This is a genomic window from Sphingobacterium lumbrici (assembly GCF_006476045.1).
Lineage (GTDB): Bacteria > Bacteroidota > Bacteroidia > Sphingobacteriales > Sphingobacteriaceae > Sphingobacterium > Sphingobacterium lumbrici.
Window position 1 is genome coordinate 57672 of the sequence record NZ_SRZY01000023.1, and the last position, 461373, is coordinate 519044.

The following is a 461373-nucleotide window of genomic DNA, read 5'->3' on the forward strand; positions in this document are numbered from 1 at the left end:
CTAAATTATAATTGACATTTCTCTCAGGATTCAAGTCTACGTTTTCTAAGATATTTCTTTCCGGGCTTCCAAAAATCTGCTCGTCCCTCGGAGAGATAAAAGAATTCTCATTAGAAGCGATCAGAAATAATTTCGGCATTACATTATAGGACACCGTAATCCCATAGCCAGGATTGCTATTGGTCACGGTAGTCGTCTTTCCCGAATTATCATAATGATTTTGGTTAATAGTATATTTGGCCAGAAGATTTGTCCTCAGCTTATTACTTAATGTCTGCGCTTCGTAGTTAAATCCAACTATATTAGTTGCTGTTGTCCGGTCGTTCTCTGAATTTAACGGAGCATTAGGATTCAGCAAATCCTCTGTGTCAAGGCGTGTGGAATTCAAACTATGATTTAAAGATATACGATGTCCCTGTGCAACCGTATATGACAAATTAGTACGAGCATTTATGATCTTTCGGTCTATATTCGTAATAATCGCATCGCCTTGTTGTCCAAGACCAGGTCTCTTTACAAAAGGCGTAGGTACCCCATTAAACATACGCATCATAGGACTTCCATCCCAATTATACATCGTTCTTGCCGTATCCTGCAGATAGGTACTCCTGTTGCTATAGACAGCATTCACATGAAGCGACAATCCATCGATCAAAAGATTTGCTTTATTATAATTCAAACTAAGCACATGAGCCTGATATTCATTGAATCTTCCCACGTAAGGCTGTGCCATAGTCACTCCGTGTGGAATGTCTTGGTAGGTATCTGATATGTTATATCCTAAGAAAAACTGATCAGCCCATTTCACATCTGTAAAACCAAACTCAAAGCGTCCTCCAACAGATTTATACGTATTATTGAACCGTTTAAAACGGTGATATCGTGTCAAGTTTAACTCAGTTCCAGTTTTCATAGCAAATTTCCCCCACATCTCATAACTGTTATCTGTGTAGGTATAAAACCCGGAAATTCTTGTTGTAAAACCTGATTTTTGATCTCTATACAAAGCCCCTATATCCGTCTGAAAAGTATTGAATGAACCGTAGGAGACTGCCGCTGTAACACTATTAGCTGAGGCATCTTTTTTCATGATGACATTGATAGCTCCACCTACATAATCGCCAGTCAAATGAGATGGTAACACGCCTTTGTAAACCTCGATGCGTTCTATCATTGCCGGAGGGATATTGTTCAGGTTGAAAGATGAACCAAAGGTCGAGATAGGCGTTCCATCTAGAAATATTCCGACAGCACTACCAGACATACCATTCAAATTGTACTCTATCTGAGAACCAATTCCTCCATTTTGCCTTACTCGCACACCAACCGCACGATCCAACAATTCATTTGTAGTCAGGTTTCTTAGCGACGCTTCCTTGGTTTCAATAACGGCTACCGCAAATCCGCTGGTTTCCATATCTCTTTTTACTGTCATACGTTGAACAGCTACTTCGTCTAGTGAAATATCCCCTTTCGGACTGATATGCACATCCAGATGTTCTTTTGCTTTTTTCACCACAAATGTCAACGTCGTTGCATCAATCTCTACTGATGAAACGCGGATCTCTTGCTTTCCAAAAGGAACATTTTTTAAGGTATAGAAACCTTTATCATCTGACATACCACCTATTTCTGTCCCAACGACACGAATTGTGACATTACTTACAGGTGTTCCATCTTCCAAATGCACTTTACCACTGATCTCGCCCATCTGTGCAAATGCCAGAACCGTAAACAAAATAAAAAAGATAGTCAAATAAAATTGTTTCATTAATGCCGATTAATTATAATAATTCGATACTCTCCTTAGAACAAGTCTAAATAAAATTCAATGACGCAAAATTAGAATTATTCTAAATAGAAGGATAACGCATTCGGAAAAAAAAACTTCATAATCGGAAATATCTCTTGTTTTTGGTAAAAAACAAGAATAGAAGTATGTAATCACGTTGCAAACTATTAATATACATTACTACCTTACATGTTTCAGAATTAGACTAAAGGTTTTTTATTAAGGGGATAATGAAATTGATTAAATCGCTACGCTAAGTTATTCACTCATGTTCACCTCAAAGGAGTTCATGAGCTCACTGCATTCGGTTTGTGAATGCAAAGCATTTTATTTATGTTTGCGTACAGATTGGAATGAGTCTAAATAAGGAAGTGTAATCAATCGAGACAGCAAAATGACACCATTGGAAAATAAACATTCATTTTCAGAATTTACGACGCCTTTGCCAGCGAATAGCTTCTTCCGGGAACTGAGCGCAGTGATGCAATATGGTATCTGGAATGCGGGTACTATCTCAGAGCTTGTTCTCCCGATATCAGGCTACTTAAATATATTATGTATTGAAGAACAGGTACCCTGCTCCTATACATTAGACGACCACCAATATACGATCGCATCCAACTATACTAACGTTCATCATGTCACTACAGGACAACTGCTCGACATTTCCTTGTTAAAGGAAAACACAAAAATCATAGCATTCATTGTTCCTCAGGAATATCTTGACGTGTATCATATCATCGAACTAATTCATCCACCGAATATTCGGGTAATCCGAACCAATAGCAGTATTGACTTGCTAAAACAACGCATCATAGACCTATATATATGTGATGACCTACTAAGCAACATCAAGATCCACAGTCTGCTACTGGAAATCTTGACCCTACAAATGGAAATACTGTTGTCAGAAAATAAATCTGTAGTTAAGGATCAATTGCTGGAGAAGGTAATTCAGGCAAAAAAGATCATTCAGGAAGACCTAACCCAAAATTACAGCATAGGAGACCTAGCAAAAACGATAGGTACAAATGAGCAATACCTAAAAAAATACTTCAAACAACATGTTGGAAAAACGGTAATGAACTTTACCTTGGAAACGAAAATGCTATACGCTAAAAATCTGATCATGACCGGAAAGCACCGTATATCGGATGTAGCTCGATTAACGGGTTATAAACATGCAACCCATTTCACAACAGCATTTAAAAAATACTTTGGCTTTATTCCAAATTCGCTTAAGTAAGCCTTTATAGTAAGTCATAGAGCCTACCAAAAAAGACCTTTTTCTTACTGACAATACCTAAACCATCCAACAACCCTTCCCCATACTCCTGCCTATCAAAATAAGGCAGCCTAAAACTTTGACATCCTTTTGTTCTCTGCTTTCTACGCTCTTTTTCAAAAAAAGCTATCTTAATCATCAAGGCATCTTCTTTTCTTTTTTTATGAACACTATAAATCTTTACATTTTTTTTAAAAAGATTTGTAGTATTCGGTTTTTATTTATTAAGTTTATCAACACAAATGAGACAATTATGACTGTAATAGGAAAGGGACAACAGCTTCGGGCCGATATTATCAAGCAGCTTTACTATAGAAAGGCACTTTCTTTAGCTGCGATAAGCAAGTGCACGAAGAAAAGTTTACCGGTAATTACAGCCATGGTAAACACCCTAATCAAGGAAAAGTATGTTATTGAACAGGGATTAGGTCCTTCGACCGGAGGGCGGAGGGCGCAGACTTTCCTGTTAAATCCAAAGAAAGAGAAGTTTATTATTGCTGTTGCGATGGATCAGTTCATTACTAGAATGGCCATCTACAATTTTGCAAACGAAATTGTCTATCCGGTTAGACATCTAGACCTTAATATCCAAGATGTGCATGCGACAGAAAGGCTCATGCAATTTATCGATCAAAATATAGCGGCATTTGGCCTTCCCAAAAGTCATATTTTGGGCGTTGGAATCGGTATGCCGGGTTTTGTCAACATCCGCGAAGGCATCAATTATTCCTATCTTAAAACGCCAGATGGAACTAACCTGAGGGGGTTTTTATCAACAGGTCTCCAGCTACAAGTGTATATCGATAATGATTCGAGTTTGATAGCGCTGGCCGAACTGAACTTTGGAATGGCCGTGGATAAGAAAGACGTACTGGTAATTAATATTGGATGGGGTACGGGTTTGGGCATGGTGGTCAACGGAAGCCTATATAGAGGAAGTAGTGGTTATGCCGGTGAGTTTAGCCACATTCCCCTATCAAAAACGGCAAACCTTTGTTCCTGTGGTAAAGTGGGCTGCTTGGAAGTAGATACCTCGCTGCTTGTCATGGTATCTAATGCGGAAAAGGCAATAGAAGGGGGATCCGAATCGATAATGCGAAGCCTTTTTAAGGATGAAAGTAAGCATAAGGCCGACCATTTTTTGGATGCAGTGATCATGCACGATCCATTGGCTGTTGCCATTTTGTCAGATGCGGCCTTCCAGATTGGAAAAGGTTTGGCTACTTTAATCCATATTCTTAATCCCGAAAGCATTGTGCTAAGCGGCAGAGGCGCGCGTGCAGGTAAGATGTTGCTGCCTTCGATAGAACAGGCTATTAACGAGTTCTGTATACCTCGTATTGCCGAAAAAACCACGATCATCTTATCAAACCTGCTAGAGGATGCCGAACTAATGGCTTCAGCAGGTTTGGTGGTAGAACATAGCCAGTTTAACTAACTAGTAACAATATTATGCAAACCAACTAACACAATTATATCATCAAATTAAAACTAAAAACAATGAGAAAAATTTATCTAATGTGTCTATGTATACTATTGTTAGGCTGTATGGCCACAACAGTATTTGCACAAAAAACCGTAACAGGAACGGTAAAGGATGCAAATGGCGAAACCCTGTCAGGTGTAAGTATTCGAGTCAAAAATATCCAAAAATCGACAAGTTCCGATGCAGAAGGTAAGTTTACCATTTCTGCAAATGAAAACGACATTTTGGTTTTTAGGTATATTGGGTACCAGCCAAAAGAAGTGGCAGTCGGTACCTCTAACAACTTGAGCATAATTTTAGAGACTGCAATCGGTGACCTCGATGAAGTAGTCGTAACGGCTTTGGGTGTAAAACGAGAAAAGCGAGCGTTAGGTTATGCTACTCAAACAGTATCCGGCAAAGATCTTACCGTTGCTCAAGCACCAACAATTGCACAAGGTTTAATGGGTAAAGTTGCCGGATTACAAATTTCTCAGGCAGGTGGTGGTTCAGAAGGTAGCTCTTCAAGGATTGTCGTTAGGGGAAATACAACTTTTACCGGCGATAATAGGGCATTAATTATCGTAGATGGTGTTGCTATCAATAACGACCCTATAAATGTAAACCGAAGTGCTGGTGGCGGTAGTGTATTGGGGGCACCAGGAGCAGATGTTTCGGGCTACAACGACTGGGGAACAGGCATGAATATGATTAATCCGGAAGATATCGAAAATATTACCGTATTAAAAGGGCCTTCTGCTGCGGCATTATATGGTGCTCGCGGTGCCAATGGAGTTATATTAATTACCCGCAAAAAGGGAGAAAATCGCTCGGGTTTAGGAGTAGATTATACCTTTTCTACGCGTAATACAGACGCTTTTTCAATGCTGGATTTTCAAAATGAATATGGCCAGGGAGGTGTAGGCTCAATGACTTCTGCTGATCAAAGCAAATGGTTTTCACGAAATGGTGCAGGCCAGCGTATGCAGGTAGGTAACAATACAAATTCGGGCACAAACTATACCGACAACTCACATGGTCCAATGCCTTATCCTAATGCCTTCGATTTTTACACTTACTTCAGTTACCCGGGTAGTTATTCATGGGGGGCACGTTTTGATAATCAGCCCATCATGAATTACGATGGTGTACAGAGGCCATATTCTGAAAAACCAAATAACTGGAAAGCATTTTTCCCGAATGGCTCGGTAACTTCTCACAATGTTGCCGTTAATGCCGGGAACGAAAATGCTACTGCACGATTTTCTTATACAAGGAATGACACAAAGCCCAATATGATTAATAGTAATATGCAAAGCAATACGTTTAATTTAGGTTCGGTGTTAAAAATCAGCCAGAAAATGTCTGCAGAAATTACTTCCAGCTATACCAATTTCAACAGGCTGAATGCTCCGCAACAAGGATCGGGCTGGCAGGCGGCACCTGTTTATTCCATGGCCAGAGATTTTGATCCGGATTTGGTTTTCTCACAACAATTCGGACCAAGTGGTGAACGCGTAAATTTTGGCGCATTGCCAAGTGTTCCCAATGCGCCTGCATATCCCTGGGGCACTGGATACCTAAACAATCAGTACTGGAATTTATTAAAAAATAACGCAGATTTCACCCGTAACCAGTTTGTTGGTAGTGTTAAACTCACCGCCGATATAACAGATTGGTTAAATGTAACGGGATTGGGTGGTGTAGATAATTCTAATGACCTATTAGAGGTAAGAAATACGCCTGTAGATGTGTTGGGACAATCAGAAGGCCAATACCGTGAGGCTTTATCAAAATACCTAAGCCGAAACCTCAATGTATTTATGCGTGCTCATAAAGACAACCTATTTGGCAGAGAGATTAATGGTAGTATTACAGCCGGTGGTGAGTCTTATTTCAGAAATGATTATATTGTAAGTAACCAAACTTCCGGCAACTTTGTAAAACCATTTATATATGCGTTAAACAATGGTGCTGCTAATCCTCCGCCAGCAGATGAAGTTAGGTTTGCTAAAAAAATTAATTCCGTTTACTCTTTCTTAAATCTTTCCTACAAAAACCAGTTGTTCCTGGAAGCGACTGCACGTAACGACTGGTCAAGCACACTACCGCTAGTCAATAATACATATTTTTACCCTTCAGTTAACGTGGGCTATGTTTTCACAGACGGAATTAAAAACCTGCAAACAAGTATGCCTTGGTTAAATTTTGGTAAACTGAAAGCCTCTTATGCTGAAACAGGTAGTGATGCTGATCCTTATGCTATCCACAATTTGCTTGAGAATGTGGTGTACAATGGACAGCAGGCCCAAAGTCTTCCCAGTATTTTAAAAACAGACGGTATTAAACCGGCAAGAAGTAAGTCATTTGAACTAGGGCTAAACCTTGGGTTCTTTAACAGCAGATTGAATGTGGATATTACGGCTTATACCATGAAGAGTTTTAACCAGATATTGGACAATCCAATTCCTCTTTCTTCAGGATACAGTGGCATTACCATTAATACTGGCTCACTCGGAAACAAAGGTATTGAATTTATTGTGAGTGGAAGCCCGATCAGGAATAAAGACTTCAGCTGGGATGTGTCTATTAGTGGTGCCAGCTCCAACACTAAAGTGCTTGCTCTTTCAGAAGGCATTGACGAGTTAAATCTTGGCAGTTATTTTGGTGGAGCCGGTGTTTCACAGCGTGTAAAAGTAGGTGAATATTATGGCACATTATATGGCAGGGATTTCACTTACCTCAATGGCCAAAAGGTAGTAAAGCGTGCTGAAGGCACAAACGGACAACCTGTAACCTTTACTACAGGAGGTAATACCTATTATGCAGGTACACAATGGGTGCTTACACCAGATGAAGTACCAATTGGAAATTCACAACCGGCCATGACCGGTGGTATTAGCAATACATTCCGCTATAAAAACTTCTCCTTATACCTCTTGGCTGATGCCAAAATAGGTGGAGACACTTATTTTGGATCTTATGCAGCTGCTATGGGAAGCGGTACCATTAAAGAAACACTGAAAGAACGTAATGGTGGCGGTTTGCCATTAACTTATCCTGATGGTACAACAGCAAATACAGGTATCAATTTTGGAGGTGTCTTTGCAGACGGAACACCTAATAATGATGTCGTACATCACCTTTGGTATTATGCAGGTACTTTTTCTGCATGGAACCATTTAGGCAGGCCGACTTCAGCAAGTGTATTTGAAAACTCCTGGATGAAAATGAGGGAAATTGCACTTACTTACCAGCTCCCTCAGCAATTAGTGAAGAAAACAAAAATTATGCACAACCTGTCTGTATCATTGATAGGGCGTGACCTGTTTTACATCTTTACAACTATACCAAAAGGTTTAAATCCTGAAGGTGTAAATGGTATCGGTAATATTCAAGGTATTGAATATTCTTCTATGCCACGAGTTCGTTCCTTTGGTTTCACCTTAAAAACTTCATTATAAGTTTTTGCATTTTTAGCGATGCGTTAAATTAAAAATAAAATTATTATGCAAATACAACATAAAATCATACAAGGTATGCTTGGGCTTACCCTGATAACAATGGGCGTTTCGTGCACCAAAGGTTTTGAAGATTTAAATAAACCGTATAAGGATGTTTCAGTCTCTACGGCCTCGCCGGCAGGTATTTTCAATAACCTGGCCCGTCGGGCAACTGACGAGGATTATACCTTATACACCGGTTTATTTATGCCTATTACCAATCAAATGGGCACTCAAAACGTAGCGATTAATATTACCAATTATACAAGTTCATATTGGAACAATTATTATCCCGATCTGGCAGATTATAAACAGTTACTTAAGCTGATTGATGCAAGCCCTAGTCCTGAGAGCTACACCAATGTGCAATCAATGGCAACCATACTCATCGGTTATAAAACGTTACAGATGCTCGACAGGTATGGCAGTATACCTTATTCGCAGGCAGGTGTAGCGAGCGAAGGGCCAGAAATGTATCGTCCGGCGTATGACGATCAGGCAACTGTTTACAAATCGGTATTAGCAGATTTAGCGACAGCTGTTAGCTCGATGAAAACAGGTGCTGCAGCAAGTTCACAAGTTGCTTTAGGCACATACGAATCCTTCTTGAACAGTGATTACGATGCCTGGGTAAAATTTGGAAATGCCATAAGATTACGTTATGCCGTTCGCTTGTATGCAAAAGAGCAGCAACTGGCAAGTAGTATTATTACAGATATTATTGGTGGTAATAAGCCGCTGGCAAATGACATATCCTATGGTAATAACCAGATTAATATGCGCAAAAACAATGTCGGAATATATCCTACGCTGTTAGCGGCCGGCAGTATACCAGGCAGCTGGGGTGACAGATTCTTTTACGCATTCCGTGAAACATCGGTAAGCAGTATAAGGCTCAGCGATAATCTGTGGAATCAAATATCTGCGACTAATGCAGATGATGGGTCGGGTATTTATGATCCTCGCAGTTATGTGTGGTTTATGCCAAATAATGCCGGTAAATGGGTACCACAGAAGCAAGACAGGTCTGAACTGGAAGGGGGAACCAATATTTATCCTAATGCGGATGCGCCTTTGGCACCCAATTCATTTCCTGACAACAAGTTTGCCGGCTTTAACTGGTACCTTATTCGTGATTGGGAGCAATTCCCTTACGTGCTCATATCAGAAGCAGATGTGCATTTCCTGAAAGCAGAAATTTATGCAAAAGGTATGGGGGTAGCGGTAGACTGGGTGAAAGCCGAAGCTGAATATAAAGCAGGATTAACCTCTTCCATTAACTATTGGTATAGTTATGCCGCTAGTAATACGGGTGGGATCTGGCCTACAGGAAGCAGACCTACATTAGGGCCTACTACGATTGCCACTTTTTTAGCACATCCTAAAGTAGCATTTATACCTGCTGACCATGCAGGAAATCTTCAAAAGATCATCACACAGGCCTGGCTTGCTGCTATTTTCGAAGCTCCGGAAGCTTGGGCAATTGTTAGAAGAACAGGAATGACTCCAACAACAACAGCAGCAGCTACGCAATACAATAAAATGCCGTACCCTGCTGATGAAGCGACAAATAATCGTGAAAATTGGATGAACGCAAGTGGCGGTGCTGACCCTGGTGCTGAAATGATGAAGAAAGTATATTGGATGCCTTAAAGGGATCTAAAACAATTTGAAATATATTTCATAAACATAATACAGCAGTTATGAAATGTAGTGCTCAATGTGGTTTCTAAATTTGATTTTTCTAAAGGGGTACTAAAATAAAGCCCCCTTTAGAAAATCAGGAAGAAAAGAAAAAGGGCTTGTACATTGTTAAGTGTACAAGCCCTTTTCTGATTATTATAAAACTTAGTCAAATTTCCACCGGACAAAGGCCTCGATGGCTTCGTAATTGGCTAAACCTAACTTATGGTATAAACTCGCAGTATCACTGGTACGATCTTCGGCACGCACCCAGAATTCACGTGGATCATCACCCGGGAAAACCGGAAGATCTTTTTGTGACTGGTGTTTGAAGATGGCTAAACGTTTCCGTTTTACTTCTTGTGGTGAAAGCGGTACGGCCATCTCTATTTCATGAATCGGATACTCATGCCATGCACCACGGTACAGCCACAGCCAACAGTCTTTCGTCCACTCGTCTGTCTTCGATAAGCGGTGTAATGCTTCAAATAAAATATCAAAACATACTTTATGTGTTCCATGTGGGTCTGCAAAATCACCCGCAGCAAAAACCTGATGTGGTTTTACTTTGCGAAGCAATTCAATAGTTTGTTGGATATCATCCTCATAAGAGACCTCCTTTGAAAATTTTCCTCTATCATAGAATGGTAATGCCTGGAAATGTATATTTTCATCTGGCAGACCTACAAAGCGTGCCCCTGCAATGGCTTCTCCCTTGCGAATAAATGCCTTAGTGATACGAATAATTTCGGGATCAACCTGATTTGGTTGCTTTGTCTTGAAAAATCTCCTCGCTTCTTCGTACACTTTACGTGCTGTACTATTATCATCGTCAATTGCTTGCTCAAAATCCATAACGAATTCCAGGTAACGCAACACATCATCATCCCATACTGCTGTATTACCCGAAGTCTGATAAGCCACATGAACGTTATGACCTTGGTCTGCTAAGCGAATAAATGTACCTCCCATTGAAATCACATCATCATCAGGGTGTGGAGAGAACAACAATACATTCTTTCGTGCGGGTTCGGCACGCTCCGGACGGTTGCTATCATCGACATTCGGCTTTCCTCCCGGCCATCCGGTAATGGTACGCTGTAATTCGTTGAAAATACGGATATTGATACTATAAGCTGGCCCCTGCTCAGTTACAAGCTGCGCCATACCATGATTATTGTAATCGTCATCTGTTAACTTCAGAATGGCTTTATTCAGGTACAACGACAACCATACAACGGCTTTTTTAGCTAACGATTCTGTCCAGATGACATCTTCAGCCAACCAAGGTAAATCAAAACGTGTCAGCAAGGAAGCGGCATCTTGATCCAACACAAATTCTACCTTGTCGGATAATTGCAGATAAGTTGCCGGAATATCGGAAGATATATCACCTTCGATAGCTTTTTTTACAATCTCTGCCTTCTTCTCATTCCAAGCCATCAAAATAATTTCCTTCGCTTTGAATATAGTACCCACACCCATGGTAATCGCTTTGGTTGGCACATTTTCTTTACCACCAAAATCACGGGAAGCATCTCTTCGTGTCAAATCATCTAACGTAACAAGACGTGTTCCTGAATTAGGTGCAGACCCTGGTTCGTTAAAACCGATATGACCTGTACGTCCAATACCGAGAATCTGAATATCTAGTCCACCGAAAGAAGATATTTTTTGCTCATATCCTTCGCAGAATGCGGGTACTTCTTCCAATGTCAGTGTTCCGTCTGGAATATTGATATTTTCTGTGGGAATGTCGATATGATCAAATAATTGATTGTTCATAAACTGAACATAACTTTGATCGGCTGTCGGTTGCATCGGATAGTATTCATCTAAGTTGAAAGTCACGACATTTTTAAAGCTCAGACTTTCTTCTTTGTGCATACGAACCAACTCTTTGTAGACTTTGGTCGGAGTTGCCCCTGTAGCTAAACCTAATACAGCGGTTTCACCCTTTTCTTGTTTTTCTTTGATAATGGAAGCAATACGTCTTGCAACATCTAGTGAGGCCGCATCTTGATCTGGATATACCTTTACAGGTACTTTTTCAAAACGAGTCTCCTCTAACAAATTTAATCTTGCCATTGGTAAGGAATAATAATTTAGAACGTGAATAACAAATTTAGAAATAAAAACCTCGATTTGTTAATAAACTAATATTTTTTTTGCTGTTTCATGCGCTTTTTATGTTCGCAAACGTTTGTCTGTCCTATAATTCTTTTAAATACTGGATTGCAGAACCTAACGTTTCTTCTTTTTTAGCAAAACAGATTCGCAAGAGGTGCTGACCAAAAGAGGCTACTATAAACGATCTGTCCCGTAAAACAGGATATCGAATTACACTTCATCACTCAACACATAGATATTTCGGTCTGCTATAAACCGTTCTAAAGCCACTAAATCTTCTTGTGCCTGAATGGATTCCCGTAGGATTATTGATTTCAAAATATGGGAGCCTGTAAGCGAACAGGGAGTACCTTGCCACCGAAAACTTCTACACTGGGTTTATACGAATCGTACGCAGATTCGAAAATGTAGTCGAAGCTCCATTATGCCGGGCATCGGCGCATACTGATTAAACCCTTGGGCATATATGCAGTCACAAGGTTGATTCATTCGGGATCGGCCGGAAGATCAGGAAATCCTTGTGATAAATTAACAGCGCCATGCGCATTGGAAAGGGCTGTCATCTGTGAAAAGATACTCACAGTGGTTTCGGGAAGCTTGGACGAGAAGAAATTTTTCATAGATATGTATATCTTTACATAAATTTTAATGACATGATTAGATTACTATTATCCCTATTGCTAATGATTCCGGTTCTTTTATGTGCCCAGTCAAAAGAGGAGCTCATGGCACAAATAAAAGATAAACCAACCGAAATTGCTACAATCCGCTTAATTCAACGTGTTGGAGGATATGATCCAGACCATAAGGAGTTAAGAACGCTCTTTAAAGGATTAGATAAAAAAGTAAAAAAATCAAACGAAGGTAAAATCTTCGAACGCTATTTGGATGCATTGAAAAACAGCTCGGTTGGAAAAAAAGCGCCGGGTATTACGCAATTGGATTTAAGTGGTGAACCATATTCGCTGCAAGATCTGAAAGGTAAGTATGTATTAGTGGACTTTTGGGCTTCATGGTGCCCTCCTTGCCGCGAAGAAAACCCTAATCTAGTCGCGACATATACCGAATTCAAAGACAAAAATTTTGAGATATTGGGTGTTTCCCTGGATAAGGAATTCGAACCGTGGAAAAAGGCAATCGAAGACGATAAGCTGACCTGGAAACATATTTCAGATTTACAGTATTGGAACAACGGAGCTGCACAGACTTATGGCATTAAAGCAATCCCACAGAATGTACTGGTGAATCCCGAAGGAATTATTATCGCAAAGAACATTCATGGAGAAGCGCTAAAAGATAAGCTACGAGAGGTACTGAAGTAGAGCCGGGTTTAAATTAATCCTCCTTATTTCTTAACCTCCCTCTCCAATAAAATTACAATAGTAGCAAAACATAAAATAGTATCTTTGTACCAAATAGATATTATGAGTACTGTACGCGCAAAGAAACATCTCGGACAACATTTCCTAAACGACAAAAATGCCGCTCAACGTATTGTCGAAGCGTTAACCCCTTTGCTGGGATTCAAGCATGTGCTGGAAGTGGGGCCAGGAATGGGTGTACTATCCGACTTTTTACTCCAACATGAGGAGTACCAAACCTACTTAATCGATGTCGACGATGAGTCGATAGCGTTCCTTGCAGACAAGTATGCGCAATTAGGTAACCGCCTAATTCATGGAGACTTTTTGGCGTTGGATTTCAACCAGTATTTTGGAGATCAAATGGCCGTGATCGGTAATTTCCCATACAACATCTCTTCTCAAATATTATTTAAAATATTGGAGGAGCGAAATCGCGTGGTTCAAATGGTCGGTATGTTTCAAAAGGAAGTTGCTGAACGATGTGTTGCTAAACCAGGCAGTAAGGAATATGGAATACTAAGTGTTTTCCTCCAGGCCTACTATGATGTGGAATACCTTTTCACGGTAAAAGCAGGCGCTTTCAACCCACCGCCCAAAGTATTGTCAGGGGTAATGCGCATGACTCGCAATGCCAGAACAGTACTGGATTGCGATGAAAAACTATTTTGGAGAGTGGTGAAGGCCGGATTTAACCAACGTCGCAAGACGCTACGGAATTCATTATCCGGTGTTATTCCAAAAGATAAAATGAGCGATAATCATTTATACGAATTAAGGGCAGAACGTTTAAGTGTAGAAAATTTTATCCAATTGACAAACGAAATTACTAACGCATAGTGTGATGAGCACCAATATTCTTATCGTTGATGATGTACACCCTGTCTTGTTGGAAAAACTAGACAGAGAAGGAATCCGATATTCCTATGAGCCCACCATAAGTAGAACTGAGGCAGAAACTTGTATTTCGCTTTATACGGGGCTAATTATACGTTCAAAATTTCAGGTCGATCGAGAATTTATAGATTTAGCACCGGCATTGACATTCATCGGCCGTTCAGGGGCAGGAATGGATAACATCGATGATGAATATGCCGCACAAAAAGGAATTGCGTTAATCAGTGCCAATGAAGGAAACCGGGATGCTGTTGGTGAGCACATGATCGGCATGCTGCTGAGTTTAATGAATAATCTGAACCGTGGGAATCGTGAAATCGCCGAAGGAAAATGGTTGCGTGAAGAAAATCGGGGCTACGAACTTAAAGGGCGAACGGTGGCATTAATAGGCTATGGCAACAATGGACAAGCGATGGCAAAAAAACTATCCGGATTTGATGTTAACATAATTGCTTATGACAAATATAAAACTGGTTTCTCGGATGCATATACACGGGAAGTATCAATGGAAGAAATTGTAAAACAAGCCGATGTGGTTAGTTTCCATATCCCCTTAACCAGAGAAACAAGATGTCTGGTTGATGACGAATACCTATTCCACTTTCGAAAACCCATCTTCTTTTTAATGGGTGCCCGCGGGGGCATCGTACATATACCGGCCGTAATAAAAGCCCTTGATAATGGTAAAATTCTAGGTGCCGCATTTGATGTATTACCTGTAGAGAAATTTCCTACACTTGGTCAGCAAGAGTGGTATTCCGACTTGATTTCGCGAGATAATGTTTTATTAAGTCCGCACGTCGCAGGATGGACGTTTGAAAGTTATTACAAATTATCTGAGATACTGGTGGATAAAGTAATTCAATATCTTACCCCCCCCGGCCGGAATGCCTACGCAGGCTATAAATACTGAATTAGACTGCAGATAAGGAATTGAAGAATCAGTGCCATATCCAAAAGATAAACGTGGTGATACTGCTTAATGTGCGGAAATATCATAAACCGCATTGTCAGTACGATGACCAAATTCGTTATGAAGAGGCCTATTTTTATATGACCTTCGTAAGGAGAGCATAGCACAAGAATCGAATGTACCAACACGAGGGTATAGCACAATCGAATAGATTTTTTCTCTCCCAATAGATTGGGAATAGTTTTGAGGTGATAATATGAATCTTGCCGCATATCCCGTATATCGAAGGGCAACGTGCAAAGCAGTAAAAAGATGACTTTGGCAATTCCCAAATAGTTCGCTGCATACCAATCTATGCTCCCCCCTTCTGCCCATAACTGTACTACTGGCAAACCAACACTACTTAAAGACCAGATGATTGCGATATGAAAGAGTTTGAGTCCGGGTAACTGCCGCAATCCGCCCCGCACCCCATTCATCTTAAAAAGAGGCAGTGCGTAGCTTAAACTTAGCAAACCTATCCCTGCTAAAAAGAAAAGCGTATGCAGATGAACTTCCATTAAAGCATAAGCCAACAGTATAAAAGCAAGAATACTATTCGTCCACAGCAACCATTCATTTTTGAAGATCCATCTCGTCCTTAAATAGGGCGATTCATGGGGATATTTAGGTTTGGAGCGCAGCATACTGAAGTTGTATAATAGCAACGTAGCTGTTCCTTCGATCATTAAAATATACGGATTGCAGGGCTTATTCAAAATTATATAGGTCAGTGCACATTGCAGATATGCCGCCAAACCTATTAGCAGGTTGCTAAAAATAAAGAAGTAATATACATTGTTGACTATACGCATTTTGTCGCTTTTATGAGGCAATTTAACATTACCATCCCAGGATGAATATCACGAAAATTAGTAATTGACATCAAAAAAAATTAAATTAGCTCACATAAGAACTTACTTGCTGTTTACAATAAATATATGGCAGGAACAAATAAGTTTTAATATAAAAATAGTATAGACCTATAAATTTTAATAAAAAAGATGAGTTTTCAAATTAATTCTTTTGAAGCATATCAAGAAGCTTACAAAAAAAGTATTGATTATCCGGAACAATTTTGGGGAGAAATTGCGGAGAATTTTTTCTGGAAGAGGAAATGGACGAATGTACTGAATTGGAATTTTACCGAGCCAGACATTAAATGGTTTGAAGGAGGTAAGCTTAATATTACAGAGAACTGTCTAGATCGCCACATCTATAGCCAGGGTGACAAACCCGCGATCATCTGGGAGCCGAATGATCCGAACGAAGCACACCGTATCCTTTCGTACAAACAGTTGTTGCAGAAAGTAGAACAATTTGCCCATGTCTTAAAGAACAACAATATCCGTAAAGGCGACCGCGTATGTATTTACTTACCGATGGTACCCGAATTAGTCATTGCGGTATTAGCCTGTGCCCGTATTGGTGCGATACATTCGGTTGTATTTGGTGGATTTTCGGCACAATCCATTGCAGACCGCATCACTGATGCCAACTGTAAACTCGTGATTACTTCAGATGGCGGTTTCCGCGGCACGAAGGTATTAGAACTGAAATCCATCGTGGATGATGCACTCATGCAATGCAAAACGGTAGAAAAGGTAATTGTACTGACACGTACACGTACACCGGTATCGATGATCAAAGGCAGAGATGTGTGGTGGGAAGACGAAATCAAAAAAGTAGAAACACAGGGAAATCCGTCCTGCCCTGCTGAAGAGATGGATGCGGAAGATACACTTTTTATCCTCTATACATCGGGATCAACAGGTAAACCAAAAGGCGTTGTACATACAACGGGTGGATACATGGTGTACACGGGATATACTTTTTCCAACGTATTCCAATATCAACCCGATGAAGTCTATTTCTGCACCGCAGATATTGGATGGATTACGGGGCATTCATATATTGTCTATGGCCCACTCTCTCAAGGAGCCACTTCGTTAATGTTTGAAGGAATCCCTACTTTTCCCGATGCGGGACGGTTCTGGGATATCGTCGATAAATTCAAGGTAAATATCCTGTACACCGCACCTACCGCAATCCGTTCGTTGATGGCATTTGGAGATGATTTTGTGGATAAATACGATCTAAGCAGTATCACAAAACTGGGATCTGTTGGAGAGCCAATCAATGAAGAAGCTTGGCAGTGGTACCATGATAAAATAGGAAAAGGCAAAGCGCCGATAGCCGATACCTGGTGGCAAACGGAGAACGGTGGTATATTAATAGCACCTATAGCAGGTATCTCACCGACCATCCCAAGCTATGCTATGTTACCGCTTCCGGGAGTGCAACCCTGTTTGATGGACGAGAATGGACAGGAGATCGAGGGAAACGATGTATCCGGAAATCTCTGCATCAAATATCCGTGGCCGGGTATGTTGCGCACCACTTGGGGCGATCATGAACGCTGTAAACAAACGTATTTCTCCACCTATGAAAACAATTATTTTACAGGTGACGGATGCTATAGAAGTCCGGAGGGTTACTACCGCATCACTGGCCGTGTGGATGATGTATTGAATGTTTCAGGCCACCGCATTGGTACTGCTGAAGTCGAAAATGCCATAAACATGCACTCCGATGTAGTCGAATCGGCCATTGTAGGCTACCCACATCCGGTTAAGGGACAGGGAATCTACGCGTATGTCATCGCCAATCACCACATCGACGAAGAGAGCACACGTAAAGATATCTTACAAACGGTAACCCGTCTGATTGGCGCCATCGCCAAGCCAGACATTATCCAATTTGTAAGTGAGTTACCGAAAACAAGATCAGGTAAAATCATGCGGCGTATCTTGCGCAAGATCGCAGAAAATGAGCTTTCAAGTTTAGGTGATACGTCTACGCTACAAGATCCAACCGTGGTCGAAGCAATTATTCAGGGAGCTGAAAAAATAAGGAAATAAGACAAGAGGGAGGGTCAACATTTTGTTGACTCTCTCTTGTTCTCGTGTTGTATGGTTTTAATTATAAGACGCTCGAAATAAAAAAGGGAATGTCTATAAAATTCGACATTCCCTAAAAAACAATTTTGCTACAAAGGTGTTATATTCATCCATTTGCGAGCATCAGTCGCCGTAACTAAGTCATACCGGCTGGCACCTTTTTCGATCACATACAATCACAGCTGTATATAAAAAAGACCGAATAGAATTCTCATCCTCAGACACATTCTCCTTTCGCTGTAAATAGGCAATAAAAGCATCCTGCGCCAAATCTTCAGCCAACTCGGAATCGCCTACTAGCTTCCAAGCAAAGTAACAAAGTCCTTTATAATATCGTTTAAATAAATCAGCCGCAAAATCATTCATAACACTACAATTAATAATCTTGGAGAAGATAATCTAGGAATAGATCGACATTATCCTATAAATGCAAGAGCAATATACAAACTTAACACTAAAATAACATTATAAATGTTGTAAAAAATTATCTCCCTATATATAAAACTTCTTCCCCGACGCAATAAAGACAGAGATATTCGATATTATTTTATGAAAAAAGCGTCTTTTTTCGTATTTTTATGGCTTTCCATAAATCCATAATAAAAAATAGATGCTATTAGCTGTATTATCGGGATTAATCATATCGCTTTTAATTATTCCATTTGGCAAGCTGTTAAAGACCAAATGGAGTATTCTCCTCACCTTATTACCTGCATTACTTTTTTTGTATTTCATAAGCTATATACCCGCTATATCTGCCGGATCCAGCTTTTTGCAGCACACAAATTGGGTGACCTCTTTAGGGGTCGATTTTGACTTCAGATTGGATGGCTTATCTTTACTTTTTGCACTCTTGATTACCGGTATCGGGACAGCAATATTTTTTTATGCCAGGACCTATTTAAAAGGTCATGTCTTTTTCGATCGCTTCTTTGGCTATCTGTGTCTCTTCATGTCCGCAATGCTGGGGGTAGTTTTATCAGACAATATACTTTTGCTGTTTATATTTTGGGAACTGACGAGTATCAGCTCTTTCTTCCTGATCGGATTTAACAATGACAATGCGGAATCTCGAAAAAGTGCCTTGACAGCGCTTAGTATTACTGGATTGGGCGGTTTTTTCTTACTGGCGGGTTTGGTACTATTGGGGAATATTACAGGTACCTATACCATATCCGAACTTATCACTTCTCGCGAATCTATCCTCAACCACAACTTATATCCGTTGATACTTGGATTCCTGTTCTTGGGTGCATTCACAAAATCAGCGCAATTTCCGTTTCATTTTTGGTTACCGGGCGCCATGAAAGCACCTACACCCGTATCTGCGTATCTTCATTCGGCGACGATGGTGAAAGCCGGAATCTATCTATTAGCGAGATTTTCTCCAATATTAGGTGGTACCGACTATTGGAATTACACGTTAATGGCCGTAGGTGGATTTACAATGTTATTTGCTTCTGTCCACTCCCTGTTCCGAATCGATTTAAAAGGTATTTTAGCCTATTCCACTATTTCGGCATTAGGGATTTTGACTTTTCTTATCGGGTTAGGTACGCGGGAAGCTATCATAGCAGCAAGTGTTTTTATATTAGTACACGCACTATATAAGGCTACGCTGTTCTTGGTAACCGGCATCATCGATCATGAAACGGGCACGCGGGATATCACAGTATTGGGAGGTTTACGAAAAGTATTGTTGCCGGTTTCGATAGCAGGTGTTCTAGCCGCTTTGTCAAGTGCTGGTCTCCCACTTACGTATGGGTTTATCGGTAAAGATTTAATATACGAAGCTACCTTACATACCAATTATCAAACACTCGGTTGGATATTGACCGCAGTAGCTATTGCAACCAATATCGGACTGGTAGCCGCTGGATTTATGGCAGGCATAAAACCATTTATGGGATCCTTGCCCAAGCAATTCGAGACCGTACATCTTCCGTATAAATCCATGTGGATACCTCCATTGATATTAGCCATATTAGGATTGGTCTTTGGTTTGTTCCCCGGTCCGGCAGGCGATTTTATAAACCACGCCACGGCAAATGCTATTTATGGGAGCGAAACAGATATGCATCTGAAAATATGGCATGGATTCAATATCGTGTTGATATTAAGTCTTGCGACCTTATTAGCTGGAACCCTCGTATATTTTATCAATAAACCCAGTGCATTGAAATTACATGCCATTGAAAAGCTCAATTCAATAGCACCGCAACGCGTCTTTACACGCTTTGCCAACGATATTATGCGGTTTTCAAGGTGGTACACTGATCTATTTCACAACGGATACCTACGATCATATCACCTGAAAATTATATTATTTGCGGAGGCTCTCCTCGCGTACAAGCTATGGCTTAGCGGCCCCTTTGCATTTAATTTTGATACGGTAACCATGCCGTCCTTTTATGAAATTGGCGTTATCTTAATCTTGATAGGCGCGTTATACCTGGTCGTAACCACCCCATCCCGATTAACATCCGTAGTATCCATGAGTGTGGTTGGGTATTGTACCTGTTTGATATTTGTGTTCTATAGTGCTCCCGATCTTGCGATGACGCAATTTACCATCGACACCTTAAGCACCGTATTATTTGTACTGGTATTATACAAGCTGCCTAGCTTTATCAATATGACCAGTAAAACTGTGCTCTATCGCGACGGCATAATCGCATTAAGTTTTGGGGGGATCATCTCATTAATCGCTTTACGCGTATGGTCTGAACCCATTTCAAAAGATATCGCTAATTTTTACGGCGAAAATGCTTACATCTTAGCGAAAGGTAAAAATGTAGTGAATGTGATACTAGTCGATTTTAGAGGGATTGATACCATGTTTGAAACGGTGGTGTTGAGTATTGCAGCATTAGGCGTATACAGTTTAATACGATTACGATTAAAATCAACAGAAAAAGAATAATATGCGAAGTCCTATATTACAATCAGCTACGAAGTATTTACTTCCTATTCTGTTACTATTTTCCTTTTTTCTACTGCTCCGTGGGCACTATTATCCCGGCGGAGGATTTGTAGGTGGCCTAGTTGCGGCAATTGCTTTCGTATTGCATAGTTTTGCCAACGGCACAGAAGCTACCATGAAAATTTTAAGGAGAAAACCTTTGTCCTTAATTCCGATCGGACTGGGCATTTCGGCAACGAGTTTAGCCGCTCCCATGCTCTTTGGACTTCCCCCAATGACAGGATTGTGGTTCGAGCAGCCGATCCCCGTCATTGGCATGATTGGATCCTCCTTATTTTTTGATCTAGGAGTTTATTTGGTCGTTATCGGCGTCATATTAACTATCCTGTTCACCATTTCATTAAACAATATAACCGAGAAAGACTAATGGAGTTATTATTAATAGTTCTTTTAGGCCTGCTGTATGCAGCGGGTGTATACATGATACTTCGCAGAAGTATGGTGAAGTTGCTTTTGGGAATTATGCTTCTCGGAAGCGGGACCAATATCTTGATTTTTTTACTCGGCGGCATTACTAAAGGAAAGCCCCCGGTGATAGATGAAAATGCAAAATTATTTCAAGATGTTTTTGCGGATCCTATTCCTCAATCCCTAATTTTAACTGCAATTGTAATCAGTTTTGGTCTGACGGCATTTGCTATTGTACTATTAAAACGAGTTTACGCCTTGGTAAATTCAGATGATTTAGATGACTTAAATACGCCCGAAGAGGAAGATATATGATAGACAATCACATTTTAGCACCCGTTTTTATACATCTCTTTTCAGCAATACTCCAACTTGTTGCCTGGCGAAAAACCGTGACCCAACGTTTTATCAGTGTGGGTGGCAGTTTTTTAGGATTAATGCTTGCTATTCGGCTTTTCACGAAAGTATATAATAATGGCATATTAACGATGAATGCAGCCAACTGGGAAGCTCCATTTGGTATTGTATTCGTAGCAGATTTACTCAGCGTCACCTTAGTGTTATTGACCTCCATAGCAGGATTCGCCGTTTCTATTTTTTCATCGACCGGATTAAACAGACAACGCATGCTCTATGGCTATTTCCCTATTTTTCATTTCCTGTTGATGGGCTTAAATGGTGCCTTTCTGACCGGGGATATCTTCAACTTGTATGTCTGGTTTGAGGTTATCATCATTTCATCTTTTGTCCTGATGACATTGGGCGGTCGAAAAGCACAGCTCGAAGGAGCGGTGAAATACATGGCCATGAATATTCTGGCTTCCACATTTTTTCTTACGGGCATTGGAATACTTTATGGGATAACGGGAACCCTGAATATGGCAGATCTGTCTATAAAAATAACACAGGTACAGAACCAATATCTGGTTGGAATTACGGCCTGTTTCTTTTTAATTGGTTTCGGGATCAAATCGGCTGTTTTTCCATTGTATTACTGGTTACCTTCGTCTTACCATACACCCCCGTCTGCCGTCGCTGCCACCTTTGGTGGACTTTTGACCAAAGTAGGTATTTATGCGATTATCCGTGTATTTAGTTTAATATTTGTTTTGGATACATTTACCCAAAACCTACTGATGGGTATGGCTATATTTACAATTATTACCGGCGCTTTGGGCGCTTTGATAAAAACCAATATACGAAGGCTATTTTCATATCTTATCGTTTGTCATATCGGATTTATGATCGGTGGTATCGCGATGTTTACTAAAATAGCATTAATGGGAACGATATTATACCTTATACACGACATCGTGGTAAAAACAAATATGTTCCTCATCGCAGGTGTAATCAGACAGCTGCGCGGATCAATGGATATGAATAAACTAGGTGGAATCTATAAAGAATACCCTAAGATCTCCTTATTGATTGCACTGGTCTTATTTTCACTAGTCGGCATCCCCCCGTTATCGGGTTTTTGGCCGAAAATATATTTGTTTCAAGAAGCCTTTACACAGCAACAATACGTTTTTGTCGCTGCGCTGATCATAGGAAGTTTTGTAACGATGTACGTCATTGCCAAGATGTGGTCTGAAGTGTTCTGGAAAGATGTTCCTAAAGACGTAGAAGTAGAAAACAAATTTGAGCCCTTACCGTTGATCCGTAAAATATTACTGATTCTACCTGTAGGAATACTGGCGATAGTGACGTTATACATAGGGCTCAATGCAGAAACAATCGTACAATTGGTCGACAAAATATCGGACCAACTTATAAATACGCAACCTTATGTGGAAGCAGTTTTAGGAAAACAAAATTAACGATATGATAAAACAGTTTTTAATGAACCTCTTGCTTTCCTTTATTTGGGTAGCGCTGACAGGTTCCATGTATTATACCAATTTTGTCTTTGGCTTTTTACTCGGCTTTTTTGTGCTATGGATCATGAACCGTAATGATATCGATCAACGTTATTTTTATCGCGTTCCAAAGATTCTGAGCTTCATCGTCTATTTCCTATATCAAATGGTAAAAGCGAACTTACAGGTCGCCTACGATGTGATGACCCCGAAATATTTCATGAAACCCGGGGTTGTTAGATACCCGTTGAATGCGGCAACAGAATTCGAGATCAACCTACTCTCAACAATGATATCTCTCACGCCTGGTACACTTATATTAGATATCAGTGAAGATAAAAAAACCATGTATATACATGTAATGTACTTAGAAAACCCGGAAACATTCGTTAGAGAAACAAAAACAGGTTTAGAGAGAAGACTATTAGAAATTTTGCGATGACATTAGAAACTTACTTTGACTACTTTATATTACCGATATTGACCATATCTATTATCTTGGTCTTTATCCGACTCCTGAAAGGACCTCATGTCGTAGATCGTGTGGTCGCGCTGGATTTAATCATTACAATAGGTATCGGTATTATTACCGTATTTACCATTCGATCCAATCAAAAGGTACTCTTGGATGTTGCTATTATATTGGCACTGATAGCCTTTCTAGGTACCATTGCATTTTCCTACTATATTGAAAAACGAAATGATGAGTGATATTATTATAGCTATTATTAGTACAATCGGAGCCTTATCTATTTTCTTCGCTTCATTGGGCATTTTACGTATGCCAGATTTCTATTTGCGATTATCGGTAACCGTAAAAGCCTCTACATTGGGCGTAGGACTACTATTACTTTGTGCTGCGATCATATTTCCGGATATATCTGTTACCACAAAAGCAATTGCTATCATCTTTTTTCTGTTCATTACTTCACCTATTGCCGCACACATGATAGGCCGCGCATCCTATTTTTCAAATACACCTCTCTGGAAAGGCACGATTATAGATGAACTAGAAGGCATGTACAACAAAGAAACCCACGCGTTGGAATCAGATCCTGAGAAAGCCGATCCTCCCAGAGGCCCAGAAGAAGACAACATCGCAGACACCGAAGAAGAAACGAAATAACGTATACAGCGGATCTACTTACGTGGCTTCACCTCCTTCGACTTAGAGAGGAGGAGGGTTAATTTTAAAGAACCTATTATTTAGTCAGTTTCTTTGTCGCTCAAGCCGCGACTGGCTCATCCTTTTTTTCCTAAAAAAGGATGCAAAACCTGCCTGCCGGCAGGCAGGAAATCGTCGCTTGAACCTTTTGGCTGTACGGATAGTGCTTCCCAGTACTATTGCCAAAAGCTTCACAGGCGACATTTGTCGAATATGTAAGGATAGTGCATTGTTATATTATTATTATAATACTTCAGCTGAATTGAAAAAAGACGGCCTTAGCGGATTTGGACGTGCAGGCAGCAGATGATGTGTTGCAGAAACGTACAATTAGCACTTAACCAAGCAGGTCTCAGCCTTTGCTTTGGGACAGAGCGTTGGAGGCCTAAGAGCTGCGCACGTCATCATCGCGTCGCCGGAACGACAAATACGGTATCAGCCTTGACTTTTTTTGCTTCGTTTTTTTGGTCAAACAAAAAAATGAAGGCCCTGTTGTGGCAACGACGGAAAGGTAATGCGAGGGAAAAAAACTGACTAAATAATAGGTTCCTTTTTATTAACCCCAGAAAAATGAATTTAATAACACTTCAATTTTATAGTTTAAGAAACAGCTCCAGACTCCAATAACGAGGCTGTATGGATGTAATCAGGTCTTTATCCCAGTTATAGGGGATATAATGATAACCCGCTTCAAGTCCAATAAACTTTCTGCCCTTTACGTGTCTCATCAGCGCCACGCCTATAAATGTATGGAATGTATTTGCGTTGTTGTATTGAATACCCGAAGAGGCATCGTCATAATCTCCATTGTAAAACGTGGTTTCAGATAATCCGGTGTTAATAAACCCTAGTCCGGCTCCTACTTTTGGAAGGACAATCCAAGGTCCATTATCGAAGACTTTGTATCCCGCAGTACCTCCAAAAAAGAAACTGGCAGAAGAATTGATATCTTGGATAACGCCATCGTCATTGAATTCAAAATAGTTGTCATTTGTGTTTAACCTGAATTTGAGAGCGAGTTCGAAGACGAATGAATTTGCCAGAGGAGACATAATGGAGGCACCAAAAGAAGGAGAGGTTGTAAACGTACTATTTTCACCTACGGTACCAAATGCCCCCGCATATAGGCCGACTCCAATCCTTTCCTTGCCTGACTCCAATTTGTATGAGCTTTCGGTAGCTGGTACGGCTTTGGGCCGACGGTTGAGTTGTTCGTAGAAAGCATCGATGTCGTCTGCAAATAACAAACTAATGGCTTCTTCTTGCTCAGTAAGCACATAACTTGGAGAATTTAATAAAGCGGTGGCTTTAAGTCTTATGAGCGAATCCACGGGGTGATTCAACGGAATAAAATGAAATGCTGCTTTGTCCTTAGTATAAATATCCCTGTAATTGTTGTCGGCCGCATTGTCGTATCTGTGCGTTAGTATTTCGTCGTAATGGTTATCGAGATAGGTGGAGATTTCTTTTTGTGTATCTTCTTTTAGAATGAGCTGTCTAATCAGTTGGAGACGCAATGTAAATTCACTTTTCCCACATACACTTTCCAAGGTGCTTATGATAGATGCGATTTGTGAAAAATCGTTTTTTTTCAACAATGGGGTTAACCGTTGTAAAGAGGTTGTAGTAATTTCTTCGCACGAAGACTGTGCATACGTGTATTTGGAAAAGCTTAACAAGAAAATAAGCGCAACAAGAATCTTAGCGATATGCAACATGATGTATTGATTTTAGTCTAAAGTAATTATAATTTTCAGGAAGTTGAACTTAAAAATTAACTAGATTTGTGGGAATGGGATCTGTATTTCGTTTTAAAAGATTTGATATCGACCAGTCCGGATGTGCGATGAAGATCAACACCGATGGTGTGCTACTAGGTGCAGTTGCAAAGCATAATCATCCAGGACATATTTTAGATATCGGTACGGGTACAGGTGTTATCGCTTTGATGCTGGCACAACGATTTGATAAGGCGAAAATAGATGCCGTAGAAATTGATCCTCAAGCTGCAGAACGTGCGTTGTCTAACTTTAATTGTTCGTCATTTGAGGAAAGGTTACATTTGATTCAGGGTTCCTTCGAGTGTATTGAAGCTCCAGATAAATATGATTTGATTGTCAGTAATCCACCTTTTTATGTCAACTCCCTTCATAATCCGAATGACCGTAAAAAACTAGCACGGCATACGGATTACCTGTTTTTTCATAATCTGGTTCGTTTCAGTGCACAGGCGTTGAAGAACGATGGAATCCTTCAATTGATATTGCCTTGTGAACTGGCTCTTGAAGTCATCAATATTGCAAGCACTGATGGTCTTGTACTTGCGGAGGAAGTTAAGATTAAATCTTATCCCGATACCGAATATATACGTTCTATTATTTCATTAACAAAGGATGTGACCTGTAGGCAGGTGAGAAGTAGTTCATTCGTGATATATGACGACAGAGGCGTATATAGTCAATCGTACAGGGACTTGTTAAGTTCGTTTTTTTTAGCTTTGTGAATAACTGTGTGGATGAAATTTGCATGAGTTGTCACAAAAGAGAGCTGCCATTGAAAAATACTTTAGTCTAGATGAAAAAAATTGGTTTACTTTCAGATACGCATAACTTCTTAGATGAGGCTGTTTTTAAATATTTCGATCAGTGTGATGAAATATGGCATGCTGGCGATTTTGGATCTATTGAAATTGTGGATACGTTAGCGGCCTATAAACCTTTTCGAGGAGTATATGGTAATATTGACGGGAAAGACGTACAACTGGCATGTCCCGAACACTTGCGGTTTGATTGTGAAGAAGTAGATGTTTGGATGACGCATATCGGAGGCTATCCGGGTAGATATGCGCCTCGTATAAAGTCTGAAATTATAACTAATCCACCCAAATTATTTATTTGTGGACATTCGCACATCTTGAAAGTACAGTATGATCCCAAGCTGCAATTATTACATCTTAATCCCGGTGCAGCCGGTAAACAAGGATGGCATCAAGTGCGCACATTAATGCGTTTCGATATCAATTGCGATAAAATAGAAAATCTGGAAGTTGTAGAATTGGCTGGAAGGTAAAAGCTTGTTATAAGCTGTCTCGTACTTCCAATAGGAAAGATTTCAATCGTTCAAGGGAATCGATAACACGTTGGTTCTCTTTTGCTTCATTTTTATTCGTGCGTAGGAATTCTCGGGCTCCCTGCAAGGTATAACCTTTTTCTTTTACTAAATTGAAGATGATTTTAAGATTGGAGATATCGTCCTGTGTAAAAAGACGATTTCCTTTTTTATTCTTTTTAGGCTGAAGAATATCAAATTCACGCTCATAAAAACGTATTTGAGAGGCGTTTACATCAAACATTTCAGTAACTTCCCCCATGGTATAATACAATTTGTTTATTTCGCGCTCTTTGTATGGCATACTTTTTAATATTAGTATATTTTAACAAACTTAAATAAAATGCTTTGCATTCACGAACCGAACGTAGTGAGTTCATTCATGCCATTAAAAACAAATATAAATGAATAATACCGAATAGAAAAAAATACAATTCCTAATTTGCTGTTTATATGTTTACAATGTATGAATGCTACGGGGTTTTCAATTGACCTTCGGTGGGCAAGTTCGGTTCTCCTTTGTCTTTGACGGATAGTCATTTCCATCGGACGTATCTAAATATGTCTTTTGAACGAGAAGCGTATAGAAATGGCTTTAACCTGCGTTATTTGGAAGGATGGGAAATAAGGTCTTTTTTGGAAATATCCGGGGTCTATTACAAATAAAAAATGCTCTTCGTTAACAAAGAGCATTTTTCAGGTATTATCTAACTAATTTTAAAAATGTCGCTACTTTTTGTTTGAGTTGTCTTCTGTCAACGATAAAATCTAGAAAACCATGTTCTTTAACAAATTCGGAGGTTTGGAAACCTTTAGGAAGATCTTTTTTGATTGTTTCTTTAATAACACGGGGTCCAGCAAAACCGATCAAGGCACCGGGCTCTGCAATGTTAATGTCGCCCAACATCGCATACGACGCTGTAACACCTCCTGTTGTAGGATCTGTTAATAAACAGATATACGGAAGTTTTGCTTGGCTTAATAAGGCTAATTTTGCAGATGTTTTCGCCATTTGCATTAAGGAAAAAGCGGCTTCCATCATGCGAGCCCCTCCAGATTTGGAGATTAACATGAAAGGGATTTTATGTTCAATGCAGTAATCTATTGAACGGGCTATTTTCTCACCTACTACAGATCCCATCGATCCACCAATAAATGTAAAATCCATACAGGCAATCACCAAATCCTGACCCTCTATTTTTCCATGTGCACAGCGAATAGCATCTTTTAGCCCTGTTTTTGCCTGGCTTTCCACTAATCTATCTTTGTAAGCTTTGGTATCTTCAAAATTTAAAGGGTCACCAGCTGTTAAATTGGTGAATAACTCGGTGAAGTAGTTGCTGTCAAATAAGATTGAGAAATAGGCTGCAGAACCAATCCGGATATGGTAATCACAATATTGACATACGTAACTATTCTCAATTTGCTCTACGTTCAAAAGAGGCTTTTTACATGCGGGACATTTATTCCACATGCCATCCGGAGCTTCTTTTTTATTTTCTGTTGCAGTACTTATTCCTGCTTTATTTCTTTTAAACCAACTCATATTTTCGTGTTAATTCGAATTACAAATAAACGAAAAATTATCCTAGTTAAGTCAAAAGTAAAAAGTAAAAAGTCAAAAATATGCCCTGTGCTTTAGTTTGCTGATTGATTTTCAGGGAGCAAAGTCAGTTTGTACTTAACCTAAGCCCTGATTATAACGGACGTGGACGGTCTCTATTCGGACTTCAGCGAATTTGAATGGAGATTTTGAAACTCGAATTGTGAAGGGAAAGAATAATAGGTAAAGAGAGGACTAATTCAATAGAAATAAAAAATGGGCAAGCTCCCTTTATCGCACCGCTCAACCAAATACCCTTGCTTTGTTCCCAACCTGGGGGAGTCAATGGGAGCTGGTCGTAAAGGACTTACCCACCACAAAAGTAGAAAAATTTTTAGTTTTCGGAAAGAATTTTGCTACTTATCTGTTAGTGGGTTGATAGTCAGTTTGGAAAAATTACTTTTTGTCCGAATCGTATTGTTCTATTTAGGCAATTAGATTAATTTATATACTTTTCCTGGTAATGATAACAGGTGGTTATTTATTTCCATTTCTAATAGTATGATCGCTAATTTACTTTGTGGCCAGTCTAGGTGCAGTGCAATCGCATCGATGGTAGCCTGTTCGTGTTCTTTTAAAAAATTATATACTTTTTGTTCATCCTTGGATAGGTTCGCCGGTAAGATCGTAAGCTGTTTTACTTGTTGTACGGCTTCTGTTCTTTCCCAATTCATCAGGTAGCAAAGATCGGCTGCGTGTCGGATGAGGTGGGCGCGATTGGTTTTAATGAGGTAATTGCAACCGGCAGAATACTCCTGGTCTATACGCCCCGGAAAGGCACAGACATCCCTATTATAAGTATTCGCGATTTCAGCAGTTATTAAAGCACCTCCTTTTATGGCGGCCTCGATTACAATAGTGACATCAGATAGTCCCGCTATAATTCGATTACGCATCGGGAAATTTTGTTTATCCGGATTGGTGCCCGAAGGAAATTCAGTTAGTAACCCACCGTGTTGGATCATTCGTGAGGCTATTTCGCGGTGTGCTGCAGGGTAGATCCTATCTAGACCATGACCTAATATACCTATGGTGGATAAATCGTTTTTCACTGCAAGACGATGCGCATGAATATCAATCCCGTATGCGAGTCCGCTCACAACTTGTATACCTAGATCTTTTAGATCATGTACTAATTCTTCACAGATCCGTTTACCATAGCTGGTGGCGTTTCGCGTACCGACAATACTCACTACTTTTTGCGGATTTAGATTTCCTTCGCCTTTATAATATAGGAGTATGGGTGCATCTTCACAATGTCTGAGGCGTTGTGGGTAGTTGTCATCTTCTATCCATAAGACCTGAATGCCATGTTTCTCGACGAAATTGAGCTCATCTTCAGCTTCTTTTAAGTAAGATCTTGAGAGGATGGAATCCACCGAAGCGGGACCAATACCGGGAATGGATAAAAGCTGCTTTTTCGAACTTGAAAAAACTGATTCGGCATTGCCGCAGTACGCAAGCAGCAACCGGCTCAACTTTGGGCCGATCCCTTTTATTTTTGTGAGGGCTATTTGTTCTATTTTGTTCATAAGAGGTATGCTACAATATAGGAATATCTGTTGTTTTATTCCAAGTATTTGCAAAAAAAATAGCGATAGAAATACTAACTTTGTCAAAAATGCTTGATATATGGAATTACAGGAACCTTTTGACATCGAAATAGCAGACATCGTATACTCGGTTTTTCCGGATGAAAAGGATGCTTATACTATTTTTAAGGAGGGAAAAGAATACATACAGATTATTAAAGATACCGAAACAAATTGGCTTAAATTAAGCCCTGAGACGGGGCTTCCTCTGTTCGGAATGGATGAGGAAGTAAATGCAATAGGACAAAAGATTACCGAGGAGCTGGGGTAATGTCCGGCGTTATCCATACAGGGTTGCCACGGCTCGCACAGTCCCACGCAGCCCAGCGATGACATGTTAAAGTTAAGTGTGTTGCTAATGTACGGGGTAGAAAGTTTCCGGTTTTTACTTTTTTATTTTGACTTCGCCTACATCGGCACGTAGACCACGTATTTTGTGTCAAAAAACTCATCATTGAAGTAGCTGGATAACGGATGCAGTTCTGCCTTTAGTCTCGATTCTTTTATCTCCTCTTTTAAGTCGCCACCTTTCAGATATAAAATACCATTGGGAATCGCATTTTTATCTTTTTTCTCAAATTTGTTCCGTATCCATGGCGCGAAATCAGCCAGACGGGTTACTGCCCGGGAAACGACAAAATCATATTTATAGTCCAGCTGTTCCGCACGAATGTGATCGGCTTCGACATTCTTTAAGCCGATAGCTTCTGCGACTTCCCGTACTACTTTTATTTTTTTTCCTATCGAATCTACCAAATGAAAATGTACATGAGGAAATAGAATAGCCAATGGGATACCTGGGAACCCTCCACCTGTACCTACATCCAGAATTCGGGTGCCTGGAGTAAGTTCCGTAATAAATTTAGCGATTCCTAGCGAGTGGAGCACGTGTTTTAAATACAGACTTTCAATATCTTTACGCGATACCACATTGATTTGGTCGTTCCAAAATGGGTATACCTCTTCCAATTTAGCAAATTGTTCTTTTTGGGCCGGGGTTAATTTTGGAAAGTATTTATAAATGATGTCGACTGTAGGGTTCATTTTTACAAAGTGAAAAGTTAAAATTATCTTCGATGAGCTTAAGCTCTATTTCCAGGATTTCTGTTTTTTACTCCGGTTAAAAATACCATTGAAGCAGATGTAAAAATAGAAAAATAAGTCTAAAACAGGTAGCCACAGTAAAAGGTCTTTCACTGCCAGTTTGGAATAAATGGGTTTAAATATTATAAATTGGAGAAATAAGCGAAGTAGATATGCTGTGAGTGCGAAATACCACATCGAGGGGTGGCAGGTCAAGCAAACGATCAGCATCAGGTAAAATGCAATAGCTGTGAACAGCTGCGTTCCGAGCATATATTGGTGTTTTTTCTTATAAGCTATAGAAGCACCCGCATGTCGTGCTTTCTGTTTATAATAGCTTTTCCACGTACTCTTGGCTAAAGAATATACATGTGCATCAGGATGTATGGCAATATTTACATTTTTTTTGGTCGCATTGTGGTTGACGAACAGATCATCATCACCCGATTTAATATGCATGTGTGCGTTAAAGCCTTTGCCTTTGAAAAATAAAGACTTGGTATAAGCGAGGTTGCGACCCACCCCCATATAGGTGTTTCTCTTTAGGGCATAAGAAAGATAGCTTATAGCCGTATGTGTGGTTTCAAATCGGATCAGTTTATTTAAAAATCCCTTGGTTTTGAAATATGGGGAATAACCTAATACGATTTCCTTTCCTTCGGTAAAGGCTCCTGCCATTTCACTCAGCCAATGGGGGCTTTGTGGTTGACAATCTGCATCGGTCAATAGTAAATGATCGTATTGCGCAGCTTTTATCCCCATGGTCAATGCAAATTTTTTGCTATGCTTCAGCTTTATGTGCTCTTTAATATCAACAATCTTGAGATGATTGTATTTTCGTCCGAAATCCTGAAGTACCCATTTGGTTTCATCATCAGAATAGTCATTTACAACGATTACCTCAAAATTGGGATAATCTTGTTGTAATATGGCAGGTAGGAAATTCTTCAGATTTTCTTGTTCGTTTCGTGCACAAATAATAACGGAAACAGAAGTATTAGCCGGAGTTCCTGTGAAAGATGTTACTTTATAACGTGCCAAACGAGTATAGGCAAACAATAAATAATAAAGTTGGAACACCAGGAATAACCCTAGCCCCCCAAATAGAATGTAGGGGAGATTTATTAAAATGTCTGTTTTATAATCCATACGAAGGCTCAAAGATAAGGCGTTCTTTCAATATATTCGATGCCTAGCGTTAAGATTTGCTAATTAAATGTTACGGATGTCGTCGGGTCAAAATTTTATAGTATTTTTGCGCTTGATTTAATAGTAGTATGAACTTTACGCTTCAAGCACAAGATAAACTTTCTCAAGCACGCGCGGGGGTGATGGAGACAGCACACGGAAAGATAGAAACCCCCATATTTATGCCCGTAGGTACTGCAGGGACCGTAAAAGCGGTACATCAACACGAGCTGGTCAATGATATCCAGGCACAGATCATCTTAGGTAATACCTATCATTTGTATTTGCGTCCGGGATTGGATGTCTTGCATAAAGCTGGGGGGCTGCATAAATTTAATGGGTGGGACAAACCTATTCTCACCGATTCGGGGGGCTATCAGGTCTATTCCTTAACGGAGGTTCGGAAAATAAAAGAAGAAGGGGTAACTTTCCGTTCACATGTAGATGGTTCAAAACATTTGTTTACGCCAGAAAATGTGATGGATACGCAACGCATCATTGGTGCAGATATCATTATGGCTTTTGATGAATGTACACCCTATCCCTGTGATTATAATTACGCGCGTCGTTCGCTGGATATGACTCATCGTTGGTTAAAACGTTGTTGTGACCGCTTTGATAGCACTGATCCGCTATATGGATACGATCAAACTTTGTTTCCTATTGTGCAAGGTTCGGTTTATAAAGATTTACGCGCAAAATCTGCTGAAGTTATTGCTTCTTTTGAACGGGAAGGAAATGCAATAGGCGGTCTTTCTGTGGGCGAGCCCGCAGAAGAAATGTACGCCATGACAGAAGTCGTTACCAAAATTCTTCCATACGAAAAACCCCGCTATTTAATGGGAGTTGGTACGCCAATTAATATTCTGGAGAATATAGCATTAGGTATTGATATGTTCGATTGCGTTATGCCGACACGTAATGCCCGCAATGGTATGCTTTTCACACGTAATGGTATTATTAATATCAAGAATGAAAAATGGAAAGATGATTTCTCAGCTATAGAGGCAGAAAGCGACCTTATGATGGATCAAGTGTATTCTAAAGCTTATCTTAGGCATTTAATTCGATCTCAGGAAATTTTAGGCGCGCAAATAGCATCTTTACATAACTTGCATTTTTATCTTTGGTTGGTAAAACAGGCCCGGGAAAAGATTATTGAGGGTACTTTTTACGACTGGAAAGAAAAAATGGTTAAGGTGTTGGGACAAAGGCTGTAATGTAGCTGATCCGCAAATGTGCGCATCTGCGAATTCGCAATAATTTTATACTTTTTACTTTGTAAGATGAATATCATTGATCGCTATATCATTAAAAAATATTTAACTACATTCCTATTTACGGTAGGGATCTTTATCGTGGTTATCGTTGTATTCGATGTTTCCGAAAAGTTAGATGATTTTTTGAAGAATAAAGCATCGATGTCTCAGGTTTTCTTTCAATATTATGCAATGGGTAGCGTACCTTTCTTTTTGAATATGCTTACTCCGTTGATTAATTTTATCGCCGTTATCTTCTTTACCTCCAAAATGGCGGATCAAACCGAAATTGTACCCATTTTGAGTGGCGGAATGAGTTTCAATCGCTTTTTGAGACCATTTATGATTTCTGCTTCCATTGTTTTTGCATTTACATTAGCTTCGAATCTCTATATACTCCCTTATACCAATAAGTTTAAGGTAAAGTTCGAGAATGTATATGTACATCCGCATAAGGTCAATTCTTCGAAGCAATCTACTCATATGCAGATCGACTCAAACACCTACGTGTACATTGATAATTTTGATACAAAGCGTGCCGTAGGTTATAACTTTGTAATGGAAAAGTTTGATAATAATGAACTGACTGAGAAACTTATGGCAGATCGTGTTACATGGGATTCTGTATCGAATAAGTGGCGCATAGAAAACTATACGAATCGTATTATAAACGGATTAAATGAAGAAATGCTTAAAGGTGAAAGCCGGGATACTACAATGGATATGACACCTCAAGATTTCGAGGTGTATGAAAATATCTTCACGGCAATGGATATGAAAGAACTCGAGGAGCGCATACATAAAGAGGAAATCCGTGGCACGGGTATGATGACCGATCTCCTGTTGGAAAAGTACAAGCGTTGGATTAATCCTTTTTCTGCTTTTATTTTAACGCTGATGGGTGTTTCACTCTCCTCCAAAAAAGTAAGAGGGGGGATCGGTTTAAGTCTTGGTATAGGTATTGGGTTGAGTTTTACTTATCTTGTATTTAACCAGTTTTCTACTATGTTTGCATTGAAAGGGGGATTACCACCTCTTTTAGCTGTACTCATCCCGAATGTCACATTCTTGATTTTAGGTCTCGTCTTATTGGTTAAGGCACCGAAATAATTTTTAATATGTTGTTATCTGTACGTAATCGTAATTTGTTGATTTTGCATTTTACGGTTCTTATTTGGGGATTTACGGGTGTGTTGGGTGGATTGATTTCGGTCTCGGCTCTGCATTTGGTTTGGTATAGGGTGGTATTAGCCGCTTTAGCTTTGTTGGTGTATTTCCGGATAACTAAAAAATCAATAATCGTTTCGCCGCGGGATATTTTCAAGTTTATGGGTGTGGGTGTCATTGTTGGTCTTCATTGGGTGTTATTCTTTCACTCCATTAAAATCTCTACTGTTTCAGTTACATTGGTTACACTTTCGTCTGTTACACTGTTTACAGCTGTTCTTGAGCCTATCATAAATAGGTCAAAAATTTCTTTCGCAGATGTGCTCATCGGTCTGGTCATTATCTTTGGTATTTATCTGATCTTTAAGTTCGAATTTCAATATCTCTGGGGAATTATTTTCGGATTGTTATGTGCTTTCTGTGCAAGTATATTTTCCATTCTCAATGCGCGAATGGTTAAACGTTCTCGTCCTACTATTATTACCTTTTATGAGATGATCGGGGCCTTTTTTGGCGTCTCTCTAATCATGCTGTTTAAAGGAGAGTTTACAGATGAAATGATACTCTCTGGTTCCGATTGGACATACCTTGTTCTATTGGGAGTGGTATGTACTGCTGTAGCATACGTATTGGGTGTGGCAGTGATGAAAGAATTGAGTGCCTTTACCGTGGCACTTACGACGAATATGGAACCGGTTTACGGAATTATTCTAGCCGTGTTGATTTTCGGAAAAAAGGAAGAAATGAGCACGGGGTTTTATATGGGGGCAATAGTTGTTTTAAGTGCCGTATTTATTTACCCTTATTTCAAAACGAAAATCGAAAATAGGCAGAAGCAGCTCGTTAACCGGAAACTTCATTAAACCGACGATTAGTATTATTTTGTATAGATCGAATGAGTTGGTGGGGGTGATAAAAGGAACCTATTATTTAGTCAGTTTTTTGCCCTCGCATTACCTTTCCGTCGTTGCCACAACAGGGCCTTCATTTTTTTGTTTGACCAAAAAAACGAAGCAAAAAAAGTCAAGGCTGGTACCGGATTTGTTGTTCCGGCGACGCGATGATGACGTGCGCAGCTCTTAGGCCTCCGGCGCACTATCCCATTTCAAAGGCTGAGATCTGCTTGGTTAAGTGCAAACTCGAACTTTTCGGCAACATATCATCTGCTGCCTGCACGTCCAAATCCGCTAAGGCCGTCTTTTTTCAATTCTGCTGAAGTATTATAATAATCATATAACATGCACTATCCTTACATGCTCGACAAATGTCGCCTTGGCGGGTCGCCAACAGCAGGAATGGTGATCCGTTCTGGCGAGCCGGCACAGCGACGATTTCCTGCCGGCAGGCAGGTTTTGCATCCTTTTTTTAGAAAAAAAAGGATGAGCCAGTCGCGGCTTGAGCGACAAAGAAACTGACTAAATAATAGGTTCCTTTAAAACCCTCTTTAAAAACTAATTCTTTAATAACCGCTGAATTTCATCCAATTTCATCAAAGCTTCAACAGGGGTCAGCGTATTGACATCTAAATTATTGAGCATATCTCTTATTTTTTCCAATACCGGGTCATCAATCGCAAACATCTGTAATTGATACGCCTGTTTTTGGATTTTCCGCATGCTATCCTTTATCTTCTCCCCTCCTGTACGCTCCTGCTCTAAACGTTTCAAAATCTCATTTGCACGAGCTATCAACCGCGGTGGCATACCTGCAAGTTTCGCTACATGAATACCAAAACTATGTTCAGATCCTCCCGGCATGAGCTTGCGCAAGAAGATCACCTTGCTATTGATCTCTTTTACGGTTACATTGAAGTTCTTCACCCGAGGCATTGACGTGCTTAACTCGTTCAACTCGTGATAATGAGTAGCAAATAGCGTTTTTGCCCGCGCTGTCGGATGGTTATGCAAAAATTCGGCGATTGCCCAAGCTATGGAAATACCATCGTATGTGCTGGTACCCCGGCCAATTTCATCCAACAAGATCAGACTGCGGTCGGACAGGTTGTTCATGATACTCGCCGTTTCATTCATCTCTACCATGAACGTAGATTCGCCGGACGATAAATTATCTGAAGCTCCCACGCGGGTAAAGATCTTATCCACTAATCCAATATATGCCTCCTTCGCCGGAACGAACGACCCGATCTGCGCCATCAGGACGATCAGACCTGTTTGACGTAACAAAGCCGATTTACCCGCCATATTGGGTCCTGTGATAATGATAATCTGTTGTGTATCGGGATCTAAATAGGTATCATTGGTGATGTAGTCTTCACCAATAGGAAGATTCCGTTCAATGACGGGATGGCGACCTCCTTTGATATCCAACAACCTGTCTTCCGTAATTTCCGGCTTTACATAGTAGTTCTTATCCGCAATAACCGCAAAATTAAGTAAGACATCCAATTTAGCGATCAATTGTGCATTAAGCTGAATAGGCTTTATATATGCGGCTATAGCAACGAGCAATTCGGCATATAACCGGTTCTCGATGACCTGAATCTTTTCTTCGGCACCTAATATCTGATCTTCGTATTCTTTTAGTTCTTCTGTAATATAACGCTCGGCATTGACCAAGGTCTGTTTCCGGATCCACCCTTCCGGCACTTTATCTTTATGTGTATTGGTCACTTCAAGATAATACCCAAATACGTTGTTAAAGGCTATTTTCAACGATGGAATCCCCGTTAATTCAGACTCTCTACGTTGTATTTCCAACAAATAATCCTTCCCACCGAATGCCACGCGTCTCAATTTATCCAGATCGGCATCAATACCGTCTGCCATCACATTGCCCTTATTCAAGGCAACCGGAGGTTCGGGTAACACCTCTTTTTCGATCTTTTCACGAATAATCGAGCAGGCGTTCAACTGTTCGGAAATAATGCGCAACGATTCAGATTCCGATACGTTGGTTAACTCTTTTAGCTTCTCGATAGCAAAAAGTGACCGCTTAAGCTGTATAATTTCACGTGGATTTGCCTTTTGAAGCCCAATCTTACTGATGAGTCTTTCCAGATCACCTACTAATTTGATTTCCCGAATTAATTCATCCCGCAAATCCCTATTTTGATGAAAATACTCAACGACATTCAGGCGTTCCTGAATGGATTTTTTATCTTTCAGAGGCATGACAATCCACCTTTTGAGTAAACGTGCACCCATTGGAGAAGCGGTATCATCCAATACATCTGATAATGTAATGGCATTTTCATTTGCCGAACCAATCAATTCCAGATTTCGAATCGTAAAACGGTCCAACCACATGTAGCGGTCCTCCTCTATACGCGATATATTGGAAATATGTTGTAGATTTCGGTGCTCTGTTTCATTCAGATAGTGTAATGCAACACCCGCGGAAATAATACCTAAAGGCATCCGATCGATCCCAAATCCCTTCATAGAATTGACTTCAAAATGTTTTTGAAGCGCCTCCTCCGCATAGTCGCCCGTATAAGGCCACTCATCCAGTAGATAGGTATAATAGGAATTGCCGAAATGTGCGATAAAATCTTTGTTCTGCTTCTTTGGCATAATCACTTCAGTAGGTTTAAACCCCTGGAGTAATTTATCGATATAACTGATGCTACCCTGTGCGACAAGAAATTCTCCCGTCGATATATCTAAGAATGCGACCCCTACCTGTGTCTTATCTATAAATAAAGATGCTAAATAGTTGTTTGATTTCTGTTGGACAATATTATCATTATACGAAACACCAGGCGTTACCAGCTGTGTGACACCGCGTTTTACAATGGTCTTCGTCTGTTTCGGATCTTCCAGCTGATCACAGATGGCCACACGTTGGCCGGCACGTACCAATTTTGGCAGATAGGTTTCTAACGAGTGATGTGGAAAACCTGCCAGCGCCGTTTCTGACTCACTCCCATTCCCTCTCTTGGTCAATACAATACCTAAAATCCCTGCCGCCTTAATTGCATCCTCACCAAAAGTCTCGTAAAAATCACCAACTCTAAACAACAGTAAAGTACCCGGATATTTGGTCTTAATGCTGTTGTACTGTTGCATTAATGGAGTTTCTTTCTTTTCCTTTGCCAATGGTTTTGTGCTTTTAAATAAGCTGTAAACTTAGATAAATTTGCTTTTATTTGCAATTATAATCGCGTTGAACAAAAGCAAATTTTAAATAAACTTACTTACATTTTTTCTAAATTATTAGGGATAAAATTATTTAGTTTTGCTGACTCAAAGTAAAGTCTAATGGCTATCAAACGCACGAATCAAAGAAAAAGAAATAAAATAAAATCTCCCCCCATAAAAAAGAAGATTTTGAAATGGACATTACGTATCGTAGGCGGATTTTTCGCAGGCACTATTTTTTGGGTGCTTCTTCTTATCGTTATGAATCCTCCGATCACATACCTGCAACTCCAACGTGCATTTGAACGAAAAGCTGCGGGAAAAGATTGGAAAATAGACAAAGAGTGGCTAGATTATAAGGAGATCTCAGACAATTTAAAACGAGCAGCAATAGCAGGAGAAGATGCACATTTCATGACACATAGTGGCTTTGACACGAAAGCCATCAAAGAAGCTATCGAAAAGAACAAGGAAGGTAAAAAATTACGGGGAGGAAGCACCATAAGTCAACAGGTGGCCAAAAACGTATTCCTGTGGCCCGAAAGATCCTGGCTGCGTAAAGGACTAGAAACCTATTTTACCGTGTTGATTGAAATATTTTGGAGTAAAAAACGTATTCTCGAAGTATATCTCAATGTGATTGAAATGGGACAAGGGGTATATGGTGCAGAAGCAGCATCCAGATACTATTTTTACAAATCAGGAAAAAGCCTGAGCAAAAAAGAAGCCGCATTAATTATAGCGATCTTACCGAGTCCGCAAAAATGGGACGCCCGCAATCCATCAAACTACGTAAATCGTAGAGCAAATAACATCGTTAGGTATTTAAACTACTATAGCATCCCTGAATAAAACCTTCATAGCTATCGGCAATACCGATAGCTATGAAGGTTCCTCACCACACTTTCAGAAAAAATACTAAAATATCACGCAGACAGGTTGTCCGACTGCTATTCTCTTCTTGCTATCTGTAAGTGTGCCTGTTTTGCTATCGCGATTAAAAATTACAATTTCATCAGACTGCTGATTCGTCACCAGCAGAAATTTTCCATCTGGAGAGAAGTTAAAGTTTCGGGGTGATTTTCCCGCAACAGAATACACATTTTTTTGTTCTAAAAGTCCATTTTTCAGAATCTTATAGTGAACGATAACATTTGCTTCGCCACGATTCGTGGCATATAAATATTTCCCATCCGGAGATATCTTCACATCTGCTCCTCCCTGTTCGCCGGTAAATCCTTTTGCATAGATCGGCAGCGTTTGATGGATCTCCCATTGTCCGTTACTATTTAGATAAACCGCAACTTCGCCCGTCAGTTCCGCAAGTACATAAATGGTATTGGCATCTGCCGAAATAGCGACATGACGGGGACCGGATCCTCCTTTTAACTTGATTTCTCCGACTTGTTGAAATGCGTAATCTGTGCCTTTCGTTACGATGGTATATTCCACGACACGATCCGATCCTAGATCCGACACATATAGCCTATCCCCTGCTATATTAAAAAATGCGGAGTGGACATGAGATCCTTTTTGTCTCGACACATCTGGCCCTGTACCTTCAAACTGGATGAAGTCTTCTTTCTTATGAATAGAACCATCGGCATTCAACGAATATAAGACCAACGAGCCGCTGCTGTAATTAGATACCACCAGCACAGGTTCTTTAATTCCGATGGCAACATGGCAAGGATGCATGCCTTCTGTTGACAACTGATTTAACATGTCAAATTGTGAATTTGAAAATTTCAAAACAGACACCTTTCCACTTTCATCTTCATTAACCGCATAGATATACTGCGCACTGCGTGCTAAGAAAGAAGGATTATCGGTTTTAAAAAAGGACTGCATCTTGACTTTGCCACTGGAAACATCAAACTGATAGTGATACACCCCTTCACTATTCCCTTTGTGCGTATAGGTTCCGACAAAAAGAGGAACAGACTGTGCACTTCCCGATTTTAGAATAAAGCTCATTGCAACAAGAATTAAAAAGAATTTCATATCTAATTGTTAACTAACCTTCAACTTTCTCTATTGTTTGATAGCCAAATAACTGATAAGATCAACGATTTTATAAATATAACAATAATTAGAAATATATACCTCTCAAAGAAGGATCTATACGTTAAAAATCGTTAAACAACTGCATTATAGCATTCCTAAATTTTATCTTCGTAGCTTACGAATCACTTACTGACACAAGTCAGCTTACACTTAAGCAGAAAATAAATCTGCTTTTACAAATAATTCTGATATTTTTGTATCCATAATGCTGAGGCACAAAAATTAACAGACAAGCAGGCACAAATTTAGTTGATCGGGTGCTCATGTATCAGTCGCAACTAAAATACTGACTGATAGGCATAGAGTAAACAATTAAGAAATAACATACACATGAAGCTATCAGATTTTTCACAATGAAAATCAAACCCATAAGGGTTCATTAATGCAATTAAAAAAACAATAACAAGACTATTAATAATTTATACAGATGAAAAAATACATAGGATTAACGGTTTTATTACTTACAGCAGTATTTTCATCTTTTTCCCAAGAAAGACTTGTTGACCGCATCGTGGCTACCGTAGGTAATAGTACAATCTTACAATCCGATCTAGAGATGCAGTATGCACAAGCTCTAGCAGAAGGGAATAAGCCTGACGAGGCTATGAAATGTGCAATTCTTCAACAGTTGTTAACTCAAAAACTCTTGGCACAACAAGCAGTGATTGACTCTATAGAAGTATCGGAATCACAAGTGGATGACGAATTAAATAGAAGAATTCGTTTCATGACACAACGGGCAGGTGGTAAAGAAAATTTAGAATCGTTTTTAAACCGATCGCTGTTACAACACAAAGAAGAAATGAGACCTGGTGTAGCTGAGCTTTTAAAAGCACAGCGCATGCAACAAACTATCGTTTCTAAAATTGATGTAACTCCACAAGAAGTGAAAAAATATTTTGAGAGCTTAAATGCAGATAGCCTTCCTTATTTTGACACAGAGATTGAATACGCACAACTAATTGTTAACCCTATTCTGACCAAAGAAGAAAAGCAAATATTTAAAGATAAGGCAGAGGGCTATCGTCAGCAAATCTTAAATGGTTCAGACTTTGGTACCATTGCCCGTCTATATTCTGAGGATGGCTCTGCTCCCAATGGTGGTGATTTAGGTTTCGCTACACGTGAATCGTATGTGAAGGAGTTTTCTGCTCAAGCATTTAGACTGAAAGAAGGCGAAATATCTCCTGTATTTGAAACCCAATACGGATTTCACTTTTTGCAGGTACTTAACAGAAGAGGTGAAGAGGTAAATGTAAGACATGTACTCATCAAAACAAAACCTACACCAACTGCACTGCAACGCACTAAAGCTAAAATTGACAGTATATACGATAAAGTCACAACAAAAAAAATGAATTTTAATACAGCTGCATCTTTATATTCTGACGATAATTTCACGAAATATAATGGTGGTGTCGTGACGAGTGAATACGATGGCTCTACATTGATTCCAGTAACCCAGTTAAATGATGTAACCGTGTTTAATGCCATAGACCCATTAAAGGCTGGAGAAACTTCCAAACCCGTATTAGTGACCGATAAAAGAACCGGAGAAACATCTTACGTATTATACTACTTGAAGTCACGCATACCTCCTCACAAGGCAAGTTTAGAGGAAGACTTTGCAAAAATCAAGGAAGCAGCTAAACAAAACAAAACAAACATCAAATTAAGCGAATGGTTTGAAACACGTAAAAACAACACCTTTATAGATGTAAATCCGGATTTCATGACCTGTCAAGAGTTGGAAGATTGGGTAAGTACAGGAAAAGTCGCAAAAAACTAGTCGAAACGATAGTAACAAAAAAAGGGAATGATCTATAAATCATTCCCTTTTTTTTGTTACTATCGTTCAAATAACATTTCAATAATCACACGCCACTGATAATCATCTTTCAGTTGCCAGACACGGATGTAATTGAATTTAGTTGCTTTATCTTTGGAGTGGATGATTGCTGTACCCGAAGTAAAAGCAAACTCGCCACTATATGCCCTTCCTACTTCTGCAGGTTCCGTTACGATCTCATATCGTTGCTTTTTAAAAAAGGAAATCACGTTGTCTTTACCTTCTATTTCCTCCTGCCAAGGATAATAAAAACGAACGTCATCCGCTAAAAACTCTTTATATGCTGTCTCATTATTTGCTTTCAAGATAGTTGAAAACAATTCATCCGTCTGAAAAACGATATCTTCCCGTTGCTTCAACCGCACCTGAGACCGATGCTTTAAATACCAAGAATTGTCCGGTTCGAAATAGATGAGATCACTAGCCTCCTTTTTTCCAAAATTCTCTACCTCGGCCCGAACAGCTACCTTCCAATCACCCTTTTTCCCTCTTTTCCAGACAGTTAAATACTGCCCATGTCGCTTAACGGCTCCTACTTTCTGAAATTGCATTTTTCCCGAAGTCAATCCCCAATCCAAACTTCTGGAGACAATTGCAAAATTAGGTTCCCATGTCATCACATCAGGAATATTGGGTCTGTTGCTCAAATAATTAAACGCATTGACTGTAGAAGGCACATAAAAGATGGATTCTTTATCGATTATTGACATGAATGCAGTGTGTGGATTCTGCATCTTTGCTATTGCGGCCGCATTTTTATCTGCTGAGATAAGTCCCCCTACTTTATCCGGAAGCTGTCCATACAACTTTGTAAAAGAAGTAAGACCGATAAAAAGAACGACACTAAACAAGAAATTAAAATTCATACTTTTCTGAACTATCAAATCTTATTCCAAAGTGTTCCTTCCTTGCTATCTTTTAGTTGAATACCGATAGCGGTCAGCTCTTCACGAATACGATCTGAGGTCGTAAAATCCTTATTTTTCTTTGCTTCATTACGTAACTTAATGATCACATTCATTAGATTGTCAACACTTTCTCCATCTCCCCCTAACGGATCATCCTGCAATCCCATAATATCACAAACGAAATGCTGCATCAATTCTTTTATATCAGCCAACGTCTTTTCATCTACTTGTTGTTTACCGTCATACACTGAATTGATTACCCTTACCATTTCAAAAAGTTCGGCAATAAGGATTGGGCTGTTAAAATCATCATCCATGGCGGCATAGCAATTTGCTTTAATACTTCCTATATTGTGTTGAATTGAAGAATTAGCGGAAGGAGTAATCTTATCCAGAAGACTAATAGCAGCCATTAAGCGTTTATATCCTTTGTCTGCAGCATCCAGTGCTTCATTGGAAAAATCGAGCGTACTTCTATAATGTGCCTGCAACATAAAGAACCGAACCGCCATAGGTGAATAGCCTCTTTGCAACAAAGCGTGATTACCCGTAAACAATTCATGTGGCAAAAAACCATTACCTGCAGACTTGGACATACGTGCGCCATTCACCGTTAACATATTGGTGTGCATCCAATATTTAGCCGGATCGGTATGATTACAGGCTTGAGACTGTGCAATCTCGTTGGTATGATGCGTAGCCGCAAGATCCATACCTCCTCCGTGTATATCAAATTGATCACCCAAATACTTACGGCTCATTGCCGAACATTCGATATGCCACCCTGGAAATCCGATACTCCATGGCGAAGGCCAACGCATGATATGTTCAGGTTTCGCTTTGATCCAGAGTGCAAAATCCAATCGTCCTTTCTTTTCATCCTGACCACCAAGCTCTCTGGTATTGTTCAATAAATCTTCCAGATTTCTGTTGGTCAAAATCGTATAATTATATTCTTTGATGTATTTTTCTACATCAAAATATACTGTACCATTCGTCTCATAAGCATAGCCGTTATCTATGATCTGTTTAATCATCTCAATCTGTTCGGATATATGCCCCGTCGCTGTGGGCTCTATGCTTGGTGGAATGGTATTGAATAAACGCAGTACATCATGAAAGCCCATTGTATACTTCTGAACAATTTCCATTGGTTCCAATTGTTCCAACTTCGCTTTCTTCGCAAATTTATCATCACCTTCATCATTATCTCCTTCTAAGTGCCCCGCATCTGTGATATTACGTACGTAGCGCACTTTATAACCGAGATGCAACAAATAGCGAAATATTAAATCGAATGATACAAATGTTCTACAATTCCCCAAATGCACATCGCTATAAACTGTAGGACCACATACATACATTCCGACCATATTCGGATGAATGGGTTCAAATTTTTCTTTCTTACGCGTAAGGGTATTGTATAAAACTAAATTGTGCTGCATAACATGATACTGCTTTAATCTATTTTTGTCTAAAAAACACTTGAATTGGAACCCCTGAGAAATCAAAGTTTTCCCGTAATTTATTTTCGACAAAACGTTTGTAAGGATCCTTGATATACTGTGGTAGGTTACAGAAAAAGGCAAACATAGGTGACCTTCCCGGAATCTGGGTTATATATTTTACTTTGATATATTTACCTTTTGTAGCCGGAGGAGGATAATTTTCAATAATATCCAACATCACTTCATTCAACTTTGAGGTAGGAATTTTCTTCGTTTTATTTTTGTAGACATCCATAATCGTCTCTACGGCCTTGAAAATACGCTGCTTTTCGGTTACCGATGTAAACAAAATCGGCACATCATTAAAAGGTGCTATTTTCTCGCGGATACGTGCTTCGAATTCCTTCGCTGTTTTGTGGTCTTTCTCCACCATATCCCATTTATTCACGAGGATAACGACACCTTTTTTATTCTTTTCTGCTAAATGGAAAATATTTATATCCTGCGCTTCCAATCCGTCATTTGCATCGATCATCAGCACCACGACATCAGAGTCTTCAATCGCCTTAATCGTCCGCATGACCGAATAAAATTCTATATTTTCGGTCACTTTTGTCTTCCGACGAAGTCCCGCAGTATCAATTAAAAGGAATTCATTTCCAAATTGGTTATAATGTATCCGTATAGCATCCCGTGTAGTACCGGCGATAGGAGTCACGATATTACGATCTTTACCTAGCAATGCGTTTGTTAAAGAGGATTTGCCGACATTGGGTCTACCTGCAATAGTAATTTTAGGTAATGTACTCTCTTCTTCTTCCAGCACTTCGAAATGCGAGACCACCTCATCCAACAATTCTCCTGTACCCGATCCGGTAGCCGAAGAGATGTTAAAGATTTCACCTAATCCGAACGCGTAAAACTCTGCCGAAGCATGGTGTAGTTTTGCATGGTCTACTTTATTGGCAACAACATATACCGGCTTTTTACTACGGCGAAGAATATTTGCAATGTCATCATCCAAGTCTGTGATACCTGTAGTGACATCTACCATAAAAAGGATCACTGAGGCTTCTTCAATTGCAATGTGAACCTGCTCACGAATAGCAGCTTCAAATATATCATCCGATCCGTGAACAAAACCACCGGTATCGATTACTGTAAATCTTTTCCCGATCCACTCGGCCTCTCCGTAATGTCTATCGCGTGTGACACCACTAAAATCGTCAACGATCGCTTTACGACTTTCGGTCAATCTATTATACAGGGTGGATTTACCTACATTCGGACGCCCAACAATTGCAACTATATTTGCCATATTTAATGTATATTAAAACGTTACCTCACGGCAACTCTAAATTATGCTTTTTTTACAAGGTTACAAAGTTACGGATAAATAAGAGATTTACGATTATTTATTCGTAAAGAACAAAAGCTCCGACCTATAAAGATCGAAGCTTCGTTTTAGTAGCGGGGATTGGACTCGAACCAATGGCCTTCGGGTTATGAGCCCGACGAGCTACCAACTGCTCCACCCCGCAATGTATTTTTAATTTCTTCGAGCTAAGCTTTCACTTAGCTCTTTTGTAGCGGGAACCAGACTCGAACTGATGACCTTCGGGTTATGAGCCCGACGAGCTACCAACTGCTCCATCCCGCAATGTATTTTTAATTTCTTCGAGCTAAGCATTGCCTTAGCTCTTTAGTAGCGGGGATTGGACTCGAACCAATGACCTTCGGGTTATGAGCCCGACGAGCTACCAACTGCTCCACCCCGCAATATATTTTATATATTAAATGCGTTCTTTTGGTCAAAACGCAAGATATTGCTCTCCTTAATTGGAGTACAAAGATATTATTTGTTTCTTTGTAATCCAAATAAAGATTGAAAAATGTCACATAAAGCAGGATTCGTAAGTATTATAGGTAAGCCAAATGCTGGCAAATCTACCCTAATGAACTCATTAGTAGGGGAAAAGATGTCTATCATCACACCAAAAGCCCAAACCACCCGTCACCGGATTATTGGGATTGTCAATGATGAAAATCATCAAATTGTATTTTCTGATACACCTGGTGTGATTAAACCCAACTATTCGTTACAAGAATCGATGATGAATTTTGTACAGGGGTCTTTGATCGATGCCGATATTATTCTCTTTGTGACAGATATACACGAAAAATATGATGAGAATGATGTGATCGAAAAACTGCAAAAAACTGCTTCACCTGTTGCCGTTTTAATCAATAAAATAGACAAATCCTCGGAAGAGGAAGTCATGTCCAAAATAGAATTCTGGAAAGATAAATTAAATCCACACGCTATTTTTGCAATTTCGGCTTTATTGGATCACGGGGTTAACGGCATTATGGCGTATATTAAGGAAAATCTTCCCGAGCACGCCCCCTATTACGAAAAGGATGAATTGACAGACAAATCAATGCGTTTCTTCGTTTCAGAAATGATCCGCGAGAAGGTATTCAAACTTTACGACAAAGAAATCCCATATAGCACAGAAGTGATTGTAACCTCCTACAAAGAGGAAGCTAATATTACACGGATAGCAGCCGAAATTATTGTAGAACGTGATTCCCAAAAAAATATCATTATTGGAAAAGCAGGCGCAATGATAAAAAAGGTGGGCACGTATGCGCGTCAGGATATCGAAGAATTCATCGGCAAAAAAGTCTTTCTTGAATTATTTGTGAAAGTGATTCCTGATTGGAGATCCAAGAAAAATTATTTAAAAAGTTTCGGTTACGATGATTAAAAACAAGGCGGTTTAAAGAGATTAAATGTTACATTTTTTGTCATCCTGATGGCAGGAAGGATCTAAAACTGTATTATTATCAAATGTTTAGATTCTTCGGTAAGCCTCAGAATGACAAATTATTCAATTTCGTCTTGCTTTTCGAACTGTCCCTTTAGCTCTCCAAAAAGTATGTCCGAAGCGCCGTTAATTGCTTTTGATTCAGCACCTTTTTTAGCTCTTCGTCCGATTGTTCCTTTATTCGTTTCACGGATTTAAACTGTTTCAGCAGACGCTCTACGGTGGTCTTCCCAATGCCGGGAATATTATCCAATTCCGAGACAAATGTTTTACGGCTTCGCTGATTTCGGTGAAAAGTGATTCCAAATCGATGTGCCTCATCACGAAGATGTTGAATAATACGAAGTGTCTCCGATTTTTTATCCAGATAAAGCGGATACTGATCTCCGGGGTAAAACAGCTCTTCCAGTCTTTTGGCAATACCTATTACGGTCGCTTGTTTTTCGATCCCCAGCAAGCGTAAGCTTTTCAAGGCTGCGCTCAGTTGTCCCTTTCCGCCGTCTATTATGATTAATTGAGGCAGTGGCTGCTCTTCATCTAAAACACGCTTATATCTTCTATATACGGCCTCTTCCATAGTCGCAAAATCATTCGGCCCCTCAACAGTCTTCACATTAAAATGCCGGTAATCCTTTTTGGAAGGTTTTGCGTCTTTGAACACCACAATCGCCGAGACGGGGAAATTACCCTGGATATTGGAGTTATCAAAACACTCGATATGGCGGGGGAGCACATTTAGCCTTAAATCTTTCTGCATCTGAAGAAGGATACGTTCTGTTTTTAATTCGGGATTCAGCCGTTCGTACTGTGTCAACCTTTCCTTTTTAAAATAAGCGACATTCTTCAGAGAAAGCTCCAAAAGCTTAAATTTATCACCCACTTTGGGAACCGTAAATTTTATATATTCAGGGACACTCTCAATCTCCAGATCAAAAGGCACAATGATTTCCCGCGATACACTCTTAAAACGGCTACGTATTTCCGGGATAGCTAAGGTTAGCAGTTCTACATCGCTTTCATCCAGGCGTTTCTTCATTTCCAGGGTCTGCGTCTGGATGACAACACCATTCATTACTTTCAGGAAATTCACAAAAGCATAACTTTCATCCGAGGCTATGCTAAATACATCCACATTGGAGATAGAAGAACTCACTACCGTAGATTTGCTTTGGTAATTACCTAGCTTATCCAATTTAGCTTTGAGGCTGTGTGCAACTTCAAACTTTAATTCGGCAATCGCATCGTTAAGCTGAGTCTTCAAACGATTCGTCACCACCGAGATTTTACCATTCAGGATATCCTTTATATCGCTTAGATTCTGATTATAGTCTTCCTCCTCCTGAAACCCTTCACATGGCCCTTTACAGTTGCCGATCTGATATTCCAGACAGACCTTATACTTGCCCTTTGCAATATTCTGAGGTGCCAAATTAAGATTACATGTGCGCAAAGGAAACAACTCCCTTATGGTATCCAGCACAATGTGCATCATACCGACAGAAGCATACGGTCCAAAATACCGGGAACCATCTTTGATATATTTGCGTGTCCAATAAATTCGGGGAAAATGTTCATTTTTGATCACGATCCAGGGATAGGTCTTGTCATCTTTCAACATGACATTATACCGGGGCTTATGCTTCTTGATCAGATTATTCTCCAGAAGCCAGGCATCGATTTCCGTGTCTACGATCGTAAATGCAATACGTTGAATTTTCCGTACAAGGACACGGGTCTTCGAATTGAGTTGCTTGTCATTGACAAAATAAGAACCCACACGGTTTCGTAGATCTTTGGCTTTACCCACATAGATCAACTCACCGCCTTTATCAAAATATTGGTATACCCCCGGTTTATGGGGTATTCTTTTTAATTCTTCTTTGTAATCGAATTCACTCATTGCCTCTGTTCTCTACACTCTTCCGATAGGTATTTCATCAACGTTGCAGGCAGGCTTCAAGACAACAAAAATGCTAACTTAACGATAGGGAGTATTGCATTAAAATCCTAGTCGATCGTCATCCAACGGAGGATCTTCGGTAATACCATCGAACTTAGAATATTTACTACAGTCCATTTCTCTCGTCATTCCACCCGGAGGTAATGCGAAGTCTTCTTTTGAATATTTTAAGTCTTTATCGCCATACACCCTCTTCATAAATAAACCGAAAACCGGAAGTGCAGCAGCTGCCCCCTGGCCGTATTGCATATTACTGAAACTAATACCCCGGTCCTCTGCACCTGTCCATACACCAGCAACCAGTTCCGGCGTGATACCAATAAACCAGGCATCAGAATTATCATTTGTCGTCCCTGTTTTTCCACCCATCGGATAGGTCAGTCCACCATATTCTTTACGACGAAGACGACTACCGGTACCGCCGTCGACCACACTCTTTAAAATATCGACCATAATATAAGCGGACTCGCCATTCAGGGCTTTCACAACTTTTGGTGCCTTCTCATAAATAGATGTACCGTTCTTATCTTCGACCCTTAGAATCATCGTTGGTTCGATCCAGGTTCCATGGTTTACAAAAGCCGAGTAAGCTCCTACCATATCAAAAACAGATGCTTCATAAGCTCCCAAAGCTATGGAAGGATAACTGGGCACATTCGACGTAATTCCCATCCTTTTTGTCAGGGCTGCGACACTCGAAGCACTCACCTCGTTAATTACGTATGCGGAAGCAAAGTTTTGAGAATACTTCAATGCATTCTTCAATGTAATGGGATCACCACCTTGAACCGTTCCGCGAGGCGTCCAATTACCATAAGTTCTTTGATGATTGGGTACAGTAAAACATGGGGAGTAGCCATTATCAATTGCGACCGCATAGGTGAATGGTTTCGCAGTAGAGCCTACCTGCCGCGTTCCTAACTTCACTTGATCGTATTTGAAATGCTCGAAATTAATCCCTCCTACCCAGGCTTTGATATGTCCTGTCTGAGGTTCCATAGCCATCATCGCATTGCGTAACAACAGTTTATTGTACTTTATCGAATCCATTGGCGTCATTACGGTATCAATATTCCCTTTCCATGTAAACAAGGTCATACGCTCTTTTGTATGGAAAGCTTTTTTGATTTCCTCTTCAGATAACCCGTCACTCTTTAACATGCGGTAACGATCCGAACGTTTCATACCCGTCTCTAGCAATTTTACATTTTCGCCTGCAAATGCATCTCTCCGCTTCCATTGCTTATCAAATTCATTTTGCAGCGTTTGCATCCATTCCTTTTGCGCATCCTCTGCATATTGCTGCATGCTATAGTTGATCGGCGTATATATTCGTAATCCATCTTTATCCAAATCATAGGGACTCCCATCCGGCTTGGTAATAGAAAGCCGTTGAAACTCTCTCTTTATTTCTTCTTTTAATACAGCCCTGAAATACGGAGCCAAGCCTTCACCGTAATTTGAAATCCGCAATTTCAATCCCAACGGCTTTTCTTTAGCTGTAGCCAGTTCTTCACTCGACAAGAAATTTTCATCGTGCATATTGATCAATACCTGATTACGGCGAAGCAACGATCTCTCCGGAAACCTAATTGGCGAATACCGGAATGTGCCCTTCAACATGGCTACCAATACGGCAGCCTGATCGAGTGTAAGTTGATCGGGAGTTGTATCAAAATACGTACGTGCTGCCGATTTAATACCGTAGGTATTATACGCGCCAAAATCGACCGTATTGAAATACATCATAATGATCTCTTCCTTCGTATAATTACGTTCCAGCCGTACAGCAGTAATCCATTCTTGAAACTTTTGCATCACCCGCTTCACCTTATTTTGCTCTCTCCTTTCCGAAAAAAGGTTAAGTGCCAGTTGCTGTGTAATGGTACTCCCTCCTTGCTTATTGCCAAACAACGTGTAAAATATGGCCGTTATCGTTCTAGAATAATCAATTCCCGAATGGCTATAGAAACGTTTATCTTCAGTAGCAATCAACGCATTGACCAAATGAGGAGATAATTCACTGTATTTTACATTAGACCGATTGTGAACATAGTATGTGCCCAACACCTTGTGATCATCCGTCAGTATTTCCGAAGCTAAATTACTTCTAGGATTCTCCAAATCTTCAAAGGAAGGCAGTTGACCAAAAAACCCCATACGCACACTGGCTAAAAACAAGACCGCACAAACAACAATTCCGATGAGGAATTTCCAAAAGTTGCGTGTATAACGGGAAATATCTTCTTGCGTTAATTTATTCTTTTTAGACTCTCTCTTCATTTTAATATGATAGCTGTAAACTACTGTTCACTATAATTTTGATGATAATTCTTAATCTGTACCCCATCCGTTAACGAAGGAAACATATCTTTTGTAATGACAAAAGTATTGTAAATTTCTACAGGTATCTTCATAATTTCATGCATCATTGGTAAAATCTTTGATTCGTACGCTTTTACTTCGTCAAAGGTATTGAACGGCCCGATAAATATAAGTTGATTCTCCCCATTTACAATTTTTAGTTGGTGATTGATAGCCAACTGCGCATAACGAGTTCTATTAAACTGTCCTATTCCGTACCTGCTCGGCGCCATGTTTAATTTTGCATCCATTACATTAACGGTAAAATAATAGGTAGCTGTATCCGGGAAAAGTTTTTTGTCTCTGTAATCATTTGGCCCAAGGTCAATATTTACCTGCCCCACTGGCCTATTGATTTGACCAATCGGCACAGTAGTATTGACCTGTGTGCTTGCGTTAATTTTCCCATCTGTGATCACACCAGACAGCCCCGCTAACGTGCGTTCCTCTTTGACCGCTACTTCAGCTTTTGCAATTACCGCGTCCTTCTTTTCCTCTTTTACCGCCACACTTCCATTACTCACAGCCTGTTCGATTACAGGTTCTACTTTAGCAATTTTAATTTCTTCCTTTGGTTTCGGCTTTTCCTGTACAATTGCCGTACCAGTTCTATAGTCTCCATCGATACCTAAACTTGGCCATGCCGTCATGTGAGGTTCGTCTATAAACGCTATTCTACTTTTATCGATATCCTGCAACGCATTTACGCGGTTGGTAAAATAATTCGGATACTGTGCTATAAAGGTCAAATTATCCTTTGCTAAAGGCACGACTAAACTGTCTGTAGGATACTTTGCAATAATATCGTTCAACGCATCTGTAAAATCTTCTACTCGACCTACTCGACCTACAGCTAAAGCACGTATATATTCCACTTGAGCAACTAAACCCGTATTTTCAAAACGTTCTTTCAAGTCTTTGTCTGCCTCGGTAATAACAGCTGCATGATCACCATTTGCATAGAGGATGAACAGCTTTTCGAATACACGATCCAGAATATTTTTATCCCTTTTTATTTTATCCATGTAAGATGGATCAAGTGCGACCTGCGCATGCAAACTTTTGGGGTATAATGCAATCAGACGAGTTTTGTAATCCAATGACTTAGCTTGGTCTAACCCATCATACATACGGTATAAGGAATAGTATATTTCTGCACCAGCTTCCGTATTTGGGTATCTTCTCAAAAATTCATCATATACTTTGATGGCATCCATGTTGTCTTTGGTGTAATCCCTGTATATGTTCCCGATCACAATCAGGTTATCGTGTACCTTTTTATGGCTTGCTTCGTACGCCGCTGTCTCTATTGGAATTTCACTGCGGTATCTGGACTTTACAGATGACACAAAAAGCGCTTCATCCAATTCGGTGTCTTCATTTTTCACAATGTCAGTGCCCAAGGGGCTATTTTGGGTCAGATTAACCGCGGCAGAATTATCTGCTTCATAACGCCAATTATCTTTCAGTTGTCTATTGCCCCAGCGTCGTCTAAAGGACGACTGGCCCAAAACCAATTCATCCTGATTATTAAAATAAAATGTTTTGTCAGAATTTGTAGCTAATGAATTCGTTGGCGCACTAAACGCCATCAGCGACGTGTTTATATTCTGTGTAGTATTTTTTCGGCTTTTAGATTTCGCTTTTGCCAGTGTGACTTTTTCTATTTCCAGTTTCTTTGCCCGTAACGCGACATCAGCATATTCCTCTAGCACACTTTCTAAATCTGTTTCAGGCAGCGCAGCTAACTGTAGTAAGGTATCTTGCCATGCAATTTCGGTATACAGTCTGGTTATTTCGGACATGTAACCCAACTTTCGACGGATCTTGTTTACGTCGGTATAATCTGTAGGTAAAACCATCGCTACAGAATCGTAATATAATTGGGCTAAATGATATTTACTCCCTTTAAAATAATGGTCACCCAATTTCAAGTAAGTCTCAGTAGTCTGGTAATTATTCCTTTTCGGTTCGCTTAATGATTTATTGTATGACACCAGCGCTTCCTCTATTTTACCATCTGCGTAATAGATGTCTCCAATTTGAAATAAAATCTGATCTTGATATCCATCATTTTTACCTTCACGAAGCATTCTTTTCAATGGCTTTATACGATCTTCTATTGATGAAGATCTATTTCCTTTCAAAAATGCTGTTTGCAGGGATGCTTCGAATGCCATTTCATAGGGCACATTACTTCTTGAAATCCGCTGAAAATATTGAAGAGCATGCTCGGATTGACCATTATCACGGTATAACTGTGCGAGCACAAACATCCATCTCCTCTTATTACTCAGATTACTATTCGATTCTAAGGCGTACTCTAAATACGGAATCGCTTCAAGCTCCTCCCCACTGCGCATCAGGTAATTTGCTTTGGCAGCATTGACGAAGGTGCGCACATCCTTTTCTTCGCTCAAGGTTGCAAACGCAGAATCTACCATTAACTTCGCTTGTTCTTCTTTACCTATTTGAAGCAAGGCTCGGGATTTCCATGCGTATGCCAAAGGCACGAAATCCACCTGTTCACCAGAATTACGGATAAGATGATTAAAAAACTCCAAAGCCGCATAGTAAGATCCTTTGTAATAATTGGCCTTCCCAATAATAAAATATGCATCGTTGATGTATCTGCTGTCCTGCTTCGTGTTTACAACTTTATAAGCCTTTTGAATCAGGGAATCCATCAGAATATGTGAGTCACCTTGAGCAGTAGGTTCGTCGAAAACTGTCTGACGGATTTGATAGTTATGCGTCTTGATATTTGCTATTACATCCCGTTCTTTTTCCAACATCAGATTCGCATGGTACAGAATATTATATTTTGATGTAACGTTCTGCATAAAATTATACTGTGCCGTGGTATCATTTCCGGCATCTACTTTTTGAAAAGCAGTATTGCTTCTTTTAACACTCTTACATCCCACCACAAAAGCAGTGACACTAATCGCAAGGGACAACAGAAAACATGTCTTTTTCAACCAGTAAATCTTTTTCAGATTAAGCATTCTTTAATTTCAAAACTTAAATAACTTCCAACACGTACCTATCCATTAAATGCAAACTTAGATAAACTTGAGATGCCATGCAAGTTCTTAGCAATATATTAACATCTGATTTACGCCCCCTTCCATCACTGAAAGACAAGCTTATAGAAAAAAAAACAGCAACAATTGTAACAGGATGATATGTTAAAAAAAACTAAATTTTATTATCATAGACTTTTTATACATTTACGCTCTGTAATGAAAAACAAAACATCAGCCGGTCTTTTTTTTATTTTTGTCACCGTAGTAATTGATACGATTGGTTTGGGTATAATCATCCCTGTAATGCCCAAGCTTATTCAGGAACTTATCCATAGCGACATTAGCGAAGCATCACAGTACGGAGGCTGGCTTGTTTTTGCGTATGCATTTACCCAGTTTTTTTTTGCTTCGGTTCTCGGTAGCCTAAGCGATCGCTTTGGAAGACGCCCCGTATTATTAATTTCCCTCTTCGGCTTTTGCATTAATTATCTTTTGATGGGCTTTGCTCCGTCTATTTTCTGGCTTTTTATAGGTCGCTTAATTGCGGGCGTAACCGGAGCAAGTCATACAGTTGCTGCAGCCTATATAGCAGACATCAGCACGCCACAAAATAAGGCACAAAATTTCGGGTTACTAGGCGCTGCATTCGGCGTAGGTTTCATTATAGGGCCGGTGTTAGGGGGATTGCTAGGACATTACGGCGCTCGCGTACCTTTTTTTGCAGCTGCCCTATTAAGCTTTCTTAATTTTATTTACGGTTATTTTATCGTTCCCGAATCGCTGAAACCCGAATTAAGAAGAGCGTTCAATTGGAAGTTAGCAAATCCCGTTGGCACCTTTGTCCACATCAATAAATATCCTATCATCCTGCCGTTAATCGTATGTATTTTTCTGATTAATATGGCTGCTCATTCCGTGCAAAGCACGTGGTCATATTATACGATGGAAAAGTTTCATTGGAACGAACGAATGGTCGGTATATCTCTCGGATTTATCGGTATCTTATTGATGATTGTTCAGGCGGGTTTAATTCGGCTCATATTACCTAAAATCGGCCTCCGATGGGCTATCGTTTTAGGAATCTTATTGTATACGATATCTCTTCCACTTTATGGACTCTCCACGGAAACCTGGATGCTTTTTGCTATCAGTATTCCTTATGTGTTAGCCGGAATTGCAGGACCATCTCTTCAAAGTTATGTTTCCAACCTGGTACCACAGAATGAGCAAGGGCAGATCCAAGGAGGGATAACTTGTGTTATCAGTCTAACAGCTATCATTGGTCCGTTGATAATGACAAGCTTATTTTCACATTTTTCCCGTAAAGGAACTCCAATTTATTTCCCTGGAACTCCATTTTTTGTAGCAGGCATATTAGCCTTGATCGCTTTGATTATCGCCATTCGTTATTTTAAACGTACCAAAGAGAATTAATCCTTCTGAATCAAACAGACCGCATACGCCACCACGCCTTCTTCCCTTCCAATAAAACCCATCGTCTCGTTTGTAGTAGCCTTAATAGAAATATCGTCTATATCCAAGCCAGTAGATGCTGCAAGTTTCTTTTTCATTTCAGAGATATATGGCTTTATTTTAGGAGCTTCCAAACATAGCATTGCATCGATGTTTCCTATTCTCCATCCTTTATCACCTATCAATCGAACGCACTCTTCTAATAACACGAGACTGCTGATACCTTTCCATTCAGGATCCGTATTTGGAAAATGATAACCAATATCCTCCAGGTTGGCTGCGCCTAAAATAGCATCGCAAATAGCGTGAACTAACACATCCGCATCGGAGTGGCCAAATGCCCCAGAATGATGATCAAGCTGAACTCCGCCTACGAAAAATGGATGCCCTTCCTTCATTTGATGAACATCAAATCCAAAACCTACTTTTATTTTCATCTCAATGATTTGTTCGTTAAAGGTGATGAAGTCCTGCCTACCGCAGGCAGGTATCAGGTTTATCACCCATATTTGTTTATTATATATTTAAGAGCTTGCCAGCTCGGCTTACCCATCCTACTGCGTGGTTTGAATAAACCATGATGGTTTCATAAAAGCGAAATTAAGACTTATTTGTCACAGTAGAAAAAACTCGTTCACGGCCATCAAAAAGGACATTCTTAAATTTTAACATTTTTTAAGGCTTTTTAAAAGGTAAAATACTAAGATAAAGTCTCTTTATAATAGTTGATATTAAATTATTTATTAATTTTGGCTTTACGCAATGTAATATTGATCATTTTATGCATTATATCAAAATCGCTATAACCTCATTATTACTGATGGCTTCTACGTCATTAGTGGTAACATCTTGTAAAAGCAGTAGAAGCAATGTTTCTGACAAAACCGGTGTGCGATACAATGACCCTTATAATGGCGGCTTACAAATCAATCGCAAAATAAAGGAATCCCCTGGACCTGGATTAATAGGTATAGAAGGAGGTACATTCGTAATGGGGGGCAGTTTAAATGAAGATCTCGGCTATTCTCATGATAATCTGAGAAGACGGGTAACGGTAGCTTCATTTTATATCGATGAAACGGAGGTTTCAAATGCCGACTGGCTCGAATATTTGCATTGGATTGCTCAAAATTACCCTGAAGACGGAAAGTTGTATTATGATGCCCTACCCGATTCATTAGTATGGAGAAACCCTTTATCATACAATGAACCGTACGTTAATTTTTATTTGCGCCACCCATCCTTTCAGGATTACCCTGTAGTCGGCGTGACTTGGGATCAAGCTAACGCTTACTGCTTGTGGAGAACGGATCGCGTAAATGAACACATACTTCGCCAAAGCGGTGCCTTGGTAGATTACAAAACGTTAAGTGAACAACAAAATCGAGAAGGTCAGGGATTTAATACCGACATCTATTTGAATGGGCAGATTCAAGGAGATGGTATAGACGGCAAGAAGATGCCTAGAGACACTAAAATCGGTGCAGCAAAAGATGCTAAACGCATTGTACGCATGGAAGACGGGATTCTTAAACAACCCTATCGACTGCCTACGGAAGCAGAATGGGAATATGCAGCGTTGGGTTTGATCGGCAATACCGTAGAAGGTAATATTGAGAATAGCAAAACGTACCCATGGAACGGCTTGGGTGTACGCTCAGGAAGCCGTAAAAATCAGGGCCGTATGATGGCCAACTTCAAAATTACCAGCGGTAATAACATGGGAGTTGCCGGAAATTTAAATGACGGTGGTGATGTAACGGTTTCTGTTAAAAGCTATGCCCCTAACGATTTCGGATTGTATAATATGGCAGGCAACGTAAATGAATGGGTAAGCGATGTGTATCGCCAACTTTCCTACGAAGATTTCGAAGATTTTAATCCATTCCGTGGCCACGTATTCATGGATAATGAATATGAAAACGCAGAAACCAGAACACTAGCAAAAGATAAGTATGGCCGTCCAATTAAGGTCCCTTCGAAATCAGCGAGAAAACAAACTTGGGAAGAATTGCAGGCCGCTATAGCAGGAGATCCATCAACTGCTACCTACGACTACGATGTAAGAGGTTTCAAAGATGAAGAACTCAAGGAATTGTATGGTAAGACTACCTTGGTTAACGACAAATCTCGCGTTTACAAGGGTGGATCCTGGAACGACAGAGCGTATTGGTTAAATCCTGCAACACGTCGTTTTATGCAACAGGATGAATCCAATGCCATGACCGGATTCCGTTGTGCAATGACAATGGTAGGTAATGTATATGGAGCTTCTTCTGCATCTACAGGTAAAAGAAGGTCTACACCATAAGACATATTAAAATAACAACAAAAAGGGCTTTGACATTATAGTATGTCAAAGCCCTTTTTTCTATATATAGTTAGAGGTTGTATTTTGTTTTTAATAAAGGAACTTATTTTTTAATCAGTTCCTTTAAAACCCCATTTCTAAAGAAATTTGTTTGCCCCAAAAGAAGAAAGAAAATCTAGGATAGGAAACCGACAAACTGCAGTCGGTTAGTTATTAAAACAGCTGTCTACCGATAGATAGACAGCTGTTTTGGTAAAATATTATAGTATTCTTTCGAGATCAGAAGACACCTTAATTAGAAAGGCAAATCATCGTCATCTGCACCCGAAGATGTAATATCCACTGGTGCCGGCATTTCAGCAAATCCTGGAGCCGAAGCAGCAGTACCTGTATTAGCCAATTTTGTTACACGCCAAGCGACTAATGAGTTGAAGTACGTTGTTATTCCATCTTTATTTGTCCACGGACGGCCACGAAGATTGAAAGAAACTTCAATTTCGTCTCCAATAGCTAAATTATCAAAGATGTTTACCCTATCTTGTGTTGATTCAAAGCGAATGTATTCTACAAACTGTGGATTTTCTGCGTAAGCAACGATTAAATCTCTCTTTTTGAAAGATTCTGTAACTTGTTGTATCGCACCTATTTCGTGCACTTTTCCTCTAATTTCCATAATCAAAAATATTAAACGATAAAATTACACATTTTTTGCGTTTTAGATTAGTTAACTTTGTAGAAATATGACAGAAGTTTTCAACACCCCGAGTAAAGTTATCATAACGTGTAACAAAAGGCTTTCGCCTTACTTACAAGAAGAAGTCAAAAGTTTAGGCTTCGAAATCAAGCGTGCATTTAATACAGGCGTAGAATTATTCCTTTCGGTAAATGACTGCATCAAATTGAACCTCAACCTAAGAACGGCAAGTCAGGTTTTATATGAATTAAAGTCTTTCAGGGCTAATGACCCAAAAGAACTTTATGACAATTTAGTAAAAATAGCATGGGAAGACATTATACCTTTTGATAGTTATTTTTCGGTGACTTCAAATGTTCATAATGAGACTATCACGACACCATTATTTGCGAATGTCAAAGTAAAAGATGCTATTGTCGACCGCATAAAAGATAAAAAAGGCGTGCGTCCGGATTCCGGGCCTGACTATCATAAATGTGTGATCCATCTGCACTGGATGGAAGAACGCGCAGAAATATTTCTGGATACCTCAGGTGAAACATTAGCAAAACATGGTTACCGGAAACATCCCGGAAAGGCACCGATGCTTGAAGCACTGGCTACTTCTACTATCATGGCAACACAATGGGACGGCAAATCGCCCTTTATAAATCCGATGTGCGGATCGGGTACCCTGGCTATTGAAGCCGCTTTATTAGCGCAAAAGAGAATGCCGGGCTTGCAGCGCATGAATTACTCGTTCATGCATTTCATCGGATATGATGAAGAAGTGTTTTTTGAAGAACGAAGAAAGATAAAAGACATTGCCGATAAAACTATTTTGCCTCAGATTGTCGCATCAGATATTTCCGATCAAGCGATTGAAATTGCTAAAATGAATGCCCGTACCGCGGGAGTTGAACACTTAATCACATTTGAAGTCTGCGATTTTGCAGATACAACAATCCCGCAAGAAGGGGGTGTTATTATGTTCAATCCTGAATATGGTGAACGCCTAGGTACACATTCCAAATTAGAAATCACCTATAAAAGAATCGGAGATTTCTTAAAGCAGGAATGTAAAGGATATCGGGGATATGTATTTACCGGGAATCCAGAATTAGCGAAAAAGATCGGATTGAAAGCATCCCGAAGATTTGAATTTTTTAACGGAAAATTAGATTGTCGGTTATTGCAATACGAATTGTACGACGGTTCAAAAGATAATTAATCCATGCTGCCTCAGGAATTCATCGACAAAACAGCCTCTTTTGTCCAAGACCGGCTAAAAGATGCTGAATCAGGACATGATTGGTGGCACATTCAACGTGTATGGAATAATACAAAGTTGATACTGCAAACAGAAGAAGCAGATGCGCTGGTGTGCGAACTTACTGCGCTATTGCACGATATCGCAGACAGCAAATTCCACAATGGGGACGAAACCATCGGTCCACGTATAGCGGGTGATTTTTTAACCTCTATAGGCGTCCATCCTTCCATTGTTGAACATGTACAACAGATTATTTTAAACATGTCTTTTAAGGCTTCATTGGGTGAAGTCAACTTTCACAGTAAGGAGTTGGAGGTGGTACAAGATGCCGATCGATTGGACGCTATTGGTGCGATTGGTATCGCGAGAGCGTTCAGTTATGGCGGATACAAAAACAGGGAGATCCACAATCCGAACATTCCATTTGTAGAAAAACAAAGCAAACAAGCTTATAAAAATACGACCGCTCCTACTATAAACCATTTTTACGAAAAACTGTTGTTATTAAAAGATAAGATGAATACGGATACCGCCAAGCAAATCGCATTGACGCGTCACGAATTCATGGAACAGTTTCTAGATCAATTTTACGGTGAGTGGAATGGGGAAAGATAAAAAGTAATAAAAAAATAAGACAAAATCTAAGAATAATTATACGTAACAAACAGAAAGTAATGAATAAAAAAATCGCTCAATTACTCGCCCTAGGTGCAATCTCCTTACCGCTATTTTTGGGTTGTGAAACCATGAGCCAAATTGCAAACACCATCCCAAATACAACTGCAGGAGCTACTTCTCCCTCAACAACAGGTGCGGTTACACAGACCGAAGCAGTCACAGGGATCAAACAGGCATTGGGCAACGGATTGAGTAATAGCATCAATGCGCTATCCATCAAAGATGGTTTTTTGGGTAATGCAGCAGTAAAAATCTTGATGCCTGCAGAAGCACGGCAAATAGAGAAAACTTTACGTTCTGTAGGAATGGGATCACTGGTCGACAACTTTATTACCAGCTTAAATAGAGCTGCTGAATCGGCCGTAAAAGAAGCTGCTCCTGTATTCGTCAATTCGCTGTCTCAAATGACGGTAACCGATGCATTTAGTATCTTACTAGGTACACAGCAGGATGCAGCAACAATCTTTTTCAAGAGAACAACTTCTGCCACACTGACTTCTAAATTTAGCCCGATTGTTGAATCTGCATTAGGTAAAAATAATGTAAGCAGTTATTGGACACAGTTAACATCAGCGTACAATAATCTTCCCCTTACTTCCAATAAAGTAACCACAGACCTAAATGTATATGTTACCCAAAAAGCGATAGACGGATTATTTGTAAAAGTCGCCGAAGAAGAACTAAAAATCAGGCAAAATATAGGCGGAGCCCGCAATACCGGTGTCCTGCAAAAAGTATTCGGATGGGTCGATAGGCAAAACTAGCTGACATAGACATTAAGCTTTTACAATTTGCATAACCTCAATTGCTAAGACGGACATTTTAAAATCATGAAGAAACTCAATTTATTAGCCCTACTCTTATTAACCCTTACACTTAGCTCCTGCAAAATTGGACGTTTTATCGTCTATAACTTTGCGGATATCAACGACCACAAAAAATTCCCATCCCGTACTATCAGTCGTGGAGACAGCGCCTTTCATTTTGCTGTTGCAACGGAAGGACACTACCCCAAAAAGATAGATTATAGAGAGCAAAGTCACGACTTTGATACTTTTCTAGCAGAACATGAATCTGTCGCTTTCATGATTATTCGTAATGACAGCATTAAATACGAAAACTACTTCAGGGGCTATGATCAGTCGTCCGTAGTTCCTTCTTTTTCTATGGCGAAGTCGGTGACTTCGATATTGATCGGTTGTGCTTTAGAAGACGGCCTTATTGGATCTGTCGACGACCCCATCACTAAATATATTCCCGAACTTTCCAAAAATGGATTCAACGAGGTCACCATCGAGCACTTATTGCAGATGACTTCCGGCTTGAAATTTAATGAAGGATATTACAACCCATTTGGCGAGATAGCTACCTTTTACTATGGAATTAATCTACGCAAAGTGATCAAAAAGCTAAAACTAAAAGATACGCCCGGCAACAAATTTGAATACGTAAGTGGCAATTCGCAGTTACTTGGACTGGTATTGGAACGCGCACTTGCTAATAAAACAGTTAGTCAGTATTTAGAAGAAAAAATCTGGCGTCCGTTGGGAATGGAATACGATACAAGTTGGAGTCTGGATCGCAAGAAAAAGGGTCTGGAGAAAACATTTTGCTGTCTCAATGCCGTGGCGCGGGATTATGCAAAAATTGGACGGCTGTACCTCCACGAAGGCAATTGGAATGGCAAACAGATCGTGCCCACAAACTGGGTAAAAGTTTCAACAAAAATAGACACTACTGCCGGTAGCAGCTGGCACTACCAATACCAATGGTGGCTACCCACAAAGAATGGTGATTTCATGGCACAGGGCATCCTTGGGCAATATATTTATGTCAATCCGGATAAGAACCTCGTAATAGTACGTCTAGGACGGAAAGTCGCTGATGTGAATTGGGCAAAGGTATTTACAGCGATTGCTGAAGGATATTAGACATCAACGCTTCCTCATACTACGCATGATCCGGTAATATCGGAAAAGGAGTTGATCATACCATAACGTAAAAAGTAGCAACCCGGCCGGAATAAAAAGTGTAGACAAGGCAATATGCTGATGACAAAATCCCCCCAATATACCGCCTACAAAAAAACAACTGATAATCGCTAACTTGAGTTGGATGCTTTTGTATAGCTGCTTCTGCTTGGTACCATCGCTTCTCAAGACAAGTCTTGACAGCTCGATTCCAAGATCGGTAAACAGTCCTGTAAGATGGGTCGTGCGTACGACTGACTGCGACACCTTCGTCACCAGTGCATTCTGCAACCCCATGGCAAATAACAACATACAGGCAAGCGAAGTGAATGACAACAAGACACCACTAATTTCCATATTCCCTAATATGCCTACCGCAACTAAGAGTACGATTTCTAAAGAGACAGGCGCTACATAGCTCACGTGTGGGTTCAGTTGGGATGTCTTCTCCATGAGCAAGCCGGAAAGAAAAGCTCCAAAAAGAAACCACAGTACATACAGGAGATATACCCACGCGTTGGTATAACTTCTTAAAAACAGTTCTTCGGCAAAGAATGCGAAGTGACCTGTTAGATTTGTCGTCAACGTTTGAAAAGCTAGCACCCCCGTTATATTGACCATACCGGCCACCGCCGATAAAAGAGATGCTAAGCGAAGGTTATGGGAAAACGTACGTCCTTTCCCGATATGTCTGAACATGCTAAAATGTACATGAATTTAAACTAAGACTAAAGGTAGCTAATAATTGAGATAATACTACCATTAGGTGGAAGATATATTGCGAACGACTATGAATTTTCACTAATGGACAGTGATAGTACATTTGAATCCACACTCCCCTGCTGAAGATATCTCATCGCATTATTCTTCGGACACCTATGATAACAATAGTCGTCGACCAAGGTAAATCTTATAAAAAAACAGCACCGATTTGCTTAAAAACATCTTCATGACACGATTATGTATTGCTTTGCTTAAATTTGTATTTTGACAGCATCAAATGATTACAAAAGAACAAGTATTACACGCCCTTAGTCACGTTGAAGAACCCGATCTTAAGAAAGATCTGGTGACTCTTCACATGATCCAAAATATTGAAATATTTCCCAACAAAATCAAGTTTGACGTTGTACTAACTACGCCCGCTTGTCCGATGAAAGGCCATATTGAACATGCATGTCGCAATGCGATAGCCTTATTTGTCGATAAAAGCCTGGAAGTAGAGATCAACATGACTTCCAAGGTGATGGGTGTCGACGCCAATCAACTGTCCGGAATTAAAAATATTATATTAGTTTCCTCCGGAAAAGGCGGGGTAGGCAAATCTACGGTGGCCTCTAATTTAGCACTAGCATTAGCGGAAAAAGGAGCTAAAACGGGCTTATTAGATGCGGATATTTACGGCCCGTCCCTACCGATTATGTTTGGCTTGGAAGGTGCAAAACCACAATCGGCAGTAGCAGCAGATGGAAAAACGAAAATATTACCCATTGAGAAATTTGGGCTAAAACTCTTGTCTATCGGTTTCTTTACAGACCCGAATCAACCCATTCCATGGCGCGGACCAATGGCTACTTCCGCAATTAAACAACTGTTTAATGATTCGGATTGGGGTGAATTGGATTACTTGATCGTAGATATGCCTCCCGGCACTGGTGATATTCATATCACGGTATCGCAGTCCTACCCTATCTCGGGAGCAGTTATCGTTACTACGCCGCAGCATGTGGCTTTAGCAGATGCTATCAAAGGTATGGCCATGTATCAAATGGAAGGGATTAATGTTCCTATCTTAGGCATTGTAGAGAATATGTCTTACTTTACACCTGCCGAATTGCCAGAAAACAAGTATTATATTTTTGGAAAAGACGGTGGTAAACATCTCGCAGAAAAAAACAATGTACCGTTCTTAGGTGAGATCCCACTTGTGAAATCTGTTGCTGATGCCGGAGATAATGGTTTTCCGATATTATTGGATGCAGATGATGCGGTAGCACAATACTTTTTGGACATTGCCGGACGAGTAGCGCAGGAGGTGAGTATATTGGCGAATAGGTAAACTGGTATGAAGAAGTTTCTGTGTGGAATAACCGTACTACTATTTATAAGTGTTTGCTATGGACAGCAGATTAGCCACCGCGAGATGAAAAATGGCGATTTGATTTTTGTCGGAGCAGAAGAGGAAAATCTTTCCGGTGCCATTAATAGGGTTACACAACGCTCTAAGGATATTGCCTTCGACCATGTAGCTCTTTTGGAGATCGATAACGACTCTTTATTTGTATTACACGCTTCCGGAAAAAAAGGAACAGCGCGGGAAAATTTTTGGGATTTTGTACGAAATCAGAAAAAAGACAGCCAACGGCTTGCTGTCTTTCGTGTAACAGAAGAATATGCAACAGCTATTCCTCTAGCTATTCAGCAGGCAAAGAAGCTCCTGGGTAAGCCCTATAATTACACTTATGTTTTAAATGATAGTAGTCTCTACTGCTCCGATTACATCGAACGGATTTTTCGAACGAATAACGTTTTTACTTTGCAGCCGATGACCTTTGTAAATCCGGAAACAGGTGTGACAGATGAATACTGGAAAACGTTTTATGAGAAACAGGGAATGGAAATACCGGAGGGTAAATTGGGCTGTAACCCGAATGGATTAGCGCAATCTCCTAATGTTTCTTTTATCGGAAATATTAATCTGACGACCAGCAAGACACGATCACACAAAATATCCTGCAGGAAAGATGTATTTCCAACTTAAAAAAACAAAATTTGTCGGTCTGGCCAACCGAGACCATCTAATCTACAAGTACAATTTGCATACATTTTATGCTAAAGACTGAAAAAAGGTTAATCATACAATAAACCTATAAAAACCGCTTTTATTTCGTATTGATAACGACAAAGATATTCGGCACTTTTTTGATAGTATCTTCTTCTGGTTTTCTCTGGTTTTTCTTCTGACCAACAGGCGGGTATCTTCGCCCGGTATATTAGTTTTTCCTTACTGTTACCTTAGTATTATCTTAGGCCTATCCACGAAAAGGTAAGGCAGCCCTAAGACAAAGGTAAGGCAGGGGTAACGCACCCGCCCAATACAGGCCGAAGAACGTCCGAAGAAAGGGAGAAGAAAGTCCCTAGGAACGGGGGCTGGCAGCAAGTCGCCAGTAGAGATTTCGGATACTTTAAGGGGTATAGTCTCCTGAACAGATCGATAAAACTTAAAATATAAGAGACCTATTTGGTATATAATAATAGCGGTCGGAAGATTTCTTCCGACCGCTATTGGACTTAAGTCGTATTTACTTTATCCGCTAATTATAACCTGGATTATTTGGTGTTAATAAAGGGTTAGTATCAATGGCTGAAGTCGGTATTGGATATAGTTCGTCATTAACCGACCTTCCCTTTTCTTCTAAAAATACTGTTGCCATAGATTTGGATGGATTACTTGACGAAGGTGTCCTTCTCATATCCATCCATCTTAAATTTTCAAAGGCAAATTCTACTCTTCGCTCTTTAATAATATCTTGTAATGTCACCGAAGCAAGCCCCGCAAGTCCTCGTTTAGTTCGAACATCATTGAATTTACCTATCACATAAGTGTCCGTTGAATTACTTCCATTACTTAAGAAATGAGCTTCGGCAGCTATTAAATACATTTCTGATAACCTTAAGATATAATATGGATGTGCTCCGTTACCTTCAGCATCCTGATATTTTTTACAATACCAACCAGAATTGGTTGTTGGTGCTGGGATCTCTTGGATAGAAGCTGCCTTTCTTGTATCCCCTACTTCATAAGCTCCTACGAGAGATTCATCTACAGGAAGTTCGGCTCTACCACTTCCCGGCATATTAGGGTGTTGTAAAAAATAATCTAATGCGTTATCTCCTTCTGTAGATGTGTTTACAAATTTCAAAATATGTTCCTTTGATTCGAAAGGTGCTGTAAACATCGCTTCATAGTTTGATTCAATTAAAAAGTTTCCTGAATTAATAACCTCCTCTGCATACTTCTTCGCATTAGGATAATCCTTCTTAATCAAATATACCCTAGCTAAAAGAGCTTTAGCAGCTTCTACTGATACAAATTCGCTCTTACTAAATGGAACAGGGTTCTGTATGCTCAGCAGTAAATCTTCAATTATCTTGTCATAAACTTCATCAACAGAATTTCTTGGCACATTTACAATATCGCGATTGTTAACAATTGGAACAGGTCCAAAAAGCGTTACTAATTTATAGTATCCAAATGCTCTTAAAAAGTAGGAGCTTCCCAAAAGTTTAGTCTTAATTGTTTCATCAATATCCTGTGAAGAGTTAACAATTTCGATTAAATCATTAGCTCTTTGTATCCCAACATAAGGCGCATTAAAGTATCTTGAAACCAAGACATTATTTGTAAGGATTGCATTGTCATTGATTTCCCCATGTTGAAAGAATGTTGCACGATACTTCAAATTATCTGCAGAAAGATCTTCCGTAACGTAACTCAAATAGAAATATCCTGAATTAATATTTCCGTTTTGAAATGCGTCATATATCCCTGTCAAAAGTTTTTCCCCTTCAGGCCCTCCTACTAAATCGGGCGATAAAGAACTTTGTGAATCCAAATCCAATGAACTACACGAGCTAGATAAAAGCGCAGTCGCGACTCCTACCATTGCAATTATTATTTTAATTTTCATCTTTATTCTTTTATAAGCCAATATTAACACCTATCACAAATGATTTAAATTGAGGAATAGCACTTTGATCAACACCCAAATTAGCAACAGTCAACTCAGAAGATACTTCTGGGTCAAATCCACTGTACTTTGTGAATGTTAATAAATTATATCCTGTCACATAAACTCTCGCATTGCTAAACTTCGCTTTACTAATGAACGACTTAGGCAAATTATATCCCAAAGTAATATTTTTCAATCTTAAGTACGACCCGTCTTCCAGGAATCTCGATGATCGTTGCGTATTGTAAGTTCCCCGAACACCATTAACGGCTCTTGGGTATTTAGCATCTACGTTGTCAGCAGTCCATCTGCCATCATAATATTCCTTAAACATATTTGTTGGTTCGGGGTTTGCTCCCATACTCGCATATCCACCTTGTCCTTCGGCACCCAGATTATATATATCGTTACCATAACTATATTGAAAGAATACTCCCAAATCAAAGTTTTTATAATTTACGGTGTTATTAATACCACCGTACATTTTTGGCAACGGATTTCCCAGAAACTGTCTATCGTCAGAAGTAATAGTATTTGAACCATTAATATCCTCATAGAGCATATCCCCGGTATTAGGATCAACACCTAAAGATTTAATTAGGAAGAACGAACCCAATGGTTGTCCTACGGCAGTTCTTGTCGCGAAAGCCCCATCAATTGGCTGATCATTGTAAAGGCTGGTCACTTCGTTTTTATATGTTGAAATATTAAGCGATGTAGTCCAAGAAAAATCCCCCTTCTCAACATTTCTTGAATTAATTTGGAAATCAAATCCTGATCCCTTCATATTTCCGATATTTTCTAGTATAGTAGAAAATCCAGTCGTAGAAGGAATAGGTCTATTTAACAAGATGTCCTTTGTATTTTTTACATAATAATCAGCAGATACTTCTATTCTATTATTAAAAAGTCCAACTTCAAGACCTGCATCAAACTGATTTGTGGTTTCCCATTTTAAATTGGGACTACCAATCGCGCTAAGAGCTAAACCTGGGCTGTCGTTGTAATTGAAACCACTTCCGATAAGTCTCATCGCGGCGAAATTACCAATACCCTCCTGATTTCCGGTCGAACCGTAGCTTGCCCTAAGTTTTAAGAAACTGACAGCAGACTTTATGTTGTCCATGAAAGACTCTTCCGAAATAACATATCCCGCTGAAACAGAAGGGAAATATCCATACCTGCCCGCTTTCGGAATTTTCGAAGAACCATCTCTTCTAATAGACGCAGAAAGAAGATATTTACTTTCCCAAGCTAAATTTAATCTCGTTAGCATTGATTCAATACGAAAATCTGTTATACTTGCAGTTCCTCCTGTAATTGCAGCCGCGGAAGTTAAATATGGTGTTAAATCAGAAGGAAAATTACTTCCGTCTACCCGATTATTTTCCCTAGTATTCCATTGATATTCGTACACAGCAATTGCATCAACATTTAATCTTTCTTGAAATACCTTTTTATTGTAAGACAATGTCTGCGTTGTCAAATAATTCTGCGTTTGAACATACCCTGCTGCACCCGATCCATTTGAACCTTGCCCAGATAGCGATACAATAGGGTGATACAATCGTTGATCCAAGTAAGAATAATCAATACCAACAGCTGTTTTAAACTTTAATTCTGGTAAAATTTTAAACTCCAAATATGAAGCGTTAAAAATATTAGAGAGATTGACAAAGTTGTCTGATTCGAACATCTGCACTGGATTATTATAGCTATTAATTGCATAGCTACCATCAGCATTGTAAATCGGCTGATCCGGTCTAGCAACTAAAGATCGAGGAAATGGAGAATAAATACTATTATCCACAGGTGTTTCATCCCTTAATGTTCTAGACAATGCCAAATTGGAACCTAACGTGATAAAGCTATTTACCTGATGTGTAATGTTTGTCCTTAGTGCATACCTTTCAAAACTACCTTTCTTCAAAGCTCCATCTTGGCTTAGATAGTTAAATGATGTATAAAACTGCGTTTTATCATTTCCACCTGAGGTAATAGACAACTGAACATTATTTATTCTTGAATTATCACTGATTACTTCGTCCAACCAGTTAACATTATGTTCAGGGTTTGCTACTTCCTCATTCGAAAAGATAGCAGTCCCGCCCCCATTAATTCTAGCTTCGTTATACAGTGCCCTATATTCTGATGAGCTTAACGATTTAGGCCTGCTTGTAAGAGATTGGAAACCAGTGTATGCAGAAGCTGCAATTACAGAGTTCCCATGTTTACTTCCTCCCTTTGTAGTTATTAAAACAACACCATTAGAACCCCGAGACCCATAGATAGCGGCTGCAGAAGCGTCCTTCAAGATTTCTACTGAAAGAATATCTTCTGGGTTTAAGTTTGCCAATGGTGAAATACCAGACCCCACGGTATTAGGTGTGAAATTGTTATTTGAAGGGAGTATAACCCCATCAACAACATAAAGAGGAGAGTTTCCCGCATTAATAGAAGACCGTCCCCGAATCTGAACAGATATTGGGGCACCTGGCCTACCTCCCCCTGACGAGACTTGAACTCCGGCGGCTCTACCTTGAAGGGCTTGTTCTATACTTGCTACCGGCTGGTCTTTTAAATCTTTGGCGCCAATAGTGGAAACAGCAGCAGTTACATTTCTTTTTAATTGCGTACCGTATCCCACAACCACTACTTCGTCCAAAGAAGTCTCATCGTCAACTAATTGCACATTCAATACAGATTGAGTTCCTACAGGTATACGTTGCGAAACGTAACCAATGTAAGAAAACAATAATGTTGAATTTGCGGGAACAGAAAGTGAGTAGTTTCCTGATCCATCCGTCTGTGTAGCAGTGGATGTGCCAACAACCGCAACGGACACTCCAGATACAGGAGCACCATCAGTAGCTGATGTTACTTTACCACTCACTTGACGATTCTGTGCAAACGACACCCCTACCAGGCATGTTAACACTAGAAAAAAACTGAGTAATTTTTGTTTCATATGTTTGTTGTGTTTAGTTAATATCCGGATATACTTAAATATTCGGACTGTTAAAATTTATTAAAACATACAAATGTAACTATGGAAAGTTGTTTATGCAAGTATTTTTCAAAAAATTATGCTAGCATATTAATCTTTCATTAAAACAGTGTTATTTTTCTAATTCAGACAATTATTTATTAATATTTGCCTATTTCATTAAAAAAATGACAACTATCACTTAAATTTTAGGTTTTACTACTTTGTAACAACTGCTCCCGTAGATTGTTCTTCCTACTTCCTTTTTAATTATATTTGCACTATGCGATTTGACATCATTACCGTATTGCCTTCTTTATTAGAAAGCCCTTTTGCACATTCCATTTTACAACGTGCACAAAAAAAGGGATTAGCAGAAATTCATGTGCATAACTTGCGGGAGTATGCACAAAACAAACAAAAATCTGTAGATGATTATCCCTACGGGGGTGGATCGGGGATGGTGATGCAAATCGATCCTTTTGCATCTTGTATCGAAAAATTACAAAGTGAACGCAAGTACGATGAAATAATTTATATGACCCCTGATGGTGTAACTTTAAATCAGGATATTGCAAACGAGCTTTCTACAAGAGGAAATATAATGATATTATGCGGCCATTACAAAGGTATTGACCAACGTATCCGCGACATTTTTGTAACCAAGGAGATATCTATAGGCGACTACGTATTATCCGGAGGCGAGCTTCCTGCGGCAATAGTTGTCGATGCTATTATTAGACTTATACCCGGTGTGCTATCAGATGAAACCTCTGCATTGTCAGATTCATTTCAAGACGGTTTACTTGATGCCCCCATCTACACGAGACCTGCTGAATGGCGCGGACATAAAGTACCTGCTGTATTGCTAAGTGGTCATGAAGCCAAAATTGCTGAATGGCGTGATGAACAGCAATTATTAAGAACCAAAGAGCGTAGGCCGGATTTATTAAAGGATTAAGGTTTTTTGATTGGTATTGATTGAAATAATAGAAGGTTTAATTTATACAGTGTCTTTGTCGCTCAGACCGCGACTGGTCCATACTTTTGTCTTGCCAAAAGTATGCAAACCTGCCTGCCGGCAGGCAGGAGCGTGTCGCTCGAACCTTTTGGCCGTAAGGATAGTGCCTCCTATTGCCATTGCCAAAAGCTTCACAGGCGACATTTGTCGAATATGAAAGGATAGTGCATTGTTATATGATTATTATAATACTTCAGCTGAATTGAAAAAAGACGGCCTAAGCGGATTTGGACGTGCAGGCAGCAGATGATGTGTTGCAGAAACGTACGATCAGCACTTAACCAAGCAGGTCTCAGCCCTTGCCGTGGGACAGAGTGGGGTGGCGGCCTAAGAGCTGCGCACTGCATCATCGCGTAGCCGGAACAACAAATACGATAAAGCCTTGATTTTTTTGCTTCGTTTTTTTATCAAGAAAAAAATGAAGGCCCTGTCGTGGCAACGACGGAAAGGCAATGCGAGGGTCAAAAAATTGATTAAATAAAACCTTTATTTTAACAAAAGAAACACTCTTCAAGTAATTGCATAAAAAAAGGTCCGCGGTAAGCGGACCTTTCTATATCTAATAAAACTTTAAACTAAGCTTGGGGAGCATCAGCAGACGGTGCTGCAGATGCCTGATCTTGCTTAGGCTTGTCTTCACGTGGAGGACGAGGTAATAATGCCTTACGGGAAAGCTTCATCTTACCCTGCTTGTCAATATCCAATAACTTAACCGTTACCATATCACCTTCTTTTAACACACCATCCATGGTTTCAAGACGTTTCCAGTCGATTTCAGAGATGTGTAATAAACCATCTTTACCCGGCATGATCTCAACGAATGCGCCAAAGTTCATGATCGACTTCACTTTACCTTCATAGATTTCACCTACTTCAGGTCTAGCTACGATGTTTTTAATACGCGTAGTGGCAGCATCGATGGCAGCTTTATTATCTGCAAAGATCTGTACAATACCTTTATTATCCACTTCTTCAATAGAAATTGTGGCGCCAGTTTCACGTTGCATTTCCTGGATAATTTTACCACCGGGTCCGATAACTGCACCGATAAATTCTTTATCGATTGTCAATTGAATAATACGAGGAGCATGTGGTTTATAATCCTCACGAGGAGCAGCAATTGTATTCTTCATTTCGCCTAAGATATGAAGACGTGCTTCTTTCGCCTGGTCTAATGCTTGCGTAAGCACTTCCCATTTCAAACCATTTATTTTTAAATCCATCTGACAGGCTACGATACCATTTTCAGTACCTGTAACTTTAAAGTCCATATCGCCCAAGTGATCTTCATCACCTAAAATATCAGACAAAATAGCATATTTTCCAGTTTTTTCATCCGTGATTAAACCCATTGCAATACCCGATACAGGAGCTTTTAATTTCACACCCGCATCCAATAAGGCCAACGTACCGGCACATACCGTTGCCATTGATGAAGATCCGTTTGACTCTAAGATATCAGAAACGATACGAATCGTATACGGATTTTCTGCATCGGATGGCAATACCTTTTTCAACGACCGCATCGCTAAGTTACCGTGACCAATTTCACGGCGACCAGCACCTCTGTTCGGTCTTACCTCGCCAGTTGAAAATCCTGGAAAGTTATAATGTAAAATAAATTTATTATATCCGTTGATGAACGCACCGTCAATCATTTGTTCATCATCCTTAGCACCCAACGTAACAGAAGTCAAGGATTGTGTCTCTCCACGTGTGAACACAGCTGAACCGTGTGCTGCGGGTAAATAATCAACTTCAGACCAAATCGGACGAACAGTACGTACATCACGTCCATCCAATCGCTTTCCTTCATCCAATACTAAATTGCGAACCGCATCATATTGTACATCGTGAAAATATTTCTTTAATAGGAATTTTGTTTCATCATCCACTTCTTCGCCAAAAGCGGTTTTAAATTCTTCAAAAATTTCAGCGAACTTATCCGAACGATCATGTTTTGCGGAAGCAGAAGCTGCAATTGCATATACTTTATCATACGTAGCAGCATATATCGCCTCACGCAATTCTGGATTTGAAGGCTCATGGTTGAAGTCGCGTTTTACTGTCGATCCCACCAAGTTTGCCAATTCAATCTGAGCAGCAACTTGTTTTTTAATTGCATCATGCGCAAAAGCAATTGCCTCCACCATTTCAGCTTCTGAAATTTCGTTCGCTTCACCTTCTACCATCACGATATCCTGAGCGGAACCCGCTACGATAAATTCCAAGGAAGCATTTGCTAACGCAGAAAGACGAGGATTAATAACTAATTGACCATCGATTTTCGCTACACGTACTTCTGAAATGGGACCGTTGAAAGGAATATCCGACACTGCTAAAGCCGCTGAAGCTGCCAAACCTGCTAACGCATCGGGCATAATATCTTTATCCGCAGAAATAAGTGAAATCATCACCTGTGTATCTGCGTGGTATGTTTCAGGGAATAATGGACGTAAAGCTCTATCTACCAAACGAGAAATTAAGACCTCGTAATCGGACAATCTTGCCTCACGACGCAAAAAACCTCCAGGTATACGGCCGGTAGCCGCATATTTCTCTTGGTAATCGACTGATAATGGCAGAAAATCTACACCTTCTTTCGCTTCTCTTGAGGAAACTACTGTTGCCAAAAGCATCGTATCACCTTGTTTTAAGACTACTGAACCATCCGCTTGTTTCGCTAATTTACCAGTAGACAATTCGATAGGCGCTAAATCTCCGCCTAAGTCAATTGTAACTTTTTTTTCGTTGTAACTCATTGTTTTCTTGTTGTGATGTATCTTGCGTCAATTGTGGAATACATCTAATTATATTTTACTTTTTTAGTTGCACAAAGGTAGTTATAATTTAACAAAAAACCTTCATAACACCACACGATACTACCAACGATCATAAAACTTCATTTCAAAAAAAAAGCCACCTACGAATGTAAGTGGCCTTTGCATTTTTTCTAAAAGCTTATTTGATGATATCACGTAAACCTAAGCCTTTGATAATGGCACGGTATCTTTCGATATCTTTTTTGTACAGGTAAGCTAATAATGAACGACGTTTACCTACTAATTTTTGAAGTGAACGTTGTGTGTTAAAGTCTTTTCTGTTTTTTTTCAAATGCTCTGTTAAGTGAGCAATTCTTTTAGTAAATAAAGCTACTTGTCCTTCTGCAGAACCTGTGTTTACTGCTGCACCTGCAAATTCTTCGAAGATACCAGCTTTGTACTCTTTACTTAAATACATCTCTTGAATAATATTAAAGCGTTAAAAATTTAATTAATTGGATGCAAAGATAGGAGTAATAAGTCAAAAATCAAAAGTAAAAAGCAATAAAAGTCAATCACTTAATTAAGACACTAGCAACCAACTCCTGTCTCCTAATTTGTAATTCACAATTATACTTTAACATAAATCCCCTTCTTGTCCAACCCATAGCATATTGCCCACATCAGCACAAGAAAACAAAGAGAATACACAAAGGATCCTATTTCGGGTGGCCCTGGAATTTCAGCACACACATTTCGGTAAAACCAAGTAAGTGCAGTTATATAGTTCGGTTCACCATTCGCACCTATTCCATCCGCAATACGAAACAAACCGAGAAAACGCGGCAGCAAACCACTTAACACAAATATAAACAACGGATTTCTACCGAATACATCAAAAAACTGCGTTAATTTATTTTTTACGCCCTGTACCTCAATATACCAAATCATCCCTCCAATTGTCATTATACCCAGTCCGGTGGCATATAACACATACGAACTCGTCCATATTTTCTTATTTATCGGAAAACCCAGCGACCATACCCATCCAGATATAAGAAGGATAAATCCTGTTACCAAGAGTCCGGACAGCAATTTAAAATGAGGTTCTTTACTTGTTGAGACTTTCGTCCACAACCAATTTACCTGTCCTTGATTTTTGATATACACACCTGCTAAATAGCCAAAAACAACTTGCACAATCGCAGGCAAAGTACTCGCTAAACCTTCCGGATCAAACGGCACCCCCTCGCCTTTGTACACATGTGCGACCCCTAAGATTTTTTTATCAATATCTGTTCCAAACCAGCCTTCCAGAGAATACGGATCTGCTCCACCCAAAAAAGCGCAAAAAGCCCAATAACCCAACAGAATTGCCGCTGAAATATAAATTAACATGCGGGGCCTAAAATAGTAAACCAAGATAGATGCGAAAAAATAGGCGACAGCAATCCGTTGTAATACACCAAAGATTCGTACACCTTTAGTAGGATCCATACTATTAATCCATTCTTTGAAATACAATTCATTACCTACCCAGGTCACAAATGGCCACCAATTCAGGAATAGCCCAATTGCAAAAATAAGTACTGATCTTTTGATTACTTTCTTCCAGAACGCAGCAGCCCCTGTTTCTTGCAATCTAGGGATCACAAAAGACATCGCATTTCCCACTGCAAATAGAAAAAATGGAAACACCAGATCGGTTGGCGAACAACCATGCCAGGGAACATGGGTTAACGGCTTAAACATGTGCCCCCATGTTCCCGGGTTATTTACCAAGATCATCAAAGCCACAGTGCCACCCCTAAATACGTCCAAAGAATAATAACGTTGTTTCATTATGTAGAATTTGTCACCTACGAAGATACCTCGGTATTTTTATAGGTTAATATTGTAATGACGAATATAATACTTTTTAAAATCGGATGAAAGAATAAGTTTTTTGATGATTTCTTTAAAAAACTTTATAAAAAAAAACAAAAGTATTTTGAAGTTTAATTTATTTTAACATATCTTTAACATAGTTTTTAAATTAATGCCCAATGAACCTTGAGTTATCCATTTTAAAAAGTCTATATTTTACGAATCCGCAATCCATAGCTGATTTAAGCAGCAATATTGGAAAAAGTGTTCCTAATATTAAGAAGACAGTCGATAATCTACTAGATGCGGCGATAAGTGGTTATCAAATTGCTATTGAGGCTATCAACAAAATCGGGTATATGCTAGGAAAGGGTGTAGCCACGTTAATGCACATCATCAATCCGGCAAAAATAATAATAAGCGGTAGAGGCGCAAAAGCGGGGGCTGTATTATCTCATCAGATTCAAAGTGCTGTACTAGAATTCAGCATCCATAGGCTATCCGAAGACACAACAGTCGAAATATCAAAACTAAAAAACGCACAACGTTTGGGTGCTGCCTGCATCGCAGTAGAACACTCCGAATGGAAAGATTTAAAATTAGATGATTCTATTAACTTAACACAACAAACACAATGAGCAAATTTTACCTAAAAAGCTGCTATTTATCGTTGTTCATGCTCCTGAGCATAACGACTTTATTTGCACAACAATCTGTTACGGGAACAGTAACAGATGCGAACGGGATAATTCCCGATGTAACAGTAAGTGTACCCGGAACGTCAAGGGTTACACAAACAGATGCCAACGGCCGATACCGTATCCAAGCGACAAACGGTGAAAAATTACGTTTTTCCATAATTGGCTATGCTCCTCAAGAACGAACTGTTTCAGGAACAACCTTAAATGTTACGCTACAGAAAGAAGAAGAGTCTATTGATGAAGTGGTGATAACGGCTCTTGGTATTAAGCGAGAAAAAAGATCGATAGGTTATGCAACTGCAACAATAACCGCAGATGACCTAACCAAAGCAGGCGCTACTGAAAACCCATTTCTTGCAATGTATGGTAAAGCCGCTGGTGTAGGTGTTAATATCGGTTCAGGTGGCCCTACAGCAGGGGTTAACATCCGGATTCGTGGCGCAGCCGGATTGGAATCAGGCACAAATACCCGCCCTCTGTTTGTGGTAGATGGAGTACCTATGTATGATGAAAGTTCTTCCATGGAGTCGAGAGGCTATGATCCACTAAATTCATTCGATTTGGGGTCAGGCATCAACGATCTTAATGCGGAGGACATTGAATCCATCGAAATCTTAAAAGGTGCAAAAGCCACCGTACTCTATGGTAGTCAAGCGCTTAACGGAGTCGTATTGATCACCACAAAAAGCGGACGCAAAACAAGGGGGCTTGGTATCACTATCAACCAACAATTGAGCGTAGACAAACCATTTACTTTTATCGACTTCCAAAACGAATTTGGATCGGGTGCCTCTACAAATGACCTGCAATACATCAATATCAATGGCAATGATATTCGTAGACTACCTTTAAGCAGGTATAGCTTTGGCCCGCGATTCGATAATAGCCAGATCGCACTTTATGATAGCACGATGAGTACCTATAAGGCATATCCAAACAATTTTATTGATTTCTTTGATAATGCAGTAAACAATCGTACGAATATTGCTGTTGCTGGCGGCGGTGAGATCGGGAGTGCGAGGGCTTCCTATACGACCAATACGTATAATGATATTTTACCGGGCTTTAATCAAAAGCAGCATACTTTTAGCTTTAATGGTAATTTTCAGCCCTCCTCTTTTGCTAATTTCGAATTTGTTAACAATCTATATAGTGTTAACACCAACAACCGTAGGCCAAATATCCAACAATGGGTTGCGACCGGCTTAAACAGAGATTACGACTATAATTGGATGCGTGAATTTTATCATGATGCGGACGGCTTTCGGAAGGACTTAGAGCCCTGGGGATTAGCTGGTGGTTCTCCCGGATTCTGGCCCAATGCCGTATCTAATGTCCTTTGGGAACAGAACGACAATAATGATAATGATAAGAAGTTTCACTTAGTAAGTTCTATCAGAACAACGCTTCAGTTCACTTCGAAATTGTCTTTTATAGGTCAGGCATCTATAGACTATACCAATACTGATTTTGTGACACAAAATAAAATAACCCGCCTGAATCCAGTAAGAACGGGAGGCGGATATAGATGGACGAAAAGAAATGTGTCGGTACAGAACTATCAAGGTTTGATAAAATATGACGATACCTTTGGCGATGATTGGTCACTTTTTGGTTTCATAGGAAGCGCCTATCAAAAGATAACTGACAACAACATGTACACCTCAACAGGTAATATGGGCTTACTATATCCTGATTGGTTCTCATTAAACAATGCCGACATTGCGAATTGGCCGACTGCAGGTGCAAGAGGTATGGTCATGGGTAATGGCCGGGGATCAGATGTATTATACAGCATGCTCGGCTCGGCTACGCTATCTTACAAAAACAAACATTATTTAGAGATACAAGCAAGGAATGACTGGAATTCTACGCTTCAATCGCCCAACAATTCCTACTTCTACCCGGGATTATCCTATACATGGAACTTTTCAGATGATATTGTTATTCCTGAACTACAACACGGTAGACTTCGACTTGCATGGGCCGATGTCGGTGGTGGCCCTTACACTGCAACAGGCGATCGCTATTTTGCCAATAACATCTTTAGCGTAGGTCAGCTCCCTTATTCGTATGGTCCGGTAACAGTAACCCCTCCTTCCTCACTGTTTCTGGAAATGATAAAACCATTCCGTAAGCGAGAGGTCGAAATTGGTTTTAACACCAGATGGTTTGAAAGAAGCCGATTGGAAGTTGATTTTTCCTTCTATAACAACAATACTTACAACCAGATTGTATCCCAACCTCTGTCGGCATCAACCGGATATTCTTCGGCAAAGATCAATACGGGTAATTTAAGAAACTGGGGAACAGAGGTATTTATTAAAGCTGCTCCAATGGCAAGCGAAAAATTCAGATGGGACGTAACACTTACAGCTGCAAATCAATTCTCAAAAGTTATCGACCTCTATCCGGGCATTACACAGAAATATATCACGGGTAATTCCGGATTTCAAGTGTTTGCTGAAGAGGGCAAGCGTATAGGCGAAATAAAAGCCTACGACTACCGCAGGGATGATAGCGGCAATAGAATAGTAGGTGCCAATGGTCTGTACCAGCTTTCTGACGATGTAACTTATATTGGCAAAAATGTAAATCCGGATGTTTTCGGAGGAATCATGAACGACTTCTTCATGAAAGGGTTCAATTTCCACATTGCATTAGACTATAAATTCGGTGGCTCCGTATTCTCTTATACCAATAATTACTTAATGGGTACAGGAGTAATTAAACAGAGTCTATTTGGTCGTGACGAACAAACAGGAGGTATCGCATATTATATAGACAACAATGGTAACAAAATTCGTACGGAACACAGCGCGCAAGCTCCTTCGGCCTCGGCAGATGGAATTATATACCATGACGGTATCATCCTTGACGGGGTAAAAGCGACAGCCAACGGATACGAAAATAACGACATTATCGTTAGCGCGCCAGCTTACTATTCAACTTATATCAATGATATGGGAACTTCATGGCCACCTGACAGGTTGTTCAAAAATGACTATATTAAACTAAGGGAACTAGCTATCTCTTATACCATACCACAAAAAATGTCTGAAAGAATGAAATTGCAAAAGTTAACACTGACTGCTGCTGCGAGAAACCTGGGTTATCTTTACAAGACTATACCTAATATAGATCCGGAAGGAACACTTGGCGCACAATCATATATTGAGAATTCCTTTTATCCTTCAGTTCGGACATTTACGTTTGGTGTCAATGTAAGTTTCTAATCTCAAAAGAAAACAAAAATGAAAAAGTTAATTATATATCTATTAGTAGCATGCACAACATTCGTAAGCTGCCAAAAAAAACTTGAAGACGAGTTTGCTAATCCGGAGATTTACGATAAAACCGGTAATTTGTTTAGTGGACTTTTTACTTCCACTTTATACCAATGGAAATTTTATGTGCAAGACTACGGTGAGTGGTGGTGGGAAATAGCAGGAAGTGGTGCCATGGGAGTTTCCGGTTATTCACAAATTGCACAACGTTACATAACAGATCGATACGCATGGTATAGCTTGTATGATGACTTATCAGGCGTTGATGGTTTTGGAAGTGAGGGCCAGCTTTGGCAAAATAGAATGAGGGCTTTCTATGAACGTGCAAATGCTTGGGCTGTCATAAAAGACAACATCGGAAAAGTCTCAGGTCAGGAGCTTGATGATAATATCATTTATTTTCATCTGGTTACCGTGATAAAAGACTATGCGGCTTTGCTGACTGTAGATTTTTATAATTCCATCCCCTATTCGGAAGCCTTCAGGGGAAGTGAAAAGCTATTTTTCCCTAAATACGATGATCCAAAAGAAATATATGTAAGCGTATTGAATGATCTTGAACATATTGCGCAAGAATTGCCTTCCGTCTACGCACAAATGAGCTCGTCGGCTGTCGCCACTTTTGCCAATCAGGATATTGCATTCCGCGGGGATATTAACAAATGGGTGCAGTATATCAACGCACTAAGGTTAAAATATGCATTACGCATCTCAGGAGTCGAAGAAGCTGTCGCTAAGCAACACATTAGTGCCGTATTAAATTCAAATGCACTACCTACAGCTGACATGACATGGCGGATGCCTTATGATTTAGATGTTCGAGGCGGAGGCGAGTGGGTTAGGGGCTTGAACGAAGCATGGCCCGGCACCTTTATCCCGAATATTATTATGCGACGAATGAATCATGGCGATACAAAATACGAACCTGGTGTCGATGACCCCAGATTACCTGTTATCGCTCTTCCGACTAAACATAGTGACTTCGAAAACAACATAGGTGATTATCAAGGTGTCAGTATGGATGCAGATGCCCAAAAACCAATCTATAATGGCGGAGAGCAATATTATGTCGGGGGGCCAACCGGATCGTTAGCAGATCATTTTAATCAAAATTCAAGATCGATGTATAATTTCGCGACTATCACCCTGAACAAATATTTCCCGGTTTACATGATGACAAAAGCGGAAGTTGATCTAATTCTTGCGGAAATTGCACTCAAAGGGCTTGGCAATACCGGAAAAAGCGCTGAAAACCATATCAAGGACGCTATAAATAATTCGACAGATTTTTGGTACGCCAGAAAAGCGGAGAGCAATTATGTTACAGATAATAAAATCAGTTACCCACTATTGGATCCCGAAAAGCCAAATGCGACGACCATTAATACTTATGCGACCTTCATTGCAAATCGGTATAGCAGCAAATCCAATATCGAAGATAAGATGGAGATCATCATGCAACAAAAGTTCATACATCTTAACATTATGTGTCCCTACGAACTATGGACCGAGCTAAGGAGAACACGTCATCCAAAATTAGAACCCATGACCTTTGCAGGAAAAGTCATGACCCCTCTACCCGAACGGTTGAGGTACCCAACCGCAGAGCAACAGAATAACCCCGATAACTATGCTACTGTGCGGGATCAGGATAATTTTACTTCTCCAATTTTTTGGGTTCCTCAATCTTTGAGAAATATTAACCCTTATTGGTCAGACTATAATTATGAGTAGAACAACTAATCCTGAAAAACGCTATATAGGATAAACAACCCCATTAAGCAGTAGTAATTAATAATTTACTACTGCTTAATCATTTAAGACGAAAGAGCTTATATCTAGCAAAAGACAGGTATATTGGCACCTGCAAGAAAAATATGTTACTCCGATCGCTGATTATTCGTATATTAATACGTGTTGAAAAAATTATATCATTATTTCATGAAAAAAGTCACCTATTCCCTCCTTTTTAGAATATATCTGATTACAATAGGTATACTAAATCTTTTACCCGGATCAGCTTACGCACAAAGCACTCACCTATTCAAAGAAGCACTTTACCTGCCACTCCCTTTCAATTACGGCCGGGAGGCCATCTATACCGATGAGTTTCTTTGGAACTATTACAACGGAGCGATTGCCCAGCCTAAAGCAGGACAAAACATACTTGGCAAGCAAGGCACAGAACAATCTAGCTGGATATCATTAGAAGCCGATACTTCCGGCTTTTTTAGGCCTTCCCCTGGCGCAGGTGGTAACCTTCGTAATCCCAATAACCCGGCAGGACCGGGAAGAATCGAAAGAACTTCCCCGACAGCGACAAACCAACGAACTACCTTTCAACAGCGCGGAATTGGCACAGGCTACCTCTATATTACTTATCAGGCATCCAAAGCCCAAGATGCTGTACTAAATGTAAAAGGAAATAGTGCGGTATTATTTGATGGTGAATTACATGCCGGAGACCCCTATCGAATGGGCTGGATGAATATCCCGGTAAAATTAAAAAAGGGAATCAATGCTTTCTATATCCGCGGCATGCTCGTTAGCGCGCAGCTTCAGTTCCCTGCTAACCCCGTCTACATCCAAACCGAAGATACCACCTTGCCCGATGTCGTATTGGGCAAAGATCAACAACATCTTGTCGCCGGCATAGTCGTCGTCAATACATCAGCGGAAACACTTAAAGACCTTCGGATAAACAGCAGTATCGATGGCATTGCAGCAACAGCGGCCGTACCCGCCATCCCACCATATAGCACCCGAAAGATTGCAGCGCCACTTAACGCCTCGCATGTAAGTAAGGCCGGGGATGTTACCGTCCGCATGACGTTATCCCGAAAAAACAAAACATTGGATGAACAGGAAATCAGCCTGCGCAGTCTAAAGGCAGACAAGCCCTATCGGGTTACCTTTATCAGCGAAATCGACGGAAGCGTACAATACTATGCTATAAATCCCGCCATAGGAGGCGAAAAGGCCAACGATGCCCTGTTCTTCTCCGTACACGGTGCCGGCGTGGAAGCCATCGGACAGGCACAAGCTTATAAAGCCAAAGACTGGGGAACCCTTGTGGCTCCGACCAATAGACGTCCGCGCGGTTTCAATTGGGAAGACTGGGGTCGTCTTGATGCCCTGGAAGTGCTCACATTGGCCAAACAAACGCTACAGCCCGATTCACAACGTATTTATCTTACCGGCCACTCCATGGGCGGACATGGCACCTGGTTCTTAGGTGCAACCTACCCCGACAAATGGGCAGCCATCGCGCCTTGTGCCGGATATCCCACCCTCAAAGGATATGGTTCTGCTGATGGAGTTATACCGGATCAAGGACGCAACGAAATGGAAAATATCCTCTTGCGCTCCAGCAACCAAAGTGATGTCATTGCCTACGCGACGAACTACAAACCTCTTGGTGTATACGTACTGCATGGCGATGCCGATCGTACCGTGCCTGTATACTATGCAAGGCAGATGCGCGAGATATTAGGTCAATTTCATCCGAATTTCAGTTATTACGAATACCCCGGCGGATCGCATTGGTACAGTAATGAAAGCGTGGATTGGAAACCCTTATTCGATTACTTCAAATGGCACAAGCGCAAAGCCGATATGGACGTTCATACGATCGATTTCAAAACAGCCAACCCTAATATTTCCCCATCGTACTATTGGGCGACCATTGTACAGCAACAGCAGGCACTAGCTTATTCACACATTGTGCTTGACCGTGATGTAGAAAGACGCATTATAACGGGTAAAACAGATAATATTGAGCTGTTGAAACTGGATTTAAGCATCTTCTCCAAAAAAGGATCCGTACAGATCTTATTGGACAGCCTTAATGAACTCAGCTATACACCACAACACAACAATCCATTTGTCTATCTTCAAAAAAACACCACCACCTGGCAAGTCGTAGAAAAACCATCAGAAGAAGACAAAGGCCCGCATCGGAATGGAATTTTTAAAGAAGCTTTCAATCACCGGATGGTGTATGTATATGGCACAAACGGCACAGTCGAAGAAAACAAGTGGGCTTTGGCCAAAGCGAGATACGACGCAGAATCCTGGTACTACCGGGGCAATGGCGCTTTTGAAATCGTTGCCGATCAGGAATTTCAAGCGGATAAATACCGCGATCATAACATCATCCTTATCGGTAATGCAAAAACAAACCGTGTCTGGTCTATACTGCTTGCAGGTTGTCCGGTATCAGTTGATGCATCAGGTATCAAACTCGGTGATAAACAATACAGCGGAGAGGATCTCGGCGGATACTTTACCTGGAAGAAACCAGGAAGCGATACACGTACAGTCGGTGTAATTACAGGTACCGGTATCAAAGGTATGCATGCCGCTACTGCCAATCAATACTTTGCCGGAGCCAGTGGTTTCCCCGATTATATGTTCTTCCGTTTTGGCATGTTAAAGAGCGGAGCGGATGATGTAGTAGCTACAGGTTTTTATAGTAATCAGTGGGAGCTCCATTAAATTGAATCTGAAGGAAGGCGCAACAGTCCAACTCTAATTCGATTGGATGAGACACAACCCTTATCCAGTTAGGTCAGGTAAGAAAATTAGAACCTGAACAATGACTGACATTCAATCAATAATTTGTATTTTTAAAGAGTCAACAATAACATTTCATCCAAATATGGCACACACAGGCAAAATAAACATCGTCTTATTATTTACAAGTCTATTTTATCTTTCGGCATATCCACAAGAACACAACGTGTCCGCAGGATATCAAAAACCTTCCGATCCGCAGGTAATTGCCAATCTGGATAACTGGCAAGATTTGAAATTCGGTCTTTTTATGCATTGGGGTACATACAGCCAATGGGGTATTGTAGAAAGCTGGAGTCTCTGTCCTGAAGATGAAGGTTGGACGAAGCGTAAGCCCGAACACGGGGAAAGCTACTACGAATATGTCAAAAATTACGAAAACCTACAGAAAACGTTCAATCCCACAGACTTCGACCCACAAAAATGGTCGAATGCAGCCAAAGCTGCGGGTATGAAATATGTTGTATTTACGACAAAACACCATGATGGCTTTGCAATGTTTGACACCAAAGAATCGGATTATAAGATCACCTCTGGAAATACACCCTTTTCGACAAACCCAAAAGCAGATGTCACAAAGGAAATCTTTAACACCTTTAGAAACGACGGATTTAAAATAGGGGCATACTTCTCCAAACCCGACTGGCATACAGAATATTACTGGTGGCCCTACTTTCCTCCGAAAGATCGGAATGTAAACTACGATCCGCTCAAATATCCGGAGCGTTGGGAGAAATACAAAAGCTTTACCTATAATCAGCTAAATGAATTGACATCTAACTATGGCAAAGTTGATATCCTGTGGCTCGATGGTGGCTGGGTAAGACCTTTTAAAACTATAGATCCCACCGTGGAATGGCAGCGTACCATTAAGGTAGAACAAGATATCGACATGGATCGGATTGGTAAAATGGCACGCCAAAATCAACCGGGCATCATTGTAGTGGATCGTACGGTTCCCGGAAAATGGGAAAACTACGTAACACCAGAGCAAGCCGTGCCGGAACATCCTTTGGACATTCCCTGGGAAAGCTGTATCACCATGGGCAATTCATTTTCTTATGTCCCCAACGATCAGTACAAACCGACCAAGACCATTGTCGAAACTTTGGTGAAGATTATATCCCGCGGCGGCAACTACTTGTTAAATATTGCTCCCGGACCTAACGGAGACTTCGATCAGGCAGCATACGACCGCTTGACAGAACTCGCATCCTGGATGAATGTTAACGAATCCGCTGTCTTTGCTACACGTGCCATTGCCCCTTATCACGAAGGCAACTATTATTATACCCAAAGTAAAGACAATAAAGTAATTAACGTTTTTCACCTCTCGGAAGGTGATACCTATCAGAAACCTTCATCTTTTGAATTTACGGTACCTGCCGGATTTGAAATTAGAGAAGTCAATGTACTTGGCTACGCCGGACGACTAAAATGGAGTAGAAAGCAAAACAAAATTACGGTTCAAAGTCCAAAAACGGATTTAACATATACCAGTGTAATCCAGTTAAAATCGAAATAATACCGGATAGTAAAACACTTTCTGTAGCGAAATAACAGGCTACAGAAAGTGTTTGATGCAACATATATCGATATCCTATTGGTAAATATGGTATTGAATCACCCGAATATCATTGTTGCTTTGCCAGCCCTTTACGCTTACCCGCAAGTAACGTGCTTGTACCGGCGAATAAAAGCGAATAAACACTTCACAATTACTTAGTCCGTGTATAAACCGCTATTTATCTCTTGTATACAAATCATTTACCTCAGAAATATACTCCATTCGTTACTAAAAGCAGATATATCCGTATTCCATCAACATTGAAAACACGGTATTTCCGTGTTATACTCGGACTCACTACGGAGACACCCCGGATTTACTTCGGGCACACTATAATGAACACACGAGTCAGGTAACTTGACTTATAGAAGGTGTATTAGATAAGGATAGGAGAAGTAACCTCAGGCATTGCTAATTTCATAATTGATAAGCGCTGTCGATTTCTAATTTTACAATCGGTGATATATCTGCATTTCCATATCCCTAAAAATAAACAACAACTTGTTTTTCAGTAAATTAAACACTTACCTTCGGGTATAGCACATATAGATAATGGGTATATCAGGGGACAGTTAGGCGACCTGATAAACCGAAAAGTAGGCGATAAAAATATTGTACAAACGAAAGCAACGCAGCCTAACCAAACAAGGTGGAGCAAAGCAGCTTCTTCTGACTTCGGCAAGGCAAGCAAAGCTGGTGCGGTGATACGCCGCTCTTTGAATTCGCTCCATCAGGATATGCACGATCCAAAGATGCACAATCGTCTTGTTGTACACATGCAACGCGTTATGAAATGCAACCGTCAGTTTCTCGGTGAGAAAAGTGCAGCGGCAGGAAATCCAAATCGTCTAGTTGGCTTTCAATTCAATGAAAACAGCCATCTTCATGATTACATGTTCTTTGATATTGTAACACGACTAGCAGAAAACAACACCCTTACTGTCACTGTTCCTTCATTCCATGTTAGAGACCATATCAAAAAAACTAGAAATTGCTCCTACACAAATTTACGTATTATGACCGTAGGTATCAATTTCGAAAAAGAGTGGATAGATAAATTGGGAAAAGAAGAAATTGGCTTTGAATCTTACTACAAGGATGTGTGGATCCCTGAGCAAACTTTTTCATATACACTTGATGATGCCGATATAGATATGGTATTGGTTGGTGTAAATTTGGAATTCTTATCAAACCGGGGGAATAGATTAACTTTAATAAATGATGACAAATTTAATCCGGCATCAATTATAGCAGCAATCAATTGCTCTCGCATGAGCTGACATGCAAAAAAGGTGCATGACTACAAAGTCTTCGCAACACGGGCTAACGCCGCGACTTCTTCGGCTACCGCCGTTTCTGACCCATCTGTTATTGCTGAGGAGTGAACATACTGTACACCGGTTTCTGTTAAAACGTGAGCGATATTGGTAGACCGTAATCCACCACCCGGCATGATCGTAATACGCCCTGCAGCTTGTTTGACTAATTTACCCAAGTTGACTAATCCTAAATCTACATTTGGCTCACACCCCGATGTCAAAATGGTTTTAAACCCACAGGCTATTACATCTTCCAAAGCGGAGTCTGAATTCTGGACGACATCGAATGCCCGATGGAAAGTGCAAGGCAAGGGCTGAGCCAGTTCGACCAACTCCATATTTTGCGCTATATTGACAGCATTGTTTGAATCCAAAACACCAAAAACAAAACCATCTACCGCCAATTCCTTAAATGCGACAATCTCTTGTTTCATCTGCTCGAATTCCGCAACGGAATAGACAAAATCCCCTCCTCGGGGTCGAATCATGACATTTAGATCAATTTGCACCTGAGTCCGTACATTCTTTACCATATCTACGGAAGGAGTTGTTCCTCCGACATGCATTTCTGCACACAGTTCAACACGGTCTGCGCCATTTTCCTGCGCGATCCTCGCCGAATCCGGATGGAAACAAGCAATTTCTAATTTTGCCATTTATTATTTTAAGTAATGATTAGATTTTATTAATTCATTTCCTTTTGCATCATATTTAGCATAATTAAACCCCCCATGTATGCAATAAGAACCGTACTCTCCTCTTTTATTCAATGCTATAAACCCGACTTGAATATTGTCTAAGGGCTTTTTACGGTTTTGGGTAAACTTGACAATACGTTTCACGGCTTCCTCACAAGCTTTTTGTGGAGAATGTCCCTGACGCATCAGTTCGACCACCAGATGACTGCCTACTGTCCGGATTACCTCTTCCCCATGCCCTGTGGCAGTGGCGGCACCAATCTCATTATCCACATAGAGACCCGCCCCAATAATTGGAGAATCTCCCACCCGTCCATGCATTTTATAGGCCATACCACTGGTGGTACATGCGCCAGAAAGATTCCCGGCCGAATCCAATGCAATCATGCCAATGGTATCGTGATTTTCAATATTGACCACTGGCTCATATTTAGATGTTTTCAACCATTCTTTCCATTCCTTTTCTGAGGTTTCAATCAATAGGTTTTCTTCAGTGTAACCTTGGTCCTTGGCAAATTGGAGCGCGCCCTCACCGACCAACATCACATGTGGTGTCTTTTCCATAACGGCCCTGGCTACAGAAATGGGATGCTTTATAGATTGTAATGCCGCAACGGACCCAATATTCGCCATTTCATCCATAATACAAGCGTCCAATGTTACTTTGCCATCGCGATCCGGTCTTCCGCCATAACCTACACTCCGCTCCGTTGGATCGGCTTCGGTATAACGTACCCCCTGCTCTACGGCATCCAACGCACGGCCATTAGCATTGAGGACTTTCCAGGCTTCTTCATTTGCTTTTAAACCAAAATCCCATGTTGATAGCACAACTGGCTTATTGATCTTCTTCTTAGCCGCACCATTCGTTTTTAAAGAAACCAGGCCTACACCTACGGAAGCGAGTCCTAGTTTCTTGATAAAGTTTCTTCTGTTGTTCATCGCTAATTTACACTGATCTCATCCACAAATAACCAGGCTCCAGATCCGGCTCCTGCTTGCCCATCTGGGATGATACCCAAATTTAATACTTCAACTTTGATATACCTTGCGTTTTGCACAGGAAACGTAACAACTAAATCACCATCAGAATCAATAATTTCCGCCTGACTAAGCCCTTTTACAAATTCATACTGTGATCCATCCTTGGAAATGGATACGCGTACTTCCTTCGGAAAATGTATCCAACTACCCTTACGATCCAACGATGATAATTTTACGGTACTGAATTCAGTTTCCTTCCCAAAATCAATAGTCGCATTTACATCTTTGCCATTAAAGCCCAGCCAATTCTTTCCAAAATATTGTTTATCGCCAAATACGCCGTCTATCAGTGTACTTGCACCCCCTGTAGAATATGCCTCACCGGGCTGCTCGACTAACCGAATGTTTTTACCTGTTGATTTGCTGATATCAAACGACTGTGTAATCGTGGCACTTATCGGCTTTCCATTTTCAAAATAAGTAGCTTTAATGGTTTGCGATTGATCAATGTTGATAGGAGATACATAAGGTAACGAAGCTGATGAAGGCTCGGAACCATCGATCGTATACCGGATATGCTTGGGGTCGTTGGCAGTCGAGAGGGTATAAGTCAGCTGGCCATCCACTAATTTAATATTTCCGATCACTTCATAAATTGCTTTAGAATAATTAATGCCTTTGCGATCCAAAACCTTCAAATGCTGAATCACACGACTTTCAAATTTTTTATAGTCGTCAGGTTTAGACGTTCCCCATGCTACCTCGGATAAGGCCATCAGACGTGGAAACAGCATGTGTTGCACTTGTTTAAAATTGGTGATATATTCTGTCCACATATTCGCTTGCGGACCTAAAATATGTTTGGCTTCTTCCGCAGAGAGTTCACTCGGAATTGGATTAAAGCTATACACTTTATCCAAACGTGTATCCCCTCCAAAGGCCAATGGCTCGGTTTGCGGATTGCCTTGGTAATAATCAAAATATAGGTGCGAAGTAGGTGTCATAATCGCATCATGCCCTGTTTTCGCAGCGTGAATTCCCCCTTGAATACCTGTCCAACTCATCACAGTTGCATTGGGTGCTAATCCACCCTCTAAGATTTCATCCCAGCCAATGATAGACTTCCCTTTTTCATTAATGTATTTCTCCATACGGGTAATGAAATACGACTGTAGCTCCAATTCATCGGTTAAGCCCTCCTTTTTTATCAATTCCTGACAATGCGGGCAGCTTTTCCATCTTGTCTTTGGCGCTTCATCTCCTCCAATATGGATGTATTTACTGGGAAAAAGTGTAATGACTTCATCGATCACGTCTTCCAATAAAGCAAATGTTTCATCCTTAGGACAGAAGATATCATCCATTACGCCCCAGGTTGTTCCTACTTCGAAGGGACCTCCTGTACAGGACAATTCGGGATAGGCTGCCAATACCGCTTGCGCATGCCCTGGCATCTCAATTTCAGGAATAACTTCGATATGTAAAGCTTGTGCATAAGCAACGACATCTTTGATTTGCTCCTGGGTATAAAAACCTCCGTACGGTTTTCCATCAAACGTCATCGCTGCGTAAGGTCCTGTTTGGGATTCTTTTCGGAAAGCACCTACCTCCGTCAGCTTCGGGTGACTTTTAATTTCAATACGCCATCCTTGATCATCTGTTAAATGCCAATGAAACTTATTGATCTTATATGCTGCCAGATAATCCAGATACTGTTTTACTTCTTCTGTACTGAAAAAATGGCGGGAAACATCCAGATGCATTCCGCGATAGGCAAACTTAGGAGCATCCTGAATAAGTAACAACGGAATATTCAGGCTTGATCGATTTTCTTCAATCAATTGCAGAAGTGTTTGAATGCCATAGAAAATTCCCCGATTTTGATTCGCCGTAATGGTAATCTGATTCGCGGCAACAATCAATTCATACCCTTCGTTAGAGAAAGCAGTGTGCTGTGCATCTAGATTCAGAATGATACTCTTTTTTGCATCTTTACTCGAAATAGGCAATTCCAGACCAGTGATTTCTTTTATATTTTTTTGCAAAAACTTCGCTTCTTCTGGGGAGCCCTTACCGACGATAGAAAAATTCCTATCCAAATACAAATTGCCCGATTTAATATCAATTTGCTGCGGTTGGGGAATTAGGTTCTGCTGTGCATAGCTATTACCTACCACAGCAAAAAAAGAAAAAAATAAATACTTAATATATTTCATTATATAGTGAGTTATCTCTAATAAACAGAATCATCCTAATTATACGCTTTTCCCAAAAATACTATTAATAATTATTTTGCTAAAACCTTTTTTCAAATCTTATTACTTTAGATAGCTCCCGTTTTTCCCCTTAACCATGATGTTTCACTTTCTGACAAGCGAGGAGATAGTTGATCAAACACCCATTGATTGTAGTTATTCAACCAATCGATATGAACTTGATCCAATAATGATGGTTCAACGAGATCGGTATCGATATAGCAGATCGTTAATGTTTCAAAATCCATAAAATCACCAAATATGGTACTTTCCATTTTTTTGGAGAGCACTAAATTTTCGATACGGATACCATGCTTACCTTCCCGGTATAGACCCGGTTCTATGGAGGTAATCATTCCTTCTTCAATGGCAACATCTACATTCGTAGGATTGAACACCTGCGGACCTTCATGTACATTTAAGAAAAAACCAACACCATGACCTGTACCATGACCGTAGTTACGGAGTGTAGCCCAGATCGGACGACGCGTTATCGCATCAATCTGATAGCCTTTGGAACCTTTTGGATAGATTGCATTACTTCCTTCAATAGTTCCTTTCAATACAATGGTATAGTCATCTTTCTCTTCCTGCGTAACTTCACCAAGCGATACGACACGTGTAATATCCGTTGTACCTGTGAGGTACTGACCACCCGAATCCACCAAAAGCAGGCCTTGTGGTTTTAACTGATAATTACTAAAATCAGTAGCATGATAATGGGGTAAAGCACCATGATCGAGATAACCGGCAATGGTATCAAAACTCACATCTACAAATCCTATTTGTGCCGCTCTAAATTCTCGCAGTTTTTCAGCAATAGAGACTTCCGATAATGTTCCACTAGACACATTCTCCTCCAGCCATTTAAAAAATTTAGTCAATGCCACACCATCACTAATCATAGTCTCCCGAATATGATTTAATTCGACTGCATTTTTTACTGCCTTGAATGTAGTGGATGGATTAATACATTCTATAATATCAACTGCAGAAGGAATGCTGTCATAGATAGAAAAACAAGTACGCTTTGGATCGATAAGAATAGATGCTACGGTTAGCTTCTTTACGAATTCAAACACGTTCTCATACGCTCTTATGGTCACTCCGGCTATTTCTAATTCCCGAACCATATCCCCATCTAATTTTGAAAGTTCGATAAACAAAATAGCTTCGGTAGCCGAAATATATACAAATCCCAATACGACAGGATTGCAAGACACATCTTGTCCCCTAATATTTAAAACCCAAGCCAAATCGTCTAAAGAAGAAATCAAATGTGCTTCAGCCCTACTTTTGGCTAACACATTACGCACACCCTCTATTTTAGAAGCGGTTGTTTGTCCTGTTGTTTTTTCATCCAATAAAAAGGCTTTTGCACGAGGCAGCTCCGGTCGATCTTTCCAAATTAGACTAAGTAAATCGACATGTCCATCCACAAGAATGCCTAATGGCTCCAATATAGCTTTAACAGTCTGTGCTACCAATAACGATGCTAAATTACCGTCAAAAGCAACTTTATCTCCCTTTATAAGATGCTCCCCTATCCATTCTGCATATTCTGCTGCCCCCTGCACTTTTAGTTTTACCAGTTCAAAACCTGTATCAGCCAATTCCTCTTTAGCTTGTACAAAATAGCGTGCATCTGTCCACAATCCTGCGAAATCAGATGTTATGACTAAAGTACCCGCAGACCCCGTAAAACCAGATGTCCAAGCGATACACTTGTATCTTTCCGGCAAGTATTCACTAATATGGGGGTCAGAGGAAGGTATAATATAAGCTGCTATTCCATCTTTTGCCATCAATTGGCGTATCTGTTTTAATCTTTCCAAATGTGTCATTTTTGTTACCATTAAATTATGTACGCAAGTTAGGAAATCTTAAACTAAGATCCCAAATGCAGAGATACGGCAAAGAATGGAAAGGTATACACTTTTGGTATATAACATATAACGGTGGCACGTCAAAAATGCGTCAAAACATGTTTATGGTATTAGATAATTTAAAATAATATTGGCGCAAAATTTCTTCTTTACATAAATAGAATGATACATTTGTACCCTCGTATTGAAAATAAACACTGAAAAATGAGTAATATCAATAGAAAAAAGGACGCATTAAATTACCATTCCATGGGGCGTCCCGGAAAAATAGCTGTCGTACCGACAAAACCATATAACTCACAAAGAGATTTATCCTTGGCATATTCGCCGGGTGTAGCAGAGCCCTGCCTAGCTATTGCCGAAAACAACGAAGATGCCTACAAATATACTGCTAAAGGAAATTTAGTAGCAGTAATCAGTAATGGTACAGCCGTTTTAGGATTAGGCGATATCGGCGCACAGGCCGGAAAGCCGGTAATGGAAGGTAAAGGTTTGCTATTTAAAATATTCGCAGATATTGATGTATTTGACATTGAATTAGATACAAAAAACGTAGATGAATTTGTAAATATCGTAAAAGCGATGGAGCCTACTTTTGGCGGTATAAATTTAGAAGATATCAAAGCTCCTGAATGTTTTGAAATCGAACGTCGATTAAAAGCAGAGATGAAGATCCCTGTAATGCACGACGATCAACATGGTACAGCAATTATTTCAGGGGCGGCTTTAATTAACTCGTGCGAACTGCAGAACAAAAACATCGCGGATGTAAAAATTGTAGTCAACGGAGCAGGTGCAGCAGCTATCTCTTGTACGGCTATGTACGTTTCAGTAGGTGCTAAAAAAGAAAATATCATCATGCTCGATAGCAAAGGTGTTATTCGCGCGGATCGTGACAACTTAGACGCGACTAAAGCTGAGTGGGCTACAACCCTTGGTATCTACACCTTAGAAGATGCCGTCAGAGGAAGCGATGTATTTATCGGCTTGTCCAAAGCAGACGTTTTAACGCCAGAAATGCTCAGCACGATGGCTCCAAATCCTATTGTGCTAGCTATGGCTAATCCAAATCCGGAGATAGCCTACGAGTCGGCAATCGCTACACGTGAAGATATCATTATGGGGACAGGTCGATCAGATTACCCAAACCAGGTAAACAATGTTTTGGGCTTTCCTTATATTTTCAGGGGAGCATTGGATGTACGCGCTACGGCGATCAACGAAGAAATGAAAATTGCTGCTGTACATGCTATTGCCAATTTGGCAAAACAACATGTACCTGAAGAGGTTAATCAGGCTTATAACACAAATAATCTTCGCTTTGGCAGAGATTATGTCATTCCAAAACCTACGGATCCGCGTTTAATCACAGAAGTATCTATAGCCGTTGCGAAGGCTGCTATTGATTCCGGTGTTGCACGTAAGAATATCGAAGATTGGAATGCTTATAAAGAAGAGCTTCGCAAACGTCTTGGGAAAGATGACCGCATCATGCGCAACATGACAGACAAAGCGAAGCGTAATCCAAAACGGGTCGTTTTTGCAGAAGCAGACAATTATAAAACACTTCGTGCAGCACAAATTGTCAAAGAAGAAGGTATTGCCATCCCGATCTTACTCGGCAATAAAGAAAAAATAAATGGTCTGATTAAAGAATATGGTTTTGAAATCGGCACCGTAGAAATTATCGATCCACAAGAAGAAAAAGATACGGAAAGATACGAGAAATTTGCAAACCACCTTTATATGAAACGCCAACGGAGAGGTGTAACCAAAAGCGAGGCATCAAAATTAATAACCAATCGGAATTATTTTGCGGCTAGTATGGTCGAATTTGGAGAAGCAGATACGTTAATTTCAGGATTAACGCGAAATTATGCCTCTACGATCAGACCTGCATTGCAGGTCATTGGAGCAAAAGAAGGAAGCCGTCTGGTAGGGATGTATATGATGCTTACTGAAAAAGGGCCCTTATTCTTAGGTGATACCACAGTAAACACCGACCCTACAGCACAAGAACTGGCGGAAATTGCTGTTTTGTTGGAGACTGCTGTAAAAAGATTCAACATCAAACCTCGTTTGGCTATGCTATCTTACTCTAACTTTGGATCTAACGAAGGTACTACTGCAAAAAAGGTAAGAGAAGCCGTGAAAATATTGCATAAAGACCATCCTGAGATCATCGTGGATGGCGATCTTCAAGCAAACTTCGCGCTTAACAAAGATCTTTTAGAAGCCAATTTTCCGTTTAGTTCCTTGAATGGAGAGGCTGCCAACACGTTGATTTTTCCAAGTTTAGAATCAGGCAATATCGCTTACAAACTTTTACAAGAAGTTGGCAATGCAGAGGCTGTAGGACCTATTTTATTAGGAATGAATAAACCTATACATGTACTTCAAATGGATAGTTCAGTACGCGAAATCGTCAACATGGTTACTATTGCAGTAGTAGAAGCACAATCTTGTAACACATCTAATTAATATTTGATGTACGATTATTTAAACGGCAAACTGGTATTTAAAGCGCCCACTCACGTCATATTGGATGTGAGTGGGATCGGATACCACATACACATCTCACTAACCACTTTCGCGCTTATTAAGGAGCGAGAAAATTGCAAATTATACATATCTTTTCAAGTAAGAGAGGACGCACATACCCTTTATGGGTTTGCTAGCGAAGCAGAGAGGCAGCTATTCAATCATTTGATCTCAGTATCCGGAATTGGTCCTAATACCGGACGTATGATGCTTTCTTCCATCACACCCGAAGAAATCCAATCGGCAATCATCAACGGACAAGTGGCTATTATCCAGAAAATAAAAGGAATAGGCCCTAAAACCGCACAACGCGTAATCTTGGAACTTCAGGATAAGTTGAAAAAAGAAGGTGCAGATACGCTGTTGCCTTCGCCATCAAACAGACTTTCCGTACCCGAAGAAGCATTAACGGCGTTGGTCATGCTGGGCTTCGCAAAACTCCAAGCAGAAAAAGTATTAAATACCATTACCCTAACCGAACCCGACCTAACCGTTGAAGCGCTTATCAAGTCTGCGCTTAAAAAGCTGTAGTCCAGATTCTACTAGACCTAAAAATTAGCATTTTTTAACACATCTTATTTATATTGAGATGCTTATTTTGATTGCGAATGTTAATAAAAACTATGATATTTGCGAGTGTTGATCTAATTTTAAGCATAGCACTCGTTTTAGCCATTTCGTTTGAAAAAATATAGTTTCATAGCACAATGCCTCGTTTTTGTTTGTACTTTCCTATATATAGGTTTTGCACAGACTATTGCATCCGTAGGAGCTGTTGGCAACAACGTATCCGATAGCACGAAACTTAAATACCAGTTTAAAGACAATCCTTTTCTCAAGCTCACAAAATCTTATCGGCCGATTTCCTTGGGTCTGCCTTCTAATATAGAGCGGGAAATCATTTTTGACCCGGAAACCAGACAATACATCATTCGGGAGAAAATTGGATCCAAGTTGTATAGACCACCACTTTATTTATCCATCGATGAATTTAGTAAATACGAGTTCAATAGGTTACAAAAAAATTATTGGGAAGAACTGGCCGACAAAGAATTAGCGGAAGAGCGACGACGACGTCTTTTTCCGGTAATAGAAATCAATAGCCCTACGTTCGAAAGGCTATTTGGCGGAAATACCATCGACATCAGTCCTCGGGGAAGTGCAGATGTGACTTTAATGGGACAATACAACACCAATCAGAATCCGATGTTCAATGAGCGGCAACGCAAACAATGGGGGTTTGATTTCGATCAAAATATTAACTTAAACCTTACTGGACGAATAGGTGAACGTGTACAGGTCAATGCCAATTTCAATTCACGAGCACAATTTGGCTTTGAAAATCAAGTACGATTTGACTATGTCGCCAAAGATGATGATATCTTACGCAGATTAGAAATCGGCAACGTAAGTATGCCCCTTAATTCTACCTTGATCCAAGGTTCAGAATCACTTTTTGGAATAAAAGCACAGCTACAGTTTGGCAAGCTAACGTTCACGGGATTACTTTCACAACAACGCTCCCATCAAAAAGAATTCACGATTACCAACGGAAGACGTGACAGTGAGTTTACCTTAGAGATGAGTAATTACGAGGCAAATCAACATTTCTTTTTGGGTCAATATTTTCGAGAAACGTATAACCGATCACTAGCGCTAGCGCCAATACTAAATACGCCGGTAAATATTACCCAAATAGAGGTATGGACCAGTAACCGCTCAAACTCATTCGAAGAGGCACGAGACATTATGGCCTTAATGGATGTGGGAGAATATACTCCATACAGTAGCCTAATTTCTCGCGGAAGCCAGCCTCTTCCCTCTACAGGTATTCCGGGAGAGCCGGCTCCTTCGATTTCCAACAACTTGTTAACTCTCCTGGGCGAAAGTGGTCGTGCATCAAACAGTAATTTCACCCAAAGTTTTTTTGCTTCTTCCGGAGCAAATGACAATTATGTCAAACTTACATACGCACGAAAATTAGTAGAAGGAAGAGATTTTACCGTTAACAGAAGATTAGGTTATATTTCATTGATATATCCACTTCATCAAGATCAGGTTTTAGCTGTAGCCTACAAGTATCTGGCCAATGGTAAAGAATATCAAGTGGGTGAGTTTAGTACAGATATACCTGTAACGCCTTCCGACCCAAAAATGCTTTACACCAAGCTCCTAAAAAATGAAACGATCAAAACAAATCTTCCCACTTGGGATTTGATGATGAAAAACGTGTATTCTTTAGGCGCAAACAACATTTCGAGTACTAACTTTCACGTTCAAATCTACCGTACGGAAGATGAAACAGGAGCGCAACGGCCTGCATTATATGAAGGAATAAATACTATCGATAAAACCTGGCTGCAACTGACCGGATTAGATCGGCTGAATCAGCAACAGGCTGCAGGTGCTGACGGTCTAATGGACTTTTTAGAGAACATCACCATAGAACCTGTTCGAGGAAAATTAATCTTCCCTATTGTGGAACCCTTCGGTAGAGATTTAGCGAATCAATTTGCGTCAGGAGAAACCCAATTGGTGGAAAAATACACTTTTCCGGAACTGTACACGATGACTCAAATGGATGCGCAGCAAAAGTATCCCAACAAAAATCGCTACCTGTTAAAAGGTAGATATAGCTCTACCGGGGGAAGTGCCGAATATCAATTGGGTGCGATGAACCTTCGGCCTAACTCTGTTCGGGTAATGTCTGGGGGCGCAGTATTGGAAGAAGGGATAGACTACAACATTGATTATCAAATAGGCAACCTTCGAATTTTAAACCAAGCACTTCTCCTTTCGGGTCAACCGATTTCCATTTCTATGGAAGACGAGACATTATATGGTCTGCAACAAAAAACATTAATGGGGGGACGTTTTGATTACGCGCTGAATCCAAATATCCATATCGGTGCCACCGTCATGAACCTGACCGAAAAGCCGCTTACCGAAAAAGTTTCTATCGGTCAAGAACCTATTTCCAACACCATGTTGGGTGCCGATTTCACATACAATGCACCTTCTAGATGGTTAACCCGCTTAGTCGACAAATTGCCTTTTCTAAGCACCAAAGAAGAATCCCATATCAGTTTCTATGGGGAATTTGCACAACTAATACCCGGACATCCCCGTGGCTTGAACACGGCAGACAATAATACTGGTACAACATACATTGATAACTTTGAGAATAGTGTTTCATATATTGATATCAAAGGATATTTAGGATGGCAAATCTCAGGGACTCCCCGCATGTTCCCTGAATCCAATCTGAACAATGATTTAAGCTATGGCTACAATAGATCACATCTTACATTTTATAATATTGACCCGATATTTTATCAATCATCGGATCTTAATCCAAGCTTAACGCCCAATATGTTGTCCGATCATCGGGTCAGAAAAGTGACCGAGCAGGAAGTATTTCCATTTAGGAACAGTAGGACAGGTTCAGATGTGTATTTATCCACATTGGACATGACGTATTACCCGATGTTGCGCGGCCAATACAATTATACAACTGCAGGGGTCAATAGCGATGGTACTTTAAGCAACCCACAAAATCGCTGGGGCGGTATGTTTAGAAAAATTGATCAAACCGATTTCGAAGCTCAGAATATTGAATTCTTAGAAATGTGGATGATGGACCCTACCCTTACCAACCCCAACAAGGCCGGTGGTGACATCTATATCAATCTTGGCAACATCTCTGAGGACATCTTAAAAGATGGACGCAAATCATTGGAAAATGGTCTTTCTCCGACTGGTGATAAAAGTCAGATCGAACAGACGGTTTGGGGTAATGTGATAAAAAACCAACCTGTTATTCAGGCATTTGAAAACAGCAATGAGAGTAGATTACTACAGGATATAGGATTAGACGGGCTAACCAATGACGAAGAACGATCGTTTCACAGCAACTTCCTAAATCAATTGCAAGGTATATTAAATCCAACAGCTTTTACTTCATTACGAGACGACCCTTCTACCGATGATTATACTTATTTCCGGGGAAATCATTTTGACCAGAGTGTCGGAATATTAGAACGCTACAAGCGGTACAACGGCACGCAGGGAAACACGCGTACAAACAACCAATCCCTGGCAGATTTTGGTGTGGAAACCTCAGCGAATACGTTGTTACCCGATGGCGAAGATGTCAATCGGGATAACACCATGAACGAGGTAGATGAGTATTACCAATATAAATTATCCATTCGCCCGCAGGATATGGTTGTTGGTCAGAACTTTATCGTTGACGAGCAAACTACACAGGTAACCTTGGCCAATTCACAAAAGTCTGATGTGAAATGGTATAAAATACGCATACCACTTAATGAATTTGAAAGCAGACACGGTGATATCCAAGATTTTAAATCCGTTCGCTTCGTACGGATGTTCATGACCAACTTTGCTGATACTTCTGTTGTTCGATTTGGCAGGTTGCAATTTGTACGCGGAGATTGGCGAAAATATAACAGTGAAAATGTCGCCGACAAAGTAATCAGTGATTACGCAATGGGTGTGGTGGCATCGGATAACTCTACCTTCAATGTAGCGAATATAAGTATAGAAGAAAACGGCAAGAGAGAACCCATTCCATATAAAGTACCTCCCGGTATTAACCGACAAATAGACTGGTCTAATAATAATCTTGATGTAGAACTGAATGAACAAGCGTTGAGTTTAGATGTTAAAAACCTGAGAGATGGTTATGCCCGGGCAACCTATAAAACAGCATCTCACGATTTCAGACCTTATGGCCGTTTAGAAATGTTTATCCATGCCGAAGGTGAAAATCTAAATAACGGCGATTTCAGGGCATTCGTGCGCCTCGGAACGGACGATAAGTACAATTACTATGAGTACGACATGCCGCTTGTTATCACGCCATACGGTACGACTTCTGCCGATTTGATCTGGCCGATGGAGAACCGGATGAATATCAAAATTAACTTACTGAAAGATGCGAAGTTAGCGCGTGAAAAAGCGACGCTTAATGGTCAACCCTGGCCATTGGATGTCCCTTTTGAATATGCTGACGGTGAAAATAGAATTACTGTTATCGGAACCCCGGATCTCTCCAAAGTACGATTCTATATGATGGGGGTTCGTAATCCGCTGCGCGGATCATCTACCAGCAATAACATGGACGATGGACGAGATCTGCATGGCGAATTTTGGTTTAACGAGCTACGTCTTACCGACTTTGACGATAAGGGCGGATGGGCAGCTACGGCTCGTCTTAACTTGAAATTGGCGGATTTCGCAAATGTATCGATTTCCGGAACGAGATCAACGGTAGGCTTCGGTTCGATCTATCAACGGGTAGGAGAAAGAAACCGGGCTGAGGACACCTATTTTGATATTACGACCAACGCGGAATTGGGAAAATTCTTCCACCCTAGACATGGTATTGTTATTCCTTTCTATTTTAATTATTCAAATCAAAAATCCACTCCCGAATACAATCCATTAAATCCGGATATCGAATTAAACAGTGCTTTAGCTACGATGTCAAACAACAGCAGAGATTCGTTGCTACGCTTAGTACAGGACTATACCATGCGCAAAAGTTTTAGTTTTACAAATATTCGTAAGATCAAAACAAACAATGAGTCGCCGATTAAGCCCTGGAGCATCGAAAATTTCGGCCTGTCCTATGCTTACGCTGAATACAATCACCGCGATTACAATACGGCAACTTCTCTCCAAAAGAACTATAGAGGCGCATTAGATTATAACTACAGCAATCCAACGATAAATTTCTACGAGCCTTTCAAAGGGATCAAGAATAAAAACCTATCGCTCATTAAGGATTTGAACTTCAACTTAGTGCCTTCTTTATTAAACTTTAGGCTGGAAGTCAACAGAATTTACAATGAAAATACATTAAGAGACAATTCTTCTAATAATTTACTACCGACGTACTACAACAAGAACTTCAATATGAACCGTATATACGGTATCAGTTGGGATTTGACTAAATCATTACGTCTGGATTTCAATTCAACAAATTACTCGATCATTGATGAGCCGGCAGGTCGTATCGACGGGATTAAGCAAGATACCATGTGGTCTAATTTCTGGAAAATGGGCCGAACAACAGATTATAATCACATGATGAACTTGACATATACCTTACCAATTAATAAAATCCCATATTTGGAATGGATCAGTGTCATCACAAGATACGGTACGCAGTTTAATTGGCAAAGTGAACCGCTTATTGCATTTCAGAGCGACCAGATCAGTTTAGGAAATAGCATTCAAAATAATAGAACGATTCAGATTAATCCGACATTAAGCTTTTCAACATTATATAATAAGTTCGGCTTCATCCGACAAAATTCGGGAAGAAATGCAAAAGGAAGCAAAGCATTTTTTGTTCAGCTATTGACATCTGTACGAAATGTGGGCGGTGCTTATACCCGAATAGAGGGAACCTATCTACCGGGTTATACGCCGAACACCAATTTATTAGGTTATAATTTCGATGCAAATGCACCGGGTTGGGGATTTTTATTCGGTAGTCAGCGTGATATCTTATCGAGAGCTTCTACGAACGGATGGATCTCTTCGGATACATTACAAACCAATTTATATACGAAGACCTTTGCCGAAAATATTTCTGTTATTGCTAATTTAGAACCTCTTAAAGGACTGCGGATAGATCTTACCGCAACACGGGTAGATAATTATAATTTCTCGTCTACTACAGAATTGGAGTACAATCCACAAAGCGGGATGCTAGAACCAATCACGCCATACCGGACTGGTAATTACAGTATTTCTCAGATTGCCATACATACGTCATTTACAAGCCATAATGAATTATTTAAAAAATTCGAAGAACAACGTCTGATCATTTCAAATAGATTATCCGAACAAAATATAAATTCCGTAAAAGGAGATCCGGAAGTTTTTGCCGATGGGTATGGTAAAGCCCAGCAGGATGTTGTCGTGAACTCATTCCTATCTACTTACCTAGGAAAGGATCCTGACCAGAGCAGCATAGACCGCAAACCGCGGTTCCCGCTTCCAAACTGGCGCATATCCTATAATGGATTGTCAAATATCGTAGCACTTCAAGATCTATTTACGTCGATAAACCTGTCGCATGCGTACCAATCGCAATATGTCATTGCGGGATATAACTCTGTAATACGCTATACCGAAAACGACGGGGCTCCTTCCGAAAGAGATATTAATGATAACTTCCTTCCAAAAAATCTATATGGACAGGTATCTATCATCGACCGGTTCGTTCCGTTGATAGGCGTGGATGTCCGTTTCAAAAACAACATGTCTGCAAATACGGAATACAGAAAATCCAGAGACATGAACTTTAGCTTGCAGAATAGTCAAATGGCAATGATGAGTGAAGAATCGCTTGTATTGGGAATGGGCTACCGAAAGAATAATGTACAGCTTCCATTTGGCTTATTCGCCGATCGGAAATGGAAAAATGATTTCAACTTCAAGCTGGATTTTGCATTGAATGACCGGAAAACAGTGGTTTATCGATCAGACATCAACGAAGCGGAGGTATCAGGCGGAAATAAAAGTATCAGTATAAACCCTACGCTTGAATATACGGTCAATCAGTTTTACAACATTCGGCTATTCTATAACTCAAATTCTGTGAAACCTTACACATCACAGAACTACGCTACCTCTTATACGTACTTCGGGATCAACCTCCGTGTACTCTTTCAATAATTTATATTTAATATGGCTGAAGATCTTAACATCATAACGGGAAGTAAAGTAGATCAATATGATACGTTATTTCCTCAAATAAAAGCGCTTTTGGAAGAAGAGGAAGATCTCATTGCAAATCTGGCAAACATCGCTGCGGCGCTGAAAGAACAATTTGATTTTTTTTGGGTAGGATTCTATCTGGTTAAAAATGACCAATTGGTTCTAGGTCCTTTTCAAGGTCCTGTAGCCTGTACACGGATTCGTTACAATAAAGGTGTGTGCGGAACTGCTTGGGCACAAGAGAAAAGTTTAATCGTACCCAACGTAGAAGAATTTCCGGGACATATCTCCTGCAATTCCCTTTCCAAATCTGAAATAGTAATTCCCCTTTACAAAAACAAGCAGATAATAGGGGTTTTAGATGTGGACAGCAATAAATTGGATGATTTTGATCACATTGATGAAGTGAAATTAACCAAAATACTGTCGCTGATAGACTAGCTGACAGCCCAGATTTTAATCAGCTTATCGTCCCCGGCGGTCGCCAACGCCTGCGTAAGATTATCGAAATAGACTGCATTAATCGATAGCGTATGGGAATTATCTCCCCTATCCTTAGACACATTTTTAAGTAAATTTAATGCTGTATTCCAAACTTTAATAGTCTTATCCCGGCTTACAGTGACTAGCTTGGAGAATGGAGCTAAAGTTGCAATCCCATACACGGTAAACATGTGCGGTATGATTTGATGTATGGTCTCCAAATGGGCGTTCAATTGAAAGAGTTTAGCATCCCTGCCTCCGGAATAGAGATCTTGCTTGAAGTAAGCAAGGCTTGTAACGCCTCCGGCGTGCACCTGCCTTTTTTCAATGCAATGGTAATCCAAGGAATCCACGATATAAATAACGCCATCTTTATCCCCAAATGCGATCCTGCTTTCATCTTCCAAAATAGAGAATGTCCGAACGGTAGTCTTTGAAACCGAAAAACAATAAAGCAGTTCGAAATTTCTTAAATCCCAGACATAGGCTTTCCCCTCTTCACCTGTTGCAATAAGTTCCTGCTTACCGCGCAAGGATTTAATACAAAATACCGCTCCGGCCTCGACTTTCAACTTTGCTATCAATTCCTGCCTGGTAAAATCTACAATATAGATCTCTCCATTACGCATGCCGATTGCAAGATAATTTGTGTCGGGAATATGATATAACGTATAAACGGAAGCTGGCACAGCACACAGAATTCGCTTGAATTTCATCTCCTCCAAGTCCCATTCCACAACTCCTTTATCATTTCCTCCGGAAAAAAAAAGAGATTTTCCCGGAATACCCTCCAATGCAAAAATAGGGTTCTGATGTCCTGCTAACGTTCCTTTTAAAAGTAATTCACTCATAATAAAACTTCTTGAGGAAATAGGCAAATAGCGAATGCGCGATTAGGCAAATTTGCAAATACACGAATAAGTTACTGATGTCTATTTTCTAAATTTTTCGCTATAGTTTCTAGACTTATACCTTTTTCCCGTAATAATACTAAAAGGTGAAAAATTAAATCTGAAGTTTCATTGATAAAATCGTGTTCGGATTCAGTCAAAGCTGCTATCACGGTTTCTACGGCTTCCTCTCCCACTTTTTGAGCAATCTTATTAATTCCCCGTACGCGCAATCTGTTTACGTATGATTCATCGGAAGGAAATGCATAACGCTGCTGCACGATCCGTTCTAATTCGGCTATAAAATTTTGGTTATAATCCGTGTTAAAGCAACTTCGAGTCCCCGTATGACAAGTGGGGCCCTCTGGCTGTGCCTTAATAAGTATAGTATCCTTGTCGCAATCGATGTGATAGCTTTTTACGTGTAAAAAATTACCACTTTCCTCACCCTTCGTCCACAGCCTGTCCTTGCTTCTTGAGAAGAAAGTTACTTTCTTCTCCTCTTGCGTTTTCTGCCAGGCTTCTTCATTCATATAACCCAACATCAACACCTCCAATGTTTGAAAGTCCTGAACGATTACCGGAATTAATCCATTTCCTTTTTCAAAATCTACCATTACTCTTTTTATCTTTGTTCTAATCCTATATCATCGAACAGCAATCCCCTGCTTTCTTAGTGTATCTTTCAATTCCGGAATCCGTATCTCGCCATAGTGAAATACGGATGCTGCCAATGCCGCATCTACATTTGAATATTGAAACACATCCACAAAATCTTGCTGATTGCCGGCACCGCCTGATGCAATTAATGGGATCCGAATCTGATCATTTATTTTCTTTAACAGTGAATTATCAAATCCATTCTTCGTTCCATCGTGATCCATAGAGGTTAATAGGATTTCGCCTGCTCCTCTATTTTCTGCCTCTTTTATCCAGTGCTCGGTTTCTATTTCCGTTTTGTCACGCCCTCCACGCAAATGCACATAATTCTTTCCGTCAATTAATCTGGTATCTACCGCGACAACGACAAACTGTGTCCCGAATGCGTTGGCCAATTGGTTAATCAGATCTGGATTACGGACGGCCGCAGAGTTGATTGATATTTTATCGGCACCAGCATTTAACAGTACTTCGGCGTCGGCTATTTCATTTATTCCACCTCCAATTGTAAATGGAATATTTACCTGACGAGCCACAGCTTTCACAAGATCAATCGTTGTTTTACGCTTTTCGTGCGTAGCTGTAATATCTAAAAAAACGAGCTCATCCGCACCCTGTTCTGAATATTGCCAAGCGAGCTCTACAGGGTCGCCCGCATCACGCAAATCAACAAAATTAACCCCTTTTACAGTACGTCCATCCTTAACATCTAAACACGGTATGATGCGTTTTGCTAACATCTTAGAAATTAATTAGTGATTTCAGATTCCAATCTTTAATTTCTTCGATACTAATCTTATTCTCATATATTGCCTTCCCAACAACACAAGATTCCATTCGTCCCAACGCTTTCAATGCTTCAATGTCCTGCATGGAGCTGATACCACCTGAGCCAATCAATTTGATAATAGGAGAATGATCCAACAGTTTTTGATACAGTTCAACTCCGGCTCCACCTAATTTCCCGTCTTTGCTGATATCAGTACATAGAAAACGGAAGAAACCTAAAGCCAAACATTTGTCAATATATTCAATCAACTTAATTGGTGAGCTCTCTAACCATCCCGAATATTTAATAACTTCATCCAGCACATCGATCGCTATTATGATATGATCTGCATATTTTGTCCGTCCTTCGTTTAACGTACTTAACTCTTCCAAAAAAGATGGATTTGTAATCGCTTGCGTACCTACGATAACACGAAATACTCCTGCATCAACAAGTTCCTTCACTTTATCGATACTACGAACGCCGCCTCCGTACTGTACTTTCATATCGGTGCGTTGTACGATATCAAATAAATATTCTTGATTTGAAAAATCACCTTTCGCTCCGTTGAGATCGATGATATGAACAAGTTCAGTACCATTTGCATGGTACTTTCTGATTTGCTCTTCTAATGAAATTTCGTAAGTAGTGACATCTTCATAAGATCCTTCTCTTAATCGAACTACTTTTTTGTCTAAAACATCAATCGCAGGAATGATATACATAGTTGTTTATATTTTAATAAAATTATATTATCGCAAAATTTAGCAAAAGCTGCTCCCCATATTTGCCGGATTTTTCCGGATGAAACTGTACGCCATAAAAGTTACCTTTTTGAATTACAGCAGAAAAAGGCAAGCCGTATTCACAGACAGCTCCAGTATATTGCCCACTGTATTCAATAAAATAAGAGTGTACGAAGTAAAAGTACGTATTATCGGGAATATCTTGGAATAAAGGACATTCATTTTCAGCACACACCCTATTCCATCCTATATGAGGTACTTTTAGCTGGACTCGTTGGTCAAAATGTAACGTCTTCAACGGGAATATATTCAGTAAATCGGCATTTCCTTCTTCGGAATATGCCGTCAAAAGCTGCATGCCGACGCATATACCCAAAACAGGCTTCTCTAATTGCAAAACATCTTCCACTAGGCCTGTCTCCCGAAGTTTTTGCATCGCAGCACCAGCATGACCTACACCTGGAATGATGATACGATCATATCGGTCAAAATCTGACACTTGATTAATCATACCATACTCCACTCCGATTCGCTGCAATGCTGCAGTAAGTGAAAATATATTACCCGCGCCGTAATTTACTATTCCTATCATTTTGTTAGTATTGAGTAGTGAGATCTGATTTTTCTCTTTTGTCCTTACTCTTTTATCCGTGTTCTACAACACTCCTTTAGTACTCGGCAATTGCATATTATCTGCATCGCGACGCACCGCTTTTTTTATCGATTTGGCAAAAGCTTTGAAAATCGCTTCAATTTTATGATGCTCATTATCTCCCTCAGCTTTGATATTTAAATTTGATTTAGATGCATCAGAAAACGACTTAAAGAAATGGAAGAACATCTCCGTTGGCATGTCTCCAATTTTTTCTCTCTTAAATTCTGCTTCCCACACAATCCAATTACGTCCTCCGAAGTCCAACGCAACTTGTGCCAGACAATCGTCCATAGGCAAGGTATAAGAATATCGTTCAATACCACGCTTATCGCCTAAAACTTTCAAGAAAATCTCTCCAAGTGCAATACCCGTGTCCTCAATCGTGTGATGCTCGTCGATATGAAGATCTCCTTTGGCTTTGATAGTCAGATCTATAGCGCCGTGACGGGCGATTTGATCCAACATGTGATCGAAGAAAGGTAATCCTGTATCGATATCCGATTTTCCTGAACCATCTAAATTTAACTTGATGTAGATATCGGTTTCGTTTGTTTTACGGTGATATTCTCCTGTACGTGTTCCCAACTTCAGGAATTCATATATAGATTTCCACTGTGCCGTTTCCAGTGCGATCACTTCATCCGAAATCTCAAGATTTTCTGCTTTTCCAAGCTCATCGTTGTTGCGCAGCCAAATCACCTTAGCGCCTAAATTTTGAGCTAATTTCACATCATTCACGCGGTCCCCAATCACAAACGATTCAGCCAAGTTGTATTTCGCTACATCGAAGTAGCTTTCTAACATACCTATTCCGGGCTTACGGGTAGGTGCATTTTCATGTGGAAAAGTTCTATCGATATGCTCTTGGGCAAATTCTACTCCTTCTCCCTTAAACGTGTCAATGACAAAATGATGTACAGGCCAAAAGTTAGCTTCCGGATGTGAATCTGTACCCAATCCGTCTTGATTCGACACCAAGATCAATTCAAAATCAAGTTCTTTCGCAATCCTAGGTAAATATTGCAGGGCACCGGGATAGAACTTAAGTTTGGCGAAGGAATCAATTTGTTCATCCTCCGGTTCTACGATTAATGTACCATCTCTATCTATAAATAAGACTCTTTTCACTATTTCTGACATGATTAGTTATAAAATTGCCTTAATGCGGCTATTAAATTCTTGTTTTCTTCGGGGGTCCCCACTGTAATACGAAGACATCCTTCACAAAGCTCGACTTTAGAACGGTCACGAACGATAATACCTTTGCTTACCAAATACGTGTATAATGCTCTCGGTTCTTGCAATTTAACCAATATAAAATTAGCATCCGAAGGGGTAATATGATACACCTGTTCGAATTTTTCTAAATGTGACGCTAACTTATCCCGCTCTGCCACGGCCTCTTTAATCCACTCGTTCACAATATCGACTCCGTTCAATGCTTCCAAAACCAATTCTTGTGTAGCTTGATTTATATTATAAGGAGGTTTTATTTTATTGAATATATCGATTATTTCTTTACTCGCGAATGCCATACCCAAGCGTAAAGCCGCCAATCCCCAAGCTTTAGAAAGGGTTTGAAGGATCACCAAGTTCGGATATTCTGCCAATTCTTGTGTAAATGATTTGTGTCTCGAATAATTGATATACGCTTCATCGATAACTACGATACCCGGGAAATAGGTAAGAATAGTTTCTATATTTTTTCTATTGATGCTATTTCCAGTAGGGTTATTCGGTGAACAGATAAAGATCATTTTTGTATTGGTATCGATGGCCTCTGCAATATTTTCCATATCCAATTCGTAATCTGCCGTCAGGTTTACTTTACGGACAGGTACATCGTTTATATTAGCAGATACCTCATACATGCCGTATGTGGGTGGTACAAGAATAACATTGTCCAATTGTGGACGACAAAACGCACGATATAAAATATCAATAGCTTCGTCGCTACCGTTGCCTAAAAATATATTTTCGACAGGAACACCTTTTATAGCAGACAATTTATGTTTCACCTGATGCTGTAAAGGATCCGGATATCGGTTGTAATGCTGTGCTAACGGAGATCCAAAAGCATTTTCATTCGCATCCAATAATACGGAAGCCTCGCCTTTAAATTCATCGCGCGCTGATGAATAGGGAACCAAATTTTTTATATTGTCCCTTAATAACGTGTTTAAGTTGAAAGACATATTCATTGTCTACTATTTTTCGAGGTGTAAATATGGGGAAAAATCTACAAAATCACTAAACTAAATACCACTTACCTTCTTCAGAAAGATGTGTATTCGAAAATTTTGACTTTGCTTCGGTTAATAATGGGGTCAAATCTCGGTATCTGGCCGAATAGTGACCCATTAACAATTTGCCTGCTCCGATTTGTAATGCTACTTCAGCAGCCTCTAGTGCTGTACTATGAAACGTTTCCTCTGCCCGATCTACCATTTCGTGTAGAAAGGTAGTTTCGTGATAAAGCAAATCCACATGTTGGATAGCGGAAATATAGCCGGCAAATGCACGTGTATCCGAACAGTAGGCATAACTTCTAGATCGAGGCGCAGGCGACGTCAATTCAGAAGCGCTATATCGTGTACCATCTGTGCCTATACAATCGACTCCTTTTTTTAATTGAGAGAGAAAGACCGTAGGTACATTTAACTTTTCTATTTTTTCGCGAATCAGAGAAGCTGATCGCTTTCCTTCATCAAAACGAAAGCCTGTAGTCGGCACACGATGTTTCAACGAAAAAGAAGTAACCGTCAACATTTTAGTTTGTAAAATAACTTCAGATTCTTCCGAATTAGTCGAATGAAAAATGAGATCGTAACGCAATGTCGTATCAGAATGTTTAAACTGTATATCCAGAATTTCCTTGAGCGCTGAGGGCGCATACAAATGCAATTCACTCTTTCTCCCGCTTAAATTCATGGAAGATAATAGCCCTACCAGTCCAAAATAATGATCTCCGTGCAAATGGCTAATAAAAACATGAGATATCTTATTACTCTTTATCCCGTAGCGAAAGAGTTGCATCTGCGTACCTTCACCGCAATCAATCAAAAACAGCTGCTCATTGAAATTCAAAACTTGAGATGACGGATGCCGTTCGTACATCGGTGTAGCCGAACTATTTCCTAAAATCAACACTTCGAATTTCATTATTCTCCCCTTAACTCGCGTTGTATTTCATTGCCGAAGATTAAATCTTCCGCTTTACTAATAGATTTTACAATGGTAAAGTTTCTTTCCAATCCGGCCATCCTTAAAAAATCCTCAATTTGTAAACATACGCCCGTAAGAATAAACATTCCCCCTACAGCATTACATAGACGCTGAGCAAGCAATCCTACACGAATACCATCCCCATCTGATTCCTCCACATTCGACAGATCCAAAACGATATTACGTTGACCACTGGTATTACGTAACATGAACTCGCCTTTTAAAAATGCAGCCACCTCACCGTTTAAGAGCTTAGTTAAAGGTTCAATTACTACATATCTTTCGTGCTTATCTATCGTATATTTCATAATGCATTCATTTAATATATTGTCTATTAAGCCGTTATCAATATGCGACTATTTCACGAACCTACTTGCCTGTTTCTCTCAAAGTACGGCTAATGCACCTTTCACATTATTTTCAACTCGAATCAGTACCTCTTCCGCTTCGGGATAAACAAATTTTTCTCCCGTAATATGCTCATACAACTCAATATAACGTTCTGAAATAGACGCTATGATCTCATCCGTCATCTCCGGAACTTGCTGGCCATCTTTACCTTGGAAGCCATTTTCAATCAACCACTGACGAACAAACTCCTTCGAAAGTTGTTTCTGGGGCTCTCCTGCCGCCTGCCGCTCTTCATATCCTTCAGCGTAAAAATAGCGAGAAGAATCGGGTGTATGAATCTCATCTATCAGATAAATTTCACCATCTTTTTTTCCAAACTCATACTTTGTATCAACCAGGATTAATCCTCGTTCCTTCGCGATCTCCGTTCCGCGTTGAAAAAGTGCTTTAGTATATTTTTCCAATTGTGCATAATCTTCTTCACTAACTATTCCTTTAACTAAGATATCCACTTTGGAAATGTCTTCATCGTGACCTACTGCCGCTTTGGTAGTCGGAGTAATGATGGGCTCGGGAAGTTTGTCATTTTCTTTCAAGCCTTCAGCTAATACTTCACCACACAATTCGCGTCCGCCAGCAGCATAGGTACGCCAAGCATGTCCTGCTAAGTACCCACGAATGACCATTTCAACTTTAAAGGGCTCACACATCTGACCAATAGTGACACTAGGATCAGGTATCGATACGACCCAATTGGGTAAGATATCGGCCGTTGCTTTCAAAAACTTAGCCGCAATCTGATTTAATACTTGACCTTTATAAGGTATAGGCCGAGGTAATACGACATCAAAAGCCGAAATACGGTCTGACGCAACCATCACTAAATATTGATTATCGATCGTATACACGTCTCTAACCTTACCTCTATAAAAAGCAGTCTGCTTATCAAAATTAAAATTTGTTTCTTTTATCGCGTTCATATATCATCGGTACACAACGTACCCCTTTTTTAGTCTAATTATTTAAATCGCCGTAAGCTTCTAAAATCCTCCTCACTAATTTATGACGAACTACGTCTGAACCGGTAAGATGTATAACGTCTATACCTTCTACATTTTCCAGTATCTTTACCGCAGTAGCCAATCCGGACTGTGTTTTTTTCGGCAAATCTATTTGCGTCAGATCGCCTGTCACGATAAACTTAGCGGTAGGCCCCATACGTGTCAAAAACATTTTGAGCTGCATATCTGTCGCATTTTGCGCCTCATCCAGGATCACAAAACAGTTATCCAATGTCCTGCCGCGCATAAATGCAAGAGGCGCCACTTCAATTGTTCTATTTTCTAAATATCCCTTTAACTTTTCTACGGGTATCATGTCATCCAACGCATCGTATAACGGACGTAAATAAGGATCCACTTTTTCTTTGAGGTCTCCGGGCAAAAAACCCAAATTCTCTCCAGCTTCTACTGCCGGACGTGTCAGAATAATACGCTTTACTTCCTTATTACGTAAAGCGCGTACAGCCAAAGCAACTGCAGTATACGTCTTTCCTGTACCTGCCGGACCTATAGCAAAAAGAATATCGTTTTTATTAATACTCTCTACCATCTTACGTTGATTAGCTGTCCGGGCTCTGACAATCAAACCATTAGGCCCGTACACGATAGGTTCCCCTCTGAAGGCGACAGCCCCTTCTTCCGGCTTATCTTTTTTAACAGACGGCGAAGCAACAACTCTTGAACGCAACAATTCCTCCAAATCCTGCGCCGACAAGGAATTAAATTTAGTAGCGTGATCCAATATCCCGTTAAAATATTCTTCAAAAACCTTCTGTTCAACCACTTCACCTAACACTTTCAATTCATCACCTCTTGCAACCAAACGCAACTTTGGAAATGCATTTTTTATAAACTCAAAGTTTTCATTTTGTGCTCCCCATAAGGAAACTAGATTTACACTATCTAGATTGATGATTAATTCGCTCAAACTAATTTAATTTAACTTGTGATACCTTGTGGATAAATATAGATAAGATTTTCGATTTCCGAATGAGTTTTTGTCAATATCTTATATTAAAACATTCAAATTTACAAACTTAAATTGGCCAATTAAGAATTGTGAAAAATATTAATTAATTTGAATGCTTTTAGCATGCAAAATGAGCAGTTTTACTACTTTTGTAGCTTGATAAAGAATTCATAAAGCTATTTTTACCGCGTTCTAAAAGATAACGTGCTATTGGTATGGGAGTAATAACATTAACGACAGACTTGGGATATCGCGACTTTTATCAAGCCGCACTCAAAGGTAGCATTATATCATTGCTGCCTGACGTTCGTTTGTTCGATATCAGCCATGAGATCCCTTCCTTCAATATCCAAAATGCAGCATTTATCTTACAAAATGCCTACCATTACTTCCCTAAAAACACGGTTCACCTAATCGGAATAGATACTGTTTTTCAGGAGGGGGGGAGTTATGTAGCCATGAAACACAATGGACATTATTTTGTAGGAGCAGACAACGGGATATTTAGCATTATATTGGGTGACGACAAAGCAGAAGAGCTGGTTGAAATCGAAGTGATGCAGGATCTTCGATTCCTTCACTTTCCACTGGCTGATATTTTGGCGAAAGCCGCCTGCCATATCGCCAAGGGAGGAGACATCAACGAACTAGGATCAAAAATCGATGAGCCGCTTAAAAAGAAACCCCTCCTTCCGATTATTGAAAACAACAATATCATCAAAGGACACGTTTCTTATATTGATTCTTTTGGAAACGTCATAAGCAATATCAGTAAAGATCTATTCAATCAGATTCAAAAAGGTCGAAATTTCACCTTATTTTTCAAACGCAATGAGACTATTGAAAAAATGAGCTGGCATTATAACGAAGTGTCTGAAGGTGAAAAACTCTGTCTTTTCGGTATTAGCAATTATTTGGAAATCGCCATTAATAAAGGGCATGCGAGTAATCTGCTTGGTTTACACCAAGACGAAACCATTATGGTTAAATTTCTGGACAGATAAATCTAAGGTTTGAGTGAAACAACCGATACACCCATCTGTCGATGAATGCATTTATGCATAAATACAAATGAATAATCAACCAAAGGAAACTCACTCATACCATTGAGGGCAGATTTAGCAAAGTCATGCACAACAGGTCAAATACATAAAAATTATACAGATGAAAAAAGTATTGTACGTTATTATATTAATATGCTTAGGTCATCCACTATTTTCTCAAAACTTAGCAGTTGATTCAGCTTTGTTCGAACAACAGCGCAGGCGGGTAAATACATTATTAGATGAACGTAGTCGCAAATTTGAGGAATACAATATTTCGTTAGATCAGAAAACAGGCGTATTCGGAATCTTCAAAACGAAAGGAGACATGCAAAAATCCATTGACATCCTGAAAACGATCGTCATCAACGACAACAAAATTTTCATAGAAGCACGTAAATTGCTTGACCTCAAAGACGTTGAACGCGAGAAGTTTCAGACGTTAGCTACAGAATTTGACACACAGGTAACGGCATATATGAAGACGATTTCCAAACTTCAGCAAGAAAACGATAAATTCAGAGCAAAAATAAAAAAACTAAAAAATGAAGGACAAAGCGGGAATAATATGTTCTACATCAGCTGCTTCATTATTGCTACACTCGGATTTATTATTTTCAGACAGCGTAAGGCATTAAAATCCCAAAAAGTGACGAAAGTTTGATAACCGCCAAACTTTATATCTTTATCTTTGCCTCTCGAAAATGGATATTAAGAATAGCATAGATGGCCAGACCGAGATTGAATAGTGGGGATTCACATTCCGAGGATTTACCGAAACCCAAGCTAAATAAGGCATTAGTAAAGAAAGCATTTCAAATATTTTCTTACCTCAAACCTTACCGTACAAAATTTATGTTTGGGATGTTTTTTTTGATTCTATCAAGCCTTACCATGCTTACTTTGCCTGCGCTACTAGGTGCGATGATAGATTCCGCACAAGGACAACAAACTTATCCTTGGCTACCCAATAGCATTCTTTTCATCGGATCCCTCTCCTTAGGTATTCTATTTTTTCAATCCATAATGTCTTTTTTTCGAATCAGACTATTTGTAGAGGTTGCCGAAAAAGCATTGTCCAGCATTCGCCGAGACACCTATTATAAATTAATCACACTACCTATCGATTTTTTTGCCAATAGAAGAGTGGGCGAACTGAATAGCAGACTCTCGTCCGACTTATCGCAGATACAAGATACGATGACTACCACTTTGGCGGAGATGATACGGCAGGCGATCAGCCTATCCTTAGGCGTAGTCTTACTGGTAATTGTGTCACCCAAGCTCGCTTTAATGAATCTGTGCATATTACCGATATTAGTAGTTACGGCCATATTTTTTGGAAGATTTATCCGAAGCCTTTCGCGACAAACTCAGGACCAATTAGCAGACTCCAACAGTATTGTTCAGGAAACCCTATTAGGCATTAGCAATGTCAAAGCCTTTGTCAACGAATTCTATGAAGCGAAGCGATATTCCAAGAAATTGGATGCTGTTGTTAGCTTAGCTGTAAAAGGCGCTACGTATCGCGGAATATTTGCGTCTTTTATTATTTTCTGCATATTTGGAGCCGTCATCGCGGTAATTTGGTATGGCGCTTCACTGGTATCTGCAGGAGAAATTACTGTAGGCGACCTGACAACTTATATTTTATATTCGATGTTTGTCGCGGGGTCTATGGGAAGCTTTCCGGAACTATATGCCGGTGTCCAACGTGCATTAGGGGCCAGCGAACGTGTAATTGAGATATTGAATGAGGAAACAGAAGATATTAAAGTATCCGAAGAAGACAAAGAAATAAGCCGACCTATCCGAGGTAAACTCACATTCGATCATGTTGCCTTTGCTTATCCGTCAAGACGCGATGTGCAAATTCTGAAAGATATATCTTTTACGGCCGAAGCTGGGCAGAAAATAGCGATAGTCGGTCCTAGTGGAACGGGTAAATCGACCATAGCTTCACTGATACTGCAATTTTATCAACCTCAATCGGGCGAAATCCGGTATGATGACAGCGTATATTCTAGTTTCTCGTTGACCGATATTCGGAATCAAGTGGCCATTGTTCCCCAAGATGTACTTCTGTTTGGAGGAACTATCCGCGAGAACATAAATTACGGCCGATTAGATGCCGATGCCGAAAGCATTATTATAGCCTCCAAACGTGCGAACGCTCATGACTTCATTATGGGATTTCCCGACGGATACGACACACTAGTAGGAGAAAGAGGCGTAAAATTATCTGGCGGACAGCGCCAACGTATTGCTATTGCAAGAGCACTATTAAAAGATCCGGCTATTTTAATCCTCGATGAAGCAACCTCTTCTTTAGATTCTGAATCAGAAAGACTGGTACAAGAAGCATTAGAAGAACTGATGAAAAACCGAACATCTATTATCATTGCGCATAGACTTTCTACCATAAAAAACGCCGACACTATTTTAGTTGTTGAAAATGGGATCATTTCGGACGCTGGAAACCACATCGATCTACTCTCAAAGGGAAGCGGTTTGTATCACCATCTATTCATGTTACAGTCTACCCAAAAGGTAGTGCGTTAAATTTTTGTTAATCGTATTTCTTCCAAACTTTTTGGAATAACAGTTGTTTTATTTGAAACAAGTAGATTACAGGAAATTATAAAAAAAGCACACGTTATGGAAAAGAATAGAAACGGATTGGTAGCATTTGCATTATTAGGATTAGCCGTAGGTACAGTTGCATATTATTTACTAGGTACCGAAGACGGCAAGAAACATCTAGATCGTGCAAATGAAGGAATCAAAGATCTTACCAGATCAATAAAGGAAATTTCTAAAAAAGAGGCAAAAAAAGCAGCCAAATTTGCTAAAACAGCAAAATCGGATTTAGAAGACCTTAAAGTTCGTGCTAAGGATGTCGGGAAACAAGTAATAGACAAAGCTTCTGAAAAGGCTACAGACTGGGCAAGTAAAGCTTCAGATGCCGCTCATAAATTTTCAACAAAAGCAGAAAATGTTGCAGACAAGGCAAAATCAGACATTCCTAATGTCTAACCGACTCAGGACATCCGTTTAAGAAGGCTTTAGTTGGATCGCATGCAAATGTAAATTACGAATTACAAAGCATTTTATCTAAGTTTGCATGAAATGAGTTTTTTTCAGCAAGTCAAAACTTTAATATCCAAAGATGTCTTATTGGAATGGCGTTCTAAACATGCTATCAACAGCATCTTACTCTATATCGTATCTACAGTTTTTGTCTGCTATCAAGCATTCAAATCTGTAGATACGCTAGTTTGGAATGCCTTATTTTGGATTATATTACTCTTCGCATCCATTAATGCGATCAGCAGATCCTTCGTTCAGGAAAGTCAATACAGGCAACTTTACTATTACAGCATTGCAAGCGCTAAGGCGATTATCTTATCAAAAATAATATACAATATTTTGTTGATGACCTTTCTCTCCGTCATCGCCTATTTGGTATATTCTGTTATTTTCAAAAATCCTGTTGGAGACCCTTCCCTGTATTTTATAGCCATCCTATTAGGCAGCATTAGTTTTGCTACAGTTTTTACGATGGTATCGGGTATAAGTTCTAAAACCGGAAACAATAGCACAATAATGGCTATCCTTTCATTTCCGGTCATCATCCCTCTTTTAATCGTATTGATCAAACTTTCTCAAAATGCACTTCAGGGGCTTGAGCGTAGTATCAGCTACGGAGAGATTGGGGTACTTTTAGCAATTAATGTAATTACTATTACAATATCTTTATTGTTATTTCCCTACCTTTGGAGAGATTAAAAATACGTATTCAATGATGAGAAAAAGTTGGTGGAAAATATTGGCGATGGTAATGGTCTGTTCTTCCGTAGTTGCTGGCTTTATGGGTCCCGTACCGGTTTTGCCGATATTAAATGAAACGATCCGCAATATATATTTTCATGTTCCGATGTGGTTTAGTATGATCACATTGTATTTAATTTCTGTAATATTTAGTGTAAAGTACTTAAATAGTGGAGAAAGAAACCACGATATCATGGCGGTGGAAGCAGTAAATGTGGGTATATTATTTTGCTTCTTAGGGCTTCTTACAGGGATGCAGTGGGCCAATATCACATGGGGAGACCCTTGGCCGAATGACCCCAAACTAAATGGTTCGGCAATTGCAACACTCATGTATCTCGCCTACCTCGTACTTCGTAATGCCTTAGAAGAAGAACAAAAAAGAGCGAAAATATCTGCCGTTTACAACATCTTTGCTTTCCCGATCATGATCGTATTGATATATATTTTGCCCAAATTGACAGACTCCCTACATCCCGGAAGTGGCGGAAACTCCACATTTAGCGATATTGATATGGATAATAGTATACGTCCTGTTTTTTATACGGCCGTTATGGGATGGATGCTCACCGGAATATGGATATGTACACTGCGTTATAGATTAAGATTAATAGAAAATAAAAGGAATAAATTAGATTAATGATATATATGAAAACTTTAATATTGACTTTTCTATCCATTATATGTTCGCTGGGAATAGCGACTTCACAATCTCAAATAGAGCAAATAGAAATGGCAACCGGACTAAGAAGTTCTGGAAAAATATGGGTTGTTGTACTCGTCGTACTCACCTTAATTATTGGCGTTTTTCTGTACCTGTTCTCTATTGATCGCAAAATCAAAAAATTAGAAAACCACAAATAGGTTATCGCAAACAAATACCTATATTTTTCAATCCGAGACCACTATAACATTGTATCAATAAATTTCATGATTATACATCAACATCGAAAATTTACGCCCTTCAACATCGCATTAGTTTCGATTATTGGTACATTTTTATGTTTGGGCGTTTTTCTTCATTTGCCGGAAAACCTTACTCCCATTTTATTTGAACCTGCAATCAACAATTTGTCAGGCATACAAATTGGAGGAAATCTTAATCCTTCCATGAATGTATTAATTACCCTAATTCTGACAATTCTTCAAGCTTTTTTTCTCAACAAGCTAATTAATCACTATAATTTCCTGGGCAAACCCAATTTTTTAACAGCCTTGATGTATATGACCTTAGTCAGCTTGTTTCTCCCATTTTTAGTACTATCCCCTACGCTGATTTGTAATTTCATCACCATTTGGATGTTGACCAAGCTATTTAACATTTACAAGCAAGCTGATGTAAAGGGATTGATGTTTGATCTGGGGATGATTGTAGGAATAGGAAGCCTGATTTATTTTCCGTTCATCGTCCTGTTTTTTTTACTCTGGATCAGTTTAATTATCTTCAGACCGTTTATCTGGCGGGAATGGGTTACACCATTATTAGGTTTAGCTGCTGTATATACTTTGCTAGGAGTAATCTATTATTGGGTTGATCGATTCGATGATTTTTTAGCTATTTTTTCACCTTTCACCAATGAATTTTCCGCGACATTGCACGTCGATATTTATGACTATCTCGTGATGATTCCCATCGTTATTACACTTATTTTTTTCTTATTCATTTTAAAAGATCAATATTTCAAAAGTATAGTCCATATTCGGAAATCATTTCAGCTTTTATTTTTTATGCTGACCTTAATAGGTGCATCTTTTTATCTAAATGACCATATTACGATCAATCATTTTTTGTTATGTGCCCCCCCCCTATCTATTTATTTAGCCTACTATTTTAACTACGCAAAAACGAAATGGGTGTATGAGACATTATACCTTCTCATTATAGGAACTATCATGTACTTTCAATTAGCATAACAAACTAAAAGACAATCGTTTAACCTTTTTTAACAAAATGAACTAACGGATTCATCAAAAAATAGATAGTTTTGTACCGAAAAAGCGCAAAAAATCAGCAAAGATTGACCTAACGAGTTTCTCTAAATGTGTTACTCATTATGAAGCGGAATTTTAAAAAAATATGTATAAAAAAATTAAAGCCGATACGACCAAAAAGGCATTCACAATCATAATTGGTATAGGACTAGCGATGTGTAGTTTACAGGCCTTCGCTCAAAAATCCACTTCGCATTCTCCTTATTCTCGATTTGGTTTGGGCCAGATGCGTGAAGATTTATTACCACAAACTCGATCCATGGCTGGTATTTCTGCAGGTGTACGCTATCAAGCAGGTCTACCAATCCTTAATATTGCAAATCCAGCGAGTTACTCCGCCTTTTCAAGAACAATCCTGGAAGCGGGACTGTATGGCAACATAACCCAACTGGCTAAAGGATCGGCAACAGATAACACCGGCGATTTTGCATTTAGCCATATTGGAATAGGGATTCCACTAGCCAAGGCGGGTGGTATTGCTTTTGGATTGATTCCTTATTCGGATGTAGGCTATAACTCTTCAGAATTTTCGATATATGACACCTTGACCTATAAGAAGTCGATATCTGGTGAAGGTGGAGTCAATAAAGCTTTCGTAGGTTACGGCTTGAGTCCGATTAAAGGACTAAGTGTAGGAGCGAATGTAGGTTTCTTATTTGGAAATCTGTCCGACATAGCTCAGGTAGAATTTCCATACTCATTCGACGCCTATAACACACGGAAACAAGAAACACGCTTGATTAGAGGAGCTACAATAGATTACGGTATTCAATATTTCAAATCATTGGGTAGGAAAATGAACATCACCGTCGGATATTCCGGTTCGTTAAATAACACTATAAACAGTAAAACTACGCGTTTGGAAACCCGCATCGAACCCTCGCTAAATGACGATTTTCAAAATATTGCAAAGGATACGTCTTTGTTTGAAGTAGGCGTAAATAGAAAGATCAACTTACCTCTAAAACACAATATTGGTTTCACCTTATCCAAAGGTTACAATTGGATGATAGGTGCCGATTTCAAATATACGGATTGGAGTAACTTCCAAACACGGGAAGGAGAAATTAAATTAGGCGGAAATTATGGTGTCGCTATAGGCGGACAATTCAAACCCGACCCTACTTCTATTAAATACTGGAATGTCGTAGATTATCGTCTGGGATTCCGATACAATCAAACGCAACTACGATTAAATAACAACGATATCGCAGATATGGCGGTAACAGTTGGTTTAGGTTTACCACTTTCAGAATCGAATTTTGGTCGAACTTTTTCTCGAATCAACGTATCTGCAGAATTTGGACAACAAGGAACCTTGAATAATAACTTGGTACGAGAACGTTATATTAATATTAATCTAGGATTTACAATCAACGATACCTGGTTTATAAGACGCAGTTTAGATTAAGATGATCTTCACCCAACATATCCGATTTTATCCCCTATTACTTTTCTTGCTAATAGGGGTTTTATCGTTTAGTAGTTGTGAAAATGACATGAAAGACATAGACCGTCTGGCTAATATCCAAGAGGAAGAGGCTGTGGATATTTCCAAAAATGTGAAAATAATATATAGCGACTCGGCAAAGGTAAAAGCTCAATTGACTGCTCCCGAAATGCGTATCTATCACGACACAACAGGCAATTACGAATTCAAAAAAGGTATTCAAATTATCTTTTATGATGAGGTCTCCGTAGGGAAAGAGCTCCAACGCGTAACTTCAGACTATGCTCTTCAACGCGCCAAGGAAAGTATTACTGAATTTAAAAAGAATGTCGTTATTACTCGATCCGATGGATCAAAAATAAAAACGGAGGAATTATTTTATGATGAGAAAAAGAAAATCTACTATAATCATGTCAATATTCTATTCGAAGATAAAGATGGTAAGGTAAGTTATCAAGCAGCATCTTTTACGGCCGATGACAAATTAGTTGATATTAAAACGCAATTTCCAACAGGATATTTCGTCCCCTCTAGCCAGTCCCAATTGCCTTTCTTTGGGAATTAGACGAGACTTAACACCGGAAAATTAATATTGTTTTCATAGAATTATAAAATATTACATTTTTTTTCATAAAAGTTGTATCTTGCGCCTTGTTTTAAATTAGGTCAATTAAATAACTAAGAACACTTAAATACAGTATACAGATATGGGATTAATGGGGAATTTGCGTAACCGTGCCGGATTAGTAATATTCGTGATAGGTTTAGCAATTGTTGCATTTTTATTAGGAGACATTATCCAATCGGGGATGCCTTTTTGGATGAATAAGCAAAATCAAATAGGGAGTGTAAATGGGGAATCTATCGATTACCAACTTTTTAACGCACAGGTAGACCAAACATCTGCAATGTACCAGCAACAAATGGGCGGAGTAGAAACTCCACAAATCAGAAATTTTGCTGTACAACAAGTTTGGAATCAGTTCATTTCAAAAGAATTGTTAAACGCAGAAATTAAGAAAATAGGATTAACAATCGGTAAAAAAGAATTTAATGATTTAGTACAAGGTTCAAATCCTTCGCCTCAAATCATACAGACATTCACGAATCCTCAAACGGGTCAGTTCGATCGCAACTACCTAAATCAGGTAATTAACGAAGCGAAAAATGGTAATTTAGAAGTAAGCACACAATGGGAGGTCTTATTAGACAATATCCGTACGCAACGATTGAATGAAAAATATGCTAATTTATTAAGTAATGCCGTATATGTTACTGCTTTAGAAGCACAGGATGAATATACTGCTAAAAACAAATTAGCTAATTTCAAATATGTCTTATTAGATTATTCTTCTGTAAATGAGTCTAATATCAAATTAACAGACGCAGATTACCAAGCTTATTATGACAAGCACAAAAACGCATTCAAAAATCCGGAAGAAACACGTGCTTTAGAATATGTATTATTTGATGCCAGACCTACAGCTAAAGACACCTCAGCAACGTTAACTACTATCCAAAGTTTAAAAGCTGATTTGATAGCTTCCACGAATGATTCCTTGTTTGCTACACAACATTCAGACACCAAATATCCTGTTACTTATATCAAAAAAGGTCAAGCAAGCCCTGCATTAGATTCCGTTCTATTTAATGTAAGTATAGGAACTACAGTTGGACCTTACCTATCAAATGGTGCTTACGAAATAGCGAAAGTGATTGATGCTAAATTCAGTCCGGATTCAGTTCAAGCGAGCCACATCCTATTAAATCCTACAGCAGAAGGAGGCGTAGATAAAGCCTTAGCAAAAGCAGATTCTATTAAAGGACTAATCAGCAAAGGAGATAGTTTTTCAGCCCTAGCTGTAGAATTCAGTCAAGATCAAGGAAGTAAAATCAATGGTGGTTCACTAGGCACCTTCTCTCGCGGTCAAATGGTTCAACAGTTTGAAGAAGCAGCATTTGGTGGCAAACCCGGCGATGTGGTTATCGTGAACTCTCAATTTGGTGTTCATATCATCAAAATCGAGAAGCAAGTAGGTAATTCGAAAATCGTAAAAGCGGCTATTGTAGACAAAGTGATTGTCGCTGGAAAAGAAACAACGGATGCGGTATATGCTAAAGCAAATGAGTTTTTCACTGGTGTAGATAATAAAAACTTTAATGAACTTGCTCAGAAACAAGGATTGAAAGTCGAAAAATCATCTAGAACACAAACAATGGACAATACGCTAAATGGCTCTGTAGTTCCCAGAGAGCTAGTCCGTTGGGCGTTTGAGGCAAAAGCAGGAGACGTTTCCGATAAAATTTTTGAGACCGACAGCCACTTTATCGTAGCAAAAGTAAGCAACATCAACGCAAAAGGTGTTCAACCGTTGAACGCTATAAAAGCGGACATTGAATTGGGTGTTAAAAACTTTGTTAAAGCACGTATGCTGAAAGAAAAAATGGATAACGCACTAAATGGAGCAACCTCTATAGATCAAGTGGCTCAAAAACTGGGTAAAGCCGCCATCAGTGTAGAAAATATCGTATTAGCTAACCCTGTTATTCCGGGTGTAGCTTTGGAAAATACGGTGATTGGTACGGTATTCGGCCTCCAACCAAATAAACCATCTAAAGCTGTTGAAGGATCTCAAGGTGTATATGTAGTTCAAGTAAACAGCTTCGTAAACCCAAAAGAAATGGTAGATACGGAGAAAAAAGAACAACAAAAACAGTTATTGTCTAACAGACAGCAACGTGCATGGGGTTCTATCTTCAAAGCCCTTCAAGACAATGCAGATATAGATGACAATCGTATTAGATTCTATTAAGATATTATATTTATTTTTGTGGCCGGACAGTAATTTGTCCGGCTTTTTTTATATTTATGCGAAATGGATATTCAGGAAAACATAATTAACAAAGTAGCACAAAGCGGTCTGCTTACAGTAGACTTAGCTAATTATGCTCCAAAAGAGGATATCAGTGTTTACGATATCAAAGACAACCTTTTTCATGGTCTCATTCTAAAAGAAAAAGATTTCAGAGATTTCGTAAAAGATCACGATTGGTCAAATTACCAAGACAAAATCATTGCTATTACCTGCTCAACAGATGCTATTGTCCCAACATGGGCGTACATGATCTTAGCAAATAAATTAGCACCATACGCAAAATCAGTTCACTTTGGAACACAAGAAGAAGTACAACAACGGCTTTTCTTGGCGGAAATTACAAAAATAGACTATTCCCAATATCAAGATCAAAGAGTTGTCGTAAAAGGCTGTGGCGATATTTATATCCCTGAAAGCGCATTTGTACTGTTTACGACTCAGCTGAGCGCAGTGGCTAAAAGCATCATGTATGGCGAACCATGCTCTACCGTTCCTGTGTTCAAACGGAAAAGTTAAACTTTTTATTTGTAAAATTGTCCTATTAAGCATGAGAAAACTATATATACTTATTCTATCTATATTATTTACGGTCTCTGTAAGCAAGGGACAAAGTGCCTTACCTTACTTGAAAGAACCCACATTTAAAGAGGGCGAAAAGTTGACTTATAAACTTAGATATGGCTTTATGTCTGCTGCAACAGGAATTCTAACAGTAAATAAATCCAGTTTAAAATTTAGTGGGAATGATACATTCCACTTAAATGCGGTTGGGGAAACGTCGGGGGCATTCTCCATATTTTATACCGTCAAAAATAAATATGATTCTTATATAGATGGAGACACCTATCTTCCGCATTTATACACCGAAGATATCCGAGAAGGCAGTTATACGCGTAAAGAATATGCTACCTTTGACCACAGGAACAAGTTCGTAAAGGGCAGAAAAGGTACCTTCAAAACGCCTGTATTACAAACTTTCGACCTTTTATCTGCCTATTATTTTGCAAGAAACTTAGATTTATCCTCTCTAAAAAAGGGGGAGTCCTTCAAGATTTCCTATTTTCTGAACGACGAAGTTGAACAACTGGGCATTACTTATGAAGGCATAGAGAAAATAAAAACAAGTCTGGGCACGGTCGAATGCATCAAATTTAGCCCGGAAATAAAACCGGGACGTATCTTTAAAAAGAACAGTAAATTATACCTTTGGGTAACGAATGATGGAAATCGGATTCCCGTACGTGCACATGTAGAGATTCTAATCGGCTCTGTGACCATGGAACTCACCGAAGCCAAAGGATTAAAACACGAGCTTGGAAAAAAAGTTAGCTATTCAAAATAAATAAACCATGATTGAAGTCGGTAATGTGTTAGTTCATGAGGATTTAATAAACAACGATTTTGTTTGTAATCTATCAAAATGTAAAGGAATCTGTTGCATAGAGGGTGATTCAGGGGCACCTTTACGTAAAGATGAAACACATATACTAAAGGAGATATACCCCAAAGTAAAGCCCTTCATGACTGCGAAAGGAATTGAAGCCATTGAGGAACAAGGCACACATGTTATCGACGCAGACGGTGACCTAACTACTACATGTGTAGACGGCAATAAAGAGTGTGCTTACGTTACCTGGGAAAATGGTATTACTAAATGTGCTATCGAAAAAGCATACGAATTGGGGGAAATACACTGGAAAAAGCCGATTTCGTGTCATCTCTATCCTATTCGTACCACACACTACCCAGAATTTGATGTACTTCATTACGATAGATGGCATATTTGTAAAGATGCGTGCAGTTTTGGCAAAGAACTTCAAGTTCCAGTTTACAAATTCTTGAAGGATCCCCTTACCCGCGAATATGGGGAAGAATGGTTTGAAGAATTAGATAAAACTGTCAAATCTTTATAAGGTTATTTTTCTTATCTTTAAAGCATCATTTATACTCTATTTGGTATTTACCGTCATTCATGCTAAAGTTAAAAGAGATACAAAAACCCATAGCAACAGAACTGGAAACTTTCGAAGCAAAGTTTAAACAATCTATGCAAAGTTCTGTTCCGTTATTAGATATCATCACTCAATACTTATACAAGCAAAAAGGCAAACAAATGCGCCCTATGTTTGTGTTTTTCTCTGCTGGTCTGTGTGGAACAATTAATGAATCTACTTATCGTGGTGCTTCATTAGTCGAGCTGCTTCACACTGCCTCACTCGTTCATGATGATGTAGTAGATAACGCCAATGAGAGAAGAGGTTTTTTTTCCGTAAACGCCTTATGGAAAAATAAAGTTGCCGTCTTGGTGGGAGATTTTCTTCTCTCCAAAGGCTTGCTCTTATCCGTAGCCAATCAAGAACACGAATTACTCCGAATCGTGTCGGAAGCTGTTGAGCAGATGAGTGAAGGCGAGCTCTTGCAAATTGAAAAAGCACGTAAGTTAGACATCAAAGAGGACATTTACTATGAAATAATCCGAAAAAAGACGGCCTCTCTTATCGCATCATGTTGTGCCTGTGGCGCGTCATCGGCGAATGCAACAACAGATATTGTAGAAAAAATGCGTGAATTTGGTGAGAAAGTTGGCATTGCATTCCAAATCAAAGATGACCTATTCGACTTTGGAGTAGATGACATAGGCAAACCGGTAGGTAATGATATCAAAGAAAAGAAAATGACATTACCCCTTATATATGCGCTAAGTAAAACAACTTCCAGTGAAAAAAGGCGAATCATTAATTTGGTTAAAAACCATAATGACGATAGTAAAAAAATAGAAGAAGTCATTCATTTTGTGCGAAGCAGCGGTGGATTAGAATATGCAACTAAAAAAATGTTAGCTTACCAACAGGAAGCTTTTCAAATTTTAGCACAATTTCCAGATAGCATCCACAACACCGGATTACAACAACTAGTCAAATTCACTACAGAAAGAAAAAAATAAGATATGAGTCACGAGCTAATGTTTTTTGGAGGATTTATTATTTTTATCATCCTCATGCTTGCTATAGATCTGGGGTTGTTTTCCAAAGGCGATAAACCTGTCTCCTTTAAGACCGCAGCAATCATGTCTACTATCTGGGTACTTTTTGCACTGGCGTTCGGACTAGTACTTTATTTTTGGGGGAATGAACTACATAATATCCACGATATAGCTCGACTCAAGGAAATCATAGCACAAAATTACCACAACATAAAAATCGTTGAATCCGATCTCACAGCAAGTATTCAAATTTACAACAAAAACCTAACCATCGAATATCTAACAGGCTATGTCGTTGAGTATGCGCTTTCAGTAGACAATATCTTTGTTATGGTACTGCTATTCTCTTCATTCGGTATTCCAGAAAAATACTATCACAAAGTACTAGTTTGGGGAATCATAGGCGCTATTTTATTACGCTGTATTTTTATTTTTGTAGGTGCCGCATTGATCGCTAAATTTGGTTGGATACTTTATCTATTTGGGGCTTTCTTAGTGTACACCGGCATTAATATGTTCATCAACCGCAATACGGAAGAAGAGGTAGATCCTCAAAATCATCGTGTCGTAAAATTTGCTTCCAAATATTTTAAAGTTACCCCAAAATTAGATGGAGGAAAATTCTTTCATTTAGAAAATGGTATAAAGTACATGACCCCTCTTTTTTTAGTATTATTGGTTATCGAATTTACAGATTTGATTTTTGCAGTGGACTCTATTCCTGCTATATTTTCTATCACTAAAGACCCTTATATTGTATTCTTTTCAAATATTTTTGCGGTCTTAGGATTACGGTCAATGTTCTTCCTACTGGTAAATATCATCCATAAATTCCATTATTTAAAAGTGGGTCTTGCCTTCTTATTGGTATTCATTGGAGCAAAGATGCTATTACATGGTTGGCTAGAACAACTCGGATTCAAAACCGTACACTCCTTAATCATTATCATCGGAATACTAGCGATCAGTATTGTTGCATCACTTGTCTTTCCTAAAAAAGAAAATCTAACGAATTAACATCTAAACACGCGTGAACCACCTGCGCCAATGGCATCAAAATTTGGTTGGTGGTTGGCTTAAGTGGAGGTTTGGAGATTGTCGTTATTAAAAGAAGGTTTATTTAGTCAGTTTTTTGTCCACCGCATTACCTATCCGTCGTTGCCACGACAGGGCCTTCTTTATTCCTTTGATGAATAAAGAAGCAAACAAATCAAGGCTGGTACCGTATTTGTCGTTCCGGCTACGCGATGATGCACAGCGCAGCTCTTAGGCCTCCAGCGCTCTGTCCCATTTCAAAGGCTGAGATCTGCTTGGTTAAGCGCTGATTATACGCTTCTGCAGCACATCATCTGCTGCCTGCACATCCAAATCCGCTAAGGCCGTTTTTTTTAATTCAGCTAGAGTATAAAATAATATTTGAGAATAAAGCACTATCCTTTCATACTCGATAAATGTCGCCTTGGCGGGTCGCCAATAGCAGGAATGGTGAACCGCTGTGGTGAGCCGGCACAGCGACGACTTTTGCTTCTTTTGAGAGAAAAGAAGGAGGCCGCCCGCCGATGAGGGCAAAAAGATAAAATACAGATATTAATGGTTGCTAATACAATTTGGAATTAGTGAGTGACAAACTGTCTAAATTAAACCTTCTTTTACCATCAACAATACCCCTAGAAATCCTGATTAATCCGTTCTGTGCGTTAAACAAAAAAGTTGCGGGGGGGAAGGTAATAAAGAGAAAATAAAAAAAGAAGGTGTCCCCTCTTTCAATTTTCAATGCTATACATATTTCAACTGTCCATACACGGACGTTATTTTAAAACGACACTCGATCTACCCATAATGGCATTGTCAGCATATAATAACACGGTATACGCACCTTTTTTAAATCCCCTAGATCCATCCTTCCATAAGAACTGATATTCTTCTCCCCTATTGGTAAAATGAATCGACTTTTTAGTAGAATATTGAAGCTTATCACCATGAATATAAAAAACATTATTTGGGTTAGCGATTAAGTTACCTTGCGGATCGATGACTCGAATAAAAATATCTTTATTTCCTTCCACAGCTAATGGATTGTCAGCAATAGTAAATCTGATTTGCAATTCGTCAACCCTTTTTGACTTAGTTTCTATTTCAATATTACCTCTTCTAGATATTTCAATACCATTGACCTGTATATTGGAAACTTTAATAGACGAAGCAATATTGACCTTATCATTAAGGTCTTTATTTTTGAGTGTTATTTCCTCAATATGCTGCGCTCTTTCTCTCACTTCAGATGAAAGTAGTTCATTCTCCCTTACCAACATATCATTTTGAAGTTTTAATTCCTTCATGCTGATCTTCAAATCAGCGACATCCTTCTTCAGGCGAATTACCTGTTGTCTTGCAGACATTAGTTCATCTTCTGATATTCCTGAAATTTCTAGTTTCTCCCGAAGTCCTTCAATTACATTCCTTGCCTCACGTTTAGAAGCAATGATCTCCCCAGACAAGGCAAGATCTTGATTACTTAAATTATCTAATTCGGCTTCTATCCGATCTATTTCAATTTGCAGGCTTTCCTTCTCTAATGTTATGGTATATAGCTTTTCACCGGAAGACTTAAATTTCACATAGAAATAGACATTTGTCATCAATAACGCAACGATAGCTATAATAAAAAAATAAATTTTGGAATTATCTTTTTTCTCCTCTGACGCCTCACTCTGTTGACTTACACTTTTAACTTCCATAGCCGTACTCACTTCTCTATTTTTTCAGATTGCCGTAAATATTTCTCACTATACATTGGATATCAAAAATTATTCCAATTTAGCAATTATTCCAATTTAGCTTATTCGAAATAATTTAAGACATCAAACCCACCATCTTTAAGATATTGCTCTTTATGCATCAGGCGCAAATCTGATAATACCATTTCAGAAACCAGTGTTTCAAGTGTATATTTGGGTTTCCATCCCAATTGATTTTGTGCTTTCGAAGGATCACCAATCAGTAAATCCACTTCTGTAGGTCTAAAATAACTCGGATCAACTTTGACTACTGTCTGACCTAGTTTTATATGTTCTGGGTTAATATTTAATGCTTGTAAACGCTCATCATCTCGATCGATTATTACACCTTTTTCGTTTTCACCACGGCCACTAAATTCGACTTCAATACCAAGTTCAGCAAAACTCAGTCGCACAAAGTCTCTAACGGTTGTCGTCACTCCTGTAGCAATAACAAAATCTTCGGGTTTTTCTTGTTGCAAAATAAGCCACATGGCTTCAACGTAATCTTTGGCATGCCCCCAATCCCGCTGAGCAGAAAGATTTCCCAGGTACAATTTATGTTGCAAACCTAAAGCAATCTTTGCGACAGCTCGGGTAATTTTACGTGTAACAAATGTTTCTCCGCGCACCGGACTTTCATGATTAAACAGTATACCATTACATGCAAACATATTATACGCTTCACGGTAGTTTACTGTAATCCAATACCCATACATTTTGGCAACAGCATAAGGACTACGTGGATAAAACGGAGTCGTTTCACTCTGAGGCACCTCCTGTACCAATCCATATAATTCGGAAGTAGACGCTTGGTAAACCCTTGTTTTATCCGTTAGTCCTAATAAGCGTACCGCTTCCAGTACCCTAAGTGTTCCTATACCATCTGCATTAGCTGTGTATTCAGGGGTATCAAAACTGACCTTTACATGGGATTGAGCTGCCAGATTATATATTTCATCTGGCTGTGTTTGCTGAATGATGCGAATCAAATTAGTGGAATCCGTCAAATCTCCATAATGAAGAACAAAATTACGATTATCAAGATGAGGATCTTGATAAAGATGGTCGATTCGGTCTGTATTGAAAAGCGAACTTCTTCTTTTTAAGCCGTGTACAATGTAACCCTTTTTAAGTAAAAATTCGGCTAAATAAGCTCCATCTTGACCGGTCACTCCAGTAATAAGGGCCGTCTTACGCGTATTTGATTCCATATTATGCAATATTGCCCAAACTTAGATAACTTTCCCTTTATATGCAAGTCATCGAAACAACATATAGAAGGAAAGTTACGGCCTGGTATCTATAGCACGGCTAGCGCAGCATCGTAATTCGGCTCCTCCACTGTCTCTTCTACCTGCTCCGTATAGATGACATTTCCATGTTCATCCAACACCACGATAGCTCGGCTCAACAAACCTTCTAAAGGCCCATCAATAAACTTAACGCCATAAGCATCTGAAAAGTTAGAATTTTTATATTCCGAAAGTGAAACAACGTTTTCCAATCCTTCGGCTGTGCAAAAACGTCCCTGTGCAAAAGGTAAATCTTTAGAAACACATAACACGATTGTATTTTCTAAACCAGAAGCCTTTTCATTAAACTTCCGTACAGATGCTGCACATGTCCCTGTATCCATACTAGGAAAGATATTTAAAATCAACTTTTTACCTGCGAAGTCTCCCAATGTCTTTTGGGATAAATCCCCTCCAGTTAATGAAAAATCTGGGGCTTTAGATCCTACTTGTGGCAGTGTACCTTTCGTATTTACAGGACTTCCTTTAAATTTTACTTGACTCATATTACATTATTTTTTTTGAATATAGCTAATTCATATAACTCTATTAAAAAAAGACAAAGATTATTTTTATTAACAAAAAAATACTACGTTAGCATTATATTTCATCCTCATTAGCTAACCAAAATATATATGAATCCGGCACAGTAAAACGTTTATCGTCAAACGATCCATTTGAAACAGAAAAATACGTATGAAAAAATTACTACTAAGTTTATTATTGGCTAGTCCCACTCTATTATTTGCCCAAGGCTCTAAGATCAATACACAAAGTCAGAAAGCAGTGAGTATGGCCGGTGCAGGGTCGGCATTATTTATCGATGAGGCAAGCATTTTCTATAGTCCCGGCGCTTTAGCTAAGATGAGATGCAACGGGATCTCCATTGGCGCTTCCACTATGATGTACCGCTCTACTTTTAGGGAATACAACAGCACAGAAATTCACCACACGAAGTTCAAAATTACTCCACCATTTTCTGTATTTGCCACTTTCGGCCCCAAGAATTCGTGGTGGAAGGCCGGAATTGGTGTCTACACCCCCTTCGGGGGTTCAGTGCACTGGGGCACAGACTGGCCGGGAAAATACGAGCTCAATCACTTACAGATGAGAGCTATTTATATCCAACCTACATTAAGTCTTAAGATCACGGATAATTTTGGTATTGGCGGTGGATTCGTTTACAATGTTAGTCAAATCGATTTATCCCGATCAATACCGATATCCATGGCTGATGGCAGCAGTGGTCAGGTTAATTTATCAGGTACAGGTACAGGTATAGGATATAATCTAGGCGTACATTACGACCTGGAAAACAGTTTCTCCTTATCATTAAGCTACCGTTCAAATGTTGTTACAAAACTAAAAGATGGTGACGCTGAATTTTCTGTTCCTCCCTCACTTGCTGCATCCTTTCCAAATACCACCTTTAATACAGAGTTGCCACTGCCGGCTTCATTTAATTTCGGAATAAGCTTTCCGGCGAGTTCGAAAGTCGATATTGCAGCTGACGCCACTTTTGTTGGATATGATATTTATCAAAGTTTAGACTTCGATTATGCGGACAATACCCCAGTTTTAACCGATACACATCAGGACAAAAAATATGACAATGCTTTTTCAGGTAAGGTGGGTGTAAATTATAGAACATGTGATAACCTCACTTTACGAGCAGGTGTAGGGTATGTTTTCTCTCCAGTAAGAGGGCCTTATGTTTCTCCAGAAACGCCAGACAACAACAGGGCGATGGCTTCGGCAGGCTTCACCTACCTGCTTTCAGACAAATGGGACTTAACTGCGGCATATTTACTTCAGCAAGTACAAGCGCGTACGGTAACGAACAAAGCTTCTGGATTGTCAGGAACGTATAAGACTACTATCCATGCTCCCGGTATATCACTTACTTACAAATGGTAACATAACAACATTATAAAATATCCACATAACACAGGCCGCACAAATAATATAATTTGGACATCCCTCTATGGTCGTTAAAAGACAAACCGTGCGCGAGCTCACCAAAGGTAAACCGAGAACCGTGTAGTGTGCATTCATACATTATGAGCATATATCTATGAATAATTTGCCTTTATATCAAAACGCGATTATATTTTCATAAAACTTTTTCATGAAACTGCAAATTACGAATTGTTTTTTTTCTACTAGGCATTCGTGAATGCAAAGCATTTTATCTAAGTTTGTTCATATAAAGCAGTTCAAATGAAAGTCTACTTAAATCGTAAAAATAATGCGGTTCACTTTGAAGCCTCAAGTGAACTGTCTACTGTAAAAGTAAATATAGACGGCTCAGAGTCTATCGGAGGAGAGGGCAAAGGTGTAAGACCAATGGAGCTCATTTTGATGGCTTTGGGATCCTGTAGTGTTTTTGACCTTACTACCATTCTTCAAAAACAACGTCAAGAAATAGAAGATATTGAGGTAGAAATTGAGGGACAAAGACGTGACGAGATTCCTAACATCTTCACCTCCATCCATATTAACTTTGTGTTAAAAGGCCAGATTGACGAAGTCAAAGCGTATAAAGCGGCAGAACTAGCGGTTAAAAAATATTGTTCGGTACACGATATGCTCGCTGCCGGAGGAGTGGATATCACCTACAGTATCAAGATAAATTAATAACCGCACTACAAACCAAAAGAGACGGCTAATATCAAAAAAACACCCTGCGGTTTATGTTATCCCATAGGTACGCTACATAGATTCAGTACAAAGAAAACCAATCCAATATTTTGGAGACACTCTCCTTAACTTTCATTCCATATAAAGGAAATTCATTTTCAGCACCTTCGTTTGTCATTTTAAAAATCTGTAACTTTGCAAATTGCAAAAACTCAATGTTCAATGACGAAATCAAAAGCAGTAGACCTCGGGGATCAAAGTGAAGTAGAAGTATTCGGAGCACGTGTTCATAATCTTAAAAATATTGATGTATCATTTCCAAGAAATGAATTAGTTGTCATTACCGGCCTAAGTGGCAGTGGTAAATCCTCCCTTGCCTTTGACACGATCTATGCTGAAGGTCAACGTCGCTATATGGAAACATTTTCCGCCTATAGCCGTCAGTTTTTAGGAGGACTTGAGCGACCGGATGTAGATAAGATTTCAGGGTTAAGTCCGGTTATTTCTATTGAACAAAAAACCACGAGTAAAAACCCACGTTCAACGGTAGGGACCATTACAGAAATTTATGATTTTCTGCGCTTATTATACGCGCGTGCCGGAGAAGCATTTTCTTACGCGACGGGCAAGCGTATGGAGCGTATGTCGGAAGAGCAAATCGTACAACGCATTCTGGATGAATTTACAGATCAAGCTATTTATATATTGGCTCCGGTGGTAAAAGGGCGTAAAGGGCATTATCGTGAACTATTTGAACAAATACGCAAACAGGGATATACCAAAGTACGTGTTGATGGCGAGATTCTAGATCTTGTTCCTAAAATGCAGGTAGACCGTTATAAAATCCATGATATTGAAACAGTCGTAGATCGCCTTCAGGTCAATGAAAAGGATCAGAAAAGATTGTACACCTCGGTGATGCAGGCGATGAAAACGGCAAAAGGAATTATAAAAATAGCCAATAAAGAGAATAAGGAACAGTTTTTTAGCCGCTATTTAATGGATGCAGAATCCGGTATCTCGTATGATGAACCCCAACCCAATTCGTTTTCCTTCAACTCACCGTATGGCGCATGTCCTAAATGTGACGGTTTGGGATACATTTTTGAAATCGACAAAAACAGCGTTATTCCAGACCGCAAACTGAGTATTCAAAAAGGGGGAATAATCCCGTTAGGCCCACTTCGGGAATCCTGGAATTTTGCCGTGCTAAAAGCCGTAGCAAACAAATTTGATTTCAATTTAGCTACTCCGATCGAAAAACTTCAGGAGGATCAGATTGATATGCTGTTGTTCGGAACAGATGAACCTATTCCATTATCCGTTTCTTACGGATCGTACGGTGCCCGTGAATATCGGGTTCAGTTTTCAGGCATCTTCAAGATGTTGGAAGAAATGAATGGAAAACAAAATGATGATGCGCCGTCTTTGGAAGATTTCCGGACGAAAGTAACCTGTCCGACTTGTCAGGGAGCTCGGTTGAAAAGAGAATCCCTCCATTTCAAAATAGACGACAAAAACATCAGTGAACTCGCCGCAATGGATATTTCTATGCTGATGGAATGGTTTGATCACTTAGAAGATCGTCTCGATGAGCGTCAACGCACCATTGCTACGGAAATACTCAAAGAAATACGTACGCGTTTGGGGTTCCTATTAAACGTTGGCCTAAGCTACCTTACCTTAGACCGTTCATCGAAAACATTGTCCGGAGGGGAGGCACAACGTATCCGTCTGGCAACTCAGATAGGTTCTCAATTGGTCAACGTGCTCTATATCCTGGATGAGCCCAGTATCGGGCTTCACCAACGTGATAATGAGCGATTAATTGATTCACTCAAAAACCTACGGGATATTGGCAATTCTGTTTTAGTAGTTGAGCATGATAAAGACATGATTTTGAACGCAGACTATGTCATCGATATGGGTCCGGAAGCAGGTGTACACGGAGGTCAAGTCGTCGCCGAAGGTAAACCAAAAGATATTCTAAAGGCCAAATCCCTGACTGCGGCATACCTGAATGGCAAAAAACGGGTAGCAATCCCGGAGAAGCGTCGGGAAGGAAATGGCAAACACCTTACCTTAATTGGTGCGACAGGAAATAACTTAAAGAATGTAACTGTTGATTTCCCTTTAAATAAATTGATTTTGGTAACCGGGGTATCCGGATCGGGAAAATCCAGTTTAATAACGGGCACACTCTATCCTATTCTAAATCATCATTTTTTTCGTGCAAAAGCACATCCCCTGCCTTATAAAGGCATAGAAGGACTTAAAGACATAGACAAAGTAATCGAAATCGATCAAAGTCCAATTGGCCGCACACCCAGATCCAATCCGTCCACCTATACCGGAGTTTTCTCTGATATACGAACCTTATATGTGCAACTGCCCGAAGCAAAGATACGAGGTTACAAACCAGGACGTTTTTCCTTTAACGTCAAAGGTGGACGTTGTGAGACATGTCAAGGTGCAGGTATGAAAATTATCGAAATGAATTTTTTACCCGACGTACAGGTTCCATGCGAAACCTGTCAGGGAAAACGGTACAATCGTGAAACCTTAGAAGTACGTTATCGGGGGAAATCAATTTCTGATGTATTGGATATGAGTATTGATGAAGCTGTGCATTTCTTTGAGAATATACCGTCGATTTACCGTAAAATAAAAACGATGCAAGACGTAGGATTAGGGTACATTACGCTAGGACAATCTTCTACTACCCTATCAGGAGGCGAGGCACAACGTGTCAAGTTAGCGACCGAGCTTTCTAAAAAAGATACAGGGAATACGTTTTACATTTTAGATGAGCCGACAACCGGACTACACTTCGAAGATGTAAACGTACTCTTAGGTGTAATCCATCGACTAGTCGATCGCGGAAATACCGTTTTGATTATTGAACACAACCTAGATGTTGTAAAGGTAGCCGATTGGGTCATTGATATGGGCCCTGAGGGGGGTAAAAATGGCGGAAAATTGCTATTCTCGGGCATTCCCGAAGATCTAATCAAACAGAAAAATAGTGAAACAGCCCGTTTTTTGAAATTAGAGATGAAACCTTCATAATATATCCCACGCCGTAGTACCAACGATGAAAGTAAGAGATGCATACATCCCAGTTGCATCTCTTACTTTGTCAATTAACGATATCATAAAACCTTCTCAAACTTTGCGTAGAGCTTCCAAAAGCATACAGCATCTTCAGCAGTGAAGGAAACCTTCTTCCAATCATTTAAAATGCTGGGCTTCTATCGGAATATGAGTAAACTTGTCGCTTCGGTTGTCCCCATGATGAATAGGAAAGAAATCAAGTCCCAAACCCTGACAGCAGACACAGAAAGCAATTTACTTAAATTAAAAGCATTGGCTGGATTAATTACGGACGAAGAACAAAAACGTTAGGAAGAAATATTCCGAAAAAACAACAAACACGATGGCTTAGATCAGGACGACAAAGTCTTTGCACAACTCCTGGAATTTAATGACAACCTAGAAGGAATCATTAATGCCATAAGAGGAAAGGAGGATAGCATGACGATGAGGCTGTCTCCTCTAAAAGCTTTCTTCCTTATTATCTCCCCAATTTTCATTTTTGGCAACCGTGAACCCAAGGGATTGTGGTACATCCTTTAATAGTTCTCCCCGAAAAACAAGTTGCATATTATTCTTCAATGTACTGTTCACGATAAACGTCCGCAATAATTTGTTTTCATCAAATACCTCTAGTTTATACGAAATAGCCTTTAAATCATTCGAGCTCCCTAGGAATTGATGAAACACGATTTGTTTGTTTGCCGAAAGATCGTCAATACTCAGATCAATATCAGTTTGATCCAACACCGGGTTACTGAGATCTGCTACAAATGGCGAACAGAAAAACGGTTCATGCTCCTGACTCACCCGGATTCGTTTCACTTTTGATAAGCCTACTGGATCGGAGAATTCAAATTTGATCTGACTGTACCATCTCAGAAGTTCTACGTTCAGTTGTACATCCTCGCTGACATCGAGTTCAGTACTGTAGCCAAAAATTTCTGCTTCATAATTCGAAAACCGATTACTGATATAGAAGCTTTTCCACAAAGGGTCTGTAGGAAGTAATAAATCTTGCTTTGAAGCATTCGACACAAAACATACATAGTATTTTCCTAAAGGCAATTGCACTTGTATATCGGTATTGTCTTCGTAATCCACCTCCCCGCTATACACGATTTCGTTTTTGTCCTGATGAAAAATATTGTAGTGCAGTTTTTTAAGTGTATGCCCGGAGATAGATTCTGCTGTGCCAGACAAGTACATATTATCTAGCCTAAGCACACCAGCATTTTCATTAAATGCTCCGGCAGTACCCCTCTCTCCTGCTTTAAGAATAAATTTAAACCAAACTTCTTCTGAATCTAATTGCAGGTCTTTCAAGTCATAAAAAAAAGAAGTTTTTGTATTCGCAACGAAACTCTTAAATTGATTATTATCTTCAAGTACCTCAAAAGAATCGCCTTTATCTAAACTGTATAGTAACTCAAAATCTTTAGGCCCCGTGTTTGAGCTTGCCATATCCAATCCCAAACCCGTAACAGAAGTAGCCGACTTTATCGACATTTTTACTAAAATTTCTTTAGCACCAGTTACGCTCAATGATTTTCCCGCAACAAACTCACGATAATCATACCCACTATTTCCAAAATTATTCGGTATGCTACCACTATTATAAGTAATACTGGGAGAAGCACCTCCGGCTATACGGATGTCCGGATTCAGGTTTTCGCTATTAAATGACCAAAAATATAAGTAACCTTCCGTATCAGTAGATGTACCCGACAGTCTATTAGATGCTAATTTCTTATTCTGACCAATACCGCTCTTCATTAGGGTTCGCGTAGGAGCAAACCCATCAATGGTAAAATTAACGGTATAAAGATCTTCAGTTAGTTCATCTATAGGAGCTTCATCATTACAGGAAACAGCTAAAAAAGCAATGAAAATAAATGAAAGTCTATACAACATAGGTAACCGACTTTTCATAATAATTACAGTTCTATTAAAAAATTAAACACCAGTTGTATTTCATTTAGTTGAACAACTAGTTATTCAATGCTAATATAAAAAATAAGCAATTCATTACCAAATATTTACTCAAATAACTCTATTTTCACGGCGGCCGTTAACGAGCAGCTCCACCTGTTTCCCTTTCTTTCCACTAATATTATAATCCGTTACCACTCCGTTCTTCCATGTGATGTCTACAGTAATATTCCCTCTTGCTTTTAAGCCTTTTACACTCCCGTCTTTCCATGCGGATGGAAGCGCCGGCAATAAATGAATATAACCGTCATGACTTTGGACAAGCATCTCCCCTATGCCAGCCGAACCTCCGAAATTACCATCAATCTGAAAAGGTGGATGCGCACAGAATAAATTTGGGTAGGTACCCGCGCCTGCCTTCCCATTCGTATCGAACGCCGGACGCAACAATTGTCTCAGGATTTCCAGCGCATGATCCCCATCGTGCAATCGTGCCCAGAACAAGATTTTCCATGCACGTGACCATCCTGTCCCCTCATCGCCTCTCACGTCCAGTGTCTTTTTGGCTGCATCTGCCCATTCCGGAGTACTAATAGGTGAAATAAAATTTGCCGGATACAACCCATATAGATGTGATACATGACGATGTCGTGGTTCCACCTCAGGATAGTCTTTTAACCATTCCATTACACGTCCTGAAGAGCTCACCACTACAGCCGGAGGAAGAGATTTCAGGTCATGCTTAATTGTATCGATAAAAGAGTCATTTAATCCCAATATTTGATTTGCTTTTATCAACGCTTCATACAACTCCCGTACAATCTGATTATCAATAGTTGGTCCCATTACGACCGCTGTCACTTTTCCATTAGGAAGCTTGAATGCGTTTTCAGGAGAAACCGAAGGAGAAGTAACCAACCATCCCGTTTCAGGGTCTTTTACTAAAGTAGCCTGATAAAATTCAGCAGCACCTTTCAGAACGGGGTAAATATCCTTTAAATAACTTTCATCTTCCGTAAAAAGATAGTGCTCCCACAGGTGATTGCATAACCATCCAGAAGAAGTACTGGCACCCCACGAGGCCTGTTCACCGGGAGCTGTATATCCCCAGACATTCGTCATCATATAAGAAACCCATCCCGGAGCATTGTAATATGCTTTAGCCGTCTTAGTACCTTCCTTCGATAGACGTTTTATAAGCTTAATGAAAGGTATATGATATTCTGATAAATTGCTTACCTCCACTCCCCAGTGATTCATTTGTGCATTAATATTAAGGTGATAATCTCCGTTCCAAGGTGTATTTATCTGATGCGCCCATAATCCTTGCAAATTCGGAGAAAGTGCATTTTCATGCTCTGGCGCTGTACTTGCAATACTCAGGTATCTTCCAAATTGATAATATAAGGCTGCCATCCCATTATCTTGATTGGCATTCTCGTAAAACGCGGCTATGCGTTCATCTGTCGGAACATTGGATTTGGACTTCTGGTCTGCAAGATGTAATTGCACCCGATTAAAAACTTCACTATACTTCTTTTGATGCCTCTTATACAGTGTACCATATTTTCCGTTGCTATTTGCCTTAATTTTTTGTTGCACGTAAGCTAATGGATCATGCCCATAGTAATCCGTACTCGATGATATAAATATAAGTACTTCATCGGCATTCCTAACGATCAATTGATTATCATGATTTTTACGTTCGCCACCTTTCGAAACTACCCGGATCTGAGAAGCAAATTTCAACCCATATCCATCCTTTCCATTTGGCAATCTACCTTGGATCGTGATACAGTCGTTATCAATCTTATAATCGGACACGTTCTCCTCCCGGTAAAAGCCCAGCGTAAATGAAATAGACTGCTGCTTAGATGCCGTTAGACGAATTACGCCGACATTATCATGAAAAGATGTAAAATATTCCCGCGTAAAGCTTATTCCATTAGCCGTTACCAGCGTTTTTGCCGTCGCAGTTTTTAAGTCAAGTTCCCTGTGATAATTTGTAACGTCACCTTCAATAAAGTGGTGAAAATTAAGAAATCCAAAATTTTGATAGCAGCCATACGGAACTTTCGCACCACGGCCATAACCAGACCCCGCTCCAGAACAGACAAAATTTTGATTCACTAATTTTTCGGCCTCATCGTTTTTCCCTTCAAACAGAAGTTGTTGAATTTGACCGACGCTTTTATAAGCTTCATAATTGTTGGGATCTTCAGCACTTCCTGACCACATTGATATTTCGTTGAGCACGATGTTTTCATCCAATACCTTCCCATTCGGCATCATGCCCAAGAGACCGTTTCCCAAGGGAAGACTCTCTTCCCATCGTTCAGCCGGCTTATTGTACCACAACGTTAATTCCTGCGCGTGCGCGACATTAAAAAGAGCTAAAACAACTATTATAAATCTATTCATATCCTAATAATCCAAATTCTGCAACAGTAAATAATTTCCCAATAGTTTCCTTCGGTATAAAACGTATATATTTAGCCTGGACTGTTTCATTGAATAACACGGTTTGCTCTACCGGATTTGCTGACACATTCGAAAATTCCCCATCTACCAACGTCTTCCAGCTTTTATTGTCATCACTTATAGCAATGTTATATTTTGTTGCAATCCCTTCTTTATTTCCATCTTGCCGTGGCAAATAGGTAAATCCTTTAATGGGCCCACGAAGTGTAAAAATAAAACCGTTTGGATACTCCGCTATGACACCAAACGTATTCGGATCATTATCGTATGCCTTTTTCATGTTTGAGCCACTTTCAACGCTATATTCATTAGCCTTTAGTTTGATCAAGCTATTACTTTGCATTGCAAAAGAGAAATTAGATGCCGCTTCTTTGAATAATCCAAAATCGCTCAACGTAGGGGCCACTGGCGCATATAAACTCACTTTCAATTTTTGAGCCTGAATAGGCTGATCTAATTTAATAAGTCGGGAAGCACCAATACTTGTTGCCGAGGCAACATGTTTCCACTGTCCATCTTTCCACATATCAATACGTACACTGTCCAAACGCTGCCCCAATTTGATATTTTCCCGAAGTCTAATGATATCAAACTCCTGTGCATGTGTTAGCGTGATCTCCAGCGCTGGGTTTACTACCCCATCATCCGACGCGTAATAAGAGTAACGATCGTCATCTAAAATAAAGGCAGCAGAAAATTTCTTCGAGTTGCCTCTGATATTAGAAGCTTCGATTTTAGCACCTTGAGCTAGGTTAGTTGCAAAAGTGGCTGCCACCTTTTTTCCGAATCCATCCAAAGATTTGACATCATTTGGGTGTAAAATACCCTCAGGCATAGGTGCCAGACCCAGATTCATTGCTCCTCCCCTTCCAACAGATTTCAAATAAATCTCAAACAATTGATCCGGGGTTTTCACTTTATCATTCTGGTTGCTATGGTAAAACCAACCTGGTCGCTGCGGCACATCACATTCGGCAGGTATCCAATATTCACCATTCCGATCGCCTGTAGGAGATTTAGAGTAATCTGAATCACCAGGAACCGGGGGACGACCATCTATACCCATCGGCGTAAAAGTAGCCCACGAGGTCTCGCCAGCGAAACCGTGTTCATTACCTACCCACCGTATATCGGGACCAATATCCGAAAAAACAACAGCAAAAGGCTGGTACTGACGAACAATCGGCCATGTCCGTTCCTGCCATTCATAGTATGTCGTACGATTAATGATCCGCTTTTCATTTTTTCCACCATAATAACCATCTCCTCCATTAGCCCCATCGTGCCAAGACGTAAACAATTCGCCATAATTTGTCATCAACTCTGTCAATTGCGCTCGATAGGCATCGGCATATACAGGCGTACTGTATCGTGTATCGTTTCGATCCCACGCAGATAAATACACACCAAATTGTAGGCCATGATCATGCGAAGCCTGCATAAACTCTTTCACCATATCTCCTTTCCCATTTTTCCAAGGAGATTGCCTAATACTATAATCAGTTGTCGCAGTAGGCCATAAACAGAAACCATCATGATGTTTCGCTACACTTATTAACCCCTTAAATCCTGCCGAGGCCGCTGCTTGCGCAATCTGATCTGCATCAAAATTTGATGGATTAAATAAGGATGGATCTGCATCGCCAAACCCCCATTCTTTATCTTGAAAGGTAGTTGGAGTATAATGAATCAGACAATACGTCTCCATTTCATGCCATCTCAATTGACCTTCTGAAGGTAATGCGCCATAAGGCTTTGGTTCTTGCTGCGCCCAACCGAAAAGTGGAATAAAAAGCAAATAGTTAACCAGTCTAGATTTTTTCATAATGATAATTCGAAATTATAAATATAAAATATTAAATCCGAATAACAATATAATCATACGAATTACCAATATTATAAACTCCTTAAAATATATCTTATATAGTTTGGATTCTCTCAATGTTATCGCCACAGAATTATAAAATCTCAAAATTATTCTAAATCTTAGAAAAACAAATCCTTAACTTTGCGTATCATGAATAAAGATCAGTCTAAAATAATACGGGAACAAGCACCTCGTTCGGCTACACGTGAACATTCTGTTCCGCTATATCTTACCTCCAGTTTTATATTTGATAGCGCCGAACAAGGTCGTGCTATTTTTGCCGAAGAAGAAGAGGGCATGGTTTATTCGCGTTATGCGAATCCAAATACAAGTGAATTTATCAATAAAGTGTGTACGTTGGAAAATGCGGAAGCAGGACTAGCTTTTTCATCCGGAATGGCTGCCGTATTTGCATCTTTCGCAGCTTTTATTGAAAATGGAGATCATATTATCTCTTCACGTGCTATTTTCGGTTCTACCCATCAATTATTTACGCAATTGTTTCCTAAATGGGGGGTTACTACGAGCTATGTAGACGCAGTTAACCCCGATGAATGGGAAAAAGCGATTCAACCCAATACAAAAATTATCTTTTTAGAATCTCCCTCAAATCCGGGACTTGAATTAGTTGATCTGGAATGGCTAGGTAGGTTTAAAGAAAAGTATCCGGAGATTATCCTTTCCATTGATAATTGCTTTGCGACTCCTTATCTACAAAAACCTTTGGACTACGGATTTGATTTATCGATACATTCTGCGACCAAATATATGGATGGCCAGGGTCGCGTACTTGGTGGGGTTGTAGTGGGTAAAGAAGAGTTAATTAAAAAAATGATGTTTTTCATCCGTCATACGGGACCTGCAATGTCTCCTTTCAACGCATGGATTATCTCAAAAAGTTTAGACACCTTAGCGCTTCGTATGGATAGACATTGTTCAAATGCATTGGCATTGGCTGAAGCTTTGGAAAATCATCCTGAAATTGAAGATGTGAAATATCCATTTTTACCGTCGCATCCACAATATGCCTTGGCAAAAAAACAAATGAAAGCAGGCGGCGGTATTGTTACGTTTGAAGTAAAAGGCGGTAAAGAACGAGCTTTCCGATTTTTGGATGAATTAAATATGATATTATACACGTCCAACTTGGGAGATTCCAGATCCATAGCAACACATCCGGCAACAACCACCCACGCTAAATTGACCGAAGAAGAGCGCAATCACTTGGGAATAAAACCAGGAAGTGTTCGATTGTCCGTAGGTCTGGAAGATAAAGAAGATATTATAGGCGACATTCTACAGGCATTAGAAAAGACCAAATAAAAAAAAGACCTAAAAAAATGGAGTGCCCCCATAAAGTATCTAACTTTTTGGGGGCATTGCAAAATGGTCTTTTTTTTGAATAATACATTTATAATACTGTTCTTATTTGCCAATTTTTGTAAAGTTAAAGACTAAGTTACCTTGCTGACCATTATCTAGCGGAATCGGCATCTTCATCACCAAAGTTTCTCCATCAGCAAAAGATAGATTCATACGGTAGCCCACTGTTACATTCGCAGCTTTATCACCGGCATACACTTTCTTAAATTGAAATTGCGGTTCCTCATTAGCTGCCCCACTATAGATAGACCATACGATGGTACGTACTGCTCCATTTGCGCACAATTTACCATCCGCATTGAACGTGATACTGCCTCTATAATTGCCACCGGGTAGATTCCAGGTACTTCCAACAAAACAATCCACCGGCGCTTCATCAAAAATATTCTTAATAGTATAAGCCGCAGGAATATTTTCCCTTGTAACAGTGTTTAACACCCAGTTGCCCTTCACACCCGATCTCCATTGAGAAGCAGAAGGTCCTGAAGTAGAAGTCGACGTACCAGAAGAAGAACCTGAAGTTCCTTTTTTCGGAGCACCACACGATGCTAATAATAATACCACTGTAAAAAGTGAGACTACGGACAGAATATGTTTACGCATAAGATAAAAAGTTATTAGAAATCTATTGATGTATATATTTGCAAATATATATTTGTTTTTATATTCAATGCAATTATAACCGCAGCGAATAAAAAAGTAAATATATCAATTGTCATGATATCCAAAAATCATACCATAAGCAAAATTATCAATCCACATATTCTCGTCGGATGTCCCCAACTACTATATATACGGATATACTCACTATTATAAAGAAATCATTACTTTTGCCTACTTAATATATATTCAATTTAAATGGACAGCAAAAAAGCCTGGAGCATTACGAAAAATATTTTTAAAGTCATCGTGACATCCGGCGCACTCTATTGGGTATCCCGAAAGATTGATTTTGTAGAGTTAAAGACTGCATTGGTAGATTGCAACTGGTGGTTTCTAATTCTGGCCTTATTAAGTTATATCATTTCTCAGGCGATAGCCTCCTCCCGGCTCAATAGTTTCTTCAAAACCATACATTTAATCCTTTCTGAACGTTACAATCTACGATTGTATCAGCTGGGACTGCTCTATAATTTTTTTCTACCGGGTGGAATCGGAGGTGACGGGTATAAAGTATATTTCCTCAAGAAGAACCACAATATTTCCGGTAGAAAGGTATTAAGTGCCGTATTTTTCGATCGGTTAAGTGGGCTCTGGGCCTTAGCTATTATTATTTGTGCGCTGGTTGTATTTATGCCTCGCCTTGCTATTCCTCATGCCGCTACTATTACAACGGCTGTCATTGGCACAATATCTTACTATTCCTTTTTACATGTATTCTTCAAGCCTTTTGCTAAGCGTTTTTTTCAAACACATATCAAAGCATTACTTGTACAGAGCTTCCAAACTTTATGCGCTATTTTTATACTATATGCGTTAAATTTTGACGGCAAATTCTCACCCTACCTACTGATATTTTTAGTTTCGTCGCTGGTAGCTATTATTCCTTCGATAGGAGGCGGAATAGGTCTTCGTGAGCTTTTTGCACTTGAAGCAGCAAAATACATACAGATTGAAGAACATACAGCAATACTTTTAAGTTTATTTTTTTATGTAATCTCTTTAGTCACCGCAACATCCGGGATCTATTATATATTTAGACCACAGCGCCTAGGGGCCGATAAACTACCTAGTGCAGCAGAAGTAGAACAAGAAATTGACGACGACAATACAAACGAAGAAATTTAAATGGCAAATATCATCATCACAGGGGCAAGCAGTGGAATAGGTTTCGAAACCGTCTTAGATCTTACCGCAAATAAAGAACACCATGTTATCGCTCTAGCAAGATCTGGCGAGAAACTTCGGAAGCTTCATGAAATTGCTTCATCACTCAACTATGACGGTGGAAAACTATATCCGGCACAATTTGATATTGTGTATGACAACTATGCAGACTCGCTGGTACCGTTCATCAAATCAAAGTTTGAAACAGTTGACATTTTAATCAACAATGCCGGTGCCTTAGTAAACAAGCCTTTTTTAGAGACCTCTCCGGAAGAATTCGCCCTGATGTTACAGACGAATGTATTAGGACATGTAAACATGATACAATATATTGCCCCGTTGATGACCAACGGAGGTCATATCGTAAATATAAGCAGTATGGGCGGCTTTCAAGGTTCAGTAAAATTCCCCGGATTGAGTGCATACTCAGCCAGCAAGGGAGCTTTGGGAATATTAACAGAATGCTTAGCTGAAGAATTTAAAGATCAAAACATTAAAGTAAACTGTCTCGCATTAGGATCCTCTCAAACTGAAATGTTTGAAGCTGCCTTCCCAAACCTAGAAGCAGCTACATTAGCCTTTGAGATGGGAAGATATGTAGCCGAATTTGCACAAAATGGGAGCAAATACTACAACGGAAAAATACTCCCCGTTTCCAATAGTACCCCTTAACACGTTGCTTCTTTCAGATATTAAAGTTTAACATTAACAAAACGACACAGCACGTCGGCTAGTAAAACAATTAATACAATAACTACACCATGATGAAACTTCTTCGCATTTATAACAAATTTTAACCCTACGACAATGAGATAGAAAAAATAGAGGAGCAGGGCTAGGGAAATTAACGAAAAAAATAACAGCAAAAACATATCCGAGGGAGTGATCGTAGATAATTTCATATCACCATCTTCTATAGCCTTTAATATATTATTCGTAAGCTCTTTCGCAAAACTTACGACGGAGAGTAAACCGATCATGTATATCACAATAAAAGAAATCAATACCACATTTAACACGTCTATAAATCTTGTTTTTTTATTAACGAAATAACCGAACGAAAACAACGATAAGCTTAGCACCAATACATTCACAAGGAGGTGGATAAATGTCGAAAAAAGATCATACGTGTTTGTAGGGATAACCTTCAGTATACCGTGATAGTCAAACTGTCCATAATAAGCTAAAAATCCACCGACAGCAAAGAACATTACACCTGCCGTCAACAAGACGTTTTCGGAATATTCCTCAAATGGATTTGCAAATAACCTTCCTATATTATGCTTCATCTTTATTCGGTTTATAGTGATCAAGTAACTCTTGAACATTTTCAGGGTGTTGTGTACCGACCAATATGGCTTTACCATTTTTTAATACGATCCAAATGCCATAAAAACCCTTTGTCGTATATGCCACTCCCGGCCCGCCAAATCTCCATCCCCATCCTCCATATTCCCAAGGAGAATATTTTTTAACATGAACCTTACCAATATCCTCCCATTTCCATGTTTTCTCCTTCCATATAAAAGGAATGAACCGAATATGAATTCCCCGCTCATCTATCTGCGTTCTTAATCGCATGAACAAAAACAACAACGCAATGCCGCTTCCTATCCAAAATCCGGTAGAAAAATCACGCCAGCCTGTATTGCCATTAGCATTCCATCCGGTATATAGCCCAAGTCCAATAACAAGGACAAATACCAAGACTAACCACCAAGTCAAAAAATTCTGACTTTCCTTATACACCCATCTATTCTTCATTTTGCAGCATATTAAGTTTAACTATCAAATCATCTAATTTATTTCGAACAGTAGGATAGCTTTTTCCCATCTGATTCGCCATCTCTTTTAAACTACCGGAATTCCGTAGAAACTGAAGAACAAACTCCTGTTCATCCACATCTAACAGCATTAAAACCGGCAAATTATATTTACCTGAAACTTCGGTTTCGCAACTTGAGCAGACCAATTTCGATACACGCAATTGTTCATCACAACTTGGACACTTAACGGGAAGCTTTATCATAAAATATTTAAATATTAATATTATTAAAACAAATATAAATAAAATTAAAAATATAATCACTATTATTTACTAATGAATTGATTTTGGAGCAAGAGGATAATAAAAATGAAGGTTTTTCTTAAGCAAATTTCCTTTGTCGCTCGAACCTTTTGGCCGTGAGGATAGTGCCTCCCATTGCCAAAAGCTTCACAGGCGACATTTTTCGGGAATGTGGGGATAGTGCATTTGTAGTGCAGTTATATACGTGAAAAAAAACGGCCTTAGCGGATTTGGACGTGTCGGTAGCAGATGATGCCATGCAGAAAGATTCGAGTTTGTACTTTCCAAGCAGGTCTCAGCCTTTGAAATAGGATAGTGCGCCAGAGACCTAAGAGCTGCGCACTGCATCATCGCCTCGCCGGAACAACAAATCCGGTACCAGCTTTGATTATCTTTGATGAACTCGCAAGCTCGGTTTGTTTGCTTCATTATTCATCAAAGGAATAAAGAAGGCCCTGTCGTGGCAACGACGGATAGGTAATGCGAGGGACAAAAACTGATTAAAAAATAAGTTCCTTAAACTAAGACATCTATCCATTCACCGACTAAAAACGGCATGTTGCCTAATTTTTGCGATGTATTAATAAAAAAATAATTAAATTGCAGAATGGGTTGGGCAACTAAAAAGAATAAAACGTGGGAACTAAGGCATCTGATGTGGACATTTACATCTATTATCCTGTTTTTTCCCTTTCCGGTTCATATTCACCCCTTTGTCATGATGTCTCAAGCGTCTAAAAGTAAAGTGCGCTCTTGGTATGTAATGGCTTGGGCTTTATTAATGATTGAATTAGCGCTCTTCGGATCTTTTTTATTTTTTTGGGGGGCCATATCTCAAGGGATGTTGCTAACCTTGGGTGGTTCGGTAGTTTCTTATATTTTAGGTAATGGTCTGTTATTAAATCAGGCGAAACCTTATCTAAAAAGATTGGAACTAGCTGAAGTCAGGCCGCTTACCTGGATCGGAAGTGTGGAAAAGCAGCAACGTCTCGAATTGGCACAGGCGAGTATGGAAACCCCACAATCTTTTGTGACTAAAATGCTGCATTACCGCAAGGAAATTAACAATACAAATATTCATCAGCATATCGATAAAATAATCCGTCTTTTCCATTTATTGGAACAAAGAGATATAATGGAAGCGGAGAAATTTTTGGTACGTCATGGTACGGTGATTAATGTGATCCGCCAATATGATGAACTTGAAAATACGCGTTTACATAATCAGGTGACTATCGATTCGAAACTCAAACTGGAGAGTGTATTGGCTCAAGCTGCTATAGCTATCGAACAAGATGTCACGAATATTATAAAATCAAGTTTGCTGGATGTATCTGCCGAATCGGATGTGTATATTCAAACATTAAAAAACAGAAACCTATTAAAAGAATAAGAAACTTAAAACTATGGCTACAATAGATTTAACGACATACGATGATAATGCCGATAAAAAAAACGAAATCCAAGTTAATTTTACGGACGAAGAAAAGGCACTGATCAAGCAGTATAGAGATAAAATCAACCTGAATTCAACGACCGATATTATACAGTTCGGCGTATCGAGTCAAACGAAGGTGAGCAATTTTTCAAACGAGATACTGAAGCAGGTTCGGACAAAAGATATGGGCGGTGCAGAAGATATCTTATTGAATCTTCGTTCAGATATTAAATCTTTTGATGAGAATCTGAAAAAGAAACCGTTGATTCCATTCTTTGATAACATGAAGAAGAAGATCCAGCGTATGCGTACCGAGTATGCTTCGGTAGAGAAAAATATCCATCAGATTGAATTGAAATTGGAGGGACATTATAAAACCTTATTAAAAGATGTCAATATTTTTGATAAGCTGTTTGTGGAGAATCAGAATTATTTTAAAGAATTGTCATTACACATTGCGGCGGGGGAAGAGAAATTGCGGGACGTACATACCAATGTATTGCCCCAGATGAAACAGGAAGCTGAAGAGACGGGTGATCAACATAAGGTTCAGGCCTACAAGGATATGGAGCAGCATGTGGTACGTTTTGAACGGAAGATACACGATTTGAAGCTGACGCGGATGGTGGTATTACAGACTGCGCCACAGATCCGTATGATCCAAAGTAACAGTAGCTCGTTAATGGAAAAAGTACAATCGAGTATCGTGAATACGCTTCCCCTTTGGAAGAATCAAATGGTATTGACGTTAGGAATTGCACATTCACAGCGAGCATTAGAGGCACAAAAGGCGGTGACAGACGCGACGAACGAACTGCTGCGTAAGAATTCCGAAATGCTGAAGGAGTCTACCGTAAATATTGCGCGTGAAACAGAACGAGGGATCGTCGATATCGAAACCATTAAAAAGGCGAACTCCGATATTATTCAGACGATCGAGCAGGTATTGCAGATCCAACGTGAAGGTCGTGAAAAAAGGAAGGTAGTAGAACAGGAATTGTTACAGGCAGAGACAGAATTAAAACAGAATATTCTCAAATCTTCGGATGATACAAAATTAATAAACTAGAAAAAGCAGCCTAAAGCTGCTTTTTCTAGTTTATTATTACATTTCCCATCTTTTTTTAGGAATGCAGATGAGATCCGCGACTTTGCGCAACACGATTGGCCGCAAATCAAATTTGTTTTCCAGTACAACAGAATCCGCGGAATGGTGAACAATTTTAAATCGTGGTAGGTACTGACCTTGTTTATAGCACCCTGAAACTTTTTGTTTCCAGTTTTCTTTGGTATAAATGCCTTCTACAATCATACTGTCTTCCCGCACAACATAAACAGCTTTCGCGTATTCCGTCCATTTTCCATTTTTGTAACAGCTATCCGGCATTGTCTTCGTTTTAGCATGTACGTGCATAGTAGTGTACACTGAATCACAGGAAAAAGTAAATTCGTGTAGGGTATAATTGAGCATGCGATCCTGATGAGGAATACTATCTTGCACCCATGTACCGTGTAGATAAGAAGTTCCTTCTGTCTGCATTTCAGAATGACGTTGGCAACCAACTATACTAAAAAGCATACCTATTATGGAAAGTAGGTATGTTTTTAAAAAAAAATATTTATTAAGGTATTTGCCCACTAGACTATTTTCAAGGTGCCTACCATCTCTTCAGGTTTTACCCACTCATCAAATTCTTCGGCAGTTACATATCCTAAAGAGATCGCTGTTTCTTTCAGTGTACTGTTGTTTTTGTGCGCGGTTTGAGCGATTTCGGCAGCCTTATAGTATCCGATTTTTGTGTTTAATGCGGTCACTAACATCAATGAATTATCTACCAGTTCTTTGATGCGTGTATAATTAGGCTCAATACCTTGTGCACAGTGTTCGTCAAACGAAACACAGGCATCGCCAATTAAGCGCGCCGATTGTAAAAAGTTTGCCGCCATTAAAGGTTTGAATACATTAAGTTCGTAATGTCCTTGAGTACCGCCGATGGTGATCGCAACATCATTCCCCATTACTTGTGCCGCTACCATTGTAAGTGCTTCACATTGTGTAGGGTTTACTTTACCGGGCATAATAGAAGAGCCTGGTTCATTTTCAGGGATTAAAATTTCGCCGATACCCGAACGAGGTCCCGAAGCCAACATACGAATGTCATTTGCGATTTTATTTAAGGAAACTGCTAATTGTTTCAGGGCTCCGTGGGATTCCACGACTGCATCATGTGCTGCCAATGCTTCGAATTTGTTTTCAGCGGTTACGAACGGATGTCCGGTGAATTCCGCAATATATTTAGCGACGACGACATCATAACTATCAGGTGTATTTAATCCTGTTCCAACTGCCGTACCTCCTAAAGCTAATTCAGATAAATGTGCTAAGGTGTTTTTAACAGCTTTTAAACCATAATTTAATTGTGCAACATAACCGGATAGTTCTTGTCCTAAAGTCAACGGAGTAGCGTCCATCAAGTGTGTACGACCAATCTTTACGACATTCATAAACTCTTCTGATTTGCGTTTCAGGGTATCCCGTAATTTTTCAACCCCAGGAATCGTCACCTCAACTACAGCTTTGTAAGCTGCGATGTGCATGCCTGTAGGATACGTATCATTCGAGGATTGCGATTTGTTTACGTCATCATTTGCTTTCAGTACAGGTTCTCCTTCACCAATTTTACCGCCAGCCAATACCTGAGCACGGTTTGCAACGACTTCATTGACATTCATATTAGACTGTGTACCTGAACCTGTTTGCCAAATTACAAGAGGGAATTGATCGTCTAACTTTCCGGCTAATATTTCATCACAAACAGCAGCAATAGCATTGCGTTTCTCGACAGATAATACCCCCAACTCGTGATTAGCATACGCGGCGGCTTTTTTTAAGTATGCAAAACCTTCTATGATTTCTTTGGGCATAGAAGCCGAAGGGCCAATTTTAAAGTTGTTACGTGAACGTTCAGTTTGTGCTCCCCAGTATTTGTCTGCGGGCACTTGAACTTCGCCCATTGTGTCTTTTTCTATTCTGAATGACATATATGTTAAGTAAAAAGTTAAAAATAAACATGTAGTACAAAGTTACTGAATTCAAAATACAAACGTAAAGATTAGTGAATTATGTGCCTAATCGCCGAGAGAGATGTTCGTTGACATGGTGATACAGTTGTTTGGGATTCAAGGTGCGCCAGGGCATTTGATCAAATACCCCTCCAAAGTTTATATAGTAGTCAATATTATGTGTTCTAAATTCTTCAATCACATGTGCTCGAAAGTTAAGTCCTGCGATCCAGCCATCTTCTACATCTTGAAACCATTCTTCGTAGTATGAATCGTCCGAAGCATGAAAATTGAGTACATTTTCCCCGATGAGTATAAATTTGGTGATACCTTCACTTATCATGAGGTCTATGACTTCCCGTTTGAGGATCATGATATCGTTGTAAATGGTGTCATTCCATTCGCCGATTAATTCAATCACGGTATATCCGCGATCGTAATCCACGTAAATAACTTTTAAATAAAGGGTTTGTGATCCAAAATGATCCCATTGCGGGTGTAATAAGAAGTTGTAAATCTGTTTGTCGTATTCAAATTCATTATGAATCGTTCCGTAAAATGGGGAGCGCTCATCCTCAGATGAAATATAATCATGGCGCCAATTGTAATATGGTTCTAATTCGTGCACGTATCGTTTTTCGATTAAGGTTCTACTACTCCAAACTATGTAATCCTGTAAAATAATTTGGAACTCATTTTGTAGGATAAAGTTAATTATTCTTGCTGAAGAAATTAAAATAACTAATTACTTTTACAGTCTCATTTGTTTACATGCAAAAAGGTACTAGACGTAATATTTTCGTAGCAGCTACGTATGGAGCTACATTATTACTTGGGCTTATCTTGGGGCAAAATTATGCCGATCAACAAGGTAAGAACCCAAGTAGCTCTTTAGTACCTATTGGTTTTTCGGACAATTCGTATAAAATCCAACAGGTTTTAGATCTACTTTCCAATACCTATGTTGATAGTCTAAATCTGGACTCACTTCAGAATGGAGCTATCAATCACATCGTCTCGCATTTGGATCCTTATTCTAGTTATCTTTTAGCAAATGAGTCGCAAGCCCAAAGTGAAGCTTTGGAAGGTACATTTGAGGGGATTGGTCTGGAATATTTTAATCTAAATGATACCTTGTTGGTCGTTGGGCTCATTACAAATGGGCCGTCCGAAAAAGCGGGATTAAAGGTTGGTGATCGTATTATCACCATAGATTCTACGCAAGTTTCGGGCAGGAATATCGCGCAAAAGGTGGTTGATAGGTTGATACGTGGGAAGAAAGGCTCCGGTGTAAAACTCTATGTAGTTCGTGATAGTGTATTAATGCCTTCTCCGTATAAAGTTATAAGAGATCAGGTTAGTGTAAGTTCTATCGATGTGGCCTATCTCATCAAGCCGACTGTGGGCTATATTAAAGTGCGTCGATTTGGGTTGAAGACAGCTGAGGATTTTAGACAATCAATAACGGAGCTAAAAAAGCAGGGTGCTCAAAGTCTTATTCTCGATTTGCGGGATAATGGAGGTGGATACTTTCATATTGCTATTAGATTAGCCAGTGAGTTCTTTAACGAGCAGAAAGTATTAGTGTATACTAGGGGGGCACATGAAAATAAGAGGGAATATTTTTCGGACGGGAATGGGGTTTATACAGATGGTAAATTGGTTGTTCTCATCAATGAATATACTGCTTCAGCATCCGAAATTGTAGCAGGTGCCGTACAAGATTGGGATCGGGGGACTATCGTCGGAAGACGCTCTTACGGTAAGGGTATTGTGCAGGAACAATTTGATTTTTCAGATGGATCCCGGGTTAATTTGAGTATTTCAAGATACTATACACCCTTAGGCAGAAGTATTCAAAAGAAATATACAGCTAATTGGTCAAGTATGATCGATTATTCGAGTATGTATAATGGGCTGTGGATGCTGGACACTACTTTTGCGCACGCACAAATCTATAGAACGATGGCAGGTAGAGAACTATTTAGTGGAGGGGGGATCAGTCCGGATATTGAGATTTCCATTGACTCGAATGCTGTCAGTGTGTTGTATCAGCAGATTTCACAATCAAGTTACTTGGAACAATTTGTTTATGAGCGTTTTACAAAGAAGCTTCCGGCGTATTCTATTGAGAATTTTTTACAGGGGTATCACTTGCCTCAACAAGAATACATTGCTTTTTTGGCGTATTTAAAGGATAGGAATATCGTAATTGATGATCGAAAAGGGAAAGATTTATTGGAGCTTATCCAATCGGATATTGAAGCTATCGTCGGGAGATATTATTTTGGAAGAGAAGCGTATTTCAAAGTTAAGAATAGGTATGACAATTACGTCGAACAGGCCATTCGTATATTGATTGCTACTGACCCGGCTATAGATTAACATCTGCCCAAATGGGGTAATGATCCGAAAACCGCTCCTTCACAATACCGTAATTATCAATTTTGAATTTTTTGCCACATAGAATATAGTCTATTTGAAATATGGGGAGCATTGCGTAGTGTGTAACACCCCACCCGAAGCCTTTTTCCTGAAAGGCATTGTTCATGTTTTTACCTACTATATTTACACTATAGGACATTGGTGTGTCATTAAAATCTCCCATTACTATACTGGGATAGGGTGACGTATCAATATGCGCGCGAAGAGATTTTGCTTGATCACTTCTGTGGGTAAAGGCTTGCTTTAACTTTCTTCCTACACGCTTTGTTGTTTCCTCGTCTTTCACTTTTTGACCCGTCGGTTTCTGGATAAATTCTTTATCCTCATCCTGTAAGGCAAAGGAGCGTAAGTGTACGTTGTAAATCCGCAGGGTATCAATTTCGCGACGTATATCGACAAAGATAATACGGTTGATACCGTACTCATTTTGGAGTATGGTGCCGTGATTTATGATCGGATACTTGGAAAAAATGGCTTGGCCGTATCCTTCATGATCGTTTTTCGAAGCAGGTTCGAAATAATATCCCTCAAAATTACCTTCTTCTTTCAAAGTTTTTGTGAATTGTGTCTTTCCTTTTATTTTACTATAAAATTCCTGGAAACATACGATGTCCGGATTTACGGTATTTACCAGCTCGATAGCTTCAGTTTTGAAGGTCTCTTTATTGTTGTCTGTTGTTTGAAACAAGTGGACATTGAAGCTCATTACACGGAGATTACTGTCTGCTTTGAGAATAATCTTGTCGTTTTTGTTCTTGAAATTGATATGTTTGCTCATCAAATTCCATCCAATCAATATAGGGAGTAAGCTCAATAGCATATACCGTTGTTTCCGTACAAACCAGTAAATGACAAAGCCTAGATTAATGAGTAGAATGGGGAGATAACCCAAGCCAAAGAAGGCTATTGGCCAAAAAGACTGCGGATCGATATATGCTGCGGAATAACTCAATAGCAAGGCTATTACTGCTAATAAATTAGCGGTAAATATTGACTTGCTAAAAAAGCCAAGTTTTTGACGAAAAACTCTTCCTGCCGACATTATTGATCTTGCTTACTTGCTTTGAATAATATTTCTTTTTCGCGAGAAGTCAGACTTTCGTAGCCGCTCATTGAAATTTTGTCCAATATCTGGTCGATAGTCTCCTGGTTCGGTACATCCGAATATTCTTTCTTCTGCGAAAGTGCATTTGTATTTTCGTTCTTATAGACAATCTTTAAGTTACGCCGTGTCAACTTTTTGTGAAAAAACCTACTCCAATCATGGCCTTTTTTTAATTCGTACATAAACGCTAAACCGAATAAAATCATACCAAGATACGCTATCGCAACTGTTCGGTCGGAGATGGCGTACATTCCAAGCTGTAGACCAAGATAAATGATAGCTATGGTGCGGAGCCGTATATTGCCGATAATAAAAACCCGTATTTCGTATGTGGGTAATAGCAGTGCTGTAGCACTGATGAGAGCTGCTAGTCCGAGTGTATTGGTGTTCAGTTGGTTTTGAAGATTGTTTGCTAAAAAAGGCACATTCCCGAACAATAAATAGGAGAGACCACCCAGCACTAATCCTGAGATGAAAACATATAAAAATTGTCTTCTATTCAGGAAGTTTAAAAATATGTTTCCAAACCAATACAACCACAGGCAATCGAAAAGTATGTTGAATAAACCCTGATAAATAAAAGGATGTGTAATTAATGACCAGGGTTGTGATAAAAACTCAGCAAATGATACCGGAAGACTAAGTGTAGAAACGACATCATCATACAAATTGCTCGCAACGATGTCTGAAAAACTGAGTAGATCGACAACATGGATCAAGACAAATAATATAACTTGAATTGTAATGATATGTGGAATAGGAGAAGAGGTGGTATAGGTGTCTCTCCAAAAGGATTTTAAGACATTCTCTTTCATCTGCATATTGTTAGTTTTTTATATTCTCTTTCATATCTGTTAATGATAACCCCTTTTAATCCCCCAGATTTTGATTAGAAGAAAGCCAAACAACGCTCCGCTTACGTGAGCAAGATGTGCAATAGAAGAACCTGATTGGGAGAAACCTAAATATATTTCGATCAAAATTAGTCCGGGTACAAAATATTTTGCTTTAATAGGAACAGGAATAAAGAGTAATTGTAATTCTAAATTAGGGAACAGCATAGCAAAAGCGAGCAATAAACCATAGATAGCTCCCGAGGCACCAACCATAGGTACATTATAGATCGATACCAAAGTATTCATATCTACTTGAGACAGATGATTTAAAGAGGAACTGGGTACGTATCCTGAAAAATTTCCCTGACTATAATACACCAATTGGTCTTTGCCAAACGGAGTTCCTAGTATTTCGTTTACTTCCCAAGCCTGAACACCGTATTGTAATACTAGAGCGCCCAACCCACAGATGATGTAATAATTTAAAAATCTTTTGGAGCCGAACACTCTTTCAATAATTGGTCCGAACATAATAAGCGCAAACATATTAAAGAAGATGTGACCAATACCGCCGTGCATAAACATATAGGTGATAATCTGCCAAACTTGAAAAGATGGTGAATCGGGATAATAAACACCAAATAATTTATTCGCTGGTGTGAAAATCATTGATCCCACGAAACAGATAATATTTATAATAAGCAGGTTTTTTACAACCTGTGTTAAGTTTGAAAATAGGTTATTCATATATAAATTATAGTGTTCTATTGTATTTTATCAAATCTTTCCATAAGCTCCTGTAATGTATACGTAATTAACGTTGGTTTTCCATGAACAGATATATTTGGACTTTCACAGGCAAATAATTTATCAATCAAATCCGCCATAGACTCATTGTCGAGGACAGTTCCGCTTTTCAATGCTGCACTTTTTGCGAGGCTACGGGCTAGGTTTTCTCTTTTATTAAGCCTCAATTCAGATTTATTGTTTTTAAAATCTTCCAAAAGCTGTTCAATAATTTTGGCCTCATTTACATTATTGCCTAAATCTGCCGGAATTCCATCCACAATATACGTAGTTTTTCCGAAAGGTCTCAGTTGAAAGCCTAAGGTATGTAACTCCGGTAAGATATCCGTCATTAATTCGAAATCTCCAATGCTGAGTTCTACCGTCTGCGGAAATAGACTTTGTTGGCTAGATCCCTTGTTGTCGTCCAAGTGTTCTTTGTACTGCTCAAATAGGATACGTTCGTGTGCCGCTTGTTGATCAATCAACAGGAATCCCGAATGAATTTGAGAAACGATATAGCGGTTATGAATTTGGAAGAATTGCTTTCTGCTTTCTGGCTTCTGTATGTTCTTCTCCTCAGATTGGTCTTTGTCAAAAGGGTGAAGTGGGAGTTGTTCTGTAGATTCCTGTTCTGTTATCTGATAAAGTGTATCCCAATTCTGGGGAATGCCGGTTTTTTTTTCTAAGCCGGCAGCATAGCTGCTTGATCGCGAAGCTGTGGTAGGTTGATCCGATTCGAAGGGATTAAAATTCGGGTTAAAAGAAATAGTAGGCATTTGGATTTCGTCTAGCGGCTTCTGTGTGATGAAATTGCTGAAACTGGTTTCTTGATTGAAATCCAATGAAGGGGCAATATTATATCTTCCTAAAGATCTTTTTACTGCTGACCTCAAAATAGCATAGATTGCTTTCTCGTCTTCGTATTTAATTTCCGTTTTTGTGGGATGTACGTTAATGTCAATTTTTGAGGGATCAATCTCAATAAAAAGTACATATAAAGGATACGAGTCAGCTGGTAAGATTTCCTCATAAGCATTCATAATTGCATGATGCAGATAGGGGTCTTTGACGAATCTTTTGTTGACAAAGAAAAACTGTTCACCACGGGTTTTCTTTGCAAATTCGGGTTTTCCTACAAAACCACTTACATTAATTATAGTAGTTTCTTCCTCAACTGGAACGAGGCGCTGATTGTAATTGTTGCCGAAAAGATGGACGATCCGGTGTTTTAAGGTGCCGGCAGTTAGATGAAAAATTTCATTGCCATCACTGTGTAGACTAAAGAATATTTCGGGATGAGCTAGTGCAACGCGTTGGAATTCGTCGATAATGTGACGCATCTCAACGGAATTGCTTTTTAAAAAATTGCGTCGAGCAGGTATATTGTAAAATAAGTTCTTTACTGAAATACTTGTGCCGGTGGACAAAGATTCGGGATATTGGTCTACGACTTTGGAGCCTTCAATCTGTATAATTGTTCCGAGTTCATCTGCTTCGCGACGAGTTTTGAGCTCAACTTGTGAAATAGCGGCAATGGATGCCATAGCTTCACCACGAAATCCCATCGTACGGATGGCAAATAAATCTTCCGCTTTTCGAATTTTGCTTGTAGCATGTCGTTCAAAGCAGAGTCTAGCATCCGTTATGCTCATTCCGCATCCGTCGTCTATTACCTGAACCAAGGCTTTTCCTGCTTCTCTGACAATGAGTTTAATCCGGCCGGCCCCCGCATCAATTGCGTTTTCTATCAATTCTTTAACTGCGGAGGCAGGTCGCTGAACGACTTCTCCCGCGGCAATTTGATTGGCAACAGAATCTGGAAGTAATTGTATAATATCAGACATACAATTGCGAAGTTACGAAAAAAACCTTCATCTTATCTAAGTCCGATTGGCGCATTCGCGGATATCAATATCCGCGAATACGCTTATTTGAGGATATGTGTCCTATAACGTGATCTGTCTTTTTATACTTTCTTCTAGAGATATAATTGTTTCTGTACGTTGAATTCCTTTCAATCCCTGAATATCTTCGTTCAATACTTTACGTAGGTGTGCGGTATCACGGCATACTATTTTGGCAAACATGCTATATTGTCCTGTGCAATAATGTAATTCTACCACTTCTTTTACCTGTCGTAATTGCTCTACAGCATCGGAATACTGTGAGCCCTTCTCTAAATAGATGCCAAGAAAGGCAGTTATGTCAAATCCAACCTTTTGTGGGTTAATAATTAAGTTAGATCCGTGAATTATTCCTAATTCTTCCATCTTTTTCATGCGAACATGTATGGTTCCACCTGAAACTATGAGCTTTTTTGCTATTTCTGTATATGGAATTGATGCATCTTCCATTAAAATTGATAAAATTTGGACATCTAAATTGTCTAAATCGTAATTTGTATAGTTTTTTTCCATGAATATGGTCTTATTTTTATATAAAAAAATATAATTTTTAAAAATTATGAAAATAATACAAAATTAAAATATAAAATTTGTAAAAAAATCATTTGTTTATGTATATTTGTTTCATCACAATGGACGAAATGATAAATATTTTTAAAAATATCATGTTACTTCCTCAAAATAACATAGGTTTATAATTGGTTAGCGTCGAAGCTCTTCGCCCGGAGAGCTTCTTCTTTTTATTCCAATCATTCGCCTTGATTTGTCATTAAGATTTTTGCAAAAATAACAACAAAAATTGTGAAATGTTTTCTATTTTATTATAAAAAACGTTTTAAAATTGTAAATTTTTTACGATACGCTTGCATTTACCTTATCTCAACCGTTAATTAATTTGTATCTTTAACGTAGTTAATTCGCTGTGTTTTATGGAAGTCGAAGATGTAAAGATCTCTAGAAAGAAACCAATATATCCCGTAGCACCGGGGTTGTTTAAATATCTCAAGTTGTACCAGCGTGATGGGAAACTTCCTATGTCTTATTTTGATCTGTTGAATTTTCAAGAGACAATGCCCGTTGTAGATAAGTTTGGGAACGATACTTTTTGGGAAACCCCTCTTTACCCGCCCTATCTTCAAGATCAATTATACGATGGCTTAAAGATAATTTATGCGCAACTTAAAGCGTCAGGAAATACACGGATCGTTCAACATAAAATTATTGATCGTATAGAGTATTGTGCTTTTGGAAATACGCGGCCTTTTCGAATCCGAATTATAAATCGTTTGAATGACGTGTACGATTATTTTTACATTAAGCAGGCTGATGCGTCACGGATTTATGGATTGGAATTGGAGGAGATTCTGTCACCTAACCAGGTGAACTATATCTACGATCGGGATACGTTGGTAGAAGAGCATATTGTAGGTATACCTGGGGACCTATTTAGCAAGGGGAGGATGTATACACCTGATTATAACCAAACGCGTATTGCGAAAGAGTTTGTGAAATTTAACGAACGCTGTATTATTTCTTTGTTAGGGGATATGCGTGCTTATAATTTTGTTATGCAAATCACTCCTGATTTTGATGATTTCCAATTTCGAATCCGTGCAATCGATTTTGATCAGCAATTTTTTGAAGGGAATCCCAAGGTATATATGCCGCAATTCTTTAAAGAAAATTTCCCCTATGTAAAACTGTCTATGGAACATCTTACCGAAAAAACAGTATTGCAGTATCAGCAGGAAGAAAGATCTTCTATTGTACATCGGGTACGTAGCGAGCGTCATCGTATTAAAGATTTACGGGATGCTTCTAAAACACAGCAGTTGTCGACGGAAGAAAATATTAAGCAACTTAGAGAGGGGTATGCCGTATTCCATCAAAATGAAAATTACCATAAATGTAAAACGATGACAGATATTGTAGAACTGAATGTGAAGAACGTTATTCGTCAAGTTAAGCTTTAGCGTAAACGTTTTTCGTTATCTTTTACAAAGGCTTCCCATCCGGAGTATGATTTACCTTTAAAGACCGTTTTTTGTTGAAAGGAATGGCAAACTGCTACCGCCAGACCGTCTGTAGCATCTAGAAATTCGGGAGTTTCTTTAAATCCGAGAAGTGTTTGTAGCATGGCTGCGACCTGTTCTTTGCTGGCATTGCCATGTCCTGTCACTGATTGTTTGATTTTACGTGGGGAGTATTCGAAGATCGGAATGTCAAAATTCAAGGCGGCTGCCATAGCTACTCCCTGAGCTCGGCCCAATTTTAGCATGACCTGAATATTTTTACCATAAAAGGGTGCTTCTAAAGCGACACAGTCGGGTTTATATTGTTCGATCAGCGCAGTTGTTTTTTTGAAGATGCGCTGTAGTTTCAAACCATGGTCATCCAGATGGTTCATTTTAATCACGCCCAAAGTCTCTAGTGTAATTTTACTTCCCAGCTCTTTTATGATGCCGTAACCTAATACCGCCGTTCCCGGGTCGATGCCTAATATGATTCTTTCCTTCGCTTTCTCCATTTGCATGGTACAATATTACGTAAATAGATACGCTGTTTTAGAATATCTCCATCTAATTACATAAAATTTAGTAAAATTGTGCTTTGATTTGAAAAAGCGTTGACTAAAAGCCAGAAAAAATATCTCAATTACTGCATTAAGATTACCATCGTAGGATTGGCATTTTGGTTTATTTACAGTAAAGTTAATAACCAAAAGAACCTTTCTGAATTTCAAAATTTGCTCTCCGGAGTGGACACCGTGACCATGTATTGGACCATGGCTTCTATAATAGTCTTAATGCTGGTAAACTGGTTTTTGGAGGTAGGAAAATGGATCTTTTTAAGTCGAAGTATTGAGAAGCTAGGTTTTTGGAAGGCTACAAAGTCTGTCTTCTGTGGCTTGACTTGGGCAATCTTTACACCCAATCGAATTGGGGAATACGGTGGTCGTGTTCTATTGCTAAAGCCTGAAAATAGAGTTAGAGGTGCGGTAGCGATGGGGGTAGGTCTTTTTGGTCAGTTGGTGTTAACCAGTGTTTTTGGTGCGTTGAGTATCGCCTGGTTTGTTTCTACTTTTCTCGAGACACCGGTATCCGTTACTTTTGGAGTTTGGGTTATAGCGCTAATATATGCCCTGGCCTTCATCATCCTTTACTTTAATGTGCATTGGGTGGATTATATGGTGGGTAAAATTAAAGTATTGGATAAGGTAAAATCTTTCTTTTCTATATTGGAGGATTTTACAAAGGTGGAATTGTTGCAGGTGTTGCTAATTTCTGCTGCACGCTTTATTATTTTTACCTCGCAATACGTAATTCTTATGTTGGTTTTTTTGCCGGAATTACCTTTTGTTTCTATGGTATTGATGATTTTTATCCTTTTCTTTGTCCAATCTGCTGTCCCTTCTTTGGATATATTTGATTTTAGTGTCCGCAGTTTCGTAGCAAGTAATCTATACGGTTATATTACCACGCAGGAGATTGCCGTAATGGCGATCGTTTCTTGCATTTGGTTTGTCAATTTGATACTACCAGCTATTATTGGTTCTTTTTTTGTGTTGAATGTAAATTATTTAGGTGACAACAATTCTTAATTCTATATTAATCCTATTTGCGGGGATTTACATGTTATTGATTCTCTTCATGCGAAGGGGGTGGTCGGGTATCCCTTTTTTCTACTCGTCAAAAGATGTCGGTACACGGGTGTCAATTTTAATCGCAGCACGAAATGAAGAGCAAAATATCGCCCGTACGATTGACTGCTTATTGGCTCAGGACTTTCCAAAGTCACTTATCGAGATTATTGTTGTTGACGACCATTCAACCGATCGTACTTCCGCCATCGTGTCTTCGTATGCTGATTGGGGTGTACAGCTGATTCGTCTTAATGTGGGGGATACCCTGAATTCGTATAAAAAATATGCAATCAGTCAGGCGATTGAAAAGTCTCAAGGGGAGATCATCGTGACAACAGATGCAGATTGTAGAATGGGCCCGAATTGGTTGAAAACTATTGTGCAGTATTTTGAGGAACATCAATCGTATATGGTTTCTTCTCCGGTGATCTATTCTGAAGAGAAGAGTTTTTTTGAAGAACTACAGACATTGGAATTTCTATATCTGATTGGATTGGGAGCCGCGGGGATTGGGAATGGAATTCCTACTACGTGTAATGGAGCAAATCTGGCCTACCGCAGAGATGTGTTTTATGAAATGGGTGGTTTCAAAGGTATTGATGAGTTGGCTTCTGGAGATGATGAGCTTTTTTTGCATAAAGTAGCCGAAAAATATGCCGACAGGATCGGTTTTTGTAAATCTTTGGCAGCTGTCGTCTATACGGATGCCAAGCCTGATTTGAAGTCTTTTATCAGCCAACGTAAACGTTGGGCATCAAAAAGCACAAAATATAAGGATAAGAGAGTTGTCTTTCTAGGTATAGTTATTTGGTTTTTTAACTTGGCTTTAATCGCTTCCTTGTTCTATTTTCTCTTTCAATTACCGTATTGCAATTGGGTGTTGTTGACGGCTTTTGCGCTGAAGATAACGACGGAGTTTATATTTATGATCCCCCTTACAAGATTTGCAGATCGTACCTCATTGTTAAAATTCTTGCCTTTGCTCTCAATTATACACTCTTTTTACATTGTATATATCGGCCTTGCGGGAAATATCGGTAAATACGATTGGAAAGGTCGAAACGTAAATTAATCGTGCTCCCCTTTGAGTCGTATCGTATCTTCGGCTAACTTTACAATCTCTTCGGCATTTAGTCCGGCGGTCTGTAATGGCTCCAGGACTTCCCAGGATAATGGGGTAAACGGACGAAGTGGAAACATACCGTATTGCACCATTAAATAGGAGCCATTTATTACGATTGGGACTACTAAAGCATCCGGATTCTTCTTCAATAAGGTTGCAATTCCACCAACAGAGAATGTTTTCATCTTGCCTGTTTTAGTACGGGTTCCTTCTGGAAATATAAATGCAGACCATCTTTTTTGTTTTATATTATTAGCCAATCTTAGTATCTCGGTAATGGATTGCTTGGGGTCCTTGCGGTCAATATTAGCGGCACCACCGTATTTTAAGTTGAACGAGATACTTGGGATATTGGCGTGCACTAATTCTACTTTGGAAATGAATTTTCCATGAAATCTGCGTAAAAAGTAAATGAGTGGTGGAATATCAAATGTACTTTGATGGTTTGCAACAAAAATGATCGGTTGGCCGGTTGGCAGATTTTTATTGTCTTTAAACTTTACCGTGTTGAATAACGTATAATTACAGGCGACTAAAATGAAATTGAGGATATCGACACTTTTTTTATGTGCAGTGTATCCGCCAATCTTTAAGCATAACCATTGAATCGGATGAAATAATATTAGCGCCAGTGCGAAACAGGTGTAAAAAATAGGAGTTAAGAAGTAGCCTGCAAATTTTCTCATAATATGTTACAAAGTCGCAAACTTAGAAAAATTTATTAACTTTTTTAGCGAAGGTGCATAAATCAAATTGCGAGGCATCAAGAAAATTAGCTTTTGTGTTTTAGTTTTAGTAAGGGGTGCTGATGTAAATGAAGGTTTTTCTTAATCAGTTTTTGTCCCTCGCATTACCTATCCGTCGTTGCTACGACAGGGTCTTCTTTATTCCTTTGATGAATAATGAAGCAAACAAACCGAGCTTGCGAGTTCATCGAAGATAATCAAGGCTGTACCGGATTTGTTGTTCCGACGAGGCGATGATGCAGTGCGTAGCTCTTAGGTCTCCGGCGCACTATCCTATTTCAAAGGCTGAGACCTGCTTGGAAAGTACAAACTCGAATCTTTCTGCATGGCATCATCTGCTGCCTACTCGTCCAAATCTGCTAAGGTCGTTTTTTTTAATTCAGATGAGGAATATAGCTGTACTACAAATGCACTATCCCCACATTCCCGAAAAATGTCGCCTGTGAAGCTTTTGGCAATGGCAAAGGGAGGCACTATCCTTACGGCCAAAAGGTCCAAGCGACAAAGGAAATTTGCTTAAGAAAAACCTTCATTTAAACTTAACACTACAACTCCTTTACAAACTCCTGCATCGCTCCCGCAGGATTATCTGTTTTCATGAAATTCTCTCCGATCAAAAACGATTGATAACCAACCTGTTTTAATGCTCGAATAGTGGTTGGATCGGAGATCCCACTTTCAGAAACCTTGATAAAATGATCCGGGATCTTGTTTACCAAATCATAAGAATGACCGAGCGATACCGAAAAATCTTTTAAGTTTCTATTATTAACACCTATCGCATCTATCGTATAAAATATACTACGGTTCAATTCTTCTTCATTGTGCACTTCTAATAGCACATTCAAGCCCAACGATTTAGCGTAAGAGGAGAAATTATTGATTTCTTCAGATGTGAGACAAGCGGCTATCAACAGAACAATATCCGCACCATAGGCTTTCGCTTCCGCAATTTGATAGGGATCAATCACAAATTCTTTTCTCAACAACGGAATTGTCAGCACCTCGCGGGCAGCCGTCAGATCGGCTAAGCTCCCTTGAAAAAAATCAGGATCTGTCAATACCGAAACGGCAGATGCTCCAGCATCTTGATAGCCCTTCACCACTTCTTGAACGGAAGAGAGCGCATTGATTACTCCTTTGGAAGGAGAAGCACGTTTGTACTCTGCTATTATTCCTGTTCGATCGGCCTGTAACACCGATTCATTAAGTGAATAGCAGGTTCGACCAAACAGCGGGTGTTTTTCTAATTCCGATAAAGAAACGTTTGCTTTTGCAGCAGCAACTTCTATCTTTTTTTTAGCTACAATTTTATCTAAAATGGTCATTTTTTTTAAAAGGGGTAATTTACAGATGATATACGCTATAGTTTTAAGATCCCTCCAAAGTCGGGATGACAAATAGGAACTATTTCAGCCAGTTTGCGATTAACAACTTACCGTTATCCGTCAGAATCGATTCAGGGTGAAATTGCATCCCTTTAACATCGTATTCCCTATGCGATAACGCCATGATAATTCCATTGGAATCCAATGCAGTAATCTTAAGTGAAGGAGGCAAACCCTCTCTGTCTACAGCCCAAGAGTGGTAACGACCAATCTTAGAATCCCGGGGAAAATCCTGAAATAATTTTTCGCTGTCATCCGTCACAATAATATCGGTAGCGACCCCGTGCAATGGTTTTGGCATATTAAAAAGCGTACCTCCGAACACTTCAGCGATGGCTTGCTGACCGAGACAGATGCCCAAAATCCTCTTAGTAGACGAATACATACGAATGACATCTAACAAAAGTCCCGCCTCCTTAGGAATTCCAGGTCCTGGCGATAACAAAATCTTATCGTACGCTTCTATATCCTTTAACTCGAATTTATCGTTTCTCACGACATCATAGTCTTGATCCAATTCCTGTAGAAGATGAACTAAATTGTAAGTGAAGGAATCATAATTGTCTATGACTAATATTTTATTGCTCATGGAATTATTAATTATTTAGTAATGAAACCATTATAACGTTTCGGCTATTTTTAATGCGCTGCGTAAGGCCGCAATTTTATTATTTACTTCTTGTAATTCCTTTTCCGGATCGGAATCCAATACAATACCTGCTCCCGCTTGATAGTGCAACAGGTTACGCTTACTCAGAAAAGACCGGATCATAATCGCGTGATTGAAGTCACCATTGAATCCCATATAACCCAGTGCACCTGAATAAAAAGAACGCTGCTGACCTTCATACCGATCAATCAATGTCAGCGCCATGTGCTTAGGAGCTCCGGACAATGTGCCTGCAGGATAGGTATCGCCAACCACATCAAAGGGATTAGCTGTTTCGTTGAGTTGGCCCGAAACTTTGGAAACTAAATGGATAATATGCGAATAATATTGTGCTTCTTTATACGACTTGACCTGCACATTGGTACAATGCCTGCTTAGATCGTTGCGTGCCAAATCCACTAACATGACATGTTCAGCAGATTCTTTTGGATCATTCTTTAACTCTTCGGCTATTTTTTCATCCTGCTCCATATCACCTGTTCGTTTAAATGTACCGGCAATAGGATAAATGGTCGCTTCCGATTTTTTAATGGTCAGCTGTGCCTCCGGAGATGATCCAAATAATTTGAAGTCACCATAATCAAAATAAAACAGATAAGGTGATGGGTTGACAGATCGCAATGCACGGTACACGTTAAATTCATCTCCGTGAAATGGTGTAGTAAATCCCCTGGAAGGTACTATTTGAAAGACATCTCCACGTTGGATATGTTCTTTCATCTTCAGTACTAAATTTTTAAAATCTCCATCCGACATATTGGATGTTTCTTCTCCCTGTACTTTAAAAGAATATTCGGGGAAGTTTTTGTTCTGTATCAGATATTCCATACGCTCAAGATCCGATTCTTCATGATCCAGGAGATGCTCGAAAATATACAACTGATTCCGGAAGTGATCGATAGCAATCACATATTTGTATATATGATATTGAAGATACGGGATATCCCGTCTTTCATCCACAGGTGTTGTTAACCTGATATCTTCGAAATGTTCTATTGCATCAAACGTGAAATAACCAAAAAGCCCGTTAGATATAACATTAACATCTTCCAAAAGATTCGATTCAAAAGATTTTCTAAAATCGGACACCTCGTTTCGAAGGATAATCTTAGCGGCATCTTTTTTAATTTTTTCCTTATTAGGATAAGAGATTTCCAATGTTTCTTTTTCGAGTTTGATGCCCGCAATAGGTTGGCAGCAGATATAACTGACGTTATTATCTCTACTATGATATTCTGAACTTTCCAACAGTAGACTGTTTGAAAAAGAATCTCTCAAGCGTAAATAAATACTTACAGGTGTTGTGGTATCTGCTAGTATCTTTCTATAATTCGTTTTAAATATATAAGACATACTTCTAATAATTACTCAATAATACAAACACTTTAAGAAAAAAGCCCGACAAATTTTGTCGGGCTTAGTTTTCAAATGGTTTTGGTTGATTATGAAATTCTTTATCTATGTACCAAAAAGATTGTTCCCGATGCGATTTGCTTCAGGCCACCACCACAGTTGATATGTATTTATTATTGTCATTGCACTGCAAATTTAAAATAATTTTTAAATAAACAAACAAAAATTATAAAAAAACCAAAAAATCCTCCAATTTATTAGTCATTTTATAAAAACGCGCGTTTTCAGTGTAACACAATTCCTTTCTTCATCAGCAATTTTACGTCTATATTACATCTTGGTGAAAGAGGAAAGAGCAACAACTTGCATATAAACGGCAAGTTAGCTAATTTTGCATCATGTCTATAAAAATTGGAGAAAATATTGATTTAGGTGAATTTCCGCTCTTATTAGCTCCTATGGAGGATGTAAGTGATCCGCCATTTCGTTACGTATGCAAACAAAACGGTGTCGACATGATGTACACCGAATTTATTTCTTCAGAGGGGTTGATTAGAGATGCTGCTAAATCACGTCAAAAGCTCGATATTTTCGAATACGAGCGCCCTATAGGCATTCAGATTTTCGGATCAGACATTGAACACATGCGCCAATCTTCCGAGATATGTTCCCAAGCGAATCCAGATTTAATTGACATCAATTACGGTTGCCCGGTAAAGAACGTCGCTTGCCGTGGAGCCGGTGCCAGTTTGTTACAAGATATTGATAAAATGGTCGCCATGACGAAAGCCGTCGTGGAAGCGACTCATCTGCCTGTGACAGTGAAGACACGGCTCGGATGGGATGACAGCACCAAAAATGTGTATGAAGTAGCAGAGCGTTTACAAGACATCGGTATCAAAGCTTTATCCATTCACGGTCGTACACGCGCTCAGATGTACAAAGGGCAGGCAGACTGGTCTATGATCCGTGACGTAAAACGCAATCCCCGTATTCATATCCCTATTTTTGGAAATGGCGATATAGATTCCGTAGAAAAAGCAGCAGCTTGGCGTCAGGAATACGAAGTAGATGGGATTATGATAGGTCGCGCTTCTATCGGATATCCTTGGATTTTTAGGGAAGTAAAGCATTTTTTTAATACCGGAGAAAGACTAGAAGGACCAACTATTGCAGAACGCGTGGAGGTATGTCGTACGCATCTCGCAAAATCCATCGAATGGAAAGGTGATAAGGTCGGGATTTTTGAAATGCGCAGGCATTATGCCAACTATTTTAAAGGAATTCCGAACTTTAAAGAGTACCGCATGCAATTGGTTACCTTGCAAACGCTTAGTGAAATTCAAGAAGTATTATCGGAAATAGAAGACAGGTTTGCTGAAGAAGTGGTATAATCGTATAATACTTTTTGAGAAGGGAATAGAGGCTTTAAACTAAGTATTAATTTCCTCGTCGTAAAACCTTAAGCATATTGTTTTTCTCCTTAAAAAAGGCAATAACTAAGAAAACAGATAATAGCATGTTCCCGATCAGGATGCTCCTATTAAATACACTAAACATAAGCCACGACAAAACGACACCAGTAATCAGATAGGACAATATCTTTTTGAGATTATAAGGTATCGGATAATTTTTTTGTCCCCAGTAATAAGACAATCCTACCATTAGAATATAAGCTACCGTAGTACCGAAAACGGCACCTACATAAGAATATAAAGGAATCAGCCACACATTTAGGACTATTGTACACAGTGCACCAATACCTGAGATATATAATGCGTAACGTGTTTGATCGGACAGCTTATACCAAACAGAGAGATTCATATATATACCGAGAAGTACATAATTAAATAAAAGTATCGGTACAATAAACAAGCCTGACCAATAGACAGCCTGCTCTGCCTCAGACCCCTTGATAAAATACTTCAACCAATCGATATTTGCACAAATTCCGACCATCACGATCACCATAGCGATGACAAAATAGTCCATGATAAGTGCGTAAATCTTTCGTGCGTTCTCATTTTTTGAATACGAAAAGAAAAATGGCTCAGCACCTAGACGAAATGCCGTAATAAACAGGTTCAGAAACACTGCAATTTTTGCTACCGCTCCATATATTCCCAAATCCTGATCCCCCTCCTCGCCTATTAGGAGTTTCGGGAACAAGATCTTGTCCAGGTTCTCATTGATGATAAATGAAATATTAGCGATCAAAATCGGAAAACTATACCGCAACATATTGTTTATCAATATAGGATCTAGTTTTAATTTGAAACGCAATATTTGCGGTATCAATAATACCAACGTAATCACACTAGCGATCAAATTGGAGATAAACACATTTCCTATCCAATCATTCCGATACCATCCTGAGGCAAAGGAATCCCAGAACGGACTTGTTTCTTTCCACGAAGGCAGCCAGTACAGTAAGAATAAATTACAGAATATTAATATAAAGATATTAACAAGCTTTAGCGTACCATAGCGAACAGGTCGGCCTTCCGCGCGAAGTTTTGCAAACGGTACAACCGCCAAGGCATCTGCTGTAAGTATAATGGCAAAGAACTTAACGAATTCGACATATTGATTGACTTCTTTTCCATCATTTAGCCATCTGGCGATAGGCTCCGACATCGAAAAAACAGTCACTAGAAATAGTATTGCCGTAATGATGGTAATGATAAAGCTATTGTTAAAAACCTTATCCTTATCTTTCTCTTCTACCTTTTGCAGGTAGCGAAAGTAGGTCGTTTCCATGCCAAATGCGAGAATAGCATTGATCATCGAAGCGTAAGCATATAGGTTAGTAAATATACCATATACCGCAGCAGGAAATTTATCAACCAGAAGAGGTGTCAAAAGAAAATTAAGCATTCGGGAGATAATGGTACTCATACCATATATCATTGTATCACTCAGAAACCGCTTAACTACCGACACAGAAAGACTATTTAATTTTTTTCAGCACCTCAAAATTGGTGAAACCTCTAACAGCAGACTCTTCGTAGGCCACATGTTCTACTTCTGCCCGATCTGGCCCCTCTTGGCAAAACTCAACTAACGATTCTAACGCAAAATCATCACCTTCGGCCTCTATATACAACTTTCCGTCAGGTTGATTCATGACAAATCCTTTTACACCCAACTGGTCGGCAACGGCTTTTGTAGTCGCTCTAAAGTACACACCCTGCACTTTACCCGTAACGATGATATTCCAATGGTTCATTGAAACAAAAGTAATGAAATTTATGATTTACACGATACGCTCAACCTGCACATTTTTTGTCAGTCTGAGTTGGTTCATGTTTTTCAGTAACACCAGTCCAGGCGATTTGCCAACTTCTATCGATCCCAATCGAGATTCTAACCCCAGTGCTTTAGCACCGTTAAGTGTAGCCCAGCGTATACTTTTATTGAAATCAATATCAGGATAATGTGTATGTATCATCTTAAGTTCTTCGAGTATATCCAATGTATCATTCGATGCTAAGGAATCCGTACCGATAGTTATATCACGATTATCCTGTTCAAAAACGGGAATTTTTGGTAAGGTATTCTCAATATATAAATTCGCTTTCGGACAAAGACACAGCGCCACCTGTTTATTCATTCTATTGATAAAATCGAGATCTTTTAAAGAAGTAAACGTATTATGAACCAATATAATTTTGTTATTTGCAGGAAGATAAGGAAGATAAGATTGGAGCGAGTTTCTTGCTTGCGCCTTGAATCCCGACATGTCAATCCCCTGTTCAGCATAAAACGTTAAAAAGTCACCTGTTTTATACCGAAATAATTTATTTTCCTCGTCGCTTTCCTGATTATGTATGCTGATAATATTATCTTCTGAAATAGCTTTCTTGAAAGCTTTAAACATCATCTTGGTACACGAATAAGGAGCGTGAGGAGTAATAGATGAATGATTTGCATCAAAATGAAATTCGAGATCCCTTGCATGATCTATTTTTTCTTGCAATTGTGCATTGTTAACACCAATAATTTCTACAAAAGTGTGGTAAACAATTTTACTTTTTTCTTTTATCGAAGCAGAAATCGCAGAATTAACATGATCTCCTACTGCTTGAATACCGTTCTTAAACATCATTTCATCAGCTTTCTTCATAGCCGACACTATATCTTTTTCAGTATAGTTGCGATCACGCATTACATTAGAGAGAAAAGTTGGAAGACCGGTATGCTGTGGAATTTTTCCGAGCAAATGCGACAATTCCAAATGACAATGTGTATTCACAAATCCGGGAATTAGAACACCAGCTAACCGCTTCACTGTCACGCCATCAGGAATGGAATGACTATCATATACGCCCTCAATAACGCCCTCGTCATTAACAGCCACAACACCTTGCTTTAAAGGTGTAGAACTAACTGTTATTACAATATCAGCTGAATAATAATTAACCATTTATTTTATAGTCGTTGTCATGTATTTAATACCCTCTTCCTAAACAAGTGCCATAAAAAGAGAAATTGAACTTTACAGTAAACTTACAAAAATGATTCCAAAATTAAATTTTATTTTAGGAATAAAAAATAATACCTTTGCGCCATCGATTAGGGGTGCCTCGTTCAACGAACATGAAGTAAGGCTGAGATTATACCCAGTCTCATTTAAATGAGACGTACCTGATCTGGATAATGCCAGCGTAGGGAAGGGCGGTTAAATGAAAGCTATTGTAACCCCTTGCAATAGTATGTTTAACTCAAATTTTTTAATTTTATTATGTTTAAGCAACTTATTGCCTCTTTAGCGTTATGCCTCGTGGTATTATCAGGCTTCTCGCAAGATCGGCTGGTTATCAAAGTCATTGATGAAAATCAAAAACCATTACCCGGAACTACTGTATCGCTAAATCAAAGTAATTCCGTAACAAATGAGGCAGGGGTAGCCGAGTTCCAAGCACCTGTTATTCAAAAAAATTTCACGCTAAAAGTAAGTCATGTCGGTTACAGTACCGTAACACAGATAATTCGTCCGAACACGGCTTTACAAATCACTATCCAATTGAAAATGGCTAGTATTCAAACCGGGGAAATATTTGTCTACGGCACGAGGGCCAAAGAAAACTCCGCTACAACCTATACAAATATTAGCAAAGAAGAAATCCAAAAGAAGAATCTCGGACAAGATATTCCCTATTTATTGGATCAAACACCGGGTGTGGTCATTGGATCGGATGCCGGCGCAGGGATTGGTTATACCAATATGACCATTCGGGGTTCGGATAACCAGCGTATCAATGTTACCCTAAACGGGATTCCACTAAATGATGCGGAAAGCATGGGTTCGTTTTTCGTCAACTTACCCGATTTTGCTTCCAGTACGCAAAGTATCCAAGTACAGCGAGGAATCGGCACCTCTACCAATGGTGCTGGTGCCTTTGGCGCTTCCCTAAATATACAGACTGATATTCTAGAATCAGAACCTTATGCTGAGCTCAACAATTCTTTTGGTTCTTATAATTCATGGAAAAACACCTTAAAAGTAGGTTCGGGTCTGTTACACAATAAATATGCCTTTAATGCCAGATTATCCCGAATTGCATCGGATGGTTATATTGAGCGTGCATCCTCAGATCTAAAATCTTTCTATGTAGACGGAGGGCTATATACCGACAAACATATCTTGAAAGCCACCCTTTTCTCCGGAAAAGAAAAAACTTACCAAGCCTGGTATGGCACCCCTGAACCTTTAATAAAGGGAGATCGCGCTTTATTAAGCGATTATGCTGGAGCGCTGGAAATATACGGCGGGACAGAATTGGACCGCTTACTGAATGCGGATAGAAGATACAATTACTACACGTACGACAATCAGACAGATAATTACACGCAAACACACACACATCTTCATTATACCAATATCATAAATGATAAACTAAGTATCAATTCTGCATTACACTATACAAGAGGCGCCGGCTATTACGAAGAATACAGAGCTGGAGATAAACTCGCAAAATACAATATGTCTCCGGTCACAATCGGATCAGAAACTATCGAAGCAACAGATCTTATCCGCAGAAGATGGCTGGATAATCATTTTTACGGATTGACCTATGGTTTGAATTATAATCCTTCCAACAATCTTAAATTCACCTTAGGAGGAGCCTACAATCAATACCGTGGGGATCATTATGGTCAAGTGATCTGGGCAAGATTTGCTTCAACAAGCGAGTTGGGTGACAAATATTATTTTAACGATGCACAAAAAAATGATTTCAACATCTATGCAAAAACAGATTACAGCATCGGAAACTGGCTTATAAACCTCGACATACAATACCGTAACCTATATTACCGCATTGATGGTGATGATGACAAGATCAAGAATTTGGACTTTGAAGACAGGTTGAATTTTCTAAACCCAAAAGTTGGATTTACTTATTTTGTGAATCCACAATCGAATTTTTATGCTTCTTATGCTTACGCCAATAAAGAGCCTGTACGAAAAGATTATGTAGAGAATCCGTTGAATGAATTTCCAAAGCCTGAAAAAATGCAGGATATCGAAGCAGGTTATCGATTTAAGAATGAAAGCTTCAACATGGGTGCTAACGTATACGGTATGTTTTATAAAGACCAGCTTATTAATACAGGAGCACTGAACGATGTTGGAGGCACGATCAGGCAAAATGTAGACGACAGCTACCGTATCGGTGTTGAATTCGATGGTGCATGGACAATTAGTCCGCAGTTTGTATGGAGGGCAACGGCTGCAGTGAGCGACAACAAGATTAAAAACTTTGTGGAGTACAATTCGGTATATGACGGTTGGGATTTCGTAGAACTAAAAGCTGTCACCTACGACAAGACGAATATTAGTATGTCACCGTCAACTGTATTAAGCAATGATTTAACATATAGCCCTATTAAACCATTGTCCTTTAGCTTTATCAGTAAATACGTTTCAAGAATGTATCTGGATAATACCTCCGCAAAAGAGCGAAGTATTGACCCTTCTTTTGTAAACCATGTAAGAGCGGTTTACAGTTTTTCAACGTGGGGAATAGAACGTATTGATTTAAATTTAAGCGTAAATAATATATTCAACGCGAAATATCAAACAAATGGATATACGTGGGGATCTATGGATACAGCAGGTAACCGATCCTATTACAATTTCTACTACCCACAAGCCGAAACGAATTTTATGTTGGGATTGAATATTAGATTTTAAGAGTTAGATTTTTATTTTTTCTGAAGCAGAAATCAGGCTCGTAAATTTGCGGATCTGATTTCTGCTTTTTACTTTTACCCTCATGCGTGCAGTTATCCAAAGAGTTACTAAAGCCTCGTGTACGGTTGATCAGATCATTACAGGCCAGATCGAGCAGGGGCTATTGGTTTTGTTAGGTATCGAAGAAGACGATACTTCAACTGACATCATCTGGTTAGGTCAGAAATTGACTAATTTACGTATCTTCTCGGATGAGAATGGATTAATGAACAAATCTGTTCAAGATGTAGAAGGTAATATTTTATTGATATCACAATTCACACTATTCGCACAAACGAAAAAAGGGAACAGACCTTCATTTATCCGTGCAGCAAAACCGGAGAAAGCAGAACCACTGTACACAGAAATGGCCCAATATTTAACTACATATTTAGGAAAAGAAATACAACTTGGAATATTTGGCGGCGATATGAAAATCGACCTGCTTAACGATGGCCCCGTAACAATCATCATGAACACAAAGGATAAAGATAACTATTAATCCCCCCCTGCCCCCAAAGAGGGAGTAGTGTAAGGCACATCTCATTTGCGGGCAAGGGGGTACATTACTCAATATTAGAAAAATGACGATCAAAGAAGCACAAGAAGTTGTCGATAAGTGGATTACATCTACAGGCGTCCGCTACTTTAATGAACTCACCAACACAGCTATGTTGATGGAAGAAGTAGGCGAAGTAGCACGCATCATGGCAAGACAATATGGAGAACAGTCCTTTAAAAAATCCGACAAAGAGGTTAATCTTGGGGATGAGATGGCAGACGTCTTGTTCGTATTAATTTGTCTTGCAAATCAGACAGGAATAGACCTGACAGACGCTTTAGAAAAAAATCTGGAAAAAAAATCTGTTCGCGATGCGGATAGGCATAAAAACAATGAGAAATTGAAATAACTTACTCTATTTCAATTTCCGCAAACACAGGAAGATGATCGGAAGCGTATTCTTCCTGTATTACCTGATATTTTATCCACTTAAATTTGCTGTGCTTCCCAACAAATATATAGTCAATCTCATTTCTAGGCTGAATATTTGGAGAAGTGGGTGCATTTGTAATCGTGTTGCGAACAAAGTACTTCTCCAATAACTGAATAGGCTCCTCGTCGGGTTCCGCATTCATATCTCCTACTAAAATAAACGGTCTTGTATACCGATCGCCCAGTTCATTGATAAACTTCACTTGCGCGACCCTATTTTCTTTTTTCAGATCAAGATGTGTGTTAGCAAAAGAAACCACCCTTCCATCGGGTAGTTCGACATCAACGACTGCCAGAGAGCGATTCTCACTCTTTATCGGCATGGGTAGATCATACTTACGTTTTCCTATGATCTTATGTTTTGTGAGTATCAGCGTTCCGTATTCTCCCGCCTCCAAATCTATTCCTTTGGAAAAGTAATAATTGGATTTTGTCAGTTCTGCCAGTTTTGCTGCTTGATCGATCCGCTCCGATCGCGACACATTAATATCTACTTCCTGAATACCAATGAGATCGGCATCTGCTTCATTAATTACCTTTGCTATTGCCTCTAAATCTATCCCAGCAGGCTTACTTGGCGGATTCCCATGATGTATATTATAGGTAAGAATTCTTAACACCTGTGCAAATGAGGGACAATTTAAACCGAGAAATATAATTAAAAGTAATATACGCATAAATAAAAATACACAACTTTTTTCTATTTCCGTTATTTTTTTAGCCTAAAAAACTATCATCTATTTTCTTCGTTGTCTTGGCACCCAAAGTTTTTAGATTCTCCACTTTACGGATGACATTTCCCGAACCCGAGGAAAGCTTTTTCATCGCGTCAGCATGCTTTTCAGTGGCTTTGTGCAGGTACGCTTCGAGTTGTTGCATATCGGTTAGGAATCCAACAAACTTATCGTACAGTGCTCCTGCTTCGCGCGCAATTTCAAGCACATTTCGGGTTTGTCTTTCTTGTTTCCACATACTTGCGATTGTGCGCAGAGTAGCCAATAACGTAGAAGGACTAACAATCACCACCCTCCTGTCCCAAGCATCTGAAAACAATTCGGGTTTACTCGTCACTGCGGTGCTCAGCGCCGATTCGATGGGCATAAAAAGCAAAACAAAATCCGGCGAATGAATGCCGTAAATCTCCTGATAGTTCTTTACAGAAAGATCCCTAACATGATTTTCAATCGAATAAATATGCTGCTTCAAATAGATCAGTTTCTCCTCATCAGTTTCCGCATTTACCCATCGTTCGTAGGCTATCAAAGAAATTTTGGAATCTACCACCAAGTGCTTGCTATCCGGTAGGTCGATAATAGCATCGGGCTGCAACCTTTTACCTTGCTCGTCGGTAAAAGACGCCTGTAGTCTATATTCCTGATCTTTAGTTAATCCGGATCTTTCGAGTACACGCTCTAAAATAACTTCTCCCCAATTCCCCTGCTTCTTATTGTCGCCACGTAAGGCTCTCGTTAGATTATTAGCTTCGTTTTTTATTTCATTGCTCTGTAACATTAATTGTTCCACCACGCCTTTCAAAACATTTCGTTCTGCAGCCTCGTGATTGTATGTTTTCTCTACCCGTTCCTCAAAACTTTTAATCTTTTCTTTTAATGGATCCAGCAACAAGGCTAAATGCTGCTGATTGAGTTCCGTAAATTTCAAGGTTTTTTCTTCCAAAATCTTGTTGGCCAAGACCTGAAACTCTACATTAAACTGCTGCTTAATCGTTGTTATCTCTTCCTTTTGCTCTTGAAATTTTTCTTGTTGCGCTTGCAGGTAGGCATTCGTACCTTCTAATGTACGCTCCAACGCTTGTCGCTCTTGTCTTTCTTTTTCCAGCGCCTGCAACATTGCTGTATTTTCCCGGGAAAGCAATTCTTCTCGCTGCTGCATCTTGGCCAATACAATTTCAACAGCCTGCTTTTCCTCAATCAATGTTGCATGCTTTTCCCGTGAAACATGTTTCCCACTTCGCCAAAGGAGATAAGCACAAAGCGTCCCTAAAGCAAATAGGACAATAAAATATAAAATCTCCATAGTTACATCGAAATTATTGCAACTTTTGATGAGTTCTCCACCATAAATCAGGCATCTCCCCCGACACAGCGATTTGATAGTCCTCGTACCGGCACGGGACCAGATAAAAACGTTCGTTCACGGATTTCGACCCAAAATAAGGCACCTGCATCCACCACCGGTCCGACTTCTTGCTCTTTACAAACACCAGTTCGTGCTCTTCATTTTCTAACGTTGTACGGTAAATAATATAGGCTGATTTCGGAATCAAAGGTGCATCATTCTTTCTATTGTAATACCCATCTATAAAACACCAGATCATCTGAGACACCAACATAGCTGTTTGCTCCATCGGATCAAACGTTGGATTGAATTCATAGAAACCAACGGAACTACATTTATCCGACATTCCTGCATACCGAGCCAGCTGACACGCCTCATCACCAAATAATCCATTTGGAACCGCATTCGCGTTTCCAGGTGCTTCTGAAGCACGAATTGCACCAATATCAAAACTCACCAGATCAGCTGCACGAATAATTGGCTCAGCTTGATCTAACTTACCGGAGATCATACCGACACGTTGTGCGTTAAAATACAACTTATCATACATATTAATAGATTCCTTACTAACTAGATACGTCTGATAGGCTACATTATTCAGATTGAATAAATAATCTGGCTGGTGGAGAATGATATGGTTCAGATACGTCTGCGAATTTAACGGTGTATTTTCAGCATGTTCCTGATCCAAATCAAATTTAGCATCAACGACAGCTACCTCAACACGCTGTTCTAGTTCCTCGTAGCCTCTGTATTGTGCATAAGTGAGATCCTGTCCCCCGCCAATGATTATTGGCAAAATACCCAATTTTATTAACTCTTCGACGACTAATTTTAAAGCTGTATATGTATCATTTATGGCCAAACCCGCTTTGATATTTCCAAGATCAACTATCTTCATGTTATAATCACCTTGATACAGGCTATAAAGATGCTTGCGGACGGCATCCGGAGCCTTGGCCGTTCCTTTATTATCAATAGCCGATCGGTCTTCTTCTACTCCTAGAATAGCTAATTGCGGGCGCTCTTCCTCCGATTCTAGATCGGGAAAGGAAGATTCATATTTTTGAATAATTTTTCCAAATTGCGAGTTATAGTATTCCTTGCCGGATAAAACATCTGAAAGGGATATGGGAGAAAAAAAATCTGCTAATGATATCATGTTAATACGATTTTGTCCAGCCTGACTGAACTTTTATAAGTAAGTATTTCCCAAATATGCGTTTATTACCTTACGCATTTATATTCCATGCGATTATAATTGCAAATAAATGCAAATTTATCTAAGTTTGAAAAGGATAAGTTTTCAACATTAAGTTAGCAAGTGATATTAGTAACTGGGGGTACAGGTTTTTTAGGATCTACGTTAATTAAGCAATTAATTAATGATGGAAGAGCGATCGTAGCAATAAAACGAGCTAACTCAATTATTCCGGAAGATTTTCGGGCTTCTGCTCTAATCCAGTGGATTGACGCAGATTTGACAGATTATTTTGCCTTAGAAGATCTGTTTGTGAATATTAAACAGGTGTACCACTGTGCAGCAAAGATTTCGTATCAGAAAAACGATGCCCCAGAAATGCTCCATGCTAATATTGAGGGCACACGACACATCGTTAATCTATGCCTACAGCATCGTGCCCGACTTGTCCATGTAAGTTCGATTGCAGCATTAGGAACCAATAAAAAAGGTCTTCCTGTGAATGAAACCGACAAATGGGAAAGAGATCCACATATTTCGAATTACGCTGTCTCAAAGTATGAAAGTGAGCTAGAGGTATGGAGAGGGATTACCGAAGGATTGGATGCCGTCATTGTTAATCCATCCGTAATAATGGGAATAGGATCTGGAAAAATAAGTTCCAATATCATCTTCAACTTAGTAAATAACGGAATCAAAATTTATCCACCTGGTTCAGTAGGTATAGTAGATGTGCAAGATGTCGCGAACATCATGATACAGTTGATGAATACATCCGAAATTACGGGTGAGCGGTTTATTCTAAATAGCGAAAATATTTCAAATCGTCATCTTTTACAACGTATAGCGAAGCTTTTAGGAAAGAAAGAGCCTTCAATTGAAGCGAAACCTTTTATGCTCGATATCGCATGGCGGGTTGCAAAATTAATAGCTATTATAAAGAATACCCGACCTGCGTTAACACAGGAATCTACTCGTGCTTCAGCAGCAAAACTGGCTTACTCAAATGAGAAAATAAGAAATTCTATAGGCTATACGTTTAAACCCTTAGATCAAACACTTCAAGAAATCACCGAAACACACTATAAAACAACAACCTAAACAATCAGATGAAAAACTATTATATCATCGATTTTGACAGTACATTTACGCAAGTAGAAGCATTGGACGAATTAGCACGTATTTCTCTTGATGGTCATCCTGACCAAGAGAAAATATATAATGAGATTGAACATTACACCAATTTAGCAATGGAAGGTAAGATTTCATTTCGTGAAAGCCTTGCAGGCCGTGTCTCACTTTTACAGGCAAATAAAACACATCTAAATAAACTCATCACCCACTTAAAGAAACGCGTTTCTAAATCTTTCGACAGAAACCGTGAATTTTTCAAACAAAATGCCGATACAGCATGGATCGTTTCTGGGGGATTTAAGGAATTTATTACTCCGGTAGTTTCTCCATACGGTATAAAAAAAGAAAACATCTACGCCAATACATTCAAGTTTGATGAGGAAGGTAATATCATCGGCTATGATGAAACAAATCCCTTATCTGATGAAGGAGGAAAAGTAAAACTGTTGAAAGAATTAAAAATCGAGGGTACGATATATGGTATTGGAGATGGCTACTCAGATTTTCAGCTCAAAGAATCCGGCTTAATAGAAAAATTCTTCGCCTATACAGAAAACATCTCTCGCCAAAGTGTCACCGATAAAGCGGATCACGTCACGCCAAGCTTCGATGAGTTTCTGTACGTCAATGACCTACCGAGAGCAATATCCTATCCAAAAAACAGAATTTTATGCCTTATCGTGGGGCAAGTACCCGAAATATCTGCCCATATTCTAAAACGCGATGGTCTATCCATTCGCGTGAAGGAGACATTAGAAGAAAAATATGTCAAAGATGTGGGATTGCTATTATTGGGCCCTGATGTTGCAATTTCGGATGACCAACTATCTCGTGCAGATAAGCTGAAAACCATTGGATTTTTGGGAGATATTAAAGGCCATGTCAACAAAAACATCTGCAGTGAAAAAGGTATAGTAGTTTTTGACGACAAAAAGAATAAAATTCGCAACGCAGAATACATTCCCAGACGTATGGCAGAATTTATTAACAATGGAGATACAGATCAAAGCCGTAATTTTCCAAATCTGATCTTACCCAAGAAAATCAAAGGACACCGATTGTTGCATATCCACAAAAACGTGCCCGGTATTATGGCACAGTTAAATAACGTATACGCAGAAAATAATATCAATATTATTTCACAATTTTTGATGACACGTGGTGATATTGGTTATGCTGTTACAGATATTGAGGCCGACTATAATAGAGGTTTATTGAAGCAACTGAAGCAAATTGACCAAACTATAAAATTTAGAATTTTATATAAATAATTTAACGATAATGATCTGTCAATGACAGCTCGTTATCGTTAAAAAAAATTATAGGTTTTATCTGGAGTCACACAATATTTTAATGGCAAGTCCCACTCTTCCGTATCTTCAATTTGCTCCACTAAATCGAAATAACTTAACCCGATAGACCGAACATCATCTCTACATTTTGCTAAGAAACGATCGTAAAATCCTTTTCCGTAGCCAATCCTATTTCCTTTTTCATCTACCACTAATAAAGGAACTATTACACTATCGACCAATTCTTCATTGACAATCTCCCCCCCCACAGGTTCTAAAAGCCCCCATTTATTTTGCGCAAAGGATGTATGTTCATCCCAGAGATAATTAACCATTGACCCGTCAGTCAGATCTGATTTAGACAACACCAACTTTATATGAGGATACTGGCTCCGAATCCAATGAATAAATCTTGATGTATCTGGCTCGTTATATTTAGGCAATGACAAAAAGACATGTAGATAACTACAGCTGCTCCAGTCTAATCTAATAAGTTGATAAAAAAGTTTGCTATCTAGCTGTTTGCGATGCCCCTCGTCTAATAAAAGACGTTTTTCTCTATATATTTTACGAAGTTCCCTTTTTGTCATCATACCATATCGAACTAAAAAACTTTCATGATCTCCAGAACATTTCATCCTTCCATCATCCCAATTCTGTAGGCCTGTCTACCGACAGATAGAGATCTAAAACACAAAGTGCTCTGCGAAGCAAAAACAACAATGATAACCATGCTGTTAGATCCTTCGACAAGCTTCAGGATGACAAGATGATAAAATTATGCTTGACCTCCTATTTTACTTGATCAAAAAAACAGACAGTCAGTAAAAACAGTGAACACTTTCAGAAAAAACGGCCTTGAAGCTGGGCGCTATCAAGACCGAATAATCAACCTAAACCTAAATTCTTATTATTTTACACGTTCGATATAATCACCTGTACGTGTATCTACTTTTACTTTATCACCTTGATTGATAAAAAGAGGGACTTTAATATCTACACCTGTCTCCACGGTAGCATTTTTCAATGCATTTGTAGATGTATCTCCTTTTACAGCAGGCTCTGTATATGTAATTTCTAATTCTACACTTGTAGGAGCTTGCGCCATGATGGGCTCATCACTTTCAAAAGCCACTATCACGTTCATACCTTCTTTCAAGAATCGTGCCGAACTACCAAAGAGTGCTTTAGGTACATTAAATTGCTCGTAGGTATCGTTATCCATGATAACAAAAAAATCAGCGTCATCATACAAATATTGATAATCATTGGTTTCCACACGTGCAATCTCCACTTCCTCATCTGTTCTGAAACGATATTCTACTAATTTTCCAGTTTTTACATTACGCATTCTCGCTTGATAAAAAGCACGCAAGTTGCCTGGAGTACGGTGGATAAACTCCTCAACAGAGACTAATTCACCATTAAAACGAAGAATGTTTCCTGATTTAACGTCTGAAGCTTTTGCCATTTTAATTTAGTTTTTTTTGTATTAAGTGACAAACTTAGACAAAATTGCTTTTTTTCACAAGTAATAGTGTTCTTTAATTACTTATAATCTACAATCGAAATAAATTCATCACAAAAATGATATTCCTTTGTTTGATTGGATCCAATAATAAGCAGCCTATCAGTCGACATTGTCTTTTCAAGTAGTTCAACGTACCAACTTTCGCCCTGTACATCCATATTACTCATAGGCTCATCCAATAATACGATATCAGAATCTGAACAGCAAGCTAGTGCCAATTTGACGCGTTGTTTCATTCCGGAAGAAAAATGCCGAATTTCCTTATCAACCGCTTTTTCCATCATTAAAAGAGAAATGATAGACTCTTTAGTAAATCCCTTATAATAAGATTTAAATTTAAAGTGGAAATCCAATAACTCATTGAGCGTAAATTCTTCTATCAATTCGACGTAAGGGGCAGCAATAGTAAGGTGGGGATATATATATTCCACATCAATATCCTTCCCATCTTTCTCAAAAGCAATCTTACCTTCGCTGGATGTAAGATTGCCTGACAAAACTTTGATGAGGGTCGATTTCCCAGTACCATTAGGCCCGAGAATCGCGTATTTTTTTAAGGAAGAGAAGGTATAATCAATATGTCTAAAGATCCATTCTTGGTTATATCTCCTGCCAATATCAAGTAAAGTTATATTCAATAATCACTAAATTAAATTAAACACCGGTTTTACCTTGATTAAAACCCTTCACGACCCCGCGGTTAGAATTACGCACAAAAGTTAAGATTTCATCACGTATCTCTGTAGCCTTAAACTCAGCTTCCACCAAATCCAATGCCTTAGAAAGGTTTCTATTCTGAACAAAAAGTACGCGATAAATATTTTGTATTTCCGTAATCTGCTCTGGAGTATATCCTCTTCGACGTAATCCCACTGAATTTATTCCTGCATAGGCAATAGGTTCTCTAGCAGCCTTGATATAGGGAGGTACATCTTTACGAACCAATGTACCACCAGTTACAAAGGCGTGAGAACCGATTTTACAAAACTGATGTACAGCAACCAATCCGGCCAAGACTACATAATCGCCTACCGTAATATGTCCGGCTAACGTACTTGAGTTCGAGAAAATACAATTATCACCAATGATACAATCATGTGCAATATGGCTATATGCTTGAATCAAGCAGTTTTTACCAACAACTGTCTTATAGCGGTCTTTAGTACCCCTATTGATCGTAACACACTCACGAATAGTTGTATTGTCGCCTATCTCGGCAGTAGTCATCTCCCCTTCAAATTTCAGATCCTGAGGTTCGCCCGAAATTACAGCTCCGGGAAAAATTTTACAATTCTTCCCAATTCGCGCTCCATTCATAATCGTCACGTTAGACCCTATCCAGGTTCCTTCGCCGATCACTACATCCTTATGAATGGTACTAAAAGGCTCAATGACTACATTCGCAGCTATTTTAGCATCCGGATGTATGTATGACAACGGTTGTATCATTATTTTAATTTATTTAACTTTAACTATTTGAGCCATCAATTCGGCCTCACTTACTATTTTATCTCCGACCATACCCACTCCTTTCATCCGTGCGATACCCCTACGAATAGGCTCTAAAAGCTCACAGCTAAAGATAATGGTATCTCCGGGGTGGACCTGGTTCTTAAAACGCGCATTTTCGATTTTCAAGAATAAAGTCAACCAATTTTCCGGATCGGGAACTGTATTAAGCACTAATATGCCTCCAGTCTGTGCCATTGCCTCAATTTGAAGAACCCCAGGAAAAACAGGAGCTCCAGGAAAATGCCCCATAAACAAATCTTCGTTCATCGTCACATTTTTCAAACCTACTACATGTGTTTCAGATAATTCAAGAATCTTATCTACCATCAAAAATGGTTGACGGTGGGGTAAAATATTCATAATCTGCACGGTATCATATACCGGTGCAACATTCGGATCATAAGCTTTTATATTCTTACGGCCTTTATCTTTTTTTATTTGGGCTTTGATACGCTTAGCAAAAGCCACGTTCGCAGCATGTCCAGGCCTTGCCGCCATGATATGGCCTTTTAGCGGTCGTCCCACCAATGCCAAATCGCCTATCATATCAAGCAATTTATGTCTTGCTGGCTCATTTTGATAACGCAATTGGATATTGTCCAAGATACCCTCGTCTGCTACAGTTACCTCTTTGTTGAAAAGAGATTTCAGCTTTGATAACTCTTCATCACTGACCTCTTTGTCTACTATAACGATAGCATTGGACAAATCGCCACCTTTAATCAAATTTTTATTAACTAAAGCTTCCAGTTCATGTAAAAAACAAAAAGTACGTGAAGAAGAAATCTCTTTAGTAAACTCATTGATCGTACTTACAGACGCATGTTGACTCCCCAATACAGATGAATTAAAGTCTATCATACAGGTAAGGCGATAGCCATCCAAAGGCATCGCTACGATTTCGACTTTTCTATCCGGTTCCCCATAGTGGATATTTTCTTTTATCTCGTAAAAATCACGATCAGCATCTTGGTCAACGAAACCTGTCTCGTTTAGTTTTTTAACAAAAATAGCAGAACTTCCGTCTAATATCGGTACTTCCGGGCCATCAATATCAATCAGAATATTATCCAATTGAAGGCCAATCAATGCTGCCATTAAGTGTTCAATAGTACTTACAGAGGCTCCATTCTGTGAAATAGTCGTGCCCCGAGAAGTATCTGAAACATTATCGGCATCGACAGCAACAACAGGCTGATTTTCTAAATCTACTCTCCTGAATTTAAACCAATGATTTTCAGGAGCAGGTGTCAGTGTCATTGTTACATATTTCCCCGTATGTAGACCAACACCTGATATGGTAATATTAGATTTAATCGTCCGTTGCTTCACATTCATATCCATCATTTTATTGCAATATTTGGTTTTATTTATTCTTTAATTGTTTTTCAAGTTCTGCGATGCGTTTTTCTAGTTCAGGTAATTTTGAGTACAAGACTTGTGAACGCAATTGACTTGAATAAGATGTGGAAGGCGTCCCTCCCCATTTTTTATTAGCATCCTTAATACTTTTATTAATACCTGACTGTGCCTGTACCTGAGAGCCATTCGCAATACTGATATGTCCAACTACCCCAACTTGACCTCCTAATACAACGTGTTCGCCTACTTTCGTACTTCCAGAAATTCCGGTTTGAGCAGCAACCACAGTATTTTTTCCAATCTCTACATTATGTGCGATCTGGATTAAGTTATCCAGTTTAACTCCCTTATGAATTACAGTCGATCCCAACGTAGCCCTATCTATCACTGTATTTGCACCTATCTCCACATTATCCTCGATGACTACATTCCCTATTTGGGGGATTTTATCGTATGTCCCATCCTCTTTTGGGGCAAATCCAAAACCATCACTGCCGATAACCGTCCCCGAATGGATGATTACATTGCTTCCGATGATACAATCATAATATACCGTTACTCCCGGGAATAATGTTGTATTATCCCCTACCGTCACATTTTCGCCAATATAGACCCGTGGATATATTTTAACATTGTTACCAATCTTCACCTGCTTATCGATATAAGAAAATCCTCCAATGTATCCTCCTTCCCCGATGGTAGCAGTATCATGCACAAAAATATTCTCATCCCGCCCATTACGCTCCAACCTCAAGCTATTATAAAGCTTAAGCACCTCGGTAAAAGCACTGTATGAGTTCTTAACCCGGATCAATGTCGCCCTGACAGGCCGATGAAGCACCAGATCTTCATTCACAATCACAATGCTTGCATCAGTATCATAAATGTAATGTTCGTACTTTGGATTCGACAGAAACGACAGACTACCGTGAGTCCCTTCTTCAATCTTTGACAATTGAAAAACAACTTGATCTGGATTTCCGTCTACCTTTCCTTCTAAAAATGTAGCAATCTGCTGTGCTGTAATTTGCATCTAATTACAAATGTATCTTTTTCTTAATTAACTTTAACTTTTTTATTTTCAACACCATACTGACCCGAAAATGAAATTTCCTTCGGGTATGATATCGCATATTTTATGACCCCCTTTGAGAGGGCTTCCAAATTCGACAAGTCGGAGGCCTCCGCAATATCCGTAAGCTCTCCTTTACTATTTACGATCTTAATAGGACTGCTCCCCGCACTATAGGCACTGTTTTGAACGACCTGATGGTAAAAGAAATAATCAATATCATTATCTTTTAATCCAAAATAGTCTTTCACTTGTTTCTTAATTTCATTCAATTCGATATCTGTAAAATCGGTATTACGTATTTCGGTACGGAAAAGATCACGTTTCATCAATTTACTACATAAAGTACGAAGAATAAAATCATCGTGGTCACACCAGGTTTTTAAGGCCGACATAATATCCGTATCATCCAATTTTGTAAACCAAGCCAGATGGGCAGGTTCTTCTTCAAAATTATCTGCTGTTATCTTGTTTCTTAAAAAATGGCTCAATGCCGGTGTAGCAAACAGATCTTCTCCTCCATTGCTCAATTCTTTTGCCCGTGCCAGTGCTTTTATAAGCATCTGTTCGGCTGCAATCACCGTCTTATGCAAATACACTTGCCAATACATCAATCTACGTGCGATAAGAAACTTCTCTACGGAATAAATACCTTTTACCTCTACAACCAATTCATCCTCTTTTACTGTCAACATTTTGATAATGCGATCAAACGAAATCACACCTTCAGACACACCGGTAAAAAAACTGTCTCTGTTAAGATAATCCATCCTATCAATATCCAGTTGCCCGGAAACCAATTGATATAAGAATTTTCGGTGGTACTGATTATTGAAGATCCTGATCGCCAAATCCAACCTGCCATCAAATTGCCTGTTTAATTTATCCATCAATAAAGCGGAAATGACCTCATGCGAAACACCTTCAATAATGGTATGTTCTAATGAATGTGAAAAAGGGCCGTGCCCAATATCATGAAGCAGTATAGCAATCAGTACCGCTGCCTCTTCTTCTTCGGAAATCGACACTTCTTTACTTCTTAACGTATCTATTGCCAACTGCATCAGGTGCATGGCACCGATAACGTGCTGAAATCGTGTATGCAATGCTCCGGGGTAAACTAAATGAGTCATACTCACTTGTTTTATATACCTTAGCCGCTGTAAAAAAGGATGCTGTATAAGATCAAAAATAAAGCCCGACGGAATTGATACAAAGCCGTAAACAGGGTCATTAATTATTTTTTTCTTATTCAAAAAAGTACAAATTTTAATAAATCTTATCCAGATTTAGACTTGCAAACTAAAATGACAGCATACAAGGCATCTAAGATAGGGCAAAGATACACAGAATGAAGTTAATTAATGTTAAAAATAACTCTTCAAGCATCTATTATGGGTATGTTAGCTCCACTGTGAAGATTTTCAAGACTTTTCTTTTTTTATCTTTACATACAGCTTATTTCCTCCACATACGATTAGAACGAAAAACACTGGAATTATGGCGAAAACACATATACTTTGGGCAGATGATGAAATTGAGTTCTTAAGACCTCATATTCTTTTACTTGAAGAAAGAGGATACAAAGTAAAAACTGTAAATAACGGGAATGATGCCGTTGAAAATTTTAAAAATGAGCCCTTTGATCTTGTATTTTTAGATGAAAATATGCCCGGGCTTACTGGCTTAGAAACCTTGAGCATCCTAAAAAGCATTAACCCCTCTATTCCAACTGTTTTGGTTACCAAAAATGAAGAAGAGCACCTGATGGAAGATGCTATTGGAGCCAAAATAGACGATTACCTCATAAAGCCCGTTAACCCTAAGCAGATATTGCTGACCATTAAAAAATTCACTGAAAATAAAAGACTGGTCAGTGAAAAAACATCAATGGCATACCAACAGGAATTCCGCAACCTGGGTATGATCATGAACAACGATTTAAATTATACCGAATGGGTTGACGCATATAAAAAATTAATTTATTGGGAATTATCTTTGGAAAAACTAGAAGACGAAAGTATGCATGAAATCCTTACCACGCAAAAATCAGAAGCTAACACACTCTTTTCCAAATATATTGAAAAGAATTATACCGATTGGATTGCAAATCCGGAGGAGGCTCCAATTCTATCCCATCAATTATTCAAAAAGAAAGTCTTCCCTTCTCTTCAAGAAGATAAACCTACTTTCTTTTTCCTGATAGACAATTTGCGCTACGATCAATGGAAAATAATCAATGATGTGATCACCGACTATTTCCGACTGGAGGAAGAAACCAGTTACTATAGTATATTGCCTACGGCAACACAATATGCACGAAATGCGATATTCAGTGGATTAACACCTCTTGAAATGGAAAAAAAATTTCCATCCCTGTGGCAAAATGATGAAGATGAAGGGGGTAAAAATTTACACGAGGACAAATTTCTCGCAGACCAAATAAAGCGGTTATACAGACGAGACATCAAACACAGCTACACAAAAGTGTTGACACTGGATCAGGGCAAAGATGTTTTTGATAACATCAATAACCTCATGCAAAATGACCTGAATGTCCTCGTATATAATTTTGTCGATATGCTGTCCCATGCCCGTACGGATGTCGCGATGATTAGGGAGTTGGCAAACGATGAAGCAGCATATCGATCCTTGACCTTATCCTGGTTCGAACATGCTCCATTATTAGATGTACTGAAATGGCTTGCGCAACGTAAAGTTCGCGTTATTGTAACGACTGATCACGGCACGATCCGTGTAAAAAAGCCAAGCAAAATAATCGGCGACCGCAACACAAACACGAATCTGAGGTACAAGCAGGGTAAGAACCTTAACTATGTAGGTAAAGACGTTTTTATGATCAAAAACCCGCATGAAGCACAGCTTCCAAAGCTGCACATGAGTTCGACCTTTGTCTTTGCAAAAGACGACTACTACTTTGTTTACCCCAATAACTACAATCAGTTTGTGAATTACTATAATGGGACATTTCAGCACGGTGGAATATCTTTGGAAGAAATGATCATTCCGTATGCTACATATACTACAAAATAGATAATTTTGTGATATGATCATACCTGTACATTCATTAACCGAATTGAGCGCAGTGGCTCAAAGAGTAATTTCCACATTTAAAAATGATAGGATTTTTCTTTTCTATGGTCAGATGGGTGCCGGAAAAACAACTTTCATCAACGAGCTATGCCTTGAACTTGGTGTTCATGACCACACTTCAAGTCCAACATTTTCCATCATCAATGAATACTATTCGGACAATGGTTCTCTTTACCACTTCGACTTCTATCGGTTGAAAAACGAGTCAGAAGCATTTGACATGGGATACGAAGAATATTTCTACTCTGGAAATTACTGTTTTGTAGAGTGGTCAGAAAAAATCCCTAATTTATTGCCCGAATCCTACGTGACAGTAGAAATAAAAGTTTCTGACAATCAACACCGTACATTATATATCGAAAAAAAATAATCTTTTATTGCATCCCCATGCAACCTTTTTTCCTTCACCCTCGTCTTCCTCATAAATAACTTAAGAATTGGAAAATATTAATCTAAATAAAGTATGGGAAGATTGTAAAGTGCAAAATCGAAAAGCACAATCTCAACTTTATCACTATTTTTCAAAAAAGATGCATTTAGTGTGCATGCGATATGCACATACCTCGTTAGAAGCAGACGATATCATGCAAAATGGTTTTGTAAAGGTATTTACAAAACATCATCTTTTTGACGGAAAAGGTTCTTTAGAAGGATGGATTAAGAGAATAATGATTAATACTGCAATTGAGACGCATCGCAAAAACAAATTGAACTATGCAGAAGCGCTAAATGAAGATCAACATATGAAATTAGTCAGTCAACTGGGAGCAGATCAAACTTCTTACAAAGATTTACTTGCTATCATTCAAATGCTTCCCGTAGGTTACAAAACGATCTTCAATCTGTACGCAATCGAAGGTTATACGCATAAAGAAATAGCTGACCTACTAGGGATCAGCGAGGGTAATTCAAAATCACAACTCTCAAGAGCGCGACAATGGCTTCAGCAAAAATTAATAAAACTAGAACTGAAATAACATGGAAGAAAAAGATATAGACAACTTGTTTCGAGATGCTTTCGAGCAGGCAGAATCTAATCCACCTTCCGATATGTGGAAAAGAATCGAAGCAGAATTGGACAAAGAAAACAACAGTATTATTTTATCTAAAAAGGACAAATTCAGCTTATTTAAATATGCGGCTGCGGCTGTTTTACTACTCGGTGTGGGTGTTGCAGTTTACGTATTAAATCAAGAAAAAGCAAGGTTAACAAACAATTCCAACCCAAAACAAACAGAAAAAAAGGAAATTGCTTCAATACCTGAAACTACAAAAAAAGAAATAAAGGTAGCGCAGGCAAGTACATCGGAAGAGCAAAATATAAAACCATTAAAAAAAGTAGTAGCTCAAGCAGTTCCAAACAAAAAAGAGTTGCCAGCTAAACAAGTCAGTGCACAAAATGCCGCAACACGGAAAACTCAAGACAATGTAGAAAATGTGTATACTCCTGAAAAGACAGAAGAAAAATCCTTTCAAATAGCGACTCACGATGTCAATGTCCCGAACAAGGATATCTCCAGTCAAACACCTGTCCGACAAGTAACAGACGTAGAACAGCTAAAACCACTGATCGATCCGGAAGAAGAAGTAAACAATATGTACGCCTCCCAACCTGTTGAAAATAACAACACGATAGTGACTAACATATTAAACGCGATCTCCGAAAATATAGAAATTAGCACAAAAAAAGATATCAGATTCCGTTCGGATGATGAAGGTTCTATTCGGATAGATTTTATAAACTCATTAGTAAAAAACCGTATTAAAAAAAGAAAATAACATGATACAATCGACTATTAAATTTGGAATTTTTGGGGCGTTCTTGTTTTTAGGTATAACAGCATCGCATGCGCAAGAAACAGACAGTATCTTCTCCCTGGATACCAGTGAGCATAAAACGAAGCTGAATATTAGTTTTGAAGTGTTTGGAGTGGACGATGAGGACAAGAAAGAGGCTATAAAGTACCCACGATTCTTCGGTGGAATGACATTTACGAGAGTCGATTGGGGGTTTTCAAGAATAATGGATGATGGCAAATTCACATTATCGGATGATAACCAATTTTTAAGCTACAAAAAAGCTTCTAACTTCGGGTTTGACATATTACAGGTCGGATTACGATTCAGTGACAATTTCAAAACCTATCTTTCAGGTGGTTTTGAATGGAATTACTTCAGGTTAGAAAAAAATATTCTACTAACGGAAAATAGCTCAAGCTTATCTTACCAAATAGTCGATGAAAACGATATCAGGTACAAAAAAAATATATTGACTTCCACCTATTTACGACTTCCGTTAGCTTTCGAATGGCGCAGTAATAAATTCCATAACGGCGAACGTGTAAAAGTAGCGTTTGGTGCGATGACTGGCATCTTACTGAAAGGAACGCAGCGATTAAAAAGCGATGTGAATGGGAAACAAAAATTCAGAGACAATTATAATTTAAGTAGTTTTCAATATGGCCCGTTTGTACGGATCGGATACGACGATTTTGGATTATTCGCAAAATACTATGTAAATGACCTATTTGAAAACAGCCCTGCACAAGCAGGTCTAAACAATTTTACATTCGGTTTTACCTTAGGATTTTAAAAGAAATACCAGATTTTAATGTAATTTTATGCCGAACAAAAAGTTCGGCATTTTTTTATGAACAACAATTCAACTTCCTGCAAATACATTCCTACAGATATTCAAAAAGAGGGCTTGCCTCTCATTCATGGAGAAAATATTTCTTGCATTTTTGAAGGCAAAGAGGATGTAATCGCTGTAAACGATGTAGATTTTTCTATTGAAGAAAACAAAATTACAGCCATCATCGGAGAGTCTGGATCGGGCAAGAGCACCTTATTGAAATTAGTATATGGTCTTCTAGAACCCAATACAGGAGAAGTACGATACAGGGGTTGGCTTGTGCCGACACGTAAAGACAAACTGATTCCCGGACACGATGCCATGAAATTGGTTTCACAGGGGTTCGACGATCTTAATCTATATGCGAAAGTATGGGACAATATCGCATCCCAGCTTTCCAATACAGATTTGGAAAATAAAAAAAATAAAACCCAGGCAATTCTGGAAAAACTTAAAATCGACCACTTGGCACAGCACCGTGTTGCAGATCTAAGCGGCGGTGAAAAGCAACGTGTCGCTATTTCCAGAGCGCTTATCAACGAACCGGAAGTTCTTTTAATGGACGAACCGTTCAATCAAGTAGACGCGGCTTTTCGTGATTCCCTTCAACATGATATCCGGCACATTGTAGAAGAAACAGGCTTAACCGTAGTTTTAGTATCGCATGATCCTGCGGAAGTATTGGGAATGGCTGACGCACTAATTGTAATGCGTCATGGAAAAATAGTTGATCAAGGTATTCCTAAAGATTTATATTATTCTCCTAACGATCCCTACACTGCTCTTTTATTAGCAAAAAGCAATATTTTAACACCATCACAATCTCCCATATTTGGTTTGGATACTTCCACAAAAGTAGCTATCCATCAAGAATGGATCGACATTACAGCAGACCAATCCGGCCAATTTTGGATAAAAGAGATACGGTTTCGTGGCTTTTATAGCGAATATCTAGTCGGAAATGCCAGCATATCGATCAGAGCTATAGCCAAGCAGTCTATTCCACTACCGAGAAATACCAAAGTAAAGGTGAGTTTTAGCAACTACATTACTTTTTAAGCTCACAACTCCTCCAACCAATTTATCATATCATCAAGCCAAGAGCGTGTATCGGTCTTATTAACCATACCGAAACCATGACCTCCGGTATCATATATAAACAGTTTACTCTCTACCCCATTTTTCTGAAGGGCTTCTAAATATCTTTCTGCATTTTCAATAGGCACCGCTTTATCATCTATTGCGTGCATCAAATAAGTAGGTGGTGTATTTTTCGTGACGTTCAGCTCGTTGGAGAAACGAGCTACATCTGATCCCAAGAAATCAGGACCAATTAAATTTGTCTTCGATCCTTTATGTGTAATATCATCGTCCATAGATATAACAGGATATAACAGCACCGAAAAATCGGGCCTTAACGTAGCGGAAGACATACCCTTATCCAAATAATCCGTCTCAAAATGGGTAGATAACGTCGACGCAAGATGTCCACCAGCCGAAAACCCTAAAACACCCACTTTTCCCTGTTCTATACCGAACGATGTGCTATGGATACGAATGTAAGAAAGTGCCTGTTGAGCGTCTTGAATTGCTCCTATTCGCTTGTCCGGCATCTGATCTGCCCTGGGTAATCTATAACGTAGGACAAATGCAGGATAACCCAAGTCCGAAAGAGCTTTCGCTACATCATGTCCTTCATGTTTCATTGCGACATGTGAATAACCGCCTCCCGGAATAATCAAAAAAGTAATTTTACGCTTTTCTTCCGTTGGCTTATAAAAATACAATTCAGGTATATTTCCGCCAAAATCCACTCCTTCTTTAGCATTTGGGAGACCATCTGTATATAATTCAAGCTTTTCTTGCCCTAAGGCAGCAGCAAATGTCATCATCAAAACTAAAAATAAAGAGGTACTTTTCATATGTAAATAATTGGTATTATCAACCCAGCTCATTGTTATTGATTCGCAACAATCATTAAATCCAAATTTTTAAAGGGTAGTTTAAATTTATCGGCCATATCCTTATTCGTTAGACTACCCTGATAAAGATATACCGCGTTACGCACACCCTGATGCGACCAGATCAGATTGCTCAACCCGCCACATTCGGCAATATGTAACAAGATTGGCGTAAAGATATTTGTCAACGCATAGGTGGCAGTACGCGCTACACGCGATGCAATATTAGGAACACAATAATGAATGACATCGTATTTTCTGAATATAGGATGATCATGGGTAGTGATTTCAGAGGTTTCAAAACAGCCTCCTTGATCGATGCTGACATCAATCAACACAGAATTTGGTTTCATCTTCGAAACAGTATCTTCAGAAATAACACAAGAAGACCGACCATTTTTTGCGCGAAGTGCACCAATCACCACATCACTAGCAACAACAGCCTTATTTAAAATAATGGGTTGCATCACAGATGTAAAAACCCGGGATCCTACATTATTTTGTAATCTTCTTAATCGATAGACAGAACTGTCAAAAACTTTTACCTGAGCTCCCAAAGCTATAGCCGTACGGGCAGCAAACTCACCCACCGTTCCTGCACCAATAATGACCATTTCAGTAGGAGGTACACCGGTCACACCTCCCAACATCAGTCCTTTCCCGCCAAATACATTTGAAAGATATTCTGCAGCAATTAAAGTAGAGGTAGTACCAACAATCTCACTCATGGCCCTCACTACTGTGAGATATCCGCCTTCATCCTGAAGATATTCATAAGACAAAGCCGTTATCTGCTTCTTCATTAAAGCGTTTAAAACCTGCTGTTGCAACAATGATGGCTGCTGACTGGAGAACAAGATTTGCTTATTTTTCATCAACGCTACCTCTTCTAACGTCGGACTGGCTATTTTAATAATAATATCCGCTTTAAAGACAGAGTCTCTATCGGATACAATCTGAGCACCTTGCTCACTATAATGATGATCCAAAAAATTGGAAGCTTCTCCTGCTTTCGATTCTAAAATCACTTTATGCCCGTTCTCTATTAAAAGAGCTACGGATAATGGTGTCAATGCGACTCGTTTCTCTTGAAAAACGATTTCTTTGGGGATACCTATTACTAAACTATTTTTTTTATTCCCAATAGGCATAAAGGCTTCTTGGGTTTGCGAAAAAGCTTGTTGGGCTATCTTTGATAGATTACTCATTACTCTACGTGCTAATTATTAAAGATATAAAATAATTAGCATTAAAAAATGACTAATTTAATTTATCTTGCATCTGTATTAGAACTAAATTGTGATTTGTCTTACTTTTGTAAAGTATCTACTTATTCTTAATAATGAAATTATTAACGCTAATCAATCATATTAAAATCGTTCCAAGGTGGATTATATTTTTATTAGATTTAATCGTTGCAGCTGTCGCTTTTACAGTAGCATATGCCTTATTTAATAACTTTAATTTTTCTAGTCTATCTGCCAGTATTTTTGCAACCCAATTTTTATATGCCATGTTGATCACAGGTATTTCGTTTGGGGTATTCCGATTACATGCAGGAATTATCAGATATACTAGCGCCGTAGATTCAATCCGCATTTTGTCTACCATTCTTTTTAAGGTTATTATTTTATTCACACTGAAGCTGATCGCCCTAGCTCTGCAACTACCTACTGTTCTGGATTCAAAATTAATAATCATTTACGCCTTATTTCTATTTGCTGCGTTAATTACTTATAGAACTTCTATCAAAATTTTCTTTCAATACACAAAAACATCTAGAAGAGTAAAGAAAAATGTACTAGTTTTTGGTGCTGGTGATTTAGGGATAGCTGTTAAGAGAACTTTTGACCATGATCTTTCTACAAATAAAATAATTGTTGGGTATCTAGACGACGACGTATCCAAAATAGGTAAATCCATTGACGGAGTAAAAATTTATGGCACCAATGAGCTCACCAAATTGCCCAAAAAACTGACTGTCGATGAATTAATTTTTGCTACACATGCAGTTAGTCCAGAGAAAAAATCAGAGATCATCGATATTTGTCTAGAAAATGACGTACACGTATTGACCCTTCCTCCTATCAAAAATATCATGAATGGAGACTTAACTCCCAATCAGATTAAGAAAGTAAAGATTGAAGATCTGCTTGAGCGATCTACCATCAGAATAGATAACGACTCTATTCTGGAAAAGATCAAGGGAAAAAGGGTATTAGTAACAGGGGCTGCAGGTTCTATTGGAAGTGAGATTGCTAAACAATTGAGCAAATATGAACCGCAATTAATTATATTATGTGATCAAGCCGAATCACCGTTACATAATCTACAATTGGATCTACAGGAGAACTTTAAGAATCAAGTTTACCATTCCTTCATCGCAGACGTAAAAAATCTAGACCGCATGCGTGTCCTTTTCGAGACATTCAAACCACAATATGTTTATCATGCGGCGGCCTATAAACACGTCCCCATGATGGAAAACCATCCTATCGAAGGAGTCCGGACAAATGTGATTGGCACCTACAACTTAGCAAATCTCTCGGTTAAATTTGATGTTCAAAAATTTGTATTCGTATCAACCGACAAAGCCGTCAACCCAACTAACATTATGGGAGCTACCAAAAGAATTGCCGAAATTTATGTACAATCTTTGAACAACACTTTACAAAAAAACGGGAAAGATAGCACGAAGTTTATTACTACACGTTTTGGAAATGTACTAGGCTCAAATGGCTCAGTAATACCTCGTTTTAGAGAACAAATTGAAAAGGGAGGCCCTCTAACTGTCACACACCCCGAAATAACCCGTTACTTCATGACCATACCCGAAGCGTGCCAACTGGTAATCGAAGCGGGCAGTATGGGAAATGGTGGAGAAATCTTTGTTTTTGACATGGGAAAATCTGTCAAAATTGTAGATTTAGCAATAAAAATGATAAAACTTTCAGGTTATATTCCTTATCAGGAAATCGATATAAAATTCACAGGACTGCGTCCCGGTGAGAAATTATATGAGGAACTTCTGAATGATCTCGAAAACACACTTCCCACCCATCACAAAAAAATAATGATCGCTAAAGTTAGAGAAAACAACTTTGATACAATCAACCAACAGCTTTCTATTTTATTTGAGGTAATTAAGACACAGAACAATCTGAGTATTGTACGTCAAATGAAAACAATCGTCCCAGAATTTAAAAGTCAGAACTCAATTTATGAGCAATTAGATCAAGAACAGGTCATTCAATAAGTAAAAATCATATTATTAGCAATTTATGCAAATTACCCTTGTAAGTATTTGAGAAAAGTGTAATTTTGCGTTCCGTATTATTATTTAAATAAAACTAATGTCAACGAACAACAATACAACAGAGAAAAAAGGTTCATTTTTTCAGGATAACCAAAAAAGCATCACTTTTATCATTGGTGGTATATTAGTCCTTATATTATTATATATTGGTTATCAGAAATTGTATCTAGCACCAAGAGCTGAAACTGCTGCAGATGCGATGTATAAAGCAGAAGAATATGCTTTAATCGATTCACTACAGAAAAAAGCTATTGACGGAGACGGTTCGTTTCTGGGTTTCAAAGAAATCGCGGACGAATATTCAAACACAAAATCTGCAAACATAGCCAACGCTTACTTAGGTGGTTTATACTTGCGTCAAGGAAACTTTCAAGAAGCAATCAAATATCTTCAAAAATATTCTGATACAGGAAGTGAGATCTTAGACCCTTTAGTGACAGGAATGGTAGGTGACGCATACTCAGAAAGCCACGATTACAAGAAAGCAGCTGACCTTTACAAAAAAGCAGCCAACAAAGCTTCTAATTCTTATACAACACCACTATTTTTGAAAAAACTGGGATTAGTACAGGAACAATTGAATGAATACAAAAGTGCCGAAGAATCGTACACACGTATTCGCAACGATTTTCCTGAAAGTCAGGAAGCAGCAACTATTGACGCTTTAATAGCTCGCGTTAAGGCCAAACAATAATTTAAAAAAAGTATTATAAATCAAGGCTGCTTTACGATAAGCAGCCTTTTTAATTAGCATAAATATGGCAAGTGGATTAAAAAATTTATCTGATTTTTCGCATATTGAAGTAAAAAGTGCTACAGGCTTTCATTTCGGAATTATTGTGGCACAATGGAATGCAGCAATTACCGGCGCACTGCTAAACGGAGCAATCGCCGGTCTAATCAAACATGGAGCTTCCGAAGATTATATTACAGTAGTTGAAGTTCCAGGTAGTTATGAACTAATCACTGGCGCAGATATTATTCTACGTGATAGTAAATTCGATGCCGTCATCTGCCTAGGCTGTGTTATCCAAGGTGAAACACGCCATTTTGATTTTATTTGTGATGCTGTGGCTAATGGAATCAGTAATGTTAGTATTAAATACAATAAACCTGTTATATTTGGCGTATTAACTACAGATAATCAACAGCAAGCTATTGATCGTGCAGGTGGAATACATGGCAATAAGGGGGAAGAAGCCGCTATTACTGCTATCCAAATGGCATACATTCACAAGACCTTCTAAGTTGGTGTCATTTTTGAACATTATTAGATTATGAAGCATTTTTCACTCATTTTATTAGGGTTACTTATTGTTGGTACAACGATACTATCTTCATGTGGCTCACAAGCCACTTGTGCTGCATATAACACTTACCCAAAAAAGAAATCAAGAACACGATAATAAATTTATATCGTGTTATACTCAATCCCCTATGGGAAATAAATTCCAGAATATGAATTATCTTAAAATCATGTTGGTATTACTCGTATTACTGGTGGGGCATTCTGTGAGCCTAATCGCTCAAGAAAATATCAGCCTACTATCGGTATGGGAAGGTATAGGAGGTAAATCAAAATGGGAATCCACAAAATTTATTCTTTTCACCTCCCAAGGTAATGAGACTACAAAGCTCTTGTCATCGGAAAGAACATTTTTGATCGACAGATCTAGTGGACGTTGTAGATTTGAAGGTAAAACTACTTCTAATCAGAGCATAGTCTTACTGTTCAACTATAAAAGCAAACAACTAGACAAATTGTACCTAAATGGGGCAGAACCGAAAGGTTCCAAAACATTTACTTCATTCCATTTTCAGCAAATAATAGAACAATTTTTCGAAGACACAAAATTATTATTTTTACCATCATCTTTTGATCAGAGCAATACAATAGTTGGGACTCCTTCTCAAAAAATAATCAATACGGAAAAGACCACTGTATTCCCCATTTCAAGTGCACTGCTGTTCGATGGATCTATATTTAACGGAAAAATAACATTAAATATTGCTGGTCAGATTATTCGATCAGAGACTAATCAGAACATATATACTATCAGTGGATATAAGGACATTGGTGGAGGACTAAATCTCCCGACTGCCTTTAAACATACCACCTCGCCCTCAAAAAATTGCACATTCACCACCGTAGCCGCTTTCACAGACATGGAGGAAGGCAAATTCACAACTTTATAAGTTACAACGAGCATGAAGTGGATTACACTCTCTACATCAGATCAATTGGATACAATCTATGCGAGCGACGAAATTGTGGTATTATTTAAGCACAGTACCCGCTGTCCGGTAAGCAGTATGGCAAAAAGAAGCTTAGAATTTGACAAGGAACTCATTCCAGCAGGTACTAAATTCTATTATCTCGATCTAATAGCCAACCGATCTCTATCCAATAAAATAGCAGAATTATGGAACGTACAGCACGAATCCCCTCAAATATTGGTTGTAAAGGAGAAGACCTGCTTATATAATGTCTCCCATCAGGACATTGAAATGCGTGAATTGATTAAATTTTTATAAAAATTTGAATTAATTTTTGAATATTATTTTTTAAATCCTATATTTGCAAACCTAAACAACAGATGGCCCGCTCGTCTACCGGTTAGGACGCCAGATTTTCATTCTGGAAATAGGGGTTCGATTCCCCTGCGGGCTACTCGAAAAGCATCAATCACACCAGATTGATGCTTTTTTTATGCCTCGGATTAGATTATAGTTATTCTTTTTGAAAAATGGTAAGCCTGTCCTTTCGAGAGATTGATTAAAACATGTTATCTTTATATCGTTTCTTAACTATTATTTTTCAAATTAATGAACTTAAAACCTATACTAACTCTATTGTGTCTTATCAGCTTTTATAGCGCTACCGCACAAAAGTCGGTGATAAGCCATGTCGTTACGCATAACCGTTCTACTATTATTTGCGATGCGACTAAAGGTGAAAACCCCTATCCTTCATGGGGTATATTTCCTAAAGCTGATTACCCTGTAAGGAAAATAACCATGCACGTTACATTGGGAAGCCCTGATAGCCTGCATACTGCACATTGGGATTACCTAGATCATATTGTACTGCGACGCAAAGGTGGGACAGATGGCCCGGAGCTTAACTATGAATTGGGCAGAATGCTTACCCCGTATGGCAGCATTTACAACAAAGGGTGGAACTGGAAGTGGCAGGTAGATGTTACCGACTTCGCTCCTTTCCTACGAGATAGTGTAGAAGTTGTTTATATACATTCCGGCTATGAAGATAAGACCGTAGGCTGGGCACTCACTATAGACTTTGAAATCCTGTCTGGTCCTCCTGTTGTTACACCACTTGGTATAACGGCCTTATGGAATAAGGCCTATAAATATGGTGATCCCAACGAAAAGATTGAAGAGAATCTACTGCCAATAAGCTATGAATCGACAAGTGGTGCGGTGTTAAGTCGGATACGCATACAGCATACCGGGCATGGTATGGACAGGCCACGTGGCTGCAGTGAGTTTTGTAGTCGCTGGCGTGAACTCATGCTGGATGGAAAAGTAGTCGACCGGCGGGATATGTGGAAAAAGTGTGGCGACAATCCGCTGTATCCACAGGGGGGAACCTGGATATACGATCGGGCATACTGGTGCCCGGGTGATTTACAACAGCCTGACGTGATCGATGTATTTACAAAGCCGGGAAGCCACAAGGTGTCATTGCAAATGGAACCCTATACCGCCACAGACAACATACAGGCTATTGAAAATATCTCAGCCTATTTGTTTCATTATTCGGCTCCTAAGCAAAAAATAGATGTAGCGGTCGAATCCATCATGGTACCTAACGATGAGCAGCGTTTTTTTCGCTTAAATCCGGCCAGTTCTGGTCCTCGTATTTCCTTCAGAAACTTAGGATCCGATCCGGTTCGTTCGCTCACCATTGTGTATGGGACTGACGGGTTCCCTTCCAAAACATTCCAATGGAAAGGATATCTTCCTTTTAATCAAGTAACCGAGGTTATATTACCAGAAGCAATTCAGGAAAAGGACGGTGAAAATGTATTTAATGTAATGCTTGTCCAACCCAACGGGAAGAAAGATTCATGGCCCGTAGATAATGAAATGAAAGCTGTCTTTACTGCACCAGAGAAATTTCCTTCAGAATTTGTAATGCAGTTTCTTACGAATAACAAGCCCGAGGATAACAGTATTTTTCTTGTAAATGCGCAACAAGACACGATTTTTCAAAAAACCGCATCGCAGTTAGCGGCTGTAACGCTTTATACTGATACCATACGCCTCGTGGAGGGCAACTATTCCCTTTATCTGATAGACACTTCCGGTAATGGACTACAATTCTGGGCACAGCCTGCAAATGGGGACGGCTATCTCCGCTTATTTGACATGAAGGGCAATCTTATCCATGCTTTTGAAAGTGATTGCGGACTTGGTGAAATGTTTAGCTTTAAGGCTGTTCCAGGCTTTGAAAGAGATACAACAACAGCTCGATATGCGTTTTCCCTGTATCCAAGATCAGTCGTTGACCAGACGCAATTGAACGTAGTATCCAATAAGCTAAGCGATATGACGGTGCAGATCACGGTCGATGGAGTACTGTGGCAAAAACATGAATACAAATCCATTAAGAATGCTGTATTCAGTTACAACCTCAACCACCTTCCTACAGGAAGAATAGTTGTGGAAGCTTTTATGGATGGTATAAGTAAATTTAAAGGAAGGATCAATAAGAGACGATAAAAAGAGCGCTTCCATCAAAAATCCCATTTTCTTAAGAAAATGGGATTTTTGATTTATTAATAGTTCATAAAAATTCAACGGAGGCTGCTGCTCAAAAATTAGATTTCTTTTCCGTTTCAATCATATCATTCATTACCCGGATAGATTCAGCTAAATAATGATCAGCCCCATATTTTTCTAATGAACGCTTATTACGTTCTTTTGCCATTTCACTTTGCTGCGCTGTTGGATCTAGGTTTACAATATCGACAACTTTATGCAGTTCCATCTCCTGATTAAAAGCAAGAAACTCTGCTTTGTCGGCTTTTCGTTTCGCAATAAATGCTGACTGCTCTAAGGAGATCAATCTATTCTCTTTCCATTTTTCCATTGCTGCAATATCTTTCTCAATCCTGACGAAGGCTGGGTTTAAAGCCACTCTTTCCTCACTATTCTTTCGCAAAAAAGCCACATTTAATTCTTTGGTCCAGGTTGTATAGTCCGTTGGAGTAATCTCGTCCCAATTGAGCACAGCCTTTTCACTTTTCTCCGCTATATCAGTATACTGGTCTTTTAAAATAATATCCGGAGTAACTCCTTTAAGTTGGGTAGAACTACCGTTAATACGATAAAACTTCTGAATAGTTAACCTCATCGCTCCTAGGTTCTGTCCATTTTGAGGAAGAAATTGCTTCAGTTCAAACAAACGTTGAACAGTACCTTTTCCAAAGGTCATGGCACTCCCTATAATAACAGCACGTTTATAATCTTGCATGGCTGCCGCTAAAATCTCCGAGGCGGATGCACTATATTCATTTACCATTACAGCCAATGGACCATCATAAGCCACGTTAGCATCCGTATCTTCTAAAATATATGAATTACCGTCGCGGGCACGAATCTGCACAATCGGACCTTGAGGAATAAACAAACCGGCAATATTCACCACATCAGTAAGCGACCCACCCCCATTAAAACGCAAATCGATTACAATTCCTTCTACCTGTGCTGCCTTTAGCTTTTCTATTTCTCTAGCTACATCATAAGCACTGCTGCCCGGACCTTTAGGATCTTTCCTGTTCAGATAAAACTCAGGCAAAACAATCATTCCAATTTTATGAGACCCATTAATAATATAGGAATGAGCAAAAATACCTTCATGCTTTAATTCCTCACGAACCAATGAAACAGTTTTAATATTTCCGCCGATTCCTTTAACGGTAAAAATCACTGTTGAACCTATTGCACCACGTGTTAACTTTCTCAATTCATTTACCGTGAAACCGGCTACATCCACCTGCTCTTTGCCCTCTTCACTTACCTTCATAATCAGATCACCTGCTTTCAAAGCACCCTGTTTCCAGGCCGGACCACCGTCTACAATGGATTCGATCTTCACATAATCATCATCTTCTTTCATTACGATGCCAAGCCCACCAAATGTTCCTGAAACACTTTCACTCCAGCTTCGTTCCGTAATAGGTGCCATATAAGTCGAGTGAGGATCCATCGTTGTCGCGATGCAGTTTACAAACATTTCAAAACGAACAGGTGTACTTAATGTAGTACTCAGTTGATTGAAATACTTGTCGAACTTCCGTTTTGTCTTTTCTTTTGCTTGCTTTAACAAATCCGATTCATCTTGATTTGCAATAGGATCAGTAGATTTTGCATTTTTTTGGATATCCTGTAGTTCATCCAGTCTTAACAGAATATTGTATTTAATTGATTTACGCCAAAAATCTTCATTTTCCTGTTCAGACATAGCATAGGTTAATTTCTTTTGATCGAGTTGAAAAAATGCTTGTTCATTCAAATTCAATAATTCATTTATCGCTTTACTATAGTTTTTCTGCGCTTGAATTATTCGTAGATCCAGAACCGAATCAATAGCAGCTAAAAATGCTAACGGCTGTTTCCCTGTAATTTCATCATCTATGGTTAACTCATATTTCTTTAGAAAATCAATATCTGACTGAAGGAATATTTTCTTTTCAGCATCTAATTTATCGAGATAATTAATGAACAGCTTTTTTGAAAAATCATCATTAATTTGTTGAGGCTCGTAATGCATCGATTTTAGCATATTGCCTACCGTCGAAATAATAATCTTAGCATTCGGCTGTTCTATAGGCGTATAGAAAGCCATTAAACTTCCAGCAAGGCCGGCAATTAAAGAGAGGGAAATAAATTTGAGTTTCATGATACACTAACCTTTTTTACGCTTAAATTTTTCCAGTCTGGCCTGGCATGCCTGAATTGAAAATTCAGGATCGGGTTTAACTTTCAATATAGTAAGAATTTTTTCTTCTACTTCTATGGCCTTATCTATATCGCCTATTTCAAATAATAGACTTGCATACGTATCCATAAATGTAGGAATTTGCGTTTGCATAGACATTTCAGCAATTTTGGCTGTCTTTTTCAAAACATAAGGGTCCGAAGATTTTTTAAGCATTTTCCAGCAAAAGAAATGTACACCATAAATTTCCTTATCCCTATCCTTTTCAGGGTATTTTGAAAAAATAATCTCCATGATATCAACGTAGGCTTTCGTATTTTTATCCAGATCTGCAATCGTCGCATCACATTCTAGTTCAAGTTTAGCCTTTCCTGCAAAATTCACGATACCTATTCGATCTTTCAACTCTTTCAAATCATCTGTTGGAAAAACGCTATTCGCTGCTTTTTGAAGAGAATTGCGATAAACATTTACAAAATATTCAGATACGGCATCTGCAGAAAACTTCGCTTCATACGCTTTTTGATTTTCGAGTACAGCCTTGAAAACAGGAGATTGTTCATTTTTTATATACCGATCAATAAAATACCAGTTTTCATTTGTTTGCCATTTAGCTTGAGGTGTAGCTTGAAAATACGCTTCCATAATTGCCCCTGTATTCTCTCGCTGTCCTTCCATTCTAGCCATAAATTTTTTCATGAACGCAAATTCCCGGTTTCCCTTTTTGTATTCAGCAGTCAGGTATTCAAGAGATTCGCCACCTACAGACTTCTTCCCAAAATCAAGAAAAGCACGGACATCCAATGCACCTACTTTTTTACTGATGAGTTTACCTTCTGCATCAATAAACAGCAATGTCGGAAAGGCATTAACGGAATACTGTTTGCGTAATTCTATACCTTCCCCTTTTTCCATATCAAATTTAGCATTGATAAAATTGGCATTGAAGTAATCGGCCACCTCATTATTGGTGAATACATCACGGGCCAGCGTTTTACAAGGACCACACCAACTTGTATAGCAGTCCATAAAAATCGCCTTTTTTTCCTTAGCTGCCTTAGCCTTAATTTCGGCCCAGCTACCATCTTCAAAATTGATGGATCTATCCTGTGCATTGACAACTATGCTTACAAGCATAAAAAATATGCTAAAATGAATTGGTTTCATCTGTTTATTTTTTTTATTCAAGGTTTCTTATCAATTACCCCTTTATATTTTAGTTGTTAAAAGCTTTTCAATAGCTTCATCAAGCTCCGGTAATTTGAACGGATTATACCCCGCCAACCCAAATCTAATTACACCCGACTGATCAATCACATAGGAGGTAGGATATGTCTTTACCTCATATACTTTGGCTACATCTGATCGCTTGCTTGGCACCAAAGTATAATGGAAAGATTTACTCATAATGGCCTTTAATTTAGTCGCAGGGTAATTATTCACTTCAAAGGCCAAAAACACAACATCTTTAGCTTCGTATTTCTCTACCAATTTATTCAGCTCGGGCATTTCTCTTTTACAGGGGGCACAACCAATGAACCAGAAGTTCAATACCACTACTTTCCCCTTTAATTGACTAAGGTCATAGGGCATTCCATCCACATCCACCACTGAAAATAAAGGTGCCGGCTTTCCTATTTGTGCTGCAATTTCTCTTTCACGTTCCAGATTTTCAGGCGTATTCAATAGTTCTTTGAATTCGTTAACAGACCGCTCATATTCTTCCTGTGTAGCCGGACGAACAACCCTGGCCTTAATTACAAAGTCTTCATCAACATAAGTGTCTGAAATCCATTTAAATTCACCCATTTCAATCTGCATCCTAAATACATCTCTATTTATCCGCTGATAGTCTTGTGACAGGAGCCTGATATCGGATTCAAAAATGTTTCTCGCCTCCTTAACAGAATCTGCGTGTTTTAATTCTTTTGAAGAGCTTAATTTCCGAAGCCCCTGCAGATATTTTATTCTTCGTGCTTCGGTTTGCTCAGCGTTGCTTTTTACAGTATCTGCGGTTTGTGCCTGTAACACATCTACTGTACACAAAACAATTAAGACAGACAAGATCCAGTTTTTATGATGTAACATGGGGAATTAATTTTAAAAACAATTACAGAAGCGTTGGGATTATTTTCTCCAATTCATCAATGATAAAAGGACTGGTACCTACTGCCCCCATGCGAACGACCCCTTCTTTATCGATCACAAAATTGGCAGGAAAAGTTTTAGCCTCATATAATGCAGCCGCATCCTTTCCGCCCATGGCAATCTCATACACGAAAGGAACCCTTTTCAGGAATTTTTCTACCTCTTCTTTTGTCGTTTCGGGACGCACCTCAATCCCCAAGAAAACCACATCAGTATTGCCTTTATATTTGTTTGCAATTGCATTTAGTTCAGGTATTTCTTCAACACAAGGGCGGCACTGTGTAAACCAGAAGTTAATCACCACAACTTTCCCTTTTAAGCTATTAAGACTAATATCTTTTCCGTCCATTGTTTTACAGGTAAAATCTGGCGCAGCCTTGCCCATGAGCTTGTTGTTGATTTCTTTAGTCTCTTTGGCCATAGAGGTACCCTCCCTCGGAGCAAAATAACTCCTACTCATTTCGATATTTTTCTGTTGTTCTTCCCCTGTTGCTTTGCGAAGAACAATCGCCTTTTTACTGTAGTCGATATCGCCGTAAGTTTCAGATGACCATTCTCCTGATGGAGAGAACAAATATTTCCGGTATTGTTCAAATGGCACTTGAATGTATTCTGCGGTATAGTATAGTTGTTCTGCCAGTTTGAAATTCTTGTCTGCCGCCGCTTCATTCAGAGCTTTCATAAATTCTGGTGTTGCTTTGGCAAAATCTGTTAATCCTTTTAAAGCAATTGCTTTTCTTGCCGCTATAGAATCAGCGTTCTTAAAGTAAACTGCTGTTGAATCTATGGTGACAAATTCTACTTTCTGAGCAAAACTGCTGTGCACCGACAAAGTCAGTGCAAATGCAACAATTAATATTTTTTGGGATATTTTCATTATATATTTATATGATAATTTATTAGTTTGATTAAATTATTAGCATTTGGTTTAATACAGTTCTAAAATTTTAACAGTAGCGTCCTCAATGATTAAAAAAGGCGGTAGATTGCTATATTAATTTACTAAAATTAGAACTACCATCACGGTAAATATAAATGTATTTTATCAGATATTGGGTCTACTAGACCGGGTTATTTCTATCAGACTGGTTGGACATTATCAGTCTGACAAGCATCATAAGGGCATCAACAACTGGACTCATTTTATAAGTATGCCTTTCTGCGATCTATCATCAGCAGATTCTATTTTACTAATTCAGAGTTCTATAAATTCTTGGCGAATCTTTGATATATTTTATATCTTAGTAAGATACGAACAAAACTTCGCCAATGAAAAAATATCATTACACAGAAGGTAATAATTCTTATGGACCGTTTACCCTCGAAGAGTTAAGTGCTAAAAATATAGGTCCAAATACATTGATTTGGACAGAGGAACTGGTTACTTGGACAAGAGCAAGTGAGATTTCAGAATTAAGAAGCGTGCTTAAAAACCACCCCACGAATCCTCCCTCCATTCCTCAATCTGAGAATTTTCAATCGACAACGCAACAATACACGTCCTCTCAGTCATCGGCCGCCAATTACCAAAGACCACCGAGAACCTACTTGATCGAAACAATTTTGACGACGATCTTTTGTTGCTGGCCTTTGGGAATTCCAGCTATTATTTACGCATCACGCGTAGAGAAAAAATTCTATGCAGGAGATATTATAGGAGCAGAAGCCGATTCAGCTAATGCGAAGAAATGGATGTTGATTAATATCGGTGCATCTGTATTACTATGGATAGGTTATCTTGGCATATTTGGATTAGCAATGTTTGCCGGGTTATCAGATGGTTTCTAAAAGATCATACTTTTTCCTAGTAGTCTTTTTGGGATTAGTAGGTGTACTTGTGCTCTATAAATATATCAATCCGGTTGAACATATATTATTTCCCAAATGTCCCGTCAAGCATATAACAGGATTGGATTGTCCTGGATGTGGAGGACAGCGAGCACTCCATCATCTTTTAAACGGTCAGTTTAAACAAGCCTTTGCACAAAATCAATTGTTGTTCTTTTTGACACCTTATATCGTTACAGGCTTTTACTTACAGATTGTGCCCAAACCTACACTCAATGAACTTAAGTTGCGGAAGGCCTTATATAGCCACCAAGCTATTCGAATTCTACTTACCGTAATTATTATATTTACCATATTCAGAAATATTACTTAATCCTTCCATACATATATCCGTCATATCATTAAACTTATTATATGAGAAAAACATATTATACTTTGCTTGCCCTCGCCCTCTTGTCTTTTTATTCGTGTGGATCCAGCATGAAATATCACTTGATTAATGCGGATATGTCCCGGGTGAGCCTGGGCATGACGAAAGATCAGGTTTACGAAAAAATCGGCAAACCCAATACTATTATTTCGGCACAACGATTACCTGAAGGGGATCTCGAAGTTTTGGAATACATGAGATTAGAACACAATTCCTATACTGAAAAAAGCGCCCAAAGACCTATATGGGCATATTTTTTAAACAATGAGCTTATTGAATGGGGCCCTGGGGAGGACTGGCAGATCGACCATGCTATTAATAACCGTATATTGGAAAAACAAAAAAACCGTAACCGGGAATAAATAACAAGACCCACATAATTGGTTATGTTATGCTGAGAGCATACTTTGATGACGTTCGGCGACAAACACTTTTATAAAAAAAGCTGATTTGGTATTCCCAAATCAGCTTTTTTATGGAAAACGTAATCACTTACATCATTCCACCCATGCCACCGCCCATTGGAGGAGCACCAGCACCTGGATTTTCATCCGCTTCGTCTGCCAACACACATTCTGTGGTTAACAACATAGAAGCTACAGAAGCTGCGTTTTCTAAAGCGACACGTGAAACTTTTGTAGGATCGATAACACCTGCACCAATCAAATTTTCAAATACATCAGTGCGAGCATTGTATCCATAATCACCAGTACCTTCTTTTACTTTTTGAACAATAACAGCACCTTCGATACCTGCATTAAAACAGATCTGACGTAAAGGTTCTTCAATAGCACGTCTGATAATATCAATACCGATGTTTTCGTCCTCATTAGCACCTTTAAGATCTTTTAAAGAATCAGTAGCACGAATGAAAGCAACACCACCACCAGCTACAATACCTTCTTCTACTGCCGCACGAGTTGCGTGTAAAGCATCATCTACACGATCTTTTTTCTCTTTCATCTCTACTTCTGTAGTAGCACCTACATACAATACTGCTACACCACCAGAAAGTTTAGCTAAACGTTCTTGTAATTTTTCACGATCGTAATCAGAAGTAGTTGTATCAATTTGTGTACGGATTTGAGCAACACGTCCTTTGATATCATCTGCATTACCAGAACCATTGATTACAGTAGTATTATCTTTATCAACAACTACTTTCTCAGCCTGACCTAGGTATTCCAATTCTGCATTCTCTAATTTATATCCTCTTTCTTCAGAGATAACAGTACCTCCTGTAAGAATAGCGATATCTTCTAACATTGCTTTACGACGATCTCCGAAACCAGGCGCTTTAACGGCAGCTACTTTCAATGAACCGCGGATTTTATTCACTACCAATGTCGCTAAAGCTTCTCCGTCTAAATCTTCTGCTATGATCAACAAGGGTTTACCTGTTTGAACCTGCTTTTCCAAGATAGGCAACAACTCTTTCATGTTGCTGATTTTCTTGTCGTAGATCAAAATGTAAGGATTTTCCAATTCGGCTTCCATTTTGTCGGAGTTTGTAACGAAATATGGAGACAAATAACCACGGTCAAATTGCATACCTTCTACAGTTTTTACTTCTGTTTCTGTACCTTTTGCTTCTTCCACAGTGATTACACCATCGTTACCCACTTTTTGCATAGCTTCTGCAATTAATGAACCGATTACATCGTCATTATTCGCAGAAATAGAAGCAACTTGTTTGATTTTGTTATTATCTTGACCTACTACTTGAGATTGAGATTTTAAGTTAGCCACTACTGCAGCTACCGCTTTATCAATACCACGTTTTAAGTCCATTGGATTAGCTCCTGCTGCTACAGATTTGATACCAGGAGCAACAATAGCTTGCGCCAATACAGTAGCTGTAGTCGTACCATCACCGGCTTGATCAGCAGTTTTAGACGCGACTTCTTTAACCATTTGTGCACCCATGTTCTCGATAGCGTCTTTCAGTTCGATTTCTTTCGCAACGGTAACACCATCCTTAGTGATCGCTGGAGAACCAAATTTCTTCTCGATAATTACGTTACGTCCTTTGGGACCTAATGTCACTTTTACTGCATTTGCTAACGTGTCAACACCTCTTTTAAGGGATTCACGCGCTTCTACATTATATTTTACTTGTTTTGCCATTTTATGTTAGTATTGAGTATTGAAATACGAGTATTGAGACCCAATATCTCCTTTTTACTTATTTACTTATTAATTTTTACTTACTACTTATTACTTACAATACAGCGTAAATATCAGATTCACGCATAATCAAATATTCTTTCCCTTCGTAAGTGATTTCAGTACCAGCATATTTACCATATAACACTTTGTCACCTACATTAACTGTAAGAGGCTCTTCGGGTTTACCAGAACCTACTGCTACAACAATACCTTGAGATGGTTTCTCTTTCGCTGTGTCAGGAATATATAATCCTGATGCTGTTTTTTCTTCTGCAGGAGCAGCTTCAACTACTACTCTGTCTCCGATAGGTTTAATACTTAATGCCATAATTATATTTTATTATTTTTTTACTTGATTGTACTTTTAGTCATCACCAATTATGCCAACTCAATAAAAAAGCAATTTTGTTGACAATTTTTCACAAACTCTGAATTTTTATGACAGCAATACACATAGTGAGTATGTCATCCTGACAAAAATACAGGAATAACAAAACCTTCATAAATCCTATATCATCAACAGCTATAAAAGACTCATGAAGGCTCTTGAGGGACCTCGTGTACAGACACTTTCAAAAAAAAGCCTCGCAAACAATGTATATGCGAGGCCTTTAAAATATTTTTTTAGTTAATTTACCGAATCTGGAACTGTCGCAGGAGCCGAACCTGTAGCGGGTGCTGCATTGTTTAGATTCAATGAAGGACTATTTTGTACCGGCGTCTCAATCTGATCGCTTAATCCGCCTCTATTTCCACCAGCTGATGGGCCAACAACATTAATTGCTAAACAAAAAACCATTAAAGCAATCACTAAAGTCCAAGTTCCTTTTTCTAAAAAATCACCTGTACGTTGTACACCCATCAAATTAGATCCTCCCGAAAATCCTGATGATAAACCGCCTCCTTTGGGATTCTGTATTAACACGAAAAATGCTAATAAAACACTTACTAAAACAATCAGGATAATGAATAAAGTCGTCATTTTTTTATTTCTATTAATTATATATTCTTTTCTAATTCTTTAATTCGGCTCGCAAAATACGATTTTTTTTCTGGATATTTCAAAATTAATTTCTTGAATACCTCAATCGCTTTCAAGGACAAGTTTTGATCTGCGTAAATATTTGCCAATGTCTCTGTAACCAACGTATAGTTATCCTCAGCACTCTGCCTGGCTTTGTTTTCCGTATTCAATTGTTCGGGAGATGGTGGATGTATAATCGGATCCTCTCGAATAAACTTTTCAATCACTTCATCAACCTTCTTAGGCACAGGATTATACCGAACATTTTTCATTTTTGTTGCCTCACTGAGCTTGACTTCAGGATCCTGTAAATGAAATATATTCTCCTTAATCTGCTGATCTAGTACGGCTTCTTCAATTTTTTGAGGATTGAATGGTCTCTTATAAGGCTCTGGAAGCACCGGACTTACAAAGGGTTGATACGTTTCCGCATATTCCAATCTTGTCTTATGCAACCACCACCTGAAACTATAGGGCAACAGTTCATCATTATACAAACTGACATTTTCTTCTTCAACAACCCTCTCTTCTGCAACTGGATCCTTCTCCACGTCATTTTTGCTTTCAAATACAAAAAAATCAGCGGAAGAAGCACCTCCTTGGATAAGCTTCTCTAAGACATCCCCAACTTCATCTTCACTTCCGCTATCTTCAACTAATTCGGAAAAGTCCTCTTGTCCCTCTTTTTTATCCACATTTTGCTCTTCCTTAACATCAACAAACGGAATGTATTCCTCCTCATTTTCTACAAGCAGACCTTCTTCTTGCCATACAGGGCGATTCACAAAGTCCCATAGCCAATTCACATTGGGTGCGAACAAAACTGCTATATGTTGAACATCAGAAGTGTCGAACAACATATATCTCCTTTTTGCCATTGCAAAACGAAGAGGTTGCGAATACGGATATTTAGCAATTAATTCCTGTAAAGCTGACTCCTCGATCTGTATTGGATCTTTGAGTGCCTGAACATAAAGTGAATGATATACTGTATTAAGATTTTCCATACATAAATATCTTTCTACCAATTAGCAAACGCTCGATTGTAAATATCTTCCGTCAACCTTTTAATAATATCTTCATTTAACGATGCCTCCTGCGAAGTAACATCTGATCCGGAAAATTCCTTAAATTGCGTAAAAGACTCCTCAAAGTTACTCTCGCCCGTGGCATCCAATTTATTCGTGTACTTTACTTTTACTGTGATAGATAGGCGATTTAAAGCAGCTCTATCTCGACCGCCTGCTTCTACTGCAGCCGGAGTAATGGTATAATTGGTGACGAAACCCTCAAAAATTGCATCTCCATCATCATTTACCTGACTTAAAGAAGACTGCGTACGTATACGTTCTTTCAGGCCCTCCGTAAAATTTTGGCTCAATGTCGCATACACCATCGGTGATATATTCTCAAAATACAATACGGTATAGGTTTTCATTCCCTGAGGGATCGATCCTCCGGTAAAACTATATTTTACCCCACATCCCTGTATGCACAAAATAAGCACTGCGGCAAACAAACTCTGTAATACAATTCTAATAGTAGCTTCTGACATACGACTAAATTACTATTCTAAATTTAAATCTTTAATCTTTCTATACAATGTTCTTTCCGAAATCCCTAGTTCTTGTGCCGCAGATTTCCGCTTCCCTTTATGCTTTTTCAATGCTTTTTTGATCAAATCTGACTCTTTATCTATCAGCGAAAGAGATTCTTCTACTTCCTCCGCATCCTGTGTATCTATTGCCATATATGAATTATTCGGATTCACATTAGTGGGATTATGGATAGTGAGGGTAGACGGAGGTGTATTAGGTACTACTTCCTGATAGAGCTGATTTATATAAGGTGAATTTTGATCAAAAGTAGTCGGATTAGCATCATTTTGAAGCAATTCTACTACGAGCTTTTTTAAATCCACCATATCCTTTTTCATATCAAACAGGACTTTATATAGCAGATCCCGTTCCGAAAAATCCTCCTTATTTTGATCCTTCACAAACATCGGAAGGTTCGTAGTATTTGATTCGACAGGCAAATAATTTCGAAGGATTACTCCACTGACTATACGCTCCTTTTCTAAAACGGCTATCTGCTCTGCAATATTCTTCAACTGTCGTACATTACCCGGCCAGCTATAATTTGTAAGCAACTCCTGTGCATCCGGCATTAGTTGGACTCCCGGCGTACGATATTTATCCGAAAAATCGACCACAAATTTACGAAATAGCAAATAGATATCCTCTTTACGTTCACGCAAAGACGGGATACGCAATGGCACAGTATTCAAACGGTAATACAGGTCCTCACGAAACTTTCCTTTTTTTACTGCCTCAAATACATCCACATTTGTCGCCGCGACCACCCGAACATTTGTCTTCTGAACCTTTGAAGATCCAACACGGATATATTCTCCGGATTCCAAAACACGTAGCAATCGAGCTTGTGTATTCATTGGAAGTTCACCTACCTCATCCAAGAAAACAGTTCCTCCATCAACCACTTCAAAGTAACCCTTACGCGCTTCATGTGCCCCTGTAAAAGATCCCTTTTCGTGACCAAATAACTCTGAATCAATCGTCCCTTCGGGAATTGCGCCACAATTAACCGCAATAAAAGGACCATGTTTACGTGCACTCAGTTGATGAATGATATGCGAGAACACTTCTTTACCTGAACCACTTTCACCTTGTATTAAAACAGATATGTCTGTCGGTGCAACTTGTTTCGCAACATCTATTGCTCTATTGAGCAGAGGGGAATTCCCTATGATACCAAATCTATTTTTTAAATCTTGATTGTCCACAGTATTCTCCTTAATGATTAGTTAATCTACAATTTTTCCGATTAAAGTAGCAGAAGTACAGCTTTGTCCCAACACATACACATAGTCACCCACTTTGTACCTTTCGTCAACAGGGAATACAACCATAGTATTTTGATCATTACGACCACAATAATCTTTATCCGACCGTTTGGAGAATCCTTCGATCAATACTTTATGCACTTTGCCCACGAAATGTTGCAATCTGAACAAACTGTGTTCGCGCTGTAAATTTACCACTTCCGTTAGACGACGTTTTTTTATCTCCTCCGGAATATCATCTTCATAACGCTTAGCAGCTAATGTACCCGGACGTTCCGAGTAAGCAAACATATAAGCAAAATCATATTTCACATATTCCATCATGGATAAAGTTTCTTGGTGTTCCTCTTCTGTTTCTGTACAGAATCCGGTGATTACATCTGTAGAAATTCCACATTCTGGAATAATTCGACGAATAGCATCCACACGTTCTTTATACCACTCACGGTCGTAGGTTCGGTTCATTAATTCCAGTACACGGGAGTTTCCGGATTGTACCGGAAGGTGAATATAATTACAAATATTTTCGTACCGTCCCATCGTATACAATACCTCGTCCGTTATATCCTTGGGATGAGAAGTTGAGAAACGCACACGTAAATCAGGACTTACTTCAGCTACTAACGCCAATAATTGAGCAAAATTGACTGTAGGCAGCGGTTCTTCCCCCTCTGGAACCTCCGGTGTATATTTATAAGAATCAACATTTTGACCTAACAAGGTTACTTCTTTATAACCTGCATTATACAATTCACGAGCCTCACGCACAATGGAGTGTGTATCCCGGCTTCTTTCGCGGCCTCGTGTAAATGGAACTACACAAAAAGAACACATATTATCACAGCCTCTCATAATAGAGATGAAGGCTGAAATACCATTGGTATTAAGCCGAACAGGATTTATGTCCGCATAAGTTTCTTCACGGGACAATAATACATTTACAGCTTTGCTTCCATCATCTACTTTTTCAATCAGATTAGGTAAATCCCGATAGGCATCAGGCCCGACCACAACATCAACCAATTTTTCTTCTTCTAAGAATTTTGATTTCAGACGTTCTGCCATACACCCTAATACACCGACAATCATCCCTGGGTTCTTTGCCTTAGCAGATTCAAATTCCTTCAGGCGATTGCGCACACGCTGCTCGGCATTCTCACGTATAGAACAGGTATTGATAAAAACAACATCTGCCTCCTTATAATCCTTAGTTGTTTCAAATCCCTTATCCAACAAAATGGACGCAACAATCTCACTATCAGAAAAATTCATCTGACATCCATAACTCTCTATGTACAACTTTCTTCCGTTAGAAACTTCTACGGTAGATGGTAACGCTAACGCTTCACCCTGACGATCTTCATCGTGCGTTTTTGTGCTGTGTATTAAATCTAACATATTCTAATTCAAAGTTTACAAAGTTAACAAATTAAAATTAGATATAATGACACTTTGTCAGCGTAATGTCTCATTAAAATAATGAAGATTTACTAATTGAAAAGTAGTGAATATCTAATTGATTTAACACAAACACAACCTTATAAAACAAACAAGGTATCACTCCTATGAGCAACACCTTGTTTTATACTTAATATAAGACCTGTTTACTGACCAACTTCTGCCTTTGCGTCTCTTATCATTTGATCACCCGCTAAAATAACGATCTCTACGCGGCGATTTTCAGCACGACCTCCATCCGTATCATTTGAGGCAATAGGTTCAGAATAATTTTTACCTTGTGTTTTCACACGTGCGCCGGTTAGACCTTGTGATACAGCATAGGATTTTACTGCAGCGGCACGCGCTTCAGAAACTTTCTGATTAGCCGATAATGACCCAATGTTGTCCGTATGTCCAATTACCAGAATTTCAGTTCCGGGCTCTTTATTCAACGTTGCTACTAAATTAGCAATATTGGATTTGGCTGCAGCTTTTAAGTTAGAACTGCCAAAATCAAACAATATACCTTCATCAAATTTCACGATAATACCTTCATCTGCTTTGATTACTTGAGCACCTGCTACCGTATTTTCGATCTCTTTGGCTTGCTTGTCCATTTTCTTACCGATCAACGTTCCTGCTGCACCACCAATTACAGCACCCGCTATTGCACCTACAGCAGTATTACCCGCTTTACCACCAATTAATGCACCTATCGCACCACCAGCAGCCGTACCGATTACAGCACCTTTAGTTGTACTACTTGTATTTTGAATTGTTGAACAACTTGCCAATAACATTGCTGATGTAGCCAAAGAAAGACCATACACAGCTAATTTTTTATTCATTTTCATAACCAATAATTATTTTAGTTTTATTACTCTAAGTAGTAAACAAAGTAAATGCCAAAAGTATCCCTTGTTCGCCCAATCCTTATTCAAACAATCAAAAGAGCACTTTTTATTTTGATTGAGGAGGAATATTCAATTTAGGCAATTTTTGAAAAGCAGGTCTGCCTTGTTCATTCCACGATTTTAACGAACGATTCACATAGTCCAAAAGATCATATTGCCCCCAAGTTTGGGCCGTAGAAAGAGAAGGTCTATAAAGATCCATAAAGTTTTGGAGATCATCACCACTCAATCCAGTAATTTCGGTAATTTTTGCCTTACTAAAGATTCGGTCCACTTGTATTTCATTAACTTCACGATCCATAAATTTTTCAAATCTCTTCATGTTCTTTGCTTCGCGGCCAAATAGGTTATATAACGCCGTCGCAGGACTATTTACATATGTACCCACTCCATTCTTTCCACCATTATATATCCCTTTCTTTTCGTAGTCGCGCAGGATATCTCCCATTTCCTGTTCGCGAGACCTTCGACTGACGACGACTGTTTCCAAGTGAATTCCAGATCGCATTTCCAATAACACATCTTCCATCGTATAGATGATAGTTTTAATGGATCCGTAACCCGTTTTTGTAAGGGATAAGCTATCTCCAACTAACGCCTCTATATAAAACACACCATAACTACTGGTTGTAGTATGCTTTTTAGTCCTTAGATTAACGACATTTACGTCTGCTATTCGGCTGCCATTATCTTTATCCAATACTAATCCGGAAAGCGAAGGCATTTCTGTTTGCTGTGCACGCACCTCCATCAATGCTAATAATAGCACAACAAGACAATATACAGCTTTTATTATTTGTTTTAACATCCGAAGCTAAAGTAAAGAAATAGTTAGACTATAAAATGTTAAAAAGTTTTAAACTATTCATCATTTTTATTTATAGGGATAAAAAACAAAGTTTGCCCCTTCCGGGACAACTACAAACAGACACATAAAATTCTCTGCCTTTTTGAAATGCTTCTCAAAATACGCCCGTTTCTCTTCCTTTATAATCCCTCTCTCCACAAATTCTTCGACCGAACTTACATTGATAGACCAGTTTGTTTCCAGTTCAGTCTTATCGAGCAACACTTCACCTATCCGCACTTCATGCTGATGAGCGACGAAGATAGGATATAATGTATAACCTTCGACGATCATTTCAGCAGAAACCTCTTTTATCGAATCGCTATAGAAATCCAAATCAACTTTTAAACTCTGTAATGGGCTACTTTCAACGGAGGATTGACCACCTTCGTCAGACGGTTGATTATTAAGAAGATCTTCTAAGTTCATATCACCTTTTTTATCTTTATTTATGCTTTTCCTTTAATCTTCAACAGCACCACATTTTCTACATGCTGTGTATGTGGGAACATATCAACAGGTTTGATGCGCACCACATCATATTTCTCCGTGAGTATCTGCAAATCCCGAGCTTGTGTCGCTGCGTTACAACTTACATAGACTATTTTTTCGGCTTCCATTTCCAAAATCCGTTGTACGACATCAGCATGCATACCTGCACGCGGCGGGTCAGTAATCACCACATCGGGTTTACCATGCAAGGAGACAAAATCAGCGGTAAGTACATCTTTCATATCTCCCGCATAAAATTTCGTATTCCCTATTCCATTGATCTCTGAATTGAGCTTAGCATCTTCAATAGCAGACGGTACATATTCCACACCCACAACCTCTTTAACCGTACGGGCGACAAAATTCGCAATCGTGCCAGCCCCTGTATATAAATCGTAGACTAATTCGTGACCTTTCAGATCCGCAAACTCACGTGTGATTTTATACAATTCATACGCTTGATGTGAATTTGTTTGATAGAATGACTTAGCACCTATCTTAAACTTCAGTCCCTCCATTTCCTCATAGATAAAATCACGGCCTTTATACACCTGAATCTCCTGATCAAAAATAGTGTCGTTACGTTTTTGGTTGACGATATATAACAGGGACGTAATATCCGGAAACCTCCTATCTATAAATGACATCAATTGTTCCACCTGCTCTTCTTCCGGATATGCAAAAACAACGATAACCATTACTTCACCCGTTGAAGAAGTGCGAATAATAAGATTACGCAACGCGCCCTCATGCGCGCGCAGATCGTAGAAAGTAATACCTTCTGCTACCGCAAAATCACGGATTGCGTTACGCAAATCATTAGAGGGATCTTGCTGCAAAAAACAATGATCGATATCCAATATTTTATCAAAACGGCCCGGAACATGAAAACCCAAGGCATCCATATTATCCGGAGCCACCTGTTCATCTACAGAAGTAAGCCATCTTTTATTAGAAAACGTGAACTCCAGTTTATTTCTATAGTACGCTGTTTGTTGTGACGGAAGAATACTTTCCATGGAAGAAGTATCAACTTTGCCGATCCGCAAAAGTGCATTATCTACAGATTGCTGTTTGAATTGCAATTGCGCATCGTAGGTCATGTGCTGCCACTTACAACCGCCACATACACCAAAATGCGGACAAAATGGATCTACACGATGTTCAGACTTTTGAATAACATTAACCACCCTGCCTTCTGCAAAGTTCTTTTTCTTCCGTTGTAATTCAACATCTACTACATCGCCGGGAACTCCTTTTTCAATAAAAAGCACTAAATCATCTTGTTTAGCGACGCCTTTTCCCTCTTCTGCGATATCAATAATAGTAATGTTATTCAGGATTTTTTTCTCCTGTGGTATTCTTCTTCCCATGATCTGGCAAAAATACGCTTTTTTTGGAAGTATTGGATATTACGTATTGAGATATGCAGAGTATGAATACGCAAATTTGCATATTCGCCTAAAGCAACGTTGCTGCTACCAGATGAGGCAACATCTCCTTCTGGAAGGAGATAAAATTTTTCTTTACATCTGCATCGGTTACCGCAGTAAAAGCAAATGAAAAAACAATATTTTTACTCGTTTTGATTAAGAAAGTAAGTTTATCCTCAGAAATAGTAGAGCCTATGGTTTCATTTTGGATAAAAGAACTTAGCAATAAAAATTCCAAATCATCCGAAAGTGTTTTCAAATACTCTTGTGCATTCGCAGATTCCCGAATAAACTCCCAACCAACAAATTCATTGCACACTGTATAAGTTACACGACTTACGCGAAGAATTGTATTGGCTAAAAAAGTAGGCAAATCGTTCTCGCGTACGCCTTTATTCAAAATATCCTGTACATTTTCTTGAATATACTCCATCAATACGGCATGAAGAATCAATTCCTTGGATGTGAAATATTTATAGAATGTAGCTTTAGAAATACGAGATTGTTTTGCTAATTCATTGACACTGGTTTTATTATAACCATATTTACGAAAAAGCTCACGAGCGGCTTTCTTAATAGCTACGGTTATTTTATCTTGTTCCATCGATTAATTATTTCCTACAGTATATGAATTCCCAAAAGAACTTACATAATATGGCTTAAGGGGGCATTCGGCTACATCAATGGGCGAACCATCTTTTAAAAACCATTTGGCTCCACTCACTGGATCTTCCACATAAAATGCGTTAGAGATCACCACCTGATTCCGCTGCTCAGGATTTACCGGGCTGCACCTGTCATACGCAACGAACTTATAGGTACCAGCAACGTTGGAAATATTGTACACGATCAAACCGCTTACTCCTCCTGAAATATAGTCGCTTCCATTCGGGCGAAATGCGTCGCTCGCGGTAGCTTGAGAGAATGTTTGATTAAAGGTGACATTAGGAACCACATTACACCCCCCTTTATCACATGCAACAGCAAGTAAAGCGAACAACGAGAAGAGTATATAGTTCCTAATGATCCACATTTATATTATTTCAGTTTCAAATTGAGATAAGAAACGAACATCATTTTCGGAGAAAAGACGCAAATCTTTAATTTCGTATTTCAAATTTGTAATACGCTCAATACCCATTCCAAATGCAAAACCTGAATATTTTTTACTATCTATTCCACAGTTTTCCAACACATTCGGATCGACCATACCACATCCTAAAATTTCTACCCAACCCGATCCCTTACACAACTGACATCCTTGGCCTTTACATATCGTACAGGAGATATCCATCTCTGCCGACGGTTCAGTGAAAGGAAAATAAGAAGGACGGAAGCGCACTTTTGTACCCTCTCCATATAATTCCTGTACGAAGTGAAATAACGTTTGCTTTAGATCTGCGAAAGAAACGTTTTCATCGACATACAATCCTTCAACCTGATGAAAGAAACAATGTGCACGTGCCGAGATAGCCTCATTGCGGTACACCCTTCCCGGCATAATTGCACGAAACGGAGGTTTGCCAGCTTCCATAAGACGCACTTGCACAGATGAAGTATGTGTACGAAGTGCAATATCGTTTCCATCCTGTTTTTTAATAAAAAATGTATCCTGCATATCCCTGGCAGGGTGCTCAGGAGGAAAGTTTAACGCCGAGAAATTGTGCCAATCATCTTCGATTTCAGGCCCTTCCGCAACAACAAATCCTAATTTTTTAAAGATTTCAACGATCTCTTTACGCACCAGAGAGAGCGGGTGACGAGATCCCAGCTGAAATCCTTCGCCCGGCAATGTTAGATCTCCTTCATCACGTTTTGTAGCAGTAATATTGGATTTGCCAAACAGTTCTTGACCTTCTTGGTATTTATTTTCCGCTAATTGTTTAAATTCATTCAATACTTTACCTAAAACACGTTTCTCCTCAGAAGAAACGGTTTTAAATTCCTCGAATAACCCTTTGACAACACCCTTAGAAACTAAAAATTTTAACCTGTAATTTTCTACATCTGCAGCGGATGATAGCGTAATCTGCTCAATCTCTTCGGTATACTGCTTTATTCTATCTTGCAACATAACGCCAAAGATACAGCAAAATATTAAAATTCTATGTCAGGATATGCTAATTAATATGGATTAAAATGGCAGACCATCTTTCTCATCATCATTTTCTTTAAAATCAACAGACTGTTCTTGTTGGGTTGTCGTATTTGAACTAGTATTGGTATTAGCTTGATTCCCGGACGGATTTTCAAAATCCGTCCGTCGTCCTAATATATTGAAACTTTCGGCTACAATTTCTGTTGTATACCGTCGAATTCCCTCTTTATCTTCATACGAACGTGTACGCAATTTACCTTCAATATATACGAGCCTCCCCTTGCTCAAATACTTTGCGGCGACATCCGCCAGTCCACGCCACATGACAATATTATGCCATTCGGTTTGTTCGATTTTCTTTCCGTCTTTATTAAACGTTTCGGAGGTCGCTAAAGGAAAACTCGCTACACTAACATTTCCGTCTAAGTAACGCAACTCAGGATCTTTACCCAAGTGTCCCACTAAAATAACTTTGTTTACGCTTGACATACTATAATTTAGGGTTTATTCAGCTAATATACTTATTTAAAAAAGAAAAAATAAGCTTATGTTTAGCTAATTTATCTAAATTTTCTAACAAACAATAATTCCATTCTTCTTTTTTTTCTTTTACCTCAGGTAAATTTTCCAAACGATAAAAACGCGCATAAATATTCTGATGGCTCAAAATGTGTTTTACTTGTCCATTTATAGGCAACAGATCTGCCCCTTCAAAATGCGTCATAAATTCATCTAGTTGCATCAGTTCTACCACATCTAGATCATCCTCAGTTTCTATCAAAGGCAACTCGAATAAATTGGACCACACATCCCTATCTCCTCGCTTAGACATCAATATAGATTCGTCCTTCTCATGAACGAAATAATGAAAAAACCTATTCCTGCTTGCTTTTCCTTTAAGCTTAACCGGCAACTCAAAAACTCTGTTCTCCTTATAAGCTACACACTCCAATCTAAAAACACAAGTTTCACACAACGGCACCTTTGGTTTACAGTGTATTGCACCAAAATCCATTATCGCATGATTATACATCCCTGGATTATTACTGGGTATTAATTCCTGTGCAAGATTTTTGAACACCTTTTTCCCCTCCCCGGAATTAATAGGTATAGCAATGCCAAAATAACGTGATAATACACGAAAAACATTTCCATCTAACACTGCCTGCTTTTCATCGACCGAAAAAGAAGAAATGGCCGCGGCCGTATAATCTCCCACTCCTGGCAGCTGAATGACATCGGTATATCGTGTTGGGAAATTTCCTTGAAACTCAGCGACAACAAGTTTCGCTGCCCGGTGCATATTACGCGCCCGTGAATAGTAACCTAGTCCTTGCCAAAGCCGCAAAATATCTCCTTCCTCCGCATCAGCAAATTTCCGGACATTTGGATATTTTGTTACAAAAGAATCAAAATAAGGCAACCCCTGTTCGACGCGCGTTTGTTGAAGAATAATTTCGGATAACCAAATGATGTAGGGGTCATTTATATTGCGCCATGGTAACTTACGACCATTTTTTGTATACCAAGAGATTATTTTTTCCGAAAAAGACATACTGCAAATGTGCACATTTTTAACAAATTTTAACAAGCATATCTGTCGGTTAGCCCTTAAGAGATTGAGCATAACTCGCCTATTTCATTAAATTTGCGACACGCTGTAAAAAAGTTTTAATAATTAAGTATGTTAAAAAATAAATCTTCTGTACACATTATCAGTACAGATGGCACATCAGACAAAAGCCTGATGATACCAACAGTCCTTCTTAATCACTGGAAACAAATCTGCATATCTACTCTTTCATTTATCTTTATTTTATGTGGCAGTATTGTCTATTTTGCCACAAGTAAAAAAGAACAAGACATTACTAACAAATATGAAGCCACTCTAGATAAGGTAAGAGCAATGAACCGACAGTTGAGTTCAGATCAAAGTGAAAGTGCCCGGGATATTCATCAAGTGAAGCAATCATTCAATAAAATAGACAGCACGTTAGAACGCATTAACGCAAAAATGAAAAAAAGAGGTTTAAAAACCATTGCCTTACAAAATGCAGGAGGACCGATAGAACTAGATGAAGATAACATCGAACTGTTAAGCGAATTTTATGCCGATGCGTTAAAAGAATTAGACCGTAAACTTGCGGGAATTCCTATTGGGATACCCCATCCTGGAAAAATTACATCAAAATTTGGCTACCGCCGTAACCCTTTCACAAATAGCGGTAGAGAGATGCACTCCGGAATCGATCTAAAAGGAAGAACAGGTGACCCTGTAAAAGTAACTGCCAATGGTAAAGTCGTTTTTGCAGGATATGAAGGCGCGTATGGGAACGTTGTAAAAGTGAATCATCCCAATGGCTTTCAAACCCGTTATGCGCACCTTTCAAAAACGAAAGTAAAAAAAGGCCAAAATATTGAAGTCGGTACAGTTGTCGGATCACTAGGCAATACGGGCAGAAGTACTGGTTCACACCTTCACTACGAAATTTTAAAAAACAACAAGAAGCTTAATCCTGAAAAATACTTCAATTTTTAAAATGGAGTTCCACATCCATACCCTCCACAGAGGGAAATTTATGTCTAGCTTTTTGCTCTTGCTCTTTGTAGTAGGTGGCTTAAGTTCCCTTATTCCTTTTCAGGAAATTGTAAAAATTATTATTGTCCTGTTTACGATTCCTGCCATATTATTTATAAGCGTAAAAATAAGTCAAAATCCATCGGTATGGACACTTACGGAAGAAAACATAACAATTACCTTTCCCGATAAAGAGATTTCTCATCCACTTTCCGAAATAAACCATATTCAAAGTCTTACTCGTTCGGGAGGCGCGCTATACGTTATTCATTTCCACAAGAAATCACCTGCCCGATACTGGCGCAACAAACTTTTCCAAGACGAAGACGACAACCAACATCTTCACCAAGCACTTATCAATTCCACTGTGGAATATTATAAGTTTTAGGTTACAATTAACCCAACTCGCACCAATTTTTGTAAGTTTGTCCCGTGAGCACGAACTACAAAATAATATTGACACACAGGGAAAAATATTATTTACTTCGGACTCTCATCAACAATCAACAAAAGATGAAATTGAATTATATCCTATTTTTAGCTGTTGTAGTATCCTGTTGCAATCCCCTATTTGGGCAACGTAAAGGATACTGGCAACAAGGTGTAGATTATAATATGTCCATTGATGTACACGAAACAACCTATCAGTACGATGGACAGATGACATTAAAATACACTAACAACTCTGGTCAGTCATTATCAAAGGTATATTTCCACCTCTATTTTAATGCGTTTCAACCCGGAAGCATGATGGATTACAGGCTCACCTCCATATCTGATCCAGATCCGCGGATGATTACCAACCTGGGCACAAAAGAAAAACCTATTTACCAAAGTCGCATCGCGCCACTTACACCTGAACAAATTGGCTATCAGAAGATAAAATCACTTACATTCAACGGCATTAACACAACCTATAAAGTGGACGGCACTCTATTAGAAGTGACTCTTCCCTCACCTATTCTAGACGGCGCTACGGCTACATTCCAAATGGAATGGAATGCACAGGTGCCTGAACAAATTAGACGAAGTGGTCGAAATTCGAAAGAAGAAGTTGCTTTCTCGATGACACAATGGTATCCAAAAATGGCTCATTTTGATGAATTTGGCTGGCATTTGGACGAGTATGTTTCACGAGAATTTATAGCTCCTTTTGGAAATTTCGACGTCAAAATCAATATCCATAAAGACTATATCATCGGTGCATCCGGAGTATTACAAAATCCAAACAACGTAAAAGGCTATCAAAAAAAGCCCTCAATCAAAGCAATAAATAACAAAGTAGAATGGCATTATAAAGCCAAAAACATTCATGATTTCGCATGGGCAGCAGATTCAAAATTTGTAGTCGACTCTGCCAAAAGCAACGGCGGAGTAAATGTGTACACCGTATATTTACCAAAAGATAAACTCACTATTGATAACTGGAAACAAGCACTCGGATTAGCTACCGATTTTTTTGACTTCTGCGCCGATAAATTTGGCGCTTATCCTTGGACGAGTTACACGATTGTACAAGGCGGAGACGGTGGCATGGAATACGGCACGGCTACTTTAGTAACCGGCGGAAGAGACATCAAAAGTTTAGTAGGTGTGATCTTCCATGAAGCTGCACATTCCTGGTATCAACATCTTTTCGGCATTAACGAAACGGTTGATGAATGGTTTGACGAAGGGTTTACAAGCTATGTAGAAGATCTGGCTTTCCAGCAGCTCTTTGAGAAAAAAGGTGCTGTAGATACTAATCCGGTAATTGCAGCTTATCGCGCCTATTACAAGCTGGCACTTTCGGGCAAAGAAGAGCCGATGAGTCTTCTTGCAGACTATTATAATTCCAACTACGCTTATAGTAACGAAGCATACAACAAAGGTGCCGTCCTTGCGCAGCAATTAGGATATATCATCGGACAAGAAAACTTAAATAAAACATTTCTAACATTTTATGAGCACTGGAAATTTAAGCATCCTACACCAAATGATTTCAAACGTATAGCAGAAGAGGTATCGGGAATTAATCTCAAATGGTATTTTAATCTATTTATCAATACCACACGTAAAATTGACTATGCCATTACTGAAGTTACTTCGAATAGCATTGTACTTAAAAACAAATCCGATTTTGCGATGCCGCTAGACGTATTGGTTGAATATGAAGACGGTTCCAAAGAATTATTTTACATTCCGCTTCGAGAAATGCGCGGAGAGAAACCAGCAGAAAACTTTGACATCTATCAAAGCACAACCCGTACAACAGTAGAAGATTGGTTTTGGACCAAGACAGACTATGTGATTACAACACGTAAGCCTGCCAAAAAAGTTTGGATTGATCCATCCCAACGGCTAGCAGATATAGAATCTTCAGACAATACTTTTGAAAAGTAAAAGTCAACAAAGGTTTGTTGTTTTTTAAAGAAGGTTTGATTAAATCAAATTTATTTTCGCCTCTATGCCAGCGAGGGGCATCCTGCTTTTGACCGCAAAAGCAGCGAACAACTAGCACTTAACCAAGCAGATCTCAGCCTTTGAAATGGAATAGTGCACCGGAGGCCTAAGAGCTGTGCTGTGCATCATCGCCTCGCCGCAACGACAAAATACGATAAAGCCTTGATTTCCTGCCGGCAGGCAGGTTGTTAAACTTTTTATCCAAGAAAAAGTTTAGACCATGTCGCGGACCGAGCGACAAACTGTTTAAATAAACCTTAGCTTTTATTAACCCGTCACTAATTCGAAAATAGTAATCTCAGGCAGAATCCCTACTCTTCCAGGATATCCTAAGAAACCATATCCGGTATTGACATAAAGTTGCTTATTGTCTTCTTTATATAAACCTGCCCATTCTTTATAAATATATTTAGCCGGGCTCCATTGAAAATGTTCGCCCCGTACGCCAAATTGCATGCCATGTGTGTGACCAGCAAACATGACATCTACATCAGTATCGAGTACCTGCGCTCTCCAATGCGACGGGTCATGTGATAAGAGTAGCTTTACAGCTTTATCTTCTGTTCCCACTAAGGCTTTAGCTAAATCTCCTTTCATTGGAAAGCGACCTGTGCCCCAGTTCTGAACACCCACTACAGAAATTTCATCATTTCCGACTTTAATGGTACGATTTTCATCCATTAACAGATCCCACCCCATTACTTTCTGCGTTTCGATTAGATGCTGTAAATTTTTTCGCTTTTCCGGACTATCTTCTTTACCATAATAATAATCGCCATAATCGTGATTACCCAAGGTAGAGAACACACCAAAATCCGCTTTTAATTTAGAAAAAATATCCTGGTAATTCCTCATTTCAGATGCTACATTATTGACCAGATCCCCGGTAAAGAATATCATATCGGGCTTTTCCCCAAGTAACATCTCTATGCCGCCTAATACAGCCTTGTGATTGTAAAACGATCCGGAGTGAACATCTGATATCTGCGCCAGCTTCATTCCGTGAAAAGCTTTTGGCAGATTGGGCAACACCAATTTTTGCTGCCTGATACGGTAGTCATACGCACTTGATATTACACCCCAAGATAAAGGAAATAACGGCAAGGATGCAACCACCAAACCTGATTTCATTAAGAAGTCCGAACGAGAGATCCCATTCTTAGGACGTTCGGGAAGAGGCTCATCCAACACTTCGGTATGCTCTGCAAATGTCATTCTCGCCTTCGGCTTAAATAGACGTGCCACCCATACCCCTCCTCTACGGATATCATCTATCAAAAGAATAAGGATAAAGATAAATTTACAGGTCGCTGTCATAAAAAATGTGACCAATACAACCGATCGATAGGCTAATGGAAGATTAAACTCGGCTGCTATAATTAATCCCAATAGCAGACTAATGGAGTATCCCCACCAGATCAACGTAAACAATTTAGTAGTTGCAAATTTTATTTTCGTGGCACGTAATGCGAAGAAAATATAAAAATCAAATACCAGCAATAATATTGCGTTGAAAATCAACATCGTTCTTTCTTGTTTTAAGTATTAAGTGCTAATCGTTTTAGCGCCTGAATCCATTTTGGATCGTCATTTAAACTTTCGACCATAGTTACCTTTTCGCCTCCCAATGCCTTAAATTCATTGGCATATTCCACTTGAATTTCATCAATCGTTTCTATACAGTCAGATACAAAAGCAGGACTGAATACCAATAGTTTTTTAACCCCTTTACTCGCCAAATCGTGTAATGTATCTGAGGTGTATGGTTGGATCCATGGCGTTTTTCCAAGTCGGGACTGAAAACAGACGGTATACTGATCTTCGGTTAAATCCAATTTTTTAGCAATCGCCCGGGTTGTCCCATAACACTGCGATAGATAGCAGAACGCATTTGTTTCCATCTTACAGGAGTCACATCCCGTCTCTGGGCACACTAGATTGCCCGTAGGATCCACTTTACCAAGTTGCCGTACAGGGAGACCATGGTAACTGAATAAAACATGGTCATGTGCCGCAATATCATGGCGCAATGCATGATCAACAAACGTATCAATCATATCCGGATCTTCGCAATAACTGTTGACAAAGGAAACTTGCGGAAAATAAGGCCATGTTTGCATAATCTCCATAACCTTTTCAATAACAGAGCCAGAAGTAGCGGAAGCATACTGCGGAAATAAAGGAATAATTCGAATGGACTCTAAGAACATACTTTGCATTTTCTGCAGGGCCGATTCTATGGAAGGATTTTGATAACGCATGGCCAATTCCACATGATATTCTTCACCCAATTCTTCCTGAAGCATCTTTTGCTGCAAGAGACTGTAATACATCAGCGGTGAACCATTTATTTCATCCCATATCGTCGCGTAGGTAGCAGCTGATTGAGCGGCCCGCTTCGGAACAATAACACCTTTAACAAGTAGATTACGTCCTAAACTAGGGATATCAATCACCCTGCGATCCATTAAAAACTCTGTCAAATATTTACGTACATCTGTAGTTTTAGGGGAGTCGGGTGTACCCAATTGTACCAATAGTACGCCTTTAGTAGCTCTCTTAGTCATTTCAGTACAAAAATAATCAAAATTCGTACCATGAGATGAACTCTCTCAGAATATGAAGATTACATGACCTACTATAAACCTTCGAGCACCTGTTTTACTTCCTTCATAAGCCACATGGGAGTAGATGTCGCGCCACAAATACCTACCGTTTCCTGCTCTTGAAAAATAGAAGGATCTATCTCATCCAATGCTGAAATAAAGTAAGAATCGGGATTGGCAGCTTTGCACACATCATACAGGACTTTGCCATTCGATGATTTCTTGCCCGAAACAAAAAGCACTTTATCATATTGCCGAGCAAAATCACCTAAATCTTCATAGCGGTTGGAAACCTGACGACAGATTGTATCATTAGCCTTTACTTCGTATCCTCTATTGATTAATTCGTCTTTGATTGCATAAAACTTGTCTACACTTTTGGTGGTTTGACTATATAGTGTAAAAGAAGGGGGTAATTCGACCTCGTCTAGTTCGGAAATATCCTGAAACACCAATGCCTGATTATTGGTTTGTCCTTGTAAGCCGATAACTTCCGCATGACCATGTTTCCCAAAAATCAAGATTTTTTCATTGTCATCATGAGATGTTTTGATCCGATTCTGCAGTTTTAAGACTACCGGACAGGATGCATCTATTAGTGTAATATTATTCTCCAAGGCAATCTGATACGTTTCAGGAGCTTCACCATGCGCCCTAATCAATACCTTTTCATTTTGCAAATTCGGCAGAGCTTCATGTCCGATAATTCGAAGACCTTTCACTTTCAGCCGTGCTACCTCCTCATCGTTGTGTACGATATCACCCAAACAATACAAATATCCATCCTCTTCAAGAATTTCTTCAGCCATATCGATTGCATAGACAACACCGAAACAAAATCCGGAGTCTTTATCAATTGTTACCTGTAGGTTCTTAGACATATTATGCAAAGTTAGCAATTAGATTTTTTCTTTTTACTTTTTACTTTTCATACCTTTGCAAAAATTTAATGGTTATGGCAACAAATAGAACATTTACGATGATAAAACCAGATGCAGTAGCAAATGGACACATCGGGGCAATCTTAAACGATATTATCGCTGGAGGTTTCAAAATCATAGCAATGAAATATATCCAGCTAAGCGATGAGACAGCAGGAAATTTCTACGCAGTACACAAAGAAAGACCTTTCTATGGTGAGCTTGTTAACTTCATGACTTCTGGCCCTATTGTGGCTGCTATTTTGGAGAAAGACAACGCGGTGGAAGATTTTCGTACGTTAATCGGATCCACGAATCCCGTTGATGCTGCTGAAGGCACTATTCGTAACAAATATGCGAAATCAATCGACGCTAATGCTGTCCACGGTTCAGATTCGGACGAGAATGCTCAAATTGAAGGTAATTTTTTCTTTTCCCAATTTGAAAGATTTTAATTTAAAATCCCGTATAAATGGCAAAGGACTACAAAAGTAGTCCTTTGCTATTTGTTCCCAGATGAAGCGCAAAAGTTAAAGGTTAACAAAAAATGATGTTGTAAAGAAATCAACACATAATTTGTTGCTTGTTTCTTTTCGACAGGTTGCCGCGTATTAAAATGCTCTTTTTCCCAGATATTCGTTCTCTTTTTTCGTCATAAGTTCCTTATCGTCTTTTTTCTTGTCGTAATAACCGCAGAGATGCAGTACACCGTGGATGATGACGCGATGCAATTCATCCCGCTCTGTTACTTCAAATTTCCTAGCATTCTCGCGTATACGCTCGACAGAAATAAATATATCCCCGGCAATAACATCTTCATCTTCTGATGAATCGAATGTTACGATATCCGTATAGGTGTCATGATTAAGGTACTGTTTATTGATTTCTAGTAGATAATCATCAGAACAGAAAATGAAATTCAAATCTGAAATGCGTTCGAATCCTTCATTTTTAGTTGTTAATCCGATCCATTCACGTACCTTTTGTTTTTCTTTGATCGTAAAATCAATATCTTCTGAGAAAAATGAAATGTCTTTAAGTGCCATATCTAATATTCTTTTTTTTGCATATATGATTGGAGGATTATAACTGCTGAAACGGTATCTACCAATCCTTTTTCTTGTCTTTTACTTTTTTTCTTCCCACTCTGCGCAATAACGGCAGATGCCATCTTTGAGGTAAATCGTTCGTCTATTTCGGCTACAGAAATCTCGGGATATGTTTTCTTTAATTTTCGCACAAAACCTAATACATGTTGCGCAGATTCCGAATCAGAACCATCCATCTGCAAAGGCTTGCCGACTACAAAGGTCTCTATTTCTTCTCGTTGAAGATAGTCGGTAATGAATGACCAAATCTCGGTAGGATGTATGGTGGTCAACGCTGTAGCAATAATCTGTAGTGGATCTGTAACCGCGATGCCAATACGTTTTGTTCCGTAATCAAAAGCCATTATACGCATATCTTTTTCTGAAAGTGTTTATTCGCAAAGGCTGTCACGAACCTTCATGAAACCCGCATGGCTGTTGATGTGATCATAAACCATGACAGTTTTTTTTACAAAAGTACAATTACGAAATGAAGATAAAAATCTATAAGTTTGGTATATATTCTCAAACAATGAAAATAGTTTACACTTTTATCTGTTGTATCATTCCAGTTTTGGGATTCGGTCAGGAGCACAATATATCGAAAGACAATCACTATCTTAGTGGGAGAAAAAAATATATTGGCCCTACAAACGAAAGCCCCGTGAATAAAGCTAATGCAGAAAATTTCAACGAAACAGAATCCTCCCTTATCTTATCAGGTAATAGAGCAACGAAACTTCATGTGTATCAAATTACGGATAAAAACGAACTCAGCGTATTACAAACGTTGTCTACAGATATTAAATACGACGATCCACTTTTGGAAACGCTAGCCCGGAGGATGTTATTGACGGTGCAGGATTCCGCCCATCCGGGTGTTGGAATTGCAGCACCTCAAGTCGGAATTAATAAAAATGTGATATGGGTACAGCGCTTTGACAAGGAAGATAAGCCGTTTGAGCTCTATATCAATCCCAAGATTATTTGGCACTCCAAATTGACACGAGAAGGAGCAGAAGGCTGTTTGTCTATTCCAGACCGAAAAGAAATTGTCCAACGTAGTTACGCCATACGACTACAGCATATCGATAAAAAAGGAAATATCGTTGAAGAAAATATTGAAGGGTTTACGGCTGTGATTTTCCAACATGAAGTAGACCATTTATACGGCATCCTATACCCTGATAGATTAGAAGAACAAGCGAAAAAAGAACGCATTCAACTACAGGATAAGATTAATTTCTCTATAGAATCCGGCAGTATTTTACCTTAATTAGGTTAAAGGTATTAGGGGTTACTTTTTCAACTTCTAGCTTCCTATCTTTCTAGTCTCCTGGCGTTTTACCTTTCCACAGTCTTAATCTCATACAACTTCGGCCAAAGCTTACCCGTTACAAAAAGTCGCTTTCCTGTAGCATCGTATGCTATTCCGTTTAACTCATTATCCACAGGCTGCCTGTTTTCTGTATTCATTCCCACCAAATTGATACGCCCTTCCACGGCCCCTGTTTCCGGATTAATAATAACAATGATTTCCTGTTGGTATACATTTGCATACACCTTCCCATCAATATATTCCAGCTCATTTAGGCTATCAACCGCCCCATTTTCATCGTACACACCGATAGAACCTGTTTCTTTGCCAGTCGTAGGATCCAGAAAATAAAGAAGATTCGAACCATCCGATTTGATCAATCGTTGACCATCATAAGTCAGGCCCCATCCCTCCTTACTATTCCCATAACTAAAAGACCCTGTTTTCTCAAACGAATTTTTGGTATAAAAGAACCCGACATTTTCACGCCATGTCAACACCACGATTTTATCGCCGATTATAGTCATCCCCTCTCCGAAATATGTGTCGCCTATCGGGACAATCTTTGTCACTTTTCCGGTCTGAAGTTCGACCTTACGCAGGGTCGATTTGCCGTCATATTGACCTGTAGTTTCGTACAATATTCCTCCCTCGTATTGCAGTCCCTGGGTAAAGGCCTTATCATCATGAGGAAAGGTATTTACGACTTCAAAACCATAATTTTTGGCTGACGGGGGTAGGACGATCAGATTACTGTAAGCGATATCTTCTTTGCCGGCGACATATACTTTTGCCGTAATCGAACGATCTCCTAATCCAACCCGCTGTGTATCCAAAACAACAGCTGAAGTATCCTTCTTTCGCTCCAGGACATTGCCGTCCACCGAATAAATGACCGAATCTACAGCAGTTTCCAAAAAATTAAGCTTCAATTTAACCTGTTCACCCAATAGTACTTTTTGGCCTGATTCAGGCATTACAAATTCTAGTTTTCCTTTTTGGGTTTTACACCCTCCTACCGCCAATGCAAGCGCAAGGGCAGCAGTCCAAATTGATTTATTGTTCATCCAATTAAATCCTAATTTTATCATCTAATTGCTCCAAAAAGCATCCTTAATTAATTCAATCTTATTTTGCGTCAAAAAAACGGATACGATATCAAATCGAATCTCTCCTTCATATTTCGTATAGCTAATATAGGCATCTGCTAAACGGATAAGATTGCGTTTCTTTTTATGATCGACGAATTCTTTCGGGTCACCAAAACGAGAATCCGTACGGCTCTTTACCTCAACAAATACCAAAACACCGTTATCTTTGGCAATCACATCTACTTCCAAATGCCTGTAGCGCCAGTTTACACATACAATCTCATATCCATATTCTAGAAGATACCGGACAGCTTGCTGTTCGCCCCAGACTCCCGCTTCTAAATGCTTAGCCATAACAAATTTAACGATCTACATCTTACTTCACAATTGTATTTCCCAGCAATTGCCCTAACATTTTCTCTGCTTCTTTTAACTTGGAATACTTATGTAACAGGATCTGTAAATCATCTTCGGACTGCTCTTTTTTTAATTCTTCACGTATTTTGTACATCTCTTTTTCGAATTTACGTTTTTTAATCCGGTATATCACCTGGGTTACCAGCTGTTTCAGATTTTCGATCTCTTCGGGGACATATATTTTATTCTTCTCACTATTCCAGTTGGGACTAATTTCATATTGGCTTGCGATGCATTCAACTGCCAAGTCGGCCACTTCTTTATCTGTATGCGAAAAAAAATATTTAGCCTCGGGAATTTCAAAATTATCCGCCTGCTTCTTAAATTCTTCCACAATGATTGCACTGGCCTTATCATCAAAAGATATGTCGTCGATACTTCCCAGCAGATACGGCGCTATAGGAACCTCGCCATCGCCTTCCCAGCTCGCCAGCTCTCTACCATAGTTTAACAATATGCGTACCACCTCCCGCTCTTGCAATATCTCCGGCGTGATCTTCGTATGCATGTCGGCTTCCGCCAGTCCCGCATCCGATCGTTCTGCTTCAGTTAAAAAGAAATCAGGCGGTGGCATATCTCCCGGATAGGGGCTGCCAGCAGAAGTCTGGGTAGTAGATTCCCGCTTTTTATCCTGTGCCTTAGCTTTATGAATACGGATTTTGTTTAATTCGCTTAATAACACCCGTTCCTCGATATCCAACAGACTACTGCACTGACGAATAAAAACCGAGACTTTGATTTCATCCGGAATCAACGCGATACTTTCTACCACTTCGCGAATAACCCCTGCACGCTTTATAGGATCATTGTTAGCATCTTTTAAAAGAATATTTGTTTTATAAAAAATAAAGTCTTGCTGATGGGCTGAAATATATTCCTTAAAAGCTGTAGAACCAAATGTCTGTATATATGAATCCGGATCGTTTCCATCGGGAAAAAGGAGTACTTTCACATTTAAACCTTCTTCCAGAAGCATATCTGTACCCCGCAGAGAAGCTTTTATGCCTGCGGCATCACCATCGTATAGAATAACAACATTTTTAGTAAACCGTGAAATCAATTTGATTTGACCTGTAGTCAAAGAAGTTCCCGAGGAAGAAACTACATTTTCTACACCCGCCTGGTGCATTGAAATTACATCGGCATAACCTTCTACCAAATAACAGGTATCATGATCCATGATGGCTTTCTTTGCAAAAGAAAGCCCATATAATACATCAGACTTATGATAGATCTCACTTTCAGGTGAATTGACATATTTGGGTACAGATTTCTCCGTTTTTAGTGTCCGTCCACCAAACCCAATAATTCGTCCGGTAAGGTTATGGATGGGAAATATTACTCGCCCCCTAAAACGATCATACAGACTTTTATCATCACGTTCAATAGCAAGGCCAATTTCAGTAAGATATCCGTCTTGAAAACCATCTTTCCTAGCTTCATCCACTAAAGCTGTCCATACATCCGGAGAATATCCTAAATCAAATTTCTTAATGATATCCTCACGGTATCCACGCTCTTTGAAATAAGATAATCCGATCGAATTTCCGATATCCGTATGCCAAAGTTGTTCTTTGAAAAACTTACCTGCCCATTGACTCAGCACGTACAAACTTTCACGTTTATCCTGAGCAGCGAGTTGAGCCGGAGATCGCTCTGTTTCCGCGATCTCGATATGATACTTGTTGGCCAAATAACGTATTGCTTCCGGATAGGAATACTTTTCCAGTTCCATCACAAATTTTAAGGAATCTCCCCCCACACCACAGCCAAAGCATTTGTAAATACCTTTGGCTACCGAAACGTGAAAAGAAGGTGTTTTCTCATTATGAAACGGACAATTACCGATCAATGAAGTACCCCTCTTTTTTAAATCCACAAAATCACCAACAACCTCCTCAATACGAGCCGTGTCTAATACTTTTTCTATTGTCTCTTTTGCGATCAAGCTTTATTCTCCTTTATATCACCTTTTTTTTCGGCTCTGCACAACAAACTTATATAAAATACCTTGTATTCATATACAAACATGCTATTTCCCGTTTTTTTATTCAGGGTTATCTAAGTATTTTTTTGTCAAAATTTCTACTTGTGGCTCACTGAGGGTTTTGTTAAATGGATCATAGTAATAGATTCGATCGGTCTTATATAGCTGTAGATGTTTCTTTAAGACCTGTTGAAATTCCGTAAAATTCTTGCGGTCATTCTTTGTCCAGGCAGTCTCTGCCAGCGCCGCAATGCGTGGAAAAATCATATAGTCCAGCTTATCAATCGTTGAGATACCTTCCGTCCATAAATTGGCCTGCACGCCGAGTATTTGATTCGGATATTGTTCCTTGGCTTTCAACGGATCCAGATCGTAGTTGTACACACTTTCAAGGGGATTGAAGACACGCCCCCATTTTCTTCCATGTCGGTCCTTTTCGTCTTGCACGAAATCAAAATAGAAGGGAATACGTGGACAGACCACGGTCGCATATCCATTCTCCAACGCTAGTTCTAGCTGTGCTATTTTATCATGTCTCCACCAGTACTGGATTGTTTTATCCTTGGGAAGACCTGCGTCAGCCATTTCGTCCCATACCACTAATTTTGCCCCTATATGATATACCGAGTCAGCCATGCGCCGCATAAAGTGTGTTTCCACCTCTTTATTTGTTCTGTAGTTATATCTCAACTTCATCTTTTGGATACTCGCATCCGCATTCCATGCCTCACTTCCAAAAGAGACCTCGTCACCACCTAAGTGCAACATATTGGAAGGGAAAAGCACATTTGTTTCCTTCAATATATTGGTTAGGTATTGATATGTACCTTCTTTGGCCGGATGGAATGTAAAGTCGGGATGGTCTTTCGTTCCCCCACCGCTAAACTGTGGATATGCTCTATTCGCCGCTGTAGCATGACCGGGCATATCTATCTCTGGAATCACGTCTATAAATCGTTCGGTGGCGTAAGCGACAATTTCTCTGATTTCTTCCTGCGTGTAATATTGCGTTGGAGATAATGGATTTGTATATGAACCAATACCACCTACCAACGCCAAGAATGGATATTGTTTGATTTCGATCCGCCAAGCAGGTTCGTCTGTAAGATGCCAGTGAAATTTATTCAGCTTATAAAATGCCATCCAATCCAGAAGTTGCTTTACCTTCTTTTTGCCAAAGAAATGGCGAGATTCATCTAACATAAAGCCACGCCAGCCATACGCTGGAGAATCCACTATTTTCAGGTTTGGAATCTTTATTCCAGTCGGGGTTTCATAAAAGGCCATTAATTGAAGTAGGCTATTCACACCATTAAAATATCCATGTGGATGACCCGCTACAATCGTGATTCTGTTATTCGAAATAGTGAGCTCGTATTCCTCCTCATGTACTTCTTTAGTTAATTTCAGCTGTCCAAAGCTAATCTGCACCTCTTTATCCTTATTTATGGTACTATAGATTTGATATTTATCTGCCAGTGCATGCCGTAAATATTGAATCGTAGCGATTCCTACTTCTTCATTCGCGGAAAGATTCAATACTTTTCCCACCACTAGACTATCTTTGAAAACAGTCACCTCTTGGGGTTGGGGGATAATGCCGATATGCTGCGCAAATAGCGATTGCCCTGCTATGAATAGTATCAGTACAAAATTGAAAATGCTCCTTAACTTCATTACTATATATTTATTTTGCGAGTTTACCCACTTGGTTAATTTTATAATTACTTTTCGTATGCTAAAGATAAAGAATAATAGTTTGTATTGAACTCAGACAATCGTTTACGCAAATTCCAAAAGCGATGTAGTAATAATATTTGTTACAAACTTAGTCTATTTTGAGAAAGATATCCAGGGATGTCCAGGGAATATAATCTAACTATTATTTATTTAGGGCAATATTCTTTTATCACCTCGCGTAATGTAAAGTTAGGAGGATAACAAAAGCAGTTGATTTTCTGTATTTTTAAGCTAGTGTAAAAAATACACTTTGATAATTAATTGGAAAAACTTACTTTTAGCATCTAAACCTTTGATTTAAATAATTATATGCTTTCATTTTTAGACCAGCCGCATACTCGGGTTAACTTATTGACAGGCGAAAAAATATTGGTTTCACCACATCGAAGTAAAAGACCCTGGCAAGGACAAGTGGAGGATTTGCCCGCTGATAACAGACCCGAATACGATCCGAAGTGTTATCTATGTCCTGGAAATTCTCGTGCAGACGGTACGCAAAATCCTGATTATAAAGAAAGCTTCGTGTTTGTTAATGACTTTTCAGCATTGTTGGCAGAGTCTCCAAATGGAACATATAATGAAGGAGATTTACTAAAGGCAGAAACTGAGCGAGGCATTTGCAAAGTAATCTCCTTTACCCCTAGACATGATTTGACATTGCCGGAAATGGATTTACCTGCAATAAAAGCTGTTGTCGATCTGTGGCAACATGAATTTCAGGAATTGTCAAATACTGAATGGATAAAATATATTCAGATATTTGAAAATAAAGGTGCGATAATGGGCTGTAGTAATCCTCATCCACATGGTCAGATATGGGCACAAAGCAGCCTTCCCGTTGAGATCGAAAAGGAAGCATTGCAATTTTCAAAATATTATAGAGCGCATGCGAAATCCTTATTAAGTGCATATTTAGAAATCGAGCTGGTAAAACAAGAGCGAATCATCATTGATAATACTCATTTCGTAGCTTTGGTTCCTTTTTGGGCTTCTTGGCCATACGAGACACTACTAGTCAGCAAACGCCATGTGACCAATATTCTTGAATTTACGGAGGAGGAAAAGGAAGATTTAGGAAAAACACTTCAGGAATTGACTATTCGATATGATAACATCTTTCAGACCTCTTTTCCTTATTCTGCAGGAATGCACCAAGCTCCTGTTAACTCGGGAGATCAACAGGAATGGCATTGGCATCTGCATTTTTATCCGCCGCTATTGCGATCTGCTTCAGTAAAAAAATTCATGGTTGGCTACGAAATGTTGGCGAATCCGCAGCGTGATATTACACCGGAATTTGCCGCTGAGGTGTTAAGAAAGCAATCGACTACCCATTATAAGAAAAAATAAATGATAGAAGCTACAGTACTTAAAAACAGATATAAAGAGATATTCGGATCGGAGCCCGATTTGTTAGCCAAATCACCGGGCAGGATCAATATTATTGGCGAACACACCGATTACAACGAAGGCTTCGTTTTGCCAACAGCCATTGATAAGGCAATTTACATTGCTGTTGGAAAGCGTAAAGATCAAGAAATTCATCTCTATGCCGAAGATTTCAACGAAAATTATTCGGTAAATATTGCTGACCTTGCTGTAACCGACAAGGGGTGGCCAAATTATATTTTGGGTGTAGTAGATCAGCTACAGCAATTAAATCTTCCAGTAGATGGGTTCAATCTTTATTTGGATGGAGATGTGCCGCCGGGATCAGGTCTGTCGTCCTCGGCTGCGGTAGAATGTGCTACCGGATTTGCGTTGAATGAACTGTTTTCCTTCGATCTAAAAAGAGTAGATATTGCGAAAATAGGTCAATTAGCAGAGCACACGTATGCCGGTGTAAAATGTGGCATCATGGATCAATTTGCTTCGGTATTAAGCAAGGAAGGTCATGTATTACGACTGGATTGCCGTACACTGGAGTATGAATATGTGCCACTGGAACTTGGTGCGTATGAAATTGTATTGCTCAATACCAACGTAAAGCATTCCCTAGCTTCGTCAGCGTACAACAAAAGAAGAGAGCTGTGTGAGCAAGGTGTTGTGTGGGTAAAAGAAAAATACGGGCATGTAAATAGTCTTCGTCACGTTACTGTCGAAATGTTGGATGAACTCGTGAAAGATCGCGATGTAGAGACATATACAAAATGTAAATATGTCGTGGAAGAGAATATTCGATTGGATAAGGCCTGCGATGCACTAAAAAGAGGGGATATAGAAGAGCTTGGTAACCAATTGTTTTTGGCACACACAGCGTTGAGTCAGGAATATGAGGTGAGTTGTGCAGAGTTAGATTTTTTGGTAGATTTTGTAAAAGATATTCCCGAGGTAGTAGGTGCACGAATGATGGGTGGGGGCTTTGGCGGATGTACGATCAATATTGTAAAAAAAGGCTTTGGTCAGCAACTTGCTGAAACGATAGCACCGGCTTATAAAAGCAAATTTGGTCTCGAATTAGACCCTATATTCGTGAAAGCGGCCGGAGGATCACAACTTCTAAAATAGAATATTAATGCAATAAACATAAGATTTTTTTGATATGTCATGTGTCTTTAGTTTGTTAAAAATAATCAATTATACCTGTATTCTAGGTATTGCTTGAGTATTACATTACACCATGTCTCTTAACAGATTTAAAGCATATTCAATACTAGTCACATTATTTACAGCAATACGTAGCTGTCCCTTGACCTCTTTGAGATTACTGATGGCAGCATGAGCTTGCACGAATGTCAATACCTTACCGAACTGGTCCGATTCAAAGTAAGCAGATTTCGGATTGTTGATGAAGTAGCCTTTTAACGTGTTCTTTTTAAATGATATTTTTTCTAACCCAATTTCCTTTCCCATCCACTGCAGTCTTAGTGTATTGAATAATTCGTACACCTGGATGGGTACTGGTCCAAATCGATCTTCCAGCGATTGATTAAATTCTTGTAATTGTGATTCATTTTCCAGCTTGGCAATATCATTGTATAGATTGTAGCGTTCACCGATATTGGTCACGTATTCATCTGGAATCAGTACTTCCAAATCCGTGTCGACTTGTGTGAAACTAACATATTTACGGTTTTTATCATCGGAAAATAAGTCTCCGAATTCCTCGTCTTTCAATTCTTGTACCGCTTCATCCAAGATTTTGTTATACATTTCAAAGCCGATTTCTGCGATGAATCCCGATTGCTCGGCACCCAATAGATTGCCTGAACCGCGGATATCCAAATCGCGCATAGCAACATTGAATCCAGACCCCAATTCAGAAAATTCCTCGATTGCTGAAAGACGTTTATAGGCTTCGTTTGTAAGGGTTGATAACGGTGGACTTAACAGATAGCAGAATGCTTTTTTATTGGAACGCCCGACACGGCCACGCATCTGGTGTAAATCACTCAACCCAAACATGTGTGCATGATTGATGATGATCGTATTGGCATTTGGAATGTCTAAACCGGCTTCAATAATAGTTGTTGCAACCAACACGTCATAATCATTGCTGATAAATTTCAACATGACATCTTCCAGATCATCCCCTTCCAATTGACCATGTGCTACACCTACACGCGCTCCGGGTACCAGTTTTTGAATCATTGCGCCCAATTGTTTTAAATCGGCAACGCGATTATGAATAAAGAAAACCTGGCCTCCACGATCCAGTTCGTAAGATACAGCCTCTTGAATTAATGTCTCATTAAATACATGTAATTCCGTTTGTACAGGTTGTCGATTCGGAGGAGGGGTAGTAATTAAACTCAAATCTCGGGCTCCCATTAAAGAGAAATGAAGTGTCCGCGGTATTGGGGTAGCTGTCAATGTCAGTGAATCGACATTGGCGCGCATTACTTTGAGTTTCTCTTTGACGGATACACCGAATTTTTGTTCTTCATCGATAATCATCAATCCCAAATCTTTGAACTTTACGTCTTTGCTTACAAGACGATGTGTACCGATGATAATATCTATTTTCCCTTCTGCCAGTTTGCTCAGTGTTTCTTTTATCTGTTTAGACGTCTTGAACCGGTTGATGTAATCAATATTTGCCGGAAGTCCCCGGAGACGTTCTTTAAAGGTGCGATAATGCTGTAAGGCAAGGATGGTTGTTGGCACTAAAACAGCTACTTGTTTGCTATCCGCCACGGCTTTAAAGGCTGCACGGATAGCAACTTCTGTCTTGCCGAATCCTACGTCACCACAGACCAATCTATCCATAGGATGCGGAGATTCCATGTCACGTTTTATATCGGCAGTTGCTTTCTCCTGATCCGGGGTATCTTCATAAATAAAAGACGCTTCCAATTCATTCTGTAAATACGTATCCCGACTAAAGGCATTACCAGTTTGTGCCTTCCGTTTAGCATAAAGAACGATCAGATCGCGTGCGATATCTTTGACCTTCTTTTTGGTCGTTTTCTTGAGTTTGTCCCAGGTATCCGTACCTAACTTATTCATTTTGGGAACTGTCCCCTCTTTTCCGGAATATTTAGAAATGCGGTTAAGAGAATTTATATTTACATACAATAAGTCATTGTCTGCATAAACGAGTCGTATCATCTCCTGCGTCTTGCCATTGACATCCACTTTTTCCAACCCTGCATATTTACCTACACCGTGATCAATATGCGTAATATAATCGCCCGGTTTGAGATCACGCAGTTCCTTTAACGTAATAGCCTGCGAGCGTTCATAACCTTTCTTCCTTTTATATTTATAATAGCGGTCAAAGATTTGATGATCTGTGTAGCACGCCAGCTGTATCGTGTCATCGCAGAACCCTTCGCGTAGGGCGCGGTGTACAGGTGTAAATGTGGTTGACTTATCCAAATCTTCCAATATAGCGTAGATGCGTTCGATCTGTTTATTAGAATCTGAGAATATTAAATTTGAAATTTTATTCTTCTCATTCTCCTTCATATTGTGCGTAAGAAGGGTGAAGTCTTTATTAAATGAAGGCTGTGGATGGATGTCAAAAGTAATAACCTCCGACGCATTATAGAAGAACTGTTTACCAAATTCAATATTTGGAAATTCAAATAAGAGAGACGCGAAATTCCGGTCGTCGGTAAAGGTAAATCTCGGATCCAGCCATTCCGGGTTGTTTTTTATCTCCTTTTCGGATAACGCTTTCCAAAATTGTGATGCCTTCTTATACCCCTCTTTGATGATATCGAAAGTAAATTGTACATCCTTTATCCATACTACAGTGTCCCTGTCCACATATTCGAGTAAGGAGATATGATTATTCGCAAGAAACTTTGCCTGGACATTCGGAACAATAGTGACGGTGTGTATTTTATTAACGGAGAGCTGACTTTCGATGTCAAAGGTCCGTATACTTTCTATCTCATCACCGAAGAATTCAATCCGATACGGCAGATCATTTGAAAAGGAAAAGATATCAACAATCCCTCCCCGAATAGCGAATTGTCCGGGTTCGTATACGAAATCTGTGCGGTCAAAATCGTATTCGTATAAGAATTCATTGATGAAATCAATGCTGAGTTTGGTGTTTTGGGTAATTTCTAACGTATTTTTTTCGAGGTCGCTGCGGTTGATGACCTTTTCTGCTATAGCCTCTGGATAAGTTACTACGATCTTTGGTAGTTCCGAAGTGTGGTTCAATGCGCTTAACGTTTCAGCGCGTTGCAATACGTGGGCACTATCCAGTTGTGTGAACTCAAAAGCTTTTCGATAGGAAGCCGGGAAAAACAGAATTTGTTTGTCAAAGATACTTTCTAAATCGCTGAGAAAATAAGAAGCGTCTTCATGGTTAGGCAAAATAAAAACGTACGGACGTACCTGAAGATGATAAGCTGCCGATGCAGCCATAGCATCTGCGGAACCGATTAAACCTTTAAGATGAACTTTTGGACTTTTGCTTTGGATAGCTTTGACAAGTGTTCTGACCTGTTCGGTCTCTCCGTATTTTTCTAAAATTTCTTGAATTCTCACACAAATAACTATTTACGCAAACTTAGACAACTTGAAGATTATATGCAAATTGCGAAGCAGCATATAATCTCAAGTTGGCGATTTACCTCCGGTGAGCTCGCAAGCTCGGTTCTCATCTGCCAATAATAATACATCCGAAATGTACCTGTCTTATTTGCTAAGGCTGATGAAGGAGGTGGTGTTTAGCTGCAAACTCCTGTATAAATTTCATCTCGGCATATAAATCAAATTGTATATCTTCATGCAGCTTATCAAATTTTCCCGTGACGTTTTTGATCCGGCCAATAGCATATTTTCGTAGCTTGATTCCACTACTTACCGCTGAGGCTTCGAAAAGTTTTGGAAATCTTTCGAAAGATGCTTTTAACAGATATAACCGACATTCGATTTCACTTATTTTGTCCTTCGTTACCTTTTCATGTTCATTTATCATTCCACTTGCTTGACGTAAAAGCGCATTAAGCTGGCTGTAATTGCTATAGACAGGCGTGTTTTTGACAGATTTTTCAACGACAGACATTAACGTCTCTAAATTTCTTTTTAGCTTTTCAATGCGATCTTCTAAATCGAACTCATCTTCCAAGAGCTGAAAATGAAGTTGCTTTAATAGCATTTTGTCTTTATTGATTAGACGTACGAGTAGTTTATCTTTCTCTTTTTGTGCTAGAGAAAGAATCGCTTCTTTAAGGATAGTATTTTTATGTAAAGACATATTATATGCTAAGCTAAAAAAATATATACAAAGAACATAAACCCATTATCTCTTTATCTTTATAAAGCTTGGGCAAGCCACTTCCAATCTTCTATGTAAAAAAGTCATTTCATAAAAAGCACTATTTAAAAAACTAAATATACCATTTGATGTAGCAGTATTTAGGTATCTTTGTGTCAATGAATACAACGGTTCCCGTATTGGATCAATACACCTTATCGGGTGATAAAGAAGAGTGTGTTTTTTAAGGAAGGAATTACACCGGAAGAATTTAGAAAAGGACGGTCGGTAACACAAATTAGTAGAATATGGAAATAACAAAATATATTATTCCCGGCGAGTTGAAAAGTGCTGCAAATGGTAAGTGTCCAAGATGTAGAAAAGGGGATATGTTTGAAGGGCCATTATTGAGTTTTTCATCAAAGAAAATGAAAAAATCCTGCCCACATTGTGATCTTAAGTTTGAAAAGGAACCAGGCTATTTTTATGTCGCCATGTATGTGAGCTACGTATTTGTCGTAGCAGAGTTAGTCACCGCTTGCGTCGGCACCTATATCATTACCCGGAATATGGAGTCCCCATGGCTTTACCTCACCGTCGCTATATTGGCTACTGTAATCCTAGCTCCATTCAATTACAGATTCTCCCGTATTGTATTGATGTACTGGTTAACACCGGCATTTAAATATAGACCCGATCGCTATGCAGACGTTGTAGAAAAAGAGGGTTCTAACGGCTAGGCAGATGTACAAATACGCGGATTCGCAAATCCTTAAATAGGCGAATCCGCTAATAAATTCTAATTAACCAATAGGATTTTCTTTTAAGTAATTTTCCCATTTCCAGGCCGAAGACATCATCTCTTCAATACCTAGTTCAGCTTTCCAACCGAGTTCTTTAGAGGATTTAGTAACATCTCCATATACTTTTACAATATCTCCTTCACGTCGCGGCCCCACTTCGTAATTTAAGGCTTGGCCCGATACCTTTTCAAAAGCTTTGATAGCTTCGAGTACAGAATATCCATTTCCGGTGCCCACATTAAATACATCGTATTTCCCATTCGGATTACCTTTTTCCAAGAGTTGAATTGCTGCAACGTGTGCTTTTGCCAAGTCTACAACATGGATGAAGTCACGGATGCAGTAACCGTCGGGTGTATCGAAATCATTTCCAAATACAGTTAATTTTTCACGTTTTCCAATAGCGGTCTGTGTGATGAAAGGTAATAAATTTTGCGGTACACCGATCGGTAGTTCACCAATCAGTGCCGACTCATGCGCGCCCACCGGATTGAAATAGCGCAATGCGATAATGTTATAATTATTATATGCAGCTGCAGATTCTTCTAGGATTTCTTCTGCTATTTGTTTGGTATTTCCATAAGGGGAAGTCGCCTTTTTTACTGGAGCAGACTCCGTGACCGGTAAAACATCGGGCTCACCGTACACAGTACAGCTTGAAGAGAATACAAAATTGATCTTCTTTCCCTGATAAGCTTCCAACAAATTGATTAGGGAGAAAAAATTGTTATGATAATATTTTAAAGGTTTCTGAACAGATTCGCCGACGGCTTTTGATGCTGCAAAATGAATGATACCGCTGATATCTGGATTATCATTAATAAATGCCGTCGTTTGTTCGACATCACACAGATCAAATTGATGAAATTCGGGTTTTATACCGATGATTTTTTCGATCTGTTCTAACATCTTGATGTTAGAATTGGATAAGTTGTCAATAATCACAGGTGTATATCCTGCTTTATACAGTTCGACTACCGTGTGTGAGCCGATATAACCTGTGCCTCCGGTAACTAGTATTTTGCTCATTTATGTTGTTTTATGTTGTCTTTTAATCTTTGTTGATAATAGGCTATTGTTTGCATTAACCCCTCTTTTCTCGACACCCGAGGTTCCCAACCTAAGATATTTTTCGCCTTTGTAATATCAGGTCTTCTTTGCTTTGGATCGTCAATCGGTAAATCGGTATATATGATCTTTGACTTGCTTTCGGTAAATGCTATAATTTCTTCCGCAACTTCCTTCACAGACAATTCTTCCGGATTTCCAATGTTTAATGGCTCATGGTATTCAGCATGCAATAGTCTGTAAATACCTTCAATTTGGTCGGAAACATAACAAAATGAGCGCGTCTGTTCGCCGTTGCCAAATACCGTTAGGTCCTCCCCTCTCAGAGCCTGCGCAATAAAGGTAGGCAAAGCTCTTCCGTCTTCCAGTCGCATACGGGGGCCGAATGTATTGAATATGCGTACAATTCGGGTATCCAGTCCATGGAAATTATGGTAAGCCATGGTCATAGCCTCCTGAAAACGCTTAGCTTCGTCATATACTCCCCGCGGACCGACAGGATTCACATTTCCCCAATACTCTTCCGATTGGGGAGAAACGGTGGGATCGCCATATACTTCAGAAGTAGAGGCAACTAAAATGCGTGCCTGCTTATCTTTAGCTAATCCTAAAAGATTGTGTGTACCCAGTGAACCAACTTTCAAAGTCTGTATAGGAATGCGCAAATAATCTATTGGGCTGGCTGGTGATGCAAAATGGAGGATATAATCTAACTTTCCCGGAACGTGCACAAATTTGGAAACGTCATGATGATAGAATTCGAAATTCGCCAGATGGAAAAGATGTTCGATATTTTCGAGAGCACCGGTAATCAGGTTATCCATCGCAATAACATGATAATTTTCCCGAATAAATCGATCACAAAGGTGTGAACCTAAAAATCCTGCTGCACCGGTTATGAGTATTCTTTTTCGAGCCTTCTGTTGCACTTTGTCGTGAATTAGAAAAGGTTTAATATCTTTGACGAAGATAAGTATTATTTCATTAATATGCGGATACTCTACGATCTGGGAATTGTTTTTTACGGTTTGATATTGCGTGTTATAGCTCCTTTTCACGCCAAAGCGCGACGTTGGGTGGAGGGTCGGAAAGGACTGTTAAAACACATTAAACAAACGGTTGAAAAAAATCAAAAACACATTTGGTTCCACTTTGCTTCCTTAGGAGAATTTGAGCAGGGAAGAGCTGTTTTGGAACAGATCAAAAAAAAATATCCACATGAAAAAATTGTAATAACTTTTTTTTCTCCCTCTGGCTATGAGATCCGCAAAAATACCCCATTGGCAGATTATGTGTTTTATTTGCCTGAAGATTCAGCTGGGAATGCACGAGACTTTGTGGAAGCCATCAACCCTAAATTTGCCGTTTTCACTAAATACGAATATTGGTATCATTACTTTAATGAACTCCATAAACGCAAGATTCGCTTGCTTATGATTTCGGCCATTTTTCGGGAGGAACAACTATTTTTTAAGCCGTATGGCGGATTTTATCGTTCTATTCTCAAAAAAGTCGCCTTTTTCTTTACCCAAAATACCGATAGTGTCCATATATTAAAATGGATTGGAATTACGCATGCAGGCTTAGCGGGAGATACCCGGTTTGATCGGGTCGTGGAATTGCCAAAAAAACATCAGGAAATACTACCTGTACAACAGTTTGTCGGTAATCAGCAGGTGCTCGTTGCTGGCAGTACCTGGCCGACGGATGAAGCGTTACTAAAGCAACTCGCAGCACAATATCCATTATGGAAATTTATTCTTGCTCCGCACGAAGTAGACCAGGATCACATAGATCGCCTGCTTATCCTCTTTCCGGAAGCTATTAAATTCTCCGAATTTTCATCGTACAACCATGCACAAATTGAAACCGCCCAGATCTTGCTCATTGATAATATCGGCATGCTGTCTTCCCTCTATTGCTACAGCGATATAGCATACATAGGTGGAGGGTTTGGAGCAGGGATTCACAACACCCTGGAGGCGGCCACTTATGGTATTCCCGTTATTTTTGGACCGAAGTACGAAAAGTTTCAGGAAGCTGTTGATCTAGTCACATTAATGGCGGGCTTCTCTATTACCAACTATAGCGAATTACAGGGAGTTTTTCGGTCTCTTCAAGATCAAGAACGCAGGCGAGTTGCTGGAGAAGCAGCCAGTGCTTACGTCAAGCAACGTGCAGGGGCAACACAGATCATCATGAAATATTTGGAGACAGAACAATTATTGTGAAATCCATGTCGTTATTAAACCTTCAGATATCATTGGCAGATAAACAATCTGAATGGAAATATCGATCAGAACCATCGCGAAAGGTAAACCGAAGGTTCTTATCTTTTGAAAAAAATGACGTATATTACATGCTGTATTCGTCAAATTATTTTAGAGGTGAGAATTATGTGGTGGGGTACGGGACATAATAGCATAACGAAAGAGAAGGATGAAAAAGTCTGGTGTGTGTGCTAGGCATGGACCAAAAAAAACGAACAGTGAGATATTAGATTTTATTGAAATATATAAGTGAAGAAATAAAAAGTATCATTGAATGAATAGAAAAGATTTTTTAAAAACCTCAGCTATTTTTGCAGCTTCTACAATGTATTCCTCATCTCAGGCATTTGCCTTAGCAGATGTAAAAATTAGGGTGGGTCTAATTGGTGCGAACGGAATGGGCTGGTCAAATTTAAATGCCCTGCTAAAAGATAGTAGAGTAGTGTGTACAGCTTTGTGTGATATAGACGAAAATGTACTGCATAAGCGTACCGATGAATTGGCACAGCGTGGTATAAATGTCAAGCGGTATATTGACTACAAAGAATTGCTCCAGGACAATATAATTGATGCGGTCATCATTGCGACTCCGGATCATTGGCATGCCTTACAGATGGTCGATGCCGTAAATGCAGGAAAACACGTATATGTAGAGAAGCCCATTGGTAATTCGATTAAAGAATGTGAAGTGATGGTAGCTGCCGCACAGCGTAATCGAAGTATTGTACAAGTGGGACAATGGCAACGCAGTCAACAGCACTTTAAAGATGCAATCGATTTTGTTCATTCCGGAAAGCTTGGTAAAATACGAGTTGTTAAAGCATGGTCGTATGTAGGCTGGAAACAAGCTATTTCAAGTCGACCTGATGAACCTGCTCCTGCAGGTGTACACTACGATAAATGGTTAGGCCCGGCACGGCTTAGACCCTTTAATCCAAATCGGTTTCACTTCGAATTCAGGTGGTTTTGGGATTACGCAGGTGGATTGATGACAGACTGGGGCGTACACTTGTTAGATTATGCACTTTTAGGTATGAAAGTGTCTGATCCGGTATCCATAATGGCAACCGGAGGTAAGTATGCTGATCCAAATGGCGCGTCTGAAACTCCAGATACGTTAACAGCAGTATATCAATTTGATGATTTTAATATACAATGGGAACATGCACTCGGATTAGATTTGGGACCGTATAACCGAACACATGGGGTTGCATTTATTGGGAATAATGGTACGTTGATCCTAAATAGAGGAGGATGGGAGGTCATTTCGGAAAAAGATAAGGGGCTTGCTGTACCATTACAGAAATCATCAGATAATGGATTAGAAAAGCACATGGTCAACTTTGTGGATGCCATCGTTAAAAAAGATGCCGGCAAGCTAAATGCACCTATAGAAGCGGGCGCACATATCGCGGCTTTTTCACAGATGGGAAATATTGCTTATCGAACCGGTAAAAAGTTATTCTGGGACAAGAAGCAACGAAAATTTACGGACAAGGAAGCGAATAAATATTTGGTACCGCAATACCATAACGGCTACAAATTGCCGAAAGTATAGGGTGGAGACATGTGACCATAAAGCTGTATGATGCAAAGACAGGCGGGTAAAGACAAGAGTAAGTCGAAAGCCCGCTCTTACTAAATTATAGATGTGTTTCATCGATCAGAAACAACGCTGAAGCAATATGATCAGCAATTAATTTCCCTGTTGCAGTAAGCCGTATAGTATGATCCGCTAAATCAACATCTCCTTTTTCAACAAATTGTTGTACTTCTCTTTCAATAAAGTTTCTGGTGCCGGCACCAAAATCGGCTTTCACTTTATCTAAGTCTATTCCCCACATGGTACGAAGTGAGGTCATGATGTATTCGTTGACACGGTCTTCCAGTGATAAATCCTCGGTTTCCAAATGAAATGAATTTTCCTGTATTCCTGAAATATATTTTGCATTGTTAGCGACATTCCAGGTACGTGAAGCGCCATTAAAAGAATGAGCAGAAGGGCCAATTCCTAAATAGTGTCTACCTCTCCAATAGTTGGTGTTGTGTTTAGCATACCTGCCCGGCTTCGCAAAATTAGATATTTCGTAGTGTTCAAAACCACTATGGGCCAAGGTCTCAATCAGGATCAACATCTGTTCAGCACTTTGCTCTTCATTTAGAGAAGCCGTTTTTCCTTGCTTGATAAAGTAATCTAAAGCTGTTCTACTTTCAACGGTCATCGCGTAAGAAGAAATATGTGGAATTTCAAAATCGATCAGTCTTTGCATATTAGACTTCCATTTCTCGTTAGTGAGTAACGGATAACCATAAATAAGATCACAGGTTATATTTTCGAAGCCGGCATCCTGTACACGCATAATAGAAGTCTCGGCTTCTGCTGCGTTGTGGGCACGGTTCATCCATTTTAGATCTTCTTCATAAAAGGATTGGATACCGATGCTAAATCTATTGATTGGCGTATGTCGTAGTGCTTGGATTTTGATCCTGTCCAGATCATCCGGATTTGCTTCCAGCGTAATTTCCGCATCAACGGCAATTTCAAAGTAAAGGCCTACCTGATCGATTAATCGATTAATCTCATCAGCTTCCAGTAATGAGGGAGTCCCTCCTCCAAAATAGATGGAATGTATCCTTTTATCTTCCAGATAGGGGGCACGTATTTCCAGTTCCTTTTGCATGGCCTGTAGCATTTCTGCTTTATACTTTAGGGAAGTACTAAAATGAAAATCGCAGTAATGACAGGCTTGCTTACAAAATGGAATATGGAAATAGATCATAACGGCAAAGTTAAGGTAAAATTCGAACCTTTAAATTAATCAAATTTCTTTTTATCCCGTTCCAATCGTGCAATTTCATATTGTATCTTCAACCTCTTATTTCTAAAGACAGGCGTAGTAATATCTCGTCCAGATGAGAAACATCTACGTAAATGCAGGAGAATAAGGAAGGGCTAAAAAATATTTAAAATTAAATTTAGCATTTAAACACCTTAACATCAGTTAATTAAAAGTTGTGTACAGAGTACAATAAGCTAAAACAGGCTTTTATAATTGCTAAAATAATACATAGTTTTGCCACATATTTTAAAACAAACTATGTTATCATCACCTATCAGACAATTATCCCATCTGGGTATTGTCGCATCCAAACAAATTTTCTATCAATTAGACACTGCTACACTCATAGAGCAGGCGCTTCATCACCAGGAAGCCACGTTGACGGCAACAGGAGCATTGAACATGCAGACCGGAAAATTTACCGGACGCTCTCCCAAAGACCGGTTTATCGTCATGGATCAGCACACCGTCGATACTGTTGACTGGGGCACCATCAACCAATCTATGGATGCGGCCATCTTCGACAAAATTCATCAGCGTGTTGCCGACTTCATTTCGGATAGCGACATCTATACAAGAGACTGTCAGGCTATTGCCGATCCGCAATATGCCCAGCATCTATTCGTTGTCAGCACCAAGGCTTGTCAGGATCTATTTGCTAAAAACATGTTTATCGAGTCGGAGACGATCACTTCCCAACCTGTCGATTGGAATATTCTGGTCGCATCCGACCTGCAGCTCGATGAGCATCTCGATCTAGGGCTAGCCCATTCACACTGCATTGCACTAGACATCTCCCGAAAGTTGATTTTGGTTGTTGGCACAGGTTATACCGGAGAGATTAAAAAAAGTATATTTTCTGTTCTGAACTATATTTTACCCCTTCAAGGGATTCTCAGTATGCACTGCTCCGCCAATGTAGGCCGAGCTGGTGATACCGCACTATTCTTTGGTCTTTCGGGGACAGGGAAAACAACACTTTCTAATGATCCTGACCGCTATCTGATAGGAGATGACGAGCATGGCTGGGCTACAGACTCCATTTTTAACATCGAGGGTGGTTGCTATGCCAAGACGATTGGATTGACACCACACGCCGAGCCGGTCATTCACGAAGCCATTCGGTTTGGCGCTTTACTGGAGAATGTAACCTATCACCCTCACACACGCACAGTCGACTATGCAGACAGCAGTCTCACCGAAAACACCCGTGTATCATACCCTCTTGAGCATGTCCGTACCTATAGCAACCGTCATCGTGCAGCCATACCCAACAACATCTTCTTCCTGTCGGCAGATGCCTTTGGCGTATTACCTCCGATTTCCAAGCTCACGGTCGAGCAAGCGCTCTATTACTTTATCAATGGCTACACCTCCAAGGTTGCCGGCACTGAAATGGGTATAGGCAGTCCATCATCTACCTTTTCCGCCTGCTTTGGCGCGGCATTCATGCCACTGCACCCTATGCACTATGCCGAACTTCTCCGGACAAAACTGGCAGAAAACCCCGACACAAATGTATGGCTGGTTAATACCGGTTGGATAGCGGGCCCTTATGGCGTAGGCCGTCGGATCAAACTTTCCATTACCCGCGAAATCATCAAAGCCGCGCTTAGCGGTACCTTGGGTGAAGAGGGATATCAGCAACATCCCATATTCGGGCTTTCATTTCCGAACTATTGTCCCAATATCCCGTCGAAGCTATTGGATGCACAAGCATTATGGGAAAATACCGAGGCTTATGAGGCGATGGCCCGTAAGCTGAAAGATCTCTTTGAGGAAAATTATGCCAAATATAACACAGATGTGACAGCTCTTCCTTTACTACACTCACCCCAAGCGATAAAAACGACGATATAATCTATTTGACATGGCTATTAAAACATTAGGACAATTTATCATTGAAAAACAGGCCGACTTTCCGTATGCCAAGGGAGAGCTTTCCCGTTTGCTTCGGGATATTGGCATCGCCGCCAAACTGGTCAACCGGGTCGTCAATAAAGCAGGTCTTGCCGACATCTTAGGTCAGCAAGGCGACATCAACATACAAGGGGAGGTTCAACAGAAACTAGATGTGTATGCCGACACACAGTTTATCAACGCCTTGAAGATGGGCGGAGAATGCTGCTATGTCGCGTCAGAAGAACACGAAGAAGGTGTAGATTTGTCTACAAATACCGTTTCCAAAAAAGCAAAATACATCGTGTGCATAGATCCACTCGATGGCTCGTCAAACATAGATTCCAACGTTTCGGTAGGCACCATCTTTTCCATTTATCGCCGTTTCTATGCAGACCGTCCTATCCAGGAAGAAGAGATTCTGCAAGTCGGCCGTAAGCAGGTGGCGGCAGGCTATATCATCTACGGATCATCCACCATGTTGGTCTATACTACCGGTTGTGGTGTCAATGGATTTACATTAGATCCTTCCATAGGCGAGTTTTGCCTCTCGCATCCCGACATGAAAATTGCCTCCCGCGGCTCCCTGTACTCCATCAACGAAGGGTATTACAGCAAGTTTCCACAGGCCGTAAAACAATATATAAAATACTGTCAGGAGATTGACCCCCTTACCAACAGACCCTACACGTCACGTTACATTGGTTCCATGGTAGCCGATATCCATCGCAATTTAATAAAGGGAGGAGTGTTCATTTATCCACAAACGTCCAACCATCCTGAAGGAAAACTGCGTCTGATGTATGAATGCAATCCGATGGCATTTATTATCGAACAGGCAGGAGGCAAAGCCAGTACAGGTACAACGGCAATACTTGATATCCAGCCCCACTTATTGCACCAGCGTGTTCCTATTGTTATTGGAAGTAAAGAAATGGTAGAGCAGGTAGAAAATTTCTACTCTCAACATATACACGAGGCCGTATTAACAACAGTATAGCGCGTATAAAAGTAAATCCTGAAGCGGGGAGCAACAGGATTTACAAACCAATTATTAACCTAAATTATGAAATTTTAAACTTCAATCTATAATCAAAACGGATTACTTTTACTTTTAGTATGTGATAGGTATATTTTTTTTTGGACTATGCCCTCACGCCTATATTATCGCCTCCCCGGTACTGTCTAACTGTTCGTAAATTGAATTTTTCGAGATGTATTCCGGCACAATCTCTTTCATCGCACCCACTAAGGCCATACGATCAATCGATTCTGTATAGATCAACGCACATAAGCTTTCAATTTTGTGCTTCTTGACATCCATATCCTCGGTATTCACCTTGGCAATCATAATTTTGTCGTGATGCGTTTTCTGCGTATTTTCATCATTCGCCAACAATTCCTCGTAAGTCTTTTCTCCCGGCCGCAGTCCCGTTATCTCAATGTCTATATCCTCCGGATAGCGATATCCTTTCAGTCGGATCATCCGCTTCGCAAGATCCATAATTTTGACCGGTTGTCCCATATCAAACACGAATATTTCTCCACCCTTGCCCATCACCCCGGCTTCCTGCACCAATTGGCAAGCTTCAGGAATCGTCATAAAGTAGCGTGTAATATCGGGATGTGTTACCGTAAGTGGCCCACCCTTTTTCAATTGCTTTTCGAAAAGCGGGATTACAGATCCATTTGAGCCAAGTACATTACCAAACCGGGTAACAATAAAATTGGTTGTACTTTGCCTGTTCAATGCCGAAACATAGATCTCTGCTATACGTTTTGTCGCCCCCATCACATTTGTCGGGTTCACAGCTTTATCCGTAGACACCATGACAAATTTCTCTGCTCCAAATTGCACCGCGAGATCCGCGACATTCTTTGTACCGCACACATTTGTACGAATAGCCTCATAAGGATTTTGCTCCATGAGTGGCACATGCTTATATGCTGCCGCATGGAAAACCAGCTGCGGTCTATATTTTTCAAACACCTGCTGCATAAAAATCCGGTCGCGCACGTTGCCTACCACATAAGAAGAGGTCGTTGGTGCAATTTCCAGTATTTCCTGCTGCATATCATAGAGGGCAGATTCCGCCTGATCCAGTAAAATAATACGTTTACAATCGCTATAAGCAATCTGTCGTGCCAGTTCAGATCCAATCGAACCTGCGGCTCCCGTTACGAGGATTACTTTCCCCTGCAAAGAAGCTTTTACGATCAGGTTATCCAGTTTAATCGACTTTCTACCCAATAGATCCGTGATCTTCATCGTACGCATCTGGCGTGCAGCCACATCCCCTGCCAATAATTTCGCTGTAGAAGGCATAATCATAATCTTCGTGGGCAATGGTTCCAGAATCGAAGATATGCGCTTCAAACGCTCGCTATTATCATCATCCAGAGCAATGATAAACTTATCCACACGGAGCTCCTTCACATATTTCTTATTCAGACAAGCTACGTTTTTAATATGAAAACCATTAATCAATTTTCCGATTCGTCCCGGGTTATCATCAACGACTGCCACTACCTTATATTTATTGCGCGTATCGTTCTGTAAAATATTATAAGTAATCGTCCCCATATTTCCGGCCCCCACGATTACGACACGGCTTACTGTACGTTCATTCCAAAAAATACGTTCGTAAATACTACGGTAGAATATACGTGCGGCCACCATAGCAACAAAAGTCAGGAAAGCATGTATAAACAGTACGCCATACGACATCCGTACAAAATCGCCTACAAAAGTACCGCTATCAAAGAATTGCCGGATCACAACAGAAGGAATAAACAAAATAATCGCAGCCATGCCCACGGCCTTCATAATGTACTGCGCATCACGAATCCCCGATTGCCGGATGATTCCCTTATATGTCCCAAAATATAAGAAACACAGGTAATACATTCCCGTCACCGATATTGATTTCTTCAGCATCAGCAACACATCGAAACGCCCCTTAAAACTATTGATGATGTAGTTGGCAAGAACATAACAGGTCCATACCATCAACAAATCAATTAACAACACCACCCACCTCGGATTGTCTTTACGCAAGTGCTTAAAAATATGTGCTATTTCCATTAATATTTTTTATACCCAAATAAAAAGTTATCTTTTCTTTTTACCCAACAACTTTCTCCTCAGGCGTTCACGTAAAGAGACCTCCTTGTTATTATCACCGTAGCCATACCCGTATCCGTAGCCATACCCGTATCCGCGGGCAAAGTCTACATCATTCATCACTACAGCCATATTCTTTAACTTACCATCTTCATACAGTTCCTTTGGCACGTTCAATAAGCGTTTATCCAGGTAATTGGCACGCGCTACATAGATCGTCAAATCGGCATTGTATGCGATCAAGAGTGTATCCGTAACCAAACTCACCGGCGCCGTATCTACGATTACATAATCGTAGTGCTCCCGCCCGTATTTTACAATATTGTCAAAATGTCCGTTCATCAAGAGCTCCGCCGGATTCGGTGCGATATATCCCGAATAGATAATATCAAATTGATAAGGAGCAGGCTTCTTGATGATGATGTTATCCACATCCATTTCCGGATTAATCAGGTACTGTGTGATCCCGATATTAGTATGCTGCAGATGCGACAACCCAAGGTAATCCAATACCTTTGGCGAGCGGATATCTGCCCCCAGCAGGAGTACTTTTTTACCCGACATGGATAGAATCCGCGCAAGGTTGGTTGCTACAAACGATTTTCCCTCTCCCGACGTGGTGGAGGTTACAAAGATTACCACCGAATCCTTTTTGGGCCCAAGCATAAAGGCGAGGTTGGTCCGCAGGATCCGGAAAGCTTCTGCCAGCGAAGAACGGTCGTTGATCTTGATAATGGGATCGTCCGAGGTTGGCACTTCTCCCAAAATCGGTGCTGCAAATACTTTTTCAATATCCTTACGCGAATGGATTTTGTTATCCAGCATAAACTTAATAAAGAGGATACCAATCGGCAACAACAAGCCAATTACTGCCGCAATCAGATAATAGTTACGTGCGATCGGGAAGATCGGACCATAGCCTTTTGCCGGTTCGATTATTTTAATATTTTCGGGTTTTGCAGAGGCCGATATTTCCATTTCCTCACGCTTTTGCAACAAGAACAGGTACATCGATTCCACAATTTGTTGTTGGCGGGCAATATGCTGGAATGCGTTTTCATTCCGCGGAACCACTCCCAGATCCGCTCGAAGACCTCGCAATTTACCTTCTACATTCCGAATTTCAAGTTTATTGACATTCAGCGTATTGGAGATGGACGCGTTAAGGTTGTTATAGGTCGCACTTATCTGCTCATTAAGACGCAGTACCGCCGGATTTTCTTCCGTAGCCCCACGTAGCAAGTTATCCCGCTTCAATAGTAACTGATTCAGTACTGATACAGCGGCATTAACACCCTGTGCCTGTATCCCCAGGTTCTCCGGCAGGATATTCATGCTCTTCTGCTTTACCTCCGTCTGAATATATTCAATCAACTGATTTTGAAAACGCAGATCAAATAATTGCTTTTCATACCCGGTTAATTCACCCTGCGTAATGCTTGCATTATTCTGAACATCCAGTATATTATTACTGGTTTTAAATTCCTCTACCCGCTTGTCCGCTTTCTGCAAGTCTTCTGTAATCAGATCCAGCCGTTCATTAATAAAATTACCGGAGGCTACTGTAACCTTATTTTTATCGTTACTCAGATCCCTGTCATAAGCAGATATCAGATCCGCAATAACGATCTCCGCTTTTTCCTTTAAGGGAGAAGTGTACGAAAAATCAACGATGGTATTACTCTTGCTTGACCTATTCACCTGCAGTCCGCTCTTCATCGCTGACGCGGCAGATTCTAAGGTCCGTATGTTTACTGTAAAATTACGACCGGCTAAATTCTCACCATTCGTATTGGAAATCTGTAAAGTTTGTCCACCAATCTTAACCGGTTTATCCCAACTGACCTTACGTATTTTTTTACCCTCGGCTACTTCAATACGATCATCTTTTGCAAAAGCGAGCTGAAAAGAAAATGACAGCTCCTCCATTTCACCGGGAGATATATTTAAGAACTGTATCTTGAACGGTACATCTTTTTCCAGCAGTTCCCGGTTATTAATTCGTCCGGATTCATAGTAGGTTATGAAAAATTTGTTTTTACGCACCACCTCCTTCATCAGTTTACTCGACTGAATAATCTTAATCTGATCATCCAGGGCCGTATTCTCTCTGAGCGGTGACAGACCACCCAAGGCACTTAATTCTACCTGCGCATTTTCCTTCTCCAGAATCATCACAGTCGCTCCCGCACCGTAGATACGCTGTTCGTAGCGCAAAATAACATATCCGGCAGTCAAAGAGAGTACAAGTGACAGAATAATCCACTTCCAGTAGTAACCATACTGTTCGATGACCTGCTGAATATCAATAGACGAAGACTCCTCTTGGGGTAAATTTCTGTTCTGATTATATTCCATTCTTTCTTCTCTTATCTATTAAACACATTCAATATGGTCAGTCCGACCGTGATTATTGTCATCCCCAAGGTAATATACCATGTACTCCGGTTTGCTTGTATAGCCGAACTATTAGGCTCGATGTAAATAATATCATTCTGCGCCAGGTAATAGGCCGGCGAATTGAATATATCGGCATCACGAAGATCCACCCGATACGATACGCGCTTTCCGCTTTCTTCCCGAATGACTAAGATGTCATCCCGTTTGGCATTAATCCGGATGTCTCCCGCCTGTGCAATCGCTTCCAGTAACGTAGGACGATCCGTTGTGCTAAAGTCCAACACCTGTGGAGTAATATGCCCCAGTACCGTCACCCTAAAGTTTTCGATATGCACATCTACAACAGGATCCTTTACATAGCGCTTCAGACTTTCCCGTATAGCTCCCACGACTTCCAACCGCGTTTTACCTTGTACCAGCACTCTTCCCAAATACGGCAATACAATATGTCCATCCTGCTCTACGGTGTACAGTATCTGATTGGCCGCACCACCGCCCCCCTGAACGGTACTTACCCTGAACGGTGCAATAGCCTCCTCTTCCGGTCCGGATACATTAATCCTCAATCGATCCATTGGTTTTATCTTTACAAAATCGACCGAGAAGGCAGAATCCAGCACATACTCATTCTTTTGGAAATAAATAACATCTCTGCGCGATGCACAGGAATTCATGAATAGTATTCCAATTACAAAAAGTACCAAACAGGCATTACGTAAATATTGAGGCATAGATAACAAATTAAGTTATTCGGTGAGCATTACAAAAAATCTCTCCAATTTTTTTCCAGTTCAACCAATCGCAAAAATACAGTTTTAAACTGGAAATAACAGCGCTCTTCAAACAAAAATGAAAACGTATTAGCAACTTTGTAGTAACTCTTAAGAGAACACCGAAAACCAAGATAGATAATGCTGTAATCTACTGTTTGGTTTGTCAGGAATAGTCATTTCCACAAAACCTTGTCTTAATGCGGGTTTAAGATAGTAAACTCTATCCACGAAAAAAATTTCCAATCACAGTTCGAATACGATTACGCTCATCATCCGTCAAATTAGAACCCGAGGGAAGACAAAGCCCATTAGCAAAAAGAGTCTCCGCTACCTTATTACCATAATACGGGACGCTTTCGAATACGGGTTGCAGGTGCATTGGCTTCCAGAGTGGGCGCGACTCGATATTGTCTTCTAAAAATGCAAAACGTAATTCTTCCCGGGTTTTCCCGGCAATACCCGGATCAATCGTGATCGCCGACAACCAATGGTTGGAGTAAAAATCTTTCGATGGTTCTGAAAACACCTTCACTCCTTTGATATCCTTGAAGATATCTACATAAAAGTCGTGCATAGCCCTACGAGCATCTACCCTGTCAGCCAGTACTTCCATCTGTCCTCGACCAATACCGGCACAGATGTTAGACATACGGTAATTATAGCCAATATGCGAGTGTTGATAATGAGGAGCATCATCTCTTGCCTGGGTAGATAAGAATACGGTTTTGTCCTTATCTTGTTGCGAATGGCATACTAATGCTCCTCCGCCCGATGTGGTTATAATCTTATTTCCATTGAAACTCAATACACCGAACCTTCCAAAAGTACCACAAGCTTTTCCTTTATAGGATGAACCTAAAGCCTCAGCAGCATCTTCAATAACCGGAATATCAAATTCATTTGCTACACTTAATATTTCATCCATTTTTGCCGGCATACCGTACAAATGGACAACAATAATTGCTTTCGGTTTTTTTCCTTTGGCCAAACGATCAGTTATAGCCTCTCTAAGCGCAGTAGGACACATATTCCAGGTATCTGTTTCGGAATCAACAAAAACTGGGATAGCCCCTTGATAGGCAATCGGATTCGCTGACGCGGAAAAGGTCATACTCTGACAGAGCACCTCATCCCCATATTCTACACCACATTGGATTAGAGCCAGATGAAGTGCGGCAGTTCCGGCAGATAAGGCCGCCACCTGTACATCTACACCCAGAAAACGGACCAAATCTTCTTCAAAACCATTTACATTGGGTCCCAATGGCGCTACCCAATTGCCCTCAAAGGCCTCGTGTATATACTTCAATTCGCTTCCTCCCATGTGTGGAGAGGATAACCAGATTTTTTCTGTCATGATACTAGTATTTGGCATTCAAATTTACAATTTTATAAACCCTCTATTGATTTTTGTTTTATTATACTTCCCGGATTACCAACTACTGTGCATCCATCCGGGATATCTTTTATAACAACAGTCCCCGCTCCTATTGTACACCATTTTCCGATTTTAACCCCCTGGATCACACATGCCCCAATACCAATATGTGTACCTTCGCCAACCGACACATTGCCGGCTAAAGCGGCATTAGGCGATATATGTACATAATCTTCCAAAATACAATCGTGATCTACCGATGCGTTCGTGTTGATGATACCGTGTTTTCCGATCATTGCTTTGCTGTTGATCGACACACCAGCCATTACCACAGTACCCTCTTGTATCGTTGCTCTCGGTGAAATATTAGCCGCTGGATGTATTAATACGACAAAAGGATTAGAAAGTGTAACAGCTAATTTCTTGCGGATCACATTGTTGCCAATTGCAATTACACAATTGTCTTCTTTCACCACTTTCGATTCGACCGGATATCCCAAAACAAATTCTGCTCCGGGATTATCTTCACAAAAGATCAGATCAGTATAGCCGATTTTTTCAGCTATTTCGGCAACTACTTTCGCATGCCCTCCGGCTCCATATAAATATAAACTTTCCATTTACGTGTTTCCTCTAAAAGGTTCCGCTGTTGCTTGACCATCCTGCGCGATCCCCTCCCGCACAAACACCTTCATGATGGTTAAAAAGAAAATCTTCACATCTACACCAAATGATATACGATCGACATACCAGGTATCATAATCAAACTTTTGTTCCCAGGAAATTGCATTCCTGCCATTCACCTGCGCCCATCCTGTTATACCCGGTCTTACCTCGTGTCTCCTCGCCTGCTTTTTGTTGTATAACGGCAAGTATTGCACCAAAAGTGGTCTCGGACCAATCAAAGACATATCACCCTTTAAGACATTGATCAATTGTGGGATTTCGTCCAGCGAGGTCTTGCGCACAAATGATCCGATAGCCGTCAGTCGCTCAGCATCGGACAATAAATTACCCGAAACATCTTTCTTGTCGTTCATTGTTTTGAACTTGACAATATTGAAGATCCGTTCATTTTTTCCCGGTCGTTTCTGAAAGAAAAACGGTTTGCCCCGGTTGGCAAAAAACAAGCCTGTTGTTACTACCACAAAAACCGGACTTAACAGCAGCAATCCGAAAAAGGCTGCTGTAAAATCAAAAAGGCGTTTCAAGTAGTTTTTGTACATGATTTATTTGTTTAATAAAGTATGGTATTCCTTCAACAATTCGTTCCAAATATACTTCCTTTCGTAATTTTCCACGATCTGTTGTCTGCTATTGTCAGCAATTTCTTTTCGCTTTTCCGGATTTTCGAGTAAAAACAACATTTTTTCGTATAATTTTTCCTGATTTTGAGCAGGAATAATTAAACCGTTGAATCCGTCTTTGACAATTTCGTTACAACCGTTGATATCGGTTACGATACTTGGCAATCCCATCGCTCCGGCCTGCATCACCACATTGGGAAATCCTTCTCTGTAACTCGGAAAGACAAGGCAGTCACTTATAGCAAAATAAGGTCTTACGTCAGATTGATAGCCAACAGAAATAATATTTGGATTTGTATCCATTTCTTTGAGGGTTTCAGGCAGAAGCGGGTCTAATGCTGTTTCAAAATCCCCCACAAGAAGCAACTTTGAATTCGGAACTTGGAGTTTGGAATTTTTAAATGCTGCAACCAATTCATTGATTCCTTTGTCTGCGACAATCCTCCCTACAAACACAAAAAGAAAGTCTTCGGGTTTTATTCCCAATGAATTTTTAAGTTCCTGTTTTTGCTGTTCTGAAATTAATGCAGGGTTAAAATGTGAAGTGTCAATCCCGTTTGAGCTTCCTTCTCCTATTACTTTTAATTTACCTTTGGAGGTATATTTATTTTCTAAAATAATATCATATAAGCCGACCGAATTCGGGTAAATTTTAGTTGCACAACGATAAGTTATTTTTTCTACAAAATCGAGTAATTTTCTCTTTTTCCCTTTTGCAACCAAAAGCGGTAATCCGGCAACCGTATGTAATCTGTGAGGAACTCCTGCTAATTTGGCAGCCAACATTCCGACTGTTCCTGCTTTTGGAGTATGGGTATGAACAATTTGCGGCTTTTCTTTTTTGAAGATTTTATAGAGTTGCCAGACTGATTTTAAATCCTTAAAAGGCGAGATGGTACGAGTCATTTCAACCGCTATTGTTCGGATATTTTCTTCTCTCTCTACATCTTGCAATTCCTCTCCGCTTGAAGAAATACCGATAACATCAAAACCGTTTTCACTCATAAAACGATGCTGCCCTTTCAAAAGTATTTTTAAAGAGGTCGGAACGGTGGTGATGCGGATTAGTTTGACCTTGTTCATCTATTTATAAATCTTATTTTTCATTAAAATCAGTAATGTAATGATAATTTTTACTTTGTCAATACGTCATAATCATCCTTTAGCTTATAACCCCAAAAAAATGTTTCTCTGATATTTCCCTTATTCCGGTTCTCTTTGGCTAAATTATAAACTAAATTGGTGTTGTCCAAATACACTTTATTTACTTTTCCTAAGCCTCGGATTCCTCCCGTTTCTTCTCTTAACTGTGCCACCATTCCGGCTTCTTCCATATAAAGGAGATAATCGGCATGTTGTTTCGGCTGATATTGAGCATTTCGGCAATTTTACTCATATTGGGCTTAAACGGTACACTTTCAGCCACGATTGCCAATAACTGTTTCAGCTTTCTGCCTGTTGATACGTTCATTTCGGCATAGGTAGGAATATCGCTTTCCAAGGTCTGATTGACAACTTGTTGTAATCTCAAATCAAAATCATCTTCTATGGCAAATGGATAATATCCTTTTTTCAGATAATCAGCAAACAAAGGCAACGGGTGTATACTGCAAAACCAAAGTAGTTTTACCCACACCCCGAGGACCGACTAATCCAATAAGCCTGTTGTTCCAATTAATCTGATGATACGAATAGCGGATAAATGCCGTATCTGCCTGAGAAATTAACTGATTGGAGTATTCAAATAAAGCGTCCATTTGCATTTTGTTTGTGCAAAAATATGATAATTTGCACTATTGTAGTGCGTTTTTAAAAAAAATTGCACTTTAATAGTGCAAAATTAGAAATGCAATGTTTTTTTATTTTTATAGATAAACTTTAGAACAGTAGTTATACGGATTGCTTTGTTTCATAAAAAAGTTCTTCTCAAAAAATTTCGTTTTGTATAAACATTTTTCTGTGATATGATTCTCACGGAAAATTTATGGCATTTTTTTCTTTTATCAAAACATTTACCAACGCTGTATTGATATAATAATTTGTTTTCCAAATTTTTATTTTTTCTATTAACCCTATTTCCGAAATGCTGTCTAAATAGTTTAATGCGGTTCTTCTTGAAACAGATAACTCTGTTTCTAAAAACTCCGATTTTGTATAGGGGTGTTTGAACAAAATATTAAGTAAATCCTGACTGTAGATTTTAGGCAATTCGGTTCTGATACGGTTTTTATAATCCTGCATAACGGTTCTAATATCTGTAATCAAACTAATAGTTTGGTGTGCCGTAACGGCACCAGTAGCGAAGGTCTTATATTGGACACACGAAAGGGTTCGTACGCCCAATCATTAAGTTAACGTTTTTCTTGTCATTCTGACAACAGGAAGAATCTAAAAATTATATAGTCAAAAGATACTTCGGCAAGCCTCAGTATGAACAACTAGCAGTTGAGCTCTTAACTTAATGACATTGTTCGTGCACCAACGGAGGAAAATTATGATTCTATGTGGTAAAAATTAAGTTTAAACAAGTTCAAAGTAAATACAGTAAAATATATTCAGATAATCGGAATAAAGTCGATTATTTGTGTAAAATTCACTAAAAAACTCCTGTTCTTTTATAACTGACTTCAAATCACAAACGATGCCGTCCCTTTAAAAGTGTTTTTAAAGAGATCGGAACGGTTGTAATACGGAGGAGTTTCCTCATATCTTACATTTAAGAACGGTGAACGGATTTGCCCTGCTGCGCATAGCTCAATACCCACATAAAATAAATCATCATCCCCGGCAAGAACATATTCCGCATTCGAATCATGACCCCTAAGTTCCCCAAAGCTCCGGACATCAGCACTGTGCCTAGGATCAAAAACAAAGTCAAGCCCTTAATAACAAAAGGAGCCTTGCGGAAGGCCAGAACGGGCTTATTGCCCAATACCTTGAAAAATATGAGCAACAAGAATAAATTTTCGAAAGAAGCCACCAAAGCCGGCACACCGTTGATATCAAAGAACAAAGGGCGAAAAAGAAACGTAAACCATTTCAGCGGTGGCGGGTAGCTGCTGATATCCACCGAAGAACCGGTATGCGAACGGCTAAGTGCCCCCGCTTTATTATCTGAATATCCGGCAATGCTTTCTACAGAGACTTCTTCGAGCTTTACATATTCCATTACCATCGGCAATAAAGCCACCGCACCCGCTAACATGGCTGTTCCCAAGAATATACGTTTCCATATTGCCGTACGCCCATCCAAGATATAGGCCGTACCAAAGGCCACAGCCATCAGCAAAGCAATATGCGGGCGTACCAAGTACGCAAAGGCAAACCCAAAGGCAATCAATAAAAAACGCTTCGGAATATTCAACAAACCGTAAGCAAACATACCGATTGCCCAGAAAAGAAGGGTGTCCTTACCAATAGCCGAAGACCAAAAATGCAGCATCGGCAGATAAAAGAGCAAAGGGAAAAGCCGAAAATTCTGAAACCGGGAATTAAATGGAACAAGTTCAATAGCAATACGGTAAAAGTACAACAATCCCCAAAAACCCAACATCCCATAAAACAATGTATTGGACAGATAATCCATTCCTAAGAAACCAGAAAAAAAATAGTTGAAGCCGTGCATGAAGTAGGTTCCCTTGGCTTCAAACAATAACACTATTGCACTTGACCAATCCAATTGTTTCCCAGCGCGCCAATAACCTATATTATCTCCGAACACAAAAAAACAAAAATAGACGCTGATCAATACATGAAACAACCATAGCCCATAACCCGTTTTACGGTCTTTATGCTCCGTTAAGATCAAATTGACCAATACAAAACCAAATAAGAATATGATAAGAGTATAAGCTATGGACATCTCTAATTCAATTTTTCAAGGACTTTTTTAGTGAGATTTTTCTCAAATATACGATAGTAAATATAACCTGCTACCAAAGAACAAGCAAGAACAACCAACATGACCACTATAATTACATACTCTGTTGGAATGAATGTCAATTTTCGAACTAAAAATGCTTGCAAAGGATTATGAAGCAAATAAACGGAATAAGAGCAGGCACCTATAAGCATAAAAATATTGGTATTATACAACCGGAAATTACGAAAGTTTATCGACACAAAAATCAATAAGGAAAAAGCCAACGCTATTGTAATATTAAAAACCGGATGAGGTAATATAAAATAATTCACGATAGCAGTCAAAGTAAGTATTACAAAATAAACATATCGTTTATCGAATATTATGCCATAGGCCAAAGCATATCCAATGAAAAATTCCAATATATAAAAGCTCAATAAAAAAGAATTAAGTTTTATATCCATACCGAGTGATATAAATATCAAAGCAGACCACAAAAAAACAAGAATATGAAACCATTTTCTACTTAATATACAGACAATAAAAATTAAATAGAAAAACATTTCATAAGACAGGGACCAGGCTACGGAGAGGGCGGGCTTCCCTATGGGGAAAAGTGTCAAAGAATTTAATATATTAAATTCCCGGTCACTAGCGGAGATTTGTGGCAAGACTAGGTAAAGCACCAAGATTGCAATACCAATAGGTAGATACGGCACATATATCCTCATCGTTCGTTTCAAAAGATAATCCCTTACTTCTACAGGTTTTCCCAAGTTCGTATACGCAATGATAAATCCCGATAAGACAAAAAAGAAATCCACACCCAACTTGCCCAATGCACTTATCTGTAACAAAGAAGGACAATCTATTTTATTAAAAAACAAAATAGAAGGAATAGTATGATGAATTACCACAACCAATGCGGCAATCCCACGATATACCTGCAATATGTCCAGATACTTACGTTGTTCCATTTTTTAATATAGTTAAAATGTTCTCCCGATGTACTTGTAATGTAAACTGTCTTTTTACATCCTTTCTGGCAGACCGCGACTTTGCCGACAACAATGCAGGATCACTTGCCAATCCGATGATTATTTTTTCAAAATCTCCAGTGCTTTTTGCCAAAAAACCATTCTCCTCATTCACCACTTCTACATTCGCCCCTACGGCGCTAGCAATCCCCGGTATCCCACAGGCCATATATTGGATTAGCTTATAGGCACATTTGCCCTTCTCCCAATCCGAATCCACCAAAGGCATCAGCCCAACATCAAATTTTAAAATCTCGCTCACCTCCGTATCCTCTGACCAAGGGATAAACCGAACCTGATCATTAAACTGTCCGTTGTCAGGCGCACCGATGACATGGAAAAAGAGATTTGGATAGGCCATTGTCAGCCGCTGCACCTGATCGGCCAACAGCATAAAATGCTTTTCAAAAGTAGACTTTGTCCCTACCCAGCCAACTACGAGTTTGTCTACGGGATCAGACCATGCTTTTTCCGGATAGCGATCGATATCAATGACAGTCGGGATAATGGTAATCTCCTTTGCTCCGGACCGTTGCGCCCGATCCGCTAAATAGCTGTTACCGGCTATCACACAGTCGCTGTAACGCATAACCTGATCAATTTTATCTCCCAATAGCTTGCGTAGCCATATATTGGGATGTTGGTCGTAATTGTGAAAAATGGCATCATCGTAGTCAACGATGTACTTGATACCCAACCAAGAAAGAACTCGTTCAAACCAAGCCGGTAGATAAGGAAACAACTCTTTTTCTATAATAAGTTTATCATACCTCCTGACCGAAAATAATTTACAAAAGCGACGTACATACCCCTTCAAAGCTTCTGCTTTGGTCGACTTCCCCGCATACAATTGCGCTAAGTAACGCTCTGAAAACAGCGGGCTGACCTCAATCGTAATGCCTTGCTCTCGGAGGAATGGAAAGTACTGGTAGCTCCGCAGTCTACTGCTGCCGGCATTGCGTGAATATTTTGTTAAATAAAGTACCTTCATTAAACTTTCCTTAGCTTGCTAATAGCTTGCCGATAACTCTCTCCCGCCTTCTCCATCGAAAAGAAAGGCTTTGCCTTCTCTCGAATAAGAGATTTGGACATCGTAGGCACCTTCTCCATCCATGCTTTGATTGCTACATACCGCGGTTCGTATTCCATTTTATGGTCAAAGATAAAACATTCGGGAAAACTTTGCAGTATACCGTCTGTATCACCGATACCGCTTGAGGCTATAGTCGGCAATCCCATCAACAGATATTCTCCCAATTTAATCGGTGCCACGCCCTGCATACTGTATGTCGGCCTTCGTAAAGCAAAGGCCACATCTCCGGCATTGAGGTAAAACGGAATATGTTCAAAGTCGACCGACTTCACCATAATATGTTCCTTCAAACGATCCGGTATGTTATCTTCCGCAAATTGCCGATTACCGGTCAACACTAAAAATTTTGAAGGTCGCTCTTTTTGGGATAGTCCGAAGACCTGCAACATCTCCTCCCAACAATATTGAGGACCGAGGGACCCCGCATATACCCATAGCAACTCATCTGATATCCCCAACTCTTTCCTAGCCGCTTGCCGAATCGCCTGATCAGGGGCAAACTGCCTGACATTCCGACCATTCAGCACGACCGAAAACTTATTCCTATAATGCTCACCTATCGTTTTTAGATGCACTTCGATAGCTTTTTGTGAACGCGTGATCACTGCATCTGCCTGTACCAGCATTTTCCGTTCGATGGACTTCAGCCATTTGTATTGTAGACTACCCCTTTTCAAACCGGCGAAGTCCACACGCTCATCAATCGCCAAACCATCCGCATCGAAAATGATCTGAGGCATACGGGCTGTTTTCTTTAGGCGATTCACCATAAACGCCGGAAATGTACTACGCGGCATTACTATATCTATCTCATGCGTCTTCACATAGTCAGCGATCTGCGCACTTCCTCGCCAAAGACTAACGAGACTTCCAATCGTAGCTATCGGCTTTCTATGAATAGAAATAGCATGATAAGATACGCTTAGTTCCTGTGCCGCGCCCGCAATTTTTCGAATTTTCTTCGCATCAGCCCACGTAAACTGCAAGACATGAAATTTCAAACTTGAATCTTGCTGCATGACCTCCCGAAAAATCGGCAGAAACAAACCTTCCATATAGGAAGTCTGCGGCCCGTCCCAAGTGATGAAGAGAACTTTTTTCATAGGCTATTTACGATTTCGCAGATTTTATATCTTTTTTTTCCAACTAATTTTCCCTCGTTAGGGGCCGTCTCTGTCACAATCATCCTGCTATATATCTTCCCATAGGTAACTTACTTAAACCAAAAACAATAAAAGTTGAGATCAAGAAACATAGCACACTTGTTACCGGTATTCCTATTATTGAATTAACAAAAGAATAAGAAAAACCAATTTGTTGTAATACCCACAGTACTAAAATATGGATTAAATATGTCCCATAACTATACTTGCTAAAAAATAGTATAATATAAGCTGTCTTTTTACCGAGGTTTACAAAATCTTTGAAAAACAAAAACACTCCAATAGAAACAAGTATTACATTGGGGGTTAGATAAGCATAAAACCAATCAGTGAATTTTTGGTGATAATGGGTAATAAAAAATGTTCCAAATATTGTGATCAAAATTCCAGTCAAAATTGACAAAACATAAACTACTTTTTTTCTATTAAAATCAAAAGTATAGCTACCTAGATAATATCCCAAAATGGGAAATCCGATATATCCTGAAAAATAAGTAATATCAATGTTGGGAACCATATTTTTCACAATTGGTAATTGAGCAAATACTGTCAGTGTCCAAATCCCAAGAAAATATCTTATTTCGTGTTCATTACTTTTATTTATCCATTTCCCAATAATCGGAAAGAATAAATAAAGTCCAATAATCAAATAAACGTACCACATATGAAAACTTGCTCCATTTTTCAAGGCAAGAAATATAAACTCTAAAACTTCGATAAAACCCAAGACTTCTCCCCTATTAACTTTAAGAAACAAATCCTTTGCGATATAGATAATACTCCAAAACAAGAATGGAAACAATATTCTCAGAACTCGCTTTTTTAAGTACTCTCCTGTGCTTTCATAAGTTTTAGATAAAATTAAAGTACCCGAAATCATCAAAAATACGGGAACACAAAATCGAACCGAACTATCATAAATATTCCCTATCCACCAATCAAAATTTGAAACACTCCCATATTGGTACACTGCTGGAGCTGCAACGTGTAGAAAAATCACACTTAATGTTGCTAAAACTCTTATAGAGTCAATCCATTCATATTGCTTACTGATTTTATCTGTCTTCATTAGTATAGTTAAAAAATCTATTCTAGGCTTTTTATTATTTTCTTTTGTTGATGAAGTAGCACAACCTCATAAGAGCGAGGTATGAACAATCTTTCCATATAACTAGTCTGTCAACCATCCCAAGTGATGAAGAGAAGTTTTTCATGAGGCACTGCTTTTACTTTTTACTACAGCAAATTTGTCTTTGAATTTTAAAAATCGTGATTCGAAATAGAAATAGGAGATATGAGCTAAAAATACATTCAATAAAATAACAGAAATATAAACAATAATGTACGATAAAATGGTATCTGGCAAAAGTATATATTTCTGTGCACAAGAATAAAGGATAAATATTGATAAGGGATTGTAGACATATATCCCAAAGGAAATTCTCCCTAAATAATCAGATAATCGATTTTCTAAACTTATGATTGGTCTATAATCCGAAATTTGGTTAATAATAAGCACGACAATAAATATCGATACAATTTCGTGATCAATTATTGAGAAAACATGAAACTTATTGAAGGCTATTAAACCCAATAACAGCCAAGGCAACACTTGTATAATGGGCTTCATCAAAGGTTTTATCAAATCTTTTTTATTAATAAAAATATATGCTCCAAGCCCACCAATTGCGAGACAACCAAACCGTGAATAATGGAGAATGAATTGAATCGGTTCGGAGAGTTGAGCGTATTTTGCCCCTACTTTTATCAAAAAAAACAAAACAGGAAATGCCACCAAAAACAAAAAGATATTTTTGATCTTCTTAAAGACCCAAGGCCAAAAGGAATAAAATTGCTCTTCCACCCCAAGCGACCAATAATGCCCAATAAGGAACATTGCCGATGCAGTAGGAATAGCCCAAGGAAGTGCTTCATAAGTTATAAAACCGTTCGCAATGTTTGGCAATATTGCTAAATACATAAAAAAAGTATTTCCTAAAGCACTGAACCCAACAATTGCTAGGATTAGAAACAAATAAAAATAATATAGTGGCCAAATTCTGAGAAGGCGTCTCACATAAAACTTTTTAACCTTAACAGTCCCGGTTTTTTCAAGTTCTTTCAGCAATAAATAAGTTATGAGAAAACCGCTTAGGGTAAAAAATATAGTTACTCCGAATCCTGCTAAATCCCAATAAGGAAGCTTTGCTAAACCGAATTCGTCCAATCGTCCATTTGTATGTGATATAACAACGGCAAAGGCTGCAATAGCTCTGATGCCGTTTAAACCGGGCAAATAAATTCTTGCTTTATCTCTCATAACAATTCATTCCATTTTTTTATCACCTCTACGGAAGAGAACTTAATTTGGTTCACATACGCGTTGTTCGCCAGTTGCTTTCTTAATTCCTCATTTTTAATGAGATTTGACAGCTCTGAGGCAAAGTTTTTTATATTATTGTGTTCCACCAAAATCCCGTCATTACTAATGATGTGTCGAGGCCCATTGGGAGAATCATAGGAAATAACAGGAAGGATAGACTTTTTGCATTCGATTAAAACCATAGGAAAGCATTCGGTATCAGAAGTAAGCACAAATAAAGAAGCGCCTTTCATCACCTCTTCTAATTTTTGGGTAGCAGGTTTAAACACTATACGTTCCAATTGAGTTTGCGTTATATATTCTTGGTATTGATTCAATAGTTTCGCATCGCCGTCGCCATACACTTCTAAACTCCAATCGGGATGCTCTTTGTAGACAAGTTCCCATATTTTTATCAAATGATCGTATTGTTTATCCGGGTGGATTCTTCCCGCTGCAAGAATAGTGGGCTTACGATTTTCATACGTCATGTCTTTATGAGGCTCAGAAGTAATGAAATTCGGGATTACTGTAAGGTTGCTTAGTTTATAATACTGCTTTTCATCTTCGTTTAGCAATACAACTTTGTGATAACAATTTAAAAAAATCCATTTATACTTCCAACTGTTTGTTACGGATAATGCTCCAGAGCTGTGAATTTCAAGTGCTTTTTTAATCTGGGGTTTAATCAGTGGGACGATTAAAGATGGTATACCTGTTAGGGAGGTAATTACCAAATCAGGCTCTTCTTGATTTAAAATTTTCTTTAACCTAGAAGTGAAGACAAATAAGTCCTTTAATTTATGCTTATTAGCATCTTCCACGCCCAAGTCTATGAGTTTAAAATTGTTCTTCGGTGGATAAACGATAGTATTATCGCCTTGATTTAATGTAATGACAGTCACCTTATATCCGAAATTATCAATCCAAGCATCAATTTTATGGCTGATCATTCTTTGAATACCACCGTGCATATAAAACTGATTGATGACGTAAACAATATTTTTAGTTTTAGACTTAGCTGTTTTCATAGAGATTCTCTAAACTTTTCACATATTTTTTTTCTGTAAAGACATTGCTGACTGAATTGAAACCCTGCATTCCAACTTCTTTCAGTTCTTCTTTTTTCAGACTTAAGAGCATTCTCATTTTCGATGCTAACTCTTTCTGATCCTTAGGATCAAACAACCATCCGTTCTCTCCATCTTTTACAAATTCGGGGATTCCCCCTACATTAGAACAGAGAACAGGAATCCCTAAAAGCATCGCTTCGACTGCGGCAATCCCAAAACCTTCGGAATAAGAAGGCAAAACATAAAGATCGGCTGCACTTAAATATTTACCGGGTTCGGGCTGGAAGCCTTCAAAAACCACATGATCCGAAAGCTTCATTTCTTTGGCTAAGTTTTCCAGATTTTCTCTTTCGCGACCATCGCCCACCAAGGTTAATTCGACATTTTCATGGTCGATTTCGGATAAAGCTCCGATAAGACTTTTTACATTTTTCACTTTTTCCAAACGCCCGACATAAACAATTTGAAATTTATCCGATGGATTTGGAGTGTATTTTTTAGGCATTGCTACCGGATTATAGATGACCATTCCCTTTTCTTTTGGGATTTCGCCTATTTTCACCAAATGATCCCTCACAGATTGGGACACGCAAATCACTTTACCTGCCCATTTATACACCCAGGCAAAAACTTTTCGTGCTTTGGACGAATGATTGGGGATCCCTATTTCTTCTCCTATGATGTGTTTGACGCCGGCGAGTTTAGCCGCAATGATTCCATGAAAATTAGCTTCGGCTGCTGCTGTATGTACTACATCGGGCTGAACTTTTTTTATAAGTTTATAAACCGCCCAAATATTGGAAAGATTTTTAATAGAAAACTTCCGATTTAAAACATGAACCTTATATCCCCTCTCGTTTAATACCCGCTCGGCATTTCCTCCATAGCCAATGGCCGCAAATTCATATTCAAACTTTAATAATTCAGGCTTTTCGGTAAAACTGATGTATTGTTTTTCTTGACCTCCGAAATCCAGTAAGGTAGTTAATCGTAGAATTTTCATGGTTTACTTACTAAAGAATAATAAAGTTCATGGATTTTTTTCACATAACTATCTTCTGTATATTCCCTCATTGCTTTTTGAAATCCTTCATTTCCCATGCGGGTACGAACACTAGGGTTTTGGTAAAGAAATTCTATCTTTCTGGTTATATCTGCAACGTTTTTTGTTTCAACATGTAATCCGGTAATATCATTCTCCACAATATATTTCATTCCTCCTACTTTAGTTGCCAAAATGGGTAATTTATTTAGCATAGCTTCCGCTAAAACCAAACCAAAAGATTCGTGTGTGGACACCAATGAAAAGACATCCATCATTTGATAAAACAAGGAAACATCGGATTGGTAACCCGCAAAAAGGACTTGGTCTGCAACACCCAAATCCTTTGATAAAACTTCATAAGATTGTCTTTCTGGGCCATCGCCCACTAACAGTAGTTTTACCTCATCTCTTCCTTTTGCAAACTCCGCAAAAGCACGAATCAAATCCGAAAATCTTTTGTTGGAATCGTCTAACATCCTACCCACCGAGCCTATCACAAAATCCTCCTCTTTAAATCCCCAATGGTTTTTTGCTGCCTGTAATTCTAAAGTGGTGACCGCTCTTGGAAGTGCAACCCCGTTATTTATCAATACAACTTTATTGTTTGATAGTTTTAGTTTGCCTTTCAGGTATTCTTCCGAAACAGCTGGCGAAACCCCAATCACTTTGGTAGCCATTTTAGAAAACATCTGCATTAATAAATGTGCTTTCCAACTGCGGTAAATAGGAAAAGAGGTTTCTTCAATAATAATGACCGGAACTTTCTTGAACCAACCATTGACAGCTGCCATGGTTACGCCTTCGAAAACTGCTCCGTGGATAATGTCGGGTTGATAGTCTTCAATGATTTTCTGTACTTTTTTATGGTACTGCCAATCAAAAGGCGATTTCAACTGGCCAATGGGAATCACTTCAAATCCTTCTGCCCTGATTTCATCGGGAATATTTCCTGCGGCAATTGTACAAACAAATTTTTGGTCAAACTTCCTTTTGTCCAAATGTTTTGCGAGGGAAAGTTTAACCCGTTCTACCCCACCCGAAGCTATAGTTTCTTGGATATGGAGGATCTTGATTTTTTTAGGCATATACTAACGTCTTTCGGTATGACCAGTTTGAATAATTACAAAATATTCCTTTATAATAGCCGGTAATAAAAATAGATGAACATACAATATTTTGAATCCATCTGAAATTTTCCCCTTGCTAAATATGTTTAAATTGAATCTGATTCTTCGTGCGAGAAATTTAAGCACATGCATTCCCAATCCCTTACCTTTCTTGTTCTTATATAACCTTACAAAGGTGCCTCCAAGTAATCGCTTATACTTGATTACAATTTCGTGTACAGAATATCTCGCAGGGTGTAAAACCAATGCGTCCTTTTCATAAATTACACTATATTGTTTTGATATTTTCCCTGATAGTTCGGAATCTCCATTAGATTTCAGCTCACCATTAAATCTGCCGAATTCATCGATTATTCTTTTGTAGCTGAACCAATTCGCCGTGATACAATGGCCATGTTTAACATATCCTTCCTGATCAAAACCGGTATAGCTGTCATAAACTTCCGCGGCTGTGGGTTTTTCCGGGTTTTTAAAGAAAATCTTGACATCACCTCCGACAACACCGGCATGAGACTGAATTAGCCTGCTTACGCCGTTTTTCAACCAATCTTTATCCGGGATACAGTCCGCATCTGTAAAGGCTACTATCTCCCCTTTAGCATATTCAAGCCCTCTATTCCGAGCAGCATAAGCCCCTTCTTTCAGTTCATGCAATAAAGCCACATTTTTATATTGCTGTATTTCCTCCGGAAAGGAGGGATCAATATCGTTGTTCACAATGATTATTTCCAATTCGCCCTCGAAAGACTGTACCGAAAGTGCATCTAAGCACTTCAAAAGTAAGTCCCAGGATTTATATGTAGGTATAATGACAGATATCATGGTGAAATAGTATATTTTATATCGGGTGAAATTATTTATCTCTATCTAACGACAAAAAAAGTGTCATCCGCCAATAGTCGGACACTGTTGCGAGGAACACAGCGACGAAGCAATCTGCGTTTCAAGATACTTTTCGATTAATTCATGATTGTGACTCAACAGATTTTCCGTATTTATCTCAAGAATAGCAACTCCTTTCTTTTTCAACTGCTGTACGAAGCTATTTATATCCGCGACATTCTTTTCTACAAGGCGATAGAGCTCTTCTTTATTTTGGTTTTGATGAAATAATTGAACTATTTTTTCATTTTCTGCTCTTTTCTGAATATTGTTATAAATAAAATCAGTTGACGCAGTACAATGTATTAAAATGGTTTTATCAAATAATTCTTGTAATTGAGGATCATCTTCCAACTTTTGTATTTGCCTACCAAACATCTGGAAAAGCCCTTCATCGAGGATAACGATCTTATCGTTTAAATACTTCTTAATCATACATGCTATAGATATGACATTATGGCAATAAATAATATGATTAAATTTTTGAAATCCTGCGTAAGGGGCTGCTGCGACCTCATCGATCTTGGCAGAAAGTAAAGCATCATAGATGCCAATTAGTTTTACTCGCTTATCGCGAACATACGGCACCAAGTCTGCCGTTTGGAGAATTTTTTCCTTGACAGTAGTTCTTTCTATGAAGTAATTGCATAAAGTCGATTTCCCGACACCGGAAGTACCAAAGAATTCTACCACCATATTTTTATGCACAGATTGCTTCTTTGGTAAAGGTGCTGACCTTATCAACCGTACATTAAACAGACGCTCCAACAAATCATTTATTTTATTCATCTTACTAAATTTCCTCTAATTCAATATTTTTCACAAGTCATCCCTGTAATACGATTGGATCAGCGCAACATTTCGATATATTCTTTTAGAGAAGCATCTCCATTTTCTTTGATGTGGATAATCCATTAACAAAGACAAATTTGCTCTAATTGGAGCATACATCAAACTATCACTTTAGGCATTTCTATCAAATATTCAATATGTAAAAGCACATCTAATGACTTTTAGATTTCTCAAGATACTTTCATAGCTGCCATGATTGACACTATCGGTTTCATTTTCTATACTCTGTTTTAACAGGGAATGGAGCAACTTCAATTAATCCCTTTTGCAATTCTCTCAGCAGATTAATATCAGGTAATAATACATCACTATATCTTATCGTTAATTCTTGAATTTTTTCTTGAATATTTTCCCTATCCCCCCCCCAATCTATCTTTACGGGCAGATATTCCGGTAGCTTAACCGATGAAAAATAATCTTTGAACTTAACATTATCACCGTTAATTTTGGATTTAGTTTGAGAAAAGTCACCCCAAATCGATGGTATGCCATAACTGTGAGAAACGATAATGCCGTGCAGAGATGTTGAAAGGGTAATCTCACAAGAACAAATCTCCGAAATTATTTTCTCAAAATCATCTAACAAGTTGATGACCAGTACATCTCTCATGGAGAAATGTTCTTTTATATCTTTGTAATGCATAAAATGTGGAATAATTCCTACTTTATACCTTTTGTTTCTTTCTTGGCTATAAATTAATGGCAATAAAATGGCTGGGTCACCAACTATTATAGGATCCTTATACCCAAGTTCTTTTATCCTTTGTCTGGAGTAGTCACCTCTAACCGCACAAAACCGATGATTTGGAAATTTGGCCCTAGAATAAATAACACCAGAACCCCAAATATTATAGTTACTAGCTTTGGTTATTTGAAGGATACTACCAACCGCAAGGAGAACCTTAGGTTTAGAGATTAAATTATAACAAAGGAACTTAAAAAACTTACCCATTCCTATATTACGCCTCAACAAATTAACTATAAGGGTTTTAATCGCCATCCACTTATCATCATTTAGATAGCGAATGTCAACATACGCAACCCTTAACCCTGATAGCCTTTCAATAATAAAAGGACTTAACTCATCTCCAAAGTTGCCCTGTCCTTCATTATGTTTATACCAAAAAACGTTTACTTTTTTTTTCATTTCTTCTCCAAATTTCACCGATATTAACAGCCTTTTATCTTTTTCCAAACTTCTTTCACACTTACCAATATCAAACTCTCATTTTGTCACAAAACTCATCACGAGAAAACTCATTTACAATCTTATTGACGGAATGTTATTGATAAGTTGTGTTTTTTACCTTTTAAACCACCTCTAATCGGAACAATTGCATATATTCCCATAATTACAACCCCTGTAATTCAGCTAATTTCGTAAAATAATCCGACTTTTGTTTGAGTTCTTCAAAATTTCCTGAAGCTACGATCTGTCCTTTGTCCATCAAATAGATCCTATCCGCATTACGGATAGTGGATAGCCTGTGCGCTATGGATATAAGGGTCACCTTTCCCTGTAGAGCCTCCATGCTTTCCTTGATTTCCTTTTCTGTTTCAGAATCGAGAGCAGATGTGGCTTCGTCCATGATCAGCAGCTCTACATCTCTGAACAATTCACGCGCAATAGATATACGCTGCTTCTGTCCCCCGGAAACATTGAGACCATTGTTGCCCAATATTTCTCTTTCCTGCTTGGGTAAACCTTCGACAAATTTTAGTAGACTGCACATTCCAATCACTTGCCAGAATTTCTCCAGATTTTCAGCCGTCCGCTCGCTCCAAAAAGTCACATTATCAAAGATATCGGCATTGAAAATAGTGGGTTCCTGGGTAATATAGCCGACCTTGTCCCGAAAGTCGGTATTGTGAAAGGCCTTCATATCCGACCCGTTTATCCGGAATGTCCCCACATCGTAAGGGAGCAGGGAACAAATGAGGTTAACCAAGGTAGTCTTGCCCGAACCCGACTCACCCACCAAAGCAATGGAATGGTTACGGAGAATGTCCAGATCAATATTATTCAAGACCTTAAAATCTCCATAACTCAATGAAATATCTCTCAACTGTATCTGGTCAATGCGGGGAAGGTGTTCCTCTCCGATAAAATTTTCTTTATGGGTGTTCAAATAGTGCTCAAAGTCCTGTATATTTTCCAAAGCTCCCGTATTAGCTAAGAAACCATTCCATGCTGTCTGAAGAGCCATAATATAGGTCATAGCCCGGTAAAACATGACCAATATAATCAAAACGGCCGATAGGGTAGACTGAAAGACAAGAAGGTGCAGTGCAATCACAATACAGATAATAATAATCATCATAGGTTCACGCATAGCAGTCAGTCTTGCATTTAGTTTACCCACTCTTATATTATTCTGAATCAAATCATTTAGCTCGTTAATCATTCGAGAAACAAAAGCCCTATTTCTACCGGACGCCTTTAAATACTTAAAATGATTAACGGTCTCGATTACAATACCGCCATAACGGTGATTGTTCTTGGTAATCGCACGCGACAGATTTTTGGTACGGGTATAAAAGAGCTTATAAATAAAATTAGTCAGAATACCGCCCAAGACGATCAATATGGAGAATTTCCAGTCCAGAAAAAAAGCAAACCCTAGATAGACCGTTACAATCATGCCATTCTTGATCGTGTCCAAATATTGGCTACATGCAGCCGCAACTTGATGGGACTCACCTGTCAGGGAGTTTTGCAAACGCCCCACATCGGTATGCACAAACTCTTTGTAGGACAAATCTCTCACACCGTAGCTCAGATTGGCACGTATCGCTTTGGCTATGCTCTGCAACGCAATCGCCTGATATTTTAAGGTAAAATAGACAAAGAGAGCTTTGAGCACAAATATAGTCACGATAAGAATGAGCATATTTAGAACATTTAGCTCTGCCCCTATAAAGTCAAAAGCCTGTTGTACCCCATTGATCAGTTTTTCGTTTCCTCCGGTTGCATTATTGGCACCATCTGCGATCTGTAGTAATGGCACAAACATGGTCAGTCCAAGACCGTCCATCAATACCATCAGGAAATTGAAGAACAACAAGATAAAAATCTTGTTGCCGAGATACTTATAGAAGTAATATAAGGTTTTAAACTTATCAGCAAAAAAACTCTTTGTGTTTTTCCATTTTTCTTTCATAGTATATGCTAACTGTACTCTATTGGCAAAGGTAATATTAAGTTTTTCAATTATTTTATGCACTATCTAATATAGATCGGCATTAGTAAACGACAAATATCTTCTGGAATATTTACAACTGATTGATCAAAAAAGAAAAATATGCCTTGTTATGTTCTTTTTTTAAAAAGCTTTTTACCTTTTGATTCTCGACCAGCTCTTCCAGCTTGACATCTTTAGTTACTAAAATATCTCGATGATACACGCTTAGTCCCCATTCTTTAAAAGTATCCAATAACGGATGGTCTTGATCCAAAACGACAACCTTACCGGTGTAAAATGCTGCGACTAGATTGCCGGCAGCTTGCTGTCTTTTGTGGTTCATCCATACAACATCACAAGAATTTATGATTTTTTGATATTCATCCAATGGTAGAAAATCTTTTAACGGTATAAAGTTTTCACCAAAAAACCTCCTGCCAATTTCTTCAATATTCTTTCGATAGTAAATACTACCATTGTAGGAAAGCGGGCAATATATTTTTCCCTTAAAACCAATGTCTTTTAAATAGTCAAGCGCGGCCTCATGATTATTATATTCCGACCCGGAATTCCCAAGCATAATCGTACTCAACTCCATGTTGATCATTCTTGGTGTTGGAAAGTTCATCAACTCTTCTGTATAATAATTGAAATAGAAAAACTTTATATCTGGATGAATAGACTTAGCCATCATATAATCATTTTTTGCCCAAGTCGCACAGTAATCCATTTTTTTAATCATCTTTGTATGAATACGTCCTGACTTTGAGATAGTCTGATCTGTATACCAACGATTTTTTATATATTTTAAGTACCCTCGCACGGTATTCGGGAATCGAAGCCGAGAAGTTAACGTGCTGATATATTTATTTTTTTTTTGGGTAATATATCCATCAAACCCCCAAAAAATCCAAATTTTTCTAATTTTACCTGGTAGTCTATCGATTAAAGAAGCTAAGTCTACATTAAGGCTATGGAAAACCACAACATCGACACCCTTAAAAAGCTTTTCTACGTCATGTTTTAAGATATTACCCAGAGGAACCTTCATAATATTTGGGTGATTACTTTTTACATATTTAAACTCGTCATACTTCTCAACAAATAGATACGTAGACCGATTCGGAATATATTGTTCAGACATCTCAATATAATAATCCAAAAACTTATCATCCGGCATGATATTCACAATTCGCTTTAGTTCCATATCTTAAAAAACAGAGTAAAACTTTTTAACCATCTCAATTATTTTCTCTTGGTCATCATAAGCCAGTTCATAGTAAAAAGGCAACCTTAAAAGACGATCCGTAAAATGGTCGGAATTAAGAATATCTATCTTCGCATTATCTTTCAAGAAATATTCACTTTTATTCAAACTCAAGTAGTGAAAAACTGGATGGATATCCTGTTCTTTCATAAATTCAATCAACTTTGTACGTTCTTCACAAGAACGACAAATAAGATAAAACATGTGTGCATTGTTCGTAGCATAATCTGGAATAACAGGCAAATCGACGTATCCTTTTTCAGTTAGAATTTGTAATTCTTCATAATATCTATTCCATATAGTAATGCGTTTGGATTGGATTTCATCCATATGTTCCAACTGCCCGTATAAAAAGGCGGATATAATCTCTGACGGCAAAAAGGACGAGCCGATGTCTACCCAGCCGTATTTATTTACTTCGCCACGGAAAAATGCACTTCTATTCGTTCCCTTTTCACGAATAATCTCCGCTCTTTCAAAATACTTGGCATCGTTGACCACCAACATACCGCCTTCACCGGCTATAATATTTTTGGTTTCGTGAAAGGAGAAGGCCGCAAAATGTCCAATAGCACCTAGCGCTTTTTTTGTGCCGTCTGAAAAAGTATAATAACTGTCAATCGCTTGAGCCGCATCTTCGACAACGAATAAATTGTACTTGTCTGCAAGTTTCATAATGGCTTCCATATCGCAAGCTACCCCTGCATAATGAACCGGAACAATAACTTTTGTTCTATCCGTGATCAATCGTTCGATCTCCTTCGGATCAATATTCGGATTGTCCGAACAAGAATCAGCAAAAACCAGCATTGCTCCACGTAAAGCAAATGCATTGGCCGACGAAACAAAAGTATAGCTCGGCACAATCACTTCATCTCCTGCTTTGACATCACAAAGAATGGCCGCCATCTCCAATGCATCGGTACAGGAAGTTGTGAGTAGGACTTTCGGGAAACGATATCTGTCTTGAAAGAAGTCCTGACATTTTTTTGTAAAGATGCCATCGCCTGAAATTTTACCACTTTTCACGGCTTCTTCTATATATTTCAGCTCTTTACCGATTATGAAGGGTTTATTGAATGGTATCATATCTTATCTTATAAATCTTGCGGGGTTTCCCACATAAAGTCCGGACTGTTCTATGTCTTTAATAACGACCGTTCCTCCCCCGATCTGTGTTTGGGCAACTATGGATATATTATCTATGACCGTTGCATTAATCCCCACAACACATTGTTCGTCAACATTTACAAATCCCGCTATAGCCATCGATGGCGACAAAAAACAATGGTTTCCGATTATCGAATCATGGGCAACAGTCCCCGAAATGTTCATGAGCACATTGTCTCCTATCTCTACATGCTGGTCAAGTAAACAGCCTGGATAAATAACACTACCCTTTCCTATTTTGACAGATTCATCTACATAAACAGAAGAGTGTACAAATGTATAGAAAGGAATTGTATCACGCAAAGTCTCAAATATCTGCTTACGGAATGACATATGTTTATATCCTACGCCTATCAAAATAGCATCAAACGCATCCTTACTATACTCTGCCGTCACGGCATTATTTCCACCTACTACAGGAATTCCATGAACCAAAGTTCCTTTAACCTGAAAGTCGTCAAAAAAGGCTACCACTTTGTCGCGCGTGTCCTGATGGATATGATACGCAATCTGTTGGCCTAAATGCCCGGATCCTACGATAGCGATACGTCTCATATATGGTTTTTTAATTCTCTAAAATTGGAAATCTTATGCGCGGGATAACGGTATATTCCCTCACGATCAATTAACAAGGTCTTCATACCCATAGTCTTCGCAGGAATAAAATCCAGTTTTAACGAATCGCCTATATACAAAATATCACTGGGATCAACACCTAACCGGTCGATAGCTATCTGATAAAACTCCAAGCTAGGCTTTCTTACTTTCTCATTTTCTGAAATAATAATCTCATCAAATACTTCCTGTCCGATTAACTCCCCGATCAAATCAAACAACGAAGAATTAAAATTCGAAAGAATTGCTTTGGGAATATCCAATTCAAGCAAATATTGACAATCATCAAATGCCTGCCAAGGCTGGTAGGTACATTTGTTAAACATTTCTTCCAGTAATTCCTTCGTCGAAAGAATACCCAAACTTAACAAAAATTCCGCATTAAAATCACGATAGAAACTTTCAGAAGTCCTGTCGGGAAAATTAATCACTTCTGAAAGAAGCTTGTGTCGCTCCTTAAGCTCTCGCATATCTACATCATACCCATAATTGGTCAAAACCTCTCGTATCCTGTCCCATAGTGTCGGCTTATGAATTAAAGTATTAGCAGCATCAAACAATAGTATTTTCATATGTTAGAATATAAAATGTTCGAAGGAGTTATCTTTTAATTTCGAAAGATCACGTTGCCTTGGATAGATCACATCCATTAGGATCCGTACCGCACTTCCTTCAGTCACCTGCGCCTTTGTAGGCTCTAAATCGTATAAATATTCTTCTAACGTATATTTTACATCTTCAAACCCGAAATTCGAGCGAATGGAATTGGTCCCTGAAATTCTACAATTTATTTCAAAAGGAACAATATTACCCTGATCATCAACAATAGATTGCAGATTAGCACTTCCCTTGAACTGATTTACCGCGATCATCTTTATCAGAATTTGTTCCAATTTCTTATCATAATCACGGTTTACGAAACATTCGTTTGTAGCCCCATTATCCAATTTGCGTTCGAGGGTAATAAAACCATGCAATTCATTGCTCTTATTGACATAAAAAGCCGTGGTGATTTCCTTTCCTTTAATCAGCTTTTGTACCATATAGCTATCATCAAACCTAGATAAGTCATCAGGATTGATATGTATTCCACGAGAACCTCTTCCTTCTCTGGGCTTCACAATGATGTCATCAAATTTCCCCGTCGGATAATCCTTAGGTAGATAGGCTTCTGCAAAAGGAAGGCCATGCTCCTTATGGAACTCATAGGAAATATATTTGTCAAGATAGGTCTGAGCTGTTCTCAATTCACTTACAATAACTTTATTTTTGAGCTTTGCTTTGTTTAAAGCGAGATAATATACTTCGTAGTCTGTAGAAGGAATAATTAGGTCAACATCTTCTGCAACCACTATCGTATTGATGCGTTCCATATAACTTTCTTCCATCGCATACGGGACTTTGTAAAAAGCATCGCAAAGATGGTTGCCCGCCGAAAAATCAGTCACATTGCATCCTACTATACGAATAGGATATCCTGTTCTAAGAATATTCCGCAGAATTCCCTGGCCGACATTCCCCCCTATGCCTGTAACTAAAACTGTCTTTTTTTCCATGTGATTAATTCTTTTATTCCCTGCTCTAAATGGGTCGAATTGTATTCCGGATACGGAAATGTGTCTTGTTTATATTCAACTGAACGGGCATTATCAACTCCTTTATAAGCAATTTTGCATCCTGTTTCCTTCTTAATCATTTCAGCTACCTGTGCATTGCTGTAATTTGCTTCATCGATGGCAAGTTGGATTTTATTTTCATCCGAAAACACTATATTTTTTGCCAAAGCAGCTACATCTCCTACGTGGATATAGTTTTGTTTACGGGCTCCATCCCCAACCAACGTAATTTGTTTATCGAACAGCGCATCGTCAATTATTCTTGGTAAGAAAGTTATGTTCTTCATTCCGATACCATACATCGATGAAATTCGCACTATGCTGAACTTCTTATGCTGCGAAACAATTTTCTCTGCCCAAAGCTTACTGATCCCATATATGGATGACGGTGACACTTGAGTAGTCTCATCGATAACTGTGTCACTTAGCCCATCGTAGACCGCTACTGTCGAAAAATAAACCACTTTAGCTTTAGGAAATTGATAACTTATACTTTGCACCAATTCTACATTCACGCTAAACAACTTCTGTGACTCCGATATATGGCTGCTAATCCACGCACTAACAATATATACCACATCGTAATCATCTTTAAGCTTTTCTAGTTCTGCCAGTGAAAATTGATTAACAAACAATGCAGCTGGCACGGAATGATACAAACCATCTACTTCATCGGAAGGATGCTGTCGCAAGATAGCTTGCGACAATATGCTGTTCGTGCCTACAATAAGTATCTTCATGCTATATTTTTTCCACTTCCAAAACAAGCGAGTAAGCTATTCGGAAGACAGATAACCCTAAACCTGAAATATTTTTGTTATATAAAAATGTAATTACCTTCATGATTAGCACCTTCCTATACCATAGATCGTAAAACCTTGCATCATCAACTGTTGTCCATCCAACACACCTCTCCCATCAAACAAAAAAGCGGGTTTAAACACCTTGTCATAAATCTGTTGCCAATTGTATGCTTTGAACTCATCCCACTCCGTCAATATCGCTATGGCATGCGCCTGTTCACAGGCCTGGTAAGGACTGTTGACTACCTTTACTAAACGTCGATTTTCTGCTGGAGAGCGGGTTCCTAAATAATCCAGGTCTTTGTATATCTGTTCAGCTGTTACTTTAGGATCATACACCGTTATAAATGCTTCCTCATCGAGCAGATGGTCGGCGACATATATGGCTGCAGATTCTCTTGTATCGTTTGTGTCTTTTTTGAACGCCCACCCCAATAGCGTGATGTTCTTCCCATTTACGGTGTTGTACAAAGTCTTGATGATATTATCTGCAAATCGATCTTTCTGGTGGTTGTTCATCATAATAACCTGTTCCCAATAGTCTGCCACTTCATATAAATTATAAGATCGTGCAATATACACCAAATTCAAAATGTCCTTCTGAAAACAAGAACCTCCAAATCCGACGGATGCCCTCAGGAATTTCGATCCTATGCGACTATCCATTCCGATGGCTCTGGCAACTTCATCCACATTGGCACCTGTCACTTCGCACAGTTCCGAGATCGCATTGATCGAAGACACACGTTGTGCTAAAAAAGCGTTGGCCACCAACTTAGACAATTCGGAAGACCATAGGTTTGTAGTAATAATACGGTCAGTAGGGACCCAAGCTCCATAAATATCGACTAATGCTTGGATAGCCTCTTGGTTCTCGCCACCGATCAATATCCTATCCGGCTTCTGCAAATCTTGGATAGCCGTTCCTTCTGCAAGAAACTCGGGATTGGATAGGACATGAAAATTAACGCCATTGCCTGTATGATCGAGAATGCTTTTCAATGCTTCTGCGGTACGCACAGGAAGGGTAGATTTTTCGACTACGATTTTATCAGATTTGGCTATAGCGGCAATCTGTCTGGCGCAAAGTTCAATATATTTTAAATCCGCAGCTTGCCCTTTTCCTTTACCATATGTCTTTGTCGGTGTATTGACAGAAATAAAAATCATATCTGCTTCGTCAATAGCCTTTTCTACATCTGTAGAGAAAAAGAGGTTACGGTTTCGAGCTTCTGCTACGACCTTATCCAATCCTGGCTCATAAATGGGGAGCTTATTTAAATCAGCATCGTTCCAAGCTGCAATTCGCTCGTGATTTAAATCAACGACAGTTACTTGAATCTGCGGATTCTTCTGTGCGATAACGGACATGGTAGGTCCTCCCACGTAACCCGCGCCGATACAACATATTTTGTCTATTTTCATTGCCTTTTTCAATAATCAATTATATCTTATTTCACCCTAAGATGAAGGGCCTCCTTACTTTCGTTTCTGTTCAGCTTCCTTAGTTACCCATTACTACTTTGTTCACTGATCAATTTGGTTCGTCACGTTACCACTTAATTCCAGGCTCGTATACTTTTTTCAAACTTAGCTTTTAAATTCAAAATTTCCTTCCTTTTTATTCAAAAATAACCTTAACAAATAGGAGTCAGCCCTCTCTTATTTCCAAATTAACGAATCCTTAAATTATCCGATCGCTCTAAGTCCCCCTCCAATCTTCTTCAAATACTCGCCATATCCACTTTTGCAAAGCGGCTCAGCTATTTTATACAATTGGTCCTTATCAATATAGCCCATGCGATAGGCCACCTCTTCAATGGCTCCAATCTTCAGTCCCTGCCGTTCTTCGATCACTTGTACAAATTGTCCTGCCTGCATCAATGAGGCAAAGGTGCCTGTATCCAGCCAAGCCGTACCCCGATCGAAGACTCCTACCCGAAGTTTGCCCCTTTGGAGATATTCTTTATTAACGTCCGTAATCTCGTATTCGCCGCGTAGCGAAGGTTGTATATTTTTGGCGATTTCGACCACCTCATTGTCGTAAAAATACAATCCCGGTATGGCGTAATTGGACTTGGGCTGTGCGGGCTTTTCCTCGATGGACACCACATTTCTATCGTCGTCAAACTCGACCACTCCGTAACGCTCCGGATCCTGCACGGGGTAGGCAAATACAACTCCCCCCTCTTCCTGGGTTGCATTTTGGAGGATCCGGGACATACCACTCCCATAAAAGATATTATCACCCAAGACCAGTGCCACTTTATCACTGCCAATAAACTCCTCACCAATAACGAAGGCTTGTGCCAAGCCATTGGGCTCAGCCTGCTCGGCATATTCGAATCTACACCCCAGATGGGCGCCATCTCCCAACAATCGCTCAAAATGGGGTAGATCATGTGGCGTAGATATAATCAATATTTCACGAATACCCGCCAACATCAATGTGGATAGGGGATAATAAATCATCGGCTTATCGTAGACTGGCATCAATTGTTTAGATACCGCCAATGTCAACGGATGTAGCCGCGTCCCCGATCCTCCTGCCAATATAATTCCTTTCATATTTCTCTTTGCACGAATTTACTTGATTTCCTTATTGAAAGCTATTTTATCTTTTTATAGTTGCGGTTTACTCCTCGCGTGGTACCCTTTGACTTCGCTCAGGGTGACATTTGTTGCAGGTTTACCTCACAACCTCCAACCTCCCCCCTAACAACTAACCGCCTAATCCCCTATACTGTCCTTCATAATACTTCTGATAATCTCCCGATGTCACATTGTTCAACCACTCTTGATTGTCCAAGTACCAGTCTATCGTCATACCGAGCCCTTCTTCGAATGTCACCGAAGGTTCGTATCCGAGTTCTCGATTGATCTTGGTCGCATCAATAGCGTAACGCAGGTCATGCCCGGGCCGGTCTTTGACAAAGGCAATCAATCGTGCCGATGTACCAGCCGGTCTTCCCAGTTTTTCGTCCATTTGTTTACACAGTTCCTTGACCAGATCGATGTTTTGCCATTCGTTGAATCCACCAACATTATAAGCCTCACCATCTCGTCCATTGTGGTACACCAGATCAATCGCTTTGGCATGGTCAATGACGTAGAGCCAATCCCTAGTAAACTTACCATCGCCATAGATGGGGAGTGGTTTATTGTTTAATATATTGTGGATACACAGGGGTATCAGTTTTTCTGGAAAATGATGCGGCCCGTAATTATTGGAGCAGTTGGTGATCACGATGGGCAGCCCGTAGGTATCCTGATAGGCCCGCACAAAATGATCCGAAGAGGCCTTGGACGCCGAGTAAGGCGAATGCGGATCGTAAGGTGTCGTTTCCGTAAACAAACCGGTATCGCCTAAGGCACCATACACCTCATCGGTAGACACATGATGAAAGCGCTTACCCTCGTAGTTATCTGCCCATATTTCTTTAGCCGCATTCAGCAAATTGACCGTACCAATGACGTTGGTCATCACAAAGGCATTTGGATCTGTAATGGAGCGGTCTACATGCGACTCGGCAGCCAAATGGATCACCCCGTCGGGCTGGTATTCACGAAAAATAGCCAAAATTTGCGCCGCATCCGTGATGTCGGCTTTGACAAAGGTATAGTTTGCTTTGCCTTCGATATCCCGAAGGTTCTCCAAATTACCGGCGTAGGTCAATGCATCTAAGTTGATGATCGCATGATCCGGATATTTGTTGACAAATTCCCGAACAACATGCGAACCAATAAACCCAGCTCCACCGGTAATAAGTATTTTCTTCATTTTTATTCTTTTTTTATTTGTGTTATTGTTTGACATTCAAAGTTTTGTCTTCTCTCCTTCGACAAGCTCGGGATGACAACCTCTTCTCCCCATCACTTCCATCCGATTCACCAGATCACATACTTTAAAACAAGATGGTTCGACTACGCTCACCATGACACAAAAACAGATGACATTGCCCGGAATGACATTGCTTAGAGTGACAACCTCTTCGACAGTGACACGGCTTCCTAACTACTAACTCCTCTAACTACTACCCCCTACAACCTACCATCACTATGTTCCAATATCCCTTTCACATCGTACACTATTGCCTTTTCTTTTTTCAAAGATTCTAGATCAAGATCAAGGAACTCTTTGTGTGCTACGCCTAGGACGACTGCGTCGAAGCGAGACCCTTCGACAAGCTCAGGGTGACAAAGTAGGTTGTACTCATGCTTGACCTCTGCCGGATTGGCCCAAGGGTCGTATATGGATACCTTGACACCGTAATCCTCCAGTGCACGCACCACATCCACAATCTTGGTATTGCGTACATCGGGGCAGTTTTCTTTGAAGGTTACGCCTAGCATCAATACTTCGGCTTCGGCCACATTGATCCCTTTCTTGATCATGGTCTTCACCACTTGAGAGGCAACGTACTCACCCATGCTATCGTTCAGTCGACGCCCTGCCAAGATAATCTCGGGGTGGTAGCCGTGCTCCTGTGCTTTTTGTGCGAGATAGTAGGGGTCAACTCCGATACAGTGCCCACCGACCAATCCCGGCTTGAAGGGCAGGAAATTCCACTTGGTACCTGCTGCCTCTAATACGGCGTGGGTATCGATCTCGAGGATATTAAATATTTTCGCCAGCTCATTGACAAAGGCGATGTTGATATCACGTTGGGAGTTTTCGATCACTTTGGCGGCTTCGGCTACTTTGATAGTCGGTGCAAGGTGTGTTCCGGCTGTAATGACGGATTTATATACCGCATCTACTATTTTACCAATCTCCGGAGTAGAACCGGCGGTGACTTTTAATATTTTCTCTACCGTATGTTCTTTGTCTCCCGGATTGATGCGTTCCGGCGAATAGCCTGCAAAGAAATCTACGTTGAATTTTAGCCCTGATACACGCTCTAGTACCGGAATGCACTCCTCTTCGGTTACACCCGGGTAGACTGTAGACTCATATACCACGATATCGCCCTTTTTAAGCACCTTACCTACAGTTTCAGAAGCTTTATATAATGGGGTTAAATCCGGACGATTATTTTTATCGACCGGTGTAGGCACAGTTACGATATAAAAATTAGCTTCCTCGATATCCGTTAATTGGTTGGAGCAGAAGAGGCCATTCCTGTTTTGAGATCCTTCACTATCGCTCAGGATGACAGAAAACGGGTTTTCCTTTACCAAAACGGCATTTAAGATATCGTCTTCAACCTCTAAGGTCAAATCTTTTCCTGAACGTAATTCGTCAATACGTTTTTGGTTAATATCAAAACCTACCACTGGAAATTTTGTTGCAAACAAGCGTGCTAAAGGCAATCCTACGTACCCTAAGCCGATAACTGCAATTTTTTTCATCTATTTATAATTTTGGTGTTCTAATTTTTATAACTAATATGCTCCGATACTTATTCTATTTCAAATTATCCCAGTACCATTTAACAGCTTCTTTTAATCCGTCTCCTATGGTATGTGTGGGTTGATAGCCCAACAACGTTTTTGCCTTCTCTACTGATGCCAAAGAATGCGGAATATCACCCTGGCGGTTAGGACCATGTTTAATCTCAACCTGAGCGATCTCTGTGTCAAAAGCTGTTAAATATTCTTTTAAGTACCCCACTAATTGATTTAATGTCGTGCGATCTCCTACAGCAGTATTGTACACCGTATTTACTGCTTCTGCATTACTGGTTGTCATTGCCAGTTCATTCATCTGAATCACATTGTCAATATACGTAAAATCGCGGGAATAGTCACCCGTTCCATTAATCACCGGACTTTCGTAATTCATAAACTGCTTAACAAATAATGGAATAACAGCGGCATAAGCCCCATTTGGATCCTGACGACGGCCGAACACATTAAAATAACGTAGCCCAATGGTTTCTAAACCATAAGTTTTGGAGAAAATCTCCGCATACAATTCATTAACATATTTCGTAATCGCATACGGCGAAAGCGGTTTACCAATTTTGTCCTCCACTTTAGGCAATGCCTCGGAATCGCCATAAGTTGAAGAAGAAGCGGCGTAAACAAATCGCTTTACATTTGCATCACGAGCAGCAACCAACATATTCAAAAAACCGGAAACATTAACCTCATTGGTAGTCTGTGGATCTTTGATCGAACGCGGAACCGAACCCAATGCAGCTTGGTGCAATACATAATCTACCCCCTCAACCGCCTTTTCGCAATCTGCAGTATTACGGATATCCCCTTCGATCAACTCAAAGTCTGGATTATCGGCATGCTGCTGTAGGTTATGACGATGTCCCGTTGCAAAATTATCCAGTACCACGACCTGATACCCTTTTGCTAAAAAATGCTCCGTTAAATTGGAGCCAATGAACCCGGCTCCTCCGGTAATTAATATTTTACTCATCCTTAGACCCTTGCTTATTTGCTTATTTGCTTATCTGCGGACTCGCGCATATTGCCATTTTCCTTCTCCGCAACAACTTTACGTAATCCCGAAGACGAAAAGCGGTGATCGCGGGTATTAAAGTAAAGTTCAATGCCTTTTCCTTCGCAATATTCCCGACCGGTAAAATTTTTATCCTTGTATTCATCGCCTAAGATCCGTACATCGATCTTAAACGAACGTAAAACATCTTCCAGATCCTGCTCGGTTGAATAAGGAACAATCTCATCCACGTGTTTACAACCCGACAACTGGATATAGCGCTCCACTACCGTTTGGGTGGGCTTATTCTTTTCCGGCCGATCGAGGGTAGGATCTACCTGTAAACCACAGATCAGGTAATCGCATTGACGTTTTGCTTCTTCCAGCATCTTGATATGGCCGGCATGCAACAAATCAAATGCCGAAAAAGTAATCCCGATACGCATACGATTTCGATCGTTGTTTACTTTTGTGTCCAAGTTTTTACTAGTTTCTGATTTCATAAACTGCTGATTTGAGAATTTGCTTATTGCTCTTTCTTTATAAAATATCCCCCTGTTTTGGGTGCTCCTTTAAATATGATTTTATCTTCATCTTTTAATTGTTTTAGCCAACGTTCCAAAGTACGGTCGGCTACATCAAAATACTGACCTATATTTTTTGCATTTATTCCGGGGCTATTCCGAATGATCCTCATCAATTCATTTACACCGACATTTACACCGACATTTACACCGACATTTACACCGACATTTAATCCCTCATTTTCTACGACAGGCTCCGTACTTCGATTTACAGGAAAGTTCATTCTGATGTAATTAGCTGAAAAATGAAAACATTCTTTCCCGTACACGCGTAAAATTCTTGGAACTCCTGACCCTAATTGTTCTACCAATTCCATGTCCCGAAAAATGCGCATAATCTCTTTACTCCTTGGAATGGAAACGCCTTCAAAGAACTCATGCTGTGTCATTCCTTCCGGAAGGCCTCCGTAGGACGTAATCTCCATTCTATCCTCAAAAAACTCAAATTTAGGCGCTAATTCATACGTATAATCATTATGTACAATCGCGTTGATGACGGCTTCACGTAAAGCCACCGCATCCCAAAAACGTTTTTCTTCCCGTTCTTTCGATGTAATTTTTGTTAAGGTCTTATTTTCGACCTCTATTCTATCCAAAACCTGTTTTGTGGCCTTGATCAATGAGCAGAAGCCGTATTCATTACTCTGTATTAAATCAACTCTATCTCTACCATTGTACCGAGCGACCTTGACCGACGTCGTATTATTATCCGCCATCAAATAAGCTACATAATTATACACCGCATCGTCATTGAGCAGTTCTAAATTTTTAGCAAACTGCTCGTTAAGTGCTTTACCTGCCGCATCGTAATAAATCCGAAGCTGCTCAAAGTTTAAATCTTGTCGAGGCGACTTAATCTTTCCAATTGAATTTCTCGTCCGCTTTGCAAACAACGTCTCAATAATATGAGCCGACATCGGTTCTGAAGCACTTCCGACACGGATAAATGCACCTCTTTCAGACATACCATATTTTTTGATATAATAAGGTCTTTCTCCTCCACTCGCTACAATAATTTTGATAACCGAGACATCTTCCCTTTGCTCCAGTACTACATCAAACAATCCCAAACAGGAGGGTGCAATATTATTTCGAAGACGGTCTTTAATCTGCAACTGAACCTGATCCGCATTTTCAACACCGACCACACGACCATCTTTAGCAATACCGAGATAAATAAGCCCTCCACCAAGATAATTCAAGAAAGCGACAACCTCTTTTTCGAAATGGTCAGTTAATCTTTCTTTGTATTCTATGCGGTTGGTTTCTATCATTTTTTCTTTTTGCCTATTTGCCCATTCTCGGATTCGCGTATTTGCCTGTTACCTATTTGTTTTTAAACAGTATAATCTGATGCTCTGATGCTGGTTGCTCCTCAAAATAAAGCTTCACGGATTTTTGTAAAATCTCCGATGACTTGCCCGCTAGCAGCGACAAGTATCCTCTATCTAGATCATCCCCTAATATACACACTTCTAATATCCCTGAATCGATGCCTTTTGCATAATCACCGATCAAACTGATCTGCTCGATATCACCCGATTTTTCAAAGATATTATCGATTAGCTCATCCATTCCGAGGTAATCCCGGATAAGTCGCTGCAGGGAATTAAAAAGTGGGTGTTTGCTATTGGCCTGATAAATAACCTTATTATCTTGCTGTGCACGTGTCAGATAACCCGCATCTGTCAACTGGTTGAGTTCTTTGCGGATCGCATTCGTTGATTCATGAAATTCTTCCGCCAAACCACGCAAATAGCCCTTGTTGGTCGCATAAGCGAAAAACTTAATCAGAAGCTTAAGCCGTGTCTTGGACGTAATAAGAGTTACCAACATAGCACCAACAGTATTGAGCAACAAAAGTACTCGGTTTTATTGAAAAAACAAATTATGGTAGTTAAAAAATTATAATGAATACATTAATTTATTACGAAATCTGGAAAACCAGCCTGTATCTAGGCTAAGATAAGATGATTACAACAACTTCCATTATAATTGACAAAAACTTATTTTTATACACAAACTTCCATTATAACAGAAGAAAATGTTATTTTTGGGTAAAATTTCAATTATAATGGAAGATTTAGTAAGACGCGAACGGTACATTGATGCCGTTAAGCCATTTATAGACAAACAACTTATTAAAGTTATCACAGGTCAGAGACGGGTGGGTAAAAGTCAGATGCTGAAATTGATCATCCAAGAAATTCAACATAGACAAGCGGACGCAGTAATTATTTTCATTGACAAGGAACTGGAAGAATTTGCCCATATTACCGATCACCAACAGTTGCATGAATATGTAAAAGAACATCTGGTACCGGATAAAAAAAATTATCTATTTGTTGACGAGATTCAGGAAATTGATGAATTTCAACGTTGCCTGCGTAGCCTTCTGAATCAACAGCTCTGCGATATCTATTGCACAGGAAGCAGTGCTAAGATGCTATCTGGCGAATTAGCAACGCAACTTGCTGGAAGATACATCGAGATTCAGATACACACACTAAGTTATAAGGAATTCCTTACCTTCAACAAGCTAGACGAGAGCATGGAAAATCTTGAACGATATATCACTTTAGGTGGCCTCCCCTATCAGCACCACATTGGCCTAGAACGCTCGCTGGTTTTCGAATACCTAAAAAATGTCTATGCCTCTATTCTGTTAAAAGATGTAGTAAGTAGGGAAGGAATTCGAAACGTACCTCTACTTGAAAATCTAGTGATGTACCTGGCAGACAATGTCGGAAGCCTGTTTTCTGCGCAGAATATAAGCAAATATCTTAAATCGCAAAAGATATCCATTCCAACCCAAACGGTGATCAACTATCTCCATGCCCTGACAAACGCATATTTTATCCATCGGGTGCCTCGAGCAGATGTTAAAGGAATGAAGATCTTCGAAATCGGGGAAAAGTACTATTTTGAAGATCTTGGTCTCCGCAACAGCATCCGAAGTTTTAACTTTCGCGGCGACATTGCTAAATTGATGGAAAACGTGGTATACTTGCATTTGCTCAGAAACGGATTTGAGGTATTTGTAGGCAAACAAGGGGATCAGGAAATCGACTTTATGGGCGAACGTAAGGGTGAAAGACTGTATATACAGGTCTGCTATCTCTTGATTGACGACAAAACGATACAAAGGGAATTTGGTAACTTATCTTTGATAGAGGATAATTACCCCAAGTATGTTGTATCGATGGACACTATCAGACCTCAAAACTCCTTCAGGGGGATTCATCAGATCTCTCTAAGAGAGTTTTTGTTAATGGAAAATTTTTAATAAAATGAATTGAATATAAGTCACATTTAAACGCCGATAACATGAACGCGAGAACTTACTTTAATAAAAAAGAGACGACCATAATAAGTCGTCCCTTTTCGTTTATTAAGCCCTGACAGTTTCCTACTTCTTTCTGCCCTGCAATAGCCGCGTGAGCAGGTAACTGACCAATGTACCAACAATAGCCAATATCACCGTCTGCAGGAGGTTATGCCACGGAATTAACCCCATGATGCTGCAACAGCTTCCGCCCAGAACGGGAAACCAACCACCGCCATGACTATTCATCACCCACCTCCTTTCCGATTAAATGGTTGTCTTCCGCACTCATTTCTGCCCGATCTGCACCTTTTTCGGCGACGTCGAGGGTAGCAATGCCAGCAACATCTTTTTCCTGATCCCGGATATCCGATGCCGAATCCCGAATTTCTGCTTCCTGCTTCCCGTTATCCAGCACCGATTCGATGATACCTAAACCGATGGCTACGTATTTTAAAATATTCAGTGCCTTACCCGGCAACTTGATTGGAGCAAGTAGTACCACCTGTACTGCTTTGCTGATTTTGTTTATAATGTGTTTCACTTGTAATTATTTGTTTTAATGGTAAGTGAGAGCTCGATGAAATCATCTCTTCATCAAGATGATTTACCTCTCGGTTCGCATCGTATTAAGTAATGTGTATTAAGTATTAAGACCCGCTAAAAACGTCGTAAGAGGTTAGCAGGTTAAGAAGTTAGAACTTTCTCACTAACTAACCCCTAATCACTAACCCCTAGCTCCTGATCTCCAAATAAACTTCTGCTCCCATATCCCACAGGCTATACACCAGGGCTTTAAGCTGATCGAGTGCTTTTTGACTTTCATCGCCACGACCTTCTCCGGTCAGTTTTGTAACCGGGGCAATGCAACCGCGTAGATGCTGTTCGGCGTTGTTCGCGGCATGGATCAGGATTGCTTCCCGTCCTTGCACGGATGGAATACCGATCTGTTCCCCGTGCTTATAGTACTGTGTCTTTTGAAGTTTGTATCGCCCCTCCGGGATACAGCTTTTATTCGGCGTATTATCCTGCCAGGGCAGTTCAATGGTATGGCAGACCGGTTCACCTAGAAAATGGATCGTGCCATTCGTTCCTTTATCCCCGTATTTCCGTCGGAGATGGAGTGTTATTGTTGTGTTCATTCTATTAGTAGTGCGCATTAAGATTTGATATTTTTGTAAAGTCGGTTAAGAGGTGAAGAAGTGAAAAGGTTAGGAGGCTAAAAAGTCACCAATCACTAGTCACCAATGCTCCCCCAGATAAATGGTCTTGGAAAAATTCTTTTTGTCCCGGCAGTGGGCCATGGCGTACACGTGTACGGGTTTATCCGCCAGTTGTACAGGTAGCACAAGTTCTGTTCTTCCATCGCTCCTTACAGCAGCCATTTCGTTAATACCAGCCACGGAACTTTCGACATGATAGGCGCAAACGATTATGCCATCGTCGTGAAAACACCCGACACCGTCGGAATCAGGACGCCAGCTGATCTGGATCAGGTCGCCCTGTCGCTCGGCCGTTGCAGAAAGCGGAATTACCGCACTTCCATTGCTGAGCTGCACCAGTTCAGGGTTGACCCGGATATTCGGATACGTCCCCTCCATACAGCCCTTTAGGGTATACGACATCGCTCGCCCCAGCGGGGTCTTCCCGCGCTTCTTCGTCGCAAAACCCATATTGATGAGCCGCGTCAATGGCGTCAAAAACTGTCGGGCCACCTTAAACCGCAACCACACTTCCAGGCGACCATCTGTGCCATCGCCGGTCTTCTTTTTTTTAAAGTTTGATATACATTCCATCGCTTCTGTGTTAAAAAGGGGCTACCGTAATCCGCTAGCTGATTACGGCACCCCCTCTTGGTTAAACTTCGTTTAGAGTGCCAATTCACCTAAGTATGTACTCTTGGACACCTTTACATTTTTGCGGTCTGCAAAAAAGATCCAAATATATGCCGCAGCACCCAAAAAATGGTTGGGGAGTGTGATACTGACCGAGCCATCGCCACGCAACGGGGGTTCGGGCGTGGTCAAGAATTCGTCCACCGTAGGCTGATACACGAGGATATAAACCTTGTCATCTGCCCTCGTGTCGTACATGGAGCTCAGTGTCGGATCCCAGGTCACATCGAGGTTGCCCGCGTCGACCAGCGCGGTGGGTGCTCCACCTGCCAGGAAAAAGCCGTCGCTGATCCGTACTTTGGAATAATCCAGTGCATAATCCGGATAGTCGCCGACCAGGGCCAGCTGTAGATTATCCTTCAGCGCCATATTTCCCGCCGTGGCCTTATCTGCCTTTTTTTGCCCATAACCAATACGGATCAACGGCATCGCGGGCAGCAGAAAGCGCATGACTGTTGTAAACTTCGCCTGCTGCATCAGCTGCTCTTCGCTGGCGGGCTTTGTCCGCTTTTTGTACAGCCCCTTGATGTATTCAATACTCTTCCAGCTGCTGCCGATCACACTTCCGGCTTTACCCTTGAAGCCACCATTGATTCCATTTCTGATTGTTCCCATTTTGTTTTTTTTAATTGTTAAACTATAATGTGAAGCACTTTTTCATACCGGTATATGTTGCTTTACGAAGACAAACATAGGGTGGGATATAAGTAAAAACAAGGGTTGGAACACGGTTGAAGCGGCATTGAAGCGGGTTATCCAGTAAATTGAAGTGATGTTGAAGAGACCTTTTAGTAGTGAGTATTGAGTATGAAGTATTAAGACCCGCTAAAAACGTTGTAAGAGGTTAGTAGGTTAAGAGACTAACCCCTAGTCTCTAACCCCTAATTGTCTTCTGACCAATAGGCGAGCATCTTCGGCCGATATATTAGGTTTGCCTTAGTATTACCTTAGTATTATCTTAGGGCTATCCACGAAAAGGTAAGGCAGCCCTAAGACAAAGGTAAGGCTGGGGTAACGCACTGGCCGAAAAACGGGCGAAGAACGTCCGAAGAAAGGGCGAAAAAAGTCCCTAGGAATTGGGGGCTTTGGTCGCCAGCCCCCAGTAGAGAACGCGGAGGCGTTCGACGGCCGCATCGGTATAGAATTTTTTTCCACCGCGGCCTTCCTTAGCGACGGTAATATTTCCTTTGTTCTGTTCGCGGAGTAGGGTGCTCTTGCTGATACCTACCCGTTCAATGGCATAGGCAGCATCACGGTAAATGATGGCGTCCGCTTCTTTTTCACGGAGCATTTCGCGGATTTCGCGGGATGTTGACAGGCATTCTTCTAATTTTTCTAACAGTTCTTTTTCAAAAATGGTCATGGTCTTGACGGTTAAGACCAGCCGGTGTACAAGCACAGGAGCTACCTTCCCTCCGCTTCCAGCACAAACATTCCACGTGAAGCGGATTTGACCAAGTCCATACATTTTTTTGGAAAGAAAGCCCATCAGCAGATGGTGTAGTTTATAAAAAGTTTAAGTCCGGTTTCGCTGTGCATAGCACCGAATCCGGACTCAAGATAGTAAAAAAAATAAAATCTACATTACCCTACCTGCAAAATTGGGATGCGCATAATGATATTTACTCGAAATCGGCTGCCATTATGTTGTATTTCGACCTTATTGCCTTCGGGATTAAGCAGGTGCAGTCGCTCCCTCAGCTGGCTGATTCCTTTGCCTGAGCGGGTCACTTCGGGCAGTACCTCGCCATCGTATTCGTTTTCCACGAGAATATGCACAGCACCATCCGTAAGCCTGCTGACGCGGAGAATCGCCGGTCTCTCCCGGTTAGTCAGCATGCCGTATTGACAACTGTTTTCCACCAGATTTAACAAGAGCATCATGGGGATCAGCACATCCTCCAGGTCATCCTCCGTAATGTCGATTTGAAAAAAAATCGGTTTGCCCTTTCTGATCGAATAGAGTGAAATCAGGCGTGTAATCTGGCTGATTTCTTCCCAAAGGGGGATATTGGAATGCTTTCGGTGCAATAGGTACGTTTTATTGATTTCGATAAGGATGGACATGGCTTCGACCGCCTTTTGCGGTTCGTGCAGGGCCAGAGTCTTTACGGTAGCCAGTGAATTTCCCAAAAAATGGGAAGGCATCTCCTGTCCTTCGTAATTCAATTGTAGCGTTCGTAATTTCGCTTCTAATCGCTCAAGCTTACGCATGGCAACCTTTCTAGCTTCGATGGCTTCCTCTTTCGCGGTAAGGGCCTCCTCCTTTGCGGCTATAGCCTCTTCCCTGTCCTCAAGTATAGGCAGCTGCCCTTTCCAGCCATAAAAAGAAATACCGACCACATAGGTCAACACGAAGGGGAACACGGTCTCTGCTAAGTTGCCGAGTTCGATACTGCCACAACCGCCATCCCACTCTGCCCTACCTGTACATAAACTGATGATCAAGATCAGCATTAAAGGTGTAATTGTTAGGAATGCACAGGCTGCAATGATCCGGATGGTGGCCCGGTGTTCATATCGGAATATCCATGGGCCTAACGATTTGCATACCGTTAAAAAGATGAGGAGCTGTGCGCCGAATAGCACTAAAAAATCAGCAGAGCCGATGAAGGAATCCGGTACTAAGAAAACCATGTAGTAATAAAGTAACATGACGATGCAGACAGCGGTAATGATCTTCCGCTTGATGTAAGCCGCTTTATGTTGATCCAACTTTTCCGCCCCCTTTCAGGTTGTGTCGACGGAGGTATTCCTTAAAATGGGGTTCGCCAAGTGCTTTAATGGAAATCCACTCCTCCCTTCCTGTTAACAAAACCCCTTTTTTCTTCGCATCTGTCCGTACTTTCTGAATGTAATTGACCGCTACAATTGCAGACTGACTGGCATATAGAAAAAGTTTGGTATCCTTCACCCGTTCGTACACTTCACGCATGGTCATGGATACACTGTCCAGCAGTTGTAGTTTATCGTCCTTTAATCCGTAAATATTAACCACCTGGTTGTCCATTGCAAATAAACAGATGTCCTGCAACGGTGTTGGTTCCCACTCCATGCGGTTGGGCTTTTTAATGAGGAAATAATTTACGGATTTACCGGAGGTACTGCCTGCGCGCATATTTGCCACCTTTGTCAATACACGCAGCAGATCACTGCGTGTGGCAGGTTTTACAATATAGTCGGGCACGTTCAGTTTAAAACTTTCGGCAGCGTAATCGCTGTGGGCCGTGCAAAATACCACCATCCGGGAGAGCTGGCGCAGGTCGGGAAGCGCATCGATGCCCAGCACATCCGGCATCTGGATATCACAAAAGATTACATCGGGTATGTCGGGCATCATGGTGACACCTGCGATTGCCTGACCCACAGATTCGTAACAGCCCAATACTTCAAAAACCGGCAAGGTAGCGAGTTCGTCTTGCAGGCTACCCATCGTTGACAACTCGTCGTCGATTAGAACAACTTTAACTTTTTCCATAAATCATGTTTTTCAATAAGGCAAACAGGGGCATAAGTTATTCAAAATATAGTCCAAAAAAAAGATATGGGTCACTTTTTCGATTTTATATTTTCATCAATCGCTAAAAATAATTGCGAAAAGCGCCAGAATAAATGATTTTTCTTATAGAATTCATAAAGGTGCCGAGGGTTGCAGATCTGTTTTGAGAGCTTCGTATTACAAAACATAACAGATATACTATGAACATTATGCATTCTATTTTAGCAGGCTTGGCCGTTACGCTGACCCTGTTTGTAAGCAGCAAATTTCAAGACGGGGCAGATCTCCATGTTGAAGAGGCCATCGTAATCGCAGCATCCGAGGTGGATTTAGAAGACCTGACCGGTATCAAGAAAAATTTGATAACAAAAACGACCGGTGACGTGAAAACCTTGTCCATTGACGAGTTTCTGGCCAATTACGAAAATTAGCACGTGCGATGAGGGGGCAGCATCTTTTTGTACTCACGTTGGTATTTCTACATTTGGGCATCAGTATACTGCACAATGTACAACAGCTGCACAGTACAGCACCACAGACGGCAGATTCACGACCAGCCACTGGCCTCGTATGGTTGCAGCAGCTGCCCCTTCTTTCGCACTACGCCCAGTTTACGGGCATCCACGGAGGTTACGGATTTTTCGGCCCTTCGGTCGGAAGCACCTTCCACACCCGTATCCAACTTTCCTTTAGCGGTGCCGAAGAAATCCTCACATTGCCCGACCCGGGACTCCGGAGCCGTGCAGGCAAGCTGCGTTACAGCAGCTTTTTAGATCTCAACGAGGTCTTTATCGATCAGGACACGGTGCGACCTACATCCGACCTTAACCTGGCCAAAGCCATCATGCGATCGTTAGCTAAGCGCATGACCGACAGCTACGGTGCATCTGTAGTCGATGTCAGTATTTTGGCGAAATCGCCCCCTAGTCTGTCCAGTATCCGCGAAACCGGATCGCTTCAGGTACGCTACATCCAACTGTTTGATCAACGTTGCTACCATGAAGCTACCCAGCGTTAGCCAAGCAACACAAGCCGCCAATGCCTTACGCAGCCTGCCTCGAGGTATTGGTTTGCTGCTGGCAATCGAGATGATCCAACTCTGGATCGACTTGCCCTTGCTCTACGGCCCCAACGGGCTGATAGAACCGGCGTTACTGCATCTACGGCAGCGTCCTATTGGCTGGAGCATCTACGACTTAACAGATGCTATCCCCTATTTACAAACGTTGACTTTACCAACCGTCCATCTCTTGGCGGTTCTCTATATAGGCCTGTGCCTCGCACTGGTATTCGAACTACAAGTTAGGCTAAGCAGCCTGCTGTTACTTTTTTTGCATCAGGCTCTTTTTATTGCCGACCCGAACTGGGCATACGGCGTGGATTACCTGGTGCAGACCGGACTATTCTTTTCCTGCTGTTTTTACCCCGGACGTCTAACATCCGGCCTACCGAATAACTGGGCAAAAATTGGCCTATTGGCCTTGCAGGGGCAACTTACCGTGGTGTATATCTTTGGTGGTTGGAGCAAGCTTATGGGCGGTAGCTGGCATAATGGCGAGGCGCTGTGGAAAGCCGTTCAACAGGCCTACATCGGCAGCGCTATTCCCATATCCCTGAACTGGGGCACCTGGCCGTACCTCTGGATAGCCGCCGGTTGGGCGGTTATACTGGTCGAGCTGGTCTACCCCCTAGCTTGGCTCGGCAAACACACACGCCGGTGCATCTGGATCGCGATCAGCGGCCTACATGCTGGCATTGCCCTTACGATGGGGCTCTATCATTTTGCCATGATTATGATCTGGTACAACTGCTGTGCCTGGTACATTCCCTATAAGAAATTGACCAAGTCTATTAACCTACCCTTTGAACGTGACGGCTCTGCAATAGCAAGTACAAACGGATCTCCGCCACCTGCAATACAAGGAAAGGGGGTACAAAAAAAATCTAAATGAAAAAAACCTTCTTTCCAGATCTGGACGGGATCTTTGGCCGGCCAATCGACCCGCGCCAATCCAACACACCCAGTCCTTCATTGCGTTTCAGCGATGGGGAGATCGAATACCGAAAAAAAGAAAACCGCAGCTGTATCAAGCAACGCTTCAAGGGCTGGTACGGCTACCTGCAGCATTACGATATGGTAATCGACGAACCTGTATGTATCCCCGTTAACGTCACGAAAAAAGATGTGCATGTATTCTACCTGATGCAAAAACGTGGAACGGTCAAATTATGGGATGATAGAGAACAGTTGGTGTGGCATCTGGAGGGGCAACGTGCCGTGTACGCATACCTGGTGCCCGGAAGCTATGAGCTTAGGTTATCAGCGGGAAAGCATCGCCTGTTCAGCTTTTATTTTGACACGGGTATATTCCGGTATGGCGCAGACGAGGAATTCCAGTTCATGCAGCCACCGTTGCGGGCCCACTTAGAGAACAGACCTTATCCCGTATGCAGCGTCGACTTTGCCGTTGATGCAGTCACGGCAGCCTACATCGAGCATATATGCCGCAACCTCCGGAAAGGAAGTATGGACAATAGTATCCTAATCAGCGAGCAGCTGCGGACGATGCACCACCTATCGCGAGACAGCGTGCTCCGTGAGCAGGTGGGCGGCAATTACAAACAGCACCTTACTACCTCGGCTAAAAAGATTATTGAAATAGAGGTAGCGGATTATGGTATTAAGTTGGAATTGGATTCCGTAGCAGAAAGGCTGAACATCAGCCTGAGTCAGCTTGGTGATGTATTCAAAGAAGAATGTGGTATTACGCTCAACACGTACAAGCAACAATGTGTGGTCGAGAAAGCAAAGGGGCTACTCAGGAATCTCCTCACTACAGGGGGCCATCGCAACACATGGGATATCGCCATAGCCTGTGGCTTTGATCACCGCACGGCGTTTCACCGATTTTTTAAACGGGAAACGGGCATGACGCCGATAGCCTATACAAAGTCGGCCATATTCGGAAGCGGGAGATAGCTAAAGCATGATTTCAGCGAAAAGGGTAACACCGGTTCCGCAAAACGGCAACACTTTCGTGCTTTTTCTGCCTTTTCTTTGTAGTGTAAACTTTAGGTTATGAAATGTTATAGAAGAAAATTTGCGGTATTCCCGGGCAGGCCGGTAGACAAAGCAACACAATGGTTCAGTGGCGGAAGCGGTCAAGGGATCACCATACGAAAGACAGATCATAATACAACGCAATTAAAAATGGAAAAGCACCTCACAACAGTAAAGAGCAGTATCAAAGCAGGGGCAGAACAGATCTGGCAGTGGATTATACGTAAATCCAATTGGCTATTTCAACGGAGCTATTGGGTGGTGGTGTACGGCTACGCCTTTCTGTACATGTTTACGGGACATAATAAGTTAGTGAATATGGAGACCTTCGTAAAGGGTAACAAACGTATCCCGGTATTAGGACAATATGCCGAATTTATCGGCTGGGGTATCCCCCTTCTTGAAATCCTACTGGCAGTTGTATTGGTTTACCCTTGGAGAACGTCACAGCGATGGGGGCTGTGGACATCTACCTTACTTATGGGCGTCTTTACTCTATATATTGCCCTGATGTTACTTTTTGTAGAAGACAGGCTTTGCCATTGTGGTGGCGTGATCGAAGCAATGGGATGGCACACACATCTGATATTCAATGCAGTTTGGTTTGGGCTAGGTATGTGGGCTATCAAACGACTAAAAAATTATACAATTATAAGTTTACTAAAATGACTTTAATCAAAAAAACAACAAAAACATTGGTGCTGGGAGTAGCACTATTAGGTTTAGCAGTAGGTGCTAGTTCTTGGGCATCGACAAATTCAAAATTACTTCTCAATGATGATGAACTATTTTGGGATTACAACGGAAATCCCGAACTAACAAGTCCTGATCATAGCGAAGAATCTAATTACAGTAGAGCATCTAACCAAGACGCCACATGTATTAATAACACTAAATTTTGTCAAATCAAAGCACCGGTAAAACCAAGTTCTAGCCCCGAAGTGCCAGATTTGAGTGCACCCTCTTCTGTTTCAGGACAGACTATCCAAGATCGGATCGAGGATGCACAGCAAAACGGACCTAACGAGACAGTCTCTATGAAAAACTAATCCAGAGACTTAAAAGTAAGTGTTTCGATAATGATATCTTGGACCTCAAAAAATAAATTATGAGGTTCAAGATATTTATTTACTGTTTCAAGTGATGCCTCCTGATCCAATCTACACTCCAGCTTTTTCAAATCCAAAGAAGAAATGTTATCATCGATAATAACAGGAGTCCCTCCGATCTTATTATTCTTTGTCCCTATCCATCCCCAAAAAGCATCATTAAAACCCAAAACTTCTTTATTCTGCTTTACTGCTTTATTAATTTCGCTCTTACATTTCAAGATCCAACATTCCCTATTTTTATAGACAAAATCTGTACGAAACTTAAAAAAATTATCCAGATTGTCCTTTACATATAAATGCCACTGTTTCTCATCAATAGGCCAAGTATCCCTAAATTCATAACAGTACGTATGTTTGGTTTCCCAAATCGATTTAGGAATATCTTGTTCTATATAGTGTAAATCTGATGCATCCACACCATCGGTGATTATCTGCGTCATCATTAAATTTTTCTTATTCAAAGTGGTTAAGTAGATTGTCAAAATGGGAACGTTGACGCCGCCCCATCTTACGTTTCGGCTTACAGAGTCAACTCTTTGAAATTGTTTCCACGCAACACCTTCAATATGCTTTCCCAAGAGAGCATATCTATATCGAAACGATTGTGTCTGCATACCTTTTAATTCCTTATACCAGACTAACATTTCTCGTTCTGCATCATGTATAAAATCTGATTTAGATCCCATCTCAAGTGGCTCTCCAGCGATGAAGCTAGCTATAGAACTTTCTGAAATAACATCAGAATTTGTTATGTACTTCAAAACATGTTCAGCATTAAGCCAAGCTACATGAGGTTCAAAAACATGCGGAAAAAGTTTATTAAGACTCGTATCTTCAAATACAACATACGCATTCTTCAATAAGTTCGAGTTTTTGGAGAAGAAACCATCAATACGATCGTACTTGTCTTTTGTGACGAATAATACGACTATGTCAGCATGTTTTTCAGCAATTTTATCTAGTTTCCTGATTGAAGCAACGCATGGTGCGCAATAGATACTTCCAAAGTCTAAGATGATACTTTTACCCTGCAACGTTCTTCCATCAATACGTTGTCCTTGATAGTTCCATACATTCGAAATATGCTCAATATCAATCTTATTCTCCTTAGTATCTGGATTTAATCTCTGTTGTGCCAATGTCAAAAAAGGAATAACCAACAAGCTAAAAATTATCGTGATCTTCATCGTTCCCCTATCTTTTGGTTTGCTCAATACCAGTTATTTCTATGACAGACTGAGGTATCATATATGTATAACGAAGATCGTTGGGTTTCAACGAAAATGTTTCGTTTCCCACTCTCCGCACAACTGTTTTCTCGTACCTTGGATCTTGATTCAATCTACGTAGATCTGACCAGCGAACACCTCTAAATAACAGTTCTTTCCTTCTTTCACTTAGCACAATCTCAAGAGGATCTTCATAATCCTCTAACGCAATATCAGTTTTACTTCCCTTCTTCATTCTTTTCTTGTTTATTTTATTGATCCATTGTGCAGCTTCTGATAAGCTATTATTCCGTACTAGACATTCAGCCATGATATAATATAATTCAGACGTCGTCAATCCCACGAAGAACGAACTGTTTACTTCACCGTGATAGTGGCCTTTGAAAGATATATTGCCCGTAGTATTCTGCTGAAAATAAATTGACTTTCTCAAATCGTCTGACGAATAGCTAACATATAATTCCTCATCTATCACAGCATTGTTCACTCCCAACATGGCAGATCCCCCGCTAGTAGCAAAATATATCGTTTCTTTGTTGAAGCGTTGGAATGGGATAGCATCATCGATTTTCACGTCATTATAATCCAAGAGTTCACTCTTGAGTGCCAACGCTTCGCTGGCATATCTCATAGCTTCCGTATAATCGCCTTTTACCATCTGAACACGGGCTAGCAACGTATATGCAGCAGATTTACTTGGTCTGGTTTGAACGACTACGTCAACGGGGAGTATAGGGATCGCTTTTTCCAAATCATCTATAATCTGTTTATAGGTCTCTTGTACGGAATAGCGGATACTTAAATCATTGAAATTGGACGACAGTCTCAAAACAATCCCTAGGCTTGGTGTTTGCGAAACATTTGTATATGGTTCTCCATAGACTTGAGCAAGCTGATAAAAACTGAAAGCTCGAATGAACAATGCTGCCCCAATGATTTCATCTCTTTGTTTTTTCTCTTCGTTGGAAGAAACGGGGATATCACCAATTTCTTCCAAAACGACGTTGCTGTACATTACAGGCACATATGGCCCCATCCATTCCGTATTTCTGTTAATATTAGAGTAAATGGGCTCTTTTGCCCATATATAGTTCGCACGATCGAAATCATTCAGACTATTATAAGATGTTTCGCTAAGGTAAAAGTCATCCGTCCCCAATTCCAGCAAAGAAGGAAATCTTGAAAAATTTATGTAGGTAACCGCGTCCAAAAGCGACTGACAATCGGAAAGTTTTGTCAACTGAGAAAGTGATTGATCAGGCTTTTCATCTAAAAATTTAGAGCAGGAACTGGCCATGAACACGAATAAAATAAATATGTTTATGTAGATTTTCATGATTTATTTGATTAGTAGATAAGTGAAATAGTAAAGCTGTAGGATCTTGATGGTGGTAGAATATTGTAGTCTGGATCAATTCCAGCCTTATTGGCTCTCCATAAAAGACCTATATTGGAACAACTCAATCCAAATTCTATTTTTGATTTACGATCTTGTTTAATATTTGGAGTCCATAGATATCTGAGTGCAATATCTTTCAAACGTATGAGATCACCTCGATGCACCAATACATCCGAATAATTGAAGAAATTATCTCTATTCGAATTCGCAGGATAGTTCATAGAGGGAATGAATGTATTTGATTCATCGCCCGGGCTTCTCCATCGTAGAGCAAAATCTTCATGATAAGTATTGTAGCTAAATGCAGAGGTATAGTTTATCGTATTCTTTCGGAAATAGTGTCCCCATTTAAACATTAGATTAGACTGTAAACTTATATTTTTAAACCCTAGACGGATAGTAAAGTTTCCGTAATACGGTGGCAGGGATGTGCCATGGTAAACGACGTTCTGTAACGAGTCCCTAACCAACGCAGCCCAATCTTTCGACTGCGCCCCCGCTAATAAACCCAACGGATCGCCTGTTTCTGGGTCTAGACCTTCAAACCTATAACTGTAAAGAGGATACAATCTCTTGCCCTCGACCGGACGTAAGGACTCCCCTTTACTGCCCATGTAATTAACGGAACTCAATAAGTTCCCCCTATATTCCAAAACTTCGTCTTTAACATAAGAAACATTAAGTGTTGTTGAGAAGCTCCAGACTTCGCCGTCCTGTCTATAAGACAATGAAACATCCATTCCCTTACCTTTGAGTTTACCCACATTTCGTTGAGCAGTCGCCAAACCGGTTGTGGGATCGATCGGATCTGCACTTATCAGATCAGTTGAGAGTTTTGTAAAATACTCCATTGATCCTGAAAAGCTATTTGAGAATAGTGAAAAATCTATTCCCAGATTCATCATCCGAACATCCTCCCATTTCAGCTGCGGATTAGGAGGTAGGCTGATTTGAGCAAAAGGAAGACTGGTCCATGGATTATTTGAAGAATGAATAAGCACAGTACGCGCCAGTGCTCCTGCGCCTATATTACCACTATGCCCCAAAGTAGCTTTAAGCTGTAGTCGATCCACAAATCTACTTTTCATTATGAACGATTCTTTGTCCAAGTTCCAAGACACTCCCCCAGACCACAAAGGATTCCATTTGTGGTTAGATTCTGCACCAAAATTATTGGAACCATCCTTACGTATCGATCCGAATAACGTGTATTTCATATTATAAGTATATCCCGCATTGCCATAAAATGATAAAATACGGTTGTTCCGAAGAGCATATGAATCTTGGTAGGGTATATTCGAGTTTGATGATAACCCATCAAATACGGGATAACTGTTGACATAATCAACTTTTGCGGTAGTCAACACTTCTGGATCAAATCCATAATTTCTGTGAGTAGATGTACGAATAGGATTATCATTCAGTTCTCCTCCGGTCATAGCGGTTATATAGTGCTTTCCGTATGATCTATCTAGATTCAATTGTCCGCGGAGTCTATTGGCTAATATACTATTACTGCTCGCAGTTACAATACCTCCCATAGGGATTATATATTTAACCTGGTCGCCCTGCACTTGACTAAATCTATTGATAAGATTTCTGGTGTAGAATGATTCAACATCGTTAATCAGTCTCGAAGTCCCAATTTGTTTTTCAAAGCCATGTATCAATGTAGCGGAAAATCCGTCAAAAAACTTATAACGAATCTGTAGATTTGTATTCACATAATCGGTATTTGCTTTCAATGAGTTATGCTGATGCTCTTCATATGGTCTATATTTCCAATCCAGCAATTTTCCATCTAGTAGTGTGTTTAAGTAATCCATGTTGTAGGAATGAGGCACTTCGGCTCCCTTTCCATCTTCAGCCACAAGCCTGACATATGGATATATACCGGAGAGCCCCCCACCAGGAGAGAAACCATATCCCATACCATGTTGCCGAAGGTTTTCCCAACTAGAATTGAGCAATATGGTTGACTGTATAGTAAACTTGGGGCCAATATTAAATTGGTTGGACAACCTAAGGTTTACACGTTGACTTTGAGAAAAAATGTCTTCGGGACTATCTTTTTGATACATAACGCCCAGATTATATCCCATTCTGCTTCCACCTCTGCTTAAATTAATATTGGTCTGATTGCTAAGTGGTTTACGATAAAAGTAATCCATAAGCTCCTTTCTATAGTCATGGTTACCGAGATCCGTTAAGACATCTTCCAGTTCTGCAATCGATATTGCTCCTGTTCTGTACTGTTGCAGTGACTGAACAGCTGGTGAAAAGATAAATTGCTTTTTATTGACCGCATTTAATTTGCTGTCGTAAAAACCTTTTTCAAAAAGCAACCTCTCCATCTCGATAAAGTCAGAGCTTGACATATTGGGTAGTCTCATGAGGCCCCGCTTTTCGTTTAAAATGGCACGATGATTTATTTGTACCGACAGGTGATCACTAACTTTAGCTTTTTTTAAATTAATTACCAGCACACCGTTCCCTGCCCGTACTCCCCATATCGATGTTGCTGCCGCATCCTTCAACAAAGTCACGGATTCTACATCGTTTATGTTTATTTGGGAGATATCACCGGAAAAAGGAAAATTGTCCACTACGATAAGTGGCCCCTGACTCAGATCGTTAAACGTATTAATACCTCTAATATTTATTCTAGAAGTACCTGTTCTGTTATCATATTGAAGGCCAACAGATGTACCTTCTAGGCTCTCAAGTATATTAGTCGTATTCCTTAATCTTAAAGTTTCCGTATCAATATGCACGAAGCTTCCCGTCGCCCGCTCCTTTGGTATCTGCTGATATCCCGTGCTTACGACCTCAACTTCTTCAATCTGGTTTTCGGCCGGCTGTAATCCGATTTCTAGAACTGCAGTCGTTTCATCATAAGCAATACTTTGCTCGGTAAAGCCGATATGTCTAATGTGCAATATGCCAGTGGCAGCTCCGACACGTAGACTAAATTTACCTTGTCGATCCGTGCTGGTCTTCTCCCCTCCTTTGTCGGTATAGATGGATACACCTTCTAAGATCTGCCCGTCGGCAGCCGAGCGTACCACTCCTCCGAGCGTACGAGCCGACTGCGCCTGGGCATCACTAAACAACACACATATAAGACTTAGCACGAAGCTGAACAGCGTTCGGCTTCGGTTATTATTTGATTTGAAAAGATGAGATAGCCGCTTTAAATAGCACAGTTCTCTCCCACCCTTGTAAAAATTCTTCATTTTTAAAGTTATTTCATGATGACCTCCGAACTTGCACCTCTTTAGGTAGGTTACCACCCCTCCTGTCCAGCCAGATGCTAAGCCTTCGGTCTAATTACGTTAGTTGTAGATTGGTAATCGAAATGCCCTTTTTACAATATCATAATAAAGGTAAAATAACGTCTCTTCAGGCATTCATCGATTTTTGAAAACTCCGTAAACGGAGTTAGGCCCTACCGAGCTACTCGGGGGCTGAGATTTTGTTTCTTAATACTTGACTTTTTAGATTTCTCATAACTCGTTATAGTTAAACGAGCCTTATTAGATTGGTCACCAATTGTTTAAAATTTAAAAAACTGGTCGCCCGCATCCTAAATTGCAACCGCGGCTCTGGAGGGCCACCACCTCTTTCGAGATAGCTGTAGTACAATTAGAATAAGCGAGCGCCAGCCCTATCCTACAAAGGTAGGACATTAGCGCTTCACTTACACTCGTACTACAAAATTTTCCAGATTCCGGTCACGAGGCTCGTAAATTAATTTATTACTTTTTCAGTATAAGTAGAACAAGTAACTTATCTCTATTTTTATAAAATGATCAATACATAAAGTATTTAAAATAACTTAAACATTCAAAAACAAATATAATAACATATATTTAAAATCAAAAATAAATTATCCTAAATATAGGATTTATTGCATAAAAAATTACTCCGAAATTGGAGCATGAAGAATGATAATGAAAACAACGCGCTATCCGACCCAAAACTCAACGATGAAATTTTCCTAAAGCAACTAGGAGCCTTCTTGAAACGAATGAGAATTGCGTCGGGATTCCCAACAATAAGAGCATTTGTGGACACTATAGACATGAGTTACTCGCAATATCAAGGATATGAAAAAGGAAAGAATATTACGGTGGTAATCCTAAAACGCATATTTTCTGAATTCAATCTACAAGTTGAAGACTGGCTAAAAATCGACATATTCAATATTGACACAAACGACCCTGAGGTTATCGAAAAAATCCGAACAGCAAGATTAAATCAAGTAACAGAGCAAGTAAGGATAATTGATAGCGAAAAAGCAGCACTGTTATTACGTCCAGTTGACGTCCAACGGTATGTGGACATATTGATTCATTGCCACATTCCCAAAAGTCGGTCGTATATTCTGGATAAACTCGTACGCCTTGATGATACTCACAACACCTTTCAACGTGTCGCTGGCAAACTAATAATGTACGGTTGGCTCGATTACACCAACAAGGAAAGTAAGAATAGCCCTGCACAAGCATACTATACGACAGAAGCAGGTAAAAAGGCTTTGCAGTTAACGAATAGTAAATAAGCGCAAAAGTAAATTTACAAATGGAAAGTCGTTATGAAAAATCTTTAAAGGAAGATATCGGAAAATTCCTTTCTGCTATAGGAAAATCGCCGAAAGAAGAGAGAGAAACTCCGTCTAAGGAAACGTCAAAACGTTGTGCACCTCATTATAGCGGAAACGACGGCCAACAGTTTCTTGGACTAATTGAACAGCGATCACTGACACCATTAAAAACAAATACGAGATAAGATAAACAAAAGAAAAACTTCGTTATATTTGACAAATAGTTATGCCTGCAAACAAACCTGATATAGTTAGAGTATACCGTATTGTCCATATAGACAACGTGGAGTATATACTGCGGCATGGTTTGTTTACACGACATCATACTATGGCGGATCCCGATTATATAAACATCGGTGATACGGAGTTGATTACTAAACGAAATAACTATTCGGTAAAAATTAATCCACCTAATGGCCTTCTTGGCGATTATGTACCGTTTTATTTTGGTCCTTTATCGCCCATGCTTCTAAAAATAAGAGACGGTAATGGAGGTATCACAAAAAGGCCACAAAGTGACATTATATATATTGTATGTAAAGTAGATGATATTATAGAATGCTGTCCACATTGGTGTTTTACCAACGGACATGCAAAAACTGCTATTTCTGAATTCTACAATGACACTAGACATTTGGATCAGGTGGATTGGAATCTCGTAAACCAACGTTATTGGAGCAACATAGAAGAAGATTTTGATCGTGTTCGACGAAAGCAAGCTGAATTCTTAGTTAAATACCATGTACCCGTTAATTGTATTAGTGGAATTGCTACTTACAATGACAAGGTTAAAGAGCTTATTGATAATATTGTAAACGAATTATCGTTAAATATTACAGTAAAGGTAAACCCGAATAATAATTATTATTATTGATGAAATATATAAAAGGTAATCTTCTCGAAGCCGATGCACATGCATTAGTGAACACTGTTAATACTGTGGGTGTAATGGGGAAAGGTATTGCCTTACAATTCAAGGAGAGCTTCCCCTACAATTACAAAGAATATGTTGCTGCTTGCAAGCAAAAAGAATTGCAACCGGGCAAGCTATTGGTCGTGAAAGAAGCAATACTAGACGGGGAAAAGATTATCATTAACTTTCCGACAAAGACGGAGTGGTATCTTAAATCCAAATATGAATATATTGAGAAAGGATTAGAGGAATTGGTGAAAGTCATTAAGGAGTACAATATAGAAAGTATTGCAATTCCTCCCCTTGGCTGTGGAAACGGAGGCTTGAAATGGGAAAAGGTAAAATCTATGATGGAAGAATATCTTGGACACCTAACGCATGTCAACATTCAAGTTTACGAACCTAATGCGGCCGTAAAGGACATCCTAAAAAAACAGGAGACCGACAAGCAAGTAAAACTCACGCATGCGCGTGCTATGTTGCTCTATGCTATGTTTTATTATGAATCATTGGGGGAAAACACCAGCCTTTTTGTTGCTAACAAACTTGCTTATTTTTTACAACGTTTTGGGGAAAAAAGTTTTAACAGGTTAAAATTTGAGGCACATCATTACGGACCTTACAGCGTGGGTGTTGAACACTTATTACATCATTTGAATGGTAAATACCTTAAAGGGCTAGAGCAAATGAATGCGACGGCATTTGAGCCTTTGGAACTTCAATACGACAAAGTAAAAGAGATTAGTGAATATGTAAAAAGGGAACTCAGTCCCGAACAAAGGATCCGTCTTTCTAACTTACTTAAATTGATAGACGGCTTCCAGTCCGCCCTATCTCTGGAAGTATTAGCTACTGTTGATTTCGTTAAGAAAAATAACCCGAGTATTGAACAAGCGGACATCGTAAAAACAATACACAATTGGTCTAATAGAAAGCGGGAGCTATTCCAAGAAAAATACATAGAAGTAGCATATAATCACCTTGACAATTACAGTAGATCCTTAAATATATCTTAACTAAACAGCAAGCAGAATGGAGCTGCCGCCGGAACCGATCCTATTATATCAGATTAGAACTCTGCCCTCTGCTCGCGCGGGAACCGACCGAAGGGAATTCTGCGGAGAGAAATATCTGGACATGTTTCCTTCTTAACCATAGATTCCTCCTCGTAACCTCGTTCGGAAAGACGGCATAGTTTGCTAAATATTTTTCAAAAATATACAAATCGTTACCTTCCAAACGGCAATGTTTATTAAAAAATGAAACTGTGTATGGATATGCGGAGGGAGATTGGCGACGTTTTGAAAAACAGGTCAATTATGAAGCGTTTTTGGTTGTGCGTAAATAATGGTGTATATTTGTATATAACAGGAGGTTCGAAATGAAAAATCTTGAAAATAAAAAAACAATGAGTAATGTCCAAAATCACGTTCGTGATTACGGTAATGACCCTTATTTTATAAAAAAAGCAAACAAATCAAAGCTTTTTTTGGAAAAAAATGGATTCCCGAAAGAATTACTGGATAAAAAAACAATAACTCTAGCCTAATTTAATAATATTAAAATCTTATTATCCAAAATTACATTCCCCGTGCTCCCTCCTCGTCAGTATATGCAAACTGCTGGTACGTAGACTTTTTCCCGTGCCTAATTAGGATTGATATTAAAGTGCTTTTACCTGATCAACTGTAAGGCCTAATGCCTTTGCAATATCACTATCAGATACGCCCAATTTCTTGAATTCCAGAGCTGCCTCTAGCTTCTCAGCCTCGGCTCTTGCGCGTTCTTCACTTTTGGCCTTCTCCAATAAATACTCTCGTGTTCCCATGGTAGTACTCCTCCCGGTTTTTACTTCTACTTCTTTCTCAAACTTAGTTAAAAATTGTGTAGCAAAACAATTTTTAACGTTCTCTCATCGACCTATGAAAAATTAACTCTTCGATGAAACTTAACGAACATTGTTTGATTTTGAAAACTCACATAACGTGCCAGAAAATCGTATATACCCTGCCGGGTATCCTTATCCATCTCACGCTTGATCATTTCTGCATAAAGATCTGCTTGATCTCTTTCAGCTGCTCATCGGTAACATTGCGGTGTAGGATTGCCAGCAGTGCTGTGAGTACCACTACCGCAAATGGATTGTCATTTGCCCGAAGCACGGCCTCATCCTGATCCAATATCTTATAACTATTGAATCTATAAGTAAGGCTTGTACCCATAAACTCCTGAATATAGATCGTTGGACGGTAATTTCTATTGCCATCGGCCAGGATGGCAATAGCGGTAACAGGAAGAGAAAAGCACAAGTGCCGCGAAAGTATTATATCTATGCCGTCACATCTAATTTCGTACGGTACACAAAGGCGGTTTTACCTTCTTTTTCGAGCACTACATATCCTTTTATCGTTAAGGCTGCTTTGCTGCCGTCTATTCGGTTCAACACGCTGTTTCTACAGCTAAACCCGATGGAACGTGCAGAAAGCTCTTCGTTTATAGTATTTACTTCGAAAGATAGCTTATCAAATGTATTCACACGCAATGCCGCATCAGAAAAACGTAAATCCGTAACGACAACCTGCCGCAGGCGACTATCCCCTGCATGGAGATAGAACATAAAGGAACCCTTTGTTTTATCGGGTGTATTGCCATCCCCTTTCAATATACTAACACGCAACCGGGCATACCGTTGCAAGCGCCGCGACAGCCTATACTGGTAAATGAGAATGAAGGCCAAGGCTAACAAACCGCCCCCAATAATAAAAATAGTTTGCATTCGTGGATTAATAATATTAAATGTGGTTTTTCATCTAACCTACGCTGTTGTAAGGTTCGTGTTACAAATATCAACATAAATGTCCATATAAAAAATTTTAACAACACTAGAAATCAAGCTTAACAAAAAAATAACCTTAATCGACCACAGAAAAGTTACACAACCAGAGCCGTACGATCACTATTTTAGAAAAATAAAAATGAGATAAACCATTCGCGATATAAAGCGATATAACAATAATATACCTATAACAACTATATATGAACAAGACACTCCTGTATTTATTACCGCTTTGCGGTATGGCGGCATGCAACACCTATCCGGATGCCTTGCTCATGCCGGATGAAGATCCCTTAAATTCCTCCGGTATTGCAGCGGCAGATAACGTAGCCGATCCGGACCTCTTCCATCAGCATATTTCGGAGGGCAAGGTTGCATCCTTAACGTATGATCCAACATCGGATTATCCGAAAAACCGAGGTCTTGACTTCCAAACGCACTACCGACAATACGAAAATACGATGTCGGAAAAAGGCTGGCAAGTTAAGACCATTCAGCTTCTTTTTAATAGCCCTACCGCTGTAACTGTCCGTACAACATTTTCATCGGCCCAAGGTGCTACGCTTTTCCGGGCCGACTATGATTTTACATTATCTATTGATCCGGCCGATGGAGCAACAAGGATACAGAGGAGTACGCTGAAAGGCAGTACTGTAAATAATCTCATCGGGCAACTGGCCTCTGTCTCACCTGCATTTGATCAGCATATTGCCCCTTATCTAACCAATAGCTTATTCCATCCGATACATTTATCCACCCATCTGTACACTGCCACAGATCAGCAAGTATACGGAGGATTCTATGCAAACAACGATATCCACAATGGAATCTTTGGCTCTTGGCAGCTGCGCTAACGAAATAAACCACTTTATTAACGTACTGAAATTATCAACAAAAACATGAAGACAACAGCAATTTTAACCGCTTCTTTGTTTATATCACTATCTTTTTCTGCGACGGCAAACAGTCACAGGCATCATTTCGCGAAGAACAACGCAACAGATTACCCTATTTCGACACTCCTTAGGGAGCATCCCTGTCAGCGACTGAATGCGCCGACCGATTCATTATGGGGCAGCCAGGTGAGCACCTATGCCTGGAAGGCCTTTTTTCAGGACAACAGCAATGCTTACATCGTAAATGCCCTGAACCGGCTACAATGCAAAGAAGTATTTGTTTCTCCGGGTGATGACCAGTCGCCCAAAGTACAGGATTTTCTACAGATGGCCTCATCAGCGAACATCTCGGTAGCCCGCCTACTCGGAGAAAACAGCTATGTAGAGACCGACCACGGTTTTCCGAATCTGGAAGCTAAAATGCTCAGCTTTAAAAATGCAGGTTTTACAGCGATTCATCTTGACATCGAACCGCATATACTGGCCGATTACAAACAAAATATAGATTTGTACACCGAGCGTTTCAACACCTTAATTTTGTTGAGCAGCCAGTGGTGTGCCCAGGAGGGCATAGAACTAAGCATTAGTATTCCGATGCATACGCAACCCTCTACCGCCGCCTTATTGGCGCTCCTTCAGATCAAATCGTATATTATGGCCTATGAAAACCCGAATATGCTGTCACTGCTAAACCGTACCACGACTTTGCGGAATACCCTGCAGGGATTGTACGTATGGGTGGTAAGAGCAAAAGATTTCACCGATCTGGCACATCTGCAATCGGCCATTGCCGTACTCAACCAGAATGGGGTATATGAGCTGGGGATCTACGACATCAAAGAAATGGATGTCAGATATTAGATAAAAGGGGCTGGTCAAAAAAAAATGACCAGCCCCTTTTATGTACTTTACCGGGAAATATTAGTTTATTTTAATAATATTCAACCCGTTTCTTCCTGTAGCAACAAACAGTAATCCTGATTTTGCAGCAACGAAATTGGTCGATTCAGGCAGGTTGAACTTTCCTACCACCTGGAAGGTATTTTTATTCAGGACAATAACGCCATCAGCACCATTTGCCAAATAAAGGTAACAGCCATCAACCGCTACAGCGTTGGTATATCCGTTATCCCGGAATACTTTTTTACCGTCTTTTCTGAAATCGTTAGGCACAAAATGTGCTTTCAATTCTCCTGTTGCCAGGTCTATTTTAGCTACTCCACGGTCACTTAACGCAATGTACGCGTATAGATCATCCAATACCAACACATTCTTTCCGTCAACAATTTGCTGCGTCAATGCAGGGAATGTATATTCTTTCACATCCGATCCATCCAGTTTTGCGACACGTAAATATGCCTTATCCGATTCTGCAGCGAAAAACGCCTGATGTGTCGCATTGTTAGCACTATATTTTGCACGTGTACTGGTATACAGGTTCTGTGCTACCTGATATCCATTTTGTGGATCAAGGGCAAAGAATCCACCGTTTGCAGCTCCCGATACCACCCATAGCTGATTGTTGTAACTTACGGTATTCTTTGCCGATGCAGCCGGTAACTTATGTTTGGTGAACTGTGACAGATCGTTTACAGCAAGGTTACCATTATTTAACGGAGCAGTTAACAACAGGGCTCCCGCCTTGTTTTGACCTGCCGCATACAGCTTCGTATCGTTTGCTTCTACCCCGTTGAACTCCATGTTCGTGAAAAGGGCTTCACTGATTAAGCTGAGCGCAGACGGGTTCTGCACATCAAATATACGGATCGCTCCCCCTGGGGTATTGCCATACACCTCATCATTGGTATGGTAAGAAACATAAGCGTGTCCATCTGCGATACGTACATCCGTTGCACTGAGTAACGCATCGTTAACCTCCGGGCTTGTTACCGTAGCCAATAAAGTAAAGCTCAAAGCGCTGTCATCACAACCTCCGCTACCTTTAGCCGGTGTACATCCCGCAGCAGCAATATATACATCCTGGCCAATGGTTACATCCGCTCCGGTTTTCCCTGCAAAACGAGTCTCGTCTGCATTTGTAAAGTTGATATCGATTTTACCCGTTACCGCGAGATTCGCATTCAGGTTATTAATCGTTGTATTGCTGATGTCTAAGCGGGAATAAGCAGATGTACCCCCTACTATTTCACCGTCAATACCGATGGTACCACCATTTACTTCTGTATAGGCACCATCATGATTCTGCAACTGCCCTTGTCCGTTTAACTGGAATCCCTCCTGGAATACCATATAGCTCCAGTTTTTGTACAGCGAATTGATATTTACCCTTCCTTCAAATACCACTTTACAATAGTTATCAAATTGCATGACACTATTCAGGCTTGTATTGGATTTAAATGTAACCTGAGCATAATTTGTCCATTTACCTTGTATAGAACCACTGTTTAATACCACTGTTCCGTAGTTGTTGACCACCGCAGCACTGCCATTCACATTAAAGCCCGATGGTGTAAATACCGCTTCGTTTCCGATTTCTAATGTTCCCTTGTTCGGAAGGCTTGTAGAACCCGTAAATGTTCCCAAAACGATAAGCTTACCGGCAGCATTAAAGTTAATCTGACCGGAGAAGGTTTTACCTGCCGGCACAACCAATACATCGGTACTGCTGTTGACAGTATAGTTCCCTCCGCCTTCAATCTCCTCTCCGGTTGCCGAAGGTGTATAACCTGCTACTGCTTGTTGGCCGGTAAGCGAAGCCAGTTTCGTCAATTTTACTAAACCCAATAACGATGTACTTCCCAGGCGATCGAAAGCAATAGGACTATTTTCGACAGATACATTCGCGGCTAAAGCATTCTTATCATACGAAAGCGATGTTTCCGCGTCCGAAAGAACGTCTCCATGACCTGCTTCAGTCTGATACGTATTCTTTGTGCAACTTGCCAATAGCGCTAGAGATACAGCTAACGCGCTGATTTTAGTGTTTGTGATAAACATATAAAATTTATAATTATTAATAATGATTTACATACCAAATTCTTTTGCCTTTTTTGATGTCTTGGCCGGGTTCCATACATCCTTGTACGATTCGTAAAAGAACATTTCTCCGATATAGGCTACCGTTCTCACCAGTCGCATATAATACCCCATGTATAGCGGAACTAAAGGAATATAAATACACATTTTCAACATCTTGCTCCTGTCATTGATGACAAAGAACGAACAGATGTATTGAAAAATGGCAATACCCAAATAGAGCGTATATTTAAATGGAAACCAGACCAATAAAAAGCCGGGCGCTACAATCAGGATCTTAAGCGTATAGAAGATCCACATAAAATCGAGCACAAATCCAAAGAACACATTCTCAAAAAAGGCGACAAAATTAAGCCAGGAAAAGTGCTTATCCGGTACCCACACATCGATATGTTTCCGTAACCTGAAGCGTACCAGTGAACGTGACCATCGTCTTCGTTGCTTCGTTAACGCCTTCCAGGTAGTGGGTACATGCGTCAGGCAGACCGCGTTTTCCTCAAACAACACCTTATACCCCAGCTTTCTTATTTTAACGGTGATATCTCCATCCAGTCCGGGGCCGATATCCCAGCCTCCCATACGATCCAACAACTTGCGGGGAAAAGCACCGAAAGCGCCGGAAACAATCTTATATAAACCCAATTTTGACAGCACAATACGCCCTACGCTAATCGACTGTATATATTCCATATACTGCATCGTTGTCGTGAGTGAATCGCTTTCGTTGTGCACAACGAGATTTCCCCCCACGGCACCGACATGCGGATACCGATAAAAAGGAATCAGGATTTTCTCCAATGCATCGGGCGCTAAGGAAGAATCTGCATCAAGATGCACGATAAATTTCCCCTTTGCATACCGCAATCCCAGATTTGCAGCCGATGCCTTTCCTCCCCGCTCACCACAGCGTAAAAAGATATCGATGTCGCCCTTTTTTTCAAACGACTGTCCGATAATCGCCGTATTATCTGTAGAGCCATCATCCACCACAACTAATTCGATATGCTGATACGTCTGCTTTTTCATAGAAGCCACCAACTTGGACAAATGCCGCCCTTCATTGTGCCCCGGCACCAATACGGTTACCAAGGGGTATTCCGTCCAAAGCATCTGACGGGCTTGTTTCCATTTTTTCCGTGTAATGATTCGACGGGATCTGCTCCATATTAAAGCCAACCCCTCCACAATCACATAACGTGGAATATCCAACAACAGAATAAACCAACCCCACCTCATCATCGTTTCCCAATCCAGCCGTTGGAGCATGCGAAAATAGTCTTCCCAAAAATCAACTATAATCGATAGACTAACCATGCTGTAAGCTTACCTGATCTTCATTAAAGAGAAAACGTTGAATGCCCTTTTCGGATAATTCATACTGGTACACCTTTTTGACCACCAGCTCATAAGGCTCTTGTTTCGTTCCACAGTCCACACAGCACACCTGTATCGGTGCCTCCTGAAACTGGTGATTACAGCTTTGGCTCTTACAGGTAAACATTTTACCTGGTTTATCGTAGTCTACACCCACATTTTTAAGCTGCACCGAGCATTTCGGGCAGACTAACTTATTGTGGAATACAAAATCTGTTTCAGGACCTACATAAGCACAACGAAAGTGATGAATCAAATTCGAAGCCTTCAGGTTATGCTCATTGCATCGCGGACATACCTCATGGTAATTTAAAAATCCACTATTACAACTCTTGCAAAGGTGTTGAGTATCAAAATACGTCCGTTTAAGGTACCCTTGTTCTTCCGCTTCCTTCAATATAATTCTCGAATTCAGATACGCATCGCTCATGTTAAAGAAAAAAGAATCGATCCGCGGATAGGTATAACCGGTAAGCGACTGATGTAAGCGCATTGGAACGATTTTACGCCGCCGCGTATAATTGTAATCAAATATATATTGCAAAATTTGCTCCTGCTGACTCGCCTTCTTTTTTCGGCCGCGACCGTGCTTTTCGATGAAATAGGCTACCTGATCAATCAATGTCGCAATCTGCAACGGATCAGCATTGCCTAAAAAGCCATCAGAGAGCCGTTGCATAACGCGTTCGTCATCCATGAAAAACGACCTCAGACTATCTTCCAGATAAATAGGTTTCAGATACACGCGCATATCATGCGAACAGACTACGCTGCGCAGAAATTTTCTGACTTTTGTCCTGTCCTGATGGTTTACCAGCCACATGTCTGCAATAAGAGGATCCGGCAAAATACAGTCCTCAATAAAATTGCTGAGGAGGAGAATACGCCTACCGTACATTTCGACCACGTGGGGTGTAATTTCACTCATAGTGCTAACCTTCCTTTTCTAATTTTTACCGGTATATTACTGGCGATGAGTTCATCCCAGCCTTTGATACCCTTGGGCTTTACTTCGACGACCACACCGTATTTATCGTCATCTATGGAATTGAATAAGATCTTATCTTTATCTTCCATAACCGCATACAATTGGGTTATACTTCCTTGTAGCTTCTTGTTGCCGTACGGCAACAGCACAACCACCTCGTCATTGACATGGAATTTATCCAGGTCTTTCACATCGATATATGCCCGTACCATATACGTTGAATCTACAATCGAAGCCACCACTTCTTGCCGATAACAAATACCGTCTACGGCTACCCTTAAGCGATCCACCGTACCGGCTACCGGCGATACAAATGCTTTTACAGATGGTTCAGCCTGCTGCAGACGCGCGAACCCCATTTGACGTGATTGGCTCAATGCGGCCCGTAATCGGGCGCGCTCATTCCGCAACACCTTATACTCCGCGTCTACCGTAGCTAATTGATAGGCTACATCGTCGACAGATCGATCCACATTGGCCAATTCGTTGGCCGTGATAGATCCCAGATACACCAATTTCTCCTTCCGTAATCTTTCGGCTTGCCAATAAGCCAGCCGTTTTTTCAACTCATCCCGGAAAAGTGCTCTCTTTTCGATCTGTGCATCTATTGCAATCAGTTCTCCCCCTCTATTCTGCTGCTGTATCTCCAGCTGTATGGAGTCCTGTGCCGGATTTATACTTCCGTCGCGGCGTTCCTCATAGAAGAAAAGTGTATCACCAATATTGACCCGTTGTTTATCCTGTACGTTATAGGACAGGATGCGGATATCGTTTGTAAACTTGGCATCGAACTGATTCTGAAACAAAAGCCCATCGGCCGTATTAAATATCCAGGGTAAGGTCAACCATTTTAAAAGAGAGCCTATCAACACCACTAAAATACCGATATAGAGCCACCTGTCCCAACGTCGGCGTTTTGGAGGTTCTTCATTAATCTGCGCAACGGTTTCCACCGGATGTGCGTACGATATTTTCATCTTTACTCTTTCTTTTTTTTAATCTTAATCACTTCTTACCAATCCGTATTAATCGTCATACACCTGCTTCCCGGATCCGGTCAAATACATAAAATCTATATAGTCTTCACATGCCAGTTGCCGATGAGCTGCCAACTCCAGCAGTTTGAGGAAATATCCATCCGCCAGCTCGATAAACGTATTCGGGCTCACCTGTTTTGGTGCTTGTTGATGTAATGCCAGCTCCCGTTCCATCAGTGCCTGCACATATACAAGTTCATCGGCTAACCTTCGTATCGTTTGCTTTCTGTCCGACATGCTCCGGTACAGATCCTGCAGCTGAAAACGACGGTGTTCGGCTTCCGCCAGTTGCTGCTCCTCCTTGCGCTGAAACTCATAAGTGTAAATTTGATCGTGCACATTTTTACCCGTACGCAGCGGAACCGACAACGTAGCACCCACACTGGCAAAACCTCTGGGCTGATGACCGGCTCCGCTGTAATAATTGTAACGTATCCGACTTCTCAAACTCACATTATCCCGGTTATCACGTTGCCGCTGCTGTTCTAATAATTCCTTGTCCAGTGCCAATAGCTGTTGTTGGCGATGCTCCTGATCATTGTCTACCATCAACGCATAAGCCGGAAGATTAAGATCAATCAAGGGAATGTCCAGATATGCCGACAACACACTACCATCTACTTGTGCGGCATACCCTCGCAGGGCTGTAAGTTCAGCTTCTGCCTGTTCGTAGCGTTGTTTACTCTTCAACATCGTTGGATAGTCCAACAACTCCTTTTCAAACATCTGTACCTGAAATGCTGCTTGCGCTCTACGTAAGGGAACCAACTGTTCGAACACGGATAATCGATACCGGTCAAAAAGATAAGCCAATGCACTTAGCTGTTGCTGTCTTCTATATTGAATCTGAGCATCGATTCCCATCAGCGAATCGCGCTGTATTTTCTTTCCAAGGTAATTCCGGTCATTTGCCCGCTTTCGCCAGCTTCCTTCTCCCAAAATCACCCAGTCTAACCCACTTGCGATACGCGAGCCAAAAAAAACATCTTCATTGTCCGAAATACCTGTCGTAAAGTTGTGTGTTGCCTCAGTGGTCCATTTCAAACCCACGTCCATTCCGGATCGTTCCGTCAGGCTTTTCGAAGTAATGATTGGCTTGCTCCGAGTAGAAACCAGCGCCGGATCCTCCAAAAAATCAGACCATACCGCCGCAGAAAGCGTTGGATCAGCGGATATACTCCGCGCGCTATCCCAGCGGGATTGATACGTATGAAACAACCGGGTCAATCTTGAAGTCATCTCTTCCAATACCTTATCCTGTCCCCCACGCGTCAATGCTTTCTCTTGGCACAACACCGTCCCCCCGGACATTGCTGTCATCACTAAAACCAGGACCAAAAGAACTTTACGATTCATATACAATGATATTTCTTTAAGTTATCGTATCGCACATCCAGGATCTGTTATCAGCTGTATTAGCCCGCCCCATGATCTTGGATATTGCATATATAACAAACAGATATTGACACAAAAATAGTCTTCCTTTTCTCTATTTAGTTGTCTAAACACATATTTATTTGTTTTTGTAGTCTATTAGCTACATAGTCTATTTTACGACTAGATTTCAAAAACTACACTTCTTTTTGTCTCCCTCATTACCGGCAGGTACACAACTCCGGACACATCGAGCATACCGCATCCATATTCAAAGAACATTATACCTGTTTCCAAAAAGATACTTGTTGCAAATTTATACGTATCGCCTACCACTTAACCTACCCAAAAGGGTAGGTTTTACGGGTGCTTTAACAAAAAAAAGGTCTTGAAGCGGGGAGCTTCAAGACCTTTACTAACCAATTATTAACCTAAATTATGAAGCTCAAAGATATACACAATCTATATTTCTTACAAGCTAAACCGTTTTATTTAACAATTATTAACGTATCTTGTTTATTCCTGTGATGCCACCCTTATATTAAACCTGATAATATTGCTCCCATCCTTTTGCAGGTGGAGGCCCCATTAAAAGGGCATTCGCAAATCTATCGTTTACAATCTCTTTTTTGATCGGATCAAATACAATTTTTGTATTGAGTTTTTGTGCGATCACACCAAGACAGAACACTTGACTTAGCGGACCTGCTACCGCAAATGGAGATCTTGTTTTCTCCTCCCCTTTACTCGCTTTCAAGAAATTGGCAAAGTGGTTAGAAGGTGAAGAAGGTACTGTCGGCAACTTAGCGGACATATCTTGCGCCTTCTCTTTCGGAATAATCTGCAGGGTACTTCCATGTGATCCGCCTTTAAAGGTCAGATTTTTTGAATAGATAATTTTTCCCGGATTCAATTTAACCGGTTCTAATTTACCTGTACTCGGTGGCGGAATATTCGGGTCGAGACCAGAAACACCATATCCCTGGGGTATAGGAGGAAGATTATCGAGTCCATCATACCAATTAATGTTGACAGCACCCCTGTTCTTCTTCTTCGGAAAATGAAATTTGAGTGTCGAAGACATTGGGAAAAAGAACGAATTATGCCCTTCCAACTTCACGGCTTCTACCTCCGTAGGAAGTCCCAGGTCCAGGAATTCGTGAGCTGTATCCAACAGGTGGGCTCCCCAATCTCCTAATGCACCCATTCCAAAATCAAACCAACATCTCCACTGCCCGTTGACAAAATCTTTATTATAGTCATGTCCTAAGGTCTGCATCTGCCATAGTTCCCAATCCAGTGTCTGCGGAATAGCTTCTGCCTTAGGGAATCCTTTCATAGCAGGATCCCATCCATGCCATCTTCGCGGCATATTCATGTGGGCATCTATACGGTGAACATCTTTGATGATCCCGGCATCCTTCCAGGCTTTGAACTGAAAATAATTCGCTTCGGAATGCCCTTGATTTCCCATCTGAGTCACTACTTTAGGAAACTTTTCAGCTTTTTGCATCATCAGTTCCACCTCCCAAAATGTACGTGCCATTGGCTTTTCGACATACACATGTTTGCCCATATCTATCGCCATCATCGTGGCAGCAAAGTGCGCAAAGTCGGGTGTACCTATAGATACCGCATCGATTTGTGCATCCATCTGTTCCAACATTTTCCGAAAATCCGTAAATCGGGGTGCATCGGGAAACATTTTCAAAATATCGGCAGTATGTGGAGCCCCTAAGTCTACATCACACAAAGCCACTATATTACACAAGCCTGTCTTGTACAGTTCTTTAATGATCTCACCGGCTCTATTCCCGATACCGATACAGGCCAGATTTACCCTTTCGGATGGTTTGGAAAGAACAACGTTGCCCAGCAGGCTATTGGATAAGAGTACCGCGCCTCCTGCAACGGTCGATTTTTTGATAAAACTTCTTCTTGAAAAATAGTGATTTGTCATGTCAATTACGTTTAGTTGTCCGGCCTAAAAAATTAATACGATTTGATTTTTATATTCCGAAAGGAAACCGCATCCCCATGATCCTGAAGCAGGATATGCCCTTGCTTTGCTTCTCCAAAATTTTCCCAATCTTTGTATTTACTCGTTGCCACAATATCTTTAAATGATTGAGATCCTCTTTCATAGGTCAGCATTTTTATGCCGTTAAGGTAGTGCGTTACTTTATTGTCCGGTGTTACGACAACACGGCCACGATTCCATGCACCTATCGATCTGCGGGCTCGCCCATCCCTGTTGGAAGTAATTAAGTCGTACAATGAAGCCAGTGTACGGTTACCATTATTGCCCAATTTAGCATCCGGATGCAGCGCATCATCCAACACCTGGAACTCCAGACCAATTGCCGACCCTTGGGTCTGCTCTTTCAGCGTAACGAAGTACTTCACGCCACTGTTAGCTCCCGCACTAAGTTTGAACTCAAACGAAAGATCAAAAGCTGCATATTGCTCTTGGGTAATGATGTCTCCTCCATTGGTAGATTCGCCTCCATCAGATTTCAACACATTGATCTGGCCATTATTAATCTCCCAGCCTTTACCGGGTAATTGTCCGGTACGTGCGCTTTTCCAGCCTGTAAAATCCTTCCCGTTAAACAACAGCTTATGCCCGGCCTTTTTTTCAGCTGCGGAAAGGTCGTTGGGTACCAAATTCAAAATATGTACATCCGCAGGAAAATCTTTCGGTTTCAGATTAGATGTCTGGATTTTGATATTCTTAAAATACACTTTCTTTCCATCCAGTTCAGGAGGGATACCATGCACCTGCAGGCCGATGAATCCGGTAGGATCTAAGGTATCGATTACATAAGCGGTTGGTACGCCATTTACCCAGGTTTTAAGTTCATTACCTATAGCTTCTATCCGTATGTGATTGTACTCTTCCTGCTTATAGGCCGCCTTAGCGTTTTCATTCAAATCCAAAGGATACAACCAGGATCTGCGGGCTTCATCATAGATACCACCCGTCCAGGCACGTTCGCTCGGATCAATTTCCACCTGTCTGCCATACACCCTACCTTTACCATTGTTGTCAGAGGGCTCAAAATGGCTACGGGTCTGGATGCCCGAATTGGTACTCGTCCCTTCCAGCTTTACATCCAGCTCAAGAATAAAATCTCCATACTCTTGCTCGGTAACGAGAAATGAATTGGGTGTACCTTTCGTCATTCTTCCCACAATGGCGCCGTCTACGACTTCATAAGGAGCTGCTCCACCCAACTTCTTCCAGCCCTTTAAACTCTTACCATCAAATAGATTTTCCCAGTTTTCTTTCTGATTTTTGTTGGCTTTGACCGTACAGCAAGACCAATAGGTAAAACAGGCAGCAGTCACGAGCACCACCGCAGCAATTTTAGTAAACAGTTTTTTTGTTGCTTTTATCATCATATTCATTTTATTCTAATTAGTTTATCATACATATTATATGGATCAAAGCCACAACCGGCCTCCTTTACAATCCATTTGTCTTATTCGTTTATCAACTTCGGCGTTAGTTTTACAGGCTTTAACCTCCTTTTGACGCACTTATACCCGGCAGGCAAGTGCAAAACCTTGGTTAGTGGCGCAATAAAATAAGTTGTAGACTTAGACAATATTATCAATTATTTACGAATAACTACGCTATATCAAGGTTATTTTTACGAAAACGTTTTAGCCCATTCCGTAAATCAGCGTACTATCGAAAGCATGAAAGGTTCCATGCAGCGCATAGCTTTCCTTACCGTATTCGTAACGATTTATTACAAATTTTTATATAACTCTTTTTATATTTTTAAAATTATTAACGCTACCAGACCCTGTTAAATGCAGCCTATATACTATCCGTACAAATAAGGATTCTGTTATCCCGCTACATTTTCACGATGTATTTCATCAAAAAGCATGGATAAAACATGCTTAGGGAATGCTTTTCCTTCCTGTATACGCTGTGTAAACTGCAATAGCATATTGTACACCACTTCTGTATACCGGCTGTCGTATATCCCCGATTCTCACCGGGAATAAACGGTATTTGCTGCTGTATGGCAAACTCTCCCTTTTTGCCCTTGCAGCCTGTCCGTAGAAATTACAGGCTGCACCTAACCGCTGTGATGAAAATGTTCCAACACAGGCAAAATAACATGATGATTAGCAAAAAAAATATTTTCATTTATTTATTGAATGGTTAATAAACTCAATTTAAATAATCCTTGACCTGAAGTCAATATTATTTTAAATCTCGGGTTACAATAATAAACAGGTTAATCCTGACTGCTAAAGTCACTTTAATGACATAAAGATATTTAAATTTATTTAAACCGGAAAAAATTATTGACTTATTTTTCAATAAATTTAAATATGTCAATACTTTTTTTTATTCAGCAGGTTGGTCTCCTTGAAATTCAATACGGAACAATTATATTTGTGTAATATTTTACCAAAAACAAACCTTCAAGGGGTCGGCAGCGGATCTCTGTAGCACGGTACAAAAGCCTTTCCTGCCGTTAACCAAAAACTTATTTTGATGTTAAATCACTTCTATTAACTGTAATAGATATTTTCCATAACCACTTTTAACTAAGGGTTCAGCCACTTTTATTAGTTCTTCCTTATTAATATACCCCATACGATAGGCTACCTCTTCGATTGCGCCAATCTTCATCCCCTGACGCTCTTCAATTACCTGAACAAACTGACCTGCCTGCATCAACGATTGGATTGTCCCTGTATCTAACCAGGCGGTTCCTCTATCGAATACACCTACTTTCAATTTACCACGTTTTAGATATTCTTTGTTGATATCTGTAATCTCCAGCTCGCCTCTTGCGGATGGCTTTATATTTTTCGCAATTTCAACAACGTCATTATCGTAAAAATATAAACCGGGAACGGCATAATTTGATTTTGGTATTATCGGTTTTTCATCAATAGAAACAACTTTATTATCCTTATCAAATTCTACGACACCGTAGCGCTGGGGGTCGTTTACAGGATAAGCAAAAACCACCCCTCCTTGTGGATCAGCACAGGATTGCAATAATTTGGACAGACCAGATCCATGAAAAATATTATCACCTAGAATTAAGGCGACTTTATCTTTCCCAATAAATTCCTCTCCCAATATAAAAGCCTGCGCAAGACCATCTGGAGAAGGCTGTTCTTGATACGAAAAGGTACAACCTATCTGCGATCCGTCACCGAGTAATTTCTTGAAGTTTGGTAAATCCTGAGGCGTAGAAATGATCAGAATTTCATTGATGCCAGCCAACATGAGCGTTGAAAGCGGATAATAAATCATTGGCTTATCGTACACGGGCATGAGTTGCTTCGATACCGCTAATGTCAATGGGTGTAACCGTGTACCAGATCCACCGGCAAGTATAATTCCTTTCATTTGCAATCAGATATATCCTTTTAACTTTCTAACTATCCTTCTAACTTCTTTAACATTTCTTCCAAACTATTCTTCCAGCCGGGTACTTTTACCCCAAATATACTTTTTATCTTGCCTTTGTCCAATAGCGAATACCGGGGACGCTTGGCCGGAGTCGGATAATGTTCGGTAGGAATAGGATTAATTTTACAATCCAGATTTTTTATTTCCCTAATTGCAACAGCAAAGTCGTACCAGCTGATTCTACCCTCGTTCGAAAAATGATAAATTCCTTTTTGCCAGTTGTCAGAATGGACAATATCGAGAATTGCCTTTGCCAGATCACAGGCGTAAGTCGGCGATCCAACTTGATCGTCAATGACGGATATTTCATCACGTTCGGTCATCAGCCGAATCATGGTTTTCACGAAGTTGGCCCCATAGCCGGAATATACCCATGCTGTACGGATGATAATAGCGTCAGCTCCCGACTTCAGGATCGCCTCTTCCCCTTTTTGTTTCGTAAGACCATAGATATTGATCGGATTGGTCGGCTCGTCTTCTTTTAACGGGATATCACTATTGCCTTGAAATACGTAATCTGTAGAGATATGGATCAGTTTCTTTTGGTTTTCGGCTGCCCATATTGCCATTGTCTCGACAGCTTTGTGATTGATAATATCTACCAATTCTGGTTCAGATTCGGCCTTATCAACCGCGGTGTAGGCTCCTCCATTAATAATGACATCGGGGCCTGCTTCTTCCAACACATCAAACACGCCGGATACATCGTCTAAAGGCATTTCCTTCCTGTCCAAAAATACAAATGTATCGTTCGGATAGTTGGGGTATAATTCTTTTATTTCAGATCCAAGTTGGCCATTGGCTCCGGTAACTAGTATTTTCATGTTGTAAAGTTAAATAGTTAGAAGGTTAAAAGGTGAGAAAGTCTAACTTACTAACCTATTCTCCTTCCAAACACTTCTTCAAACGCCGGCAATACTTGATCCTTATCTGAAACAAGCATCTCGTTTGCCGGTATTACCCAATCGATGCCCAAGGCGGGGTCATCGAATTTGACACCGTACTCTGATTCCTTGTTATAGAAATTATCGCACTTGTAGAAGAATGTCGCTGTTTCACTCAATACCACGAAACCGTGCAGGAAACCACGAGGAACAAATAACTGCAGGTTGTTCTCTTCTGATAGTTCCACAGCAATATGTTGCCCGAATGTGGGTGAAGCTGCCCGTGCATCTACCGCAACATCAATTACTTTACCTTGCAGTACACGCACCAGCTTAGCTTGCGCGTGCACGCCTGCTTGCGCATGCAGACCACGCAAAACGCCTTTGGTGGAATAGGATTGGTTGTCTTGAACAAAGTGTGTATTCACACCTGTCAAATCATTAAACGTTAGCTCGTTAAAGCTCTCAAAGAAATAGCCTCTACTGTCTCCTAATTTGGCAGGCTCCAGAATGAAGCAGCCTTTGAGTTTTGTCTTTTGTATTTTCATAACCTTGTAAAGGTGTAAAGTGATAAAGTTAAAGGGATATAAGGTGAGAACCTTCCAACTCACTTATACTGACCCTTATAATATTGCTGATAGTCCCCACTGGTCACATTATCCAGCCAAGCTTGATTATTCAGAAACCAATCAATTGTCTGTGACAGGCCTTCTTCAAAGGTAACAGATGGCTTATACCCGAGTTCTTGATTGATCTTGCCTGCATCTATTGCATACCGCAGATCGTGCCCGGCCCTGTCTTTTACAAAGGTAATCAGCTCTGCGGAGGTGCCGACCGGGCGACCTAGTTTTGCATCCATTTGCTTGCACAATTCTTTGACCAAATCAATATTTTTCCATTCGTTAAACCCGCCTACATTGTACGAGTCTCCGTTCTTGCCTTTATGAAACACCAAATCGATGGCTTTGGCGTGATCGATCACAAATAACCAATCACGTGTATATTTCCCGTCACCGTAGATCGGAAGCGGTTTATTATTTAATATATTATGGATACAGAGTGGAATCAATTTCTCCGGAAAGTGGTTTGGTCCGTAATTGTTAGAGCAATTTGTCAATACGACAGGCAGACCGTATGTATCGTGATATGCTCTTACGAAATGATCGGAAGATGCTTTGGAAGCCGAATAAGGGGAATGCGGATCGTATTTCGTGTCTTCGGTGAATAGGCCGGTATCTCCCAATGCACCATACACTTCATCGGTAGACACATGATGAAAGCGCTTGCCTTCGTAATTGTCTTTCCAAATTTCTTTTGCCGCATTCAACAAATTGACTGTGCCTATTACGTTAGTCATTACGAAAGCGGAAGGATTGGTAATCGAGCGATCCACATGTGATTCGGCAGCCAAGTGAATAATACCATCCGGCTTATATTCGTTAAAAACAGCAAAGATATGGGCCGAATCGGTAATATCTGCTTTGACAAAGCTATAATTCGGACGGTCTTCAATATCCTTTAAATTCTCCAGATTACCTGCATAGGTCAAGGCATCGAGATTGAGAACTTGATATGACGGATATTGCGTTACAAATGTTCGTACCACATGTGAACCTATAAAGCCTGCTCCGCCGGTTATTAAAATACGCTTGTTCATCCCTGCTAAATTACATTAAAATTATTCACCTATCGCGTAATACACAAACCCAAGTTCTTCGAGTTGCTTACGATTCAACAATTTACGTCCATCAAATACAAAAGAGGGCTTTTTCATCCCGGCTTTTATCTTAGCCCAGTCGTAACTCATAAATTCATCCCATTCGGTTAGCACAGCGATGGCATGAGCATCACGCATAGCTTCATAGGGATCTGTGGCAATCGTTACTAAACGTCGATTATCTTCCGGACTCCGTGTCCCTAAATAATCGAGGTCTTTGTAGATCTGCTCTGCCGATACTTTTGGATCGTAAACAACGACTTCCGCTTCTTCATTTAGTAGATGATCTGCAACATAGATGGCTGCCGATTCACGTGTATCATTGGTATCCTTTTTAAACGCCCAACCCAAGAACGCAATCTTCTTTCCGTTGACGGTATTGTACAAGGTTTTGATGATATTCTCTGCAAAGCGCACTTTTTGGTGATCATTTAACAAAATAACCTGTTCCCAATAATCCGCAACCGCATGCAAGTTATACGTACGGGCAATATAAACGAGGTTGAGAATATCCTTTTGGAAACAAGAACCTCCAAACCCCACAGAAGCCTTTAAGAATTTTGGTCCGATACGGCTATCCATTCCAATGGCGCGTGATACCTCATTTACATCCGCACCCGTTACCTCGCACAGCTCCGATATAGCATTGATAGAAGAAACTCGTTGCGCCAGGAAAGCATTTGCTACGAGTTTAGATAGCTCGGATGACCATAAATTGGTTGTAATAATCTTTTCCCGTGGAACCCAGTGCGAATATATATCGACTAAAGCCTGGATCGCGTCATCATCTTCTCCTCCGATCAATACGCGATCCGGATTTTGCAAATCGTGTACTGCTGTGCCCTCTGCTAAGAACTCGGGGTTGGATAGGATATGAAACTTAACGTCATTACCTGTATTGTGCAAGATGCTCTTTAATGCCTCAGCTGTGCGTACCGGTAAGGTTGATTTCTCGACAACAATCTTATCGGATGTAGCGACCGCAGCAATCTGACGGGCACAAAGCTCGATAAATTTCAGGTCTGCTGCTTGCCCTTTTCCTTTCCCATACGTCTTGGTCGGTGTATTCACAGAAATAAAAATCATATCCGCTTCTTCGATAGCCTTATCCACATCAGCCGAGAAGAACAGATTACGTCCACGTGCCTCGGCAACGACTTCATCTAAACCTGGCTCATATACCGGTAAATTGGACAAGTCACTATCATTCCAAGCAGCAATACGAGCTGTGTTAGAGTCAACGATTGTCACTTCTATCTCCGGGCAGCGCTGCGCGACAACCGACATAGTAGGACCGCCAACATAGCCGGCTCCAATACAGGTAATTTTTTTTATTGTTCTCATATTTCAAAGTGAAAAGGTAAAATTAAAAAAAATAAAAACCTACTATTGGGTATTTTTTAATTACGGACAAAAAAACTCCTTACCGGATAAATCTAATTTTATCCGGTAGGAGCTTGACAGAATGGAAAACTGCCTGGTCATTGGTTAATATATTGGTATAAAATTTCTTGTTTCATGATGTAATAGTAAATAGCGTTTCATTTTGCAGGGGACTATTTTTAAAAAAGCCGGATAGGTCCTGCTTTCTAACAAAATGCTCCAACGCTTCTATGTGCCGTTCCTGACGCACATCGGTACCGATGAGATCGACCAGCCCATGGGTTAACAAATAATCTGTTACTTTCTGTTCGCCAGGCCCGTAATATCCGTACATGGACAGCAGGTTAATTTGCAGCAGACACCCCCTGTCTTTATAGCGCTTAATCCGCTGTGGTGCATCATGGTAAAATACATATCGCTCGGGGTGCGCCAATATGGGCTTATAACTCATGCTCTGCAAGGAAAGGATTATCTGATCTATATTCCGGCTTTCTTCGGTATAAGGCATATCAATTAGCACATGTCTGCCGGGAAGGCATAGTAAGGGTTGGTATTTTTGTGTTAGCAGGGCTTCAAAATCTTGATCTGCCATATATTTTGCAGCATAACGGAGCTGGATGTTGCGGTCTCCTAAGACACCTATTACTTGTTGGTAGGCGTTGGTGATACTCGTAAGATCATTGGGGTACAGTCGCTTAAATACATGAGGCGTACCATAAAACTGATCAATGCCTAGCTGCTGCATCTGCTTTAACATCGCTATGCTCTCAGCGACAGAAGTGGCACCATCATCTAACCCCGGAAGTACATGCGAATGTATATCGACCCCCAGCCAGCTGAGGTCTTTATATTTCCGTTTACGATTGAAAAAGCTAAGCATAGTACGTACTCGCTATCTGTTCTTTTTTACGTTGTACGGGATATCCAAACATGAGACCCTCCTGCCAGGCCTGTCGAAACAGATTGTACAGATTCCCTTACATCAAGCTTTCCTGCTACACATTCACCTTCCAGAATGGAAACCGCGTCCGTGTAGCAGGTCAGCTATACTGCTTTTCACACGTAGATAATAACAAATGTAGGCTTTTACGCCTTGCGTATACCTACCCAAAAGGGTGGGTTTTTAAATCTATTTGTATTTTAAGATGAGTTCGGCCCGGCTATTGACCTGCAGCTTGGCATAGATATTACGAATATGGAACTTAACGGTATCTACACTGACAAAGATCTGCTCGGCGACTTTTTTGTAGGAGAGGCCTTGTTGCAACAGGGCGACTATTTCGATCTCCCGTGGGGTTAGCTGTTCAATGCGGGCATTACTCCGCTTGTTCAGGTGGGGATTAAAATGCTCGAATACCAAGCGGGCAACTTGCGGACTCATGACTGAACCGCCTTTCATTACCTCAAGCAGGCGCTCTTCGACCTCGAACAGGGGGGTACTCTTCAGCAGGTATCCGGATGCACCGGCACACAGGGCCTGAAACAGGTTGTCCCGATCGTCAAAAACCGTAAACATAACAACCTGTGTGGCGCTCGACTTCTTTTTAATATACCAGGTGATTTCGATACCCGATTTTCCGGGCAGGCCGATATCGCACAGGAATACATCGATCTCCTGCTTTTGCCAAACGGCAACAAGTGCATCAAATGAGTTGGCCGAAACCACAAGCTCAAAATGTGGGGAGGTAGAAAAAAAATTGACCAGGGAGTCCAAAACGGGTTGCCGATCTTCTACTATTGCTAAGCGGTATTTCATATTTGGCAGTGAGTGGTGAGTAATGAGTATTAAGTAGAGGGTATTTGCGAATTTGCGTATCTGCGAATTTGCCTACGTACGGATTTGCCTACGTGCGATGAAGGGGCGGAATGCCACACTCACAAAGATCCATATACTAAACAATAGAAAGAACAGACTTACCCATACCAGTTGACTGGTGTTCTTTAAAATAAAAGAGCCTTGCATCTCGTTGAAGAGTATGGTCACAATAAGTCCACTTTGTAGAAGCAGGTGGAGGGAATACAGAATTGAAAAGATAACCGCCGAATATCTCGCGCTTGCGCCAATCCGACTTTCTCTGGGATCGAACAGATAAAAAAGCCGCCACTGTGCCATCAGATACACAAAGGCCAACGCAAACTTAACAAGGTAATGCCATTTCTGGTCTATGAATCCGTAACTGTGCTTAAAACCCATCTGTAGATCAACAACAACAATTTCTAACAATGCAACCTGCTCTTCGCGACTGGCCAGGGCATAAGGAATCACATCTACTACACCAAATGCAAATGGCAGGAGATGCACAGCCCAATATTTCGAAATTTTGGCCCCAGGAGAAAGAGTGAACAGGGTATAATAATATGCACAGGGTGCGATGAGGTAGTACAACGGGATACCTTTGTTGTACAGTTCAGGGAAAAGTCGAATGTATCCGGTAAAAATAAACACGTAAATGACTGCATGCCAAAACATGGCGATAGCAGCCAGGCAGAGCAATTGCTCTGCACGTTGCCGGCGTCGCTCTTTATTCAGCAAGCGCAAGACGATGCCCAGAAAGCTTAACACCGAGCCCAATATGGCGAAAGATAATGCTAGTGTATAGGTTAGATCCATATTATCTTCGGTTTAAAGAGTCTAAAATAGTAGTTAATAGCCCGGAGCGGACAGGAACGGACACTTCTACGACGTAGCCCTCGGTGGTAAATTCCGAAACAAAAGTCGCACCAATCTGCTCGGCACGTATTTGCATATTCCGTTGCCCCTGCCCCACACGCATCTGTGCGTTATCTTCGATCTTGGCGGGTACATGTCCTGTATTCTTCACAACCATATCAATAGTCCCGGGTAAGACATGGAGTTTGATGTATATCTCGCCGGGGGCGGCATGTTTGCAAATATTGTGTAGCGCTTCTTTGTAAATGAGGTAGAGACTTTGCCGTACCGTCTGTCGCATTTTTCGTTCATACCGATGATTCATATCAAATGTAATCGGCATGCCTAATGGCTCAATCATCTGTCCGGCAAGGTATTTCATCCGATCGCCCAAGCTCCCTTTTTCATTATTCCTGGAATCGATCGCCCATATAATGTCATCCATCATCTGTATCGCCTCCCGGCTATAGTTACCAATGGCCTCCCCGGGTTTTTCATGCTTACCTACCCGACCCATACGAAGCAGATCGGCCTGCATGGATATACCGGTAAGCAGCCCTCCTACTTCATCATGCAGATCGCGGGAAATCTGCTTTCTTAACCGCTTTTCGCCTTTTGCTCTACTGGATCTTTCATAGAGAATAAAACTCGTCAAGCCGGCTATAAAAGTCAGAATCAATACATAAAACCCCATTGTCTCTGTAAAATTCGGCTTTTTGTAGAGGAGCCAATTCAGCTCATTGCTCCCCCCCTCATTACCTGCCAGTACCCTAACCGACACATGGTACTGACCTGTGGATAAACCCGAAAGATTGATTTGACCAGATGCGGGCATCGGTTGGTATCCTTCCATAAGGGGCACGATACGATACTCCATGCGGTAGGCCTGCCGGTATTGGTCCAAGTGTGCAAAATCCATCGAGAACCACACCGCATCGGCGGACATATAAATGGTATCTGTTAACTCTTGGGCAGCGTAGCTATGCCGGTATCGGTTCGAACGCTTGCCGATATGAATACCCACGAGTAGGGGGGCAGGTACGTAAAACTGATTAACCAGGGTTAGCAGTGCCGAAGGGTCAAATGCAATGTATCCGCCTGTACCGCCCATAAAAAGACGATCGGCTTTCTTATCGTAGTATATCGCCTGATGATTAAATTCTTCGAAAGGGAGCCCATCGCTATCGTAATAACTATATACCTGCCCGCGTTGCGTGCGTACCGACAGGCCTTCGTGGGTACCCATAAAAAGGGCACCATCGACCCAGGCCAACTGGTACACTGTATTACTTGCCAATCCATTTTTCTGATCGACGGACAGAGCCTGATTGTACTTATCCAGGACTATAAGCCCCCGACCTTTGGTAGCGAGATAGGTGTTTTCGCCCTGATGCAGGTGTGTATAAATATTTAGTTTGGAATAGTCTGCCGGATAAATTTTCTGCAATTGGCCTGCTCGCCACAGGTAGTAGCCATTTTCTGTCGTGAAGGATATGGCTTCGCCTTTCACCCCTATTGACATGATCCGCATGCCCTTGCTAAAGAATCCGATCTTACGATCCATAAGAGGTGTCACGATGCCCGAAGCAATGGCGTAACTCCATATTCCATTGGAAGTCCCCACCAGCAGAGTATCGGCACCCTGCATCAGCATACAAAAGGCCATAGAAGAGAATTCCTTATTCCAGATTGCCGGTACTTCTAACGGTGCCTTTGTGATCCGCCCATCGCTAAGGAATCCCAGGAAATCACCTTCTAATGCTATACAGGTGGTATCGGCATTGTGTTCGAGAAAAGCGTAATAATTATTTTCGGGGGCTTCGGTATAGGTACGCCTATCACCTTGAAGTGTCATGAGATCTAAATAGCCGTATCCACCGAAATAGTACTTGTCGTGCTGCCGGATCATTCCTCTGGAACTTCCGCTCTCTACAAAATCAAAATTGATTTTGGCCCGGAATACGCTATAGAGACCTTCATCTGTCGAGAGAAGCCACTCGTCTCCGGCTCGTTGCCAACCATTCAGCTTCCTGTAAAGTACATCTTCTTCGAGACGATGCCGCTCTTCGGCTAATAATACGAATGCCGTGTCTCTACTGTATTCAAAATAGCGCCCATTTTTATAGAATATCTTTACACGGTCCTTTTCGGTGAAAGACCAGTGGCTCCAATTCGTGAAGTCGTGGGTCACACTGCCACGCAAGCCGGACAATCTAAACTGTTGGCTGTCGAAAATATAGTAGCCGTATTTGTAATTGCGTATGAGTACTCCTCCCTTGAGGGGCAGCAGGTCCTCAACATAGTCAAACACCTCGGCGGGAATGGCTTTGAGCCGGCGCTTGTAGGTGTGCAGATCCATGTTATAAAGCTTCCCGTTAAACGCCAGCCATACCTGATCGTGATCGGCAACGAAAAGACGTCCCACGGTTCTTCTTCCTTTGCCCTGTTGGGGGTCAAAATAAAAGAGGAAGGTTTTGTGTTTTTCGTGGATCTGCCACACCATTCCCGTTTCGGTAGCGACAAAGAATGCGTCTCCCCGGTTAAACAGGCCTACAGCTCCAAGATTTTTTATTCCTTGCACATAGGAAGCGTGTCGGACAAATGACCAGCTATTGATATCAAATACGAGAAGACCATTGCGCGTGTTGAGCCACAGCCTGCCCCATGGATCTGCTGCCATAGACTTTACTTCATCATAGGGCAGCGACTGCGCATAAAGCTTGGCAAAGGGTATGACATTGACACCATCGTATCGATAGAGTTGACCGCCCGACAGGAGCCAGATCAGACCGGTTTGGTCTTTAACGGCAGCACGAATCATGCTATGCGACTTGTCTACACCTGCTAACACCTGCGTATAGCGATAGGGCGAAGCCTCCATCGAAAGGGGAAACAGGCAAAGCACAACCCACAAAAAGAGCAGCAAACGTGGCATATCGGTATTTATCTTAATGATCACTTAGGGTGTACGGTTACTAAATTAGTTTTTCTAATGACACACAATTACAGACATGACCGTCCGCTGGATATACCGTAAGTATATGCACGTAAGTAAAGGTCTGTGTATTTTTCCATCCGGCAAATTGGAATTCAAATCTAATCAAATTTGGATTGATATATAGCGAAATTAAAAGATCTTTTTTAAACTTTGTCGTGCTTTAGCTACAAAAAAGGAGAGCGTTAAAACAAAAAAAGCCTTCGAGAAGATCGAAGGCTTTAATATGTGTATATTTCAATAAACGCTTATTGGAATTTCTTAGCATTTACTTTACGCTCATTCTCTGTAAGGTAGATTTTACGTAAACGGATAGATTGAGGTGTTACCTCGATGTATTCGTCTGCCTGGATATACTCCATCGATTCTTCTAACGAAAATTTGATCGCCGGAGCAATACGTGTATTGTCATCCGTACCGGAAGCACGCATATTGGTCAATTGCTTACCTTTCGTGATGTTAATCGTTAAATCGTTGTCACGGATGTGCTCTCCTAGGATCTGTCCTTCGTAAATATCTACTCCCGGATCTACAAAGAATTTACCACGATCTTGTAATTTATCAATCGAGTAAGCTGTGGTAGTACCTTTGTCCAAAGAGATCAATACACCGTGCAGACGTCCAGGGATTGTACCTCTCCAAGGCTCGTATCCTTTTAAACGGTGTGCCATTACAGCCTCTCCTGCTGTGGCTGTCAATACGTTGTTACGTAGACCGATGATACCACGGGAAGGGATTTCGAACTCTAGGTGTTGCATTTCGCCTTTGGTCTCCATAATCAATAGCTCGCCCTTACGTTGGGTTACTAATTCGATTACTTTACCCGAAACTTCAGCAGGAACGTCAACCACCAATACTTCGATAGGCTCACATTTTTTACCGTCAATTTCTTTAACAATTACCTGCGGCTGACCTACTTGTAATTCGTATCCTTCGCGACGCATTGTTTCGATCAATACGGATAAATGCAGAATACCACGTCCGTATACCAACCAGGCATCCGGGGATTCGGTAGGAACCACACGAAGGGCTAAATTTTTCTCTAATTCTTTTTGAAGGCGATCGTGAATGTGACGGGAAGTCACCAATTTACCTTCTTTACCGAAGAATGGGGAGTTGTTGATCGTGAACAACATATTCATCGTAGGCTCATCGATATGGATAACCTCCAATTGCTCCGGATTATCAAAATCAGCAATCGTATCACCAATATCAAATCCTTCGATACCGACTACAGCACAGATATCACCACAAGCTACTTCGGTAACGCGACGACGACCCAGGCCTTCAAAAGTATGTAATTCTTTAACACGGGATTTAACGATTTTACCATCACGTTTCATCAAAGAGATAGGTTGATTTTCTTTGATTGTACCACGTGCCACACGACCAATCGCAATACGACCTACGAAAGTAGAGTAATCTAACGAAGTAATCTGCATTTGTAATGTTCCTTCTACAAATGGTGAAGGCGGGAAGTGATCTATGATCGCATCCAATAATTCAGATACATCTTCTTTTGGTTCTTTCCAATCGGTTGACATCCAACCTTGTTTCGACGAACCGTATAATACAGGGAATGCCAATTGCTCTTCTGTAGCATCTAAGCTAAAGAACAGATCAAATACATTCTCGTAAACTTCTTCAGGACGACAGTTTTCTTTGTCTACTTTATTGACAACAACCAATGGTTTCAGACCTAAAGCCAAAGCTTTTTGTGTCACGAAACGTGTTTGCGGCATCGGGCCTTCAAAAGCATCTACCAATAACACAACACCATCAGCCATTTTTAATACGCGCTCTACCTCACCACCGAAATCGGCGTGACCAGGAGTATCAATAACGTTGATTTTTACACCTTTATATTGTACAGATACATTCTTAGCAACGATCGTAATACCGCGCTCCCGTTCCAGATCATTGTTATCTAGAATTAAATCACCTGTACCGTCATTATCTCTGAAAAGATTTGTGAAGTGTAAGATTTTGTCTACCAGCGTAGTTTTACCGTGATCGACGTGAGCGATAATCGCTATATTTCTGATATTTTGCATTTAGCAACGATATTATATAAAAATTTGAGGTGCAAAGATATGAATTTTGAACCTCACTTTTAAATATTTAGCGTGAATATTTTGTTAGTTTTTTGTTTACCTCTACTAAAAAACCCGGAAACAACCGACTGAATACCTGCCAATTAAAGGTTGAGGGCATTTTTTTTACAAAAATCAATCTGCAATTATTTTAACATTTTTCAGAAATCCGCTGTCCTCAAAGGTCTACAAAGCCCCTCATAAACTGGTTTACAGCTATTGGAAGCCACTGACTTCGGGTAGTCGTAGGTTCTCAGGGCGCAAAATCTATCCAAATAAAGCGCTGAACAGATTCTCTAACGTGGCCATAGGCCGGATAGCGATATCATACTTTTTGACATCCAGTCCTTTTACATTGTATTTGGAAATAAATATACCGTCAAAACCTAGTTTTTCGGCTTCGGCTATGCGCTGTTCAATGCGGTTGACGGCACGGATCTCCCCGGATAAACCGACTTCTCCTGCAAAAGTAACATTCGTTGGCAACGGGATATCCTGCTGAGAAGATATCAGCGCCGCTATAACGGCTAAATCTATGGCGGGATCTTCGACCCGAATACCCCCGGCGATATTTAAGAATACATCCTGTGCACTCAGACGAAATCCAAACCGCTTTTCGAGCACGGCCAACAACATACTCAATCGCTTCGCATCAAAGCCTGTAGTGGTACGCTGTGGTGTTCCAAACGCCGAATTACTAACCAACGCCTGTACTTCGATCATCAACGGTCTGATGCCCTCTAACATGGCCGCAATGGCTACACCGCTGACGGGTTCTTCCCGTTGCGACATCATAATTTCGGATGGATTAGATACTTCGCGCAATCCGGAACCCTGCATTTCATAAATCCCTAATTCGGAAGAGGATCCAAAACGATTTTTTACGGAACGGAGAATCCGGTACACATGATGACGGTCTCCTTCAAACTGCAGCACGGTATCGACCATGTGTTCTAACACTTTTGGTCCTGCAATAGCACCATCTTTGGTGATATGTCCTACGATAAATACAGGTGTGCTGGTTTCTTTGGCAAAGCGTAGCAATTCTGCGGTACATTCACGGACCTGGGAAACTGAACCGGGTGCTGACTCGATCTGCGATGAATGGAGTGTCTGAATGGAATCAATAACAATAATATTGGGCGCTATAATCTCAATCTGCTTGAATATATTCTGTGTAGATGTCTCTGTAAGGATATAGCAGTTCGCTTTGGAATGTTGTACTAATCGCTCGGCGCGCATTTTAATCTGTTGCTCACTTTCTTCGCCCGATATATACAGTGTTTTGACCTGCGGTATATTCAAGGCAAGCTGTAACATCAAGGTGGATTTACCGATACCGGGCTCTCCTCCAATCAAGACGAGCGACCCGGGGACTATCCCCCCTCCCAACACCCGATTGAACTCTTTGTCGGGCGTGGCCAACCGATGTTCGTCCTGATACACAATTTCATGTATGATCGCTGCTTTGTTGGCTCGTTTAGAAGAGGTAGCGGAACTCCGCCATTCGGGCACTTTGGAACTGGATTTTTCGACAACTTCCTCTACAAAAGAATGCCATTGCTTACAGGAGGGGCACTGCCCAAGCCATTTTGCGGATTCATAGCCACAGGATTGACAGAAGTATGCTGATTTTGATTTTGCCATTGTACGAAAATACTAAAAAAATGAAGCGCTTTAGGGATAAAACTTAAACACTATTCCTCTTCCGGCGTTTCGGAATCCGATTGCGGAAGCTCTTCGGTAAGTTCTGCTAATAGCTTGTCTACTTCTGCTTCCGTGGCGGTAAGTTTCATTTTGCAAACGGCAATTAATTGAGAAGCCCGTTTTATTTTTTCGGAAAGCTCGTCGACATTTACTTTCCCCGTTTCTATTTCAGCTACAATGATTTGTAACTCTTCAAAAGCTTCTGTATAGGTATAACTATTGGCCATGATCTTCTTCTTTATGTGTAACTGTGCCGGTAATTTTTCCGTCTATAAAAATGGTTTCTATTTGATCTCCCTCTTGTAATTGATTGATATGGGTGACAATTTTTCCATTCGATCGGGTAATACTAAACCCTCTTTTTAATAATTGTGCTGGATCGGCTAATTTAACGAGTCGGTCGAGATGTTTGAGGCTGACGCGCTTCTCTCGTAAGAATTGATCGCTAAAGAGCTGCAAACGCTGCGTAAATATCTGTATGCCGTGTTTTTCGGATGCAATTTTATTTTTACTGCTCCAGCTGATCCGCTGCATCGACTGTGCGATTGTATTCCGCTCCCGCAAAAAATGCTGTTTGGAAAAATAAATAAGTTTCTCCCGGGATTGGTCCAGTGGGATAGCGAAGTTGTGGAATTTCTGGATTAGAAAATCAGCAAGTTCACTTGGGGTTATCGCATTTTTATAGGCTACCATTTCACTTACTGTTTCATTTGTCGAATGACCGATACCTGTTAATATAGGCAATGGGAATATGGCAATAGCTTTGGCAAGCAAGTAATTGTTGTAGCTGGAAAGGCCAACCTCGCCTCCCCCTCCACGGATAATGGCAACCGCATCATATTTATCTGTGCGCTCGGCTAATATGCTGAGCTGTTTGATGATGGAAGGAATCGATTTATCGCCCTGTAAAAGTGCCGGATATAGGGTTGTTTCAAAGCGGTACCCCCAGGGATTGTTATTGATGATTTTGTAAAAATCGGATAAGCCTTTACTCGTTTCGACAGAAATAATGGCTAAGCGTTTGGGAACTGCTGGAAAGGGTAGCTTTTTATTGGTATCGAAAATACCTTCTTGCTGTAGCTTCAGGATACTCTCCTTTTTCTCACGCTCCAGTTCTCCCAATACAAATGTGGGATCAATATCGACGATTCGAAGGCTTAGACCATACATGGGATCGTACGAGATGCCGGCTTGAAACAGCATGGTAATTCCATCCCGCAATGGCTCGTTAAGCAGCTTGATAAATTGTTGATTGATGCGTTGAAAATCGGTTTTCCAAAGGATGGAGCGTATTTCAGCCACTATTTTGCCGTCTTTCTTTTCAACCAGTTCAGGATAGCAATGTCCGGAGTGTGAATAATGGTTTAATTTATTCATTTCGGCTTTGATCCAATACAAATTCTTATAGCGATCCGCAATTGTTTTCTGAATACTGCGTGTTACTTCTAGTAAAGAAAAAATGGTTTTGCTGTCAATAACCTCCGGCATAACCAAACTTAGCTAAAATGTGTTAAACTTTCGAATACATGACAAAAAAAAGATTGAGGGAGGTTAAGATAGGGGACATTTAAATGATATCATCAAACCTTCCCGGCTGTTGTTCACTGCTTAGAAAGGAGATGATTGTAAGAAGCAAAAACATGCAGCTTCATGCGGTTTTATTGCTAAATTTACTTCAAGAAGCAAAACTATGAAAACAACAATTCCTTTATTTCTACGATTCACACTGATCGGTATTGTTGTAAGTACTTTACATCTGTCTGCGCAATACAAACAAACAATCGTAAACAGAACTACACTGGTACAGAATAAAGAAAATATGATTCCTCTGCAGCGTTTGGATAAGCTAAAAATAGCTGTGATAACTCCGGTAAAGGGCAAATATAATACGTTTATCGAACAGCTTCAAAAATATGCCGAAGTGCGTGTTTTCGATTTTAACATGTATGAAGAAAATACCAAACACTTTAATACAATCATTGTAGCCACTACAGAGAGGGATCTGAGGAGCGATTTGGTAGCCCTGTTGCAACAATCTGCTGTGAATAGAAAACATGTCATCCTGTGCCAGTTCCGGGAATCTGCATATCTGAGGAATCTATGGGCTTCTCCTAATTACTTATCGGCATTCACCGAGCTTGTGGCTCCGAGTTTCGATGCTACATCTCAGCGAAATGCAGCGATGTCCATTTTTGGTGGTTTGGCACTCACGGAAGGGAAATTAAAAACGGAACAAACACGCATTCAATATACAGTGGGAGACAGTTTGGGATTAAATATTTCGAAGATGACAACGCGAATAGATGCCATTGCAAAAGAAGCGATTGGCAAGCAAGCTACTCCGGGTCTGGTTGTAATGGCTATAAAAAGTGGGCAGGTTATTTTTGAGAAAGCTTACGGTTCACATACCTACGAAAGTAAGCAGCCAACAGCCGTCGGCGATATTTTCGACCTCGCATCGGTGAGCAAAATTGTGGGCACCACGCCCGTAGTGATGACATTGCTGGAAAAGGGCATTATTCATTTGGATAGCACAATCGGACATTACCTGACTCAGACCAAAACAACGAACAAAGCGGATATCACGATACGTTCGGTACTGTTGCATGAGGCGGGCTTTACGCCTTTTATCCCTTTCTATCGTAATTTGAAGCCGGGCGACCTGCAGTCATATTCGGATACTGAACATCAGGTCAAAGTAGCCGATAATGCTTTCCTGAAAAATAATTATTACCGGGATGTGATGTGGCCGGAGATGCTTAATTCTGCGGTGAAGTCCATTGGGAATTATGTGTATTCGGATATCAGCATGTATGTAATGAAGGAAATTGCAGAACACAAAACGAGTACCCCGATGGAAGAATTTATACAGGATTTCTTATATAAACCTATCGGGATGAAAACTGCTGGTTATAACCCACGGACCCGCTTTGATAAATTGCGTATAGTTCCTACCCAGAATGACACCTCTTTTCGTAAAGTACTGTTGCAGGGCTATGTCCATGATGAGGGAGCTGCCATGGCGGGAGGCATAGCTGGTCATGCCGGATTATTTGCTACGGCCAATGATCTGGCAATATATGGTCAGTTGCTCTTAAATCGGGGAGAATATGGTGGTGTTCGTTATTTCAAACCTGAAACGGTAGATTTGTTTACCTCGAACCAATCGCAATCTAGCCGTAGGGGATTGGGTTTTGACAGAGCTGATCCGGATCTTAAAAAGGAATATCCTTCCAAATGCGCGAACAGTTCGGTATACGGCCATACGGGCTATACCGGAACTTGTATCTGGATCGATCCAAAACATCAATTGGTATATATATTTCTTTCTAATCGGGTACATCCACAGGTATCGGGCAAGCTATTGGAGCTGAACATCCGCAGCCGTATTCAAGATGTTATTTATGAAGCAATTAACGAAGTAAAATAAAGAATATGCAATTATAATTGTATATAAAGCCAAATTTCCCTAAGTTTAGGGAAAAAACAACCATAAACTCACTTATGATGTCCTATCGTATATTATTGTACTTTATTTTCCCTGTTCTTTTTTTGGCTAGTTGTCAAAAGGAAAGAACACCTGAAGAGCTAACAATTACCGCCATTGAATTATTGGCAGAAGACAATTCCGATATACTTTCAAAAAATTTTCTAATAGAAAAAGAAGGTAACAATTTTAGGTTGACATTACCCCAAGCGTTAAAGGGCAATACACTTACCTTTCACGTGCATCATAACGGTAGCTCCCTTTCCGTCAATGGACAAAAATTTGTTACTTCCAAGATAGCAGTCGTTTTAGCGGAAAAGCTGGATTTTAACATTGCTGACGAAACGGGGCGAACAAAGCCCATATCACTCTCTATATCATATACGACTCAGCAAAATATTACAGCTACAGACTTTATCCTCACAAAAGCTTTAAACCCATCCTTACAAAATGACATACTGCTACAGGAAAGTAACGGCGTGCTATCGGCCTCCATTCCAAAGTCTATCAACAAAGAGTTGGTTCTTTCTTTTACAACAAATGCCTTAACTGTACTCGTAAATAATCAGCCACAAAAAAGTGGAGAAACCCGAAATGATTTCACCAATGAACTAACGTACATCTTTATCCATGAAAACGGGGTGAAGAAAGAGCTGATCTTAAATATACATTGGATAGAGGCAGATATTCCACATATTACTATCGTGACCCAAAATAACACAGAGATTACATCGAAGTCAACTTATCTTCAGGCCACAATCGCGATAGCGGGACACGGTCTTTACAGCGATTTTACAGGCACTACAGAGATTCGTGGAAGAGGAAATTCAACTTGGAGCTATCCAAAAAAACCATATCGCCTGAAATTATCCGCAAAAGCGGAGATATTGGGGCTACCAAAAGCAAAAAATTGGGTATTGCTGGCCAATTACATCGATCCTTCTTTAATGTGTAATGCTGTAGCCATGAAAATTGGACATGATCTGGAAGTTCCTTTCACGAATACAATCATCCCGGTTGATCTTACGATTAATGGAAATTACAGAGGCAGCTATGTATTGACAGAGCAGGTAGAAGTCGATGAGAATCGGGTGAATATTGGGGAGGAAGGCTGGCTACTGGAGTTGGACAGCTATTATGATGAAGATTATAAATTCAAAAGCTTAAGTTATAATTTGCCCGTGATGGTAAAGGAACCCGAACTTCAACATGAAAGTGAGATTATTCCTATAAAAGCAGCCTTCGAAGCAATGGAAAGTTTAATTATCAGCACTGGTTTTCCAAATAATAATTATGCAGATCATTTGGATATTCCGGTATTGACAAAGTACTTACTGGTCTATTTTCTAACAGGAAATGAGGAGATGAACCACCCCAAAAGTATCTATCTGCATAAAAAGGCGAGTGGTAAGTTTACTTTTGGGCCACTGTGGGACTTTGATTGGGCTTATGGGTACGAGGCTGGAGGTAACCATTTTTCAAATCCAAATCGGCCGCAATTTTGGAGCTCTTCTCATGTAGGGCGTAATTTTTTCTTCCGCATTTTGGAATCGCCTGAAGTGCGAACGGAGTTTAAGAAAAACTGGCAGGACTACAAAACAAACAATCTCAGCAAACTGTACACATATATTGACGAATATGCGGCACGAATTAAAGCTTCCCAAGCACGGGACTTTGCAAAATGGAATAAAGGGGCTGATTTTGACGGAGAGGTGAATAAGATGAAAATATACTTACAGAACAGGGCAAGTTATATAGACAACTACGTGCAAAGTTTTTAACAATAGGAGTCGGGCTTGGCCCCGACTCCTATTGTTGGTCATCCAGTTGGATGATAAACTCTGCCTCGATATTGGAATACATAATATACTATGTGTCGAAGGTAAGTAGGATATAGTTACATCGAAATAACATGTATTGCAATAATTTACGTAATCTGTAATCGCAAGATATACCGACCCCTTAAATTGCATATCAGGTACAATTTATCTAGCTTTGTTGGCTATGCAAAAAAAAGGAGAAAACAACGCACGATCATATATTCAAATAAAAGGAGCCCGCGTCAATAATCTAAAAAATATTGATGTGGATATTCCTAAAAATAAACTCGTCGTCATCACCGGAATGTCTGGTTCCGGAAAATCATCCTTAGCCTTTGACACACTATATGCCGAAGGCCAACGTCGCTATGTTGAAAGCCTTTCTTCTTATGCACGTCAATTCATGGGCCGTATGAATAAACCGGAGGTAGATTATATCAAAGGTATTGCGCCGGCTATTGCTATCGAGCAGAAAGTCATTACCAGCAATCCACGTTCTACTGTAGGGACTTCAACAGAAATATACGATTACTTAAAATTGCTGTTTGCACGGATAGGTAAAACTATCTCTCCTATTTCCGGGAAAGAGGTAACGAAGGATACGGTTTCTTCCATCGTAGACACACTTATAGCTTATCCAATCGATAGCACGCTTACGATTTTGAGTCCGCTGATCCCGCTAAATGAACGAAAACTTAAAGAAGAACTGTCGCTGTTGCTTCAGAAGGGATTTGTGCGGGTAATTTTCAACGGGAATATGCACAAGATTGAGTCGTTGCTCGAAGATAAGGATGTGCCAAATAAACAGGTCAAAGTGGGCGGAGTAGAGATCGTAATAGACCGCATCCGACTGGATAAGGAGGAGGATACCATACACCGCATAGCGGATTCTGTACAGACGGCATTCTTCGAGGGAAAGGGCACCTGCGCTATTGAAATTGATGATGAGCGACTTTCATTCTCTGATAAATTTGAGCTGGATGGGATGACTTTCGAAATTCCTACGGCCAACTTCTTCAGCTTTAACAATCCATTTGGCGCCTGCCGAAGGTGTGAAGGGTACGGTAAAATTATCGGAATAGACCCCGACCTGGTTGTACCTGACAAAAGCAAATCGGTATACGACGGTGCTATTGCTCCGTGGAGAGGTGAAAAAATGGGGGGCTGGTTAGACAATTTAGTCCGTACAGCGCTCAAATTTGACTTCCCCATTCATCGGTCCTATGGCGACCTCACACCCGACCAACAAAATCTATTATGGACGGGAAACCGGCATTTTAATGGATTGGACGCATTTTTCAAAGAACTGGAAGAACAGACGTATAAAATACAGTACCGTGTAATGCTCTCACGATACCGAGGAAAAACAGATTGCCCGGAATGTAAAGGTAGCCGCCTACGCAAGGATGCTTCTTTTGTGAAAGTGAATGATAAATCGATCATCGATGTCGTCCTGATGCCTATCGATAAGGCACTTGCATTTTTTCAAAACCTCACCCTCACGGATAATGAACAGATCATTGCGAAAAGACTTTGCGCAGAGATACTGAACAGAATCCAATTTTTGTGTGATGTTGGGCTGAGTTATTTGACATTGAACAGATTGAGCAACACCTTATCTGGTGGGGAATCGCAACGTATTAATCTGGCCACTTCATTGGGAAGCTCTTTGGTTGGTTCGATATATGTACTTGACGAACCCAGCATCGGCCTTCATCCCCGTGATACGCAGAAATTGATCGGTGTATTGAAGTCTCTTCGCGATGTGGGTAATACCGTCATTGTGGTAGAACATGAACAAGAAATGATGGAAGCCGCGGATTACCTGATCGATATCGGCCCGGAAGCGGGAATCAATGGTGGTGAGCTGGTATTCGCCGGAGATTACGACCAAATATTAAAAGACAAACATTCCCTTACGGGTAAATATTTAAGCGGCGAATTACAGATTCCTGTCCCTAAAAGTCGTCGTAAATGGACGGACACGATTCGGATCAAAGGTGCACGTGAGAACAACTTAAAAGGTATAGACGTGGATTTTCCACTAAATGTATTTACCGTTGTGACGGGCGTTTCGGGTTCGGGTAAGACCTCTCTCGTAAAACGGATCCTCTTCCCGGCATTGCAAAAGGCAATTGGAAATTACTCCGGCGAACAAACCGGTATTTTTGACGCACTCGAAGGCGACTTCGAACAAATAGAGCAGGTAGAAATGGTGGATCAAAATCCAATTGGACGATCTTCCCGCTCTAACCCGGTGACGTATGTAAAAGCCTGGGATGAGATTCGTGCCTTATATTCTAATCTTCCTGCTGCCAAAGCTAATGGGTTAAAACCTTCGGCCTTCTCGTTCAATGTGGAAGGAGGTCGTTGTGATGTGTGCCAGGGAGATGGCGAAGTAAAAATAGAAATGCAATTCATGGCAGACATTGTATTGCCCTGTGAGGCCTGCGATGGAAGACGTTTCAAACAACACGTGCTGGACGTACAATATAAAGGGAAATCGGTTGCTGATATTCTGGACTTAAGCATTGATGAAGCACTGTCCTTTTTCAGAGATCAACCAAAGATTTTGGCCAAATTACAGCCGTTACAAAATGTAGGCCTGGGCTATGTCAAGCTCGGACAGTCATCGAGTACCCTTTCGGGAGGTGAGGCACAACGGATTAAACTCGCATCCTTTCTCATTAAGGGAAACAATCAAAAGAAAACGCTGTTTATCTTTGACGAACCCACCACAGGCTTGCATTTTCACGATATTGAAAAGCTTCTAAAATCTTTCGATCAGTTGATTGCTTTGGGTAATAGTATATTGGTCATCGAACATAATATGGATATGATCAAATCCGCAGATTGGGTGATCGACATTGGTCCTGAGGGAGGTGACAAGGGAGGAAATCTAGTATGCGTCGGAACTCCGGAAAAATTAGCGGATTGTACAGCCTCTTTTACAGGACAATTTCTTATACCCCATCTAAAGTCCTAACTTGGTATTATTATATACAATTGTATGTAATGGCATTAAATGGAAATATCGGAGATCCTGTCACAGGGGGACTGGGTCAATAATTTTTTTTACGCTTTAAATTGCGTATTTTTGACGCTTAAGAGGAAATACTATGCTGTCTAAGAAAACAAAATATGCGATAAAGGCACTGATGGTACTGGGTAGAAACTACGGTCAGGAGCCAATACAGATTATAAAAATTGCAGAAGAAGAACGTATTCCGAAAAAATTCTTAGAACAGATTCTCTTGGAGATGAGGAATGCTGGAATTTTGTATTCCAAGAAAGGTGCTGGAGGAGGGTACAGCTTAAATAAAGCTCCTGAAGACATCTTCCTATCGCAAGTGATGCGTTTGATCGATGGCCCCATAGCTTTGCTCCCATGCGTTAGTCTCAACTTTTATCGCTCTTGCGAAGAATGTGTTGAAGAGCATGCATGTGGCATCAGGGATACTTTTGTAGAAGTGCGGAATGCGATGCTCCAAATATTGAACGACACCAGCATTGCCAGTCTCATCAATAAGGAAAAAGAACTTAATCTCGATTAAAGAGAAATTAAAAAAGGGAATTCAAATTTGAATTCCCTTTTTTAATTTCTTTATTATAACTTAATTTCCTCTTCTTTCGAATTGAAGAAATGAAATTCTGTTAGATAATACGACTGTATGGATTTTACCTTTATCCATTTGCCGTATTTAAAAAACCACTTGATTCTTCTCGAGATAAAACCGGACTTAATGTAGGCGTCGATATAAGGATGTACACATAATGTAATCCCTTTTTCGTTTTGCTCTTCAAGAATAAAACTCAAATTATTTTCTATATCATCAAGCAATACGATGCTTGATCTTATTTCTCCTGTACCATCACAAGCCGGACATTTTTCACTTGTCACGATGCTCATTTCGGGTCGTACGCGCTGACGCGTAATCTGTACGAGACCAAATTTACTTGGAGGAAGAATGGTATGACGGGCTCTATCCTCATTCATACATTCTCTCAGGAAGGTATACAACTCTTTCCGGTTTGCTGCCTTGTGCATGTCGATAAAGTCGATAACGACTATACCTCCCATATCACGTAGTCGCAATTGTCTTGCGATCTCTTTTGCAGCCTCCTTGTTTACTAAAAGTGCATTATCTTCCTGGTTTTCTTTATTCGCAATGCGGTTACCACTATTTACATCGATGACATGCAGGGCTTCGGTATGTTCAATAACCAAATATGCACCACCTTGTAAATTAACCGTCTTGCCGAAAGACGCCTTAATCTGCTTTTCAACACCAAAATGATCAAAAATAGGCTCTTTATGTTTATAAAGTTTGACTATCTTCTCCAGTTCTGGCGAAATTTCCTGTATGTATGATTTCGTTTCCTCGTAAATAACAGGGTCGTTAACATATATATGTGTAAACTCATCCGTTAAAAGATCGCGTACAATGGTAGAAGCTCTATCCATTTCACCCAATATTTTTTGAGGCGGTTCTACAGTTTTAAGGCGTTTGGTAAACAGTTCCCATTTAGAAATCAAATCCAGAAGATCCTTTTGAAGTTCATCAACTCCTTTACCTTCTGACACTGTGCGTATGATAACTCCGAAATTTGCAGGTTTAATACTTTCTACAATTTTCTTCAATCTACTCCGCTCAGCGCTGCCTTTGATTTTTTTTGAAATAGAAACCGAACTTGAAAACGGAACCAATACTACAAAACGTCCTGCAATGGACAGGTCCGAGCTTAAGCGTGGGCCTTTTGTAGATATAGGTTCTTTGGCTATCTGTACCGGTAAAATCATATTTCGGGACAAAATATCCGAAATCTTTCCTGCCTTATCGATATCCTTTTCAAGCTTCAAACTATTGAGCAGTTTCTCTTGATAACTGCCATTCTTTACTATTCGAGTCAGTTTAAGCAACGATTGTACTTGAGGACCTAAATCCAAATAGTGCAAAAATGCATCTTTTTCGTAACCTACATCTACGAATGCTGCATTCAGACCGGGCATAATCTTTTTGATGCGTCCGAGATAAATATCTCCAACAGCAAAATTACTCCCAGCTTGCTCACGATTAAGTTCAACAAGTTGCTTGTCCTGTAGTAAAGCAATAGTCACTCCTTTTTCAGGAGTTGAATCGATAATTAATTCCTTTACCAACAGCTACTAAATTATGGGAAATAGTACCTCGCGCACTATTGTAATCCCTTATGAAACATAAAACTCGCTTAATGAAAAAACAAATATAGTCCAATGAAAAATACAATCTATGCTAAAACAAGCTGTTTTGTCATAGATTGTACCTTGTCTTGAAGTAATAAATACCTCATTTGACTATTAGCAACAAGAAGTTATTTTTTCTTGTGTCTATTTTTTCTTAAACGTTTTTTACGTTTGTGAGTAGCCATTTTGTGTCTTTTTCTTTTTTTTCCGCTTGGCATAGCTTTAATGTTTTTAAAAATGATGTAAATAAAATCTGTTAATTACTTACTCAATGCTTCGATCTGACGATCGATGTATTGAGAGAGAGTTGGATCAGCAGCCATTTCCTTACTTTTTTGAAAAGCAGTAATCGCCTCTGTCCTCAACCCAATTTTTTCATATCCTGTCGCTAAGTAGAAATACGACTCTGCATCGGGCTTCATTTCTACAACGGTCTTGAAGCGCTCGATCGCCTTGTCATACTGTTGTGATTGTAGTGAAAACAATCCCAACGTTCTGTTCGCTTCGATATTTTTCGGTTCCGTTTTTACTACTTCTTGTAGCAATGCAATACCTGCCATAGGATTATTAGACCCTGTTACCAAGGCTGCTCCAAGGCCGGTTTTTGCAGATAAATTGCTTGCGTCTAATTCCAACGCTTCTTCATACGATTGAATGGCGAGCTGATTTAAAGCTGATGCCATTGTTGTATCCTGCAAATTGGTATACGCCGCACGGTACGCATCCCCAGCTTTCAACCAATAGTCGAATTTGGGTGTAATCTTAGCCATTTCGGTGTAGATAAACCCCTGAGGCGCATCTTTTGCTACGTCATCCCATTTATTGGCCAACTCTTGCAATAATGCAACTTTCACTTCTCCCTCTGCTCCTTCTACTTTAGCTTCTATCTCAGCGATATCCTGCACGAGTGAAGTATTGATACTTTGTTTCGCAATATCCGAAACATTTTTCAAATTATACCTAGATTCGGTAGAATTCGAAGAGGCCGCAGCTGTTTCTTTCTCCCCATCAACCAAACCTTTAATAGGACGTGCCAATAGAACGCCCATTAAGACGACTATAAACACAATGACAACTATTTGTTTGGTATTAAGCATGGGACGAATTTACTCTTATTTTTTGGCTTTATTTCCAGTTTTTACTTTTTCAACAAAAACTTTTGCCGGCTTAAAACTTGGAACGAAATGTTCAGGGATGATAATCGCTGTGTTTTTGGAAATATTACGTGCCGTTTTTTCAGCTCTCTTTTTTACTACAAAACTTCCAAAACCTCTAACATAAACATTTTCTCCTCCAATCATTGCATTTTTAACAACTTTGAAAAACGCCTCTACTGTCTCTTGAACGTCTACCTTCTCTAAACCTGTCTTGGTAGAGATTTCTGCAATAATTTCTGCTTTAGTCATATCTATTATACTGTAATTATTTATTTCTCGCTCATCCCATCATTTGGGGTTGCAAAAGTATCTTTTTTAAATGAGCTTTAAAAATATTTTCTTGTATTTTTGATACTGAAAATTTTCATTTTCAAACATTTAACGTTTTAACTGATGCGCCGATCCCTCAAAAATGTCTGCAAAGTTACTATTATTTTACTGACTATCAAATATTTATTACTATTTCACTTTAAAAATAGCAGCAATGTGACGTAAGCCGCGCTCTTCAGGCAAAGTAGAAATTACCAGGCGATTCAAGAGCGGACTTGTTGTGAACGGGAAGGGAAAGCTGGAAATCAACACATTGCTGTTCAATAAATAACGATGACACTGCAAATTTGGCTTCAATACAAATGAAAATTCAAAGGGAGGTTTAAGCCGACAGAAAATGTAAGCCCATCGATCTTCTTAAAATTAGATTTCTGGTTGATATTAACGCCATATCCAACACCGATATCGACCAACGATGCCAAACTTATACCCACCTTGGGTGTCACGGTATAGGGGGGTGATCTCTCCTTTAACAAAGGGCCAAACGCCGCGATCACTAAGATAATAGGTTAGCCCAAGTTCTGGCACTATAGTGGTACGATCCATCATCCAGGTAAAATTAGCTCCTCCGTCTATCTTGATATACTGGTATTCATTGGGCGCAAAAAGCCCCCAGCCTGAGAGCTTTAAAACGTTACCCCGTTGATATTGATAGCCAATCGATGGGCCCCATATCCACGAATTACCCCCAACACGTTCCTGGCCCTTCAGCGACACAGCATAGCACAATAAAACACAGCAAAATACTACGATCTTCTTCATATTACTTCAGTTCTTCTAATATCTCTTTCACGGCTCTTTCCAATTGCGGATCGCGATCGGTCAACCGATCGGCGACTGTATTCTTTACATAGATATCCGGAGCCACCCCTGTTTGCTCTAGATCTTGCCCATCTAGGGTATAACAACCCCACGCCGGCACTCTGTACATCGATCCGTCGACCAATCCCTTTGCAGAGGTGAATATGATCCAGCGATACGTCTCGGTGCCGATGACCTTGCCTAATTTTAATGCTTTAAATCCGGCTGCTGTCATCTCGGCATCGCTCAGCGACTGCTCGTTAATCAACAGGACAATGGGCTTGGATGCGGGTGCAAAATTACTTTGTGGCGCTCTTTTACCATTTCTATACTGCCATTGCAGGTAAGGCCGTTGTGATAAGAATCGCAGCACCTCATCGTGTACATTGCCTCCGGTATTGTAACGTAAATCCAGGATAATAGCTTCCTTGTTATTTTCCTGCTCGGCCATATCCAACAAAAACTGGTTCAACTGATCGCCACTCATATTCTTCATATGTGAATAGGCAATGCGATTGTTGCCCCAGGAATCGACTTTGCTCCTATTCGATTTGATCCACTCATCGTACAACTGATCTTTTTGTGCGGTGGAGGATTGCGGACGGATGTTAACGATCACCTCTTTCCCCTGACGCGAAAAAGTCAGCGTCATCTCTTCCCTTAACGAGGGCTGTGCAAAATAATAGTCTCTATCCTGCGTAGCAGAAACCTTCTTACCGTTTACAGCGACCAAAATATCACCTGCTTGGATGTCGACATCTTTACGGGAGGCCGGGCTGCGTTGGATAATCTGAGCGACTTGAAGCGGGTTCCCGGAATCAAACGACACGCCGATTTCATTGGAAACCGTCGTAAAATCTTTGCGTTCTTCGGGACCGGCAGAATTGAAACCGAGATGTGAGGCATTCAGTTCTCCCAACATATCGTTGAGCAGAATACGCAGGTCGCTTCTGTTATTTACCTGAGGGAGATATGTTTCATATCTTTTTTTGACGGATGCCCAATCTACACCATGAAAATTGTCGTCATAAAAATTCTCTTCGATACCTGCCCAGGTTTCATAAAACATCTGTTTGAATTCACTTTGCAGATCCCGTTGAAATTTTTGCGCGATCTCTACTTTGTCTAATTTATTCGCCTCTATCGTATATTTATGGATTGCCCCTCGGCTCAATGCGTAGTATTTCCCGCCTACTTCAAGAAGATTGGATACCCCGCCATCAGCTACTTTCTCGGTCTTATTGGGGGTAAAGGGTTCCATGACGGTACGATAAAGTGCTGCACGCCCTTCGCCATGATTAGAAGAATAAAAGACATATGTCTTGTCCCCTTTTTTGTGGATCGTAGGGTTCCCCTGCGTCCCGAACGCTGGGCTTACCAAGGATATACGATCCAGCAGTCCCTGCGTATTGATCGTTACCACCGATGAGGAGGCAGTACTCTTTTTCGCATCTGTGGTATCTTTCGTCGGTTTTTCTGTTTCTTTAAAGAGTTCGTCAAACTTGCTGATACGATAGTCTTCATCGAAGTTATCCAGTGCCATCCGGTATATGCTCGAATTCTGCATACCTGTTGGGTACGATGGTTTCGTTCGGTTACTGGCAAAGTAAATATACTTTCCATCAGGCGACCAGGTCGGTGATGTTTCTGAAACACCGGTATTGGTTAAATTGATCGTACTGTTGCTGGTAAGGTGATGCACAAAGATATCCTGTTCAAAGTTGCGATAGGCTGTAAACAGGATATAAGCACCATCTGGGGAGAACGAGGGGGAGGAATTCTGGAATGCCCAAATCTCATCTTTCACGATAGTGCTACTCTTAAAAGAGTTGAGATCCAATAGGCGCACTTCATCCCTACCGCTTAGATAAACGGCTTGATTGCGGCTGTTGTTCATTTCAAGATCTCTATTGTTGCGCAGATCCTGCGTGAGCTGCTTGGGTTGTCCTTTTCCATCTGCACTGATCGTGAACCAATTGAGATATCCCTGATATGTCTGATTATATAATAAGGTCTTATTATCCTTTAGCCACTTGACCTCCATAACGCGCTCGCCCTGACCGGGCATTTGCCGTACGAATTTTCCATCGATATCACTTACAAACAGTTCTCCTCTGGACACAAAGGCCATTTTCTTTCCGTCAGGAGAAACATCAAGATTGCTGATATTTTCTTTTACGTCAAACTCCTGCTGCTTATCCAAGACCAGGTTGCGATTGAGTACAATCTTGGGCTGTGTCGTCTTTTTTGATAACACATCATATATAAAGAGTTGATAATCCTTTTCGAAGACCACGCGCTCGCCATTGGCTGCCACAAAAGGCCTCTTTATGGAGGTTGAAAATGTAGTCAGCGCCGTTTTCTGACTTCCTACAAACGTATAGAGATTAAACTCATCATTTTCTTCATCGGAGGCAAAATAGATGCTGCCTTTACGATCTACACTGGCCCAAAAATCCTTACCCTCATAATCGGTATACTGCTTGAACGTATTATCCTTCGGATTGTAGGAAAGTATATCTGGATTGAAAGCTCCTTTATAACGTTTACGGTTAGCGGCACTGTAACTTTCCCACGAGTCGTTAAATAAGAGCTCTCCTGCCGGGGTCTCTACAACATTGTGAATGGTATTAAAGTAATGGGGAAATAATCGCTCGGCTGTACCTCCGCTCCGTGCGACTTTGTAACTACCAAATCTATTGTAGCGTGATGACGTGAAGTAGATTGACTTGCTATCCCAACTCCAGCTATCGACCTCATCTCCGGCGTCATGATAGGTGAGCTGCTTAATATCACCTCCTTCGAGTGGCATAACATAGACATCCATATTACCGCTTTGATTGGATGAGAATACGAGCCACTTTCCATCTGGAGATATCCGCGGCGCTATTTCATTACCTGTCATGGCCGTGAGCCGGAATGCTGTACCCCCTTCTACGGGCACACGCCATAGATCGCCATCATAGCTAAAAACGATGGTATTGCCATCGGGACTTAGTGTGGGGTGTGATAAAAAAGATAATGGAGACGGAGATTGCGCTTGTGTGAAAAACGTGCAGCCAATGGACATCCCCAACGCGCAGAGGAAAACTTTTATCATGATTACTGTGAGGTTACTGTATATTGTTTATTTCGTATAATACAAATTTAAAATACCTGCTGACTTTTTTATCATTATTAGTTATATTTCTCTGAAAAAGTAAACTACGTCGTCTGCAACGAGGAACAAGCCCCATGCACATCGAAGATAACCCCGTAGGGTTCTGCGAAGCAAAATCTAAAAACATGAATACGTAAAATGACATGACCCAGAATTAACGGTAAGGAAATAATCTGACCGTAAATGCGCTATTTTAATTTTAGGTTGCTTAGTTTTGCATTTGAAATTTCATCCCCATGCCTAGTTTAAAATACTACGATCAACCTGATCTTTTACAACATAAAAATAGAATCCGCATTGCTGTTTCACTTTTTTATTTTTGCCAAGGAATCGCATTTGCCTCTTGGGCGAGCCGTATCCCGATCATTAAATCAAATCTACAGCTATCTGAAGGGGAACTCGGAACTATCCTATTAATGCTTCCGATCGGTCAACTGGTCACGATGCCTCTGTCGGGGAAATTGGTTTCTAAATACGGTAGCCATCACCTCCTGCCTATTACTGCCATCATTTACAGTTGCATATTATGCCTGATCGGACTAGCGACCAATGCATGGCAATTAGGCGGTATACTGTTTCTGTTCGGCGTATTTGGTAATATGTGCAATATTTCAGTCAACACACAGGGGGTATTGGCAGAGGATATATTTAAAAAAACCATTATGGCATCCTTCCATGGGGTATGGAGTATTGCCGGATTTACAGGCGCTCTGGTTGGCTTATTGACATTAAATCTAGGTCTCTCCACCCTCCAGCATTTTTTGATCATCCTAGGGTTAGTGACGCTAAGCACATTGATTAACAAAACATTTTTGGTTCCTCCAAAACAAAGCACAACGGAAAAGAAATCGGGCTCATTCAAACCCGACCGTACCCTTATTTCATTGGGGGTAATCGGGTTTTGTAGCATGGCGACTGAAGGTGCCATGTTTGACTGGAGTGGTGTTTACTTTCACGATATCGTAGAAGCTCCTGAAAACCTCGTCATAGTAGGCTACGCTTCGTTTATGGTTATGATGGCATCGGGTAGATTTGTAGGCGACTTTGTGATCAATCGGATCGGACGCCAGCGAACACTTCAGATTAGTGGGATTCTAATGTTTTTAGGAATGATTATGTCGGTAGTATGGCCTAACTTCATCGTATGTACAGCGGCTTTTATGCTTGTTGGCCTGGGCGTTGCATGTAATATTCCTACCGTTTATTCGATCACCGGAAAACACAAAACTATTCCATCCGGTGTAGCCCTCGCCATGGTATCGAGTATTAGTTACCTCGGCTTTCTGATGGGGCCACCATTAATTGGATATATCGCCGAACTCTTTAGCTTAAGATATTCCTATGGTATCTTTGCCTGCTTTGGTCTTTTATTATTTATTATAACCAGTAGGCTTAGGGTATTCAAAGAGAATTAACAAAAGCTAATTTTCGGATGGATCTATAAAAACAGAAAAAGCGTTTAAGTTTTTCCTTAAACGCTTTTTTGCTAAAACTATATTAAATTAATTTCTTTCCAATCCTTTTGCAACAAGATCTTCGACGTATTCACGTACTGCTTCATTAGAAAAACGGGAAGTGACATCAAATGCAAAGGCATGAACCAATAAAATTCGTGCGGATTCTTCACCAATACCACGAGCTCTTAAGTAAAACAACGCTTCATCGTCAAACTGTCCCATTGTACAACCGTGTGAACATTTAACGTCATCTGCGAAGATCTCCAGCTGTGGTTTGGTATAGACTGTTGATTTATCGCCAATCAACATGTTGTTGTTTTGCTGAAATGCGTTTGTCTTTTGGGCATCTTCGCGCACAAAAATCTTACCGTTAAAAACAGCTGTTGAAGAGTCCTGAGGAATGTTTTTGTACCATTCATATGACTCGCAATGCGGTTTCAGATGATCCACGATCGTGTGATTGTCTGCAAACTGACTATCTGCCAATAAATTGATACCATATAAATGTGATTCTACATTTTCGGCATCAAGTCGTACATTGATATTATTACGTACAAACGAAACGCCGGGAAAAGTACAGTTATAATTATTATATAAACTGTATTGCTGCTGATGTACTTCGGTATGATTGATATAGCTCCCGGTATCAGCGGCTAACTGTAGATAATAATGTTGCACTTTTGCATTTTCCTCCAATATGATTTCGGTCACCTTATTATGGAGATTTTTTGCGGTATTGTCCAATGTTATGAAAGATTCGATAATCTCGACTTCTGCATTGGCCTCTACTACAAATAAATTACGCGTTTGGGAAAAGAACTCCGCACCTCCAGTCGCAACGTGTACAATCTGAATGGGTTTAGACACCACTTTATTCTTTCCGACGGACAGATAAATCCCCGATGTATATAAAGCTGTATTCAGCGCCACTAACACATTATCGGTTTTATCCGCATATTGTGCAAAATGGTTTTTAAATCCGTCTTCGTGAGCGGCATCTTCAATTGATTTTACCGTAACGCCTATTTCGTCTTCCAAAGAAGAGAATGCCATCACATATTGACCATTGATCAACACGATACGGTGTGCATCCAGATTAGGAATGTCGGCTTTACTGAAATCAATATCGGCGATATCTACATCTTCGTTCAATAAGTAAGTCTTATTGACAAGATTTTGAATGTTTGTATATTTCCAATCTTCATTCTTTACAGTTGGGAAACCTTCTTTCTCAAAACGATCAAATGCTTCTTGACGTATTGTTTTAAGCGTTGTAGGTTCGTTTGATACCTCCAATTCTTGAAATGTCGATGTCAACTGTTGGAATAAAGAGTTTGCTACTAATGTACTCATGTTTTTTATTATCAATCCGCTCATTACCTTAATTAATTATCGTAAAACCGATTAGGCATTTTGCGCATCTAATTCTTTTAACCAGTCGTAACCTTTTTCTTCTAACTCTAATGCCAATTCTTTCGTACCCGTTTTTACGATACGCCCATCGTATAATACATGTACAAAATCAGGAACGATATAATCCAATAGACGCTGGTAGTGTGTGATAACTACAAAAGCATTGTCTTTAGAGCGCAATTGGTTTACGCCTTTTGCGACAATACGTAAAGCATCAATATCCAATCCGGAATCGGTTTCATCCAAAATTGATAGTTTCGGATTCAACATCGCCAATTGAAATATTTCATTACGCTTTTTCTCTCCTCCTGAAAAACCTTCATTCAAAGAGCGATTAGCTAAATTTGCCGAGAATTCGACTAGTTTTTGCCTCTCTTTTACCATTTGTAAGAATTCTTTCGCTTCCATTGGAGGAAGCCCCTTGTATTCACGAATATCATTTACTGCTGTTCTCAGGAAGTTTATGTTCGAGACCCCCGGAATTTCCACAGGATATTGGAATGCTAAAAACAACCCCTCCCGGGCACGATCTTCTGTGGAAAGATCCAACAAATCTACCCCATCCAATAAAGCTGTACCGGCTGTTACTTCATACGAGTCACGACCTGCTAAAACATTGCCCAATGTACTTTTCCCAGCGCCGTTAGGCCCCATTATAGCGTGAACTTCTCCAGCTTTAACTTCTAAATTTAGTCCTTTTAATATCTGCTTGTCTTCAACAGACGCATGTAAATTCTTAATTGATAACATTTTTTTAATATTGAGTATTGAGATATGAGATATAAGATCTACACCCTCAATGTTTCATTCATTTTTTAAACTAACCTACAGAACCTTCTAATGAAATTGCTAATAGTTTTTGTGCTTCTACCGCAAATTCCATTGGCAATTGATTTAATACCTCTTTGGCATAACCATTTACGATTAATCCCACCGCTTTTTCTGAATCAATACCACGTTGATTCAAATAGAAAACCTGATCTTCCCCTATTTTGGAAGTTGTCGCTTCATGCTCCAATTTCGCTGATTTATTTTTACTTTCTATATACGGAAATGTATGTGCTCCACAACGATCTCCTATCAATAAAGAGTCACATTGGGTAAAATTACGCGCATTATCGGCGTTGGGGCCAATCTTTACTAACCCGCGGTAACTATTATGACTATTTCCTGCAGAGATTCCCTTAGAAATAATTTTGGATTTCGTGTTTTTACCTAAGTGAATCATCTTCGTACCCGTATCTGCCAATTGCTTATTACGCGTCATTGCTACAGAATAAAATTCACCAACCGAATTGTCCCCTTTCAAAATGACTCCCGGATATTTCCAGGTAATCGCCGAACCTGTTTCAACCTGAGTCCAGGAAATCTTGGAATTGTCTCCTTTACATATACCACGTTTGGTAACGAAGTTATAAATTCCACCCACTCCGTTTTTATCGCCTGGATACCAGTTTTGAACTGTTGAATATTTAATTTCGGCATCTCGCTGTGCAATCAATTCTACTACCGCAGCATGCAGTTGATTCTCGTCGCGCATTGGCGCGGTACAGCCTTCAAGATAGGACACATACGAACCTTCATCTGCAATAATTAATGTCCGTTCAAATTGACCTGTATTCTGTGCATTGATACGGAAATAGGTAGATAACTCCATTGGACAATGAACACCTTTAGGGATATATACGAATGAACCATCGGAAAATACGGCAGAATTTAATGCTGCGTATACATTATCTGTTTGTGGAACTACTGTACCTAAATGCGCGCGCACTAAATCGGGGTGTTCTTGTACGGCTTCGCCAAATGAGCAAAAGATTACACCCTTTTCTTTTAATTTTTCACGAAAAGTAGTCTTTACTGAAACCGAATCAAATACAGCATCTACTGCAACAACGCCTGCTAATATTTTCTGCTCGTCCAAAGGAATGCCTAATTTAGCAAATGTGGAAAGCAATTCGGGATCGACTTCATCTAAACTTTCTAACTGTTTTTTAGGCTTTGGAGCCGCATAATAAGATAGATCTTGAAAGTCAACTTCTGGATTATCAAAATTTTGCCATGCAGGCATTTTCATTGTTAAAAAATGACGAAAGGCTTTCAATCTCCATTCCAATAACCATTCGGGTTCATTTTTCTTTGCAGAAATCAAGCGAACAGTATCTTCATTCAATCCTCTTGGTGCAATATCCATTTCAATATCGGTGGTAAAACCGTATTTATATTCCTCTTGCTCCAGCTCTTTCAGTAATTCGTCGTCTTTGGTACTCATAACTCTTTCCCTTTTTATCTGATTTAGGCGATAACCTAACTCTATTTCGGACAACAAAGTTACGACTTATCCCTCAATAAAACAGTATCCTTTAACGGCTTGGGGATGATTTTTGATGAAATTTGTGATAAAAGTCATTTCTTCTAACGATAGACGCATTTCCACCTAATTTATTATGACATAAAAATGATGTAAAATAAATTAAATCTATTTAAAATAAATAAAAAAATAGTTTTTAATGATATGATCTTTCAGCTTGTGAATACAAAGCATTTTATCTAAGTTTACATACCTTTGATAATATTACCGGACAATATGACATATCAACTCGATAAATTAGATTTAAAGATTTTACGGTTGCTGCAGGAAAATGGACGCATCACCAACCTTCAATTGGCCACGAATATTGGCCTTTCGCCAGCCCCTACCCTGGAGCGTGTGCGCAAATTGGAAAATGGCGGTTTTATAAAAAGCTACCACGCTTTTGTTGATGAAGAGATGTTGGGTCTGGGTATTAAATCTTTTATTCAGATCTCTCTGGACTTTCATACGCACAATGCTATCCCCGAATTTGTTGAAGCTGTAAAATCTATCCCTGAAGTAACGGAATGTCACCATGTAACGGGTAATTGTGATTTTATCCTAAAAGTATATGTTAAAGACATCAAAGCGTACGAGACTGTTATCATGGAAAAAATTTCGAAAATACCTTTCGTAAAAACCTTTCAGACCATGATGATTATGTCTACATCCAAGAAAGAACCCATTATCCCACTAGAATATTAGCCCCTCCTATGCTAAAAAAAAACTCATCCTTTAACGATTTCGCAATTATCCTTACCTGGCCGGATGCCACTATAAGGGGAGACGAAAAATGGATGATGTTTTTTAAGAAAGTCGGGATTGTCAAAAATTTAAATTTTAAAGTCGGCCATACCGGCATAGTGATCATAAATCACAAAAACGGTGAAATGTTGTTTTACGATTTTGGGCGCTACATCACTCCAAGAGGATATGGAAGAGCACGATCCAAATTTTCTGATCCGCGGTTGGAAATAAAAATCAAGGCAACGGTTCAACACAATGAGATCATAAATCTATCTGAAATTATTAATCATTTTGAAGAGCTTAAACCGGCAATGTATGGCGAAGGAAGAGTTTATTTTTCTGTAGTAGAAAACGTTGATTTCCACTTAGCGAAAAAATATGGTGACACCTGCGTTGAACAAGGAACTTACCCTTACGGTGCTGTAGCTAAGGACAACAACAACTGTTCTCGTTTCATCACCCGAATGCTTCTGAAAGCTTCTTCGAAGTATCATTTTTGGCATGGAATTAACATTCCGGAAACCATAAAAGCCAGCCCGATAAGCAATGTAGTGAATACAGCTAAAGATGGCATGATACATTCTTTTGCTCCTAAAGAAGGGCTAAAAAGTTTTAAAATGAACCGCTGGCAATCGTTCTGGTTTTTAGTCAAGCAATTACGTGATAATGTATACCGCAACAAGGCAAACCTTCTGCCTAATGATCAAATAATTGGAGCGGTAGATTTCAGATCAAAACCGATTGTGATCCCCAAAGATGCTATGTATCTGGGCGGTGTCGGGGACGGCGCATGGTATTCCATAAAGCCTATCGATAAAAACAAGCTCACGATTAAGCGCTACACCTCATTAGGTGAGCTGGAATATATTGTGATTGGCAAAAAAGAGGAAGCTATTGATTTCAGCAAACCCTGGAAAGTTGCTTATGACAGTCATTTGCTATTCACTCATATTGAACAGGGAGGAATCAAATATAAAATCCATCATGTAGAACGGGTTCTTATTACGGATCAGATGTATAAAGACGCGACAGAATTATATGCCTAACCAATCTGCCAATTTATCGGCTCCTTTCCCTGTTTAATAAGGTATGTATTCGCTTTCGAAAAATGCTTACAGCCTGCGAAACCGCGATAGACAGACAAGGGTGATGGATGTGCAGATTTTAGAATAAGATGTTTTGATGAATCAATGAATACACTTTTCTTTTGAGCGTACGAACCCCAAAGCAAAAAGATGACCCCTTCCCGCTCTTCGGCAATTTTCTTAATTATTGAATCCGTAAACTCCTCCCAACCCATTTTTTGATGAGAAGCTGCTTGGTGCCCCCGGACGGTCAGGGTTGCATTCAACAATAGAACACCCTGCTGAGCCCAACTGGTTAAATCCCCCGCAGTGGGATAACGAAACCCCGGAATATCAGAAACCAATTCCGTAAAAATATTCTTAAGTGATGGAGGAAAAGGAATTCCGACAGGTACAGAAAACGACAAACCGTGGGCCTGTCCATCGTTGTGATAAGGATCCTGTCCTAATATCACTACTTTGACATCCTGAAACCCGGTAAGTTTGAACGCGTTAAAAACAAGCTCTTCAGGAGGAAAAACTTTATATTGCCTACGCTCTTGCTGAACAAAGTGAGATAATCTTTTCACATATTCTTGCGCAAATAAAGGCTTCAATATTGGGCTCCAACTTTCGTGATATTTCGTATTCATATTCTCAAACTTAGATAAATTTGCATTTACATACAATTATAATTACAAAGAACAAAAATGCAAATTTATCGGTCTCTCCTCTGCTCCTAATAATTTATTTATAGAGGAAAAATACAATTTTACATATTTATCACCCAAACATGTTGGATAACTTCGTAATTTAGTGGATATTTGTATCTAAATTTAGAAAAAGAGAGATGTCAAATTTAGTACGCATAATAATTAGTAGTCTTTTGTTGGTTGGAACCATTGCTTTGTTTTGGTTTGGTCATTGGGGATGGGGTATTTTAGGGATACTAGTTACTATCCTGGCTTGGGTAACTGTTTTTTTTAATGAAAACATGCTTATTGCACAATGGTATTTTCGGAAACAAAATATCGCTAGTGCAGAGAAGTGGTTGAATAATATTAAAGATTATGAAAAGCAGCTCATTTCTGCTCAACAGGGCTATTATCATTTGCTATTAGGTCTTATCGAGTCTCAGCGGGCACCTATGCAATCCGAGAAATTCTTCAAAAAAGCGTTGACTTTGGGGTTACACATGGATCATAACATTGCATTGGCAAAATTGAGTTTAGCGGGTGTAATGATGGCCAAACGGAACAAAAGGGAAGCTGAAAAATTATTACAGGAGGCTAAAAAGGCAGATAAAAACAAATTGCTGGCCGATCAGATCAAGATGATGAAGGAACAGATGGCAATGATGGACAAACAACAGGTCAGGAGGTATTCAAGATAAAATTAAGGCTAACGGAATGGTTAGCCTTTTTTATTGTATATCAAATCTACTGTCTTTTCTAAATATTTACCTTCTTCCTTACTATCCTCAAATACCAGCTTCAGATGTGTGGGTTTCCCCCGATCCTGAGCCCAATTTGCAACCTTAATTTGAAAAGGTACAGGAACATCCTCTTCCATAAAATAATGAAGATAATTTTGACGATGTGCCAATAAGACAAGTACTTTCCCCATCTTGATGCTATCGTATAAATGGTAGTTACCTGTCGAATCGCCGATTTGTGTCGCATAGGTGTTCAACTTAAGCTCCCGCGGATTCCGCTTATACGATATCAGAAACAGCTCAACGGTAGCAGTATCCCCTTTTACTGAAAGTGTAACATCTTTTACATCTACCTGAATTTCATCGACTAGTATCGCAGTCGTGTCTATTTCCTGTGCGAACGTAAAATGGGTGAATAATATAAAAAACAATCCGAAAAGTATCTTGTTCATCTCCTTACTACCTTAAACGATCCGCCGATTTGATAATTTTTTCATCCTTACGAATGCCGCCAACTGCCATTCCCAAAAGTATAACCGCTATCGGCAGCAAGAAAAATCCAATACCAATATTATGAGCTCCAATGGATTGTGAAGTCGGATAAAGCGTATTATTCGCCGTCACGATAAGCCAAACGCCAAATAAAACGATCAACAACATTTCTATTAAAACCAACAATACCTGACGTTTTCTATTTTTAAACTGGAAAATAATATAAAGAGGAAACAGCCCTAAAAATATCGTTACAATCATCTGTAGTATATTCGACTGTTGTTTTATAGACTCCCCATTTACAGCGCTATAGGCCCCCGTTACATATAATTTTTTTCCTAAACCTACTAAATCGTTGTAATTTAAATAGGGGAATAAAAATAGACTAAAAATGACAATGCTAGCTAATAGTAACCATATTGTTTGAATGCGTTGTATCATAAAATATCGTTTTTTTTAATTGACAACAAACTTAGATAACTTGTCGTTTAAATGCAAGTTATCGGCCTCTCATCTGCTGTTAATAACATACTTTGTACATGGAATATAGTATAAACACGAAAAAGACGATTTAGTTTATCATCACTTCAACCTCGATATTCTAAATCATACGCTCATCGTCATTTTTCGTGTTTTAGAACTTTTAGGTTTACGGCCATTTTAGTGCATTACTAATTTATGTACCTTTGCCCAGTGAAAGGTACAAAACGCTTTTTTTTAGAAATTGCTTACGACGGTACAGCATATCATGGCTGGCAAATACAGCCTAATGCCGTATCAGTACAGGAAAAACTAAACCTTGCTTTACAGACTTTATTACGTACCGAAGTGGAAACTCTTGGTGCGGGACGGACCGACACCGGCGTACATGCGAAGCAACTCTATGTCCACTTTGACAGTGATAACATATTACTTATAAATAGTCCCGACCGATTCGTGCATTCACTGAATGCCCTACTCCCGTTCGATATTTCCGTAATACGCCTTTTGGAGGTAGAGGCATCATCACATGCTCGCTTCGATGCAACCGAACGGTCGTATGAATATCATATTCATTTTACAAAAGATCCTTTTTTAGTCAATAAATCATGGCAGTTCCGAGACCGATTGGATGTACCACGCATGAATGAGGCGGCTAAGCTGTTATTGGGAAAAAAGGATTTTGGCTGTTTTAGCAAATCGAACACGCAGGTATTCACAAATATCTGTACGATAACAGAAGCCAAATGGGTAGAGGTAGCGGAAAAATTAGTTTTCCATATTACAGCAGACCGATTTTTGCGCAATATGGTACGTGCTATTGTCGGAACATTGCTAGAAGTCGGTGCCAAAGGGAAACCCATATCTTATATCGACGAGGTACTCGCCAGTCAAGACCGTTCAAAAGCCGGCACCTCAGTTCCAGCACATGGATTGTACCTTACTAAGGTAAAATATCCTTATATTGACCCAATTAAAGAATAACATTGAAAGGAAAAAAGATAGTAGGAAAAACGTACGACGGCAGATTGATAAGTCGGTTAACGAAATACATGCAGCCGTATCGCAGTATATTTTGGGTATCCGTTATATTGACCATATTATTGGCTGCGGTTGCCCCGGCTCTTCCTCTCCTGATAGAACATACGTTGGATCGTTATATTTTGTCGGCCAACTATACCGGTTTGACCACGATGCTGATCGTCATGATGCTTTTGCTCATCGCACAGACCGTTATACGTTATTTTCATACATTAATGACCAATACGTTAGGCCAATCGGTCATTCGTGACATTCGGATTCAGGTATTTAATCACATTACCAACCTCCGATTAAAATATTTTGACAATACACCTATAGGGAGATTGATTACGCGTACAATTTCCGATCTAGAAACTATATCCAATATTTTTTCCGAAGGGTTAATCCAGATTATAGGCGACTTGCTACAATTGGTTGTCATTCTGGGCGTCATGTTTTATACCGACTGGTGTCTTACTTTAATTGTACTGATCCCTATGCCACTGATGATCGCGGCAACGTACGTCTTCAAGGAAGCTATGAAATCGGCTTTTCAATCTGTAAGGCTTTGGGTCTCGAACCTCAACACATTTCTGCAAGAACATATTTCGGGAATGGGTATCATTCAATATTTTGCGAGAGAAGAGCAAGAGATCCGAAAATTCAAGGCCATCAACAAGGAGCATCGAAATGCGCATATTCGTGCCAATTGGTACTTTTCGATATTTTTCCCGGTTTTAGAGATTATCATAGCAATCGCAACAGGTCTATTGGTATGGTACGGATCGAAACAAATCTTGGGCGATGTTATATCGCCAGGAGTCGTAGTTGCCTTTCTGATGTACATCAATATGATTTTTAGACCCATCCGTGAGCTTATTGATAAGTTTAATACACTTCAAATGGGAATGGTCTCTGCAGAGCGGATATTTGAAGTATTAGACACCGATGAATCTACTCCCAATGAAGGAACGTACAAATCCGAACAGATCCGTGGTGAGATTGAATTTAAAAATGTGTGGTTTGCGTACAACGATGAAACATGGATATTAAAAGATGTAAACTTTAAAGTACGCGCCGGAGAGACCTTAGCACTTGTCGGTGCCACGGGAGCAGGCAAATCCTCAACCATAAATATTTTAAGCCGTTCTTATGAAATTCAAAAAGGGGAAATCCTTTTGGATGGTGTAGATATCCGCAGATACGATTTAAACTTTTTGCGCAAAACTATTGCTACGGTACTGCAAGATGTATTTCTATTCTCGGATACGGTGTTGAATAATATTACATTACGTGACCCTGCCATTCAAAAAACAGATGTTATAGATGCGGCAAAAAAAGTTGGAGCACATGATTTTATTATGCGCCTTCCAAATGATTTCAACTATGAAGTGCAAGAGCGCGGAGCGACGCTTTCTGCCGGACAAGCCCAACTGGTATCCTTCATCCGTGCGCTAGTGCATGATCCGAAAATATTAATTCTCGATGAAGCGACCTCTTCTATTGATACGGAGACCGAACAACTCATTCAGTCTGCGATTGATAATTTAATGGAAGGAAGAACGGCAATTGTTATCGCCCATCGGTTATCTACCATTCAAAAAGCAGATAAAATTATCGTACTCGATAAAGGAGAAATTAAGGAAATGGGATCGCATCAGGAACTTCTTACCCTAGACGGGCACTACAAAAAACTGTATGACCTACAGTTCAATTCGATTGGTATTTAAACAAAAAAACAATCCCTCGCAGGGAAATCCATTGAGGGAATTGTCATTGAGAAGAGATACAACAAACTAGAAAATAGTGCCTAACCGGCTCGTCGCATTGGGAAAACGCACAAGCAGCTAGGACTTAATATTGTTAATTTATCAATTGATAAATTTCACGCATATAATAGGCCTCATTTAGTGATCCTGTGAAATCAGCCCATTCGTCTTCTGTGAACGTAAATAAAATTTCATATACCGGGGTAGTGAGCAGTAACCTAGAGTCTCCATCTGGAAATCTGACAAATTCTTCCGACCCTATTTTACTTCTTATCTCACCTAAGAAACTAGTATACTGATTGGCATTAAAAGTCAGCAGGAAAGAATTCTGCCATATATAATGACTTTGACATTGACTACAATAACTTATTGTTGTATTTCCTTTAGCACTTAATATAATGGACTGACACATACTTTAATCTTATTTAGATCAAATATAAATAAGATTACTTAATATCCAAATTTTTATTAAACAAAAAAGCGCCTGACCATCCTTTTTAAAGATGGTCAGGCGCTTTCCATTTTTCGAACAATGCTTTTAGTTCAATCCTCTTTTCTTCATCAAGTGAATCGGGTCTGGGTCTGCCCCACGGAACGTGCGGTACATCTCTGCAGGATTACCTGTTCCCCCTCTTTCCAAAATACTTTTACGGAACGAGGCTGCAGTGCCTTGATCGTATAACCCTTTTTCCTTGAACGCTGCAAATGCATCAGAATCCAGTACTTCAGACCAAATATAACTATAGTAGCCTGCAGAGTATCCCCCTGAGAAAATGTGCTGAAAATAAGAACTTCTATAACGTGGAATAATTGCATCTATTAAGCCAATTTTTGCCATTGCATCTTTTTCAAAAGCATTTACTTCCGTAGTGATCGGGCTGGTAGTAGCGTGATAGTTCATATCCAACAGGGAAGCAGACAAATACTCTACTGTTGCGAATCCTTGATCAAACGTACCAGCTTTGTCCATTTTCGCGATCAATGAATCTGGGATGGCTTCACCTGTTTGATAATGCTTTGCATACGTTTTTAGTACTTCCGCATCAGCAGCCCAATTTTCCATGATTTGTGAAGGCAATTCTACAAAGTCACGCGGCACCGATGTTCCAGAAAGCGACTTATATTTAACATTGGACAATAAACCATGTAACGCATGGCCAAATTCGTGAAATAACGTACTTGCCTCATCAAATGTTAATAGTGCCGGTTGGTCTCCCACTGGTTTTGTAAAATTACACACTATAGAAATTACGGGTGCTACACGCTGTCCTTCTTCTTTATACTGCTTGCGATAAGAAGTCATCCAAGCACCTCCCCGTTTTGATTCGCGTGGAAAAAAATCCGCAAATAGAAGCCCAAGGTGTGATCCGTCTTTATCTTTTACTTCGTAGACTTCGACCTCCGGATGATAGACCGGTACATTGTTCAATGCAACGAACGATAAGCCCCATAACTTGCTGGCAGTTGCAAATGCGCCTTCGCGTACTGCTGAAAGGCTAAAATACGGCTTGATTTCGGCTTCATTCAATGCAAAACGCTTAACCCTGATTTTTTCAGCATAATACCTCCAATCGTAAGGAGCAACCTTGAACGTATCTTTGGTGGCGTAGATTTCCTTTTGAATATCTTCAGCTTCGATCTTGGCCTTCGTCAACGCAGGAGTCCACAATTTGTTTAGTAACTCATATACATTTTTTGGATCTGATGCCATTGATTCTTCCAATACGTAAGCCGCATGCGATGGATATCCTAGTAATTTTGCTTTTTCCAACCGCAGGTTCGCAATTTCAACCAATGCTTTTTTATTATCATTCGCATTTCCATTGTTACCACGCAACTGGTAGGCTTCCCAGATTTGTTTACGTAAATTACGGTTATCCGCATACTGCAAAAACGGCATAACGGAAGGATTAGAGAGCGTGAACACCCATTTCCCTTCTTTGCCCTTTGCTTTGGCAACATCTGCTGCTGCCGAGATTAATCCCTCAGGTAAACCCGCTAAATCTTCCTTTTTATCCACGACCAACTCATATTCGTTGGTTTCGGCCAATAAGTTTTGACCAAATTGAATCGTCAAAACCGAAAGCTTAGCGTTGATCTTTTTTAACTTTTCCTTATCTGTGTCTGATAAATTTGCCCCCGAACGGACAAAACGCTTATACGTCTCTTCCAACAATTTAATATCTTCGGCATCCACACCTAAGCTTTCCCTTTTACTATAAACTTCTTTTACACGTGCAAAAAGCTTCGGATTAAGATTGATTTCATCACTATGTGCAGCAAACACAGGTGCCAAATCTTTAGCAATAGCTTGAATGGTATCATTTGTGTTAGCTTGGTTTAGGTTTGAAAAAACAGTAGAAACCTTGTTAAGTAGCGACCCTGCATTTTCCAACGCCAAAATGGTATTGGCAAAACCTGCTTCCTCTTCGTTACTAACGATTTCTTCTATTTCCAAATTATGCTGCTGTAAAGCTTCCTCAAAAGCGGGTCTAAAATGCTCATCTTTAATCTGGTCAAACGCTGGAACATTAAAAGGTGTCTCATTATCAATCAATAAAGGATTGTCTGATTGCTTTTGCTTTTCTTCATTGTTACAACCAACAAATATTGAAGCGATTACCATAAAAGGCAAGAAACTTTTTTTATTCATTTCGGATTTATTATTTGTTTGCACTACTAAAATTTATTGCAAAGGTAAGGATTATTTGAGCAATCCTTTTGCATCAACATATTTTTAAAATTTATCGTGGTATTATTGTTACTTTTATGCGCAAAAAGCGTCAAATAGTAATTTTTTTAAAATGAGCTCAATAAAACAATTCTTTTGGTGGTGCGCCGGTGTCCACGAAAAAACACTAGTACATTTTCCTGAAGAAGGAAGCAAATATGTAAGCATAGGTGCTACAATTTTTTTTACGGGTCTTTTCGCAAGTATTGCCGGCGGATACGCCTTGTATTTTGTGTTCAGCGGAAGTCCCAATGCACTATTTTATGCTCTCTTATTTGGTTTGATTTGGGGATTAGCCATTTTCAATCTTGACAGATACATCGTATTGAGCATCGACAAAACAAAGTCTAGCGGCAAACAATTTTTACAGGCTCTACCACGTATTATATTGGCCATAATTATCGGATTAGTGATCTCACGGCCACTTGAACTAAAGATTTTTGAAAAAGAAATCAAAGAGCATCTCCGGGTGGAATACCTCAAACAACAGCGCGCCACTATTGATACATTGAATAGCACATTTGAAAATAAATATCTGGTAGAATATAGCCAGCTTGCCGCTTTAAAAAAACAGGCCGATTCGTTAGAAAGTACTATTAAAACTTCACGGCAACAGCTAAATCACGAAATCTTCGGAACGAAGACAGAAGAAACATCCGGTGTATTGGGCTATGGACCTTATGCAAAGATGAAGGAAGAAAATTTAAAAAAACAAGAAATTTATTTGGACACCTTACGTTCGCGCATCCAAACTAAGGAGTCTCAATTATTGGATAGAAAAACACATGAAGGTCTGATGGATCAAAAGATATTGTCGGACAATGGATTGGATAGCGTAATAAATATTGCTGGATTTGCTGACCGAAACGCTGCTTTGAGCAATCTTCATAAAAATCCGGATGGCACGATAAATAAATCCACTGAATATGCCGTCATTTTCATTACTCTTCTTTTTATATTTTTTGAATGTCTACCTGTGTTTGTAAAGCTAATGAGCGGGCGGGATACATATGATAACGCAATATTAAGTCAAAAAATCATTAATAATTACGAATCAGACACGAATATTGATGCAGAAAAGCAAGCCTTGGATAAACTGAAAGGGCATCGTACTGACGTAGCAATACAACGGCGTATGGATAGGTTGAATAAGGATTATGAGGCCTCGAAATGAAACAAAAAGAAAGATCCTGAAGCGGGGAGCGACAAGATCTTTCAAACCAATTATTAACCTATTACAAATAACATAAGTTTGCCGCAATTTGTTACAATGACCGTGTTATTTTAACATTTTTTTAACATCAAGTGTCGCCATCAACACATTGCCTCAACAATTCAAGCGAATCATTTTTAGATAAATTACTCAACCTCAACGTGTCTGCTTTTGCCAGATCTTGAGCGAGCTTGCTTTTCCGTTGTTGAAGATATCCAACTTTTTCTTCGATCGTGTCGGGACAAATCAGCCGTACAACAATTACATTCTTTGTCCATCCGATAACTGCGGTCGACAACCTGATTCTCAATAGCAGGATTCCACCAAGGGTCTATCAGATAAACATAATCTGCCTCTGTGAAATTAAGTCCTGTACCTACAGATTGAAGATGCTTCAATAAGTGAACATAAGAGAGTGAATGTATATCGGTGTCGTGCGACGATTCGTGCAATTTAATCATCTAGTAAGTACTAGAGCTGCTTATTTTTCTTTTAAAGCCACGATTCTGTGACACGGGCTAAAAAACCGTTAAAAAACGTTAAATACATGTTTGCTATAACGTTTTATTTTGATTATATAAAAAAAGTGCCCTACATTTGTATCATCATAATTTAGGTTTATAATTGGTTAGTAAAGGTTTTCATTCTCCCCGTTTGAAAACCTTTCTTTTTTCTGAAAACATTTATTTTATCACTTTATTACCTTCTAGACTTTACAGTAACGGCGAATTATGGTGTTCCAATTCTTCATACAAGTGTTTTACATCTTGTGACGAACGTTTATGCACAACTAATATGGCATCTTCGGTATAGACAAGAATGGTATTCTCTACACCTAAGAACGAAACGTATTTTTCGGTACCAATGACCATATTTCCACTACCATCGACTTGATGCCCTTTTACTTTGAGGTAATCGTACAACGAGTCGTAAGACCCCATATCAGACCAAATAAAGTTAGAAGGAATGACCTTTATACGTTCACTACGCTCCATTACAGCATAATCAATACTTTTTGATGGTATCTTAGCCGAAAGATCAGCTGAAAATACACCATCCTGTGCGGACTCATATACTTCTTTAGATGCCCGGAAAACTTTAGGTTCAAAACGGAATAATTCTTCGAGGTAAATGGATGCCTTAAAGCAAAATATCCCGGAATTCCATAAGAAGTTTCCTTTTTTCAAAAATTCCTTTGCTGTATCTTCATTGGGTTTTTCCCGGAATGAACGCACGTCATTCCCTTGGTATTCGATGTAACCGTATCCGGTCTCCGGACGTGTAGGCTGAATACCGAAGGTCACTAAAAACCCTTCTTCAGCATATTTTATCCCTTCACGCATAATATTTTCATATTCTTCCTGATTTTCGATCAAATGATCCGACGGTGTAACGATTAGGATATCATCCGGATCGCATGCCATTGCGGCAAAAGCAATCGCGGCAGCGGTGTTGCGAGGTGCTGCCTCGACTATTGTTTGACTGTTGGCTGTGGTAAGGAATTCCCTAGCTAGGTCAACATTTTTGATTCCTCCTACCATGACAGTCTTATCTGTGACTGCCTGATTTCGGGCTACTGTCAGTTCAAACAGGGACCGTCCTTCAAACAAGGGAATATATTGCTTGGGCTTTGACTTACGAGACAAAGGCCATAGACGCGATCCCACACCTCCAGACAATATTACATTAACAACAGATGCCATATATTTTATTTTCGTAGATATCTAAATAATTAAAGAATCAGCCGCTCTATCCTGATGTAGATATAACAGCGCGCTTGCACGTGCATCGGATAACGCATCATGATGGTCTAATGGAATGCCCATCACTTGGCAACACATGCTTAATTTTGTTTTTAAGAACCCTTTTGATCTATAAATATTGCTGGTGCAATCCCATTTTTCCGGTAGATCTAAGGATTTGTAATTCAAGCCATAAAATTTCATCGTTCGCTGTAGTACCGATCGGTCAAAAAGTTCATTATGCGCAACCATCTTTTGGCCCAATAACAAAGGTTCTAACTGCGGAAATAATTCTATGAAGGTCAATGCATTCGAAGTGTCCTTTGCTTTAATACCATGAACGCGAGTAGTTTGCCACATGTATTTGTTCTGTGGGGGACGTACTAAACTGTAAAATTCATTTATGATCTTTCCCCCTACTACATTTACGATCCCCACTGAACATACACTCACATAATCGGAAGTCGCTAATTCAAAATCTATCGCGGTAAATGTTTCCATACTGAACAAAGTTAACAATTTGAGATTGAATATCTGTAAAGTCGTAAAGTTGTTTATTCGTGAAGCCAATCCTACGGCTTTACATCTTCACACTTAATATCCGTACTTATTCCCCCATTTTTCTTTTAACGACTGCCGAAGCTTCTCTTCTGCACTGTTTTTCCCGGGATCATACAGTTTTGTATTGCTTATAGTCTCAGGCATATACTCTTGATTAACAAAATTACCGGTAAAACCGTGGGCATATTTATATTCGACACCATATTTTAACTCCTTCATCAATTTGGTTGGAGCATTCCGAAGGTGTAAAGGCACAGACAGGTCGCCGGTCTGCTTCACCAATGCCTGTGCTTTATTGATTGCTTCATAGGCAGCATTGCTCTTCATCGAACTCGCCAGATAGGAAACTGTTTGCGCAAGAACAATCCGAGACTCTGGCCAACCTATCACATTGACCGCCTGAAAACAGCTATTGGCCAACAGTAGCGCATTGGGATTGGCATTGCCAATATCTTCTGAAGCCAAAATCAATAGCCGCCGCGCAATAAAAGAGGGATCTTCACCACCCTCTATCATACGTGCCAACCAATATACAGCTGCATTTGGATCGGAACCACGAATGGATTTGATAAATGCCGAAATGATATCGTAATGCTGTTCGCCTGTTTTATCATAGCGTGCCATATTTTGTTGCACTTGTTGCAATACAAAATCATTTGTAATAGTCTTATTGTATGGAACCGCTGCATTCACGACGAGCTCAAATACGTTTAACAAACGTCGGGCATCACCTCCTGAGATACGAATCAACGCATCAAATTCTTGAATCTCTATAATATCATTTTTCAAAAATTCATCTTCCTTAATGGCTTTCTGAATCAACGAAATCAGATCCTCCTCACTTAAATTTTCCAATACATAAACCTGACAGCGAGACAATAATGCTGAAATCACTTCAAAAGAAGGGTTCTCTGTTGTAGCACCAATCAGCGTGACTAACCCTTTTTCTACGGCTCCCAATAGCGAATCTTGCTGGGATTTTGAAAACCGATGTATCTCATCGATAAAAAGGATAGGCTGCTCCTGATTAAAGTTCATCAACTGCTCGGCCTTATCGATGACTTCTCTTACATCCTTCACCCCAGATTTAATGGCACTCAAGCTGAAAAAAGGTCGTTCTAATTCTTTGGCAATCAAAAAAGCCAGGCTTGTTTTCCCAACTCCTGGAGGGCCCCAGAGTATCATGGAAGGAATATTTTGTTGTATTATTGCGTTACGGAGAACAGCATTTTCACCTACAATATGCTGCTGACCTACATAATCATTTAGATTCTTAGGCCGTAATCGCTCTGCTAACGGAATTCGTGTCACCATATGTACAAACTTAAGCGATTTTTTACCAACCTCAAACTTAGATGATAAGGTTACTATGATGCAAGTGATTCATTTGTGTATGCCGACAATGTATGAATAGGCTCATTATGTTCGGTTTGTGAATGCAAAGCATTTTAGCTAAGTTTGATAAAATCGTTATATGCAAAGATCATTTTTCATCACTCTTATATCTACGTTAGCATCTATTTTTCAGACAGGTACCTCCTTTTCCCAAAAAAAAGAAACTGTGCTAGATCCGGCCGGAGTTGTTACAAAATACGATACTGAATTCGATGGAATAGGGCCAGAAGTATATGTATTGCCTCCCCCCCGAACAAAAGAAGAAATGCTCAGGGATACTTATGCAGAAATTCTATCTTTTCAGGACAGTATACAACAGGCTATTGTTTACCAACGCTTGGTATCTGATTTTAAATCGACCAATAATGACGGTTTGATAAAAACAATCATCAACCCACTACCAAAAGATGAACTTACTTGGAACACAGTAATTGAAACTAACATACAGCAAGAAAACTACGGTATAGCGTATGGATTACTTAACGCGTATGCGAATCAATCGCTATCAATAGAACAGATTAACCGGGCTATCAGCCTATTGAAAAATGCGCTACAACAGGTAAATAAACATCAGAACACGCATGACCGTGGAATTATTCAATCCAACCTTTCCTCATTATTGATTTATTCTAAACAGCTTATAGAAGCTGGTAATTATGAAGAAGCATATTATCAACAGGCTGTCAAAGATAAAAGCATAGTGGAACAGGCTGAGTCCCTGGTAAAAATCGCAAAAATCCAGGCGCAGGATAGGGATTTTAAATCTGCTGAAAACACTATTATCCGAAAAGCCATTCCGCTGTTCAATAAAAGCAAACACTACGAAGGAAAAATACTGGCTTGGCAGGAATTAGCCAACATCTATCAGATGCAAAACAAGCATACTGAAGCGCAATGGTTTTTAATACAGGCACGCGATCTGGCTGAAACAAAAAATTTCCCGAATAAACTCGCGGAGATCGAGTATATGTTGGCTTCGTCCAAATTCATCCAAAAGAATTATAGTGTCGCAAAAAAAGAGTTGAACAAAGCGAATGACCTAGCCCGCAAGGAAAATAACAAGCTGCTACAGCTCGCTATCATCGAAAAACTAGGCCGTATCAACATGATTCAACACAATATAGATGATGCCGAAGAAAATCTGGAACATTATTGGACATTGAGAGCCGAGCTTTTTTGACTTTACTCCAAGTTAGTGTACCACGGAAGTTACAAAAATAATCGACCCCTTTTGGTAATTTATTACGTTAAGCAGATATAAGCTTGACATTTTTTTAACTAAATTTAGCCCTTTCAAGATTTTAGAGAGAATTTTGAAAGTAGTTATTGAAGAATGATATCTAATACAACGTTAAATATGTTTAAAAATTTAGTTTTTTGTTTAGCCTTAATCTCTGTTGTAGCATGTGGTTCTAAGCCACGTGTACAGCTCGAAGAGGGAGGTATAAACTTAGCCCCCACGGTGCAACATGAGGTCATAGCAAAAGAAGTTGCCATGCTACTCGAAAATCACAGCTATAAGAAGGTACCTATGAGCGACTCTTTATCTGCCATTGTTTTCAACAATTTAATAAAGTCCGTAGATCAAGGCAAAACTTATCTTATCCAATCGGATATTGATGGTATCCAACAATATAAAAATACAATCAGTCAGGATTTCCGTCAAGGTGATCTATCCGCATCCTTTCATATTTTCAATATTTACTCACAGCGTTATTTACAGTGCATGGAATATGCGTTGACACAGATTGATGCACCCCACGATTTTACGGTTGATGAGAATTACTCGAACTTTAGAGAGAAACTGGGCTGGTTTAAATCGGAAGAGGAACTGAAAGATCAATGGCGCAAGCGCGTGAAATATGACTTACTAAATCTTCGTCTGACCAGTACAGACAAGGGAGCTGACGAAGAAAAGCATAAAGAGACGTTGCGTAAACGCTACAACAACTTAATCTCTCAAGCAAAAAAAACAAATTCCAACGATGCTTTTCAATTGATCATGACTTCGTTAACGGATGCTGTAGATCCACATACAACGTACTATAACCCTTCGTTTGCCCAAGCATTTAACGAAGGGATGTCCAATACATTAGAAGGTATCGGGGCACGTCTTCAAATGGAAAACGAAATGGTTACGATTAAAGAAGTAATTGCCGGAGGTCCTGCTTTTAAAGACAAGACCCTACAAATGGACGATCGTATTATCGGTGTAGCACAAGGAAATGGTGAATTTGAAGACATCATAGGATGGCGCTTAGATGCTGCGGTAGCAAAGATAAAAGGCCCTAAGGGAACAATTGTTCGTTTGAAAATACTTCCTGCGGGTCAAGAATTGACTGCACAACCAAAAACTGTTTCGTTAACACGTGAAAAAATCGTTATCGCGGAAGAATCTGCCAAAAAATCGATTAAAACTGTCCAAGGTGAAGACGGAAAATCATATAAGGTAGGAGTTATTACCTTGCCTAAATTCTATATTGATTTTGACGCTTACCGCAAACGTGACCCAGACTATAAGAGTACTACCCGTGATGTAAAATTAATTTTGGATAGCCTCAATAATGAGAAGGTCGATGCAGTTGTATTGGATTTACGTAATAACGGTGGAGGATCGCTACAGGAAGCCATTGAACTTACAGGATTGTTCATTGACAAAGGTCCTGTTGTGCAGGTACGCGATGTCCGCAACCGTGTTGAAGTAGAAAGTGACAACGAGAGCGGTGTAAAATGGAGTGGACCATTTGGTGTAATTATCAACAGATTCTCTGCATCAGCATCTGAAATTTTCGCTGGCGCAATTCAAGACTATGGCCGGGGCATTATATTAGGTTCTACGACTTATGGTAAAGGAACTGTACAATCGGCTATTGAAATGGCACGGTTTATCAGCCCAACCAACAAATTATTATTGAAGGCTGCAGGAGGCGACCCCGACACCCCTAATGGCGCACCTGAGTTCGGACAGATCAACATCACGATGGGTAAATTTTACCGTGTAAATGGTAGCAGTACGCAACATAAAGGTGTAGATGCTGATGTTATTTTTCCGACACAGTATTCGGCGGAGAAATTTGGCGAAAGCTCAGAACCATCGGCTTTGCCTTGGGATCAAATCAAGACGACGACCTATGCTAAAATAGGTAATCTTACCACAACGATTCAAAAACTGAATGTTTCTCATCAGACACGAATGGCAAAATCACCGGAATACAAATTCTTGTTGGAGGATATTGAAGAGTTCAACAAAAGTGAATCGGTACCGCAGATTAGCTTAAACGAAACAAAGCTTAAAAAGGAACGCGATAATAGCATCGCCAAAAACAGGGCACGTATCAACAAAGTTTTGGAATTACGGGGACTTCCACTTTGGAAAGAAGGAGAACCTCAACCTAAAACAGAATTCGACTTCGTACTCGATGAAAGTTTGAAGGTGATGTCAGACTTTATTCCATTGGAAAATCTTAGCAAATAACGCTATAGCATGCTTAAATAAAAAACCTTCAACATAATAAGTTGAAGGTTTTTTTTGTTTGTAGTGTAAGGGCTTTACTTCGGCGCGACTTCACAATAGTACTAATCGGCTCGCCAATTTTTATATTGATTGATCAATCCATTGGTAGAGCTATCGTGACTTGAAACCACAGCATCATCATCCAATTCGGGCAATATTTTATTGGCCAATTGCTTGCCCAATTCCACGCCCCATTGATCGAAACTGAAGATATTCCAGATGATACCCTGCACAAAGATCTTATGTTCATAAAATGCAATCAGTGTTCCAAGACTTCTGGGTGTAATTTTCTTGATCAGAAAAGAATTACTTGGACGATTGCCCTCAAAAACTTTATAGTTTTTTAACTTTTCAATTTCAGGTTCCGTTTTACCCGCTTGCTGGAGTTCAGCGACCACTTCCTCTTCATTTTTGCCATTCATCAATGCTTCGGTCTGTGCAAAAAAGTTGGACAATAACAACTGGTGATGATTGCCGATCGGATTGTGCGAAATGGCAGGTGCAATGAAATCACAAGGGATCAATTTGGTTCCCTGGTGAATTAACTGATAGAACGCATGTTGGCCATTGGTACCCGGCTCTCCCCAAATAACAGGTCCTGTTTCATAATCGACACGATTGCCATTTCGGTCTATATATTTACCGTTACTTTCCATATCTCCTTGTTGGAAGTAAGCCGCAAAACGATGTAAATATTGATCATACGGCAATATGGCGTGACTTTCGGCCCCAAAGAAATTATTATACCATATCCCGAGCATTGCTAATATTACTGGTATGTTTTCTTCAAAAATGGCTTCTTGAAAATGTACATCTGCTTCGTAAGCACCTTGCAATACTTCTTCAAAGTTGTCAAATCCGATGGAAAGCGCAATAGAAAGACCGATGGCAGACCACAGGGAATAGCGACCTCCTACCCAATCCCAAAACTCAAACATATTCTTTGGATCGATACCGAATGCCGAAACACCTTTTTCATTTGTGCTCAACGCGGCAAAATGCTTGGCTACGTCGGCTTCTACCGCTCCGGATTTCAAAAACCAATCTTTTGCCGATTGTGCATTTGCCATGGTTTCTTGCGTGGTAAATGTCTTCGAGGCGACTAAGAATAAGGTTGTTTCCGGGTTAAGACCTTTCAATGTTTCGGCGATATGTGTTCCGTCCACATTGGAAACAAAGTGCACGTGGAGATGTGTTTTATAGGCTTTTAATGCTTCGGTAACCATTACAGGGCCTAAATCTGAACCGCCAATACCGATATTAACGACATCTGTAATCGCTTTTCCGGTATAACCTTTCCACGTACCCGAATGTATCTGTTGGCAAAAGGCTTTCATCTGCTCTTTCACTGCTTTTACCTTTGGCATCACATCTTCACCATCGACAATGATCGGATTACCCGATTGATTACGCAAAGCGGTATGTAATACCTCGCGTCCTTCCGTAACATTTATTTTTTCCCCTGAAAACATCGCATGGATTGCTTTTTCCAATTGACATTCGCGCGCTAATTGGATAAGTAATGCAAATGTTTCGGTATTGATTCTATTCTTGGAATAATCCAACAGAATGTCGTTTAACTGCACAGAGAAGTTTTCAAACCGCTGTGGATCTTCTTGAAAAAGTTGAGATATCGATTTCTCGTTGATGGCAATATAATGGTCTGCCAGATACTGATAGGCAGGGGTTTCGGTAAAATTTATGGATGGAAACATATTTAAATTTGTGTTTAATCCAAAGATAACAATTCTAGGCGGAAACATATAAAAGCAAATTTATCTAAGTTTATTACACAATTGAACAGGTTTATGCCTGTTTCTCCTTTTTACTGTTTACTTTTGTTTTATGACGAAAGAACACATTCAAGACTTGAGGGACAGAGTAACGGCCCTGAGGAGGCATCTTTGACATAGATGCAAAAAAAGCAGAGATAGAAGAACAAACCGCTATCACCCTACAGTCCGACTTTTGGAACGACTCTAAAGCTGCAGAGATCATTTTAAAATCCATTCAGATTACAAAGGTATGGACCGATCAATACGATGAGGTCTCCTCTGCCGTAGAAGATGCTTACGTACTGTACGAGTTTTACCAAACTGGTGATGCCACAGAGAAAGAGCTTGAAGAGCAATACAAGATCGCGCTGACCCATGTCGAAGAACTCGAATTTAAAAACATGCTCAGCGCTGAGGAAGATCAATTGGATGCAATCTTACAAATTACAGCTGGCGCAGGAGGTACAGAGAGCTGTGATTGGGCAGCGATGCTGATGCGTATGTACATCATGTGGGGAGAAAAACATGGCTGTAAAGTAACGGAACAGGATCATCAAGAAGGTGATGTAGCCGGGATAAAGTCCGTAACCTTACAGTTATCCGGAAATTTTGCCTATGGTTATCTAAAAGGTGAAAATGGAGTTCACCGTCTTGTACGGATCTCCCCTTTTGATTCAAATGCCAAAAGACATACTTCTTTTGCGTCGGTATACGTTTATCCGTTGGTGGATGATAATATAGAGATCGATATAAAAGATTCTGAAATCGAATGGGATACATTTCGTGCCGGGGGCGCCGGAGGGCAAAATGTAAATAAAGTGGAGACAGCAGTACGTCTTCATCATAAGCCTACGGGTATTATCATCAAAAATCAGGAATCGCGTTCGCAGCTTCAGAACAAAGAGAATGCGCTACGCCTGTTGAAATCCCAACTGTACGAAATTGAAATGCGCAAACGGGAGGAAGCAAGTGCAGTAATCGAAGGATCTAAAAAGAAAATCGAATGGGGATCGCAGATACGTAATTATGTATTGCATCCGTATAAATTAATCAAAGATTTGCGAACCGGAACCGAAACATCCAATACGCAGGGTGTGCTGGACGGAGATCTGAATGAGTTCCTGAAATCCTATCTCATGGAATTTGGAGGTTAATATTGGACAAGGACAGAAGGAACAAGGTTAAAGTACTGAAAAACTTTCTTTGTTCCTTTTATCCTTATTTCATCTATCTTCTTTAAAACGAGTTCTTCCACATCATACTTTCTACCGGACGCACAGTTTTACTATTATACTTCGCATTGCCCTTCGTATTATATAGGGTTTCGATCTCTCCTTCTACAGCAAAATAAATCAATTGACCGACAGGCATACCTGCATATATGCGTACGGGTTGTGCGACCGAAATTTCCAGCGTCCAGGTATTACAAAAGCCCACATCACCCTTACCTGCAGTAGCATGAATATCAATACCTAATCGACCCGTACTCGACTTTCCTTCTAGAAATGGAACATGTGCATGGGTTTCAGTATATTCTAATGTTACGCCTAAATATAACGTATTTGGCTGCAACACAAAACCTTCTTCAGGAATTTCAAAATGATCGATTTCATTGTGTTTTTTAGCATCCAAAACACGATCGCTATACGTTGCTAGATACTTTCCCAGATGTACATCATAGGAATTTGTACCTAACCCCTTCCGATCAAATGGTTCAATAACAATCGTTCCCTTTTCTATTTCTTCTAATATTCGTTTGTCTGATAAGATCATATAGGTAATTTAATAACCGGCCAAGCCAGTAAGTTTCCAAACTTAGATAAATTTGACTTTACATGCAATTCTAATCGTATATATAAAGTCAAATTTTCGGTCTCTCCTCAGCCTTTGAAAATTTATTTAACGAGGAAAAATACGTTATTACTTGAATCCAAGCAACTTTTAATTATTAAGGGATTAAAAAGGAAGGTTTAAACTTTTAATTTTGACTTTTCCCTTTTTACTTTTTACTTTTATCTATGGCACTGGTATATTTAAGAGAGTTAGACAGCACTACCAAATTTGCGATTTGGAAAATTGAAGAAAGTGCACAGGATCTTTTGACGAAACTTCAGTTGGATGATCGGGAAAAAGCAAAACTCCAACAGCTGAGCAAAGGCAAACGAACGTTGCACTGGCTGGCGACTCGCGTGCTGCTGCGCTATTTACTACAGACGAACGAGTATATCAATTGCCCTTCGGATGCCAATGGTAAACCGTACCTGCCGGATTTTCCGTATAAAATTTCCCTGACTCACTCTTTCGATTATGCGGGTGTGATATTGAGTACCAACGGAGAATGTGGCATCGACCTGGAAATTGTAAAAGATAAGGTATTACGTATTAAAGAAAAATTTCTTAAACCGGAAGAGCTGAGCTTTATTTCTACCGAATATGAAATTGAACAGCTATATGCCTGTTGGTGTGCCAAGGAAGCTGTTTATAAGTTGCAGGGGAATAAAGGGGTTTCCTTTTTGCATGACATGACCATACAGCCTTTTAACTATAAGGCACAGGGGGTGATGACATTGACACTAAAAAAAGGACATGAGGAATATAGCTTTCATGTGCATTATGAAAAATTTAACACTTATATGTTGGGTTACGTAGTGGAATAGTTAACGTTGATCTTGTTCCAGTTGCTCTCGCTTTAATGCCAAGCGTTTATTGGCTTTATAAATTTTTACGGCAATTAAAAAGTACGCTAAAAGAAGCGGACCATATACTAGGCCCATAATTCCGAACAGAGGCAGACCTATTATAACACCCACCACCGTAATAAGCGGATGAATATCCCCTATCTTTTTTGCGATGATTAACCGCAATACATTATCAATATTGATGACAAGCCCAAAGCCCCACAGTAGCAGCCCAACCGCCTGCCAACTCTGCCCATCCGTGAATAAGATCAACGATGCGGGAACAAAAATCAACGGCGGACCGATAAGTGGAATAAACGACATGATTGCACAAATGACCCCCCAAAATAATGGATCAGAAACGCCGAAGATCCAAAACCCCAAAGAAAGGCATCCTCCCTGCACAATAGCAATAAACGTTTGTCCGATAATATTCGAATAGGTTATGTTCTTTAGCTCTTCGCCAAAGATAATCGCATTCTCATCATCAAATGGCAAATAATGAACGATCCCATTCTCAAAGCCTTTATAGTTGACAAATAGAAAATACAGGATAAAATACATAACCGTCACTTCTAAAAACATATTGGCTGCCATACCCAAAACGGCAGTCAACAATCCTCCCGCATAGGCTGCGCTGGACTCGATCTGTTCTTTTAGAAAATCAGGTTTCCCCAACTTATCCCCGACGAATGTATTGATCGCGTCAATAATACTGTTGATCCATTCAGGATTACTTTGTAATTCCCTTGCTTTATTCACGAGCATCGAGCCAATACCTACAAACGGAAGGACAATGATAAAAAGGGAAATAAGGATAATAAAGACCGAGGAGAACGATTTAGGCCAACGCCACTTTTCTATTAAAAATCGATTAAGATTACGAAATAGGGTGTACATAACCAACGTCCCGAGAATAGCGCTAAAAATCCCTTTTAATGCATATAGGAGTATAGCGCCAAGAAAAAGAACAATAATGAGGATAATGATATTCCTTTCCTTCTGCGAAAAAACAGTATTGTTCATATATAGATAGTTATTTCGGGCAACACACTTGTGATACTGTATATAACAATATTTCAGAAATTTGGTTTTTGCTTTTCAATGAAGGGTGCAATACCCGCTGCTGCTTCCACAGACACCAGCCCTATTTTACATGTAAAAATGCGTTGATAACAACATTAACCCCACTTAGAAATCAAAATGGAGCGCAATTCGAATTCGTTCTTTATTGACCCCTGCATGATCGAGGTAATTGAGTCGCTTTATATATTCTACCTTCAGTACTTTAAGAATATTACCGATCCCGATATACCCTTCCCAATATGGATCCTTACCCAATACATGAGTTATCGTATTTCCATCTCTATCATTATCAAAATGAACCCCTCCCACACCATTATAAGGATTATTTGACGTCGACAAGTTACCATAGAACATTTTCGCGCCAAACACTTCGCGCAACTTTAACTTTTTGATCAGTGGAAGTTTATTAAATATAAACCCCTGTAGCTGGTGATCATAGGAAAATTTAAGGAACTGATCGGCTACAAATTCCATATTATTCGTTAGTTCATAGGATATGGTATGACGATCTTTGATTTCCTGCACATTCGGCATTTCCAAAAGAGGATACGGCAAATCGCCCCAAATCTTACCTACTGAAAAAGTCATATCTCCAAAGCCAAGCTGGTTTAGAAACCATCTTTTGGATACAAAAAACCGTAACGCATCGTAATTATATGATGACGTCCAAAAACCTTCCAATCCCTTGTTGTATTGCAAGCTGAAAATTGGATATTTTTCGACAACTGTCGTCCTCCGGAGGTTACGGTAATAAAACTTTTCGAAAGGTGCCCATCGGAGCGTCAACTGTACATCATTCGTATTGATTCGGTCTAAAAATTGGGTTGTATCTATTGCTAGCGGAAAACGCAAATCACCTACCGGTACCCGCTGCTGATGGGTCAGGTTTGTAGAAAGGCTGAAATGATTACCAAACTCTACTACATGTCCCAATCGGTATGCATCGGAGGACAACCATTTTTGTGGTCTATTGGTTCGAAACCCCTGAAAGAAACTATCGCCCTTTAAAAAGCCGATACCTCTACCCGGGTCAAATACATCGTGCTGGATGGTGCCCTCGATATAGTGGGCAGGAAAAGTTGCGATAGATTTTCCATTTAGCGATACGGCAGATCTTAAAAAATACTTCCATGCCTCGTCCCGCGTTCCGTAGGCCAGATATCCCTCCAAATAAACTTTATCTGAAAAAGCCTCTGTCGTACGTCCGCCCAATCTAAAGCGATTGCCTTCTAGATTATTCTGATGATATGCGTATTCTAGTGGTCCTAGCTCCACCTTTCCTAATGAATAATAACTTTGTGAAAGCAGGTATCCCAGAGAGAGCAGTGTCTTAAAGGATTTCAAGTTGTTGATGCTATCTACATCGTCGTATGTACGCTGCTCGACAGGATTTAAAGCAACTGGGCGATTTTGCGCAACCAGAGAATAGACATCCAATTTTGTTTCAATTGGTGCTCCGGCAAACAATCCTTCAGGAAGAGGCATCCTCAAATTATAATCTTCATTGACACTCAGGCGCTCTCCGAATATCACATCGGTCTTACCTCTTCCAAATAACACCCGTACCAATGCTGTATCCTGTAGCATAATACCATCTTGATCTGGCGAATATGCTAAACGAATATCAAATTCATTTATCCAATTGATATTGGTATTTTTGCCTACATGCATGCTGGCTTGTTTCACTGCGTACCTACCATCAAGAGAGACCTGTAGCTCTCCTCTTAGTAGGAGGTCTGTACTATTACGTGGTTCGAAAGCTAGCCTCACGTAGAGTTCCTTCGGCGTACGAACCGTATCAAGGATATAGTACTTATAGTAAATCTTACCGTTATCGGCAATCGGACTTAAAAAGAGCTTATTAAGAAAAAATATACTTTCGTCATAGATGTCGACCGACTGAAACAAGTAATTCATATACGACTGCACGTTTGGATTATTGATGTAACGTGCATCAAATTCTGTTTTCTCCTGCGCGCGGATAATTTTCTTTTGACGGGAAGGGCTTTGTTGGGAATAGTTGTCCGAGATATTTTCTTCCATATATAGGGTGAGCAGTTCTTTGCCAGCCACTACGGAGGTGTCAATATTCCGAAAGAAAAAACTCAAGCTTCCGAGACTGTTTCTGGTTGAACTTGGCGGATCAACCAATCCAAATTTTATTTTTTCATACTGCTTAAAGTATAGACTATCCCTACTCGAAAGTCTGTTTCGTCCTTTATTCTGGATCACCAGATCAATAAGTTCAACGGCGGAATTATTTCTATTGGAATACTTTCTTTTTCGGAATATATCGACCGCTTCAATTTCGTTTTGATCGGGTTTCAAGTACAGAGTCAATAAAGAGTCCTGCGGATAAATAGGAACTTCGCGTGATAAATAGCCGAGCGCCTTAATCATGACTATCAACTCGGAAGAAGAATCGAATGGGATCGAAAACTGTCCCGAAGCATCAGTGGACGTACCTAAGGTACTTCCTTTCACGACAATACTTACTCCCGAAATCGGCCTGTGCGACTCTTCATCTATCACCTGACCTTTAAAAATAGATTGAGCCAATGCAGAGATGATTGTGAACTTCACAATGACTCCTATAAGAAACATACGTAATAGCAACAATTTTCCTTCTCTGCGCATAACAACCTTGGTCAATTATAAAGATACAATTTGTAGATAACGTTCAAAATTTAATGCAAGAAAAAAGAGGTTTTTCTAGCGAAAAACCTCTTTTACCATAACTAATTATTTCTTTTACAGTATGCTCAAGATACAATCCGGATACAGTCCTATTAAAATGGTAACTAGCGTGGCAATGATAAAAACGATTTTAAAGTTCAGCGGTACACTTACCTCCACAGCTCCTTCATCCGCAGACTTGAAATACATGTGCACCACAACCCGCAGATAATAAAAAACACCTATCGCCGCATTAATGGCCGCAAGGATCAACAGCGTAATTTTATAATCCTGCATGACAGTATGAAACATCATAAACTTTCCAATAAATCCCGCTGTAAGGGGAATACCTGCCAACGAAAGCATGGCTATAGTAATTGCAATGGCCAATAACGGATTTGTCTTTCCCAATTCGTTAAATGCAATAAATTGATCCGATCCATGTGCTCGCTTTACCAATATCAACCCTCCAAAAGCGGTTACAGAAGCTAACGAATAAGCAATCGCGTAGGTAAAGATGCCTGAGGCAGAATCTGCTCCTATTGCGACAATAGCAAACAACATATAACCGGCATGTGCTATACTCGAATAAGCCAGCATACGCTTAAAGCTGGTTTGCATCAACGCACTGATATTACCCATAAATAAGGTAATAATCACGATAACGAGTAGAACCGGTGTCCAATAATCATGTAAGGGAACAAATACATAGCTGAATAGGCGCAAGAAACCAGCGAAGGAAGCTACTTTCACGACCGTACTCATGTAACTTGTAATCAATATGGGAGCCCCATCGTATACATCCGGTGTCCAAAAATGAAATGGTGCTGCACCTATTTTAAAACATAAGCCGACCAAGAGCAGCAATATCCCACCATAGAACAATGGAGAGATCGTCTGCGGATTACCGATCACATAGTCTTTCACTCCGGTAATATCGAATGTTCCAGTCGCCCCATATAATAGGGTAATTCCGAACAATAAAAAGCCTGTAGAGAAGGCTCCCATTAGGAAGTATTTTAAAGCCGCTTCATTCGAGTTGAAATCGGTTTTTCGTATACCCACCAATATATAAAGTGCAACTGACATGATTTCTATTCCAACAAAAAGCATCGCAAAATTATGGTAGGAATTGACCAACAATGCACCCGTCAGCGAGAACAGTATTAATGTATAATACTCAGCAACATTACTACTAATAGCCCTAAAATATTCTTTGGAAAGCAGTAATATCAATCCAGTAATGACAATACAAAGGATAGAAAACGACAGCGCAAGGTTGTCAAACACCACCATTCCATGATATATAGGCGTAGCGCCTGTGTCCCATGCAGCTATTTCAAAACCCAGCGCCACTACTAACCCGAGCAATGTCACGGGCAATAAAGCATTCTTGGCTTTATACAGCCCTAAATACAATACTAATATTCCTAATAAAGACAGCGTTATAATCGCACCCATAATTCTTTTCTTATATAATATTCGCTATATTAAAATTTAACCTCTTGTAATATTTGCAAGACGGAAGCCTCAGATAACTGCAATAATCCGTTCGGAAATATCCCCAAATACACAATAAGGATTGATATAATCGTGAGCAAGACAAGCTCGTGACCTTTTATGTCGACGACACCCGCTTGTTGTTCCGCTAACTCACCCAACATGGTTCGCTGATACAACCGCAACATGTAAACGGCTCCCAATATCAACGTGAGCCCACCAAAGACGGCAAACCATACACCATAGTCAAAAATACCTTTGAGTAACAAAAACTCACCGACAAAGCCATTGGTTAATGGCAACCCTACTGCTCCCATTATGATAATCAGGAAAAAGACGGCCAATTTTGGCATATTGTTCGCAAGCCCGCCGAGATCACGTAATGATCGGGTTTGCGTCTTTCTTTCTATAATATCAATTACAAAAAATAATCCGATGACACTGATACCGTGATTTACCATCTGCATCATCGCACCTTGCAGACCTTCTTGATTCCAGGCAAATACACCTGCACTGATCAGTCCGACGTGTGCAATAGACGAATAAGCAATAAGCCGTTTGGCATCCCGCTGTTTGAATGCAATGATAGAGGCGTACACAATACCGATCACGCATAAGATCAATGCGAGCTGACCGTATGCTGCTACGCCAAGAGGTGCAATCGGAATCAGCCAACGGATCAATCCATAAACACCCATTTTCAGCATAATACCAGCCAATAACATCGTGCCTGCAGCGGGCGCATGGGTATAGGTATCCGGTTGCCAGGTATGGAACGGAAAGATAGGAATCTTAATAGCGAAAGCTAAGAAAAAGGCCCAAAATATCCATCTTTGCGTAGGATCGGCTAAGGCTAATCCAGTAAAAGAAGTCCATTCAAAATCATTATTTGGTGTTTGATGATATAAATAGATTATAGCGACCAACATAAATATACTTCCCAGGAAAGTATATACAAAAAATTTAAGGTTGACCCTTATGCGATCACCGTCTCCCCATAGTGCACAAATAAAATAGATCGGAATCAGTGCAATTTCCCATCCGACATAAAATGTAAATGCATCCAGGGCAGTAAATACCAATAGCAACCCAGCCTGCATAAAAGCGACCAAGGCATAGAAATTGCCTTTTAAGGATCTACCAAAGGTCGAAAGTACGATGAGCGGAATCAAACCATTTGTCAGTAAAACAAGAGGCAGGCTAATACCATCTATTCCAATATGAAAATGAATACCCAAGCTCTTTATCCACGGGAAGGATTGCTCAAATTGGATCGCTCCCTCGGGGACAAACTGGCATAAGAAGGGTATTGTCAATAGGAACTGTGTTAACGACAAACCAAGCGCTGCCCACTTTGAAATCGTCGTCGATTTCATAAAGGCTAAAACCAGTGCGCTAATTATAGGTAATATCAGTAGTATAAAAAGGTTATCCATTGATTACTTCAATTATTATAAACTATAGGTTTAATAATCCGTACAACATAATAGCGATCACACCGATTACCATCATGAAAATATAAAATCCAACATGCCCGCTCTGCAATTGCCTTATACCTCTACCCGAAACAATAAAGAAATTTCCCAGACCATTTACCAAGCCATCAATTGCTTCACGATCAACAACTTTATAAAAGAACTTGGATAAGGCGTACAATGGCCGTACAATGAGAGCATCGTAAATTTCATCGATGTAAAATTTGCGGTAAGACAAGTTGTACAATGGGCTCTGTTGCTGTCCATCTTCTTGAGGTATATCCGCACGTTTTACATACTTTGAATAGGCAACGAAAGCCATGATAAGAGCCGCTAAGGACGAAATACCCATTAAGATATACTCTGTTGTATGATCCAAATGGAACGGCTGTGCTACAGCTTGGCTATCCGCAAATACCGGAGTCAGGAAGTTGGCAAGCCAATGACTGCCGTGCAACGCTTCAGGAACATTCAAAAAGCCACCTACCACAGCCAACAAAGCAAGAATAACTAGCGGAACCGTCATTTGCCAAGGCGACTCATGCAGGTGATGGCGCTGTTCTTCTGTACCTCTGAATTTGCCAAAGAAGGTTAAATACAGTAGTCTGAACATATAGAAAGCCGTGCAGAGTGCTGCAAGGAATCCTACTCCCCAAAATATGGGATTGTGCACAAAAGCATAGGCCAATATTTCGTCTTTGGAAAAGAAGCCTGATAACGGAGGTATACCGGCTATGGCGATGGTACCTATCAGCATGGTAGCATACGTAATGGGCAGCGATTTTTTCAATCCCCCCATCCTACGCATGTCCTGCTCGTTACTCATAGCGTGGATTACAGAACCTGCACCTAAGAATAATAATGCTTTAAAGAACGCATGTGTTAAAACATGGAAAAAAGCACCTGTAAATGCACCTACTCCCAATCCTAAAAACATATATCCCAACTGGGAGACGGTCGAATAAGCCAATACCTTTTTGATGTCATTTTGTGTGATAGCGATCAATGCTGCCAATAATGCGGTACAAACACCAATAACGGCGATGATCTGCATAGTTACGGGGGATAAGGTAAACATGATATTTGATCGCGCGATCATGTATATCCCTGCGGTAACCATCGTAGCGGCATGAATCAACGCAGAGACCGGAGTCGGACCCGCCATCGCATCAGGAAGCCAGGTAAATAGTGGGATCTGTGCGGATTTTCCGGTAGCTGCTATGAATAGCAATAACGTAATCACCAGCAAGGTCGAATCACCAGATGACATCTGTGCTGCCTGCCCTAATACCGTACTGAATTCCAACGAACCAAATGTGGCAATAATAAAGAATACCGCAATCAGAAAACCAAGATCTCCTATCCTGTTCATAACGAAAGCTTTCTTAGCTGCAGAAGCATAACTTGAATTTTTATACCAAAAGCCGATAAGCAGGTACGAACACAATCCTACGCCTTCCCATCCAATAAACATAACCAGATAATTGGATCCAAGTACAAGCAATAGCATGAAAAAGACAAATAGATTCAAGTAAGCAAAAAACTTCCCAAATCCGGCATCGTGTGCCATATAACTTATCGAATACAGATGAATCAAAAATCCTATCCCTGTGACGATAAGCAGCATAATGGCACTTAGTGGATCAACGAGGAACGACAGGGAAAAGTTAAGCGAACCTACACTGATCCAATCGAACAGATGGTAGGTGAATACGCCTGTTTCTCCTGCTTGGCGGGCTGCATTTACTTCACCAAATAAAGCACAGCTAATCACGAATGAAACCAGGATAGCACCACTACCGATTATCCCGATTACCGGTTTAGGTAACAGGTTTCGTCCCAGTCCATTTATTATAAATCCTACTAAAGCGCTTAACGGCACTAACCAAACTAATTCTATCATATTATACGGGTATGCTTAATTATTACCAACGTAGTTTACTTAATGATTCTATATCTACAGATTTTGTATTGCGGTACACCATGATCACTATGGCAAGCCCTACCGCGACTTCCGCTGCAGCCAGTGCCATGACGAAAAATACAAACACTTGACCGCTTGCATCGCCTCGATAAGCGGAGAACGCTGCCAACAGGAGGTTTACGGAATTTAACATCAACTCGACACACATCATAATAATAATGACGTTACGACGAATCAATACGCCAATGACACCTATAGAAAATATAACACTACAAAAAATCAAATAATGATTTAATGGTATTCCTTGTATATGTTGAATGACACTATCCATTAGATTCTTTTGTTTCTTTTTTAGCTAATAAAACGGCTCCGATCATTGCGGTCAATAGTAAAAGGGATGATAATTCGAATGGCAGTAGAAACTCATCGAATAAGACTTTACCCAGATTCTGCACCAAACCTACATCTGTATTGCCGGTCACATAGTCATTATTGACTTCAATCACACGAAAAGCGCCTAAAAGTGTTGCCAGTAAACACATCCCCGCGATAGCACCCATAATTTTGACCAAATTGGATCTCATGGGTTCGGTTTCCTTATTGAGGTTCAAGAGCATGAGGACAAAAAGGAAAAGTACCATGATAGCGCCCATATAAACGATGAAATTTACAACGGCTAAGAACTGGGCATTCAACAGGATGTAATGCACCGTAAATGTAAAAAATGTAATAACGAGATATAGTACACTATGTACCGGATTCTTTGCGAAGATGGTCATCAATGCAAAAAATATAGACAAAAATGCGACAAAGTAAAATATGGACATCTTATAATGATTTTTGCTGTGTTAACTGTACCAAATTTATTTTTGGCTCGACCAACTTATCCTTACCGTAAATAAAATCCTTGCGTAGATAATCTGCAGTAACATGGGAACCATCCAGGTAAATCGCTTCTTTAGGACAGGCCTCTTCACACAATCCGCAGAAGATACAGCGCAACATATTAATTTCATAAACGGAAGCGTATTTCTCCTCGCGGTAAAGATGCTCTTCGTCTTTTTGGCGTTCTGCTGCTATCATTGTAATGGCCTCTGCAGGACATGACAATGCGCATAATCCACAGGCGGTACAACGTTCGCGACCTTCCTCATCCCGTTTGAGCGAGTGCTGCCCACGGAAATTTTTTGAATAGGGCCGGATTTGTTCCGGGTATTTTATCGTAGGAATCTTCTTGAAGAAATGCTTCAAGGTGATACTAAGCCCTTTCGCGATGGCAGGTAAATATATACGCTCCCAAAAGTTCATTGGCTTTTGTTCTAATACTTTTTTTCTATTGCTTAATGATTGCATAGCTTTATTTTTTTGTTAGAGGGCTAGAAGGTTAAAGGGCTAAGAGGTTAAAAGGTCTTTCTAACTTCTCACCTTCTAGCTCTCTATCCTTCTAAAAATACGTATCCTTTAATATGGTAATTATTCCCGTCAATACAATATTGGCTATGGCCAATGGAATCAGCATTTTCCATCCTAGTTTCATCAACTGATCGTAGCGAAAACGTGGCAATGTCCAACGAATCCACATGAAAAAGAAGATAAAAGCAAATATCTTCGTGAAAAACACCAAGACACCTATAATCGTGATCCAGTTTTCTGACAGTCCCAACTCATACATGAACGGGAAGTTATACCCACCAAAATACAATGCAGCCATCAGTGCTGATGAAACAAACATATTGATGTACTCGGAGAACATGTAAAGACCCAATTTCATAGACGAATATTCGGTATGGTATCCGCCAATCAGTTCCGTCTCACATTCGGGCAGGTCAAAAGGCACCCGATTACATTCTGCAAATGCACAGGTCATGAAAATAAGGAATCCTAAGGGCTGTACCCAGATATTCCAATTGACAAAACCAGACTGTTGCGATACGATATCACCTATGGATAACGACCCCGTAACCATCAATAAGGCGATCAGGGATAATCCCATTCCTATTTCATAACTGATACTTTGTGACGCTGCACGAATAGCTCCCATCAACGAGAACTTATTGTTAGACGCCCATCCTCCAATCATAATACCATATACACCCAATGCGATCACACCGAATATATATAATACACCTACGTTGATATCAGCCACCTGCAGGGAAACCACACGGTCTCCTATAGTTAGATTCTGCCCCCAAGGGATTACAGCGGAACTAATACATGCAGTAATGATAGCAAGTGTTGGTCCGATAATAAATAAAGGCTTATGTGCTCCAGCCGGAATAATCTCTTCTTTGAAAAAGAATTTTCCTCCATCACAGAGCGGTTGCAAAAGTCCAAACAGGCCGGCACGATCTGGCCCGTAACGATCTTGCATAAACCCAGCGATCTTACGTTCTGCCAGAGTAGAATACATCGCAATTACCAACGAAATGGTAAAAATGATGACAACCAATATTAATTTTTCTAAAATAAAAGCTCCTTCCATTGCGTGCCTGTACTTATTTTAATTTTTCAGTTCTTGCTAGTTGTTCGGCATTGGCTTCTTGCAATGTCGGATTTTCTGTGATAACAGAAGGTGGATTAAAGTTGTAATAATGATTCGCATTAATTACGGATTCTTTATCTACTTGCGTAGGTTCCTCCAAGATCCAATCGTTGGTCTGCTTTGTATCAAAACGACAAGTATTACAGATGAAGTCTTCCACTTCGCCAAACTCGTCTTTACGTCCGGTTACGCGCAATACATCCGCGCCTTTATACCATAATGTGACCTTACCTGAGCAAGACGGACAGTCCCGATGGGCATCCACCGGTTTGGTAAACCAAACCCGATTTTTGAATCGAAACGTTTTATCCGTAAGCGCCCCAACTGGACACACATCAATCACATTTCCAATGAAATCATTGTCTAAGGCTTCTTCAATGAAAGTAGATATTTCGGAATGATCACCTCTATACAGGATGCCATGCTCACGTTTATTGGTAAGCTGATTGGCGACATATACACAACGATAGCATAAGATACATCTATTCATGTGCAATTGTATCTTATCTCCAATATCGATACGTTCAAAGGTGCGGCGCCCAAATTCATAACGTGTTTGCTCGGCACCATGTTCGTAACCCAGATCCTGCAACTTGCATTCACCTGCCTGATCACATACCGGGCAGTCTAAAGGGTGATTGATCAATAAAAACTCCACAACCCCTTTACGTGCATCTACCACTTCCGGCGACGTAATATTTTGTACTTCCATGCCATCCATTACCGTTGTGCGGCAGGAAGCGACCAGCTTTGGCATGGGTCTAGGATCTTTCTCAGATCCTTTAGAAACTTTTACAAGACATGTGCGGCATTTTCCCCCTGAGCCTTCCAATTTGGAATAATAGCACATCGCAGGAGGAACGATATCCCCACCAATCTGACGTGCGGCATTCAGAATAGAAGTACCCGGAGCTACATCCACCGGAATACCATCAATCGTTACTCTAAATTTTACTTCTTCTTCAGCCATCGTATCTGCTATTAATATTATTGTACTACAGGTGCAATAGGATCCGCATAATGTGCTAATCCGTAATTCCTGCTTAGTGCTTCTTGCGGGTGGGTAATATGCCACTCAAATTCATCTCTAAAATGACGAATAGCCGCCGCGACCGGCCACGCCGCTGCATCTCCTAAGGGGCAAATGGTATTACCTTCGATACGGCGCTGCACATCCCATAATAAGTCAATGTCTTCGATGCTTCCTTTCCCTGTTTCAATCTTATGCAATATTTTTTCCATCCAACCGGTTCCTTCCCTACATGGCGAACATTGTCCGCAGCTTTCGTGATGATAAAAGCGGGCGAAATTCCACGTATTGCGCACAATGCACTGATCTTCATCAAAGACAATAAAGCCTCCTGATCCCATCGAACTCCCCGTTGCAAAACCTCCATCGGCCAAGGACTCATACGTCATTAAGCGGGCATTGCCATTTATTGTTTTGGAAATCAAATTTGCCGGCAAGATGGGAACCGATGATCCACCCGGTACCAAAGCTTTCAGCTTTTTACCATTAGCGATCCCGCCACAATATTCGTCTGAATAGATAAACTCTTCCACTGGAAGACCCATATCTATTTCATATACGCCAGGACGTACTATATTCCCACTAGCGGATATGAGTTTTGTACCTGTACTTCGTTCAATGCCAATTTTAGCGTATTCTTCTCCTCCATCGTTGATGATCGGAACTGTAGCTGCAATGGATTCCACATTGTTTACTACTGTAGGGCAGCCATACAATCCCGCTATTGCCGGGAAAGGTGGCTTGATACGTGGATTACCACGTTTACCTTCCAGGGATTCCAATAGCGCTGTTTCTTCACCACAGATATATGCTCCGCCACCTGGTTGAACATAGATCTCCAAATCATACCCCGTCCCTAAAATGTTCTTACCTAAAAATCCGGCGGCTTTCGCCTCGGCAATGGCTTTCTCCATAATACGGATTTGCGGCATCATCTCACCGCGGATATATATATATGATGTATTTGCTCCCAAAGCAAAACTCGACACGATCATACCTTCCAACAAGATATGCGGGATATGCGTCATCAAATAACGGTCTTTGAATGTACCAGGCTCTGACTCATCGCCGTTGCACACCAAATAACGTGGAACACCTTCGGGCTTGGCTAAGAATCCCCATTTCATACCTGTTGGGAAACCAGCTCCACCTCGCCCACGTAAACCTGATTTTTTCACTTCTTCTACTACATCTTCGGGCGACATGGTTTTTAACGCTTTTTCCACAGCACGGTATCCTCCCTGTTGCCGATACACATCAAAAGTATTGATGCCTGGAACGTCTATATGTTCTAATAATAACTTACGACCCATCATGATTAAGCTTCCGTTTGTGCTTTATTTTTCAAAGTTTCAATCAATTGAGCGACACTTTGTTCTGTTAAGTTTTCGTAAAAAGTATATTCCGGACCGATTTGTAATACCGGACCATAACCACACGCAGCAAGACATTCGACCCCACGCCAAGAAAACAATCCATCTGCTGTGACTTCACCCTCTTTTACACCGAGTGCATCTTCTATATACTGCATAATACGCTCCGCTCCTACCAAACAACATGGACCTGTACGACATATTTCCAAATTATACTTCCCTTGCGGACGCAAAAAGTACATCGTATAGAAAGTAGCCACTTCATACACCTCAATCGGTTCGATTTGAAGAAAATGAGCAACTTTATCCATCGCGTCTGTACTCAACCAGCCGTATTCTGCCTGTACCAAATGTAAAAGTGGTAAAAGCGCAGATTTTTGTTTGCCTTGAGGGTAGCGACTTGCGACTTCTGCAAACTTGGTTAATAGTTCCGCAGAAAACTCTACGGGGTGATTTTCTTTTACACTAAGCATCTAATTCTCCTGCAATAACATTTAAACTACTCATGTTAATAATCGCGTCGGAAATTAACATTCCGCTACTCATAGGTGCAAACATTTGATAATTGATAAAGGAAGGCCTTCTGAAGTGAAGACGATAAGGTGTACGACCACCGTCATGAATCAGGTAAAAACCTAATTCTCCATTTCCTCCTTCTACCGCATGATACACTTCGGATTGTGGTGTTTCCCATTCTCCCATGACAATCTTGAAATGATAGATCAACGCCTCCATATTGGTATACACCTGCTCTTTTGGAGGGAGGTAAAACTCCGGTACATCGGCATGGAAAACGCCTGAAGGCTCTTTGGAGATTTTCTCCAATGCCTGTTCGATAATGCGCATCGATTGCCACATCTCTTCGTTACGTACCATGAATCGATCGTATACATCTCCATTGGTACCTACCGGTACATCAAAATCAAATTCTTCGTAAGAACAATAAGGATCAACAACACGCACATCGTAATCGACACCTGTTGCACGTAGAATAGGGCCTGACCAACTATAACTTAAAGCCTCTTCAGGAGTAACTGCAGCCACACCCGAAGTACGCTCTATGAATATTCTATTACGAACAAACAACTCCTCAAATTCTTCTAAAACTGCGGGGAATCGCTTGATAAATTCTTCTATTTTAGCAAACGCGATCTCATTAAAATCCCGTTCGAAGCCACCTATACGGCCAATATTTGTCGTCAAACGCGCGCCACAGATCTCTTCAAAGATCTCATAGATAAATTCACGCTCCTGCATGAGATATAAAAATCCCGAAAATGCACCCGTATCTACACCTAGAATACCGTTACAGATAATATGATCGGCAATACGTGCCAGTTCCATAACGATTACACGCATATACTGCACGCGCTTCGGAATTTCAATACGTAACAGTTTCTCAACTGTCATGTGCCACCCCATATTATTAATGGGGGATGAACAATAATTCAAACGATCTGTTAGCGGTGTAATCTGATAGAACGGTCGGTGTTCTGCAATCTTTTCAAATGCACGGTGAATATAGCCAATTGTTGAAATTCCACTTACGATACGCTCGCCATCAATCTGAAGAACATTCTGAAAAACACCGTGAGTCGCCGGATGTGTTGGCCCTAGATTTAAGGTGATCAGATCATCTTGCGGATCGTTATCAACAAAAACGCTTTTATTATTTGTTATTTTGGTGATGGGTACACTCATCTCTTCTCTATAATTAACTCGGATTTAACGTCCAAAATAAAAATCTTTTTTATCTACCCGATTCGGATCTTCTAAGGGATATTCCTTTCGCATCGGGAAAACACCCAAGTCGTCCATATTTAAAATACGTCGTAAATCCGGGTGACCTTCGAAAATGATTCCAAAGAAATCATAAGTTTCCCGTTCCATCCAATTAGCTCCATTCCAAACTACGGTAGCTGTTGGAATAACCGGATTTTGTCCATCAATATACACTTTAATACGTAAACGTATATTTTGAAAGAGGTTATGTACGTGGTAGACGACCGCAAAAGATTTTTCCTGGTTTGGGTAATGTACCGCTGTAATGTCTGTCAAATAGCGAAACTGAAGTACATCATCCAATTTTACAAACTGCAATACGTCGATAATACTTTCAATTGACGTCTCTATGGTTAAAAGATCGTGTGGTTCTAGCGGATTTCGAATCTGGTCTCCAAATTTATCCTTCAATCGGTTTAAAACACTTTGATTATCCAACTTATCCATTATCTGTAACAATTCCGTATTTCTCCAACAATGCTTTATACTCGGGCGTATTGCGCCGATTAAGTGATTCGCTTTTTACAATATCCTGAAGCCGAAGTACACCATCTAAAATTGCTTCAGGCCTAGGCGGACAGCCTGGCACATATACATCTACAGGGATAATTTCATCTATACCTTGCAATACAGAGTACGTATCAAAAATACCACCGCTGGAAGCACAAGCTCCAACAGCGATCACCCAACGCGGCTCTGCCATTTGAATATATACCTGCTTTAAAACGGGTGCCATTTTCTTTGCTATTGTGCCCATTACGAGCAACATATCAGCTTGTCTTGGGGAAAAGCTTGGCCGCTCCGCACCAAAACGAGCCAAATCATAAGTCGAGCCCATAGTAGCCATAAATTCAATTCCACAACAAGATGTCGCAAAAGGTAATGGCCAAAGGGAATTCGCCCTTGCTAAACCTATAGCTTTATCCAGTGATGTTGCAAAAAATCCTGCCCCCTCTACTCCCGGTGGAGTTTCGCCTAACTTTACGTTACTCATGATATTATTGTTATTCGGTTTAACTCGTCTTTTACTGATCGAACAGTCACAAAATAGTATTTTTCACCCTTTTAAAAAAAGCTATTCTTTATTTATAACGATTCTAATCCCAATCTAGTGCCTTTTTCTTAATGACATAGATAAATCCTAACAGAAGCATCCCCATGAAAATAAACATTTCGATAAGACCTTCCATTCCAAATTCTCTAAAATTAACAGCCCAAGGGTACATAAATATAACCTCTACATCAAATACCACAAACAATAAGGCCACTAAAAAATATTTAATAGAAAAAGGCTGACGGGCGTTTCCAATTACTTTTACACCGGATTCAAAAGATTCCAGTTTACTTTCTGTACGAACCTTTGGTCCTAGCAAATGTGTACTTACTATAGCAAACACACCAAATGCTACAGCCACCCCAAGCTGTATAAGTATTGGAATATAATCGACTGGAAGACTTTCTCCCTGTAGGTTTTCCATAGTTTTCTAATTTGTTATTATTCTAGCAAACATAGATAAATTTGCTTTTATATGCAATTATAATTGTATCGCATATTAAAACAATTATTCATCAATACCCGTTTAATGCCATGAATTAACGTTCCGAGGCTTATCGACCTCTCCTCTGCCATTGAGAACTTGTTCATGGAGGAAATATAACTATTTTTAACACAAAAAATAGGGACTGAACCAGTCCCTATTCTATGATATTAATCATTAATATTAAATAACTATTAACTTTCTAGATATTCAATATAAGCATTTGCAAACTCATCTTCCGGAGATAATTGTAGCGAACTTTTGAATGACTTCAATGCTGCATCATACTGCTCCTGCGTAATTTGGTAATATCCGATATAATTATACGCATCTACAAGATATGATTTCTCGGTATCTGTAATAGTACCACCACCTGCTTCTTTATCTTTAAGCACTTGAATCAATTGGGCAAATGCCGGAACAAATAAGCCTTTACATTGATCTGCCTCTTCTGGGTTAACATTATCCAATGAAATGTTTACATACCCAGTTAGATACAATGCACGTGCTAAATATTCATCATTAACTTTTTGATCATTCGATTTGATGATAACATCAAATGCTTTCAATGCGGTATCGAATTCTTTTGCCGGATCCTCACCTTTTTCCTTTTTCGCTATACCTCCGCGAAAATTTGAATCTCCTAAGAAGAAATTCGCTTCGTAGAAATAGTCGGTACCTTGTTGACTTGCCGGGATATTGAAAATACCCGATGCAACATTATACTTACCTTCCCCATAAGCAATCATACCCGCCGTTCCGATTTCCGGCATCATCTCTGGATTTTTTGCTAATGCTATTTTCAGATTTACCAATCCCTTATCTACATTTCCAGTCTGGATATAAGACAAACCTGAAAATAAATAGTCATAATCGATCAAACGGCTAGTGTCTGATTCTGCAAACAATTTATCAAAGTAGCCAACTGCCTTTTGGTAATCTTCATCTTGGTTAAACGCAATATATCCCAAATAACGGTATACCTTCGCGTCTACGCCCGGTGCATTTTCCAATTGTTGCGCAACAGTCTTTAACTCATCGTATTTTTGTCCCCATACCAAGAAATCTGCATAGCGCACACGAGCATCTATAGAATTGTCACCGGTTACTGCCAGATATTTTTTATAGCTATCTACTGCCTTCGCTATTTCCGTATCGTACGTTGCTTTTTGCTCATCCGTATCATGTGGAAGACGTTTGGCAAACTGCAATTGTGTTTCTGCCAGTTCACGATAAATAGGCCCAAAAGCTGGATACTCTTCACTTAAGCTTGTTAATTGCTCTAACGCAACATCGTAAGCCTGCGCACGACGTATAATAACGGCTTGAGCCACTTTTGCTTTAATCAAGTTTTCATTAATATTTAACGCATCACGATAGTTAAGATACGCTTGGCTACTTTCATTCAACCCCACGTACGCATCCCCCAATGCTACAGGAATCAATGCGTCCTTTGCGTTTTTTGATTTCGCTTGTGTCAAATATTCAATTGCCTTCATATAATCCGGCTTTGGCGCATCAATATAAGCTCGGCCCACATAATATAATGGCAGATAGTCCTTTTTTCCTAAGCCTGATGTAGCTACTGCAAACTTTTGTTCTGCAGCAGCTACGTTTCCTTTCTGCAGATCTACAATCCCTAATCCTACGTTATTTAATTGTTCTTTTGGGCTATTCATTAAACCTTCACTAAATACGATAGCAGCAGAATCAATTTTATCATTGATTAAGTGTACCTGACCTAAGTAAAAGTAATTTACACCATCTTTAGCTTTCTTTTGCACAAGATTTTGCAAAATACCTTTAGCTTTATCGTACTGCTCTGCCTCAATTGCTGCTTGAGCATCTTTTAAACTTTGAGCACTTACCGAACTAACCACTGCCCCTGCCATTAAAAGACTCAAAAATAATTTGCTTTTTGTCATAACTTTATTTGTGTTCTCTATTGTTTCTAATTTATTCTATCTCTTATTATAATCTCTCGACCGGGCATCGTAGCAGGCAGTAACCCTGACTTCAATACGATACGTTGCCCCCTATCACCCGTTAAGAACGCTGAAAAACCTATTCCTAATCCAAAATTAGGTTGATAATTTAACACGAAAATCTCTCTTTTTAGCGGATATTCGTCTGTCGATAAACTCGCTTGTGAAGGTTTTACATATCTATGTTTTCCTCCGCTGTCGTTTAAGACGCTTAATATACGAATTTTATCTATTTCTGTAAAAGAACTTTTTAAATATAAATATTGATTAAAACTTATCAGCCCTATTTTATCCACACTATTTGCAACTTCATGCAACACCTCCTCAGATGAAGTAAGTGCTTCAACATAATTACTCGCTATTTTGTCGATTGTGCCTAAATCTTTAAAATAACGTAAGATACTTGAGTTAACATTATCAAAAACAAGTTTAACATCCTTGACTTTACTTCCTTTTAATAACGCTATAACGTCCGCAACTCTAAAACTGGTATCTGCGCTCGCATTATTTGTTAATAAAACTATGCCGTCGTATGCGATCGGATAAATGTAAGGTTTAATAGCTCGCTGTTCAAATGACCGACTTTCCTCAGCAGTTAGTTTACGGGCCAACACCGCAAAGTTGGTTTCACCCTTTAGTAGTGCATTAATAGCATGTACTTCGGCTGCCGGTTGAGGTACTATCGTTGCGTTATAATATGAACTCTCAAAGACCTCTTTATTCTCCATAAACAGTGGCAACACCGTCTCATCAACCCCCACCTGCATACTTCCTTTCAATACATCTTCTTTATCTTCCTTCTCCCCGTCCTGCGAATTGTTATTATTACCGCAACCAGTCCAACAAAAATGGAAAAAAACGAGTAGATATATACAGTTAAATATTCTCATTTTATTAATAAGATTAGTAAAAAAGGAAAAAGATTAATCTTTCACACCTTTTTTGAAAATGTTTTGCATTCAATGCCCGTTAAGATCTTCTATCTCTCTTAAGGCAAGATAAAAGACCTTAACGGGTAAAGTTCTTTTGAAATAGTCTGATAAAACGCATAAAAGAATATACGATAAGTAATATGCCAAACATTTTTTTGTACCGCATGTCTATTTCTAAAGGGAACTTACTCCAAAATATAATCAATAAGCCTAATGTAAAATACACTAAAAACATGAAAAGGCCTAAAATAGACAGAAATCGCTGCGTTGGCGATTTCTGTCTAAACTTTGTATTACTATTCATTATTGAATTTTCAAGCCAATTACATACCAGTTAAATTCAATCGAATCGGTAAGCTGTAAGCAACACGTACCGGGCGGCCGTTTTGAATACCTGGGCTCCACTTTTTCGCCTTTTTTAACAGCGTAACAGCAGCTTGTCCTGTACCGTATGACAAATCACGCACTACTTTAATATCTGTTAGTTCACCATTTTTTTCTACGACAAAAGAGACATGTAGTGTACCATTTACCCCAGCATCGATAGCTCCACTAGGGTAATCATAATGATCGGCAATCCATTTACGAAAAGCTAACATACCACCTGGTGGCTCTGGTTCTATCTCTACCGAGGTAAAAATATCGTCTGCTCCAGCGGTCCCCGTACCACCTTCAACCCCTTTGGTACTCCCTGTAGCAGCACCTGCCACATCTTTTGTACCCCATTTACCTTCTGTAGTAACTGCACCGCCTTTCATCCCTTTCATGGCTGTAGGGCCGATAAGTTTTTTCTTATCTGTCGCTTCTTCTACAGTAGCTACTTCTGTCTCTACTGCTTTTTCTTTGGGCACTGGCTTGATTTCGGGCAACGCAACCACATCTAAAGCAGGTTTAGATTCCGCGATTTTTGGTGCTAATTCCTCTACAGGAGGCTTTTCTTCCTCTGGAGGCAACTCTTCGACAAGGTCTTCCAGTGTTACTTCTTCGGTAAAAGCAATCTCTTGTTGTGGAGCATCCTTCTTTGGAAACAAGCTGATGTTGAAGACTTGCGTAGCACTGAATACAGCCACTACACTTGCGACAATAGCTAAAGCGATGTTAGTCGCCTTAGGCCCTAACTTACGTAGCTCATATGCTCCATAGGCTTTGTTTCTGCCTTCGAAAACAACTTCGAGCCACTCGCTTTTGAATATATTTAATTTTTCAAACATAACTTCTTGATTTTATGCTAGAACCCTAAACTAATCGTTATAGATTCCTTCTTTTTCCAATAGCGCGACTTCTTCCGGCATAATACGATTTGAAATCATATAACGTTTAATGTCAGCGATTTTCATTTCGTCTAGTGCATCAATAATATTGCGTGTTACAGATTGTTCGCTTGGGCGAATAACAACAATTACGTCCCTCCCGCCTGTCTTTTTTGGAACTTCTGCTTTCATGCGTTGAAGAACTGCGCGAATTCCGTCCTTACTATAATCGATTACAGCGGGTGGATAAATTGGACTTGCAATTGAACCATTATACCATACAATCTTGTTATCAGAGCCCAATACTAACGTCACACTACGATGCTCATCCACGTTTACATCTGTATTTCTATCTGTTTCAACATTTTTATCAGGCATAGCAACGTCCATTGCTTGAGGCTTGTTCAATGAAGTCGTCAACATAAAAAATGTGATCAACAGGAACGCCAAGTCTACCATCGCGGTTAAGTCAACTTTACCCCCGTTTTTCTTGGATCTTACTTTACCACCCTTTTTACCACCGCCGGAATCTTGATTTAATTCTGCCATATCTCTTTAATATTATTCAGCTTTAAGTCCTGTTACAAAACTGAACTTATTTTGTTTCTGGTTACGTAACGTTTCAATAATTAAATTCAAGCTAGGAAACTTTGCATCTCCATCCGCTTTGATTGCTACCGTCATCAATTCAATATCATCCGGATCCTTATTATCTACGATGGCCTTATCTTTCAAAATTTTTGCCGATGCAATACGTGCTTCTTTTACCCAATGGAACAGCTCATTTGATACGTCCATCGTAGAATCCACAGGTACACCTTTCTGAAGTTCTACTGTTCTCTGTCCAGATTCCAACGCCAACAGTTGCTTCAAGTTTTTAATCGGAACCCCAAAATCTTCAGTAAGTTTGAATTTTTCGTATTCTTCAGGCGTAAAAGAGATACCGTATCTGCTTGACATACTTTTCAATGTCTCGGCACGTACATTAGGATCACTCATGCTATAGAACACTTTTCCCTCATCACCTATCGTAATCACACTCAAATTACCATCGGGTAATTTAGCTTGAGAATAAGAAGGGGCCGTATCGACAATCAATGTCTCGGGCGTCCTAGCTGTTGCTGTTAGAACGAAGAATGTAAGTAGCAAGAAAGATACGTCACACATCGCCGTCATATCGATCGAAGTACTGGTTCTTTTTACTTTTGCTTTACCCATTTCTTTAGTTTTATTAAATTAACAACTCTATCTTTTATTTAATGATGCCATAGATTTTTATTTTCCATAAAAAAAATAAAAATACCTTATATAGCCCTATTTGTGGTTCGCAGCGTACGTTTGTACGATCGAGAAGCCAGCTTCATCAATAGAATAAGTTAATTTATCAATTTTTGCCGTCAAGATATTGTACATCACAATCGCAAAAGTTGAAGTTGCGATACCTGTCGCTGTATTGATTAGGGCTTCAGAGATACCATTTGCTAATTTAGCTGAATCTGGAGCTCCACCTGTTGCCAATGCCGAGAAGGCCTTGATCATACCTGTTACCGTACCCAATAGACCAGTCAATGTACCAATAGAAACTAATGTAGCGATAACGTTTAAGTTTTTCTCTAACATCGGCATTTCCAATGCTGTTATCTCTTCGATTTCTTTTTGAATCGCTAAAGCAGATTTTTCAGCGTCTAAACCCGGATTTGCTTCTACGTCTTTGTATTTCAACAAACCTGCTTTGATTACGTTAGCAACCGAGCCTTTTTGCTTGTCACACTCAGCAACCGCAGCGTCAATATTATGACTTTTTAAGAATCCTTGAATCTTTCTTACAAAGATCCCTACATTTCCTGTACCTGAGGCTTTTCCTATAACGATAAAACGTTCGATAGAAAATACCCATACCATTAAGAACAATCCAATAAGGACAGGTACTACAGCGCCTGCATGATATACCATTCCAAGATAGTTCCCTGGTTTTGGTTGATTATCTGAATTATCGTCAATAAAGTTTGTAGGATTACCCATTACATAATTCCATACAAGAAAACCGATTATGAAACAAATGATGATTGCTAAGCTTGCAAATACATTACCGGAGTTGCCACTTTCTTGTTTTGCTGGGCTAGTAGTTTTTGGTGCGTTTGCCATTTTACTAATTTTTAGATTTTACTGTTGTTTAATTATTATGTTTAATTCAATTTTTAAGCACGAATACGCTTCATTTCGACATCCGTCAAAACAAATATACTATTTTGTTACAAAAGTCAAATTTTATTTGCATTTAAATTATATTCCTGTTAATTCCGAGGCTTGAGATGATCATCAGCAGCAATCATATCCCAAATTCTATATACATTAACGGTGCCTGACGGTGAATATTTTACAATGAAAACCATTTTTTTTATGATATGCAAATTATTAAATTGTTAAATATGAAAAATAAGTAAGTATTCACTCATTAAAACACATTCTTGCTGAAGGCATTTTAATCACAAAAATATTATATAAAACATTAATTATAATACCTTTACCCTAATCAGTATTCCTTATTACCCAATACTTTTAACCTTGTATCCCATTTGAAGAAGAATATCAAATATTTTTTGTTTGAAATCTCCTTGTATCAAAATTTCTCCATCTTTCGCACTTCCACCTACTCCACACTTTTGCTTTAACGTCTTAGCCAAATTTACCAGGTCGTCTTCCTTACCAACAAAACCCTCCACTAATGTAACGATTTTACCCTTTCGGGCCTTCCTATCTAATAACACGCGTAACCGTTGTTTTTCGTTGGGCAGTGTCTCCTCGTCGGGAGTCTCTTCCGGATTCCTATAATCAAAATCATCAGCGGTTGAATATACAACACCGTCGTAGCGCTGTTTTTTTTGCTTTGCCATATCTAATTTATCTTAACAAATAATTTTTAATGAACTGGGTTTAATACTTATATTTAATATTCCTCCCATATGAATAGGTTCGCCGTCTACATGCACCGGCCCCTCACTATCCCGCTCAATTTGAATCATTTTACCCGGAATAATTTCCACATATTCGGATTGGTCCGCTGTCTTACTGAATAGATGGTAAATCATCATCGGTAATATATACATCGGAAACTTATGTACAATACATACATCCAATAAACCGTCACTTACGGAAGCATTAGGTGCGATGTACGCATTATTACCATATTGTGGTGAGTTGGCCACGCTAATCATGAAAGCTTCTCTTTTATATACCACATCGTCAATGGTGAGTGTATATCTACTTGGTTTGTAATTACTCAATACATTGACGATGGATCGCATATATCCGATCGCACCCCTCGTTGGATCATTCGCAAAGCGATCGCTCACTGATGCGTCAAAACCAAGTCCGGCAATGTTGAAAAAAGGTCTTTCATTGATCATGCCACTATCTACTTCAACGACATCAAATCGATTGATACGACGAATGGCGGAAGTCTCGTTTAAGGGGATACCCAAATACAACGCCAAACCATTCCCTGAACCCTCTGGGATAATTCCCAGCGGTACGTTGGTGCCGACTAAAGCGGACCCCAGCTCATTGATCGTACCATCGCCACCCACTGCGATGACCGCATCAAAATTCTCGGCCACGGCCGTTTTTCCCAGTTCGAATGCGTGATTGGGTTTTGTAGTCTGTTGGAAAGTAGGATTAAATCTTTGTAAGTCGAGCACCTCTAAAACCTGCTTATTAAAAGAAGTTTTCTTTTTGCCCCCTGAAATTGGATTTATAACGAATAATATTTTTTTCCGATCCATTATTTAAACACTGTTCTGTCGTAAAGATAAGCATTGGATGCGATTAAAGTTATAGCAAAAACAGGTAATAAATATAATTTATCTTTTTATAATAGCGAAAGAGTTGTAGCTTTGCACCGACAAAAATGTGGACTGATTTGCATTTTACACTTCTGATGTAAATGGGAGATTGCAACCACAGAAAAAAAGTGCTAAAACCTTTCGAAACTAAAAGTTTTTCCACTTCTTATCTAGAAGCATCTTCGGTAAATCATAATTTCTTTAAATATGGCGTATTTATTCACTTCCGAATCGGTATCTGAAGGGCATCCGGATAAAATTGCAGATCAAATTTCAGATGCGCTAATCGACAATTTCTTAGCATGGGATGAAGATGCTCGTGTCGCTATAGAAACATTGGTAACGACCGGACAAGTGGTGTTGGCGGGTGAGGTAAAATCAAAAATTTATCTGGACGTTCAAAAAATAACACGTTCGGTGATCGAGCGTATCGGATACACAAAGTCGGAATATATGTTTGAAGCCAACTCCTGTGGTGTGCTTTCAGCCATTCATGAACAGTCGGCCGACATCAATCAGGGTGTAGACCGTGTTACGAGGCAGGAACAAGGAGCAGGCGACCAAGGGATCATGTTTGGCTATGCCAATAATGAAACAGAAAATCTGATGCCGCTAGCATTAGATTTATCACACCGCCTGCTATATGAATTAGCTGCATTGAGACGTGAAAATAAGGAAATAACCTATTTACGTCCCGATGCCAAATCTCAAGTGACACTGGAGTACAACGACGATCACAAACCCCAACGCATCGATACAATTGTAATTTCTACACAGCATGATGATTTTGCATCAGAAGAAGAAATGCAACAAAAGATTGCTGAAGATATCAAGACAATCTTAATACCTCGCGTAAAAGCTCAGCTAAAACCAGAATTACAGGTATTATTTAACGAGGATATCAAATACCATATTAACCCCACGGGCAAGTTTGTCATTGGTGGACCACATGGGGATACAGGACTTACAGGTCGTAAGATCATTGTGGATACCTACGGCGGTAAAGGGGCCCACGGCGGTGGTGCTTTTTCCGGAAAAGATCCATCAAAAGTAGACCGCTCTGCTGCTTATGCTACACGACATATTGCAAAAAACCTGGTCGCAGCAGGAGTTGCTGATGAACTATTGGTACAAATTTCCTATGCTATCGGTGTAAAAGATCCAATGGGTATCTATGTTAATACCTACGGTACAAGTAAAATAGGGTTATCCGATGGTGAAATCGCAAAAAAGATTTCAGAGATATTCGATATGACGCCTTACGGAATTGAGACGCGTTTGGGGTTACGCAATCCAATCTATTCGGAAACAGCCGCATACGGTCACATGGGCAGAACGCCACAAACCGTAACGAAGACTTTCGAAAATTCCAACGGAGAGACAAAGACACTAGAAGTAGACCTGTTTACCTGGGAGAAATTGGATTACGTAGACAAAATCAAAGGGGCATTTGGAATTTAATCTTAAAACGGATTGATAAAAAAAAGGCTCAAAGAAACTTATTGTTCTTTGAGCCTTTTTTTGTGTTATATATACTATACTACTAAGGTATGGTTGAGAAAGTAGCACTAACTAACTTAGGAAAGCCAGTTTCTTCTACCTCTTTTACCAACTGCTGGTTACCCAATGGAATACTGAATAACCTAAAGATTCCACTCGTATTGGGATTTGCAGGATCATAAGTACATACCACCAATTTTTTCAACAATTGACTGTAGAGGTCCGCTCTACCCACCACCTTACTTGTCTGTGGAATATACTGTGTCAGTTTGATATAACTGATTTCCTCACTGCCGACATTCAACAAGTTGACCGTTATCCCGGCATTATAGTCATAACCCATAATGTCTGCCCCTTTGGTATAGATGAAGTAATTGGCATCGTGGTCGATTTCGACAAATTTGGACGTCAGCATATCTTCGACATGTATATAAGGGACTGGCACAAATCTCTTGACAATCTTATTGGATAAAAATTGAAGCAAGTAGCTTTCTTGCGTAGCCGGATTATGAAGCAATGCCGTAATATCGTCCTGAGTAGCACCCCTTTTAGTACCTATTGTTACCACTTTAAAGCCATTCAAAGAGATTGGCAATGGTAGCACAAAGTTAGTGTTTGAAGCGGCAGTCGGTGCCGAACTAACAAATACTCCCGCATCCTCATTAAAGATCAGACGAGTCAATTCAGGTGGTTTTGAGGAGTTTTCGGGGATTGTGAATGTAGATTTAGGGCCTGTAAACCTTGGATTAGCAAGCGCAGTTGGTGTATACGAATTCAAATACCTTATGGCATATTGCTTAAAGCTTATCAAAGCACGCAAATCAAAACGATTAGCATCATTTCCTTTATGAGCAATAAATGTAGAGGCACCACTGGTTTCCAATAGAATAGGCGTTGTCGGCGTAGGTGCTAAAGTCGTGGTTACAAACTGTGACGCTGCTTGATTCACCATAAGATCAAGTGCACGCGCGATTTTCACTTCCTGATCGGTTACAATTCCTATAAATTGGTACTTGCCATCCGTAAAGGATTGCTCCGTACCCAATGCAGCGATAGAAACAGGCTTACCTGCTAAAGGCAGATTAATCCCAAGTTCTGCCCCGATATCGATAAACTTCTTATACCCTTCGGGGCGATAAGTCAACATACTGACCGTGGATGTACCCGCTTTCTCACCCAGCAACATCCAACCTTCTTTTGTCGGTGTAGTAATGAAAATAGAGCCTGTCGTCTTGGCCGATAGCCCTGTACTTTTTTCCTTCACGGTCAACATATACGATATCAACGTTGTATCCTGTGTTACCAGATTTTGATAGGTAAGTACCGGATTATCGGTCAATGTATCTTGGTCATGAAGACTCGTCCACAGAAAAGAGAACTTATCCGAGTTAATATCTACTGTTTCACCTCTAAACTTAATCATCGGTTTTATAGGCTCTACACCCTCCAAACCCATCATCACCGTGGTAATCCCCTCCGGCACAGTAACAGTCAACTCTTTCGGATCGTAATCTCCTTCGCCAATTAAATCCTGTTCACAGCCTACCAAAAAGAAGGTCAAGCAGCAGGAAAATAACAGTCCCACAAGCGATATAGGACTTTCCAAATTAAATGATATACCTTTCATTATCTAAAATATTATTAAAATAAAAATTTAGTCTGTCAAATTTTAAGGGAAACTGATTTCCGCACCCGATGCATCCACTATTGGCGTGCCGGCATTTTTTCTTTCGATCATCAGTTCCTTAGTCAATGCTATTATTCTGTTTGTTAAGCTATCAAACGCAATACGCTGTGGCGTACCCGCCCTTGCCCAAGTCCTCGCATAATTTACCAGATTCAGGAAATAATACAGATCAAGGAGCGTAAAAGGCTCAAAACCCACAAGTATTTGATTCCTTGACGTAAGCCAAGTATTCAATGCGATTACATCAGCATCGTCTTTCCAATAATCCACACCTTTGCGATGCACAGCTTCATATATCGCATATAGCTTAGCTGGGGAATATTCACCGTAAACGGGTTCTATCTGTACATAGAACTGCGGTAGTACAAACAGATTTCCAAACTTATAGGTCACCTTGTTCCAGACATGACTCTCTGGAGAAAAATCATCCGAATTTCTCAGGTACAGCGTAATAGTTTTGGTACTTGTATCCGTTAGTGGAGGGCGTACCAACTCCATATTCAGACTGAACTGAATCTCATTTGCCGGGATGAAAATAGAGTCCGGATGTGGCAGGATACAATATTCCTGACCATCACCTTCTACTTGGACAATCACCTTCCTGTTTTCGGAAGAGATTCTGCCATCCGCTTGTAGCAAAAGTGGAAAACTACCGGAACCCGGTTTATTAAACACCATAGACTCGACCTGATTCAGCGGTGTCAAATAAGAAAATTCGACTACATCTTTGTAGAAATTTCTAACCGTTGCCGAGTTTGGATTTAATACAGCTTGATTCATGAAATAGACAAAATTATCTCCGGAGTACTTTGCAGGCTCCTCTTTCTTACAAGCGGTCAAGGCAAACACAGTGGCCATTACTAATAATAAGCCGCTATAGCTGTTTTTTAATTTTTTTATAGTATTCATAAAACTATCTTCTTAAGTATCACTAAATATTACCTATAAAACGCCTCATCTTCTGGTAGAGGTACAATATATTTCGCATCATTCATCGACACCGATCCGACACCCGTCACCGCCGGAATCGTAGGCATATTGAGGCGTTTAAACAAAAAGAACACCTGGCCTTCTCCGATAAATTCGCGCTGATATTCATCACGTACAACGTTGAGTAGTGCCGTTGCGCTGCTCTGTGCATTGTACGCTATTGGTGCCAATCCCTTCGCCAAGCGGAGCTTGTTCAGATATCCATAGCCCTGCTCTAGCACAGGTGATGTTTCAGCTGCAATCAGATATAGTTCAGATTTACGAATCAACGGCTGATAGTAACGTACCCCTTCGTCATTGATTACCCCCTCACTTTGTTTGACCAATACTTGGTAAGACTTGTTCCCCTCTGTACCAGCTTTAAACCAATATTTGAGTCTTAAGTCCGTTGAAGCCGGATCATATAACATATTCAATCGTGCCGGCAGTACCGCAAATATATCTTCGTCTTTCACCAAAGGGCTAAAACGATCCCGGTAGATCTCGTACATCCTTTTATTTTCAATTCCGAAGAACGATTCTTTACTCAATAAAGGATCCCTGGCAAATTCCAGTTCGGTCAACCAAGGGAAGAAACCTTCGTGCGCTTCCATAACAGAAGATACCGCTTCCCAGGCTTCTGCTTTCATTCCCGCATAAAGCAATACCCTGGCGGCCAGTGCTTTCACGGCAAAGTAATTAAAGCGTCGGTGGCGATTTGACATATAGTCAACCCCTGCACCTGATTCGGATTGTCCGATTCGGTTTGCACCTGTAGTACGTACGGGGTCTTTGTCCAGCAGTGTCATAGCTGTGGTCAGATCTTTCATGATCTCCACAATCACCTCATTAGCTGGTAATAGTGGCTGAGCTACAGCTGTTGCACTCCGTATATAAGGAATCGATAGGGCATCCGGATCCTTCTGGTACACTGGTCCAAACAAGCGCAATTGATCAAAATGAAGAAAAGCACGTATGGCGTGAGCCTCACCCAATAAGATGTCCTGTTTTTCCCGGTTTAATACATCAAAGCCGGGCTCGCTTAGTTTATCACAAAAATTATTTACACCAAGTAAGCTTCGGTAAGCTCCTTTCCATACATTCGTCACCAGCGACTTTACGGACGCTTGCGTATAGTTGAAATCTTTCAAGTAAGCTTGTGCCCCAAATCCTTGGGCATAATAATATTGACCGAACTGCTCGATCATATTCAGCGTCATCTGATCGCCGTAAAGCTGCGCTTCGGCTAAAGACTGATAAAGAGCATTTAAGGTCGCTTCCACCCCCTTTTCTGTTGAGAAAGCTTCCTTTTCAAACATATAATCCCGCGGCTGCACTTCCAAAAATTTATCACAAGCTACTGTTTGCAGAAGCAGTACAGCAGCTAAAGCGAATTTAAACAGCCTTTTATTAATTTTTAATTTTTTCATGACGTTACTAAAAAGTTAGATTCATATTAAAGGTTACACTACGTTGAAATGGAAAATCTAAACCTCTTTCCATTCTTACGTTAGACAGTTGGAACTTAAATATATTCGTCGTTGTAAGTCCAAAACCAAGTGTCTGCAAGCCCAGTTTTTTTCGCAATCGTGCTTTCAAACCCTCCGAATATTGATCGACTAGGTCGTAGTTAAAATTCAATCCGTCTACATAAAACGCATTTTCCTTTTGTAAGAATCGTGAAGACATTCCTAGTGTTGTATTAGAGATACCTAAGAAAGAAGCATCATCACCGATTTCTTTCCAACGCACATACAGCGCCCTCTTATCTTGGTTAGACTCGATATCAGCAGCACCAATATTCTCCACTTTATTGTAAAGCGCTTTGTTGAATTTCATCTCCTGTACTACATAGCGACTATACATCGCTATCGTAAATCGTTTGTAGCGCACACTTAGGTTAATATTCCCCTGTGTCATCGCCCTACTAGTTCCGATAGCCACTTCATTGTTTTTATCAAACAAGTAGGTGTAATTGCCGTCTTTATCTAAGAACACCTCAAAACCCCTTGCTTGCCCAATTCCTAAAGAACGTACGGCCCATACATCATCCGGACTAGAACCATCTGTATAACGTTGCAAGAAATTATTACCGCGGGCGATATCATTAAACTTATCCAATTGGTCCCCTAAGCCACTGTATTCACTCTTGTAGAAAAGCGGTGTATTAATGCCGAGGTTGACGGTCCAATCCCTCGTATTCTTCAAGCGGATATCAGCAATAAACTCCAGGCCTGTAGAAGTTAGCTTTCCGATATTCTTCGGAATCCCTTCAGGCAAACCGACAGACAATGGTAGCGGAATCGCCACAATCAATGGGTCGGTCACATTCCGGTAACCGCTTAGCGACACGGACAGCTTCTTGAAAAATTTCCCGGATAGCATATAACTCAGGTTGTACGTCTTCGTCCACTCAAGATTAGGATTTCCTAATCCATTGAATTGGTAAGCCTCCCCAAAGAAGCTTGGATCATTATTCAAAATATACGTACTCCGCGAGCCAAAGTTTCCCGCATTTTGATTACCCGTCAAACCGAAGTTGGCCGATAAGTTCAAATAGTCTACCACATCTGAATTGGCAAGGAATGCCTCTTTGCTGATATTCCATCCTGCACCAACGGCATAAAAAGATTGGTAAGGATTATCACTACCAAAATTGCTCGTCCCGGATAGGTTATACGAAAAATCCAAGTTATAGCGCATATCATACGAATAGTTCATAGAACCAATTACCGCTATAGAGTTACTTTCTGCTGTAGACCCTCCCGGTTTACTATTGGGTCTATAACTTCTTGCTAAGTAAATAAGCGGCTCGGCCGTACTTGCAAAACCTACGGCTGACATGGATAGCCGATCACTCTTTCTTTGTCCTATATCGCCACGCAAGTTCATATTTACGATATGTTTTGAGGCAAATATCTTCCTTAAATTACCTGCAAGAAAATATCTAAAAGACTCCGCACTGGAACTGTTATACTCATAGGTACCTCGTTCTGCATCGATTTTGGTATCAAATATAGTATTCAGCGGAGAGGTAAAGAAATCGGACTGACCTGTTGACTTGCTATACTGAATCCCCGTAGATAAACGCATAAAAGGCAATACATCCCAGTTAGCCATTAGGTTATTTGCGATGGTCAACCCGGTCACGGTATTTTTATAGGGTAGATTAGCATTGTACAACGGGTTAGCATAGGTATAATCCCGAGCAGATAGCTCACCACGCGCGTTATAATACTCCGCGTAGTGCTGCTCCAGATACCGCATGCTATTATTAACCACATAATAAGGCGGTATTCTTACGTATTGGGTAAATGTACCATAAGGACTTCCTTCTCTGTTCTCTCCTGAAATCGTTAAGTTGTTCGATATATTCAATTTCCCTTTTCGATAGGAGAGATTCGCATAGCCCGACTTATTTTTATTCTCAGCACCCTTCATCACACCAACGTTACTACCTGCGGTAAGACCTATGTTATAACTGAAAAAATTATCTCCCCCCATGACAGACAAAGCATGATTCAATACGGTAGAAGTCTGGAGTGGCACTTTTTTCCAATCTTCATCAACCCCACTCAATACCGCATTTTCTCGAAAGCTATGCTTTAGTTCAGGGATTACCAGATTACGTCCAACGGCCCAATCCCTCGCAAAAGGACCTGGACCATTGTCCATTGAGGTCAATTCCTGAAATTTCAGCAACTCTGCCGCATTCATCATATTATAACTAGTCAGATCCGGCATAGCGATGGTAGAGGTAGCGTTGTAAGACACGCGAAGATCTCCAGGTGTAGGGCGAATCGTCTCCACGACCACGACCCCGTTCGCCGAGCGTGAACCATACAGCGCTGTTGAGGCTGCATCCTTCAGCAAGGTCAGACTAGCGATACGGTTTACATCTAGCCCCACAATCGTAGCTAACGTAGTTTCAAAACCATCCAATATAAATAAGGGCTGATTTGGATCTTGCTCATACTCCAACTTCAGTTGCTGGCTGTATTGGCTTCCAGTAGGCAACGGTACACTTCTGCTTCCACGAATCTCTACTTGAGGCAATTGATTCGGATCTGATCCAAGCTCATTATTTCTAATGATCTTAAAGGATGGATCCAGCATATTCAATCCTTCCAAAATATTCTGTCTACTGGCATTGCGTAATTCTTTTCCCGAAAAACTGCGTGTCGCTCCGGTAAAGATTTCTTTGTTCATTTCGAAAATCCCTGTATTCACGATGACTTCCTCTAGCTCATCACTGCTCATCTTCATCGTGACGATCATCTTATTCTCCAAACTGCGGTATAACCAACCGTTTCCAATTTCGATCTTCTGTCCAATTTTGACAGAGAATACAGTGCTCGCACGGAACCGAACAGGATGGAAACCTAATAGAGATATGACCATATCTTCTTTAGGATCCATAATATTCATTTTGAACTTTCCATCCAATTCTGAGACTACTTTAGTCTTTGTATTAAGGATAGACAGCGTGACACCACTCAACTTATTCCCCTGCTCATCGACGACTTCTCCCTCAATATGACCACCTCTTTCCTGTTGCCTAGGAGATTCTGTTTCCGTTACAAGCGGTGATTTGATAATTACTGCATTCCCTCTAAAAGAGTAGTCCAGATTTTTTTCTTTCAAAATCTGGCTCAATGCAGCTTCAAGCGTCACATTTTTCAAATCGACGGTAACTTTACCTGCATCTTTGATATGACTTTCATTGTAAACGATATCATACCCCGTCTGCTTCTTTATTTCAAGTAGCACTTCTTCCAAAGAAGCATTCCTTTTATTAAGGGACACTTGTCCAAAAGCAGTCATCCCAAATAAAGGAATCAGCAACAAACTGATAAAATGTAATTTTATATTCATAATTTAATTGATTATTGTTTTCAAATCTAAATACACCTCTCCTTCCCCAAGGAGTCACACATATCCAACCGGAATAATGCAGCGAGAAAAGGTTACATCATAATAATTGGCACTTTCTATCTTTCTAACACAATAACTTCACACCTCTTTTGCCGAAAATCGGAGACTCACGACAAAATCCTTTCCCTTGCTTTTTACAAAGCCTTTCTACGCTTAAATTTCGCAATCTGGCCTTCAAATGCTGAAATTGGATACTGTGCACTCGGTTTTATTCGCAACAAAGCGATCGCTTTTTCCTCTACCTCAATAGCTTTGTCGATTTCCCCGATTTCAACCAAGAGACAGGCATACGCATCCATAAAATAAGCATTCTCATACTTCATTGCTACCGAAGCTATTTCCGCTGCTTTATTCAAAACATAAGGATCCCTAGCATATTTTAGCAATTTGCGACAAACCTCGTTCATATAGTTAATATGAAATTCCAAATTAGGATCAGGATATTTCGTAAACATCACCTGCATCAAATCCACATAAGTTTTCTTATCTCCATTTATATCTGCGATGATTGCGTCACATTGCATGATTAGTCGCTCCTTTTCCCGGAAATCCGATGCAGCAAACTCCGCTTTTAAATCCGCAAGATCCTCCGCCGCAAATACACTGTTCGCAGCTTTATGGATTGAATTACGGTAAACACTGACCATATAATCAGCAACGACATCTGCCGTATATTTCTGATCAAAGGCAGCCTGGTTTTTAACAATAAACTTAAAAACCGGAGAATCTTCACTCCTAACATAACGGCTTATGAAATACCAACTACCTTCATCGTTCCATTTAGACTGCGGCAATTGCTGAAAATATTCATCAACAACCACTCCTATATTCTGACGAAGACCTTCCACACGCAGCAGATATTTCTTCATAAACTCGAAATCTCTATTCCCATTCTTATATTCCGAAACGAGGTATTCCATAGCTTCTCCAGAGGAGGATTTTTTTCCAAAGTCTAGAAAAGTCGCCGCATCCAATGCACCCTCACGCTTATTAATCAGCTTACCTTCTCCATCAATAAACAACAAGGAAGGGTATGCCTTAATACTATAAAGCTTGGCCAGTGCCGGCCCATCCCCCTTTTCCATATCAATTTTAGCGTTGATAAAATTGGCATTAAAGTAATCAGCAACTTCATTTCTCGTGAATACTTCAGCTGCGATCTTCTTACAAGGGCCGCACCAAGTGGTAAAAGCATCCATAAAAATTGGCTTTTTCTCTTTAGCGGCCTTCGCTTTGATTTCTTCCCAACTACCTGTTTCAAAGACAATAGATCTATCTTGCGCCACTGACGTTAAGCTTAAGAAAATACCCACTGCACTAATATATATATATATTAATTTCATAATCGTATCGTATAATTTTCAATGATCAGCTCAATCACATCAAGCAATTACTTTGTATTTTTGTTCTTTAATAGGTTCTCGATTGTCATATCCATTTCAGGTAACTTGAATGGATTGTAAGCGGCTAATCCAAAACGAATAATACCCGATTGGTCAATTACGTAAGAAGTAGGATAAGTCTTAATTTTGTATTGTTCACTAATCTCTCCACGTCTACTTGGAATCTGCGTAAAATGGAATGAGTCTTTTGTTACAGCCTTTATTTTATCTGCTGTATTATTATTGACCTCAAAAGCGAGAAATACCACATCCTTACCTTTGTATTTTTCCACCATCTTATTTAATTCCGGCATTTCCTTTTTACAGGGACCGCAACCAATAAACCAAAAATTCAATACCACGACTTTACTCCTCAACTCGTTAAGATCATACTTTACACCATCCACGTCAGTCACAGAAAAGAAAGGTGCCGGCTTTCCCAATTGCGAAGCAATGATTTTTTCCCGTTCTATACTTTGAGGCGTTACCTCTTCTACCAAAGCCCGCAACGTGGCGATAGCCTTATCTTTATCAGCTTGTGTACCCTTACGGATCACCTTGGCAGCAATTACAAAATCATCGTTAACATACACATCTGCAGCCCATTGGTACCCTCCATATTCTATGAAATTGCTGAACGTCGTATTGTGGATGCTTTTATAATCTTCTCCTAAATACAAAATATCATATTTCGTAACACCCTTAGCTTCCGTCAGCGCTTCAGCACGTTTCAAATCGGCATCAGACTCAATTTTTCGCAATCCGGTCAAATATTTCTTTTTATTTGCTTCGATTTTCTCGTTATCAATAGCTTGCGATGTCGAGTTACCTTTGCTATCACTAACTGCCTGCGCTTGTGCAAAGTCCATCATGGACATCATGAACAAAGTGGCTAGTATAACTTGTCTTATTAGCATAATACGTATTGGTTAAAAATTCATTTGTAGTCTCAGCTCCAAGCTCTTTTAGTCAGTGTTCGCTCCTGAGCGATTACAAATTAAGTGTAAGTATTTTTATTTTAGCAGCTTAGGAAGCAATTCATCCATCTCCTTAATAGAGAAAGGATTTACCGCTACCCAGCCCATACGAATAATTCCCTCTTTGTCTATTACAAAATTTGCAGGCGCGACCTTTGCATCATACAACAAGGATGCTTCCCTTCCTCCTAATGCCACTTGGTAAGAGAAAGGCACCCTTTTTACGAATTTCTCGACATCCTCTTTTGTCGTCTCATCACGAATATCAGGTGCCAAGAACACAATATCGTTACTACCTTTATACTTGTCCGCGATCGCATTCAATTCCGGAATTTCTTTAATACAAGGTGTACATTGTGTAAACCAGAAGTTCAATACCACGACCTTTCCTTTGAGGCTTTTAATACTCACCTCTTTACCATCGAGTGTTTTCACTGTAAAATCCGGCGCAGGTTTTCCTACCAATAGATTGACCTCTTTGTTATTCTGCCCCATACTACCTCTAGGCATAAAATATCCTTTTAACTCAGCTCGTTTTGCTTCCTGCTCTTCAGGAGTCCCTTCGCGAAGCACCATGACCTTCTTATTATACCCCCGGTCTAAATAAGATTCGTACATCCATTTTCCGGAAATATCTCTAGTTAATTCCACAAATTGTTCAAATGGGATTTTTATATATTCCGCTGTGTAATACTCTTGTTCCGCCAATTTAAAGTCTTTATCTGCTGCAGCCTCATTCACTGCTTCTTTGAAGTCTTCGCTCGCTTCTTTGATATTAGTTAATCCTCTCAATGCAGCTTCTTTACGCGCGGCAATAGCAGTAGGATTGTGAAAAGATTCCGCTGTTGAATCAATTTTGACAAATTTGTTGGATTGCGCAACACTATCAGTTACACTCCACACGAGTATCGATACGACTGCTAATAATCTTAAGAAATTCCTGATTTTCATACTTTATTTTATTATTAATTATGTTCATTTTATTAGGTCTCCCCCTCCTAAACGGCAGCCGCCAAAACTACTTGTGATCGGCTACAATCACCGTATTGTCTTTCAGTTCCAGGGAAAAATCCCCCACCTCTTCCAATAGCTCCAAAAGCTCCTTCAAAGAGTTCGTTCTGGAAATAAAACCACCTATCCTCAATTTTTCTAAGGAACTGGTATACTTTATCGATACACCATACCACTGGGTAACCTGTTTCAACACATTTTCTATGGATTCATTTTTAAAATAAAAGAAGTTTTCTTTCCACGCGGTTACAGCATTCAAGTTGGCCTCTCTTTTAAACATTCTATCTCCATCAGAAATAGCTTCTTCGCCTGGATTTAACACCAGATTATCCTTAGTCTTCAAACTATTTATTTTCACCAATCCATTGACTAAAGTTGTTATTGTATTCGTTGGTGAGTATGCATTAATATTAAAGGATGTCCCCAACACTTCAATCTCCTGTCCATTGACGTTAACGACAAATGGGGCCTTTGGATTATGAGCCACCTCTAGGTAAACCTCTCCTCTCAACACTTCAATTTCGCGAAAATTCTTTTCAAAAGACCTCGGATAGCGGACAGAACTCTGGCTGTTCAACCAGATCTTAGTCCCATCCGAAAACGTAACATGGTACTGGCTCCCCTTTGGCGTACTTAAAGTCAGCAAAGGCCCTGTGGTAAAAAGTTGCGTTTTTAATGCACCCTCAATTCTCTTAAGAACAGATGAATTGGCATACACACGAACACCATCTTCATAACTTATCGAGTCCGCATTCATTACGATTCCTTTTTGGTTCTCCCCCAGCTCCACCAGACTACCGTCCTCTAACGTTAAGATCGCTTTATTGTCTACAGCCTGAATATCCTTTGTTTCCTTTGTATCGGCCAGCACCACCGACTTTGGGCTTTTAGATTGATCGAAATACAGATACGCTGTCAAGGAGCAGACGAGCAACACAACTGCAGCAGCCACTAGTCGAGACCAGCGCAGCACCCTCTTCGTTTCAGACATCCTTACAACCTCATTGTTCAGAGACGCTTCGCTAGAATGCATTAATATCTTTACACGCATACGTTTTTGCACTTCCTGCACCGTCTCTGAAGAAACCAAAGTTTTATTTTCTTGAATGTCCCGCAAGTGCCAGCTTTCAACAAGCGCGCGCTCCGAATCGGAACAAGTACCTTCAACGTACTTGTTAACTAATTCTTCTGCTTTATTTACCGACATTCTTTATTAAGGTTTATCATACTTTACCCCTATAAGTAAGTTAAGGGAGAGCTAGGGCCCAGATAAAAATAAAATATTTTTTAATGTAGGGCAAAATGTAGCTCATAGCCCCACGCTTTATCAAAAAAAGAAGAGCAGCAAAATAGGAGGAGGGAATTTTTTCCGTAGAATGGAAAGGGCATTATTAATTTGATTTTTGACGGTCTTTTCGGATAGCTGAAGCTTTTCAGCTATCTCGCGATGACTCAGGTACTCATTTCGGCTCAATTCAAAGATTTCTCTCATTTTTGCAGGCAGACGACCGACTTCCTCCTCGATCAGGCGGCGCAATTCTTTTTCACGCACCAGGTAATCCGTTATAGACTCATGCTGCTCCATATAGTTGCCCAACGATTGCTGGTAGTCCGTCCGGACTTTCTTTTTGTCTAGCAGGTTGAAAAATTTAAACCGTACAGCAGCATACAAATAATCGGCAATCGAAGAGTTTATGGCTATGGTATAGCGCTTGTCCCAGAGATACAGGAAGACTTCTTGAACAATATCTTCCGCTTCTTTCTCATCTTGCGTCACCTTACATGCGTACAAGAAGAGCAAACCTTGAAAACGGTCATAAATCTCCACATACGCTGCCTGATCACCCTTGCTAAGAAGAGTTGTCAAATCAACATCGGTATAAGAGGAATACTTCATAAGACCAATCACTTGGGGAGAATCTGCATTACAATATGCAATAGTAGTTAATAATTTCTAAATAATAAAAACGTTCTGCGCTAGACACCAACATGAATCTTATAAAGTATGCCGGCTATTATGATGACCTTTTAGATTTTACCCTTCACAAAGACGTTTTTGGTTTCTTTCAACTTCGCTGTAAGCTGATAAAAGGGATTCAAGAAACCACCGGTTGTATTTAGGCATTGTGGAGATCCCACTGTTTACAGAACGGATTTGACTATATCTATATCAATCCCCTGGCTTTAATTGCTAAATACTTATTTACAGCATTGATACTAAGGCTTTCAGGTGTGGTATAGACCACTTGTAACCCGTTGCGTGTGAGTTCCTGTTCATATACCGGGTATATGTACATCTATTTTAAATAAAAACCGGTCTAACTGGGCTTCTGGCAACCGATATGTTCCTTCGTGCTCGATAGGGTTCTGGGTAGCAAAAACAAGAAAAGGGCGAGTCAATGGATAGGTATGTCCATCCACCGTTACCTGATTTTCGCTCATGCATTCAAATAATGCCGACTGTGTCTTGGCAGGAGCCCTATTAATTTCGTCGATGAGTACGATGTTTCCGAAAATAGGACCTTTCTTAAACTCAAATTCATTTGTTTTCAAATCCAGAATAGCGGACCCTGTAACATCGGAAGGCATCAAATCGGGTGTAAATTGGATCCGCTTGAATTCGCTATTGATTGTTTTGGCAATCAGTTTGGCAGTTAGCGTTTTGGCTACCCCGGGCAAACGGCTAATGAAAGTGAAAGTCGTAAAGATTGATGGGACACGCGCTACCTTTTATCAATATTTTATCCGTTGGATCAGCAATACCGTGGATATCTTTTTAAGTATGGGCGGATTGGGTATACTGAGTATCATTCTTACGAAAAATAGCCAACGACTTGGTGACTTAGCCGCTGATACCACCGTAATTAATATTAAGGAAGATCTGAACTTAAAGGTAACGTTGTTTGAAGAGCTAACAGCGGAACACCGGGTGACCTACCCGGAGGTAGTCAGGCTGACGGATCAGGATGTCAACCAGATTAAAGAGATTTTTGAAACGGCAAAAAGTCGAAAAAATTACGGCATTGTTTTAGCACTCGCCACACGCGTGGAGATCCTGTTGGGTATAAAATCGCAGCTTGCGCCAGAAGATTTTATACCCCTGATTATACAAGATCATTATTACATATACAGAGACAAATAGCCTCGATATTATAAAGAGGCTGAGGCCGAAGATGTCTGTACTTGTCTGTCAACCTTCTTCACCAATCCCTGTAATACATTCCCCGGACCTACTTCCACAAAGGCTTCCGCTCCATCTGTCAACATAAGCTGAACAGTTTGCGTCCACCGTACCGCTCCCGTCAATTGAGCGATCAGGTTAGCTTTTATCTGCGTCGGATCGGTATACGGTTTAGCATCTACATTTTGATAAATTGGGCAAGAAGGCGCTTTGATTTCTGTGGCCTCAATAGCTGCCTGTAATTCTACTTTCGCAGGTTCCATTAAAGGAGAGTGGAAAGCACCGCCGACATTTAATTTCAGTGCACGTTTGGCACCTGCCTCCGTCAACAACGCACAGGCCTTGTCAACGCCAACTATGGATCCCGAAATCACCAACTGTCCCGGACAGTTATAATTGGCAGCCACGACTACATCTTCAATCTGCGCGCAGATCTTTTCTACCGTCTCATCGTCTAAACCTAGTATTGCCGCCATTGTCGAAGGTTCTAACTCACACGCTTTCTGCATGGCGTTGGCACGTTGCGACACTAATTTTAAGCCATCTTCAAAAGACAATGCGCCTGCAGCGACTAAAGCAGAGAACTCACCCAATGAATGTCCGGCCACCATCGAAGGCTGGAAAGATGTTCCCAAAGCTTTGGCTAAGATAACCGAATGTAAGAATATCGCAGGCTGCGTAACGTTAGTCTGTTTCAAATCCTCATCGGTTCCACTAAACATGATATCCGTAATACGAAATCCTAATATTTCGTTTGCCTGCTCAAATAAAGCTTTCGATTCTTCGCTCGAGGCATAAAGATCCTGTCCCATTCCTACAAACTGAGCACCTTGCCCAGGAAAAATATATGCTGTTTTCATCTAAAAAATTAATAGGTAAAAAGTCAAAATTAAAAAATAAAAATCACAACGGTGCAATCTATCAATCCTCAGGCACAAAAGCCAGGGATGCCATCATTGACTCGTCTAAAAATTCCTGGGATAAAGCGAGGATATCCATTGCACACACTTCATCTATCTTTAAAAACACCTCTTCGAGCGAGATGACTCTATCGTAATCGATCATATTTTTCGCTTCGGCAATGATCATACTCATACGATTTTCTTCAGCAAGGGCGATCTGCCCCTTGAATTTTTGTTTGGCACGCTGCAACTGATAGGCTGAGATAGGCTGGCTTTTCAGCGTATCAAGTTCTTTTTTTACTAAACGTACAGCCTTATTTAACTTCTCCTCATCCGTACCCAGATAGATACTAAAATTGCCGGTATCACTATAAAGTGTTAGATTCGATTCAATGGTGTAGGCAATACCGTGCTTTTCACGGATTCCAAGATTTAAGATGGAACTCATTCCAATACCGCCAAGCATATTGTTAAGCAATAACATGGCCGTTTTGCGGTCGTCATAAATACCGAATGTTTGCTTACCCAACATATAATGGGCTTGATTTATTGGTTTATGCACAACGATCGTATTCAATTCACTACCCGTAACCAGATCATTTCTCTTAGCCGGTACATTTCTTTTAATCTTACCAAAGATTTTATTGGCGACACGTTCCATTTGTGATTTGGTATAACTGCCCGCTACCGCTATAATTATTTCTTCAGTATTATAGTTAGAAAGCATGAAATCATAAACGTCTTTCTTGGCAATGCTCTTCAGATCAGATTCCAAGCCCAGGATATTATGCCCTAAACCTGAATTTGCAAACAGTAGGTCTTCGAAATCATCCATAATAGACTCTTCAGGACTATCTAGATAAGAGGCTATTTCATCCAATATCACTCCTTTTTCTTTTTCCATTTCATGTTCCGGAAAAGTAGAATGAAAAAGCACGTCTTCAAACAAATCCAATGCCCTTTCTAAATAGGGATTCAAAAATGACGCGTGGATACAGGTATATTCTTTGGTTGTATAAGCATTCAGATCACCCCCTACCTGTTCTAATCGGTTTAAGATTTGATTGGTAGAACGTCGTTCTGTACGTTTAAACAGTAAATGTTCAATAAAATGGGCAACACCATACTTTCCCTCCACCTCATGACGCGATCCCGCATTCACGATCATACACGTGTGGGTAATCGAAGAATCTTGTTGGTGTAATAATATGCGTATTCCGTTATCCAATCGGATAAGATTTAATTCCTGCATTCAAAAATGAAATTAAAATGTTTGCAAAGCTACATAATTAAATACAAAACGGCCGAAGTACCCTTCAGCCGTTCCTGTTATCACGCGCATAATTACATCCTAGGCCGACGCATTCCACCTGGGAACGAACTGCCCGTATCAGGTGCTATACCCGAAAACTTTTGCAGCTTGAAAGTAAAGGTAAGCATGAAATACCGAGCTAGACGGTTCGTTCTGCTATCCGTCAAAATCTCACCCACAGTACGATCAATATTTGTTTGTTGGTTCAATAAATCAAAGCCCTGCAAACGTATTGTCGCACGTTGATCCCTCATAAACCTTTGCTCTATATAAGTATTCAATATAAAAGGATTTGCGTTCGTACGATATCCTTTATTAAACTCTTTGGCCACATCTGCTCCAAATATTGTAGTAGGGGTAATATTTACGGAGCCAATAATAGAAGGTGTTAACTTAGAAGTATTCGGTGATTCAAAATCCTGCAAAGTAGAATTAGAAATGTTGTATGCATAACGTACCCCCGGATTGATTTCTAAATTTTCTGAGGGATTATAGCGAAAGAATAACATTTGGCTAATTATCATATTGTTTGTTACAGCTTTCAGAAACTCTCCTCCGGTAATGCTAGTATTCAAATAAGAAATACCTTTGTTGAAACTCACTCCACCACCGTACATGATATTGTATGTTTTTTCTTTTAAAGATCTACCAAAGTGATAAAAAGAGTTGATTGAATATATAGGATCAGACTCATTTTTATAACCTACCTGTTGGTATAGACCATCGCCTTCAACTGTATAGCGCCTATTCATTGATACGATTCTGTCTTGTGTTAGTTCAGTCCGAATCGTAGCAAAAAATGTTTTCCCTTTTTGAAAATCACCTGAGCGAAAACGTAAATTCATGGAGTGTCTAAACTCCGGATCTAATTCCGGATTACCTATAGTAATATTTGTTCTATTAGTCGACACTTCAAACGGGAGAATTTGTGAAACCCCTGGTTCTGAAGAACGACCAGAATAATTCAAAGTCAAGTTAGACTGCCTAGAGAACTTATATTCAAATCTAGCGATCGGAATAATATTGAAGTTAGAGCGATCAATTAATGCTGTTTCCGTTGCCGAGAAAGCATCACCTTTCAACTGCGAAGGTTGTACAGAGGCGCCTAAAGAATATTTAATTTTATCATTTTCAAACATATAACTTGCACCTACACGGTGTGTTGTAAACTTATAGTCATAATCGTACGCGTAGTTTAAACCAGGTGTAGTTAATGGATTACCATCCTTATCCACTCCTCTCTGATGATTGGAGTTATCATAATCATTTGTATTTACATCATATGATATTTCTAATTTACTTTTTTCAGTTAGCGGTTCTATATAGGATAACGTAGCCCCCGCATTCCAACTCTTATTTTCTATCTCACGTAATGTCAGTTCAAAAATCTCATTAATCGGCTCATTCTGATTAGCAGGATCATAAACCAAACGATCCAAAATCTGGTCTAACTCATTTTTCGTTACCGCATTGTCGTAGTTGAAATTGAAAAACAAATTTCTACCCTTGTCATTTAATTTTCGATTATATAAGCCCGAAAAGTTATATCGTGGCGAATTCACATCGCCTGTCGAAGCTTGATCCTGAATATTATCTAACAAGCTTTCTTTATAAAAAATTGATTTTGACAGATTATCAGTTTGATTCTTGTTAAACGCAATTTGAGGTGTCAATTTAATGTAATCTTTATCTGAAATATTCCATTCCAAATTCCCTTCAAAACGGTGATTCGCACGAATACTGTTATTATCCTGATCGGATTCCTCAGTCAGGTCTTGACCGATGTATTCGGTAAAAGAATTGGAAAGTGTATTATTATCATCCCGACCAAAAGAATAACTTCCGTAAACTTTTAACTTATCGCTAAAATCGTGACGCATATTCAGCCCTACCGATCCAGTGTTAGTAATACCTTGTGAACCGCCAAACATTCCACTACCTCCGCGGCCACCTGCACCACCTTGGCGACCACGTGCACCACCACCGATGGAATTGAAGTCGAAAAGACTAGCATTCATATTGTTCAGATTGCCTAAGAAGGAAATTTGTGTCTTATCTCTAAAACCCATCACCATTCCTGTGGCTTGGTAACGCTCTTCGGTACCCCCACCAACGCGAAGTGTAGTAGCATATCCCTTGTTATACTGTGGGTCAATTTGGATATTCAGCACCTTCGTTGACTCTCCCGACCTATTTCCGGTAAGATTTGCCATATCCCCATAATCATCTACCACTTGTATCTTTTCAATGATATTTGCGGGCAAGTTTTGAGTAGCTGTTTTCACATCACCGCCAAAGAAATCTTTACCATTAATACGCACTCTTGTAATTGCTTCTCCCTGAGCGGTAACATTTCCATCCTTGTCGACTTCTACTCCCTGCAATTTCTTCAATGCATCTTCTGCTACTGAACCTTCTCTTAATTTTAAATCTCTAGTTGAGTATTCTACCGTATCACCTTTTACCTGAACGGTGATCACACCACTAACAACCACTTCCTCCAACATATTTGGGATCCCTTTGAGTTCGAAAGAAGGGATAATCATTTTCTGCTCCCCTATCGGAAAGGTAAATTCCTTTTCGAAGGCCTCGAATCCTAAGCTCACAATCCGAATTTTAAATTGGTTACCCTTTACATTATTAAATGTATATATGCCGGCTTGGGAAGAACTTGTCCCTAACGAATCTTGATCCGACACCAATAACACTGAAGCACCTGCCACTATTCGCGAAAGTGAATCTCTCAGCATACCTTGCACTATTTTTCCCGTCTGTGCATGGATAGAACCCGTACCCGTTAACAAGAAGATAAGAAATAAGGATTTTAATAAACGACTCATATTATTTGATTTTCTCTTCATTTTACTATTTTACTTTACCAAAGATCCATACATCCGTTTTGAATTTATACGGGTTACGAACGGTTGCCGTGGGTTGTACCCTACCGTATATGGAGTATGGTGTATTCACAGACCTACTCTTGGCCATCTTCTGTAGTTGAATAAATGTATTGTTTACAACAATTTGTACTGCGATCTCTTCCTCCTTAAACTCAATAAGATCTAACGGAATCATCGACTCATATACGAAGTTCTCATTGCTATCAAGTTTAACAACAGCTTTGACACCATAACTATTTTTAAAAGAAAGAAGTCCGTCTACAACCCTTGAAAAACCGTTCAGATAGTAACCCCTGGAACTATTTAATAGCTCCAGCTGCAATGTTGAAAGATCTAGGTCTTCGGTTTGCGACAGCGCGCGCAATCGCTCCCTGTCTGGGAAAGGGTATATAAGTCGAGCGCCATCTTTCTTTTTACGCGTATAACTAATATTCACGATAATGCCATTTCGAATGGCTTCCTGCCTCAATGTAGGATCCTGTACACGTACCGCAACCAACAACTTATTTTCCTTTCTTACAACACCGAATAACCATGCGTCACCTTCTACAGGAATTAATTGATCATTCCACTCTTTAAGGTCCCCATCCACTGTGATACTGGATATCGATTGAAAGGTATACACATCCGACTTCTTCTTTTGCGAAAAAGTGACCAATGGTAAGCTACCTATAATTAACAAAACCCAAAATTTATTCATCATCGAATCTATCTGTATTTTATATATAGCAAAAACTGTGAAACTTATTTTAAACAAGTACATATCTTTGTACAAAAGAACAAATAAGTAACGTAAATTAATGTTAACAGCATTATATCACAGATAAGTTACACTTTTACACAGAAATACGATGTTACTATCTCATTTTCAGTACACCTATATTGAAGCCGGCTGCGATGAAGCAGGACGAGGCTGTCTCGCCGGACCTGTTTTTGCAGCGGCCGTGATATTCCCACCTGAATACTGCAATCCCATTCTGAACGATTCGAAGAAACTGTCAGAAAAAAAACGAATAGAATTGCGTCCCGTCATTGAGAATGAAGCTTTGGCCTTTGCCGTAGCCAGCGTCTCGCCACAAGATATTGACAAAATCAACATTCATAATGCTTCATACAAGGCTATGCATTTGGCGCTAGATGCCTTAACTGTAAAAGCCGAGTTCATCATTGTTGATGGCAATAGATTTATTCCCTATCAGGATATAAGACATGAGTGCATTATAAAAGGTGACGGAAAATACCTGTCTATCGCCGCTGCTTCTATTTTAGCCAAAACCTATCGGGATGATTTCATGACTCACTTAGCCGCGGAGTATCCGTCGTACGATTGGAAATCCAATAAAGGATACCCAACTATAGCACATCGTAATGCTGTATTACAGCATGGTTTCACACCGCATCACCGCAAGACGTTCCGTGTTACGGATCCACAGTTAAAACTCTTTTAAAACCGGAAGAAGTCGTTCGAAAAGCACAATCTTGTCGGCATTGCATATTGAAGGAACAATTGCAGATTGGTTTGGGTCAAACTTTTGGGGGTCATAAAAAGGAAGGTATTTTTTAATCTATTTTTTGCGCCTCTTTCGCCGGCGCAGGGCGACTTCTTTTTTTATAAAAAGAAGGAAAAAATCGTCGCTCGAACCTTTTGGCCGTAGGGACAGTGCCTCCCAATGCTATTGCCAAAAGCTTCACAGGCGACGTTTGTCGTGTAAGAAAGGGTAGTGCATTTATTGTTAATATTTACTTTATACTTGAGCTGAATTGAAAAAAAACGGCCTTAGCGGATTTGGACGTGCAGGCAGCAGATGATGCGTTGCAGAAGCTTACAATTACACTCAGCCAAGCAGATCTCAGCCCTTGCCGTGGGACAGAGCGGTGGAGGCCTAAGAGCTGCACACTGCATCATCGCATCGCCGAAACGACAAATACGGTATCAGCCTTGATTTTTTGCTTCGTTTTTTATCAAGAAAAAATGAAGGCCCTGTCGCGGCGAGCGACAAACTGTCTAAAATAAACCTTCTTTTAACACCAACAATTCTCCACAGAAAACCGAAACACGCACTTCTTCAATACCCTTACCCGGTTCCGCTTTATGCTTTATGCTTTTTTAGGGTGCCGCTTCCTATTAGTACACCACACCACTGCAATCAGTCCAACTACCAAAACAATAGAAGCTATTAAAGAAACCACATTACTAATGCGCATGGTCGAAGGAGCAAAAATGAATTCTACCGTATGATTCCCCCCGGGAAGCTGCAATGCTCTTAATATATAATCCGCTCGTAAAATAGGCACTTCTTCACCATCTATATAAGCTTTCCATCCTTTCTCATAGTACACTTCAGAGAATACGGCAAAAGCATCATGAGGTGCCGAATACTCATATTTCAAGGTATCGGGGTGATAGCTGACCAAGCTTATTGTTGCATTCCCGGGTTGTCCCAAACGTCCTGCATTAATTTTATTTCTAAACTCTTCATGCACAAACGCTTCTTTTAACGGATCAAAGCTACTGATAGCTTGCATTTCCTGTGCATTATCTCTTACGAAAGTCACTTTTTCCACGAACCAGGCGTTTCCTGCCGCTGTACTTCTCCGTTGGATGCGTTCGGATCCATTTGAAGGATCTTTCGTCATAATGTAACGTACATTGAACATATCCAATACGTCTTCATTAATTGCACCGTTAAACTGATGTTCCAAAATCTCTTGAAAACGCATCAGTTTCGCGGCATGGTATCCGCCTAAATTCTTGTGAAAATAGGAAGCATGTGCGTCTGAGAACGCGTTTGTCGTCAAATCCAGAACCCGGTAACTCGGATCCTTATCCATTCGAATCAATTGATCCACTTCTTTCTCTTGAATGGGTCTCTTAGTCAAACTTTCCTCCATGAATGACTTATGATTCAGATATCGCTTATCCACTGACCATAAATCTACCAACGTTACTATTCCTAAGATAGCGACAAACACCGTGGACGTCACCTTTTTCTTGTATAGCCCCCATACCGATGCAAAGATTAAAGCTACAATGAATAGCGAACGCCAAGCGTCAGCAGAAGCGAGTGCGGCACGATCCTTTACCAATGCGCTGCCCAATTGCTGTCCCAGATTCGTATCACCAAGTTGTTGGCCTAATCCGGCAACAAGTTCACTGTGATTGGACGATTTGAAATTCAAAAACAGATCTGGCAAAAGGGCCACGAGTAAACAAAATCCGCCTACACCTATAAACGTATACAATACTTTCTTGTCTAGTTTAGGGATCTCCTGTGCCCGATTCAGCAGTTCCTGTACCGCCAGAATAGCCAGGAGTGGAATAAGAATAGAAACAATGACCAAAATAGATTCTACTGCCCTAAAATTATTATATAAAGGCACATAGTCGAAGAAAAGATCAGATACCAATGGAAAATGCCGTCCTAAGGCCAATAAAACAATGAGTGCAGAGGTAGCAAGGATCCACCATTTCAAGCGATCTTTAACAATTATAATTCCCAGCACAAATAGAAAGAAAATACCTGCCCCAAAGTACCAGGGTCCTGAAGTAAATTGCTTCTCGCCCCAATACGTTGGCAAGTTTTGTGCAAACTGTACCGCTTGTACTTCAGGTACACCAAGTCCGGTAAAAAACTTAACTACATTCGACTCTTTAGCCAGAACACCTTGTGATTTGCCACCGTAAGCATTTGGAATAAGAAAGGTAATATTTTCACCAACTCCCTGACTCCAGGCATAAGCGTACTGCCTATCCAGACCACTATCTTTTGCACCATCTTCGACCTTTACAATATTAGCTTTACCGCGAATAGTAAGCTTACTATATTCATAAGTAGGGAATAGCACAGAAGCATTCACCAGCACCGCAATTACCGCAGCGGCCAACTGCAGTGCAGTTGCTTGCGCAAATTTGGGCAACTTCTTATCACGGATAGCATAGTACAATTCAAAACCAACCAAAACCAACGTAGCGATCAACAAATAGTACGTCATTTGAATATGATTGGTTCGGATCTCTAAAGACAAGAAAACGGCCAATAAAACAGATCCCCATAATCGATTGCCTCTATAGCATAGGATAATAGCACCTATTATCGGTGCCATATATGCTATGGCATAAGCTTTATTAACATGCCCTGCTTCTATGTAAATAAAATTGTAGGATGAAAATGTAATAGCGACAGCTCCCACGGCTGCTAGCCATGGTCTCACCCGGAGTACACTGAGTAGAAAATAGGCCCCCAACAAGTAGATCAAGATCACATCAGCCGGCAACGGAAATACCATTTTTATGGCCCTATTGAAATAGGTTGTTACATTGGATGCGTGCTCATACCATATTTGGTAAGTAGGCATACCGCCAAACATAGAATTTGTCCATTCGGGAGCATGCCCGTCTTTCTCCTTATAGTCAAAAATCTCTTTTTGACTACCTAAAGCCTGTACAACGTCCTGTTGTGCCAAGGCTTTACCTTGCCACAACGGTGTAAAGTAAAAAATTACCAATAGTATAAATATGGCAACAATAATAAGATGTGTAGAGTTTTCCTTAAACCAGTTTTTCATCAGTTACATTTTCTTTTTAAAGGTGATGAAGCTATCATGAACATATTCCCTTGCCTTCTGCAACGGGTATACTCATGATGGCTTCACGTATAATTTAATGGTTATACTTTTTCCGTACGGCCAAAAATAGATAAATGATTTTACTTTTTCTTAAAAATACCTCTTATAAAACCTTTTGTTTTATTGACCGCCGAATTGGATTCCTTTACCACATCTTGAGCCTTCGTGGCAGTACCCATTAATCGGGCTTCCCGCTCCGGACTTATGCCGGCAGTTTGCTTTATCCCATCCAGCAAACTTTGCCATAGGGTCTTGAAGAAGGTATGCTCGGGGTCACGTTTATAATTTATCTTACCTATATGATAGATTTCATTGGCATCCGGATTACTATCGTTGATGATGATCTGATTCACGAGGAAGGAAATTATTTTTTTAGAAGTTTGAGCTTGCCCTTTCTCCTGCTCATTGAGCAGACTAATCTTTAAATTATCGTAATCAAATCTAAAATCACCCCAATTTCTATGATCAGTCCCCTCCATATCAAAGGTTACCTTCTTCATATTTCCTGAAGCCAACTCAACGTTTAACAAAGGTCTCAAAATACGATTGAAAGCTATGGCATTCATGGCTCCTACACTACCCTTATAGGTGTGGTAACCATTTTTACTTAACATATCAAATCCAAATTTGGCCTGCAAATTTCCCGAATTCATGATCTTTGCCGAGAGATCCGCCCGCATAAATTTGTCCTTTTGAAGGGCCAACGTATCATTCGTCACGTTGGTCAAATTTCCCCTCGCATTGTCAAAACTAATCGAACCCTCTCTTCCATATTTAGCACTAAATTCATAATACGTAATCGTAACATTATCAACCAGAACAGTATCCAATCGAATCAGACTATTCAGTTTCATTAACTTTTGGTGAGGAGAATGGCCTATTTTATTCTTAGGATATTTCGGATATCGCTTATCATTTGACAGGTCAACTATTCCATTTTTTAACTGTACGCTAGAGGCAATGGTTTTTCCATTTTCGAGAAACGCTTTAAAATCCAAATTTTCAAGCCGTAGCGTGTCAAACTTCAGAATAGCCATGGTGATATTTCTGTTTTTCTGTTTAAAAAAAGCAGATTTAGCCATTTTGGGTTCATAAGCAAATTTGGTCAATAAAAGGTTCTGATCTCTGGTATTAATACTTAAATCATCAAATTTCAACTTATAAAACCCATCGGGGAGATCATACTCAAATCCAGGTACGTGTACATCTATCATTTTGGCATAGAATAGCCGAGTAGAATCGCTAATGGAGGTCTTGTCTACCAACACGTCATGCACTTTAATAGTCACCTTGTTGAGTTCAACGCCACTGGATTTGCCCGAATCTATCTTCGAATAGGTAAACTTGACATCATCCAATTGTACATCGCGCACGTTGACGGAAGTAAAAATATCTTCTATACTTTCGTAAAGTGTCTTTTTGGGTTCAGTGGATACGGTATCGTTGAAAGCATGCTGTTCCGACATCACATGAATTTCCGGTTGTTCAAGAAAAATACTTTTAATATACAGCTGCCTGCTTCTTAACACATCCAACAGGCTAAACCGCCTAATCTTCAATGCCTTCAGCTTGATATGAAAACGGCTATCGGGTGCCGACTGATCCACTATCATCTGCTGATAAATCGCAGAATCGGGAATTAATTCGACCTCACGAAGGGTAACATTTCCCAATCCAATGTTGAGATCCAAATCATCGTATGCTAATGTATACAATCCATTTGAGGAATTATGAACAACCTCCTTAATCTTGGCTTCCAGGATAGGCTTCCAGTTTCTTCCGTAGTACCACACCACGCCACCCACTACCAAAAATAGGAGAGCCAGAATGATGAGTATCCATTTCCAGATTAGGTTCATATATCTATCGTTACTTCGTGAGCATACAGGTGTATCTCATTAAACAACAAAAAATATCTTTTGTTTTAACCGAAGACGCTTATCGCCGCGTATCCTCATTATTGTATATACTGATATAACTATCGTAACGCGAAGATTCTATATCGCCCTCTTCCACGGCTTCTAACACCACACAACCCGGTTCGTTCAAATGTCTACAATTATTAAATTTACACTTATTCATCAATTGCCGCATTTCGGGGAAAAAGTGAGATAACTCCTGCTTCTCGATATCCACTATTCCCAATTCGCGAATTCCGGGCGTATCAATCAATTTACCGCCGAACGGCAGACCGATCATTTCGGCAAATGTAGTGGTGTGTTTCCCTTGGTCAGACCAATCAGAGATATTGCCAGTTCTCAATTCCGTCCCGGGCACAATCCTATTCACCAGAGTAGACTTACCAACACCCGAATGCCCGGATACCAAGGATACCTTATCTTTCAAAAGATCCCGAATCGCATCTATGTTCGTACCTTCTATTGCCGACACCTCATAACAGGGATAGCCAATATTTTCATATATGGATTTGTATTCCTGCAATATTTCCAACCCCTCTTCGCTAAACAGATCCAATTTATTAAACACCAAAATCGCAGGAATATCGTAGGCTTCCGCCGTTACCAAAAAACGATCTATAAATCCAAGCGAGGTAGGAGGAGATGCTAATGTCACCACTAAAATTGCCTGATCCAGGTTTGCCCCGATTATTTGCGTTTGCTTGGAAAGGTTGACAGACTTACGGATGATGTAATTTTTGCGCGGCTCTAATACGTTGATGACACCACTTGCCTGATCGGGCTCTAAATCAAAATGCACCCAATCGCCCACGGCAATAGGGTTTGTCGTCTTAATATCTTTGGTTCTAAACTTCCCTTTGATACGACAATCGTATTGCTCCCCGTCTTCTCCCGAAACCTGGTACCAACTTCCGGTAGATTTTGTTACTAATCCTCTCATGCTTTTAAACTTACCGACTTATCTATCATATCCGAATACAAAAGTGGTAAAAAATTATTAATATCAAGCTTGCATCGATTTTATTACCTTTGTGTAAATACGGATAAATAAACTATTTTAATGAGAAAATTATTTCTATTAGACGGGATGGCTCTGATTTATAGAGCATACTTTGCATTAAATAAGGTGCCGAGATTGACGAGTTACGGTCTGAACACCGGTGCAATAATGGGATTCACCAATACCCTGTTGGAAGTATTGAAAAATCATCAGCCCTCACACATTGCTGTCGTGTTTGATACGGCTGCTCCTACTAACCGTCATATAGAGTTCGAAGCATATAAAGCACACCGTCAGGAAATGCCCGAAGATCTGGCAACATCAATTCCGTATATCTTTCGTCTTATCGAAGGCTTTAATATCCCCATTATTACAATGGACGGTTACGAGGCAGACGATATCATCGGTACCCTGGCAAAAAAAGCGGAAAAAGAAGGATTTACCGTTTACTGTATGACACCTGACAAAGATTTTGGACAATTGGTATCAGAATCGATTTTCATCCTTAAACCCGCACGCATGGGCAATGGTGCCGAGGTACTGGGTGTTCCCGAAATACTTGAAAAATGGGAAATAACAGATGTATGTCAGGTCATAGACATTCTGGGACTTTGGGGCGATGCCGTAGATAATATCCCTGGAATACCGGGAATTGGCGAAAAAACAGCAAAAAAATTAATCAAGGAGTTTGGCTCTGTAGAAGGATTGATTGCCAATTCGGCCAAACTTAAAGGAAAGCAAAAAGAGAATGTTGAAAATTTTGCGCAGCAGGGACTAATTTCCAAAAAACTAGCTACGATACTGCTTGATGTTCCCATTGATTTAGATGAGAGAGCCTTAGTATTAGATCAACCTAATAAAGAGCTTTTGGAACCACTTTTTGCGGAACTGGAATTCAGGACGCTTGGCAAACGTGTATTTGGAGATGATTTTACCATCACCGATTCCCCTTCCAAATCTGCTAACGGACAGATGGATCTATTTGCAGTCATCAGCGAAACGCCGACCAATAGCAGCATAGAGATTCCATTACCCGCATCCCCTTCTTCCAACATTTTAAATACCGATCACGATTACATATTGGTCGATACCCCACAGGAAATAGAAAAACTAGCCAACCTTTTAGCTGCCCAATCCAGCTTTTGTTTCGATACAGAGTCCACTAGCCTTGATGCACTACAGGCGGAGATTGTAGGGCTATCCTTTGCATTTGAAGCAGGTAAGGCTTATTACGTTCCTACACCGAGCGACAAAACAGAAGCACAGGCTATTGTCAATATCTTCAAACCTGTTTTCGAAAATACTGCCATTCAAAAGATCGGACAGAATATTAAATACGACTTACTTCTCCTATCCCGGTACAACGTAAGCGTACATGGTCCATTATTTGATACCATGCTGGCTCATTATCTGATTGATCCCGACACACGTCATGGCATGGATATTCTTTCAGAGACCTATTTGGGTTATAGCCCGGTATCCATTACAGAACTAATCGGCGCAAAGGGTAAAAACCAGGGTAACATGCGCGATGTGGAAATTGAAAAAATCAAAGAATATGCAAGTGAAGATGCAGATATCACCTGGCAACTTCATGAAAAATTTAAACCCCTGCTTGAAAACACATTTACCAGCGCGCTTGCCGAAGAAGTAGAATTTCCCTTGGTATATGTGTTGGCCGAAATGGAAAAAACAGGTGTCAAAATTGATATTGACACACTCGGCACTTTTTCCAAATCCTTAGAGCTTGACATCGCAGTACTTGAAAACACGATATATGAAAAAGCAGGTGTAAAGTTCAATATTGCATCGCCAAAACAACTAGGCGAAGTGTTGTTCGATAAGCTACACCTGGATCCGAAAGCCAAGAAAACAAAAACAGGCCAATATAAAACCGGGGAAGACGTACTATCTGCGCTTGCACACAAATCAGATATTGTAAAAGACATATTGGACTTCCGTCAATTGCAGAAACTTAAATCCACCTATGTAGATGCTTTACCTACGCTGATCAATCCGGAAACCGGCCTCATCCATACCTCATACAATCAAGCTGTAGCAGCTACAGGGCGCCTGAGTTCGACGAACCCTAACCTGCAGAATATTCCGATCCGAACAGAAAAAGGCCGTGAAGTACGTAAAGCATTTATTCCGCGGGCTGATGATCACATTATTCTATCTGCCGATTATTCACAGATTGAACTTCGTATTATGGCAGAATTGAGCCAAGATGAGAATATGCTCGATGCCTTTACACAAGGGCATGATATTCACCGTGCAACAGCAGCTAGAGTCTACGGAATAGATTTAGACGAAGTCACCTCCGAGCAGCGACGAAATGCCAAGGCGGTCAATTTTGGCATCATCTACGGGCAGTCTGCTTTTGGTCTCTCTCAAAGTTTAGGTATCCCTCGTCGGGAAGCCGCTGACATAATTGACCAATATTTTGGACAATATCACGGTATCCGCACGTACATGTCCAAAGCAATAGAATTTGCCAAAGAAAATGGTTATGTCGAGACCATTCTGAAACGTCGCAGATACCTTCGCGATATCAATTCGGCAAATATGACGGTGCGGGGTTTTGCAGAGCGAAATGCAGTAAATGCTCCGATCCAGGGCTCTGCCGCTGATATGATTAAGGTTGCAATGATTAATATTCAAAAAGACATTCAGGATAAAAAATTATCCGGAAAGATGATCATGCAGGTACATGATGAGTTGGTATTTGATATTCCAAAACATGAAATAGAAGATTTTAAAAGTATTATATTTGATAGAATGAAAACTGCTATTCCGATGCGCGTACCCATAGAGGTGGAAATTGGAACAGGTGGAAATTGGCTGGAAGCACATTAGAATGTTGATGAGAAGATCGGTTCTACTTTTAATATATGTTATTCTATATGGGAATCTGTGTTGGGCACAACAGGACTCCGTAGGTAAACCGGTGTTTCTGGAGCCGGCACCTCAGGGATTAGTGCGATTTTTCTTTGACCAGAATTATTATTTAGTTGAAAAAAACTGCCCATTCAAATATATCGAACGCGTAGCGGGTTTTATTCCGTCCAAGAACCAATTTCACGGCGAATTTAAAGATTTTGGCCCTAATGGACATATCCTTTTGTCAGGAAACTACGTTAACGGAAAAAAAGACGGTATTTTTAAAGCGTACCATCCCAACGGAAAGCTGAAATGGGAAACCATATTTAAAGATGGGGAATATCTTGGGGAATGGAATTACTATTACCCCGATGGCAAACCCATGTTATTTTTAGAGTTTGACACCGCAGATTATGCCATCAAACAAATGTGGAACCAGAAAGCCCAGCAAATCGTCACCAATGGAGAAGGAAGATATGATTTCACGATGCCCATCATTGGATTTACGGAACATGGATTCACATTTTACAATAGAAAAGGTAAAATAAAAAAAGGAAAGCCAGATGGTATATGGCAAGTGATGCTAGGGGATAAGCAAAAAACGAACTATTATTACATCGGTGAAGAATATTATGAAAATGGGGTTCGCCGTAGAGTCCACCATGCGCACGATTTTTTCAACTATTATAGAGCCAGTCTTACCAATCTAAATGACTTCAGCATCTTACCTAGCGACTACTTTGGACAAGCAGAGCTGCTTATTTCAAAAAACTGCTCTTTTGATGATTTTTCGGGTTTTTCGATTTACTTAGCCAAACGTTTCACTACGGCTTCAAAACCATTAAATTTTCAGCTAAATGATGATTTTGAAGCTACCATTCAGTATAAAGTAGCCGTTTCCCTTAAAGATGAACCTCAGGTAATCGACATCAAATTTCCCGACACAATTTCATCCGGCACCAAAGAAGCATTGGAAACCATCATTAAAGATGTACCGTATTACCTTCCTTCTTATAAAGATGGGCAAGAAATAGATGATATACTCACCGTTACTTTTAACATCACAAATAGCCCGAAAGAATTGATTTTTCACTCCGTGCGCATCAACCGAGAAAATGGAGAATAGTTAAAATAAATTTTCTAAGTTTGTAAAAAAAAACAGCAGTATGAAGTTTCACAAGGAGGGCTATACGAGCCTTGCAATTACTATATTATTCATATTCATCATAAATGCGGTAGCTGATTATTATGACGCATCTGCTTTGGTCAAATGGGTATTGTATATTTTTTCGGCCTTTCTTTTCATTACCATAGTCCAATTTTTTAGGAGCCCGAGGAAAAACATTTCTGTGGACGATCATATCATCCTGTGCCCGGCAGATGGCAAAGTCGTTGTCATCGAGGAAACGGAAGAGACTGAATATTTTAAAGATAAGCGGATCCAGGTATCCATCTTCATGTCACCGATCAATGTTCATGTGAACAGAAACCCCATTTCAGGCATCGTATCCTACTTCAAATACCATCCCGGCAAGTTTTTAGTTGCTTGGCATCCCAAGTCTTCTACCGATAACGAGCGTACAACAGTGGTCGTAAAGCATCAAAATAATACCGAGGTATTATTCCGTCAGATTGCAGGTGCCCTGGCCCGACGGATTGTGTGGTATGTAAAAGAAGGCGATACAGTGACACAAGGAAATGAGTTTGGTTTTATCAAATTTGGTTCCCGTGTAGATATTTTTTTGCCGCTAGGCACCCAGATTGATGTCAACATAAATGACAAGGTCGTCGGCGGAAAAACGATAATTGCTAGATTTTAATATCGGTTTGTGGCCATTGATGTTACTACTTAAACATGAAGGTTTTTTATGAACTTTAGGGCATTAATCATCAGCCTATCTCTCATATTTGCGGGGTCGCTGGCTTTTATAAGTCTGTTTTATGAAAATAACTGGGCGCATTTTGTGCTCATATTTTTCGTTACACTTGTAGTGAGCTACATCGCGCTGGATAATATTTTTCAGACCTACATTAACAAGAGGATTAGCAATATCTATAAATTAATAAATAACCTGAAACTGGGTAAAGACATCCAGAATGTATTGGCGCAACATTCCAGCGATGATCCGATTAAAGATGCGGAACAAAAAGTACGCGATTGGGCGACACAGAAAGTATCAGAAATTGATAAGCTCAAGGAGCAGGAAAAGTTTCGGAGAGAATTTTTATCCAATATTTCGCACGAATTCAAAACACCCCTATTTGCTATCCAGGGGTATATCGAGACCATGCAGGATGGTATGATAGAAGAAGACCCCGAGATGGCATTAATCTTTCTGGATAAAGCAGCTAAAAATATTGATCGTCTAACCTACCTCATCAATGATCTGGATGAAATCTCCAAATTAGAATCGGGGAAAATCTCCTTAAATATTCAAAAGTTTGATCTTGCTGCACTTATTATCGAGACCACAGAACAACTAATTGATAAAGCAAAAAAGAACAACATTAGTCTCATTACCAATTTAAAAAACAATAGCACCATTTTTGTCAAAGCGGATCGTCTAAAAATACAGCAGGTATTGATCAATCTCATCGATAATTCCTTGAAATATGGCAAAATGAATGGAAAAACCACGATCAGTGTATTTCCTCTTATCGATCAGATTCTGGTAGAAGTGACCGACAATGGCTATGGAATCGAAGAAAAAAACCTATCCCGTGTTTTTGAACGGTTCTACCGTACGGATAAAAGTCGATCCAGAGATATCGGAGGGTCCGGACTAGGGCTTTCCATTGTTAAACATATATTAGAGGCCCATCAACAAACTGTGAATGTGAGAAGTACAGAAGGGGTCGGTACCACTTTTGGGTTTACTTTAGCAAAGAGTAAAACAAACTAGACATTAAACCTGTTAAACTTAACATTAACTTAACATTAAGGTTATACTTTTGTAGCAAATTTTATCATTATGTCTTTAAATAGCATTTTTCAGTATTTTGTCCCGAAGGACAAAAAATTCTTCCCCTTATTTGAACAGGCCGGAGCCAATTTGATCGAGATGGCGAAGTTGTTGAAAGAAAGTGTCAACAGCACAAACCTAGAGATCAGAAAAGAAATATCTAAAAAATTAGAAGACCTTGAACATACCGGTGATAACATTACCCACCAGATCCACTTAGAATTAGGTAAAAATTTTATCACTCCTTTTGATCGCGAAGATATTCATGCTTTAGCCAGTTCATTGGATGATGTTGCAGATTTTATCCACGGTGCTTCGAATAGGATGGAGTTGTACAAAGTAGAGAAACCAAGTCAAGCCATGATTGAAATATCAGATTTGATATTGGAAGCTACAGAACATGTTGCTACGGCATTATACGAACTGAAAGATCTTAAAAACATTCGCAACATTACAGATTCTTGCGTACGTATTAATAGTGTAGAAAATAAAGCAGACTATATTTTTGACAAGGCCGTAGCTGATCTTTTTGAATACGAGAAAGATGCGATTACACTTATCAAATATAAAGAGGTGTTGTCGGCGATGGAAGATGCTACGGATAAATGTGAGGATGTGGCTAATGTATTAGAAAGCATTTTGGTTAAAAATGCATAACACCATTTTTAACAATATTAAAGCATAATATATTATGATCACAACATTATTAGTTGTCGTTATCGTGTTGGCTATCGCATTTGATTACATTAATGGTTTTCACGATGCAGCCAATTCTATTGCGACGGTGGTTTCGACTAAAGTACTTACGCCATTTATGGCTGTTCTTTGGGCAGCATTATTCAATTTTGCCGCTTATTTTTATTTTACCGACCACAAGGTGGCCAATACAATCGCTAAGACTGTCCTCGAACAATACATCACGTTGGAGGTCATCTTTGCGGGTCTTGTAGCCGCCATTTCATGGAATCTATTTACCTGGTATTATGGTATTCCATCCAGCTCATCACATACCTTAATTGGAGGATTTGCAGGATCGGGTATGGCTTATGCCTTAATTCTGGGAGCAAATCCACTTGAAGCAATTAATATCAGTGCAACATTAAAAATTATCTCGTTTATCGTCCTTGCACCAGTAATCGGAATGACGATATCGATCATCATTACATTAATTATCATCAATCTGGCTAAAAAATCCCGACCCTCTGTTGCAGAGAAATGGTTTAAAATTGGTCAGCTCATCTCATCTGCTGCTTTAAGTTTTGCACATGGAGGAAACGATGCACAGAAAGTAATGGGTATTATCGCTACGGCTTTAATCGCACAACAGGTTATACCCGATTTTGAATCCATGCCCGCTTGGGTACCTTTATCCTGTTATGTCGCTATTGCCGCAGGTACGATGAGTGGGGGTTGGAAAATCGTAAAAACCATGGGCACCAAAATTACGAAAGTAACCCCATTAGAAGGTGTGAGTGCTGAGACAGCAGGTGCCATTACGTTGGGGATCACCGAACACTTTGGTATACCGGCATCTACGACACATACGATTACAGGTTCGATTATAGGGGTAGGTGTTGTGAAGCGTGTATCAGCAGTACGTTGGGGTGTTACGATAAGCCTGTTGTGGGCTTGGGTTCTTACTATTCCGGTTAGTGCGGTATTAGGCGGTATCACTTTAGCTATCATTCACTACATTTTATAAGCTATAATTTGTAGCTATTGTACTATGTCGGCTATGAATTATTGCCTTTCAATGAAAAAGAGCTGAAAAAAATTTGTATGATATCATTGTAATCAGTAATTTTAGCCAAAATTTTGGTATTAAACACCTTAGTATAACAATATGGCGTCATTATTATTTTTGGCATCGTTATTGTTAAGTTATGTTAAATTGAGAACAATTAAAATTTTAATAACCTTTAAACAAAAGAGTATGAACTATTCTACAATTAAAAAAACAGCTGTTGCAGCATCTTTAGTAGCCGCTTTAGGCTTTGCAGAGACTGCACAAGCTCAAACTCCTACTGTATTTGGTGGCAGATCACAATACAGAACTTGGTCAATCGGTCTTCAAGGTGGTATCACTACCCCTAACGCGCTTATTGGCGGCAACAATGCTTTTGGCAATAAAGTTGGTTACTTTCAAAACAAAGTAGGCGAATATTATGGAATCACTATCCGTAAACAATTCTCTCATTCATTCGGTATCGAAGTGGAAGGTAACCGTGGTCACATAAAGACGTATAACCACGATTTATCTAGTGCTACAGAAGGTCCATTTGCAGCTCGTTCAGCAAAAACAGAAGTTAACTGGGCAGGTAGTTTAAACGGAGTATTCCAATTGGGAACAATTGACTTCTTAAGAAGAGAAAATGCCGTTAACTTCTACGCTAAATTAGGATTGGGAGCTATGGCTTACAACCCTGTTCAATATGCAAACAATGACTTTACGTCTGTAGTTTTCGACAACAAAGGTAACTGGGGTGACGAAATCTTAGGCGATCGTGATGCAGTTGGAGATCGTAACTTCCGCTTAACAGCGTATGTACCCGTAGGTGTAGGTGCAAAGTTCAAATTATCTGAAGTAGTTGCCCTTAATTTAGGCTACACGATGAACTTCACTGACGATGCCTTATTATATGGCCCTAAAGGAGGATCTCACACATCAAAAAAAGACAGGTTTGCTAACGTATACGGTGGTTTAGAATTCACTTTAGGATCACGCGATAAAGAAAACTTAACATTCACAAACCCGGTAGCTACATTATATGATGAATTAAAAGATCCATCATTACGTAATGAAGTTGAAGCATTAAAACAACGTGTTTCTACATTAGAAGGTACTGTTGATCAATTAGGTAAAGATTCTGATGGTGACGGTGTATCTGATAAATTTGACAAATGTCCTAACACTCCTGCAGGTACTGTAGTTGATGGTTCAGGATGCCCTATCAAATTCCCAGAGCCGGTAGTACAAAAAGAAGCTACACAAAATGCTTACTACGCTCCGATTCAATTCGAATTTGATAGCTCAGTATTAAAAACTGAATCGTATTCAACTTTAGATAAATTAGCTAAAGAATTACGTGATGCTAATTCATCTGTTACGTTAGATGGTTACGCTTCTGCAGAAGGTACTGAAGAATACAACTTAAACTTATCTAAAGACCGTGCTAACGCAGTAAAACAATACTTAGTTAACGCAGGTGTAGCTGCTTCACGCATCAACGCTAACGGTTACGGAGAAGCTAATCCAATTGCATCTAATGCAACTGAAGAAGGTCGTGTTCAAAACCGTCGTGTTGAAATCAAAAAATAATATTACTTTATACAAGTAATATTAACATAAGAAAGCCGTTACTCGTTGAGTAGCGGCTTTTTTCATATTAAACCTTTGTCTCTTATTACATTCCTATGTTAGGATGTGGAAAATAATTTGTAGTAACTTTACAGCGAAAAGTGTATTTTTCACTAAATAGTATAATATGGAAGAGGAATTTGAATTTGGATCACCGGAAGAACAGAAACAATCTGTAGACCGTTATGAAGAAATGATTCGTAATGATGACCAGTATTTTTTCGATTCGACCGCTTTTGAAGGGATTATTGAGTACTATATAGATAAAAATGACCCCATTAAGGCCTTACAGGTTGTAGATTATGCTATTAACCAACACCCTTATGCCACTTCCTTTTTGCTCAAGAAAGCACAGCTCCTGGCTAGCATTCAGCAGTTTGATGCGGCTTTAGCATCACTCGAAAAAGCAGAACTTCTAGAACCTTCAGAAGGAGACATCCATCTGATCAAGGGATCCGTTCTAGCCTCTTTAGGAAGCTATAAGGAAGCCGAGGATGCCTTTTTGTACGCACTATCTTACGCCGAAAACAAAGAGGAGGTATATTACCAGCTCTCCGGTCTTTACCAGATACAGGGCGATTACAACAAGGCAATTACTTTTTTAAAAAAGAGTCTGGAGATGAACATGGAAAACCAAGATGCACTATATGAATTAGCGTTCTGTTATGACATTCTGGACAAACAAGAAGAAAGTATCCTGTTCTATTCACAATATATCGACAATGAACCCTACTCCTACGCGGCCTGGTATAATCTCGGAAACGCCTATCATAAGCTAACCCGCTTTGAAGAAGCGATCGATGCTTATGATTACGCGATATTAATTAAGGAAAATTTTGCTTCGGCATACTTTAACAAAGGTAATGCACTGGTAAATCTAGATAAATATTCAGAAGCCATCCTTGTCTATAAGCAGACTTTTGAATATGAACCACCCAATGCTGACACGTATTGTGCGATGGGCGAATGTTACGAAAAACTGGAGCAAATGGATACCGCTCGTGATTATTATAAAAAAGCAGTAAAGTTAGATAACACGATGGCAGATGCCTGGTTTGGAATAGGTGTCACACTTGATTTCGAAGAACGCTATTTTGAATCGCTGCACTTCTATAAAAAAGCTTTGGAAATAGACGATGAAAATCCCGATTATTGGTTTGCAATAGCCGATGCACGATACAAATTAGGACAGATTGAGGAGTCTGAAACAGCCTATGGCAAAGTGGTAGAATTAAACCCCACCGATATAGAGGCTTGGCTCGATTTTTCTTCCATTTACTTCGAACAGAAAAAATATGAGGAAGCGATAGAGACCATGTCGGAGGCCATAAAATGCAATCCCGAGTCAGCAGAGTTATATTATAGACTGGTGGCTTATCTCTTTGCCAATGGTCAATATAACGATGCCCTTAATTTCCTGGAGTTAGGCTTAGCCATATCACCCGACAAGCATTACATCCTATTCGATTACCTCCCTCAGTTACAGGGTAATCAAATAATTGTCGACATCATCAAAAAATATTCATCCGATAAATGAAGAAACTTGGTTTGATTGGATATCCACTGGGACATTCCTTTTCTAAAAAATATTATCTCCAAAAATTTGAAAACGAACATATTGAAGATATAAATTACGATCTATATGCCATAGAAGATATTCAGGACTTCCAACATCTGTACCTTCATGATATTGGCTTCTATGGCTTTAATGTCACTATTCCCCATAAATTGAACGTAATGCAGTTTATCAATGAACTTTCAGCCGAAGCGCAGGAAATCAACGCCGTCAATTGCATTAAAATTAAGAGAGACGGAGACAACATTTATCTAAAAGGCTTTAATACCGATGCATTCGGATTCGAAGAATCCCTTAAACCACTGCTAAAGCCCATACATCAGCAGGCACTTGTACTGGGCAATGGGGGCGCCGCAAAAGCCATAATATACACGTTAAAGAAACTAAACATTCCATACCACATCGTTAGCCGTACCAAAGAAAATGGCGACCTGACCTACGAGGAGCTAAAACAACTTGATTTAAAGAACTATCAGATCATTATCAACTGTTCACCAGTCGGCACCTTCCCGCACGTGCAGGATGCTCCTGATATCAACTACGAACAACTATCAACGGATCATCTATTGTACGATCTGATCTACAATCCGGAGGAGACACTTTTCCTGCAGAAAGGAAAAGAAAAAGGTGCCGTGATTAAGAATGGATATGAAATGTTGATTCTCCAGGCGGAAAAGAACTGGGAAATTTGGAACAATGAAGAATAACATGCGGATAAGCGTTGCACCTCTTTTCATCCTGCTTGTACTTATCGGTTGCCAGCAGACATCGTACACCCCAAAACCCAGGGGCTTTTTTAAGATTGATTTTCCAGAAAGAGCCTATACGCAAGCCACGACAGGATGCCCGTTTGATATTGAGATACCACGCTACTCCCGGCTTGTGGCAGATCCTTCCCAAAATGCGCAGGACTGTTGGAAAAACCTGGATTTCCCACAATTCAATGCGCGTCTGCATCTCAGCTATTACCGCATCAGTGCATCGGCACCATTTGACTACCTCACCGAAGATGCCCGTACATTTGTATTTAAACACACCGCCAAAGCAACTTCCATTGATCAAAAGCGTATTCAGAACCCCGATCATAAGATCTACGGAATAGAGTATGCTATTCGCGGAAATACAGCTTCCAACTATCAATTCTACATCTCCGACAGTACCACACATTACCTAAGAGGAGCTTTGTACTTTAATGAAAAGCCACATCTAGATTCCATTCAGCCCGTTTTAGATTTTCTTAAAGAAGATATTCGCTATATGATTTCTACCATTAGGTGGAAATAATTCCCTAAATTTATCTAAGTTTGAGGTATGATAAAAATTGAAACTTTCGTCTTTAACCCTTATCAGGAGAATACGTATATACTACACGATGAACAGCAAAACTGTATTATCATCGATCCGGGTATGCACAATCCTACGGAAGAGCAGAAAATCAAATCTTTTATCGAAGAGCACAAACTCTCTCCTATTTTGCTATTAAATACCCATTGCCACATAGACCATGTATTGGGCAACAGGTTTGTATTTGATGAGTGGGGGCTAAAACCTCAATTCCACGAAGGCGAAGTCCCCGTCTTGGTGGCCGTACAGAATTATGCCCCTCAGATGGGAATCCGGTACGAGGTTTCCCCGATTCCGGAGACATTTTTGACAGAACAGGATACGATACAACTGGGGAAACACGAATTGCAGATTATTTTTGCTCCGGGGCACTCCCCCGCACACCTATGCTTCTATTCAGCGGCATTCGGCTTTTTAATCGGCGGAGATGTTCTATTTAGAAATAGCATCGGACGTACCGATCTGCCGGGCGGAGATCACAATACACTCTTAAATAATATCGCTGCCAAGATCTACACGCTGCCTAACGATACCCTTATATACCCTGGCCATGGCCCGACCACTACTGTTGAATTTGAACGAAATACCAATCCATACATTAGAGGATGAGACACATAAGAGTTCCTTTGCTGTTTGCTTTTAGGTATCTTTTCTCGAAGAAATCGGTGAATGCCATTAACATTATTTCGTTGATTAGCGTAGTAGGTGTTTTTGTCAGTACAGCGGCACTGGTTATTGTACTTTCCTTTTACAATGGAATGGAGAGCTTTATACTTTCGATGTACAGTACATTCACGCCCGAGCTCCGGATAGAACCCACAAAAGGCAAAGTATTTTCTACCGATACGCCCGAGTTTAAAAAAATAGCAGCCGATCAACGCATAAAAAGTTACTGCGAAGTACTGGAAGATAAAATATTGCTTCAATACGACAATCAACAGTTTATCGGACAGCTAAAAGGAATGGATCCCGAAGGATTATCCAAACAAGGAACAGAAAACATCCTCCATACCGGAAAGTACACCCTTCAGAAAGACACCACATATTACGCCCTTATCGGGGCACAGGTACAAGCCAATCTCAAAGTGCCCATATCCGGCATCTACAATACCATTGAGTTATTTTCTCCACGAAAAGGCACTTCGGCACACAACGTAAACCCGCTCGACGATTTCAATTCACGTAAAATCAGTCTGAGTGGTGTGTTAACCTATCAGCCCGAATTCGACAATCTGGTGATTGTACCGCTAGCATTTGCGCGCGATTTGCTTGGTGAAACCGATAAAATCACGGCTGTAGAGATCTTTTTGTCCGACTCCCTATATTCGAACGTTGTGCAGCATGAAATCCAGCAGACTTTAGGCACAGACTTCAGTGTAAAGAATAGAGAAGAACAAAATCCTACATTATATAAAACCATAAAGTCCGAAAAATGGATTGTGTTCTTTATCCTTACATTTATCGGGATCATTGCGATATTCAACATAGTCGGATCATTGACCATGCTCGTGATAGACAAAAAAGACGACATGAAAGTGCTTCAAAGCTTAGGTGCAGAACAGTCCATGATAGCGCGTATATTCTTTATTGAAGGAATCCTTATCTCCCTTATTGGTGGTGTCGTAGGTATTATAGTAGGTTATCTATTCTGTAAATTACAGGAAGCCTATGGATTTGTGCGCACCGGAGAAACGGATGGATCATTAATCGATGTCTATCCCGTAGATATTCGTTCAGAAGATTTTGTACTGGTATTTGTGACGGTAGCCACTTTATCGTTAATTGTATCTTACTTCTCCTCTAAATTGAGCGTAAGAGAAATTGGCAACACTTAGTATTTCAATTTTTCCCGACTCCAATCACCTCTCTTTATCTGCTGGATCAATTCTCCCCAGGCAAAAGGATTCAATAATGGATTATTAAACCGTTGATTGATGTTCTTGTTATTCATTATACTGTGCCGTTGCAGCGAATTATAACTCTGGATTTCTTCGGCACTGCGGGGCACTATCCTTGCCAAAGCCGCCAACGCTTCAGGCGTAAGGTTCCTTCGTGCCGCAGCAATGTTGTCATCACCGAGATTCAATGCCATAAATTCAGAAACATACTGTTCATAACTCGCCCAAGGGAACAGTGTTACCGCTGGCAGCTCAATGACCAGACTTTGCATCTTAATATGAGCGGTGTGCTTATCTAAATCAGTGTCCGGAATAACAAACGTTACCGGATCATATCCTACCGAACTAAAACGGATCGTATCACCGATATGTGCTACAAAAGAAAAGTAACCATCATTATTAGAAACGAAAACTTGATTTTTAAAAGAGATATTCGTGACGGACACATAAGCTACCGGAAGCTCAGATCCAACAGAGGTAATCAACCCGCTAAACTGTAATATTTTCCGTTCCTGAGCTTGGGCTGTTAAAAACAGGCCCACCGCCAAGAAAAGGATTAAGATATGTCTAAAGCTATTTGGCATCTTAACAAAACTAAAGAAAATAAATCTGTCACCGTTGTTAAAATGTGTTAATCAATACACAACAATTCTATTACAATGGATTCGGTGTAGTAGCGTTAGGGTCATTCATATCCGTGATATTAATCGCTTCAACGGCTACTATTTCAGGAACAGCTTTTTTAATCGCCTGCTCAAGACCAGCCTTGAATGTCATAATGCTCATAGAACAACTTGCACAGGCGCCCAATAATTTCAACCGAACCACATTGTCTGCTGTTATTTCTTCAATACTGACATTACCCCCATCCGTTTCGAGATAAGGTCTAATCGTATCTAATGCTTGTTCGACTCGTTCTGTTAAGGTCATTCTTGTTCCAATTACTTTTATTAGGTGTAAACTTAGATAAAATACTTTGTATTCGCAAACGGGACAATGTCTGAAAAACATGACATTTTGGTTGCGATAGTAACACCAACGTCATCGCGAACCTGAGGCACGAAGGTGTGGCGATCTTATTTAGCGTATTAGCGAAAGACGGCCACGTCGCATTCCTCGCTCTGACGTACTTGCCGCTATTCACATATAGCGAACAATTGGTTAAACTTTGTTAAACTCCATAACAGGGCCAATAGTAATCCATTAAAATCAAGTAAATTGCGCTTCAAAAATTAATTGAATATTATTGTTAATTGACGTATCTTTGTAAAATGTTTTTAAATAAGCGAATAGGAATATTAACTGCCTTTCTGGTCATCATTTTCTTTTTTACCGGCTGTAAAAGTAAATTCGAAAAATTGCGCAATAGCAACAATATTGTGATGAAGTACCAAGAAGCCGTTAAATTATATGAAAAGGAGAAATATTCAAAGGCTTTAGCCCTATTTGACGATTTGAGGCAAAAGTATCGCGGACGTGCCGAAGCGGAGGATTTGTATTATTTCATGGCTTATACAAACTACAGACTGAAGGATTATCCCGCTGCCCGTTTTCACTTTAAGCAATTCGCCGAAACCTATCCGGGTAGCGAAAGAGCAGAAGAATGTCTATTCATGTCTGCCTACTGTTACTATATAGAATCTCCGCGGTCAAATTTAGATCAAGAGAATACGCGAAAAGCTATAGACGAATTACAGCTCTTCATATTTAGATATCCGGAAGCCGAGAAAGCAAAAGAAGCGGGTGATTTGATTCAGAATCTACGGGATAAATTAGAGAGAAAGGCATTTGATAATGCTAAACTATATT

At 39.9% G+C, this 461373-nt stretch carries 403 protein-coding genes, 4 tRNA genes and 1 other RNA gene (2 of these 408 running past the window's edge); 154 read left to right on the plus strand and 254 right to left on the minus strand.

All coding sequences use genetic code 11. The annotated features are described in order from the left end of the window. Positions 1-1771, minus strand: the 5' portion of a protein-coding gene (locus tag E4F24_RS05655; RefSeq protein ID WP_140937695.1) for a TonB-dependent receptor. 653 nt of this gene lie to the left of the window's left edge; only the first 1771 of its 2424 coding nucleotides appear in the window; it begins with the start codon at positions 1769-1771; its stop codon lies off the left edge, out of view. Between the two features lie 424 nt (positions 1772-2195). Here E4F24_RS05655 and E4F24_RS05660 point away from each other — a divergent pair, with 424 nt between their 5' ends. Next, positions 2196-3038, plus strand: coding sequence for a helix-turn-helix domain-containing protein (locus E4F24_RS05660; protein ID WP_216629138.1), 843 nt, complete (start codon positions 2196-2198; stop codon positions 3036-3038). Between the two features lie 4 nt (positions 3039-3042). On the opposite strand, the gene E4F24_RS13935 is transcribed toward E4F24_RS05660, so the two are convergent. Further along, positions 3043-3216, minus strand: a complete 174-nt coding sequence (locus E4F24_RS13935) for a hypothetical protein (RefSeq protein WP_216629139.1) — start codon at positions 3214-3216, stop codon at positions 3043-3045. Between the two features lie 114 nt (positions 3217-3330). On the opposite strand from E4F24_RS13935, the gene E4F24_RS05665 reads away from it, so the two are divergent. From E4F24_RS05665 to E4F24_RS05675, 3 genes are all read left to right on the plus strand, one after another. Beyond that, positions 3331-4515 carry an ROK family protein gene (locus tag E4F24_RS05665; protein ID WP_181182385.1) on the plus strand — a complete coding sequence of 395 codons (1185 nt, stop codon included), beginning with the start codon at positions 3331-3333 and terminating at the stop codon, positions 4513-4515. Between the two features lie 110 nt (positions 4516-4625). Then, a complete protein-coding gene (locus E4F24_RS05670; protein ID WP_181182386.1) occupies positions 4626-8006 on the plus strand; it encodes a SusC/RagA family TonB-linked outer membrane protein in 3381 nt (1126 codons plus the stop codon). Between the two features lie 45 nt (positions 8007-8051). Next, on the plus strand, positions 8052-9698 hold the full coding sequence (locus E4F24_RS05675; protein ID WP_140937698.1) for a SusD/RagB family nutrient-binding outer membrane lipoprotein: 1647 nt from the start codon (positions 8052-8054) through the stop codon (positions 9696-9698). Between the two features lie 195 nt (positions 9699-9893). Here E4F24_RS05675 and nagB read toward each other — a convergent pair whose 3' ends face one another. Further along, entirely contained in the window at positions 9894-11816 is a 1923-nt protein-coding gene (gene nagB / locus E4F24_RS05680) for a glucosamine-6-phosphate deaminase (protein ID WP_140937699.1), read from the minus strand. A 527-nt stretch (positions 11817-12343) separates the two neighbouring features. Next, positions 12344-12478 (minus strand): hypothetical protein, encoded by a 135-nt coding sequence (locus E4F24_RS14060; protein ID WP_262708994.1) that lies wholly within the window; start codon positions 12476-12478, stop codon positions 12344-12346. A gap of 33 nt (positions 12479-12511) precedes the next feature. Here E4F24_RS14060 and E4F24_RS05685 point away from each other — a divergent pair, with 33 nt between their 5' ends. The 3 genes from E4F24_RS05685 to E4F24_RS05695 all read left to right on the plus strand — a co-directional run bounded on the left by E4F24_RS05685 (position 12512) and on the right by E4F24_RS05695 (position 15029). Next, positions 12512-13180, plus strand: coding sequence for a TlpA family protein disulfide reductase (locus E4F24_RS05685; RefSeq protein ID WP_140937700.1), 669 nt, complete (start codon positions 12512-12514; stop codon positions 13178-13180). Between the two features lie 102 nt (positions 13181-13282). Beyond that, positions 13283-14059 carry a 16S rRNA (adenine(1518)-N(6)/adenine(1519)-N(6))-dimethyltransferase RsmA gene (gene rsmA / locus E4F24_RS05690; RefSeq protein ID WP_140937701.1) on the plus strand — a complete coding sequence of 259 codons (777 nt, stop codon included), beginning with the start codon at positions 13283-13285 and terminating at the stop codon, positions 14057-14059. Positions 14060-14063: 4 nt separating this feature from the next. Then, positions 14064-15029, plus strand: coding sequence for an NAD(P)-dependent oxidoreductase (locus tag E4F24_RS05695; protein WP_140937702.1), 966 nt, complete (start codon positions 14064-14066; stop codon positions 15027-15029). On the opposite strand, the gene E4F24_RS05700 is transcribed toward E4F24_RS05695, so the two are convergent. Next, positions 15017-15883: a UbiA prenyltransferase family protein gene (locus E4F24_RS05700; RefSeq protein ID WP_140937703.1), complete on the minus strand. Its 867-nt coding sequence runs from the start codon at positions 15881-15883 to the stop codon at positions 15017-15019. The two genes, E4F24_RS05695 and E4F24_RS05700, sit on opposite strands and share 13 nt — an antisense overlap. Before the next feature lie 189 nt (positions 15884-16072). On the opposite strand from E4F24_RS05700, the gene acs reads away from it, so the two are divergent. Continuing rightward, positions 16073-17989, plus strand: a complete 1917-nt coding sequence (gene acs, locus E4F24_RS05705) for an acetate--CoA ligase (protein WP_140937704.1) — start codon at positions 16073-16075, stop codon at positions 17987-17989. Between the two features lie 180 nt (positions 17990-18169). Here the strand turns inward: acs and E4F24_RS05710 are convergent, their stop codons facing one another. Next, the gene (locus tag E4F24_RS05710) at positions 18170-18394 is read right to left on the minus strand and encodes a sigma factor (RefSeq protein ID WP_140937705.1); all 225 of its coding nucleotides are present in this window, start codon (positions 18392-18394) and stop codon (positions 18170-18172) included. A 244-nt stretch (positions 18395-18638) separates the two neighbouring features. Here E4F24_RS05710 and E4F24_RS05715 point away from each other — a divergent pair, with 244 nt between their 5' ends. From E4F24_RS05715 to mnhG, 7 genes are read left to right on the plus strand one after another with little or no spacing between them, the layout of a single operon-like run. After that, positions 18639-20951: a putative monovalent cation/H+ antiporter subunit A gene (locus E4F24_RS05715; protein ID WP_140937706.1), complete on the plus strand. Its 2313-nt coding sequence runs from the start codon at positions 18639-18641 to the stop codon at positions 20949-20951. Position 20952: 1 nt separating this feature from the next. Further along, entirely contained in the window at positions 20953-21378 is a 426-nt protein-coding gene (locus tag E4F24_RS05720) for a Na+/H+ antiporter subunit B (RefSeq protein WP_140937707.1), read from the plus strand. Next, on the plus strand, positions 21378-21734 hold the full coding sequence (locus E4F24_RS05725) for a Na+/H+ antiporter subunit C (RefSeq protein ID WP_140937708.1): 357 nt from the start codon (positions 21378-21380) through the stop codon (positions 21732-21734). Before E4F24_RS05720 ends, E4F24_RS05725 begins: the two co-directional genes overlap by 1 nt. Beyond that, a complete protein-coding gene (locus E4F24_RS05730) occupies positions 21731-23239 on the plus strand; it encodes a proton-conducting transporter transmembrane domain-containing protein (RefSeq protein ID WP_140937709.1) in 1509 nt (502 codons plus the stop codon). Before E4F24_RS05725 ends, E4F24_RS05730 begins: the two co-directional genes overlap by 4 nt. A gap of 4 nt (positions 23240-23243) precedes the next feature. Further along, complete coding sequence (locus E4F24_RS05735; protein ID WP_140937710.1) at positions 23244-23720, plus strand: Na+/H+ antiporter subunit E; 477 nt, start codon at positions 23244-23246, stop codon at positions 23718-23720. Next, positions 23717-23989 carry a monovalent cation/H+ antiporter complex subunit F gene (locus E4F24_RS05740; protein WP_140937711.1) on the plus strand — a complete coding sequence of 91 codons (273 nt, stop codon included), beginning with the start codon at positions 23717-23719 and terminating at the stop codon, positions 23987-23989. The genes E4F24_RS05735 and E4F24_RS05740 overlap by 4 nt, the downstream gene beginning before the upstream one ends. Continuing rightward, positions 23982-24404 carry a monovalent cation/H(+) antiporter subunit G gene (gene mnhG, locus E4F24_RS05745; protein WP_140937712.1) on the plus strand — a complete coding sequence of 141 codons (423 nt, stop codon included), beginning with the start codon at positions 23982-23984 and terminating at the stop codon, positions 24402-24404. The genes E4F24_RS05740 and mnhG overlap by 8 nt, the downstream gene beginning before the upstream one ends. 632 nt (positions 24405-25036) lie before the next feature. On the opposite strand, the gene E4F24_RS05750 is transcribed toward mnhG, so the two are convergent. Further along, positions 25037-26161 carry a hypothetical protein gene (locus E4F24_RS05750; protein ID WP_140937713.1) on the minus strand — a complete coding sequence of 375 codons (1125 nt, stop codon included), beginning with the start codon at positions 26159-26161 and terminating at the stop codon, positions 25037-25039. A 74-nt stretch (positions 26162-26235) separates the two neighbouring features. Between E4F24_RS05750 and E4F24_RS05755 the strand changes: the two genes are divergently transcribed. Then, positions 26236-26946 carry a tRNA1(Val) (adenine(37)-N6)-methyltransferase gene (locus E4F24_RS05755; protein WP_140937714.1) on the plus strand — a complete coding sequence of 237 codons (711 nt, stop codon included), beginning with the start codon at positions 26236-26238 and terminating at the stop codon, positions 26944-26946. A gap of 71 nt (positions 26947-27017) precedes the next feature. After that, on the plus strand, positions 27018-27512 hold the full coding sequence (locus tag E4F24_RS05760) for a metallophosphoesterase family protein (protein ID WP_140937715.1): 495 nt from the start codon (positions 27018-27020) through the stop codon (positions 27510-27512). 7 nt (positions 27513-27519) lie between these two features. Here the strand turns inward: E4F24_RS05760 and E4F24_RS05765 are convergent, their stop codons facing one another. The 4 genes from E4F24_RS05765 to dprA all read right to left on the minus strand — a co-directional run bounded on the left by E4F24_RS05765 (position 27520) and on the right by dprA (position 30686). Next, complete coding sequence (locus E4F24_RS05765) at positions 27520-27855, minus strand: MerR family transcriptional regulator (RefSeq protein ID WP_136901526.1); 336 nt, start codon at positions 27853-27855, stop codon at positions 27520-27522. A gap of 399 nt (positions 27856-28254) precedes the next feature. Beyond that, entirely contained in the window at positions 28255-29097 is an 843-nt protein-coding gene (accD, locus tag E4F24_RS05770; protein ID WP_140937716.1) for an acetyl-CoA carboxylase, carboxyltransferase subunit beta, read from the minus strand. Positions 29098-29369: 272 nt separating this feature from the next. Continuing rightward, an RNA gene (ffs, locus tag E4F24_RS05775) (signal recognition particle sRNA small type) lies at positions 29370-29467 on the minus strand. Between the two features lie 121 nt (positions 29468-29588). Beyond that, complete coding sequence (dprA, locus tag E4F24_RS05780) at positions 29589-30686, minus strand: DNA-processing protein DprA (protein ID WP_140937717.1); 1098 nt, start codon at positions 30684-30686, stop codon at positions 29589-29591. A 100-nt stretch (positions 30687-30786) separates the two neighbouring features. Here dprA and E4F24_RS05785 point away from each other — a divergent pair, with 100 nt between their 5' ends. After that, on the plus strand, positions 30787-31017 hold the full coding sequence (locus E4F24_RS05785) for a hypothetical protein (protein WP_140937718.1): 231 nt from the start codon (positions 30787-30789) through the stop codon (positions 31015-31017). Between the two features lie 137 nt (positions 31018-31154). Here the strand turns inward: E4F24_RS05785 and rsmG are convergent, their stop codons facing one another. Then, complete coding sequence (rsmG, locus tag E4F24_RS05790; RefSeq protein WP_140937719.1) at positions 31155-31790, minus strand: 16S rRNA (guanine(527)-N(7))-methyltransferase RsmG; 636 nt, start codon at positions 31788-31790, stop codon at positions 31155-31157. Between the two features lie 45 nt (positions 31791-31835). After that, positions 31836-32978 (minus strand): glycosyltransferase, encoded by a 1143-nt coding sequence (locus E4F24_RS05795; RefSeq protein WP_140937720.1) that lies wholly within the window; start codon positions 32976-32978, stop codon positions 31836-31838. A gap of 128 nt (positions 32979-33106) precedes the next feature. Here E4F24_RS05795 and tgt point away from each other — a divergent pair, with 128 nt between their 5' ends. The 3 genes from tgt (at position 33107) to E4F24_RS05810 (ending at position 36306) form a co-directional block, all read left to right on the plus strand. Beyond that, positions 33107-34237, plus strand: a complete 1131-nt coding sequence (gene tgt, locus E4F24_RS05800; RefSeq protein ID WP_140937721.1) for a tRNA guanosine(34) transglycosylase Tgt — start codon at positions 33107-33109, stop codon at positions 34235-34237. A gap of 66 nt (positions 34238-34303) precedes the next feature. Then, positions 34304-35386, plus strand: coding sequence for an LptF/LptG family permease (locus E4F24_RS05805; protein WP_140937722.1), 1083 nt, complete (start codon positions 34304-34306; stop codon positions 35384-35386). Positions 35387-35394: 8 nt separating this feature from the next. Then, the gene (locus E4F24_RS05810; RefSeq protein WP_181182387.1) at positions 35395-36306 is read left to right on the plus strand and encodes a DMT family transporter; all 912 of its coding nucleotides are present in this window, start codon (positions 35395-35397) and stop codon (positions 36304-36306) included. A gap of 588 nt (positions 36307-36894) precedes the next feature. Here E4F24_RS05810 and mutS read toward each other — a convergent pair. Further along, positions 36895-39501 carry a DNA mismatch repair protein MutS gene (gene mutS / locus E4F24_RS05815; protein WP_140937723.1) on the minus strand — a complete coding sequence of 869 codons (2607 nt, stop codon included), beginning with the start codon at positions 39499-39501 and terminating at the stop codon, positions 36895-36897. A gap of 162 nt (positions 39502-39663) precedes the next feature. Here mutS and mtgA point away from each other — a divergent pair, with 162 nt between their 5' ends. Then, a complete protein-coding gene (gene mtgA, locus E4F24_RS05820) occupies positions 39664-40395 on the plus strand; it encodes a monofunctional biosynthetic peptidoglycan transglycosylase (protein ID WP_140937724.1) in 732 nt (243 codons plus the stop codon). 66 nt (positions 40396-40461) lie between these two features. On the opposite strand, the gene E4F24_RS05825 is transcribed toward mtgA, so the two are convergent. Next, on the minus strand, positions 40462-41547 hold the full coding sequence (locus E4F24_RS05825) for a lactonase family protein (RefSeq protein ID WP_140937725.1): 1086 nt from the start codon (positions 41545-41547) through the stop codon (positions 40462-40464). A 490-nt stretch (positions 41548-42037) separates the two neighbouring features. On the opposite strand from E4F24_RS05825, the gene E4F24_RS05830 reads away from it, so the two are divergent. After that, positions 42038-43399, plus strand: coding sequence for a peptidylprolyl isomerase (locus E4F24_RS05830; protein ID WP_140937726.1), 1362 nt, complete (start codon positions 42038-42040; stop codon positions 43397-43399). Positions 43400-43458: 59 nt separating this feature from the next. Here the strand turns inward: E4F24_RS05830 and E4F24_RS05835 are convergent, their stop codons facing one another. The 6 genes from E4F24_RS05835 to E4F24_RS05860 form a co-directional block, all read right to left on the minus strand. Further along, complete coding sequence (locus E4F24_RS05835; RefSeq protein ID WP_140937727.1) at positions 43459-44325, minus strand: Cif family virulence factor; 867 nt, start codon at positions 44323-44325, stop codon at positions 43459-43461. Between the two features lie 14 nt (positions 44326-44339). After that, entirely contained in the window at positions 44340-45812 is a 1473-nt protein-coding gene (cysS, locus tag E4F24_RS05840; RefSeq protein ID WP_140937728.1) for a cysteine--tRNA ligase, read from the minus strand. Positions 45813-45831: 19 nt separating this feature from the next. Next, complete coding sequence (der, locus tag E4F24_RS05845; protein WP_140937729.1) at positions 45832-47133, minus strand: ribosome biogenesis GTPase Der; 1302 nt, start codon at positions 47131-47133, stop codon at positions 45832-45834. Positions 47134-47283: 150 nt separating this feature from the next. Further along, a tRNA-Met gene (locus tag E4F24_RS05850) sits at positions 47284-47356 on the minus strand. Positions 47357-47402: 46 nt separating this feature from the next. Further along, positions 47403-47475: transfer RNA gene (locus E4F24_RS05855), tRNA-Met, on the minus strand. A 46-nt stretch (positions 47476-47521) separates the two neighbouring features. Next, positions 47522-47594: transfer RNA gene (locus E4F24_RS05860), tRNA-Met, on the minus strand. A gap of 113 nt (positions 47595-47707) precedes the next feature. Between E4F24_RS05860 and era the strand changes: the two genes are divergently transcribed. Continuing rightward, entirely contained in the window at positions 47708-48586 is an 879-nt protein-coding gene (gene era, locus E4F24_RS05865) for a GTPase Era (RefSeq protein WP_140937730.1), read from the plus strand. Positions 48587-48740: 154 nt separating this feature from the next. Here era and uvrC read toward each other — a convergent pair whose 3' ends face one another. The 3 genes from uvrC to porW all read right to left on the minus strand — a co-directional run bounded on the left by uvrC (position 48741) and on the right by porW (position 55951). Then, a complete protein-coding gene (gene uvrC, locus E4F24_RS05870; RefSeq protein ID WP_140937731.1) occupies positions 48741-50546 on the minus strand; it encodes an excinuclease ABC subunit UvrC in 1806 nt (601 codons plus the stop codon). Between the two features lie 99 nt (positions 50547-50645). Next, entirely contained in the window at positions 50646-52889 is a 2244-nt protein-coding gene (locus tag E4F24_RS05875; RefSeq protein WP_140937732.1) for a transglycosylase domain-containing protein, read from the minus strand. A 20-nt stretch (positions 52890-52909) separates the two neighbouring features. Continuing rightward, a complete protein-coding gene (gene porW / locus E4F24_RS05880) occupies positions 52910-55951 on the minus strand; it encodes a type IX secretion system periplasmic lipoprotein PorW/SprE (protein WP_235891160.1) in 3042 nt (1013 codons plus the stop codon). A gap of 264 nt (positions 55952-56215) precedes the next feature. Here porW and E4F24_RS05885 point away from each other — a divergent pair, with 264 nt between their 5' ends. Further along, entirely contained in the window at positions 56216-57433 is a 1218-nt protein-coding gene (locus E4F24_RS05885; RefSeq protein WP_140937734.1) for a TCR/Tet family MFS transporter, read from the plus strand. On the opposite strand, the gene ispF is transcribed toward E4F24_RS05885, so the two are convergent. Continuing rightward, complete coding sequence (gene ispF, locus E4F24_RS05890) at positions 57430-57909, minus strand: 2-C-methyl-D-erythritol 2,4-cyclodiphosphate synthase (RefSeq protein WP_140938110.1); 480 nt, start codon at positions 57907-57909, stop codon at positions 57430-57432. The two genes, E4F24_RS05885 and ispF, sit on opposite strands and share 4 nt — an antisense overlap. A gap of 344 nt (positions 57910-58253) precedes the next feature. Between ispF and E4F24_RS05895 the strand changes: the two genes are divergently transcribed. Beyond that, positions 58254-59783 (plus strand): SUMF1/EgtB/PvdO family nonheme iron enzyme, encoded by a 1530-nt coding sequence (locus E4F24_RS05895; RefSeq protein WP_140937735.1) that lies wholly within the window; start codon positions 58254-58256, stop codon positions 59781-59783. Between the two features lie 295 nt (positions 59784-60078). Here the strand turns inward: E4F24_RS05895 and E4F24_RS05900 are convergent, their stop codons facing one another. After that, a complete protein-coding gene (locus E4F24_RS05900; RefSeq protein ID WP_140937736.1) occupies positions 60079-60456 on the minus strand; it encodes a DUF3127 domain-containing protein in 378 nt (125 codons plus the stop codon). Between the two features lie 67 nt (positions 60457-60523). Here E4F24_RS05900 and E4F24_RS05905 point away from each other — a divergent pair, with 67 nt between their 5' ends. The 4 genes from E4F24_RS05905 to E4F24_RS05920 all read left to right on the plus strand — a co-directional run bounded on the left by E4F24_RS05905 (position 60524) and on the right by E4F24_RS05920 (position 64338). Continuing rightward, positions 60524-61687 (plus strand): THUMP domain-containing class I SAM-dependent RNA methyltransferase, encoded by a 1164-nt coding sequence (locus tag E4F24_RS05905; protein WP_140937737.1) that lies wholly within the window; start codon positions 60524-60526, stop codon positions 61685-61687. 3 nt (positions 61688-61690) lie between these two features. After that, a complete protein-coding gene (locus E4F24_RS05910) occupies positions 61691-62344 on the plus strand; it encodes an HD domain-containing protein (protein ID WP_140937738.1) in 654 nt (217 codons plus the stop codon). A 59-nt stretch (positions 62345-62403) separates the two neighbouring features. Beyond that, complete coding sequence (locus E4F24_RS05915) at positions 62404-63171, plus strand: DUF4197 domain-containing protein (protein WP_140937739.1); 768 nt, start codon at positions 62404-62406, stop codon at positions 63169-63171. Positions 63172-63237: 66 nt separating this feature from the next. Continuing rightward, the gene (locus tag E4F24_RS05920; RefSeq protein WP_140937740.1) at positions 63238-64338 is read left to right on the plus strand and encodes a serine hydrolase domain-containing protein; all 1101 of its coding nucleotides are present in this window, start codon (positions 63238-63240) and stop codon (positions 64336-64338) included. Positions 64339-64341: 3 nt separating this feature from the next. Here E4F24_RS05920 and E4F24_RS05925 read toward each other — a convergent pair whose 3' ends face one another. After that, positions 64342-65076, minus strand: coding sequence for a YoaK family protein (locus tag E4F24_RS05925; protein WP_140937741.1), 735 nt, complete (start codon positions 65074-65076; stop codon positions 64342-64344). Positions 65077-65377: 301 nt separating this feature from the next. Between E4F24_RS05925 and E4F24_RS05930 the strand changes: the two genes are divergently transcribed. Together E4F24_RS05930 and E4F24_RS05935 are read left to right on the plus strand one after the other, a co-directional pair. Beyond that, positions 65378-66436, plus strand: coding sequence for an Mrp/NBP35 family ATP-binding protein (locus E4F24_RS05930; protein ID WP_140937742.1), 1059 nt, complete (start codon positions 65378-65380; stop codon positions 66434-66436). 6 nt (positions 66437-66442) lie between these two features. Further along, positions 66443-67138 (plus strand): YiiX/YebB-like N1pC/P60 family cysteine hydrolase, encoded by a 696-nt coding sequence (locus tag E4F24_RS05935; RefSeq protein ID WP_140937743.1) that lies wholly within the window; start codon positions 66443-66445, stop codon positions 67136-67138. Positions 67139-67691: 553 nt separating this feature from the next. On the opposite strand, the gene E4F24_RS05940 is transcribed toward E4F24_RS05935, so the two are convergent. Further along, entirely contained in the window at positions 67692-69068 is a 1377-nt protein-coding gene (locus E4F24_RS05940; RefSeq protein WP_140937744.1) for a RagB/SusD family nutrient uptake outer membrane protein, read from the minus strand. A 10-nt stretch (positions 69069-69078) separates the two neighbouring features. Continuing rightward, positions 69079-72078, minus strand: coding sequence for a SusC/RagA family TonB-linked outer membrane protein (locus tag E4F24_RS05945; protein ID WP_140937745.1), 3000 nt, complete (start codon positions 72076-72078; stop codon positions 69079-69081). A gap of 301 nt (positions 72079-72379) precedes the next feature. On the opposite strand from E4F24_RS05945, the gene trmD reads away from it, so the two are divergent. Next, positions 72380-73057: a tRNA (guanosine(37)-N1)-methyltransferase TrmD gene (trmD, locus tag E4F24_RS05950; RefSeq protein ID WP_140937746.1), complete on the plus strand. Its 678-nt coding sequence runs from the start codon at positions 72380-72382 to the stop codon at positions 73055-73057. Between the two features lie 42 nt (positions 73058-73099). On the opposite strand, the gene E4F24_RS13755 is transcribed toward trmD, so the two are convergent. From E4F24_RS13755 to E4F24_RS05965, 4 genes are all read right to left on the minus strand, one after another. Beyond that, on the minus strand, positions 73100-73261 hold the full coding sequence (locus tag E4F24_RS13755) for a hypothetical protein (RefSeq protein WP_181182388.1): 162 nt from the start codon (positions 73259-73261) through the stop codon (positions 73100-73102). Between the two features lie 431 nt (positions 73262-73692). Next, a complete protein-coding gene (gene pnp, locus E4F24_RS05955; RefSeq protein WP_140937747.1) occupies positions 73693-75879 on the minus strand; it encodes a polyribonucleotide nucleotidyltransferase in 2187 nt (728 codons plus the stop codon). A 199-nt stretch (positions 75880-76078) separates the two neighbouring features. Next, positions 76079-76357, minus strand: coding sequence for a 30S ribosomal protein S15 (gene rpsO / locus E4F24_RS05960; RefSeq protein ID WP_140937748.1), 279 nt, complete (start codon positions 76355-76357; stop codon positions 76079-76081). A 152-nt stretch (positions 76358-76509) separates the two neighbouring features. Beyond that, positions 76510-77721, minus strand: coding sequence for an acyltransferase family protein (locus tag E4F24_RS05965; RefSeq protein ID WP_140937749.1), 1212 nt, complete (start codon positions 77719-77721; stop codon positions 76510-76512). A gap of 203 nt (positions 77722-77924) precedes the next feature. Here E4F24_RS05965 and E4F24_RS05970 point away from each other — a divergent pair, with 203 nt between their 5' ends. The 6 genes from E4F24_RS05970 (at position 77925) to E4F24_RS05995 (ending at position 89155) form a co-directional block, all read left to right on the plus strand. Next, positions 77925-78383, plus strand: coding sequence for an ROK family protein (locus E4F24_RS05970; protein ID WP_140937750.1), 459 nt, complete (start codon positions 77925-77927; stop codon positions 78381-78383). Beyond that, positions 78380-81682 carry a SusC/RagA family TonB-linked outer membrane protein gene (locus E4F24_RS05975; protein WP_140937751.1) on the plus strand — a complete coding sequence of 1101 codons (3303 nt, stop codon included), beginning with the start codon at positions 78380-78382 and terminating at the stop codon, positions 81680-81682. Before E4F24_RS05970 ends, E4F24_RS05975 begins: the two co-directional genes overlap by 4 nt. Positions 81683-81700: 18 nt before the next feature. Then, positions 81701-83467 (plus strand): SusD/RagB family nutrient-binding outer membrane lipoprotein, encoded by a 1767-nt coding sequence (locus E4F24_RS05980; protein ID WP_140937752.1) that lies wholly within the window; start codon positions 81701-81703, stop codon positions 83465-83467. Positions 83468-83674: 207 nt separating this feature from the next. Then, entirely contained in the window at positions 83675-86230 is a 2556-nt protein-coding gene (locus tag E4F24_RS05985) for a carboxylesterase family protein (RefSeq protein ID WP_140937753.1), read from the plus strand. A gap of 163 nt (positions 86231-86393) precedes the next feature. Further along, positions 86394-87833, plus strand: coding sequence for an alpha-L-fucosidase (locus tag E4F24_RS05990; RefSeq protein WP_140937754.1), 1440 nt, complete (start codon positions 86394-86396; stop codon positions 87831-87833). A gap of 743 nt (positions 87834-88576) precedes the next feature. After that, positions 88577-89155: a hypothetical protein gene (locus E4F24_RS05995; RefSeq protein ID WP_140937755.1), complete on the plus strand. Its 579-nt coding sequence runs from the start codon at positions 88577-88579 to the stop codon at positions 89153-89155. A gap of 20 nt (positions 89156-89175) precedes the next feature. On the opposite strand, the gene E4F24_RS06000 is transcribed toward E4F24_RS05995, so the two are convergent. The 4 genes from E4F24_RS06000 to E4F24_RS06015 all read right to left on the minus strand — a co-directional run bounded on the left by E4F24_RS06000 (position 89176) and on the right by E4F24_RS06015 (position 94975). Then, positions 89176-89850: a copper homeostasis protein CutC gene (locus tag E4F24_RS06000; protein ID WP_140937756.1), complete on the minus strand. Its 675-nt coding sequence runs from the start codon at positions 89848-89850 to the stop codon at positions 89176-89178. A 3-nt stretch (positions 89851-89853) separates the two neighbouring features. Then, complete coding sequence (locus E4F24_RS06005; RefSeq protein WP_140937757.1) at positions 89854-90834, minus strand: isoaspartyl peptidase/L-asparaginase family protein; 981 nt, start codon at positions 90832-90834, stop codon at positions 89854-89856. A 2-nt stretch (positions 90835-90836) separates the two neighbouring features. Continuing rightward, positions 90837-93092, minus strand: coding sequence for a glycoside hydrolase family 20 protein (locus E4F24_RS06010; RefSeq protein ID WP_140937758.1), 2256 nt, complete (start codon positions 93090-93092; stop codon positions 90837-90839). 107 nt (positions 93093-93199) lie between these two features. After that, positions 93200-94975 (minus strand): aminopeptidase P family protein, encoded by a 1776-nt coding sequence (locus E4F24_RS06015; RefSeq protein ID WP_140937759.1) that lies wholly within the window; start codon positions 94973-94975, stop codon positions 93200-93202. A 246-nt stretch (positions 94976-95221) separates the two neighbouring features. Between E4F24_RS06015 and E4F24_RS06020 the strand changes: the two genes are divergently transcribed. The 4 genes from E4F24_RS06020 to E4F24_RS06035 all read left to right on the plus strand — a co-directional run bounded on the left by E4F24_RS06020 (position 95222) and on the right by E4F24_RS06035 (position 105757). Further along, entirely contained in the window at positions 95222-97498 is a 2277-nt protein-coding gene (locus tag E4F24_RS06020; RefSeq protein ID WP_140937760.1) for an NADP-dependent malic enzyme, read from the plus strand. Between the two features lie 6 nt (positions 97499-97504). Further along, a complete protein-coding gene (gene ruvA, locus E4F24_RS06025) occupies positions 97505-98089 on the plus strand; it encodes a Holliday junction branch migration protein RuvA (protein WP_140937761.1) in 585 nt (194 codons plus the stop codon). Between the two features lie 150 nt (positions 98090-98239). After that, positions 98240-105274, plus strand: coding sequence for a T9SS outer membrane translocon Sov/SprA (gene sov, locus E4F24_RS06030; RefSeq protein WP_235891161.1), 7035 nt, complete (start codon positions 98240-98242; stop codon positions 105272-105274). A 12-nt stretch (positions 105275-105286) separates the two neighbouring features. Continuing rightward, positions 105287-105757 carry a GAF domain-containing protein gene (locus tag E4F24_RS06035; RefSeq protein ID WP_140937762.1) on the plus strand — a complete coding sequence of 157 codons (471 nt, stop codon included), beginning with the start codon at positions 105287-105289 and terminating at the stop codon, positions 105755-105757. Here E4F24_RS06035 and E4F24_RS06040 read toward each other — a convergent pair. From E4F24_RS06040 to E4F24_RS06090, 11 genes are all read right to left on the minus strand, one after another. Beyond that, on the minus strand, positions 105754-106650 hold the full coding sequence (locus E4F24_RS06040; RefSeq protein ID WP_140937763.1) for a WD40 repeat domain-containing protein: 897 nt from the start codon (positions 106648-106650) through the stop codon (positions 105754-105756). The two genes, E4F24_RS06035 and E4F24_RS06040, sit on opposite strands and share 4 nt — an antisense overlap. A gap of 71 nt (positions 106651-106721) precedes the next feature. Continuing rightward, complete coding sequence (gene hisIE / locus E4F24_RS06045) at positions 106722-107306, minus strand: bifunctional phosphoribosyl-AMP cyclohydrolase/phosphoribosyl-ATP diphosphatase HisIE (protein WP_140937764.1); 585 nt, start codon at positions 107304-107306, stop codon at positions 106722-106724. A gap of 30 nt (positions 107307-107336) precedes the next feature. Then, positions 107337-108089 (minus strand): imidazole glycerol phosphate synthase subunit HisF, encoded by a 753-nt coding sequence (hisF, locus tag E4F24_RS06050; RefSeq protein ID WP_140937765.1) that lies wholly within the window; start codon positions 108087-108089, stop codon positions 107337-107339. Position 108090: 1 nt separating this feature from the next. Continuing rightward, a complete protein-coding gene (locus tag E4F24_RS06055; RefSeq protein WP_140937766.1) occupies positions 108091-108843 on the minus strand; it encodes a 1-(5-phosphoribosyl)-5-[(5-phosphoribosylamino)methylideneamino]imidazole-4-carboxamide isomerase in 753 nt (250 codons plus the stop codon). Between the two features lie 22 nt (positions 108844-108865). Continuing rightward, a complete protein-coding gene (gene hisH / locus E4F24_RS06060) occupies positions 108866-109456 on the minus strand; it encodes an imidazole glycerol phosphate synthase subunit HisH (protein ID WP_140937767.1) in 591 nt (196 codons plus the stop codon). Positions 109457-109519: 63 nt separating this feature from the next. Continuing rightward, a complete protein-coding gene (gene hisB / locus E4F24_RS06065) occupies positions 109520-110659 on the minus strand; it encodes a bifunctional histidinol-phosphatase/imidazoleglycerol-phosphate dehydratase HisB (protein ID WP_140937768.1) in 1140 nt (379 codons plus the stop codon). Between the two features lie 2 nt (positions 110660-110661). Beyond that, complete coding sequence (gene hisC / locus E4F24_RS06070; protein WP_140937769.1) at positions 110662-111720, minus strand: histidinol-phosphate transaminase; 1059 nt, start codon at positions 111718-111720, stop codon at positions 110662-110664. Positions 111721-111769: 49 nt separating this feature from the next. Continuing rightward, positions 111770-112681 (minus strand): ribonuclease Z, encoded by a 912-nt coding sequence (locus tag E4F24_RS06075; RefSeq protein ID WP_140937770.1) that lies wholly within the window; start codon positions 112679-112681, stop codon positions 111770-111772. Next, a complete protein-coding gene (locus E4F24_RS06080) occupies positions 112681-113052 on the minus strand; it encodes an STAS domain-containing protein (RefSeq protein WP_140937771.1) in 372 nt (123 codons plus the stop codon). Before E4F24_RS06080 ends, E4F24_RS06075 begins: the two co-directional genes overlap by 1 nt. A gap of 78 nt (positions 113053-113130) precedes the next feature. Continuing rightward, the gene (locus E4F24_RS06085; protein ID WP_140937772.1) at positions 113131-114075 is read right to left on the minus strand and encodes a phosphoribosylaminoimidazolesuccinocarboxamide synthase; all 945 of its coding nucleotides are present in this window, start codon (positions 114073-114075) and stop codon (positions 113131-113133) included. A 34-nt stretch (positions 114076-114109) separates the two neighbouring features. Next, on the minus strand, positions 114110-115084 hold the full coding sequence (locus tag E4F24_RS06090) for a PhoH family protein (RefSeq protein WP_140937773.1): 975 nt from the start codon (positions 115082-115084) through the stop codon (positions 114110-114112). Positions 115085-115341: 257 nt separating this feature from the next. On the opposite strand from E4F24_RS06090, the gene E4F24_RS06095 reads away from it, so the two are divergent. From E4F24_RS06095 to E4F24_RS06170, 16 genes are all read left to right on the plus strand, one after another. Further along, positions 115342-116130 carry an SAM hydrolase/SAM-dependent halogenase family protein gene (locus E4F24_RS06095; RefSeq protein WP_140937774.1) on the plus strand — a complete coding sequence of 263 codons (789 nt, stop codon included), beginning with the start codon at positions 115342-115344 and terminating at the stop codon, positions 116128-116130. Between the two features lie 160 nt (positions 116131-116290). After that, positions 116291-116833: a hypothetical protein gene (locus E4F24_RS06100; protein ID WP_140937775.1), complete on the plus strand. Its 543-nt coding sequence runs from the start codon at positions 116291-116293 to the stop codon at positions 116831-116833. 62 nt (positions 116834-116895) lie between these two features. Further along, positions 116896-118731, plus strand: a complete 1836-nt coding sequence (locus E4F24_RS06105; RefSeq protein ID WP_140937776.1) for an ABC transporter ATP-binding protein — start codon at positions 116896-116898, stop codon at positions 118729-118731. A gap of 96 nt (positions 118732-118827) precedes the next feature. Further along, positions 118828-119205 (plus strand): hypothetical protein, encoded by a 378-nt coding sequence (locus E4F24_RS06110; RefSeq protein WP_140937777.1) that lies wholly within the window; start codon positions 118828-118830, stop codon positions 119203-119205. Positions 119206-119298: 93 nt separating this feature from the next. Continuing rightward, complete coding sequence (locus E4F24_RS06115; protein ID WP_140937778.1) at positions 119299-119958, plus strand: heme exporter protein CcmB; 660 nt, start codon at positions 119299-119301, stop codon at positions 119956-119958. A gap of 16 nt (positions 119959-119974) precedes the next feature. Beyond that, the gene (ccsA, locus tag E4F24_RS06120; RefSeq protein ID WP_140938112.1) at positions 119975-120640 is read left to right on the plus strand and encodes a cytochrome c biogenesis protein CcsA; all 666 of its coding nucleotides are present in this window, start codon (positions 119975-119977) and stop codon (positions 120638-120640) included. 8 nt (positions 120641-120648) lie between these two features. After that, positions 120649-120864, plus strand: coding sequence for a CcmD family protein (locus E4F24_RS06125; protein WP_140937779.1), 216 nt, complete (start codon positions 120649-120651; stop codon positions 120862-120864). A gap of 66 nt (positions 120865-120930) precedes the next feature. Beyond that, positions 120931-121914 carry a DUF6427 family protein gene (locus E4F24_RS06130; protein WP_140937780.1) on the plus strand — a complete coding sequence of 328 codons (984 nt, stop codon included), beginning with the start codon at positions 120931-120933 and terminating at the stop codon, positions 121912-121914. Between the two features lie 163 nt (positions 121915-122077). Next, entirely contained in the window at positions 122078-123403 is a 1326-nt protein-coding gene (locus tag E4F24_RS06135) for a BamG family beta-barrel-assembly machinery protein (protein ID WP_140937781.1), read from the plus strand. Between the two features lies 1 nt (position 123404). Then, positions 123405-124007: an LPS export ABC transporter periplasmic protein LptC gene (gene lptC, locus E4F24_RS06140; RefSeq protein ID WP_140937782.1), complete on the plus strand. Its 603-nt coding sequence runs from the start codon at positions 123405-123407 to the stop codon at positions 124005-124007. Positions 124008-124158: 151 nt separating this feature from the next. Next, positions 124159-126255, plus strand: a complete 2097-nt coding sequence (locus E4F24_RS06145; RefSeq protein WP_235891162.1) for a peptidylprolyl isomerase — start codon at positions 124159-124161, stop codon at positions 126253-126255. A gap of 63 nt (positions 126256-126318) precedes the next feature. Beyond that, the gene (locus E4F24_RS06150) at positions 126319-126834 is read left to right on the plus strand and encodes a DUF2480 family protein (protein ID WP_140937784.1); all 516 of its coding nucleotides are present in this window, start codon (positions 126319-126321) and stop codon (positions 126832-126834) included. A 31-nt stretch (positions 126835-126865) separates the two neighbouring features. Further along, complete coding sequence (locus E4F24_RS06155; protein ID WP_140937785.1) at positions 126866-127660, plus strand: DUF3108 domain-containing protein; 795 nt, start codon at positions 126866-126868, stop codon at positions 127658-127660. 7 nt (positions 127661-127667) lie between these two features. Continuing rightward, positions 127668-128231 (plus strand): DUF3109 family protein, encoded by a 564-nt coding sequence (locus E4F24_RS06160; RefSeq protein WP_140937786.1) that lies wholly within the window; start codon positions 127668-127670, stop codon positions 128229-128231. A 59-nt stretch (positions 128232-128290) separates the two neighbouring features. Then, entirely contained in the window at positions 128291-129262 is a 972-nt protein-coding gene (locus E4F24_RS06165; protein WP_140937787.1) for a polyprenyl synthetase family protein, read from the plus strand. A 3-nt stretch (positions 129263-129265) separates the two neighbouring features. Continuing rightward, a complete protein-coding gene (locus E4F24_RS06170; protein WP_140937788.1) occupies positions 129266-130318 on the plus strand; it encodes a TerC/Alx family metal homeostasis membrane protein in 1053 nt (350 codons plus the stop codon). A gap of 791 nt (positions 130319-131109) precedes the next feature. On the opposite strand, the gene E4F24_RS06175 is transcribed toward E4F24_RS06170, so the two are convergent. The 3 genes from E4F24_RS06175 to tpx all read right to left on the minus strand — a co-directional run bounded on the left by E4F24_RS06175 (position 131110) and on the right by tpx (position 133879). Continuing rightward, positions 131110-132039 carry a hypothetical protein gene (locus E4F24_RS06175; RefSeq protein ID WP_140937789.1) on the minus strand — a complete coding sequence of 310 codons (930 nt, stop codon included), beginning with the start codon at positions 132037-132039 and terminating at the stop codon, positions 131110-131112. 101 nt (positions 132040-132140) lie between these two features. After that, positions 132141-133292: a GDP-mannose 4,6-dehydratase gene (gene gmd / locus E4F24_RS06180; protein WP_140937790.1), complete on the minus strand. Its 1152-nt coding sequence runs from the start codon at positions 133290-133292 to the stop codon at positions 132141-132143. 89 nt (positions 133293-133381) lie between these two features. After that, entirely contained in the window at positions 133382-133879 is a 498-nt protein-coding gene (gene tpx, locus E4F24_RS06185; RefSeq protein WP_140937791.1) for a thiol peroxidase, read from the minus strand. Between the two features lie 190 nt (positions 133880-134069). Here tpx and E4F24_RS06190 point away from each other — a divergent pair, with 190 nt between their 5' ends. The 4 genes from E4F24_RS06190 to E4F24_RS13760 all read left to right on the plus strand — a co-directional run bounded on the left by E4F24_RS06190 (position 134070) and on the right by E4F24_RS13760 (position 139418). Next, positions 134070-135290 (plus strand): OmpP1/FadL family transporter, encoded by a 1221-nt coding sequence (locus E4F24_RS06190; RefSeq protein WP_140937792.1) that lies wholly within the window; start codon positions 134070-134072, stop codon positions 135288-135290. A 303-nt stretch (positions 135291-135593) separates the two neighbouring features. Continuing rightward, a complete protein-coding gene (locus E4F24_RS06195) occupies positions 135594-136010 on the plus strand; it encodes an OsmC family protein (RefSeq protein WP_140937793.1) in 417 nt (138 codons plus the stop codon). A 225-nt stretch (positions 136011-136235) separates the two neighbouring features. Beyond that, positions 136236-139082, plus strand: a complete 2847-nt coding sequence (uvrA, locus tag E4F24_RS06200; protein WP_140937794.1) for an excinuclease ABC subunit UvrA — start codon at positions 136236-136238, stop codon at positions 139080-139082. A gap of 192 nt (positions 139083-139274) precedes the next feature. After that, the gene (locus E4F24_RS13760) at positions 139275-139418 is read left to right on the plus strand and encodes a hypothetical protein (RefSeq protein WP_181182390.1); all 144 of its coding nucleotides are present in this window, start codon (positions 139275-139277) and stop codon (positions 139416-139418) included. Positions 139419-139568: 150 nt separating this feature from the next. On the opposite strand, the gene E4F24_RS06205 is transcribed toward E4F24_RS13760, so the two are convergent. The 3 genes from E4F24_RS06205 to E4F24_RS06215 form a co-directional block, all read right to left on the minus strand. Next, positions 139569-141038 carry a hypothetical protein gene (locus E4F24_RS06205; RefSeq protein ID WP_140937795.1) on the minus strand — a complete coding sequence of 490 codons (1470 nt, stop codon included), beginning with the start codon at positions 141036-141038 and terminating at the stop codon, positions 139569-139571. A 111-nt stretch (positions 141039-141149) separates the two neighbouring features. Beyond that, positions 141150-143459, minus strand: coding sequence for a glycoside hydrolase family 95 protein (locus tag E4F24_RS06210; protein WP_140937796.1), 2310 nt, complete (start codon positions 143457-143459; stop codon positions 141150-141152). Next, positions 143452-145344 carry an alpha-L-fucosidase gene (locus E4F24_RS06215; protein WP_140937797.1) on the minus strand — a complete coding sequence of 631 codons (1893 nt, stop codon included), beginning with the start codon at positions 145342-145344 and terminating at the stop codon, positions 143452-143454. The genes E4F24_RS06210 and E4F24_RS06215 overlap by 8 nt, the downstream gene beginning before the upstream one ends. Positions 145345-145536: 192 nt before the next feature. Here E4F24_RS06215 and E4F24_RS06220 point away from each other — a divergent pair, with 192 nt between their 5' ends. After that, complete coding sequence (locus E4F24_RS06220) at positions 145537-146709, plus strand: trans-sulfuration enzyme family protein (protein ID WP_140937798.1); 1173 nt, start codon at positions 145537-145539, stop codon at positions 146707-146709. 102 nt (positions 146710-146811) lie between these two features. Here the strand turns inward: E4F24_RS06220 and E4F24_RS06225 are convergent, their stop codons facing one another. Continuing rightward, positions 146812-147372, minus strand: a complete 561-nt coding sequence (locus tag E4F24_RS06225; RefSeq protein ID WP_140937799.1) for a hypothetical protein — start codon at positions 147370-147372, stop codon at positions 146812-146814. A 255-nt stretch (positions 147373-147627) separates the two neighbouring features. Between E4F24_RS06225 and E4F24_RS06230 the strand changes: the two genes are divergently transcribed. Together E4F24_RS06230 and E4F24_RS06235 are read left to right on the plus strand one after the other, a co-directional pair. Beyond that, positions 147628-148557, plus strand: coding sequence for a lysylphosphatidylglycerol synthase transmembrane domain-containing protein (locus E4F24_RS06230; RefSeq protein WP_140937800.1), 930 nt, complete (start codon positions 147628-147630; stop codon positions 148555-148557). After that, complete coding sequence (locus tag E4F24_RS06235; RefSeq protein WP_140937801.1) at positions 148558-149268, plus strand: SDR family NAD(P)-dependent oxidoreductase; 711 nt, start codon at positions 148558-148560, stop codon at positions 149266-149268. Positions 149269-149288: 20 nt separating this feature from the next. Here E4F24_RS06235 and E4F24_RS06240 read toward each other — a convergent pair whose 3' ends face one another. Genes E4F24_RS06240 through E4F24_RS06250 form a run of 3 tightly spaced genes read right to left on the minus strand, consistent with a single transcriptional unit; the run spans position 149289 to position 150625 of the window. Further along, complete coding sequence (locus E4F24_RS06240; protein ID WP_140937802.1) at positions 149289-149885, minus strand: hypothetical protein; 597 nt, start codon at positions 149883-149885, stop codon at positions 149289-149291. After that, positions 149875-150360 (minus strand): hypothetical protein, encoded by a 486-nt coding sequence (locus E4F24_RS06245; RefSeq protein WP_140937803.1) that lies wholly within the window; start codon positions 150358-150360, stop codon positions 149875-149877. The genes E4F24_RS06240 and E4F24_RS06245 overlap by 11 nt, the downstream gene beginning before the upstream one ends. Next, positions 150350-150625, minus strand: coding sequence for a DUF2089 family protein (locus E4F24_RS06250; protein WP_140937804.1), 276 nt, complete (start codon positions 150623-150625; stop codon positions 150350-150352). Before E4F24_RS06250 ends, E4F24_RS06245 begins: the two co-directional genes overlap by 11 nt. Before the next feature lie 646 nt (positions 150626-151271). On the opposite strand from E4F24_RS06250, the gene E4F24_RS06255 reads away from it, so the two are divergent. Continuing rightward, positions 151272-152057, plus strand: coding sequence for a hypothetical protein (locus E4F24_RS06255; RefSeq protein ID WP_140937805.1), 786 nt, complete (start codon positions 151272-151274; stop codon positions 152055-152057). A 13-nt stretch (positions 152058-152070) separates the two neighbouring features. Then, positions 152071-153171 (plus strand): toxic anion resistance protein, encoded by a 1101-nt coding sequence (locus E4F24_RS06260; RefSeq protein WP_140937806.1) that lies wholly within the window; start codon positions 152071-152073, stop codon positions 153169-153171. Positions 153172-153207: 36 nt separating this feature from the next. On the opposite strand, the gene E4F24_RS06265 is transcribed toward E4F24_RS06260, so the two are convergent. From E4F24_RS06265 to E4F24_RS06275, 3 genes are all read right to left on the minus strand, one after another. Then, the gene (locus E4F24_RS06265) at positions 153208-153681 is read right to left on the minus strand and encodes a fumarate hydratase (RefSeq protein WP_235891163.1); all 474 of its coding nucleotides are present in this window, start codon (positions 153679-153681) and stop codon (positions 153208-153210) included. A gap of 59 nt (positions 153682-153740) precedes the next feature. Next, positions 153741-155144 (minus strand): class II fumarate hydratase, encoded by a 1404-nt coding sequence (gene fumC / locus E4F24_RS06270; RefSeq protein ID WP_140937808.1) that lies wholly within the window; start codon positions 155142-155144, stop codon positions 153741-153743. A 79-nt stretch (positions 155145-155223) separates the two neighbouring features. After that, positions 155224-155793, minus strand: a complete 570-nt coding sequence (locus tag E4F24_RS06275) for a hypothetical protein (protein WP_140937809.1) — start codon at positions 155791-155793, stop codon at positions 155224-155226. Positions 155794-155936: 143 nt separating this feature from the next. Between E4F24_RS06275 and E4F24_RS06280 the strand changes: the two genes are divergently transcribed. Then, positions 155937-157550: a S41 family peptidase gene (locus E4F24_RS06280; protein WP_140937810.1), complete on the plus strand. Its 1614-nt coding sequence runs from the start codon at positions 155937-155939 to the stop codon at positions 157548-157550. On the opposite strand, the gene E4F24_RS06285 is transcribed toward E4F24_RS06280, so the two are convergent. The 5 genes from E4F24_RS06285 to E4F24_RS06305 all read right to left on the minus strand — a co-directional run bounded on the left by E4F24_RS06285 (position 157540) and on the right by E4F24_RS06305 (position 162757). Next, positions 157540-158652: an endonuclease/exonuclease/phosphatase family protein gene (locus E4F24_RS06285; protein WP_140937811.1), complete on the minus strand. Its 1113-nt coding sequence runs from the start codon at positions 158650-158652 to the stop codon at positions 157540-157542. The two genes, E4F24_RS06280 and E4F24_RS06285, sit on opposite strands and share 11 nt — an antisense overlap. Further along, a complete protein-coding gene (locus E4F24_RS06290; protein WP_140937812.1) occupies positions 158652-159530 on the minus strand; it encodes a rhomboid family intramembrane serine protease in 879 nt (292 codons plus the stop codon). Before E4F24_RS06290 ends, E4F24_RS06285 begins: the two co-directional genes overlap by 1 nt. A 39-nt stretch (positions 159531-159569) precedes the next feature. Continuing rightward, positions 159570-160298: a rhomboid family intramembrane serine protease gene (locus E4F24_RS06295; RefSeq protein ID WP_140937813.1), complete on the minus strand. Its 729-nt coding sequence runs from the start codon at positions 160296-160298 to the stop codon at positions 159570-159572. A 17-nt stretch (positions 160299-160315) separates the two neighbouring features. Beyond that, positions 160316-162184 carry a DNA mismatch repair endonuclease MutL gene (gene mutL / locus E4F24_RS06300; RefSeq protein WP_140937815.1) on the minus strand — a complete coding sequence of 623 codons (1869 nt, stop codon included), beginning with the start codon at positions 162182-162184 and terminating at the stop codon, positions 160316-160318. A gap of 102 nt (positions 162185-162286) precedes the next feature. After that, entirely contained in the window at positions 162287-162757 is a 471-nt protein-coding gene (locus E4F24_RS06305; RefSeq protein WP_136821493.1) for an Lrp/AsnC ligand binding domain-containing protein, read from the minus strand. Between the two features lie 416 nt (positions 162758-163173). On the opposite strand from E4F24_RS06305, the gene E4F24_RS06310 reads away from it, so the two are divergent. Further along, positions 163174-164217, plus strand: coding sequence for a hypothetical protein (locus tag E4F24_RS06310; RefSeq protein ID WP_140937817.1), 1044 nt, complete (start codon positions 163174-163176; stop codon positions 164215-164217). Here E4F24_RS06310 and ruvC read toward each other — a convergent pair. Next, positions 164214-164777, minus strand: coding sequence for a crossover junction endodeoxyribonuclease RuvC (gene ruvC, locus E4F24_RS06315; RefSeq protein WP_140937819.1), 564 nt, complete (start codon positions 164775-164777; stop codon positions 164214-164216). The genes E4F24_RS06310 and ruvC overlap by 4 nt on opposite strands. Before the next feature lie 93 nt (positions 164778-164870). On the opposite strand from ruvC, the gene E4F24_RS06320 reads away from it, so the two are divergent. Together E4F24_RS06320 and E4F24_RS06325 are read left to right on the plus strand one after the other, a co-directional pair. Beyond that, complete coding sequence (locus tag E4F24_RS06320) at positions 164871-165845, plus strand: lysylphosphatidylglycerol synthase domain-containing protein (protein WP_140937821.1); 975 nt, start codon at positions 164871-164873, stop codon at positions 165843-165845. Continuing rightward, positions 165829-166959, plus strand: coding sequence for a glycosyltransferase family 2 protein (locus tag E4F24_RS06325; protein WP_235891164.1), 1131 nt, complete (start codon positions 165829-165831; stop codon positions 166957-166959). Before E4F24_RS06320 ends, E4F24_RS06325 begins: the two co-directional genes overlap by 17 nt. Here E4F24_RS06325 and E4F24_RS06330 read toward each other — a convergent pair. Continuing rightward, positions 166956-167696 carry a lysophospholipid acyltransferase family protein gene (locus E4F24_RS06330; protein ID WP_140937823.1) on the minus strand — a complete coding sequence of 247 codons (741 nt, stop codon included), beginning with the start codon at positions 167694-167696 and terminating at the stop codon, positions 166956-166958. The genes E4F24_RS06325 and E4F24_RS06330 overlap by 4 nt on opposite strands. Positions 167697-168081: 385 nt before the next feature. Here E4F24_RS06330 and E4F24_RS06335 point away from each other — a divergent pair, with 385 nt between their 5' ends. After that, on the plus strand, positions 168082-168276 hold the full coding sequence (locus tag E4F24_RS06335; protein ID WP_140937825.1) for a hypothetical protein: 195 nt from the start codon (positions 168082-168084) through the stop codon (positions 168274-168276). A 25-nt stretch (positions 168277-168301) separates the two neighbouring features. Here E4F24_RS06335 and trpC read toward each other — a convergent pair whose 3' ends face one another. The 3 genes from trpC to E4F24_RS06350 form a co-directional block, all read right to left on the minus strand. Next, complete coding sequence (trpC, locus tag E4F24_RS06340) at positions 168302-169084, minus strand: indole-3-glycerol phosphate synthase TrpC (protein WP_140937826.1); 783 nt, start codon at positions 169082-169084, stop codon at positions 168302-168304. Between the two features lie 79 nt (positions 169085-169163). Further along, on the minus strand, positions 169164-169733 hold the full coding sequence (locus E4F24_RS06345) for an anthranilate synthase component II (RefSeq protein WP_140937827.1): 570 nt from the start codon (positions 169731-169733) through the stop codon (positions 169164-169166). Between the two features lie 30 nt (positions 169734-169763). Continuing rightward, positions 169764-171167, minus strand: coding sequence for an anthranilate synthase component I family protein (locus tag E4F24_RS06350; RefSeq protein ID WP_140937829.1), 1404 nt, complete (start codon positions 171165-171167; stop codon positions 169764-169766). A gap of 398 nt (positions 171168-171565) precedes the next feature. Here E4F24_RS06350 and dusB point away from each other — a divergent pair, with 398 nt between their 5' ends. Next, a complete protein-coding gene (gene dusB / locus E4F24_RS06355; RefSeq protein ID WP_140937830.1) occupies positions 171566-172561 on the plus strand; it encodes a tRNA dihydrouridine synthase DusB in 996 nt (331 codons plus the stop codon). Between the two features lie 46 nt (positions 172562-172607). On the opposite strand, the gene E4F24_RS06360 is transcribed toward dusB, so the two are convergent. From E4F24_RS06360 to E4F24_RS06370, 3 genes are read right to left on the minus strand one after another with little or no spacing between them, the layout of a single operon-like run. Next, positions 172608-174077 (minus strand): oligosaccharide flippase family protein, encoded by a 1470-nt coding sequence (locus tag E4F24_RS06360; RefSeq protein ID WP_140938114.1) that lies wholly within the window; start codon positions 174075-174077, stop codon positions 172608-172610. A gap of 40 nt (positions 174078-174117) precedes the next feature. Further along, positions 174118-174396, minus strand: a complete 279-nt coding sequence (locus E4F24_RS06365; RefSeq protein ID WP_140937832.1) for an acylphosphatase — start codon at positions 174394-174396, stop codon at positions 174118-174120. Between the two features lie 27 nt (positions 174397-174423). Continuing rightward, the gene (locus tag E4F24_RS06370) at positions 174424-175593 is read right to left on the minus strand and encodes an amidohydrolase family protein (protein WP_140937834.1); all 1170 of its coding nucleotides are present in this window, start codon (positions 175591-175593) and stop codon (positions 174424-174426) included. Between the two features lie 318 nt (positions 175594-175911). Here E4F24_RS06370 and E4F24_RS06375 point away from each other — a divergent pair, with 318 nt between their 5' ends. The 3 genes from E4F24_RS06375 to E4F24_RS06385 all read left to right on the plus strand — a co-directional run bounded on the left by E4F24_RS06375 (position 175912) and on the right by E4F24_RS06385 (position 179315). After that, a complete protein-coding gene (locus tag E4F24_RS06375; protein WP_140937836.1) occupies positions 175912-178365 on the plus strand; it encodes a TonB-dependent receptor in 2454 nt (817 codons plus the stop codon). An 82-nt stretch (positions 178366-178447) separates the two neighbouring features. Beyond that, positions 178448-178906 carry a D-aminoacyl-tRNA deacylase gene (gene dtd / locus E4F24_RS06380; RefSeq protein ID WP_140937838.1) on the plus strand — a complete coding sequence of 153 codons (459 nt, stop codon included), beginning with the start codon at positions 178448-178450 and terminating at the stop codon, positions 178904-178906. Positions 178907-178988: 82 nt separating this feature from the next. Further along, positions 178989-179315, plus strand: a complete 327-nt coding sequence (locus E4F24_RS06385; RefSeq protein WP_140937840.1) for a nucleotide pyrophosphohydrolase — start codon at positions 178989-178991, stop codon at positions 179313-179315. A gap of 1 nt (position 179316) precedes the next feature. Here the strand turns inward: E4F24_RS06385 and E4F24_RS06390 are convergent, their stop codons facing one another. Genes E4F24_RS06390 through E4F24_RS06400 form a run of 3 tightly spaced genes read right to left on the minus strand, consistent with a single transcriptional unit; the run spans position 179317 to position 182636 of the window. Beyond that, positions 179317-180075 carry an endonuclease/exonuclease/phosphatase family protein gene (locus tag E4F24_RS06390; protein WP_140937842.1) on the minus strand — a complete coding sequence of 253 codons (759 nt, stop codon included), beginning with the start codon at positions 180073-180075 and terminating at the stop codon, positions 179317-179319. A 40-nt stretch (positions 180076-180115) separates the two neighbouring features. Beyond that, a complete protein-coding gene (gene rmuC, locus E4F24_RS06395; RefSeq protein ID WP_140937844.1) occupies positions 180116-181435 on the minus strand; it encodes a DNA recombination protein RmuC in 1320 nt (439 codons plus the stop codon). A gap of 13 nt (positions 181436-181448) precedes the next feature. Continuing rightward, positions 181449-182636: a formimidoylglutamase gene (locus E4F24_RS06400; protein WP_140938115.1), complete on the minus strand. Its 1188-nt coding sequence runs from the start codon at positions 182634-182636 to the stop codon at positions 181449-181451. A 165-nt stretch (positions 182637-182801) separates the two neighbouring features. Here E4F24_RS06400 and E4F24_RS06405 point away from each other — a divergent pair, with 165 nt between their 5' ends. After that, positions 182802-183779, plus strand: coding sequence for an NAD-dependent epimerase/dehydratase family protein (locus E4F24_RS06405; RefSeq protein WP_140937846.1), 978 nt, complete (start codon positions 182802-182804; stop codon positions 183777-183779). 8 nt (positions 183780-183787) lie between these two features. Continuing rightward, positions 183788-185083, plus strand: a complete 1296-nt coding sequence (locus E4F24_RS06410; protein WP_140937848.1) for an HAD-IB family phosphatase — start codon at positions 183788-183790, stop codon at positions 185081-185083. A gap of 38 nt (positions 185084-185121) precedes the next feature. Here E4F24_RS06410 and E4F24_RS06415 read toward each other — a convergent pair whose 3' ends face one another. From E4F24_RS06415 to E4F24_RS06445, 7 genes are all read right to left on the minus strand, one after another. Next, complete coding sequence (locus E4F24_RS06415; protein ID WP_181182391.1) at positions 185122-185697, minus strand: 5-formyltetrahydrofolate cyclo-ligase; 576 nt, start codon at positions 185695-185697, stop codon at positions 185122-185124. Between the two features lie 317 nt (positions 185698-186014). After that, positions 186015-186575, minus strand: coding sequence for an elongation factor P (efp, locus tag E4F24_RS06420; protein ID WP_140937852.1), 561 nt, complete (start codon positions 186573-186575; stop codon positions 186015-186017). Positions 186576-186652: 77 nt separating this feature from the next. Beyond that, the gene (locus E4F24_RS06425; protein ID WP_140937853.1) at positions 186653-187273 is read right to left on the minus strand and encodes an ABC transporter ATP-binding protein; all 621 of its coding nucleotides are present in this window, start codon (positions 187271-187273) and stop codon (positions 186653-186655) included. 16 nt (positions 187274-187289) lie between these two features. Beyond that, a complete protein-coding gene (gene lpxA / locus E4F24_RS06430) occupies positions 187290-188084 on the minus strand; it encodes an acyl-ACP--UDP-N-acetylglucosamine O-acyltransferase (protein ID WP_140937855.1) in 795 nt (264 codons plus the stop codon). Positions 188085-188093: 9 nt separating this feature from the next. Beyond that, entirely contained in the window at positions 188094-189485 is a 1392-nt protein-coding gene (locus E4F24_RS06435) for a bifunctional UDP-3-O-[3-hydroxymyristoyl] N-acetylglucosamine deacetylase/3-hydroxyacyl-ACP dehydratase (RefSeq protein ID WP_181182410.1), read from the minus strand. A 28-nt stretch (positions 189486-189513) separates the two neighbouring features. Further along, complete coding sequence (gene lpxD, locus E4F24_RS06440; protein ID WP_140937859.1) at positions 189514-190542, minus strand: UDP-3-O-(3-hydroxymyristoyl)glucosamine N-acyltransferase; 1029 nt, start codon at positions 190540-190542, stop codon at positions 189514-189516. Between the two features lie 23 nt (positions 190543-190565). Further along, on the minus strand, positions 190566-191837 hold the full coding sequence (locus E4F24_RS06445; RefSeq protein WP_181182392.1) for an HD domain-containing protein: 1272 nt from the start codon (positions 191835-191837) through the stop codon (positions 190566-190568). A gap of 244 nt (positions 191838-192081) precedes the next feature. On the opposite strand from E4F24_RS06445, the gene porX reads away from it, so the two are divergent. The 6 genes from porX to E4F24_RS06475 all read left to right on the plus strand — a co-directional run bounded on the left by porX (position 192082) and on the right by E4F24_RS06475 (position 197389). Beyond that, complete coding sequence (gene porX / locus E4F24_RS06450; RefSeq protein WP_140937863.1) at positions 192082-193635, plus strand: T9SS response regulator signal transducer PorX; 1554 nt, start codon at positions 192082-192084, stop codon at positions 193633-193635. A gap of 13 nt (positions 193636-193648) precedes the next feature. Then, positions 193649-194065, plus strand: a complete 417-nt coding sequence (tsaE, locus tag E4F24_RS06455) for a tRNA (adenosine(37)-N6)-threonylcarbamoyltransferase complex ATPase subunit type 1 TsaE (RefSeq protein WP_140937865.1) — start codon at positions 193649-193651, stop codon at positions 194063-194065. A 67-nt stretch (positions 194066-194132) separates the two neighbouring features. Then, positions 194133-194672, plus strand: coding sequence for an RNA polymerase sigma factor (locus E4F24_RS06460; RefSeq protein ID WP_140937867.1), 540 nt, complete (start codon positions 194133-194135; stop codon positions 194670-194672). A 1-nt stretch (position 194673) separates the two neighbouring features. Next, on the plus strand, positions 194674-195474 hold the full coding sequence (locus E4F24_RS06465; RefSeq protein WP_140937869.1) for a hypothetical protein: 801 nt from the start codon (positions 194674-194676) through the stop codon (positions 195472-195474). A 1-nt stretch (position 195475) separates the two neighbouring features. Continuing rightward, on the plus strand, positions 195476-196288 hold the full coding sequence (locus E4F24_RS06470) for an outer membrane beta-barrel protein (RefSeq protein ID WP_140937870.1): 813 nt from the start codon (positions 195476-195478) through the stop codon (positions 196286-196288). Positions 196289-196345: 57 nt separating this feature from the next. Further along, positions 196346-197389, plus strand: coding sequence for an ABC transporter ATP-binding protein (locus tag E4F24_RS06475; RefSeq protein WP_140937871.1), 1044 nt, complete (start codon positions 196346-196348; stop codon positions 197387-197389). A gap of 2 nt (positions 197390-197391) precedes the next feature. On the opposite strand, the gene E4F24_RS06480 is transcribed toward E4F24_RS06475, so the two are convergent. Continuing rightward, positions 197392-198252: an alpha/beta hydrolase gene (locus E4F24_RS06480; protein ID WP_140937872.1), complete on the minus strand. Its 861-nt coding sequence runs from the start codon at positions 198250-198252 to the stop codon at positions 197392-197394. A gap of 35 nt (positions 198253-198287) precedes the next feature. Continuing rightward, positions 198288-199499 carry an alanine dehydrogenase gene (locus tag E4F24_RS06485; protein WP_140937873.1) on the minus strand — a complete coding sequence of 404 codons (1212 nt, stop codon included), beginning with the start codon at positions 199497-199499 and terminating at the stop codon, positions 198288-198290. 134 nt (positions 199500-199633) lie between these two features. Here E4F24_RS06485 and E4F24_RS06490 point away from each other — a divergent pair, with 134 nt between their 5' ends. The 7 genes from E4F24_RS06490 (at position 199634) to E4F24_RS06520 (ending at position 206353) form a co-directional block, all read left to right on the plus strand. Continuing rightward, entirely contained in the window at positions 199634-201547 is a 1914-nt protein-coding gene (locus E4F24_RS06490; RefSeq protein WP_140937874.1) for a polysaccharide biosynthesis protein, read from the plus strand. A gap of 97 nt (positions 201548-201644) precedes the next feature. Continuing rightward, complete coding sequence (locus E4F24_RS06495) at positions 201645-202301, plus strand: tetratricopeptide repeat protein (protein ID WP_140937875.1); 657 nt, start codon at positions 201645-201647, stop codon at positions 202299-202301. A gap of 64 nt (positions 202302-202365) precedes the next feature. Beyond that, positions 202366-202854: a 6,7-dimethyl-8-ribityllumazine synthase gene (ribH, locus tag E4F24_RS06500; RefSeq protein ID WP_140937876.1), complete on the plus strand. Its 489-nt coding sequence runs from the start codon at positions 202366-202368 to the stop codon at positions 202852-202854. Positions 202855-203044: 190 nt separating this feature from the next. After that, the gene (locus E4F24_RS06505; RefSeq protein ID WP_216629140.1) at positions 203045-203803 is read left to right on the plus strand and encodes a hypothetical protein; all 759 of its coding nucleotides are present in this window, start codon (positions 203045-203047) and stop codon (positions 203801-203803) included. A 12-nt stretch (positions 203804-203815) separates the two neighbouring features. After that, positions 203816-204142: a bacillithiol system redox-active protein YtxJ gene (gene ytxJ, locus E4F24_RS06510; RefSeq protein ID WP_140937878.1), complete on the plus strand. Its 327-nt coding sequence runs from the start codon at positions 203816-203818 to the stop codon at positions 204140-204142. A 64-nt stretch (positions 204143-204206) separates the two neighbouring features. After that, positions 204207-204278: transfer RNA gene (locus tag E4F24_RS06515), tRNA-Glu, on the plus strand. A gap of 155 nt (positions 204279-204433) precedes the next feature. Beyond that, positions 204434-206353: a peptide-N-glycosidase F-related protein gene (locus E4F24_RS06520; protein ID WP_140937879.1), complete on the plus strand. Its 1920-nt coding sequence runs from the start codon at positions 204434-204436 to the stop codon at positions 206351-206353. 91 nt (positions 206354-206444) lie between these two features. On the opposite strand, the gene E4F24_RS06525 is transcribed toward E4F24_RS06520, so the two are convergent. Genes E4F24_RS06525 through E4F24_RS06540 form a run of 4 tightly spaced genes read right to left on the minus strand, consistent with a single transcriptional unit; the run spans position 206445 to position 211599 of the window. After that, the gene (locus E4F24_RS06525) at positions 206445-208535 is read right to left on the minus strand and encodes a carboxy terminal-processing peptidase (RefSeq protein ID WP_140937880.1); all 2091 of its coding nucleotides are present in this window, start codon (positions 208533-208535) and stop codon (positions 206445-206447) included. 6 nt (positions 208536-208541) lie between these two features. After that, positions 208542-209741 (minus strand): thioredoxin family protein, encoded by a 1200-nt coding sequence (locus E4F24_RS06530; RefSeq protein ID WP_140937881.1) that lies wholly within the window; start codon positions 209739-209741, stop codon positions 208542-208544. Between the two features lie 42 nt (positions 209742-209783). Beyond that, positions 209784-210662, minus strand: a complete 879-nt coding sequence (locus E4F24_RS06535) for a TlpA family protein disulfide reductase (protein ID WP_140937882.1) — start codon at positions 210660-210662, stop codon at positions 209784-209786. Between the two features lie 22 nt (positions 210663-210684). Beyond that, positions 210685-211599, minus strand: coding sequence for a TlpA family protein disulfide reductase (locus E4F24_RS06540; RefSeq protein ID WP_140937883.1), 915 nt, complete (start codon positions 211597-211599; stop codon positions 210685-210687). A 154-nt stretch (positions 211600-211753) separates the two neighbouring features. On the opposite strand from E4F24_RS06540, the gene E4F24_RS14130 reads away from it, so the two are divergent. Genes E4F24_RS14130 through E4F24_RS06560 form a run of 4 tightly spaced genes read left to right on the plus strand, consistent with a single transcriptional unit; the run spans position 211754 to position 213302 of the window. Further along, positions 211754-212020: a DUF4372 domain-containing protein gene (locus E4F24_RS14130; protein ID WP_394344455.1), complete on the plus strand. Its 267-nt coding sequence runs from the start codon at positions 211754-211756 to the stop codon at positions 212018-212020. Next, positions 211992-212510, plus strand: coding sequence for a CD225/dispanin family protein (locus E4F24_RS06550; RefSeq protein ID WP_140937884.1), 519 nt, complete (start codon positions 211992-211994; stop codon positions 212508-212510). Before E4F24_RS14130 ends, E4F24_RS06550 begins: the two co-directional genes overlap by 29 nt. After that, positions 212500-212883 carry a DUF2752 domain-containing protein gene (locus E4F24_RS06555; RefSeq protein ID WP_140937885.1) on the plus strand — a complete coding sequence of 128 codons (384 nt, stop codon included), beginning with the start codon at positions 212500-212502 and terminating at the stop codon, positions 212881-212883. Before E4F24_RS06550 ends, E4F24_RS06555 begins: the two co-directional genes overlap by 11 nt. 41 nt (positions 212884-212924) lie before the next feature. Further along, a complete protein-coding gene (locus E4F24_RS06560; protein ID WP_140937886.1) occupies positions 212925-213302 on the plus strand; it encodes a hypothetical protein in 378 nt (125 codons plus the stop codon). Between the two features lie 130 nt (positions 213303-213432). Here the strand turns inward: E4F24_RS06560 and groL are convergent, their stop codons facing one another. The 16 genes from groL to mutY all read right to left on the minus strand — a co-directional run bounded on the left by groL (position 213433) and on the right by mutY (position 227778). Further along, the gene (gene groL / locus E4F24_RS06565) at positions 213433-215067 is read right to left on the minus strand and encodes a chaperonin GroEL (RefSeq protein WP_140937887.1); all 1635 of its coding nucleotides are present in this window, start codon (positions 215065-215067) and stop codon (positions 213433-213435) included. 94 nt (positions 215068-215161) lie between these two features. Further along, a complete protein-coding gene (locus E4F24_RS06570) occupies positions 215162-215437 on the minus strand; it encodes a co-chaperone GroES (RefSeq protein WP_136821627.1) in 276 nt (91 codons plus the stop codon). Between the two features lie 300 nt (positions 215438-215737). Beyond that, on the minus strand, positions 215738-216091 hold the full coding sequence (gene secG, locus E4F24_RS06575) for a preprotein translocase subunit SecG (protein WP_140937888.1): 354 nt from the start codon (positions 216089-216091) through the stop codon (positions 215738-215740). Between the two features lie 17 nt (positions 216092-216108). Further along, complete coding sequence (locus E4F24_RS06580; RefSeq protein WP_140937889.1) at positions 216109-217140, minus strand: hypothetical protein; 1032 nt, start codon at positions 217138-217140, stop codon at positions 216109-216111. A 14-nt stretch (positions 217141-217154) separates the two neighbouring features. Further along, entirely contained in the window at positions 217155-217688 is a 534-nt protein-coding gene (locus E4F24_RS06585) for an LptE family protein (RefSeq protein ID WP_140937890.1), read from the minus strand. 12 nt (positions 217689-217700) lie between these two features. Next, positions 217701-218939 carry a sigma 54-interacting transcriptional regulator gene (locus E4F24_RS06590; RefSeq protein WP_140937891.1) on the minus strand — a complete coding sequence of 413 codons (1239 nt, stop codon included), beginning with the start codon at positions 218937-218939 and terminating at the stop codon, positions 217701-217703. 21 nt (positions 218940-218960) lie between these two features. Further along, positions 218961-220397: a tRNA (N6-isopentenyl adenosine(37)-C2)-methylthiotransferase MiaB gene (gene miaB / locus E4F24_RS06595; protein WP_140937892.1), complete on the minus strand. Its 1437-nt coding sequence runs from the start codon at positions 220395-220397 to the stop codon at positions 218961-218963. A 206-nt stretch (positions 220398-220603) separates the two neighbouring features. Next, positions 220604-221293, minus strand: a complete 690-nt coding sequence (locus E4F24_RS06600) for a YiaD family glycine zipper/OmpA-like lipoprotein (protein WP_317130739.1) — start codon at positions 221291-221293, stop codon at positions 220604-220606. A gap of 106 nt (positions 221294-221399) precedes the next feature. Then, positions 221400-222161: a hypothetical protein gene (locus E4F24_RS06605; RefSeq protein ID WP_140937894.1), complete on the minus strand. Its 762-nt coding sequence runs from the start codon at positions 222159-222161 to the stop codon at positions 221400-221402. 66 nt (positions 222162-222227) lie between these two features. Further along, positions 222228-222629 (minus strand): hypothetical protein, encoded by a 402-nt coding sequence (locus E4F24_RS06610; RefSeq protein ID WP_140937895.1) that lies wholly within the window; start codon positions 222627-222629, stop codon positions 222228-222230. Between the two features lie 20 nt (positions 222630-222649). After that, positions 222650-224065 carry a 23S rRNA (uracil(1939)-C(5))-methyltransferase RlmD gene (gene rlmD, locus E4F24_RS06615; protein ID WP_140937896.1) on the minus strand — a complete coding sequence of 472 codons (1416 nt, stop codon included), beginning with the start codon at positions 224063-224065 and terminating at the stop codon, positions 222650-222652. A gap of 88 nt (positions 224066-224153) precedes the next feature. After that, complete coding sequence (locus tag E4F24_RS06620; protein WP_140937897.1) at positions 224154-224729, minus strand: TetR/AcrR family transcriptional regulator; 576 nt, start codon at positions 224727-224729, stop codon at positions 224154-224156. 3 nt (positions 224730-224732) lie between these two features. After that, entirely contained in the window at positions 224733-225158 is a 426-nt protein-coding gene (locus E4F24_RS06625; protein WP_140937898.1) for a hypothetical protein, read from the minus strand. Beyond that, positions 225159-226199, minus strand: a complete 1041-nt coding sequence (gene pheS / locus E4F24_RS06630; protein WP_140937899.1) for a phenylalanine--tRNA ligase subunit alpha — start codon at positions 226197-226199, stop codon at positions 225159-225161. Between the two features lie 60 nt (positions 226200-226259). Next, a complete protein-coding gene (locus tag E4F24_RS06635; RefSeq protein ID WP_140937900.1) occupies positions 226260-226712 on the minus strand; it encodes a single-stranded DNA-binding protein in 453 nt (150 codons plus the stop codon). Positions 226713-226731: 19 nt separating this feature from the next. Continuing rightward, positions 226732-227778, minus strand: coding sequence for an A/G-specific adenine glycosylase (mutY, locus tag E4F24_RS06640; protein ID WP_140937901.1), 1047 nt, complete (start codon positions 227776-227778; stop codon positions 226732-226734). Between the two features lie 129 nt (positions 227779-227907). On the opposite strand from mutY, the gene E4F24_RS06645 reads away from it, so the two are divergent. The 3 genes from E4F24_RS06645 to E4F24_RS06655 all read left to right on the plus strand — a co-directional run bounded on the left by E4F24_RS06645 (position 227908) and on the right by E4F24_RS06655 (position 231183). Beyond that, a complete protein-coding gene (locus tag E4F24_RS06645; RefSeq protein ID WP_140937902.1) occupies positions 227908-228762 on the plus strand; it encodes a M23 family metallopeptidase in 855 nt (284 codons plus the stop codon). Positions 228763-228802: 40 nt separating this feature from the next. After that, the gene (locus tag E4F24_RS06650; RefSeq protein WP_140937903.1) at positions 228803-229189 is read left to right on the plus strand and encodes a hypothetical protein; all 387 of its coding nucleotides are present in this window, start codon (positions 228803-228805) and stop codon (positions 229187-229189) included. Between the two features lie 125 nt (positions 229190-229314). Further along, complete coding sequence (locus E4F24_RS06655; RefSeq protein ID WP_140937904.1) at positions 229315-231183, plus strand: M1 family metallopeptidase; 1869 nt, start codon at positions 229315-229317, stop codon at positions 231181-231183. A 327-nt stretch (positions 231184-231510) separates the two neighbouring features. Here the strand turns inward: E4F24_RS06655 and E4F24_RS06660 are convergent, their stop codons facing one another. The 3 genes from E4F24_RS06660 to E4F24_RS06670 form a co-directional block, all read right to left on the minus strand. Beyond that, entirely contained in the window at positions 231511-232767 is a 1257-nt protein-coding gene (locus E4F24_RS06660) for a metallophosphoesterase (protein ID WP_140937905.1), read from the minus strand. A 14-nt stretch (positions 232768-232781) separates the two neighbouring features. Next, positions 232782-233810 carry a ferrochelatase gene (hemH, locus tag E4F24_RS06665; protein WP_140937906.1) on the minus strand — a complete coding sequence of 343 codons (1029 nt, stop codon included), beginning with the start codon at positions 233808-233810 and terminating at the stop codon, positions 232782-232784. 71 nt (positions 233811-233881) lie between these two features. Next, complete coding sequence (locus E4F24_RS06670) at positions 233882-234730, minus strand: 4-hydroxy-3-methylbut-2-enyl diphosphate reductase (protein ID WP_140937907.1); 849 nt, start codon at positions 234728-234730, stop codon at positions 233882-233884. Positions 234731-234804: 74 nt separating this feature from the next. On the opposite strand from E4F24_RS06670, the gene E4F24_RS06675 reads away from it, so the two are divergent. Beyond that, positions 234805-235224, plus strand: a complete 420-nt coding sequence (locus E4F24_RS06675) for a nucleoside-diphosphate kinase (RefSeq protein ID WP_140937908.1) — start codon at positions 234805-234807, stop codon at positions 235222-235224. 156 nt (positions 235225-235380) lie between these two features. On the opposite strand, the gene ybeY is transcribed toward E4F24_RS06675, so the two are convergent. Continuing rightward, a complete protein-coding gene (gene ybeY / locus E4F24_RS06680; RefSeq protein ID WP_140937909.1) occupies positions 235381-235815 on the minus strand; it encodes an rRNA maturation RNase YbeY in 435 nt (144 codons plus the stop codon). 2 nt (positions 235816-235817) lie between these two features. Then, positions 235818-236231 carry a Holliday junction resolvase RuvX gene (gene ruvX, locus E4F24_RS06685; protein ID WP_140937910.1) on the minus strand — a complete coding sequence of 138 codons (414 nt, stop codon included), beginning with the start codon at positions 236229-236231 and terminating at the stop codon, positions 235818-235820. 158 nt (positions 236232-236389) lie between these two features. Here ruvX and def point away from each other — a divergent pair, with 158 nt between their 5' ends. Next, on the plus strand, positions 236390-237133 hold the full coding sequence (gene def, locus E4F24_RS06690) for a peptide deformylase (protein ID WP_235891166.1): 744 nt from the start codon (positions 236390-236392) through the stop codon (positions 237131-237133). 68 nt (positions 237134-237201) lie between these two features. On the opposite strand, the gene E4F24_RS06695 is transcribed toward def, so the two are convergent. The 4 genes from E4F24_RS06695 to E4F24_RS06710 form a co-directional block, all read right to left on the minus strand. After that, on the minus strand, positions 237202-238242 hold the full coding sequence (locus tag E4F24_RS06695; RefSeq protein WP_140937912.1) for a glutaminyl-peptide cyclotransferase: 1041 nt from the start codon (positions 238240-238242) through the stop codon (positions 237202-237204). 24 nt (positions 238243-238266) lie between these two features. Beyond that, a complete protein-coding gene (locus E4F24_RS06700) occupies positions 238267-238620 on the minus strand; it encodes a YraN family protein (protein ID WP_140937913.1) in 354 nt (117 codons plus the stop codon). A 22-nt stretch (positions 238621-238642) separates the two neighbouring features. Continuing rightward, on the minus strand, positions 238643-240631 hold the full coding sequence (gene dnaG / locus E4F24_RS06705; protein WP_140937914.1) for a DNA primase: 1989 nt from the start codon (positions 240629-240631) through the stop codon (positions 238643-238645). 99 nt (positions 240632-240730) lie between these two features. Further along, positions 240731-242347: a beta-N-acetylhexosaminidase gene (locus E4F24_RS06710; RefSeq protein ID WP_140937915.1), complete on the minus strand. Its 1617-nt coding sequence runs from the start codon at positions 242345-242347 to the stop codon at positions 240731-240733. 372 nt (positions 242348-242719) lie between these two features. On the opposite strand from E4F24_RS06710, the gene E4F24_RS06715 reads away from it, so the two are divergent. Next, complete coding sequence (locus tag E4F24_RS06715; protein ID WP_140937916.1) at positions 242720-243760, plus strand: UDP-glucose--hexose-1-phosphate uridylyltransferase; 1041 nt, start codon at positions 242720-242722, stop codon at positions 243758-243760. Next, positions 243761-244918 carry a galactokinase gene (gene galK, locus E4F24_RS06720; protein ID WP_140937917.1) on the plus strand — a complete coding sequence of 386 codons (1158 nt, stop codon included), beginning with the start codon at positions 243761-243763 and terminating at the stop codon, positions 244916-244918. Between the two features lie 105 nt (positions 244919-245023). Here the strand turns inward: galK and mfd are convergent, their stop codons facing one another. Next, positions 245024-248359, minus strand: a complete 3336-nt coding sequence (gene mfd, locus E4F24_RS06725; RefSeq protein WP_140937918.1) for a transcription-repair coupling factor — start codon at positions 248357-248359, stop codon at positions 245024-245026. Positions 248360-248516: 157 nt separating this feature from the next. After that, positions 248517-249071 carry a hypothetical protein gene (locus E4F24_RS06730; RefSeq protein ID WP_140937919.1) on the minus strand — a complete coding sequence of 185 codons (555 nt, stop codon included), beginning with the start codon at positions 249069-249071 and terminating at the stop codon, positions 248517-248519. A gap of 308 nt (positions 249072-249379) precedes the next feature. Between E4F24_RS06730 and E4F24_RS06735 the strand changes: the two genes are divergently transcribed. Then, positions 249380-249811: a DUF983 domain-containing protein gene (locus tag E4F24_RS06735; protein WP_140937920.1), complete on the plus strand. Its 432-nt coding sequence runs from the start codon at positions 249380-249382 to the stop codon at positions 249809-249811. A 63-nt stretch (positions 249812-249874) separates the two neighbouring features. On the opposite strand, the gene galE is transcribed toward E4F24_RS06735, so the two are convergent. Then, positions 249875-250903 carry a UDP-glucose 4-epimerase GalE gene (gene galE / locus E4F24_RS06740; RefSeq protein ID WP_140937921.1) on the minus strand — a complete coding sequence of 343 codons (1029 nt, stop codon included), beginning with the start codon at positions 250901-250903 and terminating at the stop codon, positions 249875-249877. Beyond that, positions 250900-251871, minus strand: a complete 972-nt coding sequence (locus tag E4F24_RS06745) for a UDP-glucuronic acid decarboxylase family protein (protein ID WP_140937922.1) — start codon at positions 251869-251871, stop codon at positions 250900-250902. The genes galE and E4F24_RS06745 overlap by 4 nt, the downstream gene beginning before the upstream one ends. A 60-nt stretch (positions 251872-251931) precedes the next feature. Between E4F24_RS06745 and E4F24_RS06750 the strand changes: the two genes are divergently transcribed. Both E4F24_RS06750 and E4F24_RS06755 read left to right on the plus strand, forming a co-directional pair. Continuing rightward, positions 251932-253173 carry a 3-deoxy-D-manno-octulosonic acid transferase gene (locus E4F24_RS06750; protein WP_140937923.1) on the plus strand — a complete coding sequence of 414 codons (1242 nt, stop codon included), beginning with the start codon at positions 251932-251934 and terminating at the stop codon, positions 253171-253173. Between the two features lie 313 nt (positions 253174-253486). Continuing rightward, positions 253487-254770, plus strand: coding sequence for a Gfo/Idh/MocA family protein (locus tag E4F24_RS06755; RefSeq protein WP_140937924.1), 1284 nt, complete (start codon positions 253487-253489; stop codon positions 254768-254770). 85 nt (positions 254771-254855) lie between these two features. On the opposite strand, the gene hemW is transcribed toward E4F24_RS06755, so the two are convergent. Next, the gene (gene hemW / locus E4F24_RS06760; protein ID WP_140937925.1) at positions 254856-255992 is read right to left on the minus strand and encodes a radical SAM family heme chaperone HemW; all 1137 of its coding nucleotides are present in this window, start codon (positions 255990-255992) and stop codon (positions 254856-254858) included. Between the two features lie 318 nt (positions 255993-256310). Between hemW and pckA the strand changes: the two genes are divergently transcribed. Together pckA and fbp are read left to right on the plus strand one after the other, a co-directional pair. Next, complete coding sequence (gene pckA / locus E4F24_RS06765; protein WP_140937926.1) at positions 256311-257912, plus strand: phosphoenolpyruvate carboxykinase (ATP); 1602 nt, start codon at positions 256311-256313, stop codon at positions 257910-257912. A 10-nt stretch (positions 257913-257922) separates the two neighbouring features. Beyond that, positions 257923-258951, plus strand: coding sequence for a class 1 fructose-bisphosphatase (gene fbp, locus E4F24_RS06770; protein WP_140937927.1), 1029 nt, complete (start codon positions 257923-257925; stop codon positions 258949-258951). Between the two features lie 159 nt (positions 258952-259110). Here fbp and E4F24_RS06775 read toward each other — a convergent pair whose 3' ends face one another. The 39 genes from E4F24_RS06775 to E4F24_RS06950 form a co-directional block, all read right to left on the minus strand. Next, the gene (locus E4F24_RS06775) at positions 259111-261036 is read right to left on the minus strand and encodes a polysaccharide biosynthesis protein (protein WP_140937928.1); all 1926 of its coding nucleotides are present in this window, start codon (positions 261034-261036) and stop codon (positions 259111-259113) included. A gap of 27 nt (positions 261037-261063) precedes the next feature. Further along, positions 261064-263433, minus strand: a complete 2370-nt coding sequence (locus E4F24_RS06780; protein ID WP_140937929.1) for a GumC family protein — start codon at positions 263431-263433, stop codon at positions 261064-261066. Positions 263434-263444: 11 nt separating this feature from the next. Then, positions 263445-264206 (minus strand): polysaccharide biosynthesis/export family protein, encoded by a 762-nt coding sequence (locus E4F24_RS06785; protein ID WP_140937930.1) that lies wholly within the window; start codon positions 264204-264206, stop codon positions 263445-263447. Positions 264207-264356: 150 nt separating this feature from the next. Next, entirely contained in the window at positions 264357-264476 is a 120-nt protein-coding gene (locus E4F24_RS14135) for a Fic family protein (RefSeq protein ID WP_394344454.1), read from the minus strand. Then, the gene (locus E4F24_RS06790; protein ID WP_140937931.1) at positions 264469-265605 is read right to left on the minus strand and encodes a DegT/DnrJ/EryC1/StrS family aminotransferase; all 1137 of its coding nucleotides are present in this window, start codon (positions 265603-265605) and stop codon (positions 264469-264471) included. The genes E4F24_RS14135 and E4F24_RS06790 overlap by 8 nt, the downstream gene beginning before the upstream one ends. A gap of 32 nt (positions 265606-265637) precedes the next feature. Further along, positions 265638-266246, minus strand: a complete 609-nt coding sequence (locus tag E4F24_RS06795; protein ID WP_140937932.1) for an acetyltransferase — start codon at positions 266244-266246, stop codon at positions 265638-265640. Further along, complete coding sequence (locus tag E4F24_RS06800; protein WP_140937933.1) at positions 266247-266852, minus strand: sugar transferase; 606 nt, start codon at positions 266850-266852, stop codon at positions 266247-266249. Positions 266853-266855: 3 nt separating this feature from the next. Continuing rightward, on the minus strand, positions 266856-268016 hold the full coding sequence (locus tag E4F24_RS06805; protein ID WP_140937934.1) for a glycosyltransferase family 4 protein: 1161 nt from the start codon (positions 268014-268016) through the stop codon (positions 266856-266858). 50 nt (positions 268017-268066) lie between these two features. After that, positions 268067-268267 (minus strand): hypothetical protein, encoded by a 201-nt coding sequence (locus E4F24_RS13940; RefSeq protein WP_216629141.1) that lies wholly within the window; start codon positions 268265-268267, stop codon positions 268067-268069. Next, positions 268237-268524 carry a hypothetical protein gene (locus E4F24_RS13945; RefSeq protein ID WP_216629142.1) on the minus strand — a complete coding sequence of 96 codons (288 nt, stop codon included), beginning with the start codon at positions 268522-268524 and terminating at the stop codon, positions 268237-268239. The genes E4F24_RS13940 and E4F24_RS13945 overlap by 31 nt, the downstream gene beginning before the upstream one ends. Next, the gene (locus E4F24_RS13950; protein ID WP_216629143.1) at positions 268514-268690 is read right to left on the minus strand and encodes a hypothetical protein; all 177 of its coding nucleotides are present in this window, start codon (positions 268688-268690) and stop codon (positions 268514-268516) included. Before E4F24_RS13950 ends, E4F24_RS13945 begins: the two co-directional genes overlap by 11 nt. Positions 268691-268904: 214 nt before the next feature. Further along, entirely contained in the window at positions 268905-269276 is a 372-nt protein-coding gene (locus E4F24_RS06815) for a Fic family protein (protein WP_216629144.1), read from the minus strand. Between the two features lie 373 nt (positions 269277-269649). Further along, entirely contained in the window at positions 269650-270795 is a 1146-nt protein-coding gene (locus E4F24_RS06820) for a hypothetical protein (RefSeq protein WP_140937935.1), read from the minus strand. 2 nt (positions 270796-270797) lie between these two features. Beyond that, positions 270798-271772 (minus strand): acyltransferase family protein, encoded by a 975-nt coding sequence (locus E4F24_RS06825; protein WP_140937936.1) that lies wholly within the window; start codon positions 271770-271772, stop codon positions 270798-270800. Next, the gene (locus tag E4F24_RS06830) at positions 271759-272823 is read right to left on the minus strand and encodes a glycosyltransferase family 4 protein (RefSeq protein ID WP_140937937.1); all 1065 of its coding nucleotides are present in this window, start codon (positions 272821-272823) and stop codon (positions 271759-271761) included. Before E4F24_RS06830 ends, E4F24_RS06825 begins: the two co-directional genes overlap by 14 nt. After that, positions 272823-274028, minus strand: coding sequence for a glycosyltransferase family protein (locus E4F24_RS06835; protein WP_140937938.1), 1206 nt, complete (start codon positions 274026-274028; stop codon positions 272823-272825). Before E4F24_RS06835 ends, E4F24_RS06830 begins: the two co-directional genes overlap by 1 nt. 79 nt (positions 274029-274107) lie before the next feature. Next, complete coding sequence (locus E4F24_RS06840; protein ID WP_140937939.1) at positions 274108-275157, minus strand: acyltransferase; 1050 nt, start codon at positions 275155-275157, stop codon at positions 274108-274110. 141 nt (positions 275158-275298) lie between these two features. Further along, entirely contained in the window at positions 275299-276408 is a 1110-nt protein-coding gene (locus tag E4F24_RS06845; RefSeq protein ID WP_140937940.1) for an acyltransferase family protein, read from the minus strand. After that, the gene (locus E4F24_RS06850; RefSeq protein ID WP_140937941.1) at positions 276405-277481 is read right to left on the minus strand and encodes a glycosyltransferase; all 1077 of its coding nucleotides are present in this window, start codon (positions 277479-277481) and stop codon (positions 276405-276407) included. The genes E4F24_RS06845 and E4F24_RS06850 overlap by 4 nt, the downstream gene beginning before the upstream one ends. Further along, the gene (locus E4F24_RS06855; RefSeq protein ID WP_140937942.1) at positions 277468-278526 is read right to left on the minus strand and encodes a glycosyltransferase family 4 protein; all 1059 of its coding nucleotides are present in this window, start codon (positions 278524-278526) and stop codon (positions 277468-277470) included. Before E4F24_RS06855 ends, E4F24_RS06850 begins: the two co-directional genes overlap by 14 nt. After that, positions 278523-279653, minus strand: a complete 1131-nt coding sequence (locus E4F24_RS06860; protein WP_140937943.1) for a glycosyltransferase — start codon at positions 279651-279653, stop codon at positions 278523-278525. The genes E4F24_RS06855 and E4F24_RS06860 overlap by 4 nt, the downstream gene beginning before the upstream one ends. Positions 279654-279656: 3 nt before the next feature. Next, positions 279657-280517: a glycosyltransferase family 2 protein gene (locus E4F24_RS06865; RefSeq protein ID WP_140937944.1), complete on the minus strand. Its 861-nt coding sequence runs from the start codon at positions 280515-280517 to the stop codon at positions 279657-279659. Between the two features lie 63 nt (positions 280518-280580). Further along, complete coding sequence (locus E4F24_RS06870) at positions 280581-281366, minus strand: hypothetical protein (protein ID WP_140937945.1); 786 nt, start codon at positions 281364-281366, stop codon at positions 280581-280583. A 274-nt stretch (positions 281367-281640) separates the two neighbouring features. Then, positions 281641-282624 (minus strand): polysaccharide pyruvyl transferase family protein, encoded by a 984-nt coding sequence (locus tag E4F24_RS06875; RefSeq protein ID WP_140937946.1) that lies wholly within the window; start codon positions 282622-282624, stop codon positions 281641-281643. A gap of 157 nt (positions 282625-282781) precedes the next feature. Further along, on the minus strand, positions 282782-284590 hold the full coding sequence (locus tag E4F24_RS06880; protein ID WP_140937947.1) for an ABC transporter ATP-binding protein: 1809 nt from the start codon (positions 284588-284590) through the stop codon (positions 282782-282784). 112 nt (positions 284591-284702) lie between these two features. Beyond that, the gene (locus tag E4F24_RS06885) at positions 284703-285818 is read right to left on the minus strand and encodes a TDP-N-acetylfucosamine:lipid II N-acetylfucosaminyltransferase family protein (RefSeq protein WP_140937948.1); all 1116 of its coding nucleotides are present in this window, start codon (positions 285816-285818) and stop codon (positions 284703-284705) included. 3 nt (positions 285819-285821) lie between these two features. Next, positions 285822-286967 carry a dTDP-4-amino-4,6-dideoxygalactose transaminase gene (gene rffA, locus E4F24_RS06890; RefSeq protein ID WP_140937949.1) on the minus strand — a complete coding sequence of 382 codons (1146 nt, stop codon included), beginning with the start codon at positions 286965-286967 and terminating at the stop codon, positions 285822-285824. A 3-nt stretch (positions 286968-286970) separates the two neighbouring features. Next, entirely contained in the window at positions 286971-287603 is a 633-nt protein-coding gene (locus E4F24_RS06895; protein ID WP_140937950.1) for an acetyltransferase, read from the minus strand. After that, entirely contained in the window at positions 287600-288235 is a 636-nt protein-coding gene (locus E4F24_RS06900) for an HAD family hydrolase (RefSeq protein ID WP_140937951.1), read from the minus strand. The genes E4F24_RS06895 and E4F24_RS06900 overlap by 4 nt, the downstream gene beginning before the upstream one ends. A gap of 3 nt (positions 288236-288238) precedes the next feature. Next, complete coding sequence (locus E4F24_RS06905; protein WP_140937952.1) at positions 288239-289219, minus strand: ATP-grasp domain-containing protein; 981 nt, start codon at positions 289217-289219, stop codon at positions 288239-288241. Beyond that, positions 289198-290019, minus strand: coding sequence for an NAD-dependent epimerase/dehydratase family protein (locus E4F24_RS06910; protein WP_140937953.1), 822 nt, complete (start codon positions 290017-290019; stop codon positions 289198-289200). Before E4F24_RS06910 ends, E4F24_RS06905 begins: the two co-directional genes overlap by 22 nt. Positions 290020-290124: 105 nt before the next feature. Then, the gene (locus tag E4F24_RS06915; protein WP_140937954.1) at positions 290125-291507 is read right to left on the minus strand and encodes a nucleotide sugar dehydrogenase; all 1383 of its coding nucleotides are present in this window, start codon (positions 291505-291507) and stop codon (positions 290125-290127) included. 264 nt (positions 291508-291771) lie between these two features. Continuing rightward, positions 291772-292650: a glucose-1-phosphate thymidylyltransferase RfbA gene (gene rfbA / locus E4F24_RS06920; RefSeq protein ID WP_140937955.1), complete on the minus strand. Its 879-nt coding sequence runs from the start codon at positions 292648-292650 to the stop codon at positions 291772-291774. A gap of 154 nt (positions 292651-292804) precedes the next feature. Further along, positions 292805-293863 carry a dTDP-glucose 4,6-dehydratase gene (gene rfbB, locus E4F24_RS06925; protein ID WP_140937956.1) on the minus strand — a complete coding sequence of 353 codons (1059 nt, stop codon included), beginning with the start codon at positions 293861-293863 and terminating at the stop codon, positions 292805-292807. Positions 293864-294123: 260 nt separating this feature from the next. Continuing rightward, positions 294124-295434 carry a nucleotide sugar dehydrogenase gene (locus E4F24_RS06930; RefSeq protein WP_140937957.1) on the minus strand — a complete coding sequence of 437 codons (1311 nt, stop codon included), beginning with the start codon at positions 295432-295434 and terminating at the stop codon, positions 294124-294126. Positions 295435-295489: 55 nt separating this feature from the next. Next, entirely contained in the window at positions 295490-296458 is a 969-nt protein-coding gene (locus E4F24_RS06935; protein ID WP_140937958.1) for an SDR family oxidoreductase, read from the minus strand. Between the two features lie 14 nt (positions 296459-296472). Then, positions 296473-296982, minus strand: coding sequence for an adenylyltransferase/cytidyltransferase family protein (locus E4F24_RS06940; protein WP_235891167.1), 510 nt, complete (start codon positions 296980-296982; stop codon positions 296473-296475). A gap of 23 nt (positions 296983-297005) precedes the next feature. Then, positions 297006-298337, minus strand: a complete 1332-nt coding sequence (locus tag E4F24_RS06945; protein ID WP_140937959.1) for an RNA-binding domain-containing protein — start codon at positions 298335-298337, stop codon at positions 297006-297008. Between the two features lie 52 nt (positions 298338-298389). Further along, on the minus strand, positions 298390-298899 hold the full coding sequence (locus E4F24_RS06950; RefSeq protein ID WP_140937960.1) for a helix-turn-helix domain-containing protein: 510 nt from the start codon (positions 298897-298899) through the stop codon (positions 298390-298392). A 238-nt stretch (positions 298900-299137) separates the two neighbouring features. Between E4F24_RS06950 and E4F24_RS06955 the strand changes: the two genes are divergently transcribed. Then, positions 299138-300349: an ATP-binding protein gene (locus tag E4F24_RS06955; protein WP_140937961.1), complete on the plus strand. Its 1212-nt coding sequence runs from the start codon at positions 299138-299140 to the stop codon at positions 300347-300349. Between the two features lie 280 nt (positions 300350-300629). Here E4F24_RS06955 and E4F24_RS06960 read toward each other — a convergent pair whose 3' ends face one another. The 6 genes from E4F24_RS06960 to E4F24_RS06985 form a co-directional block, all read right to left on the minus strand. After that, positions 300630-300932, minus strand: coding sequence for a hypothetical protein (locus E4F24_RS06960; RefSeq protein WP_140937962.1), 303 nt, complete (start codon positions 300930-300932; stop codon positions 300630-300632). A 190-nt stretch (positions 300933-301122) separates the two neighbouring features. After that, positions 301123-301530 carry a DUF5675 family protein gene (locus tag E4F24_RS06965; protein ID WP_140937963.1) on the minus strand — a complete coding sequence of 136 codons (408 nt, stop codon included), beginning with the start codon at positions 301528-301530 and terminating at the stop codon, positions 301123-301125. Positions 301531-301629: 99 nt separating this feature from the next. Further along, positions 301630-302184 carry a DUF6266 family protein gene (locus tag E4F24_RS06970; protein WP_140937964.1) on the minus strand — a complete coding sequence of 185 codons (555 nt, stop codon included), beginning with the start codon at positions 302182-302184 and terminating at the stop codon, positions 301630-301632. Between the two features lie 72 nt (positions 302185-302256). After that, a complete protein-coding gene (locus E4F24_RS06975; protein ID WP_140937965.1) occupies positions 302257-302898 on the minus strand; it encodes a DUF6266 family protein in 642 nt (213 codons plus the stop codon). 454 nt (positions 302899-303352) lie between these two features. Continuing rightward, complete coding sequence (locus E4F24_RS06980) at positions 303353-303772, minus strand: MerR family transcriptional regulator (protein ID WP_140937966.1); 420 nt, start codon at positions 303770-303772, stop codon at positions 303353-303355. Between the two features lie 95 nt (positions 303773-303867). Continuing rightward, positions 303868-304650 carry a histidine kinase gene (locus E4F24_RS06985; protein ID WP_181182395.1) on the minus strand — a complete coding sequence of 261 codons (783 nt, stop codon included), beginning with the start codon at positions 304648-304650 and terminating at the stop codon, positions 303868-303870. A gap of 73 nt (positions 304651-304723) precedes the next feature. On the opposite strand from E4F24_RS06985, the gene E4F24_RS13765 reads away from it, so the two are divergent. Further along, a complete protein-coding gene (locus tag E4F24_RS13765) occupies positions 304724-304924 on the plus strand; it encodes a hypothetical protein (protein ID WP_181182396.1) in 201 nt (66 codons plus the stop codon). Positions 304925-304984: 60 nt separating this feature from the next. Here the strand turns inward: E4F24_RS13765 and E4F24_RS06990 are convergent, their stop codons facing one another. Next, the gene (locus tag E4F24_RS06990; RefSeq protein ID WP_140937968.1) at positions 304985-305761 is read right to left on the minus strand and encodes a LytR/AlgR family response regulator transcription factor; all 777 of its coding nucleotides are present in this window, start codon (positions 305759-305761) and stop codon (positions 304985-304987) included. Positions 305762-305982: 221 nt separating this feature from the next. Here E4F24_RS06990 and E4F24_RS06995 point away from each other — a divergent pair, with 221 nt between their 5' ends. The 6 genes from E4F24_RS06995 to E4F24_RS07015 all read left to right on the plus strand — a co-directional run bounded on the left by E4F24_RS06995 (position 305983) and on the right by E4F24_RS07015 (position 309892). Beyond that, positions 305983-306213, plus strand: a complete 231-nt coding sequence (locus E4F24_RS06995) for a hypothetical protein (protein WP_140937969.1) — start codon at positions 305983-305985, stop codon at positions 306211-306213. Positions 306214-306626: 413 nt separating this feature from the next. Continuing rightward, positions 306627-306800 carry a hypothetical protein gene (locus tag E4F24_RS13770; RefSeq protein ID WP_181182397.1) on the plus strand — a complete coding sequence of 58 codons (174 nt, stop codon included), beginning with the start codon at positions 306627-306629 and terminating at the stop codon, positions 306798-306800. Further along, complete coding sequence (locus tag E4F24_RS07000; protein ID WP_140937970.1) at positions 306781-307734, plus strand: hypothetical protein; 954 nt, start codon at positions 306781-306783, stop codon at positions 307732-307734. Before E4F24_RS13770 ends, E4F24_RS07000 begins: the two co-directional genes overlap by 20 nt. A gap of 182 nt (positions 307735-307916) precedes the next feature. Next, the gene (locus tag E4F24_RS07005; protein ID WP_181182398.1) at positions 307917-308762 is read left to right on the plus strand and encodes a helix-turn-helix domain-containing protein; all 846 of its coding nucleotides are present in this window, start codon (positions 307917-307919) and stop codon (positions 308760-308762) included. Positions 308763-308861: 99 nt separating this feature from the next. Next, entirely contained in the window at positions 308862-309512 is a 651-nt protein-coding gene (locus E4F24_RS07010; protein ID WP_140937972.1) for a MauE/DoxX family redox-associated membrane protein, read from the plus strand. Continuing rightward, on the plus strand, positions 309509-309892 hold the full coding sequence (locus E4F24_RS07015; protein ID WP_140937973.1) for a hypothetical protein: 384 nt from the start codon (positions 309509-309511) through the stop codon (positions 309890-309892). Before E4F24_RS07010 ends, E4F24_RS07015 begins: the two co-directional genes overlap by 4 nt. Here the strand turns inward: E4F24_RS07015 and E4F24_RS07020 are convergent. From E4F24_RS07020 to E4F24_RS07030, 3 genes are read right to left on the minus strand one after another with little or no spacing between them, the layout of a single operon-like run. Next, complete coding sequence (locus E4F24_RS07020) at positions 309889-311142, minus strand: TlpA family protein disulfide reductase (RefSeq protein ID WP_140937974.1); 1254 nt, start codon at positions 311140-311142, stop codon at positions 309889-309891. The two genes, E4F24_RS07015 and E4F24_RS07020, sit on opposite strands and share 4 nt — an antisense overlap. 7 nt (positions 311143-311149) lie before the next feature. Then, a complete protein-coding gene (locus E4F24_RS07025; RefSeq protein WP_140937975.1) occupies positions 311150-312520 on the minus strand; it encodes a RagB/SusD family nutrient uptake outer membrane protein in 1371 nt (456 codons plus the stop codon). Positions 312521-312531: 11 nt separating this feature from the next. After that, positions 312532-315819: a SusC/RagA family TonB-linked outer membrane protein gene (locus E4F24_RS07030; RefSeq protein WP_140937976.1), complete on the minus strand. Its 3288-nt coding sequence runs from the start codon at positions 315817-315819 to the stop codon at positions 312532-312534. An 833-nt stretch (positions 315820-316652) separates the two neighbouring features. On the opposite strand from E4F24_RS07030, the gene E4F24_RS07035 reads away from it, so the two are divergent. From E4F24_RS07035 to E4F24_RS13775, 5 genes are all read left to right on the plus strand, one after another. Then, positions 316653-317147, plus strand: coding sequence for a hypothetical protein (locus E4F24_RS07035; RefSeq protein ID WP_140937977.1), 495 nt, complete (start codon positions 316653-316655; stop codon positions 317145-317147). Positions 317148-317167: 20 nt separating this feature from the next. After that, a complete protein-coding gene (locus tag E4F24_RS07040) occupies positions 317168-317374 on the plus strand; it encodes a hypothetical protein (protein ID WP_140937978.1) in 207 nt (68 codons plus the stop codon). Between the two features lie 41 nt (positions 317375-317415). Then, positions 317416-318063 carry a type II toxin-antitoxin system toxin DNA ADP-ribosyl transferase DarT gene (gene darT, locus E4F24_RS07045; protein ID WP_140937979.1) on the plus strand — a complete coding sequence of 216 codons (648 nt, stop codon included), beginning with the start codon at positions 317416-317418 and terminating at the stop codon, positions 318061-318063. Then, positions 318063-319118, plus strand: a complete 1056-nt coding sequence (gene darG / locus E4F24_RS07050) for a type II toxin-antitoxin system antitoxin DNA ADP-ribosyl glycohydrolase DarG (RefSeq protein ID WP_140937980.1) — start codon at positions 318063-318065, stop codon at positions 319116-319118. Before darT ends, darG begins: the two co-directional genes overlap by 1 nt. Before the next feature lie 365 nt (positions 319119-319483). Beyond that, positions 319484-319651, plus strand: coding sequence for a hypothetical protein (locus tag E4F24_RS13775; protein ID WP_181182399.1), 168 nt, complete (start codon positions 319484-319486; stop codon positions 319649-319651). Between the two features lie 114 nt (positions 319652-319765). On the opposite strand, the gene E4F24_RS13780 is transcribed toward E4F24_RS13775, so the two are convergent. The 3 genes from E4F24_RS13780 to E4F24_RS07060 form a co-directional block, all read right to left on the minus strand. Next, positions 319766-319930 (minus strand): hypothetical protein, encoded by a 165-nt coding sequence (locus E4F24_RS13780; protein WP_181182400.1) that lies wholly within the window; start codon positions 319928-319930, stop codon positions 319766-319768. 211 nt (positions 319931-320141) lie between these two features. Then, positions 320142-320411: a hypothetical protein gene (locus E4F24_RS07055; protein ID WP_140937981.1), complete on the minus strand. Its 270-nt coding sequence runs from the start codon at positions 320409-320411 to the stop codon at positions 320142-320144. A gap of 20 nt (positions 320412-320431) precedes the next feature. Continuing rightward, positions 320432-320878, minus strand: a complete 447-nt coding sequence (locus E4F24_RS07060; protein WP_140937982.1) for a hypothetical protein — start codon at positions 320876-320878, stop codon at positions 320432-320434. 260 nt (positions 320879-321138) lie between these two features. Here E4F24_RS07060 and E4F24_RS07065 point away from each other — a divergent pair, with 260 nt between their 5' ends. Continuing rightward, a complete protein-coding gene (locus E4F24_RS07065; RefSeq protein ID WP_140937983.1) occupies positions 321139-321792 on the plus strand; it encodes a hypothetical protein in 654 nt (217 codons plus the stop codon). A gap of 45 nt (positions 321793-321837) precedes the next feature. Beyond that, complete coding sequence (locus E4F24_RS07070) at positions 321838-322695, plus strand: hypothetical protein (protein ID WP_140937984.1); 858 nt, start codon at positions 321838-321840, stop codon at positions 322693-322695. 60 nt (positions 322696-322755) lie between these two features. Here E4F24_RS07070 and E4F24_RS07075 read toward each other — a convergent pair whose 3' ends face one another. From E4F24_RS07075 to xseA, 20 genes are all read right to left on the minus strand, one after another. Next, the gene (locus tag E4F24_RS07075) at positions 322756-324792 is read right to left on the minus strand and encodes an LVIVD repeat-containing protein (protein WP_140937985.1); all 2037 of its coding nucleotides are present in this window, start codon (positions 324790-324792) and stop codon (positions 322756-322758) included. 27 nt (positions 324793-324819) lie between these two features. After that, positions 324820-326145, minus strand: a complete 1326-nt coding sequence (locus E4F24_RS07080) for a glycosyltransferase family 2 protein (protein WP_140937986.1) — start codon at positions 326143-326145, stop codon at positions 324820-324822. Next, a complete protein-coding gene (locus tag E4F24_RS07085) occupies positions 326138-327133 on the minus strand; it encodes a TackOD1 domain-containing metal-binding protein (RefSeq protein WP_140937987.1) in 996 nt (331 codons plus the stop codon). Before E4F24_RS07085 ends, E4F24_RS07080 begins: the two co-directional genes overlap by 8 nt. Beyond that, positions 327130-328170: an HlyD family secretion protein gene (locus tag E4F24_RS07090; protein ID WP_140937988.1), complete on the minus strand. Its 1041-nt coding sequence runs from the start codon at positions 328168-328170 to the stop codon at positions 327130-327132. The genes E4F24_RS07085 and E4F24_RS07090 overlap by 4 nt, the downstream gene beginning before the upstream one ends. 48 nt (positions 328171-328218) lie before the next feature. After that, the gene (locus E4F24_RS07095; RefSeq protein WP_140937989.1) at positions 328219-329586 is read right to left on the minus strand and encodes a hypothetical protein; all 1368 of its coding nucleotides are present in this window, start codon (positions 329584-329586) and stop codon (positions 328219-328221) included. A gap of 559 nt (positions 329587-330145) precedes the next feature. Further along, entirely contained in the window at positions 330146-331564 is a 1419-nt protein-coding gene (locus E4F24_RS07100; RefSeq protein WP_140937990.1) for a Gfo/Idh/MocA family oxidoreductase, read from the minus strand. Positions 331565-331596: 32 nt separating this feature from the next. Then, positions 331597-333009 (minus strand): 3-keto-disaccharide hydrolase, encoded by a 1413-nt coding sequence (locus tag E4F24_RS07105; RefSeq protein ID WP_235891168.1) that lies wholly within the window; start codon positions 333007-333009, stop codon positions 331597-331599. Positions 333010-334129: 1120 nt separating this feature from the next. Next, the gene (rfbA, locus tag E4F24_RS07110) at positions 334130-334996 is read right to left on the minus strand and encodes a glucose-1-phosphate thymidylyltransferase RfbA (protein ID WP_140937991.1); all 867 of its coding nucleotides are present in this window, start codon (positions 334994-334996) and stop codon (positions 334130-334132) included. A gap of 32 nt (positions 334997-335028) precedes the next feature. After that, complete coding sequence (gene rfbD, locus E4F24_RS07115) at positions 335029-335883, minus strand: dTDP-4-dehydrorhamnose reductase (RefSeq protein WP_140937992.1); 855 nt, start codon at positions 335881-335883, stop codon at positions 335029-335031. A gap of 50 nt (positions 335884-335933) precedes the next feature. Beyond that, a complete protein-coding gene (gene rfbC / locus E4F24_RS07120) occupies positions 335934-336491 on the minus strand; it encodes a dTDP-4-dehydrorhamnose 3,5-epimerase (RefSeq protein WP_140937993.1) in 558 nt (185 codons plus the stop codon). 59 nt (positions 336492-336550) lie between these two features. Beyond that, the gene (rfbB, locus tag E4F24_RS07125) at positions 336551-337600 is read right to left on the minus strand and encodes a dTDP-glucose 4,6-dehydratase (protein ID WP_140937994.1); all 1050 of its coding nucleotides are present in this window, start codon (positions 337598-337600) and stop codon (positions 336551-336553) included. A 21-nt stretch (positions 337601-337621) separates the two neighbouring features. Beyond that, positions 337622-339004, minus strand: a complete 1383-nt coding sequence (locus E4F24_RS07130) for a nucleotide sugar dehydrogenase (protein ID WP_140937995.1) — start codon at positions 339002-339004, stop codon at positions 337622-337624. 172 nt (positions 339005-339176) lie between these two features. Continuing rightward, positions 339177-339923: a tyrosine-protein phosphatase gene (locus E4F24_RS07135; RefSeq protein ID WP_140937996.1), complete on the minus strand. Its 747-nt coding sequence runs from the start codon at positions 339921-339923 to the stop codon at positions 339177-339179. A 249-nt stretch (positions 339924-340172) separates the two neighbouring features. Further along, positions 340173-340799 (minus strand): response regulator, encoded by a 627-nt coding sequence (locus E4F24_RS07140; protein WP_140937997.1) that lies wholly within the window; start codon positions 340797-340799, stop codon positions 340173-340175. Between the two features lie 72 nt (positions 340800-340871). Next, positions 340872-341513, minus strand: coding sequence for an Asp23/Gls24 family envelope stress response protein (locus E4F24_RS07145; protein WP_216629145.1), 642 nt, complete (start codon positions 341511-341513; stop codon positions 340872-340874). 142 nt (positions 341514-341655) lie between these two features. Continuing rightward, complete coding sequence (locus E4F24_RS07150; RefSeq protein WP_140937999.1) at positions 341656-344628, minus strand: sensor histidine kinase; 2973 nt, start codon at positions 344626-344628, stop codon at positions 341656-341658. Positions 344629-344936: 308 nt separating this feature from the next. Next, positions 344937-346742, minus strand: a complete 1806-nt coding sequence (typA, locus tag E4F24_RS07155; protein ID WP_140938000.1) for a translational GTPase TypA — start codon at positions 346740-346742, stop codon at positions 344937-344939. A 306-nt stretch (positions 346743-347048) separates the two neighbouring features. Beyond that, the gene (gene radA, locus E4F24_RS07160; RefSeq protein WP_140938001.1) at positions 347049-348428 is read right to left on the minus strand and encodes a DNA repair protein RadA; all 1380 of its coding nucleotides are present in this window, start codon (positions 348426-348428) and stop codon (positions 347049-347051) included. Between the two features lie 50 nt (positions 348429-348478). Next, the gene (gene xseB, locus E4F24_RS07165) at positions 348479-348715 is read right to left on the minus strand and encodes an exodeoxyribonuclease VII small subunit (protein ID WP_140938002.1); all 237 of its coding nucleotides are present in this window, start codon (positions 348713-348715) and stop codon (positions 348479-348481) included. After that, positions 348705-349976 (minus strand): exodeoxyribonuclease VII large subunit, encoded by a 1272-nt coding sequence (xseA, locus tag E4F24_RS07170; protein ID WP_140938003.1) that lies wholly within the window; start codon positions 349974-349976, stop codon positions 348705-348707. Before xseA ends, xseB begins: the two co-directional genes overlap by 11 nt. Positions 349977-350178: 202 nt before the next feature. On the opposite strand from xseA, the gene E4F24_RS07175 reads away from it, so the two are divergent. From E4F24_RS07175 to E4F24_RS07190, 4 genes are all read left to right on the plus strand, one after another. After that, complete coding sequence (locus E4F24_RS07175) at positions 350179-351918, plus strand: serine hydrolase domain-containing protein (RefSeq protein ID WP_140938004.1); 1740 nt, start codon at positions 350179-350181, stop codon at positions 351916-351918. Positions 351919-351992: 74 nt separating this feature from the next. Then, on the plus strand, positions 351993-353756 hold the full coding sequence (locus E4F24_RS07180; protein ID WP_140938005.1) for a CotH kinase family protein: 1764 nt from the start codon (positions 351993-351995) through the stop codon (positions 353754-353756). 223 nt (positions 353757-353979) lie between these two features. Continuing rightward, positions 353980-356781 (plus strand): excinuclease ABC subunit UvrA, encoded by a 2802-nt coding sequence (gene uvrA / locus E4F24_RS07185; RefSeq protein ID WP_140938006.1) that lies wholly within the window; start codon positions 353980-353982, stop codon positions 356779-356781. A gap of 133 nt (positions 356782-356914) precedes the next feature. Continuing rightward, positions 356915-357349 (plus strand): RrF2 family transcriptional regulator, encoded by a 435-nt coding sequence (locus E4F24_RS07190; protein WP_140938007.1) that lies wholly within the window; start codon positions 356915-356917, stop codon positions 357347-357349. A gap of 53 nt (positions 357350-357402) precedes the next feature. On the opposite strand, the gene E4F24_RS07195 is transcribed toward E4F24_RS07190, so the two are convergent. The 5 genes from E4F24_RS07195 to E4F24_RS07215 all read right to left on the minus strand — a co-directional run bounded on the left by E4F24_RS07195 (position 357403) and on the right by E4F24_RS07215 (position 364407). Then, complete coding sequence (locus E4F24_RS07195; RefSeq protein WP_140938008.1) at positions 357403-358956, minus strand: Rne/Rng family ribonuclease; 1554 nt, start codon at positions 358954-358956, stop codon at positions 357403-357405. 323 nt (positions 358957-359279) lie between these two features. Next, positions 359280-360116 carry a tetratricopeptide repeat protein gene (locus E4F24_RS07200; protein ID WP_140938009.1) on the minus strand — a complete coding sequence of 279 codons (837 nt, stop codon included), beginning with the start codon at positions 360114-360116 and terminating at the stop codon, positions 359280-359282. A 15-nt stretch (positions 360117-360131) separates the two neighbouring features. Beyond that, the gene (locus E4F24_RS07205) at positions 360132-360425 is read right to left on the minus strand and encodes an HU family DNA-binding protein (RefSeq protein ID WP_136901777.1); all 294 of its coding nucleotides are present in this window, start codon (positions 360423-360425) and stop codon (positions 360132-360134) included. Between the two features lie 462 nt (positions 360426-360887). After that, the gene (locus tag E4F24_RS07210; RefSeq protein WP_235891169.1) at positions 360888-361268 is read right to left on the minus strand and encodes a hypothetical protein; all 381 of its coding nucleotides are present in this window, start codon (positions 361266-361268) and stop codon (positions 360888-360890) included. 1 nt (position 361269) lies between these two features. Continuing rightward, positions 361270-364407, minus strand: coding sequence for a S41 family peptidase (locus E4F24_RS07215; protein ID WP_140938010.1), 3138 nt, complete (start codon positions 364405-364407; stop codon positions 361270-361272). Positions 364408-364703: 296 nt separating this feature from the next. Here E4F24_RS07215 and E4F24_RS07220 point away from each other — a divergent pair, with 296 nt between their 5' ends. Continuing rightward, positions 364704-365882 carry an MFS transporter gene (locus E4F24_RS07220; protein WP_140938011.1) on the plus strand — a complete coding sequence of 393 codons (1179 nt, stop codon included), beginning with the start codon at positions 364704-364706 and terminating at the stop codon, positions 365880-365882. Between the two features lie 87 nt (positions 365883-365969). Here E4F24_RS07220 and sufD read toward each other — a convergent pair whose 3' ends face one another. The 3 genes from sufD to sufB all read right to left on the minus strand — a co-directional run bounded on the left by sufD (position 365970) and on the right by sufB (position 369609). Further along, positions 365970-367277 (minus strand): Fe-S cluster assembly protein SufD, encoded by a 1308-nt coding sequence (gene sufD / locus E4F24_RS07225; protein WP_140938012.1) that lies wholly within the window; start codon positions 367275-367277, stop codon positions 365970-365972. A gap of 51 nt (positions 367278-367328) precedes the next feature. Beyond that, a complete protein-coding gene (gene sufC, locus E4F24_RS07230; RefSeq protein ID WP_140938013.1) occupies positions 367329-368087 on the minus strand; it encodes a Fe-S cluster assembly ATPase SufC in 759 nt (252 codons plus the stop codon). A 70-nt stretch (positions 368088-368157) separates the two neighbouring features. After that, positions 368158-369609 carry a Fe-S cluster assembly protein SufB gene (gene sufB / locus E4F24_RS07235; RefSeq protein WP_140938014.1) on the minus strand — a complete coding sequence of 484 codons (1452 nt, stop codon included), beginning with the start codon at positions 369607-369609 and terminating at the stop codon, positions 368158-368160. Positions 369610-369924: 315 nt separating this feature from the next. Here sufB and E4F24_RS07240 point away from each other — a divergent pair, with 315 nt between their 5' ends. Together E4F24_RS07240 and E4F24_RS07245 are read left to right on the plus strand one after the other, a co-directional pair. Beyond that, positions 369925-370395, plus strand: a complete 471-nt coding sequence (locus E4F24_RS07240) for an Lrp/AsnC family transcriptional regulator (RefSeq protein WP_140938015.1) — start codon at positions 369925-369927, stop codon at positions 370393-370395. Positions 370396-370403: 8 nt separating this feature from the next. After that, on the plus strand, positions 370404-371483 hold the full coding sequence (locus E4F24_RS07245) for a DUF6695 family protein (RefSeq protein WP_140938016.1): 1080 nt from the start codon (positions 370404-370406) through the stop codon (positions 371481-371483). Here E4F24_RS07245 and ung read toward each other — a convergent pair. Continuing rightward, positions 371480-372154, minus strand: coding sequence for a uracil-DNA glycosylase (ung, locus tag E4F24_RS07250; RefSeq protein ID WP_140938017.1), 675 nt, complete (start codon positions 372152-372154; stop codon positions 371480-371482). The two genes, E4F24_RS07245 and ung, sit on opposite strands and share 4 nt — an antisense overlap. Before the next feature lie 197 nt (positions 372155-372351). On the opposite strand from ung, the gene E4F24_RS07255 reads away from it, so the two are divergent. Continuing rightward, the gene (locus E4F24_RS07255) at positions 372352-372894 is read left to right on the plus strand and encodes a DUF2892 domain-containing protein (RefSeq protein WP_140938018.1); all 543 of its coding nucleotides are present in this window, start codon (positions 372352-372354) and stop codon (positions 372892-372894) included. 20 nt (positions 372895-372914) lie between these two features. Here the strand turns inward: E4F24_RS07255 and E4F24_RS07260 are convergent, their stop codons facing one another. Both E4F24_RS07260 and E4F24_RS07265 read right to left on the minus strand, forming a co-directional pair. Next, on the minus strand, positions 372915-373388 hold the full coding sequence (locus E4F24_RS07260) for a hypothetical protein (protein ID WP_140938019.1): 474 nt from the start codon (positions 373386-373388) through the stop codon (positions 372915-372917). A gap of 7 nt (positions 373389-373395) precedes the next feature. Further along, positions 373396-373869 (minus strand): DUF4293 domain-containing protein, encoded by a 474-nt coding sequence (locus tag E4F24_RS07265; protein ID WP_140938020.1) that lies wholly within the window; start codon positions 373867-373869, stop codon positions 373396-373398. A gap of 252 nt (positions 373870-374121) precedes the next feature. Here E4F24_RS07265 and truA point away from each other — a divergent pair, with 252 nt between their 5' ends. Next, positions 374122-374892, plus strand: coding sequence for a tRNA pseudouridine(38-40) synthase TruA (truA, locus tag E4F24_RS07270; protein ID WP_235891170.1), 771 nt, complete (start codon positions 374122-374124; stop codon positions 374890-374892). 68 nt (positions 374893-374960) lie between these two features. Further along, on the plus strand, positions 374961-376658 hold the full coding sequence (locus E4F24_RS07275) for an ABC transporter ATP-binding protein (RefSeq protein ID WP_394344456.1): 1698 nt from the start codon (positions 374961-374963) through the stop codon (positions 376656-376658). Positions 376659-376791: 133 nt separating this feature from the next. Here the strand turns inward: E4F24_RS07275 and E4F24_RS07280 are convergent, their stop codons facing one another. Both E4F24_RS07280 and E4F24_RS07285 read right to left on the minus strand, forming a co-directional pair. Next, on the minus strand, positions 376792-377109 hold the full coding sequence (locus E4F24_RS07280) for a hypothetical protein (RefSeq protein ID WP_140938023.1): 318 nt from the start codon (positions 377107-377109) through the stop codon (positions 376792-376794). A 126-nt stretch (positions 377110-377235) separates the two neighbouring features. Continuing rightward, positions 377236-379350: a M3 family metallopeptidase gene (locus tag E4F24_RS07285; RefSeq protein WP_140938024.1), complete on the minus strand. Its 2115-nt coding sequence runs from the start codon at positions 379348-379350 to the stop codon at positions 377236-377238. A 151-nt stretch (positions 379351-379501) separates the two neighbouring features. Between E4F24_RS07285 and E4F24_RS07290 the strand changes: the two genes are divergently transcribed. Then, complete coding sequence (locus E4F24_RS07290; protein WP_140938025.1) at positions 379502-380602, plus strand: DUF4407 domain-containing protein; 1101 nt, start codon at positions 379502-379504, stop codon at positions 380600-380602. A 185-nt stretch (positions 380603-380787) separates the two neighbouring features. On the opposite strand, the gene E4F24_RS07295 is transcribed toward E4F24_RS07290, so the two are convergent. The 4 genes from E4F24_RS07295 to E4F24_RS07310 form a co-directional block, all read right to left on the minus strand. Beyond that, positions 380788-381102 (minus strand): helicase-related protein, encoded by a 315-nt coding sequence (locus E4F24_RS07295; RefSeq protein WP_181182402.1) that lies wholly within the window; start codon positions 381100-381102, stop codon positions 380788-380790. 252 nt (positions 381103-381354) lie between these two features. Beyond that, on the minus strand, positions 381355-382344 hold the full coding sequence (locus tag E4F24_RS07300) for a mannose-1-phosphate guanylyltransferase (protein ID WP_140938026.1): 990 nt from the start codon (positions 382342-382344) through the stop codon (positions 381355-381357). A gap of 21 nt (positions 382345-382365) precedes the next feature. Continuing rightward, positions 382366-382884: an exonuclease domain-containing protein gene (locus E4F24_RS07305; RefSeq protein ID WP_140938027.1), complete on the minus strand. Its 519-nt coding sequence runs from the start codon at positions 382882-382884 to the stop codon at positions 382366-382368. 93 nt (positions 382885-382977) lie between these two features. Continuing rightward, the gene (locus E4F24_RS07310) at positions 382978-384258 is read right to left on the minus strand and encodes a replication-associated recombination protein A (protein WP_140938028.1); all 1281 of its coding nucleotides are present in this window, start codon (positions 384256-384258) and stop codon (positions 382978-382980) included. Between the two features lie 160 nt (positions 384259-384418). On the opposite strand from E4F24_RS07310, the gene E4F24_RS07315 reads away from it, so the two are divergent. Both E4F24_RS07315 and E4F24_RS07320 read left to right on the plus strand, forming a co-directional pair. Next, positions 384419-385519: a tetratricopeptide repeat protein gene (locus E4F24_RS07315; protein ID WP_140938029.1), complete on the plus strand. Its 1101-nt coding sequence runs from the start codon at positions 384419-384421 to the stop codon at positions 385517-385519. Positions 385520-385696: 177 nt separating this feature from the next. Further along, positions 385697-387814, plus strand: coding sequence for a carboxy terminal-processing peptidase (locus tag E4F24_RS07320; RefSeq protein WP_140938030.1), 2118 nt, complete (start codon positions 385697-385699; stop codon positions 387812-387814). Between the two features lie 101 nt (positions 387815-387915). On the opposite strand, the gene pgi is transcribed toward E4F24_RS07320, so the two are convergent. After that, positions 387916-389568, minus strand: coding sequence for a glucose-6-phosphate isomerase (gene pgi, locus E4F24_RS07325; RefSeq protein ID WP_140938031.1), 1653 nt, complete (start codon positions 389566-389568; stop codon positions 387916-387918). Positions 389569-389698: 130 nt separating this feature from the next. Between pgi and prfB the strand changes: the two genes are divergently transcribed. Beyond that, a protein-coding gene (gene prfB, locus E4F24_RS07330; protein WP_140938032.1) for a peptide chain release factor 2 occupies positions 389699-390782 on the plus strand; the annotation gives its coding sequence in 2 pieces (ribosomal slippage) (positions 389699-389758 and positions 389760-390782; 1083 coding nt in all). Between the two features lie 82 nt (positions 390783-390864). On the opposite strand, the gene dcd is transcribed toward prfB, so the two are convergent. Beyond that, the gene (gene dcd, locus E4F24_RS07335; RefSeq protein WP_140938033.1) at positions 390865-391401 is read right to left on the minus strand and encodes a dCTP deaminase; all 537 of its coding nucleotides are present in this window, start codon (positions 391399-391401) and stop codon (positions 390865-390867) included. A gap of 245 nt (positions 391402-391646) precedes the next feature. On the opposite strand from dcd, the gene E4F24_RS07340 reads away from it, so the two are divergent. Further along, complete coding sequence (locus tag E4F24_RS07340; protein WP_140938034.1) at positions 391647-392285, plus strand: 4'-phosphopantetheinyl transferase family protein; 639 nt, start codon at positions 391647-391649, stop codon at positions 392283-392285. Here the strand turns inward: E4F24_RS07340 and E4F24_RS07345 are convergent, their stop codons facing one another. From E4F24_RS07345 to E4F24_RS07465, 24 genes are all read right to left on the minus strand, one after another. Then, on the minus strand, positions 392286-393332 hold the full coding sequence (locus E4F24_RS07345) for an AI-2E family transporter (protein ID WP_140938035.1): 1047 nt from the start codon (positions 393330-393332) through the stop codon (positions 392286-392288). Between the two features lie 165 nt (positions 393333-393497). Continuing rightward, a complete protein-coding gene (locus E4F24_RS07350; protein ID WP_140938036.1) occupies positions 393498-396029 on the minus strand; it encodes a DUF5686 and carboxypeptidase-like regulatory domain-containing protein in 2532 nt (843 codons plus the stop codon). 114 nt (positions 396030-396143) lie between these two features. Further along, a complete protein-coding gene (locus tag E4F24_RS07355; RefSeq protein ID WP_140938037.1) occupies positions 396144-397529 on the minus strand; it encodes an NADH-quinone oxidoreductase subunit N in 1386 nt (461 codons plus the stop codon). 29 nt (positions 397530-397558) lie between these two features. Next, positions 397559-399004 (minus strand): complex I subunit 4 family protein, encoded by a 1446-nt coding sequence (locus E4F24_RS07360; RefSeq protein ID WP_140938038.1) that lies wholly within the window; start codon positions 399002-399004, stop codon positions 397559-397561. Positions 399005-399026: 22 nt separating this feature from the next. Further along, positions 399027-400946 (minus strand): NADH-quinone oxidoreductase subunit L, encoded by a 1920-nt coding sequence (gene nuoL / locus E4F24_RS07365; protein WP_140938039.1) that lies wholly within the window; start codon positions 400944-400946, stop codon positions 399027-399029. A 22-nt stretch (positions 400947-400968) separates the two neighbouring features. Continuing rightward, positions 400969-401298, minus strand: a complete 330-nt coding sequence (gene nuoK / locus E4F24_RS07370) for an NADH-quinone oxidoreductase subunit NuoK (RefSeq protein WP_140938040.1) — start codon at positions 401296-401298, stop codon at positions 400969-400971. After that, positions 401291-401794, minus strand: a complete 504-nt coding sequence (locus tag E4F24_RS07375; RefSeq protein WP_140938041.1) for an NADH-quinone oxidoreductase subunit J family protein — start codon at positions 401792-401794, stop codon at positions 401291-401293. The genes nuoK and E4F24_RS07375 overlap by 8 nt, the downstream gene beginning before the upstream one ends. Before the next feature lies 1 nt (position 401795). Next, complete coding sequence (locus E4F24_RS07380; protein ID WP_140938042.1) at positions 401796-402320, minus strand: NuoI/complex I 23 kDa subunit family protein; 525 nt, start codon at positions 402318-402320, stop codon at positions 401796-401798. A gap of 91 nt (positions 402321-402411) precedes the next feature. Beyond that, complete coding sequence (nuoH, locus tag E4F24_RS07385) at positions 402412-403449, minus strand: NADH-quinone oxidoreductase subunit NuoH (RefSeq protein WP_140938043.1); 1038 nt, start codon at positions 403447-403449, stop codon at positions 402412-402414. A gap of 13 nt (positions 403450-403462) precedes the next feature. Beyond that, the gene (locus E4F24_RS07390) at positions 403463-404479 is read right to left on the minus strand and encodes an NADH-quinone oxidoreductase subunit G (RefSeq protein ID WP_140938044.1); all 1017 of its coding nucleotides are present in this window, start codon (positions 404477-404479) and stop codon (positions 403463-403465) included. A gap of 17 nt (positions 404480-404496) precedes the next feature. Continuing rightward, the gene (nuoF, locus tag E4F24_RS07395; RefSeq protein WP_140938120.1) at positions 404497-405852 is read right to left on the minus strand and encodes an NADH-quinone oxidoreductase subunit NuoF; all 1356 of its coding nucleotides are present in this window, start codon (positions 405850-405852) and stop codon (positions 404497-404499) included. 5 nt (positions 405853-405857) lie between these two features. Further along, a complete protein-coding gene (locus E4F24_RS07400) occupies positions 405858-406385 on the minus strand; it encodes an NADH-quinone oxidoreductase subunit NuoE family protein (RefSeq protein ID WP_140938045.1) in 528 nt (175 codons plus the stop codon). After that, entirely contained in the window at positions 406378-407613 is a 1236-nt protein-coding gene (locus tag E4F24_RS07405) for an NADH-quinone oxidoreductase subunit D (protein ID WP_181182403.1), read from the minus strand. Before E4F24_RS07405 ends, E4F24_RS07400 begins: the two co-directional genes overlap by 8 nt. 24 nt (positions 407614-407637) lie before the next feature. Then, entirely contained in the window at positions 407638-408141 is a 504-nt protein-coding gene (locus tag E4F24_RS07410; protein ID WP_140938046.1) for an NADH-quinone oxidoreductase subunit C, read from the minus strand. Further along, the gene (locus E4F24_RS07415; protein WP_140938047.1) at positions 408134-408688 is read right to left on the minus strand and encodes an NADH-quinone oxidoreductase subunit B; all 555 of its coding nucleotides are present in this window, start codon (positions 408686-408688) and stop codon (positions 408134-408136) included. Before E4F24_RS07415 ends, E4F24_RS07410 begins: the two co-directional genes overlap by 8 nt. Before the next feature lie 103 nt (positions 408689-408791). After that, a complete protein-coding gene (locus E4F24_RS07420) occupies positions 408792-409172 on the minus strand; it encodes an NADH-quinone oxidoreductase subunit A (RefSeq protein WP_140938048.1) in 381 nt (126 codons plus the stop codon). Positions 409173-409426: 254 nt separating this feature from the next. Further along, the gene (locus E4F24_RS07425) at positions 409427-411157 is read right to left on the minus strand and encodes a tetratricopeptide repeat protein (protein ID WP_140938049.1); all 1731 of its coding nucleotides are present in this window, start codon (positions 411155-411157) and stop codon (positions 409427-409429) included. 26 nt (positions 411158-411183) lie between these two features. After that, entirely contained in the window at positions 411184-412107 is a 924-nt protein-coding gene (locus E4F24_RS07430) for a PstS family phosphate ABC transporter substrate-binding protein (protein ID WP_140938050.1), read from the minus strand. Positions 412108-412472: 365 nt separating this feature from the next. Continuing rightward, complete coding sequence (locus tag E4F24_RS07440) at positions 412473-413360, minus strand: energy transducer TonB (RefSeq protein ID WP_140938052.1); 888 nt, start codon at positions 413358-413360, stop codon at positions 412473-412475. Positions 413361-413390: 30 nt separating this feature from the next. After that, a complete protein-coding gene (locus E4F24_RS07445) occupies positions 413391-413948 on the minus strand; it encodes an ExbD/TolR family protein (protein ID WP_140938053.1) in 558 nt (185 codons plus the stop codon). Positions 413949-413960: 12 nt separating this feature from the next. Next, the gene (locus E4F24_RS07450; RefSeq protein ID WP_140938054.1) at positions 413961-414617 is read right to left on the minus strand and encodes an ExbD/TolR family protein; all 657 of its coding nucleotides are present in this window, start codon (positions 414615-414617) and stop codon (positions 413961-413963) included. Positions 414618-414713: 96 nt separating this feature from the next. After that, entirely contained in the window at positions 414714-415544 is an 831-nt protein-coding gene (locus tag E4F24_RS07455; protein ID WP_140938055.1) for a MotA/TolQ/ExbB proton channel family protein, read from the minus strand. A 401-nt stretch (positions 415545-415945) separates the two neighbouring features. After that, complete coding sequence (locus E4F24_RS07460) at positions 415946-416293, minus strand: translation initiation factor (RefSeq protein WP_140938056.1); 348 nt, start codon at positions 416291-416293, stop codon at positions 415946-415948. Positions 416294-416305: 12 nt separating this feature from the next. Beyond that, positions 416306-417181, minus strand: a complete 876-nt coding sequence (locus E4F24_RS07465) for a diacylglycerol/lipid kinase family protein (protein ID WP_235891171.1) — start codon at positions 417179-417181, stop codon at positions 416306-416308. A gap of 267 nt (positions 417182-417448) precedes the next feature. On the opposite strand from E4F24_RS07465, the gene metK reads away from it, so the two are divergent. After that, positions 417449-418702: a methionine adenosyltransferase gene (gene metK / locus E4F24_RS07470; protein ID WP_140938058.1), complete on the plus strand. Its 1254-nt coding sequence runs from the start codon at positions 417449-417451 to the stop codon at positions 418700-418702. 82 nt (positions 418703-418784) lie between these two features. On the opposite strand, the gene E4F24_RS07475 is transcribed toward metK, so the two are convergent. The 10 genes from E4F24_RS07475 to E4F24_RS07520 all read right to left on the minus strand — a co-directional run bounded on the left by E4F24_RS07475 (position 418785) and on the right by E4F24_RS07520 (position 432381). Further along, positions 418785-420368: a hypothetical protein gene (locus E4F24_RS07475; protein WP_140938059.1), complete on the minus strand. Its 1584-nt coding sequence runs from the start codon at positions 420366-420368 to the stop codon at positions 418785-418787. A 42-nt stretch (positions 420369-420410) separates the two neighbouring features. After that, on the minus strand, positions 420411-421337 hold the full coding sequence (locus tag E4F24_RS07480) for a hypothetical protein (protein ID WP_140938060.1): 927 nt from the start codon (positions 421335-421337) through the stop codon (positions 420411-420413). Between the two features lie 29 nt (positions 421338-421366). Next, on the minus strand, positions 421367-422827 hold the full coding sequence (locus tag E4F24_RS07485; RefSeq protein WP_140938061.1) for a RagB/SusD family nutrient uptake outer membrane protein: 1461 nt from the start codon (positions 422825-422827) through the stop codon (positions 421367-421369). 7 nt (positions 422828-422834) lie between these two features. Next, positions 422835-426272: a SusC/RagA family TonB-linked outer membrane protein gene (locus E4F24_RS07490; RefSeq protein WP_140938062.1), complete on the minus strand. Its 3438-nt coding sequence runs from the start codon at positions 426270-426272 to the stop codon at positions 422835-422837. Positions 426273-426466: 194 nt separating this feature from the next. After that, positions 426467-427675: a thioredoxin family protein gene (locus E4F24_RS07495; protein ID WP_140938063.1), complete on the minus strand. Its 1209-nt coding sequence runs from the start codon at positions 427673-427675 to the stop codon at positions 426467-426469. Positions 427676-427722: 47 nt separating this feature from the next. Beyond that, positions 427723-428631, minus strand: a complete 909-nt coding sequence (locus E4F24_RS07500) for a TlpA family protein disulfide reductase (RefSeq protein WP_140938064.1) — start codon at positions 428629-428631, stop codon at positions 427723-427725. A gap of 96 nt (positions 428632-428727) precedes the next feature. After that, positions 428728-429642, minus strand: a complete 915-nt coding sequence (locus E4F24_RS07505; RefSeq protein ID WP_140938065.1) for a TlpA family protein disulfide reductase — start codon at positions 429640-429642, stop codon at positions 428728-428730. 67 nt (positions 429643-429709) lie between these two features. Next, the gene (locus E4F24_RS07510; RefSeq protein WP_140938066.1) at positions 429710-430909 is read right to left on the minus strand and encodes a FecR family protein; all 1200 of its coding nucleotides are present in this window, start codon (positions 430907-430909) and stop codon (positions 429710-429712) included. A 120-nt stretch (positions 430910-431029) separates the two neighbouring features. Next, positions 431030-431599, minus strand: a complete 570-nt coding sequence (locus tag E4F24_RS07515) for an RNA polymerase sigma-70 factor (protein WP_140938067.1) — start codon at positions 431597-431599, stop codon at positions 431030-431032. A 377-nt stretch (positions 431600-431976) separates the two neighbouring features. Next, positions 431977-432381, minus strand: coding sequence for an AAA family ATPase (locus E4F24_RS07520; RefSeq protein WP_449448568.1), 405 nt, complete (start codon positions 432379-432381; stop codon positions 431977-431979). On the opposite strand from E4F24_RS07520, the gene E4F24_RS07525 reads away from it, so the two are divergent. Then, the gene (locus E4F24_RS07525) at positions 432365-432844 is read left to right on the plus strand and encodes an RDD family protein (RefSeq protein WP_235891175.1); all 480 of its coding nucleotides are present in this window, start codon (positions 432365-432367) and stop codon (positions 432842-432844) included. The genes E4F24_RS07520 and E4F24_RS07525 overlap by 17 nt on opposite strands. Before the next feature lie 8 nt (positions 432845-432852). Here the strand turns inward: E4F24_RS07525 and fabD are convergent, their stop codons facing one another. The 4 genes from fabD to E4F24_RS07545 form a co-directional block, all read right to left on the minus strand. Continuing rightward, positions 432853-433743 (minus strand): ACP S-malonyltransferase, encoded by an 891-nt coding sequence (gene fabD, locus E4F24_RS07530; RefSeq protein ID WP_140938068.1) that lies wholly within the window; start codon positions 433741-433743, stop codon positions 432853-432855. Between the two features lie 61 nt (positions 433744-433804). Next, positions 433805-435037: a M16 family metallopeptidase gene (locus tag E4F24_RS07535; protein ID WP_140938069.1), complete on the minus strand. Its 1233-nt coding sequence runs from the start codon at positions 435035-435037 to the stop codon at positions 433805-433807. 92 nt (positions 435038-435129) lie between these two features. Further along, complete coding sequence (locus E4F24_RS07540) at positions 435130-437958, minus strand: outer membrane beta-barrel protein (protein ID WP_235891172.1); 2829 nt, start codon at positions 437956-437958, stop codon at positions 435130-435132. 4 nt (positions 437959-437962) lie between these two features. Beyond that, complete coding sequence (locus tag E4F24_RS07545; RefSeq protein WP_140938070.1) at positions 437963-438700, minus strand: hypothetical protein; 738 nt, start codon at positions 438698-438700, stop codon at positions 437963-437965. 148 nt (positions 438701-438848) lie between these two features. Between E4F24_RS07545 and E4F24_RS07550 the strand changes: the two genes are divergently transcribed. After that, on the plus strand, positions 438849-439445 hold the full coding sequence (locus E4F24_RS07550) for a ribonuclease HII (RefSeq protein ID WP_140938071.1): 597 nt from the start codon (positions 438849-438851) through the stop codon (positions 439443-439445). Positions 439446-440094: 649 nt separating this feature from the next. Here E4F24_RS07550 and E4F24_RS07555 read toward each other — a convergent pair. The 3 genes from E4F24_RS07555 to rsgA form a co-directional block, all read right to left on the minus strand. Further along, positions 440095-442563, minus strand: coding sequence for a YfhO family protein (locus E4F24_RS07555; protein WP_140938072.1), 2469 nt, complete (start codon positions 442561-442563; stop codon positions 440095-440097). Between the two features lie 140 nt (positions 442564-442703). Next, entirely contained in the window at positions 442704-444482 is a 1779-nt protein-coding gene (locus E4F24_RS07560; RefSeq protein WP_140938073.1) for a hypothetical protein, read from the minus strand. 79 nt (positions 444483-444561) lie between these two features. Then, positions 444562-445482 carry a ribosome small subunit-dependent GTPase A gene (gene rsgA / locus E4F24_RS07565; protein ID WP_140938074.1) on the minus strand — a complete coding sequence of 307 codons (921 nt, stop codon included), beginning with the start codon at positions 445480-445482 and terminating at the stop codon, positions 444562-444564. A gap of 120 nt (positions 445483-445602) precedes the next feature. Between rsgA and polA the strand changes: the two genes are divergently transcribed. From polA to E4F24_RS07625, 12 genes are all read left to right on the plus strand, one after another. After that, on the plus strand, positions 445603-448401 hold the full coding sequence (gene polA, locus E4F24_RS07570; RefSeq protein ID WP_140938075.1) for a DNA polymerase I: 2799 nt from the start codon (positions 445603-445605) through the stop codon (positions 448399-448401). 7 nt (positions 448402-448408) lie between these two features. Then, complete coding sequence (locus tag E4F24_RS07575) at positions 448409-449551, plus strand: toxin-antitoxin system YwqK family antitoxin (RefSeq protein WP_181182404.1); 1143 nt, start codon at positions 448409-448411, stop codon at positions 449549-449551. Positions 449552-449591: 40 nt separating this feature from the next. Then, positions 449592-450245, plus strand: a complete 654-nt coding sequence (locus E4F24_RS07580; RefSeq protein ID WP_140938077.1) for a phosphatidylserine decarboxylase family protein — start codon at positions 449592-449594, stop codon at positions 450243-450245. 48 nt (positions 450246-450293) lie between these two features. Further along, positions 450294-451328, plus strand: a complete 1035-nt coding sequence (locus E4F24_RS07585; RefSeq protein ID WP_140938078.1) for a sensor histidine kinase — start codon at positions 450294-450296, stop codon at positions 451326-451328. Positions 451329-451397: 69 nt separating this feature from the next. Beyond that, entirely contained in the window at positions 451398-452045 is a 648-nt protein-coding gene (locus E4F24_RS07590) for a DUF47 domain-containing protein (protein WP_140938079.1), read from the plus strand. 34 nt (positions 452046-452079) lie between these two features. Next, a complete protein-coding gene (locus E4F24_RS07595) occupies positions 452080-453090 on the plus strand; it encodes an inorganic phosphate transporter (protein ID WP_140938080.1) in 1011 nt (336 codons plus the stop codon). A 231-nt stretch (positions 453091-453321) separates the two neighbouring features. After that, positions 453322-454707, plus strand: a complete 1386-nt coding sequence (locus E4F24_RS07600; protein WP_140938081.1) for an OmpA family protein — start codon at positions 453322-453324, stop codon at positions 454705-454707. A 166-nt stretch (positions 454708-454873) separates the two neighbouring features. Next, positions 454874-456283 (plus strand): tetratricopeptide repeat protein, encoded by a 1410-nt coding sequence (locus E4F24_RS07605; RefSeq protein WP_140938082.1) that lies wholly within the window; start codon positions 454874-454876, stop codon positions 456281-456283. Beyond that, positions 456280-457029 carry a shikimate dehydrogenase family protein gene (locus E4F24_RS07610; RefSeq protein WP_140938083.1) on the plus strand — a complete coding sequence of 250 codons (750 nt, stop codon included), beginning with the start codon at positions 456280-456282 and terminating at the stop codon, positions 457027-457029. Before E4F24_RS07605 ends, E4F24_RS07610 begins: the two co-directional genes overlap by 4 nt. Then, positions 457019-457606: a gliding motility lipoprotein GldD gene (gldD, locus tag E4F24_RS07615; RefSeq protein ID WP_235891173.1), complete on the plus strand. Its 588-nt coding sequence runs from the start codon at positions 457019-457021 to the stop codon at positions 457604-457606. Before E4F24_RS07610 ends, gldD begins: the two co-directional genes overlap by 11 nt. Positions 457607-457633: 27 nt before the next feature. Further along, complete coding sequence (locus E4F24_RS07620) at positions 457634-458275, plus strand: MBL fold metallo-hydrolase (protein WP_140938084.1); 642 nt, start codon at positions 457634-457636, stop codon at positions 458273-458275. Further along, positions 458272-459501, plus strand: a complete 1230-nt coding sequence (locus E4F24_RS07625; protein WP_140938085.1) for an FtsX-like permease family protein — start codon at positions 458272-458274, stop codon at positions 459499-459501. Before E4F24_RS07620 ends, E4F24_RS07625 begins: the two co-directional genes overlap by 4 nt. Here the strand turns inward: E4F24_RS07625 and E4F24_RS07630 are convergent. Together E4F24_RS07630 and E4F24_RS07635 are read right to left on the minus strand one after the other, a co-directional pair. After that, a complete protein-coding gene (locus E4F24_RS07630; RefSeq protein ID WP_140938086.1) occupies positions 459498-460148 on the minus strand; it encodes a peptidase associated/transthyretin-like domain-containing protein in 651 nt (216 codons plus the stop codon). The two genes, E4F24_RS07625 and E4F24_RS07630, sit on opposite strands and share 4 nt — an antisense overlap. Before the next feature lie 70 nt (positions 460149-460218). Beyond that, positions 460219-460494 carry a NifU family protein gene (locus E4F24_RS07635; RefSeq protein WP_140938087.1) on the minus strand — a complete coding sequence of 92 codons (276 nt, stop codon included), beginning with the start codon at positions 460492-460494 and terminating at the stop codon, positions 460219-460221. A gap of 341 nt (positions 460495-460835) precedes the next feature. Here E4F24_RS07635 and E4F24_RS07640 point away from each other — a divergent pair, with 341 nt between their 5' ends. Next, a protein-coding gene (locus E4F24_RS07640; protein ID WP_140938088.1) for an outer membrane protein assembly factor BamD crosses the window boundary here: on the plus strand, positions 460836-461373 show its 5' portion. It continues 383 nt past the right edge of the window; 538 of the gene's 921 nt are visible here — the first part of the coding sequence; the start codon lies at positions 460836-460838; its stop codon lies off the right edge, out of view.

Coding starts and splice junctions, on each gene's coding strand:
- E4F24_RS13935 (WP_216629139.1), bottom strand. CDS start 3,216: ATGATTAAGATAGCTTTTTTTGAAAAAGAGCGTAGAAAGCAGAGAACA.
- E4F24_RS05665 (WP_181182385.1), top strand. CDS start 3,331: ATGACTGTAATAGGAAAGGGACAACAGCTTCGGGCCGATATTATCAAG.
- E4F24_RS05670 (WP_181182386.1), top strand. CDS start 4,626: ATGGCCACAACAGTATTTGCACAAAAAACCGTAACAGGAACGGTAAAG.
- E4F24_RS05675 (WP_140937698.1), top strand. CDS start 8,052: ATGCAAATACAACATAAAATCATACAAGGTATGCTTGGGCTTACCCTG.
- nagB (WP_140937699.1), bottom strand. CDS start 11,816: ATGGCAAGATTAAATTTGTTAGAGGAGACTCGTTTTGAAAAAGTACCT.
- E4F24_RS14060 (WP_262708994.1), bottom strand. CDS start 12,478: ATGAAAAATTTCTTCTCGTCCAAGCTTCCCGAAACCACTGTGAGTATC.
- E4F24_RS05685 (WP_140937700.1), top strand. CDS start 12,512: ATGATTAGATTACTATTATCCCTATTGCTAATGATTCCGGTTCTTTTA.
- rsmA (WP_140937701.1), top strand. CDS start 13,283: ATGAGTACTGTACGCGCAAAGAAACATCTCGGACAACATTTCCTAAAC.
- E4F24_RS05695 (WP_140937702.1), top strand. CDS start 14,064: ATGAGCACCAATATTCTTATCGTTGATGATGTACACCCTGTCTTGTTG.
- E4F24_RS05700 (WP_140937703.1), bottom strand. CDS start 15,883: ATGCGTATAGTCAACAATGTATATTACTTCTTTATTTTTAGCAACCTG.
- acs (WP_140937704.1), top strand. CDS start 16,073: ATGAGTTTTCAAATTAATTCTTTTGAAGCATATCAAGAAGCTTACAAA.
- E4F24_RS05710 (WP_140937705.1), bottom strand. CDS start 18,394: ATGAATGATTTTGCGGCTGATTTATTTAAACGATATTATAAAGGACTT.
- E4F24_RS05715 (WP_140937706.1), top strand. CDS start 18,639: ATGCTATTAGCTGTATTATCGGGATTAATCATATCGCTTTTAATTATT.
- E4F24_RS05720 (WP_140937707.1), top strand. CDS start 20,953: ATGCGAAGTCCTATATTACAATCAGCTACGAAGTATTTACTTCCTATT.
- E4F24_RS05725 (WP_140937708.1), top strand. CDS start 21,378: ATGGAGTTATTATTAATAGTTCTTTTAGGCCTGCTGTATGCAGCGGGT.
- E4F24_RS05730 (WP_140937709.1), top strand. CDS start 21,731: ATGATAGACAATCACATTTTAGCACCCGTTTTTATACATCTCTTTTCA.
- E4F24_RS05735 (WP_140937710.1), top strand. CDS start 23,244: ATGATAAAACAGTTTTTAATGAACCTCTTGCTTTCCTTTATTTGGGTA.
- E4F24_RS05740 (WP_140937711.1), top strand. CDS start 23,717: ATGACATTAGAAACTTACTTTGACTACTTTATATTACCGATATTGACC.
- mnhG (WP_140937712.1), top strand. CDS start 23,982: ATGAGTGATATTATTATAGCTATTATTAGTACAATCGGAGCCTTATCT.
- E4F24_RS05750 (WP_140937713.1), bottom strand. CDS start 26,161: ATGTTGCATATCGCTAAGATTCTTGTTGCGCTTATTTTCTTGTTAAGC.
- E4F24_RS05755 (WP_140937714.1), top strand. CDS start 26,236: ATGGGATCTGTATTTCGTTTTAAAAGATTTGATATCGACCAGTCCGGA.
- E4F24_RS05760 (WP_140937715.1), top strand. CDS start 27,018: ATGAAAAAAATTGGTTTACTTTCAGATACGCATAACTTCTTAGATGAG.
- E4F24_RS05765 (WP_136901526.1), bottom strand. CDS start 27,855: ATGCCATACAAAGAGCGCGAAATAAACAAATTGTATTATACCATGGGG.
- accD (WP_140937716.1), bottom strand. CDS start 29,097: ATGAGTTGGTTTAAAAGAAATAAAGCAGGAATAAGTACTGCAACAGAA.
- dprA (WP_140937717.1), bottom strand. CDS start 30,686: ATGAACAAAATAGAACAAATAGCCCTCACAAAAATAAAAGGGATCGGC.
- E4F24_RS05785 (WP_140937718.1), top strand. CDS start 30,787: ATGGAATTACAGGAACCTTTTGACATCGAAATAGCAGACATCGTATAC.
- rsmG (WP_140937719.1), bottom strand. CDS start 31,790: ATGAACCCTACAGTCGACATCATTTATAAATACTTTCCAAAATTAACC.
- E4F24_RS05795 (WP_140937720.1), bottom strand. CDS start 32,978: ATGGATTATAAAACAGACATTTTAATAAATCTCCCCTACATTCTATTT.
- tgt (WP_140937721.1), top strand. CDS start 33,107: ATGAACTTTACGCTTCAAGCACAAGATAAACTTTCTCAAGCACGCGCG.
- E4F24_RS05805 (WP_140937722.1), top strand. CDS start 34,304: ATGAATATCATTGATCGCTATATCATTAAAAAATATTTAACTACATTC.
- E4F24_RS05810 (WP_181182387.1), top strand. CDS start 35,395: ATGTTGTTATCTGTACGTAATCGTAATTTGTTGATTTTGCATTTTACG.
- mtgA (WP_140937724.1), top strand. CDS start 39,664: ATGGCTATCAAACGCACGAATCAAAGAAAAAGAAATAAAATAAAATCT.
- E4F24_RS05825 (WP_140937725.1), bottom strand. CDS start 41,547: ATGAAATTCTTTTTAATTCTTGTTGCAATGAGCTTTATTCTAAAATCG.
- E4F24_RS05830 (WP_140937726.1), top strand. CDS start 42,038: ATGAAAAAATACATAGGATTAACGGTTTTATTACTTACAGCAGTATTT.
- E4F24_RS05835 (WP_140937727.1), bottom strand. CDS start 44,325: ATGAATTTTAATTTCTTGTTTAGTGTCGTTCTTTTTATCGGTCTTACT.
- cysS (WP_140937728.1), bottom strand. CDS start 45,812: ATGCAGCACAATTTAGTTTTATACAATACCCTTACGCGTAAGAAAGAA.
- der (WP_140937729.1), bottom strand. CDS start 47,133: ATGGCAAATATAGTTGCAATTGTTGGGCGTCCGAATGTAGGTAAATCC.
- era (WP_140937730.1), top strand. CDS start 47,708: ATGTCACATAAAGCAGGATTCGTAAGTATTATAGGTAAGCCAAATGCT.
- uvrC (WP_140937731.1), bottom strand. CDS start 50,546: ATGAGTGAATTCGATTACAAAGAAGAATTAAAAAGAATACCCCATAAA.
- E4F24_RS05875 (WP_140937732.1), bottom strand. CDS start 52,889: ATGAAGAGAGAGTCTAAAAAGAATAAATTAACGCAAGAAGATATTTCC.
- E4F24_RS05885 (WP_140937734.1), top strand. CDS start 56,216: ATGAAAAACAAAACATCAGCCGGTCTTTTTTTTATTTTTGTCACCGTA.
- ispF (WP_140938110.1), bottom strand. CDS start 57,909: ATGAAAATAAAAGTAGGTTTTGGATTTGATGTTCATCAAATGAAGGAA.
- E4F24_RS05895 (WP_140937735.1), top strand. CDS start 58,254: ATGCATTATATCAAAATCGCTATAACCTCATTATTACTGATGGCTTCT.
- E4F24_RS05900 (WP_140937736.1), bottom strand. CDS start 60,456: ATGGAAATTAGAGGAAAAGTGCACGAAATAGGTGCGATACAACAAGTT.
- E4F24_RS05905 (WP_140937737.1), top strand. CDS start 60,524: ATGACAGAAGTTTTCAACACCCCGAGTAAAGTTATCATAACGTGTAAC.
- E4F24_RS05910 (WP_140937738.1), top strand. CDS start 61,691: ATGCTGCCTCAGGAATTCATCGACAAAACAGCCTCTTTTGTCCAAGAC.
- E4F24_RS05915 (WP_140937739.1), top strand. CDS start 62,404: ATGAATAAAAAAATCGCTCAATTACTCGCCCTAGGTGCAATCTCCTTA.
- E4F24_RS05920 (WP_140937740.1), top strand. CDS start 63,238: ATGAAGAAACTCAATTTATTAGCCCTACTCTTATTAACCCTTACACTT.
- E4F24_RS05925 (WP_140937741.1), bottom strand. CDS start 65,076: ATGTTCAGACATATCGGGAAAGGACGTACGTTTTCCCATAACCTTCGC.
- E4F24_RS05930 (WP_140937742.1), top strand. CDS start 65,378: ATGATTACAAAAGAACAAGTATTACACGCCCTTAGTCACGTTGAAGAA.
- E4F24_RS05935 (WP_140937743.1), top strand. CDS start 66,443: ATGAAGAAGTTTCTGTGTGGAATAACCGTACTACTATTTATAAGTGTT.
- E4F24_RS05940 (WP_140937744.1), bottom strand. CDS start 69,068: ATGAAAATTAAAATAATAATTGCAATGGTAGGAGTCGCGACTGCGCTT.
- E4F24_RS05945 (WP_140937745.1), bottom strand. CDS start 72,078: ATGAAACAAAAATTACTCAGTTTTTTTCTAGTGTTAACATGCCTGGTA.
- trmD (WP_140937746.1), top strand. CDS start 72,380: ATGCGATTTGACATCATTACCGTATTGCCTTCTTTATTAGAAAGCCCT.
- E4F24_RS13755 (WP_181182388.1), bottom strand. CDS start 73,261: ATGTCGCCTGTGAAGCTTTTGGCAATGGCAATAGGAGGCACTATCCTT.
- pnp (WP_140937747.1), bottom strand. CDS start 75,879: ATGAGTTACAACGAAAAAAAAGTTACAATTGACTTAGGCGGAGATTTA.
- rpsO (WP_140937748.1), bottom strand. CDS start 76,357: ATGTATTTAAGTAAAGAGTACAAAGCTGGTATCTTCGAAGAATTTGCA.
- E4F24_RS05965 (WP_140937749.1), bottom strand. CDS start 77,721: ATGAAACAACGTTATTATTCTTTGGACGTATTTAGGGGTGGCACTGTG.
- E4F24_RS05970 (WP_140937750.1), top strand. CDS start 77,925: ATGAACCTTGAGTTATCCATTTTAAAAAGTCTATATTTTACGAATCCG.
- E4F24_RS05975 (WP_140937751.1), top strand. CDS start 78,380: ATGAGCAAATTTTACCTAAAAAGCTGCTATTTATCGTTGTTCATGCTC.
- E4F24_RS05980 (WP_140937752.1), top strand. CDS start 81,701: ATGAAAAAGTTAATTATATATCTATTAGTAGCATGCACAACATTCGTA.
- E4F24_RS05985 (WP_140937753.1), top strand. CDS start 83,675: ATGAAAAAAGTCACCTATTCCCTCCTTTTTAGAATATATCTGATTACA.
- E4F24_RS05990 (WP_140937754.1), top strand. CDS start 86,394: ATGGCACACACAGGCAAAATAAACATCGTCTTATTATTTACAAGTCTA.
- E4F24_RS06000 (WP_140937756.1), bottom strand. CDS start 89,850: ATGGCAAAATTAGAAATTGCTTGTTTCCATCCGGATTCGGCGAGGATC.
- E4F24_RS06005 (WP_140937757.1), bottom strand. CDS start 90,834: ATGAACAACAGAAGAAACTTTATCAAGAAACTAGGACTCGCTTCCGTA.
- E4F24_RS06010 (WP_140937758.1), bottom strand. CDS start 93,092: ATGAAATATATTAAGTATTTATTTTTTTCTTTTTTTGCTGTGGTAGGT.
- E4F24_RS06015 (WP_140937759.1), bottom strand. CDS start 94,975: ATGACACATTTGGAAAGATTAAAACAGATACGCCAATTGATGGCAAAA.
- E4F24_RS06020 (WP_140937760.1), top strand. CDS start 95,222: ATGAGTAATATCAATAGAAAAAAGGACGCATTAAATTACCATTCCATG.
- ruvA (WP_140937761.1), top strand. CDS start 97,505: ATGTACGATTATTTAAACGGCAAACTGGTATTTAAAGCGCCCACTCAC.
- E4F24_RS06035 (WP_140937762.1), top strand. CDS start 105,287: ATGGCTGAAGATCTTAACATCATAACGGGAAGTAAAGTAGATCAATAT.
- E4F24_RS06040 (WP_140937763.1), bottom strand. CDS start 106,650: ATGAGTGAATTACTTTTAAAAGGAACGTTAGCAGGACATCAGAACCCT.
- hisIE (WP_140937764.1), bottom strand. CDS start 107,306: ATGGTAGATTTTGAAAAAGGAAATGGATTAATTCCGGTAATCGTTCAG.
- hisF (WP_140937765.1), bottom strand. CDS start 108,089: ATGTTAGCAAAACGCATCATACCGTGTTTAGATGTTAAGGATGGACGT.
- E4F24_RS06055 (WP_140937766.1), bottom strand. CDS start 108,843: ATGTATATCATTCCTGCGATTGATGTTTTAGACAAAAAAGTAGTTCGA.
- hisH (WP_140937767.1), bottom strand. CDS start 109,456: ATGATAGGAATAGTAAATTACGGCGCGGGTAATATATTTTCACTTACT.
- hisB (WP_140937768.1), bottom strand. CDS start 110,659: ATGTCAGAAATAGTGAAAAGAGTCTTATTTATAGATAGAGATGGTACA.
- hisC (WP_140937769.1), bottom strand. CDS start 111,720: ATGAATATGTCTTTCAACTTAAACACGTTATTAAGGGACAATATAAAA.
- E4F24_RS06075 (WP_140937770.1), bottom strand. CDS start 112,681: ATGAAATTCGAAGTGTTGATTTTAGGAAATAGTTCGGCTACACCGATG.
- E4F24_RS06080 (WP_140937771.1), bottom strand. CDS start 113,052: ATGAAATATACGATAGATAAGCACGAAAGATATGTAGTAATTGAACCT.
- E4F24_RS06085 (WP_140937772.1), bottom strand. CDS start 114,075: ATGAACGCGATAAAAGAAACAAATTTTAATTTTGATAAGCAGACTGCT.
- E4F24_RS06095 (WP_140937774.1), top strand. CDS start 115,342: ATGGGAGTAATAACATTAACGACAGACTTGGGATATCGCGACTTTTAT.
- E4F24_RS06100 (WP_140937775.1), top strand. CDS start 116,291: ATGAAAAAAGTATTGTACGTTATTATATTAATATGCTTAGGTCATCCA.
- E4F24_RS06105 (WP_140937776.1), top strand. CDS start 116,896: ATGGCCAGACCGAGATTGAATAGTGGGGATTCACATTCCGAGGATTTA.
- E4F24_RS06110 (WP_140937777.1), top strand. CDS start 118,828: ATGGAAAAGAATAGAAACGGATTGGTAGCATTTGCATTATTAGGATTA.
- E4F24_RS06115 (WP_140937778.1), top strand. CDS start 119,299: ATGAGTTTTTTTCAGCAAGTCAAAACTTTAATATCCAAAGATGTCTTA.
- ccsA (WP_140938112.1), top strand. CDS start 119,975: ATGAGAAAAAGTTGGTGGAAAATATTGGCGATGGTAATGGTCTGTTCT.
- E4F24_RS06125 (WP_140937779.1), top strand. CDS start 120,649: ATGAAAACTTTAATATTGACTTTTCTATCCATTATATGTTCGCTGGGA.
- E4F24_RS06130 (WP_140937780.1), top strand. CDS start 120,931: ATGATTATACATCAACATCGAAAATTTACGCCCTTCAACATCGCATTA.
- E4F24_RS06135 (WP_140937781.1), top strand. CDS start 122,078: ATGTATAAAAAAATTAAAGCCGATACGACCAAAAAGGCATTCACAATC.
- lptC (WP_140937782.1), top strand. CDS start 123,405: ATGATCTTCACCCAACATATCCGATTTTATCCCCTATTACTTTTCTTG.
- E4F24_RS06145 (WP_235891162.1), top strand. CDS start 124,159: ATGGGGAATTTGCGTAACCGTGCCGGATTAGTAATATTCGTGATAGGT.
- E4F24_RS06150 (WP_140937784.1), top strand. CDS start 126,319: ATGGATATTCAGGAAAACATAATTAACAAAGTAGCACAAAGCGGTCTG.
- E4F24_RS06155 (WP_140937785.1), top strand. CDS start 126,866: ATGAGAAAACTATATATACTTATTCTATCTATATTATTTACGGTCTCT.
- E4F24_RS06160 (WP_140937786.1), top strand. CDS start 127,668: ATGATTGAAGTCGGTAATGTGTTAGTTCATGAGGATTTAATAAACAAC.
- E4F24_RS06165 (WP_140937787.1), top strand. CDS start 128,291: ATGCTAAAGTTAAAAGAGATACAAAAACCCATAGCAACAGAACTGGAA.
- E4F24_RS06170 (WP_140937788.1), top strand. CDS start 129,266: ATGAGTCACGAGCTAATGTTTTTTGGAGGATTTATTATTTTTATCATC.
- E4F24_RS06175 (WP_140937789.1), bottom strand. CDS start 132,039: ATGGAAGTTAAAAGTGTAAGTCAACAGAGTGAGGCGTCAGAGGAGAAA.
- gmd (WP_140937790.1), bottom strand. CDS start 133,292: ATGGAATCAAATACGCGTAAGACGGCCCTTATTACTGGAGTGACCGGT.
- tpx (WP_140937791.1), bottom strand. CDS start 133,879: ATGAGTCAAGTAAAATTTAAAGGAAGTCCTGTAAATACGAAAGGTACA.
- E4F24_RS06190 (WP_140937792.1), top strand. CDS start 134,070: ATGAAAAAATTACTACTAAGTTTATTATTGGCTAGTCCCACTCTATTA.
- E4F24_RS06195 (WP_140937793.1), top strand. CDS start 135,594: ATGAAAGTCTACTTAAATCGTAAAAATAATGCGGTTCACTTTGAAGCC.
- uvrA (WP_140937794.1), top strand. CDS start 136,236: ATGACGAAATCAAAAGCAGTAGACCTCGGGGATCAAAGTGAAGTAGAA.
- E4F24_RS13760 (WP_181182390.1), top strand. CDS start 139,275: ATGAGTAAACTTGTCGCTTCGGTTGTCCCCATGATGAATAGGAAAGAA.
- E4F24_RS06205 (WP_140937795.1), bottom strand. CDS start 141,038: ATGAAAAGTCGGTTACCTATGTTGTATAGACTTTCATTTATTTTCATT.
- E4F24_RS06210 (WP_140937796.1), bottom strand. CDS start 143,459: ATGAATAGATTTATAATAGTTGTTTTAGCTCTTTTTAATGTCGCGCAC.
- E4F24_RS06215 (WP_140937797.1), bottom strand. CDS start 145,344: ATGAAAAAATCTAGACTGGTTAACTATTTGCTTTTTATTCCACTTTTC.
- E4F24_RS06220 (WP_140937798.1), top strand. CDS start 145,537: ATGAATAAAGATCAGTCTAAAATAATACGGGAACAAGCACCTCGTTCG.
- E4F24_RS06225 (WP_140937799.1), bottom strand. CDS start 147,372: ATGCGTAAACATATTCTGTCCGTAGTCTCACTTTTTACAGTGGTATTA.
- E4F24_RS06230 (WP_140937800.1), top strand. CDS start 147,628: ATGGACAGCAAAAAAGCCTGGAGCATTACGAAAAATATTTTTAAAGTC.
- E4F24_RS06235 (WP_140937801.1), top strand. CDS start 148,558: ATGGCAAATATCATCATCACAGGGGCAAGCAGTGGAATAGGTTTCGAA.
- E4F24_RS06240 (WP_140937802.1), bottom strand. CDS start 149,885: ATGAAGCATAATATAGGAAGGTTATTTGCAAATCCATTTGAGGAATAT.
- E4F24_RS06245 (WP_140937803.1), bottom strand. CDS start 150,360: ATGAAGAATAGATGGGTGTATAAGGAAAGTCAGAATTTTTTGACTTGG.
- E4F24_RS06250 (WP_140937804.1), bottom strand. CDS start 150,625: ATGATAAAGCTTCCCGTTAAGTGTCCAAGTTGTGATGAACAATTGCGT.
- E4F24_RS06255 (WP_140937805.1), top strand. CDS start 151,272: ATGGGTTGGGCAACTAAAAAGAATAAAACGTGGGAACTAAGGCATCTG.
- E4F24_RS06260 (WP_140937806.1), top strand. CDS start 152,071: ATGGCTACAATAGATTTAACGACATACGATGATAATGCCGATAAAAAA.
- E4F24_RS06265 (WP_235891163.1), bottom strand. CDS start 153,681: ATGCTTTTTAGTATAGTTGGTTGCCAACGTCATTCTGAAATGCAGACA.
- fumC (WP_140937808.1), bottom strand. CDS start 155,144: ATGTCATTCAGAATAGAAAAAGACACAATGGGCGAAGTTCAAGTGCCC.
- E4F24_RS06280 (WP_140937810.1), top strand. CDS start 155,937: ATGCAAAAAGGTACTAGACGTAATATTTTCGTAGCAGCTACGTATGGA.
- E4F24_RS06285 (WP_140937811.1), bottom strand. CDS start 158,652: ATGTCGGCAGGAAGAGTTTTTCGTCAAAAACTTGGCTTTTTTAGCAAG.
- E4F24_RS06290 (WP_140937812.1), bottom strand. CDS start 159,530: ATGAAAGAGAATGTCTTAAAATCCTTTTGGAGAGACACCTATACCACC.
- E4F24_RS06295 (WP_140937813.1), bottom strand. CDS start 160,298: ATGAATAACCTATTTTCAAACTTAACACAGGTTGTAAAAAACCTGCTT.
- mutL (WP_140937815.1), bottom strand. CDS start 162,184: ATGTCTGATATTATACAATTACTTCCAGATTCTGTTGCCAATCAAATT.
- E4F24_RS06305 (WP_136821493.1), bottom strand. CDS start 162,757: ATGGAAAAAAACTATACAAATTACGATTTAGACAATTTAGATGTCCAA.
- E4F24_RS06310 (WP_140937817.1), top strand. CDS start 163,174: ATGGAAGTCGAAGATGTAAAGATCTCTAGAAAGAAACCAATATATCCC.
- ruvC (WP_140937819.1), bottom strand. CDS start 164,777: ATGCAAATGGAGAAAGCGAAGGAAAGAATCATATTAGGCATCGACCCG.
- E4F24_RS06330 (WP_140937823.1), bottom strand. CDS start 167,696: ATGAGAAAATTTGCAGGCTACTTCTTAACTCCTATTTTTTACACCTGT.
- E4F24_RS06335 (WP_140937825.1), top strand. CDS start 168,082: ATGGCATCATCTGCTGCCTACTCGTCCAAATCTGCTAAGGTCGTTTTT.
- trpC (WP_140937826.1), bottom strand. CDS start 169,084: ATGACCATTTTAGATAAAATTGTAGCTAAAAAAAAGATAGAAGTTGCT.
- E4F24_RS06345 (WP_140937827.1), bottom strand. CDS start 169,733: ATGAGCAATAAAATATTAGTCATAGACAATTATGATTCCTTCACTTAC.
- E4F24_RS06350 (WP_140937829.1), bottom strand. CDS start 171,167: ATGTCTTATATATTTAAAACGAATTATAGAAAGATACTAGCAGATACC.
- dusB (WP_140937830.1), top strand. CDS start 171,566: ATGTCTATAAAAATTGGAGAAAATATTGATTTAGGTGAATTTCCGCTC.
- E4F24_RS06360 (WP_140938114.1), bottom strand. CDS start 174,077: ATGATATATGGTATGAGTACCATTATCTCCCGAATGCTTAATTTTCTT.
- E4F24_RS06365 (WP_140937832.1), bottom strand. CDS start 174,396: ATGAACCATTGGAATATCATCGTTACGGGTAAAGTGCAGGGTGTGTAC.
- E4F24_RS06370 (WP_140937834.1), bottom strand. CDS start 175,593: ATGGTTAATTATTATTCAGCTGATATTGTAATAACAGTTAGTTCTACA.
- E4F24_RS06375 (WP_140937836.1), top strand. CDS start 175,912: ATGTTTAAGCAACTTATTGCCTCTTTAGCGTTATGCCTCGTGGTATTA.
- dtd (WP_140937838.1), top strand. CDS start 178,448: ATGCGTGCAGTTATCCAAAGAGTTACTAAAGCCTCGTGTACGGTTGAT.
- E4F24_RS06385 (WP_140937840.1), top strand. CDS start 178,989: ATGACGATCAAAGAAGCACAAGAAGTTGTCGATAAGTGGATTACATCT.
- E4F24_RS06390 (WP_140937842.1), bottom strand. CDS start 180,075: ATGCGTATATTACTTTTAATTATATTTCTCGGTTTAAATTGTCCCTCA.
- rmuC (WP_140937844.1), bottom strand. CDS start 181,435: ATGGAGATTTTATATTTTATTGTCCTATTTGCTTTAGGGACGCTTTGT.
- E4F24_RS06410 (WP_140937848.1), top strand. CDS start 183,788: ATGAAAAACTATTATATCATCGATTTTGACAGTACATTTACGCAAGTA.
- E4F24_RS06415 (WP_181182391.1), bottom strand. CDS start 185,697: ATGATGACAAAAAGGGAACTTCGTAAAATATATAGAGAAAAACGTCTT.
- efp (WP_140937852.1), bottom strand. CDS start 186,575: ATGGCAAAAGCTTCAGACGTTAAATCAGGAAACATTCTTCGTTTTAAT.
- lpxA (WP_140937855.1), bottom strand. CDS start 188,084: ATGATACAACCGTTGTCATACATACATCCGGATGCTAAAATAGCTGCG.
- E4F24_RS06435 (WP_181182410.1), bottom strand. CDS start 189,485: ATGAATGTGAAGCAACGGACGATTAAATCTAATATTACCATATCAGGT.
- lpxD (WP_140937859.1), bottom strand. CDS start 190,542: ATGCAAATTACAGCACAGCAGATTGCTACATTTTTAGAAGGAAAGGTA.
- porX (WP_140937863.1), top strand. CDS start 192,082: ATGGCGAAAACACATATACTTTGGGCAGATGATGAAATTGAGTTCTTA.
- tsaE (WP_140937865.1), top strand. CDS start 193,649: ATGATCATACCTGTACATTCATTAACCGAATTGAGCGCAGTGGCTCAA.
- E4F24_RS06465 (WP_140937869.1), top strand. CDS start 194,674: ATGGAAGAAAAAGATATAGACAACTTGTTTCGAGATGCTTTCGAGCAG.
- E4F24_RS06470 (WP_140937870.1), top strand. CDS start 195,476: ATGATACAATCGACTATTAAATTTGGAATTTTTGGGGCGTTCTTGTTT.
- E4F24_RS06475 (WP_140937871.1), top strand. CDS start 196,346: ATGAACAACAATTCAACTTCCTGCAAATACATTCCTACAGATATTCAA.
- E4F24_RS06480 (WP_140937872.1), bottom strand. CDS start 198,252: ATGAAAAGTACCTCTTTATTTTTAGTTTTGATGATGACATTTGCTGCT.
- E4F24_RS06485 (WP_140937873.1), bottom strand. CDS start 199,499: ATGAGTAATCTATCAAAGATAGCCCAACAAGCTTTTTCGCAAACCCAA.
- E4F24_RS06490 (WP_140937874.1), top strand. CDS start 199,634: ATGAAATTATTAACGCTAATCAATCATATTAAAATCGTTCCAAGGTGG.
- E4F24_RS06495 (WP_140937875.1), top strand. CDS start 201,645: ATGTCAACGAACAACAATACAACAGAGAAAAAAGGTTCATTTTTTCAG.
- ribH (WP_140937876.1), top strand. CDS start 202,366: ATGGCAAGTGGATTAAAAAATTTATCTGATTTTTCGCATATTGAAGTA.
- E4F24_RS06505 (WP_216629140.1), top strand. CDS start 203,045: ATGGGAAATAAATTCCAGAATATGAATTATCTTAAAATCATGTTGGTA.
- ytxJ (WP_140937878.1), top strand. CDS start 203,816: ATGAAGTGGATTACACTCTCTACATCAGATCAATTGGATACAATCTAT.
- E4F24_RS06520 (WP_140937879.1), top strand. CDS start 204,434: ATGAACTTAAAACCTATACTAACTCTATTGTGTCTTATCAGCTTTTAT.
- E4F24_RS06525 (WP_140937880.1), bottom strand. CDS start 208,535: ATGAAACTCAAATTTATTTCCCTCTCTTTAATTGCCGGCCTTGCTGGA.
- E4F24_RS06530 (WP_140937881.1), bottom strand. CDS start 209,741: ATGAAACCAATTCATTTTAGCATATTTTTTATGCTTGTAAGCATAGTT.
- E4F24_RS06535 (WP_140937882.1), bottom strand. CDS start 210,662: ATGTTACATCATAAAAACTGGATCTTGTCTGTCTTAATTGTTTTGTGT.
- E4F24_RS06540 (WP_140937883.1), bottom strand. CDS start 211,599: ATGAAAATATCCCAAAAAATATTAATTGTTGCATTTGCACTGACTTTG.
- E4F24_RS06550 (WP_140937884.1), top strand. CDS start 211,992: ATGAAAAAATATCATTACACAGAAGGTAATAATTCTTATGGACCGTTT.
- E4F24_RS06555 (WP_140937885.1), top strand. CDS start 212,500: ATGGTTTCTAAAAGATCATACTTTTTCCTAGTAGTCTTTTTGGGATTA.
- E4F24_RS06560 (WP_140937886.1), top strand. CDS start 212,925: ATGAGAAAAACATATTATACTTTGCTTGCCCTCGCCCTCTTGTCTTTT.
- groL (WP_140937887.1), bottom strand. CDS start 215,067: ATGGCAAAACAAGTAAAATATAATGTAGAAGCGCGTGAATCCCTTAAA.
- E4F24_RS06570 (WP_136821627.1), bottom strand. CDS start 215,437: ATGGCATTAAGTATTAAACCTATCGGAGACAGAGTAGTAGTTGAAGCT.
- secG (WP_140937888.1), bottom strand. CDS start 216,091: ATGACGACTTTATTCATTATCCTGATTGTTTTAGTAAGTGTTTTATTA.
- E4F24_RS06580 (WP_140937889.1), bottom strand. CDS start 217,140: ATGGAAAATCTTAATACAGTATATCATTCACTTTATGTTCAGGCACTC.
- E4F24_RS06585 (WP_140937890.1), bottom strand. CDS start 217,688: ATGTCAGAAGCTACTATTAGAATTGTATTACAGAGTTTGTTTGCCGCA.
- miaB (WP_140937892.1), bottom strand. CDS start 220,397: ATGTTAGATTTAATACACAGCACAAAAACGCACGATGAAGATCGTCAG.
- E4F24_RS06600 (WP_317130739.1), bottom strand. CDS start 221,293: ATGAAAATGAATAAAAAATTAGCTGTGTATGGTCTTTCTTTGGCTACA.
- E4F24_RS06605 (WP_140937894.1), bottom strand. CDS start 222,161: ATGTTAAAACAAATAATAAAAGCTGTATATTGTCTTGTTGTGCTATTA.
- E4F24_RS06610 (WP_140937895.1), bottom strand. CDS start 222,629: ATGAACTTAGAAGATCTTCTTAATAATCAACCGTCTGACGAAGGTGGT.
- rlmD (WP_140937896.1), bottom strand. CDS start 224,065: ATGGGAAGAAGAATACCACAGGAGAAAAAAATCCTGAATAACATTACT.
- E4F24_RS06620 (WP_140937897.1), bottom strand. CDS start 224,729: ATGGAACAAGATAAAATAACCGTAGCTATTAAGAAAGCCGCTCGTGAG.
- E4F24_RS06625 (WP_140937898.1), bottom strand. CDS start 225,158: ATGTGGATCATTAGGAACTATATACTCTTCTCGTTGTTCGCTTTACTT.
- pheS (WP_140937899.1), bottom strand. CDS start 226,199: ATGTTGCAAGATAGAATAAAGCAGTATACCGAAGAGATTGAGCAGATT.
- E4F24_RS06635 (WP_140937900.1), bottom strand. CDS start 226,712: ATGTCAAGCGTAAACAAAGTTATTTTAGTGGGACACTTGGGTAAAGAT.
- mutY (WP_140937901.1), bottom strand. CDS start 227,778: ATGTCTTTTTCGGAAAAAATAATCTCTTGGTATACAAAAAATGGTCGT.
- E4F24_RS06645 (WP_140937902.1), top strand. CDS start 227,908: ATGTTAAAAAATAAATCTTCTGTACACATTATCAGTACAGATGGCACA.
- E4F24_RS06650 (WP_140937903.1), top strand. CDS start 228,803: ATGTCTAGCTTTTTGCTCTTGCTCTTTGTAGTAGGTGGCTTAAGTTCC.
- E4F24_RS06655 (WP_140937904.1), top strand. CDS start 229,315: ATGAAATTGAATTATATCCTATTTTTAGCTGTTGTAGTATCCTGTTGC.
- E4F24_RS06660 (WP_140937905.1), bottom strand. CDS start 232,767: ATGTTGATTTTCAACGCAATATTATTGCTGGTATTTGATTTTTATATT.
- hemH (WP_140937906.1), bottom strand. CDS start 233,810: ATGACTAAGAGAGCTACTAAAGGCGTACTATTGGTACAATTGGGTACA.
- E4F24_RS06670 (WP_140937907.1), bottom strand. CDS start 234,730: ATGTCTAAGAACCTACAGGTAACAATTGATAAAGACTCCGGATTTTGT.
- E4F24_RS06675 (WP_140937908.1), top strand. CDS start 234,805: ATGGCAACAAATAGAACATTTACGATGATAAAACCAGATGCAGTAGCA.
- ybeY (WP_140937909.1), bottom strand. CDS start 235,815: ATGGCACTTAAAGACATTTCATTTTTCTCAGAAGATATTGATTTTACG.
- ruvX (WP_140937910.1), bottom strand. CDS start 236,231: ATGCGTATAATGGCTTTTGATTACGGAACAAAACGTATTGGCATCGCG.
- def (WP_235891166.1), top strand. CDS start 236,390: ATGAAAATAGTTTACACTTTTATCTGTTGTATCATTCCAGTTTTGGGA.
- E4F24_RS06695 (WP_140937912.1), bottom strand. CDS start 238,242: ATGAACAATAAATCAATTTGGACTGCTGCCCTTGCGCTTGCATTGGCG.
- E4F24_RS06700 (WP_140937913.1), bottom strand. CDS start 238,620: ATGGCTAAGCATTTAGAAGCGGGAGTCTGGGGCGAACAGCAAGCTGTC.
- E4F24_RS06710 (WP_140937915.1), bottom strand. CDS start 242,347: ATGAAGTTAAGGAGCATTTTCAATTTTGTACTGATACTATTCATAGCA.
- E4F24_RS06715 (WP_140937916.1), top strand. CDS start 242,720: ATGCTTTCATTTTTAGACCAGCCGCATACTCGGGTTAACTTATTGACA.
- galK (WP_140937917.1), top strand. CDS start 243,761: ATGATAGAAGCTACAGTACTTAAAAACAGATATAAAGAGATATTCGGA.
- E4F24_RS06730 (WP_140937919.1), bottom strand. CDS start 249,071: ATGTCTTTACATAAAAATACTATCCTTAAAGAAGCGATTCTTTCTCTA.
- E4F24_RS06735 (WP_140937920.1), top strand. CDS start 249,380: ATGGAAATAACAAAATATATTATTCCCGGCGAGTTGAAAAGTGCTGCA.
- galE (WP_140937921.1), bottom strand. CDS start 250,903: ATGAGCAAAATACTAGTTACCGGAGGCACAGGTTATATCGGCTCACAC.
- E4F24_RS06750 (WP_140937923.1), top strand. CDS start 251,932: ATGCGGATACTCTACGATCTGGGAATTGTTTTTTACGGTTTGATATTG.
- E4F24_RS06755 (WP_140937924.1), top strand. CDS start 253,487: ATGAATAGAAAAGATTTTTTAAAAACCTCAGCTATTTTTGCAGCTTCT.
- hemW (WP_140937925.1), bottom strand. CDS start 255,992: ATGATCTATTTCCATATTCCATTTTGTAAGCAAGCCTGTCATTACTGC.
- pckA (WP_140937926.1), top strand. CDS start 256,311: ATGTTATCATCACCTATCAGACAATTATCCCATCTGGGTATTGTCGCA.
- fbp (WP_140937927.1), top strand. CDS start 257,923: ATGGCTATTAAAACATTAGGACAATTTATCATTGAAAAACAGGCCGAC.
- E4F24_RS06775 (WP_140937928.1), bottom strand. CDS start 261,036: ATGGAAATAGCACATATTTTTAAGCACTTGCGTAAAGACAATCCGAGG.
- E4F24_RS06780 (WP_140937929.1), bottom strand. CDS start 263,433: ATGGAATATAATCAGAACAGAAATTTACCCCAAGAGGAGTCTTCGTCT.
- E4F24_RS06785 (WP_140937930.1), bottom strand. CDS start 264,206: ATGCCTCAATATTTACGTAATGCCTGTTTGGTACTTTTTGTAATTGGA.
- E4F24_RS06790 (WP_140937931.1), bottom strand. CDS start 265,605: ATGACAGAAAAAATCTGGTTATCCTCTCCACACATGGGAGGAAGCGAA.
- E4F24_RS06795 (WP_140937932.1), bottom strand. CDS start 266,246: ATGGAAAGTTTATATTTATATGGAGCCGGAGGGCATGCGAAAGTAGTT.
- E4F24_RS06800 (WP_140937933.1), bottom strand. CDS start 266,852: ATGTACAAAAACTACTTGAAACGCCTTTTTGATTTTACAGCAGCCTTT.
- E4F24_RS06805 (WP_140937934.1), bottom strand. CDS start 268,016: ATGAACAAGGTCAAACTAATCCGCATCACCACCGTTCCGACCTCTTTA.
- E4F24_RS13940 (WP_216629141.1), bottom strand. CDS start 268,267: ATGGAAGAAGCCGGAATGGTGGCACAGTTAAGAGAAGAAACGGGAGGA.
- E4F24_RS13950 (WP_216629143.1), bottom strand. CDS start 268,690: ATGGACGCTTTATTTGAATACTCCAATCAGTTAATTTCTCAGGCAGAT.
- E4F24_RS06820 (WP_140937935.1), bottom strand. CDS start 270,795: ATGTCCATAGCTTATACTCTTATCATATTCTTATTTGGTTTTGTATTG.
- E4F24_RS06825 (WP_140937936.1), bottom strand. CDS start 271,772: ATGGAACAACGTAAGTATCTGGACATATTGCAGGTATATCGTGGGATT.
- E4F24_RS06830 (WP_140937937.1), bottom strand. CDS start 272,823: ATGAAGGTACTTTATTTAACAAAATATTCACGCAATGCCGGCAGCAGT.
- E4F24_RS06835 (WP_140937938.1), bottom strand. CDS start 274,028: ATGAAAAAAGTTCTCTTCATCACTTGGGACGGGCCGCAGACTTCCTAT.
- E4F24_RS06840 (WP_140937939.1), bottom strand. CDS start 275,157: ATGAAGACAGATAAAATCAGTAAGCAATATGAATGGATTGACTCTATA.
- E4F24_RS06845 (WP_140937940.1), bottom strand. CDS start 276,408: ATGAGAGATAAAGCAAGAATTTATTTGCCCGGTTTAAACGGCATCAGA.
- E4F24_RS06850 (WP_140937941.1), bottom strand. CDS start 277,481: ATGAAAACAGCTAAGTCTAAAACTAAAAATATTGTTTACGTCATCAAT.
- E4F24_RS06855 (WP_140937942.1), bottom strand. CDS start 278,526: ATGAAAATTCTACGATTAACTACCTTACTGGATTTCGGAGGTCAAGAA.
- E4F24_RS06860 (WP_140937943.1), bottom strand. CDS start 279,653: ATGCCTAAAAAAATCAAGATCCTCCATATCCAAGAAACTATAGCTTCG.
- E4F24_RS06865 (WP_140937944.1), bottom strand. CDS start 280,517: ATGATATCTGTCATTATACCTACATATAAATCCTGGGACTTACTTTTG.
- E4F24_RS06870 (WP_140937945.1), bottom strand. CDS start 281,366: ATGAATAAAATAAATGATTTGTTGGAGCGTCTGTTTAATGTACGGTTG.
- E4F24_RS06880 (WP_140937947.1), bottom strand. CDS start 284,590: ATGAAAGAAAAATGGAAAAACACAAAGAGTTTTTTTGCTGATAAGTTT.
- E4F24_RS06885 (WP_140937948.1), bottom strand. CDS start 285,818: ATGGAACTAAAGCGAATTGTGAATATCATGCCGGATGATAAGTTTTTG.
- rffA (WP_140937949.1), bottom strand. CDS start 286,967: ATGATACCATTCAATAAACCCTTCATAATCGGTAAAGAGCTGAAATAT.
- E4F24_RS06895 (WP_140937950.1), bottom strand. CDS start 287,603: ATGAGACGTATCGCTATCGTAGGATCCGGGCATTTAGGCCAACAGATT.
- E4F24_RS06900 (WP_140937951.1), bottom strand. CDS start 288,235: ATGAAAATACTATTGTTTGATGCTGCTAATACTTTAATTCATAAGCCG.
- E4F24_RS06905 (WP_140937952.1), bottom strand. CDS start 289,219: ATGGAAAAAAAGACAGTTTTAGTTACAGGCATAGGGGGGAATGTCGGC.
- E4F24_RS06910 (WP_140937953.1), bottom strand. CDS start 290,019: ATGAAGATACTTATTGTAGGCACGAACAGCATATTGTCGCAAGCTATC.
- E4F24_RS06915 (WP_140937954.1), bottom strand. CDS start 291,507: ATGAAAATAGACAAAATATGTTGTATCGGCGCGGGTTACGTGGGAGGA.
- rfbA (WP_140937955.1), bottom strand. CDS start 292,650: ATGAAAGGAATTATATTGGCAGGAGGATCGGGGACGCGGCTACATCCG.
- rfbB (WP_140937956.1), bottom strand. CDS start 293,863: ATGAAGAAAATACTTATTACCGGTGGAGCTGGGTTTATTGGTTCGCAT.
- E4F24_RS06930 (WP_140937957.1), bottom strand. CDS start 295,434: ATGAAAAAAATTGCAGTTATCGGCTTAGGGTACGTAGGATTGCCTTTA.
- E4F24_RS06935 (WP_140937958.1), bottom strand. CDS start 296,458: ATGAGTAAAATATTAATTACCGGAGGAGCCGGGTTCATTGGCTCCAAT.
- E4F24_RS06940 (WP_235891167.1), bottom strand. CDS start 296,982: ATGAAATCAGAAACTAGTAAAAACTTGGACACAAAAGTAAACAACGAT.
- E4F24_RS06945 (WP_140937959.1), bottom strand. CDS start 298,337: ATGATAGAAACCAACCGCATAGAATACAAAGAAAGATTAACTGACCAT.
- E4F24_RS06950 (WP_140937960.1), bottom strand. CDS start 298,899: ATGTTGGTAACTCTTATTACGTCCAAGACACGGCTTAAGCTTCTGATT.
- E4F24_RS06955 (WP_140937961.1), top strand. CDS start 299,138: ATGGAAGATTTAGTAAGACGCGAACGGTACATTGATGCCGTTAAGCCA.
- E4F24_RS06965 (WP_140937963.1), bottom strand. CDS start 301,530: ATGAACACAACAATAACACTCCATCTCCGACGGAAATACGGGGATAAA.
- E4F24_RS06970 (WP_140937964.1), bottom strand. CDS start 302,184: ATGGAATGTATATCAAACTTTAAAAAAAAGAAGACCGGCGATGGCACA.
- E4F24_RS06975 (WP_140937965.1), bottom strand. CDS start 302,898: ATGGGAACAATCAGAAATGGAATCAATGGTGGCTTCAAGGGTAAAGCC.
- E4F24_RS06980 (WP_140937966.1), bottom strand. CDS start 303,772: ATGGGCTTTCTTTCCAAAAAAATGTATGGACTTGGTCAAATCCGCTTC.
- E4F24_RS13765 (WP_181182396.1), top strand. CDS start 304,724: ATGATCAAGATCAGCATTAAAGGTGTAATTGTTAGGAATGCACAGGCT.
- E4F24_RS06990 (WP_140937968.1), bottom strand. CDS start 305,761: ATGGAAAAAGTTAAAGTTGTTCTAATCGACGACGAGTTGTCAACGATG.
- E4F24_RS06995 (WP_140937969.1), top strand. CDS start 305,983: ATGAACATTATGCATTCTATTTTAGCAGGCTTGGCCGTTACGCTGACC.
- E4F24_RS13770 (WP_181182397.1), top strand. CDS start 306,627: ATGCGATCGTTAGCTAAGCGCATGACCGACAGCTACGGTGCATCTGTA.
- E4F24_RS07000 (WP_140937970.1), top strand. CDS start 306,781: ATGAAGCTACCCAGCGTTAGCCAAGCAACACAAGCCGCCAATGCCTTA.
- E4F24_RS07005 (WP_181182398.1), top strand. CDS start 307,917: ATGGTAATCGACGAACCTGTATGTATCCCCGTTAACGTCACGAAAAAA.
- E4F24_RS07010 (WP_140937972.1), top strand. CDS start 308,862: ATGAAATGTTATAGAAGAAAATTTGCGGTATTCCCGGGCAGGCCGGTA.
- E4F24_RS07015 (WP_140937973.1), top strand. CDS start 309,509: ATGACTTTAATCAAAAAAACAACAAAAACATTGGTGCTGGGAGTAGCA.
- E4F24_RS07020 (WP_140937974.1), bottom strand. CDS start 311,142: ATGAAGATCACGATAATTTTTAGCTTGTTGGTTATTCCTTTTTTGACA.
- E4F24_RS07025 (WP_140937975.1), bottom strand. CDS start 312,520: ATGAAAATCTACATAAACATATTTATTTTATTCGTGTTCATGGCCAGT.
- E4F24_RS07030 (WP_140937976.1), bottom strand. CDS start 315,819: ATGAAGAATTTTTACAAGGGTGGGAGAGAACTGTGCTATTTAAAGCGG.
- E4F24_RS07040 (WP_140937978.1), top strand. CDS start 317,168: ATGGAAAGTCGTTATGAAAAATCTTTAAAGGAAGATATCGGAAAATTC.
- darT (WP_140937979.1), top strand. CDS start 317,416: ATGCCTGCAAACAAACCTGATATAGTTAGAGTATACCGTATTGTCCAT.
- darG (WP_140937980.1), top strand. CDS start 318,063: ATGAAATATATAAAAGGTAATCTTCTCGAAGCCGATGCACATGCATTA.
- E4F24_RS13775 (WP_181182399.1), top strand. CDS start 319,484: ATGAAAAATCTTGAAAATAAAAAAACAATGAGTAATGTCCAAAATCAC.
- E4F24_RS13780 (WP_181182400.1), bottom strand. CDS start 319,930: ATGGGAACACGAGAGTATTTATTGGAGAAGGCCAAAAGTGAAGAACGC.
- E4F24_RS07060 (WP_140937982.1), bottom strand. CDS start 320,878: ATGCAAACTATTTTTATTATTGGGGGCGGTTTGTTAGCCTTGGCCTTC.
- E4F24_RS07065 (WP_140937983.1), top strand. CDS start 321,139: ATGAACAAGACACTCCTGTATTTATTACCGCTTTGCGGTATGGCGGCA.
- E4F24_RS07070 (WP_140937984.1), top strand. CDS start 321,838: ATGAAGACAACAGCAATTTTAACCGCTTCTTTGTTTATATCACTATCT.
- E4F24_RS07075 (WP_140937985.1), bottom strand. CDS start 324,792: ATGTTTATCACAAACACTAAAATCAGCGCGTTAGCTGTATCTCTAGCG.
- E4F24_RS07080 (WP_140937986.1), bottom strand. CDS start 326,145: ATGGTTAGTCTATCGATTATAGTTGATTTTTGGGAAGACTATTTTCGC.
- E4F24_RS07085 (WP_140937987.1), bottom strand. CDS start 327,133: ATGAGTGAAATTACACCCCACGTGGTCGAAATGTACGGTAGGCGTATT.
- E4F24_RS07090 (WP_140937988.1), bottom strand. CDS start 328,170: ATGAAAATATCGTACGCACATCCGGTGGAAACCGTTGCGCAGATTAAT.
- E4F24_RS07095 (WP_140937989.1), bottom strand. CDS start 329,586: ATGAATCGTAAAGTTCTTTTGGTCCTGGTTTTAGTGATGACAGCAATG.
- E4F24_RS07100 (WP_140937990.1), bottom strand. CDS start 331,564: ATGACAAATCACTATTTTTCAAGAAGAAGTTTTATCAAAAAATCGACC.
- E4F24_RS07105 (WP_235891168.1), bottom strand. CDS start 333,009: ATGATGATAAAAGCAACAAAAAAACTGTTTACTAAAATTGCTGCGGTG.
- rfbA (WP_140937991.1), bottom strand. CDS start 334,996: ATGAAAGGAATTATACTTGCCGGTGGATCTGGTACACGGTTACACCCA.
- rfbD (WP_140937992.1), bottom strand. CDS start 335,883: ATGAAAATACTAGTTACCGGAGCCAATGGCCAACTTGGATCTGAAATA.
- rfbC (WP_140937993.1), bottom strand. CDS start 336,491: ATGAAAATACAAAAGACAAAACTCAAAGGCTGCTTCATTCTGGAGCCT.
- rfbB (WP_140937994.1), bottom strand. CDS start 337,600: ATGAACAAGCGTATTTTAATAACCGGCGGAGCAGGCTTTATAGGTTCA.
- E4F24_RS07130 (WP_140937995.1), bottom strand. CDS start 339,004: ATGAGAACAATAAAAAAAATTACCTGTATTGGAGCCGGCTATGTTGGC.
- E4F24_RS07135 (WP_140937996.1), bottom strand. CDS start 339,923: ATGCTTAGCTTTTTCAATCGTAAACGGAAATATAAAGACCTCAGCTGG.
- E4F24_RS07140 (WP_140937997.1), bottom strand. CDS start 340,799: ATGAAATACCGCTTAGCAATAGTAGAAGATCGGCAACCCGTTTTGGAC.
- E4F24_RS07145 (WP_216629145.1), bottom strand. CDS start 341,513: ATGTTTTGGCATGCAGTCATTTACGTGTTTATTTTTACCGGATACATT.
- E4F24_RS07150 (WP_140937999.1), bottom strand. CDS start 344,628: ATGCCACGTTTGCTGCTCTTTTTGTGGGTTGTGCTTTGCCTGTTTCCC.
- typA (WP_140938000.1), bottom strand. CDS start 346,742: ATGCAAAATATCAGAAATATAGCGATTATCGCTCACGTCGATCACGGT.
- radA (WP_140938001.1), bottom strand. CDS start 348,428: ATGGCAAAATCAAAATCAGCATACTTCTGTCAATCCTGTGGCTATGAA.
- xseB (WP_140938002.1), bottom strand. CDS start 348,715: ATGGCCAATAGTTATACCTATACAGAAGCTTTTGAAGAGTTACAAATC.
- xseA (WP_140938003.1), bottom strand. CDS start 349,976: ATGCCGGAGGTTATTGACAGCAAAACCATTTTTTCTTTACTAGAAGTA.
- E4F24_RS07175 (WP_140938004.1), top strand. CDS start 350,179: ATGAAAACAACAATTCCTTTATTTCTACGATTCACACTGATCGGTATT.
- E4F24_RS07180 (WP_140938005.1), top strand. CDS start 351,993: ATGATGTCCTATCGTATATTATTGTACTTTATTTTCCCTGTTCTTTTT.
- uvrA (WP_140938006.1), top strand. CDS start 353,980: ATGCAAAAAAAAGGAGAAAACAACGCACGATCATATATTCAAATAAAA.
- E4F24_RS07190 (WP_140938007.1), top strand. CDS start 356,915: ATGCTGTCTAAGAAAACAAAATATGCGATAAAGGCACTGATGGTACTG.
- E4F24_RS07200 (WP_140938009.1), bottom strand. CDS start 360,116: ATGCTTAATACCAAACAAATAGTTGTCATTGTGTTTATAGTCGTCTTA.
- E4F24_RS07205 (WP_136901777.1), bottom strand. CDS start 360,425: ATGACTAAAGCAGAAATTATTGCAGAAATCTCTACCAAGACAGGTTTA.
- E4F24_RS07210 (WP_235891169.1), bottom strand. CDS start 361,268: ATGAAGAAGATCGTAGTATTTTGCTGTGTTTTATTGTGCTATGCTGTG.
- E4F24_RS07215 (WP_140938010.1), bottom strand. CDS start 364,407: ATGATAAAAGTTTTCCTCTGCGCGTTGGGGATGTCCATTGGCTGCACG.
- E4F24_RS07220 (WP_140938011.1), top strand. CDS start 364,704: ATGCCTAGTTTAAAATACTACGATCAACCTGATCTTTTACAACATAAA.
- sufD (WP_140938012.1), bottom strand. CDS start 367,277: ATGAGTACATTAGTAGCAAACTCTTTATTCCAACAGTTGACATCGACA.
- sufC (WP_140938013.1), bottom strand. CDS start 368,087: ATGTTATCAATTAAGAATTTACATGCGTCTGTTGAAGACAAGCAGATA.
- sufB (WP_140938014.1), bottom strand. CDS start 369,609: ATGAGTACCAAAGACGACGAATTACTGAAAGAGCTGGAGCAAGAGGAA.
- E4F24_RS07240 (WP_140938015.1), top strand. CDS start 369,925: ATGACATATCAACTCGATAAATTAGATTTAAAGATTTTACGGTTGCTG.
- E4F24_RS07245 (WP_140938016.1), top strand. CDS start 370,404: ATGCTAAAAAAAAACTCATCCTTTAACGATTTCGCAATTATCCTTACC.
- ung (WP_140938017.1), bottom strand. CDS start 372,154: ATGAATACGAAATATCACGAAAGTTGGAGCCCAATATTGAAGCCTTTA.
- E4F24_RS07255 (WP_140938018.1), top strand. CDS start 372,352: ATGTCAAATTTAGTACGCATAATAATTAGTAGTCTTTTGTTGGTTGGA.
- E4F24_RS07260 (WP_140938019.1), bottom strand. CDS start 373,388: ATGAACAAGATACTTTTCGGATTGTTTTTTATATTATTCACCCATTTT.
- E4F24_RS07265 (WP_140938020.1), bottom strand. CDS start 373,869: ATGATACAACGCATTCAAACAATATGGTTACTATTAGCTAGCATTGTC.
- E4F24_RS07275 (WP_394344456.1), top strand. CDS start 374,961: ATGCAGCCGTATCGCAGTATATTTTGGGTATCCGTTATATTGACCATA.
- E4F24_RS07280 (WP_140938023.1), bottom strand. CDS start 377,109: ATGTGTCAGTCCATTATATTAAGTGCTAAAGGAAATACAACAATAAGT.
- E4F24_RS07285 (WP_140938024.1), bottom strand. CDS start 379,350: ATGAATAAAAAAAGTTTCTTGCCTTTTATGGTAATCGCTTCAATATTT.
- E4F24_RS07290 (WP_140938025.1), top strand. CDS start 379,502: ATGAGCTCAATAAAACAATTCTTTTGGTGGTGCGCCGGTGTCCACGAA.
- E4F24_RS07295 (WP_181182402.1), bottom strand. CDS start 381,102: ATGATTAAATTGCACGAATCGTCGCACGACACCGATATACATTCACTC.
- E4F24_RS07300 (WP_140938026.1), bottom strand. CDS start 382,344: ATGGCATCTGTTGTTAATGTAATATTGTCTGGAGGTGTGGGATCGCGT.
- E4F24_RS07305 (WP_140938027.1), bottom strand. CDS start 382,884: ATGGAAACATTTACCGCGATAGATTTTGAATTAGCGACTTCCGATTAT.
- E4F24_RS07310 (WP_140938028.1), bottom strand. CDS start 384,258: ATGGTGACACGAATTCCGTTAGCAGAGCGATTACGGCCTAAGAATCTA.
- E4F24_RS07315 (WP_140938029.1), top strand. CDS start 384,419: ATGCAAAGATCATTTTTCATCACTCTTATATCTACGTTAGCATCTATT.
- E4F24_RS07320 (WP_140938030.1), top strand. CDS start 385,697: ATGTTTAAAAATTTAGTTTTTTGTTTAGCCTTAATCTCTGTTGTAGCA.
- pgi (WP_140938031.1), bottom strand. CDS start 389,568: ATGTTTCCATCCATAAATTTTACCGAAACCCCTGCCTATCAGTATCTG.
- dcd (WP_140938033.1), bottom strand. CDS start 391,401: ATGATCTTATCAGACAAACGAATATTAGAAGAAATAGAAAAGGGAACG.
- E4F24_RS07340 (WP_140938034.1), top strand. CDS start 391,647: ATGGCACTGGTATATTTAAGAGAGTTAGACAGCACTACCAAATTTGCG.
- E4F24_RS07345 (WP_140938035.1), bottom strand. CDS start 393,332: ATGAACAATACTGTTTTTTCGCAGAAGGAAAGGAATATCATTATCCTC.
- E4F24_RS07350 (WP_140938036.1), bottom strand. CDS start 396,029: ATGCGCAGAGAAGGAAAATTGTTGCTATTACGTATGTTTCTTATAGGA.
- E4F24_RS07355 (WP_140938037.1), bottom strand. CDS start 397,529: ATGGGTGCGATTATAACGCTGTCTTTATTAGGAATATTAGTATTGTAT.
- E4F24_RS07360 (WP_140938038.1), bottom strand. CDS start 399,004: ATGGATAACCTTTTTATACTACTGATATTACCTATAATTAGCGCACTG.
- nuoL (WP_140938039.1), bottom strand. CDS start 400,946: ATGATAGAATTAGTTTGGTTAGTGCCGTTAAGCGCTTTAGTAGGATTT.
- nuoK (WP_140938040.1), bottom strand. CDS start 401,298: ATGGATAGTGTCATTCAACATATACAAGGAATACCATTAAATCATTAT.
- E4F24_RS07375 (WP_140938041.1), bottom strand. CDS start 401,794: ATGTCCATATTTTACTTTGTCGCATTTTTGTCTATATTTTTTGCATTG.
- E4F24_RS07380 (WP_140938042.1), bottom strand. CDS start 402,320: ATGCAATCATTAAGCAATAGAAAAAAAGTATTAGAACAAAAGCCAATG.
- nuoH (WP_140938043.1), bottom strand. CDS start 403,449: ATGGAAGGAGCTTTTATTTTAGAAAAATTAATATTGGTTGTCATCATT.
- E4F24_RS07390 (WP_140938044.1), bottom strand. CDS start 404,479: ATGGCTGAAGAAGAAGTAAAATTTAGAGTAACGATTGATGGTATTCCG.
- nuoF (WP_140938120.1), bottom strand. CDS start 405,852: ATGGGTCGTAAGTTATTATTAGAACATATAGACGTTCCAGGCATCAAT.
- E4F24_RS07400 (WP_140938045.1), bottom strand. CDS start 406,385: ATGCTTAGTGTAAAAGAAAATCACCCCGTAGAGTTTTCTGCGGAACTA.
- E4F24_RS07405 (WP_181182403.1), bottom strand. CDS start 407,613: ATGAGTGTACCCATCACCAAAATAACAAATAATAAAAGCGTTTTTGTT.
- E4F24_RS07410 (WP_140938046.1), bottom strand. CDS start 408,141: ATGGATAAGTTGGATAATCAAAGTGTTTTAAACCGATTGAAGGATAAA.
- E4F24_RS07415 (WP_140938047.1), bottom strand. CDS start 408,688: ATGAGTAACGTAAAGTTAGGCGAAACTCCACCGGGAGTAGAGGGGGCA.
- E4F24_RS07420 (WP_140938048.1), bottom strand. CDS start 409,172: ATGGAAAACCTACAGGGAGAAAGTCTTCCAGTCGATTATATTCCAATA.
- E4F24_RS07425 (WP_140938049.1), bottom strand. CDS start 411,157: ATGACAAAAAGCAAATTATTTTTGAGTCTTTTAATGGCAGGGGCAGTG.
- E4F24_RS07430 (WP_140938050.1), bottom strand. CDS start 412,107: ATGAGAATATTTAACTGTATATATCTACTCGTTTTTTTCCATTTTTGT.
- E4F24_RS07440 (WP_140938052.1), bottom strand. CDS start 413,360: ATGTTTGAAAAATTAAATATATTCAAAAGCGAGTGGCTCGAAGTTGTT.
- E4F24_RS07445 (WP_140938053.1), bottom strand. CDS start 413,948: ATGGCAGAATTAAATCAAGATTCCGGCGGTGGTAAAAAGGGTGGTAAA.
- E4F24_RS07450 (WP_140938054.1), bottom strand. CDS start 414,617: ATGGGTAAAGCAAAAGTAAAAAGAACCAGTACTTCGATCGATATGACG.
- E4F24_RS07455 (WP_140938055.1), bottom strand. CDS start 415,544: ATGGCAAACGCACCAAAAACTACTAGCCCAGCAAAACAAGAAAGTGGC.
- E4F24_RS07460 (WP_140938056.1), bottom strand. CDS start 416,293: ATGGCAAAGCAAAAAAAACAGCGCTACGACGGTGTTGTATATTCAACC.
- E4F24_RS07465 (WP_235891171.1), bottom strand. CDS start 417,181: ATGGATCGGAAAAAAATATTATTCGTTATAAATCCAATTTCAGGGGGC.
- metK (WP_140938058.1), top strand. CDS start 417,449: ATGGCGTATTTATTCACTTCCGAATCGGTATCTGAAGGGCATCCGGAT.
- E4F24_RS07475 (WP_140938059.1), bottom strand. CDS start 420,368: ATGAAAGGTATATCATTTAATTTGGAAAGTCCTATATCGCTTGTGGGA.
- E4F24_RS07480 (WP_140938060.1), bottom strand. CDS start 421,337: ATGAATACTATAAAAAAATTAAAAAACAGCTATAGCGGCTTATTATTA.
- E4F24_RS07485 (WP_140938061.1), bottom strand. CDS start 422,827: ATGAAAAAATTAAAAATTAATAAAAGGCTGTTTAAATTCGCTTTAGCT.
- E4F24_RS07490 (WP_140938062.1), bottom strand. CDS start 426,272: ATGAATATAAAATTACATTTTATCAGTTTGTTGCTGATTCCTTTATTT.
- E4F24_RS07495 (WP_140938063.1), bottom strand. CDS start 427,675: ATGAAATTAATATATATATATATTAGTGCAGTGGGTATTTTCTTAAGC.
- E4F24_RS07500 (WP_140938064.1), bottom strand. CDS start 428,631: ATGCTAATAAGACAAGTTATACTAGCCACTTTGTTCATGATGTCCATG.
- E4F24_RS07505 (WP_140938065.1), bottom strand. CDS start 429,642: ATGAAAATCAGGAATTTCTTAAGATTATTAGCAGTCGTATCGATACTC.
- E4F24_RS07510 (WP_140938066.1), bottom strand. CDS start 430,909: ATGTCGGTAAATAAAGCAGAAGAATTAGTTAACAAGTACGTTGAAGGT.
- E4F24_RS07515 (WP_140938067.1), bottom strand. CDS start 431,599: ATGAAGTATTCCTCTTATACCGATGTTGATTTGACAACTCTTCTTAGC.
- fabD (WP_140938068.1), bottom strand. CDS start 433,743: ATGAAAACAGCATATATTTTTCCTGGGCAAGGTGCTCAGTTTGTAGGA.
- E4F24_RS07535 (WP_140938069.1), bottom strand. CDS start 435,037: ATGCAGGAATTAAATCTTATCCGATTGGATAACGGAATACGCATATTA.
- E4F24_RS07540 (WP_235891172.1), bottom strand. CDS start 437,958: ATGAAGAGAAAATCAAATAATATGAGTCGTTTATTAAAATCCTTATTT.
- E4F24_RS07545 (WP_140938070.1), bottom strand. CDS start 438,700: ATGATGAATAAATTTTGGGTTTTGTTAATTATAGGTAGCTTACCATTG.
- E4F24_RS07550 (WP_140938071.1), top strand. CDS start 438,849: ATGTTACTATCTCATTTTCAGTACACCTATATTGAAGCCGGCTGCGAT.
- E4F24_RS07555 (WP_140938072.1), bottom strand. CDS start 442,563: ATGAAAAACTGGTTTAAGGAAAACTCTACACATCTTATTATTGTTGCC.
- E4F24_RS07560 (WP_140938073.1), bottom strand. CDS start 444,482: ATGAACCTAATCTGGAAATGGATACTCATCATTCTGGCTCTCCTATTT.
- rsgA (WP_140938074.1), bottom strand. CDS start 445,482: ATGAGAGGATTAGTAACAAAATCTACCGGAAGTTGGTACCAGGTTTCG.
- polA (WP_140938075.1), top strand. CDS start 445,603: ATGAGAAAATTATTTCTATTAGACGGGATGGCTCTGATTTATAGAGCA.
- E4F24_RS07575 (WP_181182404.1), top strand. CDS start 448,409: ATGAGAAGATCGGTTCTACTTTTAATATATGTTATTCTATATGGGAAT.
- E4F24_RS07580 (WP_140938077.1), top strand. CDS start 449,592: ATGAAGTTTCACAAGGAGGGCTATACGAGCCTTGCAATTACTATATTA.
- E4F24_RS07585 (WP_140938078.1), top strand. CDS start 450,294: ATGAACTTTAGGGCATTAATCATCAGCCTATCTCTCATATTTGCGGGG.
- E4F24_RS07590 (WP_140938079.1), top strand. CDS start 451,398: ATGTCTTTAAATAGCATTTTTCAGTATTTTGTCCCGAAGGACAAAAAA.
- E4F24_RS07595 (WP_140938080.1), top strand. CDS start 452,080: ATGATCACAACATTATTAGTTGTCGTTATCGTGTTGGCTATCGCATTT.
- E4F24_RS07600 (WP_140938081.1), top strand. CDS start 453,322: ATGAACTATTCTACAATTAAAAAAACAGCTGTTGCAGCATCTTTAGTA.
- E4F24_RS07605 (WP_140938082.1), top strand. CDS start 454,874: ATGGAAGAGGAATTTGAATTTGGATCACCGGAAGAACAGAAACAATCT.
- E4F24_RS07610 (WP_140938083.1), top strand. CDS start 456,280: ATGAAGAAACTTGGTTTGATTGGATATCCACTGGGACATTCCTTTTCT.
- gldD (WP_235891173.1), top strand. CDS start 457,019: ATGAAGAATAACATGCGGATAAGCGTTGCACCTCTTTTCATCCTGCTT.
- E4F24_RS07620 (WP_140938084.1), top strand. CDS start 457,634: ATGATAAAAATTGAAACTTTCGTCTTTAACCCTTATCAGGAGAATACG.
- E4F24_RS07625 (WP_140938085.1), top strand. CDS start 458,272: ATGAGACACATAAGAGTTCCTTTGCTGTTTGCTTTTAGGTATCTTTTC.
- E4F24_RS07630 (WP_140938086.1), bottom strand. CDS start 460,148: ATGCCAAATAGCTTTAGACATATCTTAATCCTTTTCTTGGCGGTGGGC.
- E4F24_RS07635 (WP_140938087.1), bottom strand. CDS start 460,494: ATGACCTTAACAGAACGAGTCGAACAAGCATTAGATACGATTAGACCT.